This window comes from Micromonospora sp. WMMD812, assembly GCF_027497215.1.
Classification (GTDB): Bacteria; Actinomycetota; Actinomycetes; order Mycobacteriales; family Micromonosporaceae; genus Micromonospora.
Genome location: NZ_CP114904.1, coordinates 2,130,001 through 2,591,373, shown reverse-complemented (window position 1 = coordinate 2,591,373; position 461,373 = coordinate 2,130,001). Strand labels below are relative to the sequence as shown.

At 73.6% G+C, this 461,373-nt stretch carries 420 protein-coding genes, 4 pseudogenes and 1 riboswitch (2 of these 425 cut by a window edge); of the genes and pseudogenes, 252 read left to right on the top strand and 172 right to left on the bottom strand.

Going from position 1 to position 461,373, the window contains the following annotated elements; genetic code table 11:
* The 4 genes from ctaD to O7603_RS11730 all read left to right on the top strand — a co-directional run.
* Positions 1-1,850: the 3' portion of a cytochrome c oxidase subunit I gene (ctaD, locus tag O7603_RS11745; RefSeq protein WP_281576671.1), read on the top strand. Its footprint begins 145 nt before the window's first position; the window shows 1,850 of its 1,995 coding nt (coding positions 146-1,995); the start codon falls outside the window, past its left edge; it ends in the stop codon at positions 1,848-1,850.
* A 102-nt stretch (positions 1,851-1,952) separates the two neighbouring features.
* Entirely contained in the window at positions 1,953-3,083 is a 1,131-nt protein-coding gene (locus O7603_RS11740; RefSeq protein ID WP_281575740.1) for an FUSC family protein, read from the top strand.
* 149 nt (positions 3,084-3,232) lie between these two features.
* Positions 3,233-3,928, top strand: a complete 696-nt coding sequence (locus O7603_RS11735; protein ID WP_281575739.1) for an SDR family NAD(P)-dependent oxidoreductase — start codon at positions 3,233-3,235, stop codon at positions 3,926-3,928.
* Entirely contained in the window at positions 3,925-5,553 is a 1,629-nt protein-coding gene (locus tag O7603_RS11730) for an MFS transporter (protein WP_281575738.1), read from the top strand. The genes O7603_RS11735 and O7603_RS11730 overlap by 4 nt, the downstream gene beginning before the upstream one ends.
* A 98-nt stretch (positions 5,554-5,651) precedes the next feature.
* Here the strand turns inward: O7603_RS11730 and O7603_RS11725 are convergent, their stop codons facing one another.
* Positions 5,652-6,176 (bottom strand): MarR family transcriptional regulator, encoded by a 525-nt coding sequence (locus tag O7603_RS11725; RefSeq protein WP_281575737.1) that lies wholly within the window; start codon positions 6,174-6,176, stop codon positions 5,652-5,654.
* Between the two features lie 116 nt (positions 6,177-6,292).
* On the opposite strand from O7603_RS11725, the gene O7603_RS11720 reads away from it, so the two are divergent.
* Entirely contained in the window at positions 6,293-6,673 is a 381-nt protein-coding gene (locus O7603_RS11720; protein WP_281575736.1) for a DoxX family protein, read from the top strand.
* 15 nt (positions 6,674-6,688) lie between these two features.
* Here the strand turns inward: O7603_RS11720 and O7603_RS11715 are convergent, their stop codons facing one another.
* Together O7603_RS11715 and O7603_RS11710 are read right to left on the bottom strand one after the other, a co-directional pair.
* On the bottom strand, positions 6,689-7,462 hold the full coding sequence (locus tag O7603_RS11715) for a hypothetical protein (RefSeq protein WP_281575735.1): 774 nt from the start codon (positions 7,460-7,462) through the stop codon (positions 6,689-6,691).
* Between the two features lie 64 nt (positions 7,463-7,526).
* Positions 7,527-8,609 carry a Gfo/Idh/MocA family oxidoreductase gene (locus O7603_RS11710; RefSeq protein WP_281575734.1) on the bottom strand — a complete coding sequence of 361 codons (1,083 nt, stop codon included), beginning with the start codon at positions 8,607-8,609 and terminating at the stop codon, positions 7,527-7,529.
* A gap of 202 nt (positions 8,610-8,811) precedes the next feature.
* On the opposite strand from O7603_RS11710, the gene O7603_RS11705 reads away from it, so the two are divergent.
* Positions 8,812-9,753, top strand: a complete 942-nt coding sequence (locus tag O7603_RS11705) for a MerR family transcriptional regulator (protein WP_281575733.1) — start codon at positions 8,812-8,814, stop codon at positions 9,751-9,753.
* A 90-nt stretch (positions 9,754-9,843) separates the two neighbouring features.
* On the opposite strand, the gene O7603_RS11700 is transcribed toward O7603_RS11705, so the two are convergent.
* Positions 9,844-10,143 (bottom strand): putative quinol monooxygenase, encoded by a 300-nt coding sequence (locus O7603_RS11700; RefSeq protein WP_281575732.1) that lies wholly within the window; start codon positions 10,141-10,143, stop codon positions 9,844-9,846.
* A 173-nt stretch (positions 10,144-10,316) separates the two neighbouring features.
* Here O7603_RS11700 and O7603_RS11695 point away from each other — a divergent pair, with 173 nt between their 5' ends.
* Complete coding sequence (locus O7603_RS11695; protein WP_281575731.1) at positions 10,317-11,477, top strand: low temperature requirement protein A; 1,161 nt, start codon at positions 10,317-10,319, stop codon at positions 11,475-11,477.
* A gap of 140 nt (positions 11,478-11,617) precedes the next feature.
* Here O7603_RS11695 and O7603_RS11690 read toward each other — a convergent pair whose 3' ends face one another.
* Complete coding sequence (locus tag O7603_RS11690) at positions 11,618-13,093, bottom strand: S1 family peptidase (RefSeq protein ID WP_281575730.1); 1,476 nt, start codon at positions 13,091-13,093, stop codon at positions 11,618-11,620.
* A 222-nt stretch (positions 13,094-13,315) separates the two neighbouring features.
* On the opposite strand from O7603_RS11690, the gene O7603_RS11685 reads away from it, so the two are divergent.
* The 5 genes from O7603_RS11685 (at position 13,316) to O7603_RS11665 (ending at position 17,977) form a co-directional block, all read left to right on the top strand.
* The gene (locus tag O7603_RS11685) at positions 13,316-13,729 is read left to right on the top strand and encodes a hypothetical protein (protein ID WP_281575729.1); all 414 of its coding nucleotides are present in this window, start codon (positions 13,316-13,318) and stop codon (positions 13,727-13,729) included.
* A gap of 16 nt (positions 13,730-13,745) precedes the next feature.
* On the top strand, positions 13,746-14,342 hold the full coding sequence (locus O7603_RS11680) for a cell wall protein (RefSeq protein ID WP_281575728.1): 597 nt from the start codon (positions 13,746-13,748) through the stop codon (positions 14,340-14,342).
* Positions 14,343-14,424: 82 nt separating this feature from the next.
* A complete protein-coding gene (locus O7603_RS11675) occupies positions 14,425-15,291 on the top strand; it encodes a MauE/DoxX family redox-associated membrane protein (RefSeq protein ID WP_281575727.1) in 867 nt (288 codons plus the stop codon).
* Positions 15,292-15,330: 39 nt separating this feature from the next.
* The gene (locus O7603_RS11670) at positions 15,331-16,518 is read left to right on the top strand and encodes a peptidoglycan DD-metalloendopeptidase family protein (protein ID WP_281575726.1); all 1,188 of its coding nucleotides are present in this window, start codon (positions 15,331-15,333) and stop codon (positions 16,516-16,518) included.
* A 70-nt stretch (positions 16,519-16,588) separates the two neighbouring features.
* Positions 16,589-17,977, top strand: a complete 1,389-nt coding sequence (locus O7603_RS11665) for an N-acetylmuramoyl-L-alanine amidase (protein WP_281575725.1) — start codon at positions 16,589-16,591, stop codon at positions 17,975-17,977.
* A 60-nt stretch (positions 17,978-18,037) separates the two neighbouring features.
* On the opposite strand, the gene O7603_RS11660 is transcribed toward O7603_RS11665, so the two are convergent.
* The 3 genes from O7603_RS11660 to O7603_RS11650 all read right to left on the bottom strand — a co-directional run bounded on the left by O7603_RS11660 (position 18,038) and on the right by O7603_RS11650 (position 21,021).
* Entirely contained in the window at positions 18,038-18,361 is a 324-nt protein-coding gene (locus O7603_RS11660) for a TraR/DksA C4-type zinc finger protein (protein WP_281575724.1), read from the bottom strand.
* A 317-nt stretch (positions 18,362-18,678) separates the two neighbouring features.
* Complete coding sequence (locus tag O7603_RS11655; protein ID WP_281575723.1) at positions 18,679-19,446, bottom strand: ABC transporter permease; 768 nt, start codon at positions 19,444-19,446, stop codon at positions 18,679-18,681.
* Between the two features lie 75 nt (positions 19,447-19,521).
* Positions 19,522-21,021, bottom strand: a complete 1,500-nt coding sequence (locus O7603_RS11650) for an MFS transporter (RefSeq protein ID WP_281575722.1) — start codon at positions 21,019-21,021, stop codon at positions 19,522-19,524.
* A 123-nt stretch (positions 21,022-21,144) separates the two neighbouring features.
* On the opposite strand from O7603_RS11650, the gene O7603_RS11645 reads away from it, so the two are divergent.
* The gene (locus O7603_RS11645) at positions 21,145-21,810 is read left to right on the top strand and encodes a TetR/AcrR family transcriptional regulator (protein ID WP_281575721.1); all 666 of its coding nucleotides are present in this window, start codon (positions 21,145-21,147) and stop codon (positions 21,808-21,810) included.
* Positions 21,811-21,915: 105 nt separating this feature from the next.
* Here the strand turns inward: O7603_RS11645 and O7603_RS11640 are convergent, their stop codons facing one another.
* Complete coding sequence (locus O7603_RS11640; protein ID WP_281575720.1) at positions 21,916-23,109, bottom strand: acetyl-CoA C-acyltransferase; 1,194 nt, start codon at positions 23,107-23,109, stop codon at positions 21,916-21,918.
* 144 nt (positions 23,110-23,253) lie between these two features.
* Between O7603_RS11640 and O7603_RS11635 the strand changes: the two genes are divergently transcribed.
* Positions 23,254-23,829 (top strand): TetR/AcrR family transcriptional regulator, encoded by a 576-nt coding sequence (locus tag O7603_RS11635; protein ID WP_281575719.1) that lies wholly within the window; start codon positions 23,254-23,256, stop codon positions 23,827-23,829.
* Positions 23,830-23,842: 13 nt separating this feature from the next.
* On the opposite strand, the gene O7603_RS11630 is transcribed toward O7603_RS11635, so the two are convergent.
* Positions 23,843-24,295, bottom strand: coding sequence for an Lrp/AsnC family transcriptional regulator (locus O7603_RS11630; protein WP_281575718.1), 453 nt, complete (start codon positions 24,293-24,295; stop codon positions 23,843-23,845).
* 108 nt (positions 24,296-24,403) lie between these two features.
* Here O7603_RS11630 and O7603_RS11625 point away from each other — a divergent pair, with 108 nt between their 5' ends.
* Positions 24,404-25,069: a LysE family translocator gene (locus O7603_RS11625; protein WP_281575717.1), complete on the top strand. Its 666-nt coding sequence runs from the start codon at positions 24,404-24,406 to the stop codon at positions 25,067-25,069.
* A 166-nt stretch (positions 25,070-25,235) separates the two neighbouring features.
* Positions 25,236-27,044 carry a thiamine pyrophosphate-requiring protein gene (locus O7603_RS11620; protein WP_281575716.1) on the top strand — a complete coding sequence of 603 codons (1,809 nt, stop codon included), beginning with the start codon at positions 25,236-25,238 and terminating at the stop codon, positions 27,042-27,044.
* Positions 27,045-27,107: 63 nt separating this feature from the next.
* Here the strand turns inward: O7603_RS11620 and O7603_RS11615 are convergent, their stop codons facing one another.
* Together O7603_RS11615 and shbA are read right to left on the bottom strand one after the other, a co-directional pair.
* On the bottom strand, positions 27,108-27,917 hold the full coding sequence (locus O7603_RS11615; RefSeq protein ID WP_281575715.1) for an anti-sigma-D factor RsdA: 810 nt from the start codon (positions 27,915-27,917) through the stop codon (positions 27,108-27,110).
* A complete protein-coding gene (gene shbA / locus O7603_RS11610) occupies positions 27,914-28,492 on the bottom strand; it encodes an RNA polymerase sigma factor ShbA (RefSeq protein WP_281575714.1) in 579 nt (192 codons plus the stop codon). Before shbA ends, O7603_RS11615 begins: the two co-directional genes overlap by 4 nt.
* A gap of 166 nt (positions 28,493-28,658) precedes the next feature.
* Here shbA and O7603_RS11605 point away from each other — a divergent pair, with 166 nt between their 5' ends.
* From O7603_RS11605 to O7603_RS11555, 11 genes are read left to right on the top strand one after another with little or no spacing between them, the layout of a single operon-like run.
* A complete protein-coding gene (locus O7603_RS11605) occupies positions 28,659-29,732 on the top strand; it encodes an ABC transporter ATP-binding protein (protein WP_281575713.1) in 1,074 nt (357 codons plus the stop codon).
* Positions 29,729-30,499 carry an ABC transporter permease gene (locus tag O7603_RS11600; RefSeq protein WP_281575712.1) on the top strand — a complete coding sequence of 257 codons (771 nt, stop codon included), beginning with the start codon at positions 29,729-29,731 and terminating at the stop codon, positions 30,497-30,499. Before O7603_RS11605 ends, O7603_RS11600 begins: the two co-directional genes overlap by 4 nt.
* Before the next feature lies 1 nt (position 30,500).
* On the top strand, positions 30,501-31,304 hold the full coding sequence (locus tag O7603_RS11595; protein ID WP_281575711.1) for an ABC transporter permease: 804 nt from the start codon (positions 30,501-30,503) through the stop codon (positions 31,302-31,304).
* A gap of 2 nt (positions 31,305-31,306) precedes the next feature.
* Entirely contained in the window at positions 31,307-32,632 is a 1,326-nt protein-coding gene (locus tag O7603_RS11590) for an MCE family protein (RefSeq protein WP_281575710.1), read from the top strand.
* Positions 32,629-33,663, top strand: coding sequence for an MCE family protein (locus O7603_RS11585; protein ID WP_281575709.1), 1,035 nt, complete (start codon positions 32,629-32,631; stop codon positions 33,661-33,663). Before O7603_RS11590 ends, O7603_RS11585 begins: the two co-directional genes overlap by 4 nt.
* Positions 33,660-34,640, top strand: coding sequence for an MCE family protein (locus tag O7603_RS11580; protein ID WP_281575708.1), 981 nt, complete (start codon positions 33,660-33,662; stop codon positions 34,638-34,640). Before O7603_RS11585 ends, O7603_RS11580 begins: the two co-directional genes overlap by 4 nt.
* A complete protein-coding gene (locus O7603_RS11575) occupies positions 34,640-35,890 on the top strand; it encodes an MCE family protein (protein WP_281575707.1) in 1,251 nt (416 codons plus the stop codon). Before O7603_RS11580 ends, O7603_RS11575 begins: the two co-directional genes overlap by 1 nt.
* Positions 35,891-35,940: 50 nt before the next feature.
* Positions 35,941-37,416, top strand: coding sequence for an MCE family protein (locus O7603_RS11570; protein WP_281575706.1), 1,476 nt, complete (start codon positions 35,941-35,943; stop codon positions 37,414-37,416).
* Positions 37,413-38,660, top strand: a complete 1,248-nt coding sequence (locus O7603_RS11565; RefSeq protein WP_281575705.1) for an MlaD family protein — start codon at positions 37,413-37,415, stop codon at positions 38,658-38,660. Before O7603_RS11570 ends, O7603_RS11565 begins: the two co-directional genes overlap by 4 nt.
* Positions 38,661-38,686: 26 nt before the next feature.
* Positions 38,687-39,493, top strand: coding sequence for a hypothetical protein (locus O7603_RS11560; RefSeq protein ID WP_281575704.1), 807 nt, complete (start codon positions 38,687-38,689; stop codon positions 39,491-39,493).
* Between the two features lie 16 nt (positions 39,494-39,509).
* Positions 39,510-40,037 (top strand): hypothetical protein, encoded by a 528-nt coding sequence (locus O7603_RS11555; RefSeq protein WP_281575703.1) that lies wholly within the window; start codon positions 39,510-39,512, stop codon positions 40,035-40,037.
* A 72-nt stretch (positions 40,038-40,109) separates the two neighbouring features.
* Here O7603_RS11555 and O7603_RS11550 read toward each other — a convergent pair whose 3' ends face one another.
* From O7603_RS11550 to O7603_RS11540, 3 genes are all read right to left on the bottom strand, one after another.
* Entirely contained in the window at positions 40,110-40,511 is a 402-nt protein-coding gene (locus tag O7603_RS11550) for a DUF2267 domain-containing protein (protein ID WP_281575702.1), read from the bottom strand.
* Positions 40,512-40,625: 114 nt separating this feature from the next.
* A complete protein-coding gene (locus O7603_RS11545; RefSeq protein ID WP_281575701.1) occupies positions 40,626-41,855 on the bottom strand; it encodes a GAF domain-containing SpoIIE family protein phosphatase in 1,230 nt (409 codons plus the stop codon).
* 88 nt (positions 41,856-41,943) lie between these two features.
* On the bottom strand, positions 41,944-42,264 hold the full coding sequence (locus O7603_RS11540; RefSeq protein WP_281575700.1) for an STAS domain-containing protein: 321 nt from the start codon (positions 42,262-42,264) through the stop codon (positions 41,944-41,946).
* 130 nt (positions 42,265-42,394) lie between these two features.
* On the opposite strand from O7603_RS11540, the gene O7603_RS11535 reads away from it, so the two are divergent.
* Positions 42,395-42,832: an ATP-binding protein gene (locus O7603_RS11535; protein ID WP_281575699.1), complete on the top strand. Its 438-nt coding sequence runs from the start codon at positions 42,395-42,397 to the stop codon at positions 42,830-42,832.
* A gap of 325 nt (positions 42,833-43,157) precedes the next feature.
* Here O7603_RS11535 and O7603_RS11530 read toward each other — a convergent pair whose 3' ends face one another.
* From O7603_RS11530 to O7603_RS11520, 3 genes are all read right to left on the bottom strand, one after another.
* Complete coding sequence (locus O7603_RS11530) at positions 43,158-43,361, bottom strand: hypothetical protein (RefSeq protein WP_281575698.1); 204 nt, start codon at positions 43,359-43,361, stop codon at positions 43,158-43,160.
* 348 nt (positions 43,362-43,709) lie between these two features.
* On the bottom strand, positions 43,710-45,305 hold the full coding sequence (locus O7603_RS11525; protein ID WP_281575697.1) for an MDR family MFS transporter: 1,596 nt from the start codon (positions 45,303-45,305) through the stop codon (positions 43,710-43,712).
* 8 nt (positions 45,306-45,313) lie between these two features.
* On the bottom strand, positions 45,314-45,949 hold the full coding sequence (locus O7603_RS11520) for a TetR family transcriptional regulator (protein ID WP_281575696.1): 636 nt from the start codon (positions 45,947-45,949) through the stop codon (positions 45,314-45,316).
* Between the two features lie 141 nt (positions 45,950-46,090).
* Between O7603_RS11520 and O7603_RS11515 the strand changes: the two genes are divergently transcribed.
* Positions 46,091-46,732 carry a TMEM175 family protein gene (locus tag O7603_RS11515; RefSeq protein ID WP_281575695.1) on the top strand — a complete coding sequence of 214 codons (642 nt, stop codon included), beginning with the start codon at positions 46,091-46,093 and terminating at the stop codon, positions 46,730-46,732.
* 21 nt (positions 46,733-46,753) lie between these two features.
* On the opposite strand, the gene O7603_RS11510 is transcribed toward O7603_RS11515, so the two are convergent.
* Positions 46,754-48,076, bottom strand: coding sequence for a low temperature requirement protein A (locus O7603_RS11510; RefSeq protein ID WP_281575694.1), 1,323 nt, complete (start codon positions 48,074-48,076; stop codon positions 46,754-46,756).
* Positions 48,077-48,206: 130 nt separating this feature from the next.
* Positions 48,207-48,374, bottom strand: a complete 168-nt coding sequence (locus O7603_RS11505; protein ID WP_281575693.1) for a hypothetical protein — start codon at positions 48,372-48,374, stop codon at positions 48,207-48,209.
* Positions 48,375-48,590: 216 nt separating this feature from the next.
* Between O7603_RS11505 and O7603_RS11500 the strand changes: the two genes are divergently transcribed.
* Positions 48,591-49,625 (top strand): PHB depolymerase family esterase, encoded by a 1,035-nt coding sequence (locus O7603_RS11500; protein WP_281575692.1) that lies wholly within the window; start codon positions 48,591-48,593, stop codon positions 49,623-49,625.
* Between the two features lie 69 nt (positions 49,626-49,694).
* On the top strand, positions 49,695-50,840 hold the full coding sequence (gene corA, locus O7603_RS11495; protein ID WP_281575691.1) for a magnesium/cobalt transporter CorA: 1,146 nt from the start codon (positions 49,695-49,697) through the stop codon (positions 50,838-50,840).
* Between the two features lie 30 nt (positions 50,841-50,870).
* On the opposite strand, the gene O7603_RS11490 is transcribed toward corA, so the two are convergent.
* The gene (locus O7603_RS11490; protein WP_281575690.1) at positions 50,871-51,056 is read right to left on the bottom strand and encodes a hypothetical protein; all 186 of its coding nucleotides are present in this window, start codon (positions 51,054-51,056) and stop codon (positions 50,871-50,873) included.
* A 181-nt stretch (positions 51,057-51,237) separates the two neighbouring features.
* Positions 51,238-51,753, bottom strand: a complete 516-nt coding sequence (locus O7603_RS11485) for a 2'-5' RNA ligase family protein (RefSeq protein WP_281575689.1) — start codon at positions 51,751-51,753, stop codon at positions 51,238-51,240.
* An 82-nt stretch (positions 51,754-51,835) separates the two neighbouring features.
* Here O7603_RS11485 and O7603_RS11480 point away from each other — a divergent pair, with 82 nt between their 5' ends.
* The 3 genes from O7603_RS11480 to O7603_RS11470 all read left to right on the top strand — a co-directional run bounded on the left by O7603_RS11480 (position 51,836) and on the right by O7603_RS11470 (position 54,937).
* Complete coding sequence (locus tag O7603_RS11480) at positions 51,836-52,348, top strand: DinB family protein (protein WP_281575688.1); 513 nt, start codon at positions 51,836-51,838, stop codon at positions 52,346-52,348.
* 115 nt (positions 52,349-52,463) lie between these two features.
* Positions 52,464-52,871 carry an SCP2 sterol-binding domain-containing protein gene (locus tag O7603_RS11475; RefSeq protein ID WP_281575687.1) on the top strand — a complete coding sequence of 136 codons (408 nt, stop codon included), beginning with the start codon at positions 52,464-52,466 and terminating at the stop codon, positions 52,869-52,871.
* The gene (locus O7603_RS11470) at positions 52,868-54,937 is read left to right on the top strand and encodes a glycogen debranching N-terminal domain-containing protein (protein ID WP_281575686.1); all 2,070 of its coding nucleotides are present in this window, start codon (positions 52,868-52,870) and stop codon (positions 54,935-54,937) included. The genes O7603_RS11475 and O7603_RS11470 overlap by 4 nt, the downstream gene beginning before the upstream one ends.
* Before the next feature lie 15 nt (positions 54,938-54,952).
* On the opposite strand, the gene O7603_RS11465 is transcribed toward O7603_RS11470, so the two are convergent.
* The 4 genes from O7603_RS11465 to O7603_RS11450 form a co-directional block, all read right to left on the bottom strand.
* Positions 54,953-55,645: a hypothetical protein gene (locus O7603_RS11465; RefSeq protein WP_281575685.1), complete on the bottom strand. Its 693-nt coding sequence runs from the start codon at positions 55,643-55,645 to the stop codon at positions 54,953-54,955.
* On the bottom strand, positions 55,642-56,403 hold the full coding sequence (locus tag O7603_RS11460) for a Pr6Pr family membrane protein (RefSeq protein ID WP_281575684.1): 762 nt from the start codon (positions 56,401-56,403) through the stop codon (positions 55,642-55,644). Before O7603_RS11460 ends, O7603_RS11465 begins: the two co-directional genes overlap by 4 nt.
* 31 nt (positions 56,404-56,434) lie before the next feature.
* The gene (locus O7603_RS11455) at positions 56,435-57,190 is read right to left on the bottom strand and encodes a hypothetical protein (protein WP_281575683.1); all 756 of its coding nucleotides are present in this window, start codon (positions 57,188-57,190) and stop codon (positions 56,435-56,437) included.
* An 80-nt stretch (positions 57,191-57,270) separates the two neighbouring features.
* Positions 57,271-57,777 carry a DinB family protein gene (locus O7603_RS11450; RefSeq protein ID WP_281575682.1) on the bottom strand — a complete coding sequence of 169 codons (507 nt, stop codon included), beginning with the start codon at positions 57,775-57,777 and terminating at the stop codon, positions 57,271-57,273.
* A gap of 116 nt (positions 57,778-57,893) precedes the next feature.
* Here O7603_RS11450 and O7603_RS11445 point away from each other — a divergent pair, with 116 nt between their 5' ends.
* A complete protein-coding gene (locus tag O7603_RS11445; RefSeq protein ID WP_281575681.1) occupies positions 57,894-58,802 on the top strand; it encodes a DUF72 domain-containing protein in 909 nt (302 codons plus the stop codon).
* Positions 58,803-58,818: 16 nt separating this feature from the next.
* Here O7603_RS11445 and O7603_RS11440 read toward each other — a convergent pair whose 3' ends face one another.
* From O7603_RS11440 to O7603_RS11430, 3 genes are all read right to left on the bottom strand, one after another.
* A complete protein-coding gene (locus O7603_RS11440) occupies positions 58,819-60,042 on the bottom strand; it encodes a cytochrome P450 (RefSeq protein ID WP_281575680.1) in 1,224 nt (407 codons plus the stop codon).
* A gap of 118 nt (positions 60,043-60,160) precedes the next feature.
* Positions 60,161-60,535, bottom strand: coding sequence for a hypothetical protein (locus tag O7603_RS11435; RefSeq protein ID WP_281575679.1), 375 nt, complete (start codon positions 60,533-60,535; stop codon positions 60,161-60,163).
* A gap of 157 nt (positions 60,536-60,692) precedes the next feature.
* Positions 60,693-61,472, bottom strand: coding sequence for a hypothetical protein (locus O7603_RS11430; protein WP_281575678.1), 780 nt, complete (start codon positions 61,470-61,472; stop codon positions 60,693-60,695).
* Between the two features lie 293 nt (positions 61,473-61,765).
* On the opposite strand from O7603_RS11430, the gene O7603_RS11425 reads away from it, so the two are divergent.
* Positions 61,766-61,936 carry a hypothetical protein gene (locus tag O7603_RS11425; protein WP_281575677.1) on the top strand — a complete coding sequence of 57 codons (171 nt, stop codon included), beginning with the start codon at positions 61,766-61,768 and terminating at the stop codon, positions 61,934-61,936.
* Between the two features lie 3 nt (positions 61,937-61,939).
* Here the strand turns inward: O7603_RS11425 and O7603_RS11420 are convergent, their stop codons facing one another.
* The 3 genes from O7603_RS11420 to O7603_RS11410 all read right to left on the bottom strand — a co-directional run bounded on the left by O7603_RS11420 (position 61,940) and on the right by O7603_RS11410 (position 65,542).
* The gene (locus O7603_RS11420) at positions 61,940-62,740 is read right to left on the bottom strand and encodes an alpha/beta fold hydrolase (RefSeq protein ID WP_281576670.1); all 801 of its coding nucleotides are present in this window, start codon (positions 62,738-62,740) and stop codon (positions 61,940-61,942) included.
* Between the two features lie 110 nt (positions 62,741-62,850).
* A complete protein-coding gene (locus O7603_RS11415) occupies positions 62,851-64,068 on the bottom strand; it encodes a glycosyltransferase (RefSeq protein WP_281575676.1) in 1,218 nt (405 codons plus the stop codon).
* A gap of 214 nt (positions 64,069-64,282) precedes the next feature.
* A complete protein-coding gene (locus tag O7603_RS11410) occupies positions 64,283-65,542 on the bottom strand; it encodes a hypothetical protein (protein WP_281575675.1) in 1,260 nt (419 codons plus the stop codon).
* A gap of 337 nt (positions 65,543-65,879) precedes the next feature.
* Here O7603_RS11410 and O7603_RS11405 point away from each other — a divergent pair, with 337 nt between their 5' ends.
* From O7603_RS11405 to O7603_RS11395, 3 genes are all read left to right on the top strand, one after another.
* Positions 65,880-67,937 carry a DNA topoisomerase IV subunit B gene (locus O7603_RS11405; protein WP_281575674.1) on the top strand — a complete coding sequence of 686 codons (2,058 nt, stop codon included), beginning with the start codon at positions 65,880-65,882 and terminating at the stop codon, positions 67,935-67,937.
* Between the two features lie 92 nt (positions 67,938-68,029).
* Entirely contained in the window at positions 68,030-70,513 is a 2,484-nt protein-coding gene (locus O7603_RS11400; protein WP_281575673.1) for a DNA topoisomerase IV subunit A, read from the top strand.
* A gap of 231 nt (positions 70,514-70,744) precedes the next feature.
* Complete coding sequence (locus O7603_RS11395; protein ID WP_281575672.1) at positions 70,745-70,894, top strand: hypothetical protein; 150 nt, start codon at positions 70,745-70,747, stop codon at positions 70,892-70,894.
* Between the two features lie 21 nt (positions 70,895-70,915).
* Here O7603_RS11395 and O7603_RS11390 read toward each other — a convergent pair whose 3' ends face one another.
* Genes O7603_RS11390 through pseB form a run of 7 tightly spaced genes read right to left on the bottom strand, consistent with a single transcriptional unit; the run spans position 70,916 to position 78,246 of the window.
* On the bottom strand, positions 70,916-71,551 hold the full coding sequence (locus tag O7603_RS11390; protein WP_281575671.1) for an alpha-ketoglutarate-dependent dioxygenase AlkB: 636 nt from the start codon (positions 71,549-71,551) through the stop codon (positions 70,916-70,918).
* Between the two features lie 45 nt (positions 71,552-71,596).
* Positions 71,597-72,655, bottom strand: a complete 1,059-nt coding sequence (locus O7603_RS11385; protein WP_281576669.1) for a spore coat protein — start codon at positions 72,653-72,655, stop codon at positions 71,597-71,599.
* The gene (locus tag O7603_RS11380) at positions 72,652-73,410 is read right to left on the bottom strand and encodes a glycosyltransferase family protein (RefSeq protein ID WP_281576668.1); all 759 of its coding nucleotides are present in this window, start codon (positions 73,408-73,410) and stop codon (positions 72,652-72,654) included. The genes O7603_RS11385 and O7603_RS11380 overlap by 4 nt, the downstream gene beginning before the upstream one ends.
* A gap of 38 nt (positions 73,411-73,448) precedes the next feature.
* Complete coding sequence (locus O7603_RS11375) at positions 73,449-75,263, bottom strand: class I SAM-dependent methyltransferase (RefSeq protein WP_281575670.1); 1,815 nt, start codon at positions 75,261-75,263, stop codon at positions 73,449-73,451.
* Positions 75,253-76,095 carry a hypothetical protein gene (locus O7603_RS11370; RefSeq protein WP_281575669.1) on the bottom strand — a complete coding sequence of 281 codons (843 nt, stop codon included), beginning with the start codon at positions 76,093-76,095 and terminating at the stop codon, positions 75,253-75,255. The genes O7603_RS11375 and O7603_RS11370 overlap by 11 nt, the downstream gene beginning before the upstream one ends.
* 10 nt (positions 76,096-76,105) lie before the next feature.
* Complete coding sequence (locus O7603_RS11365) at positions 76,106-77,257, bottom strand: aminotransferase class I/II-fold pyridoxal phosphate-dependent enzyme (protein WP_281576667.1); 1,152 nt, start codon at positions 77,255-77,257, stop codon at positions 76,106-76,108.
* Positions 77,258-77,262: 5 nt separating this feature from the next.
* A complete protein-coding gene (pseB, locus tag O7603_RS11360) occupies positions 77,263-78,246 on the bottom strand; it encodes a UDP-N-acetylglucosamine 4,6-dehydratase (inverting) (protein ID WP_281575668.1) in 984 nt (327 codons plus the stop codon).
* A gap of 373 nt (positions 78,247-78,619) precedes the next feature.
* Here pseB and O7603_RS11355 point away from each other — a divergent pair, with 373 nt between their 5' ends.
* A complete protein-coding gene (locus O7603_RS11355; protein WP_281575667.1) occupies positions 78,620-80,353 on the top strand; it encodes a hypothetical protein in 1,734 nt (577 codons plus the stop codon).
* A gap of 115 nt (positions 80,354-80,468) precedes the next feature.
* On the opposite strand, the gene O7603_RS11350 is transcribed toward O7603_RS11355, so the two are convergent.
* Entirely contained in the window at positions 80,469-80,978 is a 510-nt protein-coding gene (locus O7603_RS11350; protein ID WP_281575666.1) for a GNAT family N-acetyltransferase, read from the bottom strand.
* A 100-nt stretch (positions 80,979-81,078) separates the two neighbouring features.
* Here O7603_RS11350 and O7603_RS11345 point away from each other — a divergent pair, with 100 nt between their 5' ends.
* Genes O7603_RS11345 through O7603_RS11330 form a run of 4 tightly spaced genes read left to right on the top strand, consistent with a single transcriptional unit; the run spans position 81,079 to position 83,785 of the window.
* Entirely contained in the window at positions 81,079-81,330 is a 252-nt protein-coding gene (locus tag O7603_RS11345) for an acyl carrier protein (protein ID WP_281575665.1), read from the top strand.
* On the top strand, positions 81,327-82,595 hold the full coding sequence (locus O7603_RS11340; protein ID WP_281575664.1) for an AMP-binding protein: 1,269 nt from the start codon (positions 81,327-81,329) through the stop codon (positions 82,593-82,595). Before O7603_RS11345 ends, O7603_RS11340 begins: the two co-directional genes overlap by 4 nt.
* Entirely contained in the window at positions 82,588-83,343 is a 756-nt protein-coding gene (locus O7603_RS11335; protein ID WP_281575663.1) for an SDR family NAD(P)-dependent oxidoreductase, read from the top strand. Before O7603_RS11340 ends, O7603_RS11335 begins: the two co-directional genes overlap by 8 nt.
* Positions 83,327-83,785, top strand: a complete 459-nt coding sequence (locus tag O7603_RS11330) for a hypothetical protein (protein WP_281575662.1) — start codon at positions 83,327-83,329, stop codon at positions 83,783-83,785. The genes O7603_RS11335 and O7603_RS11330 overlap by 17 nt, the downstream gene beginning before the upstream one ends.
* A gap of 169 nt (positions 83,786-83,954) precedes the next feature.
* On the opposite strand, the gene pseI is transcribed toward O7603_RS11330, so the two are convergent.
* The 3 genes from pseI to O7603_RS11315 all read right to left on the bottom strand — a co-directional run bounded on the left by pseI (position 83,955) and on the right by O7603_RS11315 (position 87,695).
* Positions 83,955-85,007: a pseudaminic acid synthase gene (pseI, locus tag O7603_RS11325; RefSeq protein WP_281575661.1), complete on the bottom strand. Its 1,053-nt coding sequence runs from the start codon at positions 85,005-85,007 to the stop codon at positions 83,955-83,957.
* A gap of 133 nt (positions 85,008-85,140) precedes the next feature.
* Positions 85,141-86,280 carry a glycosyltransferase gene (locus tag O7603_RS11320; protein ID WP_281575660.1) on the bottom strand — a complete coding sequence of 380 codons (1,140 nt, stop codon included), beginning with the start codon at positions 86,278-86,280 and terminating at the stop codon, positions 85,141-85,143.
* A gap of 89 nt (positions 86,281-86,369) precedes the next feature.
* A complete protein-coding gene (locus O7603_RS11315) occupies positions 86,370-87,695 on the bottom strand; it encodes a polysaccharide pyruvyl transferase family protein (protein WP_281575659.1) in 1,326 nt (441 codons plus the stop codon).
* 288 nt (positions 87,696-87,983) lie between these two features.
* On the opposite strand from O7603_RS11315, the gene O7603_RS11310 reads away from it, so the two are divergent.
* The 5 genes from O7603_RS11310 (at position 87,984) to O7603_RS11290 (ending at position 93,124) form a co-directional block, all read left to right on the top strand.
* Positions 87,984-89,312, top strand: coding sequence for an acyltransferase family protein (locus O7603_RS11310; protein ID WP_281575658.1), 1,329 nt, complete (start codon positions 87,984-87,986; stop codon positions 89,310-89,312).
* Positions 89,313-89,403: 91 nt separating this feature from the next.
* Complete coding sequence (locus O7603_RS11305; protein ID WP_281575657.1) at positions 89,404-89,823, top strand: hypothetical protein; 420 nt, start codon at positions 89,404-89,406, stop codon at positions 89,821-89,823.
* A 137-nt stretch (positions 89,824-89,960) separates the two neighbouring features.
* Positions 89,961-90,731 carry a hypothetical protein gene (locus O7603_RS11300; RefSeq protein ID WP_281575656.1) on the top strand — a complete coding sequence of 257 codons (771 nt, stop codon included), beginning with the start codon at positions 89,961-89,963 and terminating at the stop codon, positions 90,729-90,731.
* 285 nt (positions 90,732-91,016) lie between these two features.
* Positions 91,017-91,158: riboswitch (cyclic di-AMP (ydaO/yuaA leader) on the top strand.
* Between the two features lie 230 nt (positions 91,159-91,388).
* Positions 91,389-92,231, top strand: coding sequence for a C39 family peptidase (locus O7603_RS11295; RefSeq protein WP_281575655.1), 843 nt, complete (start codon positions 91,389-91,391; stop codon positions 92,229-92,231).
* A gap of 146 nt (positions 92,232-92,377) precedes the next feature.
* Positions 92,378-93,124: an alpha/beta fold hydrolase gene (locus O7603_RS11290; RefSeq protein ID WP_281575654.1), complete on the top strand. Its 747-nt coding sequence runs from the start codon at positions 92,378-92,380 to the stop codon at positions 93,122-93,124.
* A 61-nt stretch (positions 93,125-93,185) separates the two neighbouring features.
* Here O7603_RS11290 and O7603_RS11285 read toward each other — a convergent pair whose 3' ends face one another.
* The 4 genes from O7603_RS11285 to O7603_RS11270 form a co-directional block, all read right to left on the bottom strand.
* On the bottom strand, positions 93,186-94,901 hold the full coding sequence (locus O7603_RS11285; RefSeq protein ID WP_281575653.1) for a CDP-glycerol glycerophosphotransferase family protein: 1,716 nt from the start codon (positions 94,899-94,901) through the stop codon (positions 93,186-93,188).
* A gap of 42 nt (positions 94,902-94,943) precedes the next feature.
* Entirely contained in the window at positions 94,944-96,452 is a 1,509-nt protein-coding gene (locus O7603_RS11280; protein WP_281575652.1) for a bifunctional cytidylyltransferase/SDR family oxidoreductase, read from the bottom strand.
* Positions 96,453-96,597: 145 nt separating this feature from the next.
* The gene (locus tag O7603_RS11275) at positions 96,598-97,419 is read right to left on the bottom strand and encodes an ABC transporter ATP-binding protein (RefSeq protein WP_281575651.1); all 822 of its coding nucleotides are present in this window, start codon (positions 97,417-97,419) and stop codon (positions 96,598-96,600) included.
* Entirely contained in the window at positions 97,412-98,308 is an 897-nt protein-coding gene (locus O7603_RS11270) for an ABC transporter permease (RefSeq protein WP_281575650.1), read from the bottom strand. The genes O7603_RS11275 and O7603_RS11270 overlap by 8 nt, the downstream gene beginning before the upstream one ends.
* Positions 98,309-98,487: 179 nt before the next feature.
* Here O7603_RS11270 and O7603_RS11265 point away from each other — a divergent pair, with 179 nt between their 5' ends.
* The 3 genes from O7603_RS11265 to O7603_RS11255 all read left to right on the top strand — a co-directional run bounded on the left by O7603_RS11265 (position 98,488) and on the right by O7603_RS11255 (position 103,290).
* Entirely contained in the window at positions 98,488-99,126 is a 639-nt protein-coding gene (locus O7603_RS11265; protein WP_281575649.1) for a TetR/AcrR family transcriptional regulator, read from the top strand.
* A 144-nt stretch (positions 99,127-99,270) separates the two neighbouring features.
* Positions 99,271-101,367, top strand: a complete 2,097-nt coding sequence (locus O7603_RS11260) for a DUF6077 domain-containing protein (RefSeq protein WP_281575648.1) — start codon at positions 99,271-99,273, stop codon at positions 101,365-101,367.
* Positions 101,368-101,532: 165 nt separating this feature from the next.
* Positions 101,533-103,290, top strand: a complete 1,758-nt coding sequence (locus O7603_RS11255; protein WP_281575647.1) for a CDP-glycerol glycerophosphotransferase family protein — start codon at positions 101,533-101,535, stop codon at positions 103,288-103,290.
* Between the two features lie 16 nt (positions 103,291-103,306).
* Here the strand turns inward: O7603_RS11255 and O7603_RS11250 are convergent, their stop codons facing one another.
* On the bottom strand, positions 103,307-103,645 hold the full coding sequence (locus O7603_RS11250; protein ID WP_281575646.1) for a DUF952 domain-containing protein: 339 nt from the start codon (positions 103,643-103,645) through the stop codon (positions 103,307-103,309).
* Between the two features lie 95 nt (positions 103,646-103,740).
* On the opposite strand from O7603_RS11250, the gene O7603_RS11245 reads away from it, so the two are divergent.
* From O7603_RS11245 to O7603_RS11235, 3 genes are all read left to right on the top strand, one after another.
* Positions 103,741-104,052 carry a hypothetical protein gene (locus O7603_RS11245; RefSeq protein WP_281575645.1) on the top strand — a complete coding sequence of 104 codons (312 nt, stop codon included), beginning with the start codon at positions 103,741-103,743 and terminating at the stop codon, positions 104,050-104,052.
* Positions 104,053-104,182: 130 nt separating this feature from the next.
* The gene (locus O7603_RS11240; RefSeq protein ID WP_281575644.1) at positions 104,183-104,851 is read left to right on the top strand and encodes a response regulator transcription factor; all 669 of its coding nucleotides are present in this window, start codon (positions 104,183-104,185) and stop codon (positions 104,849-104,851) included.
* 7 nt (positions 104,852-104,858) lie between these two features.
* The gene (locus tag O7603_RS11235) at positions 104,859-106,319 is read left to right on the top strand and encodes a HAMP domain-containing sensor histidine kinase (RefSeq protein ID WP_281575643.1); all 1,461 of its coding nucleotides are present in this window, start codon (positions 104,859-104,861) and stop codon (positions 106,317-106,319) included.
* A gap of 10 nt (positions 106,320-106,329) precedes the next feature.
* On the opposite strand, the gene O7603_RS11230 is transcribed toward O7603_RS11235, so the two are convergent.
* The 4 genes from O7603_RS11230 to O7603_RS11215 form a co-directional block, all read right to left on the bottom strand.
* Entirely contained in the window at positions 106,330-107,301 is a 972-nt protein-coding gene (locus O7603_RS11230; protein ID WP_281575642.1) for a TAXI family TRAP transporter solute-binding subunit, read from the bottom strand.
* Positions 107,302-107,388: 87 nt separating this feature from the next.
* Positions 107,389-108,063, bottom strand: a complete 675-nt coding sequence (locus O7603_RS11225) for a hypothetical protein (protein WP_281575641.1) — start codon at positions 108,061-108,063, stop codon at positions 107,389-107,391.
* A 103-nt stretch (positions 108,064-108,166) separates the two neighbouring features.
* Entirely contained in the window at positions 108,167-108,964 is a 798-nt protein-coding gene (gene yaaA, locus O7603_RS11220; protein ID WP_281575640.1) for a peroxide stress protein YaaA, read from the bottom strand.
* A gap of 9 nt (positions 108,965-108,973) precedes the next feature.
* Positions 108,974-110,599, bottom strand: coding sequence for a hypothetical protein (locus O7603_RS11215; RefSeq protein ID WP_281575639.1), 1,626 nt, complete (start codon positions 110,597-110,599; stop codon positions 108,974-108,976).
* 126 nt (positions 110,600-110,725) lie between these two features.
* Between O7603_RS11215 and O7603_RS11210 the strand changes: the two genes are divergently transcribed.
* Entirely contained in the window at positions 110,726-111,766 is a 1,041-nt protein-coding gene (locus O7603_RS11210; RefSeq protein WP_281575638.1) for a phosphatase domain-containing protein, read from the top strand.
* A gap of 77 nt (positions 111,767-111,843) precedes the next feature.
* On the opposite strand, the gene glgB is transcribed toward O7603_RS11210, so the two are convergent.
* The 3 genes from glgB to glgA are packed head-to-tail and all read right to left on the bottom strand — an operon-like array spanning position 111,844 to position 117,289.
* Positions 111,844-113,946, bottom strand: coding sequence for a 1,4-alpha-glucan branching protein GlgB (gene glgB, locus O7603_RS11205; protein WP_281575637.1), 2,103 nt, complete (start codon positions 113,944-113,946; stop codon positions 111,844-111,846).
* Positions 113,934-116,030, bottom strand: a complete 2,097-nt coding sequence (locus O7603_RS11200; RefSeq protein WP_281575636.1) for an alpha-1,4-glucan--maltose-1-phosphate maltosyltransferase — start codon at positions 116,028-116,030, stop codon at positions 113,934-113,936. The genes glgB and O7603_RS11200 overlap by 13 nt, the downstream gene beginning before the upstream one ends.
* Before the next feature lie 38 nt (positions 116,031-116,068).
* Entirely contained in the window at positions 116,069-117,289 is a 1,221-nt protein-coding gene (gene glgA / locus O7603_RS11195; RefSeq protein WP_281575635.1) for a glycogen synthase, read from the bottom strand.
* Between the two features lie 70 nt (positions 117,290-117,359).
* Between glgA and glgC the strand changes: the two genes are divergently transcribed.
* The gene (gene glgC, locus O7603_RS11190; protein ID WP_281575634.1) at positions 117,360-118,592 is read left to right on the top strand and encodes a glucose-1-phosphate adenylyltransferase; all 1,233 of its coding nucleotides are present in this window, start codon (positions 117,360-117,362) and stop codon (positions 118,590-118,592) included.
* Between the two features lie 79 nt (positions 118,593-118,671).
* Positions 118,672-120,315: a phosphoglucomutase (alpha-D-glucose-1,6-bisphosphate-dependent) gene (gene pgm / locus O7603_RS11185; RefSeq protein ID WP_281575633.1), complete on the top strand. Its 1,644-nt coding sequence runs from the start codon at positions 118,672-118,674 to the stop codon at positions 120,313-120,315.
* Between the two features lie 243 nt (positions 120,316-120,558).
* On the opposite strand, the gene O7603_RS11180 is transcribed toward pgm, so the two are convergent.
* Positions 120,559-121,488, bottom strand: a complete 930-nt coding sequence (locus O7603_RS11180; RefSeq protein WP_281575632.1) for an NAD(+)/NADH kinase — start codon at positions 121,486-121,488, stop codon at positions 120,559-120,561.
* A 462-nt stretch (positions 121,489-121,950) separates the two neighbouring features.
* Between O7603_RS11180 and O7603_RS11175 the strand changes: the two genes are divergently transcribed.
* From O7603_RS11175 to O7603_RS11165, 3 genes are all read left to right on the top strand, one after another.
* On the top strand, positions 121,951-123,168 hold the full coding sequence (locus O7603_RS11175; RefSeq protein ID WP_281575631.1) for a hypothetical protein: 1,218 nt from the start codon (positions 121,951-121,953) through the stop codon (positions 123,166-123,168).
* Between the two features lie 362 nt (positions 123,169-123,530).
* Positions 123,531-124,841, top strand: a complete 1,311-nt coding sequence (locus tag O7603_RS11170) for a hypothetical protein (protein WP_281575630.1) — start codon at positions 123,531-123,533, stop codon at positions 124,839-124,841.
* Between the two features lie 224 nt (positions 124,842-125,065).
* Positions 125,066-126,325, top strand: a complete 1,260-nt coding sequence (locus tag O7603_RS11165) for a hypothetical protein (protein ID WP_281575629.1) — start codon at positions 125,066-125,068, stop codon at positions 126,323-126,325.
* On the opposite strand, the gene O7603_RS11160 is transcribed toward O7603_RS11165, so the two are convergent.
* Genes O7603_RS11160 through O7603_RS11145 form a run of 4 tightly spaced genes read right to left on the bottom strand, consistent with a single transcriptional unit; the run spans position 126,309 to position 130,418 of the window.
* A complete protein-coding gene (locus O7603_RS11160; protein ID WP_281575628.1) occupies positions 126,309-127,439 on the bottom strand; it encodes a DegT/DnrJ/EryC1/StrS family aminotransferase in 1,131 nt (376 codons plus the stop codon). The two genes, O7603_RS11165 and O7603_RS11160, sit on opposite strands and share 17 nt — an antisense overlap.
* Positions 127,436-128,635 (bottom strand): glycosyltransferase, encoded by a 1,200-nt coding sequence (locus O7603_RS11155; protein ID WP_281575627.1) that lies wholly within the window; start codon positions 128,633-128,635, stop codon positions 127,436-127,438. Before O7603_RS11155 ends, O7603_RS11160 begins: the two co-directional genes overlap by 4 nt.
* Positions 128,632-129,645, bottom strand: a complete 1,014-nt coding sequence (gene gmd / locus O7603_RS11150) for a GDP-mannose 4,6-dehydratase (protein ID WP_281575626.1) — start codon at positions 129,643-129,645, stop codon at positions 128,632-128,634. The genes O7603_RS11155 and gmd overlap by 4 nt, the downstream gene beginning before the upstream one ends.
* A 35-nt stretch (positions 129,646-129,680) precedes the next feature.
* Positions 129,681-130,418 (bottom strand): NeuD/PglB/VioB family sugar acetyltransferase, encoded by a 738-nt coding sequence (locus O7603_RS11145; RefSeq protein WP_281575625.1) that lies wholly within the window; start codon positions 130,416-130,418, stop codon positions 129,681-129,683.
* Positions 130,419-130,620: 202 nt separating this feature from the next.
* Here O7603_RS11145 and O7603_RS11140 point away from each other — a divergent pair, with 202 nt between their 5' ends.
* The 5 genes from O7603_RS11140 (at position 130,621) to wecB (ending at position 136,409) form a co-directional block, all read left to right on the top strand.
* Positions 130,621-131,757 carry a glycosyltransferase family 4 protein gene (locus O7603_RS11140; protein WP_281575624.1) on the top strand — a complete coding sequence of 379 codons (1,137 nt, stop codon included), beginning with the start codon at positions 130,621-130,623 and terminating at the stop codon, positions 131,755-131,757.
* A 140-nt stretch (positions 131,758-131,897) separates the two neighbouring features.
* Positions 131,898-132,938, top strand: a complete 1,041-nt coding sequence (locus tag O7603_RS11135) for an SDR family NAD(P)-dependent oxidoreductase (protein WP_281575623.1) — start codon at positions 131,898-131,900, stop codon at positions 132,936-132,938.
* Complete coding sequence (locus tag O7603_RS11130) at positions 132,932-134,059, top strand: NAD-dependent epimerase/dehydratase family protein (protein ID WP_281575622.1); 1,128 nt, start codon at positions 132,932-132,934, stop codon at positions 134,057-134,059. Before O7603_RS11135 ends, O7603_RS11130 begins: the two co-directional genes overlap by 7 nt.
* On the top strand, positions 134,056-135,288 hold the full coding sequence (locus O7603_RS11125) for a glycosyltransferase family 4 protein (RefSeq protein ID WP_281575621.1): 1,233 nt from the start codon (positions 134,056-134,058) through the stop codon (positions 135,286-135,288). Before O7603_RS11130 ends, O7603_RS11125 begins: the two co-directional genes overlap by 4 nt.
* Complete coding sequence (gene wecB / locus O7603_RS11120; protein WP_281575620.1) at positions 135,285-136,409, top strand: UDP-N-acetylglucosamine 2-epimerase (non-hydrolyzing); 1,125 nt, start codon at positions 135,285-135,287, stop codon at positions 136,407-136,409. Before O7603_RS11125 ends, wecB begins: the two co-directional genes overlap by 4 nt.
* Before the next feature lie 214 nt (positions 136,410-136,623).
* Here the strand turns inward: wecB and O7603_RS11115 are convergent, their stop codons facing one another.
* The 4 genes from O7603_RS11115 to O7603_RS11100 all read right to left on the bottom strand — a co-directional run bounded on the left by O7603_RS11115 (position 136,624) and on the right by O7603_RS11100 (position 141,127).
* On the bottom strand, positions 136,624-138,498 hold the full coding sequence (locus O7603_RS11115) for a nucleoside-diphosphate sugar epimerase/dehydratase (RefSeq protein WP_281575619.1): 1,875 nt from the start codon (positions 138,496-138,498) through the stop codon (positions 136,624-136,626).
* A gap of 147 nt (positions 138,499-138,645) precedes the next feature.
* Positions 138,646-139,290, bottom strand: a complete 645-nt coding sequence (locus O7603_RS11110; RefSeq protein ID WP_281575618.1) for an acetyltransferase — start codon at positions 139,288-139,290, stop codon at positions 138,646-138,648.
* Positions 139,287-140,459, bottom strand: a complete 1,173-nt coding sequence (locus O7603_RS11105; protein WP_281575617.1) for an aminotransferase class I/II-fold pyridoxal phosphate-dependent enzyme — start codon at positions 140,457-140,459, stop codon at positions 139,287-139,289. The genes O7603_RS11110 and O7603_RS11105 overlap by 4 nt, the downstream gene beginning before the upstream one ends.
* Positions 140,456-141,127 (bottom strand): sugar transferase, encoded by a 672-nt coding sequence (locus tag O7603_RS11100; RefSeq protein WP_281575616.1) that lies wholly within the window; start codon positions 141,125-141,127, stop codon positions 140,456-140,458. Before O7603_RS11100 ends, O7603_RS11105 begins: the two co-directional genes overlap by 4 nt.
* Before the next feature lie 262 nt (positions 141,128-141,389).
* On the opposite strand from O7603_RS11100, the gene O7603_RS11095 reads away from it, so the two are divergent.
* On the top strand, positions 141,390-142,337 hold the full coding sequence (locus O7603_RS11095) for a DUF389 domain-containing protein (protein ID WP_281575615.1): 948 nt from the start codon (positions 141,390-141,392) through the stop codon (positions 142,335-142,337).
* Here the strand turns inward: O7603_RS11095 and O7603_RS11090 are convergent.
* The 3 genes from O7603_RS11090 to O7603_RS11080 all read right to left on the bottom strand — a co-directional run bounded on the left by O7603_RS11090 (position 142,303) and on the right by O7603_RS11080 (position 147,183).
* Positions 142,303-142,734 carry a hypothetical protein gene (locus O7603_RS11090; RefSeq protein ID WP_281575614.1) on the bottom strand — a complete coding sequence of 144 codons (432 nt, stop codon included), beginning with the start codon at positions 142,732-142,734 and terminating at the stop codon, positions 142,303-142,305. The genes O7603_RS11095 and O7603_RS11090 overlap by 35 nt on opposite strands.
* 553 nt (positions 142,735-143,287) lie before the next feature.
* The gene (locus O7603_RS11085; RefSeq protein WP_281575613.1) at positions 143,288-145,756 is read right to left on the bottom strand and encodes a Tex family protein; all 2,469 of its coding nucleotides are present in this window, start codon (positions 145,754-145,756) and stop codon (positions 143,288-143,290) included.
* The gene (locus O7603_RS11080; protein WP_281576666.1) at positions 145,753-147,183 is read right to left on the bottom strand and encodes a transposase; all 1,431 of its coding nucleotides are present in this window, start codon (positions 147,181-147,183) and stop codon (positions 145,753-145,755) included. Before O7603_RS11080 ends, O7603_RS11085 begins: the two co-directional genes overlap by 4 nt.
* 156 nt (positions 147,184-147,339) lie before the next feature.
* On the opposite strand from O7603_RS11080, the gene dgt reads away from it, so the two are divergent.
* Positions 147,340-148,851 (top strand): dGTP triphosphohydrolase, encoded by a 1,512-nt coding sequence (gene dgt, locus O7603_RS11075; protein ID WP_281575612.1) that lies wholly within the window; start codon positions 147,340-147,342, stop codon positions 148,849-148,851.
* An 89-nt stretch (positions 148,852-148,940) separates the two neighbouring features.
* Here dgt and O7603_RS11070 read toward each other — a convergent pair whose 3' ends face one another.
* The 7 genes from O7603_RS11070 to O7603_RS11040 all read right to left on the bottom strand — a co-directional run bounded on the left by O7603_RS11070 (position 148,941) and on the right by O7603_RS11040 (position 157,154).
* Complete coding sequence (locus tag O7603_RS11070; RefSeq protein ID WP_281575611.1) at positions 148,941-150,089, bottom strand: MBL fold metallo-hydrolase; 1,149 nt, start codon at positions 150,087-150,089, stop codon at positions 148,941-148,943.
* A 234-nt stretch (positions 150,090-150,323) separates the two neighbouring features.
* Positions 150,324-151,316 carry a serine hydrolase gene (locus O7603_RS11065; RefSeq protein ID WP_281575610.1) on the bottom strand — a complete coding sequence of 331 codons (993 nt, stop codon included), beginning with the start codon at positions 151,314-151,316 and terminating at the stop codon, positions 150,324-150,326.
* Positions 151,317-151,414: 98 nt separating this feature from the next.
* On the bottom strand, positions 151,415-152,359 hold the full coding sequence (locus O7603_RS11060; RefSeq protein WP_281575609.1) for an SDR family NAD(P)-dependent oxidoreductase: 945 nt from the start codon (positions 152,357-152,359) through the stop codon (positions 151,415-151,417).
* Positions 152,356-153,540 carry a zinc-dependent alcohol dehydrogenase gene (locus O7603_RS11055; protein WP_281575608.1) on the bottom strand — a complete coding sequence of 395 codons (1,185 nt, stop codon included), beginning with the start codon at positions 153,538-153,540 and terminating at the stop codon, positions 152,356-152,358. The genes O7603_RS11060 and O7603_RS11055 overlap by 4 nt, the downstream gene beginning before the upstream one ends.
* 178 nt (positions 153,541-153,718) lie before the next feature.
* A complete protein-coding gene (locus O7603_RS11050; protein ID WP_281575607.1) occupies positions 153,719-154,486 on the bottom strand; it encodes a succinate dehydrogenase/fumarate reductase iron-sulfur subunit in 768 nt (255 codons plus the stop codon).
* Positions 154,483-156,420 carry a fumarate reductase/succinate dehydrogenase flavoprotein subunit gene (locus O7603_RS11045; RefSeq protein ID WP_281575606.1) on the bottom strand — a complete coding sequence of 646 codons (1,938 nt, stop codon included), beginning with the start codon at positions 156,418-156,420 and terminating at the stop codon, positions 154,483-154,485. The genes O7603_RS11050 and O7603_RS11045 overlap by 4 nt, the downstream gene beginning before the upstream one ends.
* Before the next feature lie 2 nt (positions 156,421-156,422).
* Entirely contained in the window at positions 156,423-157,154 is a 732-nt protein-coding gene (locus O7603_RS11040) for a succinate dehydrogenase cytochrome b subunit (protein ID WP_281575605.1), read from the bottom strand.
* A gap of 35 nt (positions 157,155-157,189) precedes the next feature.
* On the opposite strand from O7603_RS11040, the gene O7603_RS11035 reads away from it, so the two are divergent.
* Positions 157,190-158,119, top strand: a complete 930-nt coding sequence (locus O7603_RS11035; RefSeq protein ID WP_281575604.1) for a LysR family transcriptional regulator — start codon at positions 157,190-157,192, stop codon at positions 158,117-158,119.
* Between the two features lie 871 nt (positions 158,120-158,990).
* Here O7603_RS11035 and hrpA read toward each other — a convergent pair.
* Positions 158,991-163,037, bottom strand: a complete 4,047-nt coding sequence (gene hrpA, locus O7603_RS11030) for an ATP-dependent RNA helicase HrpA (RefSeq protein ID WP_281575603.1) — start codon at positions 163,035-163,037, stop codon at positions 158,991-158,993.
* Positions 163,038-163,333: 296 nt separating this feature from the next.
* Here hrpA and O7603_RS11025 point away from each other — a divergent pair, with 296 nt between their 5' ends.
* Positions 163,334-163,774 (top strand): cytidine deaminase, encoded by a 441-nt coding sequence (locus tag O7603_RS11025; RefSeq protein WP_281575602.1) that lies wholly within the window; start codon positions 163,334-163,336, stop codon positions 163,772-163,774.
* A gap of 119 nt (positions 163,775-163,893) precedes the next feature.
* Here the strand turns inward: O7603_RS11025 and O7603_RS11020 are convergent, their stop codons facing one another.
* Positions 163,894-164,253, bottom strand: coding sequence for a YciI family protein (locus O7603_RS11020; protein ID WP_281575601.1), 360 nt, complete (start codon positions 164,251-164,253; stop codon positions 163,894-163,896).
* A 188-nt stretch (positions 164,254-164,441) separates the two neighbouring features.
* Here O7603_RS11020 and O7603_RS11015 point away from each other — a divergent pair, with 188 nt between their 5' ends.
* The 4 genes and pseudogenes from O7603_RS11015 (at position 164,442) to O7603_RS11000 (ending at position 168,631) form a co-directional block, all read left to right on the top strand.
* Positions 164,442-165,488, top strand: a complete 1,047-nt coding sequence (locus tag O7603_RS11015; RefSeq protein WP_281575600.1) for an iron ABC transporter permease — start codon at positions 164,442-164,444, stop codon at positions 165,486-165,488.
* Complete coding sequence (locus O7603_RS11010) at positions 165,485-166,633, top strand: iron ABC transporter permease (protein WP_281575599.1); 1,149 nt, start codon at positions 165,485-165,487, stop codon at positions 166,631-166,633. The genes O7603_RS11015 and O7603_RS11010 overlap by 4 nt, the downstream gene beginning before the upstream one ends.
* Before the next feature lie 46 nt (positions 166,634-166,679).
* Positions 166,680-167,444, top strand: a pseudogene (locus O7603_RS11005) (ABC transporter ATP-binding protein); the annotation flags it as partial.
* Between the two features lie 242 nt (positions 167,445-167,686).
* Positions 167,687-168,631 (top strand): iron-siderophore ABC transporter substrate-binding protein, encoded by a 945-nt coding sequence (locus O7603_RS11000; protein ID WP_281575598.1) that lies wholly within the window; start codon positions 167,687-167,689, stop codon positions 168,629-168,631.
* A gap of 392 nt (positions 168,632-169,023) precedes the next feature.
* Here O7603_RS11000 and O7603_RS10995 read toward each other — a convergent pair whose 3' ends face one another.
* The 3 genes from O7603_RS10995 to trmB all read right to left on the bottom strand — a co-directional run bounded on the left by O7603_RS10995 (position 169,024) and on the right by trmB (position 172,985).
* Entirely contained in the window at positions 169,024-169,671 is a 648-nt protein-coding gene (locus O7603_RS10995; protein ID WP_281575597.1) for a hypothetical protein, read from the bottom strand.
* 119 nt (positions 169,672-169,790) lie between these two features.
* Positions 169,791-172,295, bottom strand: coding sequence for a DEAD/DEAH box helicase (locus O7603_RS10990; RefSeq protein ID WP_281575596.1), 2,505 nt, complete (start codon positions 172,293-172,295; stop codon positions 169,791-169,793).
* Positions 172,296-172,355: 60 nt separating this feature from the next.
* Positions 172,356-172,985: a tRNA (guanosine(46)-N7)-methyltransferase TrmB gene (trmB, locus tag O7603_RS10985; protein ID WP_281576665.1), complete on the bottom strand. Its 630-nt coding sequence runs from the start codon at positions 172,983-172,985 to the stop codon at positions 172,356-172,358.
* A 224-nt stretch (positions 172,986-173,209) separates the two neighbouring features.
* On the opposite strand from trmB, the gene O7603_RS10980 reads away from it, so the two are divergent.
* Together O7603_RS10980 and O7603_RS10975 are read left to right on the top strand one after the other, a co-directional pair.
* Complete coding sequence (locus O7603_RS10980; protein ID WP_281575595.1) at positions 173,210-173,851, top strand: hypothetical protein; 642 nt, start codon at positions 173,210-173,212, stop codon at positions 173,849-173,851.
* A gap of 8 nt (positions 173,852-173,859) precedes the next feature.
* A complete protein-coding gene (locus tag O7603_RS10975) occupies positions 173,860-174,633 on the top strand; it encodes a class F sortase (RefSeq protein ID WP_281575594.1) in 774 nt (257 codons plus the stop codon).
* A 123-nt stretch (positions 174,634-174,756) separates the two neighbouring features.
* On the opposite strand, the gene O7603_RS10970 is transcribed toward O7603_RS10975, so the two are convergent.
* The 3 genes from O7603_RS10970 to O7603_RS10960 all read right to left on the bottom strand — a co-directional run bounded on the left by O7603_RS10970 (position 174,757) and on the right by O7603_RS10960 (position 176,878).
* The gene (locus tag O7603_RS10970; RefSeq protein WP_281575593.1) at positions 174,757-175,056 is read right to left on the bottom strand and encodes an antibiotic biosynthesis monooxygenase; all 300 of its coding nucleotides are present in this window, start codon (positions 175,054-175,056) and stop codon (positions 174,757-174,759) included.
* A gap of 28 nt (positions 175,057-175,084) precedes the next feature.
* Positions 175,085-175,882: an exodeoxyribonuclease III gene (locus O7603_RS10965; RefSeq protein WP_281575592.1), complete on the bottom strand. Its 798-nt coding sequence runs from the start codon at positions 175,880-175,882 to the stop codon at positions 175,085-175,087.
* 75 nt (positions 175,883-175,957) lie between these two features.
* Entirely contained in the window at positions 175,958-176,878 is a 921-nt protein-coding gene (locus O7603_RS10960; RefSeq protein WP_281575591.1) for a PAC2 family protein, read from the bottom strand.
* A gap of 423 nt (positions 176,879-177,301) precedes the next feature.
* Here O7603_RS10960 and O7603_RS10955 point away from each other — a divergent pair, with 423 nt between their 5' ends.
* The 3 genes from O7603_RS10955 to O7603_RS10945 all read left to right on the top strand — a co-directional run bounded on the left by O7603_RS10955 (position 177,302) and on the right by O7603_RS10945 (position 179,234).
* On the top strand, positions 177,302-178,183 hold the full coding sequence (locus tag O7603_RS10955) for a peptidase M23 (protein ID WP_281575590.1): 882 nt from the start codon (positions 177,302-177,304) through the stop codon (positions 178,181-178,183).
* Between the two features lie 101 nt (positions 178,184-178,284).
* Positions 178,285-178,428: a hypothetical protein gene (locus O7603_RS10950; protein ID WP_281575589.1), complete on the top strand. Its 144-nt coding sequence runs from the start codon at positions 178,285-178,287 to the stop codon at positions 178,426-178,428.
* Positions 178,429-178,478: 50 nt separating this feature from the next.
* Entirely contained in the window at positions 178,479-179,234 is a 756-nt protein-coding gene (locus tag O7603_RS10945) for an EcsC family protein (protein WP_281575588.1), read from the top strand.
* Positions 179,235-179,383: 149 nt separating this feature from the next.
* On the opposite strand, the gene O7603_RS10940 is transcribed toward O7603_RS10945, so the two are convergent.
* On the bottom strand, positions 179,384-180,235 hold the full coding sequence (locus O7603_RS10940) for a GDSL-type esterase/lipase family protein (protein ID WP_281575587.1): 852 nt from the start codon (positions 180,233-180,235) through the stop codon (positions 179,384-179,386).
* A 264-nt stretch (positions 180,236-180,499) separates the two neighbouring features.
* Here O7603_RS10940 and O7603_RS10935 point away from each other — a divergent pair, with 264 nt between their 5' ends.
* The 6 genes from O7603_RS10935 (at position 180,500) to O7603_RS10910 (ending at position 186,187) form a co-directional block, all read left to right on the top strand.
* Positions 180,500-181,369: an LLM class F420-dependent oxidoreductase gene (locus O7603_RS10935; RefSeq protein WP_281575586.1), complete on the top strand. Its 870-nt coding sequence runs from the start codon at positions 180,500-180,502 to the stop codon at positions 181,367-181,369.
* Positions 181,370-181,460: 91 nt separating this feature from the next.
* Entirely contained in the window at positions 181,461-181,724 is a 264-nt protein-coding gene (locus O7603_RS10930) for a DUF6343 family protein (protein WP_281575585.1), read from the top strand.
* Positions 181,725-181,736: 12 nt separating this feature from the next.
* On the top strand, positions 181,737-183,155 hold the full coding sequence (locus O7603_RS10925; protein ID WP_281575584.1) for an NADP-dependent succinic semialdehyde dehydrogenase: 1,419 nt from the start codon (positions 181,737-181,739) through the stop codon (positions 183,153-183,155).
* Between the two features lie 42 nt (positions 183,156-183,197).
* Positions 183,198-184,160, top strand: a complete 963-nt coding sequence (locus O7603_RS10920) for a TIGR03885 family FMN-dependent LLM class oxidoreductase (protein WP_281575583.1) — start codon at positions 183,198-183,200, stop codon at positions 184,158-184,160.
* 201 nt (positions 184,161-184,361) lie between these two features.
* The gene (locus tag O7603_RS10915) at positions 184,362-185,933 is read left to right on the top strand and encodes a Na+/H+ antiporter (RefSeq protein WP_281575582.1); all 1,572 of its coding nucleotides are present in this window, start codon (positions 184,362-184,364) and stop codon (positions 185,931-185,933) included.
* Positions 185,930-186,187 carry a UBP-type zinc finger domain-containing protein gene (locus O7603_RS10910; RefSeq protein WP_281575581.1) on the top strand — a complete coding sequence of 86 codons (258 nt, stop codon included), beginning with the start codon at positions 185,930-185,932 and terminating at the stop codon, positions 186,185-186,187. The genes O7603_RS10915 and O7603_RS10910 overlap by 4 nt, the downstream gene beginning before the upstream one ends.
* Before the next feature lie 30 nt (positions 186,188-186,217).
* Here the strand turns inward: O7603_RS10910 and O7603_RS10905 are convergent, their stop codons facing one another.
* Positions 186,218-186,751, bottom strand: coding sequence for a GNAT family N-acetyltransferase (locus tag O7603_RS10905; RefSeq protein WP_281575580.1), 534 nt, complete (start codon positions 186,749-186,751; stop codon positions 186,218-186,220).
* A gap of 56 nt (positions 186,752-186,807) precedes the next feature.
* A complete protein-coding gene (locus O7603_RS10900; protein ID WP_281575579.1) occupies positions 186,808-187,077 on the bottom strand; it encodes a hypothetical protein in 270 nt (89 codons plus the stop codon).
* Between the two features lie 240 nt (positions 187,078-187,317).
* Between O7603_RS10900 and O7603_RS10895 the strand changes: the two genes are divergently transcribed.
* Entirely contained in the window at positions 187,318-188,043 is a 726-nt protein-coding gene (locus O7603_RS10895) for a protein phosphatase 2C domain-containing protein (protein ID WP_281575578.1), read from the top strand.
* A 36-nt stretch (positions 188,044-188,079) separates the two neighbouring features.
* On the opposite strand, the gene hrpB is transcribed toward O7603_RS10895, so the two are convergent.
* The 3 genes from hrpB to O7603_RS10880 are packed head-to-tail and all read right to left on the bottom strand — an operon-like array spanning position 188,080 to position 191,851.
* Positions 188,080-190,734, bottom strand: coding sequence for an ATP-dependent helicase HrpB (gene hrpB / locus O7603_RS10890; RefSeq protein ID WP_281575577.1), 2,655 nt, complete (start codon positions 190,732-190,734; stop codon positions 188,080-188,082).
* 30 nt (positions 190,735-190,764) lie between these two features.
* Positions 190,765-190,965, bottom strand: a complete 201-nt coding sequence (locus O7603_RS10885) for a DUF397 domain-containing protein (RefSeq protein WP_281575576.1) — start codon at positions 190,963-190,965, stop codon at positions 190,765-190,767.
* Between the two features lie 43 nt (positions 190,966-191,008).
* Entirely contained in the window at positions 191,009-191,851 is an 843-nt protein-coding gene (locus O7603_RS10880; protein WP_281575575.1) for a helix-turn-helix transcriptional regulator, read from the bottom strand.
* A gap of 141 nt (positions 191,852-191,992) precedes the next feature.
* On the opposite strand from O7603_RS10880, the gene O7603_RS10875 reads away from it, so the two are divergent.
* The 3 genes from O7603_RS10875 (at position 191,993) to O7603_RS10865 (ending at position 194,805) form a co-directional block, all read left to right on the top strand.
* Positions 191,993-192,619, top strand: a complete 627-nt coding sequence (locus O7603_RS10875) for a GPP34 family phosphoprotein (protein ID WP_281575574.1) — start codon at positions 191,993-191,995, stop codon at positions 192,617-192,619.
* A gap of 72 nt (positions 192,620-192,691) precedes the next feature.
* Positions 192,692-194,218: an APC family permease gene (locus O7603_RS10870; protein ID WP_281575573.1), complete on the top strand. Its 1,527-nt coding sequence runs from the start codon at positions 192,692-192,694 to the stop codon at positions 194,216-194,218.
* A complete protein-coding gene (locus tag O7603_RS10865) occupies positions 194,215-194,805 on the top strand; it encodes a GNAT family N-acetyltransferase (protein WP_281575572.1) in 591 nt (196 codons plus the stop codon). The genes O7603_RS10870 and O7603_RS10865 overlap by 4 nt, the downstream gene beginning before the upstream one ends.
* Before the next feature lie 140 nt (positions 194,806-194,945).
* Here O7603_RS10865 and O7603_RS10860 read toward each other — a convergent pair whose 3' ends face one another.
* Entirely contained in the window at positions 194,946-195,773 is an 828-nt protein-coding gene (locus tag O7603_RS10860) for a SigB/SigF/SigG family RNA polymerase sigma factor (RefSeq protein ID WP_281575571.1), read from the bottom strand.
* A gap of 389 nt (positions 195,774-196,162) precedes the next feature.
* Between O7603_RS10860 and O7603_RS10855 the strand changes: the two genes are divergently transcribed.
* Positions 196,163-196,897 (top strand): hypothetical protein, encoded by a 735-nt coding sequence (locus O7603_RS10855; RefSeq protein ID WP_281575570.1) that lies wholly within the window; start codon positions 196,163-196,165, stop codon positions 196,895-196,897.
* On the opposite strand, the gene O7603_RS10850 is transcribed toward O7603_RS10855, so the two are convergent.
* The 3 genes from O7603_RS10850 to O7603_RS10840 form a co-directional block, all read right to left on the bottom strand.
* Entirely contained in the window at positions 196,868-198,484 is a 1,617-nt protein-coding gene (locus O7603_RS10850; RefSeq protein ID WP_281575569.1) for a phospholipase D-like domain-containing protein, read from the bottom strand. The two genes, O7603_RS10855 and O7603_RS10850, sit on opposite strands and share 30 nt — an antisense overlap.
* 289 nt (positions 198,485-198,773) lie before the next feature.
* The gene (locus O7603_RS10845) at positions 198,774-199,760 is read right to left on the bottom strand and encodes a pirin family protein (protein ID WP_281575568.1); all 987 of its coding nucleotides are present in this window, start codon (positions 199,758-199,760) and stop codon (positions 198,774-198,776) included.
* Between the two features lie 9 nt (positions 199,761-199,769).
* Positions 199,770-200,252, bottom strand: coding sequence for a MarR family transcriptional regulator (locus O7603_RS10840; protein ID WP_281575567.1), 483 nt, complete (start codon positions 200,250-200,252; stop codon positions 199,770-199,772).
* Between the two features lie 156 nt (positions 200,253-200,408).
* On the opposite strand from O7603_RS10840, the gene O7603_RS10835 reads away from it, so the two are divergent.
* Entirely contained in the window at positions 200,409-200,939 is a 531-nt protein-coding gene (locus O7603_RS10835; protein WP_281575566.1) for a GNAT family protein, read from the top strand.
* A gap of 476 nt (positions 200,940-201,415) precedes the next feature.
* Positions 201,416-202,012 carry a DUF1684 domain-containing protein gene (locus tag O7603_RS10830; protein WP_281575565.1) on the top strand — a complete coding sequence of 199 codons (597 nt, stop codon included), beginning with the start codon at positions 201,416-201,418 and terminating at the stop codon, positions 202,010-202,012.
* A gap of 589 nt (positions 202,013-202,601) precedes the next feature.
* Here the strand turns inward: O7603_RS10830 and O7603_RS10825 are convergent.
* Positions 202,602-203,186 (bottom strand): general stress protein, encoded by a 585-nt coding sequence (locus tag O7603_RS10825; protein WP_281575564.1) that lies wholly within the window; start codon positions 203,184-203,186, stop codon positions 202,602-202,604.
* Positions 203,187-203,377: 191 nt separating this feature from the next.
* On the opposite strand from O7603_RS10825, the gene O7603_RS10820 reads away from it, so the two are divergent.
* Positions 203,378-203,878 (top strand): metallophosphoesterase, encoded by a 501-nt coding sequence (locus O7603_RS10820; protein ID WP_281575563.1) that lies wholly within the window; start codon positions 203,378-203,380, stop codon positions 203,876-203,878.
* Positions 203,879-203,941: 63 nt separating this feature from the next.
* On the opposite strand, the gene O7603_RS10815 is transcribed toward O7603_RS10820, so the two are convergent.
* On the bottom strand, positions 203,942-204,157 hold the full coding sequence (locus O7603_RS10815) for a DUF3072 domain-containing protein (protein WP_281575562.1): 216 nt from the start codon (positions 204,155-204,157) through the stop codon (positions 203,942-203,944).
* Between the two features lie 145 nt (positions 204,158-204,302).
* Between O7603_RS10815 and O7603_RS10810 the strand changes: the two genes are divergently transcribed.
* On the top strand, positions 204,303-205,241 hold the full coding sequence (locus O7603_RS10810; protein ID WP_281576664.1) for an FAD-dependent oxidoreductase: 939 nt from the start codon (positions 204,303-204,305) through the stop codon (positions 205,239-205,241).
* Between the two features lie 11 nt (positions 205,242-205,252).
* Here O7603_RS10810 and O7603_RS10805 read toward each other — a convergent pair whose 3' ends face one another.
* From O7603_RS10805 to O7603_RS10795, 3 genes are all read right to left on the bottom strand, one after another.
* Positions 205,253-206,545 carry a cation:proton antiporter gene (locus O7603_RS10805; RefSeq protein ID WP_281575561.1) on the bottom strand — a complete coding sequence of 431 codons (1,293 nt, stop codon included), beginning with the start codon at positions 206,543-206,545 and terminating at the stop codon, positions 205,253-205,255.
* Between the two features lie 134 nt (positions 206,546-206,679).
* Complete coding sequence (locus tag O7603_RS10800; protein WP_281575560.1) at positions 206,680-207,357, bottom strand: HAD family hydrolase; 678 nt, start codon at positions 207,355-207,357, stop codon at positions 206,680-206,682.
* A gap of 42 nt (positions 207,358-207,399) precedes the next feature.
* Positions 207,400-209,529 (bottom strand): SpoIIE family protein phosphatase, encoded by a 2,130-nt coding sequence (locus tag O7603_RS10795; RefSeq protein ID WP_281575559.1) that lies wholly within the window; start codon positions 209,527-209,529, stop codon positions 207,400-207,402.
* A gap of 299 nt (positions 209,530-209,828) precedes the next feature.
* Between O7603_RS10795 and O7603_RS10790 the strand changes: the two genes are divergently transcribed.
* Entirely contained in the window at positions 209,829-210,692 is an 864-nt protein-coding gene (locus O7603_RS10790) for a hypothetical protein (RefSeq protein ID WP_281575558.1), read from the top strand.
* A gap of 84 nt (positions 210,693-210,776) precedes the next feature.
* Here the strand turns inward: O7603_RS10790 and O7603_RS10785 are convergent, their stop codons facing one another.
* On the bottom strand, positions 210,777-211,127 hold the full coding sequence (locus O7603_RS10785; RefSeq protein WP_281575557.1) for a DUF6401 family natural product biosynthesis protein: 351 nt from the start codon (positions 211,125-211,127) through the stop codon (positions 210,777-210,779).
* Between the two features lie 152 nt (positions 211,128-211,279).
* Here O7603_RS10785 and O7603_RS10780 point away from each other — a divergent pair, with 152 nt between their 5' ends.
* Complete coding sequence (locus O7603_RS10780) at positions 211,280-211,726, top strand: hypothetical protein (protein ID WP_281575556.1); 447 nt, start codon at positions 211,280-211,282, stop codon at positions 211,724-211,726.
* Here O7603_RS10780 and O7603_RS10775 read toward each other — a convergent pair.
* A pseudogene (locus tag O7603_RS10775) lies at positions 211,723-212,729 on the bottom strand (IS481 family transposase). The gene O7603_RS10780 and the pseudogene O7603_RS10775 overlap by 4 nt on opposite strands.
* Positions 212,726-214,126: an MFS transporter gene (locus O7603_RS10770; protein ID WP_281575555.1), complete on the bottom strand. Its 1,401-nt coding sequence runs from the start codon at positions 214,124-214,126 to the stop codon at positions 212,726-212,728. The pseudogene O7603_RS10775 and the gene O7603_RS10770 overlap by 4 nt, the downstream one beginning before the upstream one ends.
* A gap of 121 nt (positions 214,127-214,247) precedes the next feature.
* Between O7603_RS10770 and O7603_RS10765 the strand changes: the two genes are divergently transcribed.
* Positions 214,248-215,126 (top strand): LysR family transcriptional regulator, encoded by an 879-nt coding sequence (locus tag O7603_RS10765; RefSeq protein WP_281575554.1) that lies wholly within the window; start codon positions 214,248-214,250, stop codon positions 215,124-215,126.
* 70 nt (positions 215,127-215,196) lie between these two features.
* Here O7603_RS10765 and O7603_RS10760 read toward each other — a convergent pair whose 3' ends face one another.
* The gene (locus O7603_RS10760; RefSeq protein WP_281575553.1) at positions 215,197-215,409 is read right to left on the bottom strand and encodes a hypothetical protein; all 213 of its coding nucleotides are present in this window, start codon (positions 215,407-215,409) and stop codon (positions 215,197-215,199) included.
* Between the two features lie 157 nt (positions 215,410-215,566).
* On the opposite strand from O7603_RS10760, the gene O7603_RS10755 reads away from it, so the two are divergent.
* Positions 215,567-216,904: an MFS transporter gene (locus O7603_RS10755; protein ID WP_281575552.1), complete on the top strand. Its 1,338-nt coding sequence runs from the start codon at positions 215,567-215,569 to the stop codon at positions 216,902-216,904.
* A 27-nt stretch (positions 216,905-216,931) separates the two neighbouring features.
* Here O7603_RS10755 and O7603_RS10750 read toward each other — a convergent pair whose 3' ends face one another.
* From O7603_RS10750 to O7603_RS10735, 4 genes are all read right to left on the bottom strand, one after another.
* Complete coding sequence (locus O7603_RS10750; protein ID WP_281575551.1) at positions 216,932-217,189, bottom strand: hypothetical protein; 258 nt, start codon at positions 217,187-217,189, stop codon at positions 216,932-216,934.
* Between the two features lie 111 nt (positions 217,190-217,300).
* The gene (locus O7603_RS10745; protein WP_281575550.1) at positions 217,301-217,762 is read right to left on the bottom strand and encodes an SRPBCC family protein; all 462 of its coding nucleotides are present in this window, start codon (positions 217,760-217,762) and stop codon (positions 217,301-217,303) included.
* 52 nt (positions 217,763-217,814) lie between these two features.
* The gene (locus O7603_RS10740) at positions 217,815-218,231 is read right to left on the bottom strand and encodes a DUF2795 domain-containing protein (protein WP_281575549.1); all 417 of its coding nucleotides are present in this window, start codon (positions 218,229-218,231) and stop codon (positions 217,815-217,817) included.
* Positions 218,232-218,276: 45 nt separating this feature from the next.
* On the bottom strand, positions 218,277-219,257 hold the full coding sequence (locus O7603_RS10735) for a YihY/virulence factor BrkB family protein (protein WP_281575548.1): 981 nt from the start codon (positions 219,255-219,257) through the stop codon (positions 218,277-218,279).
* Between the two features lie 161 nt (positions 219,258-219,418).
* Between O7603_RS10735 and O7603_RS10730 the strand changes: the two genes are divergently transcribed.
* Positions 219,419-219,820: a ChaB family protein gene (locus tag O7603_RS10730; RefSeq protein ID WP_281575547.1), complete on the top strand. Its 402-nt coding sequence runs from the start codon at positions 219,419-219,421 to the stop codon at positions 219,818-219,820.
* A 90-nt stretch (positions 219,821-219,910) separates the two neighbouring features.
* On the opposite strand, the gene O7603_RS10725 is transcribed toward O7603_RS10730, so the two are convergent.
* On the bottom strand, positions 219,911-221,344 hold the full coding sequence (locus tag O7603_RS10725) for an aldehyde dehydrogenase family protein (protein ID WP_281575546.1): 1,434 nt from the start codon (positions 221,342-221,344) through the stop codon (positions 219,911-219,913).
* A gap of 72 nt (positions 221,345-221,416) precedes the next feature.
* On the opposite strand from O7603_RS10725, the gene O7603_RS10720 reads away from it, so the two are divergent.
* Positions 221,417-223,021, top strand: a complete 1,605-nt coding sequence (locus O7603_RS10720) for an NAD(P)/FAD-dependent oxidoreductase (RefSeq protein ID WP_281575545.1) — start codon at positions 221,417-221,419, stop codon at positions 223,019-223,021.
* Positions 223,022-223,594: 573 nt separating this feature from the next.
* On the opposite strand, the gene O7603_RS10715 is transcribed toward O7603_RS10720, so the two are convergent.
* Complete coding sequence (locus O7603_RS10715; protein ID WP_281575544.1) at positions 223,595-224,362, bottom strand: polyprenol monophosphomannose synthase; 768 nt, start codon at positions 224,360-224,362, stop codon at positions 223,595-223,597.
* Positions 224,363-224,581: 219 nt separating this feature from the next.
* A complete protein-coding gene (locus O7603_RS10710; RefSeq protein ID WP_348651060.1) occupies positions 224,582-225,022 on the bottom strand; it encodes an SRPBCC family protein in 441 nt (146 codons plus the stop codon).
* Positions 225,023-225,294: 272 nt separating this feature from the next.
* Here O7603_RS10710 and O7603_RS10705 point away from each other — a divergent pair, with 272 nt between their 5' ends.
* Genes O7603_RS10705 through O7603_RS10670 form a run of 8 tightly spaced genes read left to right on the top strand, consistent with a single transcriptional unit; the run spans position 225,295 to position 233,935 of the window.
* Complete coding sequence (locus tag O7603_RS10705; protein ID WP_281575542.1) at positions 225,295-226,914, top strand: HAD-IIIA family hydrolase; 1,620 nt, start codon at positions 225,295-225,297, stop codon at positions 226,912-226,914.
* Positions 226,911-227,888 carry a glycosyltransferase gene (locus tag O7603_RS10700; protein ID WP_281575541.1) on the top strand — a complete coding sequence of 326 codons (978 nt, stop codon included), beginning with the start codon at positions 226,911-226,913 and terminating at the stop codon, positions 227,886-227,888. Before O7603_RS10705 ends, O7603_RS10700 begins: the two co-directional genes overlap by 4 nt.
* A complete protein-coding gene (locus O7603_RS10695; protein WP_281575540.1) occupies positions 227,873-229,090 on the top strand; it encodes a glycosyltransferase in 1,218 nt (405 codons plus the stop codon). Before O7603_RS10700 ends, O7603_RS10695 begins: the two co-directional genes overlap by 16 nt.
* Entirely contained in the window at positions 229,090-229,806 is a 717-nt protein-coding gene (locus O7603_RS10690; RefSeq protein WP_281575539.1) for an SIS domain-containing protein, read from the top strand. Before O7603_RS10695 ends, O7603_RS10690 begins: the two co-directional genes overlap by 1 nt.
* Complete coding sequence (locus tag O7603_RS10685; RefSeq protein WP_281575538.1) at positions 229,803-231,320, top strand: PfkB family carbohydrate kinase; 1,518 nt, start codon at positions 229,803-229,805, stop codon at positions 231,318-231,320. The genes O7603_RS10690 and O7603_RS10685 overlap by 4 nt, the downstream gene beginning before the upstream one ends.
* On the top strand, positions 231,317-232,018 hold the full coding sequence (locus O7603_RS10680; protein ID WP_281575537.1) for an SDR family oxidoreductase: 702 nt from the start codon (positions 231,317-231,319) through the stop codon (positions 232,016-232,018). The genes O7603_RS10685 and O7603_RS10680 overlap by 4 nt, the downstream gene beginning before the upstream one ends.
* Positions 232,015-232,968 (top strand): glycosyltransferase family 9 protein, encoded by a 954-nt coding sequence (locus O7603_RS10675; protein ID WP_281575536.1) that lies wholly within the window; start codon positions 232,015-232,017, stop codon positions 232,966-232,968. Before O7603_RS10680 ends, O7603_RS10675 begins: the two co-directional genes overlap by 4 nt.
* Positions 232,952-233,935 carry a DNA topoisomerase IB gene (locus O7603_RS10670; RefSeq protein ID WP_281575535.1) on the top strand — a complete coding sequence of 328 codons (984 nt, stop codon included), beginning with the start codon at positions 232,952-232,954 and terminating at the stop codon, positions 233,933-233,935. The genes O7603_RS10675 and O7603_RS10670 overlap by 17 nt, the downstream gene beginning before the upstream one ends.
* 85 nt (positions 233,936-234,020) lie before the next feature.
* On the opposite strand, the gene O7603_RS10665 is transcribed toward O7603_RS10670, so the two are convergent.
* Positions 234,021-234,782: a TetR/AcrR family transcriptional regulator gene (locus O7603_RS10665; protein ID WP_281575534.1), complete on the bottom strand. Its 762-nt coding sequence runs from the start codon at positions 234,780-234,782 to the stop codon at positions 234,021-234,023.
* An 82-nt stretch (positions 234,783-234,864) separates the two neighbouring features.
* On the opposite strand from O7603_RS10665, the gene O7603_RS10660 reads away from it, so the two are divergent.
* Positions 234,865-236,436, top strand: a complete 1,572-nt coding sequence (locus tag O7603_RS10660) for an MFS transporter (RefSeq protein WP_281575533.1) — start codon at positions 234,865-234,867, stop codon at positions 236,434-236,436.
* Between the two features lie 101 nt (positions 236,437-236,537).
* Here O7603_RS10660 and O7603_RS10655 read toward each other — a convergent pair whose 3' ends face one another.
* The 4 genes from O7603_RS10655 to O7603_RS10640 all read right to left on the bottom strand — a co-directional run bounded on the left by O7603_RS10655 (position 236,538) and on the right by O7603_RS10640 (position 240,079).
* Entirely contained in the window at positions 236,538-237,041 is a 504-nt protein-coding gene (locus O7603_RS10655; protein ID WP_281575532.1) for a hypothetical protein, read from the bottom strand.
* 74 nt (positions 237,042-237,115) lie between these two features.
* Positions 237,116-238,747: a RecQ family ATP-dependent DNA helicase gene (locus tag O7603_RS10650; protein WP_281575531.1), complete on the bottom strand. Its 1,632-nt coding sequence runs from the start codon at positions 238,745-238,747 to the stop codon at positions 237,116-237,118.
* Positions 238,748-238,907: 160 nt separating this feature from the next.
* Complete coding sequence (locus O7603_RS10645) at positions 238,908-239,858, bottom strand: TIGR03557 family F420-dependent LLM class oxidoreductase (protein WP_281575530.1); 951 nt, start codon at positions 239,856-239,858, stop codon at positions 238,908-238,910.
* Between the two features lie 95 nt (positions 239,859-239,953).
* Complete coding sequence (locus O7603_RS10640) at positions 239,954-240,079, bottom strand: hypothetical protein (RefSeq protein ID WP_281575529.1); 126 nt, start codon at positions 240,077-240,079, stop codon at positions 239,954-239,956.
* 216 nt (positions 240,080-240,295) lie between these two features.
* On the opposite strand from O7603_RS10640, the gene O7603_RS10635 reads away from it, so the two are divergent.
* Positions 240,296-241,795: a glycoside hydrolase family 3 N-terminal domain-containing protein gene (locus tag O7603_RS10635; RefSeq protein ID WP_281575528.1), complete on the top strand. Its 1,500-nt coding sequence runs from the start codon at positions 240,296-240,298 to the stop codon at positions 241,793-241,795.
* A gap of 59 nt (positions 241,796-241,854) precedes the next feature.
* Here the strand turns inward: O7603_RS10635 and O7603_RS10630 are convergent, their stop codons facing one another.
* Both O7603_RS10630 and O7603_RS10625 read right to left on the bottom strand, forming a co-directional pair.
* Positions 241,855-242,142, bottom strand: a complete 288-nt coding sequence (locus O7603_RS10630; protein WP_281575527.1) for a GNAT family N-acetyltransferase — start codon at positions 242,140-242,142, stop codon at positions 241,855-241,857.
* The gene (locus O7603_RS10625; RefSeq protein ID WP_281575526.1) at positions 242,139-243,365 is read right to left on the bottom strand and encodes a cysteine desulfurase-like protein; all 1,227 of its coding nucleotides are present in this window, start codon (positions 243,363-243,365) and stop codon (positions 242,139-242,141) included. The genes O7603_RS10630 and O7603_RS10625 overlap by 4 nt, the downstream gene beginning before the upstream one ends.
* 62 nt (positions 243,366-243,427) lie before the next feature.
* Between O7603_RS10625 and O7603_RS10620 the strand changes: the two genes are divergently transcribed.
* From O7603_RS10620 to O7603_RS10590, 7 genes are all read left to right on the top strand, one after another.
* On the top strand, positions 243,428-243,796 hold the full coding sequence (locus O7603_RS10620; RefSeq protein ID WP_281575525.1) for a hypothetical protein: 369 nt from the start codon (positions 243,428-243,430) through the stop codon (positions 243,794-243,796).
* Positions 243,797-243,857: 61 nt separating this feature from the next.
* Positions 243,858-244,679 carry a DUF1206 domain-containing protein gene (locus O7603_RS10615; RefSeq protein WP_281575524.1) on the top strand — a complete coding sequence of 274 codons (822 nt, stop codon included), beginning with the start codon at positions 243,858-243,860 and terminating at the stop codon, positions 244,677-244,679.
* Between the two features lie 80 nt (positions 244,680-244,759).
* Complete coding sequence (locus O7603_RS10610) at positions 244,760-245,956, top strand: mechanosensitive ion channel domain-containing protein (protein WP_281575523.1); 1,197 nt, start codon at positions 244,760-244,762, stop codon at positions 245,954-245,956.
* A gap of 318 nt (positions 245,957-246,274) precedes the next feature.
* Positions 246,275-246,709 carry a phage holin family protein gene (locus tag O7603_RS10605; protein WP_281575522.1) on the top strand — a complete coding sequence of 145 codons (435 nt, stop codon included), beginning with the start codon at positions 246,275-246,277 and terminating at the stop codon, positions 246,707-246,709.
* Entirely contained in the window at positions 246,706-247,077 is a 372-nt protein-coding gene (locus O7603_RS10600; protein ID WP_281575521.1) for a DUF3618 domain-containing protein, read from the top strand. Before O7603_RS10605 ends, O7603_RS10600 begins: the two co-directional genes overlap by 4 nt.
* A complete protein-coding gene (locus tag O7603_RS10595) occupies positions 247,074-247,346 on the top strand; it encodes a DUF4235 domain-containing protein (RefSeq protein ID WP_281575520.1) in 273 nt (90 codons plus the stop codon). Before O7603_RS10600 ends, O7603_RS10595 begins: the two co-directional genes overlap by 4 nt.
* Before the next feature lie 293 nt (positions 247,347-247,639).
* Positions 247,640-247,843, top strand: a complete 204-nt coding sequence (locus tag O7603_RS10590; RefSeq protein ID WP_007075740.1) for a cold-shock protein — start codon at positions 247,640-247,642, stop codon at positions 247,841-247,843.
* Positions 247,844-247,977: 134 nt separating this feature from the next.
* On the opposite strand, the gene O7603_RS10585 is transcribed toward O7603_RS10590, so the two are convergent.
* Together O7603_RS10585 and O7603_RS10580 are read right to left on the bottom strand one after the other, a co-directional pair.
* Positions 247,978-248,175 (bottom strand): hypothetical protein, encoded by a 198-nt coding sequence (locus O7603_RS10585; protein ID WP_281575519.1) that lies wholly within the window; start codon positions 248,173-248,175, stop codon positions 247,978-247,980.
* 106 nt (positions 248,176-248,281) lie between these two features.
* A complete protein-coding gene (locus O7603_RS10580) occupies positions 248,282-249,265 on the bottom strand; it encodes an aldo/keto reductase (RefSeq protein ID WP_281575518.1) in 984 nt (327 codons plus the stop codon).
* A gap of 85 nt (positions 249,266-249,350) precedes the next feature.
* On the opposite strand from O7603_RS10580, the gene O7603_RS10575 reads away from it, so the two are divergent.
* Both O7603_RS10575 and O7603_RS10570 read left to right on the top strand, forming a co-directional pair.
* Entirely contained in the window at positions 249,351-250,145 is a 795-nt protein-coding gene (locus O7603_RS10575; RefSeq protein WP_281575517.1) for a trans-aconitate 2-methyltransferase, read from the top strand.
* On the top strand, positions 250,142-251,167 hold the full coding sequence (locus tag O7603_RS10570) for an adenosine deaminase (protein ID WP_281575516.1): 1,026 nt from the start codon (positions 250,142-250,144) through the stop codon (positions 251,165-251,167). Before O7603_RS10575 ends, O7603_RS10570 begins: the two co-directional genes overlap by 4 nt.
* Positions 251,168-251,473: 306 nt before the next feature.
* Here O7603_RS10570 and O7603_RS10565 read toward each other — a convergent pair whose 3' ends face one another.
* Both O7603_RS10565 and O7603_RS10560 read right to left on the bottom strand, forming a co-directional pair.
* Entirely contained in the window at positions 251,474-252,880 is a 1,407-nt protein-coding gene (locus O7603_RS10565; RefSeq protein ID WP_281575515.1) for a HAMP domain-containing sensor histidine kinase, read from the bottom strand.
* Positions 252,881-252,909: 29 nt separating this feature from the next.
* Positions 252,910-253,599, bottom strand: a complete 690-nt coding sequence (locus tag O7603_RS10560) for a response regulator transcription factor (RefSeq protein WP_281575514.1) — start codon at positions 253,597-253,599, stop codon at positions 252,910-252,912.
* A 73-nt stretch (positions 253,600-253,672) separates the two neighbouring features.
* Here O7603_RS10560 and O7603_RS10555 point away from each other — a divergent pair, with 73 nt between their 5' ends.
* A complete protein-coding gene (locus O7603_RS10555; protein ID WP_281575513.1) occupies positions 253,673-254,590 on the top strand; it encodes an ADP-ribosylglycohydrolase family protein in 918 nt (305 codons plus the stop codon).
* 134 nt (positions 254,591-254,724) lie between these two features.
* Here O7603_RS10555 and O7603_RS10550 read toward each other — a convergent pair whose 3' ends face one another.
* Positions 254,725-255,933: a DUF1775 domain-containing protein gene (locus O7603_RS10550; RefSeq protein WP_281575512.1), complete on the bottom strand. Its 1,209-nt coding sequence runs from the start codon at positions 255,931-255,933 to the stop codon at positions 254,725-254,727.
* A 308-nt stretch (positions 255,934-256,241) separates the two neighbouring features.
* On the opposite strand from O7603_RS10550, the gene thrS reads away from it, so the two are divergent.
* The gene (gene thrS, locus O7603_RS10545; protein WP_281575511.1) at positions 256,242-258,248 is read left to right on the top strand and encodes a threonine--tRNA ligase; all 2,007 of its coding nucleotides are present in this window, start codon (positions 256,242-256,244) and stop codon (positions 258,246-258,248) included.
* A gap of 347 nt (positions 258,249-258,595) precedes the next feature.
* Here thrS and O7603_RS10540 read toward each other — a convergent pair whose 3' ends face one another.
* Positions 258,596-259,333, bottom strand: coding sequence for a D-Ala-D-Ala carboxypeptidase family metallohydrolase (locus tag O7603_RS10540; protein WP_281575510.1), 738 nt, complete (start codon positions 259,331-259,333; stop codon positions 258,596-258,598).
* 412 nt (positions 259,334-259,745) lie between these two features.
* On the opposite strand from O7603_RS10540, the gene O7603_RS10535 reads away from it, so the two are divergent.
* Positions 259,746-260,258, top strand: coding sequence for an HIT domain-containing protein (locus tag O7603_RS10535; RefSeq protein WP_281576663.1), 513 nt, complete (start codon positions 259,746-259,748; stop codon positions 260,256-260,258).
* Positions 260,259-260,417: 159 nt separating this feature from the next.
* Here O7603_RS10535 and O7603_RS10530 read toward each other — a convergent pair whose 3' ends face one another.
* On the bottom strand, positions 260,418-260,900 hold the full coding sequence (locus tag O7603_RS10530) for a hypothetical protein (RefSeq protein WP_281575509.1): 483 nt from the start codon (positions 260,898-260,900) through the stop codon (positions 260,418-260,420).
* A 244-nt stretch (positions 260,901-261,144) separates the two neighbouring features.
* On the opposite strand from O7603_RS10530, the gene O7603_RS10525 reads away from it, so the two are divergent.
* The gene (locus tag O7603_RS10525; protein ID WP_281575508.1) at positions 261,145-262,203 is read left to right on the top strand and encodes an aldo/keto reductase; all 1,059 of its coding nucleotides are present in this window, start codon (positions 261,145-261,147) and stop codon (positions 262,201-262,203) included.
* Positions 262,204-262,327: 124 nt separating this feature from the next.
* On the opposite strand, the gene O7603_RS10520 is transcribed toward O7603_RS10525, so the two are convergent.
* The gene (locus tag O7603_RS10520) at positions 262,328-264,484 is read right to left on the bottom strand and encodes an elongation factor G-like protein EF-G2 (protein ID WP_281576662.1); all 2,157 of its coding nucleotides are present in this window, start codon (positions 264,482-264,484) and stop codon (positions 262,328-262,330) included.
* Between the two features lie 252 nt (positions 264,485-264,736).
* On the opposite strand from O7603_RS10520, the gene pgsA reads away from it, so the two are divergent.
* The 8 genes from pgsA (at position 264,737) to O7603_RS10480 (ending at position 271,602) form a co-directional block, all read left to right on the top strand.
* The gene (gene pgsA, locus O7603_RS10515) at positions 264,737-265,366 is read left to right on the top strand and encodes a phosphatidylinositol phosphate synthase (RefSeq protein ID WP_281575507.1); all 630 of its coding nucleotides are present in this window, start codon (positions 264,737-264,739) and stop codon (positions 265,364-265,366) included.
* Positions 265,363-266,274 carry a phosphatidylinositol mannoside acyltransferase gene (locus O7603_RS10510; protein WP_281575506.1) on the top strand — a complete coding sequence of 304 codons (912 nt, stop codon included), beginning with the start codon at positions 265,363-265,365 and terminating at the stop codon, positions 266,272-266,274. Before pgsA ends, O7603_RS10510 begins: the two co-directional genes overlap by 4 nt.
* A 1-nt stretch (position 266,275) precedes the next feature.
* The gene (locus O7603_RS10505) at positions 266,276-267,436 is read left to right on the top strand and encodes a glycosyltransferase family 4 protein (RefSeq protein WP_281575505.1); all 1,161 of its coding nucleotides are present in this window, start codon (positions 266,276-266,278) and stop codon (positions 267,434-267,436) included.
* 82 nt (positions 267,437-267,518) lie between these two features.
* Entirely contained in the window at positions 267,519-268,022 is a 504-nt protein-coding gene (locus O7603_RS10500; RefSeq protein WP_281575504.1) for a hypothetical protein, read from the top strand.
* A gap of 274 nt (positions 268,023-268,296) precedes the next feature.
* The gene (gene pdxS / locus O7603_RS10495) at positions 268,297-269,214 is read left to right on the top strand and encodes a pyridoxal 5'-phosphate synthase lyase subunit PdxS (RefSeq protein WP_281575503.1); all 918 of its coding nucleotides are present in this window, start codon (positions 268,297-268,299) and stop codon (positions 269,212-269,214) included.
* A gap of 17 nt (positions 269,215-269,231) precedes the next feature.
* Complete coding sequence (pdxT, locus tag O7603_RS10490) at positions 269,232-269,840, top strand: pyridoxal 5'-phosphate synthase glutaminase subunit PdxT (protein WP_281576661.1); 609 nt, start codon at positions 269,232-269,234, stop codon at positions 269,838-269,840.
* 390 nt (positions 269,841-270,230) lie between these two features.
* Positions 270,231-270,980, top strand: a complete 750-nt coding sequence (locus tag O7603_RS10485; RefSeq protein WP_281575502.1) for a YebC/PmpR family DNA-binding transcriptional regulator — start codon at positions 270,231-270,233, stop codon at positions 270,978-270,980.
* Positions 270,981-270,987: 7 nt separating this feature from the next.
* Complete coding sequence (locus O7603_RS10480) at positions 270,988-271,602, top strand: DUF402 domain-containing protein (protein ID WP_281575501.1); 615 nt, start codon at positions 270,988-270,990, stop codon at positions 271,600-271,602.
* Between the two features lie 66 nt (positions 271,603-271,668).
* Here the strand turns inward: O7603_RS10480 and O7603_RS10475 are convergent, their stop codons facing one another.
* From O7603_RS10475 to O7603_RS10450, 6 genes are all read right to left on the bottom strand, one after another.
* A complete protein-coding gene (locus O7603_RS10475) occupies positions 271,669-272,730 on the bottom strand; it encodes an ABC transporter permease (RefSeq protein ID WP_281575500.1) in 1,062 nt (353 codons plus the stop codon).
* Positions 272,727-273,620, bottom strand: coding sequence for an ATP-binding cassette domain-containing protein (locus tag O7603_RS10470; RefSeq protein WP_281575499.1), 894 nt, complete (start codon positions 273,618-273,620; stop codon positions 272,727-272,729). The genes O7603_RS10475 and O7603_RS10470 overlap by 4 nt, the downstream gene beginning before the upstream one ends.
* An 80-nt stretch (positions 273,621-273,700) precedes the next feature.
* Entirely contained in the window at positions 273,701-274,411 is a 711-nt protein-coding gene (locus tag O7603_RS10465; RefSeq protein WP_281575498.1) for a response regulator transcription factor, read from the bottom strand.
* Positions 274,408-275,688 (bottom strand): sensor histidine kinase, encoded by a 1,281-nt coding sequence (locus O7603_RS10460; protein WP_281575497.1) that lies wholly within the window; start codon positions 275,686-275,688, stop codon positions 274,408-274,410. The genes O7603_RS10465 and O7603_RS10460 overlap by 4 nt, the downstream gene beginning before the upstream one ends.
* Positions 275,689-275,857: 169 nt before the next feature.
* Positions 275,858-276,805, bottom strand: a complete 948-nt coding sequence (locus O7603_RS10455) for a permease prefix domain 1-containing protein (protein WP_281575496.1) — start codon at positions 276,803-276,805, stop codon at positions 275,858-275,860.
* A complete protein-coding gene (locus tag O7603_RS10450) occupies positions 276,805-277,143 on the bottom strand; it encodes a PadR family transcriptional regulator (protein WP_281575495.1) in 339 nt (112 codons plus the stop codon). Before O7603_RS10450 ends, O7603_RS10455 begins: the two co-directional genes overlap by 1 nt.
* A gap of 205 nt (positions 277,144-277,348) precedes the next feature.
* Between O7603_RS10450 and dnaE the strand changes: the two genes are divergently transcribed.
* The 7 genes from dnaE to O7603_RS10415 all read left to right on the top strand — a co-directional run bounded on the left by dnaE (position 277,349) and on the right by O7603_RS10415 (position 286,987).
* Positions 277,349-280,882 carry a DNA polymerase III subunit alpha gene (dnaE, locus tag O7603_RS10445; RefSeq protein ID WP_281575494.1) on the top strand — a complete coding sequence of 1,178 codons (3,534 nt, stop codon included), beginning with the start codon at positions 277,349-277,351 and terminating at the stop codon, positions 280,880-280,882.
* Positions 280,883-281,057: 175 nt separating this feature from the next.
* On the top strand, positions 281,058-282,098 hold the full coding sequence (locus O7603_RS10440) for an aminotransferase class V-fold PLP-dependent enzyme (RefSeq protein WP_281575493.1): 1,041 nt from the start codon (positions 281,058-281,060) through the stop codon (positions 282,096-282,098).
* Positions 282,099-282,349: 251 nt separating this feature from the next.
* Positions 282,350-283,111, top strand: coding sequence for an ABC transporter ATP-binding protein (locus O7603_RS10435; RefSeq protein WP_281575492.1), 762 nt, complete (start codon positions 282,350-282,352; stop codon positions 283,109-283,111).
* Positions 283,098-283,790: an ABC transporter ATP-binding protein gene (locus O7603_RS10430; protein WP_281575491.1), complete on the top strand. Its 693-nt coding sequence runs from the start codon at positions 283,098-283,100 to the stop codon at positions 283,788-283,790. The genes O7603_RS10435 and O7603_RS10430 overlap by 14 nt, the downstream gene beginning before the upstream one ends.
* Before the next feature lie 44 nt (positions 283,791-283,834).
* Positions 283,835-285,085 carry an ABC transporter substrate-binding protein gene (locus tag O7603_RS10425; RefSeq protein ID WP_281575490.1) on the top strand — a complete coding sequence of 417 codons (1,251 nt, stop codon included), beginning with the start codon at positions 283,835-283,837 and terminating at the stop codon, positions 285,083-285,085.
* Positions 285,086-285,092: 7 nt separating this feature from the next.
* Complete coding sequence (locus O7603_RS10420; RefSeq protein WP_281575489.1) at positions 285,093-285,974, top strand: branched-chain amino acid ABC transporter permease; 882 nt, start codon at positions 285,093-285,095, stop codon at positions 285,972-285,974.
* A complete protein-coding gene (locus O7603_RS10415; protein ID WP_281575488.1) occupies positions 285,971-286,987 on the top strand; it encodes a branched-chain amino acid ABC transporter permease in 1,017 nt (338 codons plus the stop codon). The genes O7603_RS10420 and O7603_RS10415 overlap by 4 nt, the downstream gene beginning before the upstream one ends.
* Before the next feature lie 139 nt (positions 286,988-287,126).
* On the opposite strand, the gene O7603_RS10410 is transcribed toward O7603_RS10415, so the two are convergent.
* A complete protein-coding gene (locus O7603_RS10410) occupies positions 287,127-287,720 on the bottom strand; it encodes a hypothetical protein (protein ID WP_281575487.1) in 594 nt (197 codons plus the stop codon).
* 2,123 nt (positions 287,721-289,843) lie between these two features.
* On the opposite strand from O7603_RS10410, the gene O7603_RS10405 reads away from it, so the two are divergent.
* The gene (locus O7603_RS10405; protein WP_281575486.1) at positions 289,844-291,412 is read left to right on the top strand and encodes an MFS transporter; all 1,569 of its coding nucleotides are present in this window, start codon (positions 289,844-289,846) and stop codon (positions 291,410-291,412) included.
* A gap of 11 nt (positions 291,413-291,423) precedes the next feature.
* Complete coding sequence (locus O7603_RS10400) at positions 291,424-292,032, top strand: TetR/AcrR family transcriptional regulator (RefSeq protein ID WP_281575485.1); 609 nt, start codon at positions 291,424-291,426, stop codon at positions 292,030-292,032.
* Positions 292,033-292,330: 298 nt separating this feature from the next.
* Here the strand turns inward: O7603_RS10400 and O7603_RS10395 are convergent, their stop codons facing one another.
* Positions 292,331-294,250, bottom strand: a complete 1,920-nt coding sequence (locus O7603_RS10395) for a helix-turn-helix domain-containing protein (RefSeq protein WP_281576660.1) — start codon at positions 294,248-294,250, stop codon at positions 292,331-292,333.
* 14 nt (positions 294,251-294,264) lie between these two features.
* On the bottom strand, positions 294,265-295,047 hold the full coding sequence (locus tag O7603_RS10390) for a 3-hydroxybutyrate dehydrogenase (protein WP_281575484.1): 783 nt from the start codon (positions 295,045-295,047) through the stop codon (positions 294,265-294,267).
* Positions 295,048-295,287: 240 nt separating this feature from the next.
* Between O7603_RS10390 and ruvC the strand changes: the two genes are divergently transcribed.
* From ruvC to O7603_RS10350, 8 genes are all read left to right on the top strand, one after another.
* Positions 295,288-295,815 carry a crossover junction endodeoxyribonuclease RuvC gene (ruvC, locus tag O7603_RS10385; RefSeq protein ID WP_281575483.1) on the top strand — a complete coding sequence of 176 codons (528 nt, stop codon included), beginning with the start codon at positions 295,288-295,290 and terminating at the stop codon, positions 295,813-295,815.
* A complete protein-coding gene (ruvA, locus tag O7603_RS10380) occupies positions 295,812-296,414 on the top strand; it encodes a Holliday junction branch migration protein RuvA (protein ID WP_281575482.1) in 603 nt (200 codons plus the stop codon). Before ruvC ends, ruvA begins: the two co-directional genes overlap by 4 nt.
* On the top strand, positions 296,411-297,481 hold the full coding sequence (gene ruvB / locus O7603_RS10375; protein ID WP_281575481.1) for a Holliday junction branch migration DNA helicase RuvB: 1,071 nt from the start codon (positions 296,411-296,413) through the stop codon (positions 297,479-297,481). Before ruvA ends, ruvB begins: the two co-directional genes overlap by 4 nt.
* Positions 297,482-297,603: 122 nt before the next feature.
* Positions 297,604-297,963, top strand: coding sequence for a preprotein translocase subunit YajC (gene yajC, locus O7603_RS10370; protein WP_281575480.1), 360 nt, complete (start codon positions 297,604-297,606; stop codon positions 297,961-297,963).
* A gap of 251 nt (positions 297,964-298,214) precedes the next feature.
* A complete protein-coding gene (gene secD / locus O7603_RS10365) occupies positions 298,215-300,143 on the top strand; it encodes a protein translocase subunit SecD (protein WP_281575479.1) in 1,929 nt (642 codons plus the stop codon).
* A 1-nt stretch (position 300,144) separates the two neighbouring features.
* Positions 300,145-301,335 carry a protein translocase subunit SecF gene (secF, locus tag O7603_RS10360; RefSeq protein WP_281575478.1) on the top strand — a complete coding sequence of 397 codons (1,191 nt, stop codon included), beginning with the start codon at positions 300,145-300,147 and terminating at the stop codon, positions 301,333-301,335.
* A gap of 106 nt (positions 301,336-301,441) precedes the next feature.
* Positions 301,442-302,008, top strand: a complete 567-nt coding sequence (locus O7603_RS10355) for an adenine phosphoribosyltransferase (protein WP_281575477.1) — start codon at positions 301,442-301,444, stop codon at positions 302,006-302,008.
* 193 nt (positions 302,009-302,201) lie between these two features.
* Positions 302,202-304,679, top strand: coding sequence for a bifunctional (p)ppGpp synthetase/guanosine-3',5'-bis(diphosphate) 3'-pyrophosphohydrolase (locus tag O7603_RS10350; protein WP_281575476.1), 2,478 nt, complete (start codon positions 302,202-302,204; stop codon positions 304,677-304,679).
* 81 nt (positions 304,680-304,760) lie between these two features.
* Here O7603_RS10350 and O7603_RS10345 read toward each other — a convergent pair whose 3' ends face one another.
* Both O7603_RS10345 and O7603_RS10340 read right to left on the bottom strand, forming a co-directional pair.
* Positions 304,761-305,600, bottom strand: a complete 840-nt coding sequence (locus tag O7603_RS10345) for a peptidylprolyl isomerase (RefSeq protein WP_281575475.1) — start codon at positions 305,598-305,600, stop codon at positions 304,761-304,763.
* A 59-nt stretch (positions 305,601-305,659) separates the two neighbouring features.
* Positions 305,660-306,547, bottom strand: coding sequence for a peptidylprolyl isomerase (locus O7603_RS10340; protein WP_281575474.1), 888 nt, complete (start codon positions 306,545-306,547; stop codon positions 305,660-305,662).
* Between the two features lie 260 nt (positions 306,548-306,807).
* Between O7603_RS10340 and O7603_RS10335 the strand changes: the two genes are divergently transcribed.
* Both O7603_RS10335 and hisS read left to right on the top strand, forming a co-directional pair.
* Positions 306,808-307,527 carry an MBL fold metallo-hydrolase gene (locus O7603_RS10335; protein WP_281575473.1) on the top strand — a complete coding sequence of 240 codons (720 nt, stop codon included), beginning with the start codon at positions 306,808-306,810 and terminating at the stop codon, positions 307,525-307,527.
* Positions 307,528-307,592: 65 nt separating this feature from the next.
* On the top strand, positions 307,593-308,921 hold the full coding sequence (gene hisS / locus O7603_RS10330) for a histidine--tRNA ligase (RefSeq protein WP_281575472.1): 1,329 nt from the start codon (positions 307,593-307,595) through the stop codon (positions 308,919-308,921).
* Positions 308,922-309,023: 102 nt separating this feature from the next.
* Here hisS and O7603_RS10325 read toward each other — a convergent pair whose 3' ends face one another.
* Both O7603_RS10325 and O7603_RS10320 read right to left on the bottom strand, forming a co-directional pair.
* Positions 309,024-310,004 (bottom strand): NADPH:quinone reductase, encoded by a 981-nt coding sequence (locus tag O7603_RS10325; protein WP_281575471.1) that lies wholly within the window; start codon positions 310,002-310,004, stop codon positions 309,024-309,026.
* Complete coding sequence (locus O7603_RS10320) at positions 310,004-310,291, bottom strand: antibiotic biosynthesis monooxygenase (protein ID WP_281575470.1); 288 nt, start codon at positions 310,289-310,291, stop codon at positions 310,004-310,006. Before O7603_RS10320 ends, O7603_RS10325 begins: the two co-directional genes overlap by 1 nt.
* A 50-nt stretch (positions 310,292-310,341) precedes the next feature.
* Between O7603_RS10320 and O7603_RS10315 the strand changes: the two genes are divergently transcribed.
* Positions 310,342-310,815: a MarR family winged helix-turn-helix transcriptional regulator gene (locus O7603_RS10315; protein WP_281575469.1), complete on the top strand. Its 474-nt coding sequence runs from the start codon at positions 310,342-310,344 to the stop codon at positions 310,813-310,815.
* A gap of 156 nt (positions 310,816-310,971) precedes the next feature.
* Here O7603_RS10315 and O7603_RS10310 read toward each other — a convergent pair whose 3' ends face one another.
* Positions 310,972-311,487, bottom strand: a complete 516-nt coding sequence (locus O7603_RS10310; RefSeq protein WP_281575468.1) for a PaaI family thioesterase — start codon at positions 311,485-311,487, stop codon at positions 310,972-310,974.
* 56 nt (positions 311,488-311,543) lie between these two features.
* On the opposite strand from O7603_RS10310, the gene O7603_RS10305 reads away from it, so the two are divergent.
* Positions 311,544-312,020, top strand: coding sequence for a helix-turn-helix domain-containing protein (locus O7603_RS10305; protein WP_281575467.1), 477 nt, complete (start codon positions 311,544-311,546; stop codon positions 312,018-312,020).
* A gap of 45 nt (positions 312,021-312,065) precedes the next feature.
* Here the strand turns inward: O7603_RS10305 and O7603_RS10300 are convergent, their stop codons facing one another.
* Entirely contained in the window at positions 312,066-312,908 is an 843-nt protein-coding gene (locus tag O7603_RS10300) for an SGNH/GDSL hydrolase family protein (RefSeq protein WP_281575466.1), read from the bottom strand.
* A gap of 254 nt (positions 312,909-313,162) precedes the next feature.
* Here O7603_RS10300 and O7603_RS10295 point away from each other — a divergent pair, with 254 nt between their 5' ends.
* Entirely contained in the window at positions 313,163-314,209 is a 1,047-nt protein-coding gene (locus O7603_RS10295; RefSeq protein WP_281575465.1) for a S1 family peptidase, read from the top strand.
* Positions 314,210-314,279: 70 nt separating this feature from the next.
* Here O7603_RS10295 and O7603_RS10290 read toward each other — a convergent pair whose 3' ends face one another.
* Entirely contained in the window at positions 314,280-315,011 is a 732-nt protein-coding gene (locus O7603_RS10290; RefSeq protein ID WP_281575464.1) for a DUF998 domain-containing protein, read from the bottom strand.
* A 151-nt stretch (positions 315,012-315,162) separates the two neighbouring features.
* Between O7603_RS10290 and aspS the strand changes: the two genes are divergently transcribed.
* From aspS to O7603_RS10270, 4 genes are all read left to right on the top strand, one after another.
* Positions 315,163-316,968 carry an aspartate--tRNA ligase gene (gene aspS, locus O7603_RS10285; protein WP_281575463.1) on the top strand — a complete coding sequence of 602 codons (1,806 nt, stop codon included), beginning with the start codon at positions 315,163-315,165 and terminating at the stop codon, positions 316,966-316,968.
* 104 nt (positions 316,969-317,072) lie between these two features.
* Positions 317,073-317,885 carry a sugar nucleotide-binding protein gene (locus O7603_RS10280; protein WP_281575462.1) on the top strand — a complete coding sequence of 271 codons (813 nt, stop codon included), beginning with the start codon at positions 317,073-317,075 and terminating at the stop codon, positions 317,883-317,885.
* A gap of 85 nt (positions 317,886-317,970) precedes the next feature.
* A complete protein-coding gene (locus O7603_RS10275) occupies positions 317,971-318,567 on the top strand; it encodes a helix-turn-helix domain-containing protein (protein ID WP_281575461.1) in 597 nt (198 codons plus the stop codon).
* Complete coding sequence (locus O7603_RS10270) at positions 318,564-319,898, top strand: MFS transporter (RefSeq protein ID WP_281575460.1); 1,335 nt, start codon at positions 318,564-318,566, stop codon at positions 319,896-319,898. Before O7603_RS10275 ends, O7603_RS10270 begins: the two co-directional genes overlap by 4 nt.
* Before the next feature lie 32 nt (positions 319,899-319,930).
* On the opposite strand, the gene O7603_RS10265 is transcribed toward O7603_RS10270, so the two are convergent.
* Positions 319,931-320,671, bottom strand: a complete 741-nt coding sequence (locus O7603_RS10265; protein ID WP_281575459.1) for a GNAT family N-acetyltransferase — start codon at positions 320,669-320,671, stop codon at positions 319,931-319,933.
* Positions 320,672-320,811: 140 nt separating this feature from the next.
* Between O7603_RS10265 and O7603_RS10260 the strand changes: the two genes are divergently transcribed.
* The 26 genes from O7603_RS10260 (at position 320,812) to nusB (ending at position 350,322) form a co-directional block, all read left to right on the top strand.
* Positions 320,812-321,021 (top strand): hypothetical protein, encoded by a 210-nt coding sequence (locus O7603_RS10260; RefSeq protein WP_091589699.1) that lies wholly within the window; start codon positions 320,812-320,814, stop codon positions 321,019-321,021.
* A 75-nt stretch (positions 321,022-321,096) separates the two neighbouring features.
* A complete protein-coding gene (locus tag O7603_RS10255) occupies positions 321,097-322,665 on the top strand; it encodes a replication-associated recombination protein A (protein ID WP_281575458.1) in 1,569 nt (522 codons plus the stop codon).
* Positions 322,666-325,232: 2,567 nt separating this feature from the next.
* Positions 325,233-325,856, top strand: a complete 624-nt coding sequence (locus O7603_RS10250; RefSeq protein WP_281576659.1) for a hypothetical protein — start codon at positions 325,233-325,235, stop codon at positions 325,854-325,856.
* Positions 325,857-326,007: 151 nt separating this feature from the next.
* A complete protein-coding gene (locus O7603_RS10245) occupies positions 326,008-326,469 on the top strand; it encodes a DUF948 domain-containing protein (protein WP_281575457.1) in 462 nt (153 codons plus the stop codon).
* A 31-nt stretch (positions 326,470-326,500) separates the two neighbouring features.
* Positions 326,501-326,806, top strand: coding sequence for a hypothetical protein (locus tag O7603_RS10240; protein WP_281575456.1), 306 nt, complete (start codon positions 326,501-326,503; stop codon positions 326,804-326,806).
* Complete coding sequence (alaS, locus tag O7603_RS10235; protein ID WP_281575455.1) at positions 326,803-329,481, top strand: alanine--tRNA ligase; 2,679 nt, start codon at positions 326,803-326,805, stop codon at positions 329,479-329,481. The genes O7603_RS10240 and alaS overlap by 4 nt, the downstream gene beginning before the upstream one ends.
* Before the next feature lie 70 nt (positions 329,482-329,551).
* A complete protein-coding gene (ruvX, locus tag O7603_RS10230; protein ID WP_281575454.1) occupies positions 329,552-330,010 on the top strand; it encodes a Holliday junction resolvase RuvX in 459 nt (152 codons plus the stop codon).
* Positions 330,010-331,206, top strand: coding sequence for an endolytic transglycosylase MltG (mltG, locus tag O7603_RS10225; protein WP_281575453.1), 1,197 nt, complete (start codon positions 330,010-330,012; stop codon positions 331,204-331,206). The genes ruvX and mltG overlap by 1 nt, the downstream gene beginning before the upstream one ends.
* Entirely contained in the window at positions 331,206-332,027 is an 822-nt protein-coding gene (locus tag O7603_RS10220) for a shikimate dehydrogenase (RefSeq protein WP_281575452.1), read from the top strand. Before mltG ends, O7603_RS10220 begins: the two co-directional genes overlap by 1 nt.
* A gap of 170 nt (positions 332,028-332,197) precedes the next feature.
* On the top strand, positions 332,198-333,913 hold the full coding sequence (locus O7603_RS10215) for a glycoside hydrolase (protein ID WP_281575451.1): 1,716 nt from the start codon (positions 332,198-332,200) through the stop codon (positions 333,911-333,913).
* Between the two features lie 189 nt (positions 333,914-334,102).
* Entirely contained in the window at positions 334,103-336,046 is a 1,944-nt protein-coding gene (locus tag O7603_RS10210) for a hypothetical protein (RefSeq protein ID WP_281576658.1), read from the top strand.
* A gap of 95 nt (positions 336,047-336,141) precedes the next feature.
* On the top strand, positions 336,142-336,693 hold the full coding sequence (locus tag O7603_RS10205) for an acyltransferase (RefSeq protein WP_281575450.1): 552 nt from the start codon (positions 336,142-336,144) through the stop codon (positions 336,691-336,693).
* Positions 336,686-338,281: a lipopolysaccharide biosynthesis protein gene (locus O7603_RS10200; protein WP_281575449.1), complete on the top strand. Its 1,596-nt coding sequence runs from the start codon at positions 336,686-336,688 to the stop codon at positions 338,279-338,281. Before O7603_RS10205 ends, O7603_RS10200 begins: the two co-directional genes overlap by 8 nt.
* A 98-nt stretch (positions 338,282-338,379) precedes the next feature.
* The gene (locus O7603_RS10195; RefSeq protein WP_281576657.1) at positions 338,380-339,645 is read left to right on the top strand and encodes an O-antigen ligase family protein; all 1,266 of its coding nucleotides are present in this window, start codon (positions 338,380-338,382) and stop codon (positions 339,643-339,645) included.
* A 23-nt stretch (positions 339,646-339,668) separates the two neighbouring features.
* Positions 339,669-341,243, top strand: a complete 1,575-nt coding sequence (locus O7603_RS10190) for a lipopolysaccharide biosynthesis protein (protein ID WP_281576656.1) — start codon at positions 339,669-339,671, stop codon at positions 341,241-341,243.
* A gap of 8 nt (positions 341,244-341,251) precedes the next feature.
* Positions 341,252-342,154 (top strand): sulfotransferase domain-containing protein, encoded by a 903-nt coding sequence (locus O7603_RS10185; RefSeq protein WP_281575448.1) that lies wholly within the window; start codon positions 341,252-341,254, stop codon positions 342,152-342,154.
* Positions 342,151-343,440: a hypothetical protein gene (locus tag O7603_RS10180; protein WP_281575447.1), complete on the top strand. Its 1,290-nt coding sequence runs from the start codon at positions 342,151-342,153 to the stop codon at positions 343,438-343,440. The genes O7603_RS10185 and O7603_RS10180 overlap by 4 nt, the downstream gene beginning before the upstream one ends.
* Positions 343,441-343,630: 190 nt before the next feature.
* The gene (locus O7603_RS10175; protein WP_281575446.1) at positions 343,631-344,110 is read left to right on the top strand and encodes a UDP-N-acetylglucosamine--LPS N-acetylglucosamine transferase; all 480 of its coding nucleotides are present in this window, start codon (positions 343,631-343,633) and stop codon (positions 344,108-344,110) included.
* Positions 344,111-344,298: 188 nt separating this feature from the next.
* Positions 344,299-344,913 (top strand): glycosyltransferase, encoded by a 615-nt coding sequence (locus O7603_RS10170; protein WP_281576655.1) that lies wholly within the window; start codon positions 344,299-344,301, stop codon positions 344,911-344,913.
* Between the two features lie 38 nt (positions 344,914-344,951).
* Positions 344,952-345,872, top strand: a complete 921-nt coding sequence (locus O7603_RS10165; protein WP_281575445.1) for a glycosyltransferase — start codon at positions 344,952-344,954, stop codon at positions 345,870-345,872.
* An 85-nt stretch (positions 345,873-345,957) separates the two neighbouring features.
* On the top strand, positions 345,958-347,136 hold the full coding sequence (aroC, locus tag O7603_RS10160) for a chorismate synthase (RefSeq protein ID WP_281575444.1): 1,179 nt from the start codon (positions 345,958-345,960) through the stop codon (positions 347,134-347,136).
* Positions 347,133-347,645: a shikimate kinase gene (locus O7603_RS10155; protein ID WP_281575443.1), complete on the top strand. Its 513-nt coding sequence runs from the start codon at positions 347,133-347,135 to the stop codon at positions 347,643-347,645. The genes aroC and O7603_RS10155 overlap by 4 nt, the downstream gene beginning before the upstream one ends.
* A 29-nt stretch (positions 347,646-347,674) precedes the next feature.
* Positions 347,675-348,754 (top strand): 3-dehydroquinate synthase, encoded by a 1,080-nt coding sequence (aroB, locus tag O7603_RS10150; RefSeq protein WP_281575442.1) that lies wholly within the window; start codon positions 347,675-347,677, stop codon positions 348,752-348,754.
* On the top strand, positions 348,751-349,182 hold the full coding sequence (gene aroQ / locus O7603_RS10145) for a type II 3-dehydroquinate dehydratase (protein WP_281575441.1): 432 nt from the start codon (positions 348,751-348,753) through the stop codon (positions 349,180-349,182). The genes aroB and aroQ overlap by 4 nt, the downstream gene beginning before the upstream one ends.
* Before the next feature lie 148 nt (positions 349,183-349,330).
* Complete coding sequence (gene efp / locus O7603_RS10140) at positions 349,331-349,888, top strand: elongation factor P (RefSeq protein ID WP_281575440.1); 558 nt, start codon at positions 349,331-349,333, stop codon at positions 349,886-349,888.
* A gap of 23 nt (positions 349,889-349,911) precedes the next feature.
* Complete coding sequence (gene nusB / locus O7603_RS10135) at positions 349,912-350,322, top strand: transcription antitermination factor NusB (protein ID WP_281576654.1); 411 nt, start codon at positions 349,912-349,914, stop codon at positions 350,320-350,322.
* Positions 350,323-350,391: 69 nt separating this feature from the next.
* Here the strand turns inward: nusB and O7603_RS10130 are convergent, their stop codons facing one another.
* Positions 350,392-350,880: a helix-turn-helix domain-containing protein gene (locus tag O7603_RS10130; protein ID WP_013285505.1), complete on the bottom strand. Its 489-nt coding sequence runs from the start codon at positions 350,878-350,880 to the stop codon at positions 350,392-350,394.
* Positions 350,881-351,166: 286 nt separating this feature from the next.
* Here O7603_RS10130 and pyrR point away from each other — a divergent pair, with 286 nt between their 5' ends.
* From pyrR to O7603_RS10035, 19 genes are all read left to right on the top strand, one after another.
* Positions 351,167-351,751: a bifunctional pyr operon transcriptional regulator/uracil phosphoribosyltransferase PyrR gene (gene pyrR, locus O7603_RS10125; RefSeq protein WP_281575439.1), complete on the top strand. Its 585-nt coding sequence runs from the start codon at positions 351,167-351,169 to the stop codon at positions 351,749-351,751.
* Positions 351,748-352,674 carry an aspartate carbamoyltransferase catalytic subunit gene (locus O7603_RS10120; protein WP_281575438.1) on the top strand — a complete coding sequence of 309 codons (927 nt, stop codon included), beginning with the start codon at positions 351,748-351,750 and terminating at the stop codon, positions 352,672-352,674. Before pyrR ends, O7603_RS10120 begins: the two co-directional genes overlap by 4 nt.
* Complete coding sequence (locus tag O7603_RS10115; RefSeq protein ID WP_281575437.1) at positions 352,671-353,948, top strand: dihydroorotase; 1,278 nt, start codon at positions 352,671-352,673, stop codon at positions 353,946-353,948. Before O7603_RS10120 ends, O7603_RS10115 begins: the two co-directional genes overlap by 4 nt.
* Entirely contained in the window at positions 353,945-355,141 is a 1,197-nt protein-coding gene (carA, locus tag O7603_RS10110) for a glutamine-hydrolyzing carbamoyl-phosphate synthase small subunit (protein ID WP_281575436.1), read from the top strand. Before O7603_RS10115 ends, carA begins: the two co-directional genes overlap by 4 nt.
* Positions 355,141-358,533, top strand: coding sequence for a carbamoyl-phosphate synthase large subunit (gene carB / locus O7603_RS10105; RefSeq protein ID WP_281575435.1), 3,393 nt, complete (start codon positions 355,141-355,143; stop codon positions 358,531-358,533). Before carA ends, carB begins: the two co-directional genes overlap by 1 nt.
* Positions 358,530-359,555: a quinone-dependent dihydroorotate dehydrogenase gene (locus O7603_RS10100; protein WP_281575434.1), complete on the top strand. Its 1,026-nt coding sequence runs from the start codon at positions 358,530-358,532 to the stop codon at positions 359,553-359,555. The genes carB and O7603_RS10100 overlap by 4 nt, the downstream gene beginning before the upstream one ends.
* A 103-nt stretch (positions 359,556-359,658) precedes the next feature.
* Positions 359,659-360,933 (top strand): adenosylmethionine--8-amino-7-oxononanoate transaminase, encoded by a 1,275-nt coding sequence (locus tag O7603_RS10095; protein ID WP_281575433.1) that lies wholly within the window; start codon positions 359,659-359,661, stop codon positions 360,931-360,933.
* Between the two features lie 74 nt (positions 360,934-361,007).
* The gene (pyrF, locus tag O7603_RS10090; protein ID WP_281575432.1) at positions 361,008-361,844 is read left to right on the top strand and encodes an orotidine-5'-phosphate decarboxylase; all 837 of its coding nucleotides are present in this window, start codon (positions 361,008-361,010) and stop codon (positions 361,842-361,844) included.
* 177 nt (positions 361,845-362,021) lie between these two features.
* Positions 362,022-362,339 carry an integration host factor, actinobacterial type gene (gene mihF / locus O7603_RS10085; protein WP_281575431.1) on the top strand — a complete coding sequence of 106 codons (318 nt, stop codon included), beginning with the start codon at positions 362,022-362,024 and terminating at the stop codon, positions 362,337-362,339.
* Positions 362,340-362,364: 25 nt separating this feature from the next.
* Positions 362,365-362,898 (top strand): guanylate kinase, encoded by a 534-nt coding sequence (locus O7603_RS10080; RefSeq protein ID WP_281575430.1) that lies wholly within the window; start codon positions 362,365-362,367, stop codon positions 362,896-362,898.
* A gap of 81 nt (positions 362,899-362,979) precedes the next feature.
* On the top strand, positions 362,980-363,246 hold the full coding sequence (gene rpoZ, locus O7603_RS10075; RefSeq protein WP_013285517.1) for a DNA-directed RNA polymerase subunit omega: 267 nt from the start codon (positions 362,980-362,982) through the stop codon (positions 363,244-363,246).
* Positions 363,247-363,260: 14 nt separating this feature from the next.
* Complete coding sequence (coaBC, locus tag O7603_RS10070) at positions 363,261-364,469, top strand: bifunctional phosphopantothenoylcysteine decarboxylase/phosphopantothenate--cysteine ligase CoaBC (RefSeq protein WP_281575429.1); 1,209 nt, start codon at positions 363,261-363,263, stop codon at positions 364,467-364,469.
* A gap of 88 nt (positions 364,470-364,557) precedes the next feature.
* Positions 364,558-365,751: a methionine adenosyltransferase gene (gene metK, locus O7603_RS10065; RefSeq protein WP_281575428.1), complete on the top strand. Its 1,194-nt coding sequence runs from the start codon at positions 364,558-364,560 to the stop codon at positions 365,749-365,751.
* 59 nt (positions 365,752-365,810) lie between these two features.
* The gene (locus tag O7603_RS10060; protein ID WP_281575427.1) at positions 365,811-367,721 is read left to right on the top strand and encodes a primosomal protein N'; all 1,911 of its coding nucleotides are present in this window, start codon (positions 365,811-365,813) and stop codon (positions 367,719-367,721) included.
* A 306-nt stretch (positions 367,722-368,027) separates the two neighbouring features.
* Entirely contained in the window at positions 368,028-369,011 is a 984-nt protein-coding gene (locus tag O7603_RS10055; protein ID WP_281575426.1) for an AAA family ATPase, read from the top strand.
* An 84-nt stretch (positions 369,012-369,095) separates the two neighbouring features.
* Positions 369,096-370,364, top strand: a complete 1,269-nt coding sequence (locus O7603_RS10050) for a cytochrome P450 (protein ID WP_281575425.1) — start codon at positions 369,096-369,098, stop codon at positions 370,362-370,364.
* Between the two features lie 45 nt (positions 370,365-370,409).
* The gene (def, locus tag O7603_RS10045) at positions 370,410-370,976 is read left to right on the top strand and encodes a peptide deformylase (RefSeq protein WP_281575424.1); all 567 of its coding nucleotides are present in this window, start codon (positions 370,410-370,412) and stop codon (positions 370,974-370,976) included.
* Positions 370,977-370,983: 7 nt separating this feature from the next.
* Positions 370,984-371,910 carry a methionyl-tRNA formyltransferase gene (gene fmt, locus O7603_RS10040; RefSeq protein ID WP_281575423.1) on the top strand — a complete coding sequence of 309 codons (927 nt, stop codon included), beginning with the start codon at positions 370,984-370,986 and terminating at the stop codon, positions 371,908-371,910.
* A gap of 206 nt (positions 371,911-372,116) precedes the next feature.
* Entirely contained in the window at positions 372,117-373,505 is a 1,389-nt protein-coding gene (locus tag O7603_RS10035) for a transcription antitermination factor NusB (protein ID WP_281575422.1), read from the top strand.
* A 106-nt stretch (positions 373,506-373,611) separates the two neighbouring features.
* On the opposite strand, the gene O7603_RS10030 is transcribed toward O7603_RS10035, so the two are convergent.
* Together O7603_RS10030 and O7603_RS10025 are read right to left on the bottom strand one after the other, a co-directional pair.
* Positions 373,612-374,499, bottom strand: coding sequence for a septum formation family protein (locus O7603_RS10030; RefSeq protein ID WP_281575421.1), 888 nt, complete (start codon positions 374,497-374,499; stop codon positions 373,612-373,614).
* A gap of 87 nt (positions 374,500-374,586) precedes the next feature.
* The gene (locus O7603_RS10025; protein WP_281575420.1) at positions 374,587-375,471 is read right to left on the bottom strand and encodes a septum formation family protein; all 885 of its coding nucleotides are present in this window, start codon (positions 375,469-375,471) and stop codon (positions 374,587-374,589) included.
* A gap of 255 nt (positions 375,472-375,726) precedes the next feature.
* On the opposite strand from O7603_RS10025, the gene rpe reads away from it, so the two are divergent.
* The 18 genes from rpe (at position 375,727) to pheT (ending at position 392,334) form a co-directional block, all read left to right on the top strand.
* Positions 375,727-376,407, top strand: coding sequence for a ribulose-phosphate 3-epimerase (gene rpe, locus O7603_RS10020; protein ID WP_281575419.1), 681 nt, complete (start codon positions 375,727-375,729; stop codon positions 376,405-376,407).
* Between the two features lies 1 nt (position 376,408).
* Positions 376,409-377,365 carry a response regulator gene (locus O7603_RS10015; protein WP_281575418.1) on the top strand — a complete coding sequence of 319 codons (957 nt, stop codon included), beginning with the start codon at positions 376,409-376,411 and terminating at the stop codon, positions 377,363-377,365.
* A gap of 415 nt (positions 377,366-377,780) precedes the next feature.
* Positions 377,781-378,842 carry a bifunctional diaminohydroxyphosphoribosylaminopyrimidine deaminase/5-amino-6-(5-phosphoribosylamino)uracil reductase RibD gene (gene ribD / locus O7603_RS10010; protein WP_281575417.1) on the top strand — a complete coding sequence of 354 codons (1,062 nt, stop codon included), beginning with the start codon at positions 377,781-377,783 and terminating at the stop codon, positions 378,840-378,842.
* A gap of 1 nt (position 378,843) precedes the next feature.
* Positions 378,844-379,551, top strand: coding sequence for a riboflavin synthase (locus O7603_RS10005; RefSeq protein WP_281575416.1), 708 nt, complete (start codon positions 378,844-378,846; stop codon positions 379,549-379,551).
* Complete coding sequence (pnuC, locus tag O7603_RS10000; protein ID WP_281575415.1) at positions 379,551-380,249, top strand: nicotinamide riboside transporter PnuC; 699 nt, start codon at positions 379,551-379,553, stop codon at positions 380,247-380,249. The genes O7603_RS10005 and pnuC overlap by 1 nt, the downstream gene beginning before the upstream one ends.
* On the top strand, positions 380,246-381,508 hold the full coding sequence (locus tag O7603_RS09995) for a bifunctional 3,4-dihydroxy-2-butanone-4-phosphate synthase/GTP cyclohydrolase II (protein WP_281575414.1): 1,263 nt from the start codon (positions 380,246-380,248) through the stop codon (positions 381,506-381,508). The genes pnuC and O7603_RS09995 overlap by 4 nt, the downstream gene beginning before the upstream one ends.
* A 2-nt stretch (positions 381,509-381,510) precedes the next feature.
* Positions 381,511-382,011, top strand: coding sequence for a 6,7-dimethyl-8-ribityllumazine synthase (ribH, locus tag O7603_RS09990; protein WP_281575413.1), 501 nt, complete (start codon positions 381,511-381,513; stop codon positions 382,009-382,011).
* 13 nt (positions 382,012-382,024) lie between these two features.
* Positions 382,025-382,720 carry an alpha/beta hydrolase gene (locus tag O7603_RS09985; protein ID WP_281575412.1) on the top strand — a complete coding sequence of 232 codons (696 nt, stop codon included), beginning with the start codon at positions 382,025-382,027 and terminating at the stop codon, positions 382,718-382,720.
* 43 nt (positions 382,721-382,763) lie between these two features.
* Entirely contained in the window at positions 382,764-383,027 is a 264-nt protein-coding gene (locus tag O7603_RS09980) for a phosphoribosyl-ATP diphosphatase (protein WP_281575411.1), read from the top strand.
* A gap of 46 nt (positions 383,028-383,073) precedes the next feature.
* Positions 383,074-383,919, top strand: a complete 846-nt coding sequence (hisG, locus tag O7603_RS09975; RefSeq protein WP_281575410.1) for an ATP phosphoribosyltransferase — start codon at positions 383,074-383,076, stop codon at positions 383,917-383,919.
* Positions 383,916-384,974 carry a DMT family transporter gene (locus O7603_RS09970; protein ID WP_281575409.1) on the top strand — a complete coding sequence of 353 codons (1,059 nt, stop codon included), beginning with the start codon at positions 383,916-383,918 and terminating at the stop codon, positions 384,972-384,974. The genes hisG and O7603_RS09970 overlap by 4 nt, the downstream gene beginning before the upstream one ends.
* 191 nt (positions 384,975-385,165) lie before the next feature.
* Positions 385,166-385,639, top strand: coding sequence for a PH domain-containing protein (locus tag O7603_RS09965; RefSeq protein ID WP_281575408.1), 474 nt, complete (start codon positions 385,166-385,168; stop codon positions 385,637-385,639).
* 666 nt (positions 385,640-386,305) lie between these two features.
* Positions 386,306-386,941, top strand: coding sequence for a translation initiation factor IF-3 (infC, locus tag O7603_RS09960; protein WP_281575407.1), 636 nt, complete (start codon positions 386,306-386,308; stop codon positions 386,939-386,941).
* A 20-nt stretch (positions 386,942-386,961) separates the two neighbouring features.
* The gene (gene rpmI / locus O7603_RS09955) at positions 386,962-387,156 is read left to right on the top strand and encodes a 50S ribosomal protein L35 (RefSeq protein WP_281575406.1); all 195 of its coding nucleotides are present in this window, start codon (positions 386,962-386,964) and stop codon (positions 387,154-387,156) included.
* A gap of 31 nt (positions 387,157-387,187) precedes the next feature.
* Complete coding sequence (rplT, locus tag O7603_RS09950; protein ID WP_089008309.1) at positions 387,188-387,580, top strand: 50S ribosomal protein L20; 393 nt, start codon at positions 387,188-387,190, stop codon at positions 387,578-387,580.
* Positions 387,581-387,657: 77 nt separating this feature from the next.
* Entirely contained in the window at positions 387,658-388,455 is a 798-nt protein-coding gene (locus tag O7603_RS09945) for an RNA methyltransferase (RefSeq protein WP_281575405.1), read from the top strand.
* A gap of 222 nt (positions 388,456-388,677) precedes the next feature.
* On the top strand, positions 388,678-389,748 hold the full coding sequence (gene pheS / locus O7603_RS09940; protein WP_281575404.1) for a phenylalanine--tRNA ligase subunit alpha: 1,071 nt from the start codon (positions 388,678-388,680) through the stop codon (positions 389,746-389,748).
* Between the two features lie 39 nt (positions 389,749-389,787).
* Positions 389,788-392,334, top strand: coding sequence for a phenylalanine--tRNA ligase subunit beta (gene pheT / locus O7603_RS09935; protein ID WP_281575403.1), 2,547 nt, complete (start codon positions 389,788-389,790; stop codon positions 392,332-392,334).
* A gap of 176 nt (positions 392,335-392,510) precedes the next feature.
* On the opposite strand, the gene O7603_RS09930 is transcribed toward pheT, so the two are convergent.
* Positions 392,511-393,494: a helix-turn-helix transcriptional regulator gene (locus O7603_RS09930; protein WP_281575402.1), complete on the bottom strand. Its 984-nt coding sequence runs from the start codon at positions 393,492-393,494 to the stop codon at positions 392,511-392,513.
* Between the two features lie 468 nt (positions 393,495-393,962).
* On the opposite strand from O7603_RS09930, the gene O7603_RS09925 reads away from it, so the two are divergent.
* From O7603_RS09925 to O7603_RS09875, 11 genes are read left to right on the top strand one after another with little or no spacing between them, the layout of a single operon-like run.
* On the top strand, positions 393,963-394,223 hold the full coding sequence (locus O7603_RS09925) for a hypothetical protein (RefSeq protein ID WP_281575401.1): 261 nt from the start codon (positions 393,963-393,965) through the stop codon (positions 394,221-394,223).
* Positions 394,224-394,248: 25 nt separating this feature from the next.
* Complete coding sequence (locus tag O7603_RS09920; protein WP_281575400.1) at positions 394,249-396,057, top strand: AfsR/SARP family transcriptional regulator; 1,809 nt, start codon at positions 394,249-394,251, stop codon at positions 396,055-396,057.
* Positions 396,057-398,234, top strand: coding sequence for a TOMM precursor leader peptide-binding protein (locus O7603_RS09915; RefSeq protein WP_281575399.1), 2,178 nt, complete (start codon positions 396,057-396,059; stop codon positions 398,232-398,234). Before O7603_RS09920 ends, O7603_RS09915 begins: the two co-directional genes overlap by 1 nt.
* Positions 398,231-400,129: a TOMM precursor leader peptide-binding protein gene (locus O7603_RS09910; RefSeq protein WP_281575398.1), complete on the top strand. Its 1,899-nt coding sequence runs from the start codon at positions 398,231-398,233 to the stop codon at positions 400,127-400,129. Before O7603_RS09915 ends, O7603_RS09910 begins: the two co-directional genes overlap by 4 nt.
* 10 nt (positions 400,130-400,139) lie before the next feature.
* Entirely contained in the window at positions 400,140-401,762 is a 1,623-nt protein-coding gene (locus tag O7603_RS09905) for a SagB family peptide dehydrogenase (RefSeq protein WP_281575397.1), read from the top strand.
* Positions 401,759-404,491: a lantibiotic dehydratase gene (locus tag O7603_RS09900; RefSeq protein WP_281575396.1), complete on the top strand. Its 2,733-nt coding sequence runs from the start codon at positions 401,759-401,761 to the stop codon at positions 404,489-404,491. The genes O7603_RS09905 and O7603_RS09900 overlap by 4 nt, the downstream gene beginning before the upstream one ends.
* Entirely contained in the window at positions 404,488-405,558 is a 1,071-nt protein-coding gene (locus O7603_RS09895; RefSeq protein WP_281575395.1) for a lantibiotic dehydratase C-terminal domain-containing protein, read from the top strand. Before O7603_RS09900 ends, O7603_RS09895 begins: the two co-directional genes overlap by 4 nt.
* Positions 405,555-406,775 carry a M50 family metallopeptidase gene (locus O7603_RS09890; protein ID WP_281575394.1) on the top strand — a complete coding sequence of 407 codons (1,221 nt, stop codon included), beginning with the start codon at positions 405,555-405,557 and terminating at the stop codon, positions 406,773-406,775. The genes O7603_RS09895 and O7603_RS09890 overlap by 4 nt, the downstream gene beginning before the upstream one ends.
* Positions 406,772-407,698: an ABC transporter ATP-binding protein gene (locus O7603_RS09885; RefSeq protein ID WP_281575393.1), complete on the top strand. Its 927-nt coding sequence runs from the start codon at positions 406,772-406,774 to the stop codon at positions 407,696-407,698. Before O7603_RS09890 ends, O7603_RS09885 begins: the two co-directional genes overlap by 4 nt.
* Complete coding sequence (locus tag O7603_RS09880) at positions 407,695-408,450, top strand: ABC transporter permease (protein WP_281575392.1); 756 nt, start codon at positions 407,695-407,697, stop codon at positions 408,448-408,450. The genes O7603_RS09885 and O7603_RS09880 overlap by 4 nt, the downstream gene beginning before the upstream one ends.
* On the top strand, positions 408,447-410,387 hold the full coding sequence (locus O7603_RS09875) for a TOMM precursor leader peptide-binding protein (RefSeq protein WP_281575391.1): 1,941 nt from the start codon (positions 408,447-408,449) through the stop codon (positions 410,385-410,387). The genes O7603_RS09880 and O7603_RS09875 overlap by 4 nt, the downstream gene beginning before the upstream one ends.
* A 118-nt stretch (positions 410,388-410,505) precedes the next feature.
* Here the strand turns inward: O7603_RS09875 and O7603_RS09870 are convergent, their stop codons facing one another.
* Positions 410,506-410,682: a thiazolylpeptide-type bacteriocin gene (locus tag O7603_RS09870; RefSeq protein ID WP_073827725.1), complete on the bottom strand. Its 177-nt coding sequence runs from the start codon at positions 410,680-410,682 to the stop codon at positions 410,506-410,508.
* A 149-nt stretch (positions 410,683-410,831) separates the two neighbouring features.
* Here O7603_RS09870 and O7603_RS09865 point away from each other — a divergent pair.
* The 10 genes and pseudogenes from O7603_RS09865 to argH form a co-directional block, all read left to right on the top strand.
* Positions 410,832-412,106: pseudogene (locus tag O7603_RS09865) on the top strand (amidohydrolase); the annotation flags it as partial.
* A gap of 239 nt (positions 412,107-412,345) precedes the next feature.
* A complete protein-coding gene (locus O7603_RS09860) occupies positions 412,346-412,543 on the top strand; it encodes a hypothetical protein (protein ID WP_281575390.1) in 198 nt (65 codons plus the stop codon).
* A gap of 187 nt (positions 412,544-412,730) precedes the next feature.
* Positions 412,731-413,732 (top strand): N-acetyl-gamma-glutamyl-phosphate reductase, encoded by a 1,002-nt coding sequence (argC, locus tag O7603_RS09855; protein WP_281576653.1) that lies wholly within the window; start codon positions 412,731-412,733, stop codon positions 413,730-413,732.
* Complete coding sequence (gene argJ, locus O7603_RS09850; RefSeq protein ID WP_281575389.1) at positions 413,729-414,901, top strand: bifunctional glutamate N-acetyltransferase/amino-acid acetyltransferase ArgJ; 1,173 nt, start codon at positions 413,729-413,731, stop codon at positions 414,899-414,901. The genes argC and argJ overlap by 4 nt, the downstream gene beginning before the upstream one ends.
* Positions 414,898-415,785: an acetylglutamate kinase gene (argB, locus tag O7603_RS09845; protein ID WP_281575388.1), complete on the top strand. Its 888-nt coding sequence runs from the start codon at positions 414,898-414,900 to the stop codon at positions 415,783-415,785. Before argJ ends, argB begins: the two co-directional genes overlap by 4 nt.
* Positions 415,782-416,966, top strand: a pseudogene (locus O7603_RS09840) (acetylornithine transaminase); the annotation flags it as partial. The gene argB and the pseudogene O7603_RS09840, both read left to right, overlap by 4 nt.
* 125 nt (positions 416,967-417,091) lie before the next feature.
* Positions 417,092-418,018 carry an ornithine carbamoyltransferase gene (gene argF / locus O7603_RS09835; RefSeq protein WP_281575386.1) on the top strand — a complete coding sequence of 309 codons (927 nt, stop codon included), beginning with the start codon at positions 417,092-417,094 and terminating at the stop codon, positions 418,016-418,018.
* On the top strand, positions 418,015-418,530 hold the full coding sequence (locus O7603_RS09830; protein WP_281575385.1) for an arginine repressor: 516 nt from the start codon (positions 418,015-418,017) through the stop codon (positions 418,528-418,530). Before argF ends, O7603_RS09830 begins: the two co-directional genes overlap by 4 nt.
* Positions 418,527-419,732 carry an argininosuccinate synthase gene (locus tag O7603_RS09825; RefSeq protein WP_281575384.1) on the top strand — a complete coding sequence of 402 codons (1,206 nt, stop codon included), beginning with the start codon at positions 418,527-418,529 and terminating at the stop codon, positions 419,730-419,732. Before O7603_RS09830 ends, O7603_RS09825 begins: the two co-directional genes overlap by 4 nt.
* A gap of 79 nt (positions 419,733-419,811) precedes the next feature.
* Positions 419,812-421,275, top strand: a complete 1,464-nt coding sequence (gene argH / locus O7603_RS09820; RefSeq protein ID WP_281576652.1) for an argininosuccinate lyase — start codon at positions 419,812-419,814, stop codon at positions 421,273-421,275.
* A gap of 97 nt (positions 421,276-421,372) precedes the next feature.
* Here argH and O7603_RS09815 read toward each other — a convergent pair whose 3' ends face one another.
* From O7603_RS09815 to O7603_RS09805, 3 genes are all read right to left on the bottom strand, one after another.
* Positions 421,373-421,726: an MmcQ/YjbR family DNA-binding protein gene (locus O7603_RS09815; RefSeq protein WP_281575383.1), complete on the bottom strand. Its 354-nt coding sequence runs from the start codon at positions 421,724-421,726 to the stop codon at positions 421,373-421,375.
* Between the two features lie 118 nt (positions 421,727-421,844).
* On the bottom strand, positions 421,845-422,267 hold the full coding sequence (locus O7603_RS09810; RefSeq protein WP_281575382.1) for a DNA-binding protein: 423 nt from the start codon (positions 422,265-422,267) through the stop codon (positions 421,845-421,847).
* A 107-nt stretch (positions 422,268-422,374) separates the two neighbouring features.
* A complete protein-coding gene (locus tag O7603_RS09805; RefSeq protein WP_281575381.1) occupies positions 422,375-422,830 on the bottom strand; it encodes a hypothetical protein in 456 nt (151 codons plus the stop codon).
* A gap of 251 nt (positions 422,831-423,081) precedes the next feature.
* Here O7603_RS09805 and O7603_RS09800 point away from each other — a divergent pair, with 251 nt between their 5' ends.
* The 5 genes from O7603_RS09800 (at position 423,082) to O7603_RS09780 (ending at position 427,070) form a co-directional block, all read left to right on the top strand.
* On the top strand, positions 423,082-423,726 hold the full coding sequence (locus tag O7603_RS09800) for a DNA-3-methyladenine glycosylase (protein ID WP_281575380.1): 645 nt from the start codon (positions 423,082-423,084) through the stop codon (positions 423,724-423,726).
* A gap of 103 nt (positions 423,727-423,829) precedes the next feature.
* Positions 423,830-424,915 carry a sialidase family protein gene (locus O7603_RS09795; RefSeq protein ID WP_281575379.1) on the top strand — a complete coding sequence of 362 codons (1,086 nt, stop codon included), beginning with the start codon at positions 423,830-423,832 and terminating at the stop codon, positions 424,913-424,915.
* A gap of 1 nt (position 424,916) precedes the next feature.
* Positions 424,917-425,192: a MoaD/ThiS family protein gene (locus O7603_RS09790; RefSeq protein WP_281575378.1), complete on the top strand. Its 276-nt coding sequence runs from the start codon at positions 424,917-424,919 to the stop codon at positions 425,190-425,192.
* A gap of 121 nt (positions 425,193-425,313) precedes the next feature.
* Positions 425,314-426,453: an LLM class flavin-dependent oxidoreductase gene (locus O7603_RS09785; RefSeq protein ID WP_281575377.1), complete on the top strand. Its 1,140-nt coding sequence runs from the start codon at positions 425,314-425,316 to the stop codon at positions 426,451-426,453.
* Positions 426,450-427,070 (top strand): FMN reductase, encoded by a 621-nt coding sequence (locus O7603_RS09780; protein WP_281575376.1) that lies wholly within the window; start codon positions 426,450-426,452, stop codon positions 427,068-427,070. Before O7603_RS09785 ends, O7603_RS09780 begins: the two co-directional genes overlap by 4 nt.
* A 50-nt stretch (positions 427,071-427,120) precedes the next feature.
* On the opposite strand, the gene O7603_RS09775 is transcribed toward O7603_RS09780, so the two are convergent.
* The 3 genes from O7603_RS09775 to O7603_RS09765 all read right to left on the bottom strand — a co-directional run bounded on the left by O7603_RS09775 (position 427,121) and on the right by O7603_RS09765 (position 429,689).
* The gene (locus O7603_RS09775) at positions 427,121-428,053 is read right to left on the bottom strand and encodes a universal stress protein (protein ID WP_281575375.1); all 933 of its coding nucleotides are present in this window, start codon (positions 428,051-428,053) and stop codon (positions 427,121-427,123) included.
* A 217-nt stretch (positions 428,054-428,270) separates the two neighbouring features.
* Positions 428,271-429,167, bottom strand: a complete 897-nt coding sequence (locus tag O7603_RS09770; protein ID WP_281575374.1) for a universal stress protein — start codon at positions 429,165-429,167, stop codon at positions 428,271-428,273.
* Positions 429,168-429,392: 225 nt separating this feature from the next.
* Complete coding sequence (locus O7603_RS09765; RefSeq protein ID WP_281575373.1) at positions 429,393-429,689, bottom strand: hypothetical protein; 297 nt, start codon at positions 429,687-429,689, stop codon at positions 429,393-429,395.
* A 291-nt stretch (positions 429,690-429,980) separates the two neighbouring features.
* On the opposite strand from O7603_RS09765, the gene O7603_RS09760 reads away from it, so the two are divergent.
* Positions 429,981-430,457, top strand: coding sequence for a GNAT family N-acetyltransferase (locus O7603_RS09760; protein ID WP_281575372.1), 477 nt, complete (start codon positions 429,981-429,983; stop codon positions 430,455-430,457).
* Positions 430,458-431,144: 687 nt separating this feature from the next.
* Here the strand turns inward: O7603_RS09760 and O7603_RS09755 are convergent.
* Together O7603_RS09755 and O7603_RS09750 are read right to left on the bottom strand one after the other, a co-directional pair.
* Positions 431,145-432,236: a glycosyltransferase family 2 protein gene (locus tag O7603_RS09755; protein WP_281575371.1), complete on the bottom strand. Its 1,092-nt coding sequence runs from the start codon at positions 432,234-432,236 to the stop codon at positions 431,145-431,147.
* Positions 432,233-433,177 (bottom strand): WecB/TagA/CpsF family glycosyltransferase, encoded by a 945-nt coding sequence (locus O7603_RS09750; protein ID WP_281575370.1) that lies wholly within the window; start codon positions 433,175-433,177, stop codon positions 432,233-432,235. Before O7603_RS09750 ends, O7603_RS09755 begins: the two co-directional genes overlap by 4 nt.
* Between O7603_RS09750 and O7603_RS09745 the strand changes: the two genes are divergently transcribed.
* Both O7603_RS09745 and O7603_RS09740 read left to right on the top strand, forming a co-directional pair.
* On the top strand, positions 433,159-434,139 hold the full coding sequence (locus O7603_RS09745) for a glycosyltransferase family 2 protein (RefSeq protein WP_281575369.1): 981 nt from the start codon (positions 433,159-433,161) through the stop codon (positions 434,137-434,139). The two genes, O7603_RS09750 and O7603_RS09745, sit on opposite strands and share 19 nt — an antisense overlap.
* Positions 434,140-434,506: 367 nt before the next feature.
* Positions 434,507-436,333, top strand: coding sequence for a DUF4082 domain-containing protein (locus O7603_RS09740; RefSeq protein ID WP_281575368.1), 1,827 nt, complete (start codon positions 434,507-434,509; stop codon positions 436,331-436,333).
* 49 nt (positions 436,334-436,382) lie between these two features.
* Here the strand turns inward: O7603_RS09740 and O7603_RS09735 are convergent, their stop codons facing one another.
* The 15 genes from O7603_RS09735 to O7603_RS09665 form a co-directional block, all read right to left on the bottom strand.
* Positions 436,383-437,429: a glycosyltransferase gene (locus O7603_RS09735; RefSeq protein WP_281575367.1), complete on the bottom strand. Its 1,047-nt coding sequence runs from the start codon at positions 437,427-437,429 to the stop codon at positions 436,383-436,385.
* 10 nt (positions 437,430-437,439) lie between these two features.
* On the bottom strand, positions 437,440-438,267 hold the full coding sequence (locus O7603_RS09730; protein ID WP_281575366.1) for an ABC transporter permease: 828 nt from the start codon (positions 438,265-438,267) through the stop codon (positions 437,440-437,442).
* On the bottom strand, positions 438,264-439,391 hold the full coding sequence (locus tag O7603_RS09725) for an ABC transporter ATP-binding protein (protein WP_281575365.1): 1,128 nt from the start codon (positions 439,389-439,391) through the stop codon (positions 438,264-438,266). Before O7603_RS09725 ends, O7603_RS09730 begins: the two co-directional genes overlap by 4 nt.
* 54 nt (positions 439,392-439,445) lie before the next feature.
* Positions 439,446-440,537: a glycosyltransferase gene (locus O7603_RS09720; protein WP_281575364.1), complete on the bottom strand. Its 1,092-nt coding sequence runs from the start codon at positions 440,535-440,537 to the stop codon at positions 439,446-439,448.
* Between the two features lie 127 nt (positions 440,538-440,664).
* Positions 440,665-444,576 carry a DUF4082 domain-containing protein gene (locus O7603_RS09715; protein WP_281575363.1) on the bottom strand — a complete coding sequence of 1,304 codons (3,912 nt, stop codon included), beginning with the start codon at positions 444,574-444,576 and terminating at the stop codon, positions 440,665-440,667.
* 201 nt (positions 444,577-444,777) lie between these two features.
* Positions 444,778-445,602, bottom strand: a complete 825-nt coding sequence (locus O7603_RS09710) for a Wzz/FepE/Etk N-terminal domain-containing protein (RefSeq protein ID WP_281575362.1) — start codon at positions 445,600-445,602, stop codon at positions 444,778-444,780.
* Positions 445,602-447,074 carry an O-antigen ligase family protein gene (locus tag O7603_RS09705; RefSeq protein ID WP_281575361.1) on the bottom strand — a complete coding sequence of 491 codons (1,473 nt, stop codon included), beginning with the start codon at positions 447,072-447,074 and terminating at the stop codon, positions 445,602-445,604. Before O7603_RS09705 ends, O7603_RS09710 begins: the two co-directional genes overlap by 1 nt.
* A gap of 101 nt (positions 447,075-447,175) precedes the next feature.
* Positions 447,176-448,045 carry a DUF6492 family protein gene (locus O7603_RS09700; protein ID WP_281575360.1) on the bottom strand — a complete coding sequence of 290 codons (870 nt, stop codon included), beginning with the start codon at positions 448,043-448,045 and terminating at the stop codon, positions 447,176-447,178.
* 128 nt (positions 448,046-448,173) lie between these two features.
* Complete coding sequence (locus O7603_RS09695) at positions 448,174-449,211, bottom strand: hypothetical protein (protein WP_281575359.1); 1,038 nt, start codon at positions 449,209-449,211, stop codon at positions 448,174-448,176.
* The gene (locus O7603_RS09690) at positions 449,208-450,473 is read right to left on the bottom strand and encodes an MFS transporter (RefSeq protein WP_281575358.1); all 1,266 of its coding nucleotides are present in this window, start codon (positions 450,471-450,473) and stop codon (positions 449,208-449,210) included. The genes O7603_RS09695 and O7603_RS09690 overlap by 4 nt, the downstream gene beginning before the upstream one ends.
* A 90-nt stretch (positions 450,474-450,563) precedes the next feature.
* The gene (locus tag O7603_RS09685) at positions 450,564-451,682 is read right to left on the bottom strand and encodes a DegT/DnrJ/EryC1/StrS family aminotransferase (protein ID WP_281575357.1); all 1,119 of its coding nucleotides are present in this window, start codon (positions 451,680-451,682) and stop codon (positions 450,564-450,566) included.
* Positions 451,683-451,684: 2 nt separating this feature from the next.
* Positions 451,685-452,503 carry an acetyltransferase gene (locus O7603_RS09680; RefSeq protein WP_281575356.1) on the bottom strand — a complete coding sequence of 273 codons (819 nt, stop codon included), beginning with the start codon at positions 452,501-452,503 and terminating at the stop codon, positions 451,685-451,687.
* Positions 452,503-453,633 (bottom strand): DegT/DnrJ/EryC1/StrS family aminotransferase, encoded by a 1,131-nt coding sequence (locus O7603_RS09675; RefSeq protein WP_281575355.1) that lies wholly within the window; start codon positions 453,631-453,633, stop codon positions 452,503-452,505. Before O7603_RS09675 ends, O7603_RS09680 begins: the two co-directional genes overlap by 1 nt.
* The gene (locus tag O7603_RS09670) at positions 453,630-454,595 is read right to left on the bottom strand and encodes an NAD-dependent epimerase/dehydratase family protein (RefSeq protein ID WP_281575354.1); all 966 of its coding nucleotides are present in this window, start codon (positions 454,593-454,595) and stop codon (positions 453,630-453,632) included. Before O7603_RS09670 ends, O7603_RS09675 begins: the two co-directional genes overlap by 4 nt.
* 61 nt (positions 454,596-454,656) lie before the next feature.
* Positions 454,657-455,730 carry a Gfo/Idh/MocA family oxidoreductase gene (locus O7603_RS09665; protein ID WP_281575353.1) on the bottom strand — a complete coding sequence of 358 codons (1,074 nt, stop codon included), beginning with the start codon at positions 455,728-455,730 and terminating at the stop codon, positions 454,657-454,659.
* 274 nt (positions 455,731-456,004) lie between these two features.
* On the opposite strand from O7603_RS09665, the gene O7603_RS09660 reads away from it, so the two are divergent.
* From O7603_RS09660 to O7603_RS09650, 3 genes are all read left to right on the top strand, one after another.
* Entirely contained in the window at positions 456,005-456,637 is a 633-nt protein-coding gene (locus O7603_RS09660; RefSeq protein ID WP_281575352.1) for an acyltransferase, read from the top strand.
* A gap of 39 nt (positions 456,638-456,676) precedes the next feature.
* The gene (locus O7603_RS09655; RefSeq protein ID WP_281575351.1) at positions 456,677-457,408 is read left to right on the top strand and encodes a hypothetical protein; all 732 of its coding nucleotides are present in this window, start codon (positions 456,677-456,679) and stop codon (positions 457,406-457,408) included.
* A 124-nt stretch (positions 457,409-457,532) separates the two neighbouring features.
* Complete coding sequence (locus O7603_RS09650; RefSeq protein ID WP_281575350.1) at positions 457,533-458,864, top strand: hemolysin family protein; 1,332 nt, start codon at positions 457,533-457,535, stop codon at positions 458,862-458,864.
* A gap of 113 nt (positions 458,865-458,977) precedes the next feature.
* On the opposite strand, the gene O7603_RS09645 is transcribed toward O7603_RS09650, so the two are convergent.
* The 4 genes from O7603_RS09645 to O7603_RS09630 form a co-directional block, all read right to left on the bottom strand.
* Positions 458,978-459,286 (bottom strand): PRC-barrel domain containing protein, encoded by a 309-nt coding sequence (locus O7603_RS09645; RefSeq protein WP_281575349.1) that lies wholly within the window; start codon positions 459,284-459,286, stop codon positions 458,978-458,980.
* Complete coding sequence (locus tag O7603_RS09640) at positions 459,273-459,653, bottom strand: hypothetical protein (protein ID WP_281575348.1); 381 nt, start codon at positions 459,651-459,653, stop codon at positions 459,273-459,275. The genes O7603_RS09645 and O7603_RS09640 overlap by 14 nt, the downstream gene beginning before the upstream one ends.
* A complete protein-coding gene (locus tag O7603_RS09635; RefSeq protein ID WP_281575347.1) occupies positions 459,650-460,876 on the bottom strand; it encodes a divalent metal cation transporter in 1,227 nt (408 codons plus the stop codon). Before O7603_RS09635 ends, O7603_RS09640 begins: the two co-directional genes overlap by 4 nt.
* Before the next feature lie 155 nt (positions 460,877-461,031).
* Positions 461,032-461,373, bottom strand: the 3' portion of a protein-coding gene (locus O7603_RS09630) for a PaaI family thioesterase (protein ID WP_281575346.1). The gene runs 51 nt beyond the window's last position; only the last 342 of its 393 coding nucleotides appear in the window; its start codon lies beyond the right edge, outside the window — the gene reads right to left on this strand; the stop codon is at positions 461,032-461,034.

The window sequence follows — 461,373 nt, the reverse complement described above, 5'->3', positions numbered from 1 at the left end:
AGCTGATCGGTCTGCTCTACCTGACGACGTCCTTCATCTTCTTCCTGGTCGGTGGGGTGATGGCCCTGCTCCTCCGGGCCGAGCTGGCCCGCCCCGGTCTGCAGTTCCTCTCGCCCGAGCAGTACAACCAGCTCTTCACCATGCACGGCACGATCATGCTGTTGCTGTTCGCGACGCCGCTGGTGTTCGCGTTCGGCAACTACATCGTCCCGTTGCAGATCGGCGCCCCGGACGTCGCGTTCCCGCGGCTCAACGCGTTCGCGTACTGGCTCTACCTGTTCGGCGGGTCGATCGTCATGGCCGGCTTCCTGACCCCGGGCGGCGCGGCGGACTTCGGCTGGTTCGCGTACTCCCCGCTGAGCGACGCCGACAACTCACCGGGCGTCGGCGCGAACATGTGGGTCGTCGGGCTGGTCATCTCCGGTCTGGGCACCATCCTCGGCGCGGTCAACATGATCACCACGATCCTGACGCTGCGCGCGCCCGGCATGACCATGTTCCGGATGCCGCTCTTCACCTGGAACCTCCTGCTCACCAGCGTGCTGGTGATCCTGGTCTTCCCGCTGCTCGCCGCCGCCCTGCTCGCCCTGGGCGCGGACCGGCTGCTCAACGCGCACGTGTACGACGCGGCGACCGGCGGGCCCATGCTGTGGCAGCACCTGTTCTGGTTCTTCGGCCACCCTGAGGTGTACATCGTCGCCCTGCCGTTCTTCGGCATCATCAGCGAGATCATCCCGGTGTTCGCGCGCAAGCCGATCTTCGGCTACTCCGGGATCGTGTTCGCCACCATCGCGATCACCGTGTTGTCGATGACCGTGTGGGCGCACCACATGTTCGGCACCGGGCAGGTGCTGCTGCCGTTCTTCAGCATCCTGAGCTACCTCATCGCGGTGCCGACCGGGGTGAAGTTCTTCAACTGGATCGGCACCATGTGGAAGGGGCAGCTCACCTTCGAGACGCCGATGCTGTTCGCGATCGGCTTCCTGGTCACGTTCCTGCTCGGCGGGCTCACCGGCGTGCTGTTGGCCAGCCCGCCGGTCGACTTCCACGTCACCGACTCGTACTTCGTGATCGCGCACTTCCACTACGTGCTCTTCGGCACGATCGTCTTCGCCGCCTTCGGCGGTGTGTACTTCTGGTTCCCGAAGATGACCGGCCGACTGCTCGACGAGCGCCTGGGGAAGGTGCACTTCTGGACCATGTTCCTCGGTTTCCACACCACATTCCTGATCCAGCACTGGTTGGGCAACGAGGGGATGCCCCGGCGGTACGCCGACTACCTGCCCTCCGACGGGTTCACCATCCTGAACACCGTCTCCAGCATCGGCTCGTTCGTGCTCGGCGCGTCCACCCTCTTCTTCATCTACAACGTCTGGAAGTCCTGGCGGTACGGGGCGATGGTGACGGTGGACGATCCCTGGGGGTTCGGCAACTCGCTGGAGTGGGCGACCACCTGCCCGCCTCCGCTGCGCAACTTCGACCGCATGCCCCGGATCCGCTCCGAGCGGCCGGCGTTCGACGCCAAGTACGGCGAGTTCGTCGCCGACCTCGGCCGGGACCTGCCGCAGCGCGCCGCCCGGCCGCCGCAGCGGATCGCCGACGAGATGCACCGCGAACGCCACCGCCCGGAGTCGCCCAGCGCCACCGGCGCGCGCGGTACGGACGAGGTCACGACGCACCAGCCGAGCCCGCAGTCCGGTGCCCGCCCGGTCGACGTTCCGGCCCCCGAGGACGTGCGTCGGCCCAGCTTCGAGCAGACGACGGAGGCCAACGACGATCCGCTGGACTCCGAGCGCGGCGAGCGGGCTCCCGGCCAGTGGCGTCATCCCGGAGAGCCGGACGACGAGTAGGGCCGCCGGTGGCGTGATGATTCATCCGCACGTCACCGGGTAGGCGCGGCCGTGGTCGAGGCCGGAGGGCGGGAAAGAGGCGACGGGCCGGCTCGTGCCGCCATGGAGCCCGTCCTGGCGCGACTGCGCCGCCTCCTCTCGACCAGCGCACTGCGGGACCGGCTGCGCCGGGTGCGCGCCGGCGGCATCCTGGCCGTGCAGGCCGGGCTGGCCGCCGCGCTGTCCTGGTGGGTCGCGGGCGACCTGCTGCACATCCCGAAGCCGGTGTTCGCGCCCGTCTCCGCGGTGATCGCCCTGGCCGCGTCGGTGGGTCAGCGGCTGCGTCGCACCATCGAGTTGGTCATCGGGGTGTCGGTCGGCGTGCTGATCGGCGACCTGCTGATCTACCTGGTCGGGACCGGGCCGTGGCAGCTCGGCCTGATCGTGGTGCTGTCGATCGTGGTGGCCGTGCTGCTCGGTGGCAGCCCGGCCGTGATGGTCCAGGCGGCGGCGACCGCCGTGCTCGTCGGCACGCTCAGCCCCACCGTGGCGAACCTGGAGGTTCCCCGGTTCATCGCCGCGCTCATCGGGGGCGCGGTGTCGCTGGTGGTCACCGCGGTGTTGCTGCCGCTGAACCCGCTGCGGGTGGTCAACCGGGCGGCCACGCCGGCGCTGAACCTGCTCATCGAGCAGTTGGACGTCACCGCGGAGGCCCTTCGACGGCGGGACGCCCCGGCGGCGCAGGCGGCCCTCGACCGGCTGCGCGACAACAAGCAGGAGATGGGGGCGTTCACCGAGGCGGCGCAGGCCGCGAAGGAGGCGAGCACGCTGTCGCTGGTCCGCTGGGAGAGCCGGGAGGGCGGCCCGGTGGGCCGGTACGCGCGCGCGGTGGAGCCGGTCGACCGGGCGATGCGCAACAGCGGCACCCTGATCCGCCGGACGGTGACCCTCATCGAGGACGGCGAGCCGGTACCCGACGCCATGCCGGAGGCGGTCGCCGCGCTGGCCGGCGCGGTGCGGGTGCTCCGCCGCGAGTTCACCACCGCGGACGAGCCGGACGAGGCGCGGGAGCAGGCGCTCCGGGCGGTGGCGGCGGCGGGCCGCGCGTACCGGGAGGGGGTGGGGTTCTCCGGCGCGGTGGTGGTCGCTCAGGTCCGTACGGCGGCGAGCGACCTGATCGTGTCCACCGGGATCGAGCAGGAGGAGGCGAACGGGATGATCCGCCACGCCTTCGGCCGGTTCCGCCCCGGCTGACCACCCTGTCCCGCTCCGTCGCCTCCGGGCCGTACCCGGGCCGGCCGCCCGCAGGCCAGCTCGGGCGGTTGACCAGGGCCGACGGCGGGGTGTGGAGGCGGCCGGAGCGGGAAGCCACCAGCGTTCCGGTGGGTGACGGCTGGAGGGGCATGGGAGCCAGGACGTTCGTGGTGGTCGGTGGGACCAGCGGGCTCGGCCTGGCGGTCGCCCGGCTGCTCGTCGACGAGGACCGCGTCGTCGTGCTGGGCGACGTGCCGGACGAGGTCGCCGCCACGGCCGACGAGGTGGGCTGCGACGGCACGGTCTGCGACACGTCCTCCTACGAGCAGGTGCGGGACGCCTTCGCCCGGGTGGTGGACCGGTACGGCACGATCGACGGGGTGGCGGCCTGCGCCTCGATGTGGATCGGCGGCGACCTGGCCGACCTCTCCTCGGAACGCATCCGGCGGGCCGTCGAGGTCAACGCGCTGGGCACGACGTATGTGTTCAAGGAAGCGCTCGACCACATGCACCGGCAGGGGTTCGGCAACGTGGTGTACGTCGGGGCGATGGCGGTGACGAAGCCGCGCCCGGGCATCCCCGTCTACCGGGCCACCAAGAGCTACGGGAGCAGCCTGGTCGAGTCGCTGGCCGAGGCGCAGCACAGCAACCGGGTCAAGGTGATGCAGCTGCATCCCGGGCCGATGCCGACGCGGCTTCAGGAGCGGGTCGGCGACGACTTCCTCGACGAGGTGTACGCGCTGCCCGAACAGGTCGCCACCGAGGTCGTCCGGCTGGTCCGGCTCGCCCCCGACGACCTGTACGTGTCCGGCGAGCGCGTGCTGCGCGCGGACGGGCGGTGGTGACCGCCGGCGGTGACATCGCCGAGCGTCCGGTCTCGGCGTGGTCGCCGCTGCGGACCGCGGTGTACCGGAACCTGTGGCTGGCCCTGCTCGCCGCCAACATCGGGACCTGGATGCAGACGGTCGGCGCCCAGTGGCTGCTGATCAACGAGCCGAACGCGTCGACCCTGGTCGCCCTGGTCCAGACCGCCAGCCTGCTGCCCGTGCTGCTGCTGGCGTTGCCGGCCGGCGCCCTGGCCGACACGTTCGACCGTCGGCACCTGCTGGTCTCGGTGCAGCTTTTCCTGGTCGTGGTGGCGGTCGGCCTGACCCTGCTCACCGCCGCCGGCCGGATGCCGCCGGCGCTGCTGCTGACGCTCACCTTCGCCTTCGGCGTGGGGCAGGCGCTCACCCTGCCGGCCTGGGCGGCGGTGATTCCCGAGCTGGTCCCGAAGGACCAGCTGCGGGCGGCGTCCGCGCTGGGCTCGATCAGCGTCAACGTGGCGCGGGCCGTCGGGCCGGCCGTGGCCGGCGTGCTGATCTCGCGGTCCGGGCCGGCCCCGGTCTTCGGGCTCAACGCCCTGGCCTTCCTGGTCTTCGCGCTCACGCTGTGGCGGTGGCGGCCGGCGCGCGCCCGGGCGGTCGAGGTGCCGGAACGGTTCACCGCCGCGCTGCGGGCCGGCGGCCGCTACGTCCGGCACTCCCCGATCGTCCGCCGGCTGCTCCGGCGGGCGCTGGTGTTCCTCGTGCCGGGCAGCGCCCTGTGGGCGCTGCTGCCGCTGGTCGCCCACCGGCGGCTCGGCCTCGGCTCCAGCGGGTACGGCCTGTTGCTGGCCGCCCTCGGCATCGGCGCGATCCTGGGCGGCGTACTGCTGCCGTGGGTGCGTACCCGGCTCACCGCGAACCAGTTCCTGCTGGTGGCCGGCGTGCTGTTCGGCGCGGCGCTGATCGTCGTGGCGACGGTCCGGGCCGTTCCGGTCGTGCTCGGCGCCCTGCTGCCGGCCGGCCTGTCCTGGGTGATCGTCCTCGCCAACGTCAACGCGGAGATGCAGCTCTTCCTGCCCGGCTGGGTACGCGCCCGGGGCCTCGCCGTCTACCAGGTGGTCTTCGCGGGCGGCCAGGCGGTGGGCGCGTTCGCCTGGGGTGTGTTGGCCGACGTCGCCGGGCTTGTCGACGCGCTGGTCGTGGCGGGCGGGTTGATGCTGGTCGGCTCGGTGACCTCGCAGATCTGGCCGCTGCCCGACCTGCGCGGTGTGAACAAGGACCCGGCGACCTACTGGCCCCGGCTGCAACTGGCGCACGAGCCGGATCCGCGGGTGGGGCCGGTGCTGGTGGTGGTCACCTACGCCGTCCGGCGGGAACGGGAGAGGGCGTTCCTGGACGCGATGGACCTGGTGCGCGGGTCGCGGCAGCGTACCGGCGCGATGCGCTGGGGGCTGTTCCGGGAGGGGGAGGTGCCGGACCGCTTCGTCGAGGTCTACCTGGTGCCCTCCTGGGACGAGCACCTGCGCCAGCACGGCGGCCGGCTGACGGGCGCCGACCGGGAGGCGGAGGAGCGCGCCCGCGGCCTCGCCGAGGGTGAGCCGGAGGTGCGCCACCTGCTACCGGCCGCCGCCGGACCCGCGCTGACCGAGGAGGACACGGTCTGAGCCGATCGCCCTTCGGGCGTCCGCCGGGGTCCGGGCGCGCCGCGCCTCCGGCAGGAACCGGTCGTGCGCGCCGTAGCGCGCTGAATCGACGATCGGCGTCACGCCTTCCGCGCGGACGGAGGGGCCCAGTGGGCGGTGCGGCCGCCGGGGCACTGGCCGTCGGGGTCGACGGCCCGCATCACCCGGTTGCCGATCTCGCGGAGCTGGCGCTGCTGGGCCTTGGTCAGCGGGTCGAAGACGAGGTGGCGGACCGCCGCCACGTGCCCGGGGGCGGTCTCGACCACCTTCGCCCAGCCCTCGTCGGTGAGGACCGCGAGCGTGTAGCGGCCGTCGGTCGGGTCGGGGGTACGCCGTACCCAGCCGCGCCGTTCCAGCCGGCCGACCACCTGTGACAGCCGGGAGAGCGACCCCTCGGCCAGCACCGCCAGCTCACTCATCCGCAGCGTGCGGCCCGAAGACTCGGACAGCCCGGCCAGGACCTGGTACTCGAAGTGGCTGATGCCGGCGTCGCGCTGCAACTGGGCGTCGAGCGCGGCGGGCATCCGGATCAGGACGCTGAGCAGGGACAGCCAGGTCTCCCTCTCCTCGGCGTCCAGCCAGCGCGGTTCCTGCGGCGTCTCCATCCGCCCAGCATAACTTCACGGCTGAAGTGACCCACGCCGCTGATCACTTGCAGCTTGAAGTGATCGCGGCGTACGTTGCGCTTCACGCTTGAAGTGACAACAGGGTGGGAGCCCCCATGAACATCGTCTTGTGGATCGTCGCGGCCCTGCTGGCCGTCGTCTTCCTCGGCGTCGGTCTGATGAAGGTGACGCGGCCGAAGGAGAAGCTGGTCGCCTCCGGGTTGGGGTGGGCGGAGACGTGGAGCGCGGGCACCGTGAAGCTCATCGGCGCGCTGGAGGTGCTCGCCGCCGTCGGGCTGATCCTGCCGGCCGTGCTCGACATCGCACCCGTGCTGGTGCCGCTCGCCGCGCTCGGCCTGGTGTTGATCATGATCGGCGCGGTCGTCATCCACGCCCGCCGCAAGGAGTACCCGGGGCTCGTGGCCAACATCGTGCTCCTCGTGCTGTCCGCGGTGATCCTCTGGGGCCGCCTCGGCCCGTATTCCTTCACCTCCTGAGCCGCCGAACGCCGGTCAGGCGAACCGTTCGGTCGTCACGGGCACGAGCCCGCACAGCCGTACGACCGAGGTCAGCTCGTGCAGGAGCGGCCCGACCGAGTGGTCGGCGTCGGTCGCCAGCAGTGCCGTCAGGTCGAGCGACCAGGCGAGCCCCCGGCCGACCCGGCGCACCGTCCACTCGTAGCGGTCCGCGCCGACGCGCCGACGAGCGGTGGGCGACCCGTCGGCGGCGTGCTGCCCCCCGGCCGGTTGCCAGCGGGCGGTCAGCCCCGCCAACCGCTCCGCGGGCAGGTCCCCGGCGAACAGCACCCGGTAGACCCGCCGCTCCCGGCATCCGTCGGGGGCGGCGGCGGAACCGAACAGCAGCGGCGTCGTGGTCGGGAAGGCCTGGTCGTCGTGGAAGCGCGTACGCAGCATCGGCTCGCCCGGCAACGGTCCGCCGCCGATCCGGCGATGGACGGCATCGGCGCCGTCCCGGTCGACCGGGACCAACCGACCGCGCAGCTCAGGATCGCTCCGCATCGCCCGGCTGTAGGCCGCGGAACTCCACCAGCGGGCCTCCGAGGGCGTCCATCCCGCGCTGCGCAGGCCCACCGTCGTCCCGTCGGCGGCGCGGACGAAATCCTCGACCACGATCGCCTCGACCGTCCGCCGGCCCGGGCCCGGCCCGACGACCACGTAGTAGTCCAGCGGCGGCTGCCACCGGTCGGCGGTCGCGAGGTGGTGGTGACCGGCTTGCGGCACCGGGCGGCCGACCGCCGGTCGTGCGGGCTGCGCCCCGATCGTCACCGGGCCCCCTCCGGCTCGTCGCCACGTACCCGGCACGGTAACCCGGGGCCGGGCACGACCGGGGTCAGCGCGCCGGGGTCGGCGGCACGGGAAGCACCGCGCCCTCCACGGCGGAGCGGTGCGCCAGTTCGATGAGCGCGACCGTGTCGGCCGCGTCGCGGGGGTCGACCGGCATCGGGCCGTCGCCGCGCAGCGCGGCCGCGACCTGCTCGTAGAAGCTCTGGTAGCGGCCGGGCTCGGTGCGGACCGGGCGCAGGTCGTCGTCGGTGCCGAGCCGGCCGTACTGCTCGGGTGGGACCTCGCCCCAGCCCGGGGCTCCCGGTCGGCCGCCGTCGCGCAGCGCCGCCTCCTGCGGGTCCAACCCGTACGTCGTGTATCCGGCGCGGTCGCCGAGGACGCGCAGGCGGGGCCCGAGCTGCGGGGTGACCGCGCTCATCCAGAGGTGGGAGCGGGCGCCGCCGGTGTGGGTCAGCGCGACGAACGCGTCGTCGTCCACCTCCGCGCCCGGCCGACGGCGGTCCACCTCGGCGTAGAGGCTGCGTACCGGGCCGAGTAGCTGCACCGCCTGGTCGATGAGGTGGGCGCCCAGGTCGAAGAGGCCGCCGCCGGCCTCCTCCGGCGTGCCGCGCTCCCGCCACCCCGGCTTGATCGTCGGCCGCCACCGCTCGAAGCGGGACTCGAACCGGGTCACCCGTCCCAGCGTGCCCTCGTCGATCAGGCGGCGGACGGTCAGGAAGTCGCCGTCCCAGCGACGGTTCTGGAACGTCGTCAGCGGCACACCCCGACGGGCCGCCTCGTCCACCAGCTCCCGACCTTCGGCCGCGGTGGGGGCGAGCGGCTTGTCGATCACCACGGCCAGACCGGCGGCCACCGCCGCCCGGGCCATCGGCACGTGCAGCCGGTTGGGCGTCGCCACGACGACGAGGTCGAGTGACTCGGGCGTCCGCCACAGCAGGTCCGCGTCGTCGACCAGCCGCGCGTCCGGGTGGTCCTGCCGGACCTGCTGCCGCCGCTCCGGGTCGCGGGTCACCACCGCGTGCAGGCGCAGGCCGGGCGTCGCGGCGATCAGCGGCGCGTGGAAGACCCGACCGGCCAGGCCGTAGCCCAGCAGACCGACCCGCAACGGCGCCTGCCCTGTCCCCGCCATGCCACTCTCCCGTCTCCGGTCCGGCGTCCCGATGAGCCGATCACGGTGCCACCGAATCTACGCCGCGTCGCAGCGGCGGCAGGCCGTCATGGCGTAGATCATCGTGGTGATCATCACGGTGTGGATCATGACACTCCCGACCGTGGGTCTCGGTCGGGCGGAGGGTTGAATCTCCCGTAGGGGGAGAGGCGAGGGTGACGGCATGGACGGCGACACGCGCTACTCGATCGGCGACCTGGCCCGGCGGACCGGCCTGACGGTCAAGGCGATCCGCTTCTACTCCGACCAGGGGATCCTGCCGCCGAGCGGTCGCACCCCGGCCGGCCACCGCCGGTACGGGATCGAGGCCGTCGCCCGGCTGGACCTGGTGCGGACGCTGCGTGACCTCGGTCTGGACCTGCCCACCGTCCGGCGGGTCCTGCACCGGGGGGCCAGGCTGCCCGAGGTCGCCGCGGCGCACGCCGAGGCGCTCGCCGTGCAGATCCGCACCCTGCGGCTGCGGCGTGCGGTGCTGACGGCCGTCGCGCGGCGCGGACCCACCCCTGAGGAGATGAATCTGATGCACAAGCTGGCCATGCTCTCCGAGAACGAGCGCCGGCGCCTGATCGGCGAGTTCCTCGACACCACGTTCGGGGGGGTGGACGCCGACCCGGCGTACGACGGGATCAGGCGCTCGATGACGCCGGAGTTGCCCGACGACCCCGAAGGCGAGCAGGTCGAGGCGTGGATCGAACTCGCCGAACTGTCCCAGGACCCGGACTTTCGGGCCCGGATGCGGCGGGTGGCCGAGCAGCACGCCGCCGACCGGGCCCGGAACGGCGACCTCGGCGTACGCCCCGACGCCGTCGCCGTGGTGCGGAGCGAGGTCGGGCCCGCGCTGGCGGCCGGCGTCGATCCGGTCTCCACCGAGGCCGACGCCGTGGTCGCGACGGTGCTGGTGCGGTACGCGCGGGTCTGCGGCCGCCCCGACGACGAGGAGCTGCCGTCGCGGCTGCTGGCCCGGCTCGAGGCGGCCGCCGATCCGCGCCGCGAGCGGTATCTGCGGCTGCTCTCGGTGGTCAACGGCTGGCCGGGGACGGAGAGCCTGACGCCGGTGCTCGACTGGGGCGTCCGGGCGCTGCGGGCCCGGCTCGACGTCGGGTAGGCCGGTCGGCGTGCGCCGGGCTCCGGCGCCCGCCCAGGGCGTGCGTCGTCTGGGCTCGCCGCAGCCCGGCTGAGGACTTCGACGCACGCCCTAGACGCCGAGGCCGCCCAGCACCGTCATCTCCTGGTTGGTGAACTCCCCGGTCAGCAGGGGCATCGCCCGGGCGATGGCCGCCTTCGTCTCGGGCAGGTGGAGCGACCGGTCGTGGTGGCCCTTGGACTCCCAGATCTCGCTGACCAGGATCAGGTCGGGATCGGTCTCCGACGCGCCCACGGCGTAGAGGCTGCATCCCGCGGCGCGTAGGCCGTCGACGCCCTCGAGCAGGATGGCGACGACCTCGGCCCGCCGGCCGGGCCTGGTCCTCATCGAGGCGAAGTAGCCGTAGGCCATGGCGCGTCCTTCCGAGCGGCGGACCCGACGTCCGCGGTTGGTCACCACCATGCCGGTCCGGTGTGACAGGTTGCCGCGCGACGCGGCGGTGGCCTCGGCGTTCGTGCCCGGATGGAGGCCCGGCAGTGATACGACATGTGCGCGACCAGATGTGATGTCCGAGATGGGGGGAAATGGCGGGAGGGCTGGCGGGACGCCTGTTGCGGCGGCGGGAGGGCTCGCGGCGGGCGTCGTTCCTGGAACTCTTCTTCGACCTGGCCTTCATCTTCGCGCTGACCCGGGTCTCCCGGGTGGTCGAGTTCGACCTCACCGTCGGCGGCGCGTTCCGCGCCACGCTGATATTGGCGGCCATCTGGTGGGTGTGGTTCGTGACCGCGTGGTCGACGGACTGGTTCGATCCGCAGTCGAATCTCATCGTCGTGCTGCTGCTGTGGGTGATGTTCGGCGGTCTGCTCATGGCCTCCGCCGCGCCCACCGCGTTCGGTGAGCACGCGCTGGTCTTCGCCGGCGCCTACGTGTCCATCCATCTGGGGCGGGCGTGCCTGCTGCTGCCCGCCCTGCGTGGTCACCCGTCGCAGGTGCGGACGCTGCGGGTGGCGGTCTGGTTCGCGCTCTCCGGCATCCTCTGGCTGGTCGGCGCGTTCGTCGAGCCGGCCAGGGAAGTGCTGTGGGCGGGTGCCCTGGTCATGGACTATTCCCTGGCGCGGCTCCGCTGGCCGACGCCGGGGCTCGGTCGGAGCAGCTGGGAGAGCCTGCAGGTCGTCGGAGAGCACATCTCGGAGCGCTACCAACAGATCTTCATCATCGCCCTGGGCGAGCTCATCCTGACGGCCGGCGTCACCTACAGCGACGACGGCTTCGACCTGTACCGCACGCTGGCGTTCTTCCTGACGTTCGTCAACGCCGTGAGCATCTGCCGGCTGTACCTCATCCCGGGCGCGTCGCGGCTCGGCGCCGCCATCGAGGAGCTGGGCCCGCCCGGCAGCCGGTTGGCGCTGCTGGCCGGATACCTGCATCTGGTCATGGTCGCCGGCGTCGTCGGGACCGCCGCCGGCGCCCAGCTGATGATCGCCGAGCCGTTGTCCCGTGACCCGGCCCGCATAGCGGCGGCGGCCACCGGGCCGGTGCTCTTCCTGGCCGGCTGGGTCCTGCTCGCGGCGGCGGTCCACCGCCATCTCTCCTGGCACCGGCTGCTCGGGCTGATCGCGATCGCCGGTGCCGCCGTCGCGAGCCGGGGCCTGCCGATGCTCGCCGGAACCGCGATCATCGCCGGTCTGCTCATCCTGATCGCCCACTTCGACACGCGGATCGCCCGGACGCGCCGAGGGACGTGACCGCCGCCGGGGCCGTCCGGCCGGAGAGCGGGCGTGGCGTGAGGGCTGGCGCGCGGACGGGGTGCGGACCCTGCGGTCCGCACCCCGTCGTCACCGTACGGGCGGTTCGCCGGCCCACCCGGGGTCGAGCCGGCGGCGCGTCACGGGTTGGTGATGCCGAGCGAGTAGCTGCCCGAGCCGCTGTAGGCGTGCACCTCGAACCGGTAGTAGCCGGCCGTGCCGTTGTAGCTCAGCGTCTCGTCCGGGGACGGCGTGTACGCCCCGGCGACGTCCACCCAACTGGCGCCGTTCCACTTCTGGAGGTAGAGGTCGAAGTCGGCGCCGGTCGGGCCGTCCAGGCAACCACGGTGGGTGCCGGACACCGACGAGTAGTAGTAGCTGCCGTTCGGCTGGAAGACGCTCTGGCCGGACGACACGGAGCCGGTGTAGGTCGCCTCGTAGCCGGTGCAGCCGGTCGGCGGCGGGGGCTCGCCGCCGCCGCTGGTGCGCAGCGTCAGGCCGTACGCGGAGAGGATCTCGTTGACCGGCTGGAAGTAGGTGGTGCCACCGGAGGTGCAGTTGCCGGAGCCGCCGGAGGTGACGCCCTGCGCCTGCTGGCCGGACAGCCACGACCCGCCCGAGTCGCCGGGCTCGGCGCAGGCGTTGGTGCGGGTCAGGCCGCTGACCGAGCCCTCCGCGTAGTTGACGGTCTGGTTCTTGGCCTGGACCGTGCCGCAGCGCCAGCCGGTGGTCGAGCCGGAGCGGCAGATCGCCGCGCCGACGGCCGCCTCGGTGGAGCCGGCCACGGTGACGTTGCCGCCGGCGTAGTTGTTGACCCAGGGCTGCGGAGTCCAGTTGGAGTTGGTCTGCACCCAGGCGTAGTCGTTGCCCGGGAACGAGGAGCCGCGGAAGGTGCCCTGGGCGACCTGGTTGTAGCCCTGGGTGGCGGTGCCGGTGGTCCCGCAGTGCCCGGCGGTGACGAAGCCGCCGGTCACCGAGAAGCCGACCGAGCAGCGGCCGCCCATGTAGTAGGCGTCGCCGCCGCGGACGTCGTAGTAGGTGCGCGGGGCCTCGGTGGTGGCCAGCACCCGGACGGCGGCGGTGTCGACCCGGCTCGCGCGCACGAACGCGGTGGCCGCGCGCGCGTCGCCGCGGGCGAGCACCACGACGGTGTTGCTGGAGACGTCGACGTACCAGCCGGGGACCGAGGCGGCGGGCGCCTTGGCGGCGTGCCGGTCCAGAGTCGACTTGATCCGGTCGAGGTCGGCGCCGCTGCGGGCGACGATGGTGGGCCGCGCTCCGGCGGCCCGGGCCCGGTCGGCCGCCGCCCCGTCGGTGACCGCGACGACGAGCGCGCCGTCGGCGAGCCAGCCGCCGGCGTACGCGGCGCCGAGCGACCGGCGCAGGGCCGCGTCGGTGCGGCTGCCCTTCTCGTCCTTGGCGATCCGGGTGCGGACCTGCTCGGCGGTGAGGCCGAGGTCGCGCTGCATCGCGGCGACCATCGCCGACGACGCGGCGTCGGGCCCGGCTGCGACGCCGGGGCTGGTAGGCGCCGCGACGGCGGGTGCCGCCACGGCGGTGAGGGCGCCGACGGGCAGCAGGATCGCTGCTGCCGCGGCGGCGAGGCTTCGTCTCATCCGTGCCTCCTTGCGGACGGCCGCGGCGGGATCGGCTGCGCCGCGGACAGGTCAGCGACAACCTACGCGGATCCGATCGAGATGTCTCTATATCAGCTGGCTCATACCACCTCGCGCGTCGAAAGAAATCTTCGAGGGAGCGATTGACTTCGATGGTTAGTGCCACAACAATCACCGTCTATATCCATCACTGTCAATTACTGTCCCTGGAAGGAGGCACCCATGGCAGCTCTGCGAGGCGAGGTGTCCTGGTTCTGCTGCGGCAGCGCCTGGGGTCCCTGCGGCTCGGCCGGCGGCGGCGCCTGTGGCACCTGCCGGTCGGGCAACTACCAGCACGCCTGGCCCAACACCTCGGACGCGTGCCTGGCCATCACCCGCCCCCACGCGTGCGGGGTGACCGGCATGAGCCGGCGCGGCTGCGGCTTCCGGCACTACACCACCAACCTCTGCAACGGGGCTCGGATCGGCACCACCATCGCCGACTGCGGGCCGCAGACCGACCTGTTCTGCGGCGAGCGCACCTGCTGCGGCTCGGCCTGCGGCAGCAACCGGATCATCGACCTGACGCCGGCGGCGTACAGCGCGATCGCCAGTCTCTCCGCCGGGCTGCGGCCCTGCTCGGTCGACACCGTCTGAACGGGAGGGCGCCACCATGCAGCAGACCATCGACCGCCGCCGACTGCTCGCCACCGCCGCGCTCGGCGGCGTCGTCGGGGCCACCGGCCTCGGCTCGCTCGCACCGGAGGCGGCCTTCGCCGCCGAGGCGGCGTCCGTCGAGCCGGGCATGCCGGACCCGAACTTCGCCGAGGGACGGATCAGCACGATCTCCGGCAGCATGCTCTTCGTCACCGGCTCGGACGCCGTCCTGCACTCGATCCGGATCACCGACGGCACGAGCATCTGGAAGCTGCACCCGACCACGTTCGACAAGGTGGCGGTCGGTGACGGGCTGTACGCCCGCGGCGTCCGCCTGCCCGACGGCACCCTCGCCGCCGACTCGGTCTGGGTGAACATCGTCAACCTGCACGCGCACGTCGCCGCGGTCGGCCGCAACGTGCTGCACCTCGACCACAAGGGCCAGCGGATCGTCGCGCACGTGGTGCCGGACCGGTCCGCCGCCGTCTACAACGGCACCCCGGCGGTCAGCGACCTGTCGCTGCTGCGAGTCGGCCGGCACGTCCAGGTGCTCGGGGCCTGGCACCCGGACACCAACGAGATCGACATCGCCACCGTCTACGCCGCCGCCTGACCGCGCGCCGTCCCCGGCGCTACGCGGTCAGGCGCCGTGTACCGCCGGGGCGGCGCCCGCCGGACACCCGAGGGGAGAACCCATGATCGAGATGATCGCGACGCTGCAACCGCTGGTCGTCGGCGCGGTGCTGATCTGGTCCGCCCGCGTCAAACTGTTCAGCCGGCACGCCGCCGCGACGGCCAACCGCTCGGCGCTCGTCCGGCTGACCGGGGAACGCCGGGCGCTGCCCACGTACCGGCTGCTCGGCGGGATCGAGCTGACCCTCGGCGCGCTGCTCCTGCTGCCGCCCGTGCTGCGGTTGGAGGCGATCGCCGCCACCGTGCTGGCCGTCGGCTTCCTCGGTTACCTCGGCTACGCGCGGCGGGTCGCGCCGGCGTCCTCCTGCGGTTGCCTGAGCGCCAGCACGGCCCCGGTCTCCGGCCGCAGCCTCGCCCGGGCCGGGCTGCTGGTGGCCGCCGGCGGCCTGGCCACGCTGGCCACCGGCGGCTGGCTCGCCGCCCTCGCCGGGCGGCCGGTCGACGGCGGGGCCGTGCTCCTCGTCGAGCTGGCGGCGGTGGTCGCGCTCTCGCCCGAACTGGACCGGGCCTGGCTGCTGCCGCTGCGCCAGCTGCGCGTGCGACTCACCCACCCGCTGCGCGGCGGCTCGGGCGTGCCGCTGCTCGCCAGCGTGCAGCAGCTCCAACTCAGCGACGCCTACCGGCGGGTGGCGCCGCTGCTCCGCTCCGACGTACGCGAGCACTGGGACGACGGCGGGTGGCGCTTCGTCGGGCACGCGGCGCGCTACCAGGGCCGCCCGGTGACCGCGGTGTTCGCCGTGCCGCTGGCCGACCCGGAGCCCGGGTCGGTACGGGTCGCCGTGGTCGACGACGCCAGCGGGCACACCCTGCTCAGCCTGGCCGGGACACCACCGGCCGCCGGCCCGCACCTCTCCGTCGTCCCGGCCTGACCGGTGCCATCCGCCCATCAGAGAGTGAGGTCGCCGAGTATGCACAGTCGACGACGGGCCGCCGGCGCCAGCCTGGCCCTGCTGACGGTCGCCGGCCTGGTGGTGGCGGCCCCGGCAGCCGCCGCGCCGCCCCGCGCCGTGCCGCCGTCCGCGATTCCGTCCGCCACCCTCACCGACGCCGTCACCGCGAAGCTGCTCGCGCTGGCCGACCCCGCGCGACAGGGCGTCCGACCGGAGACCCGGACCACGGTCAGCCGGACCGGCGCCGGGTGGGCCTTCGGCACTGCCGTGGCCCTGGCCCCGCACCGGGAGGACGCCCACCCGACCGGCGCGGTCTTCGTCGCCCGCGCGGAGCGCGACGGGTGGCGGGTCGCCTTCGACGGGGAGGCCGGGTTCGCCGAGCTGGCCGCCCAGTCGCCCCTGGTGACGAGCCGCGAGAAGCAGGTATTCGACGCCACCCCCACACCCCTCTACGCGGGTGGCGACTACCGCACCGGCATGGCGTTGCCGTTCACGGTCGGCCAGACCTGGACGCTCACCGGTGGTCCGCACGGCTGGGGCGGGAGCGAGTCGCCGTACAGCTCCATCGACCTCTCCGGGGGCGACCAGGTGGTCCGGGCCGCCCGCGCCGGCACGGCGTACACGATGTGCCAGGGGTGGATCCGCGTCATCCACGACCGGGGCTACGCGACCGACTACTACCACCTGTGGAGCAACATCGCGGTCAACGGGGCGGCCGTCGCCCAGGGCGCGTTCCTCGGTTACACCGGCACCGACGTCACCTGCGGCGGCGCCGCCTCGGGCCGGCACGTCCACTTCGGGCTGCGGCAGAACAACACGTACGTCCCGATCGCCGGCCACGACGTCGGCAAGTGGGTGTTCGTCAACGGGGCGACGGCGTACCAGGGCGGTGCCCGCCACGGGTCGTACACGATCGGGGCCGGCGGCGCGATCCACAACCACGGGGCGCTCGGCCTCACCCAGGGGGTGGTGGACACCTTCGGCGGCGGCACCCTGACCCGACGCGCCGGTCCGGGCACCGGGTACGCGGCCCTCGGGTCGCTGGCCGACGGCGCCACGGTTGCCGTCTCGTGCTCCGCGAACGGCACCACGCACACCGGCCGGTACGGCACCACCTCGCTCTGGAACCGGCTCGGCGACGGCAGTTGGGTCTCCGACGCGTACCTCTGGACCGGGGTGTCCGGTCCGGTCAACGGCTGGTGCTGACACATCCCCGCTCGGGCCGCGCGTGGCCGACCCCGGGGCCACGCGCGGCCGATCCCAGGAAGGAGTGGCAATGACCGCTGCACCCCCCGTCCGCCGGGCCCGGCTCCTGCTCGGCGGCGTGCTGGCCCTGACCACGGCGCTCGTCGGCCCGGTCGCGATGGCGTCGCCGGCCGCCGCCGACCCGGTCCGGACAGCGCCGTCCGGCCCGCTGGCCGCCGCGTTCGACACCGCCGCCGCGCGCTACGACGTGCCCCGCGACCTGCTCGTGGCGCTCGGGTACGCCGAGACGCGGCTGGACATGCACGCCGGCGCGCCCAGCGCCGCCGGTGGGTACGGCCTGATGCACCTGGTCCACAACCCGGGCCTGCGCACGCTCGACGAGGCGGCCGCGCTCACCCGGCTGGCCCCGACCACCCTGCGCACCGACCCCGCGGCCAACGTGCTCGGGGCGGCCGCGGTGCTGCGGGCGTACGCCGACCGGGCCGGCCTCACCGCGGCCGGCCGGGACGACCTCGGCCGCTGGTACGGGGCCGTCGCCCGGTACGGCGGGGCGAGCGACCCGTCGGCCGCGCGGCTCTACGCGGACACGGTCTACGACCTGCTCGGCAGCGGCCTCACCACGGAGCGCGGGGTGGCGGTGACCGGCCGGGCGGTCGCGCCGCAGCGCGGCGCGCTGGAGCGGGCTCCGCGACCGGGGGACGTCGGCACGCTCAGCGCCGACTACGGCCCGGCGGCGTGGGCGCCGGCCAGCACCAGCAACTACACCGTGGCCAGCCGGCCCACCAGCCACCCGGTCGACCGCATCGTCATCCATGTCACGCAGGGCTCCTACGCCGGCTCGATCAGCTGGTTCCAGAACCCGGCCGCGAAGGTCAGCGCGCACTACACCTTCCGCTCCTCGGACGGTGCGGTCACCCAGTCGGTGCGGGAGAAGGACATCGCCTGGCACGCCGGCAACTGGACCTACAACACCCGGTCGATCGGCATCGAGCACGAGGGGTACGTGGACAACGCCGCCTGGTTCACCGACGCGATGTACCGGGCGTCCGCGGCGCTCACCCGCACCCTCACCGCCCGCTACGGCATCCCTCGGGACCGGGCGCACATCATCGGGCACGTCGAGGTGCCCGGGGCCACCCACACCGACCCGGGCCCGAACTGGAACTGGACCTACTACCTGCAGCTGGTGAACGGGATCACCGGCATCGGCTCCGGCACCGTGAACACCGAGTCGGCCAACCTGAACGTCCGCTCCGGGCCGGGCACCGGCCACCCGGTCGTCGGCACGGTCGCGGACGGCGCCACGGTCAGCATCTACTGCCAGGCCGCCGGCACCACGGTCACCGGCCCGTACGGCACGAGCAACGTCTGGAACCGGATCGGCACCAGCCGCTGGGTCGCCGACGCGTACGTCTCCACCGGACACGACGGCTACATCCCCGGCGTGCCGCGCTGCTGACCACCGCCACAGCGCGAGGGGGAGGGCTGCCGTGCCGGGGGCGCACGGCAGCCCGATGCCTCAGCCGTTCTGCTTCTGTTGGCAGGGGACGCAGAACCGGGCGTGCGGCAGGATTTCCAGGCGTTCGGTCGGGATGTCGCCCTGGCACCGCTCGCAGACGCCGTAGCTGCCGTCGGCGACGCGACGCAGCGCGCCACCGATCTGCTCCAGGCTCTGCCGGGTGGCGGCGATGAGCGCGTCCTGCGTGTGCGCCTGGCCGGGGTCGCCGGTGTCCGCCGTGAGTTCGGTCAGTCTCGCCTGGTGGGCCTCGAACTGCTTGGTGAGGGATGTGCGCAGGTCGCCGAGCCGGTCCTGCTCGGCGTGCCGGTGCGTGCCGGTGCTCATGGTGGAACTCCTTGTCGGGAAAAGAAAAAGGGCCGAAGCGGTGAGCTTCGCCCTTGGCGTCCGTTGCGAGGTGTGACGGATTCGCCGGTGGGCCACGACCCGCGGGGGTTGGGCTCGGCACCCCCCGGGTGCTGACGTGGACCGGCACGACGCGCTCACGGACGGACGGACGCGCGCGCAGGATGGTGACCGCCGACCGGTGGGCAGCCGGGAGCGCCGTCACTGTCGTGACGGTGACGGCAACCTGAACGGTCGGTGACATCCGCCCACCATAGGCGGGTGCCGACGGAAAGCCAACGGTCTTCGCGTTTCCCGCGTCAACCGGCCAGGGCCGGTACCGGATCGGCAGGGCGCAGCCGGCTCCGGGCCACCAGTTCGACGGTGAGGACGACCGCGACGGTCTCCACGGCCAGGAGCCCGACGAGGACGAACAGCTGCGTCACCCCGGCGGCGAGCGGGCTCGCCCCGCCCAGCAGCACCCCGACGAACGCGCCGGGCAGCGTCACCAGCCCCACTGTGCGCGTCTGGTCGAGCGCCGGGATCAGCGCCTGGGCGGCCGCGGATCGGCACACCAGCAGCACCGCGTCCCGGGGTGCGAAACCGAGCGCGAGTGCCGCTTCCACCTCGCCCCGCCGACCGGTCAGCTCGTCGAGGGCCCGCCGGCCGGCCAGCGAGGTGGCGGTCATCGCCCCGCCGATGAGGATGCCGGCCACCGGGATGACGGCGATCCCGCGCGCCGGTACCAGGCCCACGACCAGCAGCGCGGCCACGACGGCGAGGCTGCCCGCCGCGATCGGCACGCCGGCCCACCAGCCCCGCGCACCGGCGGTGATCCGCCGGCCGGAGGTGCCGGCGGCCACCACGCACATCAGCAGGACGAAGCCGGCGGTCGCCCAGAGCGAGGCGACGATGGCGGCGATCAGCAGCGACACGGCCGTCAACTGGACCGCGGCGCGGGCGGCGGCGACCACGATCTGTCGGCCGTGGCCCAGCCGGCCGAGGGTCGCCACGGCCGCCGCCGCGGCGGTCAGGGCGGCGAGCGCCACCCAGAGCTTCGGACCGAGCACCAGCATCGTCGAGGACATGGCGACAGTCTTCCCGCGCCCGTCCTCCCGGGGCGAGGGGAGCGGGCGCGGCGACCGCCCCGCTCCCCGGTCCGCTCAGTTGCTGGGCGCGGGACGCAGCACGGCGGGAATGTCCAGCCCGGCGGCGCCGAGCACGTCGTCGGCCTCGACCTGTGCCGCCGTCAGCCCGGCGCGCGGCCGGCGGGGCAGCCCCACGAGGACGAGCACCGCGACCAGCACGACGCCGGCCGCCGCCACGGCGGCCGTGATGACGTACTGCGACACCTGGGGCAGCGGCACCGGCAGCCCCGGAACCAGGTTGCGGCTGAGCATGGTCGCCACCAGCGCGGTGGCCACCGCCCCCCCGACCGACCGGGCGAGCGAGTTGACGCTGTTGGCGATGCCGGTCTCGGCGGGTGTGACGTGCTCGACCACGAGCGCCGGCAGCGCCGCGTAGCCCAGCGTGACGCCGTTGGAGATCAGGAACGAGCTGAGGATGAGTTGCCAGGTCGTCGTGTGCAGGGCGGCCAGGAGGACGAACCCGGTCGCCGAGACGAGCAGGGCGAGCGCCAGCGTCGCCTTCGCGCCGAACCGGGCGACGAGCCGCCCGCCGAGCGGCGCGGTGATGACCCCGCTGAGCGCGCCGGGCAACAGGTAGACCAGGCTCGCGGCGAGCACCGTCGCGGCGAACCCGTACCCGGCGAGAGCGGGCGGCGTCTGCACGAACGCGGAGACGCCGAGGTACCCGACGAACATGGCGGCGCCGAGCATCAGTCCGGCGACGTTGGCGATGGCCAGCGGGCGGTGGCTCAGCATGCGGATGCTGACCAGCGGCTGGGCGACGCGCCGCTCCACCAGGACGAAGGCGACGAACGCGGCAACCGCCGCCACGACCAGCCCGATCACCCGGACCGATTCCCAGCCCCAGGCGTTCCCCTTCGCCAGCGGAAGCAGCAGGAGCACCAGCGCGCCGCCGAGCAGGCCGGCGCCGGCCCAGTCGAGGCGACCGTGGGTGGTGGGCCGGCGGCGGGGTACGACCAGCCAGGTCGCGACCAGCCCGACAGCGGTCAGCGCGACGGCGAGCCAGAAGACCCGCTGGTAGCTCCCGCCGTCGTGGAGGAGCAGCCCGGTCGCGGCCAGGCCGAGACCGACACCCACCGAGACGGTCCCGCTCACGATGGCCATGGCGCTGGTGAGTCGCGCCGGGGGCAGCTCGTCGCGCAACAGGCTGATGCCGATCGGGAAGATCGCCCAGCTGGCGCCCTGCATGGCGCGGGCGATCAGCAGCAGCGGCAGGTCCTGCGTCGTGGCGGCGAGCAGCGAGCCGGCCAGCACCACGACGAGCACGGCGAGCAGCACGGGGCGGCGACCCCGCAGATCCCCGAGCCGGCCCAGCACGGGCGTCAGCACGGCGGCGGCCAGCAGGTTGACGGTCAACACCCAGCTGACGGCGCCGGGTGTCGAGTGCAGCGCCGTCTGGAGCTGGCCGAGGATCGGCACGACCAGCGACTGCAGGGAGGTGAGCAGCAGCACACCGTAGGCGGCGACCGGCAGCAGCAGCCGGGACGCGGGCCGGTGCGCGACGGCGGTGGACATCAAGGGACTCACTTTCGATCGGCGACGCGCCAAAGCTAGGTCGCCTCACCCGCGTTTTCAACGTCGCGTCAAAAAAAGCCGACGTGACGTCGACTACCTTTGACGCGGGGTATGATGGCCGGCATGCCAGCCTCCGGAGGTCGACGCCGCCCGACCAAGGGCGATCAACGTGAGCGGGCGCTCCTCGACGCCGCTCGCGAGCTGCTGCGGCACAAGCCCCTGGCGCAGCTGACCATCGACGAGGTGTCCGCCGCCGCCGGCATCACCCGCTCCGGCTTCTACTTCTACTTCGAGTCCAAGCACGCCCTGCTCGCCGAGCTGTACTCCGAGACGCTCGGGGTCTCCGAGCAGGAGATGAGCGAGTGGGTGGAGTCGGACCAGCTCGACCGGGCCGCGCTGCGCCGGGGCTTCGCCAAGGGCCTGCGCCGCTGGAAGATCGACGGTCGCTGGCTGTCCGAGGCGTTCCTGAACCCTGACCCGGGGCCCGAGGTCCTCGCCGTCCGCGAGAAGATCATCGGCAGCGGCTGCATGGTGATGGAGCGGCGGATCGAGCGTGACGCGCGGGCGAATCGCACCGTCCCGGCGGACCCGAAACTGCTCTCCCTGATGGTGGTCAACCTGCGGCTGAGCATGTTCGCCCAGGCGTACAGCCACCCCGAGGAGCAGTCCGACGACGAGCTGTTGGACGCGCTCACCGACGCCAGCCTGCGCATGCTCTACGGCGTGCTGCCCCCGGACCTGGCGGCGGCGGCCGACGACCGGGCCAGCGGGACGGACTCGTCCCGCTGACCTGCCGGCCGCCGGCCTGTCCCGCCGCCAGTCCTGTCCCGCCGGCGGTCGGCCTGTCCCGCCGCCCGCCGAGCCTGGACGTCGCGCCGGGTCGTGGTCGACGGCTCAGCTATCGAGCCGCTCGATGATCGTGGCGTTGGCCGTGCCGCCCGCCTCGCACATGGTCTGCAGGCCGTAGCGCCCGCCGGTGCGTTCGAGCACGCCCAGCAGGGTGGTGGCCAGTCGCGCCCCGCTCGCTCCGAGCGGGTGCCCGATGGCGATCGCGCCGCCGTCGATGTTGACCTTCGCCAGGTCGGCCCCGGTCTCCGCCGACCAGGCCAGTACGACCGACGAGAAGGCCTCGTTGACCTCGAACGCGTCGATGTCGTCGATGGTCAGCCCGGCGCGGGCGAGCACCTTCGCGGTGGCCGGGATGATGCCGGTCAGCATGAAGACCGGGTCGTCGCCGACGACCGTGGCGGTGTGGATGCGCGCACGGGGCCGCCAGCCCCGCCGGCGGGCGGTCTCGCCGGTGGTGAGCAGCAGGGCCGCCGACCCGTCGTTGAGCGGGCTGGAGTTGCCGGCGGTCACCTTCCAGTCGATGTCGCCGAACCGCCGGGTCCAGCGGTCGGCGGCGAACGCGACCGGCAGACCGGCGAGCCGGTCGACACTGGTGTCCGGCCGGATCGTCTCGTCCCGGGCCAACTCGGCGCCGGGCACCGGAGCGACCTCGCCGTCGAACCGCCCCGCCCGCCATGCCTCGGCGGCCCGGTGGTGGCTGGTCGCGGCGAACTCGTCGAGCTGGGTACGGGACAGGGCCCACTTGCGGGCGATCAGCTCGGCGCTGACGCCCTGGGGGACGAGGCCCCCGGGGTAGCGCGCGGTGACCGAGGGGCCCGCGAAGTCGGCCCGGACCCCGTCGACGACGGCGGCGCTTCCGATCGGCACCCGGCTCATCGACTCGACCCCCGAGGCGACCACGATGTCGTACGCCCCGGCGACCAGACCCTGGGCGGCGAAGCTCAGCGCCTGCTGGCTGCTGCCGCACTGCCGGTCGACGGTCACGCCGGGTACCGATTCGGGCAGGCCGGCGGCCAGCGCGGCGAGCCGGGTGGTGTTCGTGCTCTGTTCGCCCACCTGGTTGACCGCGCCGCCGATCACGTCGTCGATCTCCGCGGGGTCGAGCCCGGGGACCCGGGCCGCCAGGCTGCGCAGGGCGTGCGCGTGCAGGTCGACCGGGTGGAGGTGGGCGTACCCGCCGCCCGGCTTGCCCTTTGCCACCGGGGTCCGTACCGCCTCGACGATCACCGCGTCGCGCATCGCTGTCTCCTGGTTCGTCTCGTGACGGACCGATCGGTCCGGGACTGGTTGGTCCGATACTGCGCCGGAGGACACACTCCGGTCAACCGGTGCCGGACCGATCGGTCCGTTACCCTTGCCACAACGGGCGGAGAGGGAGGGACGATGGCGCGTACGGCGGCCCCGGGCAGTCGGGAACGCATCCTGGCCACGGCAGCGCGCCTCTTCTACCGGCACGGGGTCCGCGCGGTGGGCATGAACCAGGTCATCGAGGCCGCCGGCTGCGGAAAGAACCTCCTCTACACCCACTTTCCCAGCAAGAGCGACCTGGTGGCCGCCTACCTGCGGGCGACCCGACGGGAGCGGGAGCGATCCTCGGCCGCCGCGATCCACGCGGTGGTCGGCGACGACCCGGCCGTCCAGGTGGTCGCGTTCGTCGACGAGATCGCCGCCGCGGTCGCCCGCCCGGGCTTCCGGGGCTGCGCGTTCCGCCGCTACCTGACCGAGTTCCCGGACGACGACGGCGAGCCCGCCTCGGTGGCCCGGGCGTACCTGCTCGACACCCGCACCGAGCTCGACCGGTTGGTGGCCCGGCTGGGCGTGGCCGACCCGGGCCGGCTCGCCGACCGGATCTGGCTGGTCGTCGAGGGGGTCTACGCCAGCGCCGGCCGGCCCGACGCGACCGTGGCGGCGACCGCCGCGCCCCGCCTCGTCGAGGACCTCGTCGCCGCCGCCCGCTGACCGCCGCGGGGCCTCAGGCGGGGAGCGGACGTTCCGTGACCACGTTCTTCATGACCAGCGTCGAGGTCAGCCGCTGCACCCCGGGCAACCGGGCCAGGACGTCGTCCTCCAGACGCTGGTAGGCGCCGAGGTCGGCGGTGACGATGCGCAGCAGGTAGTCCGGGTCGCCGAAGAGCCGCTGGGCCTGCACCACGTTCGGCACCTCGGCGACGGCGGCCTCGAAGGCGAGCAACGTGTCCCGGTCCTCCTGCCGCATGGTGACGAAGAGCAGCGCCTCGAAGGTCAGACCCAGCGCGGACGGGTTCACCACGGCCCGGTAGCCGCGGATCGTGCCGCTGCGCTCCAACTCGCGCAGTCGTCGGTGGCAGGGGGAGACGGACAGCCCGACGCGGGCCGCCAGGTCGGTGACGGTGAGCCGCCCGTCGGTCTGCAGCTCAGCAAGAATCTTCCGGTCGATCCGGTCCATGCAGCAGATCCTCCCAGCCGCACGGGGTGTCGAGGGTAAAGCTGGAACCACTTTCCGGTTGATGACGCATAGCGTTTCCGCACGAGCCTCGTCGACGGAAGAAGGCCCATGCCAGCCCACTCCGTGCTCGCCTTCTGGGCGGTAGCGCTCCTGCTCATCGTCATCCCCGGCGCCGACTGGGCGTTCACCCTCGGCACCGCGCTGCGCGGCGGACCGGTCGCCGCGGCGGTCGGTGGCCTGGTGCTCGGTTACACGGCGATGACCCTGGTGGTCGCCGCCGGGACGGGGGCCCTCGTCGCCGGAACACCCCTGGCCATGACCGTGCTCACCGTCGCCGGTGGCCTCTATCTCGTCTGGCTGGGTGTGACCACACTGGTCGGCCCGGTCCCGACCCCGGCGGGCGCCACGTCGGCCGGCCCGGTCGACGCCGCCCCGGGCGCCGAAGGCCGCGACGGGCGGGCGCACCCCGCCGGCTGGGCCCTCCTGGCCCGTGGCGTCGGGGTCAGCGGCCTGAACCCGAAGGCCCTGCTGCTCTTCGTCGCGTTGCTGCCGCAGTTCACCGACGCCCGGTGGGATTGGCCGGTCGCCGTCCAACTCGGACTGCTCGGGCTGCTGTTCACCCTCACCTGCGCGATCTTCTACGCCACGATGGGCCGCTTCGCCCGGACGGTGCTGCGCGCCCGGCCCGCCACCGCCCGCGTCGTCAGCCGCCTCTCGGGCGTGGGCATGGTCGCCATCGGCGTCAGCCTCCTGATCGAACACCTGCACCACTGAGAGGCGCCGGGGCGCATCCGGCCGGCGTTCACTCCATCTCGTGAATGCCGCCGCAGCCGTCCCTCGTGCCGTCCCCGCGCCCTACGGTCGATCCAGGCACGCACCGGCCGTCGACCGGCCACCGGCTCGTGTCCCCGTTCCGCCGCCGGCGCCGAAGGGCTGTGTCATGAACGTCGCCGAGCACATCGTGGACCGGTTGCGTCGCTGGGGTGTGCACCGCGTCTACGGCTACCCCGGCGACGGGATCGGCGGCGTCATCGCCGCCATCGGTGATCGCGATGACGTGGAGTTCATCCAGGTACGGCACGAGGAGACGGCGGGTTTCGCCGCCACGGCGGACGTCAAGTTCGGCGGCAGCCCGATCGGATGCTGTGTCGTCACCAGCGGTCCCGGCGCCCTGCACGCGCTCAACGGGGTCTACGACGCCCTGCTCGACCACGTGCCGGTCGTCGCGGTGCTCGGGCAGACCGCGTTGACGGCACTCGGCGGGAACTACTACCAGGAGATCGACCTGCACAGCGTCTACAAGGACGTCGGGCAGGCGTACATCCAGACCATCGCCGACGCCGCGCAGGTCGAGCACATGGTCGATCGCGCGTGCCGGACCGCCCTGGCGGCGAAGGCGCCGACCGTGCTGATCGTGCCGAGCGACGTGCAGGACCGGCCGGCGATGCCGCAGTCGCCCGACGCACACGGGTACTTCCACACCAGCACCGCGCCCAGCACCGCGGTGGGCGCCCCGCCGGACGCCGACGTGGCGAGGGCCGCGGAGGTGCTCAACGCGGGATCCCGGGTGGCCCTCCTCGTCGGCGCCGGCGCGCTCGGGCAGAGCGAACTGGTACGGCAGGTCGCCGACCGGCTCGGCGCGGGGGCGGCGAAGGCGCTGCTGGGCAAGACGGTCCTCGACGACCGGCTGCCCTGGGTGACCGGCTCCATCGGCCTGCTCGGCACCACCGCGAGCTGGGAGCTCATGCGCCGCTGCGACACCCTGCTGATCATCGGATCGAACATGCCCTACTCGGAGTACTACCCGGCGCCCGGGACCGCCCGGGCGGTGCAGATCGACCGGGACGGGGCACGGTGCGGCCTGCGCTATCCCACCGAGGTCAACCTGCTCGGTGACGCGGGCGCGACCCTGGCCGCGCTGCTGCCGCGGCTCGACCAGCAGGCGAACACGGCCTGGCGCGACGACGTCGCGGGATGGAAGGCGCGCTGGGAGCAGTACTCCAGCGAACGGGCGAAGGCCCGCGCCCACCCGGTCAACCCGGAGGCGGTGGTGCGGGCGCTCTCCGAACGGCTCGCCGACGACGCGATGGTGGCCGCCGACTGCGGCACCGCCACCAGTTGGTACGCGCGCGACCTGCAGATGCGTCCGACCCAGCTGGGCAGCCTCGCCGGGCTGTTGCTCTCCATGGGTGGCGGGATGCCGTACGCCATCGCGGCCAAGACCGCGCACCCGGACCGCCCGCTCCTGGCGCTCATCGGCGACGGCGCCATGCAGATGAACGGCGTCAACGAACTCATCACCGTCGCGCGCCACTGGCAGAACTGGCCCAATCGGCAGTTCGTCGTGCTCGTGCTCAACAACCGCAGCCTGGCGTACGTCTCCTGGGAGACCCGCGGGACGCTCGGCAAGAAACCCGATCCCGCCTCGGCCTCGCTCCCGGACGTGCCGTACGCCGGCTGGGCGCGCCTGCTCGGCCTCGACGGCGCGCGCATCGAGGCGCCCGAGCAGATCTCCGCGGTCGTCGAGGCGGCGTTCGCCGCGGACCGGCCCTTCGTCATCGACGCCGTGGTCGACGCCGACGTGCCCCTCATTCCGCCGCACCTGACGCGGGATCAGATCATCCAGACCATGAAAGCCGAGTTCTCCGGCGACCCCGCCTTCTTCACGATCGCCGAGGACGTCGTCGGCGAGTCGGTGGTCAGCACGGTCAAGGCGGAGTGGCACCGCCTCTTCCACCGGTCGGACTGAACCCGGCGCGCCGCGGGGTGGACCAGGCGGCGGCCCGACGTGCGCCAGCGGGCCACCCCCGGCTCAGCCGAGTGGGATGCCGGTGGGCAGCGGCAATCCGGGCAGCGACGGCAGCGGCAGGCTGGGGGTCTCGCCGCTCCGGCCCGGGCTGGGCAGCAGCGGTGGCAACGAAGGGATGTTCGGCAGACCCGGCCGCTCCGACGACGGCGTAGGCCGGGGTGTCGCGGGCGCGGGCGCGGGTGCGGCGCCGGTCGGTGCCGGCGTGGTCGTCGGCGCGGCCTGCGTCCGGGGGTCGGCCGACGGCGCCGCCGGCGGGACCGGCGGCACCGCGAGCAGCGCGCGGTCCAGCGCGTCGAGGTCGGCGCCCAGCCGGGTCGCGACGGCCGGATCGTCGACGTCGGCGAGCGTACGACGGGCCTCCCGCACCAGGTGGCGGGCCTCGTCGAGGCGACCCGCCGCCACCGCCGCCCGGGCCCGTGCGATGCCGTCCTCGACCGTGCGCACCTGTGCCTGCTCCGGATAGAGCACCCGGGTCAGCGACCACAACGGACTGGTCGGGCCGGCGTTGCGGCTGCCCACCCCGAGCCCGCTCGCGAGCACCAGGAGAGCGACGACGGCGGCGGCGAGGCGCAGGATGCCCCGGCTGATCGGCGTCGCCGCGGTGGCCGCCGGGACCGGGGCTTCGGTGGCGGCCCGGACCAGTCGTTGCTCGCCGTCGTCGTCGACGTCCGCGCGCCAGGCGGCCAGCATCGCGGCGACCTCGTCGTCGGCCGGCCCGGGCCCGCCGTGGCCGAGCACGTCGAGGAGCTGATCGTCCCGGGCGATCGTCGCCAGGTCCAGCTCGTCACCGCCGTCCCGGATCTGCTCGGTCATGCCGCCACCTCGTCGAGTGTGTCGCCGGCCAGGGTACGGAGCCGGGCCAGCGCACGGGACTGGGCCACCCGGACGGCGGCGGCGGACATGCCGACGACGGCGCCGACCTCCTCGGCGGAGAGACCCACCGCCACCCGGAGGACGACGATCTCCCGTTGCGCGTCCGGCAGCCGGCCGAGCAGGCTCGACAGGCGGCGGGCGAGGTCGGTGGCGACGGCCCGCTGCTCGGGGCCGGGCTCCGCGTCGGGCGTCTCCGGCGGTGGGTCGTCGGCGGTGACCGAGGCCGCCCGGACCGCCGCCCGTTGCGCGTCCGCCACCTTGTTCCCGGCGATGGCGTAGACGAACGCGGAGAACGGTGTGCCCTGCTCGCGGTAGCGCGGCAGGGCGCGCAGCACCGCCAGGCAGATCTCCTGGGCGACGTCGTCGGCCGTGGTGTACGCGCCGCCGATCCGGCCGAGCCGGGCCCGGCAGTAGCGGACCAGCCCGGGGCGGACGTCGGCGAGCAGCATCGCCGTGGCCGTCCGGTCACCCTGGGCGGCCCGGCTGACGAGCTCAGGCTCGATGGTGGTCGTCATCGCGTCGAGGGGCACCTTCGTTACCGGCCGGTTAACCGCACGCTATCGAGCCGCGCGCGGTTTTGCCTAGTTCACCCTCCGTCACGCGGCGGTGCCGGAAAGAAGTGTGTTGCATCCGGACGGTCCGCCGCGATGTCTCCAGTAACGACCGGAAGGGGAGGGGACCATGGGAGTCGAGGTGGCCGTGCGAGGGCTCACCAAGTCCTTCGGTGGCCAGCCCGTCTGGTCCGACATCAGCCTGGACCTCCCGGCCGGCGAGATCTCCGTCCTGCTCGGCCCGTCCGGCACCGGCAAGTCCGTGTTCCTCAAGACCCTGGTCGGGCTGCTCCGCCCGGACCGCGGCTCGATCGTCATCGAGGGCCGCGACCTGCCCCGACTCTCCGAACGCGCGCTGTACGAGGTCCGCAAGCTCTTCGGTGTGCTGTTCCAGGACGGCGCGCTGTTCGGTTCGATGACCATCTACGACAACGTGGCGTTCCCGCTGCGCGAGCACACCCGCAAGACCGAGGCGGAGATCCGCGCGGTGGTCACCGAGAAGCTGGACATGGTCGGGCTGGTCGGGGCCGAGCGAAAGCTGCCCGGCGAGATCTCCGGCGGCATGCGCAAACGGGCCGGGCTGGCCCGGGCGCTCGTCCTCGACCCGCAGATCATCCTGTTCGACGAGCCCGACTCGGGGCTGGACCCGGTGCGCACCGCGTACCTGAACCAGCTGATCATCGACCTCAACCAGCGCACCGACGCGACGTTCCTGATCGTCACGCACGACATCAACACCGCCCGCACGGTGCCGGACAACATCGGCCTGATCTACCACGGGCACCTGGCCATGTTCGGTCCGCGCGAGATGCTGCTCTCCAGCACCGAGCCGGTCGTGCGGCAGTTCCTGAACGCGCAGCGGATCGGCCCGATCGGCATGGCCGAGGAGAAGGACGCCGAGGAGCTCGAGGCCGAGGCGCAGGCGGGGGTCGAACTCCCGCCGCTGCCGCCCATCCCGCTCCAGCTGCCGCCCACCGACGGACGGCCGCGCCGCGCCGAGCGGCCGCCCGGGCAGTGGTGCCGCGACCACGGCGTCCTCCCGCCGCCGGGGTCCTTCGCCGGCCACCCGCAGACGGCGCCGGACTGGCGGCGCCCGGAGGCGGCACCGCGAGGGGAGCCGGACCGGCGGGCTCCGGAGGCGACGTCCGGCGAGCCGGACGGGCACCGCACAGCCGGGCTGATCCCCGAGGGCGGGCCCCGGTGAGCGCCCCGATCACCGCCGTACGCCGCTCCGGCGAGTTCTTCGCGTTCTGCCTCGACACGCTGCGCGCGCTCGGCCGCCGGCCGGTGCAGGTGCGGGAGTTCGTCCAGCAGGCCTGGTTCATCAGCTCGGTTTCCATCCTGCCGGCCGCGTTGGTGTCGATCCCGTTCGGCGCGGTCATCGCCCTCCAGCTCGGCTCGCTGGTCCGCCAGCTCGGGGCGCAGTCGTTCACCGGCGCCGCGTCGGTGCTGGCCGTCGTCCGGGAGGCCGGCCCGATCGTCACCGCGCTGATCATCGCCGGGGCGGGCGGCTCGGCCATCTGCGCCGACCTGGGCTCGCGGAAGATCCGCGAGGAGTTGGACGCCATGCAGGTCCTCGGCATCGACCCGATCCAGCGCCTGGTCGTGCCCCGGGTGCTCGCCTCCATGCTGGTCGCGGTGCTGCTCAACGGCCTGGTCAGCGTGGTCGGGGTGAGCGGCGGCTACGCCTTCAACGTGGTGTTGCAGGGCGGCACGCCGGGCGCGTACCTGGCCAGCTTCCAGGCCCTCGGGCAGCTACCCGACCTGCTGGTCGGCGAGGTCAAGGCGCTGCTGTTCGGCGCCGCCGCGGCGCTGGTGGCCTCGTACAAGGGGATGACCGCGAAGGGCGGGCCGAAGGGGGTCGGCGACGCGGTGAACCAGAGCGTGGTGATCACCTTCATGCTGCTGTTCGCGCTGAACTTCATCGTCACGGCCGTGTACTTCCAGGTCGTACCGCAGAAGGGAAGCTGACGTGGCGGTGCTGCGACTCCTCGACGCCCTCGGCGGCCAGCTCGCCTTCTACCTGCGCGCGTTCGCCTGGACCCCCCGCACGGTGCGCCGCTACAAGCGCGAGGTGGTCCGGCTGCTCGCCGAGATCAGCTTCGGCACCGGCGCGCTCGCCGTGCTCGGCGGCACGGTCGGCGTCATCTGCTTCCTCACCTTCTTCACCGGCACCGAGGTGGGGTTGCAGGGCTACCAGGCACTCAACCAGATCGGCAGCAGCGCGTTCACCGGCTTCGTGTCGGCGTACTTCAACACCCGGGAGATCTCGCCGCTGGTGGCCGCGCTGGCCCTGTCGGCCACCGTGGGCTGCGGATTCACCGCGCAGCTCGGCGCGATGCGGATCTCCGAGGAGGTGGATGCCCTGGAGGTGATGGGCGTGCCGTCGCTGCCGTTCCTGGTCACCACCAGGATGATCGCCGGGTTCATCGCGGTCATCCCGCTGTACGTGGTCGGCCTGCTCGCCAGCTACCTGGCCACCCGCACCATCGCGGTCTTCTACTTCGGACAGTCCGCGGGCACCTACGACTACTACTTCCACCTCTTCCTGCCCCCGGGCGACGTGCTCTGGTCCTTCGCCAAGGTGCTGGTGTTCAGCGTGATCGTGGTGCTCGTGCACTGCTGGTACGGCTACACCGCCAGCGGCGGGCCGGCCGGAGTGGGCGTGGCCGTCGGGCGGGCCGTCCGGTTGGCCATCGTGGCCGTCAACATCGTCGACTTCTTCCTGTCCCTGGCCATCTGGGGCGCGACCACCACCGTCCGGATCGCGGGGTGACCATGAGACATCGCATCCTCGGCATCGCCTTCATCGCCGTACTGACCGCGGCGCTGACCGCTTCGGTGCTGCACTACCGCAAGGCGTTCACCCCGGTCGCCTGGGTCACCCTGCACGCCGACCGCGCCGGCCTCCAACTCACCGAGGGCGCCGACGTCAAGGTACGCGGCGTGCTGGTCGGCGAGGTGCGTTCGGTGCGCAGCGGCGGCGACGGCGCCGTGCTCCGGCTGGCCCTCGACCCGGACCGCACCGGCCGGATCCCCGCCGACGTGACCGCCCGCCTGCTGCCCAAGACGCTCTTCGGCGAGCGCTACGTCGAGCTGGTCCCGCCGGTCGCCGGCGGCGCCGGGTCGATCCGCGACGGCGCCGTCATCGGCCAGGACCGCAGCACCACCGCGGTGGAGCTGGAGCGGGTGCTCGACGAGGCGCTGCCGCTGTTGCAGTCGATCCGCCCCGACCAGCTCGCCGCGACGCTGGGCGCGCTCGCCACCGCCCTCGACGGACGGGGCGAGCAACTCGGGGCGAACGTCGAGCGGCTGGGCGCGTACCTGAGCCAGCTCAACCCGGCCCTGCCCACCATCACCGAGGACGTCCGGAAGCTCGCCACCGTGCTGGACAGCTACGACGCGGCCCTGCCCGACCTGCTGGCCCTCCTGCGCGACGTGACGGTCACCGCGCGCACCGTCGCCGACCAGCGGACCCAGCTCGCCGCGTTCCTCGCCGACACCACCGGCACCGCCGAGGCGACCGAGGGCTTCCTCGACCGGCACGGCGACCAGCTTATCCGACTCGGGGCGGTCAGCCGGCCGGTGCTGGAACTGCTCGCCACGTACGCCCCGGAGTACCCGTGCCTCATGGACGGCCTGGTCACCCTGCAACCACGGGTCGAGGAGGTCTTCGCCGGCGGGCGGATGCACATCACCCTGGAGGTGACCAAAGACGGCGGGCCGTACGAGCCGGGCCGGGACGAGCCGGTGTACGGCGCGCGCAACGGCCCGCAGTGCTACGGCCTGCCGCATCCGAAGGTGCCGGCGCCCGAGCACCCGGTCAACGACGGCTACGACTACTCCGGCGAGCGCCCCCGCCCGCTGCTGCCGGTCGGCGTGCCGGCGGCGGCCGGGAAGCAACCCCCGGCCCCGGCCCGGGTGGCGGTGCCCACCGGCGACGGCGTCCCCGCCGAGATGGGCCGGGCCGCCACCGGTGAGGAGCGATCCCTGGTCAAACCGCTCATCGGCGCGCTCACCGGCACCCTGCCGGCGGAGGTGCCGGACATCGCGGTCCTGCTCTGGGGTCCGCTGCTGCGCGGCGGGGTGGTGACCGAGCGATGACCGGGAAGACGCTCGCCCCGCTGGTCAAGCTGCTGCTCTTCGCCGCGGTGACGATGCTGCTCACCGCGCTGCTCGCCCAGACCCTCGGCGCCTTTCCGCCCGGCGGGGTCACCTACCGGGCCCGGTTCACCGACGTGACCGGGCTGCTCCCCGGCGACGACGTCCGGGTCGCCGGCGTCCGCGTCGGCAAGGTCGGCGACATCCGGGTGGTCGACGACACCGTCGCCGAGGTGGCCTTCACGGTCACCACCGACCTGCCGGTGGCCACCAGCGTGCGCGCCAAGATCCGATACCGGAACCTGGTCGGCCAGCGGTACCTGGCGCTGACCGAGGGGCCGGGGGACGGCCGCCCGCTGCGGCGGGACGGGCTGATCCCGCTCGCCCAGACCACCCCGGCGCTGGACCTCACCACGCTGTTCAACGGCTTCCGGCCCCTGTTCACCGCGCTGAGCCCCGACGACGTCAACAAGCTCGCCTACGAGATCATCCAGGTGTTCCAGGGCGAGGGCGGCACGGTCACCAGCCTGCTGCAACGCACCGCCTCGCTGACCAACACGCTGGCCGACCGGGACGCCGTGATCGGCCGGGTGGTCACCAACCTCAACCAGGTCCTCGCCACGCTGGCCGGCCGGGACGCCGAGCTCGACCAGACGATCGCCCAGGTGCAGCAGTTCGTCTCCGGCCTCGCCGCGGACCGCACCGCGATCGGCGACGCGCTGGCCAACCTCGGCGGACTCACCGACGTGACCGCCGGACTGCTGCACGACGCTCGGCCGCCGCTCGCCGCCGACGTCCGCGCGCTGGGTGACCTCGCCGGCACCCTCGACCGGAACGCTGCCGTCATCGACGGCACCCTCGGCCGGCTGCCGGAGCGGTACGAGTCGCTGACCCGCGTCGCCTCCTACGGCTCCTGGTTCAACTTCTACCTCTGCGACTTCGACGGCCGGGTCGCGGTCGCCGGCCACGCCCCGCTCAACCCGGCGACCCTCAGCGCCCCGGCCGCCCGCTGCGCCACCGGAGGAAGCCAGTGAAACCCTTCCGCGAACGCAACCCGGTCGTCGTCGGCGCGGTCGGGCTGGCCGTGATCGCGGCGACCCTGCTCGGCTCCTTCCAGCTCGACCGGCTGGCCGCCCTCACCGGCCGGTCGTACGAGGCGGCCTTCTCCGACGCCAGCGGCCTCGCCACCGGCAACGAGGTCCGGGTGGCCGGGGTCCGGGTCGGCGCGGTGACCGCGGTCGAGCTGGCCCGCGGCGCGCAGCCGTACGTGCGGGTGCGGTTCCGGGTCGACGACGACGGCGTACGGCTCGGCCGGGAGACCGGCGCCACGATCCGGATCAAGACGGTGCTCGGCCAGAAGTACCTCGCGCTGGCCCCGGCCGGCCCGGACCGGCTGCCCGAGGGGGCGCAGATCCCGCTGGACCGCACCGCCACGCCGTTCGACGTGGTGCAGGCCGTCACCGGGCTGGCCGACACCGTCGACCGGGTCGACACCGACCAGCTCGCCGCCGCGTTCCGCACCCTCTCCGAGACGTTCGCCGACACCCCCGGCAGCGTCAACTCCTCGCTGGTCGGGCTCTCCCGGCTGTCCCGCACCGTCGCGGAGCGGGACGCCGAGCTGCGGGAGCTGCTCGGCCGGGCCCGTCAGGTGACGGACGTGCTGGCCACCCGGGACGAGGAGTTCCGCAAGCTGGTCGCCGACGGCGAGGCGCTGCTGGCCGAGGTCAGTCGTCGCCGGGACGCCATCCACCGGCTGCTGGTGGGCACCGACGAGCTGGCCACCGAGCTGTCCGGACTGGTCGCCGACAACCGCGCACAGCTGGAACCGGCGCTGCGCAAGCTGCGGGACGTGGTCGCCGTCCTGCAACGCAACCGCGACGAGCTGGCGCAGACCATCCAGCGGATGGCGCCGTTCGTGACCGCCTTCGCCAACGTGGTCGGCAACGGCCGCTGGTTCGACTCGTACGTCAGCGGGCTGCTCCAGCCCTACGTGCCGACGGGAGGACGCTGATGGCCGGCCCGATCCGACGCTGGCGCCGCCCGCTCGCCGCCGCCACCGTGCTGCTGACCGCGCTCGCCGCCGGCCTCGTGGTGTGGCGCCACGATCCGGCCCAGCGGCGGGTGGTCGCCTACTTCACCCGGGCGGTCGGGGTCTATCCCGGCTCCGACGTCCGCGTGCTCGGCGTGCGGGTCGGCGAGGTCGAGTCGGTCACCCCGCAGGGTCGCGTGGTCCGGGTGGGCATGCGCTACGACCCGGAGCTGGAGATCCCCGCCGACGCCCAGGCGCTGATCGTCCCGCCCAGCGTGGTCAGCGACCGGTACGTGCAGCTCACCCCCGCGTTCACCGGCGGCGCCGCGCTGCCGGACGGCGCCGAGATCCCGGTGGGCCGCACCGCCGCGCCCATGGAGATCGACGACATCTACCAGGCGCTGGACGACTTCAACCGGGCGCTCGGCCCGCAGGGCGCCAACGCCGACGGCGCGCTCTCCGACCTGCTGGCGACCGGGCGGGCCAACCTGGCCGGCAACGGCGACGACCTGCACGCGACCCTGGACGGCCTGTCCCGGGCGCTCGACACGCTCGCCGACGGCCGGCAGGACCTGTTCGGCTCGGTGGCGAACCTGCAACGGTTCACCACCGCGCTCGCCCGCAGCGACCAGCAGGTGCGAGGCTTCCAGCAGCAGCTGGCCGACGTCGCCGAGCAGCTCGCCGGGGAGCGGGACGAGCTGGCGGCCGCCCTGCGCAACCTCGCCGCGGCGCTGGCCGACGTCACCGCCTTCGTGCGGAGCAACCGCGACGAGCTGACCGGCAACGTCGCCGCGCTCGCCGACGTGACCGGCGTGCTCGTCCGCCAGCAGAAGGCCGTCATCGACATCCTCGACGTGGCGCCGCTGACGGTGAACAACCTCGCGCTGGCCTACAACCCCCGCTCGGGCACCCTCGACACGCGGGACAACGTGATGGGCCCGTACGACCCGGCCGGCTTCGTCTGCTCGCTGATCGTGGATCAGCTCCCCCGGGCCCAGGTGCCCGAGACCTGCCTGGCCCTCGCCCAGACGCTGCAGGCCCGCAAGCTGCCGATGACCGACCAGCTCCGCAAGCTCCTCAAGCTGCCGCCCGGCGCCCCGGCGACCGGCCCGACCCCACCGGCACCCCCTCCGGTCAGCTCCGCCGGTGGACCGGGCTCGGACGGGGCGCCGGGCGGCCCCGGCATCACCCGTGACCTGACCCTCGGCGGCATCCTGCGAGGTGTGCTGTGAGCGCGTGGAGTGAGCTGGCGAGCCCCGCAGTCGCGAACGGAGGTGGCTCGGTGAAGGTGCGAGAGCTTGCGAGCCGCGCGGGCGGGTGCGGGGGACGGGCTCCGGCCGGCGCGCGGGTGCGGCGCGCGCTGGCCGGAGCGGTCGCCGTGCTGCTGCTCACCACCGGCTGCGGCCTGCCCGAGCTGGCCGACCTGCCACTGCCGGGCGGCGCCCCCGCCGGCGACGGGTACACGGTCACCGCCGAGTTCACCGACGTGCTCGACCTGGTGCCGCAGGCCGCCGTCAAGGTCGACGACGTGACGGTGGGCAGCGTGGAGAAGATCTCGCTGGCCGGTTGGACCGCCCGGGTCCGGCTCCGCGTCGACCGCGGGGTGCGGCTGCCGGCGAACGCCACCGCCGCCGTCCGGCAGAGCAGCCTGTTGGGCGAGAAGTACGTGACGGTGGCGGCGCCCCCCACCGGGGCCGCCAGCGAGCGGCTCGCCGACGGTGACGTCATCCCGCTGTCGCGGACCCGGCGGGGCGCCGAGGTCGAGGAGGTGCTCGCCGCGCTCGGCCTGCTGCTCAACGGCGGCGGGCTGGCCCAGCTGCGGACCATCACCACCGAGCTGGGCCAGGCGTTCGACGGGCGGGAACCGGCCGTCCGCGACGCGCTGCACCAGCTCGACACGTTCGTCGGCGGGCTGGAGCGGCAGAAGGCCGACCTGGTGCGGGCCATCGAGGCGCTCGACCGGCTGACCGACCGGCTCAGCCGGCAGCGCGAGGTCGTCGGCGAGGCGCTCGACTCCCTCGCCCCGGGCCTGACCGTGCTGGCCGATCAGCGTACCCAGCTCACCGACGCGCTGACCGCTCTCGGCGAGCTGGGCAAGGTCGGCAGCCGGGTGGTCACCCGCAGCCGGGACGACACCCTGGCCAGCGTACGGGCGCTGCAACCGATCCTGGAGCAGTTGGCCCGGGCCGGCGACAACCTGCCGAAGTCGCTGGACTTCATGCTGTCCTTCCCGTTCCCACCGAACGCCGACGGTGCGATCGTCGGTGACTTCGTCAACCTCGCCATCACCGCCGACCTGGACGCGGCCAACATCCTGGCCAACCTGGTCGTCGCCGCGCCCGAGCCGGCCCGGTCGACGGCCCGACCGTCCGCTCCCGGATCGACACCGCCCTCGTCCGCCGGTGGCACCACCCCGCGTCCCCGGCCGGGAACCGGCAGCGGCGGCCGCCCGAAGCCGGAGCTGCCGCCGCTGATCGAGTGCCTGCCCGACCTCAAGGACTTCCCGACGACCTGGACCCCGCCCACCGAATGCCTGCTGCCCGAGGGCTGCAAGCTGCTCAAGCCCGGCTCGGTGGTGCCGCTCGGCGCGCTGATCCTGCCCAAGGGCCTGGTGCCGACCGGCACCGCCTTCCCGGCCGGGACGAAGCTGCTGCCCGGCACGGTGCTCACCGCGGAGTGCGTACTGCCGGTGACCGGTGCGGTGACCGGGCTGATCGGCGACCTGGGCGACGTGCTCGGGGGAGGGGTGCTGGGATGATCGGACGAATCGCGAAACTTCAGGTGCTCGCCTTCGTCCTGGTGAGCCTGCTCGGCATCGGGTATGTGGGGGTCCGCTACGTCGGGCTCGGCGACCGGCTGCTCGGCGGCGGGTATCTCGTCCACCTGGATCTCACCCGCGCCGGCGGCATCTTCCCCAACGCGCCGGTCACCTACCGGGGCGTGCCGGTGGGCCGGGTCACCGCCGTGGAGCTGCGCGACGGCGGCGCTCGGGCAGAGCTGCGGATCGGCCGGGGTGTGCGGGTGCCCGCCGCGCTGCGGGCCGTGGTGACCCAGCGTTCGGCCGTCGGCGAGCAGTACGTGGACCTGCGGCCGGAGCGCGACGGCGCGCCCTACCTGGTCGACGGCTCGGTGATTCCGGCGGACCGCACCGGCGTGCCGCTCGCCCCGGAGGCGCTGCTGACCAATCTGGACGCGCTGGTCCGGTCGGTGGATCCGGCCGACCTCACCGTGCTGATCACCGAGCTGGGCGCCGCGTTCGAGGGCAACGAGCAGGCGCTGGCCCGGATCCTCGACGCCGGTGACGCCCTGCTGGCCGACGCCGGGGCGCGGCTGCCCGAGACGCTGGCGCTGATCCGCGACGGGCGTACCGTGCTGACCACGCAGGCCGAGTCGGCCGAGGCGCTGCGCCGCTGGTCGGCGGGGCTGGCGGCGTTGGCGGCCACGGTCCGTGCCGCCGATCCGGACCTGCGCCGGCTGCTCGCCGACGGCCCGCCGGCCGGCGCCGAACTGCGGGCGCTGCTGCGCGGCCTGGAGCCGACCGTCGGCACCCTGCTGGGCAACCTGGTGACCGTCAACGGGATCGCCGCCCGCCGGCTGCCCGGGATCGAGCAACTGCTGGTGACCTACCCGATCGCGGTGGCCGGGGGGTTCACCGTCACCCCCGGCGACGGCACCGCCCACCTCGGCCTGGTGCTCAACGTGAGCGATCCGCCGTCCTGCGTGTACTCCGGCGGCAGCACGCGGTGCGACGCGGGGGAACGGGCGGCCGGCGGGAGCGTCCGGGGCGCCGGCAACGCGCCGCGACCGGGCGGCCGTGAGCCCGCACCGGCACCCCCGGCCGCCGGTTCCGGACCGACCGCCCCGGGCGGGTACGACCCGGCGACCGGCCTGGTGCTCGGCTCGGACGGCCGGCCGTTGCAGTTCGGCGGCACCGGCGGGCAGTACCGGACCGCGGGGGACCAGTCGTGGAAGCAGCTGTTGCTCGCCGGGGTGACTCCGTGACCGGCGCAGGAGAGGGAGGTGGCGGTGTGCCGACCCGCAGGGAGCGCACGCTCAGAGTGATCAAGGGAGCCAAGGCGGGCGCGCCCGGGCGGCCGGTGCAGCGCCGGCTGGTCACCCGTCCCGTACTCGCTCCGGCCACGAGGATCGAAGAGGTGCTGGAGCGGCTCGACGAGGAGCCGGTGGAGGACCCGACGGAGGTCGGCGACCTGACCGTGGTCGGTGATCCGGCGGAGGTGGAGGACCTGCCGTCTCCCGCCGAGGAGCCGCCGGTCACGGACCGCGCGAAGACCGCCGGGCCGGCGGCGGACCGTCCCGCCGAGGAGCCGGCCGGACAGGCGGCCGGGCCGGGCCGGCGACGCGCCCTGGTCGCCCTGCTCGTGGTGCTGCTGGCCGCCGCCCTCGCCGGCGCCGGGGTGTACGGGCACCGCTGGTACGTCGACCGGGCCACCGAGCAGGCCCGGCAGGGCGCGTTGGCCGCCGCCAAGCAGGCCAGCGTCAACTTCGTCTCGGTCAGCGCGGCCAGTGTGGACCGTGACCTCCAGCGGATCACCGCGGGTGCCACCGGCGACTTCAAGGACGAGTTCACCCGCGGGCAGGCGCAGGTCCGCACCGCCGTGGTGGAGAACAAGGTGGACTCGCAGGGCACCGTGCTGCGCGCCGGGCTGGTCTCCGGTGACCGCCACCGGGCGGTGGTGCTGGTGGCCGTCGACGCCACCGTCAAGAACGTGAAGGCGCCCGACGGCCGCCCGTCGCACTACCGGATCCAGCTGGACCTGGTGCGCGACCGGGACTCCGGCGCCTGGCTCGTGACGAAGCTCCAGTTCGTCGGCTGACCGGAGGAGGTCGTTGATGCGTACCCCGACGTTTTCCCGGCGTGACCGCGCCCCGCGTCCCGGGCGGCGGCGCCGGATCCCGCTGCTGCCCGCGCTCGCCGTCGCGACGGTGCTCGCGGCCGCCGTCACCGCCCTCGGCTGGTACGGCGACCGCGTCGCCGGCCAGCGCGACGCCGCCGTGCGAGAGGCGCTCGCCACCGCTCCGGCCGCCGCCAAGGCGATCTTCTCGTACGACTACCGGACGTTCGACGACAGCGTCGCGAACGGGCGTACCTTCGCCACCGGCGGCTTCGCCGAGGAGTACGCCAAGACGACCGCGACGTTGAAGGAGACGGCCGGCAAGCAGCAGGCCGTGGTTTTGGCCGAGGTCTCCGCGACCGGTGTGGTCAGCGCCGAGGCCGACCGGGTGGAGCTGCTCGTCTACCTCAACCAGTACCGGCGCAACGTGAGCACGGCGGGGGAGAAGGTCGACCAGAACCGGGTGGTGCTGACCCTGGTGCCGGTCGACGGCGAGTGGAAGGTTTCCCAGGCCACGGCCATCTGAACGGCGCGGGCGGACCGGGACCGGGCACCGGGCCGGCCGTCGGCCGCCGGCTGCGACGTGACCTGCGGCCGGTCAGTCCCCGCGAGGCCCGTCGTACCGGCCCGCCGAGTCGGTGAGCTGCCAGAACTCCGCCGGCAGTTGGGTGACGATGTCGTCGTACGCGCCCGGCGGGAGTGCCTCCCGAAGGGTGTCGAACACGGCGCGGACCCCGTCCCGGGCCTGCGAGCTGTCGACCTCCGCCCGCCCGCTCACCTGGTTGATGAACGAGGTGAAGCTGAACCGGCCGGTCTCGCCGGGCGGTCCGGACGCGTACCCCCGCAACTCGTCGGGGAGTTGGGCGGCGAGGTCCTTCGCCTCGCCGCTCTCGATCCGCTCGGCGAGCGTGGTGAGCGTGGCGCGCGCGATGGCGGTCGCCTGCTCGGGCGAGGTGCGCAGGCGCTTCGCCACCGAGCCGATGAACTCGCTGTTGTCCACCTTCGCGGCCTTTCTCTCCGACGGATAGCGGCGTCTACCCGCCTGCCGCCCCGGCAAACGATCGGCGCGGCCGGTCGGCGGCGATCCGGACAGACGGCCCCGAAGGACGACCGGTCACTCCGCCGGCGGGTGGCCCGTGCGGCGTACGGCCAGCACCGCCACGTCGTCGGTGGCGGCCGCGTCGGTGAGCATCGCGGCCATCGCGGTGCTGCACATCATGTCCGCCGACGCGCAGGTCAGCGCCGCGCGGAGGAGGTCGACGCCCTCGTCGAGGGGGCGATTCCGCCGCTCGACGAGCCCGTCGGTGTAGAGGAAGAGGCAGTTGTCGGGGGCGAGGGACGCGCGGGTGCTGCGCCGGCCGGTGCCACGGTAGGCGCCCAAGGGGAGGTCCGGGGTGACCGTGATCAGCCGGCTCGGTTCGCCCGGAGCCGCGACGATCGGGGGCAGGTGGCCGGCGCTGGAGAGGGTGAGGCTGCGGTGGCTCGGGTCCAGCACGGCGTAGAGCGCGGTGGCCATCACGTCCGGTTCGAAGAGCTGCACCTTGCGGTCGAGGCGGCTGAGCACGTCGGCCGGGTCCGCGGTCTCCAGCGCGTACGCCCGCAGCGCGCTGCGGATGCGTCCCATGACCACCGCGGCCCGCAGCCCGTTGCCGGCGACGTCGCCGATGGCGATGCCGACGTGCCCCGACGGCAGCGGGAAGAGGTCGTACCAGTCGCCGCCGACGCCGACCTCCGTGCCCGGGACGTAGCGGGCGGCGACGTCCAGCCCGGGCACCGCCTGCGGCCGGGCCGGAAGCAGGCTGCGTTGCAGGGCCACCGCGGCGGCGCGGTCGAGCCGCGACAGCCGCGCCCGGGTGGCCAGGCTGGCCCGGTCGGCGACCAGTCGGAGCAGTTCGACGTCGTCGGTGGTGAACCGGCGCGGGGTCAGCGTCCCGACGTGCAGCACCCCGATGACCTGGGATCCGTCGAGCATCGGCACGCCGAGGACGGAGGCCACGCCGTGGGTCAGCAGGATCGGGTTGATGACGTTCGTGTGATCCACGTGCTCGATCATGACCGGCTCGCCCCGGGCGGCGACGGAGCCGGCGAAACCGCGGCCGACGGGCAGCCGCACGCCCTGCCGAACCTCCTGCTCGAGCCCACTCGCCGCGGTGGCCACCAGTTCGGTGCCGTTGCCGTCGAGGAGCAGGATCGCGGCCGTGTCGGCCCGCAGCAGGTCGCGGGTCCGCTCCAGGAGCTCGTCGAGCAGATCCTCCAGGCCGAGGTGGGACAGTGCGGCGTCTGTCACGGTCTGTAGCCGACGGAGCTTCTCCTCGCTGCCGGCTCGTGAGACCTCGCCGCTCATCACCATCGCATCCTCGACCGCCGGGAGGGGCCCGGGCCGACGCCGACGGCCACCCGGCCGGACGGGGCCCGCATCCGCCGCAACGCGACTACCCGCCGGCGGGCGGGGTGGAGAGATGCTCCCACACCCCGGTCATCCGGAGGAGTTGACGGACCATACCCTGGGCGCCCGCGACACGGTAGGACTTGCCGTGCTGGTCGGCGAGTCGCCGGCCTTTGAGCAGGACGTTGATCCCGGCGGAGTCCAGGAACGTCACCCCGCCGAGATCGACGAGGATCGCGGTGGCGTCGCTGCCGACGGCTGCCGCGATCTCCCGCTCCAGGTCGTCGGCGGTGGGAAGGTCGACCTCCCCCTGCGCGCTGACGGTGACGGCGTCGGCCACCCGGCGGCTGGACAGCGACAGTGCCATGCGAACTCCTCCTCTCACGTCCCGGGACCCGACGGACCTGCTGACTTTATAGTGAGGCACCGGCTGTCGCGGCGTGTCGGGCGCCGACGGGCGGTGGCGGCTAGGCTCCGGCGGTGAGGACGTTGTGGATGTGACTTCAGCCGACCAGCCGGAGACACATCCGGCTGCGGCGACGGTGCGCGGTGTCACGGCGCCCGAGGTCGCCGCGGTCCGGCACCGGGTGACCGACGCGGCCCTCAGCGCCGGCCTGGCGCCCGACCACGCCGAACAGTTCACCATCGCGGTGAACGAGGCCGTGATCAACGCGATCCAGCACGGCGGAGGCAGCGCCGACGTGACGGTCACGTCCGGGCCGGACCGGGTCGTGGTCGCGGTCCACGACCAGGGCGGTGGCATCCCCGATCACGTCTCGCCCCAGCTGCCGTCCCCGGAGACGTTGGGCGGGCGCGGGCTCTGGCTGGTGCAGCAGCTCTGCGACGACGTCACCTTCCACACCTCCGCTACCGGTACCGTCGTCACCTTGAGCGCCGCAGCCACTCCGGGCGTGACATCCGATCCACGTGGGTGACGTGGCGCCGCCGGAGGCGGCACGGTAGGCAACGGTGACGACGCAGCTTCGACCAGTCCTCGTCGACGTCGGGCTGTTCCACCGCCCGGGCGGTGAAGTCGCGTTGGCCGGTGCGGCGGGCCCGATCTCCACGGGTATCCAACTCTCGACCGCTCGTAGGGGCGGCGTCCCTGGTCGCGGCGTGGACCGCCGAAGGACAGATCGTCGGTGACGACCTCGACTGCCGTGCGGGCGGATGTCGGGCGCGGACGGATGTCCGGCGGCGGCGCCGGAGGCGGCGGGCGGGTGGAAGGCCCGGACGGGCCGTGCCGTCCGGGCCGACGGTTCAGCGGATCGAGGCGTCCAGCCGGTCCAGGGCGGTGAAGGTGACCAGCCCGAGGAGGACCTGGCTGGTCAGCTCGGGATCGTGGTGAGCGGCCAGTCCGACCGCGACCGCCACGCTGAGCAGGGACAGCTTGCGGACGGGGATCGCGCGGCCGGGCGTGCGAGACGGCGGTGCCGGTGGTGTGGCGGACCAGAGAATCTGCACGACGACGGCTCCTTTCGACGAAGGCGGGGAGTGGAGGGTCGGTGGCGTCCCCCGACCCGTCGCCGTGGGCTTGGGCGTCACGCCCGGGTCCCTCTGCCCGAACAGCGGCTGCCTTGAGCCTAGGTCGGCGCAGTTGGTCGCCAGGACCGCCTCGATCCCATCCGGCGGACTTGCCGGCCCCGACGGAGCCGGCTCTTCGCCGAGCGTTATGACTCAGAGGCACATTTATGACTCTGAGTCATAGCGCCCGCGGCGACGAGCGCGGTGGCGCGCGGCGTCCGGCGCGGAGACGACGAAGGGGTCCCGCAGCGCGGTGCCGGCGCTGCGGGACCCCGTCGGAGCGGGTCGTCAGTGGGCGACGCCGGCGGCCTGCGCCGCGGCCTCCTCCTGGGCCCGCCGTTCGTCGCCGCTGAGCGTGTGCAGCGGCTTCTCCTTGATGAACACGACCACGATCATCGCGAGCAGGGCCAGCGGTGCGCCGACCAGGAACAGTTCGGCGGTGGCGCTGCCGTAGATGTCCTGCACGATGCGCAGCACCGGCTCGGGCAGCGTGGACAGGTCCGGGACCTCGGCGGACGTGCCGCCGCCGGCCGCCGCCGGGCCGAGCTTCTCGATCGTCAGGTGGGTGACCCGGTTGGCCAGGACGGCGCCCAGCGCGCTGACGCCGATCGCGCCGCCCATGCTGCGGAAGAACGTCAGCGCCGAGGTGGTCGCGCCGAGCTCGTGGGCCGGCACGTCGTTCTGCGCGGCGAGCACCAGGTTCTGCATGAGCATGCCGACGCCGATGCCGAGCACGGCCATGTAGACCGACAGGAGGACAACGCTGGTGCCGGCGCCGATGGTGCCGAGCAGGACCATGCCGACCGTCATGATCGCGCCGCCGGCGACCAGGAACATCTTCCAGCGGCCGTACTTCGTGATGAGCTGCCCGGCGACCGTCGACGACACGAGCAACCCGAAGATCATCGGCAGGCTCATCAGACCGGCCACGGTCGGCGACTTGCCGAGGGAGATCTGGAAGTACTGCGACAGGAAGACGGTGCCGCCGAACATCGCCACGCCGACCAGGACGCTGGCGACGGTCGCCAGCGACACCGTCCGGTTGCGGAAGATGTCCAGCGGGATGATCGGCTCGGCGGCCCGGGACTCGACGAACACCGCCACCGCCAGCAACGCGACGCCGCCGGCGACCATCAGGGCGGTCCAGCCGGACGCCCAGGCGAACTTGCTGCCGGCCAGCGAGGACCAGACCAGCAGCACGGAGACGCCGGTCGTGATCAGAGCGGCGCCGAGCCAGTCGATCCGGACCTCGCGGCGGACGACGGGCAGGTGCAGCGTCCGCTGGAGCAGGACGATCGACAGGATCGAGAACGGGACGCCGATCAGGAAGCACCAGCGCCAGCCGAGCCAGGAGGTGTCGACCAGGACCCCGCCGATGAGTGGCCCGGCGATCGTGCCGACGCCGAAGACGGCGCCGAAGATGCCGGCGTACCGGCCGAGCTCGCGCGGCGGGATCATGGCGGCCATGACGATGGTGGCGAGGGCGGTCATACCGCCGGCCCCGACACCCTGCACGATCCGGCTGAGCAGCAGCACCTCGACGTTCGGGGTGAAACCGGCGATGAGCGAGCCGGCCACGAACAGCGCCAGGGACGACTGGATGAGCAACTTCTTGCTGTAGAGGTCGGCCATCTTGCCCCACAGCGGCACGGTCGCCGTCATGGCCAGCAGTTCGGTGGTGACGATCCAGGTGTAGACGGTCTGGCTGCCGTTCAGGTCGGCGATGATGCGCGGCAGCGCGTTCGCCACGACGGTGGAGGCGAGGATCGACACGAACATGCCGACCATGAGGCCGGAGAGGGCCTGCAGGACCTCCCGGCGGGACATGCGGGCCGGGCCGGCCTCGGCGGCGGCGGCGTCGGCGGGCACGGTGGGTGCGGACATCGGTTTCCTTAACTCGTCGTGCGGGTGCGATCGGGATCCGGCAGGCCGGCGGCGAGCGTGTCGAAGGCCTCGTCGACCAGGTCGGCGAGGGACCGGGCGCCGCCGGCGGCGGCCCAGCGGAGCATGGCGGTGCGGAACGCGGCGCCGCTGACGGTGGTGAGCAGGGGCGGGAAGCCGTGGTCCGCCGGTACGCCGACCCGGGCGGCGACGACCTCGGTCATCGCGCGTTCCGTCTCGGCGCCGACCGCGGCCAGGCGCGGCAGCAGGGCGGGATTCCGCGAGATCACGACCATCCGCAGCAGCCACAGCTCGCGGTCTGCCTGCATCTCCTCGATCACCTCGCCGAGGGCCGCGCGGATCGCCGCGAGGGCGGGCACCTCCGGGGGCACCTCGGCGAAGCGCGCCACGAACCGGGCGCTGTCGAGGGCATGGTCACCGATGAGGGCGTCGTCCTTGCTGGGGAAGTAGTTGAAGAACGTGCGGGACGAGACGTCCGCGGCCGCGCTGATCTCCTCCACCGTCACGTGCTCGAGACCGCGCTCGGCGACCAGGCGCAGCGCGGCGGTGGCCAGCGCGCGGTGGGTCTGCTGCTTCTTGCGATCCCGTCGGCCGGCCGTGGCGGGAGAGGCGCTGCCGACGGTCACCGCGCCACTCTAGGAGCGATCTTGCAGGCCGTGCAAAGTTTCAGGCCCTGAAGTGAGCAGGCTAACGGCGTGGTCACCCGACGCCGGGACGGTCGTTGTCCCACCGACGTGTCGGGACCGGGGCGGGAGGCGGACGGGTCGGTGACGGACAGAGACCGAGGCGAGCGGCCGGGGCCGGAGCGGATCCGCGTCATCGGCTTCAGCGACGCCGTCTTCGCCATCTCGATCACCCTGCTCGTGCTGGAGATCAGCCCACCGGAGGACACCCGGCACCTGTTCCAGGGCCTGCTCGACCTCTGGCCGTCCTACACGGCCTATGCCGTGACCTTCCTGTTCATCGGGCAGGTCTGGGTCAACCACCATGTGATCTTCAACCACATCCGTCCCGTCGGGCGGGCGCTGCTCTTCCTGAACACCATGCTGCTGATGGCGGTGGCCTTCTTCCCCTTCGCGGCCTCCGTGCTGGCGGCGGCGTTCCGCGACGACGAGGGCGAGAGCGTGGCGGTGATCTTCTACGGCGCCGCGGTCGGCGTCGGCACGCTCCTCTTCAACCTGCTCTGGGAGTACGCGCGGTACCACCACCGGCGGTTGGGATCGACGATCGACGCGGCCGGCGCCCGGAAGCTCAGTCGACGGTTCTGGCTCGCCCCGGTGGTCACCCTGGCCGGAACCCTGGTCGGCGCCCTCGTTCCGGCGGTGGGGCTGGCGGTCTTCGCCGCGCTCGTCCCGATCTTCTGGCTGCCGATCTGGCGCGGCGACCTCCTCGTCGAGGAGCCGGAGTAGCCCAGGCACCCCCTCCATCGGTCAGCCGGCCGGCCCGCCCAGGCCGGTGTCGCCGGAGCAGGTTCCCTCCGCCTCGTCGGCGAGGGCCTGCCGAAGCCGACGCCGCTGCCCACGGCTGACCACGAACTCGACCACCGCGGTGACGACGCAGATGACCGTCAGCCACAGCAGCGCCCGGGTGGCCGAGATCCGGCCGGTGACGGGCAACATCGCGAGCAGGACCGCCGCCGCGACGAGTCGGGGCCAGACGAGCGCCCGCACCAGGCGGCTGAGCCGCCACTGGAAGGCCGCGTGCGCCACCAGGAACAGCGCGACTCCGCCGTACATCGCGTATCGGCCCAGCGGGTCGAGCGGGTCGCCCCGCCAGAAGGTGGGCGCGGCGACGACCAGCGACGGGGTGTGCTTCAGGCCGAGGGCCAGCAGGATGATCCCGGCGATCATCGGCAGGTGCAGGTAGCTGTAGCCGTCCCGGGCGAGGGCCACTCGGCGTGCCGGGCCGGCCTCGTGCAACGCGTGTTCGCCGGAGAGGGCGGAGAGGTCGAAGTAGATCCACTCCAGCGCGCCGGCGACCACGACGGCCAGCGCCGAGGTCAGGATCAGGCCGGGGGTGTTGTGCAGGTCCGCTCCCGCGATGCCGACCGCCACCAGCACCTCGCCGAGCGCCACGATGACGATCAGGTTGTGCCGTTCCGCCCAGTGCCGAGCGGAGAAGACCGCTCGCTCGGAGACCCGTACGGCCAGTCCGACGCCGTAGTCCACCGCCACCGCGACCACCCAGAGCACGACCTGGCCGACCTGCATGGTCCGTTCCCCGAGGCCGGACCGGGGGAGCAGGGCCGCCGCCAGCAGCAGGAGGGCGGAGGCCAGCATCGGCGCGACGAGCGCGATCCGGTCCCGGCCGCGCAGCGCCGGCGAGGCGTACCACCGCAGCGCCAGGTAGAGCACGCGCAACGTCACGAAGCTGGCGACGAAGAACAGCGGCGAGTACAGCCCGCCGGGCTCGTCGGTGAACGCCTCCCGGGTGTTGACCGCCAGGGTGAACATCACCGGCGTCACGGCCAGCAGCACGAACCGCGACAGCCCGTAGTTGGCCCGGACCCGGTTGCCCAGCCACGCGAAGAGCGACCAGGACCACCACATCATGGTCAGCACCAGCAGCCCGTGCAGTACGCCGAGGCCAGAGGCCTCCGTGGTCATCAGCGTGGTGACCTGGATGAACGCGAAGACGAAGACCAGGTCGAAGAAGAGTTCCGCGGTGGTGACCCGGGTCTGTTCGGTGACCGGCCGGAGTCCGCGGCGCGGTTGGACGGCGCGATCGTCCGCGCCGGGGTCAGGTGCGGTCACCGGGGGCGGACCGGTACGACACCGGGACGGTCACTGCTCCTCCTCACCCGCGGGGCGTGCTCGCCGCGGCGCCTTCCCGTCGGCCCGGCGGGCAAACCCGGCAGTGGGTGACGATCCACCCGGACGGCGCCTACGGTTCCTCCTCGGGTTCCTCGGTGACCGCCGTGTCCGGCGCGCGCGCGTCCTCGTCCGTCATGGCGTCGTCGTCCCGGTCGGTGAGCCGCTCCGGCGCGCGGCGTTCCCCCTGCTCCGGGCGGTCCCGGGCCGGCGGGCGCTGCTCGTCGGAACGCTGTTGCATCGAGGCCTCCCCGCGCGGTACGGCGCCCGGCGGCGTGCGGGCCGCTACCGGATACCCGGGCCCGGCCAGCCGACACCGCCCGTCCGGGGTCGGACGGCGGCGGACGACATCCGCGGGCGGTCCGTTGTGTGGCCGGCGCTCATATGGACTGTGATGTATGTCTCGGTACCGTCGGCGCACGCCGGCGCCACCGGCGTCCACCACAGGAGTTGAAGCATGAGAGTTCCGTGGAAGGGATTGGCCGCCGCCGCCGTCGGCGTGCTGCTGGCCGTGCCCCCCGTGAGCGCCGCGCACGCCGCCGGCACGCCGTACACGGTGCCGCCGGTCGCCGGCTCGCTGAGCACCTACAACGTCTCCTCGGTGTACGTCGCCGGGGTCTCCTCCGGCGGGTACCTGGCCACCCAGCTCCAGGTGGCCTACTCCGGGCGGATCCGCGGGTCGGCCGTCTTCGCCGCCGGCCCCTACTACTGCGCGCAGAACACGGTGAGCCAGGCGCTCTACGCGTGCGGCGACAACATCTACCCGACCTACCTCGCCAACCTGCAGACGTACACCCGGACCTGGGCGACGTACGGCTGGATCGACCCGGTGGGCAACCTCGCCTCGCGTCCCGCGTACGTCTTCCACGGCAATTCGGACACCAGCGTGAAGAAGTCGGTCACCGACGACCTGGTCCGCTACCACCAGCACTTCGGCGCGAGCGTGCAGTACGACAGCGGCTCGTCGGCCGGCCACGCCTGGGTCACCCCGTACGGCACCGGTGGGTGCACCGTGACCGCGTCGCCCTACCTCAACGACTGCGGCACCGACCCGCAGAACGCGTTCCTGCGCAGGCTCCTCGGGTCGGTGGCGGCACCGAACACCGGCCCACTGCGCGGCACGCTGATCCGCTTCGCCCAGAACACCTTCGCGGTGGGCGGCTGGGCCAACGGCCTCAGCATGGATTCCGCCGGCTTCGCCTATGTGCCGGCTCCGTGCGCCGCCGGCCAGTCGTGCCGGCTGCTCGTCGCGCTGCACGGCTGCCTCCAGGGGTACGGCAAGGTCGGCACCGCCTTCGTCGACCGGGCCAACCTCAACCAGTACGCCGACACGAACAACATGATCGTGCTCTACCCGCAGGCCACCACCGCAGCCGCCAACCCGAACGGCTGCTGGGACTGGTGGGGCTACCTCGGCGCGACGAACTACCCGATCAAAGGCGGTGCACAGGTCGAGACCATCATGAACATGGTCCGCCGTCTCGACGGCTGACCCCGTCCGACGTTCGCCCGGGGTTTCGGTCGGGGGGATGCGGGGATCCAGCGCGGTTCGGTGGGAGGCGTGCTGGGGGAGGTGGTCATGGTCGGTGCCGCCGACCCCCACCCGGAGGGTGGTTTCGGGCGTCAACTCGACGAGAACGAGACCGGCCCCGGCGGTCGGCGTCCCGAGGCGCCGGCGGCCGCCCCCAGTGGTCTCGTCGACAGCGCCGTCTACACCGGGGGGCGCCGGTTCGCGTCGCCGTCCACGCTCGCCGACACGTACCGGTGCCTGCAGGAACAAGCCGACGCGATGGCCTGGATCGGGCTGTACCGGCCGGACCCGGACCAGATCACCTCGCTGGCACGGGAGTTCCGGCTGCACGAGCTGGCCGTCGAGGACGCGATCAACGCGCACCAGCGGCCCAAGCTGGAACGCTACGGGGACACCCTGTTCGTCGTGCTGCGCGCGGCCCGCTACGAGGACCTGCGCGAAGAGGTCGAGTTCAGCGAGCTGCACCTGTTCATCGGCCCCGGGTTCGTCATCACCGTGCGGCACGGTGAGGCGCCCGACCTGGCCGCCACCCGGCGGCGGATGGAGGGCGAGCCGCAGATGCTCGCGCGCGGCCCGCAGGCGGTGCTCTACGCGATCCTCGACCAGGTCGTCGACGGGTACGCCCCGGTGGTGGCCGGGCTGGAGAACGACATCGACGAGATCGAGACCGAGGTCTTCGGCGGCGACCCGAACGCCAGCCGGCGCATCTACGAGCTCAGCCGTGAGGTGATCCAGTTCCAGCGGGCCGCCCGTCCGCTGCTCGGCGTGCTGGGCGCGCTCGCCGCCGGCTCCGGCAAATACGGCACGGACGAGGAGTTGCAGCGCTACCTGCGCGACGTGACCGACCACCTGACCCAGGTGGTGGAGCGGGTGGACAGCTTCCGGCACCTGCTGCAGAACATCCTGGCCGTCAACGCCACCCTCGTCTCGCAGCAGCAGAACGAGGAGATGCGCAGCCTCACCGCGGCGAGCTACGCGCAGAACGAGGAGCTGAAGAAGGTCTCCTCCTGGGCGGCGATCCTGTTCGCCCCGACCCTCATCGGCACCGTCTACGGCATGAACTTCGTCCACATGCCGGAGCTGCGCTGGCGGTACGGCTACCTCTTCGCGGTCGCGCTGATGGCGCTCGTCTGCGGCACCCTCTACCTGATCTTCAAGCGTCGCGGCTGGCTCTGAGCGGCGCCGCCGGCGGCGCGCCGGCCGCGCCTATTCGAAGCCGCGGAGGATGTGCCGCTCGTCCTCGACGTCGTCGTCGTCCGCACCGATCCGGCCTTGCAGGGCGGAAGCGGCCCAGACCGCCAGCGGGGTGGACGCCCCGGTCGTCCCGGCGACCTGGGGGTCGTCGTTCGTCCGGGCGTCCTCGATCGATGGCGCGCTGCGTTGCACCTGCATGGCACTGCCCTCCTCGTTGCCGCTGCGCCCCGGTGACCGCCGGGTCCGCCATTGCACGCGGGCCGCCACGCCGACCGACCGACCGGTCGCGGGGTGACACAGCTCACACGAACCATCGCACGTCGGGACGCCGCGGGACAGCCGGTTTCCATTACCCGACTTTCCGTGACGGAAAGAGTGCTCAGGGTAGTGGGCAGGAGATCCCGCGGGCGTGGTCGGTGAGCGCCGCGCCGACCACCGTCGCCGCCAGCGGCAGCACCTCCAGGCAGCGGCGCACGGCCGCGGCCATCAACGTGTTGGGCACCCGCATGGACAGCGTGCAGTGCGGCACCCAGCGCCCCGGCTGGTAGTGCTCCACCAGGGTGATGCCGGCCGTGGTGAGCCGGTCGTGCACCTCCCGGTGGTGGGCCAGCAACTCGGCGGTGGGCGTCGCGCCGAGCCAGAGCACCCGGCCGACGAACTGCCCGGCGTGCTGGAACAACAGCCGCAGCGGCGCGGCCACCACCAGCCCGTCCAGCGCCGCGGCGACCCGCTCGGGGTCGAACCGGGGCGCCACGGCGAGCGACACGTGCGGCCGGTGCCGCTGCTCCAGCAGCGAACGCATGCTCTGCACACCCTCGGACTCCAGCGCGTCCCACAGCACCCGGATCCGCCGCGTCGCGTCGGTGTCCAGGTAGAGCTCCAGCGCCGCAACCACGGGATCACGGTAGCGGCCGGGTTTGCCGACGCGGTGGTGGCGGTACAGGACCGGGACCGGCCGAACCCAGGAGGATGGACCAGTGGACGTGAGCGACCTGCTGACCGAGACGTACGACCGGCTGCCCGACCTCGTCCGCGCGGCGGTCGACGGCCTCACGCCCGAGCAGCTGCGCCGGGCGCCCGGGCCGGGCGCCAACCCGGTGGGCTGGCTGGTCTGGCACCTGACCCGCGTGCAGGACGACCACCTCGCCGACGTGATGGGGACGGACCAGATCTGGGTGACCGGTGACTGGGCCGGCCGCTTCGGGCTCGCCGTCGCCGATCCGCACGACACGGGCTACGCGCACACCGCCGAGCAGGTGGCCGCCGTGCGGCCGGAGAGCGCCCAGGCACTGCTCGACTACCACGAGGCGGTCCACACCCGGACCCGGACGTTCCTGGCCGGGCTCCGGCCGGCGGACCTGGACCGGGTGGTCGACGAGGCGTGGGATCCGCCGGTGACGCTCGGGGTCCGGCTGGTCAGCGTCGCCGAGGACGACCTCCAGCACGTCGGGCAGGCGGCCTACGTCCGCGGCCTCGTCGAGGCCGACTGAGACCCGGCTGCCCTCCCGGCGGCGCGCCGACCCGGCCCGCGGAGCCACCTCTTTCGGGTGAGGCCGCCTCACCCCGTGCGGTGCGAGCCTGCCAGCACGGAGGGGAGGGCGCCGTATGGGCACGACGGTGGCGGACTACCTGCGGGGCCTCGGGCCCGGCCTGCGGCCGGAGCTACCGGAGACCACCGCCGGCACGCTGCGGCTGGATGCGCGGGAGGACGGCCGCACCGAACACTGGCTCTTGACCATCGCCGACCAGCACGTCGAGGTGAGCCGCTCGGCCGAGGACGCCGACCTGGTGGTCCGGGCCGACCGGTCGGTGTTCGACGAGATGGCCACCGGGCACGTGCACGTCTCGGCCGCGCTGCTGCGCAACGACCTGACCGTGCAGGGCGACATCCGGCTGCTCAACCTGCTGCGCCGGATCTTCCCCGGCCCGCCCGGCGCGCGGCATCCCCGTACGGTCGCCCGGGAGGTCATGGAGGGTCGGACCGGAGTGGGCGGATGGGGCGCTCCGCGATGAGGCAGGAGCGGGCGTACGTGGTCGCCGGGAACGCCTTCGCGGTCGGCGACGCGCAGGGTGACATGGACACCGATCCGCGCTACCCGGTCGGACTCTTCTCGTTCGACACCCGGTTCGTGTCCCGCTGGGTGCTCACGGTGAACGGCGAACGGCTCAACGCCCTCTCCCGGGACGACATGGCGTACTTCGAGACGCGGTTCTTCCTGGTGCCCGGCGCGGCGAGCCACTACGTGGACGCGGACGTCTCGGTGATCCGGCACCGATCCCTCGACGACAGCTTCAACGAGCGCATCACGGTGCTCAACCACTCGTCCGAACCGGCCGAGTACGCCGTGCGGCTGGAGATCGGCAGCGACTTCGCCGACACCTCGGAGATCCTGCGGACGCACCCGCGGGACGTGCTGGTCACCGCGGACCCGGCCGCGCGGCAGCTCCGGCTCCGATTCGAGCGGGGCCGGTTCGTGCGGGAGACCATCGTGTCCAGCACGGCACCCGTCGAGGTCGACGAGGGCGGGATGACGTTCCGGATCCGCATCGAGCCGGAGGGCAAGTGGATCACCGACCTGCACGTCGAGATGACCATCCACGGCGCGGGCGGCCGGGACCTGCGGGCGAGCCTGGAGTCGCACCGTGACCACGTGCGCCGCGGGATGCGCGAGGACCTGCAGGACTGGCTGGAGCGGGCGCCGCAGCTGGTGGCCGAGCGGGACGAGCTGTCGGCGATCTACGAGCGGAGCCTCACCGACCTCGCGTCGCTGCGCTACCGGCCGCTGGCGAACCCCGGGCTGGTGCCGGTGGGCGGCCTGCCGTGGGCGATGACCCTGTACGGGCGGGACAGCCTGTTCACCTGCCTCCAGTCGCTGGCCTTCACCCCCGAGCTGACCCCGGCGACGCTGCGCGAGTTCGCCATGCTCCAGGGCGGCCAGCTCGACGACGAGCGCGACGAGGAGCCCGGGAAGATCCTGGCCGAGCTGCGGTACGGCGAGTCGGCCGCGTTCGGCGACGAGCCGAGCGCCCTCTACTACGGGGCGGCGGACACCACCCCGCTCTTCGTGATCCTGCTCGACGAGTACGAGCGCTGGTCGGGCGACGCCGACATCGTCCGGGAGCTGCGGCATCCGGCCCGGATGGCGCTGGACTGGATCGACGAGTACGGCGACCTGGCCGGTGACGGCTACCTGCGCTACGTGACCCGCAACAGCCGGAAGGGATGGGTCAACCAGGGCTGGAAGAACTCGCCCGACGCGATCAGGTACGCCGACGGGCGGCTGCCGGGCTTCCCCCGGGCGACCTGCGAGCTGCAGGGCTACGCGTACGACGCGAAGCGGCGCGGGGCCCGGCTGGCCCGGGAGTTCTGGGGTGACCCGGCGTACGCCGACCGGCTGGACCGGGAGGCCGACGAGCTGAAGCGGCGGTTCAACCGGGACTACTGGCTGCCGCACCGGGAGTACTACGCGCTGGCCCTGGAGCCGGACGGGACGCCGGTGGACGCGCTGTCGTCGAACATCGGTCACCTGCTGTGGAGCGGCATCGTCGAGGACGAGCGCGCCAGGGCGCTCGCCGCGCACCTGGTCGGCCCGGACCTTTTCTCCGGCTGGGGGGTGCGGACGCTGGCCTCCGGGCAGCACCCCTACAACCCGGTCGGCTCGCACCTCGGCGCGGTGTGGCCGTCGGACAACGCGGTGATCGTCGCCGGCCTGCGCCACTACGGCTGTGACGCCGAGGCCGCCCGGATCGCCGGGGGCATCTTCGACGTGGCGGAGACGCTCGGCGGGGCGGTGCCGGAGCTGATCGCCGGCTACGAGCGGGAGTTCACCAAGTACCCGGTGCAGCTGCCGGCCGCCGGACGACCCCAGTCGTGGTCCTCCGGAGCGTTGCTGATGCTGCTCGGCGCCGTGCTCGGGCTGCGTCCCACCGGGGAGAGCCTGCTGGTCAACCCCGCGCTGCCGACCGGGTTCGGGCGGGTCGAGCTGCTGGACATCCCCGGCCGCTGGGGGCGCTCCGACGCGTACGGCCGGGACCGTGGCGCCGCGCCCCGGCACCACGAACGACCCCGGCTGCGCTGACCGGCGCCGACCGGGTCAGCCGACGGATCCCGGCGGGGCGGCAATCTCGTACGCGGCGGAGATCTCCTCGGCCACGGCCGGGTCGCTCGCCGCGAGCACGGCGGTCTCCAGGATCCGGGCCGGCTCCGGACCAGCGCGCCAGGCGCGGACCGCGAGGACCCAGGGCGGACCGTCGCCGGGCAGCGGCGTCGCGAGGTGATCGGCCAGGTGCCGGGCGGCCGGCTCCCCGCCGTCGGCGACCCACCCGGCGAGGTACGGCCCGACGTCGACCCCGGTGGCGCCGATCGCGGCGAGCACGTCGGTCGCCTCTACCGGCGCCGGGAACGTCGCGAGCGTGTGCCCCCACCAGGCGGCCAGGTACGCCTCGACGGCCCGCTGCTCGTCGCGTGGCCAGCCCCGCCAGTGCTTTCCGATCGCGTCGAACAGCCGGCCCGGCGCGACCGGGTCGTCGATCGCACCGGCCGCCAGAAGCTCCAGCAGCCGGGGCAGGAAGTACCGCAGGTCCGCGAGGTCCCCCCAGGTCGTGAGCGCCTTGCCCGCGTAGCGTCGCAGCTGCCCACCGGTGAGCGCGCGCAGCGGCGTGTCGAGCAGCACCGCCACCTCGGCCGGCGCCACGCAGTGCGCGCAGTACCCCATCCGGCTCGGGCGCGGGTGGCGGCGGAACACCGCGTACAGCTGGTCGACCGCCCGGTCGAGGGCGAGGGTCACTCCTGGCCGCCGGAGGCCCGGACGGCGCCGCCGGCGGCCGGGCGCGGTGCGCCGTCGCGGTCGTCGGCGGCGGACTGCTCGCGATGCCGGTCCACATCGGCCGGCGCGGACCCGGACGGCGCCGCGACCGCCGGCGCGGCCCTGGCGAGGAGCCGGTCGGCGCCGACGAAGAGCAGCCCGAGCAGCCAGAACGTCACCGCGAAGAAGGCCGCGCTGAGCGCCACTCCGCCGTAGCCCAACTCGCCGGCGTCGAGGAACGGATAGGGGTAGCCGTGCACCACGAGCCCGCGCAGCAGCGCGAACGCCAGGTAACCCAGCGGGAAGGCCAGCCACCAGGCCGCGTACCGCGGGCGCAGCCGACCTCGTCGGTCGACGAGCGCCCAGTTCGCGATGGCGAGCATCGGCACCACGGTGTGCAGGAACTGGTTGCCCAGCGCCTCGCCCAGGGCGCGGTCGGGCTGCGGTATGGCGAAGGGGCTGGCCGGGTTCGCCAGCACCAGGTGGTACACCACGCCGGTGATGGTGATGTAGAGGGTGACCGCGCCCGTGAGCGCCGGGGGCGGATCGGGCCGGTCCCGCCACGCCCGCGCGGCGGCGTACCCGGCGACCAGCCCGACCGCGACGTTGCTCTGGATGGTGAAGTACGGCAGCAGCCCGGTCACCGTGGCCGGGCCGAGGGCGGTGAGCAGGATTCCGGCCACCACACCGACCACGATCGCCACCCGGAGGGCAGCCGCCGCCCGCCGCCGCAGTGTCATCGGGGCAAGCTACCAGCCCGCGCCCGCCCGGTCAGTCGCCCGAAAGGCCCCCGGCGGCGGGCTTCTTCTCGCCGGCCCTGCCGCCGCCGGTCGGCGGGTCCTGCCCCGCGCCGCCGGGGTCGGCGGGACGGCCGGGCGGCGCGGTGGGCGGGGCCGTCGGCCGGGTCGGGTGCGCCGGCCGGCCGGCGGAGGTGCCGCGCGTCCGCTCGTCGGTCAGCAGCCGGTCGCAGTAGTCGGGCACCAGCTCCCGCCCGCCAGCGGCGGTGATCAGGGCGGCGAAGGCCGGATTTTCCCGCGCCTTGCCGGGGTTGTCGCCGACCTGGGCCCGGTACGCCCGACAGAGGCCGGTCAGCGAGGGGCCGGGAGTCGGTCTGGTCTCGGTGCCCGGTACGGGCGTCGACCCCCGACCCGGGCCGCTCGGCGCCGCCTCGACAGCCGGGGTGGACGGTGCGGGGGCGGGGGTGGTGCCGGCCGGCCCTTGCGGCGTGCCGGTGGTGGCGGCCAGCGCCACCCCGCCGGTGGCGGCGACGGCGAGCGCGGCCAGGGCGGCCCGCACCCCGATGGTGGTCACGGTGGGTCGGGGACGGGCCGGCGCGCCGGCCGGCTCGGCCAGGGCGCGACGGAACGCCTGCACGGCGGCGTGTTCGCCGTCGAGCTCACCGGGAAGCGGCGCGGCGCGCACGGCCGCCAGCAGCAGGTCGAGCGGGTGCGGCCCGTACCCCGCGTCGACGACGGGACCACTGAGCATGCGCTCGACGGTCTCCTGGTCCATCCCCGGTGCGTTCATCTCGTGTCCCTCAGCGCAACGCGCCGGAGGGACGTCACATCGCGCCGCCCGGAACCCGGACCGGGAGCGGCGACAGGCCCTCAGCCCATCGTCTTGGTGCCGTCGACCGCCTCACGCAGGATGTCGGCGTGCCCGGCGTGCTGGGAGGTCTCGGCGATGACGTGCAGCACCACTCGTCGGACCGACCAGCTCACGCCCGGGTCGAACCACGGGGCCACCGGCAACGGGTGCGCGGCGTCGAGGTCGAGCGTGGCGATCAACTCATCCGTCCGCGCGGCGACCCCGGCGTATTCGTCGAGGAGCCCGGCCAGGGTCTCGCCCTCCAGCATCCGGAACTGGCCGACCCAGTCGACCGGCTCGCTCTGCATCGCGTCGGCGCCGCCGACCGCGAACCGCATCCAGCTCGCCTCGGTCAGCGCCACATGCTTGATCAACCCACCGAGACAGAGCTCGCTGACGGTGGTGCGGTTGGCGGCCTGCTCGTCGGAGATCCCGTCGACCGTCTGGCGCAGGAAGCCCCGGTGTCGGCGGAGCGACTGCACCAGGTCGGCGCGCTCGCCGGTGGTGACCTGCTGGGAGATGGTCATGACGCCGCCCCTTCGCTCGCTGTCGGTCAGGGACACCGTAGGCCCGGCCACCGACATTTCCGTGCCGCCCGCACCAGCGGTTGCCGATTCGGGTGGAGCGGGGTGAACTGAATGACATGGGTGTGATTCGGGTGGGCACGTCGTCCTGGGCCGACCAGTCGCTGCTGCGCTCGGGCTGGTACCCCCGGTCGGCCAACACGCCGGCCGGCCGACTGCGCTGGTACGCCGAGCACTTCCCGCTGGTGGAGGTGGACACGTCGTACTACGCGGTGCCGGCGCCGGAGACGACCCAGGGCTGGGTCGACGCGACCCCGGCGGAGTTCACCTTCGACGTCAAGGCGTTCAGCCTCTTCACCGGTCACCCGACCCCGGTCGCCGCGCTCCCGCGGGACCTGCGGCCCGCCGCCGGCCCGAGCCGGATCCGCCGCCGGGACCTGCCCGCCGCGGCGTACGACGAGCTGTGGGCCCGGTTCCGGGCGGCGCTGGACCCGCTCGGGGCGGCCGGCAAGCTCGGCGCGGTCCTGCTCCAGTTCCCGCCGTGGCTGGTCCGCGGCGCCGCCGCCGAGCGGCGCGTCGCGGAACTCGCCGAGCGCTGCCGCCCCTGGCGGGTCGGCGTGGAGCTGCGGCACGCGTCGTGGTTCGACGGCCGGGCCGCCCTGGACACGCTGGATTTCCTGCGTGCCCACGACCTGAGCCTGGTCTGCGTCGACATGCCGCAGGGGCACCCGTCCTCGGTTCCGCCGGTCCTCATCGCCACCGCGGAGCCGGCGGTGGTCCGCTTCCACGGGCACAGCGACGCCTGGGAGACCGGCGACAAGCAGGAGCGGTTCCGCTACGCCTACGGCGATCGGGAGCTGGACCACTGGTCCGAGCTGCTGACCGAGCTGTCCGGCCAGGCCGCCGAGCTGCACGTGCTGTTCAACAACTGCTGCGCGGGCCAGGCCCAGCGGGACGCCGAGCGGCTGTCCGGCCGGCTGGCCGCCGTCGGGCACGACCGCCCCGCGGCGGCGGGTGCCCCGAGCTGACCGTCGCCGTCCACGGTCAGGCCGTTCGGCGTACGTCGATGATGACGCCGCTGCGCGGCCGGGTGGGGATGCGGCGCAGCGTGATCCGCAGGTCCTGCGCGGGCAGGCGGTAGTCCAGCCGGGCCAGCCGCACGACGAGGTCGCGGAGCAGCGCCACGGTGATCATCTCGCCCGGGCAGCGGTGCCCGCTCCGTGGATCGCCGCCGCCCTGCGGCACTAGCTCGAACGGACCGATCCGCCGGCCGACGAACCGGTCGGGGTCGAAGCGGTACGGGTCCGGCCAGAGCCGGGGATCGTGGTTCTGGCCGTAGAGGTCGAGCAGCACCATCGCCCCGGCCGGGATCCGCACCCCGGCCCACTCCAGGTCGGCCACCGCCCGCCCGCCCACGAACGGCGCGAACGGGTAGAACCTGCGGACCTCGTGCGCGTACGCCTCGGCGAAGGCCGGATCGCTGGCCCGGAGCCGGTCCCGGTGTTCCGGCCAGCGGTGCAGGGCGTGCCCGGCGAAGGCGACGAACCAGGTGACCGCCACGGCCGGCCGGACGATGTTGAGCAGTTCGACCGCGGCGGTGCAGGGGTCCAGCGGCGAGCCGTCGGCGTCCCGATGGGCCGCCACCGCCCGCACCGCGCAGTGCGCCGGCACCGTCGCCTCGCCCCGGCGTACCCGCTCGACGAGGCCGGCCAGCCAGTTCTCCCGACGGGTCCGGGCCCGCCGCGCCCGCCAGTGCCGGGGCCCGCCGGTCGCGAAACCGTCCACCATGGCCACCAGGTCGGCGGCGACGGCCGGCACCTGGTCGTCGGTGAGCGGGATTCCGGTCCAGTCGTGGACCGCGCGGGTCAGCACACCGCTCACCTCGTCGAAGAGCACCACCGGCCCACGCGCGGCCCAGTCCCGTGCGGCGGCGTCCCAGGTCGTCGCGACCCGTCCGACGAGGCCGTCGACGTCCCCGTCCGTCAACAGCGCCACCAGCAGGGCCTTGCGGACCCGGTGTGCCTCGCCGTCGAGGCTGTGCACCGCGCGGTGCCCGAACAGCGTGCTCTGCACCGGCCCGGGAATCGCGCCGTGTCGGTGGATGTGCCGCTCGTCGTAGAAGAAGCGGGCCGCCTCCGGCCCGTGCAGCGCCACCGTGCGCTGCCCCAGCAGCCGGGTCGGCAGCGCGTCGGCGTCGCAGCGGCGCAGCCGGTTGGGCAGCCAACCGAAGCCCTCTAGGGCCAGGGCGAGGGTGCTGTCGAGACGCACGGCGTGACGGGACGGCATGGGCACACACGTGCCCATGCCGGCAGGTGCCAAACCACCCCGTCGGCGTATCTCCCAACCTGCCGCCGCCCGCGCCGGCCACCGCCGTCAGTCCAGGCCGTCAGGCGGTACGGCGCCCCCGGGCCCGGAAGGCGTCCTGCACGCGCTCGTCGACATCCACGTCGTCCGGGAAGGTGCGGCCGGACGGCGCCGGGTCCGGTGGCGCGCCCGGTCCCGCCTCCGGCCGCCGGCTCGGCTCCACCGGGCCGAACCCGTGCCGACCCGCGGGCCCGGACGGCCCGGACGCCGCGCCGGCGCGGCGCTCACCGCGCCGGCCCTCCGGCACGGCGGTCTCCTCGCTGCCCTCGTCCATCGGCGAGTCCTCTTCGACGCCGAAGGGCGGTTCGGTGTCGTACACGTCCCGGGTGCCCCACGGGACCTGCACCTCCGGATCGCGCGGTGCCTGTCCGCCGCCGCGTCCCTTGTTTCCCGTCATGACCACCTCGCTGCTCGGCCCGCCGGTACCGGAGTTGATTGCCCGCCACCGCGCCGGTCATGCCGGCGCGGACCCGACCGGCCCGGCCCGGGCGCGCGCAGACGAACGGCCGGCACCCCACCCGAGGAGGTGGTGGGGTGCCGGCCGAGCCGGCCCGTCAGCGGCCGGCCATCGCCATGTGCCGCTTCGCCGCGATCATTCCCGCGGCCTTGTGGATGCCCGCGCCCATGCCCATGCCCATGCCCATGGCCCTGCCCTTGCCCCGACCCATGCCCATGCCGGAAATCTTCCCCATGCCCGGGATCCGGCCCATGCCCGCGGACTTCCCCATCATCCCGACCTTGCCCATCGTGGCGACCTTCGCGATCCCCTTCGGCGTGGACGCCAGCCCGCCGGCCCGGCCGATGATCCCGCGCCACACCTGTCCGGGTTTCTGCTGCTCACCCATGTACGCGGTCACCACGACCAGGGCGCCGGTCATCGCCGGCACCGCCCACTGCAGCAACTTCATCTGCCGCTGGTTGGCGGCCACCTTGGCCGGGGTCTGGTGGTTGGGCTCGGTGATGCCGTCCACCGGCGGCCCACCGGCCCGCTGCAGTCGCATGCCGAGCAGGCGGCTGTACCCGGTGACCGCGAGGGCGCCCACGGTCAGCGCGGTCTTGACCGCGCTCGCCCGGGCCACGCCCGCCTGGGCGGCCACCCGGGGACTCTCCGTCACCAGCTCACCGACCGCCCCGGCCAGGTGCGCGCCGATGGCGGCCGCGTTCACCGGGGTCCACCGGGACCAGCCCGCCGAGGCGACCGGGAGCCGCTGGGTCGCGTCGTTGATCTTCGCCGCCGCTCCGTTGACGCCGAGGGCTCCCATCAGCGAGCCACCGAACCAGGCCGCGAGGCCCAGGTCGTGCATCGAGCGCAGGGCGCTGTGCCGTTCGGACATCTGAACCCCTTCCACCGTGTCGGGCGCTGCGGCTTACCCACCGCCCGGGCGGCTAACCCCGTCGATGACCCGCCGAGACCTCCGGTCGCGGGACGGACGGGACACCGCCGCCCCCCTTCCGGCGATCTTGCACTGTCGGCCCCTCGTTCGCCCTTCATGCCTGCTTTGCCCGGGCGCAAAGTGCAAGATCGCGCGCCAGTGGGCGCGGGGGGCGTCCGGGCTCGGCCGGTGGTAGGAGTCGTCCGGGCCTGTCGGGGTAGAGCAGACCGACCTGACGAGGGAAGGGGAGCCCGATGACCCAGCCGGAGGAGAGCCGGGAGAAGACCGCCGAGACCGACGCGGTGCTGATGCATCCGGGCGACGACATCCACCGGACCACCGCGGAGGTGCCGCCGCGGCGGGATCACGGCGAGGTCCGGGTGGAGCGCGACGGCGAGATGGTGCCGCTCGAGCCGGAGGAGTGAGGGCTAGCGTCGCGGCAGTCCGGCGGCGAAGGCGGCCACCCGGCCGGCCAGCGGCCCTGCGGCGCGTACCCAGGTGAAGTGGTCGAGCGGGGCGCCGGCGTCCGCGGCGGTGTAGCGCTCGCGGACCACCGGTGCGCTGACCAGCTTGGCGCACAGGTGGTCCATCGTGGCGTGCGGCGTGTACTGGTCGTCGTCGACGCTGATCGCGAGCACGGGTGTGCGGACCCGGCGCACCGCGGCCTCGGTGTCCACCTCGTCCAGCTGCGGGAACCGGCCGGTCCGGGCGCTGTACGCCCAGTCCCGGATGACCCCGCGCGCCTGTCGGCCGCCGAAGCCCCAGCCGGGCCACACGCCGAGCAGCGCCGTGGTGGCGGCGATCCCCTGGGTGTACGGCAGCACCCCGAACCGCCGTCGCCCGGGATAGGCGCGCCAGTAGGGCAGGCCGACGGCGACGAGGGCCAGCCCGTCCACCGCGTCCCCGCCCCGGAGCGCGAGGTGCAGCAGGGCCGCCTGCCCGCCGAGGGAGTGCCCGAGCAACAGCCGGGCCCGCCCGTCCAGGCGCGGCTTGAGCGCCTCCAGCGCGGCGCCCACGTCCCCGGCCAACTCCGCGTAGCCGTGGCGGGAGCGGCGGCTCGGCGCGGGCGTGCTCGCGCCGGTGCCGCGCAGGTCGGCGACGACCACGGCCATCCCGGCCGCGCGTAGCGCGGCGGCCAGCGGCCGGTAGTACCGGGCGCGAACGCCCATGGCCGGCCAGACCACGACGACGGGGGCGTCCGGCTGGTCCGGCTGCGGGTACACCTGCATCCCGAGCCGCCCGCCGTCGACGTCGACGAACTCCTGCGTGTACTCCGCCGGTGCGCTCACCGGCTCAGCCTACGGCCAGCAAGCTACCGGCGGGTAGCATCCTCACGCGGTCAGGCGACCGCCGGAACGGACCGGCCGACCGCGGCGACCGACGCGTAGACCGCGCTGAGCTGCTCGGCGGCCCGCTTCCAGGAGTAGCTGCTGCGGATCCGGTCCAACGCCGCCGTGGCGTAGGCGAACCGCCGGGTCGGGTCGCTCAGCAGCCGGCGGATCGCCCGGCCCAGCGCCCACGGATCCCGTGGCGGCACGAGATCCCCGGTGAGCCCGTCCACCACCGTGTCGGCGACCCCGCCGACGTTCGTGCCGACCACCGGCACGCCGCAGGCCATCCCCTCCAACGGGGTGAGCGCGAACGGCTCGTACCAGGGCGCGGCGACCAGCACGTCGGCCGAGCGGTACCAGCGGCTCAGCTCCGCCCGCGGCACCCCGCCGACCAGCCGCAGCCGGTCGGCCACCCCGCACGACTCGGCGAGCGCCCGCAACCGCCGGGCGAACGGGTCGGCCGGCAGCAGCTCGGCCGCCGGCCCGCCGACGACCACGCACTCCGCGTCCGGCACCGCCGGCAGGGCCCGGACCACGTCCTGGAACCCCTTCCGCTCGACCAGCGCGCCGACGGTGAGGATCCGGGGGCGGGCCGGGTCGCGTGGGACGGCCGGTCCGTCCGGCCGGAACAGCTCCCGGTCGACGCCGGCCGGGACCAGCGTCATCCGGCCGCGCGGCACGCCCATCCGGACCAGCTCGCCGATCTCGTCCTGGCACTGCACGACCACCCGGTCGGCGGCGCGCCCCAGAGCCCGCTCGTAGCCGACCCGGCCCGGCGGGCCGATGTCCCGGCCACCCTGGTGACGCCGCTTCACGGCACCGAGCGAGTGGTACGTCAGCACCACCGGCACCCCGGTCCGTCGACCGGCGTGCAGGGTGGAGAGTCCGCTCGTCCAGTGGTGCGCGTGGGCCACGTCGGGGGTCCAGTTCCCGCCGCGCCACTGCTCGGCCAGCCACCGGCCGAATTCGCCCAGGTGCGGCAGCAGCTCGTCCGTCGGCACCCGCCGTTCCGGGCCGGCCGGCACGTGCAGCACCTGGTAGCCCGCGTCGGTGCCGACCGCGTCGGCGAGTGTGGGGGAGTCCCGGCGGGTGTACACGCGTACGTCGTGGCCCGTGCCGACGAGCGCGGCGGCCAGCTCGGCGACGTGCGTGCTCTGCCCGCCGCCGTCCTCGGCACCGAGGACCGCGAACGGGCTGGCGTGTCCCGAGATCAGGGCGATGCGCATGGTTCCTCCTCGAGCGCCGGATGGCTGGTCGGTACCCCTGCTTCCGCCCCCTAACCGCGAGGTGGTCGACTTCTCGCCGTCGACTGTGGAGCCGGCTGGCGCGGTGTCAGGCTGTCGTCACGGAGCGTCCCCGCTCCGCAGGTGACCCGGCGCACCGGCGCACCGGCGCACCGATGGGCCGGTGCGCCGGTCGGCCGTGCATCGGTACGTCGGGTCAGGAGACGGATATCGAGCCGTTGCCGGCGCGGACGCAGGAGACCGCGCGGGCGGCGGTGGCTGCGGCGCCGGCCAGGCACTGCCCGAGCACCTGGTGCCCGGCGGCGTTCGGGTGCCAGGACTCCTGGCAGGTCTGGAAGTAGCTGGCGCAGACGTTGGCGATCCGCTGGATGGCGATCTTGTCCTTGCCCGACAGGCTGGTCACGAAGGCGCCGTTCGGCGGGTCGTCCTGGAGTCGGATCGGGGTGGCCAGCGCCCCGGTCGGGCTGGTCGCCGTCTCGCAGAGCCGCGCGCCGTCGAAGGCCCGCTGCACGTTCAGGTAGACCAGGTCGGCGGCGGGGAACTCCGTCGCCAGGGTGTCCCGGGTCGATTTCACCAAGATGCCCAGGCCCTGCGAGAACCGGTGACCGGGCGGCAGGCTGGCGCGGTGGATCGGGCACCCGGCCGCGTAGCGCTCGGCGCCCAGGGCGCGGAACTTGTCCCGCGTGTCGTCCCGGCTGTCCTCCTCGTGGAAGCTCGAGTAGAGGTCGGACGGCAGGGGGTTGGTGTAGTCCTGGAAGACGATCCGGTGCTGGCCGTCCGCGTCGACCTGGTCGAGCGTGGTCAGCACATGGCGTACCGCCGTGACGGTCTCGGCGGTCGCCGCGCTGAACTGGGCGGCGGTGGCCAGGTCGGCGTCGGCGCACGGCTCCTGCGGTACGGGGCCGTTCAGGTAGGCCCAGAACTCCCACCAGCCGGTCCAGGCGTCGGCGATGAACCGGTTCGCGCACTTCTCGGCGACGTTGCCGAAGGTGAACGAACTGTTGTTGGAGCCGACCCCGAGCAGGACCAGGTCGATGTCGTGGGTCTGGGCCACCGCGCGGAGCTGGTCGAGCTGGGCGGCGACCTGACGCCCCTTGGTCCGCGCCGCCGACGCGGTGGCGATGTCGTGGGGCTGACCGCCGGAGCAGGCCAGGTTGAACCGGTCCTGGATGCTGGGCAGGGCCGCGCGGTGCAGCGACGCGTTCGCCGAGCGGTGGCAGAAGTAGGCGTTGCTGTTGGGCGCCGTCCAGCCGGGGAAGCCCTGCGCGACGCCGTTGACGTCCACCACCGGGGTGTACGCTCCGGCGCCCTCGCCGCTGACGAAACTGTCCCCGAGGGCGACCGCCGCGGTGGGCAGGGCGGCCGAGGCCGGGGCGGGCGGCGCGACGGCGGTGGAGAGGGTGGCCGTGGCCACGGCGAGCGCCGCAACCAGCGCGGTACGACGGAACCTGGACATACGTCCCCTATCTGTCCATCGAAATATGAAAGATCCTCCGAGACCGCGATCAGATCACTCGGACATGATGAGCGTCAATGGTTCGTCGCTGGTTCCACCGGCCGCCCGGTCGGTACGGAATCCGGCGTGGCCGTCCGGCGTTGCACCGCCGGGCGCCGCCCACCCGCGCCGTCACCCGCGCCGCCCTCGTCCCGGTGTTTCACGTCCGGCCCGGCGGGTCGCGCGGGGTGCCACGGGGTTGTCGGGGCATCCGGCTAGGCTCGCTGCGGCGCGCCGCGCCGGGCGCGGCCGCGCCAGTGAGCGGCACCACACCGCCGAGACCTGGGAGTACGACCAGTTGACCGCAGAGCCTGACACCCTGTACGGGGCCGACGACCTCACCCACCTCGAGGGGCTGGACGCCGTCCGCAAGCGCCCGGGCATGTACATCGGCTCCACCGACAGCCGTGGCGTGGGTCACCTCGTCAACGAGATCCTCGACAACTCCACCGACGAGGGTGTCGCCGGTCACGCCAAGAAGGTCGAGGTGACGCTGCACGCCGACGGCTCGGTCCAGGTCGACGACGACGGCCGGGGCATTCCGACCGACGTGCACGCCCGGTCCGGGCTCTCCGGCGTCGAGCTGGTGCTCACCCGGCTGCACGCGGGCGGCAAGTTCGGCGGCTCCGGCTACAAGACCTCGGGCGGTCTGCACGGTGTCGGCGCGTCGGCGGTCAACGCGCTCTCCCGCCGGTTCGACGTGACGGTCCGCCGGGGCGGCAAGGTCCACTCGATGTCGTTCCGGCACGGCGTGCCGGGGATCTTCGACGGCGACGGCCCGGAGGCGCCGTTCACCGCCGGGCCGGGTCTGCAGGTGGTCGGCGCCATGAAGCGCGGCCAGCGCACGGGCACGTCGATCCGCTACTGGCACGACCCCCGCTACTTCGAGACCACCGCCGCGCTCGACGTCGACGCGGTCCGGATGAAGCTGCGCAACACCGCCTTCCTGGTCCCCGGCGTGAGCTACCTGCTGCGCGACCACACCGGCGAGGCGCCGGCCGAGGAGCGGTTCCACTTCCCCAACGGCCTGACCGACATGGTGGAGTTCCTGGCCCCGTCCGGCGACCGGCCGGTCTCCGGCACCCTGCTGGTCACGGGCGAGGGCAGCTACCGGGAGAACGCGGCCGACGCCAACGGCGTCATGCAGTCCAACGTGCAGCGCCGCGCCGAGGTCGAGATCGCCTTCCGCTGGGGCACCGGCTACGAGCGCACGGTGGAGTGCTTCACCAACACCATCCGCAACGCGCACGGCGGCACCCATCGCAGGGGTTTCGAGCGCGCCCTGGCCCGCACCCTGGCCGAGGCGGCCCGCAACGCCCGCGGCCTGCTCAAGCCCAAGGAGGACGCGCCCACCCTGGACGACGTCCTGGAGGGCATGACCGCCGTGGTGCACGTGCGGATCCCGGAGCCGCAGTTCACCTCGCAGACCAAGGACGAGCTGTCCACCGCCGGCATCACGAAGGTGCTCCAGGGCCTCGTCGAGCAGCACCTCAAGGCATGGCTGGAGGACCGCAGGACCAAGGCGGAGGCGCGCACCGTCCTCCAGAAGATCGTCGACGCGGCCCGGGTGCGGCTGACCCAGAAGCAGCAGAAGGACGCCGCCCGGCGCAAGACCGCTCTGGAGGGCGCGTCGATGCCGGCCAAGCTGGTCGACTGCCGCGCGGCGGGCATCGAGCGCAGCGAGCTGTTCATCGTCGAGGGCGACAGCGCGCTCGGCACCGGTCGGCTCGCCCGCTCCGCCGAATACCAGGCGCTGCTGCCGATCCGAGGCAAGATCCTCAACGTGCAGAAGGCCAACCTCCAGCAGGTGCTCGACAACGCCGAGTGCGCGGCGATCGTGCAGGTGCTGGGGGCCGGCTCCGGGCGGACCTTCGACCTCTCCGCGTTGCGTTACGGCCGCGTCCTGATCATGGCGGACGCCGATGTGGACGGCGCGCACATCCGGACGCTGCTGATCACGCTCTTCGCCCGCTACATGCGTCCGCTGATCGAGGCCGGCCGGCTCTACGCCGCGATGCCGCCCCTGCACAAGATCACCACGAAGGGGCGCAACCCGCAGACGATCTACACCTACACCCAGGCCGAGATGGAGGCGACGGTCCGCAAGCTGGAGAAGGCCGGCAAGCAGATCGTCAGCCCGATCCCGCGGTTCAAGGGTCTCGGCGAGATGGACGCCGACGAGTTGTGGGAGACCACGATGAACCCGGCCACCCGGGCGGTCCGCCGCATCACCCTCGACGACGTCGAGGACGCCGAGCGGATCCTCGACCTGTTGATGGGCGAGAAGGTCGAGCCGCGTCGCAACTGGCTGATCGACTCCGCCGACCGGGTCGACCGGGAGGCGATCGACGCATGAACGGGCGCAGCGCGACCAGTCCCCCTGCCGACGCCGGCCGCAGGGTGGCGAGGGGCATGAGCGCCGGGTTCGTACGAGGGGAAAGCTGAGTCATGGCACGCCGCAAGGAAACGAAGGTCGACCACTCCGCGTTCGACCAGGCCGGCGCGCGGGTCTTCGACAATCCGCTGGTCACCGAGGTCTCCGACTCCTACCTGGAGTACGCGTTCTCGGTCATCCACTCCCGCGCCCTGCCCGACGCTCGGGACGGCCTGAAGCCGGTGCACCGCCGGATCCTCTGGTCGATGCACGAGCAGGGCCACCGGCCCGACCGCGGGCACGTGAAGTCCGCCCGGATCGTCGGCGACGTGATGGGTAAGTACCACCCGCACGGCGACGCGGCGATCTACGACGCCATGGTCCGCCTCGCGCAGGACTTCTCGCTCAACGTCCCGCTCATCGACGGGCACGGCAACTTCGGGTCCCCGGACGACGGCCCGGCGGCGGCGCGCTACACCGAGGCGCGGATGTCCCGGGAGGCGATGCTGCTCGTCGGCGAGTTGGGCGAGGACACGGTCGACCTCGAGCCGAACTACGACGGCTCGCTGTCCCAGCCCACCGTCCTGCCGGCCGCGTTCCCCAACCTGCTGGTCAACGGCGCGTCCGGGATCGCGGTGGGAATGGCCACCAACATGATCCCGCACAACCTCGGTGAGGTCGTCTCGGCCGCCCGCTGGCTGATCAACCACCCGGACGCCACACTCGACAAACTCATGGAGTTCGTCCCGGGCCCCGACCTGCCCACCGGTGGCCTGCTGCTCGGTCTGGACGAGGTGCGCCGGGCGTACGAGACCGGGCGCGGCGTGGTCCGGATGCGCGGCAAGGTGGAGATCGGCCCGCTGGAGGGCAGCCGGGGCCGGCAGGCGATCACCGTGGTGGAGCTGCCGTACGGCGTGGGCGCGGAGAAGGTCATCGCGGCGATCACCAACGAGGTCACCAAGACCAAGCGGCTCACCGGCATCGCCGATGTCAAGGACCTCACCGACCGGGAGAGCGGCACCCGGCTGGTCATCGAGTGCAAGGTCGGGGTCAACCCGCAGGCGCTGCTCGCCGACCTCTACCGGCTCACGCCGCTGGAGCAGTCCTTCGGCGTCAACAACCTGGTGCTGGTCGACGGGCAGCCGCAGACCCTCGGGCTGAAGGCGCTGCTGGAGGTCTTCCTGGCCCACCGCTACGAGGTGGTGACCCGACGCAGCTCCTACCGGCGCCGCAAGCGCGAGGAGCGCCTGCACCTGGTCGACGGTCTGCTGATCGCCCTGCTCGACATCGACAAGGTGGTCCGGCTCATCCGGGCCAGCGAGGACGCGCAGGCCGCCAAGGACGGCCTGATGCAGCGCTTCAAGCTCTCCGAGATCCAGGCGGCCTACATCCTGGACACTCCGCTGCGCCGGCTCACCAAGTACGACCGGCTGGAGCTGGAGGCCGAGCAGGAGCGGCTGCGCCAGGAGATCGCCCAGCTCTCCACGATCCTCGACGACCCCAAGGTGCTCAAGAAGGTCGTCTCCGACGAGCTGGCGGCGGTGACGAAGCAGTTCGGCACCGAGCGCCGCACCACACTCGTCGACGGCGACCTGAAGGAGGTGCTCGCCGCGTCCGTGCCGGCCGGCCCGCTGGAGGTCGCCGACGACCCGTGCCAGGTGATCCTCTCCGCGACCGGCCTGGTGGCGCGCACCGCGGCCGAGTCGGAGGAGACCGCCGAGGGGCGCCGCCGGCACGGCCGGGTCAAGCACGACGCGGTACGCGCCGTCGTGCACTCCACCGCCCGCGGTCGGGTGCTGCTGGTGACCAGTGCCGGCCGGGCGTTCAAGATCGACGTATTGCCGCTGCCGGTCTTGCCGGAACAGGCCGGCACGGTGTCGCTGCGGGGCGGGATGTCCGCCGCCGAGCTGGTGCCGCTGGAGCCGGGCGAGACCGTGGTGGGCCTGGCGCCGCTCGGCGCGACCGCCGAGGGCTCGCCGGGGCTGGCCCTCGGCACCCGACACGGCGTCGTCAAGGTCTGCGCGCCGGAGTGGCCGGTCCGCTCCGACGAGTTCGAGGTGATCAGCCTGCGTGAGGGCGACGAGGTGGTCGGGGCGACCTGGCTGACCGACGGTGCCGAGGCCCTCACGTTCATCACCTCCGAGGCGTCGCTGCTGCGCTTCCCCGCCACCCTGGTCCGCCCGCAGGGCATCCGGGGCGGTGGCATGGCCGGCATCAACCTCCCGGGTGCCGCGCAGGTGGTCTTCTTCGGCGCGATCCGCACCGACGACCCGTCGCACGGCGCGCCGATGGTGGTCACCTCGACGGGTGCCACGGTCAAGGTGACGCCCTTCGCGGCGTACCCGGCGAAGGGGAGGGCCACCGGCGGCGTACGCGCCCAGCGTTTCCTCAAGGGCGAGACCGACGTGGTCGTCGCCTGGGTGGGGCCGCGCCCGGTCGGTGCCACCGCCAACGGCGAGCCGGTCGAGCTGCCCGCCGCCGACCCGCGCCGGGACGGCTCCGGCTTCGCCGTGATGCTCGGCCCCACGGTCGTCGGCCACCAGGTCGAACGCGGCTGACCCTCGACCCACGACGGCGCCCCGGACCGCACGGTCCGGGGCACTCGGCGCGCAGCGACGGTGTCGACCCCGGAGCGCGGACCATGGCGCGGAACGCGCTATGACGCAGAGTCATAGATATGCCGGTGAGTCATAACGCTTGAGGGGTACGGCGAGCCGATCCCGGCCGGTGGCCGCACGCCCGCCGACGGCCTCGGCGACCTCCCGGCCGCCCGGCGCCGGACGGTCGTCGTGCTCAGGCACGAGTCGACCGACATCCCGCCGGGGGCACTCGACTGTCTGGACGTGGCCGTGGAGATCCCGATGGTCGGCCACGGGCGCAGCCTCGACGTCGCCGTCGCCGGTTCGCCCGTCCTCTACCGGCTCGTCGACCTGCTGTGAGCCTTGCCCGTCGCGGCCGCGTCAGGCGACGTCGACCGGGCGGAACTGCACGCTGACCCGGGGGCCGACCGGACGGGCCGTCTTGGGGATGGCGTGCTCCCAGGTGCGCTGGCAGGAGCCGCCCATCACGATCAGGTCGCCGTGGCCCACCGGGAACCGCAGGCTCGCCCCGCCGCCGCGTGGCCGCAGCAGGAGCGGGCGGGGCGAGCCGAACGAGACGATCGCGACCATGGTGTCGGAGTGCGCGGAGCGGCCGATCGTGTCGCCGTGCCAGGCGACGCTGTCGCGGCCGGTGCGGTAGAGGCACATGCCGGCGGTGACGAACGGCTCGCGCAGCTCGGCGGCGTAGTGGTGGGTGAGCGCCGCCCGCGCCGCCGTGAGCACCGGATGGGGCAGCCGTCGGTCGCTGTCGTACCAGCAGAGCAGGCGCGGGACGTCGACCTCGCTGTCGTACATCGTGCGGCGCTCGGCGCGCCACGGCACGTCCCGCAGCAGCGTGTCGAGCACCTGGTCGGAGCCCCGCACCCAACCGGGCAGGTGGTCGACCCAGGCGCCCCGGCTGAGCCGGTGCCGGCGCAGCCCGCCGGGCAGCGATCCCAGGGACGGCCCGGCGTCGGTCAGGTCGAGCATCGACGGCTGGTAGGCGGCCTGCGTCATGGAGCCCACCCTAGCAGCACTTTCGTACAACCGTACGACCGATGGTCAGCTGGTCAGGGTGGCTCCCCGGAGGGCGTCGAGCACCGCGTCGACCACCCGGGCGCGGCCGCGCCCGTCGACCGCGGCCCAGGCACGCGCCGCGAGCGTGGCGCGCCGCTCCGGCGAGGTGAGCAGCCCGTGGAGGGTCCGCCCGGCCGCCGCGCGGGCCGTCCGCCCGGCCAGCCCGCCGGCCGCCAGCTCCGGCAGTTCGCCCAGGCCCGCGACCAGACCGTGCCGGACCACCCGGTGGTACGACTCGCGCTGGTTGTCGACCACGCAGACCAGCGCCGCCGGCGCGCCGAGGCAGCACAGCTCCCAGGTGGACGTGCCCGCCGCGCTGACGACCAGGTCCGCCGCCGCGATCAACGTCGGCAGTTCGCCGGTGGGCGGGACGGGCCGTACCGTCTGCCCGCGTCCCGGCGTCACGTCCTCCAGCTCCGCCTCGATCTCCGGCCGGCCGACCACCACGGTCAGCTCCATCGGGAGGCCGGTCGAGAGCAGCACGCGGGTCAGCACCGGTGCGGCGCCCACCGCGTCGGTGCCGCCGAAGAAGGCGAGCACCCGGGGGCGGCCGACCGTCGCCGCGGGCCGGGGCTCCGGCGGCCGGGCGGCCACCACGCTGTCGCGCAGCAGGGCGTACGACGCGCCCGCCAGCAGCCGGCCGGGCAGCTCGGGGGTGTCGGCGCCGAAGTTCTGGTCCAGGTACAGGTCGGCGTCCTGGCCCCGGCTGTCCCCGTCGACGATGGCGACGGTGAGCACACCTGCGGCCCGCAGCGCGCCCGCGCCCGCCGGGTCCAGCTCGTACGAGTCGAGGACCATGACGTCCAGCTCGTGCCGTCGGGCCGCCTCGACCAGCTCCGCCGGCGTGTCCGGGCCCGGGTGCAGCGGGATGCCCCGCGCCGCGAGCTGCGCGCCGGCCCAGCCGACCCGGTCGACCGAGCCGAACACCTCGACTCGCGCGCCCCGGGCCAGGAACTCCTCGCCGAGGGCCAGCGACCGGACCAGGTGGCCGACGCCGCGCCGCGGCCCCGCGTCGCAGCGCAGCCCCACCCGTAGCGTGGTCAGGACTCCTCCAGGCGCTTCTGGCGTACGTCGGCGTTGAGCGCGCGCAGCGCGGGGTGCCCGTCGAGCCAGTCGGCGAGCTTGGCCAGCGGCACGCTCACGTCCCCGAAGTGGTCGATCACGGTCCGCACGAGGGTCCAGTCCTGCTCCGTGTCCAGGGTGAGCCGCAGCTCGGAGCGGTCCGGGGTGAGCGTCACGCCGAGCACCCGGAACAGCTCCGGGTGGGTGTACGCGTACGAGGTGACGTGCACTCGGTGGTGATCGGTGGCGAGCCGGTCCAGGGTGCGCAGCGCGTCCGCCCGGATGATCTCGACGTCGAGTCCTCGCGGCAGGGTGCGGGCGATCGACGTGCTGGCGTAGTCCAGACCGGGCACCGCCCGGTAGACCGACGCCACCAGGGTGATGATCTCCGGGTCGAGCAGCGGGCAGTCGGCGGTGAACCGCATGACCGCGTCACCGGGATGCGCGTCGAGCGCGCCGATGAACCGGGCCAGCACGTCGTCGACCGGGCCCCGGTGGCACGGCACGCCGAGCCGCTCGCACTCGGCCACCACGGCGTCGTCGACGGAGTCGGTGCTGGTGGCCACCACCAGGTCGGCGAGCACACCGCTGTCGAGGGCGGCCCGGACCACGCGGCCCAGCACGCTGCGGCCGGCGAGCGGGCGCAGCACCTTGCCCGGCAGCCGGGACGAGCCCATCCGCGCCTGCACGACACCGACGATCCGCGGTCCGCCGGCCCCCGTCTGCTCTCCGGCGATCCGGGTGGCGCCGCCGCCGGACGTCGTTGCGTCTCCGATCACTGCTGCTCCTCCTGCTTCGGAGCCAGTGCCTCACGCGCCCGACGCTTCGCCGCCCGGGCGCCTCGCTTCGCGAGCCGGGCCGGGGTGATCGCCAGGCGCCCGACGCGGTAGCTCAGCGAGCCGCTGAGCAGGTTGATCGTGGCGTCCGCGCGGCGCAGCGCCCGCTCCCGCGAGGTCAGCAGCTCCTCGGTCCACTTGAGCAGCGCGGAGAGCCGGGTCAGCTCCTCGCGCTGGCGCAGCCACGCCTCGCGCAGCTGCTGGTAGCCGCGCGGTCCGGCCGGCGGATCGGTCGGCTCGACCGCGCGCAGTTCGGTGGCGAGGGTGACCCGTCCGTCGGCGTCCAGTCCGCGCAGCGCGGCGGTCACCGCGGCCTCGGTCTCCACCGCGGCCGCCACGGTGGCCCGGTCCAGGTCGTGCCCGGCGAGGCCACCGAGCACCACGGTCAGGCCCGCGACGTCCAGGGTGGACGCCCACGGGTGGGCGTAGCCGCCGGTGAGCAGCCCGGCGGCGAACCGCCACAGGCCGCGGGCGAGCACCACGTCGGCCGAGATCGGGTCGGTTGCCCGCCAGCTCGCGTCGAGCACCGCGTAGCGGCCGGCGGAGACCACCGTGTTGTCGACACCGGCGAGGGCCACCGCGCCGGTGAGCCGGCCGTCCGGATCGGCCTGCCCGGCCAGCCACTGGGCGTACCCGCTCAGCAGCTCCCGAAGCACGTCCAGGTCCCGGCGCAGGGCGGCGTCGAGCAGCACGGTACGCAGCAGCCGCCCCTCGGGCACCGGCTGCCCGTCGAGCGCGGCCGGATCCCGGTAGGCCACCTCCCGGCTGGCGAACGGCGCGGTCGCCGCCCCGCCCCGGCCGGTGGTCCCGGTGAGCCGCCACCGCCATCCCGACGGGGCGTCGACCACCTCCACCACGTCCTCACCGGGCGGACCGGTCTGCACCAGCGCCACCGGCAGGTCGGCCGGCGGCGCCCCGGCTGCCGGGGCCCGGTGGGCCAGCACCAGCCAGCCCGGGGCCAGCGCGGCGGCCTGCCCGGCGTGCAGCGCGTCGACGGCCAGCCGCGCCGGGTCCTGGAGGACGATGGTGTCGGCGAAGCCACCGGCGCAGGCGCCGTGCAGCACCGCGTCGAGGAGCCCGGAGGTGGTGTGCCGCTCCAGGTGGTCGGTGTCGAGCAGGGCCGTCGCCGCGCCCGCCTTCGGGTACGCGGCGAAGCTCACCCCCGGAAGCAGCCCGCACTCGGCGAGCCGCTCGGCCAGCTGTGCCCGGTTGGCCGGCCGGTCGGCGTCCAGGCCGCCGGCGATGCTCCACGCCGCGTCGTCGCGCCGGGCGTACCACGGGGCCGTGTCGACCAGGCGGTGCAGCCCCATCGGGTTGTCCACCCACAGCAGCAGGCTGCCGCCGGGGCGCAGCGCGCCGGAGAGCCGGGCGAGGACGCCGCTCCAGCCCAGCCGGGCGCCCTCCACCGACTCCACCGGGTCCAGCCCGGCGGCGGCGATCACCACGTCGAACGGCTCGTCGTCGGGGAGCCCGGAGGGCCCGCCCACCACCACGCGGGCCGCCCGCGACGCCAGCGCCACGCCGTCGGGGTAGCTGCGCAGCAGGCAGGTCACCTCGGCGTGGGCCAGCCGGTCGAGCAGGGCCGGGTCGTGCGGCCCGGCCAGCAGCACCCGGGCGCCGGCCGGCACGATCCGGGTGGCGAGCGCGGCCAGCGGGCCGCCGCCGACGAGGCGCTTCTCCGGCAGGTCGGACCAGGTCAGCATCTCCCCACCCGGCAGCTCGATCCGGTCGGCGGGGACCGTCTCAGTGGTCAACTGGTTCCTCCTGGAGATTCGCCCATCCGAGCAGCTCACGCAGCTCGGCCGGCGAGCAGCGGTGGTCGGTGCCCAGCTCGGCGCGGGCGATCGCGACGGCAGTCGGCAGGTGCACCGACTCGCCGTGCAGCTCCGGCCACTGGCGGCGGATCCGGGCGGTGCCGCCGAAGGTCGGGTCCTCGTTCGCGAGCACCATCGGGTCGCCGTACACGGCCGGCTCGCAGCCCGCCGCGATCCCGTAGAAGATCGCGCTGGTGAGCCGGTTCGAGGCTACCCGACGGTGCCGGCGCAGCTCGGCGAGCTGCTTGTCGAGGAAGTACGGGTCGGTGTCCTTCCACCAGTGCCCGCGGTAGCCGTGGCAGATCACCCGGAAGCCGGCGTTCTCGTAGAGCCGGCGCACCCGGCGCATGCCGTACTCGTGCCAGTAGAGGCAGACCGTGACCGGGCCGGGCTCGGTGTCCCGGATCCGCGCGATCAGCTCCTTGTGGTCACCGCGGACGTGCTGCCCCTCCCAGCCGTGGAACGGGTACCAGATGGTGCCCTCCCGCTCCGACTCCGGCGGGTCCTCGGGCCGCATGGTCAGCAGGTACGCGAACGGCGCGCCGATGACGACGACGTTGCGCCGCCCCACCGACCAGGCCCGCCGCCGGGTCTGGTCCGACCAGAGCAGGCTCGGGGTCCCCTCGGCGTACGGGTGGCCCGGGGCCAGCCCGTCGCCGATGTTCCAGCCGTGCTGGACGTACCCGTTGATGCGCGGCGGGTGACCGTCGCCCAGCCCCGCGTAACGGGCCAGCACGTGGGCGTGGCCGTAGAAGTGGTTGGCGTGGTGCATCAGCGTCCCATCAGGCGGCGGCGGGACGCGCCGGGCGGCCCCGTAGCGCCGCGCCGAGCGCGTCGATGACCCGGTCCTGGTCGGCGTCGCTCAGTGTCGGGTAGAGCGGCAGCGACAGCTGCTGAGCATAGAACGACTCGGCCACCGGGCAGGATCCGCGCTGGTATCCCAGGTCGGCGAAGGCCGGGTGCCAGTGCACCGGGATGTAGTTCACCTGGACGCCGATGCCGGCCGCGCGCATCGCGTCGTACACCTCGCGGCGACGCCCGTCGAGGACGCGGATCGGGTAGAGGTGCCAGGCCGGCTCGGCCCATGAACGCCGGCCCGGGGTCAGCACGCCGGGCAGGTCGGCCAGCGCCTCGTCGTAGCGGGCGACCAGCTCGCTCCGTCGGGCCAGGAAGGCGTCGAGCCGGCGCAGCTGGGCGCGGCCGAGCGCGCAGAGCACGTCCGGCAGCCGGTAGTTCAGCCCGAACTCGTGCACCTCCTGGTGCCAGCCGCCCTCGTCCGGCCAGCGCTGCAGGTCACGCTCCCGCACCAGGCCGATGTTGCGGAACCGTCGGGCCCGCGCCAGCAGCTCCGGATCCGGGGCGGCGACCGCGCCGCCCTCGCCGGTGGTGAGGTGCTTGGTCGGGAAGAACGAGAACGTGGTCAGGTCGGCGAGCGAGCCGACCGGGCGGCCCCGGTAGGTGGCGCCGATGGAGTGCGCCGCGTCGGCGAGCAGCAGCGCGTCCGATCCGGCCAGAGCCGACCGTAGCGCGTCGTAGTCGGCCGGGTGCCCGGCATAGTCGACCGCCGAGACGACCTTGGTACGCGGGGTCACCGCGGCGGCAGCCGCCGCCGGGTCGAGGCAGAAGGTCTCCTCCTCGACGTCGGCGAAGACGATCTTCGCGCCGAGAAGGGCCGCGCTGCTGGCGGTGGCCACGAACGTCATCGGCGGTACGACGACCTCGTCGCCCGGGCCCACCCCGGCTGCCGCGTACGCCACGTGCAACGCGGCGGTGCCGTTGGAGACGGCGGCGACGTCGACCCCACCGGTCCACTTGGCGAGGTCCGCTTCGAAGCCGTCGACCTGCGGGCCGGTGGTGAGCCAGTCGGTGCGCAGCACCGCGGAGACGGCCTCGATGTCCTCCTCGGTGACCGTCTGACGGCCGTACGGGAGCATCGCCATCACGCGGTGAGACCGAGCATGGTCCGCAGCTGGTCGACGGTGAGCCACTCGTCGTTGGTGTCCGACTGGTACGCGAAGCCGTCCGGCACCGCCTCGCAGTCGGCCGGGGGCTGGTAGCCCCAGCCGGCGATGGTCGGCTGGACGATGTAGCGGTCAGCGGCGCGCAGCGTCCGGCGGCTGTCGTCCGGCGCGATCATCTCCTCGTGCAGCTTCTCGCCGGGCCGGATGCCGATCTCGTGCGTGGTGGCGTCCGGGGCGACCGCCTCGACCAGGTCGAGGATCCGCATGCTGGGGATCCGCGGCACGAACAGCTCGCCACCCTGCATCTGGTCGAACGAGTCCATGACGAACTGGACCGCCTGCTCCAGGGTGATCCAGAAGCGGGTCATCCGCTTGTCGGTGATCGGGAGGCTCTTGCCCTCGGCGGCCAGCCGGCGGAACAGCGGGACCACCGAGCCCCGGCTGCCGACCACGTTGCCGTAGCGGACCACGGAGAACCGGGTCGGGTGGTGCGCGGCGTAGTGGTTGGCCGAGACGAAGAGCTTGTCGCCGACCAGCTTCGTGGCGCCGTACAGGTTGATCGGGCTGGACGCCTTGTCGGTGGAGAGCGCGACGACCTTGCGGACGCCGGCCTCGATCGCCGCGTCGACCACGTTCTGCGAGCCGGTGATGTTGGTGGCGATGAACTCCGAGGGGTTGTACTCGGCCGTGTCCACCTGCTTGAGCGCCGCCGCGTGGACGACGTGGTCGACCCCGTGCATCGCCCGGGTCAGCCGGTGCCGGTCACGGATGTCGCCGATGAACCAGCGCAGCCGCGGGTCGTCGCCGAGCTGCTGGCGCAGCTCGTACTGCTTGAGCTCATCGCGGGAGAACACCACCACCCGGGCCGGATCGGCCGCGGTGAGGATGTGCCGGAGGAAGGTCCTGCCGAAGGAACCCGTTCCCCCGGTGATCAGAATGGACGATCCATTCAAGTCACTCAATTTGGTGCTCCCGTGTCGTGGATGAACCGGCGGGCCTCGGCCGGCCGACCGGTCCGAGACGCTAACCGCGGCGGGTTAACGGGCCGACGCTCGCGGGTTAACCCCGCCCCCCGCTCCCGTGAATGCCGGACACCCGGCAGGCGAACAGTTGTCCGTACCTCAGCGGCGGGCTGACCGGTGCCCGGCGGGCCGCTACAGTGGCCGCGCGTGCGCGACGCGGCCGGCCGAAACGGGGTCCGGCGCCCGCGCTCCGTCCCGTGGGCCGCCGTCGCGGTGTCGCTTTCGGGCAACCCCCAGCAGAGCAGTCCGGCTTCGCGTCGGCGTACCGGAGTTGTCCGGCGCCGGAGCGCGGCCGGGAATCCAGGAGGCGGCGATGGCATCCGGCACCGACGTGATGGAGCGGGTCCCGGCCCCGGCCCCCGCCCCGGACGGCCCACCGCGCCGTCGGTGGCTGGTGCCGCTGCTGCTGGTGGTCGGGTGGGTGCTGGGTGTGGTGTGGCGGATGTGGCTGTCCCGGCACATCGCCCTGCCGATCGCGCACACCGACGAGGACAGCTACCTCAACACGGCGCGCGCGCTGGCCGGCGGGCCGGGCGGATTCAGCAGCGAGAACAACATCCTGCGCCGGGTCGGCTACCCGATGCTGATCTCCCCGGCCTTCCTCGGTGAGCGGGACTTCACCGACAGCTACCGGCTGGTGCAGCTGATCAACGCGATGGTGAACTCGTTGATGCTGCCGCTGGCGTACCTGCTCGGCCGGCGGCTGCTGGACCTGCGCCGGCCGACGGCCCTGCTGGTCGCCGTGGTCGCCGCGACGCTGCCGGCGACCGCCTTCTACGCCGGCGTCGCCATGATCGACACCGTGATGGCCCCGCTGGTGCTGGCCTGGCTGCTCGCCGTGCACCGGTGGATCGAGCGGCCCGGCCCGCTCGCGGCCGCGACCGTCGGGCTGCTGGTCGGCGTGTTCCACCTGCTGCACTCCCGGGGCCTCGTCATCGTGCTGGTGCATGTCGGGCTCGTCGGGTTGCTGCTGATCCGTCGCCGGATCAAGGCCCGCGCGGTGCTCGCCGCGCTGCTGCCGGTGCTCGCCCTGGCCCTGGTCAACGAGGCCGGGATCCGGCTGCTCGGCGACAAGGTCTACCTGCTCGGCACGGATCCGGGCGGCAGCGCCCTGGAGGCGATCGCCTCGGGCCAGGGCGTGCTGCGCCTCGGCGCGGCGGTCGGCACCCAGATCTGGTACCTCGTCGTGATCACGTTCGGCCTGGCCGGCATCGCCTGGGTGACGGCTCTGCGCGAGGTCTGGCGGGGCGACCGCGGCCCGTCCGTGCGATGGACCATGGGCGTCGCGCTCGTCACCACCCTGGGGGTGGCCGGCGGAGCCTCGGTGATCCTCGCCGGCATCACCGAGAAGCCGCTGGACGCGATCTACGGCCGCTACGTGCAGATGCTGGCCCCGTTCTGGCTCCTGGTCGGGCTCGCCGTGGTGCTCACCGCCGGGCACCGGGTGGTCCTGCGCCGGGCGGCCATCTCGGTCGGGCTGCTCGTCCTGGGCGCGGCGGGGATCGCCGGGCGGTTGGCGTACGTCAAGAGCCAGGGCCACAGCCTGCGCTACGGCGGGTTCGGCGCACCGGACCTGATGGCGCTGACCGGCGGGTGGCGGGAGTTCCGCCCGTTCACCGGCGCGCTGATCGGGGTGGCCGGCTGCGCCCTGCTGGTCGCCGCGGCGTGGGTGCCCCGGCTGCGGATGCCCCTGCTGGTGGCCCTTGTCGTGGTGAACGTCGGCACGATGCAGGTGATCGACCAGCGGCTGGTCCGGCCGATGGTGGCCAGCACCGAACCGACCCCGCGGGTGGCCGACGTCGGCGTACGCCCCGGCGAGCGCGTGTGGGCCTCCACCGGCGTGCACTACATCCTCCGGTTCAACCTGAGCCACCAGGTGACCTGGACCGACGTGCGCTGGTTCAGCGAGCGCCCGCCGGCCCAGGCCCAGGTGGTCTTCGCCCGGTGGGCGCCCGGCCAGCCGGACGACTGGGACGGCGCCAAGTACGGCTTCGTCCGCCTCGGCGGCAACCCGCAGCAGCACTGGGCGGCCTGGCGGCGCTCCTGACCTCGGTCCGCCGCGGCGGCCCGGAGGCCGCCGCGGCAATTCCCCAGACCCTCGTTAACGCCAGGTGTCCGAGCGGTGAATGATCTGCGGACAATTGCGGAACGGCGCGCCCGGATCAACGCCGACGGCGGTTTTCGCGGTCCAGGGAAATCGGGATGACGGTGATTTCCCGGCCGTCGGTGACCTCCGTGTGCGGCGTCCCCTCGACAAATCGGAACCGCCGATTCATCTGCCGCACGACGGTGTTGTGCGCGAGCACCTCGCCGTCGAGGCGGTCGAGCGCGAGGGCGTCGAACGCGTGGTCCACCGCCTCGCGCATCACCTCCAGCCAGGCGGGCAGCGTCTCGCCCCGCGCGGCCAGGCCGTCGGCGTCCAGGTAGAAGCCCCAGGCGCCGGTCCTCGGCCCGTCCAGTCGCAGGTCGAAGAAGGTGACCACGCCGCACGGCACGCCGTCGCGGAGGTACATGAGCACCTGTCGGGTCGGGTCCACCCGCACCGCCGACCACCACCGCGCGTGCTCGGCGGCGGTGATCTCGTGACTGGTCTTGCTGACCTGCCGGTTGGTTTCCTGATTACGCCAGGACAACATCAGGTGAACGTCGTCCCCGGTGGCTTCGCGCAGCACGGCCTCTCGCTTTCGCGGTCCTTGTGAAATCGCCGGGAGCACCCTACCCGCCGCCCCCGGTAAATGTGACGGTCATTCGGTGGCCTGTAGACTCCGGCGCATGAACGAATTGAGTCGCGCGCAGATCCGCGACCTGATGGCGCAGGTGCTCAAGAACCAGGGCAAGGCGCTTCCGGACGACGACGCGGCGGACCTGCGGGAGATCGGCTTCCGGTCGCTCGACTTCTCCGAGCTGGCTCTGCGGGTGGAGGACGAGACGGGCGAGGAGCTGAACTTCGACGCCCCGGGCCTGCGCCGGATCGCCACCGTCGGCGACGTTCTCGACTTCCTGGTGGAGCTCCAGAAGCAGTGACCGCCGCGACCTCCCACCCCTCGGCCGCCCCGCACCCGGAGCCCGCCGGCGCGGACAACCGGATCGTCGTCGGCGGCGCGACGTTGACCTGGCAGGCGTTGCCGGAGCTGGCGCTGCCCGACCCGGTCGCGGTGCTCGCGCACTCCGCCCGGGACGCCCTCGCCGCCGCCCGGCACCACGCGGTGCACGGCACCGAGCTGCTGCTCAGCAGCGACAGCCGGGTCGACGCGGCACTACGGGCCGAGCTGCGCGACGCCGGCTTCGCGCTGGCCGACCTCGCCGGCGGCGGCCCGCGCAGCGAGCCGCCGGCCCAGCCCCGGGCCGCCGAGCCCGGCCGGCTCTGGCTGCTCACCTCCGGCTCGACCGGCCGCCCCAAGCGGGTCGGCCACACCCTGGACTCGCTGACCACCGTCCGCGGAGAGCAGCCCGATCGCACCTGGCTCTGCCCGTACGCCCCGGGGACGTACGCGTGGTGGCAGGTGGTCACGCTCTCGCTGACCCAGCCCGGGCAGCACCTGGTGGTCGTCGAGCCGGACCAGCTCGACGACTGGCCCGCGCTGGCCGCCGCGCACGGCGTGGACGCCGCCTCCGGCACGCCGACCTTCTGGCGCCGCACGATCTACCGCGACGCCGCCGCGCTGGCGCGGGTACCGCTGCGCCAGATCACGCTGGGCGGCGAGCCGGTCGACCAGGCGATCCTCGACCAGCTGCGGGAGTTGTTCCCGGCGGCCCGGATCTCCTGGATCTACGCCTCCTCGGAGGTCGGCGCCTCGATCGTCGTGCACGACGGCCGGGCCGGCTTCCCGGTGGGCTGGCTCGACCGGGCGGCTCCCGGCCGGCCGACGCTCAGCGTGCGGGACGAGGAGCTCGTGATCACCTCGCCGTACCACGGCGCGGGCCTGGACGGTCCGGTCCGCACCGGCGACCGCGTCCAGGTGGTCGACGACCGGGTGCTGATCACCGGCCGGCTCGACACCGACGAGATCAACGTCGGCGGGAGCAAGGTCTCCGCCGGCCTGGTCCGGGACGTGCTCACCGCGCATCCCGGCGTCGCCTGGGCGCGGGTGACCGGCCGGCGGGCCCCGATGCTGGGCCGGATGGTGGTCGCCGAGGTCGTTTCGCACCCCGGCGCCGACACCGAGCCGCCGGACGAGGCGGCGCTGGTCCGCTGGTGCGCCGACCGGCTGCCCGAGCACGCGGTGCCCCGCCGGATCCGCGTGCTGACCGAGATTCCCGTCAAGGAGACCCTGAAGAGCGATGTCTGACCGCCCCGAATCCCCGTTCGTCCCCCCCAGCTCCGTCGTCCTCGTCTCCGGCGGTTCCCGCGGCCTGGGGCTGGCCATCGTCACCGACCTGCTCGACCAGGGAGTCCGGGTGGCGGCCTTCGCCCGGACCGTCACCCCGGAGTTGGCGAAGCTGGCCGCCGAGAACCCCGACCGGATGCACGTCGGCTCGGTCGACGTCACCGACCTGCCGGCCGCGCAGTCCTTCGTCCGCGAGGTGGAGGAGCGGCTCGGACCGATCGACGGCATCGTCAACAACGCGGCCGTCGGGCAGGACTCGCTGCACGTGCACACTGCCGCCGGCGACATCGCCCGGATCATCGAGACCAACCTGACCGCGCCGTTGCAGCTCACCCGACTGGTCATCCGGCGCATGCTGGCCAAGGGGCTGCGCGGCCGGATCGTCAACATCACCTCGATCTGCGCCCAGCGCGGCTTCCCCGGACTGGTGGCGTACTCCGCGACCAAGGGCGGCATGGACGCGGCGACCCGGTCGCTCGCCCGCGAGCTGGGCGGCCGGATTCTGGTCAACGCGGTCGCGCCCGGGTTCTTCGCCTCGGAGATGTCCGCGGTCCTCGGCCAGACCCAGCTCGACCAGATCGTGCGCCGCACCCCGACCGGGCACCTGACCGAGCCGGAGGAGGTCGTCCCGGTGGTCCGGATGCTGCTGCGCGAGCAGACCAACATCAATGGCCAGGCCATCGTGGTGGACGGTGCCGCCTCCGTCTGAGGCGGGCGAGCGCGCCCGGCACCGGCCACCGGCCGGTGCCGGGCCGCGCCCGGTGCCGGCGCTGGTCGCCGCGGCCGAGCGGTACCTGCGGGTGGGACCCGCCGCCGACCTGGCGACCGCGGTCACCCGCAGCCACCTGGACGACGGCCGCTGCGTCGGTTGGTACGGCCCGCCGACCGCGGGCTGGCGGGTCGCGATCGACGCCGAGCGCGCGGACGCGCCGGTGCCGATGGCGCTGGCCCGGCGCTTCGGCGCGGTGGACTTCTGGGACCGGTGGACCCGGGCCGAGTGCTTCTGCAAGCTGGCCGACGTGCCGGTCGCGGCCTGGTGGCGCCGCCACGGACTGGGCACACCGGCGGGGAGCGTCGTGCTCTGGCGGACCCTGCGCCTGGCCGACCTGGTGGTCACCGTCGCCTTCGCGCCGCACCCACCTGGGCGTTGACCCGCCGGTCTCCCCCCGCCTGGTGGGGGCCGGGGGAGACCGGGGCGGGGTCAGTGCCGTCGGAGCGACCGGGGGGTGTGGGCGCCCCGACGTCGCTGACCCCGGTCGCGCGCCACGGGCGCGGGGCCCGCGGCCGACCGGCGCCCCGGCCGTGCGGCCGGGGGCGCGGTCAGATCAGGTCCCAGCTCAGCGGGGTGCCGCGCGGGACGTCGGTGGCGAAGGTGCGACCGAGGACCCGGTCGATCTCGACCGGAGGCAGGCCGCCCGCCGGCCGGATCGACCGGACGTTGCGCTCGGTCACCGGGTCACCGGCCCGCACGTCCTCGACCACGAAGAGCGAACGGCGGAAGCGCAGCCCCTCCCGCTCGGCCGGGGTCGGGCCGACCACGGTGCCGCCGAGCGCCGCGTACGCCCGCTCGGACTCGACCACCAGCGCCGCCAGCTCGTCCGGGTTGAGGGAGAAGTCCGAGTCGACGCCCCCGTCGGCGCGGTCCAACGTCACGTGCTTCTCGATGAAGCAGGCGCCAAGCGCCACCGACGCGACCGGCACCCCGATGCCGGGGGTGTGGTCGGAGAGCCCCACCGGCACGCCGAACGCGCCCGCGAGCACGGGGATCCGGCGCAGGTTGCTGTCCTGCGGCGGCGCCGGGTAGGACGCGGTGCAGGCGAGCAGCACGATGCCGCCGGCGCCCCCCTCGCGGGCGGTGCGCACCGCGGCGTCGATCTCGGCCATGGTGGCCATTCCGGTGGAGATCACCATGGGTTTGCCGGTGCTCGCGACGAGGCGGATCAACGGCAGGTCGACCAGCTCCGACGAGGCGATCTTGTACGCCGGCGCGTCCAGCGACTCGAGCAGCTCCACCGCCGTCGCGTCGAAGGGGGAGGAGAACACGGTCAGGCCGTGCCGCCGGGCCCGCTCGAAGATCGGCTCGTGGAACTCGTACGGGGTGTGCGCCTTCTCGTAGAGCCGGTAGAGGTTCTCCCCGCCCCATAGCTCGTGCCCGCCGGAGATGCGGAACGCGGGGGTGTCGACGTCGATGGTGATCGTGTCCGGCCGGTACGTCTGGAGCTTGAGCGCGTGCGCGCCGCTCGCCGCCACGGCGTCGACGATGGCCAGCGCCCGGTCCAGGTCGCCGTTGTGGTTACCGGACATCTCGGCGACCACGAAGGGTCGCTCCCCGGCACCGACCGCGTGCGGTCCGATCTTCATTGTCGCCGTCATACCGACCTCTGCTCAGTTGCCTCCGCACCGGAGTGCGGTCCTACCGTCGTCGTCCACCGCGGGCGGGAACGACCTGGAAAACGAGGGCGCCGGGAGCCGACCCGGCTCCCGGCGGGGATGGTGTCGCGAGGTGTCACCGGGCGCCGTGGCCCGCCAGCACGTCGTTCCGGCTGCCCTCGGCCGCCCCGTCGCCGGCCGGCCCGCCGTCGTCGCCGGACCCGCCCGCCGAGTCGCCGGGAGTCCCCGCCGGGCGCCGCAGCCGGCCGGCCACCCGGTGGGCCTGCCGCAGCGCAGCGTACGCGAGGTAGTCGTTGCGCCCGACCAGCCGGTGCTTGAGGCCGGCCACCCCGGCCGGGGCCGGGTAGCCACCGGACGGGAGGTAGCGGCGGTAGTGCTCGGCGACCCGCGCGAAGAAGGGCCGCCGCAGGTGCGGGTGCAGCCGGTCGTCGTTGCCCACCACCACCAGGTAGTGGTTGATCATCAGCTGGAACAGCTCGGTCTGCAGCGCCTCGTCCGGGTGCCGCCGGCGTACCCAGTCCATCAGCCGCTCGTACTGGTCGAAGGCGTCGAAGTGCCGCCCGCTGCGGGTCGAGGTGATGGCGCCCTGCCGGCCCTGGCGGTAGAGGTAGCAGACCCGGTCCAGCACCGAGATCTTCTCCGCGCCGATCAGCAGCGGGTGGCTGAACGGGATGTCCTCGTACCAGCCGGGGAAGAAGCGCAGCTCCAGCTCGTCCATGAAGGCCCGGCGGACCACCTTGTTCCAGGCCGTGTGCTGCACCTTCAGCAGTTGCGGCTGGTCGGAGAGGCGGACCACGCCGGAGACGCCGTGCAGCAGGTGGCTGCTCGCGTCCACCTCGCGCCGGCCGTCCTCGTGGACCCGGAGGTGGTCGAGCATCAGCACGTCCGGCTCGTGCTGGCGCAGCCGGTCCAGAACGGTGGGGATCGTCCCCGGCGGAAGCCAGTCGTCGCTGTCGACGAACCAGACGTACCGGCCGGTGGCCACCTCGAGGCCGGCGTTGCGGGCCAGCCCCAGACCCACGTTGGTGGTCAGGTGCACGGTCCGGATCCCGGACCGGCCGTCGGCGTACGACCGCAGCATCTCGCCGCACCGGTCCGGCGAGGCGTCGTCCACCGCGATCAGCTCGACCGTGTCCGCCTCGCCCGCGGGGATGTCCGCCCGGATCGATTCGAGGCACTGGTAGAGGTAGGCCTCGACGCCGTACACGGGCACGACGATGCTGAGCAGCGGTGGCAGGGACGGATCATTGACCACGCCGCCACCTTTGACCCTTCGGGTGGACGGACCCGGAACCTCACATGACCGGCGGAGGTGCAGTCACTGAACAGCCGCCCATCAGAAGGTTAACGATTGAGGATGCGGCGGACCGGTCCGCCGACCGCCCGCTTGACCCGGGCGCGCAGTCGCTGCTGCTCGAGGGTCTCGACCTCGGTCCGCAGGTCCTGGTTGCGGTCGCGCAGCCACCGCACCCGCTCCAGCAGCACGTCGGCGCCGCTCGCGGCGGCCGGGCGCACGGCGGGCGGGAACGTGGTGGCGTGCACCTGCTCGTCGAAGCGGGTGGCGCTGTCGCCGTCGGCGAAGGCGTGGCCCAGGTCGTGCTTGGCGAGGAAGGCCAGCATGGTCTCGAACCGGGCCTTGTGCCCGTTGTTCAACGCCGTGTAGTCCGCCTCGGCGTACAGGTCGGCGGCGTCGACGTCGGCCGGCACGTCCTTCATGATCCGGTGCGGGATGTCGAAGTACCGGGCCAGTTCCAGGGTGCGCGAGTCGTGCGCGAACAGGTAGCCGGGTGTGCCGGCGATCAGCGCCGTGATGGTGCCGTGGATCCGGGTGCCGAAGGCGAAGTCGAACCCGGCGAGGTAGTCCATCCACGTCCACGGGTCCAGGAACATGCGCACCTTGTCCTCGACGAAGAGGGGATGCGAGGTGTGGATCGGGATGGCGCTGGTCTTGCCCCGGTCCTCCGGCGCGTCGCCGTAGAGCAGGGTGCCGAGGGTCTTCAGGTCCTGCGGGAGGTAGCGCAGGTTCGGGTACCGCGCGTGGTGGGCGGTGACGATCTTCGCCATCGACTTCACGTACGGCGAGATGGTCAGCGCGACGCGGTCGTGCGGCTCCAGCGTGTCCTTGCGCTTCTCCACCCGCAGGCTGTCGCCGTGCAGGAACATCGACGGGCAGCCGATCACGTCGACCGCGGAGAAGCCCAGGGTGCGCAGGTAGCTCTCGGTGATCTCGCCCCGTACGCCGATGGTGTGCGAGCGGTCCAGGACCGCCCGGACGAAGCGGCTGACGACGTCGTCGATCGGGCGCAGGTACTCCCGGTCGCCCTTGACGTCGGTCTGTACGCCCACCCCGAGCACCACCACCGGGATCTTCAGCCGCTCGATCAGCTTCGTCATGGTGACGATGCGGTGCGCGTAGCTGCGCCGGAACGCGTTGGCGAGCGGGATGACGTACACGTCGTACCGCTCGTTGATCTTGTCGGCGTCCCGCAGGTCGATCTTGAACTCGGTCGAGGTGATGTCCGCCGTGGCGGTCCGCAGCAGTTTGTGCGCGGCGTGGCTGAACACCAGGTTGCCGTTGTTCTCGCCGATCCAGTTGTGCTCGAAGGCCTCCTCCGGCGAGTAGACGTCGAAGGGGCCCTTTTTGGCCCGCATGAGGATCCGCTGGTGCATCGGGTTCGCCTCTCGTCCGTCCGTGACGGCGTTCCGCACCGGACACCGTCCCGACAGGGTCTGGGAGGCAGTCATCGATCACCTCCAGGTCCCGAGATATTAGGCCACGCGACAACTCCCGCACACCCGCGCGCCACCGTCGTCCACCCGGCCGACCGGCATCCCCGAAGCGGCCGGGTAGGGTGCCCGAACGGACGGCATCGATCGGGACCGGGCGGCGTCCCGGCCCGGTCAGCGAACCGCGGGAGGAGACGACGTGCTGGTGACGCGGCGTGCGGGGGGTCGGGCATGACGGGTGCACCCACGGCGGCGCCGCCGGAGCAGCCCGCCCGCGGTGGCCCGCGGCCCGTCCGGTTGCCCTCGCTCACCGGGCTGCGCTGGATCGCCGCGCTGCTGGTCTTCGGCTTCCACGCCGGCACGATGCGGATCATCGCCGAGCCCGACTACCAGGGCGTGGTCGGTCACGTGTTCACCCTCGGCCTCTCCGGGGTGCAGTTCTTCTTCATCCTCAGCGGGTTCGTGCTGGTCTGGTCGGCCCGGCCGGGGGAGCGGCGGCGGGACTTCTGGCGCCGCCGGTTCGCCAAGATCTACCCCAACCACCTCGTGCTCTGGGCGCTCGTCCTGCTGGTCGGTCTCTGGTTGGCCGATCCGGTGAACCCCGGCGCCGCGGTGCAGAACCTGCTGCTCATCCAGGCGTGGAACCCGACGCCCGGCTACTTCTACAGCGTCAACACGGTCAGCTGGTCGCTCTCCTGCGAGTTCTTCTTCTACCTCTGCCTTCCGCTGGCGCTGCCGTTCGTGCGCCGGGCCCGCCCCGGGCTGCTCTGGGCCGTGGTGGTCGCCGTGCCGCTGCTGATCCTGGCGCTCTGGCCGGCCCAGACACTGGTCCCCGAGGCCGACCGCTGGTGGTTCACCCAGGTCTTCCCGCTGACGCGGTCGCTGGAGTTCTGGATGGGCGTGGCCGCCGCCGAGCTGATGCGCCGCGGCCGCTGGGTTGGACCGCGGCTCCCGCTCGCCACCGTCCTCTTCGTCGCCACCTGGGTCGTCGCCTCCGGCTGGATCCGCGCCGAGTTCTGGGCCGCGCTGCTGTCCGTCGCGTACGTCCTGGTCATCGCCGCGGCGGCCGACGCCGACGTACGTGGCCTGCGCTCGCCGTGGCGGTCCCGGACGATGGTCTGGCTCGGCGAGGTGTCGTTCGCCTTCTACCTGGTGCACGTCTTCGTCATGATGACCGTGCTGCGGCTGACCGGTGACTGGGGCGGCGGCCTGCCCGGGTGGTGGGGTCCCGCCGTCGTCCTCGGGTTCCTGCTGCTGAACCTGCTGCTCGCCGGAGTGTTGCACCGCTACGTCGAGACGCCGATGATGCGCCGGCTCGCGCCACGCCGGTCCCGCCCGACCGGCGGGCCGGGCACGGTCCCGCTCGGCACGGCCGGGCCGCCCGCCGGCTCCGGCGAGTCGGCCACGCCGGCCCGGACGCCGGCCGCGCCCGCCGATCCGGCCGAGTCGGGGGTGTCGGGCCGGACGCCCACCGACCAGGCCGGCCCGCCCGCCGTGCCGGCCCCTCGCGGGGGAGTCGTCACAGCCGACGAACGGGCGGCGTACGCCGACACGCGCTGACGCCGTCCACGCTGGTCGGAGCCCTCGGCGCGGCGAATCCGACACGCCCGGCACCGATGCGACGAGGCGGCACCGACGGTAGCGTGGTCACGTGCTTCCCGTCGCGCTCACCTGTCCCCTGTGGTGGGTGGCGCGGTGGGCGACGCGGCTGCTGACCAGCCTCGCCGTCGCCGGCGCGCTGACCCTCGGGGCGGCGACGGCACCGGCGGCATCGGCGGCACCCGAGGCGCCGCCGGTGACTGTCGGCGGGCGACCGTCCACACCCGGCGGTCCGCTGCCGTGCGCCAGTGTCGAGCTGGCCCGCACCGCCGGTCCGGGCACGGCGGTCCCGCCGCACGCGCCGGCCGACGCCCGGCCCGGCGTGGTCCACGCCCAGGTCGACGCCCTCCCCGGCGGGCTCCCCGCGGTGGCCGCCGCACCGGCACCGGCGTCCGCCGTCGCGGCCCAGCAGCGGGCGCCGCACGCGCCCGCCCCGGCCGTCCGGGCGCCGCGCGCGCCGCCGGCCGCCTGACCCGTCCGCGGGAACGTTCTCCCGCCGTACCTGTCGAACCCTGCCCACCGCACCCCCGGCCTCCCTCGTGCTCCGCACCCGCCCGAGCGCCGGTGGTCGTGCGGTTCCCCCGCATCCGCAGCCCGTGAGGTGCCGCCATGGAGAAGACCGTTCTCTACCAGTTTCTGATCGAGGTGCCGCAGGCCGCCGCCATCTGGTCGGCCCTGCTGGTGCTCGCGCTGACCGTGCTCACCGTGCTGGCGGCGCGCCCGCACCGCGACCGCCCGGACGACGGCCCGTCCGCCGGGGGGCCGAGCGACCGGGAGCTGGCCGAGACCGAGGCCGCCGACCTGTCCCGGTACGCCGAGGAGGTGGCCGTCGCGGCGGCCGGGGCCGCGCAGACCGCCCGTCGCCGCCGGGCCGACTGGCTGGCCGCCCAGACCGACGCCGAGCGGGCCTGGGCGGCGTACGACGCGGCGGAGAGCGCTGCCCGGCGGTTCGCCGGCGCGGCTGCCCTGCCGACGCCTCGGACCCCCCGCACACCGGCCGAGTACGCGGCGAGGGAGCGGTACCTGCACCGGGCTGCCACGGCCGCGCACTGGCGCGGGGATCTGACCCTGCGGCAGCTCGGTGACGTGTTCGGCCACCGCAACGGCTGGGACGCCCGCCGGCACCCGGTCGAGCAGGAGGTGCTGCTGGCACGGATGCTCCGGGACGGCAGGCGGGCCGACTACCGGGCCGCGGCGGAGCGGGAGCGCGCGGCGTGGCGGGCCGCGGAGTTGGCCGCCGAGGCGGCACGTAGCCTCGCCGCCGAGGCGTACGCGGCGACGGCCCGCCTTCGGCCGCTCCGGGTCCCGGCGGCCCGCCGGGAGCCCGCGGCACCGCGCCCGGCCGCCGCGCGGCGTTGGCGTCCGGCCCGGGTGGGTTGACGGCGGGGATGTTCCGTGAGCCCGGTCACAGATCGGTGGAAACGGTCAGCCGGTACAGGGCGCACCAATTCCGGGCCGATTCCGGCGAGGTTGCCGACGACCCGTCCGGTTGTCGCCCTCGGGTGCCACGAGAACTGCCTGTCCCATTGAGGCACGACAGTGTCCGTACGCACGGAAAAGATTTCCATGATCGACGTTTACGCAGGTGAGATGGGGTTGGCAGGGTGAGTACCGACCAGTAGTGTCGGCCCGTCCGGTGCGGTAATCGATCGCAAGAGGCGACGCCGCGCCGACCCGCCTAATCGTGATCCACGAGCCGGGGACCCATAAGTACGTCCGGGGTGAATCCGCGAGCCACAGCCCGCGGTAGGGCGATCTTCCCGCCCGAATCCGTCAGCTAACCCGGTAGGCGGTGTCGGAAGGAGTTCCATCCTCGTGCAGCACCCTTTCATCCCCCGCTGGTCCCCGCCCCTCCACGGCATCGCGGTGCCGACGCTCGCCCGTCCCGTGACGGCGAGCTGATCCCGGCAGCCGCCCTTTCCGCCCGGGCCACCGGGCGCTTCCCCTGAGCGGTCCACCACCCGCGGACGACGTCCGCGCGGTCGCGCCTGCCCATGTCCCGGCTCCGGCGCGGTGCACCGCTCTCCCCCTGAGCCCGTGGAGGATCTTGTGAAGCACACCCTGAAGCGCCAGCTTCGCCGTCTCGCCACCCAGCGTCCGTTCCAGGTCGTCGCGGCGTCCGCCGCGGCGCTGGTGATCGCGTCCAGCACCGGCGCGCTGCTCAGCACCGCCGACGACGCGCCCGCCACCCAGCAGGCCTCGGCCGCCGTCGCCGAGCTGCGCAGCGACACCGTCGCCTCCCGCGGCCAGGAGCGCACCACCCCCTCGGCCAGCGGCTCCCCGTCGACCAGCGCCCCGTCGTCGAGCGCGTCGCCCGCCGCGAAGAAGGCCGCCGACCCGGACCTGACCCGCAAGCCGGAGCCGCCGAAGCCGCCGGCCAGCAAGATCCTGGACTACGACTACCAGGCGCAGACGACCTACTTCTACTGCGGCCCGGCCGCCACCCGTAACGCGCTCAGCGCCGCCGGCGTCGACCGGAGCCAGGACGACCTGGCCGCCCAGCTCGGCACCACCGAGATGGGCACCAACTCCGCCGAGGACACCACCCGCGTGTTGAACGCCGTCGTCAAGGGCAACCCGTACCGGACCCGGATGTTCCCGAACGCGCCGAGCCCGGCCCAGATGGACCAGCTCCAGGCCGACGTGGTCAACGCGATCACCGACGGGCGCGGCGTGGTCGCGAACATCGTCGGCGACGCCACCGACACCAACGGTGGCTGGCACTCCTTCTCGGGCGGGCACTACATCGCCGTGGTCGGCTACCGGGACAACGGCCGGACCGTCAAGATCGCCGACTCGGCGAACCCGGCGCTCCCGTCGTACTGGATCACCACCATCGACCTGGCGAACTGGATGACCAGCCGCGGCTACTCCGCCTGACCGTCCGCGCCTCCGTCGGGCGCCGGCACCCCGCACGGGGGCCGGCGCCCGATGTCGTTTCCGCGCCGCCCGATGTCGGATGCGCTACCCGCCATCTGCCGGCCGCCTCTCGCCCGACGCGCCGGCCCGGTGGCAGACTGCGGTTCATGGTCGATGACACCCGCGCCCGCGCCGACCGCCCGCCCGTCCTGGTGCTCCTGCACGGCATGGGCGCCACGGGTGAGGTGTGGCTGCCCTGGGCGCCGCTGCTCGAACGTTGGTGGCCGGGCCGGTGGCTGGCGCCGGACCTCGCCGGCCACGGCTGGGCGCCGCCGCTGCCGGGGTACTCCTTCGCCGCACTGGCCGACCGGGTCGCCACCGCGCTCGCGCCGACGGACCGCCTGGTCGTGTTGGGGCACTCGCTCGGTGGGGTGGTCGGTCTGGCCCTGGCCGCCCGCGCCGGCGGGCTGCCCGTGGACGCGGTGATCGGCCTCGGCATCAAGGCCGTCTGGTCGGAGGCCGAGCTGGCCAAGGCCCGCGACCTCGCCGACCGCCCGGTCACCTGGTTCGCCAGCCGGGACGAGGCGGCCCGCCGCTACCTGCGCGTCTCCGGCCTGGCCGGGCTGCTCGCCCCGGACCACCCGGTGGTCGAGGGCGGGCTGCGCCAGGTCGACGGGCGGTGGCGGCTGGCGATGGACCCGGGGGCGTTCGCGGTGGGCGAGCCGAACCTGCCGGCCCTGCTGGCCGCCACGGACGTGCCGGTCCTGCTCGCCCGGGGCGAACACGACCCGATGGTCACCGACGCACAGCTCAAGGAGTTGGGCGTGCCGGTGGCCACCCTGCCCGGGCTCGGGCACAACGCCCACGTCGAGGACCCGGCCGCGGTGCTCGCGCTGGCCGACCCGTACCGCTGAGCCGCGCCCCGAGCCGGCGGCCACCGCTCTGCGGCGGCCGCCAGCTCGGGGAGGCGACGGCTCAGGCGGTGGGGGACAGGGGCGCCGCGTCCGGCTCCACGGGCGGGGCGATCCGCGGGGCCGGCGGGCTCCAGCCCGGCTCCAGCTCCCGCCGTGCGGCGTCCAGGAACGCGTCGGCGTACGACGCGGCCGGGAAGTCGCCGAGGTAGCGCCGCCGGGTGGCCCAACGCTCCGGCGCCAGCGGGTCGGCGCCGAGCAGCCGGTCCAGCACCTCATCCAGATTGGTCATGTCCCGGCGCAGCACGTAGCCCGCCCCGGCCAGCGGGAACCGCTCGGGGAACCGGTCGCCCTCGGCACCCATGTCGGTCACCGCGAAGGGCTTGCCGGAGTACAGGTAGTCCGAGATCACCCCGGAGACGTCGGAGATCAACGCGTCCGAGCGGTTCACGCACTCCACCAGGCTGAGATCCCGGCTGGCGGCCGCGCCCCAGACGTGCGGCCGGCCGGTCCGCGCGCGGTCCGCCGCCAGCAGCTCGGTCAGCCGGCCCAGCTGTCGGGCCGAGGCCGGGTTCTGGGCGGTGTACGGGTGGGCGCGCAGGATCACCGTCGCCCCCCGGTCGAGCAGTCGCCGCAGCAGCGGTTCGGCCACCGGCAGCGAGCAGTAGTCCGCGTCGGCGTGGTGCCCGGTCCAGGTCGGGGTGTAGAGCACCGTCCGGGGCGCTCCGGCGGGCAGCGGCTCCGGGCGTACCCCGATGGACTCGACCTGCGGGCGGCCCACCACCACGAACTTCTCCGCCGGGATGTCCACCCCGGCCCGGGCGTAGCGCTCGATCGCCGCCGGCCCGGCCACGAAGATCCGGTCGAAGATCGCGGAGACCGGGTTGGCGCTCGGCGCCTTGTCGCTGTCGCCGTGGTGCAGCTGGATGTGGGTGAGCTGGGTGAACCGGATGCAGTGGCTGTTCTTGGCGCCGTGGTTGACGTAGAAGGCCACCTTCAGGCTCGGCGCCAGCGCCTCGTCCATCGCGCGCAGGGTCGGGCAGTAGACCACCGGCGCGGTGGTCGCCGCGGCGACCGGGGCCAGGAACTCGGGCTCGCGGAGCAGCACCACGAACGGCCGGCCGATCCGTTCCAGGTACGGCAGCCACATGGTGACCTGGTACTCCGACCCGGGCGGGGCGGAGAAGTAGAGCAGGAACTCGGGCTCGTGCCGGCGCAGCGCCCGACCCACCGCGCCGCCGCCGGCGGGTGGCCGGAGCCGGCGCCGGGCCAGGTCGAGCGCGACCGCCCCGGCCCCGGCACCGACCAGCAGGGCCGCCACCAGGGCGACGACGGCCGGCAGGGTCGCCGCGGCGGCCAGCGCGACGGCGGCGAGGAGCCCGAGCAGCACGCCGCCGAGGTGCGTGGCGACCAGCGGCGCCCAGGACCGCACCGGCAGGTTGGCCGCGCGGATCTCCAGGTTGCCGGCCTGTCGCAGCGGCCCGACGAGCAGCACCAGCCCCAGCAGCACCAGCGCGGTGGCGGCCAGCGCGGGGTCGAATCCGCCGTCCAGCCGCCGGGCGTACCCGACCAGGACGGCGGCGGCGATCAGCGTCGTCTCGGCGGCGGTGTCCGCACCCGGGCGGATCCGCCGTTCCGCGGCGGCGGCGCCGAGGGCGGCCACTGCCAGCGCCAACCCCCAGCCGGTCGCCCCGGTGAGGGCCACGACGAGGAAGGCCAACACGGCCAGCCCGATGCTCAGGCAGCGCGCGATCAGCTTCCGGACCAGGTCACCACGCATGTCGCTCCGTTCACCGCCGTCCCTGCCGCAGACGTCCGACCGTCAGCCGACCGCCGCCGCGGCGGCCCCGGCCTCGGCCGGCGTCGCCTGTGCCGGCACCGCCGGCGGGGCCTCGCCCGGTGCCCGGCGTACGTCGATGACCTGCCCGGTGAGCGCCGAGATGAGCACGTCGAGCGACGCCTGGGCGACCGCCTCGGCCGAGAGGAGGGTGTGCTCCGGCTCCTCGCCGAAGGCCCGCGTGCGCATCGGGGTCGCGGTCCGCTCGGGGTTGACGCAGTTGACCCGTACGCCGAGCTCCGCCCACTCGTCGGCGAGCGCCTGGGTGAGGTTCACCAGGGCGGCCTTGGTCGAGGAGTAGAGCGCGTACCGGGCCCGGCCCCGCGTGTACGAGCTGGAGGTGTAGAGCAGCAGCTGGCCCCTGGTCTGCTGGAGGTAGGGCAGGGCCTGCCGGGCGACGATGACCGGGCCGACGAAGTTGACCTGGAGCACCCGGTCCATGGTCTCCTCGTCCATCTCCGTCAGCGCGCCCTTCTCCAGGATGCCGGCGGTGACCACCACGTGGTCGATCCGGCCGGTGGCCTCGAAGGCGGTCTTCAGCGCCGCCTCGACGTCCTCCGGGCGCTCGACGTGGGTGCCGGTGCTGGAGCGGCTGAACGGGAAGACCTGGGCGCCGAAGCCCCGGGCCAGCTCGGCCAGGTCGTGGCCGATGCCGTAGCTGCCGCCGAAGATCACGATCGTCCGACCGGTCAGCTCCTCGCGGTAGCTGCGGTGGTCGGCCAGCCGGGGGGCCTGCGCGGCGGCGAGCTGGAAGAGCTTGTCGGCGAGGTGCACGTCGACCGGGTGGGTGACCTTGATGTTCTCGTCCGAGCCGTCGATCACCTTGATCGGGGTGCCGGGCAGGTAGCGCAGCACCACCCCGCAGTCGTCGGTGGCGGCGAAGTTCGGGTCGCCCTCGGCCCGCCGGTAGGCCTCGCGGATGGTGCCGGAGCGGAACGCCTGCGGGGTCTGGCCGCGGCGAAGCGAGGAGCGCACCGGGATGTCGGTGATGCAGTCGTCCTCGTCCACCTGGATGATCGTGTCCGCGGACGGGATGGCCACGTCGACCGCGGAGTAGGTCCAGAGCGCGTTCACGCACTCCCGCACGATCCGGTTGCTGACCAGGGGTCGGACGGCGTCGTGGAAGAGGATGTTGCAGTCGCCCTCGCCGACCGCGTCGAGCGCGATCCGGGTGGTGGCGTTGCGGGTGTCGCCGCCCTCGATCACCTTGGTGACCTTGCGGAAGCCGGCCTTGTCGACGATCTGCCGGGCGTCGTCCACGTGGCCGGTGGCCATCAGCACGATGATCTCGTCGATCTCCGGCGCCGCCTCGAAGACGGCCAGGGTGTGCTCGATGATCGGCTTACCGGCGATCTTCAGCAGCTGCTTCGGGATGCCGAGCCCGAGCCGGGTGCCCGTGCCGCCGGCCAGCACCACCGCCACTGTCCGCGAGGGCCGCCACGGTGCCGGGTTCTCCGGTGCGGCGTCCGGGCCAGTGGTGTGGTCCTGCGTCATTGCCGATCCTCACTCTCGGGGGTGCGTTAACAAAAGGTTCCGCCCAGGCGGCGACGGGATGAACCTTAACGCGCCAAGCTCCGCACCCCAACGAGGGCGGCGGGCCGGGCGGCATCTGTGTCGATGCGCCCGGCCCGCCGTGAGGTCACTTGCCGTTGGCGAACGCCTCGTACGCCCGGATCACCTCGTCGGTCGGGCCGTCCATCCGTAGCACGCCCGATTCCAGCCAGATCGTCCGTTCGCACGTGTCCCGGACCGAGGAGAGCTGGTGACTGACCAGGAAGACCGTGCCGGCGCTCTCCCGCAGCTCCCGCACCCGCTGCTCGCTGCGCTTGCGGAAGCCCTTGTCACCGGTGGCGAGCGCCTCGTCGATCAGCAGCACGTCGTGCTTCTTCGCCGCGGCGATGGAGAAGCGCAGCCGGGCGGCCATGCCCGAGGAGTAGGTGCGCATCGGCAGCGAGGCGAAGTCGCCCCGCTCGTTGATCCCGGAGAACTCGATGATCCCTGGGGTCTCCCGCTGCACCTCGGCGGGGGACATCCCCATCGCCAGGCAACCCAGCGTCACGTTGCGCTCGCCGGAGAGGTCGTTGAGCAACGCGGCGTTGACCCCGAGCAGCGAGGGTTGGCCCTGGGTGTAGACCGCGCCGCGGTTCACCGGCAGCAAACCGGCGATGGCCCGCAGCAGGGTCGACTTGCCCGAGCCGTTGCTGCCGATCAGGCCGATCGCCTCGCCCCGGTACGCGGTGAAGGTGACCCCCTTGACCGCGTGCACCTCCCGGATCTCCGGCGCCGAGGTGCGGGTGACGATCCGGCGCAGCGCCGCCACCGGGCTGGTGCCGCCGCCGGCGGCCTTGTGCACCCGGTAGATCACGTGCGCGTCGTCCACCACCACGGTGGGGATCCGCTCCGGCGCCGCCGGAGCAAGCGTCAGTGTCGCGTCCGTCGACGCCTCGAACTGGTCAACCACGGCCGTACTCCTGTTCGCCGCGCCAGAAGTAGAGGTAACCCCCGACGCCCATCACGATCGCCCAGCCCGCCGCCACCAGCCAGAGCTGGGGCAGGGACGAGTTGAGCACCGGTGCCTCCTCCAGCAGCGCCACCCGGGCCAGCTCGATGTAGACCAGCATCGGGTTGAACTCGACCAGCTTGGTGGCCCAGCCGGGCAGGTTCTCCTCGAAGAGGGTGACGCTGTAGAGCACGCCCGAGCCGTACATCCAGGCGCGCATCACGAACGGCATGACCTGCCTCAGGTCGGCCACCTTCGCGCCCATCCGGGCCACCGCCATGGTGAGCCCGGCGTTGAAGACCGTCTGGAGCAGGACCGCCGGCACCAGGATCAGCCAGCCGAAGGTGATCGGCTCGCCGGTCACCAGCACGATCGCGATCAGCACCACCATCGAGCCGAGCAGCTGCTGGAACTGGGTGACCGTGACGGCGAGCGGCAGGCTGGCGCGGGGGAAGTGCAGCGCCCGGATCAGTCCGAGGTTGCCGCTGATCGCCGTGGTGCCGTTCTGTACCGCGGTCTGGGTGAAGTTGAAGATGAACAGCCCGGTGCACAGGTACGCGATGAAGTTCGGGATGCTCCTCTGCTCCAGCACCAGGCCGAAGATCAGGTAGTACACCGCCGCGTTGGTCAGCGGGGTGAGCACCTGCCAGAGCTGGCCCAGCTTCGCGTTGCTGAACGAGGCGACCAGCTTCGCGTTCGCGTACGTGGCGATGAAGTGCCGGTAGTGCCAGAGCCGCCGGCTGTACTCGGCCAGGGACGGTGGCGCGTCGGCGACCCGCAGCCCGTAGCGGGCGGCCAGCTGCGCCTGCGTGAGGCCGGAGTCGGGATCGGCCAGCGCGGTGTTGGCCATGGGATGTGGCGCTCCGATCTTTCGAGTCAACGGGATGCGCGCGACGATGGTCCCGGGCGTGGCCGGTGCGGGGGAGCGCCGCCTCGTCGCTGCGTGGACAGTAGTCCGAAACACGTCGGGACGCAACCGTATCGTCGTTGCGCTACGCTGGTCGCCGTGACGTGCGGAAAGAGTTCCAGGTGACGACCGAGAAGAGGCGCGCGCCCGCGGGCGCGGCGGTGCTCCGTGACGACATCACCACGGCCATCCGTCGCGCGTTGATGCAGGAGCTCGCCGCCGTCGGCTACGGCCGGCTCTCGATGGAGGCGGTGGCCCGCCGGGCCGGGGTGAGCAAGACCGCGATCTATCGGCGGTGGAACTCGAAGCTCGACCTGGTGCTGGAGCTCGTCGCCGCCGCTGCGCACGGCCGCCTGCCGGCGCTCGACACCGGCAGCCTGCGTGGCGATCTGGGGCTGCTCTTCCAGGTGGTGGCACAGGCCCTGCGACACTCGCTGGCCTCGCAGATCATCCCCGACCTGCTCGCCGAGGCCGCCCGCAACCCGACCATCGACCAGACCCTCCAGCAGGTGCTGCGGGCCCGGCAGCAGGAGATCGGCGGACGGCTGATCAGCCGCGCCGTCGAGCGCGGCGAGCTGCCGGCCGACACCAACCCGGAGGTGGCCGTCGACCTGATCGTCGGCCCGCTCTACTGGCGGTTGGCGATCGCCCGCCTGCCGCTGACGGAGACGTACCTGGACGCCCTCGTGGAAGCGGTGGTCGCGGGACTGGGTGCAGGGAGCGGCGTGCCGCATCAGCGCGATGCTGTCGGAGGTAGGTGAACACGCGATGTCCCGCCGGCCACCACGGGACCAACGTATGGGGGCGAGCCCGGTAGGCTGCACCCGCCCATCCGGGCATCCCCCGTGTCGATGCCAGGACGGCCCGGCGCCGGCGCGCGAACGGAACGACGAGAAGGACGGCTCGTGACGGAAGTCAAGGACGCTGTGGTGACAACCGCGTCGGTGGAGGGCGGGACGGGCCCGAGCGCCGCGCGGAGGCAGGGTCTGGCCCGGCGGATCACCGCCGGCGTCGCGGCCGCACCGGCCCTGCTCACCGACGCCGGCGTGCTGGCTTTCGCGCTCTGGACGGTGCTCTACCACGCGGCGTTCATCTTCAGCCTCGCCCCGTCGGTGACCCTCAAGATCTGGCTGGTCGGCTGCGTGCTGCTGGCCGGCGTGGCGCTGCTGCGCGCCCGCCGCCGCGCGTCGGCCGTGGCCGACCGGTCGACCGACGGTGCGCCGGACGCCCCGCCCGCCTCGGCGGCCCTTCCGCGTCGCTGGCTGGTCGTGGTGCTGGTCGCCGCCGCCATCGCCGCGGTCACCGCCGGGCTCGCCGGCGTCAGCGCCGGGGACGGCATCTCCTGGTGGATCCCGGCGGTGGCCGGCGCGGTCGCCGGCGTCGGGGGCATGCTGCTGCTGCGCCGGGCCTGGCTGGCCACGCCGCAGCCGGTCCCGGCCGTCACCGCGCCGACCGCCCTTCAGTCGGGGTACGCGCTCGTCGTCTCCGGGCTCGTCGCGGTCTCCTCGTTCTTCCTGGCCCGCAACACCCCCGACGACGTCTACTACGTCGGCAAGTCGGTCTGGGTCGCCGAGCGCGACATCGTGCCGCTGCGGGACTTTTTGTTCACCGAGAACGTCGCGCACGCGATGGGCTCCCAGCCACCGATCGCCTCGATCGAGGTGTTCGCCGGCGCGCTCGCCCGGGTGATCGGCATTCACGCCGCCTCGGCGACCTGGTACGTGCTGCTGCCGATCATGGCGGTGCTCGCGATCCTGTCCCTCTGGCGGCTGGTGCACCGGTGGGCGCCGCGCCGCCCGCTGCTCGCCTTCACCGTCGCCGTCGCCTACCTCTACCTGGTGGCCGGCGCGGACGCGGCGCTCGGCACCTTCCACCTGCCACGGCTCTACGAGGGCAAGGGGATGTTCGTCTCGGCGGTCATCCCGCTGATGTGGCTCTACCTGACCAAGTGGTTCGACACCCGGTCGCGCCGCAGCCTGCTGCTCGTCATCGCGCTCTCGATCACCGCGATCGGCCTCACCACCACCGCCGCGATCATCCTGCCGATGCTGGCCGGAGCCGCGGCCTTCGCCATGCTGCTGGTCGGCCGGTGGAAGGACGCGCTGATCGCCGGCGCCGCGGCGGTGGTCTACCCGGTCGGCTCGGTGGTGGTCTCCCAGCTCATCCTCGGCTCCGGGGCGGCCGCCGGGGCGGACGACGCGTTCTTCGACGCCGAGTACACCTACAAGCGGACCCTGCTGGTCGGTGTGGTCGGGGTGATCAGCGGCCTCGCGCTCTGGTGCGGCCCGCTGCTGGCCCGCCGCCGCACTCCCGCGCTGCTCGCGGCCGGAGCCACCCTGGCGCTCAGCGTGCTGCTCGTCCCCGGTGTGCTGGAGGCGCTGAGCGCGCTGAGTGGCATCTCCGTGGTGCTCTGGCGGGTGCCGTGGCTGCTCGCCCTGCCGACGTTGATCGGGTTGCTCTGCACGATCGACGTGCCCGCGCCGACGCTGGTGCTGCGCCGGGTGGCGAGCGTCGGGATCGCGGCCGCGATGGTGGCGAGCTTCGCCCTCTTCGCCACTCCCATGTGGTCCCCGACGAGTTGGGTGACGGTGCACGACCGGCCCACCTGGAAGCTGCCGCAGCAGCGGCAGCGGATCGCGTTCTGGATCAAGGATCTGGACCGTCCGGACGGGCTGGTCCTCGCCCCGTCGGTGATCATGCGAACGTCCCTCGTCGTCACCAGCCGGGTCCGGGTCGTACTGCCACGCGACTTCTACCTCGTCGAATACGACCTGAACTCGGACTTCGCCAAGGACCGTCTGCTCCTGGCCGGCTTCGCCGACGGGCGGATCCAGCCCACCCGGGCCGAGCTGGTCCCGGCGTTCCAGCGACTGGATGTCGGCACCATCTGCGTCTACAACGGCAACACCTACGCCCGCGACCTGGCACCGCAGCTCGGCTACACGGAGTTCGCCAAGCGCCGGGCTCCGGGGGCGGTGACCTGCTTCCGGCGTGACGGCTGACGCCGGCGCGCCGCCTCCGGTCGTCCCGGGATGCGGTGGCCAGCTTTGACCGGAATGCGCCGCGATACCCGAGCGACGCCCGGCTGTCCCTTCGCGTTAAGGTCGCAGTCATCTGCTGGCGGTTCGTGGCGGGCCCACCATTGATCTCTTAGGGGAGCGTACTCGTTGTTCGGCACGTTGACTGGACGAATCGGAGTGGCCGCACGGGGCGCACTGCTGGTGCTGTCCTACCTGGTCATGCTCGCCGCCGGCGCCCTGGGTTGGGTCGCCGTCTTCGCCGTCGCCGGGCTGGCCGCCGTCCTGGGTGAGTTCGCCCTCAGCCGCTGGTCGCCGCAGTCCGAGGTGTTGCTGGAGAAGGTCGGGCTGCACCGCTCGTACCGGCAGCTGACCCGGGACCTCGCGGCCGTGCTGCTCGTCGCCGCGGAGGTGCCGCTCAGCGGCGTGGAGCTGACGCTGCTGCTGGTGCTGCCCGCCGCGGTCTGGGTGATCTCGGTCTTCTCCGGTGCGCTCTCCACGATGATCGACCGGCGGAACCCGCTGTCCGCGCTGGTCCGCAACATCGACCTCGGCCCGTTGAAGTCGGCCCCCCGCCCGCCGGCCTGGGCCCAGGCGGTCGCCGGCGACCGGATGCCCCTGCTGAACATCCTGCTGGTGCCGGCCGCGGTGGCCGCCGCGGTGCAGGACGACGTGACCCCGTTCCTCGTCGCCGGCGCGGTCGCGCTGGGGGTGACCGCGGTGATCGGCGCCGTCATCGTGCTGACCTGGCTGCGCGGCCGGGGCAGTGGGCAGGGTCCGCTGCTGCCCGCCGTGCAGCGCTGGCTCGACACCTACCGCCCCGAGGTCGCGCTCTACTTCGCCGGCCCGGCCAAGGACGTCTACCAGGCCAACATGTGGCTCGCCCCGACCGAGGCGCTCGACCAGCGCGCGGTCGTGCTGATGCGCAGCCGGGAGGCGTTCGGAGAGCTCGCCGACACCCGGCTGCCGGTGATCTGCGTGCCGGCCGGCGTGGACTTCATGAACCTGGAGCTGGGCAGCGTCCGCGCGGCGCTCTACGCCGCGAACGTCGGCGCGAACATCCACATGCTCCGCGAGCCGGGCATGAAGCACGTGTTCGTCGGGCACGGCGACAGCGACAAGCAGGCCAGCGTCAACCCGTACAGCAAGGTGTACGACGAGGTCTGGGTCGCCGGCCTCGCCGGCCGGGAGCGGTACGCGCGGGCCGGCGTCGGGGTGCTCGACTCCGACATCGTCGAGATCGGACGCCCGCAGCTGGCCGGCGTGCACACCTTCGGCGCCGAGTCGGTCGACCGGCCGTTCACCGTGCTCTACGCGCCGACCTGGGAGGGCTGGCTCGACGACGACCCGTACCACACCTCGCTGGTGCTGATGGGCGAGCGGATCGTCAAGGGGCTGCTGGCCACCACGCCGCAGGTCCGGCTCATCTACAAGCCGCACCCGCTGACCGGCTCCCGCTCCAAGGAGGCCAAGGCGGTGCACGACCGGATCGTGGAGCGCATCCGGGCGGCCGGCGGCGACACCGACGCGTCCTCGCTCGACGGCACCCGCCACCTGGTGGTGACCGGCCGCGTGCCGGCGCTGTTCGACTGCTTCAACCAGACGAACCTGCTGGTCAGTGACGTGTCCAGCGTGGTGTCGGACTTCGTGCAGAGCCAGCGGCCGTACGTGGTGGCCAACCCCGGCGGGTTGCCGGAGGACGAGTTCCGCCGCGAGTACCCGACGTCGCGGGCGGCGTACCTGCTCTCCCGGGACTGCGGCGAGCTGGAGAAGATCGTCGCGGTGACCCGGGCGGGGGACGACCCGATGACCGAGGCCCGGCGGGAGCTGAAGACCTACCTGCTCGGCCCGGCCGAGGCCAACCCGATGGACCGGTTCCAGGAGGAGATCGCCCGGCTCTGCCGGTGACGGGTGTCGGTGGTGGTCAGCCCAGCAGGGCGGCCACCGCCTCGGCGGCCGGGGTGTCCGCCGGCAGCGCGTCGGCGGCGACCACCGCGGCCGCCGGCAGCGGGCCGTACAGGTGCGGGAAGCGCTGCCCGCCGCGCGACGGCTCCCAACGCAGCCGGTCGCCGAGTCGGTCCGGGTCGACGGTGAGCAGGGTGAGCCCGGTCGTCCCGGAGAAGTGCCGTCGCGCCGTCTCCACGACCTGATCGGCGCCGGAGAGGTGGATGAACCCGTCCTGGCGGTCCACCGCCGTGCCGGACAGGTGCCCGGCCGCCCGCGCGTCGTCCCACTCGGTGGTCGGCAGCAGCTTGTAGATCACCTCCGCAGCGTACGCGCCGTTTCGGCGGTACCGGCCCGGTCGTCCGCCCGGGGCCGGCATGCTCTCAGGTGGAGCGGGTCGCGGAGGGATGGGCGATGGCGAACTACGACGACGACTGGACCGACAGCCAGCGCGCGCTGTACGACGAGTGCTACCAGGCCGGCAGCGAGTGGGCGGACGACCCGGACACCCCCTCGGACGACGTGCAGCACGTGATCAACCTGGCCGAGGCGGACGACGACAGCCTCGGGGACTCCGAGATCGACTTCCCGCCCCTGGTCGACGCGGTCACCCAGGCCACCGGTGAGAACCTCACCAGCGTTCCGGCCAGCCACGACGATCCCGGCTTCCGCGGCTTCACCGACGGGGTACGCGACGCCACGGCCGAGGACGTCTTCGGCCTCTGACCGGCCCGCGCGGAGGACGGCGGCCGCCACGGCCCCCCCGACCCGCGCGCCGCCCGGGCGCGAGACCGCCGACCGGCTCTCCCGTCCGGGCCGGGCGTCTGCCACCATTCGCAGAACGACCGTTCGACGGATGGGGGCGCGGGTGCGGATCCTGCTGGTCGAGGACGACCGCCGGGTCGCCGCCGCGCTGTCGTCCGCGCTCAGCCGTCGCGGGTACGAGGTCGAGCACGCCGCCACGGTCGCCGCGGCGCTCTCCGCGGCCCCGTGCGACCTGGTGCTGCTCGACCTGACGCTGCCCGACGGGGACGGCACCGACCTGTGCCGTGAGCTGCGCCGGCGCAGCAGCCAGTTGGGCATCATCGCGGTCACCGCCCGGGGTGAGGAGCGGGACCGGGTGCTCGGGCTGCGCCTCGGCGCGGACGACTACGTGGTGAAGCCCTTCTCGATGGTGGAGTTGCAGGCGCGCATCGAGGCGGTGCTCCGCCGCGCCGCCCACGCCGTGCCGGAGCGGAACCTGATCGAGGCCGGTCCGGTCCGCATCGACGTCCCGGCCCGGACGGTGACCGTCGACGGCCGGGCGGTGGCGCTCACCCGCAAGGAGTTCGACGTCCTGCTCTCCCTGGCCCGCCAGCCCGGTGTGGCCGTGCCCCGGGACCGCATCCTGCTGGACGCCTGGGGCACCACCTGGACCGACCGGCACACCGTCGAGGTGCACGTCGGTTCCCTACGCGGCAAGCTGGGCGACCCCCGTCTGGTGGAGACGGTGCGCGGGGCCGGCTACCGGCTGCGGGGCGGGTGAGAGCCGGATGCGTCGTCGGCTGGTGATCAGCTACCTGCTGCTGATGGTGCTGGTCCTCATCGCGCTGGAGACGCCGCTCGCGATCACGCTGGCCACCCGGGAGACCGACCGGGTGCGGGCCGACCGTCTCGCCGACGCCACCCGGTTCGCCTCGCTCGCCGGCCCGGCGCTGCGCGGCGGCAGCCCCGGCCCGCTCGACAGTGAGCTGCGCAGCTACGACGACCTGTACGCGATCGGCGCGGCGGTGGTGGACCGGGACCGGCGTACCGTCGTCGCCTCGGCGAGCTGGCGCGCCGCGCCGGGCACCCCGGAGGCGCTGGACACCGCCCTGGCGGGCCAGCAGTCCAGCGGACCGGAGTCGGTGTGGCCGTGGGTGGACGGCCCGGTCGTGGTGGCGGTGCCGATCAACGACGGCGGCGAGGTGCTCGGCGCGGTGGTGACCGTGACGCCCGCCGCCGCGGTACGCCGCACGGTCACCACCTGGTGGTTGCTGCTCGCCGGGACCGGTCTGCTCGCCGTGCTGGCCTGTGTGCTGACCGCGTTCGGGCTGGCCGGCTGGGTGCTGCGGCCGGTCACCGAGCTGGACGCGGTCACCCACGAGATCACCGAGGGGGACCGCAGCGCCCGGGTGCAGCACCAGGTCGGCCCGCCCGAGCTGCGGCGGCTGGCGGCTAGCTTCAACAACATGACCGCCGCGGTCTCGGACGTCATGGACCGGCAGCGGGCGTTCGTCGCGCACGCCAGTCACCAGCTGCGCAACCCGCTGACGGCGCTGCGGTTGCGGGTGGAGGAGCTGGGGCCGAGCCTGACCGACCCGCAGGGGCGGTCCGAGCACCGGCTGGCCCTGGAGGAGACCGACCGCCTCGCGCTGGTGCTCGACGCGCTGCTCACCCTGGCCCGCGCCGAGCGGCAGGAGAACGAGCGGGTCACCGTCGACGCCGCCGAGACGGCCGCGTCCCGGGTCGCCGCCTGGCAGCCGCTGGCCCGGCACCGGTCGGTGACGCTGCGGCTGGTGACGTCCGACGTGCCGGCGTACGCCCGCACCGTGCCGACCGCCGTGGACCAGGCCCTCGACGCCCTCATCGACAACGCGGTCAAGTTCAGCGGGGCCGGCGGTGAGGTGTCGGTGACCGTCGCCCGCCGCGACGGCGGGGTGGCGCTCGAGGTGCGGGACACCGGACCGGGGATGACCGAGAGCCAGCTGGGGCAGGCGACCGAGCGGTTCTGGCGGGCGCCGGACGTGCAGAACGTGGACGGCGCGGGGCTGGGGCTGACCATCGCCGCGGTGCTGGTCGACGCCTCGGACGGGCGGCTGACCATGCGCGCGGGTGAGCCGCGTGGCCTCGTCGCCGACCTCTGGTTCCCCGGCCCCGACGATGAGTGTCCCGGCCCCGGCGACGAGCCCGGGCCGACCGCCACCGACGTGGACCCGCCGGCGGTGGACCGGCTGCCCGCGGGCGCGGGTTAGGGCATGGTGGTCAGGGCTTCGCCGCCCGGTACCAGGCGGCGGCGCCGGGGTGCAGCGGCAGCGGCGAGGTGGCGATCGCCGACCGGGGGCTCATCCGCCCGGCCGCCGGGTGCGCCGCGGCCAGCTCCGACCGGCGCTCCATGAGTAACCGGGTCACGTTCCGGACCAGGGAATCCGGCAGGTCGGCGCGGACGATGAGGAAGTTCGGGTTGGCCACGGTGGTCACCGGGTCGACCCCGTACACCGACCGGGGTATGTCCCGGGAGACGTAGACCTCGCCGTAGCGGGCGCGCAGCGGCTCGGTCCACTCGCCGAGGTCCACGATCCGGGTCGGGCTGCCGCGGGCCAGGTCCGCGATGCCCCGCACCGGCAGCCCTCCGGAGAAGAAGAAGGCGTCGATCCGGCCGGACCGCAGCGCGGCCATCGAGTCGTCCAGGTTGAGCCGGGACCTGCGGACGCCGTCGCCGCCCAGCCCGGCCACGTCCAGCAGGCGGGTCGCGGTGATCTCGGTGCCGGAACCGGCCGCGCCGACCGACACCCGCCGGCCGCGCAGGTCCGCGACCGTGTGCACCGGCCCGCCGCCGGAGGTGACCAGGTGCAACTGGTCGTCGTACACCCGGGCGACCGCCGCGACCCGGGGGTCTCCGTCCGGGCCGGTCGGCAGGACATCGGCCTGGGTGAAGCCGAGTTCGGCCTCGCCGGCGGCGACGAGCCGGACGTTCTCCGCCGACGCGGGCGTGACCACCACGGTGGCCCGGACTCCGGGCAGCTCCCGGTTGAGGATCCCGGCCAGCGACTCCCCGAACGCGTGGTAGACCGCGGTGGGGCTGCCGGTGGCGATCCGGATGCGCACCGGCTCGCCGGGCGCGTCCCGGCAGCCGGCCAGGCCGACGCCCGCGACCAACAGTGCCGCCAGCAGCGCCGCGGGGTGGGCGGGGCGCCACCGGGCGCGCCCGGGCCAGGTACGACTCACGCGCTGCACTGTGCGCGGAAAGGGCGACCGGTCGCAACCCCCGCCGGGACGGCGCCCGGTGCCCTGACGGTCCGTCCGGCCCGGCGTCGCCGCCGGTCAGGCCGGGTCGGCGGCCCGCGCGGGGGCCAGCCGGGTGCGGTGCAGGATCTGGTCCCGGTCCGGGCCCTTCGCCACGCTGACCAGGAAACAGCCGGTGCCCGGCCGCAGCTCCGCCGGCACGCCGAGCAGGGCGGCGCTGCGGATGAGGACGGCGGCGAGTTCCCGGTCGGTGAGCCGGACGCCGAGGATGTGCCGGCGGACGTGCCGCCCGCCGGCCAGCAGGGCCGAGCGCCAGGCCGCCTCGGCCAGCCGGGGCACCCAGACCCGCCGGGCGGTGGACGCGCCGGGCACCGGCGCGCTCAGCAGTTCCCGGCGGCCCTGCCGCCAACCGGTCTCCAACAGCCGCGCGTAGCCAACCCGGTGCTCCCGCGGCACCCGCAGCCGGTGCAGCTCGTAGCGGCGGCGCAAGCCGCCGACGGCCGTCTCGTGCCCGACCGGGATGTCCAACCGGTCCAGCAGCTGCCGCAACCGCTGAGCGGCGTCCTCGCGGTTGAACTCCACGACGGACGCCGCGTAGGGAACGGCGGCGCGCGGGGGCCGCACCCCGGCCGGCGGAGGCATGCAGCGCAGCAGGCAGGCGGCCTCGAACGCGTCGGCCAGGGTCAACCAGTCCAACGGCGGCGGTGTCGACGGCCGGCGGGGCCGGTCGAGCAGAGCGGGTTCGCGGGCCAACGGGGGCGCTCCCTTGTCGGAGTCGAGGTCTTCCTACCGTGACCGGTGCGCGGCGGCAGGGGAACCGGTCCGGCCCAGCCTTGAGGAAATCTTGCGACTGCCCTCAGAGCTCGGTGACCACCACGTCCACCTGGCGTGGCCGTCCGGCCGGCACCGGCTGCTCCAGCACCGTGTACTTGAGGTCCCGCAGCGTGGTGACGATCTGGTCGGCGGTGCGTGGCCGGGCCCCGGCGAGCAGCAGGTCGCGCACCAGCCGGCCCTTGGTCGCCTTGTTGAAGTGGCTCACCACGGACCGGACCGGCACACCGTCCACCTCCCGCTCGTGCAGGACCCGGACGGTCACCGTCCGGTCCGCCAGCTCGCCCCGAGGCGTCCAGGTGGCCGCGTACGCGCCGGAGCGCAGGTCGAGGACCGGCCGGTCGCCGGCCGCCGCGGTCAGCGCCGGCGCCAGCGCCCGCCGCCAGTACGCCGACAGCGCGCCCGGGCCGGGCAGCTTCGCCCCGATCGGGCAGCGGTAGGGCGGGATCCGGTCGGTGAGCCGCACCGCGCCCCACAGCCCGGAGCTGATCAGCACCGACCGGCGCGCCGCCCGCTCCGCGGTCGGCGGCAACGAACCCAGGTCCAGCGCCTCGTAGAGCACCCCGGTGTAGATCCGGGCGGCCGGCGCGGTGGCCGCCCGAGGCAGCCGCGCGTTGCGCCGCAGCTCGTCCCGCTGGCCCTCGCTGAGCCCGAGTGCGGCCCGGGCCCCGACCTCGTCCGGCCCGCCGCTGTGCGCGACGAGCGCGGCCAGCACCTCCTCGCGGGCCGGGGTCAGCTCGGGCAGGGAGAGCCGGGACAGGTCCACCCGCCGGCCGGTCCCGGCGTCGGCCTTCCCCTCCGACGGCGGCAGCAGGATGAGCACCGCTGGAATCTACCGCCAGGGCCGTACCGGGGTCTCCGGGTGGTACACGCGGTACTCACCGATCTCGCGTACCGGGGTGCTGTCGAGGCGGTCGCCGAGCAGCCGGCGGAGCCGGAACTCCGCCGCCGAGCCGGCCTCCACCACGTACCCGGGCCGGTCGGCCCGACCCACCTGCCGCCAGTACGGCAGGTACCGGTTCTGCCCCGGGTTGAGGGCGCCGTCGACCACCCCGCAGACGACCTCCTCCGCGGTGTTGAAGACCAGCCGGTTGCAGATCCAGTAGTCCCCGTACACCTCGCGCGGCCCGTCGGCGCGCAGCGCGGCGGCCAGTTCCCGGGCCTGCCGCTCCTCGTCCCGGGAGCCCGCGACGCCGGTGGCGGCGAACCGCACGGTGGCGACCAGGCTGATCACGGTCAGCCCGGCCAGCACGGCGGCGGCCACCGCGCCGGTCAGCCGGCCGAGCATGCCCACCGTCCCGCGCCAGCCGGTGATCGCCGCCAGCCAGAGCGGCCAGAGCACCGCCGGCAGCGAGATCTGCAGCACCGACAGGTAGCGCGCGTTGCCCAGCGGGTCGGTGGCGGCGAGCGGGCTGCGCACGTACGACAGCAGGGTGAGCACCGCACCGACGACCAGGGCGAGATGCGCGACCGGCCCGACCCGGGACCCGCGCGGCGCCCCGGCCGTCCGGCCGTAGAAGACCACGGCGAGAGCCGCCGCGACGAGCAGCAGCACCGGGTAGAGCAGCCCGAACCACTCCTGCCACCGGGCGCAGCCGTCGATCGGGCAGAGCCCGCCGGCCAGCGGCACCCCCTCCACCAGGCCACCCCGGACGCGCTGCGACCACGGCGGCGCCGGGCCGGCACGGGTGCTGATCTCCTGGAGCACCGACCACGAGTCCTCGCCGGGCGGAGCCACCAGGTTGGCCCAGATCATCGGGGCGACGCCCACGACGAAACCCGCCACCAGCAGCGCCCCGCTCCACCCGAGCAGCTCCCGGCGGGCCGCGTAGAGCAGCAGCAGCCCGGCCACCGCCAGGTACGGCGCGATGAGCCAGTCCGACCACAGCGCCAGCCCGGCGAGCAGGCCGAACAGCCCGGCGGCCAGCCGCCGCCGGCGGATCGTGCCGGCGGCCAACCCCACCGCGATCAGCAGCATCAGCAGCACCGCCGGCTTGACCTCCGGCCGGCCGCCGACCACGGTCAGCTGGTCCCGGATCACCCGCTCCGGGCCGAGCGCCAGCAGGCCGACCACGAACGTGGCGAACCACGGCGAGCAGATCCGCCGGGTGAGCCGGTAGATCAGGTACAGGAAGACCGCGTAGAGGACCAGCATCGGCAGCCGCAGCACCGGCCAGCTGGGGCCGGCCAGCGCGATCAGTGGGGCGGCCAGGTACGACTCCAACATCCCCATGTAGCGCTGGCCGTAGAGGAACACCGGGTGCGCGCGGCCCTGCGAGATGTGCAGGGCGGCCAGCCCGAAGGTGGCCTCGTCGCTGTTCGACACCGGCACCGTGTACAGCGTGAGGACCAGCCGGTACCCGACCCCGACCAGCCCGAGCAGCAGCGCGACCAGCGCCGGCCGGTCGAGCCGCGGACGCCACCACCTGCGGTGCTGCACTGGTTGCGACACGACCACGCCCCCGTCGTCGTCCCGTCCGGAGTGTTTCACGGCCCCGGGGGCGGGCGCGGTCGATCGGGGCAGACCGGTCGGCGGAGATCGCCTCGCGTGGCCGGGACCGTGCCGGTGTGGCAGGGTGGCACCGTGTCACCCACTCCCGCCGGCCAACTGGCCGTCCCGCGCCTGCACCGGGCGGCGCGGATCGAGGACGCCGTGCACCAGCTCGTGGAGCGTCGGCTGCGACGCACCGGCTGGCGGATCAACATCGTCGCGTACACGGGCTACGGCGCGCCGGGCTGGGTGCGCGTGATGTGCCGGGTGCTGCTGGGCCGTCCGGACACCCGCCAGCGGGCCCGGCTGGAGAAGGTCCGCGGCTGGCGCAGCTTCACCACCCTGCCCGCCAAGCACATCACCGTGTCGATCGAGGCCGGCGACGTGCGGCAGGAGGCGCAGGCGGACCGGAGCGGGTTCGTCGACACCATGGTCAAGGCCGACCTGCCGCCCGGCTGGGGCTCAGTCCGGCTGAGCGTGCCGGACGCCGAACCGGTCGAGGCGCCGGTGCGCATCCTCGACCCGGACGTCCGCTTCGGCATCCTCTCCGACATCGACGACACGGTGATGGTGACCGCGCTGCCCCGGCCGCTGCTCGCCGCGTGGAACACGTTCGTGCTCGACGAGCACGCCCGCGCCGCGGTGCCCGGCATGGCGGTGCTCTACGAGCGGCTGGTCACCGCGCACCCGGGCGCGCCGGTCTTCTACCTGTCCACCGGCGCCTGGAACGTCGCGCCGACGCTCACCCGGTTCCTGTCACGGCACCTCTACCCGGCCGGGCCGCTGCTGCTCACCGACTGGGGCCCGACCGCCGACCGGTGGTTCCGCAGCGGCCGGGAGCACAAGCGGGCCACCCTCGCCCGGCTCGCCGGGGAGTTCCCCGACGTGCGCTGGCTGCTCGTCGGCGACGACGGCCAGCACGACCAGGAGATCTACCGCGAGTTCGCCGCCGCGCACCCGGACAACGTGGCCGGGGTGGCGATCCGCCGGCTCTCACCGACCCAGGCGGTGCTCGCCGGCAGTCTGCCCGTCCCGCACGACCGCCCGTCCGCGGGGCCGGTGGGGCAGAAGTGGCTGTCCGCACCGGACGGCGCGGGCCTGTGGCAGCTGCTCCGCGACGCCGGCCTGGTCTGACGTACGCACGAGCGGCGGTCCGTCGATCGCGGTCCCGTACGACGCGGTCGGCGCCCCGGCTTCGCCGCGGCGCCGGCTCACTCGCGGCGGAGCCAGAGCACGCCCAGCGGGGGCGCCTGGAGCGCGGCGGACGCGGGGAAGCCATGCCACGGCACGTCCTCGGCGTGCACCTCGCCCAGGTTGCCCACACCGGAGCCGCCGTAGTGGTGGGCGTCGGTGTTGAGAATCTCCTGCCACGTCCCCCCGGCCGGCAGGCCGACGCGGTAGTCGTGCAGCGGCAGGGCGGAGAAGTTCGCCACGCACACCAGGGTCGAGCCGTCCGGGGCGATCCGGACGAACGACACGGTGTTGTTGGCGACGTCGTCGCCGGCGATCCAGCGGAAACCGGCCGGCTCGGTGTCCTGCGCCCACAGCGCCGGCGTGGCCCGGTAGAGCCGGTTCAGGTCACCGACCAGCCGCTGCACCCCGGCCCGCGCCGGATCGTGCAGCAGATACCAGTCGAGCCCGCGCTCCTCGCTCCACTCCCGGTCGTCGGCCAGCTCGCAGCCCATGAAGAGCAGCTGCTTGCCCGGGTGCGCCCACATGTACGCCAGCAGCGCCCGCACGTTCGCCAGCCGCTGCCAGGTGTCGCCGGGCATCTTGCCGGCGAGCGAGCCCTTGCCGTGTACGACCTCGTCGTGGCTGATCGGCAGCACGTAGTTCTCGCTCCACGCGTACGCGAGGGAGAACGTGAGCTGGTGGTGGTGATGCTGGCGGTAGATCGGGTCCTTGGAGGTGTAGAGCAGGGTGTCGTGCATCCAGCCCATGTTCCACTTGAACCCGAACCCGAGCCCGCCCGAGTCGGTCGACCGGGTCACCCCCGGCCAGGCGGTGGACTCCTCGGCAACCATGACCGCCCCGGGGTGGTGCTTGTAGACGGTCGCGTTCACCTCCTGCATGAGCGCGATCGCCTCCAGGTTCTCCCGGCCGCCGTACTGGTTGGGCGCCCACTGCCCCTCCTGGCGGGAGTAGTCCAGGTAGAGCATGGAGGCCACCGCGTCCACCCGCAGCCCGTCGACGTGGAACTCCGCCAACCAGTAGAGCGCGTTCGCCACCAGGAAGTTGCGCACCTCGCGGCGGCCGAAGTCGAAGACGTACGTGCCCCAGTCGGGGTGCTCGCCGCGGCGCGGGTCGGGGTGCTCGTAGAGCGGGGTGCCGTCGAAGCGGGCCAGGGCCCACTCGTCGCGGGGGAAGTGCGCCGGCACCCAGTCGAGGATCACCCCGATCCCGGCCTGGTGCAGCCGGTCGACGAGGTGGCGGAAGTCGTCCGGGTCGCCGAACCGGGAGGTCGGGGCGAAGTATCCGGTGACCTGGTAACCCCATGAGCCGCCGAACGGGTGCTCCATCACCGGCAGGAACTCCACGTGGGTGAAGCCCAACTCGGTCACGTACGCGGTCAGCTCGTCGGCCAGCTCCCGGTAGCCGAGGCCGGGCCGCCAGGAGCCGAGGTGCACCTCGTACACGCTCATCGGCTCCTGGTGCGGGCGCTGCCGGGCCCGCCGCTCCAACCATGCCGCGTCGGACCACTCGTAGCGTGAGTGGTGCACGACCGACGCGGTGGCGGGCGGCACCTCGGCGTACGCGGCGAGCGGGTCGGCCTTGTCCCGCCAGCGGCCGTCGGCGCCGAGGACCCGGTACTTGTAGCGGGCCCCCGCCCGGGCGTCCGGCACGAAGATCTCCCACACCCCGGTGGAGCCGAGCGAGCGCATCGGCCAGCCGTCGTCCGGCGCCCAGCCGGTGAAGTCGCCGATCAGCCGCACGCCTCGCGCGTTCGGCGCCCAGACGGCGAACGCCACCCCCTCGTCGAAGACCCGGGCGCCCAGCGCCTCCCAGAGCCGCTCGTGCCGCCCCTCGCTGATGAGGTGCAGGTCCAGCTCACCGAGGGTGGGTGGGTAGCGGTACGGGTCGTCGTGCGTCACGCCGTCGACTTCGACCCGGTAGTCGAGCACGGTGCCCGGCACGGTGGCCTCGAAGACCCCGACGTCGTGCACCCGCTTCATCGGGTGGCGCTCCCCGTCGACCAGCACCGCGACGTCACCCGCGCCGCGACGCAGGGTGCGGATGGTGGTGCGCCCCTCCGCGGGGTGCGCGCCGAGCACCGCGTGCGGGTCGTGGGTGTGGCCGGCGATCAGCTGGTCCATCGGGTAGCGTCCTTCTGGGCGGGAGCGGTGGGGGCGGTGCCGCCCGAGAGGTCGTCGGGGACGGCTTCGACGGTGAGTTCCGCCGGGCCGGACGGTGCGGGGGTCGGCACGTCGGGCGGGACCGGGCGGCGCACGGTCAGCACGTGCGCCGGTTGCAGGTACGGGTCGAGTCGCACCGCGTTGCGCTGCCCCCAGTCGTAGCTGGTGCCGGTCAGCTCGTCGTGCACGGTGAACCGCTCGTGCCAGTCGAAGCCGAGCGCCGGCATGTCCAGGGTGGTGTTGCCCCACTGCACGCCCTGCGCGTCGAACGAGCAGATCACGATGACCGTGTTTCCGGTGTCCGCGTCGTGTTTGGACCAGCACAGCAGCGCCGGGTTGTCGATGTCGTGGAAGACCAGGTGGCGCAGCCCGCGCAGGGCCGGGTTGTCGCGCCGGACCCGGTTGAGGACGGCGATGAACGGCGCCAGCGAGCGGCCCTGCGCCAGCGCGCCGGCCCAGTCCCGCGGACGCAGCTCGTACTTCTCGTTGTCCAGGTACTCCTCCGCGCCGGGGCGGGCCACGTGCTCGAAGAGCTCGTAGCCCGCGTACATGCCCCACGAGGGGGAGAGCAGCGCGGCGAGCACCGCCCGGATCTTGAACATCGGGGGCCCGCCGTGCTGCAACGACTCGTGCAGGATGTCCGGGGTGTTCGGCCAGAAGTTCGGTCGCATGTAGTCGGCCGCCGCGACCAGTTCCTCGCAGTACGCGCGCATCTCCGCGGCCGACGTGCGCCAGGTGAAGTACGTGTACGACTGGGTGAAGCCGATCTTGCCGAGGCCGTGCATGATCGCCGGTCGGGTGAACGCCTCGGCGAGGAACAGCACGTCGGGGTCGACCTTCTTGACCTCCCAGATCAGCCAGTGCCAGAAGTCGAACGGCTTGGTGTGCGGGTTGTCCACCCGGAACATCCGGATGCCCTCGCCGACCCAGTGCAGCACCACCCGCAGGATCTCGGCCCGGATGCTCTCCGGGTCGTTGTCGAAGTTCAGCGGGTAGATGTCCTGGTACTTCTTCGGCGGGTTCTCCGCGTACGCGATCGTGCCGTCGGCCCGGGTGGTGAACCACTCCGGGTGCTCGGTCACCCACGGGTGGTCCGGCGCGCACTGCAACGCCAGGTCCATCGCCACCTCGAGGCCCTGCTCGGCGGCGGCCGCGACGAAGTCCCGGAAGTCCTCCGCCGTACCCAGGTCGGGGTGGATGGCGTCGTGGCCGCCCTCGGTCGCGCCGATCGCCCACGGCGAGCCGACGTCGTCCGGCCCGGCGGTCAGGGCGTTGTTGGGGCCCTTGCGGTGGACCCGGCCGATCGGGTGGATCGGCGGCAGGTAGAGCACGTCGAAGCCCATCGCCGCCACGCCGGGCAGCCGGTCCGTGGCGGTGGCGAACGTGCCGGACCGGGCCGGCGCGTCGACGGTGGCCGGCACCGCCCCCTCCGAGCGGGGGAAGAACTCGTACCAGGCGGAGAAGAGCGCGCGTTCGCGGTCCACCCAGAGCCGGTGCTCGTCGCCCGCGGTCACCAGTTCCCGGACCGGGTGGGCCCAGAGCAGGTCGGCCAGTTCCAGCGCTGGCGCGACCCGCTGCGGCAGCGGACGCCCGGTGTCGCGCAGCGCGGCGGCGGCCGCGACGACCCGCTTCCGCTCGGCGGCCGGTACCAGCGCCGCCGCCTCGTCCAGCACACGCGCCCCCTCGCCGAGGTCGTTGGCCAGGTCCTCCGGCCCCTGCCCGGCGGCGATCTTCTTGGTGACCGCGTGCTGCCAGGTCAGGTACGGGTCGGCGAACGCCTCCACGTGGAAGGTCCATTCGCCGACCGCGTCCGGCCGGATGGTGCCGTGCCAGCGATCCTGCCCCGGCTCGCCGGGCCGCATCCGGGTGGCGGGGCGGGTGGTGCCGTCCGGGCCGCGCCAGACCACGGTGCAGCCCAGCGCGTCGTGCCCCTCGCGGTAGGCCCGGGCCGTCACCGGCACCAGCTCACCGACCACCGCCTTGGCGGGGTAGCGACCGCACGAGACGACGGGGGAGACGTCTTCGATGGGGAACCGTCCAGTCACCCCGCCAACCTACTGCGTGTGATCCGCTTCCGCGCGGCTCAGCCCACGGCGCCCACCGACCGGTAGACCTCCAGCGTCCGCGCCGCGATCGCGTCCCAGGAGAAGTGCTCGACCGCCCGCCGCCGGCCCGCCCGGCCGAACTCGGCGATCCGCTCCGGGTCGGCCAGCAGTTCGTTCATCCGGGCCGCCAGGTCGGCCACGAAGCGCGCCGGGTCCAGCGGCCGGCCGGACCCGTCGGTGGCCTGCTCGATCGGGACCAGTAGCCCGGTCTCCCCGTCGGCGACGACCTCCGGGATGCCGCCGGTGGCGGTCGCCACCACCGCGGTCTCGCACGCCATCGCCTCCAGGTTGACGATGCCCATCGGCTCGTAGACCGACGGGCAGACGAAGACCGTGGCGTGCGTGAGCACCTGGATCACCTCGTGCTTGGGCAGCATCTCGGCCACCCAGACCACCCCGGAGCGCGTCGCCCGCAGCTCGGCCACCAGGCCCTCCACCTCGGCGGCGATGTCCGGGGTGTCCGGCGCCCCCGCCAGCAGCACCAGTTGGGTGTCGGTCGGCAGCTCCCGCGCCGCGCGCAGGAGGTAGGGCAGCCCCTTCTGCCGGGTGATCCGGCCGACGTAGACGACGCTCGGCGCCGCCGGGTCGATGCCGAGTCGGTCGAGCACGTCGGTGCCCGGGTCCGGCGCGTACTGCCGGGTGTCGATGCCGTTGTAGACCACCCGGACCCGGTCCGGGTCCACCGCCGGGTACGCGGTCAGCACGTCCCGCCGCATCCCCTCACTGACCGCGATGACCGCGTCGGCCGACTCCACCGCCGTCCGCTCACACCAGTAGGAGAGCGCGTAGCCGCCGCCGAGCTGCTCGGCCTTCCACGGCCGCAGCGGCTCCAGGCTGTGCGCGGTGACCACGTGCGGCACCCCGTACAGCAACTTCGCGGTGTGCCCGGCCAGGTTCGCGTACCAGGTGTGGCTGTGCACCACGTCGGTGCCCGCGCAGCCGGCCGCCATCTCCAGGTCCACACCCATCGTGCGCAGCGCCGGGTTCGCCCCGGTCAGCCCCGGCGGGTCGGCGTACGCGGTGACCCCCGGCTCGGTGCGCGGCGCGCCGAAGCAGTGCACCCGCACGTCGGCGAGTCGACGCAGCTCCCGGGCCAGGTACTCCACGTGCACCCCGGCGCCGCCGTAGACCTCCGGCGGGTATTCGCGGGTGAGCAGATCGACGCGCAGCTGTCCGGCGGCCGGGGAGGAGTCGGTCATGCCCGCACCCTAGTGCAGAAGTCCGACCGTACGAGTGGTGAAGTCGGACGCGGGTGGTTAGCGTCTGAGCATGGCTGCCAAGGTGCTCGCGATCGTCCTGGCCGGCGGAGAGGGCAAGCGCCTGATGCCGTTGACCACGGACCGGGCCAAGCCGGCCGTCCCGTTCGGCGGGATGTACCGCATGGTCGATTTCGTCCTCTCCAACCTGGCCAACGCCGGCTTCCTCAAGATCGTGGTGCTGACGCAGTACAAGTCGCACTCGCTGGACCGGCACATCACCAAGACCTGGCGGATGTCCACCCTGCTCGGCAACTACGTCACCCCCGTGCCGGCACAGCAGCGCCGCGGCCCGTGGTGGTTCGCCGGCTCGGCGGACGCCATCTACCAGAGCTTCAACCTGATCAACGACGAGCAGCCGGACCACGTGATCGTCTTCGGCGCCGACCACATCTACCGCATGGACCCGCGGCAGATGGTGGAGGACCACATCGCCTCCGGCGCCGGCGTGACCGTAGCCGGCATCCGGCAGCCGCTGTCGACCGCCGACCAGTTCGGCGTGATCGAGGTCGGCTCGGACGGCCGACGGATCCGGGCGTTCCGCGAGAAGCCCACCGACGCGGTCGGCCTGCCCGACGCGCCGGACCAGATCTACGCCTCGATGGGCAACTACGTCTTCAGCACCAAGGCGCTCTGCGAGGCGGTGGAGCGCGACGCGGAGGACAAGACCAGCAAGCACGACATGGGCGGCAGCATCATCCCCATGCTGGTCGAGCGGGGCGAGGCGAACGTCTACGACTTCAAGGACAACGAGGTCCCGGGCAGCACGGACCGGGACCGCGGCTACTGGCGCGACGTCGGGACGCTCGACTCGTTCTACGACGCCCACATGGACCTGATCAACGTGCACCCGGTGTTCAACCTCTACAACTTCGACTGGCCGATCTACACCGAGCAGCCGCCGTACCCGCCGGCGAAGTTCGTGCACCAGTGGGGCGAGCGGGTCGGCCGCGCGGTCGGCTCGATGGTCTCGCCCGGCGCGGTGATCTCCGGCTCTCTCGTCGAGAACTCGGTCGTCTCGCCCAAGGTGAAGGTGCACTCCTGGGCGCACGTCGACGGCGCGGTGCTCATGGAGGGTGTCGAGATCGGCCGGCACGCGGTGGTCCGGCGCGCCATCCTGGACAAGAACGTGTTCGTCCCGGAGGGTGCCGAGATCGGCGTCGACCTGGAGAAGGACCGCCAGCGCTACACCGTCTCGGACAACGGCATCGTGGTGATCGGCAAGGGCCAGCGGGTCGAGCCGTGACCCCGGTCGCCGCACGCATGAGACCGCCCGCCGCCGGGAAGGAAGCGGCGTCCGCCCCATCCGCGAGGAGGTTGCCGCAGTGACCCACCCCCGTGCCGGCCAGCCCGCCGAGCCCGCCGACCTGGTCGACGTGCCCCGGCTGGTGACCGCCTACTACGCCGAGCACCCGGACCCGGAGGACCCGGCGCAGCAGGTCTCCTTCGGCACCTCCGGGCACCGGGGGTCGAGCCTGCGCCGCGCCTTCAACTCCGACCACATCCTCGCGGTCACCCAGGCGCTCTGCGACTACCGCCGGGACGCCGGCATCGACGGTCCGCTCTTCCTGGGCCGGGACACCCACGCGCTGTCCACGCCGGCCGCGGTCGACGCACTGGAGGTGCTCGCCGCCAACGAGGTCACCGTGCTGGTGGACAGCCGGGACGGCTACACGCCCACCCCCGCGCTGTCGCACGCCGTCCTCACCCACAACCGGGGCCGCACCCACGGGCTCGCCGACGGCATCGTGATCACCCCGTCCCACAACCCGCCCGACGACGGCGGGTTCAAGTACAACCCGACCCACGGCGGCCCGGCCGACAGCGACGTCACGAGGTGGATCCAGGACCGGGCTAACGCGATCCTCGCCGGCGGGCTCGCCGTGGTCCGACGGATCCCGTACGCCCGCGCCCGCGCCGCCGACACCACCAGGACGTACGACTTCCTCGGCAGCTACGTCGACGACCTGCCGGCGGCGATCGACCTCAACGCGGTCCGGGCCGCCGGGGTCCGGATCGGCGCCGACCCGCTCGGCGGGGCGAGCGTGGCCTACTGGGGCGAGATCGCCGAGCGGCACCGACTCGACCTCACCGTGATCAACCCGACCGTCGACCCGACCTGGCGGTTCATGACCCTCGACGGCGACGGCAAGATCCGGATGGACTGCTCGTCGCCGAACGCGATGGCCTCGCTGATCGCCGCCCGCGCCGCCTACCAGGTCTCCAGCGGCAACGACGCGGACGCCGACCGACACGGCATCGTCACCCCCGACGGCGGGCTGATGAACCCCAACCACTACCTGGCGGTGGCGATCGGGCACCTGTTCCGCACCCGGTCCCAGTGGGGCCCGGCGGCGGCGGTGGGCAAGACCCTCGTCTCCTCGTCGATGATCGACCGGGTCGCCGCCGACCTGGGCCGGCCGCTGCTGGAGGTGCCGGTCGGCTTCAAGTGGTTCGTGCCCGGGCTGCTCGACGGCGCGGTCGGTTTCGGCGGCGAGGAGAGCGCTGGCGCCTCGTTCCTGCGACGCGACGGGAGCACCTGGACCACCGACAAGGACGGCATCCTGCTCTGCCTGCTCGCCTCCGAGATCATCGCCACCACCGGCCGGACGCCCAGCGAGCACTGGACCGAGCTGGCCGAGCGCTTCGGTGCGCCGACGTACGCCCGGATCGACGCCCCGGCGACCCGCGAGGAGAAGGCGGTGCTCGGCAAGCTCTCCCCGGAGCAGGTGACCGCCACCGAGCTGGCCGGCGAACCGATCACCGCCACCCTCACCACCGCGCCCGGCAACGGCGCGCCGATCGGCGGGCTCAAGGTCACCACCGAATCCGGCTGGTTCGCCGCCCGCCCCTCCGGCACCGAGGACGTCTACAAGATCTACGCGGAGTCGTTCCAGGGGCCGGACCACCTCACCCGGATCCAGCAGGAGGCGAAGGACCTCGTCACCGAGGTGCTCAAGCAGGCCTGAGACGACCGACCCGGAGCGTCCGACTCGTCCCGCGTTTCGAAGCGCGGGCGCGGCGCCTCTCCGCTCCGATCTTGGTGGCCTTGCCGGGGCCGTTTCCCCCAAGATCCGGTGATCGTGGCCGTGGCTGTGGGTCGTCGTGCGGCGGTCCCGCCCTGGCGGGCCTCGAGGGCGTGGTGGCGCTCGGACTGGCCTTCGTGGGCCCGGTCTCCGGGCGTGGAGCGCGCCCGGGGGGTGGCTTCGCGGTCAGCGGGGTGGGGGCAGCTCGCGGCGGTTCAGCTGCTCGCGGAGGCCCTCCGGGAGCAGCTCGCGGAGCTGCTCCGGCAACAGCGGCAGGTCCAGCAGGCTGAGCTTGAGCTGGTTGCGCTCCTGGTAACGCCGCGGGTCCAGGCGCACCACCAGCCCCGCCTCCCGGCGGAAGCTGATGTCGACGGTCCCCTCCGTGGCCGCCTCCCGGATCACCAGGCCGTCCATCTCCACCGCCACCGGGGCGGAGCCGGGCGTCAGCTCCAACCGGATCTTCTCGTCCGGCGAGAGCACCACCGAGCGGGAGATCCCGGCCATCGGCGCCGACGGGGTGACCACCACGGCCTGCGTGGCGGGGGAGACCAGCGGACCCCCCGCCGCGTAGCTGTACGCGGTCGACCCGGTCGGGGTGCTCACCACCAGCGCGTCGCAGCGGTAGTAGCCGTAACGCTGGCCGTCCACCGCCAGGGTGGCGGTGACGAAGCCGGCGCCCGGCTGCCGGACCAGCGCGATGTCGTTGAAGGCCACGACGTCGTCGCCGCAGACGTCGCACACCAGGCAACTGTGCGTCTCCACGGTGAAGTCCTTGTTGGCCAGCCGGTCCAGCGCCGCCGGCAGCTCCGGCGGTTCGACCTCGATCAGGAAGCCGAGCCGCCCCAGGTGCACGCCGAGCACCGGCTTCGGGTCGTCGACCACCATCCGGAGCGCGCCGAGCATGGTGCCGTCCCCGCCGATGCTGATCAGCGCGCTCACGCGCCGGGGCAGCTCGTCGTCGGGCAGCGCCTCGACCATCGCGGGCACCCGGTGCCGATCCTCGGCGCGCACGGCGAGGCCCTTGCCGTGCCGGGCCGCCCAGTCGGCGATGATCTCGACAATCCCGGAGACATCCCTCGTCGGGTGCAGCACCAACCCGAGCAGGACGCGGTCCATGCGTACAGCTCATCACATCCGTGCGGGATCGGGCAGCCGTACCGGGAGGTGAGGCGGTAGGCCCGGACCGACCTGACGACTCGCTCCGACTGGACGGCCCCGTGGTCCAATCCGGCCCAGCGAGGTGGATGCGGATTGACCGCAGTCACGGTGATCGCGATGACGTCCATCGTCGAACGGCCGCGACGAACGTCATCGGGCGTAGCCGAACGTTTAGCCATCTCTGGGACACTTGGGCAAGTATCGTGCTGAAGCATGTCCTTTGCCCGAAGCCCTCGTTCCTCAGCAGGTGAACGTCAGATCGGGGTGCGCCCGATGGCCACGGTGAGGGGCGGCGGAGTGCTCAGCTCGCCCGTCGGCGCCGTGCTCCCACCGGGGGAGCGGCGCGGCGACCCGGGCACTCGCTCCGGCGTTGCCGGGCGGTCGGCCGCCCGGGTCTTGCGCTGCTACCCAGTCAGCCTCGTGGTGCTCGCACCGTACGTGCTGTTTATCCTTCCGGTCGCGGTGGTGTATGACAACCCCGACATCGGGTTCCTGGTACGTCTGGTCGGCCTGGCGCTGATGGGCAGCGTGCTGGTGGAGACGGCCGCGATGCCGCTCCGCAGATCATCGCGCGGTTGGGATCGACGCGTACGGGCGGCGAACGACCACCCGCGCATCTACCACATTGCCCGCGGAGTCACCGTGGTCAGCATTGTCGCGGACCTGACCGGCGCCGTGGTCGGGCGTGGAACGGTCTTTACACAGGTGTCCGGAAGCCTTCCCGACTCACCGCTCTCTAGTCTCTCCGCCCTCGTGTCCGGCTGGTCGGCGCTCGCCGTCGCACTGCTGATCGCCTCGCGTCTGGGCGGCCATGCCACCACGCGGAGGGTCGGTGGCTGGCTGCTCGCGCTGGCGCTGATCCAGGCGCTTCTCGTCGTCATGACGGCCCGTTCTGCGCCCCTGCTCGGGTTCATCTCGTTCCTGGCGGCGGCGGGCGCCATCTCAGGGGTCATCCGGGCCCGCTACCTCGCGGTGGCTGCCGTCGTGCTCGCCCTCGCTTGGCCCGCCATCTTCGAGGTGCGCAACGACATCCGTCAAGACGGCGGTGTCAGTGTGTCCGAACAGGTCACGGCGGACGACCGTCTCCGGCTCGACCTTCAGATGTCGGCGGCCGCCCACCACCAAGTCCCGGTGGACCTGCCGCAGCCCGGCCCGGCGGACTACCTCCGGTACGGGCTGGTACCCCGGCTACTTGACCCTGACCGTCCCACAATCTCCACCGGAGTCGAGATAAACCAGTACCTCGGTGGTAGCGCCACCTCGGCCTACAGCTTCCTGGCTCTGGGGAACGTGTACTTCCTCGATGGACCTTGGGCAGTGGTTGTCTTCTACGGGCTGTGGTCGGCCCTCGTGGTGCTGTTGCTCCGTGCGGGCGGAGCTCCCGGTCCGATGCGGCTCGCCGTTCTCTGCTTCGCGCTCGCCGGCCCGCTGCTTTGGTCCAGCACATACCCCGATTCCGTGATCGCCTTCGTACAGCACTCGGTATCTGCAGTGCCGGTGTTCCTGCTGCTTCGCCTTAGCGACCGGCGTGGCAGATCGGCAAGGGAGGAACAGCAGGCAGGCAGGCATCGTCGGGAAGGAGCTGCGGAGGTTGGCCACGCGGCACCCGCCCGAGTGGCGCGCACGGCTCGCGTATGAGGTTTAGAGCCAGACGTTCCACTTCGGGCTGGGGTCCGAACTCGCACCCGTCGGGACCGTCGCCGACGCGGGTGCGGGACGGGGCTCTTCTCGGTCGGGCACACCGATTTGGGCATGTCCATCGGGTGATCGACGAGGTCACCGGCCCGAGAGACGAGTCCCGGACCGACGAGTTGCTCGCCCTGCATCGCTCCGCCGGCAGCAAGGTGAAGGTCCGCGACGTCGTCTGGGACGGGCTGGGACCGGTGCCGCTCCCGACCCACTCTGTTCCGACATCTACCCGCTCGGACGCAGGCCCGTCGACCGCTGACGGCTGGCCCGATCCACGACGAACCCGACCTCGACTGAAAGGTGCAGACTCAATGGACCGTTCCTGGCTTGGTCGCGCCGCCCTGCGTGCCCGTCACCAGGGGCTGGCGCGGAAAATCGCCCTGTACGACGAAGGCCGGGACCGCACGTGGATCGAGCGGCACCAGGTCCGACGGTTCAACGAGGTGTGGGAGTACTGCCTCGCGGAGGTGCCGTTCTACCGGTCGTGGCGTCGGGAGCACGGTCTTCCGGAGCGGATCGACCGGCTCGCGGAGCTGCGGGATTTCCCATCGTTGACAAAGGAAATCCTCATCGCCCGGCACGACGAGATCTTTCAGAACGGCCGCATCCGCGACGCCTACACGACTGGCGGCAGCACCGGGCAGCCGACACGTTATCCACGCGGCGCTGGTGAAGTCGACAGGCGGTGGATCGACGCGTACCTCGGCCGCCACTGGGCGGGGGTTCGCCCGACGGATCCCGGTGTGCTGCTGTGGGGGCACTCTCATCTCTTCGGCGCGGGCCTGCGCGGCAGACTTGCCCAGGCACAGCGAAGGCTCCTCGACCTGGTCGTGAACGTCACTCGGCTCAACGCATACGATCTGAGCGAGCCGTCGCTGCGCGCGCACTACCTGGCGGCGCGCCGACGTGACCCGGTTGTGCTCACGGGTTACACCTCGGCGATCTTCAAGCTGGCTCGGTACATAGAACGGAATCAGCTCGACCTGGGCGAACCACGGCGGTTGCGTGCGGTGGTCCTATGTGCCGAGACGGCCAGCGACGCGGACATCGCAATGGTGGAGCGGGTTTTCAAGGTTCCGGCGGTGATCGAATACGGTTCGGCCGAGACCGGCGTACTCGCCATGTCCCGTCGGAGCACGCGGGACATCAGGGTCATCTGGGACAGCTTCGTCTGTCTCACCGACGCCGACGGGGAACTCAGCGTCACCACGCTGACCGGTCGCCTCTTCCCACTGGTGCACTACGCCATCGGCGACCGGGTCGAGCCCAGCGACGTGGTGGACGGCAACGCCCTTGCCTTCCGCGCCGTCCTCGGCCGGCAACAGGACGTCGTCAGGGTGGGGTCGGCCCGGGGCGTGCTCGACCTGTCCGCGATCCTCCCGGTGCACATTCTCAAGTCGTATCCGGGCATCGTCGGGGTGCAGTTCCAGCAGGTGCGTCCGGACGCCCTGCGCATTCACGTCGAGGCGGACCGGCGACTCGACCTGACGGACGTGGGCGCGTTCTTCGTACGCGAACTGCGTAAGGATCATCCGGAGCTGATCGCGGACTCGATCAGCTTCGCCCAGATCTCCGATCCCGCCCGGACTCGGGCCGGCAAGCACGCTCTTTTCGTCCCGTGAGGACTGACGGTCGTCGTCGAAATACCGTCCGTGTAGCGGAGAGGTGAGGGTCGTTTGAATTTGGTGCCGACACTTCGGGTGTGCGACCGACGTGGTGGGCCTGAGTGAGAATGCGCCACCTCGCCGTGGGTTCACCCCTCCCCGGTACGCGGCCAAACCGTGCCTGTACCGTCGTCCGGCGTTTCGTCGGCGGTCGTGCCCCCTGGGCAGTCCTTACGACCGCTGTGTCGAGCCTGGGCAACCTCCTGCTGTCACTGACCGTCGCCCGGCTGGCGACGATCGACGACCTCGGCCGGTTCGCCCTGGCCTTCTCCCTCTACGTGCTGGCCACCGGCCTGTCTCGGACGGTGGTGACCGAGGCCGTCCTGGCCGAGGCGGTGGTTGAGGGGACGCGTCGCCGTGCAGTCGCAGCGGGCAGCCGTCGCGTCGTCGCCGTCGGCGTCGGGTGCGCCCTGCCACTGCTCGCCGGCGGAATCGTCGACCGGTCTAGCTATCTGCTCCTCGGCGGTGTCGCGCTGCCCGGTCTTTTGCTGCACGACTACGCGAGGAGCGTCGGGGTGGGGGTGGGACGGCCACGCCGTCCGTGCGTCCGGGAGGTGATCTGGACCACGCTGACAGCGCTCGCCGCTCTGCTGGGCCTGACCGGGGTGGTGGGGCCATCTGCCGTCTTCGGCCTGTGGGCGGGTGCCGGCGCCCTGCTCGGGTACGTCACGGCACTCCTGAGCGGCCACCAGATCTGGCCAGGCTGGCGAATGGACCGTCCGGGTAGCCACGCGGCACTCAGCTACGGCCTGCAGTTCCTGCTCACCGCCGGATCGGCCCAGCTCGCTCTGACGGCTCTGGGCGTGACCGTCGGCATGGCCGTCGTGGGCGCGTTGAGCGCCGGGCGCACCGTGCTCGGTCCGGCGACGCTCCTCGTGGGGAGTGCCACCTCGCTCGTCATCCCCTACCTCGCCCGCGTCCGGACGGCGACCGCACCCGCCCGCCGGCGCGCCGCCGCGCGGGTCACGGTCGCCCTGCTCCTCGCCACCGCTCCGGCCTGCCTGTTCGTGCTGCTGCTGCCCGACCGCCTGGGCGAGGCGGTCCTCGGCGACAACTGGCGGCACGCGGAGCCGCTGTTGTGGCTGCTCGCGCTGGAGGTCCTACTCGGCGGGACGGCCATGGTGGCTTTCGCGGGGCATCGGGTTCACGGCGCCGCCCGTCGGGCCCTGCTCCTCGGCGGTGCACTCGGCGTGCTCAGAGTCCCGGTGGTCGTGGCCTGTGCCGTGGTGTGGGGAGCGGTCGGTGCCGCAGTCGCACTGGCGCTCATGGGGCTGATCAGTGCCGCGGCGTGGTGGGCCAGCTACCTGCAAACGACCGGCGGCGGTCACGACGGTGGCGCGCCGGTCGTGGGCGGCCGACCGACCGGTACGCCGACGGCTGCTTCGGGCGCCGAGGGAGGCGAGTCCCGGCTCTCCGCGTCCCGGGTCAGCGGCGGCCGCTGATCCCGGAGAGGGCAGCCCGTACCCGGTCGATGATGACCTTCACGTCCACGTCCGAGAGTTCGGCGAAGGTCGGCAGGTTGATGCCGCGCCGGGCCAGGTCGGCGGTGACAGGGTGGTCGCCGGCGGCGTCCGCATACGGCGGCAGGTCCGGGATGGGGACGAAGAACGGTCGCGTGTCGACGCCGAGCAGGTCGAGCGTCCGGGCGAGCTCGTCGCGCAGCCCTCCCGTGCCGGGGGGACCGACGAGGAAGGATGCCATCCACGGTGCGCGGCGCACGCCGGGCAGGACCGGTTGGGGGTTGATCAGCGGAGGGTCGCTCAACTCACGCTCGTACGTGGCGATGACCGCGTCCCGCCGGCCGACGATCTCGTCGGCGCGTTCGAGTTGGGCGCAGAGCAGCGCTGCCGCGAGGTTGGTGAGCCGATAGTTGAAGCCGACGACGGGGAAGAAGTAGCGCCGGCGGGGATCCATGCCCTGGTTCCGGAGCAGCCGCATCCGCTCGGCAAGTGCCGGGTCGGAGGTGGTCACGCAGCCTCCTTCGCCGGCGGTGATCACCTTGTTGCCGAAGAACGAGAATGTGGTGGCGTCGGCCAGGTCGCCGGTCGGACGGCCGTCCAGGAGGGCGCCGAACGACTCGGCGGCGTCGGCGACCAGGAGCAGTCCGTGCCGCGCGCAGAGCGCCCGCAGCGCGGGGTAGTCGGCCGGGTGGCCGTACAGGTCGACGGCCACGACGGCACGCGTACGGGGGCCGACGGCGGCTGCGGCCTGCTCCACGTCGATGCACCAGCTCTCCGGCGACACGTCGACGAACACCGGTCGGGCACCACAGTAGGTGACCGCGTTCGCGGTGGCGACGTAGGTCAGGGCCGGGACGATGACCTCGTCGCCGGGGCCGATGCCTGCGGCCGCGAGCACGAGGTGCAGCGCAACTGTGCCGTTGCCGGTGGCCACGGCCGTCGCCGCACCGCACCTTGCCGCGAACTGTTCCTCGAATCGTTGGAGGTACGGCCCCTGGGAGGAGACCCAGCCGCTCCGGTACGCGTCGAGTAGGTACCGCTCCTCGAGGTCGGACAGGCAGGGACGCGCGACCGGGTAGCGATCCTGTGCGCTCAACGGGCTCCTCCGGAACTCAACGTTTCGGCGAACGACGACCGAGGGATCGGCCCTGGCCGGCCCGCCCGCACCCAGTCCAACACGGCGACGTAGTCGGCGGCGGTGTCCGGCCATGTGCGTGCCGCCAGTAGTGCGCCGGCCGCCCGGGAGGAGCGCGCATAGTGCTCTCGCTCGCGCAGCAGCCGCCGGACGGCTGCCGCGAGGTCGGCCGGGTCGTGTGCCGCGAAGACAGCCGCCTCGGCCCGGGTGAAGTCGAGCTGGGCCAGCAGCGGTTCCGAGTCGGCGCAGGCCACGGGGAGCCCCCAGCTGAACGCCTCGAGCATGGCCCCGCTGGCCGCCTCCCACAGGGACGGCACGACCACTGCCGAGGCGCGGGCGTACATCGACGCCAGTTCCTCGGTGCTCACGAATCCCGGGAAGGAGACCCGTCCACGCAGGTCGGGCCGGTCGGCGCGGGCGCGCAGCCGGCTTGCCTCGGGCTCCACCAGGGGTCCTGGGCACACGAGACGGCACTCCGGGAGTAGCGCCATCGCCTCCAACAGTGTGGCGTGGTTCTTCAGCGGCGCGGTCGACGACGGATACACCAGCAGACCCGGTTCGGGCTCGGTCGACGGTAGGGTGCGCGCGGCGTGGAAAGCGGGCAGTGGAATCATCGCGATCTTGTCGCGCGCCTCGGGAAACGCGCGCACCGCCTGCTCGTACGGGTGCGGCCAGGACAACACCACGGCGGCCGCCCGGGCCACGTTCCGCCGGATGACCTCCGCGAAGCCCGGAGAGCCGAGGCCCGGCTGAAGCTGACGAAGGTCGTGCAGCACGATGACGGACGGGTCCACGTTCACCGGCACGCCCGCGAACGGGTAGACCGTGACATCCGCGCCCGTAACCGGGGCGCGGTTCCACTGCCGGACGAGGTTGACGGTGCGACGCAGGGCCACCGAGGTCACCGCGCTGCGGGGGGTGTGCCGGCGCAGCAGGCGGCCGAGCCGGTTGTCCGTGCGCAGGGGCGTACGGACTTCCGACCACCCGATTCGCTCCGACGGGACCCGCCGGCGCCACTCGTCGCCGGTGCCGTTCAGCACGTGGACGGTCAGCTCGTGCGGACCGTCGGCCATGCCGTTGAGCAGCCCATAGGTGAACGCCTCGATACCCGCCGAGTGTCCCGGCCGCACGGAGGTGGCGTCGATGCCGATCCTCACCGGTCGACCCGGACGAGCCGGCCCATCCGCTCGTCCTCGAGCAACTGCCGGTCCGCGTCCACCATCACCCGCACCAGATCGGCGAAGTGGGTCTTGGGTGCCCACCCCAGCTTCCGGCGGGCCTTGCCGTAGTCGCCGATCAGTGCGTCCACCTCGGCCGGGCGGAAGTAGGCCGGGTCCGTGACGACGTACGTCTGCCAGTCCAGTCCGACGTGGGCGAACGCGGTCTCGACGAACTCGCGCACGGTGTGTCCCTCGCCGGTCGCGACGACAAAATCGTCCGGGTGGTCCTGCTGGAGGGTGAGCCAGACCGCCTCCATGTACTCCGGTGCGTATCCCCAGTCGCGGACCGCGTCCAGGTTGCCCAGGTAGAGCTTGTCCTGGATGCCGGCCTCGATCCGGGCGACCGCCCGGCTGATCTTCCGGGTCACGAAGTTCTCGCCCCGCCGAGGACTCTCGTGGTTGAACAGGATGCCGTTGGCGCAGTACATCCCGTACGACTCCCGGTAGTTCACCGCCGCCCAATAGGCGAAGACCTTCGCGCACGCGTACGGGCTGCGCGGATGGAACGGGGTCTCCTCGCGCTGCGGCGGCGGGGTCGAACCGAACATCTCCGAGGAGGACGCCTGATAGAAGCGGCTGCTCACCCCGGCCAGCCGGGCCGCCTCGAGCAACCGCAGGGCACCCATCCCGGTGACGTCGGCCGTGTAGCTCGGTATGTCGAAGGAGACCCGCACGTGACTCTGCGCGCCCAGGTTGTAGATCTCGTCGGGTTGGATGTCGCGCAGCAGAGCCACCAGCGAGCCCGCGTCGGACAGGTCGCTGTAGTGCAGGAACAGGCGCGCGTCCGGATGCCGTGGGTGCACGTCGATCCGATCGATCCGCTCCGTGTTGAAGCTCGACGACCGACGCTTGAGACCGTGCACCGTGTAGCCCTTGTCGAGAAGAAGTTCCGACAGGTAGCTGCCGTCCTGCCCGGTGATGCCGGTGATGAGTGCGACTCGACTCATGCCGCGCCTTTCCCGAAAGTGAGAGTTGTCTACGATCAGTACACCGGGGGATGGTTCGGCCGCAGAATCCGCGCGGGAACACCCACCACCACGACGTTCTCCGGAACGTCGTGGACAACCACTGCGCCGGCGCCCACCACCGCGTTTCTTCCAATGGAAATGTTGTCGATGACGGTGGCGCCGGCGGCGATGGTCGCGCCCCGGCCGACCCGGCTGCTGCCCGCCACCCTGCACCCCGGCAGCAGTGTGGCGAAGTCGCCGATCTCGGTGTCGTGACTCACCGTCGCTCCGGTGCCGACGTGTACGTGTCGCCCGAGGCGGACATCGGTCGTGAGGATCGCGCCGGGCCACAAAACACTGCCGTCGCCCAGCGTGCACCGGGCGCCGACGGTCGCCGCCGGAGAGACCAACGAGCCGGGGCGGCGACCGTTGCGGCTGGCCAGATGGTCGATCCGGGCCCGTACGGAACCGTCGCCGACGCCGATGAGGTAGCGCACCGAAAGGTCGGCGCTGTCCAGCCAGTCGTCCTCGCCGAGCCAGGGGACCGGGAGGCGGGCCGCCTCGGCGGCCCGATGCGGGCCCAGGCACCCGAGCAGCGGATACCCTGCCTCCTCCCCGATCCAGGCGATCTCCCGCGCGTGTCCGGACGTGCCCAGCACGACCAGGGGTGAACGGGCGAAAGCGGTCCGGTCGGGGGCGGTAATGCGAGCGACCTCGGCGGTGGTCATGGCACGGTTATACCGGCGTCGCGATAGCGCCATCTCGTCTTTCATGTTTGCCGCGACAATTGCCGGTCGGAGACGAATCTCTCAGCCAGCAAGGTTCGCGGAATCGGTAACCGTCGGCGCGGACGCTCGTTTGCAGAATCGTCGCCGAATCGCTGGACGCGGGAGGTCCCTGGTGCGGGAGAACCACCTGATTCCCCGTCCGGCCCAAGGCGGGCGGCCGATCCTCACGGAACCGGCACCGTTTCGGGTGCTGGTCACCTCCACGTTCTTCGAGCCGGGTTTTCGCGGTGGCGGCCCGGTCCGCTCTGTCGCGCACATCCTCGACGCGGCCGCACCAGGGGTGGCCCCGATCCTGGTCACCAGAGACCGCGATCTGGGCGCGACCGAGGCGTACCCGGGACTGTCTGGGCGGTGGGTCGATCGCGGCCGGGCCCGGGTGTTCTACCTGCCGCGGCGACGGCCCCGGCAGTGGTACGGCCTCTGGCGTCAGCTGCGGGCCGCGCGCTTCGACCTGCTCTATGTCAACAGCCTCTGGGCGCCGATGTCGTTGGTGCCGATCCTCGCCGTCCGGCTGCGCCTGCTGCGCGCGGACCGGGTGATGGTCGCGCCCAGGGGCGAGTGCTCGCCCGGCGCGCTGTCGCTGAAGTCCGGCCGCAAGCGGTTGTTCGTCACCGGCTGGCGTCGGGTGCTCCGTAGTCTCGGCGTCGAGTTCCATGCCTCGACGGAGCGGGAGGCGGCCGACGTGCGCGGGATGTTTCCGTGGGCGACCGTCCGGATCAACGCCAACCAGACGGGGCTGCCGCTCGAGCCGGCGCCGGTCCCCGCTCCCGTGCCGGGCCCTCTGCGGCTGGTGTTCGTAGGCCGGATCGCCGCTATGAAGAACCTGGCCCTCGCTCTGGAGGCCCTGGCGGGCGTGGGACGGCCGGTGACGCTGGACGTCTACGGCCCGATCGAGGACGCCGCCTACTGGCGGCGTTGCGAGGCGCTGTTGGCGGCGCTTCCGCCGAACGTCCGGGCCACATACCGGGGCAGCCTTGCACCGTCGGCCGTGCTGGACGTCTTCGCCGACCACGACGCGCTGGTGCTGCCGACCCTCGGCGAAAACTTCGGCCACGTCATCGCGGAGAGTCTCGCCGCCTCCTGCCCGGTGCTCTGCTCTGACCGGACACCGTGGACCTCGGTGCTGCGGGACGGCGGCGGCGCGGTGCCGCCGGAGCTCACCGCCGGCGCGTGGGCGGCGGAGATCGAGCGCTGGGCGGCGCTCAGTCCCAAGCAGCGCCATGCTGCCCGGCTGGCGGCGGGGGACGCCTACCGCCGGTGGCGCGCCGACCTCGCTGGGGCGAACATCCTGGACCTGGTTCGGGGTGCCGCCGATTCGGGTTAACCGCCGGACGATCAGCGGAAGTTTATCCGGTTTGTGGTGTTTCGGCGTGTCTGACCGATACCTCGCTCGTTGCTCGACATGTGGCCGTCCGACCGCCTCCGGGGGCGCGCCTGATCTGTGAGCAACGAACAGGAGCTTCCGTGACCCACTCAGTAGCCGGACGCCGAGTACTCATTACCGGCGGCACCGGCTCCTTCGGCCAGACCATGGTGCGCCGCCTCCTCGACCGGGGCGCCGGCGAGATCCGGGTGTTCAGCCGTGACGAGGCCAAGCAGGACGCGATGCGCCGGTCGCTCGCCGACGAACGGGTCCGCTACTACGTCGGGGACGTGCGCGACTACGACTCGGTGCTGAAGGCCAGCCGCGGCATCGACTACATCTTCCACGCGGCCGCCCTCAAGCAGGTGCCGTCGTGTGAGTTCTTCCCGCTGGAGGCGGTCCGGACCAACGTGCTGGGCAGCGCCAACGTGGTCGAGGCGGCCGAGCGCAACGGGGTGGGCTCGGTGGTGGTGCTCAGCACCGACAAGGCCGTCTACCCGGTGAACGCGATGGGCATGAGCAAGGCGATGATGGAGAAGGTCGCCCAGGCGCACGCGCGGAACAACCCGACCAGCGCCACGACTGTCTCCTGCGTCCGGTACGGCAACGTCATGTACTCGCGCGGGTCGGTGATCCCGCTGTTCATCGAGCAGATCAAGGCGGGTCGGGCGCCCACGGTGACCGACCCGGGGATGACCCGCTTCCTGATGTCGCTGGCCGACTCGGTGGAACTGGTCGAGCACGCCTTCCGGCACGCCCGGCCCGGGGACATCTTCATCCGCAAGGCCGCGGCCTGCACCATCGGCGACCTGGCCGAGGCGGTCTGCCTGCTCTTCGACGTGCCGGCCAAGCTCGACGTGATCGGCGTACGGCACGGCGAGAAGCAGGACGAGACGCTGGCCAGCCGGGAGGAACTCGTCCAGGCCGAGGACTTCGGGGACTTCCTCCGGGTCCCGCTGGACGCGCGCGACCTCAACTACGCGCTGTACGTCTCCGAGGGCGACCTCGGTCGCGGCCCGACCGAGGACTTCAACTCGGCGAACGCGCCGCGGCTCGGCGTACCCGAGATCGTGGAGTTGCTGAAGACGCTGCCCGAGGTCCGCGCGGAGCTGGCCCTGCGGGATCCGGTGTTGGCGTGCTGAGGCTGGCGGTCACCGGCGCCGGTGGCTTCCTCGGCTGGCACGTCCGGGTGCTGCTGCGCGCGCTGGGCTGGCCGGAGCCGACCGTGCTCACCCGTTCCGATCTCGCCGACCCCGCAGTCTTGGCGGCGAGGGTGGACGGCGTCGACCGGGTGCTGCACCTGGCCGGCGTGAACCGGGGGGAGCCGGCCGAGGTCGCGGCCGGCAACGTGCAGCTCGCCGCGCAGCTCGCCGAGGGTCTCAAGCACTGCGCGAACCCGCCCGCGCGGGTGGTGTACGCGAACTCGGTGCAGGCGGGCAACGGCAGCCCGTACGGCGACAGCAAGGCCGCCGCGGCGCGGCTGCTGGCGGACACCGGGGTCGACCTCGACAACGTCCTGCTGCCGAATCTCTACGGCGAGCACGGCCGGCCCTACTACAACTCGGCGGTGGCGACCTTCTGCCGGGTGCTCGCCGAGGGCGGCCGGCCGGAGGTGCACGCCGACCGCGAGCTGGGCCTGGTACACGTCACCGACGCGGCCGCCCGGCTCGCCGGCGTACCGGCCGGCGGGTCCTGGGACCCGGCCATGCCGGCGCTGCGGATCAGCGTCCGGGACCTGGTCGGCCGGCTCACCGAGGTGGCCGCGACATACCGGACGGGGGAGATCCCGTCCCTGGTGGACCGGCACGACGTGCGGCTGTTCAACACCTACCGGTCGCACTGCTTCCCCGCGCACTATCCGCTCCCGCTGCCCCGCCGCGGGGACGCCCGCGGCGAGCTGGTCGAGACGGTCAAGGCGCACGGCGGCGCGGGACAGACGTTCTGCTCCACCACCCGGCCGGGCATCACCCGCGGCGAGCACTTCCACCTGGCGAAGGTGGAGCGGTTCGTGGTGCTGCGCGGCTCGGCCGAGATCAGCCTGCGCCGCGTCGGCGACACCGAGGTGCTGAGGTTCCCGGTGCGCGGCGAGGAGCCGGTGCTGGTGGACATGCCCACGATGTGGGTGCACAAGCTGGTGAACACCGGCCCGGACGAGCTGGTCACCATGTTCTGGACCAACGAGCTGTTCGACCCGGACCGGCCAGACACCTGGCCCGAGCCGGTGGAGGCCGCCCGGCCGGCGCCCGTGGCGGTCGGGGCGTGAAGATCGGCCTGATCAGCCAGTGGTATCCGCCGGAGGGCGTGTTCATCCCGGGCAACCTGGCCCAGCAACTGGCCGAACGTGGCCACGAGGTGCGGGTGCTCACCACGTTCCCCAGCTATCCGTACGGCCGGGTCTTCCCGGGGTGGCGGCAGCGCTGGCGGCACCGGGAGACCGACGGGCCGGTCGCCGTCCGGCGGGTGCCGGCCTATCCCAGCCATGACACGTCGGCAGCCCGGCGGGCCCTGAGCCACCTCTCCTTCGGCGCCAGCAGCGCGGCCGGGGTGGGGTGGCTCGCCGGCGTCGACGTCACGTACGTCTATCACCCGCCGCCCACGTCGATCGCCGCCGCGGCCCTGCTGCGCGCCGCCCGGCGGACGCCGGTCGTGCTGCACGTCCAGGACCTGTGGCCCGAGTCGGTGCTCGGATCCGGAATGGCGCCGACCGGCCGAAAGGGTCGGGCCATGGAACGCGCGCTGGGTGGGCTCATGCGCCGGACGTACCGGCTCGCCGACGCCGTCGTGGTGATCTCGCCGGCGATGGCGGAGCGGGTCGTGGCGCGCGGCGCCGACCCGGACCGGGTACGGGTGGTCTGGAATTGGACCGACGACGCCCTCTTCCGGCCGGTGCCCGGCACCGACGAGGCCCGCGCGGTGCTGGGCCACCGCGGGCGTCCCACCGTCATGTTCGCCGGCAACATCGGCCTGTTGCAGGGCCTCGAGACGGCCATCCGGGCGGCCGCCGCGGTCGACCAGATCGACCTGGTGCTGGTCGGGTCCGGTGCCGGCGAGCACGCCGCCCGCCGGCTCACCGCCGACCTCGGCGCCGACAACGTACGGTTCGTCGGTCGGCGCCCGGCCGAGCAGATGGCCGAGCTGTACGCCGCCGCGGACTGGCAGCTGGTCTGCCTGCGCGACGTGCCCGCCCTGCGGGCCGCCGTCCCGTCGAAGCTGCAGGCCGCGCTGGCCTGCGGCGTGCCGGTGATCGCCTCCGTGGCCGGCGACACCGCCGCCCTGGTGCGGTCGACCGGGGTCGGTCTCGCCTGCCCGCCGGAGGACTGGCGGGCGCTGGCCGACCGGTTCGTGGCGGCGGCGAGCCTGCCGGACGCCGCCCGGCGGGAGATGGGCGATCGGGCCCGCCAGGTCTACCGGGAGCGGATGTCGCTGCGGGTGGGCGTCGACCAGTTCGAGGACATCCTGACGAAGGCGGCAGCACAGAGAGGACGGGCATGACCCGGATCATGACGGTGGTCGGTACCCGGCCGGAGATCATCAGACTGTCCCGGGTGATCACCCGGCTCGACGACACGGTCGACCACGTGCTGGTGCACACCGGGCAGAACTGGGATCCGACCCTCTCCGACGTGTTCTTCACCGAGCTGCGGCTGCGCCAGCCGGACCGGTTCCTGGAGGTCGACACCTCCTCGCTCGGCCGGGTGCTCGGCGGCGTGCTGGTCGGCATGGAGGCGGCGATCGCCGACCTGCGGCCGGACGCGCTGCTCGTGCTCGGTGACACCAACAGCTGCATCGCGGCGCTGATGGCCCGGCGGATGCGGGTGCCGGTCTACCACATGGAGGCCGGCAACCGGTGCTTCGACCTCAACGTGCCGGAGGAGACCAACCGCCGGCTGGTCGACCACGTCGCCGACTTCAACCTGGTCTACACGGAGCACGCCCGGCGCAACCTGCTGGCCGAGGGGCTGCACCCGAGGCGGATCCTGCACACCGGTTCGCCGATGCGGGAGGTGCTGGAGCACTACCGCGCGGACATCGAAGCCTCCACGATCCTGCGGCAGCTCGAACTCGACCGGGGCCGCTACTTCATGGTTAGCGCCCACCGGGAGGAGAACGTGGACCAGCCGGCCCGGCTGCGGCGGCTGCTCGACTGCCTGCGGGCGGTCCACGACCGCTGGGGCCATCCCGTGCTGGTGTCCACGCACCCGCGTACGCGCAAGCGGCTGGAGGCGCTGGCGCCGGACGCCACGGCGCTGGAGGGGATCGCCTTCCACGAGCCGTTCGGCCTGGTCGACTACGTGCACCTGCAGACCCGGGCGTACTGCACGCTCTCTGACAGCGGGACGATCAGCGAGGAGGCCGCGATCCTCGGCTTCCCCGCGGTCACGCTGCGCGAGTCGATCGAACGGCCGGAGGCGCTGGACGCTGGCGGGATCATCATGACCGGCCTCGACCCGGCGGGCGTGGTCGAGGCCGTGCAGGTCACCGTCGACCAGGTCGCCGCGCAGGGTGTTCCCTGCCCGGTCGACTACCAGGTCCCGGACACTTCCCGGCGGGTGGTGGACTTCATCCTCTCCACCGTCCGCCGGCACCACGACTGGGCGGGCATCCGCCGCTGACCCGCGTCACCCGAGGCCGGCGACCACGACCGTGGTCGCCGGCCTCACCGTCTCTCCCCGCGCCGGGCCGCGGGCCCGTGCCCCCTCGCTCGCGCCTCGCCGGTGTCGGCCTCCGTCGCCGGCGGGTCTGCACGAGACGGGGGTGGCACCCCGTACGGTGCCACCCCCGGTTGCCTCGTCCGCCACCCCACGCGCGGGGCGGGGCCGGTGGATATCAGTGCGACGACATCGGCACGCCCAGCGGACCGTCGACCACCGGGTCGACCGGAAGGGCGCAGAGCAGGGCGAGCTGTTCGACGACCTTGGCCGGCTCGGCGTACGGGTCCAGCCCGCTCACCTCCATCGGGTCGAGGGCGGGCACGCGCACGTGCGACACCAGCGGGTGGAACGGGCGGGTGTCGATCTCGCCGGTGCCCAGCAGGTCCTCGTGCAGCTTCTCCCCGGGGCGCAGGCCCGTGTAGACGATCGGCACCGAGCTGGACGCCTGCTCGGCCATCTGCCGGGCCAGGTCGGCGATACGCACCGGCTCACCCATGTCCAGCACCAGCGCCTCCCCGTCGCGCCCGATATCGGCGGCCTGGAGCACCAGGTGGACGGCCTCCTGGACGGTCATCAGATAGCGGGTGACCTCCGGGTGGGTGACGGTCAGCGGCTTGCCGGCCTCGATCTGCTGCTGGAACGCCGTCACCACGGAACCGCGGCTGCTCAGGACGTTGCCGAACCGGACGCTGAGGAACGTGCCCGGGAACCGTGAGGCGGCGTGCGCGGTCAGCCGCTCGGTGATCCGCTTCGAGTAGCCGAGCACGCTGATCGGGTCGGCCGCCTTGTCGGTGGAGATGTTCACGAACTTCGCCACGTCCCGGCAGGCGTCCAGCACCGACAGGGTGCCCCAGACGTTCGTCTTGACCGCCTCACCCGGGTGCCGCTGGAGCAGGGTCAGGTGTTTGAGCGCCGCGGCGTGGAAGATGATGTCGGGACGGCGCTCCCGGATGATCTGCCGGATGCCCTCGTCGTCCCGCAGGTCGGCCAGGATCAGCTCCGGGCCGTCGAGCAGGGCCCGACCGGCGAGCGACATCTGGAGGCCGTGCAGGGCGGACTCGTCCCGGTCCAGCATCATCAGCTCGCCCGGGTCGGCCTTCATCACCTGCCGGCACAGCTCCGAGCCGATCGACCCGCCGGCGCCGGTGACCAGGATCCGACGCCCGGTGAGGCTGTTCATGCTGAACGGCAGGTCGCCGACCACCTGGCGACGGCCGAGCAGGTCGCTGATCCGCACGTCGCGTACGTCGGTGACGGTGATCCGGTGGTCGACCAGGTCCCGCACCGGGGGCAGCACCTTGAAGGCGGCCCCGGCGTGGAGGGTGGCCTCGCGGATCTGCCGGATCAGGGAGGCGTCGGCGTTGGCGACCGAGAAGATGACCGCGGTGGCACCGGTACGCCGGACCGCGGCGCCGACGTCGTGCCGCCCGCCGAGCACGCGTACCCCTCGGATGCGCAGGTCACGCTTGTCCGGGTCGTCATCGAGGGCGCCGACCGGCAGGTACCGTCCCCGCGGGTCGCTGAGCAGGGCGCGCAGCAGATCCTGCCCGGCGTCGCCCATCCCGAACAGCAGCACCGGCGTCGAGGACCGCACGTCCGGTCGCATGGCGAGGTCGCGCCGGTGTCGGTACGCGAACCGGGCGCCGAGCATGAACAGCAGCGCGAGCGCGCCGCCGACCAGCGGTGTGCTCGCCGGCACCGGCCGGTCCGCGGAGGGCAGCAGGCCCAACAGCACGATGGCCGCCGTCGTGATCGTCGTGCCGGCGACGCCCTGGACCTCCTGCAGGCTGCCCAGGGGGTGCCGTCCGGAGTAGAGCCGGCGCAGCGCGGCCACCGCCACGTACACGATCGCGGCGACCGCGCCGATCGCGGCGGCCCGGGCCAGCTGACCCGGGGGGAGCTGGAACTCGTAGCGGGTCCAGGCGGCCGCGACGAGACCGCCGATCCAGGCGGTGGTGTCGGTGGTGAGGAACCCGACGGCGCGGCGACGCGCCCGGGCCCGCCGCGACCGCCGATCCGTGCGTTCGCTGCTCTCAGTGTCCTGCGGCATATGGGTGGCTCCCTGTCCGTCTCCCGACCGCTTCCGCCCGAACGGCGGAAGGAGCGGCTGTGCTCTTTGTCCTTGTTACATGCCGTCACTGCCCCGATGGGCGGTTTCAGGAGTGATGGGTCGAATATCCTGTACGTCCCGGTGCGATCAGCGGGCCGGTACGCCCTTCACGACCACCTGGTCGGGCACGTCCCGGACGACGCACGCGCCGGCGCCGACCGTGCTGTCCCGCCCGACCCGCAGGCCCTGCAGCACCGCGGCGGTGGTCCCGATCAGTACGCCCTCGGCGAGATCGCAGTCACCCGACACGGCGGCGAGCGGGTTGACCCCGACGAAGTCCGCGAGGGTGCTGTCGTGGCCGACGGTGGCGTTCTGGTTGAGGTGCACGTGCCGCCCGATGGTGACGTTCGTGGTGACCCGGGCCCCGGGGAACGCCACGAAGCCCGGCCCGTGCCGGGTGTCCGGCCCGATCGTGGCGGCCGGGTGCACGAGACTCGCGGCCGGCGTCGGGTACCCGTCGACGCGCCGGGCGACGGCCCGGCGGATCCGCGGGTCACCGATGCCGATGACGTGGTGGACGTCCGGCGCCGCGTCGCGCAGCCAGGCGACGTCACCGAGGTACGGCACGTCGAGGCGCTGCAACCGCTTCAGGTTCTCCTCGGTGGGCCGGTCGTCAACGACCCCGAGCAGGTGCCAGCGCGGCCGGAGGGAGGCCTCGTTCACGGCCCGGGCGATGGTGAGCACCTCCCGGCCGTGCCCGCCGCAGCCGATCACCACCAGTCCGGTCGTCACGCGGTCGATCCTCCGGTTCGGACGGTGAGGAACTCGTCGATCGTGGCGAGCACCCGGGCGATCTGGGGCTCGGTCAGGGCACTTCCGCTGGGCAGGGTGAGCCCGTCGGCGAAGAGCCGCTCCGCGGCGCCGGTGAGCACGCTCTCGATCCCGACGTGGACCGGCTGCATGTGCATCGGTTTCCACACCGGCCGGGTCTCGATGCCCCGCTGCGCCAGGTGGGCCGCCAGGTCGGCCGCCCGCCACCCGCACCGGCGCTCCTCGACCGTGATGACGGTCAGCCAGCAGTTCGACTCGGTGTCCTCCGCGCCGAGCAGCCGGACGCCCGGCACCGGGGCGAAGAGCTTGGCGTAGCGGTCGCGCAACTGACGGCGTCGGGCGATCATCCCGTCCAGCCGGACCAGTTGGGCCCGGCCGAGCGCGGCGAGGAGATTGCTGAGCCGGTAGTTGTAGCCGGTCTCGCGGTGCTCGTAGTGCGGCGTCGGTTCCCGGGCCTGGGTGGAGAGGTGCCGGGCGCGGGCGAGCAGGGCCGCGTCGTCGGACACGAGCATCCCGCCACCCGAGGTGGTCATGATTTTGTTGCCGTTGAAGGAGAGCGCGGCGACGCTGCCGAAGGAGCCGGCCGGCCGTCCCCGGTGGCTCGCGCCCAGGGCCTCCGCGGCGTCCTCCACCAGGGGGACCCCGGCGTCGGCACAGAGCGGTGCCAGCGTGCTGTAGTCGGCGCAGCTACCGAACATGTCCACCGGAAGGACCGCGCCGACCCGCTCGCCGCGCGCCCGCAGCCGGCCGAGCAGGTCGCCGACGAGGCCGACGTCCACGTTGCCGGTCTGGGGGTCGCAGTCGACGAAGACCGGACGCGCGCCGATGTAGCGGACCGCGTTGGCGGTGGCGACGAACGTCAAGGTGGGCACGACGACCACGTCGCCGGGGCCTACGCCCACCCCGAGCAGGGCCAGGTGCAGGGCGGCGGTTCCGGAGCTGACCGCGACGGCGCCGCGGGTGCCGACCCGCTCGGAGATGTCGTTCTCGAACGCCTGCAGGTCCGGGCCGGCCGGTGCGACCCAGCCCGAGCGCAGGGCGGCGATCAGGTACGACTCCTCGAGCGGCCCGACGTCGGGCGGGGACAGGAGGATCGTCTGACTCGCCGGGCCGGCTTCCGGGCTCGTCATACCGGTGTCCGGTCGCGTTGCGCCGGTGCCGGGCGGTCGGGCGTACCGAGGAACTCGGGGGCGGTCGCCGCCCCTGCCGCGGTGATCCCCTCGCGGCGCAGCACCGTGCGTACGGTCGCGAGGAGGATCGACAGATCGACCCGAGGGCTGCGGCTGTCCACGTACCACACGTCGAGGTCGAGCTTCTCCTCCCAGCTCAGGCTGTTGCGCCCGCGCACCTGGGCCAGCCCGGTCACGCCCGGCCGCACCTCGTGTCGGCGGGCCTGCCAGGGCGAGTAGCGGTCGAGGTACTCCGGCAGCAGCGGGCGCGGGCCGACCAGACTCATGTCGCCGCGCAGCACGTTCCAGAGCGTGGGCAGCTCGTCCAGGCTGGTGGCACGCAGCCAGCGCCCCAGCGGCGTGAGCCGGGCGGCGTCGCCGACCAGGCCGCGGCTCGGGTCCGGGGGCCGCATGGTGCGGAACTTGATCACCTCGAAGGGCTGGCCGTCCAGGCCGGCGCGGCACTGGCGGAACAGCACCGGGCGGCCGAGCCCCACCGCGACCAGGACCGCCACCACCGCGAGCACCGGCGCGACGAGCACCAGCAGGACGGCCGCCACCACCGCGTCGACGAACCGCTTGCCCCGGTCGGGGCGCGTCCGCGACAGGGCGCGATCGGGGGCGTTCACGAGACCACCAGGCACCGGCACCGTTCCGACCTCCGCAGAATGCGACAAAGCGCTATAGATGGGTTTTATCAGCCTGAGACAGCTCAGCGGCGCCGAATGGTGACACTCGGGCTGCTTCGCCCCGATCAACCCCCAAACTCCTCACCGGGACACGGCTGACCAGCGGTCCCTTGTGCGGTCAACGGGATCAGCGGACCGGGCGGTAGAGTCGCGGCGGCCAGACGGGCGAGGCATGGGCTGGCCGGTCGGGCGAGGGGGAGACGTGCTGCACCTGAGGGTCATCGCTTCACCGGACCAGTCGACGGAGGTGGCCGACCTGCTCGCCGCCGAGCCGGGGGTGACCCACCTCGTGGTGCTCCCGGGCGTCGCCCGACAGCCCGCGGGCGACCTGATCCAGTGCGACGTGGTCCGGGAGAGCGCCGACACCGTCCTGCAGGGCCTGCAGCAGTTGGGTGTGGATGTCCGCGGCGGCATCGCGGCCGACGACGTGGAACTGACGATCTCGGCGGCCGCCGAGCGGGCGGCGGAACGGGCGCCCGGCAGCGGCGCCGACGCCGTGGTCTGGGACGAGATCGCGGCGAAGACCGGCGAGCAGACCGAACTCTCCGGCACCTACCTGGTGCTGATCATCGTGGCCACCATGATCGCCGGCATCGGCGTCCTGCTGGACCAGCCGATCCTCGTCGTCGGCGCCATGGTCGTCGGCCCCGAGTTCGGCCCCCTCGCGGCGCTCTGCGTGGCCCTGCTCCGCCGCCAGGTCCGGACGATCGGGCGCTCGGTGCAGGCACTCGTGGTGGGGTTCCTGGCCGCCATGGCGGCCACCGTGCTCAGCACCTGGGCGCTCACCGCCGCCGACCTGGTCAACCGGCAGATGCTCCTGGCCGAGCGGCCGCTCACCGACTTCATCTGGCGACCGGACGCGCTCTCCTGGGTGGTCGGACTGCTGGCCGGGGTCGCCGGCATGCTGTCACTGACCTCGAAGAAGTCCGGCAGCCTGGTCGGGGTGCTGATCTCGGTCACCACCGTGCCGGCCGCCGCGAACGTGGCCGTCGCCGGCGCCTACGGGGTGTGGCACGAGGCGGCCGGCTCGGCGCTCCAACTGGTCATCAACGTCTGCGCCATCGTTCTCGCCGGCCTGCTCACCCTGGTCGTGCAGCAGCTGTGGTGGTGGAACCTCAACCGTCGTTCCCGGCGTCCAGCCGGCGCGTGAGAAGCACTCGCAGCGGGATCGACTCGCCGTCCCGACCGCCCTCGCCGACGATCAGCGGCGGCGGGCTGGGCTCCGGCTCGGCGCCGAGCAGCCGGGCGCGCAGGCCGCCCGGCACGGTCAGCAGATGGAACCCTCCCTGCACGTCGACCGCCCGGCTCCGGGCCCGATCCACGTACCAGCCGGTGAGCCGGGTCCGGTACCGGCCGCGGCCGTCGTAGGAGCGCGCGACGAGCCGGGTGGGGCGAAGCCCTCGGCGGTTCGCCTCCGCCACGAACCAGGCCACGATCCCCGCCGCCTCCGCGTGCTCCGCCGCCCGCCGCCGGGCGTCGGCCTCGGCGTGCGCCAGCACCGCCCGCCGCTGCCGGTCCGGCCAGTCCAGGCCGTCGTCCTCACCCACGCCCCGACGGTACGCCCACCGCCCGGCTGCAGCCCGGTTCCCGCCCAGGCCGCCTCCCGGCGCGCCGTCGATCTGCCTCGGTCCGGCAGGGCACTGCGCTGGCCTTCGCCCGCCCGCAGCGCCGCCATCGCGTGAACGCCCGGTGATCCCGCCCGCATGTCTCCCGGGCCCTCTGGAGCTGAGTCGGTAGCGACATCACGCGATTCGTTGACGACATCAGCTCCACAGCATGCCGCGATAGGACGAGGTCGCCCTGTTCCTCGACGACGCGGGCGGTGTCGCGGTGGTCAGGATTCCGAGGCCGACCAAACCGCCCAGCGAGCGGGCGACGCGGGCGGGGCGACGCGAACAAGGCGGACGTGCGCCGCGCCGCGCGCCGCCGCTCGGCGAGGCCGCCGGCGGTGGAGCGCAGATGAGGTTGGCCGCCTGTCGAGCTGCCCCAGGTATGGGGCAGCTCGACAGGCACGGCAGGGAGCCACCGTCGCTCGTGCCAGCCGCGCGTCAGGTCCGGCAGCAGCCGCCCCGCGGCCGGCGGGACGGCCGACGGGTTCGATCAGGCCAGGCCGGCGCGACGCAGGGCGTCCGCCATCGCGCTGTTGGCCGGCGGGGCGGCCGCGCCGCGGCCCTGCCGGGCGCCACCCCCGTCGCCCTGACCGCCGCGCCCGCCGCCGCCCTGACCGCGCTGGCCGCCGCGCTGACCCTCGCGTCCGCCGCCGCGCGGGCCCCCGCCCTGACCGCCAGCGCCGCCCTGACCGCCACCGCGCCCGCCGGCCTCGCCACGGGCTCCGGCGTCGCCCCGGCCGCCGCGGGCCGGTCGCGCGCCCGCCTCGGCGCCGGGCTCGTCCTCCAGCCGCAGGGTCAGGGAGATCCGCTTGCGGGGTACGTCGACGTCGAGCACCTTGACCTTGACCACGTCGCCGGACTTGACGACCTCGCGCGGGTCCTTGACGAAGGTCCGCGACATCGCCGACACGTGCACCAGACCGTCCTGGTGCACCCCGACGTCGACGAAGGCGCCGAACGCGGCCACGTTCGTCACCACGCCCTCCAGCACCATCCCCGGGGTCAGGTCACCGATCTTCTCCACGCCCTCCACGAAGGTGGCGGTGCGGAACTCGGGTCGCGGGTCGCGGCCCGGCTTCTCCAGTTCGGCGAGGATGTCGGTGACCGTGGGGAGGCCGAACGTCTCGTCGACGAAGTCGGTGGCCTTCAGCCCGCGCAGGATCGTCGACTTCCCGATCAGCGACCGCACGTCCTGACCGGTGCTGGACAGGATGCGGCGCACCACCGGGTACGCCTCCGGGTGCACGCTGGACGAGTCGAGCGGGTCGTCGCCACCCGGGATGCGCAGGAAGCCGGCGCACTGCTCGAACGCCTTCGGCCCGAGCCGCGCCACCTTCTTCAGCTCGGCCCGGGTGCGGAACGGCCCGTTGGCGTCCCGGTGCAGCACGATGTTCTCGGCCAGACCCGCACCGATGCCGGAGACCCGGGTCAGCAGCGGCGCCGACGCGGTGTTGACGTCCACCCCGACTCCGTTCACACAGTCCTCCACCACCGCGTCCAGCGACCGGGAGAGCTTCACCTCCGACAGGTCGTGCTGGTACTGGCCGACCCCGATCGACCGCGGATCGATCTTGACCAGCTCGGCGAGCGGGTCCTGGAGGCGGCGGGCGATGGACACCGCGCCGCGCAGCGAGACGTCCAGCCCGGGCAGCTCCTGGGCCGCGTACGCGGAGGCCGAGTAGACCGACGCGCCGGCCTCGGAGACCACCACCTTGGTCAGGTTCAGCTGCGGGTACCGCTTGATCAGGTCACCGGCGAGCTTGTCGGTCTCCCGGGACGCGGTGCCGTTGCCGATCGCCACCAGCTCCACGCCGTGCGCCCCGGCGAGCCGGGCGAGGGTCTCGACGGACGCGTCCCACTGCCGGCGCGGCTCGTGCGGGTAGATCGTGTCGGTGGCGACCACCTTGCCGGTGGCGTCGACCACGGCCACCTTCACCCCGGTACGCAGGCCCGGGTCGAGGCCCATGGTCGGCCGGGCCCCGGCCGGGGCGGCGAGCAGCAGGTCACGCAGATTGGTGGCGAAGACCCGCACCGCCTCCTCCTCGGCCGCCTGCCAGAGCCGCATCCGCAGGTCCGCGCCGAGGTGGATGAGGATCCGGGTGCGCCAGGCCCAGCGGACCGTGTCGGTCAGCCACCGGTCGGCCGGCCGACCCTGGTCGCTGACGCCGAACCGGCCGGCGATCGCCGCCTCGTACCGGCTCGGGCCGGTCGGGACCGCGTCCGCCTCGCCGGCCTCCTCCGGCTCCATGGTCAGGTCGAGCACGCCCTCCTTCTCGCCCCGGAACATCGCCAGGATCCGGTGCGACGGCAGCCGGGTGTACGGCTCGGCGAAGTCGAAGTAGTCGGCGAACTTCGCGCCGGCCGACTCCTGCCCGTCGCGTACCCGGGACACCAGCCGGCCCCGCGACCACATCTGCTCGCGCAGCGTGCCGATCAGGTCGGCGTCCTCGCCGAAGCGCTCGATGAGGATGGCCCGCGCCCCGTCCAGGGCGGCGGCGGCGTCGGCGACGCCCTTGTCCGCGTCCACGTAGCCGGCGGCCACCGCTTTCGGGTCCTGCGCCGGGTCGGCCAGCAGCGTCTCGGCGAGCGGCTCCAGCCCGGCCTCGCGGGCGATTTGGGCCCGGGTCCGGCGCTTCGGCTTGTACGGCAGGTAGATGTCCTCCAGCCGGGACTTCGAGTCGGCCGCCATGATCTGGGCTTCCAGCGCCTCGTCCAGCTTGCCCTGGCCGCGGATCGACTCCAGCACCGCCGCCCGCCGCTCGTCCAGCTCGCGCAGGTAGCGCAGCCGCTCCTCGAGCGTGCGCAGCTGGGTGTCGTCGAGCAGGCCGGTGGCCTCCTTGCGGTAGCGGGCGATGAACGGCACGGTCGCGCCGCCGTCGAGCAGCTCCACGGCCGCCCGGACCTGGCGCTCGGCCACGCCGAGCTCCTCGGCGATCCGCTGATGAACAGAGAGGGTCACGATCTCGATCCGCCTTCGGGAGTGGTTTCCGCCGAGCATTCTGCCGCGCTAGTGCGGTTCCCACTAACGTGCACCGGGTGTTCCGGTGGTGTGTTGTGGATCCTCGCCCCTGACGGGCGAGCGACTCCCCACCGGGTGGTGGGGTGGGCCACCGCGGGCCAACTGATCCTCGCGCCGCGCGTTCGGGCGGCGGGGCTGTCACGTCGGGACCGACCAGCACCGGGGAGGTGCCGGCCGGCTCGACGGCGCGTGACCACCCCTGGCGGCACCGTCACGGCCGTCGTGGGGGTGGTGGGTCCGCCGCCCGGGGTGCGGGTGGCGATGTTGGCCGCCGCGACAAGATCGCGGTGCCCGGAAAATCGGCAATGTGGGCAGGTCAGTGTCCGGTCACGGGGTTTCGGTATCCGGCGGTGGCAATCGGGGCAGGTCGATGATGTGCCACGTTCGTCGACGAGCCGCACGGTGATGCGGGCGAGGGCGGCCTTGTCAACGAGGACCTGTATCAGCCGGCCGATCTGCCACTGCCGCAGCCGCAGGTTGTGCCGCCGGCCCGCCGGAATATCGAGGACGCCTCGTGGGTCGCCGACGTGCAGCACCCCCACCCGTTGCTGCCGGGCCCAGGACACGACGGTGCGGGCGGCCTCATGCTGGGCTTGGCGGACGCGCCGCCGATGCCGTCCCTCAACCAGTCGCACCCGGCGGGGGTATTGGCGCCACCGCCGTGATCCCCGTTCGCCCGGTTTCGGTGCCCGTCTCGCCACCGCGCGGTGGCGGGCCTTGGTGTCGGCCAGGTGCATCCGCTGCTCAGCGCGGATCGCCCGTCCGGACACCAACAGCCCGGCACCGTCAGGTCCGGCAACCGCGTAAGGGTGGATGATGCCCAGGTCCACCCCGGCGACCCGTCCGGGGTCCGGCTCTTGGCCAGGCGGGTAGACGGTGACCGGGACTTCGGCGGTCACGTCGAGGAACAGACGACCACCCTCACACAGAAGAGTGATTGAGCGGACCTGTTCCACCGGATAGGGCAGATCCCGGGCCAGGCGAACCCACAACGGGGCGGCGCCTCTCGCCGATGGGATCCGCACCTGCCGTCCGTCAACCGTGAATGTGCCGTGATACCAACGCACCGGCACCAACCCACGACGACGACGCGGAAACCGCGCCGCGTCGTCACCGGATTTGCGGCGCTTTGCCGCCGCGAACCACGCCTCCGAGAACCGGCGCAACACCGACCGCGCACCCGTGGTATCCAGCTCGCCGAACGTGCCAGGCCCCGACGCGGTCAACTCCCGGCACAACTCCTGATAGCCGGCGAGCGGCACATCACCGCGGCGACGCCGCCACCCGTTGACCTCCAACACACACGCCCACACGTCATCAGCCGACCAAAGCAGACCGAAACACCGCCGCCGCTGACCCGGCGTCACCCGCAACCCGACCCGAGCCGTGCGATGCAGCACCGGAGGCGCGGCAGGGTCCCGACGGCGAGGCACGAACCTCAGCCAACACCACGCCTACGACAATCCTTCAAATCCGCGAGCAACCTGGTGAATGTTCATGGCGGCCGCGCTAGCGTGGCGATCATGGAACCACCTGTGGAGCCGCGTGTCCGGCGGCTCTTCGGCGGCAGCGCCCGGGCCCTCGGCGACCTCGCGACCAGCCCCTTCCGGGCCGACCGCGACCGGATCGTGGGCTCGCCGTTCTTCGCCCGGCTCGGCGGGGTCACCCAGGTGATCAGCCCGGTCGGTTCCGGCCTGCTGGTGCACAACCGGCTCACCCACAGCCTCAAGGTCGCCCAGGTCGCCCGGGCGATCGCCGAGCGGCTCACCGCCGACGAGGGTCGGCGCGCCCGGCTCGACGCGCTCGGCGGCTGCGACCCGGACGTCGTCGAGGCGGCGGCGCTCGCCCACGACCTCGGCCACCCGCCCTTCGGACACCTGGGCGAGCGGGTGCTGGACCGGCTGGCCCGGCAGCGGCTCGGCCTCGCCGACGGGTTCGAGGGCAACGCGCAGTCGTACCGCATCGTCACCAGCACCGAGATCCGCGGCGCGGCCACCACCGGGCTCGACCTCACCGCGGCGGTGCGGGCCGCGATGCTCAAGTACCCGTGGACCCGGCTCGACCACCCGGACCCGCACCCGCGTCTGCTGGACCCGCCGCCGCGCGGGGCGACGCCGCCACCGGACGATCCGGAGAGCGGCTCGTCGAAGTTCGGCGCCTACCGGACCGAGGTCGACGACCTGCGCCAGGCGCGGGAGCCCTTCGTCGGCCGGATCCCGGACTGGCAGCAGACCGTGGAGGCGTCCGTGATGGACACGGCCGACGACATCGCGTACGCGATCCACGACGTCGAGGACTTCTACCGGGTCGGCGTGCTCCAGCAGGGCGCGGTGTCCGCCGAGCTGATCGCCTGGCAGCGGGAGGGCGGGCACTTCCGGGCGATCACCGACGCCGCGCTCGCCACCGCGGCCCGCCGGCCCGGCGCCGCGATCGAACTGCTGCGCCGGCAGCTGCACCGCAAGGACGCCTGGGTGGCCGACGACGACGCGTTCGCCGCCGCCGTCGAGCACGTCCGGGAGGAGCTGGCGGACGGGCTGCTGGCCGTGCCCTTCGACGGTTCGATCGAGGCCGAGCAGTACGTCGCGCGCTTCTCCGCCCGCTGGTCGACCCGGTTCGTCGAGGCGGTCACGGTGACCGACCGGCCGTCGGTGCGCTCCGGGTACGTGCTGCTCGCCCCGGCCCAGTGGCACGAGGTGCAGGTGCTCAAGTTCGTCCACCACCGCTTCGTGCTGGCCCGCCCCGACCTGGCGCTGCACCAGCGCGGGCAGGCGCGGCTGCTGGGCACCCTCGTCGAGGCGCTGTGGGAGTGGCTGCTCGACCCGGAGGAGGAGTCGCGGCTGCCGCGACGCCTGCACGACCTGGTCGAGCTGGCCGAGGCCGAGCTGCACCCGCGGACCGCGGACCGGCTCGCCCGGGCCCGGGGACGGGCCATCATCGACTTCGTCGCGCAGCTCACCGACAACCAGGCGGTGGCGATGCTGGACGCGCTCTCCGGGCGCTCCGGCGCCCTCTGGACCGACGCGTTCGTGCTCTGACCGTCGCTTGCGCGCCGTCTCCGCGCCGGCCGGGCCCGAGCGACGCGTTCGTGCTCTGAGCACCCCGCGCCGACCCGCCGGGCCGGGACTCAGGCGACCGCCTGCCACCAGCCGTCGACCGGCGGTGGGTCGTCCACCACCACTCGTTCCCCGGGTCGTGGGACGGCCAGCCGGACGTCCCGGGCCTTCGCCTCCGCCCAGAGCCGGTTCACCGGCTCGGCCCAGTCGTGCAGGGCGAGGTTGAACGTCGCCCAGTGCACCGGGATGAAGAGCCCCCCGCGCAGGTCGAGGTGGGCGGTGACCGCCTCCTCCGGGTACATGTGGATGCTCGGCCAGGCCCGGTCGTACGCGCCGATCTGCACGAGCGTCACGTCGAAGGGGCCGTGTTCGGCGCCGATGGCGGCGTAGCCGGCGAAGTAGCCGGAGTCGCCGCTGTAGAAGACCCTGCGGTGCTCTCCGGCGATGACCCAGGAACTCCACAGCGTGCCGTCGCGGCGCAGCCCGCGCCCGGAGAAGTGCTGGGCCGCCGTCGCGGTGATCTCCAGGCCGGCCAACCGGTGGCTCTCCGACCAGTCCAGCTCGATGATCCGGTCCGCCGGTACGCCCCACCGGTCGAGGTGCACGCCGACCCCGAGTGGCACCACGAACGGCGCGGACTGGCCCGCCAGCAGCCCGCGCACCGTGGGGAGGTCGAGGTGGTCGTAGTGGTCGTGGGAGATCAGGATCGCGTCCAGCGGCGGCAACTCGTCGAGGCGCACCGGGGGCTGGTGCAGCCGGCGCGGGCCGACCAGCGCGGACGGCGAGCAGCGGTCGCTCCACACCGGATCGAGCAGCACCCGGCGGCCCTCGATCTCGATGAGCGCGGAGGCGTGGCCGTACCAGATGACGTTGAGCTCGCGGGTCGGGTCGGTGCCGGCGGGCGCCTCGAGCGGCCGCAGCAGCGGCACGGCGGCGCTCGGACGGCGCTTCTGCTTGCCGAAGAGCAGCTCCCAGACCAGGTTTCGGCCCGGCTCGGCGAGAGTCGAGCGGACGCCCGCGGCGTTGTGGAAGGTGCCGTCGCGGAACTGCGGCGATCGTGCCGCCCGCTCGGCCCGCGCGCCGACCAGCCGGCCGCCGAGCGCCAGCGGCACGTCCCGGGCCACCCAGGCCAGCCCGGCCAGCGCGGCCACGCCGGCGAGCCCGCCCAGCCGCCGGCCGAGGGCCCGGTCGCGTTCCGGTCGTTCCGCTGATCCGCGCATGGTCGTCCCTCCGGCCGTCTCCCGCAGTACACCGTAGCCACCGCGCGCCGCCGCGCTCCGGGGAACCCGGCGCGCGGCGGCGCCGCGAGGCCGGCCAGGGGCGGGGAGCCCGCCGTGCGGCGGCGCCGTGGGGCCGGTCAGCGCTGCTCCGGGGTGGGAAGCCGGCGTGCGGCCGCGCCGTGGGTCCGGCACCGGGCGGATCGGGACGTGCCGACCCGCCCGGCGTCGGACGGGTCAGCCGCCGTTGCTCGGGCGCTGCGCGGTCAGCCGGTGCCGCGCGCCCGTTCCGGTCAGCCGCGCCGTCGCGTCGAGGAAGACCCGGCCGAGCCGGGCCCGGGCCTGCACGGCGGGGTGGGTGGCACCGAAGTCGTCCGCGCCGGCCTGCCCGTCGGCGAAGAGCGCGTACGTGAGCAGCGGGGCGCCCGCAGCGTCGAAGACGATCCCGGCCTCGTGCCGCGCGCTGCCGAACCAGCCGGCTTTGGTGGCGATACGGGCCCGCTCGTCCGACGACATGGTGCGCCGGATCCCGTCGGTGAACGCGATGGGGGAGCGCAGCAGGTTGAGCAGGAACGTGGTGGAGGCGGGGGAGAGCAGCGTGCCGGCCACCAGCGCGCGCAGCAGCTCGTGGGTCTCCCGGGGGGTGCTGGTGCCGAGGAAGAACCGGTTCGGGTTGGCGACCGGCTCCACCTGCGTGTTGGGGAAGCCCTTGGCGACCAGGATGCTGTTCAGCTCGGCGGCCGGGCAGACCAGGCCGCAGAGCCGGACGGCGGTGTCGTCCGAGACGGTCAGCAGGGCCGCGAGGGCGTGGCCGAGGGTCACCGAGCTGGGGTACGCGCCGTCGAGGCTGAAGATGCCGTCTCCGCCGGGCACGACGATCGACGCGGTCACCTCCACCCGTTGGTCCAGGGCGAGCAAACCCCGGTCGACCTTGTCGAGCACGGCGGTGGCGACGGCGATCTTGTTCACGCTGTACGCCTCGATCCGCTGGTCGGGCGACTCGGCGACGGCTACGACCGGTGTGCCGCCGGCGGTGCCGGCCACGCTGACGTACGCCTGCCAGTTCCCGCCGGCCCGCGTGGTCTCCCGCTCGTAGGCCGCGGCCAGCCGGGCGGCGACCCGTTCCGGTGTGGCGGCGGGCGCGGTGTCGGCGGACGCCGGTGTGGCGGTGCCCAGCACGGTGCCGGCCGTGGCCACCGTGCCGAGGCCGAGCGCGGTCCTGCGGTTCACCCTGATAGTCAATCGTCTCTCCCGTCGTGGTGCGCCGGAGTGCTCTCCGGTCCACCACCCTAGGCGAGCCGATCGATACCGGTGATCCCGGCGACGGGTCACCGCGCCCGCCGCCGGACCCCGGCGACGACGGCGCCGGGCAGTCCGCGGACGGCCCGCAGCGGCCGTCCGAGGTCGGGCAGCCAGCCGCCGCGCACCCTCTCGCTGGCCGGGTCCGGGGCGAAGACCACGCCGTCGTGCGGAGCGACCGTCGGGCCGTCCAGTCCCAGTCGCCGCATGAGCGGACCCACCAGGGTGTCGTAGAGGCCGGGCAGCACGGTGAAGCCGACCCGCATCAGCGGGTTGAGCCGGCCCACCGACACCTGCCGGCGGGGCCGGTCGGCGCAGTCCACGATGGCGCGGGCCACCCGCTCCGGCGTGGTGATCGGCGGGGGTGGCCGACCGGTCCGGCCCAGGTGGTGGGCCGCCCGCTGGTAGATCGGGGTGTCCACGCTGCCGGGGTTGACCAGGCAGAGGTGGATGTCCGGGGCGTCCCGCAACTCCTGCTGGAGCGTGCGTGCCAGCCCGGTCAGTCCCCACTTCGCCGTGGCGTAGCTGCTCAGGTAGGGCGCGGTGATGTGCCCGAGCACCGAGCCGGTGAGGATCAGGGTGCCCGCCGAGGCGACCCGGAAGTGCCGCAACGCGACCCGGGCCGCCTCGGCGGCGGCCAGCAGGTCGGTCCGCACCACCTGGTCGAAGGTCCGTGCGGGCAGCCGCTCGAAGGGGCCGTACGCGGTCACCGCGGCGGTGTGCACCCAGACGTCGATCCGGCCGAACCGGTCGACGGTGGCCTCGGCCAGCGCGTCCAGCGCCCCGGGGGTGGTGACGTCGGTGGGCACGGTGAGCACCTCGGCCCCGACGGCCGCGCACTCGCCGCGTACGTCGGCCAGGGCCTGTGGGGCACGGGCGGCGAGCACCAGGCGGTCGCCGCGCCCGGCGAACGCCCGGGCCGCCGCCCGCCCGATCCCGCTGGTGGCCCCGACGACCACCACCACCCGGCTCACGGTTCCAGCACGACCTTCACGCAGCCGTCCCGCTTCTGCTGGAACATCTCGTACGCCTCCGGCGCCCGCGGCAACGGCACCCGGTGGGTACGCAAGTCCTCCACGCCCAGCGGATCGTCGTCGCGGTCCAGCAGCGGCATGATCTCGTCGATCCACCGGCGGACGTGGCACTGGCCCATCCGCAGCTGGATGCCCCGGTCGAACATCTCCATCAGCGGCATCGGGTCCTGCTCGCCGCCGTAGACCCCGGAGATCGAGACGGTGCCGCCCCGCCGGACGCCCTTCACCGCGGCGTGCAGCACGGTGAGCCGGTCCACACCGGCCCGGTCGATCATCCCCTGGGCCAGTCGGTCCGGCAGCAGCCCGGCGGCGGCTTGGGCGATCTTGCCGGCGGGGGCGCCGTGCGCCTCCATGCCGACCGCGTCGATCACCGCGTCCGGGCCGCGCCCGTCCACCAGGTCGACGAGCGCCCCCGGCACGTCGTCGAGCTCCCGGACGTCGAGCACCTCCACGCCGTGCTTGCGGGCCAGCTCCAGCCGCTCCGGAACGAGGTCGAGGCCGATCACCCGGCCGGCGCCGAGGTGCCGGCCGACCCGGGCGCAGAACTGCCCCACCGGGCCGAGTCCGAAGACGGCCAGGGTGCCGCCGGGCGGGGTGTCGGCGTACTTCACCGCCTGCCAGGCGGTGGGCAGGACGTCGGACAGGTAGAGCCACCGCTCGTCCGGGCCGCTCTCCGGGACGACGATCGGGCCGAAGTCGGCGTGCGGCACACGGAGGTGCTCGGCCTGCCCGCCGGGCACCGAGCCGTAGAGGGAGGTGTAGCCGAACAGCGCGGCGCCCTTGCCCTCGCTGCGGACCTGGGTGGTCTCGCACTGCGCGTACAGCTGCCGCCGGCACATCCAGCAGTCGCCGCAGGCGATGTTGAACGGCACCACCACCCGGTCGCCCGGCTTGAGCCGGGTCACCGCCGAGCCGACCTCCTCGACGATGCCCATCGGCTCGTGCCCGAGCACGTCGCCCGGCTTGAGGTACGGCCCGAGCACCTCGTAGAGGTGCAGGTCCGAACCGCAGATCGCGGTCGAGGTGATGCGGACGATCGCGTCCGTCGGCTCCTCGATCCGCGGGTCGGGCACCTCCTCCACCCGTACGTCCCGCCTGCCCTGCCACGTCAAAGCCTTCATGTCCGGTTCCCTCCCCGGGGAGTTCTCCCCGGGGCTGCTACCCCCGTTCGGGGACTTGAACCGGCAGCGCCCGGTGCACGCTGTCGACCTGCTCCAGATCTGGGGCCAGCGGGCGGCGCGCGGACGCGGACGGGCCGCCGCGCCCGTGGGTGCGGCGGCCCGTCATCCGGCCTGGAGGTCAGGAACCGGGGGTGTTCTCGCTCCGCTTCGTGGTGGTGGCCGCGAGGAAGTCGCGGTTGAGGCGGCCGATGGTGTTGAGCGGGATGCCCTTCGGGCAGGCCACCGTGCACTCGCCGGCGTTGGTGCAGCCGCCGAAGCCGGCCTCGTCGTGCGCGTCGACCATGCCGATCACCCGGGTGTACCGCTCCGGCTGGCCCTGGGGCAGCAGCGAGAGCTGGGTGATCTTGGCAGCGGTGAACAGCATTCCGGAGCCGTTCGGGCAGGCCGCCACGCAGGCGCCGCAGCCGATGCAGGCCGCCGACTCGAAGGCGGCGTCCGCGTTGGCCTTGGCCACCGGGGTCGCGTGCGCCTCGGGCGCGCTGCCGGTCGGCGCGGTGATGTACCCGCCGGCCGCGATGATCTTGTCGAAGGCGCCCCGGTTGACCACCAGGTCCTTGATGACCGGGAAGGCCCGGGCGCGCCACGGCTCGATGTCGATCGTGTCGCCGTCGGAGAACTGCCGCATGTGCAGCTGGCAGGCGGTGGTGCCGCGCTGCGGCCCGTGCGCCTGGCCGTTGATCATCATTCCGCACATGCCGCAGATGCCCTCGCGGCAGTCGTGGTCGAACGCCACCGGGTCCTCGCCGGCGAGGATCAGGCGTTCGTTGAGCACGTCGAGCATCTCCAGGAACGACATGTCCGGGGAGACGTCGTCGACCTGGTACGTCACCATCCGACCCTTGTCCTCGGGGCCGGTCTGGCGCCAGATGCGCAGGGTCAGGTTCACTTGTAGCTCCGCTGCGTGGGGTGGACGTATTCGAACTGCAGGTCTTCCTTGTGCAGCACCGACGGCTGGCCGGTGGCGGTGAACTCCCAGGCCGCGACGTACGAGAAGTGCTCGTCGTCGCGCTGGGCCTCGCCGTCGGGGGTCTGGTGCTCGGCCCGGAAGTGGCCGCCGCACGACTCCTCGCGGTGCAGGGCGTCGATGCACATCAGCTCGGCCAGCTCGAAGAAATCGGCCACCCGGCCGGCCTTCTCCAGCGACTGGTTGAGCCCTTCGCCGTCGCCCAGCACCCGGACGCGCCGCCAGAACTGGTCGCGCAGCGCCCGGATCTCGTCGATCGCCTTGCGCAGCCCGGCCTCGGAGCGCTCCATGCCGCAGTGGTCCCACATGATCTGGCCCAGCTCACGGTGGAAGGAGTCGACGGTCCGGTCGCCGTTGACCGCCAGCAGCCGCTGGATCCGGTCCTCCACGTCGCGGCGGGCCTCGACCGCCGCCGGGTGGCTCGCGTCGACCTTCTCGAGCGGGCCGGCCGACAGGTAGTTGGCGATGGTGTTCGGCAGCACGAAGTAGCCGTCGGCCAGGCCCTGCATCAGCGCGGACGCGCCGAGCCGGTTGGCGCCGTGGTCGGAGAAGTTGGCCTCACCGATCACGAACAGGCCGGGGATGCTCGACTGGAGGTCGTAGTCGACCCAGAGGCCGCCCATCGTGTAGTGCACCGCGGGGTAGATCCGCATCGGCACCTCGTACGGGTCCTCACCGGTGATGCGCTCGTACATCTCGAAGAGGTTGCCGTACTTGGCCTCGACGGCCTTGCGGCCGAGCCGCCCGATCGCGTCGGCGAAGTCCAGGTAGACGCCGAGCCCGCCCGGGCCGACGCCGCGCCCCTGGTCGCAGACGGCCTTCGCCGCCCGGGACGCGATGTCGCGGGGCACCAGGTTGCCGAACGAGGGGTAGATCCGCTCCAGGTAGTAGTCCCGCTCGTCCTCGGGGATGTCCTTCGGGTTGCGGTCGTCGCCCTTGGCCTTCGGCACCCACACCCGGCCGTCGTTGCGCAGCGACTCGCTCATCAGGGTCAGCTTCGACTGGTGGTCGCCGGAGACCGGGATGCAGGTCGGGTGGATCTGCGTGTAGCAGGGGTTGGCGAAGTACGCGCCCTTGCGGTGCGCCCGCCAGGTGGCGGTGACGTTGCAGCCCTTGGCGTTGGTGGAGAGGTAGAAGACGTTGCCGTAGCCGCCGGAGGCGAGCACCACGGCGTCCGCGAACTCGGAGGTGATCTCGCCGGTGACGAGGTCCCGGACCACAATGCCCCGGGCCTTGCCGTCGACAATGATCAGCTCCAGCATCTCGTGCCGGGAGTTCATCTCCACGTTGCCGAGGCCGATCTGCCGCTCGAGGGCCTGGTACGCGCCGAGCAGCAGCTGCTGGCCCGTCTGGCCCCGGGCGTAGAAGGTGCGCTGCACCTGGGCGCCGCCGAACGAGCGGGTGTCGAGGAGGCCGCCGTACTCGCGGGCGAACGGCACGCCCTGCGCCACGCACTGGTCGATGATGTTGACCGAGACCTCGGCCAGCCGGTGCACGTTCGACTCGCGGGAGCGGAAATCGCCGCCCTTGACGGTGTCGTAGAAGAGCCGGTGCACCGAGTCGCCGTCGTTGCGGTAGTTCTTGGCGGCGTTGATGCCACCCTGCGCGGCGATCGAGTGCGCCCGGCGCGGGCTGTCCTGGTAGCAGTAGGACTTGACGCGGTAGCCCTGCTCGGCGAGCGTCGCGGCGGCGGAGCCGCCGGCCAGGCCGGTGCCGACCACGATCACCGTCATCTTGCGGCGGTTGGCCGGGTTGACCAGCTTGGCGTCGAAGCGGCGCCGGTCCCAGCGGGTTTCGATCGGGCCGTCGGGAGCCTTGGTGTCGGCGATCGGGTCGCCCTCGGTGTAGAGATCCATGGTCAGGACACCAATCCGGTGAGTACGGCGAACGGAACCACCAGGAAGCCGGCGCAGAGCGAGACGGCGAAGACCAGGGCGGCGATGCGCGCCCGCCGCTCACCCTGCGGGGTCTGCTGGCCCAGGCTGCGGAAGGCGCTGAACGCCCCGTGCCGCAGGTGGAAGCCCAGCGCGACGATCGCCAGGGTGTAGAAGAGCGTGACGTACCAGCGCTCCGGCGCGAAGTCGGCGACGACGTTGGCGTACGGCGTGGCCGGGTCGCCGACCGGGTTCAGGTGACCGGTGGTCAGGTCCAGCAGGTGGTAGACCACGAAGAGCAGGATGATCACCCCGCCCCAGCGCATGGTGCGGGCCGCGTAGCTGCCCCGGACCTTCGGGCGGTGCGCGTACCGGACCGGGCGGGCGGCGCGGGAGCGCAGCGCCAGCGCGGTGGCGGCGGCGATGTGCCCCAGGACGGCGAGGGTCAGCACGCCGCGCTGGATCCAGAGGAACCAGACGCCCGGCAGCAGCGGCTTGCCGATGTCGCGCAGCCAGTGCGCGTAGTGGTCGAACGAGGTCTCCCCCGTGAACACCTTCAGGTTGCCGAGCATGTGCAGGATCAGGAACAGCACCAGGATGATGCCCGTCACCGCCATGACGGCCTTCAGGCCGACGTTCGAGCGGATGGGCGACCGCGTTCTCGTGACTACCACAGATCCGACGCTAGGAGCAGTTTGATCAGTCGTCCAATGCATCGACCGCGCAGTCTTGATAGCCGTAAGCTATGTAGATGCAGCTCCATCAGCTGAGGTACTTCGTCGCGGTCGCCGAAGTACGACATTTCACCCAAGCCGCCGACATCGTCGGCATAACCCAGCCCTCGTTGAGTAAGCAAATTCACGCCCTGGAGGCCGACCTCGGCGCCCCGCTCTTCGAACGGGTAAGGGGCAACATCGCGCTCACCACCGCGGGCGAGGTGCTGCTGCCGTTGGCCAAGCGGATCCTCGCCGACGTGGACACGGCGACCCGGGAGGTGCAGGAGCTGGTCGGCCTGCGCCGCGGCCGGGTACGCCTCGGCGCCACGCCCAGCCTGGCCACCTCGCTCGCCCCGCCGGTGCTGCGCCGGTTCCGGGACGCGCACCCCACCGTGGACCTGCGGGTCGAGGAGGGCGGCTCGCAGGACCTCGTCCGCGACCTGCTCCGCGGCGACCTCGACCTGGCACTGATCATCATGCCGGCCCACGGCACCGACCCCGGGCTGCGGGCCGACCCGATCCTGCGGGAGAGCCTGGTGGTCGCCGCGCCAGCCGAGCCGCCGGCCACCGCCACGACCGGGGAGCTGCGCATCACCGACCTGCGCGATCAGCCCATGGTGATGTTCCGGGAGGGCTACGACCTGCGCGACGCCACCCTTCACGCCTGTCGGGACGCCGGCTTCGAGCCGACCATCGCGGTCGACGGCGGCGAGATGGACGCCGTGCTCAGCTTCGTCGAGGCGGGCCTCGGCATCGCGCTCGTGCCCGGCATCGTGGTCGCCCGCCGGCCCGGGGTGCGGATCACCCAGCTGGCGCCGCCCGGCGTCACCCGGACGATCGCCGTCGCCCGACGCCGGGACGTGGTGCCCACCCACGCCGGCCGGGAGCTGCGGCGCATCCTGCTGGAGTACGTGCGCGACGCCACCACCGAGGGGGAACTGCCACCGGGTGTCGAGCCGTTGTAGCCGGCCGGGACCGGGCCGCCGGACCGGCCGCCCCGTCCCAGCAGGGCGAGGAGCACCAGCAGGCACACCTCGGCGAGGCAGACGAGGCGTTCGATCAGACCGACGAACGGGCGCAGCGGCGAACCCACCAGATAGGCGGCCACGAAGGGGACGAGCGCGACCCCACAGGCGCTCGCCCCCACGACCACCGTGCGGGCGAGCGGCCCCGGATGCCGTACGGCGGTCAGCAACGCACCCAGCGGGAGGCCGCACAGGGCGGCGACCGCGGCCCAGCGGTGGATGTCGCCGGTGATCGTGACCGCCGCGCCGACCGGGTCGCGCGGGAAGACCACCAGGACCACGAGGCCCAGGCACCACGCGCCCAACCCGGCCGGCCCCACCGCCGCCAGTAGCCGGCGCCGCCCTACGGCGGGCCGACCGGACCGTCGCGCCACGGGGGCGAGCAGCAGAGCCGACCCCGCGGCCAGCGCGAGGACCGCCATGTTGAACAGCCAGCCGTGACGGGACAGCGCGTAGTCGCTGACCGTCTCCCGCACCGGATCGATCGGGTTCCCCGGGACATGCAGGACGCCGAACAGCAGCATCGCCAGTCCGGTGCCGGCCAGCCCGACGACGCGGGCGGCGGCCACGACGCGGGCCGGCCGAGGCCGAGGGCCCTGCGGGTGAGCCGGATCCCCGGCGGAGGCGGCACCGGTGCCGGGGACGGACCCGCGGGCGGCATGGGCAGTGGGCACGAGATGGTCTCCTCACCCCGGCGGCGCACCCGGTCGGCGCGCGAGGGCGACCGGTGTTCCCGCTCCGCGCGGCGCCACACCACCCGATCGGGGCACGCCGGTGCCGCCGGGCCGGGGCGGTCGCCCCGCCGCCCGGATCAGCGGCCCTCGGCCTCGTCCATCGCCCGGTAGATGCGCTGCTCGGACACCGGATACGGGGTGCCGAGCGCCTGGGCGAAGACGTTCACCCGCAGCTCCTCGATCATCCAACGGATCTGCCGGACCGCGGCCTCCTGCCGACGGGCCGGTGACAGCGCGGCCAGCAAGTCGTCGTACTCCTTGCGGACCGCGGCGACCCGGTCCTGCTGCTGCCGGTCGCGCTGCGGGTTCTGCGGAAGCCGGTCCAGCCGCCGCTCGATCGCGGTCAGGTAGCGCAGCAGGTCGGGCAGGCGGGCGTAGCCCGCCTCGGTGAGGAAGCCGGCGTGCACCAGCCCGGAGAGCTGGGCGCGGATGTCGGCCAGGGCGGCCACCACGGCCAGGTTCTGCGTCCGGCCGAGCCGCTGCTCCACCGCGTACGCGGCGGCCAGCACCCGGCGCGCCCGATCCATCACCTCGACCACGGTGTCCACCAGGTCGGCCCGGACCCGCTCGCGCACCGCGGCGAAGCCCTCGCTGTCCCAGGCCGGGCCCCCGGCGTCGGCGATCAGCTTGTCGATCGCCGCGCCGGTGGCGTCCTCGATCAGCGCCTGCACCCCGCCGTGCGGGTTGCGGCTGAGCGCCAGCTTCGCCTCGTTCGACAGCCGTCCCTGGAGGAACTTCGCCGGGGAGGGCACGGTCAGCCGCAGCAACCGCCGGGTGCCCGCCCAGTGCGCCGCCTCCGCCTCGGCGGCCGAGTCGAAGACCCGTACGCCGGCCGTGGCGCCCTCGTCGACCAGCGCGGGGTACGCCGTCACCGCGTAGCCGGCGCGGACCTGCTCGATCGTGCGCGGCAGGGCGCCGATGCTCCACTCCCGCAACCCGGTGCGGGCCACGTCCGGCGCGGCGGCCGCCACCACCTGGCGTACCTCCTGCTTGAGCTGGCGTTGCAGCGCCGGCAGGTCCTTGCTCTCGGCGACCGGCTGGTCGTCCTCGCCGAGCACCCGGAACGTCACCCGCAGGTGCGGCGGCAGCTTCGTCACGTCCCAGGCGTCCCGGGGCACGGTGACCCCGGTCATCCGGCGCAGCTGCCGGGTGAGCGCGTCCAGCAGCGGCTCCTCGCCGGCCGGCATCGCGGCGATCGCGGCCCGGGCGTAGTCCGGCACCGGGACGAAGTTGCGCCGCACCGCCTTGGGCAGCGAGCGGATCAGCGCGACGACCAACTCCTCGCGCAGCCCGGGCACGTGCCAGTCGAAGCTCTCCGCCGGCACCTGGTTGAGCAGCGGCAGCGGGATGTCCACGGTGACCCCGTCGGTCGTGGTGCCCGGCTCGAAGCGGTACGTCAGCGGCAGGGCCACCCCGTCGGCGCGCCACTCGTCGGGGTAGTCCGCCTCCGCCACCCCGCCCCGGCCGCTGTTGGTGAGCAGCTCGCGGGTGAACGTGAGCAGATCCGGGCTCTCCCGGCGGGTCTTCTTCCACCACGCGTCGAAGTGCCGACCGGACACCACGTCGGCCGGGATCCGCTGGTCGTAGAAGTCGAAGATGGTCTGGTCGTCGACCAGGATGTCCCGCCGGCGGGCCCGGTGCTCCAGCTCCTCGATCTCGCCCAGCAGTCGCTGGTTGTCGCCCCAGAACTGGTGGTGGGTCTGCCAGTCGCCCTCCACCAGCGCGTGCCGGATGAACAACTCGCGGGACAGCGCCGGGTCGATCCGGCCGAAGTTGACCTTCCGGGAGGTGACCAGCGGGATGCCGTAGAGGGTGACCCGCTCGTACGCCATCACCGCCGCCTGCTTCTTCTCCCAGTGCGGCTCGCTGTAGCTGCGCTTGACCAGGTGCTGCGCCAGGGGCTCGACCCACTCCGGCTCGACCCGGCCGTTCACCCGGCCCCACAGCCGGGAGGTCTCCACCAGCTCGGCCGCCATCACCCAACGCGGCGGCCGCTTCGCCAGCGCGGAACCGGGGAAGAGGGCGAACCTCGCCCCCCGGGCGCCCAGGTACTCGTTCTTCTGCGCGTCCTTCAGGCCGACGTGCGAGAGCAGCCCGGCCAGCAGCGACTGGTGCACCCGCGGGGTGTCGATCTCCTCCGGCAGGTCCGCGCCGACGCCGCGCCGCTCGCCGGCGTCCGCGGCCGCGCCGGCGCCGCGCGCCGGCCGCCCGCCGCGCCCCGGGCCGCCCTGTTCCGGGGTACGCAGCACCTGCCGCAGTTGGCTGACGATGTCCTGCCACTCGCGCACCCGCAGGTAGTTGAGGAACTCGGCCTTGCACATCCGCCGGAAGGCGCTGGACGACAGCTCCCGCTGCTGCTCGCGCAGGTGACGCCACAGGTTGAGCAGCGCGACGAAGTCCGACTCCCGGTCGGCGAACCGGGCGTGCGCCTGGTCGGCCTGGGCCTGCCGGTCGGCCGGCCGCTCCCGGGGATCCTGGATCGACAGGGCGGCGGCGATCACCGTCACCTCGGTCGCGCAGCCGTTGCGCTCGCCCTCGACCACCATCCGGGCCAGCCGGGGGTCGACCGGGAGCTGGGCCAGCCGGCGCCCCAGCGGGGTGAGGCGCTTGGCCGGGTCGGTCTCGGCCGGGTCGAGCCCGCCCAGCTCGTGCAGCAGGTTGACGCCGTCGGTGATGTTGCGCCGGTCCGGCGGGTCGATGAACGGGAACGCGGCGATGTCGCCGAGCCCGATCGCGGTCATCTGGAGGATGACCGAGGCGAGGTTGGTGCGCAGGATCTCCGGGTCGGTGAACTCGGGGCGGGACAGGAAGTCCTGCTCGTCGTAGAGGCGGATGCAGATGCCGTCCGAGGTGCGGCCGCAGCGCCCCTTGCGCTGGTTGGCCGACGCCTGGGAGACCGGCTCGATCGGCAGCCGCTGCACCTTGAGCCGGTTGCTGTACCGCGAGATCCGGGCGGTGCCCGGATCGACCACGTACTTGATGCCGGGCACGGTCAGCGAGGTCTCCGCGACGTTGGTCGCCAGCACCACCCGACGCCCCCGGTGCGGGGCGAAGACCCGGTGCTGCTCGGCGGCGGAGAGCCGGGCGTACAGCGGCAGGATCTCCGTGTCGCGCAGCGCCGGCCGGGACTGCACCAGCCGGCCCAGCGCGTCGGCGGTGTCCCGGATCTCCCGCTCACCGCTGAGGAAGACCAGGATGTCGCCGGGACCCTCGGCCGCCAACTCCTCGACCGCGTCGCCGATCGCCTGGATCTGGTCCCGGACGTTCTCCTCGTCCGCCCCGTCGTCCTCGGCCTCGGTGACCTCGACGAGCGGCCGGTAGCGCACCTCCACCGGGTAGGTCCGGCCGGAGACCTCGATGATCGGCGCGGGGTCGCCCTCGGCGTCGGCGAAGTGCCGGGCGAACCGGTCCGTCTCAATCGTCGCCGAGGTGATGATCACCTTGAGATCGGGGCGCCGGGGGAGCAGCTGCTTCAGGTAGCCCAGGATGAAGTCGACGTTGAGGCTGCGCTCGTGCGCCTCATCGATGATCAGGGTGTCGTACTGGCGGAGCATCCGGTCGGTCTGCAGCTCGGCAAGCAGGATGCCGTCGGTCATCAGCTTGACCAGGCTGCGGTCACCGACCTGGTCGGTGAAGCGGACCTTGTAGCCCACCACGTCGCCCAGCTCGGTGCCGAGCTCCTCGGCGATCCGGTCGGCGACCGTCCGGGCGGCCAGCCGCCGGGGCTGGGTGTGCCCGATCAGCCCGTGCACCCCGCGCCCCAGCTCCAGGCAGATCTTCGGCAGCTGGGTGGTCTTGCCGGAGCCGGTCTCGCCGGCCACAATCACGACCTGGTGGTCCCGGATGGCGGCGGCGATCTCGTCCTTGCGCTCGCTCACCGGCAGGCCGGCCGGGTAGGTGACCAGCGGCACCGCCGCGCGCCGCTCGGCCAGCCGCTGCTCGGCGCGCTCGATCTCGGCGGTGATCTCGGTCAGCGCCGAGGCCCGTCGCTCCGGGTCGCGCAGCTTCCAGGCGCCGTCCAACCGCCGCTGGAGGCGGCGCTGGTCGCGGAACATCAGGGGGGAGAGGCGGCGGTGCAGCTCGCGGACGGAGTCCGTCGCGGCGGGTGCGGCTGGATTCTGCATGTCGTCGCCAAGGATAGGCAGGCGCGGGCCGGACCGCCCCTGGGTTACCGACCGGCCGTGCCGCGCTGGTCACACGCCCGGACCACCGCCGAGCCGATCGGTCGGCGGTCGCCCGGCGGAGGCAGGTGGAGGCCGGCGCGGGCCGGTGCGGGTGCCGCCGAGGCTTCGGTGGCGTGGCGGGGCACGGTGGGGTCAACCGGCGGCGAGGCGGCGGTGCGGTCACCCGGTGGCGCGGCGGGGCGCGGGTCCGACCGGACTACAGTTGCCGCCGACCGAGGTCGACGAGGGGGACGCCGATGACGATGCGGGACACCGACCGGGCGCTGGTGCAGGCCGCCACGGCGGTCGCCAAGCTGCGTTGCCGCAGCGAGAACCACACCGTCGCGGCCGCGGCCCGCACCGCCGACGGTCGGGTCTTCACCGGCGTGAACGTCTACCACTTCACCGGCGGGCCGTGCGCCGAGCTGGTCGCGATCGGCGCGGCCGCCACCCAGGGAGCCGGCGACCTGGAGACCATCGTCGCGGTGGGCGACCAGGGACGCGGGGTGATCCCGCCGTGCGGTCGGTGCCGTCAGGTCCTGCGGGACTACTTCCCGTCGATCCGGGTCATCGTCGGGCCGATGGACGCGATGCGCGTCGTCGCCGTCGGCGAGCTGCTGCCCGAGACGTACGTCTGGGCCGACCACCAGGTCGACGACGCGGCCGTGCCGAGCCCGCGGAGCGGCACGCCGGCCTGACCCGGGTCGGTCGCCGGGCGCGTCGGTCGCCGGCCGGGTCAGTCGCGGGCCGGGAAAGTTCGCGGGCCGCGTCAGTCGCGGGCCGCGTCAGTCGCGGGCCGCGTCAGTCGCGGGCCGGGTCAGTCGCCGGCCGCGGCCTCCAGCATCGAGCGCGGCATCGGCACGCTCTCGAACCGGACGTTGCCCTCGGGCACCATCCAGCTCATCACCCGCACCTCCAGCCGCCCGGCCCGGACCGCCGGGTCGTTGTGGTACAGCTCCCGCGCCATGTCGCGGTGGACGGAGAGCACCACGAAACCGCGCAGCCGGTCGTCGTCGCTGTCGACGAACGGCCCGGCCGCGAGGACGAGGCCCTGTTCCACCAGGCCCGCCTGGTGGGCGAGGTGCGCGTCCTGCAACCGGTCGAGCGCGTCCTGCGGCAGCTCGGGGGCGTCCGACGGGCGGACCAGGAGGACGACCGTGTGCTGGTCGAATCGCATTCCCTCACCCTAGGGGCGGACCTGGGCCGCCGTCGGCGGTCCGCGCCGCTGGCGGACCGGGGCCGCCGTCGGCGGTCGCGCCGCTGTCCGCCCAGGTCAACGAGGGTCGATCGACGCCGCCCGCGGCGGCCGCCGCGGAGGGGTCGGCTAAGGTAAGGCGAACCTAAGCGTGAACCCGCAGGAGATTCGTGACCACCCTCCTCAGCCGGCCGGCCGCCACCACCGGCAGCAGCAGCGCCCGCAGTGGCCGCCGGCTCGCCGTCACCCTCGTGGCCGCGCTGGTGCTGCTGCTCACCGTGCTGGCCAGCTTCGCCCTCGGCAGCCGGCCGCTCCCCGTGGACCAGGTGTGGCACGCCCTCGTCGCGCCGGACGGCGGCGAGGCGAGCACGATCGTCCGCGAGCTGCGCCTGCCGCGTACGGCCCTGGGTCTCGCGGTCGGCCTGGCGCTCGCGGTGGCGGGGGTGCTCTTCCAGGCCCTCACCCGCAATCCGCTCGCCGAGCCGCGGATCCTCGGCATCAGCGCCGGCGCGTCGTTCGGCGTGGTGCTGGCCATCTCCGTGTTCGGCGTCGGCACGCTGGCCGGCTACGTCTGGTTCGGCATCGGCGGCGCGCTCCTCGCCGGCCTGCTGGTCTTCGCCGTGGCCTCCCGGGCCCGGGAGGGGGCCAGCCCGGTCACCCTCGCGCTGGTCGGCGCCGCGCTCGACGCCAGCCTGGCCTCCGTCGTGTACGCGCTGCTCAGCATCGACGCCCGCACCTTCGAGGAGTACCGGTTCTGGGTGGTCGGCGGGCTCACCGGGCGAGACCTGTCGGTCGCCGTGCAGGTCCTGCCGTTCGTGCTCGCCGGGCTCGCCCTCGCCGCCCTGGTCGCCCGCGGCCTGGACGCGCTCGCCCTCGGCGACGACGTGGCCCGCGGGCTCGGTCACCGGATCGGCCTGGTCCGCCTCGGCGGCGGCGTCGCCGCGGTGCTGCTGACCGGGGCCGCGGTCGCCGCCGCGGGGCCGATCGCGTTCATCGGCCTGGCCGTGCCGCACCTCGCCCGGGCCCTGGTCGGCGCCGACCACCGGTGGACGCTCGCCGTCTCCGCGCTGCTCGGGCCGGCGCTGCTGCTCGCCGCCGACATCGTCGGCCGGCTGGTCGCCCCACCCGGCGAGATTCCCGCCGGCATCGTGACCGCGCTGATCGGCGCGCCGCTGCTCGCCTTCCTGGTCCGCCGCGCCCGGGTAGTGACCGCGTGAGCGCCCCCAGCCGCGACCGCGTCACCGCCGCCGACCGCCCCGACGTCCCCGGCGGCGTGCCTGGCGCCCCGGGGCCCGTCGCTCCGGTGGCCGCCACGTCCCGCGCCGGCACCGCCCGGCTGCCCGGCCGCTCGCTGCTGCGGGTCGGGTCGGCCAGCGTGCAGATCCGGCGCCGCTCGGTGCTGGTCGCCACGGTCCTGACCGTGCTGCTCCTGGCGGCCGCCGTGCTCAGCCTGTCGCTCGGCACCCCGTACGTCGCGGCGGCCGACGTGCTGCGGTCGCTCTCCGGCGCCGGCACCCCGTACGACCTGGTCGTCCTCGACCTGCGACTGCCGCGGCTCGTGCTGGCCGCGGTGGCCGGCGCGGCGTTCGGCGTGGCCGGCACGCTGATCCAGAGCGTGGCCCGCAACCCACTCGCCAGCCCGGACGTCATCGGCATCACCCAGGGCGCCGGCCTCGCCGCCACGGTGGCCCTGACCAGCGGCGTCGCCGCGGTGGTGGTCGGGCCGGCGGCGCTGGCCGGTGGGCTGCTCGCCGCGGCGCTGCTGTTCGCCCTCGGCGCCCGGCACGGGCTGGCCGCGCAGCGGTTCGTGCTGGCCGGCGTGGCGGTCGCCTTCGCCCTGCGGGCGCTCACCGAGGTGGTCATGCTCACCGCCGACCCGATCGACGGGCTGCGGGCGCAGATCTGGCTGATCGGCACCCTCGCCGGCAAGGGCTGGACGGAGACCGTCTGGATCGCCGGCACGCTGCTGGTGCTGCTGCCGGTGCTGCTCTGGGCCGGCTGGGCGCTGAACAGCACCGCACTCGACGACGACACCGCCCGCGGGATCGGTCTGCGCCCGGTGGCCCGCCGGATCGGGCTCGCCGGCACCGGCGTGCTCGTCGCCGCGATGGTCACCGCCCAGGTCGGCGCGGTCGACTTCGTCGCCCTGGTCGCGCCGCAGGTGGCCCGGCGGCTGGTCCGGTCCGAGCGGCCGCCTCTGCTCTGCGCCGCGCTGCTCGGCGCCCTGCTGCTGGTGCTCGCCGACCTGGCCGGGCGGCGGCTCTTCGCGCCCACCCAGCTGCCGGCGGGCGTGCTGACCGCCGCCATCGGCGGCCCTTACCTGATGTACCTGCTGCTGCGCGGCCGGCGGAAGTCCTCGTGACCACCGCCGCCGTCCACCCTTCCGTCGACCCCTCCGAGGAGGCGTGATGCTCTCCACCCGCGACCTGGTCGCCGGCTACGACGAGCGGACCGTGCTGGACGGGCTGGAGCTCGACCTGCCCGCCGACGCGTTCACCGTGATCGTCGGGCCGAACGCCTGCGGCAAGTCCACCCTGCTGCGGACCATGGCCCGGCTGCTCAGCCCGCGTCGCGGGACCGTGCTGCTGGACGGCGCCGCCATCCGGGAGCTGCCGACCCGGGAGGTGGCCCGCCGGCTCGCCGTCCTGCCGCAGAGCCCGCTGGTCCCCGAGGGCGTCACGGTCGCCGACCTGGTGGGGCGCGGGCGCCAGCCGTACCAGCGCTGGTGGCGACAGTGGTCGGAGCAGGACAGCGCTGCGGTGGACCGGGCGATGGAGCTGGCGGACGTCGCCGGCCTCGCCGACCGGCCGGTGGACACCCTCTCCGGCGGCCAGCGGCAGCGGGTCTGGATCGCCATGACGCTGGCTCAGGACACCGAGGCGCTGCTGCTGGACGAGCCGACCACCTTCCTCGACCTGGCGCACCAGGTGGAGGTGCTGGACCTGCTGCACCGGCTGCGCACCGAGCGGGGGCGCACCGTCGTCGCCGTGCTGCACGACCTCAACCAGGCCGCCCGGTACGCCGACCACCTGGTCGCGATGCGGGCCGGCGCCGTGGTGGCGGCCGGGCCGCCGCGCGAGATCCTCACCGCGGACCTGGTCCGTGACGTCTTCGGGCTCGACTGCGTCGTCGTGCCCTGCCCGGTGACCGGGGCGCCGCTGGTGGTGCCCGCGCTCAGCAGCCCCACCCTGGCGTCCCGCGCCACCGCCGAGCCCTCCGGCACCGATGCCGCCGCCGGCTCGCCCGGCGCGGCTGCCGGGCCTTCCGCCGCCGATGCCGTCGCCGTCGGTTCGTCCGGTGCCGCTTCCTCGGCTGCCGGCTCGTCCGGGGCCACCGACTCCGGCACCGCTTCCGGTGCCGCACCAACCGCCGGCGAGAACGCCTTCGCCGGCTCGTACCCTTCGGAAGGAAACTGATGCGTCGTCTCGTCGCAGTTCTCGCCGCGGCCGCCGCCCTCGGCGTCGGACTCACCGCCTGCGGTGAGAGCGACCCGGTCGCCGGCACCACCGGCGGGGAGACCCGGGAGATCACCCACGCCATGGGCACCACCAACGTCCCGGCTCACCCCCAGCGGGTCGTCGTCCTCGACACCGACAAGATCGACACCGCGCTCTCCCTCGGCGTCACGCCGGTCGGCGCCGCCACCGCCGGCGAGGCGAAGAGCTGGCCGACCTACTTCGGCGCGGACAAGCTCGCCAGCATCAAGGAGGTCGGGGTCCTCGCCGAGCCCGACATCGAGGCGATCAACGCGCTCAAGCCCGACCTGATCCTGGGCAGCAAGTTCCGCCAGGAGAAGTTCTACGACGAGCTGTCCGCCATCGCGCCGACGGTGTTCACCGAGAAGGTGGGCATCACCTGGAAGGAGAACTTCCTGCTCGACGGCAAGGCGCTCGGCAAGGAGCAGGAGGCCAAGGACCTGCTCGCCACGTACGAGACCCGGGCCAAGGAGTTCGGCACGAAGCTGGGCGACGCCGCCAACCGCAAGATCTCCATCGTCCGCTTCCTGCCGGGCGCGATCCGGGTGTACGGCCCCGACTCGTTCTCCGGCATCGTCCTGGGCGACACCGGCCTCGGCCGGCCCGAGCGGCAGCAGCTCGCCAACAAGGAGGACAAGCGCTTCGACGTGGTCAGCCCGGAGCGGGTCAACGAGGTGGACGGCGACGTCATCTTCGTGACCGCCTACGGCGAGAAGGCCGCCGCGGAGCAGACCAAGGTCACCGGCGGCACGCTCTGGAAGGGCCTCTCCGCCGTCAAGGCGAACAAGTCGTACGTGGTCTCGGACGAGGTCTGGATGACCGGCATCGGCGTCGGCGCCGCCAACAAGATCCTCGACGACCTCCAGAAGTACCTGGCCGCCTGACCCACCCGCACGCCCTACGCAACACCGTCAAGATCCGCGCAACTTCACCGAAGATGCTGCCTGCTGCGATGACGAGGCAGCACTTCCCCTGAAGTTGCGCGGATCTTGACGTACTCAGCCGCGATCATCGGGTGCGCCGGTTCAGTGCACGTCGCAGCTCGGCCACGACGCCGTCGAAGTCCTCCCTGAGGCGCTTTGCGGTCACGTGCACCACGATCCAGTCCACGACTCTCGTGCCCACGCGCTGACCCTGTGGATAACCACTGCGCCTCGCACAACGGCAAGATCCGCGCAACATCCGGGAAGATGTCGCTTCCAGAGCGGCGGAGGCAGCAACTACCCGGATATTGCGCGGATCTTGAGCATCGGCGCGGAGGTGAAGGCGGGGCGGGTCAGGCGGCGGTGGTCCAGAGGGCGCGGAAGGCGGCCGCTTCGCCGGCGAGCCAGCGCTCGACCTGCTCGGGCTTGACGCCGTCGGGCGTGCGGTGCGCCTGGCCGCGCCGGACGTCGACCAGCACCGGCTCGGCGTGCGGGAGCACCGCGTCCATGTGTCGGGCCATCAGGTGCAGCGTCGCGAGCACCGCCTCCTCGCTCGGCGGGGTCTCGTCGAAGTGCAGCCGGACCGCCTCGACGCGCCCGTCGGCGTGGCGTACGCCGAAGTGGGGGTTGATCTTGACGGGCAGGTCGCCGAGCATCGCGAGGGCGTCGCGCGTCTGGGCCAGGTCGATCGAGGTCGGCTCGCCGAGGGACTGCAGCCAGGCGGTCGCCCCCGGCACGAGCGCCTGGTAGAGCGGGCGCCAGCGCGGCTTGACCTGGTCGGCCACCTGGTCGAGGTGGGTGCCGCCGGTGTGGAAGGCGATGTCGGCCTTGAGCGCCTTGACGAACTGGCCGTGCGGGTTGAAGCCGTGCCGGCTCGCCCGCTGCTTGCGCAGGCCCCCGACGAAAGTCGCCTTGGTCGGCCCGGTGCGGTCCACGTAGCGGGTGAACCCGAGGAGGGTGGCGTAGGGGGTGAGGGGTGCGGTGGAGGTGGGCGCAGTCACGAGCATCCTCCCAGGTCAACAACTCGATTAGTACATACATTCTAATCGACGAGGCTGACATCGCCCAGGGAACGAAAGGGGCCGCCCGGGCATCCCGGACGGCCCCTTTCACAGAACTGTCAGAGCTGCCCGACAGACGTGATCCGGACGACTGCGGCGCCCGCGTCATCCGAGGCGGCCAGGTCGACCTCGGCGCTGATGCCCCAGTCGTGGTCGCCCTCGGGGTCGTCCAGGATCTGCCGGACCGTCCACCGCTCGCGACCCTGTTCGATCATGAGCAGCGCCGGCCCGCGCGCGTCCGGCCCCACGCCGATCGAGTCGTACGACTCGAAGTAGGGCTCCAGCGCGTCGGCCCAGGCGTCGGCGTCCCAACCGTCCCCGGCGTCGAGTTCGCCGAGCAGGTCCCAGCGGCGCAGCGCGGCCAGCTCCACCCGCCGGAACAGCGCGTTGCGGACCAGCACCCGGAACGCCCGGGCGTTGCGGGTGACCGCCGGCGGCCGGTCGTCCAGGGACGAGGCGACCTCCGCGACGTCGGACGGGTTGCGCAGCCGTTCCCACTCGTCGATCAGGCTGGAGTCCACCTGCCGGACCAGCTCGCCCAGCCACTCGATGAGGTCGACCAGCTCCTCGGTCTTGGCGTCCTCGGGGACGGTCTGCCGCAGCGTCTTGTACGCGTCCGCGAGGTAGCGCAGCACCAGGCCCTCGGAGCGGGACAGCCCGTAGAACTGCACGTACTCGGTGAAGGTCATCGCCCGCTCGTACATGTCCCGGACGACGGACTTGGGGGCGAGCTGGTGGTCGGCCACCCACGGGTGCCCCTGCCGGTACATCTCGTACGCGGCCTCCAGCAGCTCAGCGAGGGGCTTGGGCCAGGTCACCTCGTCGAGCAGCTCCAGGCGGGCCTCGTACTCGATGCCCTCGGCCTTCATCGCGGCGACCGCCTCGCCGCGGGCCTTGAACTGCTGGGCGGACAGCACCTGACGCGGGTTGTCGAGGATCGACTCGATCACCGAGAGCACGTCGAGGGCGTACGACGGGGACTCCCGGTCGAGCAGCTCGATGGCGGCCAGGGCCAGCGGCGACAGCGGCTGGTTGAGGGCGAAGTCCAGCTGGAGGTCGACGGTGAGCCGGACCCGCCGGCCGGTCTCGTCCGGCTCGGGCAGCTCCTCGACCACGCCGCCGGCGCGCAGCGCCCGGTAGATGGCGATGGCCCGCCGGATGTGCCGGCGCTGGGCGGCCCGGTCCTCGTGGTTGTCGGTGAGCAGGTGCCGCATGGCGCCGAACGCGTCCCCGGGCCGACCGATGACGTTGAGCAGCATCGAGTGGCTGACCTGGAAGCTGGAGGTGAGCGGCTCCGGCTCGGCCTCGACCAGCCGGTCGAAGGTGGGCTGGCCCCAGCCGATCGAGCCCTCCGGCGGCTTCTTGCGGACCACCTTGCGCCGCTTCTTCGGGTCGTCGCCCGCCTTCGCGAGGGCCTTCTCGTTCTCGATCACGTGCTCCGGCGCCTGCACCACCACCCGGCCGATGGTGTCGAAGCCGGCCCGGCCGGCGCGCCCGGCGATCTGGTGGAACTCCCGGGCCTTGAGCAGCCGGGTGCGGGTCCCGTCGTACTTCGACAGGCCGGTGAAGAGCACCGTGCGGATCGGCACGTTGATGCCGACGCCGAGGGTGTCGGTGCCGCAGATGACCTTGAGCAGACCGGCCTGGGCGAGGGTCTCCACCAGCCGGCGGTACTTGGGCAGCATGCCCGCGTGGTGCACGCCGATGCCGTGCCGGACCAGCCGGGACAGCGTCTTGCCGAAGCCGGAGGTGAACCGGAAGTTCCCGATCGCCTGCGCGATCATGTCCTTCTCGGCCCGGGTGCAGACGTTGACGCTCATCAGCGCCTGCGCCCGCTCCAGCGCGGCGGCCTGGGTGAAGTGCACGACGTACACCGGGGCCTGCTTGGTCTCCAGCAACTCCTCGAGCGTCTCGTGCAACGGCGTCCTCGCGTACGAGAAGAGCAGCGGGACCGGCCGCTCGGCCGAGCGGACGACGGCGGTCGGCCGGCCGGTGCGCCGGGTCAGGTCATCGACGAACCGGGTCGTGTCGCCGAGCGTGGCAGACATCAGGATGAACTGCGCCTGGGGCAGCTCGATGAGCGGCACCTGCCAGGCCCAGCCCCGGTCCGGCTCGGCGTAGAAGTGGAACTCGTCCATGACCACCTGGCCGACGTCGGCCCGCGCCCCCTCCCGCAGCGCCAGGTTGGCGAGGATCTCGGCGGTGCAGCAGATGATCGGGGCGTCCGCGTTGACGCTGGCGTCGCCGGTGAGCATGCCGACGTTCTCGGCGCCGAAGACCTCGCAGAGCGCGAAGAACTTCTCCGAGACGAGGGCCTTGATCGGCGCGGTGTAGAAGGTGGTCCGGTCGTCGGCCAGGGCCGCGAAGTGCGCCGCGATCGCGACCAGGCTCTTGCCGGAGCCGGTCGGCGTGTTCATGATCACGTTGGCGCCGGAGACGATCTCGATGACCGCCTCCTCCTGGTGGGGGTAGAGGTCGAGGCCGCGCTCCTTCGCCCAGCTGGCGAACGCGTCGTAGAGGGTGTCGGGGTCGGCGGTTGCGGGCAGCGCGGCGGTGAGCGTCATAGCCCGTCAATGGTGCCTGGATCATGGCGCCGTGCGCCAGCCGGGGGAGGGGCGGGCACCCTACCGGCGCTGATAGATCAGATCCGCGACCGGGCGGCCGGCATGCAGGGCCCGGCGCTCGAACTTGGTCACCGGCCGGTGTGCCGGGCGCGGGGCGTAGCCGTCGTGGGCGCTGACCAGCTCCGGGTCGGCGTCGAGGGTCTCCCGCATCGCCTCGGCGTACTCGGCCCAGTCGGTGGCGCAGTGCAGGGTGCCGCCGGGCGCCAGCCGGTCGCGCAGCAGGGCCACGTGGGCCGGCTGGATCAGCCGCCGCTTGTGGTGGCGGGCCTTGGGCCACGGGTCCGGGAAGAAGACGTGCACCGCGTCGAGCGACCCTTCCGGTAGGCGACGGACCAGCTCCAGGGCGTCGCCCCGGGCCACCCGGACGTTGCGCAGGTCACGGCGTTCTACCAGGTCGAGCAGGTTGGCGATTCCCGGCGTGTGCACTTCGACCGCCAGATAATCTCGATCCGGGTCGGCCGCGGCCATCGCGGCGGTGGTGTCGCCCATGCCCGAGCCGATCTCCAGCACCACCGGGGCGGGCCGGCCGAACAGGCCGGCCGGGTCGATCGGCTCGCCGGGCCCGTCCGGCACGTCGAGGCCGTACGCCGGAAACAGCCGGCCCAGCGCGTCGGTCTGCCGGCCGGTCATCCGCCCGCGTCGTGGGTGGAAGGTGCGGATCGTCCGGGCCGGGGGGCGTGGCGCGGCGTGGGCGTCGTGGTCGGTGAAGGTCACAGCGATCCGAGCGTACGCGACCATCCTGTCGGATCGGATGTGATGTACGACCGGGGATGAGAGGATCCATCTCGTACGGCAGACCGGGCGGTCCGCTGCCCGGCACGGCGGAAACGGCGTCGGGAGGGGGCATTGTGGCAATGACCCGCGCTGGCTTCACGCTGTCGGCCGTCATCGCCGGCGTGCTGCTCGCCGCCGCCCCCGCGCTCGACGAGGCGTCGACCGACTGGACGGCCCGCCAACCCGCCGCCGAGTCACCGGCCCTCGCCGGGGAGACGGAGTTCGCTGCCGAGCCGGCGAGCGGGACGGCGCTGGCGGGCGCGCCGGCGCCGGAGCCGGCGAGCAGCGTGGGCGGCCAGCCCGGCCCAGTCGTGGACGTCTTCGTCGAGGTCAGCCCGAGCACCGTGGAGCCGGGCTTCCTGGTGGGCCTCAAGGCCAGCTGCCGGGACAACTCGATCCCCGCCACCGTGGTGTCCGACGCGTTCGGGCGGGTGCAGGTGCAGCCGCAGCGTGGGCTGCTGACCGCGACGCCGATGGTGCGTGAGCGCACCCGCCCCGGCAACTACCGGGTCAAGCTGGAGTGCCGCGACGGCGAGACCGCCTCGACGATGCTCCAGGTGGTGAAGGCGGTGAAGCCCAGTCGAGGCCCGGCCACCGGGTTCGGCGGCAGCGCCGGCGGGTTCACCGGCGGGCTCCTGGTGCCCGGCGGGATCGCGCTGACCATCGCCGGCCTGGTCGTCGCCATCGTCGCGCTGCGCCGGCCCCGGACCGTCCGCCGCTGAGCCCGCCGATGCCCGCCCCGCGCCCCGCCGCCCGCCCCGCCGCCCACACGGCGGCGGCCCGCTCGGCCGTCGCCCGGCGGGTCTCCATCGACCACATGGTCACCTCCCAGCCGGCGCCGCCGGTCCGCCCCGCCGCCGGTCGACCGGCCGCCAACCGCCAGCGGCGGCCGGGGCGCTCGCCCTGGACGGTGCCGCTAGCCGTGCTGCTGGTGCTGGCCGGCGTCTTCGCCACCGGTGCCGGCCTGGGCCGTACGGTCGGGCCGCTGGACTGGGCGGCTGGCGGCGACCGGCCGCCGAGCAGCGACAGCGGCGCCGTGCGGGCCAGCCGGCCGGTGAGCCTCGCGGTGCCGACGATCGGCGTGGCCGCGCCGGTCGCGCCGGTGGGCCAGGCCCGGGACGGCTCGATCGCCGTGCCGCCGCTGGAGCGGCACAACGAGACCGGCTGGTACGACCGGGGTCCCGTCCCCGGCGAGCCGGGGCCCGCGGTGATCGTGGGCCACGTCGACACCAAGAGCGGCCCGTCGGTCTTCTACGACCTGGGCAAGCTGAAGCCGGGCGACACGATCGAGGTGACCCGGGCCGACAAGTCGGTGGTGACGTTCCGGGTCGACTCGGTGGAGCACTTCCCGAAGGACCAGTTCCCGGCCGACCGGATCTACGGCCACGAGGGGCCGCCGGGGCTACGGCTCATCACCTGCGGTGGCAATTTCGTCGGCGGCGGCACCGGCTACCTCGACAACGTCATCGCCTTCGCCTCGCTGACCACCACCCGCACCCCCTGACCCCGCCGCCCCGGCCCCTGCCCACGGGACTGCAGCGTTGATCATGCGGTTTGCGGCGGATCCGGAGATCGAGAATGCCGCAGACCTCATGATCAACGCGGTGAGGGAGGGTGGCTGAGGCGGTCAGGGGACCTGTTGGACCACCTCGAACTCGAGCAGGGTGGCGCCGGAGGCGACGGGGCGCTGCTGCTGACCGGCGTGCGCGGCCCGGGACGGGCCGGCGGCCCACGCCTGGTAGGCCTCCTCCGTCTCCCACTTCGTGTACACGAAGTAGCGGTTCTCCCCGGCCACCGGGCGGAGCAGCTCGAACCCGAGGAAGCCGGGCGAGTTCTCCACCGCGCCGGCCCGGGCCGCGAACCGCTTCTCCAGCTCCTCGCCGGCGCCGGGCGGGACGTCGATCGCGTTGATCTTCACGACTGCCATGACCCCACCCTAACCAGCGGCGGCCGGCTCAGAACGTCTCCACGGCCGGGACCAGGCCAGCGTCGACCACGATCGGTGCGTGGTCGGACGGGCCCTTGCCCTTACGCGCCTCGCGGTCCACGTACGCCGAGCTGACCACGCGGAGGAACGCCGCGGAGGCGTAGACCAGGTCGATCCGCATGCCCTTGTTCTGGTGGAACATCCCGGCCCGGTAGTCCCAGTACGTGAACGGGTGCGGCCCCTTCATCGGAGTGGGCACCACGTCGCTGAGCCCCAGGTCGCGCAGCGCGCCCAGCGCGGCCCGCTCGGCCGGCGTGACGTGGGTGGAGTGGGTGAAGACCTTCGGGTCCCACACGTCCGCGTCGGTCGGGGCGACGTTGAAGTCACCGCAGACCACCAGCGGCAACCCGCCGGTCAGCTCCTCCTCCAGCGCGTCGCGCAACGCGGCCAGCCAGGCCAGCTTGTACGCGTAGTGCGGGTCGTCCGGCGTCCGGCCGTTCGGCACGTACACCGACCACACCCGGAGCCCGCCACAGGTGGCCGAGATGGCCCGTGCCTCGGGCTGGGGAAAGCCCGGCTCGCCGGGGAACCCGACGGTCACGTCGGTCAGGCCGACCCGGGACAGCAGCGCCACCCCGTTCCACCGGCCGTCGCTGTGGCTGGCCACCGTGTAGCCCAGCTCGCCCACCTTGGCCACCGGGAAGGCGCCGTCCGGGCACTTGGTCTCCTGCAGGCAGACCACGTCCGGCGCGGTGCCCGCGAGCCAGTCGAGCAGCCGCGGGAGCCGGGCCTTCACCGAGTTCACGTTCCAGGTCGCCAGGCGCATGTCCCCAGCCTGCCGCATCGGCGGCCCGCACGCCGGGTCCGGCCCCGGGATGTCGCGCCCGTGCCGGACCCCGAGTCAGCTCCCGGGGGAGTCGTTGGGGCGGGTCTGCTCGGCCAGGAACCGCTCCAGCTCAGCGCCCAGCTCGTCGGCGGTGGGCAGTGGCCCGGACTCCGGCGCGAGCAGGTTCCGCTCGCCCCGCCCGCGGGCGAACGCGTCGTACTGCTCCTCGAGCGCCTGGACCAGCGCGGCGGCGTCCTCGGTCTGGGCGACCTGGCGGTCGATCTCGACCCGGACCACCTCGGCCGCCGAGCGCAGCCCGTCGCGGGGGAGCAGCAGCCCGGTGCTGCGGGACACCGAGGCGAGCAGCACCTCGGCCGCGGCCGGGTACTCGGTCTGGGCCACGTAGTGCGGCACGTGGGCGGCGAAGCCGAGCGCGTCGCGGTTCTGCTCGCCGAGCCGGTACTCGAGCAGGTGCCCGACGCCGGCGGGGACCTGGACCCGCTGCAGCCACGGCTCGTAGCCGGCGATCAGCTCGCGCCGGGTGGCGTGCGCGGTCACCCCGGTCGGCCGGGTGTGCGGCACCGCCATCGGAATGGAGTTGAGCCCGACGGTGAGCCGGACGTCCAGCCGGGCGGCGAGACCGGCGACCGCGGCCACGAAACGCTCCCACTGAAGATCCGGCTCGGGGCCGGTGAGCAGCAGGAACGGCGTCTCGTCGTCGTCGTGGAGCAGGTGCAGCTCGAGCTTGGGGGCGTCGTACGACTCCCAGTGGTCCTCGACGAAGGTCATCGCGGGACGACGGGAGCGGTAGTCGAAGAGCTGGTCGACGTCGAAGGTCGCGATCGGGCGGGTCTCCAGCGAGGTGAGCAGTTGCTCGCGGGCCAACCGGCTGGCGTTGCCCGCGTCGACGAAGCCGGTGAGGGCCTGGATCAGGACCGGCTGGCCGAGGTCGGGCAGATCGTCGGTGAGCTCATAGAGCTCGTGTGGGTCGAGCACCGGTGCGGACCTCCCTGGAATGTGCCTGCGGGACGCCGTCGCGTGGCGCGGCGCCCGGTTCCGGCAACGTACCCGCCATGCCGGCGCATTCCTTGTCCGGGCGGCCGGTTCCCGCGTGCCGGATCAGGATCGGGCGAATCGCCCCATTCCGTCGGTCGGTCAGGGCGACGATGGCCGTTCGGCTGATGGGGGAATGGGTCGCAAGGGCCAGTTTGACGATCACGATATGAACCCTGGTTGAACGACCGGTTTCGGGAGCGTTCGCACCGGTATCGGGGGATCGAGTGGTTTCGCTGGTTCGCGAGGTCTGTCCGCTGGGCGTGGCGCAGCGCACCCGCTGTCCGGGGGACCACCCCGATTCTGTGGCGAGGACCACGAGATCACCGAGGGTAATTGGCGGGCGGGCCTGCCTAGCCTCGGCTGATGCGTGACGACGGCACCCTCGACGACCCGAACGCCCCCGACGACCCCTCCGGCCGTACGGCTGACCAGACATCACCCGAACGGTCGATCCGGCCGAACCGGCTCCGCGCCGCCCGGGAGCTGGTCGCCGCACCGGGGCGGGCCCGGATGGCGCTCGCCGCCGGCGTGGTCTGCTGCCTGGGCCTGGCGACGTTCGCCCAGGCGAGCGACGAGACCGCGGGCGTGGTGTCCCGGGTCGATCCCCTCGCGGCCCGCTCCGAGCTGGCGCAGCGCGCGCAGCAGGGCGGCGCCACCCGGGATCTGGACCGGACACCGGCCGCCCAGGTCGCCACCCCGACCGCGACCCCGTCGGCCGCGCCGACCGGTGCCGCCGCCGACCCGGACACCGAGCCGGACACGAAGCGTGACCGGCGCCCGGAGCGCAGGCAGGTGGACCCGGCTCCGGTGGCCGGACTGACCAGGGTGCAGATGAAGAACGCGGAGGCGATCGTGCGTACCGGCCGCGAGATGGGCGTGCCGCGCCGGGGGCTGGTGATCGCGGTGGCCACCGCGATGCAGGAGAGCACCCTGCTCAACTACGCGAGCGGCGTGCTGCCCGAGTCGCAGAACTACCCGCACCAGGCCATCGGCTGGGACCATGACTCCGTCGGGCTGTTCCAGCAGCGGCCCAGCAGTGGCTGGGGCAGCGTGCGGGACCTGATGGAGCCGGAGTTCGCCACCCGGCAGTTCCTCACGGCCCTGGAGCAGATCCCCGGCTGGCAGCAGATGCCGCTGACCGACGCCGCCCAGGCGGTGCAGGTGTCGGCGTTCGGGTGGGCGTACGCCCAGCACGAGTGGGCGGCCACCGAGGTCGTCGACGCCATCGCGCCGACCGGGAGGTAGTCTTCCGGCCACAGTGGACGGTTGCGGCTGGGTCATCCCGGGTACATCCGTTGTCGGTTCCAGGTACACATGAGTGAGGGATCACCGACAGGAGGACCGAGATGTCACTGATGCAACGGCTCAGCACGTTCCTGCGCTCACCGAAGGGACAGCAACTCGTCGAGCGCGGCCGTCGCGAGCTCGCCAAGCCCGCCACCCAGCAGAAGCTGCGAGGGCTCGCCACGCGGCTGTCGAAGCGCCGCTGACCGCCCTCCGGACCGTCGTACCCGCCTGCGCCGACCCCTCGGGAGTACCTGTGACCGATTCCGTGCCCACCGACGGCCAGCCGCCCGCCCCCGCGCCGCAGCCACCGGCGGTGGCCGCGGCCGCACCCCAGGACGCGCCGGAGGCCCCGCCGGCGACGCTCTGGGACCGGATGCGTGACGATCCCCAGTACGCCCCGGAGCATCTCGCCCTGGAGGCGGTGCGCCGGCTCGGGCCCGAGGCGGCGCAGTGGGCCCGCCGGGCCCGGGCCGAGCAGCCGGGTGCCTCCTCCGACGCCCTGGCCGAGCAGGTGATCCGCAAGTTCGTGAACCGCGCGCGGCTCTCCGGCGCCGTCTCCGGGGCCGCCGGGCTGCCCGGCGCGGTGATCGACGTGGGCGTGCTGGCGTGGACCCAGGCCCGGATGGTGCTGCACATCGCGGCGGCGTACGACGTCGACCCGCTGCACACCGACCGGGCGACCGACCTGCTCGTCCTCCAGCGGGTGCACAAGGTGGCCGAGAGCGCTCGGCTGGCCCTGGGGGTCGCTGCCGGCCGGGAGCGGGCCGGCGCGCTGTTCGGCACGGGTGGGCAGGGCCAGTTGGGCAAGGTGATGCTGCGGCTCGGCGTCCGGCTCGCCCAGATGGCCGGCGTGCGGGCCGCCAAGCGCGTCTTCGCCAAGCTCGTGCCCGGCGCCGCGATCATCCTCGGCACCTGGGCCAACTCCTCGGCCACCAAGGACCTCGCCGAGCGCTCCCGGGCGCTCTACCGCCAGCGCACCACCACCGTCCCCGGCCCGCGCGGCTCCTGACCGCGGGCGGCCCGGCCGGACCGGCCGAGGCGGGCGACCGGGACCCACCCCGGCCCGGCGAGCGGGGTCCACCCCGGCCGGGCGACCGGGACCCACCCCGGCCGGCGGCTAGGGTCCACCCGGCACGACGCCCGGCACGGCCGCGCGGGTCAGTCGGCGAAGCCGGAGGCCCGCCACGTCACCTCGGCGAGCCGGTCCTGCCCGGCCGCGTTCGGGTGGAACCAGTCCAGCGGGTTCACCAGCTCCAGTGTGAACCGGACCCGGTGCACCGCGCCGCCGTCGTGCCGGCACCGCGACCCGTACGCCCGGCACGCGGCGACCAGTTGGGCGTTGTAGGCGGTGATCCGATCGCGGAAGGCGGCGCGCCGGGCCCGGTCCGCGGGCGCGGTCGACGTCGCGTCGGCGAGCAGCGCGGGACAGACGCCGCGCCGCCACGCCCGGACCGCCCGGGAGTCGGCGTGCCCCACCTCCCAGAGCCGGTATAGGTCGGGGACGCTGACCACGAGCACCCGCGCCTTCGGGCGGCCGGCACGGAGGGCGCGCAGCCCCCGGTCGATCCCGGCCCGGAACTCGGCTACCGGCGTCATCGCCTCGATTCCGCCGCGGCAGGCGTCGTTGGCGCCGATGAGCACGGTGACGTGGTCGACGTCGTCGCGTACCGCCGCCCGGGCCTGCTCCTCCAGCCCGGCCGCGCGGGCGCCCGGCCGGGCGTGGTTGTGCGCACGGCCGCGGATCGCCGGGTCACGGTCGCGGAGCCGCCGGTAGAGACTCTCCACCCGCAGCCCGTCGCCGGTGGACCAGGAGTTGCGCTCGCACGAGGTGAGCACCAGGCAGGAGCCGAACCCGGTGGTGATCGAGTCGCCGAGGGCGGCGATGCCCCCGGACCCGCCGGGCTGCGGGGTGCCGCGGGTGGGGCGTGGCTCCCCCTCGCCGCCGCCCTCGCAGGCGAGCGCGACGAGCGCCGCGAGGCAGGCGACGGCGGCGACCCAGCGTCGAGGCATGCTCTCCCCGTCCGGCAGCTCAGAGCGACAGCGCGGTCACTCTATGCGTCCACCGGGCGGCGGTGGGTGGCTGCTGTCGGCTATGCGGCAGAGCGCTGCCATCGCAGCGCGAGTGTGCTATCAGCGCCGACTGTCGGTCGTCCGGGTGACGTGGTGTGGAGGTTTGACTTCGAGCGTCCTCGAAATGGAAAGCTCGGCACGAGGTCGCCGATGTCCGCGCGGCTTGGCACGAGGTGCCGACGTCCGCGCGCCGCGAGGGAGGGTGTGGTTGTGAAACTGGGCCTGCACTACTGGAGCTTCACCACCCCGTCGGAGCCGGAGCTGATCACACCCACGCTGACCCGGGCCGCGCGGATCGCCGACCAGGCCGGGTTCGCCTCCTTCACCGTCATGGACCACTACTTCCAGATGGAGGCCGTGGCACCCGCCGAGGAGCCGATGCTGGAGGCGTACACCACGCTCGGCTACGTCGCCGGCCAGACCGAGCGGATGACGCTCGGCGTGCTGGTCACCGGCGTGATGTACCGGTACCCGGGACTACTGGCGAAGATCGTCACCACCCTGGACGTGCTCTCCAACGGTCGCGCCCGCCTGGGCATCGGCGCCTCCTGGTACGAGCGGGAACAGCGTGGCCTCGGCGTGCCGGTGGTGCCCGTGGGCGAGCGGTTCGAGCGGCTCGAGGAGACGCTGCAGATCTGCCTCCAGATGTGGAGTGAGAACAACGGCCCCTTCGAGGGCCGGCACTACCGGTTGGCCGAGACCCTCTCCGTGCCGGCCCCGATCCGCCGGCCCCGCCCACCAATCATGATCGGCGGCGGCGGCGAGAAGAAGACGCTGCTGCTGGTCGCGCGGTACGCCGACGCGTGCAACCTCTTCGGCACCGACGAGCTGCGTCACAAGCTCGACGTGCTCCGGTCGCACTGCGAGGCCGAGGGGCGTGACTACGACAGCATCGAGAAGACCGTGGTGATGCGGGTGCCGCCGCTGGACGAGCCGGATGCCTTCCTCGCCGCGGCACGGGACTACGCCGCGCTCGGCGTGACCGAGGTCCAGGTGACCCCGGACCGGCACCCGGTCGAGTTCACCGAGCAGGTCGCCGAGCGGCTACTGCCGAAGCTCGCCGACATCGGCTGACCGGGTCGGTGGTCGTCGCGGACCGGGACGAAGTGCCGCCGCCGACCCCTCGTTCCGGTTAACCCCGCCCATCCGGGGGTAGGTCGGGGGAATGACGAGATCGCAGCCCCGGCGTGCCCGTGGCACGGTCGGGCACGCGTACAGCGCGCTGAACCTCCGGCTCGCCCTCGCCAGCTTCGGACTGGTGATCATGGTCATCTTCGCCGTGCTGGCGTTCCTGGCCGACGTGACGTGGCTGGGCGTGGTCTGCACGATCCTCGCGATCGTTGCCGTGGTCGACCTGGTGATCATCCAGCGTCGCCGCGCCGCCCGCCGCCGTGAGGAACCGGGCGTACGGCACTCACTGTTCGAGTGACAGGAGGACGAGATGTCCATCGCCACCACCAACCCCGCCACCGGACAGGTGCTCAAGACGTACGACGTGATGCCCGCCGAGCAGATCGACGCCGGGATCGGGCGGGCCGACCAGGCGTTCCGGCAGCTGCGCGGCACCACGGTCTACCAGCGGGCCGGGTGGATGAACGCGGCGGCCGACCTGCTGGACGCCGAGCGCGACGAGATCGCGCGGATCATGACCACCGAGATGGGCAAGACGTACGCCTCGGCGAAGGCCGAGGTGACCAAGTGCGCCACCGCCGCCCGGTTCTACGCCGCCCACGCCGCCGAGTTCCTCGCCGACGAGCCGGCCGACGCCGCGTCGGTGAAGGCCACGCAGGCGTTCATCCGCTACCAGCCGATCGGGCCGGTGCTCGCGGTGATGCCGTGGAACTTCCCGCTCTGGCAGGTGATGCGGTTCGCCGCGCCGGCGCTGATGGCCGGCAACACCGGCCTGCTCAAGCACGCCTCGAACGTGCCGCAGACGGCCCTGCTGCTGGAGGACCTGTTCCGCCGCGCCGGCTTCCCCGAGGGGGCGTTCACCACCCTCCTGGTCGGCTCGGACGCCGTCGACCAGATCCTCAGTGACCCGCGGGTGCGGGCGGCGACGTTGACCGGCAGCGAGGGGGCCGGCCGGTCGATCGCCCAGATCGCCGGCCGGGAGCTGAAGAAGACCGTGCTGGAGTTGGGCGGCAGCGACCCGTTCGTGGTGATGCCGTCGGCCGACCTGGACCGCGCCGCCGAGGTGGCCACGACCGCGCGCTGCCAGAACAACGGCCAGTCCTGCATCGCGGCGAAGCGGTTCATCGTGCACACCGACGTGTTCGACGCCTTCGCCGAGCGGTTCGCCGCGAACATGGCGGCGCTGCGCGTCGGCGATCCGATGGACGACCGGACCGACGTGGGCCCACTGGCCACCGCACGCGGGCGCGACGAGGTGACGGCCCAGGTCCGCGACGCGATCGACAACGGCGCCACGGTGCTCGTCGGCGGCGAGCAGCCGGACCGGGACGGCTGGTGGTACCCGCCGACCGTGGTCACCGACCTCAGGCCGGAGATGCGGATGTGGCACGAGGAGGTCTTCGGCCCGGTCGCCGGCCTCTTCCGGGTGTCGTCCTACGACGAGGCGATCGAGGTGGCCAACGGCACCAGCTACGGCCTCGGCTCGAACGCCTGGACGCAGGACCCGGACGAGCAGCGGCGGTTCGCCGCCGACCTGGACGCCGGCAACGTCTTCGTCAACGGCATGACCACGTCCTTCCCCGAGCTGCCGTTCGGCGGCGTGAAGAACTCGGGCTACGGCCGCGAGCTGTCGGCGCTGGGCATGCGGGAGTTCTGCAACACCAAGACCGTCTGGGTCGGCGGCGAGGGCGCCGGCCCGATCGGCCCGGCCGGATCGCACGCCGAGTGACGGAGCTTTAGCCGGACACCGTCCTGGGTAGAGAACGCACCCATGACGGTGTTTGGCTTCCACGCGTCCCACGAGCAGATCCACCCCCGCGCCCTGCTGGACGCGGTGGTCCACGCCGAGCGGGCCGGCTTCGACGCCGCCATGTCCTCGGACCACTTCTCCCCGTGGAGCGCCCGCCAGGGCCACTCCGGCTTCGCCTGGTCCTGGCTCGGCGCCGCGCTCCAGGCCACCGGGCTGCCGTTCGGCGTGGTGAACGCCCCCGGCCAGCGATACCACCCGGCCGTCATCGCCCAGGCGATCGGCACCCTCGCCGCCATGTACCCGGGCCGGTTCTGGGCCGCCCTCGGCACCGGCGAGGCGAGCAACGAGCACATCACCGGCGACGGCTGGCCGCGCAAGGACGTCCGGACGGCCCGGCTGCGGGAGTGCGTCGACGTGATCCGCGCGCTGCTGGCCGGCGAGGAGGTCAGCCACGACGGCCTGGTACGGGTGGACCGGGCGCGGCTGTGGACCCGGCCCGAGGAACCACCGGCGCTGATCGGCGCGGCGGTCAGCGTGCCCACCGCCCGCTGGTGTGCCGAGTGGGCGGACGGGCTGATCACCGTGAACGCGCCGGTGGAGCACCTCCGCCGGATGATCGACGCCTACCGGGACGCCGGCGGCCGGGGGCCGCTGCACCTCCAGGTGCACCTGAGCTGGGCCCCCGACCAGGCCGAGGCGGAGGCCGTGGCGTACGACCAGTGGCGCAGCAACGTCTTCGCCCCGCCGGTCTGCTGGGACCTGGACACCGCCGAGCTCTTCGACGCGGTCTCCGCCGACGTGCCGTTGGAGCGGGTGACCCGGGTCGTCAACGTCTCGGCCGACCTGGGCCGGCACGTCGGGTGGCTGAAGGAGTACCTGACGCTCGGCTTCGACCAGATCGCCCTGCACCACGTCGGTCAGCAGCAACGCGCCTTCCTCGACACGTTCGGCGCCGAGGTGCTGCCGAAGCTGCGCACCCGCTGAGCGGGCCGCCCCGCCCCGCCGCCCGCTGACCGGGTCGCCCCGCCGCGCCGCCCGCTGACCGGGTCGCCCCGCCCCGCCGCCCGCTGACCGGGTCGCGCCGCCGCGCCGCCCGCGTCCCGCCGCCACGCCGGCGGGTGACCGGTCGGCTCGTGCTCCGCCCTTGATCGCCGATCCCGGGCGCGCCCCCTAGGCTCGTGTTCCATGGAGGGACTCTTCGAGGTCGTCGTCTTCCTGGCGATCGCGACGCTCGGCGCGGCTCTGGCCCGCAAGCTCGGCCTGCTCGCGCCGATCGTGCTGGTGGTGGTGGGTCTGCTGCTCTCCTTCGTACCCGGCTTCCCGCACCTCCGGCTCGAACCCGAGCTGGTGCTGGTCGGGATCCTGCCGCCGCTGCTCTACGTCGCCGCGCTGGAGACGTCCGTGCCGGCGTTCCGGCACAACCTGCGTCCGATCCTGCTGCTCGCCGTCGGCCTGGTGCTCTTCACCGCGGTCGTGGTCGGCGTGGTCCTTCACCTGCTGCTGCCGGAGGTGCCGTTCGCCGCGTGCCTGGCCCTCGGCGCGGTGGTGGCCCCGCCGGACGCCGTCGCGGCGACGGCGGTGGCCCGGCGGATCGGGCTGCCCCGTCGGGTGGTCACCATCCTGGAGGGCGAGAGTCTGCTGAACGACGCCACCGCGCTGGTGCTGTTCCGGGTGGCCACCCTGGCGGCCGTCGGCTCGGCGGTGGGTGTGAGCGAGGTGACCCTCGAGGTGGTCCAGTCCGCCGGCGGCGGACTGTTGGTCGGTGCGCTCGGCGCGGTGCTCTTCGGGTTCGTGCACAAGCGGATCAGCGACCCGCTGCTGGACAACGCGCTCTCGCTCATCATCCCGTTCGCGGTGGTGTTCACGGCCGAGGAGATCCACGCGTCCGGCGTGGTCGCGGTCGTGGTCACCGGCCTCGCGCTCGGCCACCGCCTGCCGGTGCTGCTGTCGGCCGCGTCCCGGCTCCAGGTCGGCGCGGTCTGGCGGCTGGTCCGGTTCCTGCTGGAAGGGCTGGTCTTCCTGCTGGTCGGGCTCCAACTGCCGGACGTCCTGCAAGACCTCGACGAGCCGACCGGCCGGATCGTCGGGGTCACCGCGGCGGTGCTCGGCGTCGTCTTCCTGACCCGCTTCATCTGGCTCTTCCCGGCCACCTACCTGACCCGGCTGGTGCCGCGCCTCCGGCGCCAGGGCGCGAAGCCCGTGAAGTTCCCCATCATCGTCGGCTGGGCCGGCATGCGCGGCGTGGTGACGCTGGCCGCCGCGCTCGCCCTGCCCCTCACCCTGGCCGACGGCGCGCCCTACCCCCGGGCCCTGTTCATCTGGCTGGCCTTCGCGGTGATCGTGTTCACCCTGGTCGGCCAGGGCGCGACTCTGCCGACGGTGGCCCGGCGGCTCACACTGCCCCCGGACGACCCGGTGCAGGACGCCCTCTCCGCGGCCGGCGTCCAGCAGCAGGCCAGCCGGGCGGCCCGGGAACGCCTTGAGGAGTTGGCCGACAGCGCACCCAAGCCGGTGGTCGAGCGGCTGCGCCGGGCGGTGGAGGACCGCACCAACCTGGCCTGGGAACGCCTGGGCGGCGCCGAACGGGAAACCCCCTCCCAGGCGTACGGTCGGCTGCGGCAGGAGATGATCGACGCCGAGCGGGAGGTGTTCCGAGCCGCCCGCGACTCCGGCCGGATCCCCGAGGAGGTGCTGGTGAGGGCCTATCGTGACCTGGACCTGGAGGAATCATTGCTGCGACGGGAGGGCGACGAGTGAGCTGCGAGCACCTGACCGGGGCCGGTGCGGCCGAGCCGCGGGCGACGCAGGAGTGCCCGGACTGCGTGGCCGTCGGCACGGCCGACTGGGTGCACCTGCGGGCGTGCCTGACCTGTGGGCACGTCGGCTGCTGCGACTCCTCGCCGAACCGGCACGCGACGAAGCACTTCGAGCAGACCGGGCACCCGGTGATGCGCTCGGTCGAGCCGGGGGAGTCCTGGCGCTGGTGCTTCGTCGACGAGGAGATCGGCTGAGCCACGCCAGCAGTCGTGGCGGCCTGGCCGTCAGGGCAGCCGGCGGGCGAGGACCTGTCCGGGCCACGGGTCGCGGCCCGGGCGCCGGACGGTGAACGGGTCGGTGCGGGTGAAGCCCTGCCGCTCGTACCAGCGCACCAGCGCGCCGTCGCCGCCGGCGTAGCAGTCCACCCGGACCAGGTCGAGGCCCCGTTCGCGGGCCAGGTCGGCGGCGTGCGCGAGCAGCCGGCCCCCGATCGCTCGGCCGGCGTACGCCCGGTCGGTGACCAGCAGGTTCACGTACAGCTCCGGCTCCGTGGCGGCCGGGACGTACTCGGTGGCCGTGCCGACCACCAGCGCGCCGACCGGGCGGTCGCCGAGCACGGCCAGCCAGAGCCCGTCGGAATTGGCCCACGTGTCCGCCTGGGCGACCCGGCGCGGGTCCGCCGAGGCCGGCTCGGTGCCCCACTGCCCGGTACGGCCCTGTGTCACCAGCCAGGCGGTCGCCGCGTCCAGGAGGCGCAGGATGGCGGGGGCGTCGGCCGGCCCACCGGGCCGGACGCTCAGGGTCTGCGCGTCGGTCATTCCGCCATGTTGCTACAGCGACGATGGTTGATGGGCGGCCGCCGCCGCGCCGTCGGTCAGATCCCCCCGGCGCCGCCGGAACTCGACTCGGTGATGCCGGCGCTGCTCGCCAGACTGTTGTCGCCGCCGTACCCCTCGCGCCGGATCGTGCCGCGGGCCCGGCGCCGCTGTTCCCGCTGGTTCTGCCGGATCGCCGCCCGGGCGACCTGCAGCGCGGCCTCCCGACCGACCGGCGCCGACCGCCGCCGGCGCCGCACCACGACCACGACCAGGACGGTCACCACGATCGCCGCCGCGGCGGCTGTTAGCCACAGGTAGGCGTCCATGGCCGTCACGATAGGGCCGCACCGCCACCGGACCGGCGGGCCTGCGTTCCGCGACGACCGCGGGCCTGGCTCGGCGCGACCGAGCGGCCGGCGGCGTTGTCAATCGACACCACTGGATGCGGCCGCGGATGGGCGCCCCGGTGCGCACGCCACCCCCGGGCAGTGAGATTCGCCGCGCCACGCGACGTCGCCGTGATCTCCTAGAGACAACTGCGCCCTCCGCCTGGCAGGCTGCCTCCCATGACCCTGAAGCTGCGTTCCGTGGGAACGAGCGACCGTGGGCTGATCCGCAGCGGGAACCAGGACGCCCTGCACGCGGGCGCCTGGCTGGTCGCCGTCGCCGACGGCATGGGCGGGATGGCGGCCGGCGACCTGGCCAGCGCCATCGCCATCGAGGCGGTGACGCCGCTGGACGTGGAGACCCCGGAGGACGCCCTGGTGGCCGCACTACAGAGCGGCATCGAGCAGGCGACCGTGCGGATCCGCCAGGCGGTCAGCGAGGATCCGGAGCGGCAGGGCATGGGCACCACGCTGACCGCCCTGCTCTTCGCCCGTACCGGCAGCTGCCTGGCGCTGGCCCACATCGGCGACTCCCGTGCCTACCTCTTCCGCGAGGGCGTGCTCAAACAGATCACCCGGGACGACACCTTCGTGCAGATGCTGGTCGACCAGGGCGTCATCACCGCCGACCAGGCCAGCAGCCATCCCCGGCGAGCCGTGGTCACCCAGGCCCTTCAGGGCGATGACGTCTCCCCCACCTACGCGACGATGGTGCCCTGGGCCGGCGACCGCTGGCTGCTGTGCAGCGACGGCCTCTCCAACGTGGTCCGTCCGGACACCCTCGCCGAGGTGCTGGCGGGTTACCCGGACCAGACCGAGTGCGCCCGCAAGCTGATCGACCTGGCCCTGCGGGCCGGCGGCCCGGACAACGTGACAGTGGTCGTCGCCGACGTCGTCGAGGAGTGAGCCCGGAGTCGGGCCGGCCCGACGGCGGCCGCCCTCTCAGCGCCGGCGCGGGGCGGCGCGCCGGGTGGGCTCGGCGGTGGTCGGGTCCTCCGGCCAGGGGTGCCGCGGGTAGCGGCCGCGCAGCTCGGCCCGGACCTGCGGATAGCCCACCCGCCAGAAGGACGCCAGGTCGGCGGTGACCGCGACCGGCCGGCCGGCCGGCGAGAGCAGGTGCAGCAGCACCGGCACCCGACCGCGGGCGATCCGGGGCGCCTCCCGCCAGCCGAAGGTCTCCTGGAGCTTCACCGCCAGGACGGGCGCCGCCGGATCGGCGTAGTCCACCCGGATCCGGGAACCGCTGGGTACGGTGAGCCGCTCGGGCGCCAGCTCGTCCAACCGGGCGGCCTGCGCCCAGGGCAGCAGCCGGCGCAGCGCGGCGGCGACGTCGACCCGGGCCAGGTCGGCCCGGCGTCGGGCGGTGGCCAGCTCCGGGCCCAGCCAGACCGGCGCGGCGGCGAGCAGCGCGTCGTCGCCGACGTCCGGCCACTCGTCGCCGAGCACCTGCCGGCAGAACGCCAGCCGCTCGCGCAGCGCCCGCGCCCCCGGGTTCCACTCCAGCAGTCCCAGGCCGCTGCGGCGCAACCCGGTGAGCAGCGCCGCGCCGACCTCGGCCGGGTCGGGCCGGGCCACCGGGCGCTCGGCCAGCTCGACGGCACCGAGCCGGACCACCTCGCGGGCCACCACGTCCGCGCCGGTCCAGCCGACCTCCCGCTCGGTGCGCAGCAGCGCCGCGCCCGCCTCCCGGGCGGTGGCCTCGTCCAGCGGAGTGGCGAGCCGGATCCGGGCGGTCGGCGCGCCGGGGGAGCGGTCGGCGACGGCCACCGCGAGCCACTCCGTCCCGGTCAGCCCCGAGCCGGGCGACAGCTCCGCCGCGGTGCCGCCGGTCATCAGGTACGACGAACCGCCCGCACGCCGTGCCCGGGCCAGCCGTTCCGGGTGGGCCAGCCCGACCAGCAGCCCGGCGGCCAGGTCGTCGGGGAGCCGGTCCCGGCCGGCGCGGCCACCGGCGGACTCCGGTGCGCCCGCCCGACGGGTCGCGGCCGCGTCGACCGGCACGGCGCGCCCGCTGTCCGCCGTGGAGTCCGGCCCGCTGGCACCGGTCCCCGTGGCGGCTGCCGGCAGGGCGGCCCGCAACCGACGTACCTCGGCGCGCCAGCGGGCGGTTGCGGCGGGATCGTCGCCGGCGCGCAGCCGGCGCCAGGCGGCGGTCAGATCGTCGCCGGGGCCGGCGACGGTGTCCTCGGCGAGCACGGCGACCACCTCGGCGGCCCGGTCGGCGCCGACCCGGGCGGCGCCGTCGAGCAGCGCCCGGGCCAGCCGGGGGTGCGCGCCGGCCGCGGCGATCGCCTGCCCCCGTCCGGTGACCCGGCCGTCCGCGTCGACGGCGCCCAGCGCGGTCAGGGTCTCCCGGGCGACCGCCATCGCGGCCGGTGGCGGCGGATCGGGCAGCGCCAGCCCGACGCCGTCCGGGTGGCCCCAGGCGGCCAGGTCCAGGGCGAAGCCGGTGAGGTCCGCGCTGGCGATCTCCGGCTCCGGCTGGGCGGGCAGCCGCTCGTGCGTCGCAGCCGACCAGCACCGGTAGACGTATCCGGGCGCCTCGCGGCCGGCCCGGCCCGCGCGCTGGGTGGCCGTCGCCCGGGCCACCGGCACGGTGACCAGGGCACCGAGGCCCCGCGCCAGGTCCATCCGGGCCACCCGGCTCAGCCCGGCGTCCACCACCACCCGGACCCCGGGCACCGTGAGGCTGGTCTCGGCGATGGCGGTCGCCAGCACCACCCGACGCCGATCCGTCGCGTCCGTTCCGGTGTCCGACGAGGACTGTCGTGCGCGCAGCGCCGCGTCCTGCTCCGCGCCGCGCTGGCGGCCGTGCAGCGGAAGCACCGCCACGGTGTCGCGCAGGTCGGCCAGCCGGCCGGCGACCGCGTTGATCTCGCCCGCGCCGGGCAGGAAGACCAGCAGGTCGCCGTCGCGCTCGCGCAGCGCCCGCCGGACGGTGGCCGCCACGTGGTCGAGCAGGGCCCGGTCGACCGGGCCGGCCCCCGGCGCGGTCACCGGCCGGGGCGGCGGGGCCCAGATCCGGGTCACCGGGTGCAGCGCCGACTCGGCCCGCACGATCGGCACCGGGGTGCCGGCCCCGCCGAGCAGCGCGGCGAACCGGTCCGCCTGCGGCGTGGCCGACATGGCCAGCAGCCACAGGTCGGGACGGAGGGCACCGCGCGCCTCCACCGCGAAGGCGAGCGCGAGGTCGGCGTCGAGTTGCCGCTCGTGGCACTCGTCGAGCAGCACGGCGCCGGTGCCGGGCAGGTCCGGATCGTGCTGGAGGCGGCGGACGAGCAGGCCCGTGGTCACCACCTCGACCCGGGTGTCCGGGCCGACCCGCCGCTCACCCCGGACCGCGTACCCGATCCGGCCGCCCACCCGCTCGCCGAGCAGGTCGGCCATCCGCCGGGCAGCCGCCCGCGCGGCCACCCGTCGGGGCTGGGCGATCACCACCCGCCCGTCGACCTGGTCGGCCACGGCCAGCGGAGCGAGGGTGGTCTTGCCGGTGCCGGGCGGAGCCACCAGGACCGCGGCGCCGCCCGCGCGCAGCGCCGCGACCAGCGCCGGCAGCGCGCACCGCACCGGCAGGTCCAGGTGTACGTCCGAGAGCACGGCCCAGTCTCGCACCGGCTCCGGCGGGGATCAGTCGGGGCGTACCCCGTCGATGCCGGCGACGAAGGCGCGCCAGGCCGACGGCGCGAAGACCAGCACCGGGCCGGGCCGGTCCTTGCTGTCCCGCACGGCGATCCGACCGGCGGCCGCGCCGACCTCCACGCAGTTGCCGTTGCCGCTGCTGCGGGTGCTGGTGCGCCAGGGCACCCGGGTCAGGTCGAGCGCGGTCATTCGCGGTTCCCCCGTCTGGGCCGGCGCGCCGCGTCCCGCACGGTCACGCAAAGTTACGAGCAGCCTCCGCCACACGGGCCAACGAGGCCGCCGGATCCAGTGCCATCCGACACAGCTCCTCGTGCAGCAGGCTATACCCGCGTACGTGGTCGGCCTCCTCCAAGGCCAGCCCCAACGTGAGGTTGTCCAGGTAGACCACGGACGCGTCGGCGGCGTCGGGGAAGTTCAGGATGACGTACGGGGTGCTCATCGCCGGGTGCCCGCCGGCGGTGAAGGGAAGTACCTGGATCGTCACGTTGGGTAGTTGCGCTGCTTTGCTCATGTGGACCAACTGCTCGGCCATCACGACCGGTCCACCGACCGGGCGCAGCAGAACGGCCTCGTTCAGCACCACCGACAGCCGCACCGGGTTCTCCCGGCGCAGCACGTTCTGCCGGTGCAGCCGGGCGGCCACCTTGCGTTCCAGGCCCTCCTCGCCGGCCGTCCGGCGGTAGATCTCCCGGGCGTACGCCTCGGTCTGCAGCAGCCCGGGCACCGACTCGGCCTCGTACGTGCGCAGTTCGGCCGCCTCGGCCTCCAGCCCGACGTAGAACTCGAACCACTCGGGCAGCACGTCGCTGTAGTTCTGCCACCAGCCGCGCTGCTGTGCGGCGCGGGCGATCTCGATGAGCGCCTCGGCGTCGGCGCCGGTCACCTGGTAGAGCGCGAGCGCGGCGCGGACGTCCCTCGGCTTGATTCCGATCTGCGCGTTCTCGATCCGGGACAGGTTGCTCTTCGACATGTCGAGCTGGCGGGCGGCGACATCGAGGGTCATGCCCGCCCGTTCGCGCAGCTGGCGGAGTTCACGGGCGATGCGGCGGCGGCGGACGGTGGGGGAGGCGGTCACCGTGCGAGTCTGCCACGGCAAGATCCGCAGGTCGCGCGAGTACGGAGTGCAACTTTCAAAAGTGGGAGTTGCAAAGTGGATGCCCGGGGTGCATCCTTTCCCGGTCTCGGATCACAGTGGACACCCGCCCGGGAGGACCGTTTGCTCACCGCCGACGAGTTCTTCCTGATCGCCCACAACGACAGCCGGGGCAGGGCGAAGCTGCACCCGGCCGCGACCGGCATCGGCCTCGCCGCGGGGCTGCTCGGCGAACTCCTCCTGCGCGGACACGTGATGGTGGCGGGCGGGCGGGTCACCGTGGTCGACCGGCGCCCACCGGCCGACGCGCTCGCGCACACCGTGCTCGACCAACTGGTCGGCGAGCCGCAGCATCAGGAGCTGCGCACCTGGCTGAGCTTCCTCGCCCAGACCTCGACGACGTCGGTGGGGGAGCGGCTGGCCCGGGCCGGCGTGCTGCGCCGCCAGGAGAGCCGGCGCCTGCTGCGCGTCGCCGTCACCTACCTGCCGGTCGACCTGAACACGGTGGCCTGGCCGGCGACCCGGCTGCGCGCCCTGCTCGACCGACCCGAGCCGCCGAGCGTCCCGGACGGGCTGCTGCTCGGCCTGCTGGTCGCCGCCGGCCTCTCCCGCGAGGTGCTGTGGAGCGCCGGACCGCGGGCACACCACCGGCTCCACGTGCTCATCCCGGCGCTGCCCGCGCCGCTGAAGGAACTGGTCGCGCACACCGAGGCCGCGGTCGGCGCGGCGGTGCTGCGCGGCGTCCCCTGACCCGGCACCCCCACCACCCGCTTCTCCCGGAATCCCGGCACCCCCACCCCTTCCCCGGAATCGGAGTAGCAGATGCCCCCCACAGCGACCGCCGAACGACCGAGCAACGTCTCCGAGGCACTGGCCCGGGGCCGCCTCGGCGTCCCCTCCGTGATCTTCTTCGTGCTCTCCGCCGCCGCGCCGCTGACCGTGGTGGCCGGCGTGGTCACCACCGGCTACGGCGTCATCGGGGTGACCGGCATCCCGCTGGCCTTCCTGGTGGTCGCCGCGGTGCTGGCCCTCTTCTCGGTGGGCTACGTGGCGATGGCCCGCCGCCTGGCCAATGCCGGCGCCTTCTACGCGTACATCTCCCGTGGCCTGGGGCGGCCGGCCGGGGTCGGCGCCGCCTGGGTGGCGCTGATCGCGTACAACGCGCTCCAGGTAGGGCTCTACGGCACGATCGGCGTCGCGGCGGAGCCGGTGCTGGACCGCTTCTTCGGCATCACCCCGGCCTGGTGGGTGGTGGCCCTGGTCGCCTGGGCGCTGGTCGCGGTGCTCGGCGTGCTCCGCGTGGACATCAACGGCCTGGTACTGGCGGCGCTGCTGATCGCCGAGATCGCGGTGATCCTCGTCTTCGACCTGGGCCAGCTCACCCACCCGGCCGACGGTGGGGTCAGCTTCGCCGCCCTCGCGCCAGAGAACCTGTTCGTGCCCGGTGTCGGCGCGCTGCTGGTCCTCGCCACCACCGGCTTCGTCGGGTTCGAGTCCTCGGTCGTGTTCAGCGAGGAGAGCAAGGATCCGAAGCGGACGGTGCCGATGGCCACGTACCTCTCGGTCGCCATCATCGCCGCGCTGTACGCGCTCTCGTCCTGGTCGATGACGGTGGCCACCGGGCCGGACCGGATCGTCGACGAGGCGGGGGAGCAGAGCGTCGGGCTGATCTTCAACCTGGCCGGTGCGCACCTCGGCGACAACGCCGTCGCCATCGGCCAGGTGCTCTTCCTCACGTCCGTGCTGGCCGCGATGATCTCGTTCCACAACACCACCGCCCGGTACGCCTTCGCGCTCGGCCGCGAGCGGGTGCTGCCCGCGGCCTTCGGGCGGACCTCGCCGCGCACCGGCGCGCCGCGGGCGGCCTCGCTCGCCCAGACCGTCCTCGGCCTCGCGGTGATCGTGCTCTACGCGGCGAACGGCTGGGACCCGGTGGTGAAGCTCTTCTTCTGGGGCGGGACGGCCGGCGGGTTCGGCGTGCTGCTGCTGATCGCCACCACCTCGATCGCGGTGATCGCCTTCTTCGCCCGCAGTGGCGCGGGCGAGACCCTGTGGCGGCGGGCCGTCGCGCCCGGCCTGGCCACCGTCGCACTGCTGGTCATCATCTGGCTGGCCGTGGCGAACTTCGCCGACCTGCTCGGGGTGGCGCCGGACTCGCCCCTGCGCTGGGCGATCCCGGCCGCGTACCCGGTCGCGGCGCTGCTCGGCGTCCTCTGGGCGCTGGTGCTGCGCGGCAGCCGGCCCGACACGTACGCCCGGATCGGCCTGGGTGCGGAGAGCGCCGCGAGCGCGGCGCTGCCGCTGCCGCGTGCCGGGGAGGCCCCGGCCGGCGCGGAGGTGGCGCGGTGACCGACGTGCGGATCGAGCGGCTGGGGGCCGCGGAGACGGAGCTGGTCGCCGGGCGTGTCGCCGAGGCGTTCAGGGTCCTCGACGTCACCGCCTGGCTGGTGCCCGACGCCGGGAAGCGGGAGGCGGTGCTCGCCGGCAACTTCGAGATCCTGGTGGGCCACGCCATGCGGCACGGCCTGGTCTACGGAACGGCCGACCGGGCGGGGGTGGCCGTCTGGTTCCCGTCGGTCGGTGACCCGGCCCCGCCGCCGGAGAACTACGACGCCCGGCTGGCGGCCGCCTGCGGCGAGTGGACCGACCGGTTCCAGCACCTCGACGAGTTGTTCGAGGCCAACCACCCGCACCCGGACCACCACCACCTCGCGTTCCTCGCGGTGGCACCGGAACGGCAGGGGCAGGGGTTGGGCACGGCGCTGCTGCGCCACCACCACGCCTGGCTGGACGCCCACCGGATGCCGGGCTACCTGGAGGCGAGCAGCGAGGGCAGCCGCGACCTGTACGCACGGCACGGCTACCGGGTCGACGAGCCCTTCCGGCTGCCGGACGGCACGCCGTTCTGGCCGATGTGGCGGGAGCCGGTGGTCTGACCGCGTACGCGGTCGGGCCGCTTTCGCCGGGGGAGCGGCCCGACCGCACCGTTGTCACGTTCGCGTGACGTCGGGGGGTGGCCCGGACGGGTCGGTGGCCGGGTCGACCGACCCGGCCACCACCCCTTCCACCTTCATCCCTAGTACGTGCCGTCGAGCTGCCCCCGCAGCTTCGTCAGCGCCCGGGCCAGCAGCCGGGAGACGTGCATCTGCGAGACACCGATCTGCTCGGCGATCTGCGACTGGGTCAGGTTGCCGTAGAACCGCAGGGTGAGGATCTTCTGCTCGCGCTCGTCGAGGGTGGCCAGCGCGGGGCCGAGGGCGACCCGCAGCTCGGCCAGCTCGAACTCGCTGTCCTCGCCGCCGAGCATGTCGCCGAGTTCGGTGGCGCGGTCACCGTCGCCGGTCGGGGTGGACAGCGAGACCGCGTTGTACGCGCGGGCGCCTTCCAGGCCTTCCAGGACCTCTTCCTCGGTGAGCTTGAGATGCGCGGCGATGTCGGCGACCGTGGGCGAGCGGCCCAGGGTCTGCAGCAGTGAGCTGTTCGCGTCGGAGATGGCCAGCCGCAGTTCCTGCAGCCGGCGGGGCACCCGGATGTCCCAGGTGCGGTCGCGGAAGTGTCGCTTGAGCTCGCCGATGATGGTGGGGATGGCGTAGCCGGCGAAGTCGACGCCGCGGGTCGGGTCGAACTTGTCGATGGCCTTGATCAGACCGACGGCGGCGGTCTGGGCCAGGTCGTCGGTCGGCTCACCCCGGCCGCTGTAGCGGTGGGCGAGGTGGTTGGCGAGCGGCAGCCACGCCTCGATCGCCCGGTCGCGCATCGCGGCGCGCGACGGGTGGTTGGCCGGCAGCGCGGCCATCGCGTTGAGCAGGTCGGCGGCGCTGTCGGAGAGCGACCGGGGGTCGAGCTTCTCCGTCGTGGTGGGCGTCGTGCCCGTCGTCTTCTCTGTGATCGCTGGCGCGGTCATGGGTGGTCCTCCCTGCACCTCGTCCGCGGATAAACACGTGACGCTTTGGTTTAGCTTCGTATGGGCCGTTCGGGACTCACCTTAACCTGATCGTCTCGCGGAAATCTAGCCGAACGGCTGATGTGCTTATGTGATTTAACATCATGTTCCAGGCCGAATCAGGCACAGGTGCGGGCGTACGGTGACGAGTTGTGAGCGTCGTTACCGGTTCGGACGGCCCACCCGCCGCCGCCCGGACATCTCCCCGTCGGCATCCGGACGGATAGCGACCGGGGCCGAGCGGTCGACGCCGAACCCGACAGGAGGGCGGCATTGTCGACTTTCCGCCCTTGTCCCGTGTACGGGACCAGCCGTAGTTTCGTCTGGAGACCCATCGGGATGGAGGCGCCGTGCTCGACCCTGCCGCTCCCCAGATCGTCGTGAACAGCCGCACCCTCTACTTCAGCTGGCTGCCGGCGGATCCGGGCGCGGTCGCCGACCTGGTGCCGACCGGGCTGCGTCCCCGCCCGGATCGGCAGGTCTTCCTGAACCAGTACGTGGTCGACGACGAAGCCCAGACCTCGGGCCTCGGCGCCTACAGCCTGACCTACCTGGGCGTGTCGCTGAGCGGAGTGGACGCTCCCGGCGCCGTCAGCCCGGGTGGCTGGTGGACGCACTACGTCGCGTCCAGTCCGCGGGTGCTCGCGTACGCCGAGGCCCGCGGGGCGCCCGGGCACCTCGGCCGGACCGTCATCGACGTGCACGACGGCGCACTGGTCGCCGAGACCGAGCTGGACGGTGTCCCGGTGATCCGGGCGCGCTGCCGGGTCGGCGACACCGGCCACGTCATGAGCAGCGGACACCACCGCTACTTCACCCGGCGCAACGGGCAGCTTCTCAGCTCGGTCTACGCCTATCTGGCCGAGCCGGTGACCCCGTTCGAAATCGAGTCGGTGGAGTTCCTGGAACCGGAGCATCCGCTGTACGCGCTCCGCCCGGCCAACCCGCTCGTCATCTCGTGGGGCTTCTACTCCCCGCGCGCCTCCTTCGCCTACCCCGGCGGGCTGACGGTCCACCCCGGTGAGGCCGGGCTGCCGGGCGAGCTGGTGGGCGCGTCACCAGGTGCCGGCGCGGCGGGCGCGTAGCGGTCGGCCGTCCGGGTCGTAGACCAACCGGTACACCGGCAGCGCCCAGGCCCGGGTGTACCACGCCAGCCGCTCGGGGCGGTGCGGCCGGAGCCGGCCGGGCGGCCGGCGACCCACCTGCCCGCCGTCGTGCCACCGCTGGAGGGCGTCGGCGGCGGCGGTGACGGCGGCGACCGCGTCGGCCGGGTCGAGCAGGTCGGCGTCCTCCCCGCCGTCCGGATCCCGGTCCAGGTGCTCGCGCCAGAGTCGCAGCCGCAGCTCCCGGGCGAAGACCCGTGCCCCGTCACCCTGGCCGGCCGGGTCGGTCGGCGCCCGGTCGTCCCGGGTGTCGTCGAGGACTGCGCAGGAGAGTTCGCTGTCGTGCGTCCACGAACGGCGGTTGAAGTTGTCGCTGCCCACACTGGCCCAGACGTCGTCGACGACGCAGACCTTGGCGTGCACGTAGACCGGGTCGCCCGCGTGGTTCTCCAGGTCGAAGACGTGCACCCGGTCCGGCGCGGCCCGCTCGCAGAGCGCGAGTGCCTGCTCCCGGCCCACCATGTTCGGCGGCAGCGCCAGCCGACCGTCGACGTCCGGATGGCGCGGCACCACCGCGACCAGGTGCAGCTCGGGGTTGTCCCGCAGCGCGCGGGCGAAGAGGTCGGCGACCTCGCTCGACCAGAGGTACTGGTCCTCCAGGTAGATCAGCCGGCGGGCCCGGCGCACCGCCTTCGTGTACCCGCGGGCCACCGTGCGTTCCCCGTCCGGGGCGAAGGAGTAGCGGGGCCGCACGGCCGGGTAGGTCCGCAGCACCTGGATGCGGTGCGGCCCGCACGGCGGGGGATCGGCCGGCTGCGCCGGCAGCGGGTCCGGCCGCAGGTCGGCGCCGCGCAGCCGGTCCCGCAGGAAGGCCATGGGGTTCTCCGAGTCCAGCGGCATCGGGTCGGTCCACCGTTCCCGGAACAGCGTGTCCAGGGCGCCGACCACCGGCCCGCGCACCGCGAGCTGCACGTCGTGCCAGGGCGGGCGCGGCCCGTAGCGGGCGGACATCGCGACGGCCTGGGGGTCGCCCCGGTGCCCGGCGTCGTCCCGGCGGCTGTGGCACAGGTCGATCCCGCCGGCGAAGGCGACGTCCCGCTCCGGCGCCGTCGGGTGGCGTAACACCACCAGCTTCTGGTGGTGCGAGCCGCCGCGGCGGACCCGCTGGTCGAGCAGCACCTCGCCGCCGGCCGCGGAGATCGTCTCGCCGAGGTCGCGGTTCTCCTTCTCGCTGTAGGCGAGGGCGTCGAGGTGCGACCGCCAGATCAGACCCTTGACGACGACGCCGCGCTGCGCCGCCCGGGCGAAGAGCTGGGCCACCGTGGGGCCGTCGGGGCGCATGAGCTGATCGGGGTCGCCCCGCCAGTCGGTGAAGAAGAGGTGGTCCCCGGCGACCAGCGCCTCCACCTCGGTGACCAGCCGGTCGAAGTAGGCCGCGCCGTGAATTAACGGCTCGGCCAGGTTTCCGTCGGCCCAGACGGGTAACTCCGATACCGGGTTGGCGCGTTCGGCCGCGGTGAGAAACCAGTCCCGCTGCGGCGCTGTTCCATCCCTCCCGAGGTCGACCACGTCCTCACGGTAGGACCCCCGCCGTGGGTCCGCACGCCGGCCGGCACACCGGTGACGTGCCCGGCGCACCGCCCGAATCCGACGCGAACTGACCAGGAGGCCCCAGCATGCCCGGCGAGATGACGAATCCCCTGACCGAGCACCGCGAGCCGGCGGTGGAGGGTGAACGGGGGGCGCTGGTGGCGGTGTTGGTCATGGTGATCCTCGGGGTGGCCGGGATCTTCGCCGTCTCCTGACCCGCCATGCGGCACGGGCGGCGGGGTGCGAGACCCCGCCGCCCGCGTGGGACTCAGGGGCGCGGCCCCTGGCCGCCGGTGTGCGGCAGCCGCTCGGCCGGGATGACGCCGAGCTTGCCGGCCTGGTAGTCCTCGAACGCCTGGAGCAGCTCGTCCCGGGTGTTCATGACGAACGGGCCGTAGTGCGCGACCGGCTCCCGGATCGGCTGACCACCCATGATGTAGAGGTCTAGCGCCGGGGTGTGCGTGTCCTGCCGGGCGTCCGCCGCGAAGCGGAGCGCGTCGCCCGGCCCGTGCACCGCGAGCTGCCCGGTGTGCACCGGGCGTCGGTCGGTGCCGACCGTGCCGCGACCGCCCAGCACGTAGACCAGGGCGTTGAAGTCCGGCCGCCAGGGCAGGTCCACCTGCGCGCCCGGCTGCACGGTGACGTGGCTGATGGTGATCGGGGTGTGGGTCGAGCCCGGCCCCTGGTGCCCGGCGATCTCGCCGGCGATCACGCGGATCAGCGCGCCACCGTCCGCTGTGGTGAGCAGCGCCGACTCCTTGCCGCGGATGTCCTGGTAGCGCGGCGGGTTCATCTTGGCCACCTTGGGCAGGTTGACCCACAGCTGCGTGCCGTGGAACAGCCCGCCGCTCATCACCAGATGCTCCGGCGGCGCCTCGATGTGCAGCAGCCCGCTGCCCGCGGTCATCCACTGCGTGTCGCCGTCGGTGATGGTGCCACCGCCACCGTGCGAGTCCTGGTGGTCGAAGATGCCGTCGATGATGTAGGTGACGGTCTCGAAGCCGCGGTGCGGGTGCCACGGGGTGCCCTTCGGCTCACCCGGCGCGTAGTCGACCTCGCCCATCTGGTCGAGGTGGATGAACGGGTCCAACTCGGTCATCGGCACGCCGGCGAAGGCCCGGCGCACCGGGAAGCCCTCGCCCTCGAAGCCGCTCGGCGCGGTGGTCAGCCGGCGGACCGGCCGGAAGGCGGTGGACTCGTCGAGCCGCGGCAGGCGGGGCAGGACGAGGACGTTGTCGACGGTGATCGCGGGCATCGGTGGCTCCTAACTCGTGGCGTGGGTGGTCGACTCGTCCCGGGCCGCCCGCAGGCGGTGGCCGAGGCGCTCGAAGACCCGGGTGAGGCAGGCGACCTCGTCGTCGTCGAGGTCGTCCATGAGGTGGGCCCGCACCGACGCCAGATGGTGGGGTGCGGCTTCCCGCAGGGTCAGCAGCCCGGCGGCGGTGAGCACCGCCTCGCTGCCCCGACGGTCGTCCGGGCAGGGCTGTCGGGTGACGAGGCCACGCCGCTGCATGGAGGAGATCTGGTACGTGAGCCGGCTGGGGGAGAAGACCAACCTGTTGGCCAGCTCGCCCATCCGCAGCCGCTGGCCGGGCACCTCGGAGAGCAGCACCAGCACGTGGTAGTCGGCGAAGGTCAGGTCGCTGTCCGCGCGCAGGTCGTCCTCCAGCTGGGTGTACAGCCGTTGACTGGCCTCGATGTATGCCCGCCAGGCGGCGAGTCGGGCACTGTCCAGGCTCTCGGTCACGTCCCCAGACTAGCACTCTTTCAAAATTTAACTAGTACGCCGTGGGGTCGCGTCCATCACGGCTTTCTTGGCGTTCGGGCGGGTGGTGCAGGTTTGAAGGACGTGGCGGGTGCGGGGGCGGCGCACCCGACGCGCCGGTATGCCAGACTGCGCGGCGTGGAGCATGTGGAACTGACCACGCCCGGCCTGCTGCTGCGTCCCTGGCGGGAGGCGGACGCGCCGGCCGTCCGCGACGCGCTGCGCGACCCGGCCATCGCCCGGTGGAACCCGCAGGGTGGGCCGGTCGACGACACCTCCGCGCTGCGTTGGGTCCGCCGCCGGGCGGACTGGTCCGCCGGTGACCACGTCTCACTGGCGGTGACCGCCGCGGCCGACGGCGCGCTGCTCGGGTCGGTGTCGCTGCACCACATCACCGGCGAGACCGCCTCGATCGGCTACTGGACCGTCCCTGCGGCACGTGGCCGGGGGGTCGCGTCGCGGGCGGTGGGCCGCCTCACCCACTGGGCCTTCGACACGCTCGGGCTGCACCGCATCGAGCTGTGTCACGCGACGGCCAACCCGGCCTCCTGTCGGGTCGCCGAGCGGGCCGGCTTCGCCGCCGAGGGCACCCTGCGTGAGTCCTACCGGTACGGCGACGGCCGCCGGCACGACGAGCACCTGCACGCCCGGCTGGCGACCGACCGCTGACGGCCTGCCGGCTCGCCGGCCCTGCGGTGCGATGGCTCCTTGGGAGAGTTGGTTCGTCCAGCGCAGACGGGATGATCGGCTCCGCGGGGGCCAAACGGGGCATCCCAGCAATCTGGAGGCCGCCATGTCGGCGACACGGAGTCGATCAACCCGTCCTGCCCTGCGGTGCGGCTTGGCATGGCGGCGACACGTGCGGTCCGCGGTGGTGGCGCGTGCCAGCGATGCGGCCGGTGCCCCGCCGGGGTGTGCGTCCTTTAGGGCTGAGTCGTTTACGACATCGGCCCTGATCCGAGCAGGTCTGGTCCGTGCAGGTCTGATCCGTTCACGCCTGATTCGTTTACGACATCAGCTCTAAAGGCTCGAAAGGACGAACAGTCCGGCTCCTGTGGGCGGCCCGACTCCGCCGGTATCGCTGCGGCCGGCCCGGCCCGGGGAGCGTCCGTCGGCACCGGCGCCGGGCGGACTAGGCTCGGTGGGTGGACGACCTCGACCTGCTCGACTGGCGGGAACGCATCGCACGGCTCTACCTCTCGGACGTCGACCTGCCCGGATTCCGCGCGGAGCGTGACCGGCTCTTCGCCGACCACCCGCAGAGCCCCATCCCGCCGGCCCGACGGTCCGGATTCACCGGACTGCGCTACTACCCGCCGGATCCCACGGCCGTGGTCGAGGCGCCGCTGCGGCCGGTCGACGGCGAGCTCGCCATCGACACCGGCGGCCCGGACGGCGTGATCAACTACCGCCGGATCGCCGTCGCGGACACTCCCTGGGGTCCGCTGACTCTCTGGTGGATCGCCGCGTACGGCGGCGGGCTGTTCGTGCCGCTGCGCGACGCCACCTGCGGGCGGGACAGCTACGGGGGCGGGCGATACCTCACCGACACGGTGAAGGGCACGTTCGGCCGGGGGCTGACCCTGCTGGCCGGTGACCGGGTCAGGCTCGACCCGAACTACCTCTACAACCCCTCCTGTGCATACAGTTGTTCATACGCCTGCCCGCTCGCTCCCGAGGAGAACCGGGTTGACGTGCCCATCCGGGCGGGGGAGCTGGACTACTTGGACCGCGACTGTTGACGTAGCGGGACGGTGCGGCGTGCCGTCGCTGGCGGCTATCCCGGAGGCTGCCCCGTCTGTGCGCGAGGTTGGCACCGGGGTTACGTACGCGGATCGTTGGGCGACTGCGGACGAACAGGAGCGGCACCGGCTACTCAAGGAGTCGGGTATCCGGGTTGAGGTCGCGGCGCACAAGGGCGGCCCGGTGCGGTTCGGCCTGATTGACCGGCCGGACGGTTACGACGCTGCGGTAGCTAAGACCACGGTTGAGGACGGGGTGCAGGTGACGATGCTGCTGCCTCGGAACCTGGCGGGACGTGCCACGGGCAACACTTCCCGGGTGGCGTACACGCAGAGGCCGCTAATCCCCGTAGAAACAGCCTGAGAGCCAATCTGAGCGGTTAACAACCCCCGCGGGCGCCTGGCCGGGGTTCTTTTGGCCTCCCGGGCCCGGCAGGGGCCTGTTCACACGGCACGTCGGAGGGTGTTGCAACCCCGTGGGAGGATGGCCGCCAGCCCGGGTGTGCTGGCGTGCGACGGGTGACGGACGAAGGTCCACCGGTCCACCCCGGCGCTGTGGTCGCGCCGGGGTGGAGTCGCGCCGTCGGCGTCAGCGGGCCGCCGGGTTGGGCGCGGTCATGTGCAGCCGGCCCAGCAGCTGTCGGGCCTGGTCGGCCAGGTTCGCGTCGACGATGACCGCGTACTGACCGGCCCGCAACGAACTGGCCGAGGTGAAATCGCGCTGCCCGCCGCTCATCGCGTGGGCCACCGCGCCGAAGACCGCACCCCAGATCGCGCCGATCACCAGCCCGACGATGATCACGGCGATCCAGTTGCCCACCGTGAAGATGCCGAAGAGCAGGCCGATGAAGAGCCCGAACCAGGCGCCGGTGCCGGCGCCGACCAGGGCTGCGCGTCCGGTCGTCATCCGGCCGAGCACGGTCTCGACCAGCGTGAGGTTCGTGCCGACGATGGCGGTGTGTTCCACCGGGAACCGGTTGTCCGCCAGATAGTCGACCACCCGCTGAGCGGACGGATAGTCCGGATAGGACCCGATCGTCACGGTGGGCGGTCCGCTTTCCGGGCCGTGCCCGTCGCCGGGTGTCGACGGCCGGCCCGCCGGACCGGACGGGAGCAGGTCACCGCCGGGCATGCCCGATCGCCAGCCGGCGGCCGGTCCCGAAGAACTGGTCATGAGCTTCCCCCCTCGTCAGCCGCCCGGTTTCCCGCCCCCGCCGCGCCATAACGCGCGGGCCCCGCCTGGAGGTCGGGCCGAACTGGTGGCGAACGCCCGGTGCGCGCCCGACGGGACATGGGGCGCCGCAGGGGACCCGTGGACAACGGCACTGACGTGACCCGGAGCCGCCGCGGCGGAAGAATGGGGAGATGCGTCTGGTGATCACCGCGGACACCCACGTGCCGAAACGGGCGCGGGACCTGCCCGCGCCGCTCTGGGCGGCGATCGACGAGGCCGACGCGGTGCTGCACGCGGGCGACTGGGTCGACGAGTCACTGCTCGACGCGATGCTGGCCCGGTCCCGTCGGCTGATCGGCGTGTACGGCAACAACGACGGCCCGCGGCTGCGCGCCCGGCTGCCGGAGGTCGCCCGGGTGGACCTCGACGGGCTGCGGGTCGCGGTGGTGCACGAGACCGGGGCGCGCACCCGGCGGGAGGAGCGCTGTGCCGCCCGCTTCCCCGACGCCGACCTGTTGGTCTTCGGGCACTCGCACATCCCGTGGGACACCCGGGCGCCGGGCGGGCTGCGGTTGCTCAACCCGGGCTCGCCGACGGACCGCCGGTCGCAGCCGTACGCCACCTACCTGACCGCGCGGGTCGCGACGGGGCGGCTCGACCGGGTCGAGTTGCACCGCCTTCCGCCGCGTTGACCCGCGCTACCGGCGACCGCCACGGCGGGGCGAAGCCGCCCAGCCGGTCGGCCCGCGTCGCGGTCACTGGCCGCGACCGGTCTCCTCCTGGAGTTCGTCGATCCGCTTGGACGCCTCCGCCTTCGTGAGCCCCTCCGGCACCTCGGCATCGGCCTCCCGGGCCAACGTGGCCAGGTAGGACTCCTGTGCCGCGGTCGGCGGCTCCGCGCCGGTCACCCACTCGTCCGGGTCCTTGATCGCGGCCTCCGGATTGGCCCGGTCGTTGCTGCGGTCCGTCATGATCTCCACCTTTCTTCGAACAGGCGTGCCAATACCCCGATCGCCGCCGGTTCATGCCACCGGCCCGGACGCCGCGCGGCGGCATACCGCGGTCGCGGGGGTGCGGGCGCTTACCATCGGCGGCGTGAGCGCGGACCGGTCGGGCGTGGTGGTGGTCGGAGCCGGCATCACCGGCGTGGCGTGCGCGGCCGAGCTGGCCCGCGCCGGGGTGCCGGTGCGGATCCGCGAGCGGGCGCACGTGCCCGGCGGCCGGATGGCCAGCAAACGCTTCGACGGGCGACCGGCCGACACCGGCGCCGCCTACTTCACCGTCAGCGACCCGGACTTCGCGGCCGTCGTCGAGGGCTGGCGCGCGGTCGGGCTGGTCCGGGAGTGGACCGACACCTTCGTGGCGTACGGGCGGGACGGCCGGCGCGAGGTGGCCGGCCCGATGCGCTGGGCGGCGCCACGAGGGCTCCGTTCACTGGTCGAACACCTGGCCCGCGACCTGCCGGTGGCCGTCGACCGGCTGGTGCTCATGGTCGAGCCGGGCCCCGCCGTGGACGGCGACGCGTGCGCCGCGGTCGCGCTGGCCATGCCCGGCCCCCAGGCCGCGTTGCTGCTCGACCCCGCGCTGGCCGCCGCCACCCTCGCCGCGCAGGCGCAGCGCTGGTCGCCGTCGCTGGCCGGGGTGCTGCGCTTCCCGTCCCGATGCTGGGCGGACTTCCGGGGCGCGTTCGTCAACGACCACCCTCTACTGGCCACGGTCTGCGACGACGGGGACCGGCGCGGCGACGGCGCACCGGTGCTGGTCGCCCACACCACGCCGGAGTTCGCCGCCGGGCACCTGGCCCAGCCGACCGGTGCCGGGCCGGCCATCGAGGAGGCGGTCCGGGACCTGCTGGCGTTGCCCGAGCCGGCGGAGCACGTGCACGTGCACCGCTGGACGTACGCGAAGCCGGTCACCGTCCCGGCCGACGCCATGTACCACCTGGACGCGGACGGCATCGGGCTGGCCGGCGACGCGTACGGCGCGCCCCGGGTGCAGACCGCCTGGCGTTCCGGGCGGGACCTCGGTCGTGCGCTGGTGGAGCGGCTGACCTGACGCGGCCGGGGTCAGCCCGACGCGGCGGTGACGACGGGTTCGTCGGCCCGCCGCCGCGCCGGGTCGGCGGTGCGCTCGCCGGCCCGGTCGAGCAGCTGCATCACCGGGGTCGCCGCGATGCCGTGCACCACCACCGAGACGACCACCACCAGCCCGACGGTGGCCCAGAGCAGGTCCGCCTGCGGGAAGTCGGCCTCGGCCGTGGCGTACGCGAGGTAGTAGAACGAACCGACGCCGCGGATGCCGAACAGCGAGATCACCCAGTGCTCGGCCGGGCGGCCGGGCGCGCCGCGCAGCGACAGCCAGCCGACCAGCGGCCGGACCACGAAGACCAGCGCCAGCCCGACCGCCGCGGCCGGCCAGGTCAGTGGGCCGAGCAGCCCGCCCACCACGGCCCCGCCGAAGAGCAGCAGCAGCAGGACGGTGAGCAGCCGCTCGACCTGCTCGGCGAAGTCGTGCAGCACCGAGTGGAACTCGTGGGTCCGCTCGGCGGCCCGGATCGCCCGGGCGGCCACGAAGACCGCCAGGAAGCCGTACCCGCCGGCCACCTCGACCAACCCGTACGCCAGGAACGTGGCGGCCAGCGCGAGGAACCCCTCGGCGTGCCGGGCCAGCCGCAGCTGGCTCGGGGCGTGGAAGAAGAGCTTGCCGAGGAGCCAGCCGATGAGCAGACCGCCGCCGACACCGATCGCCACCTTCCACAGCACGTCCACGGCGAACCACCGGGCCAGCCAGTCGCGCGGGGCGAGGCTCGTGCTGGCGATGGCGACCGCCGCGTAGACGAACGGAAACGCGAGCCCGTCGTTCAGCCCGGCCTCCGAGGTGAGCGCGAAGCGCACCTCGTCCTCCGAATCCTCCACGTCGGTCGGCTCGCCGACCTGCACGTCCGAGGCGAGCACCGGGTCGGTCGGGGCGAGCGCGCTGCCGAGCAGCAGGGCGGCGGCCGGCACCAGGCCGGCCCACCACCAGCCGAGCAGGGCCACCGCGGCGATGCAGAGCGGCATCGCGATGGCCAGCAGCCGCCAGGTGGACGACCACCGGGCCCAGCTCAGCGGACGATCGATCTTCAGCCCGGCGCCCATCAGGGCGACGATCACCCCGATCTCGGTCAGGTGGGTGGTCAGCTCGGGATGCTCCAGCGGATCGGGGGTCGGCAGGCCGGTGGGTAGCAGGAACACCACCATGCCGAGGCCGAGGAAGGCGATCGGCATGGAGAGCGGGCGTCGCTCCAGCACCCGGGGGAGGATGCCGGCGAGCAGGGCTCCGAGGCCCACCAGCGCGAACGCGACGTCTACCGGGTCCACCGCACCACCTTCCGACCGCGCCCGCGACGCGCGGGCAGGTGGTGACAGATCTTGCCCCCGGAGCGTCCCGGCCATGCGTCCGCGGCGCGGGCAATCCGAACTGTCGGCGTACGTGGTGGCCGTGCCGGCGGCCGTTACCTCGGCCGGGTCACCGGCGAGTCGTCGAGCGTCGCCAGCAGCGCGGCCGGGTCGTCGTAGACGGCCACCGCGCCGGCCCCGGCCAACTCGCCCCGGCTGGTGCCGCCACAGGTCAGACCGACGCAGGGGATGCCGAGCCTCCCGGCGGCGGCGACGTCCCAGACCGAGTCGCCCACGAACACGACCCGCTCGGCGGTAAGCCCGGACTGGTCCAGCGCGGCGACCAGGATGTCCGGCGCCGGCTTGCTCTGCTTCGCGTCCGCCGAGGAGGTGACCGCCTCGATGACGTCGTCGGCCGCCAGCGCGCGACGCAGCGCGGCGACCTCCTGCTCGGCGGCCGAGGTGGCGAGCACCACCCGCAGCCCCCGCTCGGCGCAGGCACGCAGCAGGTCGGCGGCCCCGGGCAGCGGCGTCAGCCGCTCCCAGTACTCGCCGTAGAGGGTGTCGTGCGCGTCGCGCAGCTTCCCGTCGGCGTCCCGGTCCCGCTCCGGGCCGAGCAGATGATCGAGCAGCTTGTCGGAGCCCATCCCGATGGCGCGGTGCACGCTCGCCATCGGCACCGGCCGCTCGGTCTGGCGCAGTGCCTCCCACCAGCTCACGGTGTGCAGATAGGTGGTGTCGACCAGGGTGCCGTCGACGTCGAACAGGACGCCGGCGGGCGTGTCGGTAGCCATGGCGCTCCTCCTACCCGCACCGGGGCCGGGTGACGCACGAGCTCAGTCGGTGGGCAGGAGAATCTCGAACCAGACGGTCGAGCCGCGTACGGTCGGATCCGTCCCCCAGGCGTCGCTGAGCTCCTCGATCAGCCCCAGGCCCCGGCCCCGGCTGCTCAGCGTGTCGGTCTGGGCCCGGGTGACCGTGCCCCGGGTGCCCGAGTCGGCCACCGAGACGAGCAGCCGTTCCGCGCTGAGGTCGATCTCCACCCGGGCGGCGGTGCCGGCGTGCAGCAGCGCGTTGGTGGTCAACTCGCTGGTGCAGAGCACGGCCGCGCCGACCACCGCCTCCGGCACCTGCCACTCGCCGAGCTGCGCGGTCATCCAGTGCCGTACCCGGCTCGGCGCGGTCGGCTCCGCGGGCACCTCCATGCTCGCCGAGCGGCTCGGCTTCAGCGCGTGCTCGACGGCGAGCACGGCGACGTCGTCCTCGGTGGTGCCGGAGACCGCCGCGGTGGCCACCGCGCACAGCGCCCGTGGGTCACCGCTGCCCGCGTCGGCGACGGCGTCGGCGAGCGCTCCCAGGCCGGCGCTGAGGCTCTGCCGCCGCCGCTCGACCACGCCGTCGCTGAACAGCAGCACCGTGTCCCCCGGCGCGAACGGGACGGTGCCGGTGGTCGGCCGGGAGCCGAGGCCCAGCGGGGCGCCGACCGGCAGTTCGATGAACTCGGCGTACGGCCGGTCGTCCGGGGCGCAGCGGCGGATCAGCGGTGCGGGGTGCCCCGCGCTCGCCAGGGTGAGCTCCTGCCGCTCGGCGTCGACCACGCCGAACACCACGGTCACGAACAGCTCGTGCGTGCCGGCCTCGGCGCCCAGGCTGCTGACCAGCCGGTCCAGCCCGGCGAGCACCCGGTCCGGACGTGGGTCGCTCAGCGCCAGCGCGCGCAGCGCGGCCCGGACCTGCCCCATCCGGGCGGCGGCCTGCACGTCGTGCCCGGCCACGTCGCCGAGCACGACGCCGAGCCGGCCGGACGGCAGCAGGAAGGCGTCGTAGAAGTCACCGCCGGCCGCGTTGCCGTCGACGCCCGGGTCGTAGCGGGCGGCGATGCGCAGCCGGGGGAGGTCCGGCAGGTGCTCCGGCAGCATGCTGCGTTGCAACAGCTGGGCGGTGCCGTGCTGCGTCTCGAAGCGGCGCGCCCGTTCGGCCGCCTGGCCGATCAGCTCCGCCGAGGCGGCCAGCAGTGCGCGCTCGGCGGCCGACCACAGGCGCGGGGCCTGGTGACCGACCGACAGCCCGCCGCGGAGGACGGCCGCCCGCAGCGGCACCGCGGCCAACGACACGATCTTCTGGTCGTGCCGGTCGGCGGCGGCCTCCCGCAGAGGCTGACCGGCGCCGAGGAACAGCGGCGCGCCCGTCCCGGCGGCCCGGAGCAGAGGGTCCGGCCAGTCCACGGCGGTACGCCGCCACAGCGGCGGCAGCCGCTCGTCGGCCTCGTCCATCAGCTCGCCCCGGATCCGGCGGACCATCCGCCACCCGCCGCCGCCCTCGTCGACCGCGAAGGCGACCCGGTCGGCGTCGAAGGCGGTGATCGCGTACCGCAGCGCGACCCGCGCCACGTCGTCCAGCGTGAGGGTGCCGGCGAGGGCGGCGGCCACCTCACTGAGGCTCTGCAGCTGCTGGGTGACGTGGGTGGTCTCGGCCGCCACCGTGAGCACGCCGACGATCCGCCCCCCGTTGTCCCGGACGGGGGAGTAGCCGAGCGTGAAGACCGCCTGCTCGGCGACACCGCTGCGGCCACGCACCAGCGGGAGTGTGCTGTCCTTCTCCAGGAAGGTCGCGCCGTCGCGGTAGACCCGCTCGACCGCCTCCCCCACGCCGGGCAGCCGCCACAGCTCGGGGAATACCTCGGCGGCGGGCCGCCCGACCGCGGCCGGGTGCTTCTCGCCGATGAGCTCGGCGTAGCCGTCGTTGTAGAGCAGGACGAGGTCGTCGCCGTGGGCGAGGGCCATGGGCACCGGCGAGGCCAGGATGAGTTCGACGACCGCGCGTACGGCCGGGTCCCACGCCTGCCGTGGGCCGAGCGAGGTGCCGGTCCAGTCGTGGCCGAGGACCACGCTCGCGGCGCCGGCCCCGGCTGGTGCTCCGGACACCGGAGCTGGTGGCGTGGGGACTCGCCCGACCGTTCCTGGCATGCCCGCAGCCTAGCCCGAGCAGGCGTCGACTGTTTCCGATCATGTGCGGTGCGTCGCACCTCCGTCCGGGGCGGCACGGCGGGCCGGCGACCGGCCGGCCGGCGGTGCCGGGGAACTCCGCGTGGGCTTGCCGAGCTCGCGCCGGCCGTCGCCGACGCGGCGTCCGGCCGCCCCGTTCGGGCGGGTCAGGGCATTTATCGAGTGACTTGTCGGAAAAATCGCCCCCAACCGCGCGGCGTGTGAATGCGGTGACCGGGTAAGCCGAGCGACGCAGAGCGCACGTGACAGGGAGGGACAACATGCGGAAAACCCTCGCGGTGCAACAGGTGGATATCGGCAACGCCGTCTCCGACGCGTGGCGGGAGGTGCTGCTCTTCGTCCCGAAGGCCGTGGCCTTCATCGTGATCCTGGTGGTCGGGTGGATCATCGCCCGGGTCGTCCTGAAGGTCGTGGACACGGTGCTGGAACGGCTGGGCTTCGACCGGGCGGTGGAGCGGGGCGGGATCAAGCGAGCCCTGGAACGCAGCAAGTACGACGCCAGCGACATCCTGGCGAAGCTCGCGTACTACGCGGTGCTGCTGTTCACCCTGCAGTTCGCCTTCGGGGTCTGGGGACCGAACGCGATCAGTGACCTGATCCGCGGCGTGGTGGCCTGGCTGCCGCGCGCCTTCGTGGCGATCATCATCGTGGTCGTGGCCGCCGCGATCGCGAACGCCGTCCGTGACCTGGTCAGCGGCGCGCTGGGCGGGCTCTCGTACGGCCGGGTCCTCGCCGACCTGACCGCGATCTTCATCATCGCCCTGGGCATCATCGCGGCGCTGAACCAGGTGGGCATCGCGACCACGGTGACCACGCCGGTGCTGATCGCGTTCCTGGCCACGGTGGCCGGCATCCTCGTCGTCGGTGTCGGCGGCGGTCTGGTCCGGCCGATGCAGGCCCGGTGGGACCGCTGGCTGGACCGGGCGGCCGAGGAGTCCCGGGCGGTGCAGCAGCACCGGCGGGCCGCCGCGGCCGGACGCGGCGACGTCGAGCGGCAGATGGCCGACCGGACGGGCGCCGAGCGCACCCAGGCGGCGCGGGAGGCGCGGCAGGCGACGATGGCCGGCGGGACCGGCACCTACCAGTCCGGCACCGTGGACGAAACGCAGCAGTTCCGCCCGTAGGAACGGCTGGACGACGACCGGGGGAGGGGTCCGCGCGCGGCGCGGGCGCCCTCCCCGCGTCGTACCGGATCGTCCCGGCGGGCGTCAGCGCGCGAGCGGACGGGCCAGCGCGCAGACCGCGAGCAGCCGGGTGAGCACCCAGTCCGGCGCGGACCAGTCGGCCGGCCCGGTCGGCGGCCGCCAGTCGTGCTCCAGCGCGGCCGCCCGGACGCCCTCCGCGTAGCCGGCCAGGGCGGCCACGGTCAGCGGCCGGCGGTCTCCGTCGAGGCTGTCCCGCACCGCGGCCGCGTGCTGGTCGACCATCGCGAGCAGGCCGGGCCGCTCGGCCGCGGCCGTGAGCCCGTCGGCGCCGACGGAGACGGTTAGGGCGGCGAGGGTGGACCGCGCCGAGTCGACGGCGGCACGGGAGGCGACCCGGTTGAACGGCACACGCATGGGGAACGAGGCTAGCCAACCCCGGGCCCGGTCGACCTCGGCCGCTCGGGCGATGTGTGGTCGACCACGGGTCGGCCGCCGCGGCCCGAGGAGACCAGGCGGCCGGCGGTGGAACCGCCCGGACGGGCATGGCAGCAGATAGGGAGGCAGGGATGACGCGTCAGGACGGGCCCGACGAGCGGCACCGCCGGCCCGCCGGGGTCAGCGACGAGACCGTGGCGGCGCTCGGCAAGCTGAGTGAGGCGCTGGAGTGCGTGGAGCGGGTCCGTGGTCACCTCTACTCGCTGCACCAGCTGGTGGGGCACGCCGACCTGATGCTGGACGACGCGGTGGAGATGTTCCGCGCCGCCGGGCACCCGGAGATCGCCGAACGGATCTCCACCGAGCTGCTGGGACGCAACGTGATCGCCGGCCGGTGGACCTTCCAGATCGTCGAGGACTTCGACGACGGCTACGACGCGCTCTTCCGCGAGCTGGACCGGCACGCCCGCGACCAGTTGGTCGGTGGTCGGCGCCACCTCTACGAGGCGGAGATGAAGGAGCGGCGACGGACCCAGGGCCGCGCGGGGCACGAGGCGCGCCCGGGCGCCGCCGGCTAGGTGTACGAGGCCATGACGTTGGTGACGCCCTGGCGTAGCCGCGAGGCTGGCGGCTGACCGTCGGCTGCGCCGTGAGGTCGGTGGTAGTTGTAGTGGATGTTCCAGACCTTGAGGGCGTCTCGGCGCTGGCCCTCTGAGGTCCAGGTCCGGGCGTAGAGGAACTCTTCGGAGATGATCCGGTTCTAGCGCTCCACTTTGCCCTTGTGGCGTGGCGTGGCGTGTACGGCGTTATCCGTTGATGGCGCGATCCGAAGAGTGCCCGGGCGAAGGCATCTGCGTGGTAGCAGGCGCCGTTGTCGGTGACGATGCGCTCGATCCTGGTGATGCCGTGTGCGGCGAACCAGACCCGAGCACGATGCATGAACGCGATTGCGGTGACGGCCCTCTCATCGGGGAACGCTTCGGTGTAGGCGAGCCGGGAGTAGCCGTCGATCGCTGAGTGAAGGTAGACGTATCCACGCCGCTTGGTCTTCGTCTTGATCCGTTCAGCAGCCTTCGCTTGATCACTTCCTCGACCGTGGGCGCGCCAGCCACCACCGTCGGGGATCCGGCCGACCTTCTTCACGTCGACATGCACCATGTGTCCTGGTCGCCGGGCGATGATTTTGCGGAGCTCGCGGTTGACCTCGCCGTTGGGGTCGATGAGGCGGCGCTGGTTGAGGTCGAGTGCCGCCAGGTGACGAGTGACCGTTCGTCGCGAGATCACGACACCGTCGGCTGCGAGTTCGTGGGTGATGCGGGCGACCGACCACTTGTGAGCGCGCCGCATCTGTTCGAGCCGCGTGATCACCTCGTTGGGGGTGGCGGTCGGTTGATGGATCGGCGTTGAGGGGCGATCGATCAGGCCGAGGTCGCCGTGACGTCGGTAGCGGTTGACCCACTTCGAGGCGCAGGCCCGCGAGATCCCCATCTCCGCTGCGTCGTGCGCGATCGGCCTGGTTCGGCAGCGCTCGACGAGCCGGCGACGGCCCTCTATCGACAGAGGGGCGTTGGCGTGAGTCATGCCGGGTGGTCCGTCGCGCTCGCCCCGCTCGCGGCTGGCTTCCTCGCGCGGGCGACCCGGTGGGTCGCGGCGGTAGTGAGACTGAGCACGCAGATTGACCCGGCGATCAGGAACGGCACGAACGCGACGGTGTCGTCATGGCTGTGAGTCAGGAGGGCGCTGGCGACGGCGGCCGCGATGGTGGCGCCGACCTGTCGGGTGGCATTCAGGATGCCACCGACCGATCCGGTGGCCTCGGGATCGGCGTGGCTGACCGCGAAGCCGACCAGCGCGGGAAGGGTCCACGACACCCCTAGACCGCAGAGCAGCAGCCCGAGGGCGAGGACGACTGACTGGTGATGATCGGCGATCGCAACCGCGACCAGGCACAACCCGACCGGGAAGACGATGAAGCCCATGCGGATCGGCCGCAGCGGCCCGCGCGCGGCGACGATGCGCCCGGTGAGCAGCGGGTTCACGGCGACCAGCAGGGTCATTGGCAACAGCGTGGCTCCAGCCCCCACTGCGGTGGTGTTGAGCAGCAGCGGGATGGAGAAGATCACGGTCGTCAGGGCGTAGTTGACCGCGGCCCCCCACCCGAACGCGGTCCACACCGCGCGATTGCGACGCAGGGCAGCCGGGACCAGCGGTGCCGGCGAGCTGTAATCGACCGCGGTGGTTCCGTACCCGAGGCCGACGGCGACCAGACCGCAGACAGCCGCCAGTAACCAGGAGCGTTGGCCGGCCTGGGTGATAGCGAGCGTTGCGGTGGCCAGCGTTGCCGCCAGAGCGATGTGCGGGAGCCAGGAGACGGCGCGTGCGTGCCGGCTGCTGGCGATCGTCGTGCGGCACAGCGCCAGGACGGCGAGGGCCATCGGAGCATTGATGACGAAGACTGCTCGCCAATCATCGACCGCGATGAGCCACCCGCCCAGCACAGGGCCGGCCGCCATCGCGACGCCGCTGATCGCGGCCCATGCGCTGATCGCGCCCCCGCGGCGCGCCGGGTCGGGATACAGGCTGGCGATCAGGCTCAGAGAGCTCGGGATGATGGCTGCGGCGAACAGCCCCAACAGCGCCCGATATCCCAGCAGCACTGCCAGGGTGGGCGCGAGCGAGCAGCCCAAAGATGCGAGACCGAAGCCGATCACTCCGATGATGAAGACCCCGTAGGCCCCGCAGCGGTCGACCAGACTGCCGCCGAAGACCAGAGCGGAGGCCAGCGCCATCGTGTAGATGGTGGTTGCCCACCCGACGCCGACGACGTCGGTGTGCAGTGAGGACATGATGTCGGGCTCGGCCACGGCCAACACGGTGGTATCCAGCAGCACCATGAAGTAGGCCAGCGAGATGCCCACAAGTTGTGGCGTGGGTCGACGCTGAACAAGCTGCGGGGCACGGGTTGAGAGGTCGGGCATGGATCTCCTCGATGGTGAGACGGTTCGTCGAGACGAGACCCTCCGCTTTCCGTGCCTTCGGTTCGACCGGTGCGACCGCACCAGCATTCGGAATATCCGAACACCGGCCTAGAGTGGTCGCGTGGACCTCGATCAGCTGCGGACCGCGATCGCGCTGGTCCAGCATCGAACCGTCAACCAGACGGCAGCCGCGTTGGGCCTGGCACCGTCGTCGGTCTCTGACCGGATACGCCGACTCGAGGGCGACCTCGGGGCCTCGTTGTTCACCCGCGATCGAAGCGGCATGCATCCCACCGCAGCCGGACGCGCCTACCTGGCATCCGCGGTCGCGGCGCTTGAGGCCCTCGACGCTGCGGCCGAGCGACTCCACTCCGCCCCAGGACTCACCGTGGGAGCACAAGCCTCGATCGCCGACGAACTCCTCCCCGCCGTCCTGGACGACCTGCGACGCGCCCGTCCCGATCTCACGGTGCAGCTACGCCCCGATCCCGACCGAAGCCGGCTCCTCGCCGCGCTCGACCACGGCGAGATCGATGTCGCTGTGCTCCTCGACGCCGGTGAGCACGTCGGTGACCTCGGATTTGCCCACCCCACCACGCCGATCGAGTACCTCGACGTGCGCGAGGTCCCCATGACCGTCGTCGTACCGCCGGGACATCCACTGCTCGGTCGCCCAGTGACGATGCAGGAGATCCAGCAAACAGGCGGCCTGATCGGCAGGGAATCGCGCTGCTCCTTCTGGATGGCCACCAAGCGCTGGCTCGGCCCCGACACAGACCTCACCGCCGTCGGCGGACTGGCGCAGGTCCGCGAATGGGTCGCCACCGGCCGCGGGATCGCGCTGCTACCCGAGTTCACGGTTCATGCCGACCTCGGGTCACGACGCATCGCCCAGCTCAACGTCCCCGCGCCCCCGCTGCAACTCAGACTCATCTGGCGGGGAGACCACAAGGACGCGAACGCCCTACGCCAACTCCTCTACGCCCTCACGCAGGCATAACCCGAAGTCAGCACAGTTGGCTCTGAGCGCTAACAACCACTTGGCCAACAACAGCTAGGGGGGTCGCCGGCTAGTCGCCGGAGCGGGCGCCGGCCGGCCGCCGCCGGGCGGCGTCGTCGGCGATGATCACCGTGGCCACCATCAGCGAGACACAGAGGCTGAACAGCCACGAGTCGTCGGAGACGAGCCAGGCGGAGACGGGCGCCTGGAGCGCGGCCAGCAGAAAGCCGAGCCACGCCAGGCGGCGCTGACGCGTGGTGAGAATGCCGGAGCCCTGGTGCATCCGGAAAGTCTTACGCGACACGGCCCGATTGCCGTCCTCCGTTCGGCCGATTCTGGATGAGCTGTCCGTTTTCTCGACCGTCCGGACGGCATTTTTTGTCGCCTTGGGGGGACCCGGCCGTCACCGCCGGTGAGATCGGGCGGAAGTATGGTCAACCGTGTCCACCGCCCCCACCGCGCCCCGCGCCGCGCTGCTCCTCCTCGCCTATCTCGCCTTCGTCAGCCTCGGCCTGCCCGACGGCCTGATCGGCGTCGGCTGGCCGTCGATCCGCGCCGACTTCGGGGTGCCGACCGAGGCGGTCGGGCTGGTCCTCACCGCGGGCACTGCCGGGTACCTGACCTCGAGCGTGCTGGCCGGCTTCACGCTCGCCCGGCTGGGCGTCGGCTGGCTGCTGGCCGGCAGCACCCTGCTCGCCAGCCTGGCGCTGACCGGCTACTCGGTGAGCCCCGGCCTCGCGTTGATGATCGGGTGCGCGCTGCTGCTCGGGCTCGGTTCCGGCGCGATCGACTCCGGGCTCAACGCGTACGCCGCCGGGGCGTTCGGCCCCCGGCACATGAACTGGCTGCACGCGTTCTTCGGGCTCGGGGTGGCGATCGGCCCGCTGATCATGACCGCGGCGCTCAGCCTGGGGCTGGCCTGGCGCTGGGGATACGGGATCGTCGCCGCGGCGCAGCTCGCCCTGGCCGTCGCGTTCGCGCTCAGCGTGCGCGCCTGGCGCCCCCGCGCCGGCCGCGCCGACACGTCGGTCGCCCCCGCCGCGGTCGCCGACGCGGTCTCCGGGCCCGCCGGGTCGGTCGGGATCCCGTCCGAGGGCGGCACCGAGGCCGCGTCCCCGGCGCCGGTGCCGATCCGGGAGACGCTGCGCCTGCCGGCGGTGTGGCTGGGCGCGCTCGCGTTCACGGTGTACGTGGCCATCGAGGTGGCCGCCGGGCTGTGGGCGTTCCTGCTGCTCACCGAGGGGCGGGGGCTGTCCGCCGGAACGGCCGGTTTGTGCGTCTCCGCGTACTGGGGGAGTCTCTTCCTCGGGCGGGTGGTGCAGGGGGTGGTGGCCGAGCGGCTGGGCCCGGACCGCGTGCTGCGCGCCAGCCTGCTCGGCATGGCGGCCGGGGCCGCGCTGATCGCGGTGCCGGGTCCGGCCTGGGTGGCGGTGGTCGGGCTCGTCGTGGTCGGCTTCGCCGCCGCGCCGGTCTTCCCGCTGCTGACCCTCACCACGGCCGACCGGGTCGGCGCGGCGCACGCGGACCGCACCATCGGACTGCAGATCGGCGCGGCCGGACTCGGCGGGGCGTTGGTCCCGGCCGGGATCGGGGTGCTGCTCGGCAACACGTCGGTGCAGGCGCTCGGGCCGGCGCTGTTCGTGTTCGCCGTGGGGCTGATCGCCCTGCACGCGGCCGGTTCGCGCCGGCCACCCGTGGCCGCGGCCCGATCCGGCGACCCCGTCCGACAGCCGGTCGAAGAGGGCGCCGGCAGCTCACCTGGCCCGTCGACCTCCTGATCGGCGGGGCGCGGGCAACTCTGACCGTCAGACGTCCGGTCCGGTGCGTCCGGTCGTCGACGGGCGGTATGCCCGGTCCGGGTCGGTCGGCTCCCGGCCGGCGCCCGCCGCCTGGCCGCCCCGGTCCGCCGCCTCCTGCCCGTGGCCGAACGCGGATTCCTCACCGGCGTCCCCGCCGGTCATGTCATCGGCCTGCCCGTCCGGCGTGGCACGCGCGATGGCCCGGTCCAGTTCCTCGACCGACAGCCGCTCCTCGTTCCGCCACGCCCTGTTGTCGTCCGTCATGCCTTCGCGGTACCCCCGGCGGGTGATCGCAAACGGGGGCCGGGCGTGGACGACGACGGCCGCCGGGGGGACCGGCGGCCATCGCGAGCTTCGGGTGTCCGGGGGTGCGGATCACGGCTGGGGGCGGTCGACCTTCCCCCGCCAGGCGCCGGTCTCCTGACCGCGCCGCTCGATGAACTGCTTGAACCGCTCCAGGTCGCCCTTGGCCCTCCGGTCCACGATGCCGAGCTTGTCGCCGGCCTGCTCCACCACACCGTGCGGCTCGAACTCCAACTGGAGGCTGACCCGGGTGCTGTCCTCGTTGAGGCGGTGGAAGGTCACGACGCCGGCCTGCTGGGTGCCGCCCGTGGAACGCCAGGCGACGCGCTCGTCGGGGAGCTGCTCGGTGATCTCGGCGTCGAACTCGCGCTTCACTCCGGCGATCTCGACGGTCCAGTGGGTCATCGTGTCCGACAGTTGCCGGACCTCCTCCACCCCCTCCATGAAGTGGGGGAACTCCTCGAACTGGGTCCACTGGTCGTATGCGGTCCGCACCGGGACGGCGACGTCCACGTGTTCGGTCACGCCACTCATCAGGCATCCTCCTCTGTGCGCCGGCATCGGCCGGGACGTTGTCCCGCCCCGGTCACCAGCGAGTCGTCTCGTTCTTGTTGCCGAGCGCGGCCCACACCTCGGAGACGGTCTGGTACCGGGTGCCGTCCGGCAGGCGCTCCAGGTCGGCGATGATGTCGTCCGGCGCGTCGTTGCCGCGTGCGTTCGCGATCAGCGCCTCCCGGTCGCCGGGCAGCGCGGTCATCGTGATGAACCGCCCGAACCGGCTGCGGCGCTCGACGTCCTGCGAGCTCATTCCCTTGGGTGCCCCGCTGCGCAGTTCACCCGCCGGCGCCGTCGTCGTCTCCGGCTGGTCCTCGCCCGCCGGCTCCGGCACGCGGGACTCGTCGACCCGTGAACCGCCGGTGCCGGGCCCCTGGACCAGGCCGCTGACCTCCTGGCTCATCTGCTCGTCGACCCGCGGTCCGTGCTTGCTGTTGCCACGCTCCATGCCTTCTGCGCTACCCGGAGGCACCGGCGATAAACCGGCAAGCGGTCACGAACCGGCCGGCGCCTTGGGCGGCAGGAGCGGCTCCTCGGGCTCCGGTTCGCCCGCCTGCAACCGGCGGCCACGCTGCAGCTCGGCGTTGATCTGAACACCCAGCATCAGGGCCGAGTTGGACAGGAAGAGCCAGACCAGGAAGGCGATGACCGCGCCCAGGCTGCCGTACGTGGCGTTGTACGAGCCGAAGTTGGCCACGTACAGGCCGAAACCGAAGGAGGCGAGCGCCCAGGCGGCCAGCGCGACCGCGCCACCGGGGGTGAGCCAGCGGAACCGGGGTTGGCGGACGTTCGGGGCGATCCAGAACAGCAGCGACAGCAGCACCATCATGATCAGGGCGAGCACGGGCCACTTGCTGACGCTCCACACCGTGCGCGAAAGACCACCCGCGTGGACCACGTCGCCCACGGCGTCGGCGATCGGGCCGCTCACGATCAACCCGGTGGCGACCACCGCGAGCAGCACCAGCGAGACCGCGGCGAGCCCGATCTGCAACGGCCGCAGCTTCCACACCGGCCGTCCCTCCGTCACCCCGTACACGGCGTTGGAGGCGCGGGTGAACGCCCCGATGAACCCGGACGCGGACCAGAGCGCGCCGAGCAGGCCGAAGCTCAGCAGCGCCTTCGCCGAACTCTCCTGTTCGACCACGTCGCGGACCGCGCCGACGAACCCCTCGTTCCCCACCACCGGTCCGGCGCCCATCTCCCGGGCCAGGTCGAGGACGGTGTCCACCGTCCGGTCGCCGTCGGAGACCAGCCCGACCAGGGCGACCACCACGATGGCGGACGGAAAGAGCGCGAGCACGCCGTAGTAGGTCAGCGCGGCGGCCCAGTCGGAGCAGTTGTCCGTCACGAAGTTCCGGGCGCTGCGGACGAGCACCCCGCGCCAGGTGCGCCAGCTCAGCTGCCGCATCCGTCGGGGCAGGCGCGGGCCCCGCCGTCCGTCGAGTGCCGTGCCGGGGTCCGTCGTCGTCATGTCCCGCTCCCTGCGCCCCGCCGACCGGACGGCCCGGTCCGTCCGGCTTCGCCTGGCCCGGCCGGTACCCGGGCCGACAAATCGACAAACCCCGCGGCCGGTTTGCGGCGCCGCCCCGGGGGAACGGTCAACTCAAGACCATCGACGCGGAGGAGGACGAGATGCCCGGGCGCGAGGTACTGCCCAGCACGCTGCGACGCTCCCCGGCCAAGGCGCAACGCACCTGGGAGAAGACACACGACTCGGCGGTGGAGACGTACGGCGAGGGCCAGCGGGCCCACCGGACCGCCTTCGCCGCCGTGAAGCACGAGTTCGAGAAGGTCGGCGACCACTGGGAGCCCAAGGGACGCAAGGGCCCGAGCGACCGGCAGGCGGCCGGCGGCGGCCCGGCCCGGCGCGCGCCCACCGCCGCCGGCGTGGACGCGAACGCGACGAAGGACCACCTCTTGGAGGTCGCCCGCAAGCTGGACGTCCCGGGCCGGTCCCGGATGAACAAGCCGGAACTGGTCAAGGCGATCCAGAAGGCCAACGACCGACAGACCGCCAAGGCGCGCGGTCGCTGACTGACCGCCAAGGCGCGCGGTCGCAGACCGCGACCGCCCGACAGAACCGAGGGTGGCCGTCCCGTCCGGGCGGCCACCCTCGGTCCGCGCTCACCAGTGACCGCCGCCCGGCGCCTCGATGTGCACGGCCTTGGTGGCGGTGAACTCGTCGAGCAGCTCCGGGCCGTACCCGAAACCCTGGCCGCTGCCCCGGCGCGGATGCGCCGCGCCGCCCGGCGCGCCGCCGAAGACGGCGTTGATCTTCACGGTGCCGACCGGCAGCTCCCGCCAGGCCCGGTGCGCGTGGCTCATCGACCCGGTCAGCACGGTGGCGGCCAGTCCGTACGGCGAGTCGGCCGCGCAGCGCAGCGCCTCGCTGAACGAGTCGACCACCACCACCGGGGCGACCGGCCCGAAGGTCTCCTCGCGGACCAGCGGCATGTCGTGCCGGCACTCGGTGACCACCGTCGCCGGGTAGAAGGCCCCCGGCCCCTCCGGCAGCGTTCCGCCGGTACGGATCCGGGCACCGTCGGCCACCGCCGCGGTCACCTGGCCGTGCACGTGGTCCCGGTGCCGCCGGTCGACCAGCGGGCCCAGCTCGGTCGCCGGGTCCCGGCCCGGCCCCGTCCGCAGCGCGTCGGCCCGTTCGACCAGCGCGGCCACGAAGTCCTCGGCCACGTCCCGGTGCGCGTAGATCCGCTCCACCGCGACGCAGATCTGCCCGCCGTTCGCGAACGCGCCCAGCGCGGCCTCCCGAGCCGCCCAGACCGGGTCGACGCCGGCGTCCACGATCAGCGGGTCGCTGCCGCCGTTCTCCAGCAGCAGCTTGGCGCCGGTGCGGGCGGCGGCCGCGGCGATCGCCCGGCCGGTCGCGGTGGAACCGACGTGCGCCACTACGTCGACCTCCTGGGCGGCCAGCGCCGCACCGGTCTCCGCCCCGCCGGTGAGCAGTGAGAGCACCCCGGGCGGCAACGCGCCGTCCAGCGCCTTCGCCAGCAGCCAGCCGGTGGCCGGCGTCCGTTCGCTCGGCTTGTACACCACCACGTTGCCGGTGACCAGGGCGGCGCCGAGCAGCCCGCAGGAGACCGCCACGGGGTCGTTCCACGGGGTGATCGCGGCGACCACCCCGCGCGGCTGCGGCACCATGAAGTCGATCGCGTGGTGGCCGCCGTGCAGGGTGCGTCCGCCGCGCAGCGGAGCCAACTCGGCGTACTGTCGCAGCGTGCCGATGCCCGCCTCGACGCCGCCGCGGGCGTCCGCCAGTGGCTTGCCCATCTCCGCGACGACCGCCGCGGCGAGGTCCTCCGTCATCGCCTCGACCGCGTCGGCGGCCCGGTGCAGCGCCGCGGCGCGCTCCGCGGGCGAGGTTCCCGCCCACTCGGCCGCGACCTCGCGGGCCGCCTCCACCGCCTTGCCGACCACGTCCGCCGTCGCCGCCGGCGCGGAGCTGACCGGGGCGCCGTCGGCCGGGTCGTGCACGACCAGCTCGCCCTCCTCGCCGCCCGCGCCCCAGACTCCGCCGATGAGCTGCGCAACCGTGTACATGCGGCGCTGGATGCCCCGGTCCCCGCGAGGCAAACGCGTTTCGCCCGGTTGCACGCCGGGTAGGCGGATCGGATGACTCCCCACGGCGCGGAGAGCGTGGACGCAATCGTTGTCGGGGCGGGCCACAACGGCCTGGTGGCGGCGAACATGCTCGCGGACGCCGGCTGGGACGTGACGGTGCTGGAGGCGACGGCCGCGCCCGGCGGCGCCGTGCGCTCGGCCGAGGTGACGGCGCCCGGCTACCTGAGCGACCTCTACAGCTCGTTCTACCCGCTCGGCTACGCCTCCCCGGTGCTGAGCCGGCTCGACCTCGGCCGCTACGGCCTGACCTGGCGGCACTCCCCGGACGTGCTGGCACACCTGCTGCCGGACGGCCGGGCCGCGGTGCTCAACCGCGACCCCGAGGCCACCGCGGCGTCGTTGGAGGAGTTCGCGCCCGGCGACGGCAAGCGCTGGCTGCACGCGTACGGCGACTGGCTCGAGGTCGCCCAGCCGATGCTGGAGACCATCACCAGCCCGTTCCCGCCGGTGCGCGGCGGGCTGACCCTGCTTCGCCGGCTGCACGTCTCGGGCGCGTTGCGGCTGGCCCGCCGGCTGGTCGTGCCGGTCCGCAAGCTCGGCGGCGAACTCTTCGACGGCCCGGGTGGGCCGGCGCTGCTCGCCGGCTGCGCCCTGCACACCGACCTGTCGCCGGAGGAGGCCGGCTCCGGCGTGTACGGCTGGCTGCTGGCGATGCTCGGCCAGCAGGTCGGGTGGCCGGTGCCGGCGGGTGGCTCGCAGAAGATCACCGACGCCCTGGTGGCCCGGCTCACCGAGCGTGGGGGCCGGATCCTCTACGGTGCCCGCGTCGACCGGGTGCTCACCGCGCGGGGCCGGGCGATGGGGGTGCGCACCGTCGGCGGCACGCTCTGGCGGGCCCGGCGGGCGGTGCTCGCCGACGTCCCCGCGCCGGCGCTCTACCTGGACCTGGTCGGCGCGGCGGCGCTGCCGCCCCGGCTGGTGGAGGACCTGGCGCACTTCCGCTGGGACGGCTCCACGCTCAAGGTGGACTGGGCGCTCTCCGCGCCCGTGCCGTGGACCAACCGGGCGGTGGCGACCGCCGGCACGGTGCACCTCGGGGCGGACCTGGACGGGTTGACCGGCTACGCCGCCGAGCTGGCCCGGGGCGAGCTGCCGCGGGATCCGTTCCTGCTCGTCGGCCAGATGTCGGTGGCTGACCCGAGCCACTCCCCGCCGGGCACGGAGTCGCTCTGGTCGTACACCCATCTGCCGTTCCGCCGGCACTGGCGGGCGGAGGACCTCGTCGGGCACGTCGAGCGGATGGAGCAGGTGATCGAGGAGGCGGCGCCCGGCTTCCGCAGCCTGATCGTCGGACGGCACGTGGCCGGCCCCGCCGAGCTCGAGAACGGTGACGCCAACCTGGTCGGCGGCGCGGTCGGTGGCGGCACCTCGGCCGCGTACCAGCAGCTGTTCCTCCGCCCGATCCCCGGCCTGGGCCGGCCCGACACCCCGGTGGACCGGCTCTTCCTGGCGAGCGCGTCCGCGCACCCGGGCGGCGGCGTGCACGGCGCGCCTGGGTCGAACGCGGCACGGGCCGCCCTGGCCCGGGACCGCGCCCTCACCGGTGGCGTGTACGCCGCCGCCGTCGGCTCCGCGCAGCGCGCCATCTACCGCTGACCGCTCGGACGGGCCGCGCGGGCCGATCGGCCTGGGCGTTCGTTCCGACGTCGGCGGAGGGGGGACCCGGTGACCCGCCCGGCGGCGTCCGCGTGCCGCCGAGCCAATCACCGTGCGTGAAGTAGCGGTGGCGACTGGATTATCCGGCCGTCGCCATTGCTCTGCATACCTATACGCGACAGTGACGTTCGGTGATCGTCCCTCGCGCCGATGGTGAGTGCTGGTCGTCGCCGAGGGGCAGGTGGGCGAGCTGGTGCCTCGGTGGGTGCAGAGCAAAGGGGCGCCGGTGGTGTGCTCGGCTGCCGGGCGGTCCGCTACGGACCGTGATTGAACGCTCCGTAGTCGGTTAGCCCACGCCGCGACGTGGAAGGGTGAACACGATTCGCCGCCCGGCAGGGCGTCCCTGCCGGAACCCGCTGCCCAGCGGACGCGAACGCATGCCCCGGCACGGGCGCCGGCGACCGGGCACCCGCGAGGGCCCGCGACCGAGGGCCCGCGACCGGGTGTCCGGGCCGAGACCGGGCGCCCGCGACCGTGGCGTGGTGGGGCCGGGCCGGTCGCCGGCGGAGGTGCTCAGCGCTCGATGTTGCGGTGCTTGCTGCGTAGCTTGAACGGCATCAGCGCGCTTTCGATCTTGGTAGCGGTGGTCATCTTCGAGGCGCCGTCACGACGCTCCTCGAAGCGGATCGGCACCTCCAGGATGGTGTGCCCGAGCTTGGTGGCGAGGTAGTGCATCTCCACCTGGAAGCTGTAACCGTTGGACTGCACCCGGTCCAGGCCGATGTCGCGCAGCGCGTCCGCCCGCCAGATCTTGAAGCCGGCGGTGAGGTCGCGGATCCGCACCCGCAGCAGCGTGTGCACGTAGAGGTTGGCCCAGCCGCTAAGCGCACGGCGGTACAGCGGCCAGTTCTCGTCCAGCTCGCCGCCGGGCACGTAGCGGGAGCCGATCACCACGCCCGCCTGGGTCGACAGCAGCGCGCCGAGCATGCCCGGCAGCGCCTCCGCCGGGTGGGAGAGGTCCGCGTCCATCTGCGCCACGTACTCCGCGCCCCCGTCGAGGGCCCGGCTCATCCCGTCCACGTACGCCCGCCCGAGGCCCTCCTTGCCCGGCCGGTGCACCACCTCGATCCGGTCGGGGTGCTCGATCGCCAGCTTGTCCGCGATCTCACCGGTGCCGTCCGGCGAGTTGTCGTCGGCGACCAGGACCCGAAGGCCCGGCAGTGGCAGGGCGAGCAGCCGCTCGACCAGCACCGGGAGGTTCCCAGCCTCGTTGTAGGTGGGCACCACGACGGTGAGGCGTACGTCCCGCCAGGGGGCGGGCAACTGCACGGGTTCGATCATGACGGACATCCTAGGTTTGCGGGCAGGGATCCATGGAAGGGTAGCCAGTGACCGTCCCGTTGTCGTAACGGCTCCCGGATCAACGGCGGTGACGGGTCAACCCGGCTGCGGCCCGAGCCCGTCTCGCCCCGGGCGATCAGCCCCAACCTGGCACCGCGGGCGGCGTACGCGCGGCCGACCGCCCGACCCACCCCGGCGCTCGCGCCGTCCCGGCCCGCGTCACCGCTGGTCCTTCTGTCGGGTGGCGATGTCGGACAGCCGGTTGAGCGTCTCCCGGTTGCGCAGGTGCAGCACCAGGTCGTTGACCTTGTTGCGCACCCAGCGCAGCGGCCCGGCGGCGAAGTCCTCCCCGATGCGCACGCGGGTGGCGGTCTCCCCGACCGGGTCGAGCGAGAACGTCACGATCGCCTCACCGGCCGGCCAGAGCCCGGCCCGCAGCACCAGCCGGTGCGGCGGTTCGCAGAGCAGCACGGTCGAGGCGTCCTCCAACGAGAACGGCCACGGACCGGCCCGGTGGTGCAGCTGGCTGCCGACCTTCGGCCAGTCGTCGTCCACGTCCCGCACGTGCACGGTGCCGACCACCCAGTCGCTGTACGTCCAGCCGTCGGCGAGCACGTCGAAGACCTGCTCCGGCGGTGCGTCGATCACTTTCTCCACCATCGCCACCGGCTCCCCGTACCCGCGTCCGAACCGGGGCTAACGGCGTCGGTGGGTTAGCTTCTCCGGAGCGACGGGTAAGGCCAGCGCTGGCGGCCGTGCAGGGCCGCGGCGCGCGCGGTGCTCCTGCCGCGTCGAAGATGATGTTTACTCCCCGGGGCGCCGGGAACCCGCCGGCTGTGCGACAGGACCAGGGGGAGCCGGATCAGCGCAGGTCAGCCGGGGTTTTCACCGGTGCTGACCGGGCCGGGTCGGGGCCGGTTCTGCTCGACGCGGTGCTGCTCGACCGGGACGGCACGTTGGTGGAGGACGTGCCGTACAACGGCGACCCGGAGAAGGTGCGGCCGGTCCCGGGAGCGCGGGCGGCGCTGGACCGGTTGCGGGCGGCGGGGTTGCGACTGGGGGTGGTGACGAACCAGTCCGGCCTCGCGCGGGGCTACTTCACACCGGGCCAGATGCGGGCGGTGCACGCCCGGATCGAGGCGCTGCTGGGGCCGTTCGACACCTGGCAGGTGTGTCCGCACGACGACTCCGACGCGTGCGCCTGCCGTAAGCCGGCGGCCGGGCTGGTCCACGCCGCCGCCGCCGATCTGGGCACGGTGGCGTCGCGGTGCGCCGTGGTCGGCGACATCGGCCGGGACGTGACCGCCGCGCTGGCCGCCGGCGCGGCCGGGGTTCTGGTGCCGACACCGGTGACCCGGCCCGAGGAGGTGGCAGCCGCCCCCTGGGTCGCGGTGGACCTGCCCGCGGCGGTGACCGAGATCCTGCGCCGCCAGACCGCGATCGTGCCGCCCGCCCGCCCGCGCCGGCGGCTGGGCACGGTGCTGGTGGTCCGGGCCGACTCGGCCGGGGACGTGCTGGTCACCGGTCCCGCTATCCGCGCCGTCGCGCACTCCGCGGACCGGGTCGTGCTGCTCTGCGGCCCCCGCGGTCGCGCCGCCGCCGACCTGCTCCCCGGCATCGACGAGATCGTCGAACACCCCCTGCCCTGGATCGACCCCCACCCGGCGCCGGTCGACCCGGCCGACATGCGGACCCTCACCACCCGGCTGGCCGCCGTCGGCGCGGACGAGGCGGTCATCTTCACCTCCTTCCACCAGTCGCCCCTGCCTCTCGCCCTCCTGCTGCGCATGGCCGGCGTGCCGCGCATCGCCGCGATCAGCGACGACTACCCCGGCAGCCTCCTCGACCTGCGCCACCGCGTCCCACCCGGCGTGCCCGAGCCCGAACGCGCCCTCTCCCTCGCCGCCGCAGCCGGCCACGGCCTGGCCCCCGGCGACCAACCCGCCCTGCGACTGCGCGCCGGGGCCGTGCCGCCGCCGACGGGACTGGGCGCGCCGGGCTACGTCGTGCTGCATCCCGGCTCGGCGGCCTCCAGCCGCGCCTGCCCGCCGGAGCTGGCGGCCCGGATCGCCGGGGCGTTGGCCGACGCCGGGCACCGGGTGGTGGTCACCGGCGGGCCGGACGAGCGGGACGTGACCGCCGCGGTGGCCGTCGCGGGTGGCGTGGACCTCGGTGGTCGGACCGGACTCGCGGAGCTGGCGGGGGTGATCGCCGGGGCGGCGGCGGTCGTGGTCGGCAACACCGGGCCGGCCCACCTGGCCGCCGCGTTCGGCGTGCCGGTGGTGAGCCTCTTCGCCCCGACCGTCCCGTTCGGACAGTGGGGTCCGTACCGGGTGCCGACCGTCCGGCTCGGCGACACCACCGCCGCCTGCCGCGACACCCGCGCCGCCACCTGCCCCGTGCCGGGACACCCCTGCCTGGCCGGCATCGATCCGGCCGAGGTGGTCGAGGCGCTGCGGCTGCTGGGCGTACGCCCCGAACCGGCCCGCGTCGCGACCACCGTGACGGCCGGCGCGGCGACCGTGTCCGCGACCGGCGGGAGCGGCCGATGAACCTCCTGCTCTGGCACGTGCACGGCTCCTGGACCACGTCGTTCGTGCACGGCCGGCACCGCTACCTGGTCCCGGTCACCCCGGACCGGGGCCCGTACGGCCTCGGCCGGGCCCGTACCTATCCCTGGCCGGACGCCGCGGTCGAGGTCGGCCCGGACGAGCTGGCGACCGCCGACGTCGACGCGGTCATCCTGCAACGCCCCGAGGAGCTCGACCTCGCGGAGGAGTGGCTCGGCCGCCGACCCGGGCGCGACCTGCCGGCCATCTATGTCGAGCACAACACCCCCAAGGACGGGAACGTCCCGAACAGCCGGCATCCCATGGCCGACCGCGACGACCTGCTCGTCGCCCACGTCACCGGGTTCAACCAGCTCTTCTGGGACACCGGCGGCACCCGGACGACGGTGATCGACCACGGCATCGTGGCGCCGGCCGTGGAGTACAGCGGGGAGCTGGACCGGCTCGCCGTGGTGATCAACGAGCCGGTGCGCCGGTGGCGGGTCACCGGCACCGACCTGCTGCCCCGGTTCGCCGAGATCGCCCCGCTGGACGTGTTCGGCATGAAGGTGGCCGGGCTGGCCGACGCGCTCGGCCTGCCGCCGGAGCGGGTGACCAGCTACGACGACATCCCGCAGGCGAAGATGCACGCCGAGCTGGCCCGGCGGCGGGCGTACCTGCACCTGTGCCGCTGGACCTCACTGGGGCTGAGCCTCATCGAGGCGATGGCCATCGGCATGCCGGTGGTCGCGCTCGCCACCACCGAGGCGGTGATGGCGGTACCGCCGGGCGCCGGCGCCCTCGCCACCCGGATCGACACGCTGGTCGACGCCGCCCGCCGGTTCGTCGCCGAACCGGCACTCGCCCGGCAGGCCGGCGCGGCGGCGAGAACCGCCGCCCGCGACCGGTACGGCCTCGACCGTTTCCTCGCCGACTGGGACCGGCTGCTGGAGGAGGAAGTATGCGCATCGCGATGATCTCGGAACACGCCAGCCCGCTCGCCATCCTCGGCAGCGAGGACGCCGGCGGCCAGAACACGCATGTCGCGGAGCTCTCCGCCGCGCTCGCGGCCGCCGGGCACGACGTGCGGGTCTACACCCGACGCGACGCGGTGGACCTGCCCGTGACGGTCCGCGTCCCGGACGGGTACGACGTGGTGCACGTTCCGGCCGGGCCGGCGGAACCGGTGGCGAAGGACGCGTTGCTGCCACACATGAAGGAGTTCAGCAACTGGCTGGTCGACCGGTGGCGGGGCGGCGACTGGGTGCCCGAGGTGATCCACGCGCACTTCTGGATGAGCGGCCTCGCGGCGCTCGCGGCCAGCCGGCAGACCGGGGTGCCGGTGGTGCAGACGTACCACGCGCTCGGCACCGTGAAGCGCCGGTACCAGGGCGTCCAGGACACCAGCCCGGCCCGGCGGGTGGCGTACGAGCGGGAGCTGGGCCGCTCGGTAGACCGGGTCGTCGCCCAGTGCCAGGACGAGGTCGGTGAGCTGGTCCGGATGGGCGTGCCCCGGTCCCGGATGACCGTCATCCCGTCCGGGGTCAACCTCAGCACGTTCGCCCCGCTCGGCCCGGCCGCCGACCGCGAGCCCGGGCGGGCCCGCATCCTGACCGTCGGCCGGCTCGTGGAGCGGAAGGGCTTCCAGACGGTGATCCGGGCGATGGCACTGGTCCCCGACGCCGAGTGCGTGGTGGTCGGCGGGCCGCCCGCCGGGCTGCTGGAGAACGACCCGTACGCCCGGCGGCTGCGGGCCCTCGCCGGCACGTGCGGCGTGGCCGACCGGGTGCGGCTGGTCGGCGCGGTACCCCGCGAGGAGATGGGTCGCTGGTACCGGTCGGCCGACGTCCTGGTCGCCGCGCCCTGGTACGAGCCGTTCGGGCTCACCCCGCTGGAGGCCATGGCCTGCGGCGTCCCGGTGGTCGGCACCGCGGTGGGCGGACTGAAGGACACCGTGGTCGAGGGCGTCACCGGCGATCTGGTTCCGGCCCGCGACCCGCGCGCCCTGGGCACCGCGATCCAGCGGCTGCTCGGCGACCGGATCCGCCGCTTCGCGTACGCGACCGCGGCGCAGGAACGGGCGCGCCTGCGCTACTCCTGGGCGGCGACCGCGGAGCGGCTGGCCGAGGTCTACGGCGAGGTGGCCGCGGTGCGCCGGCCGACCCGGGTGGTGGCCTGATGGCTGAGGGCTCGCTGCTCGACGCCCACCTGGCGAACCTGGCCGCGGCGCTGCTGCCGTACCGGGACTGCGAGCGGCTGCTCGCCGGGTGGGGCGAGACGCTCGCCCGCCTGCTGGCCGGCGGCGGGCGGCTGCTCGTGGCCGGCAACGGCGGCAGTGCCGCCGAGGCCCAGCACCTGACCGCCGAACTGGTCGGCAAGCTCCGCGATGACCGGCAACCGCTCTCCGCCATCGCCCTGCACGCCGAGACCTCCGCCGTCACGGCCATCGCCAACGACTACGGCTACGACGAGGTCTTCGCCCGCCAGGTCCGCGCCCACGGTCGTATCGGGGACGTCCTCCTGCTGCTGTCCACGAGCGGCGCCAGCGGCAACCTGCTCGCCGCCGCCCGGGCCGCCCGCGACACCGGCCTGCGCTGTTGGGCCTTCACCGGTCCCGCACCCAACCCGCTCGCCGACGCCTGCGACGAGGTGCTCGCCGTCGCCTCGCCGGACAGCCAGGTCGTGCAGGAGTTGCACCTGGTCTCCACCCATGTGCTGTGCGAGTACGTCGACCAGGCCCTGCCCGCCGCGCTCGCCGCAACCGGCGGCGCCGCCGCCTCCCCGGTGGAGCCGGCCCCGCCCGGCGTCGCCGCGCATCCGGTCGGTGCCGTGCGCGCGGGGGTGGACGTGGTGCTGGACGGTGGCGCCGGGCAGGAGGTACAGGCGCGAGGATGAGGAGGGGAAGCGTGACGGGACCCGTCGTGGTGGTCGGTGACACCCTGCTCGACCGGGACGTCGAGGGGGTGGTCAGCCGGCTGTGTCCGGACTCTCCGGTGCCGGTGCTCGACGAGACCGAGTACGTCGACCGGCCGGGCGGCGCCGGCCTGGCCGCGGTCTTCGCCGCCGCCCAGGGCGCCGAGGTGGTGCTGGTGACCGCGCTCGCCGACGACGCCGGCGGCGCCCGGCTGAGCGCGCTGCTCACCGCGGCGGGTGTCCAGGTGTACGCGCTGCCGCTGACCGGCGCCACGCCGGAGAAGATCCGGCTGCGTGCCCGCGGCCGGGTGCTGCTGCGCCACGACCGGGGCGGCGCGGCGGGGGAGCCCGGCGAGCCCACCGAGGCGGTGCTGCGCGCGATCGGCAACGCCTCGGCGGTTCTGGTGAGCGACTACGGCCGCGGCGTGGCCCGCCAGCCGGCCCTGCGCGCGGCGCTGGCCGCGACCCGGGCGCCGGTGGTGTGGGATCCGCACCCGCGTGGACCGGCCGCGGTGCCCGGGGTGCACCTGGCCACCCCGAACGAGGCCGAGGCGCGGGAACTGGTCCCCGCGCTGCCCGGGGCGACCCGGCTGGCCAGCGCGTCGCGGAGCGCGCACGGGCTGCGCCGGCGGTGGCAGGCCGGCGCGGTGGCGGTGACCCTGGGCGGGGACGGGGCGCTGCTCTGCCACGCGGGGTCGACGCCGCTGGTGGTTCCCGCGCCGGCCAGCGCGGAGGGGGACACCTGCGGTGCCGGGGACCGGTTCGCGGCGACCGCCAGCCTGGCCCTGGCCCGGGGGGCGCTGGTCTCCGAGGCGGTGCAGGAGGCAGTGGCCGAGGCGTCCGCGTACGTGGCCGGCGGGGGAGTGGCGAACGCGCTGCCGCCTCCGGTGCGGCCGGAGGCCAGCACGGTCGTCGGGGCGGCGGGCGAGCGGGTCGGCGTCGCCGCGGTGGCGGGGGTGCTCGCCGAGGTCCATGCGGCCGGCGGCACGGTGGTGGCCACCGGTGGCTGCTTCGACCTGCTGCACGCCGGTCACGTGGCGACGTTGCAGGCCGCCCGGAAGCTCGGCGACTGCCTCATCGTCTGCCTGAACTCCGACGCGAGCGTGGCCGGGCTGAAGGGGCCGGAGCGGCCGGTCGTGCCGCAGGGCGACCGGAGCCGTCTGCTCGCGGCGCTCAGCTGCGTGGACGCGGTGATGATCTTCGACGAGCCGACGCCGCACGCCGCGCTGTCCTGGCTGCGTCCGGACATCTGGGTGAAGGGCGGGGACTACGCCGGGGCCGGCGACGCCCCGGCGCTGCCCGAGGCGGAGATCCTGCGGCGCTGGGGCGGGCACACGGTGGTGGTGCCGTATCTGGATGGTCGGTCCACCACCGACATGATCGCCGCCGCCCGCGCGGGCGGACAGGTGGCCGGCGCCTGCTGCGCCGCCTCCCGGGCTCCCGAGCCCGACTGGTCCGCCGGCACGCCGGCCCCGGCGACGGAGCGCACCCGGTGACCGGCACCCCGCCCGGAGCCGGGCCGATCGTGCTGGTCACCGGCGGATCGAGCGGCCTGGGCGCGGCGGTGGTGACCGCGGTGGCCCGGTCCGGGGGCCGGCCGTTGGTGATCGACCGGCAGCCGCCCGGCGACGGCGTGCCGTGGGTGGAGTGCGATCTGGCCGACACCCGGGCCGCCGAGGCGGCCACCCGGCAGCTCGCCGAGCGCTCCGGCGGCCTGGACGCGGTGGTGACGGCGGCCGGGATGGACGTCCCGGGCCGGCTGGCCGACGTCCCGGCCGAGACCTGGGAGCGGATCGTGGTGGTGGATCTGTTGGCCACGGCGGCGGTCATCCGGGCGGCACTGCCCTTCCTGGAGAGTTCCCGGGGCGCCATCGTCACGGTCGCCTCCACGTTGGGCGTCAAGGCGGTCAGTGACGCCACCGCGTACTGCGCGGCGAAGTTCGGCGTCGTCGGGTTCACCCGCGCCCTCGCCGCCGAGCTGGCCGGCCAGGTCGGGGTGACCCTGCTGATCCCCGGCGGCATGCGCACCGCGTTCTTCGACCAGCGCGACGAGCAGTACCGGCCCGGGAAGGACGCGGTCCTCAACGATCCGGCCGACACCGCCGCCGCCGTCATGTTCGCCCTCGCCCAACCGCCCGGCTGCGCCGTGCGGGAGATGGTGGTCTGCGCCGAGCAGGAGTCCTCCTACCCGTGATCCTCGTCCTGCGCGCGCTCGGCGTCGGCGACCTCGTCACCGTCGTCCCGGCGCTGCGCGCGCTGCGGGCCGCCCACCCCGACCGGCCGCTCGCGCTCGCCGCCCCGGCCTGGCTCGCGCCGCTGGCCGGGCTGGTCGGCGGTGTCGACCGGCTGGTCGACACCCGGGGGTTGGGCCCGACCCGCTGGCCCGGCCCGGCCCCCGACCTGGCGGTGAACCTGCACGGACGCGGCCCGCAGTCGCACCGGATGCTCGCCGGCGCCCGGCCCGGGCGGCTGCTCGGGTTCGCGAACCCGGAGGCCGGCTTCACCGACGGGCCGGACTGGAACGAGGCCGAGCACGAGGTGGACCGCTGGTGCCGCCTGCTGACCTGGTACGGCATCCCGGCCGACCCGGCGGATCTCGCGCTGCGCCGGCCCTCGCCGGCCGGGGTGCCCACCGGGGCCACCGTGCTGCACCCCGGTTCGAAGATCCCCGCCAAGCGGTGGCCGGCCGACCGGTTCGCCGACCTGGCCCGCCGGCTCGCCGGGCGCGGGCACCGGGTGGTGCTGACCGGGTCGGCCGACGAGCGGCCGTTGGCGGAGCGGGTGGCCGGGGCCGCCGGGCTGCCGCCCGATGCCGTCCTCGCCGGCCGGACCGACGTGGGCGAGCTGGCCGCGCTGGTCGCCTACGCCCGGGTGGTGGTCAGTGGTGACACCGGGGTGGCCCACCTGGCGACCGGCTACGGGACCGCGTCGGTGGTGCTCTTCGGGCCGGTGCCGCCGACCCGGTGGGGGCCGCCGCCGGACCGGCCCCGCCACCGGGTGCTCTGGGCCGGGGAGGGGGATTGGCCCAGGTGGGACGGGGTAGGAAGCCACCCGTCGTTGGCTGCCGTCGGGGTCGACCAGGTGTCGGCCGCCGTGGACGAGGTGGAACGGGTGGTGCGGGTCTCCGGTGCGGTTGCGGCGTAGTGATCCGGGCCGGCCGGGATACCGGCGTCGCCGGCGCGGCAAGGGCTGGCTCTTCCTGGACCCGGGCGGCGAGCCGGTCCGGGACCCGGACGAGGCGGAGCGGCTCGGCGCCCTGGTGATCCCGCCGGCCTGGCGGGACGTGTGGATCTGCCCGTACCCGAACGGGCACATCCAGGCCACCGGCATCGACGCGGCCGGCCGCAAGCAGTACCTCTACCACCCGCAGTGGCGGCAGAAGCGGGACGAGGCGAAGTTCGACCACGTGCTGGAGGTGGCCCGACGGCTGCCGTCGCTGCGGGAGCGGGTCGGGCAGGATCTGGACGGGCGCGGGCTCAACCGGGACCGGGTGCTGGCCACGGTCGCGCGGCTGCTGGACATGGGGATGTTCCGGGTCGGCAGCGACCAGTACGCGAACGGCGACGACCCGACGTTCGGCGTGTCGACCCTGCGCCCCGAGCACGCCCGGTCCCGCCGCGGCTGCGTGGTCTTCGAGTTTCCCGCGAAGGGCGGGATCGAGCAGGTGCGCCGGATCGAGGACCCGGAGCTGTGCCGGGTGCTGACCAACCTGCGCCGGCGCCGCCGGCAGGCGGACCGGCTCTTCGGCTACTGGGACGGCCACGACTGGCGGGACGTCCGCGCCGACGAGGTCAACGACTATCTGCGCGACGCCAGCGGCGGGGAGATGACCGCCAAGGACTTCCGCACCTGGCACGCCACCGTCCTCGCCGCGACGGAGCTGGCCACGGTGGGGGCGGCCCGCTCGGAGACGGCCCGGAAGCGGGCGGTGGCCGCGGTCATGCGGGAGGTCGCGGAGCTGCTCGGCAACACCCCGACCGTGGCCCGGACGTCCTACGTGGACCCCCGCGTGGTCGACCTCTACCACGACGGCGTGGTGGTGGAGGTGGCCCCGGAGACGCCCCGCGAGGAGGCCGAGCGGGTCGTGCTGGCGCTGCTCGAGGACGCCTGACCGGCGCCGTCGTTCCGCGGCCGGCACGGTCGCGCGTGGCGAGGCCGGATCGGGCGTGCGGCGGTCGGGTCGGGGCGCGGAGCGGTCAGGTGCCGGGGCGTCGCGACACCAGCGCCTCGACGCCGTCCAGCACCCGCTCCAGGCCGAAGGCGAACTCGTCGTCCGGGCCGTCGTCCTGGTCGATCGCCCCGGAGGCGAGCACCTCGTGCAGCGCCGGGAAGCGGGCCGGGTCGGCGACCCGGGCGACGAGCCGCGCGTACTCCGACATGATCTCGTCCGGCGTACGGCCCGACGCGGCGCTCCCCTCCTGGACTTGCACCATGAGCAGCACCTCGTTGCGCACGTAGCCGGTCAGCAGCAGCATCACCGACATCTTCTCGGTCGCGGTCAGCCCGGTGCCGTCGAGGCAGCGCAGGCCGTCCTCCAACCATCCGAGCGTGCAGGGGGTGAGCGGCGGGCCGCTGATCGGCACCCGGACCACCCACGGGTGTCGCTGCAGGGCGGCCCGCTCGGCCCACGACCAGCGGCCCAACGCCGTCCGCCAGTCCAGCCCGCGCCCGCTCAGGCCGGGAGACTCGCCGTACGCCGCGTCCACCATCAGGGTGAGCAGCTCGTCCTTGGCGCCGACGTACCGGTAGAGGGCCATCGTCGCGGCGCCGAGTTCCTTCGCGACCCGGCTCATCGACACGGCGGCCAGCCCCTCGCCGTCGGCGACGGCGATCGCGGCCGCCACGATCCCGGGCAGGGTCAGGCCGGGGCGGGGACCCTTGGGCGCACGTTCGCGCAGGCCCCAGGCCGCCTCGACGACCGGCGGCAGGGCCGGGGTCTCTTCTGCTGTCGGCTCCACGATTCCTCCTTGCCCGCACATCCTAGTTCTGCGTATGGTCTACGCAGATAAGCGTACGCCATACGCAGAAGGAGTCCCCGTCATGACCACGACGCCGCGCGCCGGACGCCGGGAGTGGATCGGGTTCAGCGTGCTGATGCTGCCCCTGCTCCTGGTCTCCATGGACGTCTCGGTGCTCTACTTCGCCGTCCCGTTCATCAGTGCCGAACTGCGCCCCACCGGCACCGAACAGCTCTGGATCTTCGACATCTACGGCTTCGTGCTCGCCGGTCTGCTCATCACGATGGGCGCCCTCGGCGACCGGATCGGGCGACGCCGGCTGCTGCTCTGCGGGGCGGTGGCGTTTGGTGCGGCGTCGCTGCTCGCCGCGTACGCCGACAGCGCGGGCATGCTGATCGCGGCCCGCGCGCTGCTCGGCGTCGGCGGCGCCACCCTGATGCCCTCGACCCTGGCGCTGGTGCGCAACCTGTTCCACGACGAGAAGCAGCGCGGCACCGCCATCGCGATCTGGACCGCCACCCTCACCGGCGGCATCGCCATCGGCCCTGTGCTCAGCGGCGTCCTGCTCGAACACTTCTGGTGGGGGTCCATCTTCCTGATCAACCTGCCGGCGATGGCGCTGCTGCTCCTGCTCGCGCCCGCGCTGGTGCCGGAGTTCCGTGACCCGGCCGCCGGCCGGTTCGACGTGCTCAGCGCGGTGCTCTCCCTCGCCGCGCTGCTCCCGGTCATCTACGGGATCAAGGAGCTGGCGCGGACCGGATGGGCGACGGGACCGGCACTGTCCATCGTCGCCGGGCTGCTGGTCGCCGTGGTCTTCGTCCGCCGGCAGCACCGGCTCGCGCACCCGATGGTCGACCTCGCGCTGGTGCGGCGCCGGGCGGTCGGCGGGGCGCTCGGGGTGAACCTGGTGGCGATGTTCGCCATGGTGGGCTTCGCCATCTTCACCACCCAGCACCTCCAGTCGGTGCTCGGGTTGAGCCCGCTGCGTGCGGCACTGTGGAGCCTGCTGCCGTCGGTGGCGGTGGGCGGGGTCGCGCCGCTCGCGGCGACCCTGGCCCGGCGCATCGACCGGGCGTACCTGATCGGGGCGGGCTTCGTCATCGCGGCCGGTGGCTTCGTCGTGCTCACCCAGGTGCCGGCCGACGACGGGCTGGTTCCGCTGCTGGTCGGCGCCAGCGTCTACGCCGCCGGCCTGGTCGTGGTGATGTCGCTGGTCACCGAGCTGGTGCTCGGCGCGGCCCCGCCGGAGCGGGCCGGGGTGGCGTCGGCGCTGACCGAGTCCGGCAGCGAGTTGGGCGGCGCGCTCGGCATGGCCGTCCTGGGCAGCGTGGGCAACGCGGTCTACCGGCGGGAGGTGGTCGACGGACTGCGCGGCGGGCTGCCCGACGACGCGGTGGCCGCGGCCCGGGAGACGCTGGGTGGCGCGCTCGCGGTCGCCGGGAGCCTGCCGGCCGAGGGGGCCGCCGCCGTGCGGCACGCCGCCGCGGTCGCGTTCACCGACGGGCTGCACCTGGCCGCGGGCGCCGCCGGCGTCCTGATGCTGCTCGCCGCGGTCGCCGCCGTCGCAACCCTGCGCGGCGTCCACGTCCCCCAGACCGACCCGGCAGACGCCGCCCCCGCGCCGCTTGACCCGGCTCCCGCCACGCAGCGCTGACGCCCTCGTCGTCGATCATGCAGTTGTGGTGCCTCGCGAAAGGGGCGAAGGCGGAGATGCCGCCCACCACAACTGCATGATCGACCGGGCTGGGGTGGGGGTCAGTCGTTCAGGATTTGGGAGAGGCGGTCGCGGAAGCGGCGCTCGCTGTCGCTGACCACGTCGCCGCCGAGCCCGAGGAGGCCGCCGGTGGACGCCGCGCCGACCACCTGCTCGGCGATCTCCACGAGCCAGTGCTTGTACGCCCCGGCCTCACCCTCGTCCACCCGCGCGGCCAGCAGGGCCGCGGCCTCGCCGGCCCGGCCGAGCACGTCGTCGATGACGGCCGTCGGGTCGGTGGGGGAGATGGCCGGCAGCTCCTCGCCGGCCTCCGGGTCGCCGACCCGGGCGACGATCTCGCCGGCCACCGCGGCGACCAGCGGGCTCGCCGACTCCCGACCGGCGGCGATGGTCTCCAAACCGGCCGCGTTCTCGGTCATCGTGCGCTTGGTGCCGTCGGACTCGGCCGCGCTCGCCGCGGTCAGCACCGACTGCGGCAGCCCGACCAGCAGCCCCCACTCGTCGTCGGAGAAGCCGAACCCGGTGTACGCCGGCTGTTCGATCACGACACGCCCCTTCCGCCTGTCTGTTCCTGCTCGTCGATGGCGCGCGCCGGCAGGGGCGCGGCGCCCGGCTCAGGCTAGTCCAGCGCCAGCAGGCCCTGTTCGGACACCACGCGCACGGACAGCGTCTTGTACCCCACCTCGTCGAACAGAACCGTCATCCGGTCCTCCTCGTAGCTGAGCACCAGGCCCGGACCCCACTCCGGATGCCGGACCTGGCTGTGCACCGGGAACGGCCCGACCGCGCCGTCGCCGGGGATGCTCGTGCCGGCGTGGCAGTTGTCGCAGTGCCCGCAGACGGTGGTCATCTGCTCGCCGAAGTACGCCAGCAGGGCCTGCATCCGGCAGCCGGTCGTCTCGGCGAACGCGCGCATCATGTCGGTGCGGGAGCGGGTGAGGGTCTGCTGGCGTTCCGCCTCGGCCACCGCGGCCCCGGCGGCGTCGACCGGCGCCGGGGAGTAGCGCGGCGCCCCGATTCGCGCCTTCGCCCGCGGCTCGGCGGCGCCGACCTGCTCCAGCAGGGACAGGTACTGGCCGAGCTTGCGCGGGCCGAGCCCGGTCAGCTCGCGCAGCTCCTTCTTGGTGCTGGGCTTGCGCCGCAGCAGCGCGGCGAGGTCCCGCAGCTCGTCGGCCTCGGGCAGGCCGCCGCTGAAGAAGCGTTGCAGGCCCACGTCCTCGGCCTGCCAGAGGAGCAGCACCCGGGCCGCCGCGCCGTCGCGTCCGGCGCGGCCGATCTCCTGGAAGTAGCTGTCCGGCGAGTCGGGCAGCGCCATGTGCACCACCCAGGCGATGTTCGGCTTGTCGATGCCCATGCCGAACGCCGAGGTGGCCACCATGATCGGCACCTGGTCGGCGAGGAACGCCTCGTGCAGCTCGGCGCGCGCGCCGGCCGGCATGCCGCCGTGGTAGTACTGCGCCGGGAACCCGGCGTCGGTGAGCCGGGCGGCCAGCTCCTCGGCGGCCCGCCGGGTGGGCACGTAGATGATGCCGGGTCGCTCGTCGTCGCGCAGCAGCGCGACCAGCCGCCGCCACCGGTAGTCCTCGGTGGGGCAGTACGCGACCTCGAGGAAGAGGTTGGGACGGTCCAGTCCGGACACCACGATCTCGGGTTTGCGCAGCCGCAGCCGGGCGACGATGTCGTCGCGGACCGGCGGGGAGGCGGTGGCGGTCAGCGCCACCACGGGCGGGCGGCCGATCCCCTCGATCAGGTGGCCCAGGGCCAGGTAGTCGGGGCGGAAGTCGTGCCCCCACGCCGAGATGCAGTGCGCCTCGTCGATCGCGACGAGGGCCGGCTTCAGCGACCGGACCTCCGCCATCCGGTCCGGGTTGGCGAGCTGCTCCGGGGTGATGAAGAGGAACTCGGCCCGGCCGGACCGGATCTCCTCGATCGCCTGCGCCTGCTGGGCGGGGCTCTCGTCGGAGCTGATCCGCACCGCCCGCAGCTCCGGTCGCTGCCGCTCGTTGAGCGCCGCGATCTGGTCCTGCTGGAGGGCGAGCAGCGGGGAGATCACCACGGTCGGACCGGGGATCAGGCTGGCCGGGATCTGGTAGATCGCCGACTTGCCGGCGCCGGTGGGCAGCACCACCAGCGCGTCACGTCGCTTCATGACCGCGCGCATCGCGGCCAGTTGGTTGGGCCGGAGCGCCTTCCAGCCAAAGAGGCTGCGCGCCGCCCGGCGCAACGTCGTCGAGTGCATGGACAGCTTCATCGAGGGCCGGAGGTACCCGACCCGATCACCGCCAAAACCCACCCCCGCAGCGTCCGTCGGCGGCGTGGGTCGCCGATGGAGATCTTGGTACGAGAAGGCCCCTCCAGGGGCGCTCTCGTACCAAGATCTCAACGGGCGGGACCGCGCGGATCGCGCGGAATCAGCGGAGGCGGGGCAGGATCTTGCGCTGGTAGAGGTCGAACAGGCCCTGGGTGTGCGGGCCGGTGTTGGCCACGTAGACCTCGTCGAAGCCGGCCTTGGCGAACTGGTCGATCATCTCCAGGTGCGCGTCGGCGTCATTGCCGCAGACGAACGACTCCTTCATCATCTCCGGCTTGACCAGCTGCGCGGCCTGCTCGAAGTGGCGCGGCGAGGGCAGCACCTGGGACAGCTCGCCCGGCACGCCGGAGTTCGGCCACCGCTCGTACGCGATCCGCGCCCCCTCGTCCTCGCTGTCGGCGTACGCCGCCTTGAAGCCGGCCTGGCACGGCTTGTCGCCGCCACCACCGTCGCGGAACCGCCGGACCAGGTCCGCGTCCGGCTTGGTGCTGATGTACCCGTCGCCGAGGCGGGCGGCCAGGTCCACCGACTTGGGGCCGAACGCGGAGACGTAGATCGGCGGCGGGGTGTCGGGCAGCGTGTAGACGCGGGCGTGCTCGACGGTGTAGTGCGCGCCCCGGTGGTTGACGAAGCCGCCGCGCCACAGCTCGCGCATCACCTCGATGGCCTCCTCCAGCATCTCCAGCCGGACGTCGGCCTGCGGCCAGTGGTCGCCGAAGATGTGCTCGTTGAGCGCCTCGCCGCTGCCGACGCCGAGCACGAACCGGCCGGAGTGCAGCACCGCGCTGGTCGCGGCGGCCTGGGCGAGCACCGCCGGGTGGATCCGGACGGTCGGGCAGGTGACCGCGGTGGTCACCGGCAGCCGGCAGACCTGGCTGAGCGCGCCGATCATCGACCAGACGAAGGAGCTCTGCCCCTGGGCGTCCACCCACGGGTGGTAGTGGTCGGAGATCCAGAGCGCCTGGAAGCCGGCCCGCTCGGCGCCGCGCGCCTGCTCGAGCAGTTCGGCCGGCCCGTACTCCTCACTGGACAAAAAGTATCCGATCTTCATGGCGCTCCCTCGCGGTGTGTACCGGGTCAACGACGGAAGCGGTACCCCGGCCACCGACGGCCACACCCGCGCGGCCGTGTGGCCCGGGCGCCGGCTCAGCGCCGGCGGAACATCGCGCGGATCGCCGCGAGCAGGAGCAGGGCGCCCACCACCAGCCCGAGCAGGCGTACGCCGGGGATGTCGGCCGGGCTCGTCGCGTCCGCGAGCAGCGTGGGGTCCATGCCCGCACTCTGCCCACCGTCGGCCCGGCGGGCAACTGTAAGGTTTATTGACTATTTGATCGCCTGGTGTGACCATGGCAGCACCGCCCGCCGGGCGGGCCGCCTCAGCGCGGAAAAGGTGGGGTACGGGGGGCGCATGAGCGAGCGCAGCGAGCGGACGGACGGGCGGGGCGCTCCGGCGCCGGCCGCCCAGACGCACCGGCGGGAGACGTCCGCATGAGCGTTCCGGCGTCGCATCTGGCCACGCTCGCGGCGGCCGTCCTCCAACCCGGGTTCGTCGGCACCACACCGCCGCCCTGGGTCCGCCGGTGGCTCGGCGAGGGGCTCGGGTCGGTCGTCCTGTTCGCGCGCAACGTCGTCGACCCCGGCCAGGTCGCCGCGCTCACGGCCGAGCTGCGCGCGGAGCGCCCCGACGTCGTCGTGGCGATCGACGAGGAGGCCGGCGACGTCACCCGGATCGAGTCCGGCCGAGGCAGCTCGCGGCCAGGCAACTTCGCCCTCGGCGCGGTCGACGACCCGGCGCTGACCGAGGAGGTCGCGCGGGACCTCGGCGCCGACCTCGCCGGCCTCGGCATCACCCTCGACTACGCACCGGACGCGGACGTGAACTCCAACCCCGCGAACCCGGTGATCGGTGTCCGGTCCTTCGGCGCGGACCCGGCCCTGGTGGCCCGGCACACGGCCGCCTGGGTCCGCGGGCTCCAGGCCGGCGGCGTGGCGGCCTGCGCGAAGCACTTCCCCGGCCACGGGGACACCCGCGTCGACTCGCACCACGACCTGCCGGTGATCAGTGGCGACCGGGCCCGGCTTGACGCCACCGAACTGGCCCCGTTCCGCGCCGCGGTGGCGGCCGGCGTCCAGGCGGTGATGACCGGCCACCTGTTGGTGCCGGCACTGGACCCCGTACTGCCCGCCACGTTGAGCCCCCAGGTGCTCGGCGGGCTGCTCCGCGACGAGCTGGGCTTCTGCGGCGTGGTGGTCACCGACGCGGTGGAGATGCGGGCGGTCGCGGGCCGATACGGCTACGCCGGCGCCGCCGTGCGGGCCCTCGCGGCCGGCGCGGACGCGATCTGCATCGGCGGGGAGCGGGCCGGCGAGGAGGACGCCCGCGAGCTGCGGGACGCCATCGTGGCCGCGGTCGTCGCCGGTGAGCTGCCGGAGGAGCGCCTCACCGAGGCGGCCAAGCGGGTCCAACAGCTCGCCGCCTGGACCGTCGCCGCCCGGGCCGAGCGCCCCGCCCGCGCCGGTCTCCCGGCCGACACCTCGGCCGTCGGGCTCGCCGCCGCACGGCGCGCGCTGCGGGTCACCACCGCGCCGGCCGGGGCCGGGACGCTGCCGCTGACCACCCCGGCGCACGTCGTCGAGTTCGAGCCGCCGCGCAACATCGCGATCGGGGCGGAGACCCCGTGGGGCATCGGCGCGCCGCTCGCGGACCTGCTCCCCGGCACCACCACCCGCCGGTACGCCCAACCGGACGTCCCGGCCGACCTGACCGCCGGAGTCGACGGACGCCCGGTGGTGCTGGTGGTCCGCGACCTGCACCGGCACGACTGGATGCGGGCCGCGGTGAGCCGGGCGCTGGTCACCCGGCCGGACGCGGTCGTGGTCGAGTTGGGCGTGCCCGAGCTGGTCACCGGCTCCGTGCACCTGGCCACGCACGGGGCGACCCGGGCCAGCGCGCGGGCCGCCGCCGAGCTGCTGGCCGGCCTCGACTGACCGCCGCCGGCCCCGGCTGAGCCGGGGCGTCGCCCGACCCGCCGGCCGACGTCGGCGGGTCAGGGCTGGTCGGTGACCAGGGCGGCGTACTCGGGGTGCCGGTCGATGAACGCGGCCACGAACCGGCACTGTGGCACGACCCGGCCGCCGCGTGCGCGTACCTGGTCGAGGGTCTGCCGGACCAGGGCCGACCCGACGCCCATGTTCTGGAACCGGGGGTCCACCTCGGTGCGCGTGAAGACCAGCACCTCGCCCCGGAGTTCGTACGCGGCGAACCCGGCCAACGCGTCGTCGACCAGGATCTCGAACCGCTGCTTGGCGGGATTGTCCTCGACCAGGGTGCTCACCCGGCCATTGTCGCCGTCCCGGAGGCCAGGCGGCCCAGTTCGGCGAGCAACAGGTCCACCTCGTCGGCCGTGTTGTAGTGGTAGATGCTGGCCCGCACCGCGCCGCCGGTATCACGCAGGCCCATGGCGGTGAAGTACTCGTAGGCGTAGTAGTCGCCCGCGGAGAGGCAGAAGCCGCCCGCGCCCAACGCCGCCTGCGTCCGCGCGGGGGACATCCCGGCGAGGCGGAAGGAGACCGTGGGCCACCGCCGGGCCGGGGAACCGTAGACGGTCACCCCGGGCAGCGCGGTCAGCCCGGCGATCAGCCGCTCCAGCAGTGCCTCCTCGTGCGCCTGCGCGGCGGCGAGGCTGGCCCGCAGCCGGGAGCGCCGGTCGCCGGTGGCGTCCGCGTCCAGCCCGGCCAGGTGGTCGACGGCGGCGGCCACCCCGGCGAGCAGCGGGAAGCTCGGCGTGCCGTACTCGAAGCGCTCCGGCACCGCGTCGGACGAGGGGATGAGCTTCGCCGGGCGCAACTCCGCCCAGCGGCCCGGGTCGGCCACCATCGCGGCCAGGTGCGGCCCGGACCACTTGTACGCGCTGGTGACCAACACGTCCGCGCCGAGCGTCGCCAGGTCGATCGGCGCGTGCGGCACCGCGTGCACGCCGTCCACGACGACCAGCGCGCCGACGGCGTGGGCGGCCTTGGCGATCGCCGGCACGTCCGGGACGGTGCCGATCGCGTTGCTGCCCGCGGTGACCGCGACCAGCCGGGTCCGCTCGGTCACCAGGTCGGCGTACTGCCCGGCGGGCAACTCGCCGGTGCCCCGATCGAACTCGGCCCACCGCACGGTGGCCCCGGCCGCCTCGGCGGCCTGCACCCACGGCCGGACGTTCGCGTCGTGGTCGAGCCGGGAGAGGACCACCTCGTCGCCCGGGCGCCAGCCCGCGCCGACCGTGCGGGCCAGGGTGTAGAGCAGCGCGGTGGCGCTCGGCCCGAATACCACCCCGGCCGCGTCCCCACCCACCAGGTCGGCCACCGCCGCGCGGGCCGCGGCCACCAGCTCCAGCGAGCGCCGGCCGGGCTCGAACGCGGTGCTGCGGTTGCCGGTCGCGGCGCGCATCGCCGCGGCGACCGCGTCGACCACCGACCCGGCGGTCTGGGTGCCACCGGCACCATCGAAGTGCACGAAACCCTCGGTCAGGGCGGGGTAACCGGCCCGCACCCGGGCGATGTCGAACGGCATGCCGCGACCCTAGCCGTCGCGGGCGACGGGCTCGTTCGCGGGCGTCTCGTACCCTTGGCCGGGTGACGAACCGACCCGGTAACTCCCCGCTGACCCCCACCCGCCGCGTCGCCGGCCTGCTGGCCGGCCTGGCGCTCGGCGTCGCCGTGCTGGCCGGCTGCAGCTCCGAGGGCGCCGACACCGACTGCAGCATCGCCGGCTCCTGCACGGTCACCTTCCAGCGCGGCGTCGACGCGAGCGCCAGCATCCTCGGCGTCGACGCCAAGCTCGTCGGCGTCGAGGGCGACCAGGTGACCGTCGAGGTCGCCGGAGAGCAGGTCACCCTGATCGCGGGCCAGCAGGCCGCCGACGTGGGCGGCCTCGCGGTCACCCTGGACAGCGTCACCGACCAGGAGATCAAGATCAAGGTTTCGCAGGGTTCCGGCAGCTGACCCCGCCGCGGGCGGCGGCGGCCGACGTTTGGGGATCTTCGCAATCGGAGATTGTGGCGCCATGTCACTCACCCGCAACGCCGAAGCCACCGCCGCCCGCACGGCCGACAGCAGGTGGCTGGAACTTCTCGCCCGGGCCGGCTTCATCGGCTACGGCATCGTGCACCTCCTGTTCGCCTGGCTGGCGTTGCAGATCGCGTTCGGGCACTCCGCCGCCGACGGCGACCAGTCCGGCGCGCTGCGTACCCTCGCGGCCCAGCCGCTCGGCAAGGTCCTCGTGATCGCGACCGCGATCGGCCTGCTCGCCATGGCGATCTGGCAGGCGCTGGAGGCGGCCGTGGGGCACCGCGCCGAGCGCGGCAAGGAGCGGGTCTGGGAGCGGCTCGCGTCGGCCGGGCGCACCCTGGTCTACCTCTACTTCGCCTGGACCGCGTACAAGGTCTTCTCCGACGCCGGCTCCAAGTCCGCCGACCAGCAGGAGGCCCTCACCGGGCAGGCGATGACCTCCACCGGCGGTCGCTGGCTGGTCGGCCTCGCCGGGCTGGTGCTCGCCACGATCGGCGTCGGCCTGGTGATCTACGGTCTGGTCAAGCGCTTCGAGAAGCATCTCAAGACCATGGAGATGAGCCCGCGGATCCATCGGCTCGCGCGCCGGCTCGGCATCGCCGGCTACGTCGCCAAGGGCATCGCGTACGGCATCGCGGGCGTGCTGGTCATCGTCGCCGCCGTCACGTACGACCCGGAGAAGGCCCGCGGTCTTGACGCCGCGCTGCGGACGCTGCGCGAGCAGTCGTACGGCACCGTGCTGCTCTCCCTGGTCGCCCTCGGCATCGCCGCCTTCGGCACCTTCTGCTTCCTCCAGTCCCGCTACCGCAAGGTCTGAGCTGGTCGATACGGGAGACACCGGGCACCATAGGGCCTTTGCCCGAAGCCCCGTGGCGCCCGGCCGGAGGGAGAGAGCCTGTGCAGAGCTACCTCGGGACGGTCGTCGCCGCGCTCGCCGCGGCGGCGATCGCCCTCTTCGTGGTGGCGGTGGTACACCGGTTGACCCGTCGGTTCGGCCGCCGCTCGCGGCTGATGACCGAACTCACCGAGCACGCCCACCGCCCGTTCCAGGCCGCCGCCACCGTGCTGGCGGTCCAGTTCGCCGTCCGGTTCAGCACCGGCTACGCGGTCGGCACCCCGTGGCGGCAGATGCTGCTGCACCTGCTGGTGCTCGCGGTCATCGCCAGCGTCGCCTGGCTGGTCGCCGCGCTGCTGGTGGTGGTCGAGGACACCGCGCTGGCCCGGTTCCGGGTCGACGTGCCGGACAACCGGCACGCCCGGCGCGTACGCACCCAGGTGGTGATGCTGCGCCGGCTGACCATCGCCGTGATCGTGATCCTGGCGCTCGGCGTGATGCTGATGACCTTCCCCAGCGTCCGTGGCATCGGCGCCGGTGTGCTGACCAGCGCAGGTGTCGTCGGTGTGGTCGCCGCGCTGGCCGCGCAGAGTCTGCTCGGCAATGTCTTCGCCGGCCTGCAACTGGCGTTCAGCGACGCCGTCCGACTCGACGACGTGGTGGTCGTCGAGGGGGAGTGGGGCCGGATCGAGGAGCTGACCCTCAGCTACGTGGTCGTGCAGATCTGGGACGACCGCCGGCTGATCCTGCCCACCTCGTACTTCACCAGCACGCCGTTCCAGAACTGGACCCGGACCGAGGCGGCGGTGCTCGGCACGGCCGAGTTCGACGTGGACTGGGCGGTCCCCGTCCAGGCGATGCGTGAGGAGTTGCGCCGCCTGGTCGAGAGCACCGACCTGTGGGACGGCCGGGTGTGCGTGCTCCAGGTGACCGACGCGACCGGTGGCAGCATCCGGGTGCGCGCGCTGGTCAGCGCCGGCGACGCCGGCAGCCTGTGGGACCTGCGCTGTCTGGTCCGAGAGCACCTGGTCGCCTGGGTACGCGACCAGCGCCCGATGGCGATGCCGCGCGTCCGCACCGAGCTGGGCGACGCCGACAGCCAGCTGCCCTGGCAGTGGGTGCAGCCCCGCCGCGCGACCCGACCGCTCGCCGACGGCGAGGTGCCCGACGACGCGCGGCTCTTCGGCGGCAGCGACGACGGCGACGCCCGCAGCGAGGCCTTCGTCGGCCCGGACGAACCCGCCGACTCCCGCCGCTAACCCCGCCCCCGCCCCGCCCCCGCCCTGGTCCCGCGATCTTGCAGTTTCGGCCCAGTATTTGTCCCGCTACGCGGTTTTCACCGGGGCAGAAACTGCAAGATCGCGGGGCTGTTGGGTGCGCGGGTACGTGTCCTCTGCCCGGAGGGTGGCGTTTTCCGTGGCGGGGGGAGGCAATCGCCCGGTCCGGGAGGTTTGATCGGGCGGTTCCGGGGGACCTGCTGCCGGACGTCTCTCTCCGGATCCGGTGGGGCGCTACGCCCAGGATTGACGAGCGGCGACTCCGGGCATACAGCGCGGTGATGACGAAAGGAGGACAGCATGGCTGACGTGGCGAACGCCCGCACATCCCGCACCGGGAGCGAGCCCTCCACCGCCGAGCTGGTGCAACGGGCCACCGAGCAGATCTCCCGCCTGGTCCGGGACGAGCTGGCGCTGGCCCGGGCGGAGTTGACCCAGAAGGGCAAGCACGCCGGCATCGGCATCGGCCTCTTCGGCGGCGGCGGCGCGCTGGCGTTCTACGGCCTGGGCGCGCTGGTCCTCACCGTGGTGCTGCTGCTCGACCTGGCGCTGCCGGCCTGGGCCGCCGCGCTGATCGTCGCGGTCGGCCTCTTCCTGCTCGCCGGCATCCTGGCCCTGGTCGGCAAGCAGCAGGTCGGCCGCGCGGTCCCGCCGGTTCCGGCGGCGACGGTCCGTAGCGTCCGGGCGGACGTGGACACCGTGGCCGCCGCGGTGAAGGACGGGAGACGGTCATGACCGGCAACGGGCGGGGCGACACCGAGGCGCTCCGCGAGGAGATCCGGCGGACCCGGGTGGAACTGGGCGAGACGATGGAGGCGCTCGCGGCCAAGGCCGACGTCAAGGCCCGGCTCAAGGGGTCAGCCGAGCAGGCCCGGCAGCGGATGCGGGAGCAGGCCGCGCAGAAGTTCGCCCGCATGCGCGGCCAGGCGGGGCACACGGCCGGGGCGGCTCGGACGCAGACGGCGCAGAAGGCCGGCGCGGCCCGCGCGATGGCGCACCGGCCGGGCGACGTCCTTCGGGGTCCGGCGCCGTGGGCGGCGGTCGCGGCCGGCGCGGTGGCCACCGCGGTCGTGCTACTGATCCTTCGAGGGAGGCGCAGGTGAGCAAGGCCATCAACCGGGCCGCGTACAAGCCGGTCGGCGTGCTGCTGGGTCTCGCCGCCGGCACGCTCGCCGGCGCCATCTTCCGGCAGGTCTGGAAGATCACCGCGGGCGACGGCGAGGCACCCAGCGCCACCGACGAGGACCGTGCCTGGGGCGAGATCCTGGCGGCCGCGGCGTTGCAGGGCGCCATCTTCGCGGTCGTCCGGGCCGCGGTGGACCGCGGCGGTGCGGTCGGCGTACGCCGACTCACCGGACGCTGGCCGCAGTGACCGGCCGTTGACGTGCCGGCCCCCTTGCCATGTTCGATGGCAAGGGGGCCTTTCGCATGGTGGCGCACGCCCACCCAGCGGATCTCTGGCATCCGTCAGGTCACATGTCGGAGAATTTCGTCGGGTAGGCTGTGCAGAGTTTTTGCGTACGTGGTTTGCTGTTCCACGCTGTTGCGAGATGGCGTGGGTTGAGAGAAGTCTCCTTCACCGGGGGCCGCCTCAGGCGCCGCTGCTCGAAAACGGCCAACCGGCCGCACGGCGTGCTCGGCCGCCAGTTTTAGAAGGAGATACACATGGCGCAGGGAACCGTGAAGTGGTTCAACGCTGACAAGGGCTTCGGCTTCATCACCGTCGACGGCGGGGGTGCTGACGTGTTCGTCCACTTCTCGGCCATCCAGACCAGCGGCTACCGCACGCTGGAGGAGAACCAGCGGGTGGAGTTCGAGATCGCTCAGGGTCAGAAGGGCCCGCAGGCTGAGCAGGTCCGCCCCATCTGAGCAGTGCCGGCCGGCCCCCGCCGGCCAGTGGGCTGATCCGCCTACGGATCGACAGTGGAGCCCCGTATCCCGTCCTCGGGATACGGGGCTTTCCCATTCCCAGGCTTTCCCTTTCCCGGCCGCCGAGTGGACGTTCAGGGACGTCGGCGCCGGGCGCGCAGACCGATCCAGAGCACCACGATCCCGGCCAATGCCACGATCGGCCCGACCACCGCCCAGATCCGTTCGCCGGTCATCACGCTGCCGTCGACGAAACCCAGACCCTGGACCGTCCAGACGGCACCGACCACGATCGCCAGCAGACCGAGCGTGAGCGGAAACCAGCCCCTCATCGCGTCCCCCCTTCACCGCGTACCGGCTCTCCAGGATGCCCGGCGTGCCCGGCCGGGGCGAGGAACCGCCCCGGTGCGCCCCCGGCGAGGACCGGCCGCGGGCGGGTCACCACCGGCCGTGCACCTGCGGGCGGACCAACTCGTCGTAGACCTCGCGGACGCCGGCCAGCTGCTCGGCCGTGAGCGACGGCTGCGCGGCCGCGGCGACGTTGCGCCGGGCCTGCTCGGCGTCGCGGGCGCCCGGGATGACGACGGTGACACCCGCCTGATCCAGCACCCAGCGCAGGGCGAACTGCGCCATCGTGCGGTCGTCGCCGACGAGCGGCGCCAACCGGCGTACCGCCGAAAGCCCCAGGTCGAAGTCGACGCCGGAGAACGTCTCGCCGACGTCGAAGGCCTCGCCGTGCCGGTTGTAGGTGCGGTGGTCGTCGGCCGGGAAGGTGGTGCGCTCGTCGTAGCGGCCGGACAGCAGGCCGCTGGCCAGCGGCACCCGGGCGATGATGCCGACCCCGGCGGCCTCGGCGGCGGGCAGCACCCGTTCGACGGGCTTGTGGCGCAGGGCGTTGAGGATGATCTGGACGCTGGCCACGCCGGGCCGGGCGATCGCGGTGAGCGCCTGGTCGCAGGTCTCCACACTCACCCCGTAGCCTGCGATCGACTCCTCGGCCACGAGCGCGTCCAGGGCGTCGAAGACCGCGTCGTCGGCGAACACCGCGGTGGGCGGGCAGTGCAACTGGACCAGGTCCAGCCGGTCGGTGCCGAGGTTCTTCCGCGACCGGTCGGTCCACTCACGGAAGTGCGCGAGGGTGTACGCCTCCGGCCGCTGCTCGACCCGGCGGCCCATCTTGGTGGCCACGGTCAGCCCGTCGCCCGCCCGGGTCCGCAGGAAGCGCCCGATCAGCTGCTCGCTGCGGCCGTCGCCGTAGACGTCGGCGGTGTCGAGGAAAGTGACTCCGGCGTCGACGGCCGCGGCCAGGATGGCCATCGCGTCGTCCTCGGTGACCGTGCCCCAGTCGGCGCCGAGCTGCCAGGCCCCCAGGCCGACGATTCCGACGGTCCGCCCGAGCCGGCGGAAGGTGCGCTGCTCCATACCCCCGAGCCTAGTGATCGGCTTGCCCGCCCGACCAGACGGGCCGTACGGTAAACAAGACGGACGTACGGTTTGGGAGGCGCTCATGTGGGATCCGGCGACGTACCTGCGCTACGGCGACGAACGGTCCCGGCCGTTCCACGACCTGGTCGCCCGGATCCCGGCCGACCGGCCGGAGACGGTCGTGGACCTCGGCTGCGGCCCGGGCCAGCTCACCGCGACCCTGGCCGCGCGCTGGCCGGCGAGCCGGGTGCTCGGGCTGGACTCCTCGCCCGAGATGATCGCGCGGGCGGCAACGCTCGGCGCGCCGGTGGAGTTCGCCGTCGGTGACGTCCGCGACTGGCGGCCCGCGCCCGACGTCGACGTGGTGGTCACCAACGCGGTGCTCCAGTGGGTCCCCGACCACGAGGAGCTGCTGCGCCGCTGGGCCCGGGAGCTGCCCGCCGGAGCATGGCTCGCGATGCAGGTGCCGGGCAACTTCGACGCGCCCTCGCACCGGGCGCTGCGCGAGGTCGCCGCCTGCCCGGCCTGGCGGGACGACCTGGTCCCGCTGCTGCGGGAGGCCCCGGTCGGCGACCCGGTCGGCTACGCGGCGCTGCTGGCCGGTGCCGGCTGCGCAGTCGACGCCTGGGAGACTACCTACGTGCACCTGCTCCCGGCCCGCGCCGACGCCGCGCACCCCGTGCTCACCTGGATGGAGGGCACGGCGCTGCGCCCGGTCCGCGCGGCGCTGGACGCTCCGCGGTGGGCCGACTTCCGGGCCGAGCTGGAGGTACGCCTCGCCGAGGCGTACCCGGCACGGCAGGGCCAGGTGTACTTCCCCTTCCGCCGCGTCTTCGTCGTCGCCCGTACCGGCGCCCGTGTCGAGGAGAACCTGTGACCGAACTGTCCACCTTCATCGCCGGACTGCCCAAGGTGGAGCTGCACGTGCACCATGTGGGCTCCGCCTCGCCCCGGATCGTCGCCGAGCTGGCCGCCCGCCACGAGGGGCGCAGCCCGGTGCCGGCGGACCCGGCCGCGCTGGTCGACTACTTCGCGTTCCGCGACTTCGCCCACTTCATCGAGGTCTACCTCAGCGTCGTCGACCTGATCCGCGACCAGGAGGACGTCTGGATCCTCACCCACGAGGTGGCCCGCGAGCTGGCCCGCCAGCAGGTCCGCTACGCGGAGCTGACAATCACCCCGTACTCGCACGTGCGCCGCGGCATCCCCGCCCCGGCGTTCTGCGAGGCGATCGAGGACGCCCGCAAGCGGGCCGAGGCGGACTTCGGCATCGAACTGCGCTGGTGCTTCGACATCCCCGGCGAGGCGGGCCTGCCGGCGGCCGAGGAGACTCTGCGGATCGCGCTGGAGGAGCGCCCGGACGGGCTCATCAGCTTCGGTCTGGGCGGGCCGGAGATCGGGGTGCCGCGGCCGCAGTTCACGCCGTACTTCGACCGGGCCCGGGCGGCCGGGCTGCGCTCGGTGCCGCACGCGGGGGAGACCACCGGCCCGCAGACGGTCTGGGACGCGCTGCGCGACCTCGGCGCGGAGCGGATCGGCCACGGCATCTCCGCCGCCGACGACCCGGAGCTGCTGGCCCACCTCGCCGAGCACCGGATCGCCCTGGAGGTCTGCCCCACCTCGAACGTGCGGACCCGGGCCGTGGCCAGCCTCGACGAGCACCCGCTGCCCCGGCTGGTCGACGCCGGCGTGCTGGTCACCATCAACTCCGACGACCCGCCGATGTTCGGCACCACCCTCGACGACGAGTACGCGGTGGCGGCCCGGCTGCTCCGGGTCGGGCCGGAGGGGATCGCCGCGCTCGCCCGCGACGCGGTGACCGCCTCGTTCCTGGACCCGGCCGGCAAGCAGCGGATCGCCGCCGAGATCGACGCGTACCTGGCCACCGCGGGCCACTGAGCGCGGAACCGAACGCCGAAGGGTGGGCGCGCGGCGGGAGCTGGTGTGGGGGGACCGTCCTCCCGCCGCGCGCACGGCTCCACCGGCCGGTGGGTGCGCGAGGCGCTGACCGATGGAACTGATGGGTTCGTACCGAAATCCTCGCAGCCGGCGGCCCCGCCGGCGCCGTCGTTAACCCGGATCTAAGGAAGACTTGCGCCGCCCCACAGCCGACGGCGGGTCGACCGGTCGGCGCGACGCGGGGGCCGCGGGGCGCTGGTGCGACGCGGTGAGCTGCCGGGCCAGCCTGGCGCGGCGGGGTGTCGGTCAGTGGTCGGCGGGCCGCTGCCGGGGCCAGCGGCGGCCACCGGTCTTCTGCTCGCGGGCCTCCCGCGTCATCCGGCCGACCAAGCCGAACCGGCTGACCTGCCGGGGCGTCGCCTCCGGATCGGCGAGCAGCATCACCACGCTGGCCCCGCCGAGCCGCGCCCGGTCGATGCTGACCGAGCCGTTCGCCTGCAACGCCACCCGCTTCGCGATGTCCAGGCCGAGCCCGGTGGAACCCTGGTCGCTGGTTCCCCGGCGCAGCGCCCGGTCCGGATTGGCGATGCCCGGACCCGCGTCGTCGACGCGGATCGCCACGTACCCGTCCCGGCGCGAGACCGCCACCTCGAACGCGGTGCCCTGCGGCGTGTACCGGAACACGTTGCCGATCACCGCGTCCAGCGCGGCGGCCAGTTCGGCCCGCGGCACCGGCGCCGGCGTGCGCAGCTGTGCCCCGATCACCCGTTGCGGCCGGTTCTGGTCCCCGGCGAGGGCCGCCCAGAAGACCATCCGGTCCCGCACCACCTCGCTGACGTCGCACATCGCCGGGCCGGCGTCGTGGGCGGTGACCGCCTTGCGGGTGGTCTTGATCAGAACGTCGACCTCGCCCTCGAGGGTCACGATCGCCTGCCGGATCCGCCGGATCCCGCGTAGGCGGTCCAACTCGGCCTGGCTGAACGTGCCGACGCTGGTGTCGTCGGACTCCAGCGCCTCGGCGTCCAGCCGGAGCACGGTCAGCGGGGTGCGCAGCCGGTGCGACAGGTCGGCGACGAGTTCCCGTTCGTCCGTACGCGCCGCCACCAGGCTCTCGGCCATCCGGTTGAACGCGTGGCCGGCCTCGGCCAGCTCGCGCGGGCCGCTCGGCTCGACGCGCGCGCCGAGGTCACCCTCGCCGACCGCGAGCGCGGCGTCGACCAGCCCCCGGGTGGCGTCCACCGTGCGGGTGGCGACCCGGTCGACCACCACGACGGCCGCGCCCACCAGGACGCCGGCCACGCCGAGGAGCAGCAACCAGCGGACGCCGGCCCCGTCGCCCAGCGCGGAATCCGGCACGAAGACCTCGACCACCGCCACCCGGTCACCGAGCACCACCGGGTCGAGCCGGACCACGCCGCCGGCCACGTCGACCACGAGCGAGCGCCGGTCCGCGCGGGCCTGGTCCAGGTCGCCCGGGGTCGCCCGGCCGCCGCTGTCGTCGACGTCGAGACCGTGCACGACCGGACGGGTGGTCGGGTCGTCGCCGCTGGCCGCCACGGCCCGCTCGATCACGGCGGGATCGGTGCTGACCGCCAGCGCGCCGGTGACCAGCGCGCTACGCCGCGCCGCGTCGGCGATCGCCTCCTCCCGGGCCCGCTCGCCGAGGCCGAAGCCGAGCGGGACGAGGAAGGCGAGCGCCGCCAGGGCGCACATGCCGGCCGTGAGCAGGGCCAGCGACGTCCTCAGTCCGGCGCCACCAGCCGGAAGCCGACCCCCCGCACGGTGCGCAGGTAGCGCGGCTTCGCCGCGGACTCGCCCATTTTGCGGCGCAGCCAGTACAGGTGAACGTCGATTGTCTGGTCCTCGCCGACCGATGGCTGCCGCCATACCTCCTCCAAGAGTTCCCGGCGGGACACTACCCGGCCAGGCCGTGCGGCGAGATACGCCAACAGGTCGAATTCCTTGCGGGTCAGCGCCAGGGGCTCGCCGTCGAGCTGGGCGCTGCGCTCGCCGACGTCCACCCGCAGGCCGCCGACGACGTGCACGGCGGGCTGCACCGTACGGCTGGCCCGGCCGGCCCGGCGCAGCACCGTGGTGATCCGGGCGTCGAGGTGGGCGCCGGTGAACGGCTTCACCATGTAGTCGTCGGCGCCGGCGCGCAGCAGGCGGACCACCGACTGCTCGTCGTCGCGGGCGGTGGCGATGATGATCGGCACGTCCGTGATGCCGCGCAACATCCGCAGCGCGTCCGAGCCGTCGAGGTCGGGCAGGCCTAGGTCGAGCACCACCAGGTCCGGGGTCTCGGCGGCGACCCGGCGCAGCGCGTCCAGCGCCGTGCCGACGGCGTGCACCGCGTGCCCCCGATCGGCGAGGGAGCGCAGCATCGCGCCGCGTACGACGTGATCGTCTTCGACCAGGAGGACGGTGGCCACCCCAAGACGGTACTTGGCGTGGCAAGTTGATCGCGTTGCGGCGCACCTGCGAACCGGGCAAGCTGGTACGACGATGTCGTTCACGCTCTTCGCCGACAGCCGGCTGGCGCTCGCCAAGGACAGCCTCGCCGGTCTGTCGGTCGGTGACGCGCTCGGCGGGCGCTTCTTCGTGCCGGGCGGGCGGGTGGCGCCGTGGCGGGACGACCTGCCGCCCGGCCCGTGGGAATGGAGCGACGACACCGAGATGGCCGGCTCGGTCGTGACTGTGCTCGCCGACGCCCGGCAGATCGACCGGGACGCGCTGGCCAGCACGTTCGCCGCCCGTTACGACCCCGCGCGGCGTTACGGCGCCGGGGCGGTCGAACTGCTGGAGCTGATCCGGTCCGGGACGCCGTGGCCGGTGGCCGCCGCGTCCGCCTTCGACGGCCAGGGCTCCCTCGGCAACGGTGCCGCGATGCGGGTCGCGCCGCTCGGCGCGTACTTCGCCGACTCGACCAGCCGGGCGGCCGCCGAGGCCCGCGCCTCCGCCGAGGTGACCCACGCGCACCCCGAGGGGATCGCCGGCGCGGTCGCCGTGGCGGTGGCGGCCGCGCTCGCCGCCCGGGGCCGGTTGGACGGATCCCGCCCCGCCGCCGGCCGGCTGCTCGCCGGGGTGGCCGCCGCGGTGGACCCGGCCACCGAGGTGCACCGCCGCGTACGCCGTGCCGCCGACCTGCTCGGCCGCCCGCTGCCGCAGGTGGTCGCGGCGCTCGGCAACGGGTCCCGCGTGACCGCGCCGGACACGGTGGCCTTCACCCTGTGGGTGGCCGCGACCCGACTCGACGACTATCCGGCCGCGATCCAGGCCTGCGTCGAGGCGGGCGGTGACGTGGACACCACCGCCGCCATCGTGGGCGGTGTCGTGGCCGCGTACGGCGGCGTCGGCACCCCGGGCGGCGTACCCGCCGAGTGGCTCGCCGCCCGCGAACCCCTCCCACCCTGGCTCCCCTGACCCGCCGACGGCGCTGGGGCTGGGGCTGGACGGGTGATTCACTCCGGGTGGCCGATATGGCGGTGTCCGGGTGCGGGGGATTGCGCCATATCGGCGATCTGGATTGTTCGAACTCGGGGTGTCAGGTCGTTCGGTTACCGCGACTTCCCGGAAGCCGAGTGGACGAGGGTTGGGGTGGCATCGGACTGGCCCGGATCAGGGGCCAGCGGGGCCTCATCCCCGGTCGCGTCGGCGGGCTCGGCGGGTGCGATCCCGTCGTTCTCACCTCTGGCGGGATTGTCCGGCGCGATGGACAGGGTCGTGTGGGCGGTTCCGGCCCCCGTCTCGGGCTCGGTCGTGTGCCTGGTTCCGGTGCGGCTGTTCCGCTCAGTCGGGCGGGGCGAGTGCGCGGCGGAGGGGTCCGGCCTGTGGGTGGGCGCGATGCGGTCGTCCCGCTCGGTCGGGTCGTCGGGGTCGGTGGCCTCGGCCGGGGCGGTCGTGCCGCGGCGCCGCCAACGGCTCGCCAGCCAGCCGACCGCGACGCCGCCGCCGAGCCCGGCGAGCAGGCCCGCGGCGAGGAGCGCGTCGGCATTCCCGCCGGCGGTGTTCCCGGCGACCGCGTTTCCGGCCCGGGCGCCCGCCGCGTCGCCCGGCGCACCCGCTCCGCCGACCGCGCCCGCACCATCCGGCGCTCCCGCGTTGCCCGCCGCGCCCGGGTCGCCGGCACCGTCCGCCGGACCCGCGCCGCCGTTCGCCGCGCCGCCGTTCGCGGCGCCGCCGTTCGCCGCGCCGTGCCCGGCGTGGCCGGCCGGGCCGCCCGCCGCCCCCGGGGCCGCCGGCAGCAGGGTGAGCACCGGAGCCTTGTGCGCTCCGGCCGGGTCGGCCCAGCGCACCACAGTGCCGTCGGCGTACGTCTGGATCACGGGGAACGCGAGCCGGTCGGTTGCGGGCAGCGGGCCCATCGAGAGTGCCAGCCGCGCCGGGCCTGGCGCGGCCCCGTCGACCCGGATCCAGGTCACCGCCGTGGTGACCGTGGTGACCGTGCTCGAGTGGATGCCGCTCACCGGCTGGTCGAGCGTGCGGGAGCTGATCCGGGGCGCCCAGCCGGGCACCGACATCGGGTAGACCTCGGCGATCGGGGCGTCCGCCGGCAGCCGGATCTCGATCTCCCGCGTGCGGGTGCCGGGCCGCTCCTCGGGCACCACGAACTCCAGCCGGACCGCGTCGCCCTGCCGGGCCTGCCCCGGGGTGCTGGTCACTTCCGCCGCGTGCGCCGTACCCGGCCAGCTGAGCACCGCTGCCGCGGCCAGGGCGGCCACCACCCCGGCCCGGCGGCGGAGGTCGCCGCTGTACGTCATCGCCATCTCGCGTCCCCATCCGTGTCCACGCGACCGGTACCGGTCTCCGGCCACACCGGGTAGTTCGGCTCCCGGCCGCGAAAGGTTCAATCCACGGGCGAGACGTCCCCGACGGTTCCGCCGCGTCCCCGGTCGCGTGGGCCGGCCCAACGGGTCCGCGCCCGGCACCCGAGTGTCGGACCGTGACGGCTTGGCGTCCGGTGCGCGGGGCGGCGCGTGGCTGAGGCGTCGGCGATCGGCCGGGGCGGGGCGCCCGATAGCATCGGCGAGGGCCGTCAGCGCCCGATCCGTACCGTCTGCTGCGAGGAGTCACCGTGTCCGCACCCCGTACCCCCGCCGTGGCCGACCCCGTCGTCGTCGCCGCCGGGACCACGGCGGCCGACGCGGTGGCCGCGGCCGGGCTGCCCGCCAATGGCCCGAAGGCGATCGTCGTGGTCCGCGACCCTGAGGGCCGGCTGCACGACCTGGACTGGCGTCCGGCGACCGACATCGAGGTCGAGCCGGTCAGTCTCGACTCGCCGGACGGGCTGAACGTGCTGCGTCACTCCACCGCGCACGTGCTCGCCCAGGCGGTGCAGGACGTCTTCCCGGAGGCGAAGCTCGGCATCGGCCCACCGATCGAGAACGGCTTCTACTACGACTTCGCCGTCGACAAGCCGTTCCAGCCGGACGACCTGGCCAAGCTCGAGAAGCGGATGCAGGAGATCGTCAAGTCCGGCCAGCGCTTCCGCCGCCGCCGCTTCAGCAACCTGGACGAGGCGCGGGCCGAGCTGGCCAACGAGCCGTTCAAGCTGGAGCTGATCGACGTCAAGGGCGAGGGTCTCGACTCCTCGCAGGTGATGGAGGTCGGCGGCGGCGAGCTGACCATCTACGACAACCTCGCCGCGAACGAGGACAAGGTCTGCTGGTCGGACCTGTGCCGGGGCCCGCACCTGCCGAACACCCGGCTCATCGGGGCGTTCAAGCTGATGCGCTCGGCGGCGGCGTACTGGCGCGGGTCGGAGAAGAACCCGCAGCTGCAGCGCGTGTACGGCACCGCCTGGCCGACGCGCGACGCGCTGAAGGCGTACCTGAAGCTGCTGGAGGAGGCCGCCCGGCGCGACCACCGCAAGCTCGGTGCGGACCTGGACCTGTTCAGCTTCCCCGACGAGATCGGCTCCGGCCTGGCGGTCTTCCACCCGAAGGGCGGAATCATCCGGCGGGAGATGGAGAACTACTCGCGGCGTCGGCACGAGGACGCGGGCTACGAGTTCGTCAACAGCCCGCACATCACCAAGGCGCAGCTCTTCGAGACTTCCGGCCACCTGCCGTACTACGCCGACACGATGTTCCCGCCCATGCAGCTGGAGGGCGCGGACTACTACCTCAAGGCCATGAACTGCCCGATGCACAACCTGATCTTCAAGGCGCGCGGGCGGTCGTACCGGGAGCTGCCGCTGCGGCTGTTCGAGTTCGGCACGGTCTACCGGTACGAGAAGTCCGGCGTGGTGCACGGCCTGACCCGGGTGCGCGGCCTGACCCAGGACGACTCGCACATCTACTGCACCAAGGAGCAGATGCCGGGCGAGCTCAGCGCGCTCCTCACGTTCGTGCTGGATCTCCTGCGCGACTACGGCCTGGACGACTTCTATCTGGAGCTGTCCACCCGGGACGACTCGCCGAAGTTCATCGGCAGCGACGAGGACTGGGCGGAGGCGACCGAGGCGCTGCGCACCGCCGCCGAGCAGTCCGGCCTGGACCTGGTCCCCGACCCGGGTGGCGCGGCCTTCTACGGGCCGAAGATCTCCGTGCAGGCCAAGGACGCCATCGGCCGCACCTGGCAGATGTCCACCATCCAGGTCGACTTCAACCAGCCGGAGCGGTTCGGGTTGGAGTACCAGGCCGCCGACGGCAGCCGGCAGCGGCCAGTCATGATCCACCGGGCGCTCTTCGGCTCGATCGAGCGGTTCTTCGGGGTGCTCACCGAGCACTACGCGGGCGCGTTCCCGGCATGGCTCGCCCCGGTGCAGGTGGTCGGCATCCCGATCCGCGAGGACCACACCGACTACCTGCACGGCTTCGTCGCCGCGCTGCGGGCCGAGGGCATCCGGGCCCAGGTCGACGCGGGCGACGACCGGATGCAGAAGAAGATCCGTACGGCTCAGCAGCAGAAGATCCCCTTTATGGTCATCGCCGGCGACGACGACGTGGCGGCCGGCACGGTGTCGTTCCGCTACCGGGACGGCTCGCAGCGCAACGGCGTGCCGATCGCCGACGCGGTGGCCCACGTCCTGGATGTGGTCACCTCCCGCAGCAACATCGGGCCCTCGGCCGAGGCGTGACGCAGGCGTCCCGGGCCGCACCGATCCGTGCGGCAGGGGCGCGCCCGGGGGTGAGCGCCGCGCCCGCGCGCTCGGGGGTGAGCGCCGCGCCCGCGCGCTCGGGGGTGAGCGCCGCGCCCGCGCGCTCGGGGGTGAGCGCAGCGCCCCGGCGCGCCCGGGGTGAGCGCCGCGCACGCGCACGGGCATGATCGCGCAACAACCCGGATGTAGTGGCCTTCCGGGTAGTGGTAGGCCACTACATCCGTGTTCGAGCACGATCATGCTCGGGCGCGGCGGGCCGGGCGCAGCGGGCCGGGCGCGGCGGACGGCGGGAGGGCGTTCCGCTCCGGCGGCCGGGCTCGCCGGACTCAGATGCCGCAGTTCGGCGCCGACCAGGTCCGGGACGACTTGTGCGCGACGTGGGTGTGGTCGTTGTGGTCCGGGTAGCCGGGCCCGAGGATCTCGTTGAAGCCGTGGTTACGGGCCTGCTGGGCGAGCCGGCACAGCGAGTGTGGCCCGGCGCCCAGGTCGACGGCGTCGCCGTAGAGGTGCCGGCTGCTGGCCGAGCCACCGACCGCATTGTTGCAGGCGTGGCTGCGGAAGGCGCTGGTCACCACGATCTGCTGGTCGCCGAGGGCGTGCCGCATCGCCTGGAGCTTCCACATCGCCACCCGGGCGTTGAACTTGGCGGTGCTGGCGGACACCGCCCCGCCCGACCAGTCGCTGTTGCAGTCGTTGAGTTCCGCGTAGCTGAAGTTGACCGGGGTGCAGTCGTCGTCCTGCAACGCGTAGATCCGGTTGAAGGTCTGTGGCCCGGCGATGCCGTCGGCCGACAAGCCGTACGCCTGCTGGAACCGGGAGACCGCGGCCCGCGTCGCCGGCCCGTACGCGCCGTCGAGCGTGAGCACGTTGCCGTAGCCGGGGTAGCCCGCCACCCGGATCTGGAGCTGCCGGACGTCCTCGCCGGACATCCCCTCGGACAGGGTGCGTCCCCAGGTGTAACAGCCGTCGGCGTGTGCGGCGCCGCCACTGACGGTGACACCGACCACGGTGCTGACGATGCTCAGCGCGATGGCCGCGAGAAAGGTGCCGATTCGTCGGATCACTGATTCCTCCATCGAAAAATCTAAGTACACGAATGCACGGAAGTTTCAGCGCTGCGTGTTGAGCCGTCAACAACTTCCAATTCACGCGTAGTTGAACAGACGACATTCCGGTCGCCGGGTGGCGGCGGCCAGAGCCGGTGGGCGGTGACGGCGCGATCAGAGCCGGTGGGCGGTGACGGCGCGATCAGAGCCGGCGGGCACCGGCGGCGCGGCCTGAGCCGACCGGCGGTGCCGACGCGGCGCCGGTTCCGTGGCGGGTGCAGCGGTCACAGGTCCCCGGCCGGCGCGGCCAGAGCGGACCGGCGGTGACGCGGCGCCGACTCCCGCGGCGGGTGGCAGCCGGCACGGGTCGCCGGCCGGTCCGTAGGATCGCCCTGTGACTGGGGCGGAACGGCACACGGACAGCGGCGGGATGGCCGACGGCCTGGAGCGGCTCTGGACGCCGCACCGGATGACCTACATCTCGGGCGAGGACCGTCCCGCCGAGGGCTACGAGAAGCCGACCGGCTGCCCGTTCTGCCGGGCCCCGCAGCTGCCTCCGGAGGAGAGCCTGGTGGTGGCGCGCGGCGAGCACGTCTACGCGGTGCTGAACCTCTACCCGTACAACCCGGGCCACCTGCTGGTCTGCCCCTACCGCCACGTCGCCGACTACTCAGAGCTGGACGAGCCGGAGACCGCCGAGCTGGCCGCCTTCACTCAGACGGCGATGCGGGTGATCCGCAAGGTGAGCAACGCGCACGGCTTCAACCTGGGGATGAACCAGGGCGGCGTGGCCGGGGCGGGCATCGCCGCGCACCTGCACCAGCACGTGGTGCCGCGATGGGGTGGCGACGCCAACTTCATGCCGGTGATCGGCCGGACCAAGGTCCTGCCGCAGCTCCTCGGCGACACCCGCGACCTGCTCGCCCGCGCCTGGCCGTCCTGACCGCGCCCGGCACCGCGACCCCGCGCGGCGCCCGCGCCGCTCGGCCGCCCCGCTCGGCCGTCGCCTCGCCCCGCCGCGCTCGGCTACCGCGCCCGCCGCGCTCGGCTACCGCGCCGCATGCCCGGGTCGTTCCCGGGCGCGGCGCCCGCGCCGGCCCGGTCAGTTGCCGCGCAGCGCGGTGACCAGCTCCGGCCAGCTCTCCACCCGGTGTACGACGGGCAGATGGGCGGCGTGCGCCGCGACCTCGGCCGGCCGGGGGCGGAACAGATAGCGGTGCGGCACCGAGTCGAGGTAGCTCAGCACCTCGAGCTTGTCGTCGACGAAGTGGGTCAGCCCGAGCCGCCGGGCGATCGGCGCCTTCGCCGGCCGGGTCCGGCAGAAGTGCAGCCGAGACGTCGGAATCCCGGTCAGCCTGTGGAAGTCGTGGTGCGACAGCCACTCCCGGGTCCGCTGCTCGGTGGCCTCGCCGCACTTGCTGACCAGGTGCACCTCGTCGAACGCGCCGGCCAGCGCGGCCAGCGCGTCGAACACCCCGGCCACCGACGGCGTACGCAGGTAGTTCCTGCCGAAGAAGGAGGTGTCGGCGTCGTCGTCGGCCGGTTCGATGATCACGCCGCCGATGTCCACCCCGAGCCGTCGCATGCGGACGATCATGCCGCACCGGCCGCCGGACCGTCTTCCCCCGACCGGCCCCGCCGGGCTGCCGGACCGGGAGCGCCGCCCGCCCCGGTCGCGCCGGACCGCAGCCCGCCGGGGGCACTCCTGTCCACCCGCCCATCGGGCGGCCCGAACCGCTCCGGCGGGTCGCGGTCGCTGACCGTGCCCTCGCCCGGCGGGTCGCGTGAAGTGTTGCCGTCGAGCGGGCTCGAGGTGGCACGATCTTCCGATGGCAGTCGCGACGCGGTCGTTGGGACGCAGTGGCATCGAGGTCAGCGCCCTGGGCATGGGGTGCTGGGCGATCGGTGGTCCGTGGGCCGAGGGGAGCCAGCCGCTGGGCTGGGGCGCGGTCGACGACGAGGAGTCGGTGCGCACCGTCCGCCGGGCCCTCGACCTGGGCGTCACCCTCTTCGACACCGCCGACACGTACGGGGCGGGCCACAGCGAACGGATCCTCGGCCGGGCCCTCGTCGGCCGGCGGGACGAGGCGGTGATCGCCACCAAGTGGGGCTACACCTTCGACGAGGCGACCCGGCAGGCAACGGGCCAGGACGCCTCACCGGCGTACCTTCGCCGGGCGGTCACCGACTCGTTGCGCCGGCTGGGCACCGACCGGATCGACCTCTACCAGCTGCACCTCGCCGACCTGCCGGTGCCGCGGGCCGAGGCGCTCGTCGGCACGCTGGAGGAGCTGGTGGCCGACGGGCTAATCCGGTCGTACGGCTGGAGCACCGACCGCACCGACCGGGCCGCCACGTTCGGGCACGGAGCCGGCGGCGCGACCGCGGTGCAGCACACGCTCTCCGTGCTGCGCGACGCCCCCGAACTGCTCGCCGTCTGCGACAAGTACGACCTAGCCAGCGTCAACCGTGGGCCGCTCGGGATGGGGCTGCTCACCGGCAAGTACACGGCCGCGTCCACGCTGCCCCACGACGACGTACGCGGGCTCGCCCCCGGCTGGCTGGAGTGGTTCCGTGGCGGCCGGCCGGCGCCGGAGTGGCTGCGCCGGGTGGCCGCCGTGCGGGAGGCGTTGACCGCTGACGGCCGCACCCTGGCCCAGGGCGCGTTGGGGTGGATCTGGGCGCGCAGCGGGCGGACCGTCCCGATCCCCGGCTGCCGTACGGTCGCCCAGGTCGAGGAGAACGCCGGCGCGCTGCGCCGCGGCCCGCTCGCCCCCGACCACTTCGCCGAGGTGGAACGTCAGCTCGCCGCCCTGCGTACCGCCGCCCTCCGCGGCGCCGATCACCCCCACTGGCCCGTCCCGACCGTCCCCACCACCCACCCCTAACCACCGGCCCAGCCGCGTCGATCATGCACTTGTGGTGCCTCGCAAATGGGGCGAACGCGGACGTGCCGGCCACCACAACTTCATGATCGGCGGGGGGAGGGGCAGCGGGGGGAGGGCAGCGGGGTCAGGGGGTGGATTCCTTGCGGATCTGGTCGGCCAGGTGGGTGGGCATGGGGTCGTAGCGGACGAAGGTGCGGCGGAAGGTGCCGGTGCCGGCGGTCATCGAGCGCAGCTCCACCGCGTAGCGGAGCAGCTCGGTGGCGGGCACCTCGGCGTGGACCAGGGTGCGCCCCTCGCCGTCCGGGTCCGGTTCGGTGCCGAGCACCCGCCCGCGCCGGCCGGAGAGGTCGCCCATCACCGCGCCGACCGACGCGTCCGGCACCCGGATGGTCACCTCGTCGACCGGCTCCAGCAGCGCCGGTTGCCCCTTCTCGGCCGCGTCCCGCAGGGCCAGCGCGCCGGCGGTCTGGAAGGCGGCGTCCGAGGAGTCCACGCTGTGCGCCTTGCCGTCGAAGAGCGTGACCCGCAGGTCCACCACCGGGTAGCCGGCGACCAGGCCGCGCTCCATCTGGGCCCGGACACCCTTCTCCACGGACGGGATGTAGTTGTGCGGCACCGCGCCGCCGACCACCCGGTCGACGAACTCGAAGCCGCCGCCGGGGGGCAGCGGCTCGACCTCGATGTCGCAGACGGCGTACTGGCCGTGGCCGCCGGACTGCTTGACGTGCCGGCCGTGCCCCTTGGCCGGGACGGTGAACGTCTCCCGCAGCGCGACCCGCACCGGCTCGGTCTCCAACTCGACGCCACCGGCGCGCAGCCGGTCCAGCACCACGTCGGCGTGCGCCTCGCCCATGCACCAGAGCACCAGCTGATGGGTCTCCGGGTTGCGCTCCAGCCGCATGGTCGGGTCACCGGCCACCAGCCGCGCCAGGTTGCGGGCCAGGGCGTCCTCGTCCGACCGGCTCTTCGCCACGATCGCCACCGGCAGCAGCGGCTCGGGCATCTCCCACGGCGCGATCAGCAGCGGGTCGTCCTTGGTCGAGATGGTGTCCCCGGTCTCCGCGCTGCCGGACTTGGTGATGGCGCAGATGTCGCCCGCCACGCAGGCGGACACCTCGCGCAGCGTGGCGCCCAGCGGCGTGTAGATGTGGCCGACCCGCTCGTCGGCGTCGTGGTCGGGGTGCCCGCGCTCGGCCATGCCGTGGCCGGAGACGTGCACGGTCTGGTCGGGGCGCAGCGTGCCGGAGAAGACCCGGACCAGGGAGACCCGGCCCACGTGCCGGTCGATGGTGGTCTTGACGACCTCGGCCACCAGCGGGCCGTCCGGGTCGCAGGTCAGCGGCGGGCGGGGCGAGCCGTCCACCCCCGCGACCGCGGGCAGGTCGTGCTCCAGCGGCGACGGGAACGCGGCGGTGAGCACCTCCAGCAGCGCGTCCAGCCCCACGCGGGTCTCCGCGCACACCGGCACCACCGGGTAGAAGTGGCCCCGGGCGACGGCCTTCTCCAGGTCGTCGATGAGCAGGTCGGTGCCGATCTCCTCGCCACCGAGGTAGCGGTCCATCAGCGACTCGTCCTCGCTCTCCGCGATGATCCCCTCGATCAGCTCGTCACGGGACTCGGCGATGGCGGGCAGGTGCTCCGGGTCGGGCTCGCGCACGTCGGCGGGCAGCCCGTTGGTGTAGTCGAAGACCCGGCGGGTGATCAGGCCGAGCAGGCCGACCGTCGAGACCCCGTCGTCGCCCAGCATCGGCAGGTAGAGCGGGAGCACGTTGTCGCCGAAGACCCGCTGGCAGAGCGCCACCGCCTCGTCGAAGTCGGCGCGCGGGTGGTCCAGCCGGGTGACCGCCACGGCCCGGGGCATGTCGACCGCCGCGCACTCCTCCCAGAGCGCCGCGGTGGCCGCGTCCATCCCGTCGACCGCGGAGACGACGAAGAGCGCGGCGTCGGCGGCCCGCAGCCCGGCGCGCAGCTCACCGACGAAGTCGGCGTAGCCGGGAGTGTCCAGGAGATTGACCTTGATGCCCTCGTGCAGCAGGGGCGCGCAGGCCAGGCTCACCGAACGCTGCTGGCGCACGGCGGCCGGGTCCTGGTCGCAGACCGTGGTGCCGTCGGTGACCGTGCCGGCGCGGCCGATCGTGCCGCTCGCCGTGAGCAGCGCCTCGACCAGGGTCGTCTTGCCCGCGCCGGAGTGCCCGACGAGCACCACGTTGCGAACCCTGGCGGGCTCGGTCACCACCGGCGCGCCGCCGGTGACACCCTTCTCCTGGTTCTTCTGCGCCATCGGGCGCACCTCCCTCAGCCGGTGGTTGGTGGCGACCGCCGCGCGTGACGGGAAGCGGCCCGGGGCGAGTGCGCGGCGATATCCTCCGGTGGTCTGCTGCACGAGCGGGTACGGGACGGGTGGCAGGGTGAGCTGGCTCACCTTCCTGACCCGATCTCACACCCGTTCCCGGGCCGGCACAAGCCTTCCGCGCCGGGGTCCGCTGACCGGCCGTATCGCCGTACCAGGGCGGACCGTTATCGTGGGACCGCCATGGCGAAGATCTTCCAAGTGTCGGCCCGCGCGGGGATGGCCCGCGTCGTCGAGCCGCTCGCACGCGGCCTGCTTCGAGCAGGCGTCACCCCCAATGCGGTCACCGTGACCGGAACCGTCGGCGTGCTGGTCGGCGCGCTCGGCTTCGGCGCCCGCGGTCACCTGGTCGCCGGCGCGCTGATCGTCACCGTCTTCGCGCTCACCGACCTGCTCGACGGCACGATGGCCCGGATGAGCGGCGGCTCCACCCGGTTCGGCGCGTTCCTCGACTCGAGCATGGACCGGGTCGCCGACAGCGCCGTCTTCGGCGCCGTCGCGTACTGGCTGGCCACCCAGCACGAGTACACCGGCGTGGCCGCGGCGCTGCTCTGCCTCGCCGCCGGCAGTCTGGTCTCGTACGTGAAGGCGCGCGCCGAGGGGCTCGGCATGACAGCCAACGTGGGCGTCGCCGAACGGACCGAGCGCCTGCTGATCGTCGGGGTCGGCGGCCTGCTCACCGGCGTCGGCGTCGACCCGGCGCTGGAGATCGCGCTGTGGCTGCTCGCCGCCGTGTCGATCTTCACGGTCGGGCAGCGGATGACGCACGTCTACCGGCAGGCTCGGCGCCAACCGGACGGCGTACCGCGATGAACCTCACCGAGCTCGGCTTCGTCGCCGGGTGGCGGGTGCTCCGGGCGTTGCCCCGGCCCGTGGTGGCCGCGGCCTTCCGGGCCGGCGCCGACCGCGCCCACCGCCGCCGCGGCGGCGGCGCGACCCGACTCGCGGCGAACCTGCGCCGGGTGGTCGGGCCGGAGCTGCCCGAGGCCGAGCTCGACGTGCTGGTCCGGCGGGGCCTGCGGTCGTACGCCCGTTACTGGATGGAGGCGTTCCGGCTCCCGTCGCTGCGCCGCGAGCAGATCCTGGCCGGGTTCCGGCTCGACGGTGAGGAGCTGCTCGCCGCCGACGTGGCTGCCGGCCGGGGCGCGGTGATCGCGCTGCCGCACGCCGGCAACTGGGACGCCGCGGGCGCCTGGGTGGCCGCCAACGGCTGGCCGATCACCACGGTGGCCGAGCGGCTCAAGCCGGAGGGCGTCTTCGAGCGCTTCGTCGCCTTCCGCGAGAGCCTGGGCATGGAGATCCTGCCGACCCACGGCGGTGCGCGGCCGGCGTTCGACGTGCTGGTCGACCGGCTGCGGGCCGGCTCGGTGGTGCCGCTGCTGGCCGACCGGGACCTCTCCGCCCGCGGCATCGAGGTGGACTTCTTCGGCGCCCGGACCCGGATGCCGGCCGGTCCCGCCCTGCTGGCCCTGCGCACCGGGGCGCCGCTCTACGTGGCCTCCCTGTGGTACGACGCCGACCTGCCCCGCGCGGCGCTCGAGGGGCCGCTGCCCGTGCCCGGCCCCGAGGAGGGGCCGCTCGACGCGCGGGTGCGGACGCTGACCCAGCGCATCGCCGACCACCTCGCGGAGGGCATCGCCCGGCACCCGGAGGACTGGCACATGTTGCAGCGGCTGTGGCTCGACCAGCGGAGCACCGCAGTCGCGAACCGAGGGCGTTGACGTGCGGGTCGGCATCGTGTGCCCGTACTCCTTCGACGTTCCGGGCGGGGTGCAGAACCACGTCATGGACCTGGCCGAGGCGCTGATCGCGCTCGGTCACGAGGTCAGCGTGCTCGCCCCGGCCGACGAGGACTCGCCGCTGCCGCCGTACGTGGTGCCGGCCGGGCGCGCGGTCCCGCTGCCCTACAACGGCTCGGTGGCCCGCATCGCGTTCGGCCCGGTCTCCACCGCCCGGGTCCGGCGCTGGATCACCCGGGGCGACTTCGACGTGCTGCACGTGCACGAGCCGATGACGCTGAGCCTGTCGCTGCTCGCGGTCCTCTCCGCACGCGGCCCGGTGGTGGCCACGTTCCACACCGCGATCACCCGGTCCCGGGCGCTGGCCGCCGCGCAGGGCGTCCTCCAGATCGTGCTGGAACGCATCACCGCCCGCATCGCGGTCAGCGCGCTCGCCCGCAAGGTGCAGGTCGAGCACCTGGACGGCGGCGCGACGGAGATCCCGAACGGGGTGGCGGTGGCCAAGTTCGCGGGCGCGGAGCCGCTGCCCGGGTGGCCGGGGGAGTGCGGGCCGGGCACCGGCGGCACGCTCGGCTTCCTGGGCCGATTCACCGAGGCCCGCAAGGGCTTCCCGGTGCTCCGCGACGCGTTCGTCGAGCTGGCCCCGCGGCGACCCGGACTGCGGCTGCTGGTGGCCGGGCCGGGCGACCCGGACGACCTGTACGACCAGTTCCCGGCCGCGCTGCGCGACCGGGTCACCTTCCTCGGGCTCGTGTCCGAGGAGGTCAAGGCGCGGATGCTGCGCAGCGCGCACCTCTACGTGGCGCCGAACACCGGCGGCGAGTCGTTCGGGATGATCCTCACCGAGGCGCTCGCGGCCGGCACCACGGTGGTCGCCAGTGACCTCGACGCGTTCCGCCGGGTGCTCGACGGCGGCCGGGCCGGGCGGCTGTTCCCGACCGGGAACCCGGCGGCGCTGCGCGACGCGCTGGTCGAGCTGCTCGACGACGCGTCGGCGCGGGCCGCGCTGACCGCCTGCGGCGACCAGGTGGTGGCGACCTTCGACTGGCCCGTAGTGGCCCGGCGGGTCGTCGAGGTGTACGCGGCGGCGATCGAGGCCACCGACGGGCGGGTCATCGACCAGGAGTGGGTGGGGCTGGGCTGAGCCGTGGGGCGGGGCGGGCGTCGGCGTGACCTGACCCTCCCCGCCGGCCGGGCCGCCGCGACCGGATGGGAGCAGCACTACGATGCCGGGCATGCGGTGGGTGGTGGGCGCGATCGTGGTCGTCGGGCTGGTCTCGGCGTACCTGATCTGGACGGCCGGCCGGGTGCAGCGGCTGCACGCCCGCGCGGAGCTGGCCGCCCGTGCTCTCGAAGCCCACCTGCTGCGCCGCGCGGCGGCCGCCGCGGTGCTCGCGGAGCGGCGCTACGGCGTCGAGCTGTACGCGGCGGCGCGGATCGCGCTGGACGCCCGGCCGGAGGAGCGGGAGGCGGCCGAGAACGACCTGACCCGCCAGCTGCGGTCCGTGCAGCTGGACCCGGCCGCCCCGGACTGCGAGGCGGTGATCGCGGCCAGCCGCCGGCTCGCGCTGGCCCGGCAGGTGCACACCGACCTGGTCCGGGATGCCCGGACGGCCCGCGGCCGTCCGCTGGTGCGCCTGTTGCGGATGGGGCGCGGCCGGGAGTGGCCGCGTTATTTCGACATCGACGACCCGACCCTGACGGCCCCGGCCGACGTCCCCACCGGCTGACGGCCGGTTCGCGGCCGATCGGGTCGATTGTCGAGTCCGGCCCATCCTGCGGTCGCTGCGTCGGGCGTCCCGATCGTCTCGGCGGCGAGGCTGGATCGGTCCGTGCTCGCCCGGCCGCGGGCGCTCGCTGCCGGGCGCTGTCCCGCTGGCCCGGCGCCGGTGACGGCCGACACAATGCAGGCCACCGGGGGTCTGATTGGCTGTCGGACGGGCGTTGAGCCGGGCGTAGCATTTTCGCTGCCACCCCCCGAGCACGCCCGAGGAGCGATAACCCGTGCCCGAAACCACCGCCCAGAACACCACCGGCACCCCGGTCGTCGGCACTGCCCGCGTCAAGCGCGGCATGGCCGAGATGCTCAAGGGCGGCGTGATCATGGACGTGGTCACCCCCGAGCAGGCCAAGATCGCTGAGGACGCCGGAGCCGTCGCCGTCATGGCGCTGGAGCGGGTGCCCGCCGACATCCGCGCGCAGGGCGGCGTGTCCCGCATGAGCGACCCCGACATGATCGACGGGATCATCAACGCCGTCTCCATCCCGGTGATGGCGAAGGCCCGCATCGGTCACTTCGTGGAGGCGCAGGTCCTCCAGTCGCTCGGCGTCGACTACGTCGACGAGTCCGAGGTGCTGACCCCGGCCGACTACGAGAACCACATTGACAAGTGGGCGTTCACCGTCCCCTTCGTCTGCGGCGCGACCAACCTGGGCGAGGCGCTGCGCCGGATCACCGAGGGCGCCGCCATGATCCGCTCGAAGGGCGAGGCCGGCACCGGTGACGTCTCCAACGCCACCACCCACATGCGCAGGATCCGTCAGGAGATCCGCCGGCTCCAGTCGCTGCCCGCCGACGAGCTGTTCGTCGCGGCCAAGGAGCTGCAGGCCCCGTACGAGTTGGTCAAGGAGATCGCCGAGACCGGCAAGCTGCCGGTGGTGCTCTTCACGGCCGGTGGCATCGCCACCCCGGCCGACGCCGCCATGATGATGCAGCTCGGCGCCGAGGGCGTCTTCGTCGGCTCGGGCATCTTCAAGTCCGGCAACCCGGCCCAGCGCGCCGCCGCGATCGTCAAGGCCACCACCTTCCACGACGACCCGGACGTGCTGGCGAAGGTCTCCCGCGGTCTCGGCGAGGCGATGGTCGGCATCAACGTCGACGAGATCCCGCAGCCGCACCGGCTGGCCGAGCGCGGCTGGTGAGCGCGCGGAACGGCTCCGTGCCGAGCGGGGCGCCCGTCGTCGGGGTGCTCGCCCTGCAGGGCGACGTCCGCGAACACGTCGCGGCCCTGGCCGCGGCGGGCGCGGACGCCCGCCCGGTGCGCCGTCCGCACGAGCTGGACGCCGTCGACGGGCTGGTGATCCCCGGCGGCGAGTCCACCACGATCAGCAAGCTGGTCGACGTGTTCGAGCTGCGCGAGCCGATCGACAAGCGGATCGCGGCCGGGATGCCGGTCTACGGCTCCTGCGCCGGCATGATCATGTTGGCCACCGAGGTGCTGGACGGCCGCCCCGACCAGCGCGGTTTCGACGGGATCGCGATGACGGTCCGGCGCAACGCCTTCGGCCGGCAGGTCGACTCGTTCGAGGCGCCGGTGGAGATCAGCGGCGTCGAGGGCGAGCCGTTCCACGCGGTGTTCATCCGCGCGCCGTGGGTGGAGCGGGTCGGCGAGGGCGTCGAGGTGCTGGGCCGGGTCACCGAGGGTCCGGCGGCCGGGCGGGTCGTGGCGGTGCGGCAGGGCAACCTGCTGGCCACCTCGTTCCACCCGGAGTTGACCGGCGACCGGCGGCTGCACCGCTACTTCGTCGACCTGGTGCGCGCCGCCTGAACGCGCCGCCCGAGCCGCGTCGCTGAACCGCGTCGCCAGGGCCGCTGATCCGCGTCGCCACGGCCCCTGAGCTGTGGCGCGACCGGGCCCGCCGACGACCGCCGGGCCGGGCCGACCAGCACCCCGGCCGGACGCGACAGGTGCCGGTCGGGCATGTTTTCCGGCCGCCGGTCGTTGTCCATGGGGTGCGCCCGGACGCGCGGCGCCGTCCCCGGTGGTAGCCGGGTGTGACATGCCGGGGCACGACCTCGGTAGGATTGCCGCGGTTCGACAGGGCCGTCCGCCCGCGTGGCGTTTCCCGCGGGAGTCGACCGGCCGCCGGATCGCCCGCTGCGGCGTGAATCGGCCTTGCAGTCGACGCAGGCGTGGAATGACAGACGGAGGTAGCAGATGTCCGGCCACTCAAAGTGGGCGACCACCAAGCACAAGAAGGCCGTCATCGACGCCAAGCGCGGCAAGATGTTCGCCAAGCTGATCAAGAACGTCGAGGTGGCGGCCCGGACCGGCGGCGGTGACCCGGCCGGTAACCCGACCCTCTACGACGCCATCCAGAAGGCGAAGAAGAACTCGGTCCCCAACGACAACATCGATCGCGCGGTCAAGCGCGGCTCCGGCCTGGAGGCCGGCGGCGCCGACTGGCAGACGATCATGTACGAGGGGTACGGCCCGAGCGGTGTGGCAATGCTGATCGAGTGCCTGACCGACAACCGCAACCGCGCGGCGACCGAGGTGCGGACGGCGCTGACCCGCAACGGCGGTTCGCTGGCCGACGCCGGCTCGGTGTCGTACATGTTCTCCCGCAAGGGCGTGGTGATCGTGCCCAAGGCCGGCACGACCGAGGACGACGTCATGATGGCGGTGCTCGACGCCGGCGCCGAGGAGGTCAACGACCTCGGTGAGGCGTTCGAGGTGGTCTCCGAGCCGACCGACCTGCTCGCCGTACGCACCGCGCTGCAGGACGCCGGCATCGAGTACGAGTCGGCCGAGTCCTCGCTGATCCCGAGCGTGAACGTCCCCCTGGACGAGGAGGGCGCGCGCAAGATCTTCAAGCTGATCGACGTCCTGGAGGACTGCGACGACGTGCAGAACGTCTACGCGAACTTCGACGTCAGCGACGAGATCATGGCGGCGGTCGGCTGATCCGGCCGTGACGGACCGACGGTTCGCGCCGGGCGACGTGGTCGTCCGGCGCGAAGTTCTGCTCGGCGAGGTGTGGTTCGGCTGCCCGACGATCTGCGTCGAGGACTCACCCGACCTGCTCGCCCTCTACCTGCCGCCGGGCGCCGAGTTCGGTTTTCCGGAATCCGGCTCGTTCCCCTGCGGCCGGCACCCGTGGCAGACCGCCGGGCACCGGGCCTGGAGCGGTCACGGCAAGCTGATGCTCCAGCGCCCCGGCGAGGCCCACTCGGTCGACGTCTTCTGGTCCGGCCCGGACCGCGCCTTCGCCGGCTGGTACTTCAACCTCCAGGACCCGCTGCGGCGTACGCCCATCGGGGTCGACACCCTCGACCACGAGCTGGACCTCTGGTGGGGCGCGGACGCGGACCGCTACGTCTGGAAGGACGTGGAGATGTTCGCCCAGCGCCTCGCCGAGGGGCGCTACCCGGGGATGGCCGACGCGATCCGTGCTGAGGGCGACCGGATCGCGGGTCTGCTCGACGCCGGGCAGCGCTGGTGGGACGAGAGCTGGGCGTCGTGGAAGCCCGACCCGGCCTGGCCGGTGCCCCGGCTGCCCGCCGGCTGGCACACCGTCCCCTGCTGACCGGCTCTGCGCCGGCGAACCGGCCGGGCTCACCCGACCGGCCGCCGGCGCAGGGTCGCGGTCGGGTCAGCCGAGCGTCTCGCGCGTCCGCCAGGCCGTCCGGATCGAGGTGCGACCGTTGGTGCGCAGCAACGCACCCTCGTACACCCGCGCCCCGGCGAGCAGGAACGCGGCGGCCGTGGCGAGCAGCAGGACCAGCGACACCACCGGCTCCCAGCCGGCCGCGTCCCCGGTGAAGAGCCGCAGCGGCATCGCGGTCGGTGCGGAGAACGGCAGGTAGGACAGGATCCGCATGGCGGTCGTGTTGTCGTTCAGGAAGATCACCGCGAAGAACGGCAGCATCACCGCGAGCTGCACCGGCATCGACACCCCGCCGATGTCCTCGAGCCGGTTGACCAGCGCGCCGGCCGCCGCCCACATCGCCGCAATCAGCACGAAACCCAGCAGGAAGAACGGCAGGAACCAGCCGATCGCCGGCGCCAGCAGGGAGAGCAGCCCGCCACCGTCGCCGAACGCCATGCCGGCCACCGCGACCAGGGCGACCAGGGCGATCTGGCCGAGGGCGAGCAGGGTGCCGGCGAGCATCTTGCCGGCCAGCAGCGCCCGGACCGGCACCGCCGCGACCAGGATCTCGACGATCCGGGTCTGCTTCTCCTCGATGATGCTCTGCGCGATCTGCACGCCGAAGGTCTGCGACGTCACGAAGAAGATGAACGCGAAGGCGAACGGCACGAGGAAGGCCACCACCGGGTCCACCGCGTCCGGGTCCAGCAGCTCGACGGGAGGTTGGGTGCTCAGCGCGGACACCACGTCGTCGGGCGCCTCGTCCATGGCGAGCACCTTCGGACCGGCGACCACCGCGGCGTCGACGTCCCCGTCGCGGACGGCCTGCTCGGCGCCCCGGTCGTCGGGCACCGTGCGCACCTCCAACCCGGCCGCCCGCAGCGGCCCGGCTGCCTGCTCGGTCACCGCCACGCTGGACGGTCCGCCGGAGAGCAGCGGCGGCAGGATGGTCGCCGCGGCGGCGATGAGCAGGAAGAACAGGGTGCTGATCAGGAAGGTCCGGTCGCGCAGCTTGACCCGGATCTCCCGGGCGGCGACCAACCGGGTGGCCTGCATGGTGTTCACTGGGCGACCTCTCGGAAGATCTCGGTGAGGGACGGGCTGACCGGCCGGAACGCGCGGACCGGCCCGCGGGCGAGCGCCGCGTGCAGCACCGGCTGCTCGTCGGCGCCCGGCGCGAGGTCGAACACCGCGCGGGCGCCGTCCAGGTCGACCAGGGTCACCCCGGGCTGGTCGCGCAGCCAGCCGGCGTCGGTCTCCACCACCAGCTCGAACCGCGGCGAGGTGTACGTCTTCCGCAGCTGCTCGCGGCTGCCGGCGGCCCGGATCACGCCGTCGGCGATGATCACCAGGTCGTCGCAGAGCCGCTCCACCACGTCCAGCTGGTGGCTGGAGAACAGCACCGGGATGCCGGCGGCGGCCCGCTCCCGCAGCACCGCGACGACGGTGTCGACGGCCAGCGGGTCCAGCCCGGAGAACGGCTCGTCGAGCACGAGGACCTCGGGGTCGTGCACCAGCGCGGCGGCGATCTGGGCACGCTGCTGGTTACCCAGCGAGAGCGTCTCCAGCAGGTCGTCGCCGCGCTCGGCCAGGCCGACCCGCTCCAGCAGCGCGTCGGTGGCCCGGCGAGCCGCGTCGGCGGTCATGCCGTGCAGCCGGCCCAGGTAGACCACCTGTTCGCGCACGCTCATCTTCGGGTACAGGCCGCGTTCCTCCGGCATGTACCCGAAGCGCCGGCGAGCCTCCCGGGTCACCGGCGCCCCCTGCCAGCTCACCTCGCCGGCGTCGGCGGCGAGCACGCCGAGGATGATCCGCATGGTGGTGGTCTTGCCGGCGCCGTTGCCGCCGACGAAGCCGGTCATCCGCCCGGCGACCACGTCGAAGGACACGTTTCTGAGCACCTGGCGGTCGCCGAAGCTACGGTCGACGCCGTCCAGGTGGAGCACACTGGTCACGCGACCACGCTAGATCGACGCGCATCCGCCGCCGTCCGCCCGCCGGTGGAGAACCGGGGTCCGCCTCGCGACGGACCCCCTCAACCGCCGGCCCGGACCACCCCGTGCTCGTACGCGAAGACCACCGCCTGGACCCGGTCGCGCAGCCCCAGCTTCGCCAGCACCCGGCTCACGTGTGTCTTCACCGTCGCCTCGCCGAGGTGCAGGTCGGCGGCGATCTCCGCGTTGCTCGCGCCCCGGGCGACCAGGACCAGCACCTCACGCTCGCGTGGCGTGAGGTCGCGCAGCGCCGCGTCCCCGGTCTCCGCGCCGCCCACGTCGCTCGGCGCGCCGGGCCGGGCGAAGGTGGCGATCACCCGACGGGTGAGCTCCGGGGCGAGCAGGCCGTCGCCCCGGGCCAGCACCCGGATCGCCTCGACCAGCTCCTCCGGGGTGCCGTTCTTGAGCAGGAAGCCGCTCGCCCCGACCCGCAGCGCGGCGAACAGGTAGTCGTCCCGGTCGAAGGTGGTGAGGATCAGCACGGCCGGCCCGTCGGCGGAGGCCGAGACGCCGATCCGCCGGGTCGCCTCGAGGCCGTCGACGCCGGGCATCTCCACGTCCATCAGCACCACGTCCGGGCGGAGAGCCCGGGCCATGCTGACCGCCCGCTCGCCGTCGGCGGCCTCGCCGACCACCTCGATGTCGTCCTCCACCTCGAGGATGACCCGAAACCCGGTACGCACCAGGTGCTGGTCGTCGGCGAGCAGCACCCGGATGGGCCGGTCGGTCCCCGGCCCGGCCGCGGCGGTCACGCCGGCTCCGGCACGGCGACCGGCACCGGGAACCGGGCGCGGACCCGCCAACCGCCGCCCGCGCGCGGACCCACCTCCAGCGTGCCGTCGTGCGTGCCGACCCGCTCGCGCATGCCGACCAGGCCGAGCCCGTCGGGGTTGGGCGGGCGGGTGGGTCGTCCGTCGTCGGTCACGTCGACCTCCACCTCCCGGGCGAGGTACCGGATCCGGACGTCGAGCACGCCCGCGCCGGTCGCGTGCCGGAGCACGTTGGTCACCGCCTCCTGGACGACCCGGTACACCGCCTGGGAGACCGACTCCGGCAGCGGCGCCGGGTCCCCGTACACACCGAGGGTGGCCCGCAGACCGGCGTCGCGGGCGCGGTCGACCACCGCGGCGATCTGGTCGACCCCGGCGGGCGGCTCGGCGCGGGCCGGGTCGCTCTCGCCGGCGCGCAGCACACCGAGCATCCGGCGCAGCTCGTCCACGGCGGTGCGGGCGGTCTGCTCGATCGCGGTCAACGCCGTGCGTGCCTTGCCGAGGTCGCGGTCGAGGACCCGCCGGCACGCCGACGCCTGCACCCCCATCACCGACACGTGGTGGGCGACCACGTCGTGCAGCTCGCGGGCGATGCGTACCCGCTCGCCGATCACCGCCCGCCCGCGCGCCTCGGCCTGCGAGCGGCGCAGCTCCTCCGCCTGTGCCGCCAGCTCGTGCTGCCGGTGCGCGGCCAGCCACGCGGTCTCGCCGAAGAAGTACGCGAACCCGAAGTACAGCCCGTTGACCAGCACCCCGCTCACCATGGCGGCGAGCACCGGGGGCACCGGCCCGACGGCGTGGGCGAACGCGTCGGCCGGGATGCTGCCGACGGTGACCGCGTAGTAGACGCCGAGCCAGGCGAACATGGTGACGATGACGCCGATCCGCAGCCGGCGGGACAGCCGCCGGTCCGGCCCCCACGCGCCGAGGGAGTAGAGCGCGGCGAACAGCGCCCACGAGGAGAGCTGCGTCTCCGGCGCGGAGCGTGCCTGCGCGGCGATGAAGGTGGCCGAGATGACCAGCGTCGTGGTGGCCGGGAACCGTCGTCGCCAGATCAGCGGGAGCGTCACCGCGACGGTCCAGACGATCTGTTCGGGCCAGGAGGGCGGCGGCCCGAGCAGGAACGCGCCGGTGCTGCGGGTCAGGGTGAGGCTGAACAGGGCCAGCACGGTCACGGCCAGCCCGCCGTAGAGGTCCAGGCGTCGCTGCTCGGGGGTGGGCCCGGGCCGGCGCCAGTCATCGCCTGTGGGGGTGGTCACCTGGTCAAGGATCTCATCCCGTCGGGCACCGCCCGGGTGGGCCCTTTCGCCGTCGTCGACGCGCGGCGACCCCGACGCCGCGACACTGGTGCCCCGGCCGACGACGAGCGGGGCCGGACGTGCCGCGGCCCGGCACCCCCGTGAGTGCCGGGCCGCGTCGTGCGGGGCGTCAGTGCCGGTTGCGGTACGCCTTGACCGCGCTGTCGGCGATGTCCCAGAGGACGACCAGGACCGTGCCGACGATGACGAACGTGGCGACGTTGTTCAGGTTCTCCTCGCGGGCGAGCCACTCCCACCGGTTCACGAGGTCGGGGTTGAGCAGCCGGTCGGTCGAGACCAGCCAGATCACCGGCACCGCGAACGCCAGGTCGAGCGCGGCGTTGACCCCGACCAGCGGCCAGGTCCAGCGGCCGGCCCGGTACTTGGCGAGCTCCAGGCCGACGGTGGCGACCAGCACGGCGATCAGGAACGGCAGCCAGAAGCTCCACAGCGCCGGATCGAGGATCGGCAGGTTGTCGCCGTCGCGGTCGGGGACGAAGGAGTGGAAGTGCTGGATCGGCAGGTACGCGATGACCAGCACCAGCCAGCCGACCGAGGCGGCCACGTCGACCAGCGTGATCTGCCGGCCGGTGTGGTCCTCGGGGAGCTGGTCGACGGTCCATTCCGGCAGGTCGAGCGAGGCGTTGGTGCGCTCCAGCACCGCGAAGACCAGGGTGACCCAGAAGCCGATCTGGACCGTGGTCTGGAGCGCGGCGCCGATTCCCGTGCCGATCGCGTCACCCGCGTTTCCGTCGGTCGCCTCCACCAGGCCGACGATCACGCCGACCAGCGCCGGGATGAAGCTGAGCAGCAGCTTCATGAGCCGCTCCCAGGCCAGGTAGTAGGTCGGGCCGATGAGCTGGAGGCGCCGGTCGGCGTAGCGGGCGGCGAGCTGCGCGGGGTTGCCCAACTCGGTGAGCACCTCGCGCTCGGCGGTCTCGGTGTCCCGCCCCTCGGCGCGACGCCCGTCGATCATGTCCTCGATCGAGCCGCGCAGCTCGGTCGCGATCTCCTCGCGGCGGGCGGCCGGGACCGAACGCAGGGTCGCGGCGAGGTAGCGGTCGGTCAGGGAGGTCATCAGTGCGCTCCTTCGATCAGGCCGGTGAGGGAGGTCTGTACGGCGGCCAGGTCGTCGAGGAGCCGGTGCAGGACCGATTCACCCTCGTCGCTGGTCCGGTAGAACTTTCGGGGGCGGCTCTCCTCGGTGTTCCACTCGCTGGTCAGCAGCCCCTGCTCTTCGAGGCGGCGCAGCAGCGGGTAGAGCGTGTTGGCGTCCACCGGGAAGCCGTGGCCGGTGAGCCGTTGCAGCAGCGCGTAGCCGTAGTCGGGGCGGCGCAGGGCGACCAGGCTCGCCACCACGACCGTGCCCCGGCGTAGCTCCTGGAGGTGGGTCCGGAGGATCTCGTCGCTGACCATGCATCACACGATACTGTGTGGCACACACTATTGTCTAGCGCCATATCGTCGTGTGGCCGACGATGATGTGCCGGAGGCCCGGGCGGCGAGGACGAGACGGAGACCACCACCCTCGGCGCGGACGGTGGAGCCGCGGAGTTGACCTCGGTAGGGTGGTTTCCGGTCGGCTCCGACCGCGCAAGATCCATAGCTGGGGGGCGCACGCATGGGCGATTCGTTCGCGCATCTGCACGTACACACCGAGTACTCGATGCTCGACGGAGCGGCCCGGCTCAAGGATCTGTTCGCCGAGGTCAGCCGGCAGGAGATGCCGGCGGTGGCGATGACCGACCACGGCAACATGCACGGCGCGAACGACTTCTACAAGCAGGCGACGGCGGCCGGCGTGAAGCCGATCCTCGGCATCGAGGCGTACGTGGCGCCGGAGTCGCGGTTCCACAAGCAGCGGGTGCGGTGGGGCCGGCCGGAGCAGAAGAGCGACGACGTCTCCGGCAGCGGCGGCTACACCCACATGACGATCTGGGCGGCCAACAAGGTCGGCCTGCACAACCTGTTCAGCCTGACCAGCCGGTCGTACACCGAGGGCTACTTCGTCAAGTGGCCGCGGATGGACGCGGACATCCTCGCCGAGCACGCCTCGGGGCTGATGGCCACCACCGGCTGCCCCTCCGGCGAGGTGCAGACCCGGCTGCGGCTCGGCCAGTACGACGAGGCGCTGAAGGCCGCGGCCCGTTACCAGGAGATCTTCGGCAAGGAGAACTACTTCCTGGAGATCATGGACCACGGCATCTCGATCGAGCACCGGGTCCGCACCGAGTTGCTGGAGATCGGCCGCAAGCTGGGCATCCCGCCGGTGGTCACCAACGACTCGCACTACACCCACGAGGCCCAGGCCGAGGCGCACGACGTGCTGCTCTGCGTGCAGACCGCCGCGAACGTCGCCGACCCGAACCGATTCCGCTTCGACGGCAGCGGCTACTACATCAAGTCCGCCGACGAGATGCGTGCGGTCGACAACTCCGACGCCTGGCTGGAGGGCTGCCGCAACACCCTGCTGGTGGCCGAGAAGGTCGACCCGACGGGGATGTTCGAGTTCCACAACCTGATGCCGCGCTTCCCAGTCCCCGAGGGGGAGTCCGAGGAGTCCTGGTTCCGTAAGGAGACGTTCAAGGGGCTGGCCCGCCGGTTCCCGAACGGCGTCCCGGAGGGCCACGTCGTGCAGGCCGAGTACGAGCTGGGCGTCATCATCCAGATGGGCTTCCCGTCGTACTTCCTCGTGGTCGCCGACTTCATCCAGTGGGCCAAGAACCAGGGCATCGCGGTGGGCCCGGGCCGTGGCTCGGCGGCCGGCTCCCTGGTGGCGTACGCAATGGGCATCACCGACCTGGACCCGATCCCGCACGGGCTGATCTTCGAGCGGTTCCTCAACCCCGAGCGCGTCTCGATGCCGGACGTCGACATCGACTTCGACGAGCGTCGGCGCGGCGAGGTCATCAAGTACGTGACCGACAAGTGGGGCGAGGACAAGGTCGCGCAGATCGCCACCTTCGGCACCATCAAGGCCAAGGCCGCGATCAAGGACTCGGCCCGGGTGCTCGGCTACCCGTACGCGGTGGGCGACCGGATCACCAAGGCGATGCCCCCGGCGGTGATGGGCAAGGACATCCCGCTGACCGGCATCTTCGACCCGAAGCACCCCCGGTACGCCGAGGCCGGCGAGATCCGGGGCCTCTACGAGTCCGACCCGGACGTCAAGAAGGTCATCGACACCGCCAAGGGCATCGAGGGGCTGATCCGGCAGACCGGCGTGCACGCCGCCGGCGTCATCATGTCCGCCGAGCCCATCATCGAGCACGTCCCGCTGATGCGCCGGGACTCCGACGGGGTCATCATCACTCAGTTCGACTACCCGACGTGCGAGTCGCTCGGGCTGTTGAAGATGGACTTCCTCGGCCTGCGCAACCTGACGATCATCGACGACGCGGTCAAGAACATCCAGCTCAACCACGGCAAGGAACTCGACCTGCTGGCCCTGCCGCTGGACGACCAGGGCGCCTACGAGCTGCTGGCCCGCGGCGACACCCTGGGCGTCTTCCAGCTCGACGGCGGGCCGATGCGCTCGCTGCTGCGGCTGATGAAGCCGGACAACTTCGAGGACATCTCCGCCGTCCTCGCGCTCTACCGGCCCGGCCCGATGGGCGTCGACTCGCACACCAACTACGCGCTGCGCAAGAACAACCTCCAGGAGATCACCCCGATCCACCCGGAGTTGGAGGAGCCGCTGCGCGAGATCCTCGCCCCCACCTACGGCCTGATCGTCTACCAGGAGCAGGTGCAGCGCGCCGCGCAGATCCTCGCCGGCTACACCCTGGGCCAGGCCGACCTGCTCCGCCGGGCGATGGGCAAGAAGAAGAAGGAGATCCTCGACAAGGAGTTCATCCCCTTCCGGGACGGCTGCCGCGAACGCGGCTACTCCGACGAGGCGATCCAGAAGGTCTGGGACGTGCTGGTCCCGTTCGCCGGCTACGCCTTCAACAAGGCGCACTCCGCGGCGTACGGGCTGGTGTCCTACTGGACGGCGTACCTGAAGGCGCACTACCCGGCCGAGTACATGGCGGCGCTGCTCACCTCGGTCGGCGACGACAAGGACAAGATGGCGCTCTACCTGTCGGAGTGCCGCCGGATGGGCATCCAGGTGCTGCCGCCGGACGTGAACACCTCCGCCGGGCCGTTCACCCCGGTCGGCCGGGACATCCGCTTCGGCCTCGCCGCCATCCGCAACGTCGGGGCTAACGTGGTCGCCGCGATCATGCGCTGCCGGGACGAGAAGAGCGAGTACACCGACTTCTACGACTTCCTGTCCAAGGTGGACGCGGTGGTCTGCAACAAGAAGACCATCGAATCGCTGATCAAGGCCGGCGCGTTCGACTCGCTCAAGCACACCCGCAAGGGCCTGCTCCAGGTGCACGCCGACGCCATCGACGCGTACGCCGACGTCAAGCGCAAGGAGGCCACCGGCCAGTACGACCTGTTCGGCGCGGGCTTCGGCGACGCCGAGACCTCCGCCAGCAGCACCGTCATGCCGGTCATCGGCGAGGGGGAGTGGGACAAGCGGGACAAGCTGGCCTTCGAGCGGGAGATGCTCGGCCTGTACGTCTCCGACCACCCGCTGTTCGGGCTGGAGCACATCCTCAACGCCGCCGCCGACACCACCATCGCCGCGCTCGCCGAGGAGGGCGCGGTGCCCGACGGCGCCGTGGTCACCCTGGCCGGCATCCTCTCCGGCGTGCAGCGCCGGGTCACCAAGCAGGGCCGGGCCTGGGCCTCGGCCACCCTGGAGGACCTCGCCGGCGGGGTGGAGACGCTCTTCTTCCCCAACACCTACGAGGTGATCGGGCAGTACATCGCCGAGGACGCGATCGTGGTGGTCAAGGGACGCGTGGACCGCCGCGACGACACACCCCGGATCATGGCGATGGACATGTCGATGCCGGACGTCAGCACCAGCGCGGCGAACAAGCCGGTCACCCTCACCATCCCGGTGACCCGGTGCACGCCGCCGCTGGTCGAACGGCTGAAGGAGACCCTGGTGCTGCACCCCGGCGACGCCGAGGTGCATGTCAAGCTGCTCAACGGCAGCAAGACCACCACCCTGCGGCTCGGCCCGTTCCGGGTGGCGGCCACCACCGCCCTGATGGCCGACCTGAAGAGCGTCCTCGGCCCGGCCAACGTCAGCTGACCACCCCCGCCGGGTCCCCCCGGCCGGCCTCGCCCCGTCGATCATGAGGTTTGCGGCGACGTCGATCACCGTCGACGCCGCAAAGCTCATGATCAACCGGGTGTCGGAGCGGGGCAGGCCGCCGGGCACGGATTGGCCGTCCACCTCGGGCGGTCCCGTGGCTAGCGTCGGGCGTATGGAACTCGATGAGGCGCAGAAGCTGTGGCAGCCGGAGCCCGGCTGGCTGAACACCGCCACGTACGGGTTGCCGCCCGAGCCCGCGTGGACCGCGTTGCAGGAGGCCCTCGCGGAGTGGCGGGTCGGGGCGACCTCCTGGGAGGGGTGGGGCGAATCCGTCGGCCGGTGCCGCGCCGCCTTCGCCCGGCTGGTCGGCGGCGTACCCCTCGAGGACGTCGCGACGGGCAGCGCGGTCTCCCAACTGCTCGCGCCGGTGGCCGCGGCGCTGCCGGCCGGTGCGACCGTCGTCGTGCCCGAGGCGGAATTCACCTCCAACCTGTTCCCCTGGCTGGTCCAGGCCGAGCGTGGGGTCCAGGTACGCACCGTCCCGCTCGCCGGGCTGGTCGACGCGATCGACGCCGACACCGACCTGGTCGCGTTCAGTCTGGTGCAGTCCGCTGACGGCACGGTCGCGGCGTACGACGAGATCGTGTCCGCGGCCCGGGCGCACGGTGCGCTGGTCGCGGTGGACGCCACCCAGGCCGCCGGCTGGCTTCCGTTCGACGGGGCCCGAGCCGACGTGGTCGCGGTGGCCGCGTACAAGTGGCTGATGGGGCCGCGCGGCGTCGCGCTGGCGTACCTCGCTCCGGAGCTGCGCGAGCGGCTGCGGCCGGACGCCGCGGGCTGGTTCGCGGGCGCCGACCCCCACGCCTCCTACTACGGCCCGCCGCTGCGCCTGGCCGACGATGCCCGCCGCTTCGACATCTCCCCGGCCTGGTTCAACTGGGTGGCGCTGGCGCCGGCGCTCGACCTGCTCCTGGAGATCGGGCTGCCGGCGATCCGCGAGCACGACGTGGCGCTGGCGAACCGGCTGCTCACCGGGCTCGGCCGGCCACCGGGGGACAGCGCGATCGTGGCGGTCGAGGTGCCCGGGGCGCAGGAGCGCCTGGAACGGGCCGGTGTGCGGGCCGCAGTGCGCGCCGGCCGGGTCCGCGCCTCCTTCCACCTCTACTCCACCGTGGACGACGTCGACCTGGCCCTGGACGCGCTCACCTCCTGACCACCGCATGGTCGAGGTGGGATCACCACATGCCACGCCCCGTCCGCACGGGGCAATGACCATCCTCGATTGGCGCCGTGCCGGGCGGTCGGCCCGGCCGGTGGTGACCGGCTACGGTTCGACACATAGGAATATGTGGCTGATCGACATGGCTCGACCCGCGCACCCGGCCGTAGGTTTCCTGCACGCGACGGCCATGTGACCACGGTCACCGTTCCGACCGTCGCCGGAGACCTTCGGAGGACATGGCGATGGCCGGGCAAGCGCTCCTGTCGGCTCGCGGGCTGACCCGCGACTTCCGGGGCTTCCGGGCGGTCGACGGCGTCGACCTCGACGTCGCGCCGGAGAGCGTCCACGCGCTGGTCGGCCCCAACGGCGCCGGCAAGACCACGCTGTTCAACCTGCTGACCGGGTTCCTACGGCCCAGCGGTGGCCGGATCGAGCTGGCCGGGCGGGACGTCACCGGGCTGCCACCGGAACAGGTCGCCCGGCTCGGCGTGGCCCGCTCCTTCCAGATCACCAGCCTCTTCCCGCAACTCTCCGCGCAGGAGCACGTCGAGCTGGCGTTGCAGTCGTCGAGCGGGCTGGGCTGGCGCTTCTGGCGCTCGGCGAAGCTGATGGGCCGCTACCACGACCGTGCCGCCGAACTGCTCGACATGGTCGGCCTCACCGAACTCGCGCAGGCACCCGCCGAGGCGCTGGCGTACGGACGCAAGCGCGCGCTGGAGCTGGCCATCGCCCTCGCCCTGGACCCGAAGGTGCTGCTGCTCGACGAGCCGACCGCGGGCATGGGCCTGGAGGACGTCGACCGGACCGTCGAGCTGATCGCCCGCGTCCGCGAAGGGCGGACCGTGGTGATGGTCGAGCACAACATGAGCGTGGTGGGTCGACTGGCCGACACGGTCACCGTGCTCCAGGCCGGCAAGGTCCTGGTCGAGGGCCCGTACGACGAGGTCCGCGCGGACGAGCGCGTGATCACCGCCTACCTGGGAGCCGCTGATGCTGCGCATTGAGAACCTCTCCGCCTGGTACGGAGAGGCGCAGGTGCTGCGAAACGTCAGCCTCGACGTCGCCGCCGGCGAGGTGGTCACCCTGGTCGGCCGCAACGGTGCCGGAAAATCCACCCTGCTGCGCGCGGTCATGGGGCTGCACCCGGGCCAGCGGGGCACGGTGGAGCTGGACGGGCGGGACATCGGCCGGCTGCCGGCGCACCGGCGGGCCCGGCTCGGGCTCGGCTGGGTGCCCGACGACCGCGGCAGCTACGCCACGCTGAGCGTCACGGAGAACCTCACCCTGCCGCCGGCGGTCGGCCCCGACCCGTGGTCGCTGGAGCGGGTGTACGAGGCGTTCCCCGCCCTCCACGCCCGGCGCGACTCGGCGGCCACCATGCTCTCCGGCGGCGAGCAGCAGATGCTCGCCCTGGCTCGGGTGCTGCGGATGGGCGCCCGGCTGCTGCTCTGCGACGAACCGACCGAGGGGCTCTCCCCGTTGCTGGTGCAGCAGGTCGGCGACCTGCTGCGCGAGGCCAAGCGGCACGGCGTCACCGTGCTGCTCGTCGAGCAGAACCTGCACTTCGCCACCGGCGTCGCCGACCGGCACTACCTGCTGGCCGAGGGACGCGTCGTGGAGGCGATGGACAACTCCGAGGTGCGCTCGCGGGAACGCGAGCTGCTGTCGTACCTCGGAATCTGATGTCGGAGCTGACCCGCGCGTCGTGCGCGGATGGAGGGAATGGCATGCGTAGGACCGTGGGTGTGGCCGCGGCGTCGGCCGCGGTGGTGCTGGTCGCCGGCTGCGGCGGCGGTGGCCCCCAGTCGGGCGGCGACCAGAAGCTGACCGGCGACAAGATCGTGCTGGGCGTGCTGAACGACCAGTCCGGGGCGTACTCAGAGCTGTCCGGCAAGAACTCGGTCAAGGCCGTCGAGATGGCCATCGCCGATTTCAAGGCGAAGCACGGCGACCAGGCGGTGACCAAGAACATCACCGTGGAGACCGCCGACCACCAGAACAAGCCGGACGTCGCCAACAGCAAGGCCGCCGAGATGTACGACCGCAAGGGCGCCGACATCATCCTCGACGTGCCCACCTCCTCGGCCGCGCTGAAGGTGGCCGACGTGGCCAAGGAGAAGAAGAAGCTCTACTTCAACATCGGCGCCGCCACCACCGACCTGACCGGCAAGAGCTGCAACAAGTACACGTTCCACTACGCGTACGACACGTACATGCTGGCCAACGGCACCGGCAAGGTGACCACCGAGCAGGTGGGGAAGAACTGGTACATCCTCTACCCCAACTACGCCTTCGGCCAGGACATGGAGAAGAGCTTCTCGACCGCCATCGGCGAGGCCGGCGGGCAGGTGGTCGGCAAGGACGGCGCGCCGTTCCCGAACACCAGCGGCGACTACTCCACCTACCTGCTCAAGGCGCCGACGCTGAACCCGAAGCCGCAGGTGCTCGGCACCATGCAGGCCGGCGCCGAGCTGGTGAACGTCGTCAAGCAGTACAACGAGTTCAAGCTGCGGGACAAGGGTGTCGGCCTCGCGGTCGGCCTGATGTTCATCACCGACATCCACTCGCTCACCCCGGCCGCGCTCGCCGGCACCACCTACACCGACGCCTGGTACTGGAACTTCGACCAGGAGAACCGGGCGTTCGCCGACCGGTTCCAGAAGGAGACGGGCACCCGGCCGTCGTTCGCGCACGCGGCCAACTACTCGGCGGCGCTGCAGTACCTGGAGGCGGTCCAGGCCGCCGGCACGGACGACGCCGACACCGTGGTCAAGGGGCTGGAGGGCAAGGAGGTCAACGACGTCTTCCTGCGCAACGGCAAGATCCGCGCCGAGGACCACCGCGTCATCCACGACGCGTACCTGGCCCAGGTCAAGCCGCAGTCCGAGGTGACCGAGCCGTGGGACTACGTGAAGGTCCTCAAGACCATCCCCGCCGCCGAGGCGTTCCGCGCCCCGTCGGCGGACTGCAAGATGTGAACAGGGCATGACGGGCTTCCTGCAGAACACGTTCAACGGGCTGGTGAGCGGGGCGTTCTACGCCCTGCTCGCCCTCGGGCTCGCGGTCATCTTCGGCATGCTGCGGGTGGTCAACTTCGCCCACGGCGCCTTCTACATGCTCGGCGCCTTCGGCGCGTACGTGCTGCTCACCGAGGCGGGCGTGCCGTTCTGGGCAGCGCTGGTCATCATGCCGGTGGGGCTCGGCCTGCTCGGCATGGCCCTGGAGCGGGCCTTCATCCACCGGCTCACCCGGCTCGACCCGCTTTACAACTTCCTGCTCACCTTCGGCCTGACGCTGATCCTCCAGGACCTGGTGAAGCTGCGGTACGGCGTCCAGTCCAGCCCGTACGCCACCCCGTCGGCGCTCGGCGGCTCGGTGAACTTCGGGCTGTTCGACTTCCCCACCTACCGGGTGTTCATCCTCGGCTTCGCGGTCGCCGTCTGCGTCGCCGTCTGGTGGGTGCTGACCCGCACCCGGATCGGCATGGTGGTCCGCGCGTCCACCGAGCGGCCGGAGCTGACCCGGGCGTTCGGCATCAACGTCGGACGCTGGGTCACCCCGGTCTTCGGCTTCGGCATCGGCCTCGCCGGCCTCGCCGGGGTGCTGGCCGCGCCGATGCGGGCCGTCAACCCGCTGATGGGCGCCGACCTCATCATCGTGGTCTTCGCCGTGGTGGTGATCGGCGGGCTGGGCTCCATCTTCGGCTCCGTGGCCGCCGGCTTCGGCATCGGCCTCGTGCAGGCGTGGGGCGAGGCGTACCTCTCGGACTTCCCCATCGTGTCCCAGACGATCGTCTTCATCGTGATGGCCGTCGTGCTGCTCTGGCGCCCGGCCGGGCTCTTCGGCCGTGAGGAGGCACCGGCATGACCAGCACCGTCGACAGCCCGGCCGAGGCCGGCCGCCCGGCGCCGCCGTCCGGCCTGGTCGCCGTCGCCCGCGCACCGGGCTGGATCCGGTACGCGCTGCTCGCGCTCGCGCTCGTCGCCGCGCTGTGGCTGCCGAACGGGCTCTACCCGGCGGTAGCGGTGGACATCCTCTGCTGGGCGCTCTTCGCGGTCGCGGTGGACCTGCTGCTCGGCTTCACCGGGCTGATGTCCTTCGGGCACGCCGCGTTCTGGGGCACGTCCGCGTACGTCACCGGCCTGGTGGCGATCCACGCCGGCCTGCCGTTCCCCGCCGCCGTGCTGGCCGGGGCGCTCGCCGCCGCGGTGCTCGCCGTGCCGATCGGCTACCTGGCGGTGAAGCGCACCGGCATCTACTTCGCCATGGTGACCCTGGCGTTCGCCCAGATGGTCTACTACGTGGCCAACGAGTGGCGCTCGGTCACCCGCGGCGAGAACGGCCTGCAGGGCGTGCCGCGGGAGCTGTTCGGGCTCGACCTGACCGACGACTACTACTTCTACTACGCGATCCTGCCGATCGTGCTGCTCGGCCTGGCAGCCGCGTGGCGGATCGTGAACTCGCCCTTCGGCCGGGTGCTGGTCGGCATCCGTGACAATCCGGCGCGGGCCCGGGCGCTCGGCTATCCGGTGCACCGGTACAAGCTCACCGCGTTCGTGCTGTCCGGGTTCATCGCCGGGCTTGGCGGCGGACTCTTCGCCGTGGGGCACCGCTTCGTCTCCCTCGACGTACTGCACTGGACGACCTCCGGCAAGGCGGTCATCGTGGTGGTACTCGGCGGGATCGGCACGCTGTGGGGCGGGGTGCTCGGCGCGGCCATCGTGGTCCGGCTGGAGGACTGGCTGTCGTTCTCCGGCTTCGAGGCGATCGGCCTGGTCACCGGTGGCATCTTCGTCCTCGTCGTACTGCTGTTCCGGCGCGGGATCTGGGGGAGCGTCGCGACCCTCGCCCGACGCTGGATGGCCCGGAGGCAGCGCTAGTCGGCCGCCGGTGACGGTCCCGTGCGGACGGTGGCTCGCCGTCGCGGCCGGACATGCCGCTGGCCGGCACCCCCTTGGTTGGGGGTGCCGGCCAGTGGTGTTGTTGTTCGTGTTCGGTTGTTGCTCTAGTTCGCTGGGGTCAGCTGTTCCAGTGCTGGGCGACGAGGTCGGCGGCCTGCTGCTCCCACTGCGCGTACGCGTCGGGGTAGGCCGAGACCTGCACGGTCTGGGCGGCGTCGGTCAGCGGCATGTCGTGCCAGCCGTCGACCTGCTTGAGGCCCTTGAGGAACGCCTGGGTGGAGTAGATCGGGTCGGTGATCTGCTCCGGGCTGCCCCAACCCGAGCTCGGGCGCTGCTGGAACAGGCCCAGCGAGTCATGGTCGTTGCGGTCGCCGAGGTGGCCCAGGTTCTCCAGCTTCGACTCCTGCAGGCTGGTGGCGATCGAGATGACCGCGGCCCGCTCGTCCAGACCGGACTTCTTCGTCGCGGCGATGATCGCCTTGACGTTGGCGGTCTGCTCGTCGTTCAGGTCGATGCGCGACTGCGCGCCCTGCACACCGTGCGGGATCAGCTTGCCCGCGTCCACACCCGGCTTGTCCACGTGCACGACCGCGACGGGCTTGGCATCGACGGTGGGGGTGGCGGCGTGCGCGGCCACCGGACCGGCGAAGATCCCACCAGCGAAAGCCACACCAGCGATACCCAGAACACTCTTGCGCATGATCGTGTTCATCACAAAGGCTCCTTCGGGGGTGAGACACCCGCACACCAGACGGGGGACGGTGATGCGGGACGCGGCACGCCCACGGCGTCCGCAAGGGGGAAGTCTGTAAACCGGGATCGACGAACGCGGGGGACGGTCCGCGGCCCGGGGGTTCCGGTCGGGAGCGATGCTCACCGTGACCGGGGGCCGGCGGGTGGTGGGCGGGGGTGCCGCACCGCGCCGGGTCCATATCCAACGACCGACAGCCCACCATCATTCCGGGGCCGGCCGATCGCCGGGTCCGTGTGCAACGACCGGCGACCCGCCATCATTCCGGGGCCGGCCATCGCGCCGGGTCCGTTGTGCAACGACCGGCCGCCCGCCGTCATTCCGGGGGCCAGGCCATCCGCGTCACCCGGCCAGGTCAGCCGGCGACCGGCGCGCTACCTCGGCCGTCGCCCATGTTCAACGACCCGGCGCCGCCCACGATTCCAGCCCAGGGATGCCCCCGGTCACACGCCAAAGCACCCACACCGGCCCAGCCGGCCGGAAACCACCGCCCCGTGTCTCGCCGGAACCGGACACCAACCCCACACGGCCCCGGCCCGAACCGCACGCCCCACCCACCCCGCCTGGGCGTCCGACAGCCGGGCCACCCGGCACGGCACAAACCCGGCTCCGGGCACCCCACCCGCTCATCCGCCCACCAGACCCCCCGCTCATCCCCCGCACCGTCAGGAGACCGCGAACCTCAACGGGCGACCACGAGGCCGCAGGCCCGACGCGGGGCAGACCAGACCGCGTCCTTTAGAGCTGACAGCACAAACGACTCGCCCGCCCGCCCGCCCGCCACCCGGCCCGCCAGCCCCCATCGCGGCCGCCAGCCCACCGGCCCCGTCAGCCCGCCCCCCACCGCCGCGCCAGTCCACCCGGCCCGGCCAGCCCACCCGGCCCGGCCAAGCCCACCCGCCCCGGCCAGCCCACCCGGCCCGGCCAAGCCCACCCGGCCCGGCCAGGCCGCCCCGTCAGCGCGGTGGCCCCGTCAGCCCACCAGCCCACCGCCCACCTCCGCGCCAGCTGTCAGCCCACCCCCACCGCCGCGCCAGCCAACCCGGCCCGGCCAGCTCACCGGCCCAGGGCCCGCCCCGTCAGCCCGCTGGCCCCGTCAGCCCACCGGCCCGCTAGGGTTCCGGCCCGCTGGTCCTTCTGCCCGCACGACCACCACCGTCGCCTCCGAACCCGGCCGATTCCTGATCCCAGGTGCGGAAAGGGTCGAATCGAGTGTGCGGTATCACCCTGGCCGGGACCCCCACGGGCCGGGGCAGTTGGGTCGATCAATCCGTCAGCCGTGTTGGTCAACACCAGATCGCTGATATGGCGGTATCCAAGTAGGTGGGACCCCGCCACGTGGGCTACATGTTGTCGATCAAGGTCACCGTCTGCTAGATCCACTCGGGTTCCTTGAAGTCGGGGTGTGCGAGTCAGTAGGACACCGCGACTTCATGGAAGTCGAGTCGATCTGTCGGCGCTTGTTGGGTGAGTCGATCAGGTCGGGACGGCGTCGACCGGCTCGGGTGGTTCGGGCGGCGCGTCGGTGGGTGTCGCGGGGCGGGGCGAGGCGCGGTGCGCTGGGCAAGCCGACGCCTCTGTGCCCTGCGCCGCCACCCGCCGTGCCGCCCTGTGCCGCCGACGCCGTGCCGCCCGCGCCACTGCCGCCGTCGCCGTGCCTTGCGCCGCCGCCCGTCGTGCCGCCCGCGCCACCGTCGCCAGTGCCGCCAGTGCCGCCCGCGCCACCCCCGCCCGCGCCACCGCCGCCCGCGCCACCGTCGCGTGCCCTGCGCCCGTCGCCGTGCCCCGCGTCATCGCCGTGCGCGCGCCGCCGGCCCGTCCTTCGCCGCCGCCGGCCTGCCCTTCCGTGCCGTGGGCAGGCCCTTCGCCGCCCGGCCTTCCCTGCGCCACCGACGGCCGGCCCTTCGCTGGCGAGGCCGAGGAGCGGGGTTCCAGGTCGGTTCGTGGGAGCGGGGGCACGTGACGCCGGACACATACGATACGGATCGGTTCCGTATCGTTAATGGCCGTCGTAGGCTGACCACTGTTTCGAGTCTGCCCCGTATCGTATTTTCCGGCGGGGCTACCGGGGGGAGAACCACCACATGGAAATCCGCGACAACACGGGCCACCCGAGGAGGTGGGCGATCCTGGGAGTGCTGGTGATCAGCCTCCTCGTGGTCGTCCTCGACAACACCATCCTGAACGTCGCCCTGCGTACGCTCGCCGACCCGGTGCACGGCCTGGGTGCCAGCCAGGGCGAGCTGGAGTGGGCGATCAACTCGTACACGCTGGTCTTCGCGGGCCTGCTCTTCACCTTCGGGGTGCTCGGTGACCGGGCCGGCCGCAAGCGGTTCCTGCTGATCGGGCTGGTGCTCTTCGGGCTGTCGTCGCTGCTGTCGGCGTACGCGGACAGCCCGGGGCAGCTGATCGCGGCCCGCGCGCTGATGGGGGTCGGCGGCGCGGCCATCATGCCGGTGACGCTCTCGATCATCTCCAACGTCTTCGACCCGCGGGAGCGCGGCCGGGCGATCGGCGTCTGGGCCGGCGCGGTCGGGCTGGCCGTCGCGATCGGCCCGGTCCTCGGCGGCGCGCTGCTCGAGCACTTCTGGTGGGGTTCGGTCTTCCTGATCAACGTGCCGGTGGTCGCGCTCGGCGTGGTGCTGGTCGCGCTGCTGGTGCCCGAGTCGCGGGACCCGAAGCCGGGCCGGGTCGACGTGTTCGGCGTGGTGCTCTCGGTGATCGGCCTGGTCGCGTTGACCTACGGCATCATCGACGGCGGCGAGCACGGCTTCGGTCGGCCGGTGGTGTGGGCCTCGATCGTCGGTGGCCTGGCGGTGCTGGCCTGGTTCGTGGTGATCGAGCGGCGCAGCAGCCACCCGTCGCTGGACGTCCGGCTCTTCAAGGTGCCGCAGTTCGCCGCGCCGGTCGCGATCGTCGGCCTGATCTTCTTCGCCGCAATGGGCGTGATGTTCTTCGGCTCGTTCTACCTCCAGCTGGTGCGTGGCTACAGCCCGCTGGAGACCGGCCTGCTCTTCCTGCCGTTCGCCGGCGCCCAGCTGATCTTCGCCCCGCGTAGCGCGGCGATGGTCCGCAAGTACGGCGGCAAGGCGGTCGCGGCGGTCGGGTTGACGCTGACGGTGATCTCGCTCGCCGCCTTCGCCTTCATCGACGCGCAGACCCCGATCTGGGTCGTGCTGGTCTTCTACTTCATCCAGGGTGTCGGCATGGCCAACATCATGCCGCCGGCGACCGAGTCGATCATGTCGGCGCTGCCCCGGGAGAAGGCCGGTGTGGGTTCGGCGGTCAGCAACACCATCCGCCAGGTCGGCGGCGCGCTCGGCGTGGCGGTGCTCGGTTCGGTGCTCTCCGCGGTCTACCGGGGCGACGTCGAGCCGGCTCTGAACGGCCTGCCGGCCGAGGCCCGAGACGCCGCGAACGAGTCCATCTCCGGGGCGTACGCGACGGCCGGTCAGCTCGGTCCGGCGGCGCCGAAGCTGCTCGCGGCCGCGAACGACTCGTTCATCACGGCCATGCACTGGGCGGCTGTGCTCTCCGCGCTGGTGGCCGCGCTCGGCATCCTCGTGGCGCTGCGCTGGCTGCCCGGCCGGGCAGCCACGGCTCCGGCGCCGACGGCGCCGGCCGCCGAACCCGAGTTGGCCGGCACCGCCTAGGTTCGGCGACAATGTCCGACATGATGTCCAGTGCCGATGCTCCGCGGTCGCCCGGGCGACCGCGGAGCCTCCGCGCCGACGAGGCGATCATCGAAGCCACGCTCGACCTGCTCGCCGAGGGCAGCACGATCGAGGCGCTCTCGATCGAGGCGATCGCCAGCCGCGCCGGCGTGGGCAAGGCGACCATCTACCGTCGCTGGTCCGGCAAGGAGGCGCTGCTGCGCGACGCGCTGGGCATCCTCAAGGGCACGCCACCGGAGACGACCGGCCGGTCGGTCCGGGAGGACCTGATCGTGCTGGTCGGCGGGGTCGGCCGCAACGCCGACCCGCGGGCCTCGAAGATCATGCCCTGCCTGATACCCGAGGTGAACCGCGACCCGGACCGCTACCAGCTCTACCAGAGCATCATCGAGCCCCGCCGGGCGCGGGTGCGCGAGGTGCTGCGGCGCGGGGTGAGCACTGGCGAGCTGCGCGCCGACCTCGACATCGAGCTGGCCCTGGCCATGCTCACCGGGCCGATGCTCATCCAGCGGGTGCTGCGCTGGCACCCCGAGCTGGACGACACCGTGCTGCCGGAGCGGGTCGTCGACGGGGTGCTGGAGGGCATCCGCGCCCGCTGACCCGAACGGGGCGGACGCACCGCCGTCCTCCCGTTGGCCCGGATCGGCGTGCGACGCCGGCTCGTCCGAGTCGGGCGGTGGGCGACCAGCGGCTTCGCCGCCGCCGATGCTGGCCGCCCACCGTCAGCGCCGGTGCCGACCGCCGGACGCCGACCGCCGGACAACGCTCGTCGGCCTTGGTGCCACCCGCAGCCGACCCGCCCGGTGCACCGAGTCACCGGCGGGTGCGAGCCGGCCCGGCAGCCGGCCGGTGAGCACGGCACCGGTCGGGCCGCAAGCGGGTAAAGGGGCGCGACGCTCAGCCGGCGGGGGAGCGGAGGCGGTGCAGGCGCAGCGCCAGCTGCACCTCCAGCGCCCGCTCCGGCCGCTGCCAGTCCGCGCCGAGCAGCTGCCCGACGCGCTCCAGCCGCTGGGTCACCGTGTTCACGTGCACGTGCAGCTGCTCGGCGGCGCGGGCCAGGCTGCCACCCACCCCGAAGTACGCCTCCAACGTCCGGACCAGCGCGGTGCCGCGCCGGGCGTCGTACTCCACCACCGGCCCCACCGTCGCGGTCAGGAACCGGTCCACGTCCCGGTCGCCCCCGTCGCCGACCGCGCCGAGCAGCAGCCCGACGAAGCCCAGTTCAGAGGTGCTCGCACCCTGGCCGGCGCGACCCAGCGCGCCGAGCGCGGTGAGGCAGCGGTCCGCCTCGCGGAACGTGGCCGCCAGCGACGCCGGCCCGGTGGACGGGCCGCTCGCCCCGGCGGTCACCGGCCGGCCGGTGATCCGGGACAGATCCCGGGACACCGCCCGGGCGCTGCCGCCGGCGTCCTGACCGGGCAGCATCAGCACCACCCGGCCGTCGCGCGCCGCGGCCAGGCCGCCGCGGGTCGAGGCGTACGTGGTGGCCCAGGAGAGCACCCGCTGGCGGGCCGAGCCGGTCGCGGCGATCGCGTCGTCCCCGACCGCCACGAGCACGTGCGGCGCGTCCAGGTCGACCCCGAGCCGTCGGGCCCGGCTGCGCAGCGCGTCGGTGTCGCGCAGCGGCCGGGCGATCAGGTCGTCGAGCAGCTCGCCGCGGACCCGACCCTCCGCCTCGGCGACCGTACGGCGGAACAGCAGCAGCAGCGCCGTCACCAGCGCGGCCCGCTCCAGGATCCGCTGGTCGGCGTCGACCAGCTCCTCGTCGGGACGCAGCACCAGCGCGCCGAGGTTCTCCGCCCCGGCCACCACCGCCGCGTACCAGAGCGCGCCCCGCCGGACGCTGCGCCCCTCGGTCCGCGAGGCGGCCACCGCCTCGACGATGTCCGACCGGTCCGGCTCGTCGATCTCCCCGACCCGGGCGAGCAGGCGGCCCTCCGCGTCCAGCGCCAGCAGCGCGCCGCCGAGCACCTCGGTCACCGCCGCCGCCACGTCCTCGACGCCGCCGCCGCGCAGCACCAGCGCCGTCATCCGGTCGTGGGCGGCCGCCGCCCGTTCCACGGAGCTGCTGTGCGCCCGGATCGTGGTGTTCGCGGCGGACAGCTCGGCCAACGCCGAGCGGGTCTCGGTGAGCAGGCGGGCGGTGTCGATCGCGACCGCCGCGTGCGCGGCGAGCGAGACCAGCAGGGCGACCTCCTCGCGGGCGAACGGCCGGGCCGAGCGGTTCGCCGAGTAGAGCACCCCGATGGAGGTCGACCCGAGCCGCAGCGGCACGCCCAGGATCGCCACCAGGCCCTCCTCGCCCACCCCGGCGTCGATCTCACCGGTGTGGTGGAAGCGGTCGTCCTCCGGGTAGTTCGCCGTCACGTAGGGGGCGCCGGTCTGTGCGACCAGGCCGCCGAGGCCGGCGCCCATCGGCAGCCGCAACCGCTGGAACCGGGCGGAGACCGAGCCGTCGGTGACCCGCATGTAGGTGTCGCCGCGCTCGTCGTCGTTCAGCGTCATGTACGCCACGTCGGCCCCGAGCAGGGTGCGCGCCCGGTGCACGATGGCCCGCAGCACGTCGTCCAGGTCGCGGAGGCCGGCCAGGTCGCTCACCGTGTCGTACAGCCCGGAGAGCTCGGTCTCCCGGCGGCGCCGGCGCTCCAGCAGCGCGCGGACCCGCAGCGCCACGGTCTTGGCCTGCTCCAGTTCGGCGAGTTGGTCCGGGGGGAGGCCGGCGGCGCGGGCGGCGACCAGCGGGCCCTCGAACTCGACCGCGGCCGCCTCCCGGGCGAGCAGTTCGAGGAACTCCACCGGCGAGGACATGACGCCCATTGTGCTCAGGGCCACTAGTTCGCCGTCCAGCCCCCGTCGAGCGCGATGGACGCGCCGGTGATGAATGCCGCCGGCGGCGTGCAGAGGTACGCCATCAGCTCGGCGACCTCCTCCGGCTCGATCAGCCGTTTGATCGCCGCCCGGGCCAGCATGATCTTCTCCACGACCTCGGACTCCGGGATGCCGTGGCTGGCGGCCTGGTCGGCGATCTGGCTCTCCACGAGGGCGGTGCGCACGTACGCCGGGTTGATGCAGTTGGCGGTGACACCGTGCTCCGCGCCCTCCAACGCGACCACCTTCGACAGCCCTTCGAGGGCGTGCTTGGCCGAGACGTACGCCGCCTTGTAGGGCGAGGCGCGCAGCCCGTGCACCGACGAGATGTTGATGATCCGACCCCAGCCGTTCGCGTACATGTGCGGAAGCGCGCGCCGGATGATCAGGAACGGCGCCTCGACCATGACCCGGTGCAGGTACGCGAACCGCTCCGCCGGGAAGTCCGGCACCGGGGCGACGTGCTGCAACCCGGCGTTGTTGATCACGATGTCCACGTCGGTGTCGAGCCGGTCCACGGCCTCGGCGTCGGCGAGGTCGATCCCCTCGGCCCGCCCGCTGGCCTCGGCGGCCACCGCCTTCGCCGCCTCGACGTTGCGATCCACCACCAGGACCGAGGCCCCGGCCGCCGCCAACCGCAGGGCGCAGGCCCGGCCGATGCCGCTGCCGCCCCCGGTCACCAGGGCGGTCCGACCGGCGAGGTCGACGTTCACGACGTGGGGGACCGCCACGGGTTCTGCCGTCATGGCGCAAGAAGTTACGAGCTGTGTGGCCGGGCGCACATGGGGTGGCGACACATACTCGATGGCCAGGGTGTGTGGGAGCGCCGCACGACGGCGGCCGGTACGTCGTGGACCGTTCCCGCCCGCCGCCCGGCGTGTCCGCGCCCGTCGTCGATCCCGGCGTGTCCCGCCCGGCACCCGTTCCGGGCCATCGGTAGGGTGTCGAACACACGTACTGCTGGCGGTGTGGGGGGAGGAGGCGGCGTGCGGGTGCTCGGCGTCGACCCGGGGCTGACCCGGTGCGGGGTGGGTGTGGTCGAGGGCGTGCCCGGCCGGCCCTGCACCCTGGTCGCCTACTACGTGGTCTACACCGACCCGGCCGACGAGCTGCCCGTCCGACTGCTGCACCTGGACCGTTCGCTGACCAAGCTGGTGGCCGAGCACCAGCCGGACAGCGTGGCGGTCGAGCGCGTGTTCAGCCAGCACAACGTCCGCACCGTGATGGGCACCGCCCAGGCCAGCGGGATCGCGGTGCTCGCCGGCGCGCGCGCCGGGTTGCCGGTGCAGACGTACACCCCGAGCGAGGTGAAGGCGGCGGTGACCGGCTCGGGTCAGGCGGACAAGGCGCAGATGACCGCGATGGTCACCCGCCTGCTGCGGCTGCCCGAACCACCCCGCCCGGCCGACGCCGCGGACGCGCTCGCCCTGGCCATCTGCCACGTGTGGCGCGGCGGCACCCGCTCCAAGCTGGCCGCCGCGGCCGACCGGGTACGACGAGGAGGATCCAGATGATCGCCAGCGTGCGCGGCGTGGTGACCGCGACCGGCCCCGACCAGGCGGTGATCGAGGTCGGCGGGGTGGGCCTGGCGGTGCACTGCGCCCCGGCCACCCTCGCCGACCTGCGGATCGGCCAGCCCGCCCGGCTCGCCACCAGTCTGGTCGTCCGCGAGGACTCGCTCACCCTCTACGGTTTCGCCGACGACGACGCCAAGCAGCTCTTCGAGCTGTTGCAGACCGCCAGTGGGGTCGGCCCCCGGCTGGCGCAGGCGGTGCTCGCCGTGCACACGCCGGACGCGGTGCGCAAGGCGATCGCCAACGCCGACACGGCCGCGTTGACCCGGGTGCCCGGCATCGGCAAAAAGGGCGCCGAGCGGCTCGTGCTGGAGCTGCGCGACCGGATCGGCCCGGTGCCGGTGGGCGTCGACGGCGCGGCCGGCGTGACCGGCGGCGCCTGGCCCGAGCAGGTCCGCCAGGCGCTCGTCGGGCTGGGCTGGACGGGCGCGCAGGCCGACCAGGCGGTGGCCGCGGTCGCGGAGACCGTCGACGGCCCGACCCCGCCCGTACCGGTCCTGCTCAAGCAGGCCATCCGGCTGCTGGGCCGCACCCGATGACGGCTCCCGACGGCGGCCTGGTCTCGGCGTACGTCAACGACGCGGAACTGGACGCGGAGGCCAGCGTCCGGCCGAAGCGGCTGGACGAGTTCATCGCCCAGCACCGGGTGCGCGACCAGCTCGACCTGTTGCTGAAGGGCGCGATGCGGCGCGGCAGCCCGCCCGACCACATCCTCCTGTCCGGGCCGCCCGGCCTGGGTAAGACCACCCTGGCCAACATCGTCGCCGCCGAGCTGGGCTCGGGCATCCGGGTGACCAGCGGCCCGGCCATCGAGCGCTCGGGCGACCTCGCGGCCATCCTGACGAGCCTCGCCGAGGGCGACGTGCTCTTCATCGACGAGATCCACCGGATCGCGAAGCCGGCCGAGGAGCTGCTCTACAGCGCGATGGAGGACTTCCGGGTCGACGTGGTGGTCGGCAAGGGGCCGGGCGCCACCGCGATCCCGCTGGACGTCGAGCCGTTCACCCTGGTGGGCGCGACCACCCGCTCCGGTCTGCTGACCGGGCCGATGCGGGACCGGTTCGGTTTCGTCGCCCACCTCGACTTCTACGCCCCGGCCGACCTCGAGGCGCTGCTGCACCGCTCGGCGCGGATCCTGAACGTGCCGATCACCGACGACGGCGCCGCCGAGATCGCCGGCCGGTCGCGGGGGACGCCCCGGATCGCCAACCGGCTGCTGCGCCGGGTGCGGGACTTCGCCGAGGTCCGGGCCGAGGGCGTGGTCACCCTGGAGACCGCCCGGGCGGCCCTGACGGTGTACGACGTCGACGCGCTCGGGCTGGACCGGCTGGACCGGGCGGTGCTCACCGCGCTGGTCGACTCGTTCCGGGGTGGCCCGGTCGGTCTCTCCACCCTCGCGGTGGCGGTGGGGGAGCAGCCGGACACCGTCGAGGAGGTGTGCGAGCCGTTCCTGGTACGGGCCGGTCTGCTGGCGCGTACGCCCCGGGGGCGGGTGGCGACCGAGGCTGCCTGGCACCATCTGGGCCGTACGCCGCCTAATGGTACATTTGGCGCGGATGCCCCTCCCACGCCCGATCTGTTCTCGACCGCGCCCGAACAGCCGTGATCCGAACGTGATCTGTGCCGCATTCGGCGTTCCCAGGTGCAGGGATTAGACTTCGCCGCGGTCTGTACAGGACGTGAGAATCCGCCTCCGCTCCGGCGCGCCCCGCGCCGGCAGGGGGGTCAATGGGAAGGTCTGTAACCGTGCAATACCTCGCAGCGGGCAGTGGGGGAGCCGGCGGTCTGACGCCGATCCTCATGATCGTTCTGCTCTTCGGCGTCATGTACTTCATGATGATCCGCCCCCAGCAGAAGCGTCGCCGCGAGGCCGAGGCGATGCAGTCCGCGCTCTCCCCGGGCGACGAGGTGGTCACCATCGGCGGGCTCTACGGCACCGTGACCGGTGTGGACGACGACACCGTCCTGCTCGAGGTCGCCCCCGGCGTGCAGACCCGCTACGCCCGGCCGGCGATCGCCCGGGTGGTCACCCGGGCCGAGCTCCCGGCCGAGCCGACCACCGAGGACGCGGACACCGTCAAGGAGTGACCCACCTCCCCTCGGGGCGGCCGGCCCGCGCCGGTGGCCCGACGGGGTGGCGGACGTGACGTGAAAACTGGATAGTCGGGTCGACGTAGGGCGTCGGCACGCCTCCGTGGCCGGTCGGCGCCCTTCGCGCCGGCCGCCGTGGCGCCGTGCCGCCGCCCGTCGCCGGCCCGGGTGGACCGTCGGCCGGGACCCCCGGCCGACCCCGTCGCCGCTGATCGGCGGCGCGACTGTTACAGGGAGACAGGACAGCCGTGGCACCACCTCAGGGACAGATGCGCCCCGGACGGCAGATCGCCGTGCTCGGGCTCGTCTTCGTGGTCCTCTATCTTCTGGTGTTCTTCTCGGGCGGCGCCAAGGGCAGCTTCACGGATCGGCTCGAGCCCCGGCTCGGCTTGGACCTGATCGGCGGCACCCGGCTGACGCTCGAGGCGAAGAACACCCTCGACGGCCGGCCCCCGACGGCGGAGAACCTCGAAGAGGCCCGCCAGATCATCGAGAACCGGGTCAACGCGTTCGGCGTGGCCGAGGCCGAGGTGGTCACCGAGGGCAACCGGAACATCGTGATCTCCCTGCCCGGTGAGAACCGGGACCTGACCAACGTGGGCAGCGCGGCCGAGCTGCGCTTCCGCAAGGTGCTCAAGGCCGCGGACGGCAGCGGTGCGGTCGCCGCACCGGCGCCGACCCCGTCCGGCAGCGCCAGCCCGGCGCCGTCCGGCAGCGCGGCCCCGACCCCGTCGGGCAGCGCGACCCCGTCCGGCAGCCCGGCGCCGAAGGTGACCAGCTCCCCGACGGGCGGCCAGGGCGGCATGGCGCCGGCGCCGAGCGCCACTCCGTCGGCGTCGGCGTCGGCATCGGCCTCGCCGAGCGCCGCGGCGCCCTCGCCGAGCGCCAGTGACGAACCGGTGTCGGCCAGCATCGAGGAGCAGCGCAAGGCCGTCGAGCAGAAGGTCGGCGCGGCCGCCTGGTCGGCCGCGAGCGGCCTGCAGGGCCCCGCGGACCTCTCCGCCGACCCCTCGCTGGCGGACAAGCTCAAGCCCTTCGGCACGCTGAGCCCGGAGGAGGTCGCCGTCCTGCCGGCGCAGATGCAGTTCAACGTGCCGACCATCGGCTGCGCCCAGCTCGACAAGCGTCCGCCGGCGTCGATTTCCGACCCGAACCAGCAGGCCGTGGCCTGTGAGGACGGCGCCGCGAAGTACCTGCTCGACAAGGCGAAGGTGCTCGGCACCGACGTGAGCGACGCCAGCGCGGTGATGGACCAGACCAGCTCCTGGGTGGTCAGCCTCGACTTCACCGGCAGCGGTCAGGAAAAGTGGACCAACCTGACCCGCGAGTCGTTCAACAACGACGGGCAGGCCTGCGACGCCTCCGCCCTCGGCCAGGACGGCAAGTGCCGGGTCGCCGTGGTGCTGGACAACGAGATCGTCTCGTCGCCGGAGATCCAGGGCGTGCTCACCGGTGACTCGCAGATCACCGGAAACTTCACCCAGAAGGACGCCAGCGACCTCGCCAGCCAGCTGCGCTACGGCGCCCTGCCGGTGACCTTCGAGCAGCAGGAGCAGCAGAACGTCTCCGCCACGCTGGGCGCCAGCCACCTGCGGGCCGGTCTGCTCGCGGCCGGCATCGGCATGCTGCTGGTCATCATCTACGCGTTCTTCTACTACCGCCTGCTCGGCTCGGTGATCTTCCTGAGCCTGCTGCTCTCCGCCCTGCTGGTCTTCGGCGCGCTGATCGTGCTCGGGCGGCAGATCGGCTTCACCCTGACCCTCGCCGGCATCGCCGGTTTCATCGTCTCGCTCGGTGTGGCGGCGGACTCGTTCGTCATCTACTTCGAACGGTTGAAGGACGAGATCCGGGAGGGCCGCAGCCCACGTAGCGCGGTGCCGCGGGCCTGGGCCCGGGCCCGACGGACGATCATCTCGGCGAACACGATCTCGATCCTCGCGGCGGTGGTCCTCTACGTGGTCTCGGTCGGCACGGTGAAGGGCTTCGCCTTCGCCCTCGGCCTGGCGACGGTGCTGGACCTGGTCGTGGTGTTCCTCTTCCGGCACCCGATCATGACGATGTTCGCGCGGACCGGTGCCTTCCTCTCGCCGCGGGTCAGTGGCCTTGGCCGCGTCCTGCGGACGGCCGAAGCCGAGCGCGACACCACCACCCGCCCGTCCCGCGTGAAGGAGGCCTGACATGGCCCGCAGCGGTCTGGCTACCCGCCTCTACCGGGGCGAGGCCGGTCTCAACATCATCGGCAAGCGCAAGCTCTGGTTCTCGATCGCGGGCGCTCTGGTGCTCGCCGCGGTGCTGAGCTTCGCCTTCCGGGGCTTCACCCTGGGCATCGAGTTCGAGGGCGGCAACTCCTTCCAGGTCCCGGCCAGTGTCGGCACGCTGTCCGGCACCGAGGAGCGGGTCAACGGCGTCCTCGACAGCGTGGCCGGCGGCACCGAGGTCGAGTCGGCCCAGACGGTCGGCGGCGGAAGCGGGGAGTTCTACGAGTTCCGCACCGCCGTGCTGAGCTCTGAGGACGCCAACGCGGTCAAGGCCGGGTTGACGCAGGAGTTCGGCCTCAACGCGGACCAGATCAGCTCGAACCAGGTCAGCGCGGCCTGGGGCGGCCAGTACACCGAGCGCGCGCTGCTCGGTCTGGTCATCTTCATCGCGCTGGTGACGCTCTACCTGATCATCCGCTTCGAGTGGCGGATGGCGGTCAGCGCGGTCTCCTCGCTGCTGCTCAACCTGGTCCTCACCGCCGGGGTCTACTCGCTGGTCGGGTTCGAGGTCACCCCGTCGACGATCATCGGGTTCCTCACCATCCTGGGCTTCGCGCTCTACGACGTCGTCGTGGTGTTCGACAAGGTCCAGGAGAACACCCGGGGCATCACGGCGAGCAACAACCAGACGTACGGCGAGGCGGCCAACCTCGCGGTCAACCAGACCCTGATGCGCTCGATCAACACCAGCCTGGTGGCGCTGCTGCCCGTGGGTGGTCTGCTCTTCATCGGTGTCCCGCTCGGCGCGGTCACCCTGAAGGACCTCGGTCTGGTGCTCTTCGTCGGCATGCTCGTCGCGGTCTTCTCGTCCCTCTTCTTCGCCACCCCGGTGCTGGCGACGCTGAAGGACTTCGAGCCGCGGATCCAGGCGCACACCAAGCGGGTCCTGGCCCGGCGGGGCGCCATCGCCCGCGGCGAGCTGACCCCGAAGGGCGCCCCGGCGCGGCCCACCGGCGGCGGCGAACCGGCCGCCGACGTGGAGAACGCCGCGCTGGCCGGCGCCGCGCCCAAGGTGGGTGCGCGGCCGGCGGCCAAGCGGTCCACCGGCGCCCGGGGCGGGCGGCCCAGCGGCGGCGGCGGAAACCGGCCGGGCGGCGCGAAGCGGCGCTGACCGGCCGCCGGGGGCCGACCCGGTAGGAAGCGACCTGACGGCGTCCTTCATGCTGTGCGAGCAGCATGAAGGACGCCGTCGTCGTCGGAAGGAAACGGGAACTGCCGTGACGGAGACCCACAGCGCCGAGGTACGCGGGGACAGCGGTGCCGAGACGGCCCGGCTGGTGGCCAGCCGGGTGCTGGACGTGCCCGACTTTCCCAAGCCTGGTGTCGTGTTCAAGGACCTGATGCCGCTCTTCGCCGACGGCGCGGCGTTCCGCGAGGTGATCGACGGGATCGTGGCGTACCACGGGCGGGACACGTTCGACGCCGTGGTCGGGATCGAGGCGCGCGGGTTCGTGGTCGCGGCGGCCATCGCGTACGCGACCGGTGTGGGCGTGGTGCCGGTGCGCAAGGCGGGCAAGCTGCCCCGGGCGGCGTACTCGGCCTCGTACGAGCTGGAGTACGGCGAGGCCACCCTCGAGGTGCACCAGGACGCGTTCACGGCCGGGCACCGGGTGCTGGTGGTGGACGACGTGCTGGCCACCGGGGGCACCGCCGCGGCGACCCTGGACCTGGTCGAGCGGGCCGGCGGCACCGTCGCCGGGTTCACCGTGCTGCTGGAGCTGAGCTTCCTGGGCGGCCGGGACCGGCTCGCCCCACGTCCGGTCCATGCCCTGCTGACCGTTTGACGCCGACGACCGTCGGACGGACCCGGCGCGGTCCGTCCGGCGGAGCGGCGGGGCACCGTGCGTGCGGGTAGCATTGCCCTTTGCTGACGCCGGCGGTAGACCGTCCGGCGGCACGAGACCAGGCCGACCGGCGCGGTCGGCGTGATTCCGGCGAGCGGTGAGGAGGCCGGTGTCCCACGATGTCGTCCCTCCGATGGAGGGCACGGTGCACCCGACAGGCGACGCGGACGGCTCGGTGACCGACCGGAACGGCGACGCGACGGCCCGGGTGACGGGCTCTGGCAACGGCGCTGCCGCGACCGCCCCGGCCGAGTCCGCCCGGTCCGCGTCCGTTCCTCCCGCCGACAGCGTGGTCGTCCCGTTCCGGCCCGACGGGTCGGTCGAGCCGACGCCGAGCGCGGGTTTCGGCCTCTCCAACGCGCCCACCGGCCGCCGCGTGCGGGCCCGGCTGGCCCGGTTCAACGCGCCCTGGCAGACCTCCCAGGTCAGCGAGGTGCTCGAGCCGCTCATCTCGACCCACCGGGAGAACCACCCCAAGGCCGACGCGCGGCTGCTCCAGCGCGCCTTCGACACCGCGGCCCGCTGGCACTCCGGTCAGTACCGCAAGTCCGGCGACCCGTACATCACGCACCCGCTGGCGGTGGCGACCATCCTGGCCAACCTCGGGATGGACACCACCACGCTGGTCGCGGCGCTGCTGCACGACACGATCGAGGACACCGAGTACACCCTCGACCAGATGCGCGCCGACTTCGGCGGCGAGGTCGCGCTCCTGGTCGACGGGGTCACCAAGCTCGACAAGGTCAAGCTGGGCGACGCGGCCAAGGCCGAGACCATCCGCAAGATGGTCGTGGCCATGGCGAAGGACCCGCGCGTCTTGGTGATCAAGCTGGCCGACCGGCTGCACAACATGCGCACCCTCACCTTCCTGCCCCGCCCCAAGCAGGAGCAGAAGGCGAAGGAGACGCTGGAGATCCTGGCGCCGCTGGCCCACCGCCTTGGTATGAACACGATCAAGTGGGAGCTGGAGGACCTCGCCTTCGGCACCCTCTTCCCGAAGCGGTACGAGGAGATCAACCGCCTGATCGGCGAGCACCAGCCGCAGCGCGAGGCGCTGCTGCGCCAGGTGACCCAGAAGGTGCAGACCGACCTGAAGGCCGCCAAGATCAAGGCGGAGACCACCGGGCGGCCGAAGCACCTCTACTCGATCTACCAGAAGATGATCGTGCGGGGTCGCGACTTCAACGACATCTACGACCTGGTCGGTGTGCGGATCCTGGTCGACACGGTGCGCGACTGCTACGCGGCGTTGGGCGTCATCCACGCCAACTGGCAGCCGGTGCCGGGCCGGTTCAAGGACTACATCGCCATGCCCAAGTTCAACATGTACCAGTCGCTGCACACGACGGTCATCGGGCCCACCGGCAAGCCGGTGGAGATGCAGATCCGCACGTACGCGATGCACCGCACCGCCGAGTTCGGCATCGCCGCGCACTGGAAGTACAAGGAGCACAAGGGCACCCAGATCGTCGGCCCGCCGGCGCACATCGACGAGATGACCTGGCTGCGCCAGCTGCTGGACTGGCAGCGGGAGGCGGCCGACCCGAGCGAGTTCCTCGACGCGCTGCGGTTCGACCTGTCGAGCCAGGAGGTGTACGTCTTCACCCCGAAGGGTGACGTCATCCCGCTGCCGACCGGGTCGACGCCGGTGGACTTCGCGTACGCGGTGCACACCGAGGTCGGGCACAAGTGCATCGGCGCCCGGGTCAACGGCAAGCTGGTGCCGTTGGAGTCGACGCTCTCCAACGGCGACGTGATCGAGATCTTCACCTCGAAGTCCGACACCGCCGGCCCCACGCAGGACTGGCTCGGCTTCGTCAAGAGCCCCCGCGCCCGGACGAAGATCCGCCAGTACTTCAACAAGGAGCGGCGCGAGGAGGCGATCGAGGCCGGCAAGGACGCGATCGTCAAGGCGATGCGCAAGCAGGGCATGCCGCTTCAGCGGATGCTCACCTCGGATGCGCTGATGGCGGTCTCCCGGGACCTGCACCTGGCCGACGTGGCGTCGCTGTACGCGGCGGTCGGCGACAGCCAGGTCAGCGCCCAGTCGGTCGTGCAGAAGCTGATGGCCACGTACGGCGGCGAGGAGGGCGCGGCGGAGGACATCGCCGAGACCGCCGTCGCCACGCGGCCGCCACGCAGCCGGGCGAGCAGTCACGACCCGGGTGTGGTGGTCCGCGGCGTCAGCGACGTCTGGATCAAGCTGGCGCGGTGCTGCACGCCGGTGCCGCCGGACGCGGTCTTCGGGTTCGTCACCCGCTCCGGCGGGGTGAGCGTGCACCGGGACGACTGCGCCAACGCCGAGGACCTGAAGGCCCAGGGCGAGCGGGTGGTCGAGGTGAGCTGGAAGCTCACCTCCGCCTCGACGTTCCTGGTCGCCATCCAGGTGGAGGCGCTCGACCGGCACAAGCTGCTCGCCGACGTCACCCGGGTGCTCTCCGAGGAGCGGGTCAACATCCTGTCCGCCACGGTCACCACCACCCGCGACCGGGTGGCGGTGAGCCGGTTCAGCTTCGAGATGGCCGACCCGAAGCACCTCGGCCACCTGCTGGCCGCGGTCCGCAAGGTGGACGGCGTCTTCGACGCCTACCGGGTCACCTCCGGGGCCTGACGCCGCCCCGATCGCCCCTCCGCACACACGACAGCGCCCGCCGGTCCGTGACCGGCGGGCGCTTCGTCGTACGCGTCGGGCTCAGCCCTGCGGCGCGCTCATCGCCAGCTTGGTGATGGTGATCTCCTTCTTCGGGTGACCGCCACCGGCCTGCTGCGCGAAGGCCTTGTCGTCGCCGGCCTTGGCCACGTCGTTGACGATGTCCATGCCACCGGTGATCGTGCCGAGCACCGTGTAGTTCGGGTCCAGCGGCGAGTCGCCGTAGACGATGAAGAACTGGCTGCCCGTGCTGCCCGGCTGGCCGGAGTTGGCCATCGCGATGACCCCCGCCGGGTACGGCGGCCGCTTGTCGGTCGGCAGGTTCTCCTCGGCCATCCGGAAGCTCGGGCCGCCGGTGCCGTCGGTCTCCCGCCAGCCCTTGCCGGTCGCGCTCGGGTCACCGCACTGGAGCACCTTGATGCCCTCGGTCACCAGACGGTGGCACTTGCTGTTGTCGAAGAAGTTCTTCTCGGCCAGGTGGGTGAAGGCGCCCGCGGTGCAGGGCGCCAGGGACCGGTCGACCTTGGCGGTGATCGGCCCCAGGTTGGTGTCGATCGTCATGGTCTGGACGCCGGTGGTCGACTGCTGGGTGGCCGGCAGCCCGACGTCCTTGGTCTCCTTGGTCCGCTGGTCGGACGGGATCTCGGTGTAGGCGCACTGGGCCTGCCCGCTCGCCGCCGTGTCGGTGCCGGTCTTGTCGTCGTCGCCACCCAGGCTGGTGGCCAGCCAGACGGTGCCGGCCACCACGAGCAGCAGGGCGAGGGTCGCCCCGGCGATCGCCTGGGTCTGCCGGCGCTTGCGGGCGCGGGCCGCGCGCTCGGCCATCTCCTTCTCGAGCCGGGCGCGTGCCGCCGCGCGCTGCCGCTCTCTGGTGGACGTCACGCCTGGATCCTCCTGGACTGTCTGTCTGGGTGCCGCTGCGGGTGGGGTGGGTCGCCCGGTCAGCCGGCGCTGGTGCTGGCCGCCGGGGCGCCGGAGCCGGTGGGCGCCGGTGCCGACGCGCCGGTGGCCGGCTCACCGACGGTGAGGCTCTGGATCACCACGTCGTTCTTGGGCTTGACCTGCGCCCCGGTCCCATTGTCCACGGTCGGCAGGGCACCGATCTTCTCCAGGACGTCCAAGCCGCCGGTGACCTTTCCGATGACCGGGTAGACCGCCTTGTCCGGGTTGAAGTCCTTGAAGAAGAGCAGGAACTGGCTGCCGTTCGCGCCCGGCGGGTTGGCGATCATCGCCACCGTGCCCTTCGGGTACGCCGGTGGCTGACCGGGGGCGGGGCTGGCGGACGGGCTCGCCTCGGGCGCGCTGGGCACGTTCTCGTCGTAGAACGAGTAGGTCGGGCCGCCCAGGCCGGTGCCGCTGGGGTCACCGCAGCGCAGCGCGCCCTCGGCGGTGATCTCGTGGCACTTGGTGTTGTCGTAGAACGACCGGCTCGCCAGGTGGGCGATGCTCGCGCCGGCACACGGGGCCGAGGCCAGGTCGAGTTCGGCGGTGATCGGCGCGCCCTGGTTGGTGGTCACCGTCATCGCTCGGGTGCCGTCGGTGGGCAGGCCGGTGGTGGCCGGGGTGCCCACGTCCTTGAGGTTGGTGTTCGCGGTGGCGTCCTGCGGGGTCCAGAGGCAGACCTCGTCCGCCGCGGTGTTCTCCTTCGGGTCGGAGTCGAAGGCGCCGAGCGCCCACGCCGAGCCGACCACGATCAGCGCGAGCACCAGAGCGGCGCCGACACCGGCCTGGATCTGCCGCCGGCGCCGGACCCGCCCGGCCCTGCGGGCCATCTGCCGGTCGAGCTTGGCCCGCGCCAGTTTGCGCTGCCGGTCCCTGCTGGAAGCCACCCGTGCTCCCCTTCCTTCACCCTGGTCGTCACCGGCGTCCCGGGCGCCGTCGCCCGTGCGGGCCAGTGCGCCACGCCACACGCCCGCCAGAGTGTACGGCCACCGGCTGGGAATGTGGTGTACGAGGTCGGGGCTGGGCCTATCGGAGCGCATCACTGTGCCGGGCGGGGACGGCGGGACTGGTGGGTCCGCCGAATACGGTCGTGCCGCCGGTTAGGCTGCTGACAGGAACACCGCGGCTCGACGGAAGGGGAGCGGACGTGCTCGTGGCCGGCTTTCCCGCCGACGCCTTCGGCACCAACTGCTACGTGGTCGCCACGGCGCCGGGGGAGCAGTGCGTGGTCGTCGACCCGGGGATCGGTGTGCTCGACCGGCTCGACGCCCTGCTCGCCGAGCACCGCCTGCACCCGGCCGCCGTCCTGCTCACCCACGGCCACCTCGACCACACCTTCTCGGTGGCGCCGGTCTGCGGCGCCCGGGGGATCACCGCGTACGTGCACCCCGGTGACCGGGAGCTGCTGGCGGACCCGGCCAAGGGGCTGTCCGCCGACCTCAGGGCGCTCTTCGGTGGGCGGCTGCCCTACAGCGAGCCGGAGGACGTCGCCGAGTTGACCGACGGCGCCGCTCTCGCGCTGGCCGGGTTGGAGATCACCGTCGACCACGCGCCGGGCCATACCGGCGGGTCGGTGCTGTTCCGGATGCCCGGCGCCGGCTCGCCCTGGGAGGCCGACGAGATCTGCCTCTCCGGCGACGTGCTGTTCGCGGGCTCGATCGGCCGCATCGACCTGCCGGGCGGCAGCATGCCCGCCATGCTGGCCAGCCTGCGGGACAAGATCCTCCCGCTGGCCGACGACACCGTCGTCCTGCCCGGCCACGGCCCCACGACCACGATCGGCCGCGAGCGCGCGACCAACCCGTACCTCGTCGAGGTGGCGGAGTCCGGCGACGCGCGCCCGGCCGCACCCACCCGAGGCTGGTGACCCCGCCCGCGCCGCGCGCGGGCCCCGAGCTGACCGCGCCCCGCGCGGGAGTCAAGGAGTACGTGATGAGCAAGCCCACGCCCATCTCCGGTTTCCCGGAGTGGACGCCGCCGCAGCGGATGATCGAGCAGTACGTGCTGGACCGGATCCGGAGCACCTTCGAGCTGTACGGCTTCGCCCCGCTGGAGACCCGGGCCGTCGAGCCGCTGGACCAGCTGCTGCGCAAGGGGGAGACCTCCAAGGAGGTCTACGTGATCCGGCGGCTGCAGGCCGACGAGACCGGCCCCGCCGGCGACGACTCGCTCGGCCTGCACTTCGACCTGACCGTGCCGTTCGCCCGATACGTGCTGGAGAACGCCGGCAAGCTGCAGTTCCCGTTCCGCCGCTACCAGATCCAGAAGGTGTGGCGGGGGGAGCGACCGCAGGAGGGGCGCTACCGCGAGTTCGTCCAGGCCGACATCGACATCGTCGACCGGGACACCCTCGCCCCGCACCACGAGGCGGAGATGCCGCTGGTGATCGGGGACGCGCTGCGGTCGCTGCCGATCCCACCGGTGTTGATCCAGGTCAACAACCGCAAGATCTGCGAGGGCTTCTACCGCGGCATCGGGCTGACCGACCCGGAGGCGGCGCTGCGCGCCGTGGACAAGCTCGACAAGATCGGCCCGGCGAAGGTGGCGGAGCTGCTGGCGCAGACCGCCGGGGCGAGCGAGGCGCAGGCCAAGGCGTGCCTGGCGCTGGCCGAGATCTCCGCGCCGGACGCGTCGTTCGCCGACGCCGTACGAGCCCTCGGGGTGAGCGACCCGCTGCTCGAGGAGGGGATCGACGAGCTGGTCCGGGTGGTGGAGACCGCCGCTGAGCACTCGCCGGGGCTCTGCGTGGCCGACCTGCGGATCGCCCGTGGCCTGGACTACTACACCGGCACGGTCTACGAGACCCAGCTGCGCGGCTACGAGCGGTACGGCTCGATCTGCTCCGGCGGCCGATACGACAACCTGGCCAGCTCGGGGAACGTGCGGTTCCCCGGGGTGGGCATCTCGATCGGAGTCACCCGGCTGCTCGGCCTGCTCTTCGGCACCGGCGGGTTGTCCGTCTCCCGGGACGTGCCGACGTGCGTCCTGGTGGCGGTGACCAGCGAGGAGCAGCGTCCCGCCAGCAACCGGGTGGCCGACGCGCTGCGCCGCCGTGGTGTGCCGACGGAGGTGTCGCCGAGCGCCGCGAAGTTCGGCCGGCAGATCCGCTACGCCGAGCGGCGCGGCATCCCGTACGTCTGGTTCCCCGGCACGGACGGCGCCGCCGACGAGGTGAAGGACATCCGCTCCGGCGACCAGGTCCAGGCCGCCCCGGAAATCTGGACCCCACCCGCCACGGACCTGAAGCCCCTGGTGAGCTGACCGCACCCCGATCTCCCCGCGATCTTGCACTTTGTGCCCGGGCGAAAGCCGCGTAAGCCGCGAGCGAGGGGCCGAAAGTGCAAGATCGCGGGGGAGGGGCGCCTAGAGTTCGACGACGACGCGGCCGTGGGAGCCGGACCGCTCCGCGGCGTCGTGGGCGTCGGCGATGCGGTCGAGCGGGTACCGGCCCACGATCGGGTAGCGGAGGTCGCCCGCCTCGAGCGCCTCGGTCAGCGCGGTGGCCGCGGCCTGGTTGGCGTCCTCGGGGAAGTCGTCGTTGCTGAGGAACCGCACAGTGATGTTCTTGAAACCGAGCGGCCAGTACGGGATCCGCGGCTCGGCGTCGCCGGTCGCGTATGTGGCGACGGTGCCGCCGATGCGCAGGATCTCCAGGTCGGTCGCGATGTTGGTGTCGAACGCGACCTCGGCGACTCGGTCCACGCCGTCGGGCGCGAGGGCGCGGATCTGTTCCACGTCCGCCGCGGTTCCGGTCGCGACGACGACGTGGTGGGCGCCGGCCGCCAGGGCCGGGGTCCGCTGGTCGGGGTGCCGGACGGTGGCGATCACCGTCGCCCCGCCGCGGCGGGCGACGGCGAGGGCGGCCCGGCCGACGGCCCCGAGCGCCCCGGTCACCAGGACCGTCCGCGCCGTCACCGGCCCGTCGGCGAAGACCGCCCGGTGGGCGGTGATGCCCGGGATCCCGAGCAGGGCGCCCTGCTCCAGCGGCACGCCGTCGGGCAGGTCCACGGCGTGCGCCGCCGGGACGATCACGTACTCCGCCGCCGTGCCGAACGGCCGGTACGACTGGGCGAGATAGACCCAGACCCGGCTCCCGACGCGCGCCGGGTCGACCCCGGGTCCGACGGCGTCGATCGTGCCGGCGCCGTCGCCGTGCGGGATCACGCGCGGGTACGCCATCGTGGAGCCCCACCACCCTCTCCGCTTGCCGAGGTCGCCCACGTGCACGCCGGAGAACGCCACCCGGACGCGGACCTCGCCGGGCCCCGGATCCGGCGTCGGCACCTCACCGACCTGCAGAACGTCGTGCGCGTCGCCCTGCCGGTCGTAGAAGGCCGCCCGCATCAGTGCTCACCGCCGGCCAGGGTGCCCTGCTCGGCGCTGACCACGCTGTCGATCGCGGCGAAGAACGCGGCGATCCCCGGCAGGTTCGCCCCCTTCGCGCGCGAGGCCGCGAAGTCCTCGGCGCTCCGCCAGCGCACGATGTCCAACCACTCGTCGTCCGGCAACCGGACGAGTTCGGCGTCGAGGAAGCCGGCCCGGTCGGCGCGGAATTCGGTCAGCATCGCCGGTCGCGCCGCCAGCAACGCGTCGGCCTGCTCCGGCCGAACGCGGAATCGCGTCAGTTCCACCGTCGTCATCGCACACCCCCATTAGTCACCTGTGCTGATAGTATCCGACGGTGACTAAATCAGAGCGGCGAAGCGAACGGAAGCGACGTGATCCGGATCTCGGTGTCCTCGTCGGGCAGCTGCTGTTCGCGTTCCAGGACGAGCTGTTCGCCACTCTCGCCGCGCAGGGGCACCCCGACCTGCGGCCACGTCACGGCATCGTGCTCGCGTACCTCGATGCCGAGGGCAGCCGCGCGACGGAGATCGCCCGACAGTCCGGCCAGCACAAGCAGGTGGTCGGCAAGCTGGTCGACGAGCTGGAGGCGCTCGGATACGTGGAGCGGCGGCCCGACCCGACCGACCGGCGGGCCAAGCTCGTCGCGCCGACCGCCCGGGGTCTGGACCAGATGGCGCGATCGGACGCCGTCGTCGCGGCGATCGAGGCCCGGCACGCGCACGCCGTCGGCGCGGAGACCTACCAGGCGTTCAAGACGGTCCTCCGCGCGGTGACCGAGGGTCAGCGGGGCGGGTCTCGAGCCGGGTGAGTCGACGGCGGCCTCGGTGTGTCCGGCGCGAACCGCGACCCGGCCACGAACCGTGGCCCTCGTCCCGGCTCGGCTCGCGCGCCGGCCGGAGCCCCTTCCGGCTCCCGGCGCTCGCGCGGGCGGTCAGCCGTCGGGCCCGTGGAGGGCTCGGGGCGATCAGGGTTCGGGGGTGACCGGGAACAGCAGGCAGCTGCTGGTGGCGTGGGCCACCAGACGGTCGCGCGCGTCGAGGAGCCGGGCCTCGGCCAGGGCGGTGCGGCGACCGCTCTGCAGCACGGTGCCCACGCAGCGCAGGGTGCCGGAGTCGACGGTGATCGGCCGGAGGAACTTCACGTTCAGGTCCAGCGAGGTGTAACCGACGCCGGCGGGCAGCGTGCTGTGCACGGCGCAGCCGGCGGCGGTGTCCAGCAGGGTGGAGATGACGCCACCATGGACGGTGCCGAGCGGGTTGTAGTGGAACTCCTGCGGCACCAGTTCGACCGTCACCCGGCCCTCGTCGGCCGACAGTCGGGACATGTCGAGCAGGTGCATGACCGGCGGCGGAGGCAGCTCGCCCGCGATCATCGACCGGAGCATCTCGAGGCCGCTGCGACGGCCGATCTGGGTGGCGTTCTCCGCCGGGTCGGACCACGAGAAGGTGCGGCTGCGCGTGAGGTCCTGCGTCTGCGTCATGGACTCAGCCTGGCAGTCCGTTGCTGAGTCTGTCAACGAGACCTAGCCTGGTGGGCATGAGACCCGCGGCACTGGACTGGTCGATCGAGAACTGCACCATCGCCCGGGCGATGGAGATCCTCGGCGAGCGGTGGACCCTCGTGGTGCTCCGCGAGGTCTTCAACGGCATCCGCCGCTTCGACGACATGCGGATCCGCACCGGGGTCCCGCGCCAGGTACTCACCAACCGCCTGGCCACCCTCGTCGCGCAGGGGGTGCTGCGCCGCGAGCCGTACCGGGAGCCGGGCAGTCGGGTGCGCCACGAGTACCGGTTGACCGAGAAGGGGCTCGACCTCTGGCCGGTGCTGGTCGCCGTGCTCGGCTGGGGGGACCGCTACCTCGCCGACCCGGAGGGCCCGCCGCTGGCCGTCGTGCACCGCGACTGCGGGGCGCCGGTCGGTGTGGCGTTGCGCTGCGGGCACGGCCACGAGGTGAGCGCCCCCCGGGACGTGCTGCCGACGCCCGGTCCGGGCGCCCGCCGGCGGACCGACTGACCGCGGGTGTGCGGACGGCGTCGGCCGCCCGCACACCCGGCGGGGTCACCAGCGGAAGCCGGCGGCGTACGACACGTTGGCCAGCACCGTCTGCCCGGCGCTGTTGGGGTGGAAGTAGTCCCAGCCGGAGAGCTGGCTCAGGGTGAACGGGTAGCTGAAGACGGCGTTGTCGTCGAAGTCGCAGTTCGGCCCGTACGCCGCGCAGGCCTGGGCGAGCTGGCTGTTGTAGTCGACGACCCGCTGGCGTACCCGGTTCCGCCGGTCCACGTCCGCCTGGGCCGTGGAGGTCGGATTGGCCAGCATCGACGGGCAGATGCCGAAGAGCGACCAGGCGGTGCGGGCGCTGCCGCTGTCCTTGCCGACCGACCAGAGTCGATGGATGTCCGGGACGCTGATGAGCTGCACCCGGGCGTTCGGCAGGCCCGCCTTGAGGCGGTTCAGCGCGGCGTCGATGTTGGCCCGGTAGGTGCCCACCGGCGTCATGCCCGACTCCGCGCTGGTGCAGGCGTCGTTGGCGCCGATCAGGATCGTGACGTACCCGACGCCCTGGCCGACCGCCGTGCCGGCCTGCCCGTACATGTCGGCGGACTTCGCGCCCGAGCGGGCGTCGTTGTGGTTGCGGCCGGCGATGGCCGGGTTGACCGCGCGGATGCGCAGGTAGTGGCTGTTGACGGCGGAGTTGTCGCCGGTGCTGAAGGACCGGGACGTGCAGTCGACGTACCAGCCGCAGGCGTTGAAGCCGCGGGTGATCGAGTCGCCGAGACTGGCCATCGCGCTGGGCGGCGGGCCGGGGTCGGCGGCGGCGGGGGCGGCCGGGAGCAGGGCGGGCAGTAGGGCGAGAGCGGTGAGGGTGGCGAGCGGGACGAGCAGGCGCCGGATGGGGGACATGATGGCCTCCGGGTCGCGGGTGCCGAGGGGTGGAGGTGCGGTGACCAGATGGTATAGACAGCCATCTGTGTCCACAATGTTTCCGGCCGGTGACCCCGGTTCGCCGGGCGAAAAGGACAAGTTGGGTCTTGCCTATGATCTTAAGCATGTGAATACTTCAGTGAGTCGCGGCCGATTCCCCCAGTTCGGCCGGATTGTCCCGTGGCCCCGCCAGCCCCGGCGCGGGCCGTCGCTCCCTCCCTGGAGGTTCGTACATGCGACCCACGAGGTCATCGATCCGCCACGCCGCCACCCTCGCCGTGGCCGGAACGCTGGTCGTCGGCGCGCTCGCCGGCGCGCCCGCTCAGGCGGCACCCGCCGCCTCGCCCGACACCGCCGCCGCCCTCGCCGCCCAGCTCGGCGACCGATCCGCCGGCTCGTACATCGACGCCAACGGCACGTCGGTCGTCACCGTGACCGACGCGGCGGCCGCCCGCCAGGCGAGCAACGCCGGCGCCACCGTCCGCTACGTCACCCGCGGCGCCGCCGAACTCAACCGCGCCACCGCGGAGCTGGAGCGCTCCGCGAAGATCCCGGGCACCGCGTGGTGGAGCGACCCGGTCACCAACCAGGTCGTCGTCTCCGTCGACAGCACCGTCACCGGGGCGAAGCTGGAGCGGGTCAAGGCCGCCGCCGCGCGGGCCAACGGCGCGGTCCGGATCGAGGCCGAGGCCGGCGTGCTGAGCACCCGGATCTCGGGCGGCCAGGCCATCTACGCCGGCGGTGGCGGTCGCTGCTCGCTCGGCTTCAACGTCCGCAGCGGCAGCACCTACTACTTCCTGACCGCCGGGCACTGCACCAACATCTCCGCGAGCTGGTACTCGAACTCCGCGCAGACCAACCTGCTCGGCACCCGGGCGGGCACCAGCTTCCCGGGCAACGACTACGGCATCGTCCGGCACAACAACTCGGCCAACGCGGCCGGCAACGTCTACCTCTACAACGGCAGCTACCGGGACATCACCGGGGCCGGCAACGCCTCCGTCGGCCAGTCCGTGCAGCGCTCCGGCAGCACCACCGGCCTGCGCAGCGGCTCGGTGACCGCGACCAACGCCACGGTCAACTACGCCGAGGGCTCGGTCTCCGGCCTCATCCGGACCAACGTCTGCGCCGAGCCGGGTGACAGCGGCGGCTCGCTGTTCAGCGGCAGCACCGCCCTGGGCCTCACCTCCGGCGGCAGCGGCAACTGCCGCACCGGCGGCACCACCTTCTTCCAGCCGGTCACCGAGGCCCTGAGCCGCTACGGCGTCAGCGTCTTCTGATCAAACGCGTCATCTCAGCGGGCCGCCGGATCCGTCCGGCGGCCCGCGTCGTGCGTCCGGCCGGGCGGGCTCACGGAAGACGGCCGGGTCGTCGCGGCGCGGGCCCGTGAGTCGGCCGGCCAGGATCGGGCGCCACGACACCGGCCGCCGGGTGGTCCAGGGCGACGGGCGTGCCGCCGGCGGCCCACGCGAGCTGTGCCCGGCGGGCGGAGAGGACCGCCAGCAGCGGCCAGAGCGCGACGGCCACCGCGGTCACCCGCTCGGCCAGCCCGGCCCGGGACCCACCGGTCACCTCGATCGCGAACCAGCCGAACAGCCCCAGCATCAGCACGGTGACGCCCAGCCCGACCGCCCGGCGGAACGCCCACGGAGGCTCCGGCCGGATCCCGTGCCCGGCGCCTCGGCCGCGGGGCAGCGACAGCGCCGACGCGGCCGGCCAGAGCGCCATGGCGAGGACGGCCACGGTGGCCACGATGCCGTGGCCGAGGGAGCCGCCGACGGTCGGCCGGGGGAAGGCGATCAGCGCCACGGTCGCCATCCCGCCGACGGCGAGCAGGAAGCGGCTGGGTAGTCCGGCCGCGTGCAGCACGGCGGCGATCGCCACGTAGCAGGCGCCGAGCAGCACCAGACAGCTCGTCATGATCCACGCGTCGGTGGCGTCCTGACCGGCCAGCTCGCTGATGGTGTCCCGGATCGGGTCGTAGCCGGCGGGCTGTCGGGCTCCCGAGACCGTCCAGCCGGTCACCAGCAGCACGGGTGCCGCCGCCGCGGTGGCGACGGCCCAGGTCGGTACGGCGCGCATTCGGTCACGGTAACCGCCCGGGCGTCCCGTCGAGTCCGGTTCGCCGCCCCTCCCGGCGAATCGCCCCGGCCTGCCGGGTGCCCGGGAGGAACGACCGCCGCCCCTGACAGAATGCCGGTGAGAACTGGTCCACGATGAGGAGTTGCCAGCCGTGATCCGTACCCACAATGCCGGAAGCCTGCGCGCCGCGGACGCGGGCTCGACGGTGACGCTGGCCGGCTGGGTGGCCCGCCGGCGCGACCACGGCGGCGTCATCTTCGTCGACCTGCGCGACGGCTCCGGTGTGGTCCAGGTGGTCTTCCGCGAGGAGGACGCGCACGCGCTGCGCAACGAGTTCTGCGTGAAGGTCACCGGCGAGGTGACCCGCCGCCCCGAGGGCAACGAGAACCCGGACCTGCCCACCGGCGAGGTCGAGGTGACCGCGACCGCGCTGGACGTGCTCTCCGAGGCGGCGCCGCTGCCGCTGCCGGTGGACGACCAGGTCGAGGCCGGCGACGACATCCGGCTCAAGTACCGCTACCTGGACCTGCGCCGCAGCGGCCCGGCGAAGGCGATGCGGCTGCGCTCGCGGGCCAGCCAGCTCGCCCGCACCGTGCTGCACGACCGGGACTTCCTGGAGATCGAGACGCCGACCCTGACGCGCTCCACTCCGGAGGGTGCCCGCGACTTCCTGGTCCCGGTCCGCCTCCAGCCGGGCAGCTGGTACGCGCTGCCGCAGTCGCCGCAGCTGTTCAAGCAGCTGCTCATGGTCGGCGGCATGGAGCGCTACTACCAGATCGCCCGCTGCTACCGGGACGAGGACTTCCGCGCCGACCGGCAGCCGGAGTTCACGCAGCTCGACATCGAGATGTCCTTCGTCACCGAGGACGACGTCATCGACCTGGGCGAGGCGATCGTCTCGGCGCTCTGGTCCGACCTGGCCGGCTACGAGATCCCCCGGCCGATTCCGCGGATCACCTGGCACGACGCCATGGCCCGGTACGGCTCCGACAAGCCGGACCTGCGCTACGGCGTCGAGCTGACCGAGCTGACCGACTACCTGCGCGGCACCGAGTTCCGGGTGTTCGCCGGCGCGATCGACGCGGGCGGTTACGTCGGCGCGGTGGTCATGCCGGGCGGCGCCGGCCAGACCCGCAAGGAGCTGGACGGCTGGCAGGACTGGGCCAAGGCGCGCGGCGCGCGTGGCCTGGCGTACGTGGTGCTGGACGCGGAGACCGGCGAGGCCCGTGGCCCGGTGGCCAAGAACCTCTCCGAGGCGCACCTCGCCGGGCTGGCCGACGCGGTCGGCGCGAAGCCGGGCGACGCGATCTTCTTCGCCGCCGGCGCGAACACCCGCGAGGCGCAGGAGCTGCTCGGCGCGGCCCGGATCGAGATCGCCAAGCGGTCGGGGCTCGTCGACGAGAGCGCCTGGGCGTTCTGCTGGGTGGTCGACGCCCCGATGTTCGAGCGCACGGACGAGGGCGGCTGGACGGCCGTGCACCACCCGTTCACCTCGCCGAACGCCGAGTGGGTGGACCGGTTCGAGGAAGCGCCCGACCGCGCCCTCGCGTACGCGTACGACATCGTCTGCAACGGCAACGAGATCGGTGGCGGCTCGATCCGTATCCACCGCGGCGACGTGCAGCAGCGGGTCTTCGACCTGCTCGGCATCACCCCGGAGGAGGCCCAGGACAAGTTCGGCTTCCTGCTCGAGGCGTTCAAGTACGGCGCCCCGCCGCACGGCGGCATCGCGTTCGGCTGGGACCGGGTCTGCATGCTGCTCGCCGGCGCCGACTCGATCCGCGAGGTCATCGCCTTCCCGAAGACCCGGGGCGGCTTCGACCCGCTCACCGGCGCGCCGACGCCGATCACCGCGCAGCAGCGCGCCGAGGCCGGCATCGACGCCAAGCCGAAGCCGCAGGTGGCGCCGCACGCCGGCACCGCCGGCCCGGCCGCGCCGGTCGCCGACCCGACCTGACCGTCCTCGTCCCCGGCCCCGTCGACCCTCGGTTCGGCGGGGCCGCGGCCTGCGGGTCACCCCGATAGCCTCATGATCGACGGCGGCGGGCGGAGGGGGACGGCGTGACGGTTCTGGTGGTGGGGGCGAGCGGGTTTCTCGGCGCCGAGGTGTGCCGGCAGGCGGTCGCCGTGGGGCGGCGGGTGGTCGGCACGTACCACGGCGGCGCCGTGGCGGTGCCGGGCGTCGTCACGCGCCGGCTGGACGTCACGGACCGGGCCGCGGTCCGCGCGCTGGTCGCCGAGGTTCGCCCCGACGCCGTCGTCGGCACCCCCTACCGGTACGGCGACTGGGCGGTGACCGCCGACGGGGCGGCGCACGTCGCGTACGCCGCCGCCGAGGCGGGGGCGCGGTTGGTGCACATCTCCAGCGACGCGCTGCACGGCGGCCGCCCTGAGCCGTACCGCGACGACGAGCCGCCCACGCCCGTCTTCCCGTACGGGGCGGCGAAGGCCGCGGCCGAGACGGCGGTGCGGGCGATCGACCCGGGTGCCGCGCTGGTGCGGACCTCGCTGATCCTGGGGGAGCGGAGCAAGCAGATCCAGCTCTGCCGGGACGCGCTCGCCGGTCGGGCCACGCTGTTCACCGACGAGCTCCGCTGCCCGGTCGACGTGACCGACCTGGCCGCCGCCGTGCTCGAACTGGTCGACCATCCCTACGCCGGCCCGCTGAACGTGGCCGGGACGGACGCGGTCAGCCGCGCCGACCTCGGCCTGCTGGTGGCCCGGGCCGAGGGCCTCGACCCGGCGGGCCTGAAGACCAGCACCGGCGCGGCGGCCGGCGTGCTCCGCCCCACCGACGTACGTCTCGACTCCACGCGCGCGGCCGGCCTGCTGCGGACGCGGCTGCGCGGCGTCCGCGAACTCCTCGCCGCCTGACCCTCCGGGACGCGCCGGGCAGTTCGTGCACACTTCCTGTGCATAACTATTGTGCACAGGAAGTGTGCACAGCTATTGTGCAACCATGGCCAACGAGGATCCCGCCACGCCCCCGGCCCCGCGCACCGTCCACCTGGACGCGCGCCAGGTCCGCACTCTCGCCCATCCGCTGCGGATGCGGCTGCTCGGCACCCTGCGGGTGGACGGGCCTGCCACGGCCACCTCGCTCGCGGAGAAGCTCGGCACCAACACCGGCGCGACGAGTTACCACCTGCGGCAGCTCGCCGAGGTAGGGCTGGTCACCGAGGACCCGGACCGGGGCACCGGCCGCCAGCGGTGGTGGCGGGCCGAGCACGACATCAGCAACTTCGATCCCACCGACTTCGACGACGACCCGGACGCGCGGGCGGCGGTGCGGTGGATCGAGGCCAACCACGTCCGGCTGATGGCGGAGCAGGCGGAGCGGTGGATGGCCGTCGCGGCGGAGCAGCCGCGTGCGTGGCGCGACGCCGCCAGCCTGAGCGACATGGTCCTGACGCTCGGCCCGGCCCGCCTCCGGGCACTGAACGACGAGCTGTGGCGGGTGCTCATGCGCTACCACGAGGAGCCGGCGTCGGACGAGCCGGACGCCCGGCAGGTGCACGTCTTCCTGTCCGCCTTCCCCCGACTGGAGGAGCAGTGACCGCCCTCACCGTGACCCAGGTCCGCCGCCGCTTCCTGGTGCTGCACGCGCTGCGCTGGCTGCCCACCGGGCTGATGGTCCCGGTGATGATCCTGCTGATGCAGGAGCGCGGCCTGACGCTGTCGCAGATCGGTCTGGTGTCCGTCGCGCAGGGCCTGGTCGTGCTGGCCCTCGAACTGCCGACCGGCGGGCTCGCCGACGCCGTCGGCCGGCGGCCGGTCCTGCTGGTGGCCTGGATTCTCAACCTGGCGTCCCTGCTGGTCTTCGCCGTGGCCGACTCGTTCGCGCTGTTCTTCCTGGTCTGGGCCCTGCAGGGGGTCTTCCGCGCGCTGGACAGCGGCCCGCTGGAGTCCTGGTACGTGGACGCGACGCTGGCCGCCGACCCGGACGCGACCTACGAGCCCGGCCTCGGCTACGCCGGCACCGTCATCGGCGTCGCCATCGGCGCCGGTGCACTGATCAGCGGCGGGCTGGTCGCGCTCGGCCCGATCGGGCCGGTCAGCGCGCTCACCGTCCCTGTCCTGGTCGCCGCCGCGCTCCAGGTGGTGGCCCTGCTGGTCCTGCTGGTCCTGCTGGTCGAGGTCCGCCCGGCGAAGGTCAGTGGCGCGCTGCGGGCGTCGGTCCTGCAGGCGCCGCGGATGGTCGGGCAGGCGATCGGGCTGCTGCGCCGGTCCCGGGTGCTGTTCGCCCTGGTGGCCGTCGAGCTGTTCTGGGGCTTCGGCATGGTGACGTTCGAGTCGCTGCTCCCGGTCCGCCTCGCCGAGGTGGTCGGCGGCGCCGAGCGGGCGGCGACGTTGCTCGGGCCGGCGAGTTCGGCGGCCTGGCTCGCCCAGGCGGCGGGCGCGGCGCTCACCCCGCTGCTGCTGCGCTCGCTCGGGGCGGCGCCGGCGGCCGCGCTGTTGCGCGTCCTGCAGGGCGTCACGGTGGTCGGCATGGGCCTGTTCGCCGGCCCGGTCGGGGTGCTGATCGCCTATCTCGCCTGCTACAGCGTGCACGGGGCGTCCAACCCGCTGCACATGGGACTGCTGCACCGCCAGGTCGACGGCCCGTACCGGACCAGCGTCATCTCGCTGAACTCGATGATGGGCCAGCCCGGCTTCGCGATCGGGGCGGTCGCCCTCACCGCGCTCGCCGACACGGTCAGCGTGACCGCCGCGATGCTGGTCGGCGCGGTGGTGTTGGCCGTCGCCGCCCCCCTGTACCTGCCCGCCTGGTCGGCGGACCGTCGGAAGAAGGCGACCGACACAGCGGAGCCCGGCGAGGGGACCGGCGGCCCGGCCGATCCGACCCCCGTGGTGGTGGACCGGGCCGGCCTGACCAGTGGAGCCTGAGCCGGGCCGGCGCCAGCGCCGCCGCCGCGGGCTCAGGCGAGACGGATGGAGTTGCGGGTCGCCGTGTTGGTGAAGCCGAGCCGCCGATAGAGCCGGATCGCACCGACGTTGACCGGATAGACGCCGAGCGCGGCGTGGTCGTGCCGGGCAAGCATCGCCCGGGTCATCGCCGCGGTGAGCGCCGCGCCGAGCCCTCGCCCGCGCTCCTGCGGGGCGACGGTGAGTCCGGCGAGGAACCCGATGTCGCCCCGGCTGCGGTCCGCCCCGCAGGCGACGAGGCGGTCGCCGTAGCGGATGCCGTACCAGCCGACCACCCCCGGGTCGCCCGGCCGGGAGGTGGTGCTCGGGAACGCCTCGTCGATCAACGCGGCCAGCGCCGGCTGGTCGGCCTCGGTGAGACGGACGACCTGTTCCTCGCCCGGCTGGCGCGGCGGCGCGACCGTAGTCCACAGGAAGTACCACTCGTCGCGCTGTGCCACCTGAAGCCGACCGGCCAGGTCGGCCGGATCGAGCCCGGGCAGGTTCAGCCACTGGCCCGACCCGAGCAACCCCTCGGCCACCAGATCGCCGCAGACGTCCAGGGCCGGCCCGGCGGCGCCCAGAGCCGCCGCGGCCGGCCGCTGCCCCTCCGGCAGCAGCCATACCACCGCGCCGTCGCGCCGATAGCCGCGCGGCTCCACGTCCCACCGCAGCATGTGCCGGGCGTACGGGTGGTGGCCGGTGGCCGCCAGGATGGCGTCCCGGCCGGGCAGGACCTGGTCGGCGATGATCACGCGTTCAGCCTAGAAGCCCCCGCCGGAGCGTGTCCGCGGGTATCGGTCGGGACCGGTCCCGTCCAGGGTGGAGATTGACGAACGGACCGATTGGGTACATCCCGCGCCGACCTACTGGGACCCCCCACCGGAGGAACGACATGCTCGCCATTCTCGCGGCGATCGTATTCGGATTCGCCCTGCTGCTCGACCTGATGGACACCAACTTCGGCGCACCGGACCTGTTCAACTGGAACACCCTCGTCCTCATCGGCCTGCTGCTCCTCGCGCTCTACCTGGCCGGCGTCGGTCGTGGCCCGGGTGGCGGCGGCGGTCGCTGGTACCGGGGCCGGCGGCCGGGTCGAGGCTGACCGGAACCGATCAGCGAGGGCCGGGCCCGTGGCGCGATTCCGGCGTTGCGGACCCGGCCCGGTACTGTTCTCGTGATGGAATCCGACGCCCTCTTCTCCCTCGGCGAACCCGCCGGAGCGCCCAGCGCCCCCGCGGGTTCCGGCGGTGTCGACGGGTTCACCGCCGTGGGGCCGGATTCGCCCCTGCCCGTCCGGATGCGCCCCGCGAACCTCGACGAGCTGGTCGGGCAGGACCACCTGCTCGCGCCCGGGGCGCCGCTGCGGCAGCTGGTCAACGGCGGCGCGCCGATGTCGGTGATCCTTTGGGGGCCGCCGGGCAGTGGCAAGACCACCATCGCGCACCTGGTCGCCCGGGCCACCGACCGCCGGTTCGTCGCCATGTCGGCGCTGTCCGCCGGGGTCAAGGACGTCCGGGCGGTGATCGAGACCGCCCGCCGGCAGCGCCGCAGCGGCGGGCCGCAGACCGTGCTCTTCATCGACGAGGTGCACCGGTTCAGCAAGACCCAGCAGGACTCCCTGCTCGCCGCAGTCGAGGACCGTACGGTCACACTGCTCGCGGCCACCACCGAGAACCCGTACTTCTCCGTGATCTCGCCGCTGCTGTCGCGGTGCGTCCTGCTCACGCTCCAGCCGCTGGACGACGACGCGGTCCGCGGTCTGCTGCGCCGGGCGGTCGCCGACGAGCGAGGGCTGGGCGGCCACCTCACCCTGCAGCCGGCGGCCGAGGACCATCTCGTACGGCTCGCCGCCGGCGACGTCCGCAAGGCGCTGACCGCGCTGGAGGCCGCCGCGGCCTCCGCCACCGCGCTCGGCGCCGGCCGCATCGACCTGGGCACCGCCGAGCAGGCCGTGGACGTCGCCGCCGTTCGCTACGACCGTGACGGCGACGCGCACTACGACGTGATCAGCGCGTTCATCAAGAGCATGCGCGGCTCGGACGTGGACGCCGCGCTGCACTGGCTGGCCCGGATGCTGGTCGCCGGGGAGGACGCACGATTCATCGCCCGCCGCCTGGTGATCTTCGCGAGCGAGGACGTCGGTATGGCCGACCCGAGCGCGTTGACCGTGGCCACCGCCGCCGCGCACGCGGTGGAGTACGTCGGCCTGCCGGAGGTCCAGCTCAACCTCGCCCAGGCGGTGATCCACCTGGCCACCGCCCCGAAGTCCAACTCGGCCACCACCGCGATCGGCGCGGCCATCGCCGACGTGCGGGCCGGGCGGGGCGGGCCGGTGCCCCGTACGCTGCGCGACGCGCACTACTCCGGAGCACGCGGGCTCGGCCACGGCGCCGGCTACCGCTATCCCCACGACGACCAGCGCGGCGTGGTCACCCAGCAGTACGTGCCCGACGACCTGGTCGGCGCCGACTACTACCAGCCGAGCCAGCACGGCGCCGAGCGATCGGTGGCCACCCGGCTGCCGCTGCTGCGGCGCATTGTGCGCGGCCTGCCCGCCCCGGCGGCCCGCACCGAGCCGGCGACGACGCCGGTGGCGCCGGCGGCCGCGGAGCCGGTGGCGCCGACCACGAGGCCCGGGACACCGGCTCCGGTCGCGGCGGGCAACGGCGGTCGACCGGCGGGCCTCGGCGGTGCCGGCGCGGCGGAGGAGGGCGGCACTGACGCCGCCGGAGAGGGTCAGCAGTGAGATCGCGTGGTGGGGAGCAGCCGGAGGACGGCCCCGACGAGCGGCGCGATCCCCGCGCCAAGGGCCGCCGCTGGGGGCGGGGTCGGGCCGAGGCCGAACCGGAGGAGCCGGTCAGCGGCGAGGAGCTCGGCTGGATCGACGACCTGCGCTCGGCCAAGCAGCAACGCTCCGACCTGGGACCCGACGGCCCGGCCTCCGGGCCGGCCCCGCGTGGTGGCCCGGTGCCGCCCGGCCCCGCCCGACCGGGTCCGGACGGCCCGCCACCCGGCCACGGGCCGGCGGGCCCGCCCGCCGCGCCCCCGATGCGTCGCGGCGGGCCCGAGACCGCCGGCGCGCGGCGTCCGGCCGACGGCCCCTGGCCCGGCGCGCCGGAACCGCCCGGCCCGGGCCGCCGCCCGGAGCAGCGGCCGCCCGCGACGCCCGCCGGCGGCCCGGCCGCGCCCCAGCAGCCCGGCCGGCGTGGCGCCGCGGCTGCTCCCGGCCCGCACCCGACCACCGGCACCCCGGTAGGCCCGCCCGGTCCCCGGCCGCCCGCCGGTCCGCCGCCGGGCTCCCGCCCGACCTCCGCCGGTGCGGCCGGCCCGCAGGCGCCGCGACCGGTCTCCGGCGCCCCGACGGTCCCGCCGCCCGCCCCCCGCGCGGGTACCGGCGGCCCGGCCGGTCCGCGAGGCGCCCGGCCGACCTCCGGCGGCCCGGTCGCGCCGCACGGCGCCGTCGGTCCCGTCCCTGGCGGCCCTGCCGCCGCGCCGACCGGGACCCACCCGACGTCGGGCGCCCCCGCCGCTCCGGGGCCGCACCCGACCTCCGGTGCGCCCGTCGGGCGGCGACCGGAGGCGGCGCAGCCCGGACGGCGGCCCCGGCCCGAGCCCACCGACCCGCGTGGCGTCGGGCCCGCCGGCATGCCAGCCGGTCGGCGTGCGGTCGGCGAACCGACCGACCCGGCCGGCGTAGCCCGTGGTGGTGCCGCGCCGACCACGACGCGAAACCTTCCCCCGGTCGGCCCGTCGGCGGTGCCGGGCGGGCTGCGCCCCGATCCGGCCGCGGATCGCGACCCCCGGCCGGAACCGCGCCCCGACCGGCGTCGCCGGGGGCCCGTCGACCCCGGCGCGCCCGCCCCCGGCGTCGGTCCGGTCACCGACCGCGGGCCGGGAGGTCCGGCCACCGACCGGGCCTCGGCTGGTGGTCCGGTCACCGATCGGGCCCCGGCTGGTGGTCGCAGGCGGGCGCCGGAATCCGATGCGCCGCCGGTGCCGCCGTCCGGCAACGCTCCGCTGGTCCCGGACGTGCCGACAGGCGAGCTGGGGAGCGGTGCGACCACCGCCGGTGGGCGTCGCCGTCGGGCCACACCGGACGACACCGACGCCACACCGGGTCGCCGGCGGGCGGTATCGGACGACGCCGACGCCACCGCGGGTCGTCGGCGCGGGGCGCTGGACGAGGCGGGGACGGCGACGGGTCGACGGCGCGCGCCGTCGGACGAGACGGAGACCACCGGCGGCCGCCGTCATGCGACGCCGGACGAGGCGGACTCCGCAACGGGTCGTCGGCGTGCGGGGTCGGACGAGACCGACGCCGCCACCCGTTCACCGGGTACGGCCGGGGCCAACGCGGCCCGCGGTGGGCGCCCGGAACGCCCGGCCGACTGGCTCCGGCAGGCGGGCCGGACGCCGCACACCGACCCGAAGCTCCCGGTGATCAACCGGCGCGGCGGAGCGGCCTCCGCCCCGGTGCCCCCGCCGGCACCGGACCGGTCCACCGGGCGTCGACCCGCTCCCGGCCTCGTCCCACCGGGCCAGGAGCCCGGTCCCACCCGGCCCGGCCCGGACGCCCCGACCCGCGGCGCGGCCCGGCCCGGTCCCGGCCCCGACGTGCCGGCCCGGTCCGGCCCCGACGTCGCGGGTCCGGCCGGTCCCACCCGGGGCACGGCCCGGCCCGGCGTCGACGGCCCGCCACGGCCCGGTGCCGACGGTCCCGCGCGGGGGGCGGCGCGTCCCGGCGGGGATGGTCCGGCCCGTGGGGTCGTCCGACCCGGCCCGGACGCTCCGGCCCGTGGGGCGGCCCGACCCGGCACGGAGGGTCCCGCCCGTGGGGCCGCGCGACCGGGCGCGGACGGTCCGCCGCATCCCGGTCCCGACCCGGCTGGCCGGCCCGGCCCGGGCGGTCCCGGCCGGCCCCCGATGGCAGCCGGCGACGAGCCCCCGCACCCCGGTGTCGGCCCTCGACCCGGCGCGCCCGCGGCGGCCCGTGCGGCCGCCCCCGGGCGACCGGCCCCTGAGGACCGTGTCGCCGGTCGGGCCCTGCCGCCGCAGCGGGAGCCGGGCCGTCCCGAACCGTCCGGCGTGCCGCCGGTCCCGGTTCCGGGCCGCCCGGTCGAGCCGCCCGCGGTCGCCCGGGCCGCCGCCGTCGTCCCGCCGCCCGGCCCGGCGTCGGACCGACCCGGCCCCGCACCGGAACCGGTCGGCCCTCCGCCGCTGCGCGACGCCGCCGCCGACGCGGACGGTTCGCACGACGACTCCGGCGGGGCGGACGGTGGCCTGCGCGGCGCCCGCTCCGAGCTGCGTCGACAGATGCGCGAGCGGCGCCGGCTGCGGATGGCCGTGCTGGCGACCGTCACCCTGGTGCTGCTCGGCGCCGTGCCCGTCTTCTTCGGCATCCGGACGTTGAGTCGCGACCCGGTCTTCGACACCCTCGACGCGCTGGACGTGCCCGGGTGGGCGGCGGTGACGACGGTCGACGACGTCAGCGGCAGCCGGTGGTGCCTGCTCGACTGCCGGTTGCGCGAGCGCACCGTCACCTCGGACAAGTCCCCACAGGAGACCACGCAGGTCTACGAGGACGCGTTGCGGCGCGACGGCTGGCAGCCGTGGAAGGTGGACCGTTGCCCGGAGAAGCAGGAGAAGGGCACCTACACCTGCTGGCGCCGGGACGAACTCACCCTCGACCTGTGGGTGCGCGAGCCGACCTGCGTGCCGCCGCCGGTCGACGGGGAGCCGGCCATCGTGCCGTCTCCCGACCCGTCGGCCGCTGCGGGAGCGTGCGCCGGCTCGTTGGTGTCGGTGAAGGTCCGCAACGCGATCGACGACGAGCGGACGCGGCCACAGCCGACCACCGACCCGTCGCTCACCGGTGAGGATCCGTTCCCGACCGTCAGCGGTGATCCGTTGGGTGAGTTGACACCCTCACCGTCGTGAGCCGGTTTCCATCACGGACGGTAGGGTCTGGGGCTGGCAGGCCCGCCTGCTCCCGTTGACCCGGCACGGGTCGTCGAGCGCCGGTGTGGGTACCACGGTCGCACGTTCCCGGGGCGTCCGGTCCCCGGAACTCTGCTTGAGGAGGACAGGCGTGGACATATTGGAGGTCGCGGCGCTGATCGCCGCGATCGCGTTCGCGATGCTGGTGTTGATCCTGACGCTGCCCATCCTGCGGCTGCGGCACACGGTGGACGCCACCACCCGCATGATCAACGACCTCAACGACCGGACCGCGCCGTTGCTCGGCGACGTGAACACCACGGTGAAGAACGTCAACACCACCCTGGAGCAGGTGCAGACCTCGCTCGACGGCGTCAACCTCCAGCTGGCCAAGGTCGACACGATGACCGGCCACGCCCAGAACGTCACCGCCAACGTCGCCAACCTGGTCGCCGTCGTCTCCGCCGCCGCGGCGAACCCGCTGGTCAAGGTGGCCGCGTTCGGCTACGGCGTCCGCAAGGCCGCCGCCGCGCGCCGGCATGCCGAGACCGAGCGTGAGGTGCGCGACACGATCAAGCAGCAGCGGCGGGCCGCCCGCCGCGGCGAGCACTGACCCGACCGGCGCGACCAGGAGGGCGAGGAGCATGAGACGGTTGTTCTGGCTGGGTGTCGGGCTCGCCGTCGGGGTGGTGGTGGTCCGCAAGGCGACCCGCACCGCGCAGTCGTACACCCCGGCCGGTATCGCGAGCACGATGTCCCAATCCGCTGGCGGCCTGGTCGAGTCGCTGCGTAGCTTCGTGGAGGACGTCCGGGTCGGGATGGCCGAGCGCGAGCAGGAGATCCACTACGCGTTCGCTCAGGGCGAGGCGTTCGACGACCAGTTCGCCGACCTGCGGGAGGATCCGCGGATCGGTGACCGAGAGATCTTTCCGGAGGAACACCAGCGATGAAGACGGCGGAGATCAAGCGGCGGTACCTCGCCCACTTCGAGGCGAACGGCCACACCGTGGTGCCGTCCGCTCCGCTGCCCGCCATCAGCGACCCGAACCTGCTGTTCGTCAACGCCGGTATGGTGCAGTTCGTCCCGTACTTCCTGGGACAGCAGGCCCCGCCGTACCGGCGGGCGGTCAGTGTGCAGAAGTGCATCCGCACCCCGGACATCGACGAGGTCGGCAAGACCAGCCGGCACGGCACGTTCTTCCAGATGAACGGCAACTTCTCCTTCGGCGACTACTTCAAGGACGGGGCGATCCCGCTCGCCTGGGACCTGGTCACCAAGTCCCAGGAGCAGGGTGGTTTCGGTCTCGATCCGGAGCGGATCTGGCCGACGGTCTACCTGGACGACGACGAGGCGTACGAGATCTGGCGGTCGGTGGGTGTGCCGGCCGAGCGGATCGTGCGTCGCGGCAAGGCGGACAACTTCTGGTCCATGGGCATTCCCGGCCCGTGTGGTCCGTGTTCCGAGCTGTTCTACGACCGGGGGCCGGAGTACGGCCGCGAGGGCGGCCCGGCGGTCGACGAGGACCGCTACATGGAGTTCTGGAACCTCGTCTTCATGCAGTACGAGCGGGGCCCGGGCACGTCGAAGGACGACTACCCGATCCTCGGGGAACTGCCGGCGAAGAACATCGACACCGGCATGGGCCTGGAGCGGATGGCGTCGATCCTGCAGGGTGTGGACAACCTGTACGAGATCGACGAGGTGCGGCCGATCCTGGACAAGGCGGCCCAGCTCACCGGGAAGCGGTACGGCGCGCACTCCGGGCACGTGGCCAGCGAGTCGCACCCGGACGACGTGCGGCTGCGGGTGATCGCCGACCACGTGCGGACGGCGCTGATGCTGATCGGTGACGGGGTGACTCCGTCGAACGAGGGGCGCGGTTACGTGCTTCGCCGGATCATGCGTCGGGCGATCCGGGCGGTGCGGCTGCTCGGCTGGCAGGAGCGGGCGCTGCCGGAGTTGCTGCCGGTGGCCCGGGACTGCATGGCGCCGTCCTACCCGGAGCTGGCCACGGACTTCGACCGGATCGCCGACTACGCGTACGCGGAGGAGGATGCGTTCCTGTCGACGCTGCGTGCGGGCACCACGATCCTGGACGTCGCGATCGCCGAGACCCGGACGGCCGGGGGCAAGGCGCTCTCCGGTGAGAAGGCGTTCCAGCTGCACGACACGTACGGCTTCCCGATCGATCTGACGTTGGAGATCGCCGGCGAGCAGGGCCTGCAGGTGGACGCGGAGGGCTTCCGCCGGCTGATGGCCGACCAGCGGGCCCGGGCGAAGGCGGACGCGCAGGCCCGCAAGACCGGCCACACCGACCTGTCCGCCTACCGGGCGGTGCTGGACGCCGGCGGCCCGGTGCGGTTCACCGGCTACAGCGAGGTGGCCCGGGAGTCCCAGGTCCGGGCGCTGCTCGGTGCCACCGGCCCGCTGGGTGCCGCCGTGGAGGGGGACACCGTCGAGTTGGTGCTCGACACCACCCCGTTCTATGCCGAGGGCGGCGGCCAGCAGCCGGACCAGGGCATGATCACCGTCGGCGCCGGCCAGCTCGAGGTGCTCGACGTGCAGCAGCCGGTGCCCGGCCTGATCGTGCACCGGGCCCGGGTGGTCCGGGGCGAGGTGCGCCCGGGTGAGACCGGCTTCGCCGAGATCGACACCACGCGGCGTCGCGCCATCTCCCGGTCGCACACCGCGACGCACCTGGTGCACCAGACCATGCGCAACTTCCTCGGCGAGTCGGCCACGCAGGCTGGGTCGCTGAACGCCCCGGGCCGGCTGCGCTTCGACTTCAACACCCCGACCGGGGTGGCGCCGAGCGTTCTGCGCGACGTCGAGCAGCAGGTCAACGAGGTGCTCCTGGCCGACCTGGAGGTGCACGCCTTCATCACCTCGCTGGAGGAGGCGCGGCGGATCGGGGCGATGGCGCTCTTCGGCGAGAAGTACGGCGAGGAGGTGCGGGTCGTCGAGGTCGGCGACTACGCCCGGGAGCTGTGCGGCGGCACCCACGTGGCCCGCTCCGCCCAGCTCGGCCTCGTGAAGATCCTCTCCGAGGCGTCGATCGGTTCGGGTGTACGCCGGGTCGAGGCGCTCGTCGGCATGGACGCGTTCAACTTCCTGGCCCGGGAACACCTGCTGGTGTCCCGCCTCGCCGAGCTCTACCGGGTGCCGTCCGACCAGGTCGCCGACCGGGTCGAGCAGACCGTCACCCAGCTCCGCGACGCGGAGAAGGAGCTGGAGAAGCTCCGCGCGCAGCTGGTGCTGGGCGGGGCGGCGGCGCTCGCCGCGCAGGCCAAGGACGTGCGCGGGGTCGCGTACGTCGGGACCGAGGCGCCGGAGGGCGCGGGCGGCAACGACGTGCGGACGCTGGCTCAGGAGATTCGCGGCAAGATCGACCCGGCGCGGCCGGCGGTCGTCGCCGTGGCGGCCCGGAGCAACGGGAAGGCGTCGCTGGTGGTCGCCGTGAACCAGGCGGCCCGCAGCCGCGGCCTGGCCGCGTCGGACCTGGTGAAGGCGGCCTTTTCCGGCCGGGGCGGCGGCAGCCCGGACCTGGCCCAGGGTGGCGGCCTGCCGGCGGCCGAGGCGCCGAACCTGCTGCTCACCGTCGAGAAGGCGGTTGCCGAGGCGTGATGGACGGCCATCGGCAGCCGGGGCGGACCGCGCGGTCCGCCCCGGCTCGTCCACCGGGGGGTGACCCTCGGTGAGTGAGGTGTCGCGCGGTGTGCGGCTCGGTGTGGATGTCGGGCAGGTCCGGGTGGGCGTTGCCCGCTCGGATCCGCACGGGGTGCTCGCCACGCCGTTGGTCACCCTGGCGCGGGACCTCACGACGGCGCCGGAGGCGGTGCCGAGCGACCTTGCCGAGCTGGCCGCCCTGGTGGCCGAGCACGAGGCGGTCGAGGTTGTCGTCGGCCTTCCGGTCAATCTCGCCGGCAAGCATGGCCCGGCGGCGGTCCACGTGAAGGCGTACGCTGGCCGACTGGCCGATGTAATAAGGCCCGTCCCGGTAACGCTCACCGACGAGAGGATGTCCACCGTCGTGGCTTCTCGTAGGCTTGCCGAGCGTGGTGTCCGGGGCAAACGTCAACGTGCGGTTGTCGACCAGGCCGCCGCGGTGGAGATTCTGCAGAGCTGGCTGGACGCGCAGCGGAGGCGGACGTAATGATCGACGATCTGGACTTGGGCTTCGATGAGGCGGAGCGGGGGGAGAAGGGCCGGCACCGGCGCGGCTTCGTCAACAAGCGGAAGCGCAAGTCCGGTGGGCGTGGCAAGACGGTTCTCGCCCTGCTGCTCGCACTGGTCCTGCTCGGCGGGATCGGCGGCGGCGCGTTCTACGGATTCGACCGGATCCAGAACTACTTCGTCACCCCGGACTTCGAGGGCGCCGGCACCAGCGAGGTGACGGTCGAGATCAAGCAGGGCGCGCTGATCGCCGACATGGCCGACGCGCTCTACACCGCCGGCGTGGTGAAGAGCTCGAAGGCGTTCGTCGAGGCGGCGGCGGACAACTCCCGGAGCAAGAACATCCAGCCCGGGACGTACAAGCTGCGCAAGGAGATGAGCGGCGAGCACGCCGTCACCGCGCTGCTCGACTTGAAGAACCGGATCGTCAACGGGATCACCATCCCCGAGGGGCGCACCGCCAAGAACATCTACAAGCTGCTCTCCGAGAAGACCAAGATCCCGGTCAAGGAGTTCGAGACCGCGGCGAAGGACCCGATCGGGCTGGGCGTGCCGGACTGGTGGTTCAAGCGCAGCGACGGTAAGAAGGTCACCCCCTCGATCGAGGGCTTCCTCTTCCCGGACACGTACGAGATCCCGCCGAAGGCGACCGCGGAGACCGTCCTCAAGCAAATGGTGGACAACTTCCTCTCGGTCACCGGCACCATGCAGTTCGCCGACCGGGTGCAGAAGGAGCGGGGCGGGATCACCCCGTACGAGGCGCTGATCGTCGCGTCGCTGGCGCAGGCGGAGGCGGGCAACAAGGACGACCTGGGCAAGGTCGCCCGGGTGGCCTACAACCGGGTGTACGGCGACTTCCAGTGCAACTGCCTGGAGATGGACGTCACGGTCAACTACTACCTGGAGTCGATCGGCCGGCCGACCAAGGCGTCCAAGGACATGACCGACGCCGAACTCGACGACCCGAAGAACCCGTACAACCGGAAGCTCAAGGGCCTGCCGCCGACCCCGATCGACAACCCGGGCAAGCAGGCCATGGAGGGCGCGATGGCGCCGCCGCCCGGCAAGTGGCTCTTTTTCGTGGCGATCGACAAGCAGGGGCACTCCGCGTTCGCCGACACCTACGAGCAGCACCAGGCGAACGAGGCGAGGGCCCGGGAGGCCGGCATCATCTGATGACGACCGCACGACGCGCGGCCGTGCTCGGCAAGCCCATCGCGCACTCGCTCTCCCCGGTGATCCACAACGCCGGTTACGCGGCGGCGGGGCTGGCCGGGTGGTCGTACACCCGGATCGAGTGTGCGGAGTCGGAGCTGCCGGGGCTGGTTGCCGGCCTCGGCCCCGAGTGGGCCGGGCTGTCGGTGACCATGCCGGGCAAGGAGGCGGCGCTCGCGGTGGCCGACGCCGCCTCGCCCGTCGCGACCGCGGTCGGTGCGGCCAACACGCTGGTACGCCGCCCGGACGGCTCCTGGTACGCGGACAACACCGACGTCGGCGGCATGGTCGAGGTGCTGACCGTGGCCGGTGTGCGCCCGGGCGCCGCGGTGACCGTGCTGGGCGCGGGCGGGACCGCCCGGGCGGCGCTGGCCGCGGCGGCCGGCCTGGGCGCGCGCGGTGCGACCGTGGTGGCCCGGCGCCCGGGGGCGGTCGCGCAGCTCCGGGCGGTGGCCGACGCGGTCGGTCTGCCGCTGGCCGGTGCGGGCTGGGCCGACGCCGCCCGGTACGCCGAGGCGGACGTGGTGGTCGCCACCGTGCCGAAGGGGGTCGCCGATCCCCTCGCCGCGGCGGTCGACTGGCGGGCCGGGACGGTGCTCTTCGACGCGCTCTACGACCCCTGGCCGACCCCGCTGGCCGCCGCCGCGGTGGCCGCCGGCTGCCGGGTCGTGTCCGGTCTCGACCTTCTGCTGGCCCAGGCGGTCGGCCAGTTCGAGCAGTTCACCGGCGTCGCCGCGCCGCGCGCCGCGATGGCCGCCGCGCTCGCCGCCGCCCGTCGCTGACCTGCGTCGCGCCCCGCGCCCTCCCGCCTCTCGGTGGGACGGGGGCGGTTCCCCGTGGCGGCCCTTAGCCGACGGTTAAGACCTGCTTAGGTCGTTCTGACCTCCCCGTGACCTGCCATGTTCACCGATACGCTGCTCTGCGTCACCACGATGGACACAGGGAGTCATCTGTGCGTAGGCCAGGACTGCACCGCCTCCGACACCACGGCGCCCGGCGCAAGGCCGTGCTCCTCGGCGTGCTCGCCGCGTCGGTGGTCACCGGCGTCGTGGCGACGATGATGCCGTTGCTGGCCGCCGACGACCCGGCCACCGCGGTGGTGGCCGACACCACGGCGACCACGGTGCCGCAGGACGGGAACAACGCGGTCAAGACGACGTTGGCGACCTGCCCGGCCCCGTGCGACGGCAACCCGCGTGGCCGCCGGGACGCGGTCGTCGAGTTCGCGGTGACCAGCGTTCCGGCCCACGCGGTCAACGTCCGGGCCACCCTGCGCGTGCACGCGTGGCGCACGGCCGCCGCCACGGTGACCGCGTACGCCTCCCGGGTCGACGCCCGGGCGGCGCGCCCGGCCCCGGGGGTGCCGGGTCCGGCCCTGGACGCGCTGACCGGCGTCCGCCCGGGCTTCAACGAGTGGGACGTCTCCGGCCTGGTCACCGGCAACGGCCTCTGGACGGTCTCGCTGGCCCAGGCGGGCCTGGACACCCGGATCTACTGGGCCTCCGTCGAGCACCGGGACGCCGGGCTGCGTCCCCGCCTGCTCGTCACGTACGACGTCGGGGTACCGCCGGCGCCGGTCGTCACCACCCGCCCGGCGCCTCCGTCGTCGCCGACCACGTCGCCTTCCCGGCCGAGGCCGTCGCCGACGGCGAGCGCGACCCGGCCCACGGTGCCGAGCGCGACGCCGAGCCCGCCCGTCGACTCCTCGGGGCGCTGCGGCGCGGTGTCCGCGACGCTGGTGCCGTCCTGCGGCGCCTGGTGGGGCATGTACGCGCCCGCCGGCCCGGCGGACGGCTGGGATCACGGTCGAGCCTTCGCCGAGGTGGAGGCGCAGGTCGGGCGACGGTTCGACATCGTGCACCGCTACCACGACTTCTCGAACACCGGCAGCAACGGCGCCTTCCCGGACGTGTACGAGCGGCAGCAGATGCGCGAGGGGCGACTGCTCTTCTTCGCCTGGGAGTCCCGGATCTTCGCCAGCGGCACCGTGCTGACCTGGGCGGATGTCTACAGTGGCCGGTACGACACGACCATCGACGCGGTGGCGGGCCGGATCCGCGACACCGGCGTGCCGGTCTTTCTGGGCTTCGACCACGAGCCGGAGGACGAGCCGGCCAAGGGTGGTGACGCCGACTTCGTCCGCGCCTGGCGGCACGTGCACGACCGGTTCGCCGCGGCCGGGGCGCACAACGCGGTCTGGGTCTGGACGATGATGGGCTGGTCCGGGCACTACGACCGGTACCGCGGGCTCTACCCCGGCGACCGGTACGTCGACTGGGTGGCCTACGACCCGTACAACTTCCACGTCTGCAACGGCAACCGCGTGTGGAAGAGCCCGAGCACGACGATCGGCGCCTTCTACCGATGGCTGGACGAGCACGGCGTGGGCGCGGGCAAGCCGCGGATGCTCGCCGAGTTCGGCACGAACTTCGACGCGGCCGACCGCGCGGCGAAGCAGCGGTGGTTCGAGGAGTTCCCGGCGGCGCTGAAGGCGCACCCGAAGATCAAGGCGGCCGTCTACTTCAACTCGGCCGGCATGACCAGCACATCCGCCACCTGTGACATGACGATGAACCACGACACGGCGGCGCTGGCCGGCTTCGCCCGCGCCGGCCGGGACAGCTACCTGCGCCAGCCCACCGAGCCGGCAACTGTGACGGGGCGGTGAACAGACGTCGATGAACGGGGTCGGACTTCCGACTCGCTACGCAGTGTCATCTTGCGGATACACTGACGGCCCAATCGGTGGATATCACCCACCTGTGTCGGCGAGGCACGCTACCCAGGTCCTCGTCCACCATGGAGGCGTAGCGTGCCCGAACTCCCGTTCCGTCGGCCTTTCGCCGGCAGACTTCGCATCTGGGCGGGGGCGGTCGCGTCGGCCACCGTCGCCGCGGTGCTCACCGTGCCGGCCCCGGCCTCCGCCGCGGTGGTCCCCGTTCCGGAGCCGGCGACGCTGGTGTCGGCGAACCCCGCCGACGTGACGCCGCACGCTCGCGACGGTGAGACGCGCGCCTTCGCGCAGGTCGGCACCACCGTCTTCGTCGGCGGCAGCTTCACCCAGGTCCGGCAGACCGCCGGCTCCGCGTGGGTCACCCGCCGCTACCTCTTCGCGTACGACCGGAGCACCGGCGCGATCTCCACCAGCTTCGCCCCCGTGCTGGACGGCGCGGTCAACACGCTGGTCGCCGGCCCGGGTGGGACGCTCATCGTCGGCGGCGCGTTCAAGACCGTCAACGGCGTCTCGCGGAAGAACCTGGTGGCGCTCAACCCCGCCACCGGCGCGATCCTCGCCAGCTGGGTCGGCCGATCCGACGGCGGGACGGTCCGCGACCTCGTGCTGCGCGGCAACCGCCTCTACGTCGCCGGGGCCTTCAACTGGCTCAACGGCACCGCGCACGTCGGTCTCGGCCGGCTCGACGCCAGCACCGGCGCGATCGACCCGGGCTTCACGGTCGACGCCACCGTCGGGCGGCACGGCACCGCCCCGTACGTCTGGACCATCGACGTCTCGCCGGACGGCGGCACCCTGGCCGTCGGCGGCAACTTCCTGGCCGTCAACGGCCTGCCCCGAAACCAGATGGCGCTGGTCGACCTGACCGGCACGCCGACCGTGCTGGACTGGAGCACCGAGAAGTTCGTGCCGCCGTGCGCCGCGCCGGCGACGTTCGTCCACTACGTCCAGGACGTCAAGTTCGGCGGTGGCGGCAGCTGGTTCGTGGTCGGCACCAACGGCGGCGCCGGCTGGCCGGCGGCGTACTGCGACGCGCTGGTGCGGTTCGAGACCGCCGCCCGGGGCGGCGGCCAGCTCGCCACCTGGGTCGACTACACCGGCACCGACACCATCACGTCGGTCGAGGTGGCCGACAACGTCATCTACCTCGGCGGGCACTTCCGGTGGTTGAACAACCCGAACGCCACCGACGCCGCCGGTCCCGGCGCGGTCGACCGGCTCGGCATCGGCGCGGTCAGCACAGCGACCGGCATGCCGGTCAACTGGAACCCGCGGCGCAGCGGAGGCTCGGCGCTGCCGGCCGGCGCGAGCGCGTGGGGCTCCTCGGTGCCGGTGCTCTGGCGTGGCCCCGACGGCCTCTACTTCGGTCACAACTCCGACGGGATGGCCGACGAGTACCACGGCCGGCTGGGCATGTTCCCGCTGGCCGGCGGTCGCACCGTCACCCCGCGGAACCCGCCCGCCGCCACCACCGGTCACCTCTACCTCGGCGTCGGGTCGGGTCAGCTGGCCCGGGTGCCGTTCGACGGCGTCGCGCTGGGCGCGGCGACCACGGTGAACCAGCCCAACTACACGGCGGCCGGCGCGACCTGGCGGGTCGACGACCGGATCTACTGGTCGCACACCGTGCCCGGCATGCCCACCGGGAGCCGGATCGACATCTCCATGTTCACCGGCGGAGCGATCGGTGTCCCGTGGGAGGCCTCCGGCTACAACGACTGGTTCACCCCGTCGACGCTGACCGGCGCGTTCTTCCTCGACGGCCGGCTCTACTACACCCGAAGCGGCGCCAACGCGCTCTACTACCGCTACTTCGAGACCGACGGCAACTACCTGGGCGGGACCGAGTTCAGCCTGCCCACGAGTGGGGTGACCTGGTCGAACGTGCGCGGGATGGCCTGGGTCGGCGGCCGGATCGTCTTCGGCGCGACCGACGGCGCGCTGCGCGGCGTCCCGTTCGACCCGACGGCCACCCCGGTGGTGAACGGCGCGGCGACGACGCTGATCGCGTCGGCGGCGCCCGGGCGGAGCTGGTCCACACCGTCGATGTTCTTCTCCGTGCAGTGACCGTGGTCCCGCCGCGGCGGGACATCGACAATCGTCCACATCGGCCCGGCGGGGGCGGCAACCGCCGCCGGGCACCACGACAGGGGGAGGGGTCGGTGGCGGGTGCCGGTGGCCTGCGCGGTCGGCGCACGGTGCGTGCGGTCTTCGCGGCCAAACGGGCCTGGTACCGGCTGCGCTACCGGGGGCTGTCGCTGGGCCGCGACGTCGAGATCCGCGGGCGGATCCGGCTGCGCCGAGGGGTGCGGGTCACCATCGGCGACCGGACGCGGCTCAACAAGCTGGTCCGCTTCGCCGGCCCGGGTGAGGTGCGGGTCGGCGCGGACTGCCTGCTGAACGCGACCTGGATCGGCAGCTGGACGTCGGTCCGCATCGGCGACCGCTGCCTGCTGTCCGACTGCGAACTGCTGGACAACGACTTCCACAACCTGCCACCCGGGCAGCGGCACGACCCACCCACCCCGGCCACCCGCGCCCCGATCGTCGTCGAGGAGAACGTCTGGATCGGTGCGCACGCGCTGGTGCTCAAGGGGGTGCGGATCGGCCGCGACTCCGTCGTCGGCGCCGCGACGGTCGTACGGGAGGACGTCCCGCCCGGGGCCGTGGTCGCCGGTAACCCACAACAGACGGTGAAGAAGTTCCATGACTGAACCAGAACACGGTCCCTGGCCGGCCGGCCGCCCGACCGGCGGCCCACCGGCCCGCAGCGTCACCCTCACCGACCTGCTCCGCGTGCCGCTGCACCGGTCCCGGCTGGTGGCCGCCCTCGCCGCGGCGGGCCTGCTGGCCGCGCTCGGCTACCTGCTGCTGGTGCCCCCGGCCGTCACCGCCAGCGCGGTGGTGGCGGTGCGACCGGTCGTCACCGACGCGTTCACCCCGAGCGGCGCGGGGGCGGACCGCGCGGTGAACATGAACGTGGAGAGCGGCATCGCCACCGGCACCGAGGTGGTACGACGGCTCGCCGACGCGGTCGGCGACGACCCGCGGGACGTCCGCGACGCGCTCGAGGTGGAGGTGCCCACGGGCGGGCAGATCCTGCGCTTCCTCTACCGGGCGCCCGGTCCGCAGCGCGCGGTGCGCAGCGTCAACCTCGCGGCCGATGCCTACCTGAACGTGCGCCGCACCATGTACGAGCAGCAGCGCGCCGAGATGCTGCGCTCCTACGACGAGAGCATCGCGAAGGTCGTCGCCCAGCAGGGCGAGGTGCAGAAGCGGGCCGGTGGAGCGCGGGACGCCGCCGTCGCCGAGCTGGCCGGGATCAACAGCCAGCTGACCCAGCTCAACGCCGCGCGCACCGAGATCGCCGCGGTCGACGTGAACCCCGGCTGGGTCACCCAGGTCGCGGAGAAGGCACTGGTCTCCTCCGCCGGGAGCCGGGTGCTGCAGCCGCTCGCCGGCCTGCTCGGCGGGCTGCTCTGCGGGGTGGTGCTGGCGTACCTCTGGGAGTCGGTGGACCGGCGGGTCCGGTCGGTCGGGGACGGCCGGGAGGTCAGCGGCCTGCCGCTGCTGGGCACGATCCGCCGACCGCCGTTGCGCGGCGCCCGCCGGGCGGCCGACGCCGATCTGCGCTACGTGGCGATGGCGATCGCCGAGCGGGTCCGCCAGCCGGTCCGGGTGTCCCTGGTGACCGCCCGGGAGGATCCGACCGCGTTCACCGCCGGCCTCGCGGTGGCGCTGGCCGCCGATGGGCGGGAGGTGTTCGTGGCCGACGACAGCGGGCGCGTCGAGCGGCTGCGCGCCGCCGTGCTGGGCGACCGGGGGCGGCTGGCGGCGCCCGCCGACCCGGCCCGGTCAGTCGTGCCGAAGCCGCGCCCGGCGGGAACGGCGGCCGCCGGCGGCGGCCCGGTGGCGAGGCCGGTGGCGGCCCGCCGGCCGTCTCCGCACCCACCCGGCGCCCGCCCGTCGACCGACCCGGACGCCACCCTGACCCTGCCCCGGGAGACCGTCGCCCGGGCCGTCGTGAACGGGCGGCCGGTCGCCGACGAGGTGCCGGTGGGCCTCGGTCGCGTCCGGTTCGGCAGTTGGCGACAGGGCGCCGACCACGGCCTGGTGCTCTACAACGCCCCGCCGGCCGAGGCGGACGAGCGCGGCGTGTCGATCGCCCGCCAGGGCACCGCGGTGGTCGTGGTGGAACGCGACCGCACCCGGCAGAGCGACCTGCGCCGCCTCGTCGAGCGGCTGCGCGCCGCGGGGGTGACACCGCTCGGCTTCGTGCTCACCGGCAACGGCCGAGCCTGACCGTGGTCGCGACCCGCGCCCCGGCGACCAGCGAACCGGCCGGGGGAGACCCCCGACCGGCGCCACCGCCGGAGTCGCCGCCGGCGTCCGCGCCGCCGCTGCTGCCGCTCTGGCCGCTGGCGGTGATGTTCGGCCTGGTGCCGGTCTGGTGGCTGGCCGGCGTCTTCTACCTCGGCTGGCCCCTGCTCGGCGCGCTGCTGCTCGCGCTGCTGCTGACCCGGGGGCGGGTGCCGCTGCCGCCGGCGGCGGGGATCTGGCTGCTGTTCCTTGCCGTGGTCGTGTTGAGCGCCACGCAACTGCCGTCGGCGTCCGCGGTGCTGACGTTCGCGTTGCGTCTGGCGTTCTACGTCACCGCGCTGGTCGTCGGGGTGTACGTCCACGCCGCCGCCCGCGAGCGCACCGACCTGGTGCCCGTGCTCGCCCCGCTCTGCGCGTTCTGGCTCGGGCTGGTCGTGCTGGGCTGGCTCGGGGTGCTGGCGCCGCGGCTGGCGCTGGCCACGCCGACGGAGGTGCTGCTGCCGGACGGGGTGGCCCGCATCCCGTTCGTCCACGACATGGTGCACCTGACCACGACGGAGTTCAGCGACCGTTCACTCGACCCGATCTACCGGCCCGCCGCGCCGTTCGCCTACACCAACAACTACGGCAGCGCGTACGCGATGACCCTGCCCTGCGTGGTGGCCGTCGCCATGCTGCGACGGCGCGGTGCGCTGCGCTGGGTGTTGCTGGCCTCGGTGCCGCTCTCGCTGGCCCCCGCGTTCCTCACCCTCAACCGGGCGATGTTCCTCAGCCTCGGCGTCGGTCTGGCCGTGCTCGCCGTCCGGGCCGGCCTGCGCGGCAACGTCCGGGTGGCCGTGTCGGTCGTCGGTGTGGTGGTGGTCGCCGCGGCGGCCACCCTGTTCATCCCGGTCGCCGACCTGATCAGCCGGCGACTCGAGAGCAGCGACACGAACACCGACCGGCTCTCCCTCTACCTCGAGGTGCTCCGCCGGGTGCGGGAGTCGCCGTGGCTGGGGTACGGCGCTCCGGTCGACGTGGACACCGTCTCGGCGGACGCTCCCATCGGCACGCAGGGGCAACTGTGGATGGTGCTGTTCAGCCACGGCGTTCCCGCGCTGATCTGCTTCGTCGCCTGGTTCGTCGTCGCCGCGGTGGTCTGCGCCCGGGCCACCTCGGCCGCCGGGCAGTGGCTGGCGGCGGTGCCGGTGGTCTGCCTGGCGCAGATCCCGTTCTACGGCATGGCCAACCAGAACCTCGCGGTCGCCTTCTTCGCGATCGCCTTCGCCATGGCGCTGGCCGCGCGGGAGGCGCCGGCCGGGCCGGCGGGGCCCACCCACCCCGTCCGGGCGGTGGTGCCGGCGTGACCGCGGCGACCCGGCCGGCCGGGATCGGCGCGGCGCCGGCCGCCGGCTCCGGCGTCGACGGGGCGACGGAGAGCCGGCGTGGCGCCCGCACCGGCGTCGCCGGCCTGGCCGGCGCCGCGGCCAGCGGTCTGTTCGGCTTCCTCCTCGCGGTGGTGATCACCCGTGGCTGGGGTCCGGTCGGCGCGGGCGCCTTCTTCGCCGCGATCGGGGTGGTCACCGTCGCCACCGCGGTCTGCACACTCGGCGCGGAGACCGGCCTGATGTGGGCGCTGCCCCGACGGCGTGCCGGGGCGCGGGGCGACGCCGCCCGGGTGCTGCCGGTGGCACTGATCCCGCCTCTGGTCGCGGCGGTGCTGGTGGCCGTCGCCGGGGTACTGGCCGCGGCGGCGCTCGCCCCGCGGCTGCTGAGCGGCTCGGGCGCCGAGGGTCCGCCGCTGCTGGCGGTCACCTTCGCGGCGGTCCCGGTGGTGGTCGGGATGACCCTCCTGCTCGCGGCGGTGCGCTGCTTACGGCCCATCCGGGCGTACGTCGGGGTGCAGTTCCTCCTGCTGCCGATCGCCCGGCCGGCGCTGGTCGGCGCGGCGGCCCTCGCCGGCGGCGGTCTGCTCGTCGGGATGACCGGATGGTTGGTTCCGGCGGCGCTCGCCCTGCTGGTCTGCCTCACCCTGGTCGCCGGCCCGCTCGGCCTGACCCGGGGCGCCCGGCTGCGGCCGGCGCCGGCCGACTGGTCGACGTTCTGGTCGTTCGCGCTGCCCCGGGCCGCCTCCGCGGCGATCGACGCGGGCAGCATGTGGGTGGGCGTGCTGCTGACCTCGGTGCTCGCGGGGCAGGCCGATGCCGGAGTGTTCGGCGCGGTCGGCCGCTACGTGCTCGCCGGGCAGTTGGCCCTGCAGGGGCTGCGGGTGGCCGTGTCGCCCCAACTGTCGCGCCTGCTCGGCCAGGGGGAGCGGGCCGCCGCGGCGGCGGTGCACCGGCACCTCACGGTCTGGGCGTTGGTGCTCTCCTGGCCGGTCTACCTGCTGCTGGCCGCCTTCGCGCCGGCGTTCCTCCGGCTCTTCGGCCCCGAGTTCGACGCCGGCGCGCCCGCGATGACCGTGCTCGCGCTGGCGATGCTGGTCAACACCGGGGTGGGCAACGTGCAGAGTCTGCTGCTGATGGGCGGCCGCAGCGGTCTGCACCTGGCCGCCACGCTCGCCGGGCTGGTGGTCACCGTCTCCCTCGCGCTCTGGCTCGTCCCGGGACACGGCGCGACCGGCGCGGCGCTGGCCTGGGCGGCCGGCATCGTCACCGAGAACCTCACCGCCGCCGGCTGCGCGCGAGCGGTGGTCGGCCAACCCCTGGTCGACGCGGCGCTGCTGCGCGCCGCGGCCGGGACGGTCGCCGGGGTGGGGGTCGCCGCGCTGGCCGGCGTGCTCGTCGCCGGCCGGGGGATCCCCGGCCTGGTGGTGGCGCTGGCCGTGCTGACCATTGGTTGCGCCGGCCTCGTGACGGTGCCCGGGGTGCGGCGACGCATCCGGGCGGGCATCAGGCGGATCCGCGGGCCGGAGCGGGCGGCGCCGACGCGCCCCCGCACTCCGGCCCCGACGAAGGGCAGGTGAGGGCGGTCGTGTCGTCCATCCGGGACCGGGTCAAGCAGCTCGTGCCGACCCAGGTGAGCCGGCGGGTGAAGGACTCGCTGGTCGACTACGGGGTGCGGACCAGCGACCGCCGGCCACCGCCGGACTTCCTCATCATCGGCACCAAGCGCGGTGGCACCACCTCGCTGTGGAACTACCTCGTCGACCATCCGCTGGTGCCGCGACTGTTCCCGGCCTGGAACACCAAGGCCACGCACTACTTCGAGGAGAACTGGCACCGGGGCGAGGCCTGGTACCGCTCGCACTTCCCGACCGCCCGGCAGCGAACGGCGCTGGAGAACCGGCACGGCGGGCCGGTGCGGGTCGGCGAGGCCGCGCCGCTCTACATGTTCCACCCGCTGGCCGCCCAGCGGGTTTCCGCGTTGATGCCGTCGGTACGGCTGATCGTGCTGCTGCGCGACCCGGTGGAGCGGGCGTACTCGCACTGGAAGGAGCGGCGCACGCACGGCGTCGAGCCGCTGGACTTCGCCGAGGCGCTGACCGCGGAGGAGGAACGGACGGCGGGGGAGCGGGAACGGCTGATCGCGGAGCCGGGGTACCACAGCGAGCGCCACGACTGGTACAGCTATCGGGCCCGGGGACGCTACCTGGAGCACCTGGAGCCGTGGCTGGACCGGTTCGACCGACGGCAGATCCTCGTCCTGCCCAGCGAGGACCTCTACCGCGACGCCCGCGCCACCTACCGCCGGACGCTGGAGTTCCTCGAACTGCCCGCGTTCGACCCGCCCGACTTCCGGGTCTACAACGACCGGCGGTCGGCCCCACTGGAGCCGGCGCTGCGGGCCGAGCTGGCGGCGTACTACCGGCCCTACAACGACGCGCTCCGGCGGCACCTCGGGCTGGACCTCGACTGGCCGGACCGGACGGCGTGAGCGGGCGGTTCGCCGGATCCGCCGACCCGCGGTCGCGCGCCGACGGGCTGGGCTGGGTGTGCCGGGCGGTCTTCGGTGACGCGCGGATCGCGCTGACCGTGGGCGGGGCCCCGCCGGCCGGACACCGCGCCGTGGCCCGGTACGCGGTGGTGCCGTCGCTGTCCCGGCCCCGGTTCCTGCTGCCGCTCGGGGCGTCCCGGGTCACCGCGGCGTCGCTGCTGGCGTACAACGCGTTGCGGCCACCGCGGGTGCGGGCGGTGCGGGCCGCCCTCGGCGGGCTGTCCCGCCTCGGCGCGGCCGGCCCGGCCTTCCCGACCCTCACCGTGTCGGTGCCCGCCGGCACGTGCCCTGCCGACGTCGTACTGGCCGCGCGGCTCGCCTTGGACCTCGGGGGCGCGCCGCTGCACGCCGCGTGCGGCGTACGGCCCCCGGACCCGAACCACAAGCCCACCCTCCAACTCTTCGCCGCGGACGGCCGCCCCCGCGGCTACGCGAAGATCGGCTGGAACGGGGCGACCCGGGCGCTGGTGGCCGCCGAGGCCGCCGCTCTCCGCGCCCTCGGCGCGCTGGGCGGCGCGCCCGGGCACCCGGTGACGCCCCGGCTGCTCACCGAGGTCCACTGGTCGGGGCAGGTGGTCGCGGTGGTCGAGCCGCTGCCGCCCCGGGTGCGCGGGCTTCCGGTCACCGACCCGCCGTCGGCCGAGGCGCTGCTCGCGGTCGCCCGGCGGGCTCGGCCGCCGGCGGCGCCACGGCCGCTGGCCGGATCGCCGTTCCTGTCCCGCCTGGCGGCCGAGGCGAGCCGGGCCGCCAGCGCCGACCCGGCCGGGGCGCGGGCGATCGCCGGAGTGGCCGACCTCGAGCGGCGGCACGGTGACACCGCGGTCGAGTTCGGACACTGGCACGGCGATTGGGTGCCGTGGAACCTGGGCCGCCACGCCGGGCGGCTGGTGGCCTGGGACTGGGAGCACAGTGGAGCGGACGTCCCGCTCGGGCTCGACCTGGCGCACGACGCGTTCCAGCGGGCCCTGGTGCTGCGCGGGGAGCCGGCGGCCGCCGCGGCGCGGGCCGTCGACACGCAGCTCGACCGGTACGGCGGCCGGCTCGGCCTCGGTCCGGCGCAGCGGCGGCTCGTGGCCGACGCGTACCTGCTGGAGCTGTGGCTGCGGACGTGGCGGTTGGCGGACGCCGGTGCGGGCTGGAACGCCGCGCTGCATCCCGCGTTGCTGCAGGTCATGGCGGAGCGATCAGGCAGGATCCGGACTTATCGCCACGCCGATGGACGTTGACCCGCACCGGAGAGTGACGGGAGAATTGCCACTCGTGACGGAGGCCCACGGGCCGCGGCTGGCCGCGCTACGCCCGCCGACCTGGGACCTCGACTGACCGTCCGGTCGTCACCTTTTCCCGGCCGGTCGACCGGCCGTTCGCCACCGCGTGGCGACGGTCGGAACTCCAAGCGAACGTGTGGGGAGTCGCGTGGACAGGAACATCGACGACGGGGGTCCCGCGACCCTGCTGCTGGTCAGCTCCAGCGGCGGCCACCTGGCCCAACTGCTGGCCCTGCGCCCCTGGTACGAGCGGTGGCCTCGCTGCTGGGTCACCTTCGATACCCCCGAGGCGGTGTCGCTGCTCGCCGGCGAGGAGCTGGTGCCCGCCCACCACCCGACCACCCGGAACCTGCCGAACCTGCTGCGCAACGCGGTGCTGGCCTGGCGGGTGCTGCGCCGCCGCCGGATCGCCGCGGTGGTCACCACCGGCGCGGGGGTCGCTGTGCCCTTCGTGGTGCTGGCCCGGCTGCGGGGCGTGCCGACCGTCTACATCGAGGTGTACGACCGGATCGACACCCCGACGCTGACCGCCCGGCTCTGCCGCCCGTTCCTCTCCGTGATGCTCGTGCAGTGGGACGAGCAGCGCCGGCAGTACCCGGAGGCGACCGTCGTGGGGACGTTGCTGTGAGCGAGGACGCCACGAACGGGACGGCGCCGGAGCCCCGGGTCGCCCCGGCCCGGCCGGCCGCGCAGCTCGCCGGCCCGCCCGGGCACCCCGACCCGGCTCGGCCGGCCGCGCAGCTCGCCGGCCCGCCCGGGCACCCCGACCCGGCTCGGCCGGCCGCGCAGCTCGCCGGCTCGCCCGACCCGGCGCGGGTGCCCCGCCAGCGCGACCGCGCCGACGCCGCCCGACTCCAACTGCTGCTCGCCGTCGGCACCGACGCCCACCCGTTCGACCGGCTGCTCGACTGGCTGGAGGAGTGGCACGGTGACGCCGCCGCCCTGGTCCACCTCACCGTCCAGCACGGGCACACCCGACCCCCGGCGGTGCCCGGCGCGGTGCCGTTCCTCAGCCACGAGGCGTTGCAGGCCGCGCTCGCCGGTGCCGACCTGGTCGTCTGTCACGGCGGCCCGGCGACCATCCTGGAGGCGCGCCGGCACGGCCGCCTGCCGATCGTCGTGCCCCGGGATCCCGGCCGCGGCGAACACGTCGACGACCACCAGCAGCTGTTCGCGCGCCGGCTCGGCGCGGCCGGCATGGTCGCGCTCTGCGAGTCCCGGCAGGCGCTGCGCGACGCGCTGGCCGTCGGGCTGGCCGACCCGGCCCGGTTCGCGGTCGCGGCCGACCAGGGGGCGCAGGCGGCGCAACGAGCGGCGGTGGCCCGGGTCGGGCAGATCGTGGACAACCTGGTCGCCGCCGCGTCCCGGCCACGCCGACCCTGGTGGCGGGCGTGGACCCGGCCGGTCCGGGTCGACGGGCGGAACCGGTGACGCCGCCCGCCTCCGGTCGCCCGGCAGTGTCGGCGACCGTGACCGCCCCGCCGACCGTCGGCGTCGTGGTGCCCACCCGCGACCGGCCGGAGCTGCTGCGCGCCGCGGTGCGGGCCATCCTCGACCAGGACCACCCCGGCGCGATCGAGGTCGTGGCGGTGTACGACCAGTCCGAGCCGGACCGGTCGCTCGCCGACCTGTCCCGCCCCGGCCGGCGGGTCCGGGTGATCCGCAACGACCGCACGCCCGGGCTGGCCGGGGCCCGCAACGCGGGCACCCTGGCCGTCGACGGCGAGCTGGTCGCGTTCTGCGACGACGACGACGAGTGGTTGCCGGGCAAGCTGGCCGCGCAGGTCGCCGCTCTCGCCGCCGCGCCCGGGGCGCAGTTCGTGAGCTGCGGCATCCGGGTCAGCTACGACGGGCGCCCTGTCGACCGGGTGCTCCACCTCGACCGGGTCACCCTCGCCGACCTGCTCCGGGACCGGATGACCGAGCTGCATCCGTCCACGTTCCTGATCCGCGCCGCGGCGCTGCGCGACGGGTTCGGGCTCGTCGACGAGGAGATCCCCGGCAGCTACGCGGAGGACTACGAGTTTCTGCTCCGGGCCGCGCGCAGCGCGCCGTTGGTGAACCTGCGCACCCCGTACGTGCTGGTGCGCTGGCACAAGCGGTCGTACTTCGCGCAGCGGTGGGACACCATCTCCGCGGCGCTGCAGTGGCTGCTGGACCGCTATCCCGAGTTCGCCACCGAGCCGGCGGGCGAGGCGCGGGTCACCGGGCAGATCGCCTTCGCCCGCGCCGCCTCCGGCGACCGGCGGGACGCGCTGCGCTGGGCCCGGCGCACGCTGCGGCACAACCTCCGGGAGCCCCGGGCCTACCTGGCGCTCGCGGTGGCCGGCCGGGTGGTCCGCCCCGACGCGGTGCTGCGCGCCCTGCACCGGCGGGGTCGGGGGATCTGAGCGGGGGCCGGACGCCGCCGTCCGCAGGGCGGGACGAGGCGGGCACCGCACGGAAGTGACCACCCGGCGTGACAGACTGACCGCTGTGTTGCGCTGGTTGACTGCAGGTGAATCGCACGGACCCGCCCTCGTCGCGCTGCTCGAGGGGGTGCCCGCTGGGGTCGAGGTGACCACCGGCGAGATCTCCGCCGAGCTGGCCCGACGCCGGCTCGGTTACGGCCGGGGCGCGCGGATGTCGTTCGAGCAGGACGAGGTCGAGATCATCGGCGGCCTGCGGCACGGCCGCACCATCGGCAGCCCGGTCGCCATCCGGATCGGCAACTCCGAGTGGCCCAAGTGGCGCACGGTGATGGCGGCCGACCCGGTGGACGCCGACGAGCTGGCCGGGCAGGCGCGCAACGCCCCGCTCACCCGGCCCCGACCGGGCCACGCGGACCTCGCCGGTATGCAGAAGTACGGCCACACCGACGCCCGGCCGATCCTGGAGCGGGCCAGCGCCCGGGAGACCGCCGCCCGGGTGGCCGTCGGCACCGTCGCCAAGGCGCTGGTCCAGCAGACCCTCGGCATCGAGATCGTCTCGCACGTGGTGGAGCTGGGGTCGGTCGCCGCCAAGCCCGGCCTGCGCCCGCTCCCGGAGGACGCCGGCCGCATCGACGCCGACCCGCTGCGCTGCCTCGACCCCGAGGCGAGCGCCCGGATGGTCGCCGAGGTCGACGCCGCGAAGAAGGCCGCCGACACGCTCGGTGGCGTGGTCGAGGTGCTGGCGTACGGGGTGCCGCCGGGTCTGGGCAGCCACGTGCAGTGGGACCGGAAGCTCGACGCCCGGCTGGCCGCCGCGCTGATGTCCATCCAGGCGATCAAGGGCGTGGAGATCGGCGACGGTTGGCAGCAGGCCCGCTCCCGAGGCTCCGAGGCGCACGACGAGATCATGCCCACCGCCACCGGCGTACGCCGGGTCACCGACCGGGCCGGTGGCCTGGAGGGCGGGATCACCACCGGCGAGCCGCTGCGGGTGAAGGCCGCGATGAAGCCGATCTCGTCGCTCAACCGCGCCCTCGCCACGGTGGACGTGACCACCGGCGAGCCGGCCACCGCCATCAACCAGCGGTCGGACGTCTGTGCCGTCCCCGCCGCGGCGGTGGTGGCCGAGGCGATGGTCGCCCTCGTCCTGGCCGAGGCGGCCGTGGAGAAGTTCGGCGGCGACTCGGTGGCCGAGATCCGCCGCAACCTGACCGGCTACCTGGACGCCCTGGTGATCCGGTGAGCGGGACGCGACCCGTCTGCGTCCTGGTCGGGGCACCGGGCTCCGGCAAGACCACGGTCGGCCAGGCGCTCGCCGCCGCGCTGGGGGTGGAGTTCCGCGACACCGACCTCGACATCGAGCGGATGGCCGGCAAGCCGATCCCGGAGATCTTCGTCGACGAGGGCGAGGCGCACTTCCGTACCCTCGAACGGGCCGCGGTGGCCGCGGCGCTCGCCTCCTGCCCGGGGGTGCTCGCCCTCGGCGGGGGCGCGGTCCTCGCCGAGGAGACCCGCGCACTGCTGGTCGGGCACCCGGTGGTGCACCTGTCCGTCGAGCTGCCCGACGCGGTGAAGCGGGTCGGTCTCGGCGCGGGCCGCCCGCTGCTGGCGATCAACCCGCGGGCCACGCTGAAGCACCTGATGGACCAGCGCCGGCCGCTCTACCAGGAGGTCGCCACCGCGACCGTGGTCACCGACGGCCGGGCCCCGGAGGAGATCGCCGCCGAGATCGCCGCCCTGCTGAAGCACTGAGGACGTCGGGCTGGACTAGGCTGCCGGCGATGGACGAGGTGACCCGGATCCCGGTCGGCGGCGAACGGCCGTACGACGTGCTGGTGGGACGCGACCTGCTCGACACGCTGCCCGGCCTGCTGCCCGGGGCGACCCGGGTGGCGCTGCTGCACGCGCCGCCGCTCAAGGAGCTGACTGACGCGCTCGGCGAGCGGCTGCGTGCCGCTGGCGTCGCTCCCTTGCCGATCGAGGTGCCGGACGCCGAGGCGGGCAAGCAGATCGACGTGGCCGCCGCCTGCTGGGACCAGCTCGGCGAGGCCGGCTTCACCCGGACCGACGCGGTCGTCGGGGTGGGCGGCGGCGCGGTGACTGACCTGGCCGGCTTCGTGGCGGCGTGTTGGCTGCGCGGCGTGCGCTGGGTGCCGGTGGCCACCTCGCTGCTCGGCATGGTCGACGCCGCGGTCGGCGGCAAGACCGGGATCAACACCGCCGCCGGCAAGAACCTGGTCGGGGCCTTTCACCCGCCGGTCGGGGTGCTCGCCGACCTGGCCACCCTGGACAGCCTGCCCCCGGCCGACCTGGCCGCCGGGCTGGCCGAGGTGGTCAAGTGCGGCTTCATCGCCGACCCGGTGATCCTCGACGTGGTCGAGGCCGACCCGGCGGCGGCCACCGACCCGACCGGTCCGGTCGCCCGGGACCTGATCGAGCGGGCGATCCGGGTCAAGGCCGACGTGGTCTCCGGTGACCTGCGCGAGTCCGGCGTCCGCGAGGTGCTCAACTACGGCCACACCCTCGCGCACGCCATCGAGAAGGTCGAGGGCTACCGCTGGCGGCACGGGCACGCCGTCGCGGTCGGTCTCGTGTACGCCGGTGCGCTGGCCCGGCTCGCCGGCCGGCTGGACGAGCCGACCGCCCGCCGGCACCGCACCACGGTCGCCGCGCTCGGCCTGCCCACCGGCTACCGGTCGGACGCCTGGCCGCAGCTGCTGGCCGCGATGCGGGTGGACAAGAAGGCCCGGGGCGACCGGCTGCGCTTCGTGGTGCTGGACGGGCTGGCCCGGCCGGCGATCCTGGAGGGGCCCGACGACGCCCTGCTGCGCGCCGCCTACGACGAGGTCGCCCAGCCGTGAAGGTGTACGTGCTGAACGGGCCGAACCTCGGCCGGCTGGGCACCCGGCAGCCCGAGGTGTACGGCGCGACCACCTACGCCGACCTAGTGGCGCTCTGCGAGTCGACCGGCCGGGAGCTGGGCCTGGACGTGACGGTCCGGCAGACCGACGCCGAGCACGAACTGCTCGGCTGGCTGCACGCCGCCGCCGACGAGGGCGCCGCGGTGGTGTTGAACCCGGCCGCCTGGTCGCACTACTCGTACGCCGTGCGGGACGCCTGCGCGATGCTGCGCGGGCCGCTCGTCGAGGTGCACATCTCCAACATCCACGCCCGCGAGGAGTTCCGGCGCCACTCGGTGGTGTCCGCGGTCGCCACCGGCGTGATCTGCGGGCTCGGCGTGGACGGCTACCGCCTCGCCCTGCACCACCTGGCCGCTCGCGCCGCCTGACCCCGCCGCCGGCCCACCCGGGTCGCCCAACCGTCCGGACAGCGCCCGGTCGGCGGCCGGACAGCGCCCGGACAGCGCCCGGAGGCGGGGCTTGGCGCAGCTAGTAGACTTGTTGGGTCTGTCCGCCAATTGATGATCAAGGCAGGAAATGGCCACCACCAACGACCTGAAGAACGGCCTGGTACTCAACCTCGACGGGGAGCTCTGGACCGTTGTCGAGTTCCAGCACGTCAAGCCCGGTAAGGGTGGTGCGTTCGTGCGTACCACGCTGAAGAACGTGCTCTCCGGCAAGGTCGTCGACAAGACCTTCAACGCGGGCACCAAGGTCGACACCGCCACCGTCGACAAGCGCACGATGCAGTACCTCTACGCCGACGGCGAGGACTACGTCTTCATGGATCTGGAGACGTTCGACCAGATCACCGTGCCCGGCGGCACCGTCGGCGAGGCCGCCAACTACCTGCTGCCCGAGGCCGAGGCGACCGTCGCCACCCACGAGGGTGTCCCGCTCTACATCGAGCTGCCGACCAGCGTCGTGCTCGAGGTCACCTACACCGAGCCGGGTCTGCAGGGCGACCGCTCGACCGGCGGCAACAAGCCGGCCACCGTCGAGACCGGCGCGACCGTGCAGGTGCCGCTCTTCATCACCACCGGCGAGAAGATCAAGGTCGACACGCGCGACGGCCGTTACCTCGGCCGCTCCTGATGGCGGAGGGCCCCAAGCAGCAGATGCCGGCGCGCCGCAAGGCGCGCAAGCGGGCGCTGGACGTGCTCTTCGAGGCCGACCTGCGTAACCGGCCGCCGGTGGAGGTGCTGGCCGGTTACCTGGAGCGGATCGAGCGGCCCCACCCGGAGCACCTGGGCTACGCGGTGGGCCTGGTCGAGGGGGTCGCCGCGCACCTGGACCGGATCGACGAGCTGATCGCCAGCTACACCGAGGGCTGGACGCTGGACCGGATGCCGGTGGTCGACCGCAACCTCGCCCGGATCGCGGTCTACGAGCTGCTCTACATCGACGAGATCGACGACGCGGTGGCGATCAGCGAGGCGGTCGAGCTGGCCCGGCAGATGTCGACCGACGACTCGCCGCGCTTCCTCAACGGGGTGCTCGGCCGGATCGCCGAGTACACCACCCGCTGAGGCGCCCGCCGACCCCGAACACGACGAAGGGCCCGTGCCGGACGGCACGGGCCCTTCGTCGTACGAGCCTCAGGAGGCGAAGAACGCCCGCGGGTCGGCGACCAGCACGCCGTGCTCGGTGAGCCGCTCGATCAGACCGGACGGCGAGGCGTCGTAGACGATCGCCAGCGCGCGCAGGTCGTCGGCGCGGATCGAGAGCACCCGGCCGTTGTAGTCGCCGCGCTGCTGCTGGATGGCACGGGCGTAGCGGGCGACGTAGGCGAGGTCCTCGGAGGCCTCGTCGTAGAGCCGCTCCAGGTCCAGCACGATCTTGCTGGTGGGCTCGTGACGTACCCCACTGCCGTCAGGCAGCAGCTCCGAGACGGGAACGCGGTAGAAGTCGGCCAGCTCGGCCAGGCGGGACACCGTGACGGCGCGGTCGCCGCGCTCGTACGAGCCGACCACCACGGCCTTCCACCGGCCGTTCGACTTCTCCTCCACACCCTGCAGGGAGAGACCCTGCTGCTGGCGGATGGAGCGCAGGCGGGCGCCCAGCGACTTGGCGTATTCAGAGGGCATTCGGACACTCCCAGTGCTGCGGGGTTCTCCCAGCGATTCGCTACGGAGCGTGACGGTACGGGGATTGCGACACCTGGTCAAGTGGTCGTGACCCTACCGTTGGGGAGCACGGGGGGAGTTATCCCCATTTCGACTGCCTGATCCAGTGGTCAGTGGCCGGCGGCGATCGGGCCGGTGACCACTGGTAACGTGGCGTGAAGCCCCGGTGCGGGCCGTTCGCGGCCGGCCCGGAGGTGTCCGACGTCCTTTAACGACCCGTCCCGTGAGGCGGGGAAGGAGGTCCGCCGTGGCCTACCCACCGGCTGCCCAGTCATCGACCGCGCGACAACCCTCGGTGAAGGTGATCCTCGCCAGCGCCGACGTGCAGCGCGTGGTCGACCGGATCGCCCACCAGATCCTGGAGAAGACCCAGGGCGCCGCCGACACGGTCCTGCTCGGCATCCCCACCCGCGGCGCCCCGCTCGCGAAGCGGCTCGCCGCCCGGATCAGCACCTTCGAGGACGTGGCCGTCCCGGTCGGTGTGCTCGACATCACTCTCTACCGCGACGACCTGCGGCGGCACGCCACCCGCGCGGTCGGGCCGACCCAGCTGCCGTCCGGCGGGATCGACGGCAAGCGGGTCATCCTCGTCGACGACGTCCTCTTCTCCGGCCGCACCGTGCGGGCCGCCCTGGACGCGCTCAGCGACGTCGGCCGGCCGGCCTCGGTGCAGCTCGCCGTCCTGGTCGACCGCGGCCACCGCGAGCTGCCCATCCGGGCCGACTACGTGGGCAAGAACATCCCGACCGCCCTGGCCGAGAGCGTGAAGGTGACGCTCTCCGAGTGCGACGGCGCCGACGGGGTCAAGCTGTACGGAGGCGATCAGGCATGATCCGGCACCTGCTCTCCGGCGCCGACCTGGACGCGCCCACCGCCACCCGGATCCTGGACACGGCCGCCGAGATGGCCACCGTCGCCGGCCGGGAGGTCAAGAAGCTGCCCGCCCTGCGCGGCCGCACGGTGGTGAACCTCTTCTACGAGGACTCCACCCGGACCCGGATCTCGTTCGAGGCGGCGGCGAAGCGACTCAGCGCCGACGTGATCAACTTTTCCGCGAAGGGGTCCAGCGTCACCAAGGGCGAGAGCCTGAAGGACACCGCGCTGACCCTCCAGGCGATGGGCGCCGACGCGGTGGTCGTCCGCCATCCCGCCTCCGGCGCCGCGCACCGGCTCGCCGACTGGGTGGACGGCTCGGTGGTCAACGCCGGCGACGGCACCCACGAGCACCCGACCCAGGCGCTGCTCGACGCGTACACCATGCGGGCCCGGCTCGGCCGGCTGGCCGGGCTGTCGGTCGCCGTGGTCGGCGACGTGCTGCACAGCCGGGTGGCCCGCTCGAACGTGCTGCTGCTGTCCACCCTCGGGGCCAAGGTCACCCTGGTCGGGCCGCCCACGCTCATCCCGGTCGACATCGCGGGCGCGCTCGCGCCCGGCACCGACGTCTGCTACGACCTCGACGCGGTGCTGCCCACCTCGGACGTGGTGATGATGCTGCGGGTGCAGCGGGAGCGGATGAACGACTCCTACTTCCCCTCCGCCCGTGAGTACGCCCGCCGCTACGGGCTGGACGGGCCGCGGATGCGCCGGCTGCCGGAGCACGCGATCGTCATGCACCCCGGCCCGATGAACCGGGGGATGGAGATCACGCCCGAGGTCGCCGACTCGCCCCGCTCCACCATCGTCGAACAGGTCGCCAACGGGGTCTCCGTCCGGATGGCCGTCCTCTACCTGCTGCTCGGGGGGAACAACGCATGACCGCGTACCTGGTCAAGGGAGTCAGCGTGCTCGGCGCCGCGCCGACCGACCTGCTGATCCGCGACGGCGTGGTGGCCGAGGTCGGCGCCGACCTCGCCGCCGGCGACGCCACGGTGGTCGACGCGGCCGGGCTGGTCGCGCTGCCCGGCCTGGTCGACCTGCACACCCACCTGCGCGAGCCCGGCCGCGAGGACGCCGAGACGGTCGAGTCCGGGTCCCGGGCGGCGGCGCTCGGTGGGTACACCGCGGTCTGCGCGATGGCGAACACCTCGCCGGTCGCCGACACCGCGGGTGTGGTCGAGCAGGTCTGGCGGCTCGGCCGCGAGGCCGGCCTGGTCGACGTGCAGCCGATCGGCGCGGTCACCGTCGGGCTGGCCGGCGAGCGCCTGGCCGAGCTGGGGGCGATGGCCGACTCCGCCGCCCGGGTGCGGATCTTCTCCGACGACGGGCACTGCGTCGCCGACCCGAAGCTCATGCGCCGGGCCCTGGAGTACGTCAAGGCGTTCGACGGGATCATCGCCCAGCACGCCGAGGAGCCCCGGCTGACCGAGGGCGCGCAGATGCACGAGGGCGAGGTCTCCACCCGGCTCGGCCTGACCGGCTGGCCGGCGGTCGCCGAGGAGGCGATCATCGCCCGGGACGTCCTGCTCGCCGAGCACGTCGGCAGCCGGCTGCACGTCTGCCACGTCTCCACCGCCGGAAGCGTGGAGGTGCTGCGGCAGGCCAAGGCCCGCGGCGTCCGGGTCACCGCCGAGGTGACCCCGCACCACCTGCTGCTCACCGACGTCCGGGCCGAGACGTACGACCCGGTCTACAAGGTCAACCCGCCGCTGCGCACGGACGAGGACGTCGCCGCCCTGCGGGCCGCCCTGACCGACGGGGTGATCGACATCATCGCCACCGACCACGCGCCGCACGCGGTGGAGGACAAGGAGTGCGAGTGGGCGTACGCCCGGCCCGGCATGCTCGGGCTGGAGACGGCGCTGTCCATCGCGCTCGACGTGCTCGGCCCGCGTTGGGACCTGATCGCCGAGCGGATGTCGCGCACCCCGGCCCGGATCGCCGGGCTGGACGGGCACGGCCTCGATCCGGCCCCGGGCGTGCCGGCCAACCTCACCCTGGTCGACCCGGCGGTCCGCCGGGTGGTCGAACCCGCGGAACTGGCCAGCCGCAGCCGCAACACCCCGTACGCCGGCATGACGCTGCCGGGTCGCGTCGTGGCGACCTTCCTGCGCGGTGAGCCGACGGTGCTCGACGGAAAGGCAACGAAGTGAAGAGGCGTCCAGCGATTCTGGTGCTGGAGGACGGGCGGACGTTCCACGGCGAGGCGTACGGCAGCGTCGGGGAGACCTTCGGCGAGGCGGTCTTCAACACCGGCATGACCGGTTACCAGGAGACCCTCACCGATCCCTCCTACCACCGGCAGGTGGTGGTGCAGACCGCGCCGCACATCGGCAACACCGGCGTGAACGCCGAGGACGACGAGTCGGCCCGCATCTGGGTCGCCGGGTACGTGGTGCGCGACCCGGCCCGGATCGGCTCCAACTGGCGCGCCACCGGCGGGCTGGAGGACCGGCTCGCGGCCGAGGGCGTGGTCGGCATCAGCGGGGTCGACACCCGGGCGCTGACCCGGCACCTGCGCGAGCGGGGCGCGATGCGGGTCGGCATCTCCAGCGTGGAGGAGGACCCGCGGGCCCTGCTGGCCCGGGTCCGCCAGGCGCCGGAGATGGTGGGCGCGGACCTCTCCGCCGAGGTCACCACGGCCCAGCCGTACGTGGTGCCGGCGCAGGGCGCGCACCGGTTCACGGTCGCCGCGCTGGACCTGGGCATCAAGCGCAACGTGCCGCGCCGGCTGGCCGCGCGCGGGGTCACCACGCACGTGCTGCCCGCCGGCTCCACCATCGACGACCTGCTCGCCACCGGCGCCGACGCGGTCTTCTTCTCGCCGGGGCCGGGCGACCCGGCCACCGCCGACGGGCCGGTCGGGCTGGCCCGGGAGGTGCTGAGCCGGCGGATCCCGCTGTTCGGCATCTGCTTCGGCAGCCAGATCCTCGGCCGGGCGCTCGGCTTCGGCACCTACAAGCTCGGCTACGGCCACCGCGGCATCAACCAGCCGGTGCTCGACCGGGCCACCGGCAAGGTCGAGGTGACCAGCCACAACCACGGGTTCGCCGTCGAGGTGGCGGGCGCGGGGGCCGGGGCGGTCGTCCCGGACCAGGTGATCGACACCGAGTTCGGCGGAGTCCAGGTGTCGCACGTCTGCCTCAACGACAACGTGGTCGAAGGCCTGCGGGCGAAGGACGTGCCCGCGTTCACGGTGCAGTACCACCCGGAGGCGGCGGCCGGCCCGCACGACGCGGACTACCTCTTCGACCGCTTCGCGGAGTTGATCGAGGGCCGGGGCCTCGACCAGGGGCGCGGCGGGAGCCGTGGCCTCGACCGGAACCACAGCGAAGGCGGAAAGTAATGCCGAAGCGGACCGATCTGAAGCACATCCTGGTGATCGGCTCGGGCCCGATCGTGATCGGGCAGGCCTGCGAGTTCGACTACTCGGGCACGCAGGCGTGCCGGGTGCTGCGCAGCGAGGGGATCCGGGTCAGCCTGGTCAACTCCAACCCGGCGACGATCATGACGGATCCGGAGTTCGCCGACGCGACGTACGTCGAGCCGATCACCCCGGAGTTCGTCGAGCTGGTCATCGCCAAGGAGCGGCCGGACGCGATCCTGCCCACCCTGGGTGGGCAGACCGCGCTGAACACCGCCGTCGCCCTGCACGAGGCCGGGGTGCTGGAGAAGTACGGCGTCGAGCTGATCGGCGCCAACATCGAGGCCATCAACCGCGGCGAGGACCGGCAGCTGTTCAAGGACATCGTGGCGAAGGCCGGCGTGCGGCTCGGCATCGAGGACCCGGCCGGCCTGGTGCCCCGGTCGCGGGTCTGCCACTCGATGGCCGAGGTCGAGGAGACCGTCGCCGAGCTGGGCCTGCCGGTGGTGATCCGGCCGTCGTTCACGATGGGCGGTCTCGGCTCCGGCATGGCGCACACCCCGGAGGACCTCGCCCGCATCGCCGGCGACGGCCTCGCCGCCAGCCCGGTGCACGAGGTGCTCATCGAGGAGAGCGTGCTCGGCTGGAAGGAGTACGAGCTCGAGCTGATGCGTGACCGCCACGACAACGTCGTCGTGGTCTGCTCGATCGAGAACGTCGACCCGATGGGCGTGCACACCGGCGACAGCGTCACCGTCGCCCCCGCGATGACCCTCACCGATCGGGAGTACCAGCGGCTGCGCGACCTGGGCATCGCGGTGCTGCGCGAGGTCGGGGTGGACACCGGCGGGTGCAACATCCAGTTCGCGGTCAACCCGGCCGACGGCCGGATCGTCGTGATCGAGATGAACCCCCGGGTGTCCCGCTCCTCGGCGCTGGCCTCCAAGGCGACCGGCTTCCCGATCGCGAAGATCGCCGCCAAGCTCGCGATCGGCTACACGCTGGACGAGATCCCCAACGACATCACGCTGAAGACCCCGGCGGCCTTCGAGCCGGCGCTGGACTACGTGGTCGTCAAGATTCCGCGGTTCGCCTTCGAGAAGTTCCCCGGCGCCGACCCGGAGCTGACCACCACCATGAAGTCGGTCGGCGAGGCGATGAGCCTCGGGCGCAACTTCACCGAGGCGCTGAACAAGGCGATGCGCTCGATGGAGACCAGGGCGGGCGGCTTCTGGAGCGTGCCGGATCCGCAGGGGGCCACCAAGGAGAACACGCTCGCCGCGCTGCGTACGCCGCACGACGGGCGGCTCTACACCGTGGAGCGCGCGCTGCGGCTGGGCGCGTCGATCGCCGAGGTGGCCGCCGCCTCGGGCGGGATCGACCCGTGGTTCCTCGACCAGATCGCCGGGCTCGTGGAGCTGCGGGACGAGATCGTCGCCGCGCCGGTGCTCGACGCGGCGCTGCTGCGCCGGGCGAAGCGGGCCGGCCTCTCCGACCGGCAGCTCGCCGCGCTCCGGCCGGAGCTGGCCGCCGAGGACGGCGTACGGACCCTGCGGCACCGGCTCGACGTCCGGCCGGTCTACAAGACCGTGGACACCTGCGCGGCCGAGTTCTCCGCCACCACGCCGTACCACTACTCGTCGTACGACAGCGAGACCGAGGTCGTCGGGTCGGACCGGCCGAAGGTGCTGATCCTCGGCTCCGGGCCGAACCGGATCGGGCAGGGCATCGAGTTCGACTACTCCTGCGTGCACGCGGTGCAGGCGTTGCGGGGCGCGCCGATCGGCGGAGCCGCGGCGTCCGGTTCCGGCGCCGACGGCGTCGGGTTCGAGACCGTGATGGTCAACTGCAACCCGGAGACCGTCTCCACCGACTACGACACCGCCGACCGGCTCTACTTCGAGCCGCTCACCTTCGAGGACGTGCTGGAGGTGTGGCACGCGGAGGACTCCTCCGGCAAGGCGGCCGGCGGGCCGGGCGTGGTCGGGGTGATCGTGCAGCTCGGCGGGCAGACCCCGCTGGGCCTGGCGCAGCGGCTCAAGGACGCCGGGGTGCCGGTGGTCGGCACCTCGCCGGAGTCGATCCACCTCGCCGAGGAGCGGGGCGCGTTCGGCGCGCTGCTGGCCCGCGCCGGGCTGCGCGCTCCGGCGCACGGCCTGGCCACGTCGTACGACGAGGCGAGGGGGATCGCCGAGGAGATCGGCTACCCGGTGCTGGTGCGTCCGTCGTACGTGCTGGGCGGGCGGGGCATGGAGATCGTCTACGACGACCCGACCCTGCGCGACTACATCGGCCGGGCCACCGACATCTCGCCCGACCACCCGGTGCTCGTGGACCGGTTCCTCGACGACGCCATCGAGATCGACGTGGACGCGCTCTGCGACGCCGACGGCGAGGTCTACCTCGGCGGCGTGATGGAGCACATCGAGGAGGCCGGCATCCACTCCGGCGACTCGTCGTGCGCCCTGCCGCCGATCACCCTGGCCGGCTCGCACCTGGCCGAGGTCCGGCGGTACACCGAGGCCATCGCCCGGGGCGTCGGGGTGCGGGGCCTGCTCAACGTGCAGTACGCGCTCAAGGACGACGTGCTGTACGTGCTGGAGGCGAACCCGCGGGCGTCGCGGACCGTGCCGTTCGTCTCGAAGGCGACCGCGGTGCCGCTGGCCAAGGCGGCGGCCCGGATCGCGCTCGGCGCCACCATCGCCGAGCTGCGCGCCGAGGGGCTGCTCCCGGCGACCGGGGACGGCGGCACGATGCCGGCGGACGCCCCGATCGCGGTGAAGGAGGCGGTGCTGCCGTTCAAGCGGTTCCGCACCCGGGCCGGCAAGGGGATCGACTCGCTGCTCGGCCCGGAGATGAAGTCCACCGGCGAGGTGATGGGCATCGACACCGGCTTCGGGCAGGCCTTCGCCAAGTCGCAGGCGGCCGCGTACGGGTCGCTGCCGACCGGTGGGCGGATCTTCGTCTCGGTGGCCAACCGGGACAAGCGTGGGATGATCTTCCCGATCAAGCGCCTGGCCGACCTCGGCTTCGAGATCGTCGCCACCACCGGCACCGCCGAGGTGCTGCGCCGGCACGGCATCGCCTGCGAGCAGATCCGCAAGCACTACGAGGCGGGCGAGGGCGAGGACGCGGTCTCGATGATCCTCGGCGGCGACGTGGCCCTGGTGGTGAACACCCCGCAGGGCTCCGGCGCGAGCGCCCGCTCCGACGGGTACGAGATCCGCAGCGCGGCGGTCACCGCGGACATCCCCTGCATCACCACCGTGCCGGGCGCCGCCGCCGCGGTGATGGGCATCGAGGCGCGCATCCGCGGCGACATGCGGGTCCGTCCGCTCCAGGACCTCCACGCCGCGCTGCGAGCCGCCCAGTGATGTTCGAGCGGGCGGTGCGGCCCGCGCTGTTCCGGATCGGGGGCGGGGACGCCGAGGCGGCGCACGAGTGGACGCTGCGGCGGCTCGCCGCCACGTCGCGGTCGCCGCTGCTCCTCGCGGGGCTGCGGGCCCGGTACGCGGTGCGCGCGCCGCGGACCGTGTTCGGGGTCGAGTTCCCCAACCCGGTCGGCCTGGCCGCCGGGATGGACAAGAACGGCGTCGCGCTGCCCGCCTGGCCGGCGTTGGGCTTCGGCTTCGTCGAGGTCGGCACGGTGACCGCGCACGCCCAGCCGGGCAACCCCCGGCCCCGGCTGTTCCGGCTGCGGGACAGCACGGCCGTGATCAACCGGATGGGCTTCAACAACGCGGGCGCCGACGCCCTCGCGGCCCGGCTGGCGGCGCTGCCGCGGCCGCTCGGTGTCCCGCTGGGCATCTCGCTCGGCAAGTCCAAGGTGACCCCGCTGGACGACGCGGTGGGGGACTACCTCGCCTCCTACCGGGCGCTGCACGCGTACGGCGACTACTTCGCGGTCAACGTCTCCTCGCCCAACACCCCGGGGCTGCGGTCGTTGCAGGACCGGGCCCACCTGGACGCGCTGTTGACGGCGCTGGTGGGGGAGAAGCCGGTGCTCGTCAAGATCGCTCCGGACCTCACCGAGCCGGCGATCGCCGAGCTGCTGGAGGTCTGCCTGGCCCGGGGCGCGGCCGGGGTGATTGCCACCAACACCACACTGGCCCGCGACGGCCTGGCCGCCGCCGACCAGCCCCGCGCCGCGGAGGCCGGCGGCCTGTCCGGCCGGCCGCTCACCGCCCGGGCGCGGGAGGTGGTCTCGTTCGTGCACCGGGAGACCGGCGGCCGGCTGCCGGTCATCGGGGTGGGCGGGATCCTCGACCCGGACGACGCGGCCCGGATGCTGGACGCCGGCGCCGGCCTGGTCCAGCTCTACACCGGCTTCATCTACCGGGGCCCGGCCCTGGTCCGCGCGGCCGCCCGCGCGGTGTCCGCGCCCCGCGTGCCATGAGCCCCGCGATCGTGCACTTTCCGCCCCGGCCTATGTCGCAGAACCGGACGAAGCAAGGGCCACAAGTGCGAGATCGCGGGGTGCCAGTCCTGGGAGGAACAGCGTGACACCTGAGGAGATCCTCGCGGCGGACCGGGCGCACGTCTGGCACCCCTACGCGGCGCTGCCGCCGGCCAGTGCGCCCTACGTGGTGGAGGGCGCGCAGGGCGTACGGCTGCGGCTGGCCGACGGCCGGGAGCTGGTGGACGGGATGTCGTCCTGGTGGGCGGCGATCCACGGTTACCGCCACCCGGTGCTCGACGCGGCGGTGACCGACCAACTCGGCCGGATGAGCCACGTCATGTTCGGCGGGCTGACCCACGGGCCGGCGGTGCGGCTGGCGGAGACGCTGGTCGAGATCGCCCCGGGCGGCCTGGAGCACGTCTTCCTGTGCGACTCCGGCTCGGTGAGCGTCGAGGTCGCGATCAAGATGTGCCTGCAGTACCAGCGGGCCACCGGGCGGCCGGAACGCCGCCGGTTGGGCACCTGGCGGGGGGGCTACCACGGCGACACCTTCCACCCGATGAGCGTCTGCGACCCGGAGGGAGGCATGCACCACCTCTGGGGCGACGTGCTGCCCCGGCAGGTCTTCGCGCCGGTCCCGCCGGGCGGCTTCGACGGCCCGCCCGACCCGGCGTACTGCGCGGCCCTGGCCGACTCGGTGGAGCGGCACGCGCACGAGCTGGCCGCGGTGATCGTCGAGCCGGTCGTGCAGGGCGCCGGCGGGATGCGCTTCCACCACCCGGAGTACCTGCGGGTGCTGCGCGAGGCGACCCGGGCGCACGGGGTGCTGCTCATCTTCGACGAGATCGCCACCGGGTTCGGCCGGACCGGCGCCATGTTCGCCGCCGAGCACGCCGGTGTGGTGCCGGACGTGATGTGCGTGGGCAAGGCGCTCACCGGCGGCTACCTCACCCTGGCCGCGGCGCTGTGCACGGCGGAGATCGCCCAGGGGATCTCCGCCACGGGGGTGCTGGCGCACGGTCCGACGTTCATGGGCAACCCGCTCGCCTGCGCGGTCGCCAACGCCTCCATCGGCCTGCTGCGGGCCGGTGACTGGGCGGCCGAGGTGGCCCGGGTGGGTGCGGGGTTGCGGGCCGGCCTGGCGCCGCTGCGCGGCGCGCCGGGGGTGGCCGACGTGCGGGTGCTGGGCGCGATCGGGGTGGTGCAGCTCGACCACGAGGTGGACCTGGCCGCCGCCACCGCCGCGGCCGTCGCCCAGGGGGTCTGGCTGCGACCGTTCCGGGACCTGGTCTACACGATGCCGCCGTACGTCACCGACGACGCCGACCTGGCCCGGATCGCGGCCGGCGTGGCGGCGGCGGTGAAGGCCGGCTGAGCCGGCCCGGGGGCACCAGCGGTACCGGGCGGCAGTGGCCGGCCGGGCGGGAGCGCGAGGAGAGGGAGAGACGGATGGAGAGCTTCGGCGCCCGACTGCACCGGGCGATCGTGGAGCGGGGGCCGCTGTGTGTCGGCATCGACCCGCATCCGGGTCTGCTGGCCCGCTGGGGGCTGCCGGACGACGTGGCGGGGCTCGACCGGTTCGCCCGGACCGTCGTGGAAGCCCTCGGTGACCGGGTTGCGGTGGTCAAGCCTCAGTCGGCCTTCTTCGAGCGGTTCGGCGCCCGGGGTGTCGCGATTCTTGAGTCAACTATCCGACAGTTACGAGATCGCGGCTCGCTCGTTCTGCTTGACGCGAAGCGTGGCGACATCGGCTCGACGGTCCACGCGTACGCGTCGGCGTACCTCGATCCATCCAGTCCGCTGTATGCCGACGCGGTCACCGCGAGCCCCTACCTGGGAGTAGGTTCACTCGCCCCGATGTTCGAACTCGCCGCCGAGCACGGCGGTGGAGTCTTCGTCCTGGCTCTCACGTCGAACCCCGAGGGGGCCGCCGTGCAGCACGCCCGTACGCCCGACGGCCGGACCGTCGCGCAGACCGTGATCGACGAGATTTCCCAGCTCAACGCGGGTGTGGACCCCCTCGGCAGCTTCGGCCTGGTGGTCGGCGCGACCATCGGTGACACCGGTCACGACCTGTCCCGGGTGGGGGGTCCGCTGCTCGCCCCGGGGCTCGGTGCGCAGGGCGCGACCGCCGCCGATCTGCGGACCGTCTTCGGCTCCAGCCTGTCCGCGGTGCTCCCCTCGTACTCCCGGGAGGTGCTCGGCGCCGGACCCGACGAGGATGCCCTGCGGGCCGCCGCGGAGCGGGTCCTGGCAGACTGCCGGGCCGTCCTGCCAGCCCGCTGACTGACTGATTGCTCCGTCACTTTGCGATGATCATGGCGCGCCCACGTTGCCGAAAGCTCCGTTGACCGCTAGTTTTCCCCGCGCTGGGAACCACGGACCCCTTGGTTCACAGCGACACCACGTTTCACAGATGCGGCGGTGCGTCCGCCCGTCGCGATAGGGACCTGAGGAGAACTGGTGCCGCTCCCGTCACTGACCCCCGAACAGCGCGCTGCCGCGCTGGAGAAGGCCGCGGAGATCCGCAAGGCCCGTGCCGAGCTGAAGGAGCAGCTCAAGCAGGGCAAGACCACCCTTGGCGCCGTCCTTGAGCGCGCCGAGGCCGACGACGTCGTGGGCAAGCTCAAGGTGTCGGCGGTCCTGCAGGCGATGCCGGGCATCGGCAAGATCCGGGCCACCCAGATCATGGAGAAGCTCAAGATCGCTGACAGCCGTCGCCTGCGGGGCCTCGGCGAGCAGCAGCGCAAGGCACTGCTTGGAGAGTTCGCCGCCAACTGAGTCAGGCGGCGTGTAGAAACAAGCAGTGAGCACGGATGGTGAGGCGCGCCCGACGGCCCGGCTCACTGTCCTGGCCGGCCCCTCGGGGTCCGGTCGGGAGAGTGTCGTCGAGCTCGTCCGGGCGCGTTCTCCCTCCGTGTGGCGGCCGGTGCCGGCGACCACCCGACCCCGCCGCGCCGGCGAGGTCGACGGGGTGGACCGGATCTTCCTGACCCCGGCCGAGTTCGACGGGTTGATCGCGTCCGGCGCCCTCCTGGAGTGGGCCCGGACCGGGCCGCACCGGCGCGGCACGCCGTACGAGCCGCTGCGCTCCCGGCTCGCCGCCGGGCAGCCGGTGCTGCTCCCGCTCGACGTCCCGGGCGCGCTGGCCGTGCGGGAACGCGTCTCCGATGCCCTGTTGGTGCTGCTCTGCCCGCCCGGATACCGCCCGGAGCCGGCGGTCTCCGAGGCCTTCGAACTCGCCCTGACGCATGACCTGACCGATCGGGTCGCGGATGAGCTGGTAGGCTTGTTCGGTTCTTCTTATCCGACTCCGGCCCGACCGCGGGTGCTCGGTTAGGAGTCGGCCGCGGTCCGAAGCCGGTCGCGGCTCAGAGTCAGCACCGCGTCCGCGCGGATCGACAGACGCAGAGGTTATTTCGTGGGATCCATCGCCACCAACCCCGAAGGCATCACCAACCCGCCGATCGACGAGCTCCTCGAGAAGACGACGTCGAAGTACGCGCTGGTCATCTTCGCCGCCAAGCGTGCCCGTCAGGTCAACGCCTACTACAGCCAGCTCGGTGAGGGCCTGCTGGAGTACGTCGGCCCGCTGGTCGAGACCACCCCGCAGGAGAAGCCGCTCTCCATCGCCATGCGCGAGATCAACGCCGGCCTGCTCACCGCCGAGCCGACCGACCAGCCGTAACCCGCCGCACCGCGATGTCCGCCGGGATCGTCCTCGGGGTCGGTGGCGGCATCGCCGCCTACAAGGCGTGTGAGCTGCTGCGGCTCTTCACCGAATCGGGCCACCGGGTCCGCGTCGTGCCGACCGCGTCGGCGCTCCGCTTCGTCGGCGCGCCGACCTGGGCGGCGCTCTCCGGTCAGCCGGTCGCCGACGACGTCTGGTCCGAGGTGCACGAGGTGCCGCACGTCCGGCTCGGCCAGCAGGCCGACCTGGTGGTCGTCGCACCGGCCACCGCCGACCTGCTTGCCAAGGCGGCGAACGGCCTCGCCGACGACCTGCTCACCAACACCCTGCTCACCGCCCGCTGCCCGGTGGTGCTGGCTCCGGCCATGCACACCGAGATGTGGGAGCACCCGGCCACCGCGGCCAACGTGGCCACGCTGCGGGCCCGCGGGGTCCGGGTGATCGAGCCCGCGGTCGGGCGGCTCACCGGCGTCGACACCGGCAAGGGCCGGTTGCCCGACCCGACGGAGATCTTCGCCGTCGCCCGCCGGGTGCTCACCCGCGGCGTCGACGCCCCGGCCGACCTGGCCGGCCGCCGCGTGGTGGTGACCGCCGGCGGCACCCGTGAGCCGCTGGACCCGGTCCGGTTCCTCGGCAACCGGTCCTCGGGCAAGCAGGGCTACGCGTTCGCCCGTTCGGCGGTGGCCCGGGGCGCCCGGGTCACCCTGATCGCGGCCAACGTCACCCTCGCCGACCCGGCCGGGGTCGACCTGGTGCGGGTGGGCACGACGGGGGAGCTGCGGGAGGCGACGCTGAAGGCCGCCGTGGACGCCGACGCCGTGGTGATGGCGGCGGCTCCGGCAGATTTCCGCCCGGCCGTCTACGCGCCTGGCAAAATCAAGAAGGCGGACGACGGCAGCGCGCCCACCATCGAACTCGTCACCAACCCGGACATCGCCGCCGAGTTGGGCAGCCGCCGTCGCCCCGAGCAGGTGCTGGTGGTGTTCGCCGCCGAGACCGGCGACGCCGAGGCCAACGGCCGGGCCAAACTGGCCCGGAAGCGGGCCGACCTCATCGTCATCAACGAGGTGGGGCCGGACAAGGTCTTCGGCGCCGAGACCAACGCGGCGACCGTCATCGGCGCGGACGGTTCGGTCAGCCGGATGCCCGAACAGTCCAAGGAAGACCTCGCCGACGGCGTCTGGGACCTCGTGGTGACGCGGCTGGCCGGTCACTCCTGAGGGTTGGAAAGCGCGCGACCAACTCCGCCACCCCCGTCCGTGGTGACTAGACTGCCGCGGAACGACTTTCACACGCTTTAGGAGTGCCGTGACACGCCGCCTCTTCACGTCCGAATCGGTCACGGAAGGCCACCCGGACAAGATCGCCGACCAGATCAGCGACGGCATCCTCGATGCGCTGCTCGCCGAGGATCCCCGCAGCCGGGTCGCGGTGGAAACCATGATCACCACCGGCCAGGTGCACATCGCGGGCGAGGTGACCACCAAGGCGTACGCGGACATCCCGACCATCGTCCGCAAGACCATCCTCGACATCGGATACGACTCGTCGAAGAAGGGCTTCGACGGCGCCTCCTGCGGCGTGAGCGTCTCCATCGGCGCGCAGTCCGAGGACATCGCGCAGGGCGTCGACAACGCCTTCGAGCTGCGTACCGGCGCGTCGGAGAGCGCGCTGGACGCCCAGGGCGCCGGCGACCAGGGCATGATGTTCGGCTTCGCCTGCTCCGAGACGCCGGAGCTGATGCCGCTGCCGATCGCCCTCGCGCACCGGCTGGCCCGGCGGCTCGCCGCCGTCCGCAAGGACGGCACGATCCCCTACCTGCGTCCGGACGGCAAGACCCAGGTCACCATCGAGTACGAGGGCCTGCGCCCGGTCCGCCTGAACACCGTGGTCGTGTCCAGCCAGCACGCCGCCGACATCTCGCTCGACTCGCTGCTCACCCCGGACGTGCGCGACCACGTCATCGCGCCCGAGCTGGAGAGCCTCGGCCTGGACACCGAGGGCTACCGGCTGCTGGTCAACCCGACCGGCCGCTTCGAGATCGGCGGGCCGATGGGCGACGCCGGCCTCACCGGCCGCAAGATCATTGTCGACACCTACGGCGGCTACGCCCGGCACGGCGGCGGCGCCTTCTCCGGCAAGGACCCGTCGAAGGTGGACCGCTCCGCCGCGTACGCGATGCGCTGGGTGGCCAAGAACGTGGTCGCCGCCGGCCTCGCCGAGCGCTGCGAGGCCCAGGTCGCGTACGCGATCGGCAAGGCGCACCCGGTCAGCCTCTTCATCGAGACCTTCGGCACCGAGACCGTGCCGGTCGCCTCGATCGAGGAAGCCGTCACCGAGGTCTTCGACCTGCGGCCGGCCGCGATCATCCGGGACCTCAACCTGCTCCGCCCCATCTACCAGCAGACCGCGGCGTACGGGCACTTCGGCCGGGAACTGCCGGACCTGACCTGGGAGAGCACCGACCGGGCCGCCGACCTCAAGTCGGCCGCGGGAGCCTGACCGGCACCTCGCGCAGCGACCGGCGATCCGCGGACGGGTCGCCGGTCGCTCGTGTCTGCGTGGACCTCCCGCTGGCCCACCTCGACCGGCCCTTCGACTACCTGGTCCCGGCCGAGTCGGACGCGGCGGCCGTGCCGGGCGCCCGGGTGAAGGTCCGCTTCGCCGGCCAACTGGTCGACGGGTGGCTGCTGGAACGCACCGACGACTCCGGGCACACCGGCCGGCTCGCGTACCTGGAGAAGGTCGTCTCCCCGGAGCCGGTGCTGTCGCCCGAGGTGACCCGGCTGGCCCGCGCGGTCGCCGACCGGTACGCCGGCAGCCTCGCCGACGTGCTCCGGCTCGCCGTGCCGCCGCGGCACGCCCGGGTGGAGAAGGAGCCGCACGAGCCCGCACCGCCGGCCGAGCCGCCGCCGCCACCCGACCCGGAGGGCTGGCGGGGCTATCCGGCCGGCCCGGCCTACCTGCGGGCGCTCAACGACGGGCGGACACCCCGCGCGGTCTGGTCCGCCCTGCCCGGGGAGGACTGGGCGGCCCGGTACGCCGAGGCCGTCGCCGCCACGGTGGCCGGCGGTCGCGGCGCGGTCGTGGTGGTCGCCGACAACCGGGACCTGGACCGGCTGGACGCGGCGGTGGCCGCCGCGCTCGGCCCGGGTCGGCACGTGACCCTCTCCGCCGCGCTCGGTCCGGCCCGGCGCTACCGGGCTTTCCTCGCCGCCCGCCGCGGCGACGTGCCGGTGGTGATCGGCACCCGGGCGGCGATGTTCGCCCCGGTCGAGCGGCTGGGCCTGGTCGCGGTCTGGGACGACGGGGACGACCTGCACGCCGAGCCGCGGGCGCCGTACCCGCACGCCCGCGAGGTGCTGCTCACCCGGGCCCAGCTCGCCGGGGCCGCTGCCCTGGTCGGCGGGTTCGCCCGCACCGCCGAGGCGCAGCTGCTGGTGGAGACCGGTTGGGCCCGCGAGGTGGTCGCCGATCGGGCGACCGTGCGGGCGCGTACGCCGGCCATCGCGCCGACCGGCGACGACCCGCAGCTGGCCCGCGACCCCGGGGCGGCGACCGCGCGGCTGCCCAGCCTGGCCTGGACCGCGGCCCGGGACGCCCTCCGGGCCGACCTGCCGGTGCTGGTCCAGGTGCCCCGGCGCGGCTACCTGCCCGCGGTGTCGTGCGCCGACTGCCGCACCCCGGCCCGCTGCCCCGCCTGCGCGGGCCCCCTCGCGCTGCCCTCGGCGGCCGGCACCCCGGCCTGCCGCTGGTGCGGCCGGGTCGCCGCCGCGTACGCCTGTCCCGAGTGCGGCGGGCGGCGGCTGCGGGCCGCGGTCACCGGCGCCCGGCGCACCGCGGAGGAGCTGGGGCGGGCCTTTCCCGGCGTGCCGGTGCGCACCTCCGGCCGGGAGGAGGTGCTCACCGAGGTGCCCGGCGGCGCCGGTCTGGTGATCGCGACGCCGGGGGCCGAACCGCTCGCCGAGGGCGGCTACGGCGCCGTGCTGCTGCTCGACTCGTGGGCCCTGCTCACCCGGGCCGACCTGCGCGCCGGGGAGGAGGCGCTGCGTCGCTGGCTGGCCGCGGCGGCGCTGGCCCGGCCCGCCGGGGCGGGCGGCCGGGTGGTGGTGGTCGCCGACGGCGCGCTCGCCCCGGTGCAGGCGCTGCTGCGCTGGGACGCCGCGTGGTTCGCCGCCCGGGAGCTGGCCGAGCGGCGCGAGCTGGGTTTCCCGCCCGCGGTGCGGATGGCCAGCGTGACGGGCCTTCCGGTGGCGGTCGCGGACCTGCTCGCCGAGGCGCGGTTGCCGGACGGGGCCGAGGTGCTCGGGCCGGTACCGGCCGACGGTGAGCGGGAGCGGATGCTGGTCCGGGTGCCCCGCGCCCGGGCGGCCGCCCTGGCCGACGCGCTGCACACCGCGGCCGGCGCGCGCAGCGCCCGCAAGGCGGCCGACCCGGTCCGCCTCCAGGTCGACCCGCTCAGCCTGTTCTAGCCCGGCGCCCGGGGTCACGACTGCCGGCGGAGGTCGCGCCGCGACCGGTGGCGGAGACGCCGGGACCCGCGCCGTGACCGGCGGCGGCAGCGGCCCGGCGAGCAGCCCCGCGACCCGCGCCGGAGCGCCCACCCGGCCGGGTGACCTGCGCGGCGTCGGACGCCGCGTGCGGCGGTCGGCTGCCCGGACAGTGATAGAGTCGCCCGTCATGCCCGGGCGTACGGACGGCGCGACAACGGCGGAAACGCGTCGGGCCGACGCCACATCGACGATGTCAAGAAGCCGGTAACCAGGGGTGGACCAGTCGTGACCGTTCGTCAATCGATCGTCTTCAACGGCGACCTCGGCAGCGGCAAGAGCACGGTGTCGGTGGAGATCGCCAAGCGGCTGGGGCTGCGCCGGGTCAGCGTCGGCGACCTCTACCGGCAGATGGCGCAGGAGCGGCAGATGACCGCGCTCCAGCTCAACCTCCACGCCGAGCTCGACCAGGCGGTCGACGGCTACGTCGACCAGCTGCAGCGGGACATCGCCGCGTCCGGCGAGAGCCTCGTCATGGACTCCCGGCTGGCCTGGCACTTCTTCGGCGACGCGCTCAAGGTGCACATGATCACCGAGCCGGGCGAGGCGGCCCGCCGGGTGCTGGCGCGCCCGTCCGGGCCGGCGGAGAGCTACACCTCGCTCGAGGAGGCCAAGGCCAAGCTGCGCGAGCGCAGCGAGAGTGAGCGGAGCCGGTTCCTGGTCCGTTACGGGGTGGACAAGGCCCGCCTGCGCAACTACGACCTGGTCTGCGACACCACCCGGGCGAACGCCGAAGAGGTCATCGAGCACATCGTCGCCGCGTACCAGGGCGACCTCGGCGCCGACGTGCTGCGCGACGGCCCGCCGCTGCTGCTGCTCGACCCGGCCCGGGTCTACCCGACCGAGGACATCACCACCCTGCGCGGCCTGTGGGACTCCGAGTTCGTCGACGGCGTGGCGGGCGCAGGCGACGCGGCCCTGGAGCCGCTGCGGATCGGCTACACGGGTGAGTACTTCTTCGTGGTCGACGGCCATCGCCGCCTCAGCGCCGCCCTGCAGAGCGGCTTCCCCCTGGTGCCGGCGCAGCTGGTCGCCGAGGTGGACGAGCCGGTGGTCGGCGGGATGAGCGCGGTCGAGTACTTCACGGCCCAGGTCCGCCCGGGGACCGTCTACGACTGGGAGGCCGCGCACGGCATCCAGCTCCCGCTGCCCGAGCACGCCCTGCTCGCCGGCGACGCGGTGCTGGCCGGCGAGCCCGGCCACGCCGGCTGAGCCGACCCGGACACGCGCCGGATCGCCGGAGCGGCGGATCGGGGGCATGATGAAGTCCCTCGATGCCGGACGGGGAGGCTGACCGTGGACGCAGCCGACGCGCTCGCCCTGCTCATGTCGCCGCAGGGGCGGGTCGATCCGTACCCGACGTACGAACGGCTGCGGGCGCACGGGCCGGTGGTCCAGGCGGGGCCGGTCTTCTACGTGGTCACCGGCTACGCCGAGGCCGACGAGCTGCTCCGCGACCCGCGTCTCGGCGTGATGGACGACGAGATCCGCGACGGCCTCTGGCCCGGCTGGCGGGACAGCCCCGCCGTGACGTCGATCTCCCGGTCGATGCTGCGGACCAATCCGCCCGACCACAGCCGGATGCGTCGGCTGGCCGCCGGCGCGTTCAGCCCGCGGCGGATCGCCGGGATGCGCGACGTGGTCGTCGCCCAGGCCGACGAGCTGGTCGACGCGATGGTCGAGCGGGGCCGGCAGGGCGAGCCGGTGGACTTCCTGGCCGACTTCGGGTACCCGCTGCCGGTTGGCGTGATCTGCGCGCTGCTGGGCGTGCCGGCGGCCGACCGGCCGTCGTTCCGCCGGTGGGCGGCCGACCTGACCGGGATCCTGGAGCCGGAGATCACCACCGAGGAGCTGGCCGTCGCCGACCGCGGCGCGGCCGAGCTGCGCGGCTACTTCGCGGAGCTGGTCGAGGCCCGGCGCCGGGCCCCGGCCGACGACCTGACCACCGCGCTGGTGCAGGTGCACGACGCCGACGGCGACCGGCTCTCCGGCGACGAGCTGCTGGCGAACCTGGTGGTGCTGCTGGTCGCGGGCTTTGAGACCACCACCAACCTGCTCGGCAACGGCCTCGTCGTGCTGCTGGCGCACCCCCGCGAGGCGGGCGCGCTGCGCGAGCACCCCGACCTCGCCCCGGCGTACGTCGAGGAACTGCTCCGCTACGACTCGCCGGTGCAGCTGACCACCCGGATGACCACCGAGCCCGTGCGGTGCGGCGGGCTCGGCCTGCCGGCCGGCAGCTGGGCGCTGCTGCTGCTCGGAGCGGCGAACCGGGACCCCCGGCGGTATTCCGAGCCGGGCCGGTTCGACCCGTGGCGGGCGCAGGCGCACCCGCTCTCGTTCGGTGCCGGACCGCACTACTGCCTCGGTGCCGGGTTGGCCCGACTGGAGGCGCAGGTGGCCTTCCCGTTGCTGCTGCGCCGGCTGCCGGAGCTGGCCCTGGCCGGCCGGCCGCGGCGGCGGACGCGACTCACCCTGCGCGGGTACGACACCCTGCCGGTGACGCTCGGCACACCCGCGGCGACCGATCGCGGTACGCCGGCCGGGGCCCGACCCGGTACTCCGTAGACTGGTACGGCCCCGGTCGTCCCACCCCAGAAGGAGCCGTCCCGCGTGACCGTCCAGCCCATCCGTCTGTTCGGGGATCCGGTGCTGCGCACGCCGGCCGATCCGGTGGTCGACTTCGACGCCGAGCTGCGTCGGCTCATCGCCGACCTGACCGACACCATGCGTGAGCAGAACGGCGCCGGCCTGGCCGCGCCGCAGCTCGGCGTGGGCCTTCGGGTGTTCACCTTCGACGTCGACGACGTCCTCGGCCACCTGGTCAACCCCGTCCTGGAGTTTCCGGACGCCGAGGAGCAGGACGGCCCGGAGGGCTGCCTCTCCATCCCCGGGCTCTACTTCGACACGAAGCGCCGGCAGAACGTGGTCGCCAAGGGCTTCAACGGCTACGGCGACCCGGTGCAGATCGTCGGCACCGGCCTGATGTCCCGCTGCGTGCAGCACGAGACCGACCACCTCGACGGCGTGCTCTTCGTCGACCGCCTCGACCCGGCCGGGCGCAAGGAGGCGATGAAGGCGATCCGCCAGGCGGAGTGGTACGACGTGGCCGCCCCGCCGGTCGTCAAGCTCAGCCCGCACGCCGCGAGCGCGGACAGCCCCTTCGGCCTGGGTCGGTGACGGCCCGGTGCGCGTGATCTTCGCCGGCACGCCGGCCGTCGCCGTCCCCGCCCTGGCCGCCGTCGCCGACTCCGGGCACGAGCTGGTCGCCGTGGTCACCCGTCCCGACGCGCCCGCCGGGCGGGGTCGCGGCCTGTCCCGCTCCCCGGTGGGGGCGTGGGCCGACGAGCACGGCGTCGAGGTGCTCACCCCGGCCCGCCCGCGCGAGCCGGAGTTCCTGGACCGGCTGCGCGAGCTGGCACCGGACTGCGTGCCGGTGGTCGCCTACGGGGCGCTCGTGCCACCGGCCGCGCTGGAGATCCCGCGCCACGGGTGGGTGAACCTGCACTTCTCGCTGTTGCCGGCCTGGCGCGGCGCGGCGCCCGTGCAGCACGCCGTGCTGCACGGCGACGAGCTGACCGGGGCCAGCGTCTTCCAGCTCGAGGAGGGGTTGGACACCGGGCCGGTCTACGGCACGCTGACCGACGAGATCCGCCCGAGCGACACCTCGGGCGACCTGTTGGAGCGGCTGGCCCAGTCCGGCGCCGGCCTGCTGGTGGCGGTGCTCGACGCGATCTCCGACGGCACCGCGCGGGCCGAGGCGCAGCCGGCCGACGGGGTGTCGCTGGCGCCGAAGCTGACCGTCGAAGACGCCCGGGTGCGCTGGAGCGATCCGGCCTTCGCCGTGGACCGGCGGATCCGGGCCTGCACCCCGGCGCCGGGCCCGTGGACCACCTTCCGCGACGAGCGGGTCAAGCTGGGTCCGGTGACGCCGGTGGCGAACGGCCCCGACCTCAAGCCGGGCGAGCTGCTGGTGGAGAAGTCCCGGGTGCTGGCCGGCACCGCCACCGTTCCGGTGCAGCTGGGTGAGGTGCGGGCGGCCGGCAAGCGGGCGATGCCGGCGACCGACTGGGCGCGCGGCGTCCGGGTCGCAGCCGGCGAGGTCCTGGCGTGACCGCGCCGGACCGCGACGACCGTGCCAGCGGCGCCGGGGCGTCCGACGGCCGGTCCGGTCCGCGCACGGCGGGCGCCGGGCGCGGCGACCGGCCGAGTGGTGACCGCCGCGGCGAGCCGCGCGACGGAAGGGGCGGCGGCCGGCCGGCCGGCGGACGCGCCGGCGATCGACCGGCGGGCGGTGCCCGGTGGAGCGCCCGTGCCGGCATGGACCGCCGCACCGGCCGGGGTGGCCGGCCGGCGGTGGACCTGCCGCGGCACGCGGCGTACCAGGCGATCGCCGCGGTCAACCGGGACGACGCGTTCGCCAACCTGGTCCTGCCGGCGATCCTCCGCGAGGAGGGGCTGGTCGGCCGGGACGCGGCCTTCGCCACCGAGCTGACCTACGGCACCCTGCGCCACCTCGGCACGCTGGACGCGATCCTCACCGCCGCCGCCGGCCGCGACGTGGAGCGCATCGACCCGCCGGTACGCGACGCGCTGCGCCTCGGGGCGTACCAGCTGCTGCACACCCGCGTCCCGGCGCACGCGGCGGTCTCCTCGACCGTCGACCTGGTCCGCGCGGTGGGCCCCGGCGCGACCGGCTTCGCCAACGCCGTGCTCCGCGAGGTCGCCGGCCGGGACGCCGACGCGTGGGTCCAGCAGCTCGCGCCGAGCATCGAGAGCGACCCGATCGGGCACCTGGCGCTGACCTACAGCCACCCACAGTGGATCGTGCGCGCCTTCGCCGAGGCGCTCGGCGGCGACCTCGGCGAGACCGCCCGGCTGCTGATCGAGGACAACGAACGCCCACCGGTGCACCTGTGCGCCCGCCCCGGCCTCGCCGACCCGATCGAGCTGGCCGACGAGGTCGGCGGCGCCCCGGGCGCCTTCTCGCCGTACGCGGTGTACCTGTCCGGCGGCGCGCCGGGCGACCTGCCGGCGGTGGCCGAGGGCCGCGCCCACGTCCAGGACGAGGGTTCCCAGCTGGTGGCGACCGCGCTGGCGGCGGCGCCGCTGAACGGCCCGGACGGGCGCTGGCTGGACCTCTGCGCCGGCCCCGGCGGCAAGGCCGGGCTGCTCGGCGCCCTCGCCGCCCAGCGCGGCGCCCGGCTGACCGCGGTCGAGGTGGCCGAGCACCGCGCCCGGCTGGTCGAGCAGGCCACCCGGGGCCTGCCGGTGACCGTGCTGCACACCGACGGACGCGGTGTGGGGCTGGAGCCGAAGCTGCCGGAGGAGCACTTCGACCGGGTGCTGGTCGACGCGCCCTGCACCGGCCTGGGCTCGCTGCGCCGGCGGCCGGAGTCCCGCTGGCGGCGGCAGCCGTCGGACCTTCCCGCGCTGACCCGGTTGCAGCGCGAGCTGCTCGGGGCCGCGCTGCGCGCGGTGCGCCCCGGTGGCCTGGTCGCCTATGTCACCTGCTCGCCGCACACGGTGGAGACGCACGTGACGGTCACCGAGGCGGCCCGTCGCTCCGGGGTGCCGGTGGACTTCGTCGACGCCCGGCCGCTGCTGCCGGCCGGCATGCCGGGGTTGGGTGACGGCCCGACGGTGCAGCTGTGGCCACACCGGCACGGCACCGACGCGATGTTCCTCGCCGTCCTGCGCCGGACCTGACCCGGCCCGTTCGGCACGCCGACAGCGGAAGAGTGGCTGTTCCACCCGGAACAGCCACTCTTTCCGTACCCGGGGCCGGCCCGGTGCGCGAGCGCGGGGCAGGGGCTCAGGTGACCGGGAGACCCTTGGTGCCGGCGCCCTTCATGGAGCGGGTGAGGGCGCGGTCGCTGACCCAGAGGAAGCACTGCACGCCGCGGTTGCCGTTGCGCCACTCCTGCTCGAACGGGTGGTAGAAGATCGTGCCGGCGCGGTACTGGAGGTTGTTGTCGTTCGGCACCTTGACGTAGTCGGCGATCATCTTCTGGCACGCCTTGTGGATGCGCAGCGTGGTCCGGGTGAACTCGGCGTAGCTGATGTCCGGCGCCTGGTACACCCCGACGAACTCGGCGTGGTGCTTGCCCGTGCAGGCGGCCGGCACCATCTCGTCGACGTCGTCCTTTACCAGCTTCGGGTCGAAGCAGCGGTACGCCAGCTTCGAGTCGCCCTTCAGCGCGTCGCGCAGGCTGCCCTCCCGAAGGCCGACGAACGTGTCGTCGAGGCCCTTGGTCTCGCTGACGTCGCAGCGGAACCACCGGGCACCGCCGGTCCACGCCGGGGGCGACGGGAACACCACGTCGACGGCCAGCTTGCCGGTCCGCCAGTCGGCGCCGACGGCCTTGTTGATCTCCCGGTCGCATTCCGCCCGCGCGGCGCGCATGCCCACCGAGCCAGCCGGCGGGGGCGTGCTCCGCTCGGCGCCGGCGCCGGAGAGGGTGCCGACGTGCAGCGTCTCCACCCGGTGCGACTCCGTGCACGCGACCGGGTTGTACGAGGTCAGGTAGCCGACGTCCTGGATGGCGTGGTGGCAGACCCCGGCAGCGGGCACGAAGGTCTGCGCCGCCGCGGGCGCCGGCCAGTCGTCGGTGAGGTCCGCGTCCAGGCCGGCCGGGGCGCACCCGACGAGACCCAGCACCGCCACCGCGCCCACGGCGACCGCCGTCCACCACCGTCGCATCCGCCGACCTCCCCGCCGACCGCGGTCACGTCCACCGGCGATCGTCGACCGGTTGTGCCACGGCGCAGCAGCATACGGCACCACCGCTCAGATCGCGGGAAGTCCCTGCGGACCCACGCCGCGCATCGACCGGGTCAACTGCCGGTCGTCGCTCCACAGGAAACAGCGCACCCCCCGGTCGCCCTCCTCCCACTCCCGCTGCGACGGCGGGTAGTAGATGGAGCCGGCCCGGTACGCCAGGTCGCTGTTGTTGGGCACCGCGGCGAAGGCGGCGATCAGCGCCATGCAGCGCTGGTGCGTCACGCCCGGGGTGGCGGTGAACTCCGCCCAGCTCATGTCCCGCTCGACGTACACGCCCACGAACTCGGCCCGGTGCGGCTCGCTGCAGAGCACCGGCGCCATGTAGTTGAGGTTCTCGCCGATCAGCTTCGGGTCGAAGCAGCGGTGGACGAGTGGCGAGTCGCCGACCATCGCCCCGCGCAGGCTGCCGGTGCGGTTGACCGGGCGGGTGTTGTCGATGCTGTCGGTCTCGCTCAGGTCGCAGCGGAACCACCGGGCGCCGCCGGCCCAGGCCGCCGTGGAGGGCAGCGCGATGTTGAGGGTGAGTCGGGCGGAGTGCCAGTCGCCGCCGAGCACCTCCCGGGCCCGCTGGTCGCACTCGGCCCGCGCGGTCCGCAGCGCCGGCGAACCGGGCTCCGGACGCGGGCCGGCGGGCAGCCCGGTGAACGCGCCGACGTGGACGGCTTCCGCCAGGTGGTTGCGGGCGCAGTCCACCGTCTCGTACGTGCTGGCCTGCACGACGGAGGTGATCCGGGGCAGGCAGGTGTCGGTGGCCGGGATGAAGATCTTCGGCGGCGGCATCGCCCGCCAGTCGTCGACCAGGTCGCCGTCCGCACCGTGCGGTCGCAGGCAGCCGGTCAGCAGGACCATCGCCGCGCCGGCCAGCGCCAGCGCCCCGAGCCACCGTCGCATCGTCCGCCCTTCCCGGGTAGCTGGTGAGCGGTGGTCTCGCCGCCGGCGACCGCCGCCGGCCGCCGTGCCACCCGTCACCGTCCCTGTTGGAGTTTCGTCCGGTTTCCGTCGTTCGGCCAGTCGCGGATGTCTCTTCGTCCGGATTCACGCGCCCGGACCGGCCAATTCTGCACCATTGGTCACCGTCGGGTCACCGCCCGTCCCCGCGGGTGCGGTGGTGCCGGCGATGGATGACCGCGTTCGTACACTGGCCCCGTGACCGTACCGCCGCCCATCGTCGCGCCCAGCATCCTCGCCGCCGACTTCGCCCGCCTCGCCGATGAGGTCCGTGCCGTCGAGAACGCCGCGGACTGGTTGCACGTCGACGTGATGGACAACCACTTCGTGCCGAACCTGACCATCGGGCTGCCGGTGGTGCAGAGTCTGCGGGCCGTGACCCAGATCCCGTTCGACGTGCACCTGATGATCGAGGATCCGCGGCGGTGGGCCCCCGGCTACGCCGACGCCGGGGCGTACAACGTCACGTTCCACGCCGAGGCGTGCGACGATCCCGTCGCGCTGGCCAAGGACCTCCGCTCGGCCGGTGCGAAGGCGGGGCTGGCGATCGACCGGGACACCGCGATCGAGCCGTACCTGGAACTGCTGCCGAGCTTCGACACGCTGCTGATCATGACGATCAAGGCCGGCTTCGGCGGGCAGCGCTTCATCCCGCAACTGCTGGACAAGGTCCGCACCGCCCGCCGGCACGTCTCCACCGGCCACCTCGAACTGCGCATCGAGGTCGACGGGGGGATCGCCGCCGACACCATCGAGCAGGCCGCCGCCGCCGGCGCCGACGCCTTCGTCGCCGGCACCGCCGTCTACGGCGCCGACGACCCCGCCGAGGCGGTACGCCGGCTGCGGGCCCTCGCGGAACGCGCGGCCCCCGGGGCCTGAGGTGGACCCCGCCGGGGAGCGCCCGGACGTCATCCTCGTCGTCGACGACGACGAGGACATCGCGCGCTTCGTCGAGTTCAACCTGCGGCTGCACGGCTTCGAGGTGATCCACGCCAGCGACGGCCAGGAGGCGCTCGAGGTGATCGAGCGCCAGCGGCCGGACCTGGCGGTGGTCGACCTGATGATGCCCCGGATCGACGGCCTGGAGCTGACCCGGCGGCTGCGGGCCGACCCGATGACCTCCGCCCTGCCGGTGATCATGCTGACCGCCAAGGGCATGACCGTGGACAAGGTGCACGGCCTCAGCGCCGGCGCCGACGACTACCTGGTCAAGCCGTTCGACACCGCCGAGCTGGTCGCCCGGGTCAGCTCCACGCTGCGGCGCAACAAGGAGTTCCGCGAGGTCTCCCCGCTGACCGGGCTGCCCGGCAACAGCCGCATCCGCCGGGAGATCGCCGACCGGGTGCGCAGCGGCTCCGACTACGCCGTCGGCTACATCGACATCGACCGGTTCAAGAGCGTCAACGACCGGTACGGCTTCGTCCGCGGCGACGACTTCATCTCGGCGCTCGCCCGCAGCCTGCACCGGGCGGTGGTGTCGGTGGGGCTGCCACCGGCCTTCCTCGGGCACGTCGGCGGCGACGACTTCGTGATCGTCTGCTCCCCGGACCAGGTCCGGCCGCTGACCTCCCGGGCCGTGGTCGACTTCGAGAAGGCGGCCGACACGCTCTACGACCCGACCGACCGGGAGCGCGGCTTCGTCGAGCTGAAGGACCGGCGGGGCAACATCCGCCGGGCCGCCCTGGTCACCCTGTCGATCGGGGTCTCCCTCTCCGACTCGGGCAAGCGGTTCACCGACCCCCTCGAGGCCATCGCGGTGGCCAGCGAGATGAAGACGGTGGCCAAGAGCCAGCCCGGGTCGTACGTCGCGGTCGACCGGCGCCGCGGCGTCACGTGATCGCGTACCGCCGCTGTGAAGTAGCTCGCCTCGCTGGCGACACCCCCCGGTCGGCGTGTAAGACTGCCGGTGTACCCACCACGCGCTGGCGGGACTCGGTGTAATTCCGAACCGGCGGTGATCCACGGCCCCGGCCGTGGTCAGCCCGCGACCCGGTCGGCTCTGCCGCCCGGTGGACCTGGTGTGAACCCAGGGCCGACGGTTGGGGGCGGGGCATCCCGCGCCCAGACAGTCCGGATGGGAGACAGCGCGCGGGACGGATGGGTCGTGCCGACCGCTGGCGTCAGCGTGCCGTGCCGACCACCCGGGTCGGCTGTGCCGTTCCCGGACCTCCGCCGCCTGCCCGCGGCCTGCTGGCCGTTGCCTCCCGACCCGCCCGCGCACGGACCGGCGAGTGAGAGGGCAGGGACAGGCGATGGCGGGCGTCTCCGTCGACGAGGCGATGCGTCGGGCGATCGAACTCGGCGCGCGCGGGCTCGGCACCACGAGCCCGAACCCGGTGGTCGGCTGTGTCCTGCTGGACGCCGACGGCCAGGTCGTCGGCGAGGGCTTCCACGCGTACGCCGGCGGGCCGCACGCCGAGATCGTCGCGCTCGCCCAGGCCGGGGAGCGAGCCCGTGGCGGCACCGCGGTGGTCACCCTGGAGCCCTGCGACCACACCGGTCGCACCGGCCCCTGCAGCCTCGCGCTCGTCCAGGCTGGGGTGTCCCGGGTGGTGATCGCCGTGCCCGACCCGAACCCGGTGGCCTCCGGCGGCGCGGCCACCCTGCGGTCGGCGGGCGTGCGGGTGGACGTCGGGGTACGCGGCGAGGAGGCCGAGGCCGGGAACATCGCCTGGTTGACCTCCATGCGCCGCGGCTGGCCGTACGTGATCTGGAAGTTCGCCGCGACCGTGGACGGCCGGTCGGCGGCGGCCGACGGGACCAGCATGTGGATCACCTCTGAGGCGGCCCGGATGGACGTGCACGCGCTGCGCGGCACGGTCGACGCGGTCGTCGTCGGGGTGGGCACCGTGCTCGCCGACGACCCCCGGCTGACCGCCCGCAACCTGCGCGACGGCAGCCTGGCCATCCGCCAGCCGCTGCGGGTGGTGGTGGACAGCGCGGGGCGTACCCCGGAGGGCGCCCTCGTCCGCGACGGCGCCGCGCGCACCTGGATCGCCACCGCCGCCGAGGTCGGCGCCGGCACGGACGGCCGGGTCGACCTACCGGCGCTGCTCGCGGCGCTGCACCAGCGCGGGGTCCGCGCGGTGCTGCTGGAGGGCGGGCCGCAGCTGGCCGGCGCGTTCCTGGCCGCCGGCCTGGTCGACAAGATCGTCGGGTACGTCGCGCCGCGGTTGCTCGGCGCCGGCCCGGCCGCGTTGGTCGACGCCGGTGTGACCACGATCGCGGAGGCCATCGATCTGGAGTTCGTCGACGTTACGCAGATCGGTCCGGATCTGCGGATCACCGCGCTGCCCCGGAAGAGGGAGGGCTGACATGTTCACCGGCATCGTCGAGGAGCTGGGCGAGGTCGTTCGTGTGACGGCGACCGCGGGAGACTCGGCGCTGGTCGCCGTCCGTGGCCCGCTGGTCACCGCCGACGCCCGGCACGGGGACTCCATCGCGGTCAACGGGGTCTGCCTGACCGTGGTGGACGTCTCCGACGGCGTCTTCACCGCGGACGTGATGGGCGAGACGCTGCGGCGCTCCGCGCTGGGCGCGCTGCGCCCGGGCGCCCCGGTCAACCTGGAACGCGCCGCCACGCTGGGCAGCCGGCTCGGCGGGCACCTGGTGCAGGGCCACGTCGACGGGGTCGGCGAGGTGCTCTCCCGGGAGCCGGCGGAGCAGTGGGAGACGGTCCGGTTCCGACTCCCGGCAGACCTGGCACGGTACGTGGTCGAGAAGGGCTCGATCACCGTTGACGGCGTGTCGCTGACCGTCGCCGGCGTCGGTGCGGACTGGTTCGCCGTCGGGCTCATCCCGACCACCCTGAAGCTGACCACGCTCGGCGCCCGAGGCGTCGGCGACCCGGTCAACCTCGAGGTGGACGTGCTGGCCAAGTACGTCGAGCGGCTGCTCGGCGACCGGACGGCCGAGGGCCCGGTCGGCGCGGGCGCGGTCGCTCCCGGGGGTCCCCTGGCGGCCGCCGGCCCGGCCGAGGCCGGTGGACCGGACGGCGTCGCGCCGGCGGGCGAGGTGGCCTGATGGGCCCGCTGCACTGGCTGCTCGACGCGCAGGTGAGCATCGCCGGCTCGCCGGTGCTGGTCCGGGAGATCGTCGGCAACGTCTTCGGGCTCGCCTCCGCGCTGCTCGGCCTGCGCCGCGTGGTGTGGGCCTGGCCGGTCGGCATGGTGGGCAACGTGCTGCTGTTCACCGTGTTCCTCGGCGCGGCGTTCGCCACCCCGCAGGCACACGACCTGTACGGCCAGGCCGGCCGGCAGGTGTTCTTCTTCGCCGTCAGCGTGTACGGCTGGTGGCGCTGGTCGCGGACCCGCAAGCTCGGCGAGGTGGCGGACCGGGGCGCGGTGGCGCCACGCTGGGCCACCGGCCGCGAGCGGCTGGCCCTACTGGCTGCCCTCGCGCTCGGCACCGCCGCGGCGTACCCGGCGCTCGCCGCGCTCGGCTCCTGGGGTCCGCTGCCGGACGCCTGGATCCTCACCGGCAGCCTGCTCGCCACGTACGGCATGGCCCGTGGCTGGGTCGAGTTCTGGCTGATCTGGATCGCCGTGGACGCGGTGGGCGTGCCGTTGCTGTTGCGCGGCGGGTTCTACCCGTCCGCCGCCATGTACCTCGTCTACGGCGCATTCTGCGTCTGGGGCTTCGTCAGCTGGTGGCGCACGTCGCGCGTGCTCCGGCCGGCCCGCGTCCCGATCCCGCCGACCTACACGGAGGCAGTGGCATGAGCTTTGGCACCATCGAGCAGGCGCTGGCGGACATCGCCGCCGGCCGGCCGGTGGTCGTCGTCGACGACGCCGACCGGGAGAACGAGGGCGACCTGATCTTCGCCGCCGAACTGGCGACGCCGGAGCTGCTCGCGTTCATGGTCCGCTACACGTCCGGGTACGTCTGCGTCCCGCTCACCGAGAGCGAGGCCGACCGGCTCGACCTGCCGCCGATGCACCACACCAACCAGGACCGGCGGGGGACCGCGTACACGGTGACCGTCGACGCCCGCGAGGGGGTCAGCACCGGCATCTCGGCCGCCGACCGGGCGCACACCATCCGCCTGCTCGCCGACGCGACCACCGGGCCGACCGACCTGGCCCGGCCCGGACACGTGGTGCCGCTGCGCGCCCGCGAGGGCGGCGTGCTGCGCCGCCCCGGGCACACCGAGGCGGCCGTCGACCTCACCCGGCTGGCCGGCCTGCGCCCGGCCGGCGTGCTCTGCGAGCTGATCAACGACGACGGCACCATGATGCGGCTGCCCGACCTGGAGAAGTTCTGCGCCGAGCACTCGCTGACGCTGATCACCATCGCCGATTTGGTCGCCTACCGGCGGCGGACCGAGAAGCAGGTCGAGCTGGTCGCCGACACCCGGATGCCCACCGAGCACGGGGTGTTCCGGGCGCTGGGCTACCGCAGCGCGCACGACTCGTCCGAGCACGTCGCGATGGTGTACGGCGACGTCGGCGACGGCCAGGACGTGCTGGTCCGGGTGCACTCCGAGTGCCTGACCGGGGACGTCTTCGGCTCGCTGCGCTGCGACTGCGGCCCACAGCTCGACGCCGCCCTGGCCCGGGTGGCCCGGGAGGGGCGCGGCGTGGTGCTCTACATGCGCGGGCACGAGGGGCGCGGCATCGGGCTGCTGCACAAGCTGCAGGCGTACCAGTTGCAGGACCTGGGCCGCGACACCGTGGACGCCAACCTGGACCTCGGCCTGCCGGCCGACGCCCGGGACTACGGCACCGGCGCGCAGATCCTCTATGACCTCGGGGTGCGGTCGATGCGGCTGCTCACCAACAATCCGGCGAAGCGGGCCGGGTTGGAGGGGTACGGCCTGACCATCACCGGCCGCGAGGGCCTGCCGGTGCGCCCGCACCCGGAGAACGTCCGGTACCTGCGTACGAAGCGGGACCGGATGGGACATCTGCTCGACGAGTTGGACGAGGTCACCGAGGCGCCGGCCGGCCGGCTGCCCGCGGGTGACGAGATCGGAGCGTAGACATGGCGGGATTCGGCGAACCGGCGACGGCGCCGGTGGACGCGACCGGGCTGACCGTGGGCGTGGTCGCCGCCCGGTGGCACGGCGAGCTGACCGACCACATGCTCGACCGGGCGGTCGCCGCGGCCGAGGCGTGCGGGGCGCGGGCGGTCGTCGCCCGGGTGGCCGGCTCGGTCGAACTGCCGGTGGTCGCCCAGGCGCTCGCCCGCCGCTGCGACGTGGTGGTCGCGCTCGGCGTGGTGGTCCGCGGGGCCACGGCGCACTTCGACTACGTCTGCCGCTCGGTGACCGACGGGCTCACCCGGGTCGCGCTGGACGAGGGGAAGCCGGTGGCGCACGGCGTGCTCACCGTTGACACCCTGGAGCAGGCCCGCGACCGGGCGGGGCTGCCCGGCTCGGCGGAGGACAAGGGCTGGGCCGCCACGGTCGCCGCGCTGGACGCGGCGCTGGCCGTCCGGATGGTCAGCGCCGGCAACGGCCACCGGGTCGGCTTCGGCGGCTGACCGGTCCGTCGTCGTGGAGTTCGCCGAGCTGCCCGGGCTGCGGATGGCCTACCGCGGCTGGGGCCCGCCGGAGGGGCGGCCGGTGCTGCTGCTGCCCGGCGGCGCGGCGGACGGCGGCACCTGGGCCACCGTCGCCGCGCGGCTCGCCGACGACGGCCTCCGGTCGTACGCCCCGGACCCACGCGGTTTCGGCGCCAGCGGCCGACCCGGCCGGTACGGCCTCACGGTCTCCCGGGACGACGTGCTGGCGTTCTGCGACGCACTGCGCCTGGACTGGCCGGTGCTCGTCGGGCACTCCTCCGGGGCGGTGGTGGCGGCGCTGTTCGCCCAGGCGCATCCGGACCGGGTGGCCGCGCTGGTGCTCGAGGAGCCCCCGCCGCCGGTGCCCCTCGGCCTGCGGCTGCCGCCCCGACCGGCCGGCCCGTTCCCGTACGACTGGGCGGCCCGGGAGGCCGTGGTCGCCGAACTGAACGCGCCCGACCGGGCCGGCTGGGCGGGGCTGGACCGGATCACCGCGCCGACCCTGGTGGTCGCCGGCGGGCCGGGCAGCCACCTGCCGCAGGACGAGCTGGCTCGGGTGGCGGAGCGGCTGCCCGCCGGTGAACTGGTCACGATCGACGCCGGGCACGCGGTGCACGCGTCCCGCCCGGACGAGTTCGTCGGCGCCGTCCGGGCGTTCCTGCGGTCCCGCTGGGTGAGCGGCGGCTGACCCGGCGCGTCCGGGCCGGCGGGGCGGCTGGAAGAATCGGGGCGTGAAGACGTTCGAGGAGTTGTTCGCCGAGCTGCAGGCCAAGGCCGCCGCCGGCGCTCCCGGCTCGGGCACGGTCGCCGCGCTCGAGCGGGGCGTGCACTTCATCGGCAAGAAGGTCGTCGAGGAGGCGGCCGAGTCGTGGATGGCCGCCGAGCACGAGGGCCGGGAGCGGGCCGCCGAGGAGATCTCGCAGCTGCTCTACCAGACCCAGGTGCTGATGCTCGCCACCGGTCTCGAGCTGAAGGACGTCTACCGACATCTGTGAGTGCGCCCCGTCGTTGACCTGAATCGACTGCAAGGAGCACTCCGTCATGCTGCGTGTCGCCATCCCCAACAAGGGCACCCTGGCCGAGCCGGCCGCCCAGATGCTGCGCGAGGCGGGCTACCGCCAGCGCACCGACCCGAAGGACCTGGTCTGCCGGGACGAGCCCAACGACGTCGAATTCTTCTACCTCCGCCCGAAGGACATCGCCACCTACGTCGGCTCCGGTGACCTGGACCTGGGCATCACGGGCCGGGACCTGCTGATCGACTCGGCCGCCTCGGCCGAGGAGGTGGTCGACCTCGCCTTCGGTCGGGCCACCTTCCGCTTCGCCGCCCGGCCCGACGACATCGACTCGGTGCAGGAGCTGGGCGGGCACCGGATCGCCACCGCGTACCCGGGCCTCGTCGAGCGGCACCTCGCCGACCTGGGCGTCAAGGCCGACGTGATCCGCCTGGACGGGGCGGTGGAGAACGCCGTCCGGCTCGGCGTCGCCGATGTGGTCGCCGACGTCGTGGAGACCGGCGCCACCCTGCGCCAGGCGGGGCTGGTCGTCTTCGGCGAACCGTTGCTGCGCTCGTCGGCGGTGCTGGTCCGGCGCGCCGGGGCGGCGGCGCACCCGCAGGCCGAGCAGCTGCTGCGCCGCCTGCACGGGGTGCTGGTCGCCCGCCGCTACGTGATGCTCGCCTACGACGTGCCGGCCGGCCTGCTGGACCGGGCCAGCTCGCTCACCCCGGGCATCGAGTCGCCCACCGTGTCGCCGCTGCACCGGGAGGGCTGGGTCGCCGTCCAGGCCATGGTGCTCCGCGACGACGTCCACCGGATCATGGACGAACTCTACGAACTGGGCGCCCGCGCGATCCTGGTCACCAACATCCACGCCTGCCGGCTGTGACGGCGCCGCGGCCGGAGCCGACGGCACCCGGCGCGGCGACGCCCCACCCGGCGGCCGTCCCGGCGCCGCGTCCCGAGGCGGCCACGGCGTCGGACGCCGCCGTCCCGGTGTCGGAGGCCGCCGTCGCCGCGTCGCGGTCGGGGCGCGGGCCGCTGCCGGGCTGGGTGGCGCTCACCCTGGTCACCGTGGCCGGGGTTGCGTCGGCGGCGCAGGGCGCGGCCAACGGCGAGTTGGGCGCGCGAGTCGGGCAGGCGAGCCTGGCCGGGGTGGTGAACAACCTGGGCGGGACCCTGCTGGTCCTCCTCGGGCTGGCCGCGCTGCCGTCGATGCGCGCCGGGCTCACCGCGTTGCGCCGGGCCCGGCTGCCCTGGTGGAGCTACCTCGGCGGGTTGGGCGGGGCGGTGATCGTGGTGCTCGGCGCGTACCTGGTGCCGGTGCTCGGGGTCGCGGTCTTCACCATCAGCCAGGTGGCGGGCGGGAGCTTGGGCGGGCTGGCCGTGGACCGGGGTGGGCTCGCCCCGGTCGGCCGGCTCGCGCTCACCGGCCCCCGGATCGCCGGCGCGCTGCTGGGCGTGGCGGCGGTGACGCTGGCGCAGCTCGGGCGACCGGTCGGTGAGCTGGCCGTCGTCCCCATCCTGCTCGCGGTCGTCGGCGGCCTCGCGGTGGCCCTGCAGTCCGCGCTGAACGGCCGGGTCTCGGCGGTCAGCTCCGCTGCGGCCGGGGTGGCGGTCAACTTCGCGGTCAGCACCCCGGCGGTCGTGCTCGTCGCGGTGGTCGCGGGCGCGCTCACCGGCCCCGCCCCGACCTGGCCCGACGCCTGGTACCTCTACACCGGTGGGCTGCTCGGGGTCGGCATCGTGGCCGGCCTGGTCGTCGGCGTCCGGTCCGCGGGGGTGCTGCGCACCGGGCTGGCCCTGGTGGCCGGCCAGCTGGGCGGGGCGCTGCTGCTGGACGTACTCCTGCCCGGTGGTCCCGGTGCCCGGCCCGCGGTGCTCGCCGGCGCGGCGTTGACCCTGGGCGCGGTCGTCGTTGCCGGACGCCGTCCACGCCGCTGACGTCGGCGGCATGGCGTCGGCCTTTCCGGCGGTGACGTCGGCAGCGTGGCGTCGCCGTCCCTGGCGGTGACATCGGCCGTGTGGGGTCACCCCGACGGTGGCGTCGGCGGCGTGGGGTCGGGCCTTCCCGGCGGTGGCGTCGGCAGCGTGGCGGCGGAGCCCTCGCCGGAGGGGGGTGGCAGACTGGTGGGGTGAGCGAAACCGAGCTGATCCGCCTCCGGCCGCGTCGCATCCGGCTGGTCTGCTGGGCCTCGGCGGCCGTCCTGCTGGTGGTGTTCAGTCTGGTCGCCACCTCGTTGACCGGCCCGACCGGCGACGGCTACGGCACGTTCCAACGCGGTGACCAGATCGCCATGGTCGGCCTCGGCGTCTTCGGCGCGCTGGCCTTCCTGCTCTTCACCCGGCCACGGGTGGAGGCGGACGCGCGCGGCATTCGGGTGCGCAACGTGATCAGCTCGTACGAGCTGCCGTGGGAGGTCGTCCGGGGGATCCGCTTCGACCGGGGCGCTCCCTGGGCCAGCCTGGAGCTGCACGACGACGACCTGATGCCGATCGTCGCCCTCCAGGCCGCCGACAAGGAGCTGGCGGTCGACGGGGTCCGCGCCCTGCGCCGCCTGCACCAGGCACACCAGGCCCGGCTCAGCGGCACCACGACCGACCGCTGACCCGCGACCCCGCACCCGCGGTCGCCCCGCGCCGCCATGCACCTCCCGCCGGCCCGTCCCGTGTCGCTCCGCACTGCGCCGCGCCAGCCACCCCGTCCCGTCCGCATCGCATACTCCGGCCGGCGATGATCCGCGCAACATCACCGAAGTTGCTGCCTCGGCGCGAGTGGAGGCAGCAACTTCCCTGATGTTGTGCGGATCATGGCCGGGCCGGGGCCGGGGCCGGGGCCGGTGCCGGTGCCGGAGTGCCGGTGCCGGTGCCGGTGCCGGGGGCCGGGCGATGCGCAGGTCAACGCCGGGGGTGTGCGGATCACGGCCAGCCGATCACGGCCTGCCCGGTTTGGGGGTGGGTTGGCCGAGGGTGTAATGTTGTGGAGTCGACCAGGCTGTCTTTACCTGCGGGCACGTCCCACATGACCGACAGCCATGAAAGTGGAGCGCCTGCTCCCACCCGAGTCGCCGCCTAGGTGGCCGGGTCCGGTCCCCGGTTCCGGGCATGTCCCGGCACCGGATGCGCGATCATGTGATCGTGCCGACCGGTCGAGCGGGCCCTGGCATGCGCCGGGGCCTTCTGCTTTCCGGGCCGGCTCCCACCGGGGAGCCGCCGGGTCGGCACACGCAGCAAGACACTCGACTCGAGGAGGCCCCATCAGCGTCGAACCACGCGTGAACGAGCAGATCCGGGCACGTGAGGTCCGACTGGTCGGCCCCGAGGGTGAGCAGGTGGGCATCGTCCCACTGGAGCGCGCCCTTCAGCTGGCCGCGGACGTCGATCTGGACCTGGTCGAGGTTGCGCCGATGGCGCGCCCGCCGGTGTGCAAGCTCATGGACTTCGGCAAGTTCAAGTACGAGAGCGCACTGAAGGCGCGCGAAGCGCGGCGTAACCAGCAGCAGACCGTCATCAAGGAGATGAAGCTCCGGCCGAAGATCGATCCGCACGACTACGAGACCAAGAAGGGTCACGTGGTGCGGTTCCTCAAGGCGGGCGACAAGGTCAAGGTGACGATCATGTTCCGCGGTCGCGAGCAGAGCCGACCGGAGCTGGGCTACCGGCTCCTGCGGCGGCTCGAGTCGGAGATCTCGGAGCTGGGGTACGTCGAGGCCGCTCCGAAGCAGGACGGCCGCAACATGATCATGGTGCTCGCGCCGCACCGCGCCACCAAGGCCGCCGCGGTCGCCGCGACGGCCACCCGGGGCGGAGCGCCCCGGGACCGGGCCGCGGAAGGCTCCGCCGCCCCGGAGGCCGGCGAGACCGCAGCAGCCGGGGAGACCGGCACGACCGCTGACACCAGCGGCCAGTAACAGGGGAGAAGACGTTCCACATGCCGAAGATGAAGAGCCACACGGGAATGGGCAAGCGGGTCAAGGTGACCGGCAAGGGCAAGATCGTTGCCCAGCAGGCCGGCCTCCGGCACAACCTGGAGAAGAAGGCCTCCACCCACACCCGTCGGCTGACCGGCACGGTCGTGCTGGCCAAGGCCGATGTCAAGCGCATCAAGAAGCTGCTCGGCCGCTGACGCGCGCCACCTGACGTAAGAAGGAGTTGAGATGGCACGCGTCAAGCGGGCTGTGAACGCCCAGAAGAAGCGCCGTACCCTGCTGGAGACCGCGAGCGGCTACCGCGGTCAGCGCTCCCGGCTGTACCGCAAGGCCAAGGAGCAGGTGCTGCACTCGATGCAGTACGCCTACCGGGACCGTCGCGACCGCAAGGGCGACTTCCGGCAGCTCTGGATCCAGCGGATCAACGCGGGCGCCCGCGCCAACGGGCTGACCTACAACCGGCTGATCCAGGGCCTGCGCCTGGCCGGCATCGAGGTCGACCGGAAGATCCTGGCCGACATGGCCGTCAACGACGCCGCCGCCTTCGCGGCGATCGTCGAGCTGGCCCGCGCCGCGGTCGCGGCGGAGGGCACTGGCGGCGCGGCGGCCCAGGCCGCCTGATCCCCTGCGGCTGACCGAGACGCCCCTCGTCGACCCCGACGGGGGGCGCCTCGCTGCAAGGCAGTAGGAAGCAGACGATGCTCTTCACTCCGCGTACCCCGCGGGTGGTCGCCGCCCGCCGGCTGCACCGCCGCCGGGACCGTGAGGCCACCGGCCGTTTCCTCGCCGAGGGCCCGCAGGCCGTACGCGAGGCCCTCGCGCGGCCTGGCGTGGTCACCGAGCTGTTCGGCACGCCCGCCGCGCTGGACCGGCACGCCGAGCTGGCCGCCCTGGCCGCCGGGGGCGACGTGCCGATCTCGGAGGTGACCGACGACGCGCTGGTCGCCCTCGCCGAGACCGTCGCGCCGCAGGGGCTGGTCGCCGTCTGCCGGCACCTGGACGTGTCCCTGGAGCAGGCCCTCGCCGGCGGGCCCCGGCTGGTCGCGGTGCTCGCCGAGATCCGCGACCCGGGCAACGCCGGCACCGTGCTGCGCACCGCCGACGCGGCGGGCGCCGGTGCGGTGGTGTTCGCCGGTGACGCCGTGGACCCGTACAACGGTAAGTGCGTCCGGGCGTCGGCCGGCAGCCTGTTCCACGTCGACGTGGTCCGCGCCGCGGACCCGATCCAGGCGGTCGAGGCGCTGCGCGGCGCGGGTCTCACCGTGTTCGCCACCACGGGCTACGGCGAGGACGACCTCGACGACCTCGCCGACGCGGGCCGGCTCGCCGCGTCCACCGCCTGGCTGTTCGGCTCGGAGGCGCACGGGCTCCCGCCGGCGGTGACCGAGGCCGCGGACGCCCGGGTCCGGGTGCCGCTGCACGGGCGCGCCGAGAGCCTCAACCTGGCTGCGGCTGCGGCGGTCTGCCTGTACGCTTCAGCGAGAGCACAGCGCTGACCGCGACGCGGTCGCGTGGACGGCAACACAGCAGGGGAGAACGGTCGTCTGATGAACGCGCCACGGCGTTCGTTTAGCCAGCCCGCCGGTGTCGGCGGGCGGCGGGCCTGACCTGCTCCCTGCGCAACTCCCACCGGCGGGCTGCGGCACAGCCGCGCGTCCGTAGACTCGCTTCGCCGCCCCGCGAGGGCCGGCGCCGCCGTGAGGGAGTGCCCGTACGCCATGAGCTACCGCAACGATCCGTACGACCCGAAGCAGGTCGCCCTGCTCGACCCGGCCGCCCTGGCCGAGGCCGTGGCCGACGCCGAGAAGGCGTTCGCCGTCGCCGCCGACCCGGATGCGCTGACCGCGCTGCGCCCCGCCCACCTGGGTGACCGGGCCCCGGTCTCGCTGGCCCGCCGGGAGATCGGCGCGCTGCCACCGGCCGCGAAGGCCGACGCCGGCAAGCGGGTCAACGAGGCCCGGCGGGCGATCGAGGCGGCGTACGCTGCCCGCGCCGAGGTGCTGGAACGCGAGCACGCCGAGCGGGTGCTGGTCGCCGAGCGCGTCGATGTGACGCTCCCGTACGACCGGCGGCCCCGCGGCGCCCGCCACCCGTTGAGCGTCCTCATGGAGCAGGTCAGCGACCTGTTCGTCGGGATGGGCTACGAGGTGGCCGAGGGGCCCGAGGTCGAGCTGGAGTGGGCCAACTTCGACGCGCTGAACATCCCCGCCGACCACCCGGCCCGGGGGCTGATGGACACCTTCTACGTCGCGCCCGCGGACCGCTCCGGCCTGGTGCTGCGTACCCACACGTCCAACGTGCAGACCCGCACCATGCTCAGCCGCAAGCCGCCGATCTACGTGATCTGCCCCGGCCGGGTCTACCGCACCGACGAGGTGGACGCCACCCACAGCCCGGTCTTCCACCAGGCGGAGGGTCTGGTGGTGGACAAGGGCATCACCATGGCGCACCTGCGCGGCACGCTGGACCACTTCGCCCGGGCCATCTTCGGCCCGGACGCGAAGACCCGCTGGCGGCCGCACTACTTCCCGTTCACCGAGCCGTCGGCGGAGTTCGACGTCTGGTTCCCGGAGCACCGCGACGGTCCGCAGTGGGTCGAGTGGGGCGGCTGCGGGATGGTGAACCCGCGGGTCCTGCGGGCCTGCGGCATCGACCCGGAGGTCTACTCCGGCTTCGCGTTCGGCATGGGCATCGACCGGACCCTGATGGTCCGGCACGGGGTCAGCGACATCCGCCACCTCTTCGAGGGCGACGTCCGGTTCAGCCGGGCGCTCGGGACCGGGGCGTAGGCGATGCGGGTACGAGTTACGGAGACGGTGGTCTGAGTCATGCGAGTTTCTGTCAGTTGGCTGCGGGAGTACGTCGACCTCCCCGCCGACCTGCCCACCGGCGACCTGGAGCAGGCCCTGGTCGGCCTCGGCATCGAGGTCGAGTCCGCGGTGGACCTGCGGGAGAGCGTCACCGGGTCGCTGGTGGTCGGCGAGGTGCTCGAGATCGAGGAGCTCACCGGCTTCAAGAAGCCGATCCGGTTCGTCCGGGTCGACGTCGGGCCCGCGAACGGCACCGGCGAGCCGCAGGAGATCGTCTGCGGGGCGACCAACTTCGCCGTCGGTGATCGTGTGGTGGTCATCCTCCCCGGCGGGGTGCTGCCCGGCGGCTTCGCCATCGGCGCGCGCAAGACCTACGGCCGCAACTCCAACGGCATGATCTGCTCCGCCAAGGAGCTGGGCCTCGGCGACGACCACTCGGGCATCATGGTGCTGCCCGCGCAGAGCCCGGCCAAGCCGGGCGACGACGCGCGGCCGGTGGTCGGCCTGGACGACGTCGTGCTCGAGCTGGAGATCACTCCGGACCGCGGGTACGCGCTGAGCCTGCGTGGCCTGGCCCGGGAGCTGTCGCACGCGTTCGGGCTGCCGTTCCGCGACCCGGGCCTGGTGCCCGCACCCGGCGCCACGCCGGATCCGGCGTACCCGGTCGAGGTGCGGGACACCGTCGGCTGCGACCGGTTCGCCGCCCGGATGGTCCGGGGCGTCGACCCGGCCGCCGCGTCGCCCGAGTGGATGCGGCAGCGGCTCACCACCGCCGGCATCCGCAGCATCTCGCTGCCGGTCGACATCACCAACTACGTGATGCTGGAACTGGGCCAGCCGATGCACGCCTTCGACGCCGACCGGATCGCCGGGCCCCTCGTCGTCCGCCGGGCCGAGCCGGGGGAGAAGCTAACCACTCTGGACGGTGTGGAGCGGGTGCTCGCGCCCGAGGACATGGTGATCTGCGACGCCACCGGGCCGATCTCGCTCGCGGCGGTGATGGGCGGCGAGACCAGCGAGGTCGTGGCCGACACCACGAACGTCCTCTTCGAGGCCGCGCACTGGGCCCCGGTGATGGTCGGGCGGACCGCCCGCCGGCACAAGCTGTTCAGCGAGGCCGCGAAGCGCTGGGAGCGGGGCGTCGACCCGGCCCTGCCGCTGGTCGCCCTGGAGCGGGCGGTGCGGCTGCTCACCGAGTACGGCGGCGGCGTCGCGGGCGACGAGATCCTGGACATCGACCACGTCCGGGCACGTACGCCGGTGACCCTGCCGGCGGACCTGCCGAGCCGGCGGATCGGCGTCGACTACCCGCCGGCGCGGGTGGTCGCCCTGCTGGAGCAGGTCGGCTGCTCGGTGGCGCAGGGCGCGGACCGGCTCGCCGAGGACCCCGGCGCCGTCGGTGTCGCCGCGGGGGCCGGGGTGGCGCTCACCGTCACCCCGCCGTCCTGGCGGCCCGACCTCGCCGACCCGGCCGACCTGGTCGAGGAGGTGGTTCGCCTCGACGGGTACGACCGGGTGCCGTCGGTGCTGCCGGTGGCGCCGGCCGGCCGCGGCCTGACCTGGCAGCAGCGGCGGCGCCGGGCGATCGCCGGGTCGCTGGCCGACCGGGGGTACGTCGAGGTGCTCGCCCACCCGTTCGTCTCGCCCGAGCTGCCCGACCTGCTCGGCCTGCCCGCCGACGACCCGCGCCGCCCGGCGGTGCGGCTGGCCAACCCGCTCTCCGACGAGGAGCCGTTGCTGCGGGCCACGCTGCTCGGCCCGCTGCTCGGCATCCTCCGGCGCAACCTCGGTCGGGGCCACCGCGACCTCGCGCTCTACGAGATCGGGGCGGTCTTCCACCCGCGGCCCGGCGCGGGCACCCCGCCGGCCATGGGCGTGGACCGGCGGCCCACCGACGCCGAGTTCGCCGCCGCCGACGCGGTGGTGCCCGACCAGCCCCGGCACGTCGCCGCCGTGCTGACCGGCGAGATCGAGCTGTCCGGCTGGTGGGGCGCGGGCCGGGTGGCCGGCTGGGCGGACGCGATCGAGGCCGGGCGTACGGTGCTCGCCGCCGCCGGCGTCCCCGACGACCGGGTCGAGGTCCGGGCCGCCGAGTACGCGCCGTGGCACCCGGGGCGCTGCGCCGAGCTGCTGGTCGACGGCGCGGTCGTGGGGCACGCGGGCGAGTTGCACCCGACGGTCGTCGCCGCGCTGGAGCTGCCCCGGCGGACCAGCGCCATGGAGCTGAACCTCGACCGGCTGCCGGCCCCGCCGGTGCTGCCCGCGCCCGCCGTCTCCGGCTTCCCGCCGGCGCTGATCGACGTCGCGCTGGTGGTGGACGAGTCGGTGCCGGCCGCCCAGGTGCAGCGTGCTCTCGCCGAGGGCGCCGGCGAGCTGCTGGAGGACGTCCGCCTCTTCGACGTGTACGCCTCTGAGCAGCTCGGCGCCGGGCGCAGGTCGCTCGCGTACAAGCTCACCTTCCGGGCGCCGGACCGGACGCTGACGGTGGAGGAGGCGGTGGCCGCGCGGGACGCGGCGGTCGCCGTGGCCGCCGAGCGTTTCGGCGCGGTCCTGCGCGGCGCCTGAGTTCGATTCGGGGTCCCCGGCCGGCCCGCTCCCGCGGCCCGGCCGGGACCCGGGGTCCGCTCCGCGTTCCCCGGCGCCGGGCGGCTGTCCGGCCGCGCGGCGCGCTCGGCGCGCGGGAACTCGGCGCGCCCGGCTCGGGTGGGGTCCTGGCGTTCGGCGCGTCCGGGGTCGGGCGGTCAGATCCAGCGGCGCAGCGCCGCCTCCACCCCGGCCTGGAAGCGGCTCTCGGCGTCGAGGCGCTGCATCAGGTCGCGGACGGTGCGGCGCACGGTGCGTTCGGAGAGCCCCAGCTGACGGCCGATCGCCTCGTCGGTACGGCCCTGGCGGAGCAGCCGCAGGATGGCGACGGCCTGGTCGGTCAGGCCGTTCTCGTCCGCGGTGGACGGCCGGGGGAACGGCGTGCTCCGCTCCCAGAGCAGGTCGAAGAGCAGGCACAGCGCCGAGACCAGGCGGTTGCCTCGGATCTCCAGCGCGCCCCGGCCGGAGTGCGGCTCGATCGGGATGAGCGCGAACTGCCGGTCGACGAGGGTCATCCGCAGCGGCGCCTCCTGCATCACCCGGCTCTGCTCGCCCTGCTCGGCCATCAGCTCGGCGTACGCGCGGGAGGCGGCGTCGTGCAGCGTGCTCTCCTGGTAGATGTGCCGGATCGTCACCCCCCGGGAGAGCGCGATCCGGGTCAGCGTCTTGCCGGTCTCGATGGCCTGCGCCGGCATCGCCCGGCCGGTGGTGAGCGTCATGAAGCTCTCGGAGGCGGTGCGGGCGTGCTCGGCGAGGCGGTCCCGCACCGCGTCGACCCCCTCGAGCCGGACGATCTCCTCCCGCTCGCGGTGGGTGTCGTGGCTGGCGGCGCGGGCGAGCACCGAGGCACGTGCCGCTTGGAGCTTCGCCTGTTGCGCGATCATCTGCTGTTCGGCCTGGTCGAGCAGGGCGAGCAGGCCGATCTGGGGGCTCACCGCGCGTAGGGCGCCCGGCCGGCTGGTCGACGGCGTGATGAGCGCGCGGTCGGCCAGCGCGGCGAGGGCGTCGTGGACGACGGTCTCCGGGATGTCGAGGTTCGTGACGAGCTCGTCGACGTCCCACGTCGGATGATCCAACATCGCCCAGTAGACGGCTTCGGCAGCTGCCGACACACCCAGCCGTTCGAGCAAGGTCTCCTCCATTGTGTTCACCGCGTGATCACATTAGTTGACGGGGGGTCCCCCGCAAGGTCTCCAAACTGTGTTCGTTCGCCGACAAGAGCCTGGCCGGAGGGGGCTGAAACGGTGAACACGCGCAGGCATGCATATCAATGAGACAAGTGGATCCACCGACCGCAAAATAGGCATTCTTTGATTTCTGATGACCACTCGGCGTGCCGGAACCGGCCACGGCCGGTTCCGGCAGCGCCCGAAGTGATGACGCGGACGAGGCCCGGGCCGCACGCTCATCCCGGCGCCGCAACCAGGCGGGCGGCAGACGAGGGAGGTGCCCGATGCACATCGGGCGGAAGTGGACAGTCGATGCATTCGCGACCACGGCAGCGAATGCATCGCGGATCCGATTCGTCGAGGTGCCCGACCGTCGTCCTGGGTTCGGCTCACAGGGGCACGCGCGCAGACCTGGTCGGCCCGGTTCAGCGGAGGCTCGCCGTGCTGCTCACCCGGATCGCGCTGCGGCCGCCGCGCGGTGACTACGACCTGTCCGCCGGCGAACTGACGGACCTGCTGTGGCTCAACGCCGCCGCGGCCGACGGTATCCGGCACATCCGTGCCCGCGCCTTCGCCGGACAGGTGGAGATCGCGGTCTTCACCATCGCCTCGGAGCAGGCGATCTCCGACTACATCGTGCAGCGGGTCTGCCAGCGTGCGATCCGCAGCGTGCCGGCGCTGCGGGGCTGGACGGTCACCTGACGTCCGTTCGGACGGGGAGGTCGCGATGGAACGTGTCGCGGTGAGCCCACCCGGGAACGACCGGGCGGTCCGGCCGGCGGCGTTCCGGGTGCTCGGCCCGCTGACCCTCACCAGCGGCGCGGACGCGCTGGTCCTCCCGCCGTCCAAGGTGACCTCGCTGCTCGCGGCGTTGCTGCTGCACCCCGACGAGGTGGTGTCGGTCGGCGCGCTGCAGCAGGCGATCTGGGGCGACGAGCGGCCCGCCTCGGCCAAGGCCGCGCTGCAGACCTGCGCGCTGCGCCTGCGGCAGTTGTTCAGTCGGCACGGCATCACCGGCAGCGTGATCAAGACCGTCCCGGGGGGCTACCGGATCACCGCCACCGCCGAGACCGTCGACCTGATGCGCTTCCGCGACCTGATCCGCCGCAGCCGCGACGAACCGGAACCGGAGGCGGAGCTGGCCATGCTGGAGGAGGCGCTCGCGCTGTGGAGCGACCCGATGCTGGCCAACGTGCCGTCGGAGGCGCTGCACCGTGACGTGGTGCCCCGGATCAGCGAGGAGCGGGTCCGGGTGATCGAGCGGGTCTGCGACCTGAAGATCGGCCTGGGCCGGGATCGCTCCGTACAGGTGGACCTCTGGACCGCGACCCGCGCCTACCCGGCGAACGAGCGCTTCTCGGCGCAGCTCGTCTCGGTGCTCTACCGCACCGGCCGGCAGGCCGACGCGCTGGCCGAGCTGCGCCGGATCCGGGAGCATCTCGGCAACGAACTCGGCGTCGCCCCCGGCCCGGCGCTGCGCGGGCTGGAGCTGACCATCCTGCGCGGCGAACCGCCCACCCCGGCCGGCCCGGCGGCCGCGCCCGTCGCCGCGCCGACCCGGCACCCGCTCGCGCCCGGCTTCGTCGGCCGGGACGCGCTCGGCGGCACCATCGCCGACCGGCTCCGCGCGGGCTGCCCGATCGTGGCGCTCAGCGGCCCGCCCGGCGTCGGCAAGACCGCGCTGGCGCGGCACGTCGGCCAGCTCGTCGCGGACGACTTCTCCGGTGGCCAGGTGCGCGTCGAGATGGGCTCGGCCACCGGGTCGGCGTCGCCGCTGGAGCACGTCGAGCGGCAGCTGCTCGCCGCGCGCGGCCGGGACGCCGGCGCCCGTGGCGGCCGGCGGCTGTTGGTGCTCGACGACGTGGTCGACGCCGGCCAGGCGCGGGAGCTGCCCGCCCTGTTGGCGCCCGGCGACGCGCTGCTGCTGACCAGCCGGCAGAGCCTCTCCGGTCCGGTCGCGCGGCTCGGCGGCTGGCTGCACCGGGTCGAGCCGCTCGACCCCGCCGACTCGCTGCGGATGCTCGCCGCCGCGCTCGGGCCCGAGCAGGTCGACGCCGACCCGCGGGCCGCCACGGCACTCGCGGCGCTCTGCGAACACCTGCCGCTGGCGCTGCGCATCGCCGCCACCCGGATCCTGCTGCGCGCCCGGATGAGCCTCGCGGAGGCGGTCGAGTGGCTGCGCGCGGACCCGCTGGGCCGGTTGAGCCTGCCCGGGGAGCCGGACATGTCGCTCGGCTTCCGCTTCGACGAGACGTTGTCCCGGACCGGGGAGGCGCTGGCCGCGGCGTTCGTCCGCCTGGCCACCGCGGCGTCCACGCCGATCACCGTGGGCCGGGCGGCGGAGCTGCTGGACGTGGAGCCGCCCGCGGCCCGCGACCTGCTCGACGCGTTGGTCGACCACAGCCTGGTCGAGGAGGCCGTGGACCACTACTGGATCCGGGGGCTGCTGCGGCGCCATGCCCACGCCGTCGCCGACCGGCCCGCACCCCACCCCGGCCCGCCACCACCCCCGTACCGAGCGAAGGGATCCCTCTGATGAGCACTGCCTACGAGACGGTGGCGCAGACCCGGCCGCGGATGCGCCACGACGTGCTGTTCACCCGCACCGAGGACGGAGTGCTGTTCCACAACGCCAACAGTGGATTCCGGCTCTCCTCCGCCACCGCGTACCGGTTGGCGTCGGTGCTCGTCCCGCACCTGAACGGGCGCAACCGGGTCGCCGACATCTGCGCGCCGCTGCCCGCCGCGCAGCGCGCCATGATCGGCGAGCTGGTGAGCGCGCTCTACGCACGTGGCTTCGCCCGGGACATCCCCGAGGCGGAGGGTGATCCGGCGGCGATCCTCGGTCCGGCGGTGGCCGCCCACTTCGCCACCCAGATCGCCTACGTCGACCACTACACCGACCGGGCGCAGCAGCGCTTCGCCACCTTCCGGGGCACCCGGATCGCGGTGCTGGGCACCGGACCCGTCGCCGTCGCGTGCGCCACCGGCCTGCTGCGCAACGGCGCCGCCACGGTGACCGTCCCGCCGGCGGTCGAGGCGGCGCTCGCACCCGAGCTGGCCGAGCTGGACGCCGCGGGCTGCGCCGCGACCGTCGAGGTGCTGCCCGCCGCCGGCGAGGTCGGCTGGCCCGAGCTGGCCGCGGCGGACATCGTCGTGGTGGCCGCCGGCGACGACGCGCCCCGCGACACCCTGCGGCTGCTCGCGGCCGGCGTCCCCGCCGACCGGCTGCTCCTGCCGGCCTGGGTCGCCGGCGGCCGGATGCTGGTCGGCCCGGTGCAGGGCCCGGGCCGTACCGGTTGCTGGTGCTGCGCGATGCTGCGACTCGGCGACAACGACGAGACCGACGCCGCCGGGCAGGTGTGGCGGTCCGCGGCGTTGCCGTCCGGGGCCGCGCCGGCCGCCGCCCAGCCGGACGGGCCGCTCGCGGCGATGGTCGGCAACCTGCTCGCCTACGAGGTGTTCCGACTGACGACCGGCGCGCTGCCGGCCGAGACCGACGGCAGCGTGATCGTGCAGCACCTCGCCTCGCTCGACGTGCTGACCGAACGGCTGCTTCCCCACCCCCGGTGCGCGTTCTGCCGGCCGGGGCCGGCGGAGTCGGCGTGGACCGCCGTCGAGCTGGACGCGCCGCCTGTCGAGACCGGCGAGGCGGCCGACCAGTCCGCGCAGGCGCAGGCGGCGGTGGAGCGGCTCGCCGCCCACCAGCCACTGCTCCAGCCGCACCTGGGGGTGTTCCGCCGCTACGACGACGAGCGGTGGGACCAGACCCCGATCAAGATCGGCTCGGTCGAGTTCACCGACGGCAGTGGCCGGCGCCGCACCGTGAGCGCGTTCGACGTCCACCACGTCGCGGCGGCCCGGCTGCGGGCGCTACGGGTGGCGGCCGTCGCCGGCGCCGGCCACACCGCTGCCAACGAGGTGGCCCCCGGCGACGTGCCGCGGGTCGGCGCCGCCCGTCTCGGCCTCGCGTCGGGTTGGGGTGACCCCGCCGACGCCTGGGCCGCGGCCCGCTCACTGCTCACCGGCGAGGCGGCGGCGGTGCCGGCCGCGGTGCTGGAGCCGTTCGGGCCGGCCAACCACGGTCGCGGCGTGGAGCCGACCAGCGCCGGCGGGGGAGCGGGCGGCGACCTCGCCGAGGCGGTCCGGTCCGGGCTCGCCTCGGCGCTCGCCGGGCACGCGCTGCGGCAGGTCGTCGGCGGTGCGGCCACCGCCCGGCGGATCCGCCTCGACACCATCGGCACCGACCCCGAGCTGGTCTTCCTGACCAAGTCGGCGGCGAACCTCGGGGTGGCCGTGGAGCTGCTCGACCTCGGCGGGCAGCCCGACACCGGAGTGACGGTGCTGCTGGCGCGCTCCTTCGACCCGACCCGCGGTCAGTGGTCGTACGCGCTCGCCGCCGACCCGGCGTGGACGGTGGCCGCGGTGGCCGCGCTGCGCGACGTGCTGGGCCAGGCACAGCTGCGCGCACAGGACCCCGACGCGGTGCCGGACACCGGTGACCCCGTGCTCGTCGACTTCGACGCCGGCACGGTGGCGGTGCACGGCGAGACGGACGCCGCCGCCGGTGCGGTCCACCGCTGGGCCGACGTGCTGGACCGGCTGCGGGAGCACGGGTACGACGTGCTGGTGGCGCCGGTCGGCGGCGCGGACCTGGCCGCGGGCGGGCTGGTCGTGGTGAAGGTGCTGCTGGCCGCCGGGGAAGACCGATGAGCGGCGGCGGGTCGGCGACCGACGAGCTGGTCTGTGCCGGGCTGGCCCGGCTGCTCGCCGAGCGCGGCTGCGACGCCGAGGTGGTCGCGCTGGGGGTGCGTGACGAGCTGAGCGCACCCGCCCGGCCGGCGCGCGCGCCCCGGGTGCTGCTCTACGGGCAGCTGGCGCTGCTCGGGCCGCTGCCACCCGCGGCGGCCTGTCCGACCTGCCTGGCGCGCCGCTGGCAGGCGGTGCGGCACCGGGACCTGCGCGACGCGGTCGAGCTGGGCGGCGACACCGTCGCGGCGGGCCCGTGGCCGTACGCGACCCCGTTCGTCGCGGACTTCCTGCACGCCCTGATCGACGCGCACCGCGCCGCCGGCGTCGCGCCGGACGGTCCCGACGCGGCGGCGCCGGGCGTCGGCACGGTGCTCCAGGTCGACCTGTCCACCCTGCGGGTGCACCGGGTTCCGCTGCTGCCCGACCCGGAGTGCCCGAGCTGCGGCGGCGGGGTCGCCGACGCGGCGGAGCTGGCCGTGATCGAGCTGCCCGCCACCCCGAAGCTGGCGCCGAATACCTTCCGCGGCCGGGATCTGGACGACTACCCGCTGGATGTCGAGGCGTTCGCCAACCCGGTCTGCGGCGCGCTCGGCGCCACCCTGTGGCAGGACGTCACCTCGCTCTCCACCTCACCGGCGATCGGCTCGTTCACCCTGCGCAGCGGCCGCTACCTACGGGAGACGCTGTACGGCGGGCACGCCGACGGCTACCGGCGCAGCGCCCGGATCGCGGTGCTGGAAGGGCTGGAGCGCGCCGCCGGCCTACGCCCGCGCGGCAAGCGCACCGCGGTCACCGCGACCCTGCGGGAGCTGGGCGGCGACGCCCTGGACCCGCGCGAGTGCGGGCTCTACACCGACGCGTTCTACCAGGCCAACCCGTACCTCCACCGGTTCGACCCGGACCGGCCGATCACCTGGGTGTGGGGCTGGTCGCTGCGCGACCAGCGCGCGGTGCTGGTGCCGGAGATCCTCGTCTACTACCACGCGGCGAGTGTCGAGGAGCGCTTCGTCCAGGAGACGTCGAACGGCTGCGCCTCCGGCGCGTCGCTGGTGGAGGCGGTCTACCACGGCCTGATGGAGGCGATCGAGCGCGACGCGTTCCTGCTGGCCTGGTACGGCGGCCGCTCGCTGCCGGAGATCGACCCGGCCAGCATCGACCGGCCGCAGACCCGGATGATGATCGACCGGTTGGCGATGTACGGCTACCGGGCCCGGTTCTTCGACACCCGGATGACCTTCGACATCCCGGTGGTGACCGCGGTGGCCGTCCGCGAGGACGGCGGCCTCGGCACCCTGGCCTTCGGCGGCGGGGCGAGCCTGGACCCGCAGGCCGCGATCACCGCGGCGCTCTGCGAGATCGCCACCGACTCGGTCATGGTCCGGGTCCGGGCCGGCGCCGACGAGCCCCGGCTGCGTCGTATGGTGACCGACTTCTCCCAGGTGCAGGGGCTGCACGACCATCCCCTGCTCTACGGTCTGCCGGAGATGGCGCGGCACGCCGGGTTCCTGCTGGAGCGGGGCCCCCGGCCGGTGCAGATGGCCGAGCTGTACGAGCGGGACCGGCCGGCCCCGCCGGTCACCGCCGACCTGCGCGACGACCTCGAACGCTGCCTGAAGACGGTGACCGCGCAGGGCTTCGACGTGATCGCGGTCGACCAGACCACGCCCGAGCAGCGTGATCTGGGCCTGGCGACGGCGAGCGTGGTGGTCCCGGGGCTGCTGCCGATCGACTTCGGCTGGCTGCGCCAGCGCGCCCCGCACGCGCGGCGGCTGCGGACCGCGTTCCGCGCCGCCGGGCTGCTCGACCGCGACCTGCGCGACGAAGAAGTCCACTTCGTTCCCCACCCGTTTCCGTGAGGTGCTTGCCATGACGCCTGAGAATCCCGGCTTCGCCCACGCGTACGCGACCGCGATCCTGCGCCGCGGCCGTGAGCCGATGCCTCCGGTCGACTTCACCCCCGACTGGGGCGACGCACCCCGCCGCGGCAAGTACTACCCGCGGGCGAGCGCCTTCGGTCTGCCCGCCCCGCCGGCCACCGGCGTCGACCTGGACACCGCGCTGCGCGGCCCGGGCGACGCCGACGAGCCGTTCACGCTGCCGCTGCTGGCCGGCCTGCTGCACCACTCGTACGGGCTGCTCGGACGGCGGCTCGGCATCCAGGCCAACACCGACCTGGCCGCGCTGCCGTCCTACGCGCACGCCAACTGGCACCGCGGCACCGCCTCGGGTGGCGGCCTGTACCCGTGCAGCGTCTACTGGGTCGCCGGACCCGGCGCCGGGGTCACCCCGGGCGTCTACTACTACGCGCACGCCCGGCACGCGATGCAGCGGCTGCTCACCGGCGACGTCAGCGCCCGGGTGAACGCGGCGGTCGACCCGCCCCGCCCCGCCAGCCAGTTCCTGGTCATCGGGGTGAAGTACTGGCAGAACGCGTTCAAGTACAACAACTTCTCGTACCACGCCGTGTCGATGGACGTGGGCACGCTGGTGCAGACCTGGCGGCTCTGGGCCGGCGCGCAGGGCCGGCAGATCCGGCCGGTGCTCTGGTTCGACCAGGCCGCCGTCGCCGAGCTGCTCGGGCTCGCCCCCGACGACGAGGCGCTCTTCGCCGTCGTACCGCTGACCTGGGCCGCGCCGGCCGGCTCGCCGCCCGCCGCCGCCCCGCCGCCCGCCGCCGGCCCGGCGGAGTCGGCCGGGCAGCCGGCGACCGTCCGGGTGCGGCACCACGACCAGGAGCGGTCCCGGACCCTGCTCACCTTCGACACCCTGCGGAGGATCAACCGCAGCACCGCCGCGGCGGTCGACCGGCCCGCCACCGGAGCGCTGGCGCCCGCCGCCGCCCACCCGGCGCCGGATGGGACGCGCCTGCCGCTGCCCGCCGCCGCGCCGATGACGCTGCCCGTCGAGGCCGCCCTCACCGCCCGCCGCAGCAGCTTCGGCCGGTTCTTGCACCGCCGGCCGATGGCGGCGGAGCAGCTGGCCGCGCTGCTGCGGGCCACCGCGGCCAGCACCGTGCCGTCCGAGATCGACGGCCCCGCCGACCGCCCGCTGGCCCGGATCTACGCCTTCGTCAACCATGTCGCCGGCGTGCCCGCCGGGGGGTACGCGTACGACCCGCAGGAGCACAGCCTGGTCGCCGTCACCGACGGCCCACCGGGGGCGTTCCTGCAACGCAACTACTTCCTGGCCAACTACAACCTGGAGCAGGCCGCGGTGGTGCTCGTCCCGACGGTGCGCACCCACGCCGTGCTGGACGCCACCGGCGACCGGGGCTACAACCTCGTCAACGCCACCGTCGGCGCGATCGCCCAGAGCTTCTACACCGCCGCCGCCGCGCTGCGCCTCGGCGCGGGGGTCGCCCTGGGCTTCGACAGCGTCTCCTACGTCGAGGAGCTGGGGCTGACCGAGAACGACGAGTTTCCGCTGCTCATCATGCTCGCCGGCGACGACCGGGGGCAGCTCGGCGACTACCGTTACGAGCTGCGGTGAACCCGGCCGTGCTGTCGCAGAGTCCGCCGCGGAACGCCGCCCCCGCCGGCTGGCGCACCGGCGCCTACTTCACTGCCCGGGTCGCCGGCCTGCCACTGTCGACGGTCGACCCGCTCCGCTGCCCGACGGTGTGCGCCTGGGCCGACGACGTGCTCGCCCTGGAGCAGCAGCTCGCGGCCGACGGCGAGCGGCTCAGCCAGGTCCTCTACGAGCTGGTCAACGACAACGAGGACGAGTCGGCCCGGCGGCGGCTGCTGACGCTGCGCCGGCAGATCTTCGGCAACGTCCTGCCTTCCGCGCCCGAGCCGGCGCTCGCCGCGGTCGAGCAGGCCCGCCCGGAGGCCCTGCCCGCCGTGCGGCGCTGGTTGGAGCGACGGGCGCGGCTCGCGCGACGGTACGACGAGGGGGGCGCGATCTTCGCCGCCGACGTCGCCCGGGCGCGCGCGCACCTGTGGCGGCTGGCCGACGAACCGCGCCTGCGCGGCGGGCTCCAGCTCGCCTCACCGACCCTCGACGAGCAACTCGCCGCCGGAGCGCCGCCGGAGCTGACCCGGCCGGCCAACAAGCGGACCCGCCGCGTCGAGCGCTCGCTGCTCTCCTACCTGTACCGCACCGCGTGCAAGACCAGCCCGTTCAGCACCTTCACCGCGGTCGCCCTGGGCCGCTTCGCCGACAGCGGGTCCGGGTTGGAGATCACCGTCGGCGAGCAGTGGCAGCGGCACGTCCGGCTCAACGTCGTCCTGGTCTCCCGGCTCGCCGACCTGATCAGCGCCGACCCGCGGCGGCGTGGCGACCTGTCGGTGGCGCTGAGCCCGGGGTGGCGCCGCGACGCCGACCGGATCCGTTACGTGCGGCACTGGGTCACCGCCGGCGACGACAGCGCCGCGGTCAGCTTCGACTCGGTCCGCGACGGGCTGTTCTTCCTGCGCCGCAGCGGCGTCCTGGACGAGCTCACCGCCCTGCTCCAGGAGCGCGGCACGATGCGCTGCGCCGACCTGGTGGACCGGCTCTGCGCGGGCACCGGGGCCGAGCGAGGAGACGGCGAGGCGTACCTGTCGACGCTGCTGCGGCTCGGCATGCTCCGGCTGGTCGGCCTCGACACCGACGTGCACGTCGCGGACCCGATGCGGGCGCTCGCCGGCACCCTGGCGCGGCTCGGCCGGCCGTGGGCCGGGCAGCTCGCCGGCCGGCTCGACGAGATCACCGAGCTGGTCGACGCCTACCGGCAGGGCGACCTCGCGCAGCGCCGCGAGCTGCTGCACCGCCTGCGGGCCGCGCTGCGCGCGGTCATGCGGTCGCTGGGCGAGGAGGACCCGACCCTGCCGCAGACGCTGCTCTACGAGGACAGCCGGGTCGCCGGCCCTCCCGTCGCCGTCGCCGCCGAACCCTGGCAGCGGCTGGTCGGCGCGGACCTCGCCGCCGTCGAGCGGGTGCTGCCCGCCTTCGACCAGAACCTGCCGCACCGCATCATGTTCCACGGCTTCTTCCTGGCCCGGTTCGGCGTCGGCGGCCGCTGCGACGACCTGCTGCGGCTGGTGGAGGACTTCCACGACGACCTCTATGACCAGTACTCCTCCTACACCGCGGGCCGCCGCCCGTTCGCCGACGACGGCAGCTACACGGCGGAGGAGAACTGGCTGGGCCGGCCCGAGATGACCGCGCTCGACCAGGCGCGGCAGCTCTTCGCCGGGCGGCTCGCCACGCTCGCCGGCGCCGACCCGCGGCGCGCAGAGCTGCCACTGCCGGCCGAGCTGCTCGACGAGGTCGGTGCGCTGCTCGGCGAGACCACCCGCGGTGTCCACCCGCAGGGGCACTTCGTGCAGCTGGCGCTGCGTGAACCCGACCCGCTGCTGGTGCTCAACCAGTCCTTCGGCGGGCTCTCCTTCCCGTTCAGCCGGTTCACCCACTGCTTCGACGCCGACACGCCGACCCTCGCCGAGCGGCTGCGCGCCCAGGCGGCCGAGGTCACCCCGCCGGGCGTGGTCTTCGCCGAGCTGACCGGGGGCGCGGCCACCACCAACCTGAACCTGCACGCCCGGCTCACCGACTACGTCGTCGTCTGCCCCGGCGAGACCAGCAGCGTGCCGGCCGAACGGCAGCTCACCCTCGACGACCTCTACCTGGTGCACGACCCGGAGACGGACCGGATCGTGCTGCGCTCCACCCGGCTCGACCGGGAGGTCGTCCCCGTCTACCTGGGCTACCTGGTGCCGATGGCGCTGCCGCAGATCCCGCGCACGCTGCTGCTGTTGTCGCCGGCGTCGATGGTGCGCCTCGACGTGTGGCGCGGGGTGCCCGCCGCGGCCACCGCCGACGGGGTCACCACCCGGCCCCGGCTGCGCGTCGGCAACGTCGTGCTCAGTCGCCGCAGCTGGTCGGTCCGGGTACGCGACCTGCCCGACGCGGGCGATCCCGGCGCCGACCCGACGGCGTTCCTCGACTGGCGCCGGTGGCGGGCCCGGCACGGCGTGCCCGAGCAGGTCTTCGCCACCGTCTACCCGGCCGACCCGGGACGGCTGGTGACGAACCCGAAGCCGCAGTACGTCGACTTCGGCAGCCCGCTGTCGACGCAGGCGCTGCGGGCCGCCCTGAACGGGCCGGACGACCGGGTCGTACTGCGCGAGCTGCTGCCCGCCGCCGACGAGCTGGCCGCCCACGGTGAGCGCGGCGGGCACGTCAGCGAGCTGGCCGTGGAGACGTTCCGCACCGAGGAGAGGGAGACCCGATGACCGCGTCCGCCGCCGCGCCCACCGACGCCGCGCACGCCGCCGACCCCCGCGGGCAGTGGCTCGCGCTGCACGTCTTCTACGCGGCCAACCCGCAGCCGCTGCTGGTCGAGTGCGTGGCGCCGCTGATTAGGGAGCTGACCGAGCAGGACCTGCTGGCCGGCCACTTCTTCATCAACTACTGGCTGGAGGGGCCACACGTGCGGCTGCGGCTGCGGCCGCGTACGCCGGCCGACGAGCCGGCGGTGCGGGAGCGCGCCGAGGCGGCGGTGAGCCGGTTCCTCGCCACCCGCCCGGCGCTCTACGCGATGGGCACCGGCTACCTGCGGGAGCTGTACGACATCCTCTTCGCGCTGGAGTTCCCCGACGGGCGGCCGGCGGAGCTGGTCGACGCGAACGGGCAGATGCTGCTGCAACCCAACAACTCCTACAGCTACCGGCCCTACGAGCCGGAGTACGGCAAGTACGGCGGGCCGGCGGGCATCGAGGTCGCCGAGTGGCACTTCCAGCACTCCAGCGACACGGTGCTGCGGGCCGTCTCGTCGATGAACCTGCACCTGCGCCCGGTGCTGCTGGGCACCGCCGCGCAGCTGATGACGGTGCTCGCCGGCACGTTCCTGCCCGACCGGGAGCAGCTGGTCGCGTTCCTCGACCGGTACCACCACTTCTGGCACCACGCCTTCGCCGGCACCAGCCTCATCGGCATCGACGAGTACACCCGGATGTACGACAGCGTCGCCGGAGAGCTGGGCCGCCGGGTGCGACAGATCCTGACCCTCGTCGCGCGGGGAAAGACCGAGCGCCTGCCCGGGTTCCTGCGCGGCTGGGCCGAGCACGCCGTCCAGCTCCGGGAGAAGGTGCTCGCACTGGCCGCGTCCGGTGAGCTGGTCGTCAGCGCGTGGAACGGCGGCGGCGACCGGGTCATCACCGACCCCGGGGAAGCGCTCGCGTCGCTGCTCTCGCCGTACCTGCACATGACCAACAACCGGCTGCACGCCACCATCCGCGACGAGGCGTACCTGTCCTACCTGCTCGCCCGCGTGCTGCGCGACCCGGCGGTGCCGGCGTGACCGGTTCCGGCCTGCTGGCCAAGCGCCCCCGGCTGCGCGAGGATCTGATCTTCTCGCGGCCGTTGCAGCGCGGCCCCGACACGGTCTACCTGATCAAGGACCGGCGCAGCGGCCGGGCGTTCGAGATCGCGCCGAAGGAGCAGTTCCTGCTGCGCCGCCTCGACGGCGCCCGGTCCCTTGCCGAGGTCGGCGCCGAGTACGCCGCCGAGTACGGTCGCCGCCTCGGCGACGAGCACTGGACCCGGCTGCTGTGGCTGCTGCACGAGCGCGACCTGCTGTCCGCGCACCCCGCCGACCAGGCCGCCGCGCCCGCCGACCCGGCCGCCACGCCCGGGGGCGACGGCGAGCGCGCGGCCGGCGGCCCGGTCCGGCGTGGCGCGCTGGGCTGGTGGGCGCGCCGGTTGCGGTGGCTGCTGCGCCCGGCGGTCTTCGCACTGCTCGCCGTGCTCGTCGCCGCCCTGCTCGCGGTGGTCGGGCTGCGGCTCGGCCCGCTCTGGCACGCTGCCCGGCCGGCCTTCACCGAGCCGGTCAGCCTGGTCGCGCTCGCGCTGCTCGCCTGGTTCGGCGCGGCGCTGCACGAGTTCGCCCACGCGCTGGTGGCCGTCCACTTCGGCGCCACCGTCAACCGGATCAACCTGATCACCCTGACCTGCAAGATCGAGGACTACCTCTACCTCCCGCGTCGATCCCAGCAGGTGATGATCGCGGCGGCCGGCGCGGTGGCGAACGGGCTCGTCCTGCTGCTCGTCGGCGCGGCCCTCACGGCGCTGCCGGGCGCCTTCGCCGACCGGCTCTTCAGCGCGTACGTGCTGGTCGCCGCCGCCCAGACGCTGGTCAACGTCATCCCGCTGCCGCCGCTGGACGGCTACAAGATCGTCAGCCACCTGCTGGGCCAGCTGAACCTGGCCCCGGAGAGCCGCCGCTACCTGACGACGGTCCTGCGGCGGCTGCTGCGCCGGCCCGGCCCGCGCTACCCGTGGCGGACGGCGGTCCACCTCGGACTCTTCGCCGCGTGGTGGCTGCTCGCGGTCGCCGCCGTCGCCGCCGTCGTGATCTCCGTCGGCGGCGCGCTGCTCCGGCCCGCCATCGGCGCACTCTCCTACGTCCCGCCCGCCGCGATCGTCGGCCTGACGATCGCCGGCTGGCTGGCCCGGCCACGTCGGGACCGTCCCGCGGACCGGACCCCGCCGCAACCGCTCAACCAGGACAACCAGTGAAAGGCGAGCCGATGTCACCCACCGACGGTCCAGCGATCGTGCTGGACGCCGTGAGCAAGTCGTATGGCGAGGTGAGGGCGGTCGACGAGATCTCGATCTCGATCGGCCGCGGCGAGTTCTTCGGTCTGCTCGGGCCCAACGGGGCGGGCAAGACCACGCTCATCGAGATGATCGAGGGCCTGCGTGTCCCGGACACCGGCAGCGTCACCGTGCTGGGTCGGTCGCCGGCCCCGCGCAACCTCGACCTGCTGCCCCTGATCGGTGTGCAGACCCAGCGCTCGGCGTTCTTCACCCGGCTGACCGCCCGCGAGCACCTGGTGACGGTCGCCGCCCTCTACGGCCTGCCCGCGACCGCCGCCGAGCGGGCGCTGGAGCTGGTCGGGCTGACCGATTCGGGCGACGTCCGGGTCACCAACATCTCCGGCGGCCAGCGCCAGCGCCTCGCCATCGCCTCGGCGCTCGTGCACGACCCCCAGGTGATCTTCCTGGACGAGCCCACCGCCGCACTGGACCCGCAGGCCCGCCGCGACCTCGGCCAGATGCTGCGCAAACTCAAGACGATCGGCAAGACCATCGTCTACACCACCCACCACCTCGACGAGGCGCAGGGGCTCTGCGACCGGGTCGCGATCCTCTCCGCCGGGCGGGTCCTCGCCCTCGACAGCCCCCGCGAGCTGATCGCCCGCTCCGGCATCGGCACCCGCCTGGTCGTCCCCGCCGGCCGCCTCAGCCCGGAGCAGGCCGGCAGCCTCGACGGTGTCGACGGGGTCGCCGTCGAGGACGACACGCTCGTGCTGCGTACCTCGCAGACCGCCCGGGTGCTCGCCGCCCTCGGCGCCGAGGCCGACCTGGACGACGTGGAAACCCGACCGGCCACCCTGGAAGACGTCTACCTCGAGCTGATCGGAGCGCCGCAGGCATGAGCGCATACGCCGCACTCTCCCGAGCCACCTACAAGGCGACCGTCCGGGACGCCACGACGCTCTTCTTCACCTTCGCCTTCCCGCTGGTCTTCCTCGTCATCTTCGGCCTGATCTTCCGCAACCAGGAGGTCGGCGACACCGGCCGCGGCTACGTCGACTACATCGCCCCGGGCGTGCTCTCCTGGGGCCTGGCCAGCGCGGCTCTCTTCGGGGTGTCGTTCACCCTGATGCAGTGGCGCAACGACGACCTGCTGCGCATCATCCGGCTCTCGCCGACCAGCCTCTGGTCGGTGATCGGCTCCCGCTACGTCGTCGCACTCGGCATCGGGGTGGCGCAGAGCCTGCTCTTCGTCGGCGTCGCGATGCTGCCGGTCTTCGGCATGCGCCCGGATCCGACGTGGCCGCTCGCCATCCCGACCATGCTGCTCGCGGTGACGGCGTTCCTCGCCCTCGGCCTGATCGTCGGTTCCCGGGCGAACACCGCGGAGGCGGTCGCCGCGATCGCCAACTGCATCGTGGTGCCGATGGCCTTCCTCTCCGGCTCGTTCTACCCCCTCGAACTCATGCCGGGCTGGCTACAGGGGATCTCCCGGGCACTGCCGCTGCGGTACGTCAACGACGGCATGGCGTACGCCTTCACCGGCTTCGGCACCATGAACGACTACCTGCTCTCCTGCGCCGCGCTGGTCGCGTTCGCGGTCGTGTTCGCGGTCATCGGGGTGCGGACCTTCCGCTGGAGCAACGACTCATGACCGCCACCGCGGCGGCGGCAGCGCGCCCTGCCCCGCTCGCCGCCGCCGCGGACCGGCTGCGGGACCACCTGCACCGTCGCTGGACGGCGCAGCCGGTGGGCGGCGAACCGCGGGTGGTGACGCTGGGCGACGCCGACGCGCTCGCGGCGCCCGCCGCGGCGCAGCCCCACCGACGCGACGCCACCGTGCACCTCACCGCCGCCGCCGTGCTGGTCGGCCCGTACGGAGGCACGGCGGGCCGGGCCTGCGGGCACTGCCTGGCCATCCGGTGGCAGCGGCTGCGCACCCGCAGCGAGCGCGACGCCCTGGAGGTCGGCGACCAGATGACCGCGGTCGGCCCGTGGCCGCAGCTCACCGCCTACCAGCTCGACGCCGTCTGGGATCTCCACCGCGCCGTCCACGCCGGCCCGTCGCTGCCGCCGCCGCGGAGCTGGGACCGGCACAGCGCCACGTTGCCCCGGGTCAGTCAGCTCGACCTGGGCAGCCTGCGGGTACGCAGCTACCCGCTGCTGGCGGAGCCGCGCTGCCCCACCTGCGCCGTCCCGCGACCCGACACCCCCGACGGTCCGGCGCTCGCGCACGAGCCCCGGCTCAAGCCGCGCCCCGACGCGTACCGGCTGCGTGCCCCGGGCAGTTATCCGCTGCCGGAGGCCGCGCTGGTCAACCCGGTCTGCGGCGCGCTGGGCGCGGGCACCCAGCTGACCATCACCTCACCGACGACCGCGCCGGTGACCGGCAGCGTCTTCATCCGCGGCTACGGCGGGCTGCTCGACGTCTCCTGGAGCGGCCAGTCGAGCGGCTACGACGCGAGCCGCTCGCTGGCCTACCTGGAAGGGCTGGAGCGCTACGCGGGCACCCACCGGCGGCGCCACGTCGCCCCGGTCGTCGCCGCGTACGCCGACCTCGGCACGGACGCGCTGCACCCGGACGCCTGCGGCAGCTATCCCGACGCGGTGTACGACGCCGACCCGATCCTGCGCCGGTTCGACCCGGAGCGGCCGATCCCCTGGGTGTGGGGGCAGAACCTGCACACCGGCCGGCCCGTGCTGGTGCCCCGCCGGCTCTGCTTCTACAGCTCGCCGGCCGCGGGCGACACCTTCGTGCTCTCCTCCTCCAGCGGCTGCGCCACCGGGAGCTGCCTGGAGGAGGCCGCCCTGTTCGGGCTGCTGGAGCTGATCGAGCGCGACGCGTTCCTGCTCGCCTGGTACGGCAACCTCAGGCTGCCCCGGATCGACCTCGACACCTGCCCGCCGACGGTGCGGGCGATGGCCGATCGCGCCGAGCTGCAGGGCTATCGTCTCTACGCCTTCGACAACCGGATCGACCTCGACGTACCCGTGGTCACCAGCCTCGCCGTCCGCCACGACGGCGGTCCCGGCCTGCTGTCGTTCGCCGCCGCGGCGCACGTCGACCCGGAGCAGGCGGTGGCCGGCGCGCTCGCCGAGGCGCTCACCTACATCCCTCACCAGCCCGGCACGGTGCGCCGGCGTCGGCCCGAGCTGGAGCGGATGGCCGACGACTACACCCTCGTCCGCCGGCTGCCGGACCACTCGGCGCTCTTCGGCCTGCCGCGGATGGCGGTGCACGCCGAGAGCTACCTCGACGGCGGTGACGCGCTCCCCGCCGGGCAGGTGTTCGCCGGCTACCGGCCCCCGGGCACCCGGGACCTGCGCGACGACCTGCACCGCGTGCTCGATCTGCTGCGCGCGCGGGGATTCGAGGCGATCATGGTCGACCAGACCACGCCGGAGCAGGAGACGGTCGGCCTCCGCTCGGTCTGCATGATCGCGCCCGGCCTGCTCCCGATCGACTTCGGCTGGATCCGGCAGCGGGCTCCGCACCTGCCGCGGCTGCGGACGGCGCCCGCGGCGGCGGGCCTGGCCGACGCCGAACTCACCGACGCCGACCTGCGCCTCGTGCCGCACCCGTTCCCGTAGCGGGGCGGCCGCCGCAGTGCCGGTGCCGGAGGCGTGCGCGGCGGTGACGGGCACCGGGGTCAGACACGCGGAAACGTCGGGCCGCCCGCGGGGCGGCCCGACGCCGTGCCGCCGTCGGTCAGGCCGAGCAGCTGGTGGTGGAGGTGGTGCTGCTGCAGGTCGAGGTGGTGCCCGACGAGGAGCAGGAGGCGAGGATCGCCTCGGACGCGTCGGCGTAGTCGGAGATCGCGAAGGTCTCCGACTCCAGCTCCAGGATCTCCTCGGCGAGGGCGTTGAGGTCGGTCTCGGGCGCCATGATGACTCCTAACGGTCGGTGTCCGGCCGGCTCGTCCGGCCCCGCCGCAAGCACACCCCAGCACGCTCACCGATCGCCCACGGCCACCGGCGCAAACCGCTGTCACCCGATGTCAGCGGTGTGACAGCGGCCTCGGCTTGGCTGACCCCATGGCACCACCCGGAGTGCGGACCGCCACCCACCCCACCGGCCCGACGGTCGATCCGGAGACCATCGCCGACGCGACCCGGCTCTACCGCGACCTGCACGCACATCCGGAGCTCTCCGGGATGGAGGAGCGCACCGCGGCCCGCTTCGCGGCCGCACTGCGGGAGATCGGCTGTCAGGTCACGACCGGCATCGGCGGGCACGGCGTCATCGGCGTCCTCGACAACGGGGTCGGCCCGCGTGTGCTGATGCGGGCGGAGCTGGACGCGTTGCCGGTCGCCGAGGAGACCGGCCTGCCGTACGCCAGCACCGCGACCGGTGTGGACGCCGACGGCCGGACCGTGCCCGTCATGCACGCCTGCGGACACGACCTGCACCTGGCCGCGGCGGTCGGCGCCGCCGCCCACCTCGCCCGCGAGCGGGACGGCTGGCGCGGAACGCTGCTGATCCTGGGGCAGCCGGCCGAGGAGACCATGCGGGGTGCGGCGGCGCTGCTCGACGACGGCCTCTACGAGCGGTTCGGCCGCCCCGACCTGCTCCTCGCCCAGCACGCCGCGCCGCTACCGGCGGGCATGGTCGCCCACGGCAGCGGTCCCATGACGGCCGGCTGCGTCACCCTGGACATCACCGTGCCCGGCCGGGGTGGGCACGCCGCCACCCCGCACCTGTGCGTGGATCCCGTGGTGCTCGCCGCGACCATCGTCGTGCAGCTGCAGGCCGTGGTGGCTCGGCAGGTCAGCCCGGCCGAGCAGGTGGCGCTCACCGTCGGCACGCTGCGCGCCGGTCACCATCCGGGGGTCATCGCCGAGCACGCCACCCTCGGGGTGACGATCCGGGCGCTGCACGAGCCGACGCTGGACCGGGTGCTGAGCAGCGTGACCCGCACCGTCCGGGCGGCCTGCGAGGCCGCCGGCAGCCCGCGCGAGCCGACGGTACGGGTCGTGTCGCGTACCCCCGCCCACGTCGGGGATCCGGGCGCGACCGCCCGGGTGCGGGCCGCCCACGAGCGGGTGTTCGGGCCGGAGCGGGTCGGCTGGTGGCCGCCCTCCCTGGCGTCCGAGGACTTTCCGCTGCTGGCCGCCGGGGGGATCCCGAGCAGCTACTGGATGCTCGGCACCGTCGGGCCGCGTCAGTGGCGGGCGGCGCCCGGCGCGAGCGCGGCCGAGAAGCTCGGCAACCTGCCGACGAACCACAGCCCGGCCTTCGCGCCGAGCGTCGAGCTGGCCCTGCCGGCCGGTGTGGTGGCCCTGGTGGCCGCCGCCGGGACCCTGCTCGCGCCGGATCCGCGACCCTCGGTTTCGTCGCCCGCGCCGTCGTCGTCCGCTCGGCCGTTGTCGCCCGTGCCGCCCTCGTCGTCGTCCGCATCGCCGTCGCCGGAGGCGGTGCCGGTGGCGGCGGGGGAGGGCCGGACCGGGCCGATTGAACGGGTAGCGGGCGCGTGCTAATTTTCCGGCAGAAAGCGGATCTTCCCCCTCCCGTCGCGAGCTGCGCCTCCGGGCGAGTTAGGTAGACAACGGTGAAGTTCTACGAGCTGATCTCCCTCATCTGGATCCTCGCCGGGCTCGCCATCGCCCTGACCTGGCTGATCCTGCGGCACCGGCGGGCACAGGCCCGCACCGCGCTGGAGGTCCGGTCCCGTGCCGAGTCGGCCCAGCTCGCCGACCTGCAGGTCAGGGTCGATCGGATGGAGAAGGCTCCGCGTACGGCGGAGTGAGCCCGATCACCCGGTGATCCATCCGGGTTTCGGACAGTCGGGGTGTCACCGGACGGGGACATCCCGACTTTTCGTATGTCGAGTCCACTCGCAGGCCACCGCTGTAGTTTCATGCGGTCGACCGTATGAACTTGCAGCGCCGCCGGGACGCTGTTAGGCTTCTCCGCATAATCATGCGGAGGTGAGTATGGGAATCCGAGTCGCGGTCGCGGGCGCGAGCGGCTACGCCGGTGGCGAGCTGCTGCGCCTGGTCGCCGGGCACCCGGAGTTCGAGCTGGTCGCCGCCACCGCGCACAGCCAGGCCGGGCACCGCGTCGACGTGGCGCACCCGCAGCTCACCGGGCTGGACCTCGTGTTCGGCGAGACCGACCCGGACGCCCTGGCCGACGCGGACCTGGTCTTCCTCGCCCTGCCGCACGGCCAGTCGGCGGCGCTCGCCGCGCAACTGCCGGCCGACGTGCGCATCGTCGATCTCGGCGCCGACCACCGGCTCGCCAACCCGTACGACTGGGCCCAGTACTACGGCGGCACGCACGCCGGGCAGTGGACCTACGGCCTGCCCGAGCTGCCCGGGCAACGGGAGCTGATCGCCGGCTCCACCCGGGTGGCCAACACGGGCTGCTACGCCGCGGCGATCACCCTGGCGCTCGCGCCCCTGATCGCGGCCGGTGCGGCCGAGCCGGCCGACGTGGTCGTGGTCGCCGCCTCCGGCACCTCCGGCGCGGGCCGGGCCGCCAAGTCGCACCTGCTCGCCAGTGAGGTGCTGGGTGACCTCTCGCCCTACCGGGTCGGCACCCACCAGCACGTCCCGGAGATCAAGCAGGCGACCGGTGCGACCACCCTCTCCTTCACGCCGGTGCTCGCGCCCATGCCGCGCGGCATCCTGGCCACGGTGACCGCGGTGCCGGCGCGGGGCGTGGACCCGCAGGCGGTGCTCGCCGAGGCGTACGCCGACGCGCCGTTCGTGCACGTCCTGCCCGAGGGGCACTGGCCGCACACCGCCGCCACCCTCGGCTCCAACTCCTGCCACCTGCAGGCCACCGTGGACGTCGACTCCCGCCGGATGATCGTGGTGAGCGCGCTGGACAACCTCGGCAAGGGCGCGGCCGGGCAGGCCGTGCAGAACGCCAACCTGATGCTCGGCCTGCCGGAGACCACCGGCCTGTCGGTGTACGGAGTCGCGCCATGACGGTGACCGCGCCCCGGGGCTTCCGGGCGGCCGGGGTCGCCGCCGGGCTCAAGGCCAGCGGCGCCGGCGACGTGGCCGTCGTGGTCAACGACGGCCCGGACGCGACCGTCGCCGGTGTGTTCACCGCCAACCGGGTGAAGGCCGCGCCGGTGCTCTGGACCCAGCAGGTGGTCCGCGGCGGCGTGGTCCGCGCGGTCGTGCTCAACTCCGGCGGCGCGAACGCGTGCACCGGCCCGGCCGGCTTCCAGGACACCCACACCACGGCCGAGCACGCGGCCGCCGTGCTCACCCAGGCCGGTCCGCGGCTGATGCTCGGCGCCGGCGAGGTCGCGGTCTGCTCGACCGGCCTGATCGGCGAGCGGCTGCCCATGCCCGAGCTGCTCTCCGGCGTACGGGCCGCCGTGCGTGGGCTGTCCCGGGACGGCGGCCGGCCCGCCGCCGAGGCGATCATGACCACGGACACCCGGCCGAAGACGACCGTCGCGTCGGGCAGCGGCTGGACCGTCGGCGGCATGGCCAAGGGCGCGGGAATGCTCGCCCCGGCCATGGCGACGATGCTCTGCGTGCTCACCACCGACGCGGTGGCCGGGCCGGAGGCGCTGGACGCCGCGCTGCGCGAGGCGTGCCGGGTCACCTTCGACCGGATCGACTCCGACGGCTGCATGTCCACCAACGACACCGTGCTGCTGCTGGCCAGCGGCGCCTCCGGCATCACGCCCAGCCAGGCCGAGCTGACCGCCGCGGTCACCGCCGCCGCTCACGACCTGGCCCAGCAGCTCATCGCCGACGCCGAGGGCGCCACCAAGCAGATCGCGATCGACGTGACCGGCGCGGCGAGCGAGGACGACGCGGTCGAGGTGGGTCGGGCGGTGGCCCGCAACAACCTGGTGAAGACCGCGCTGTTCGGCAACGACCCGAACTGGGGTCGGATCCTCGCCGCGGTCGGCACCACGGCCGCCGCGTTCGAGCCGGACGCCGTCGACGTCGCGGTCAACGGGGTCTGGGTGTGCCGGTCCGGCGCCGCGGCCGAGGACCGGTCGAAGGTCGACCTGGCCGGGCGGGACGTGACCATCCGGATCGACCTGCACGCCGGGCCCGCCGAGGCCACCGTCTGGACCAACGACCTGTCCCACGCGTACGTGCACGAGAACTCGGCGTACTCCACATGACGCTCTCCGCCGACCTCACCCGCTCCCAGGCCAAGGCCGCGACGCTGATCGAGGCGCTGCCGTGGCTGGTCCGGTTCTCCGGGTCGACCGTCGTGGTCAAGTACGGCGGCAACGCCATGGTCGACCCCGAGTTGCAGCGGGCGTTCGCCGCCGACATGGTCTTCCTGCGCTACGTCGGCCTGAAGCCCGTCGTCGTGCACGGCGGCGGGCCGCAGATCTCCGCCATGCTCGGCCGGCTCGGCATCGCCAGCGAGTTCCGCGGCGGCCTGCGGGTCACCACCCCGGAGGCGATGGACGTGGTCCGGATGGTGCTCGTCGGGCAGGTTGGCCGGGAACTGGTCGGCCTGATCAACGCGCACGGCCCGTTCGCGGTCGGCCTCTCCGGCGAGGACGCCGGGCTGTTCACCGCGGTGCGGCGGCCGGCGTACGTCGACGGCGAGCCGGTCGACGTCGGCCAGGTCGGCGACGTCGAGTCGGTCGACGTCTCGGCGGTCACCGACCTGATCGACGCCGGCCGGATCCCGGTGATCTCGACCGTCGCGCCGGACGTCGACGGGGTGCTGCACAACCTCAACGCGGACACCGCCGCCGCCGCGCTCGCGGTCGCGCTGGAGGCCCGCAAGCTGGTGGTGCTCACCGACGTCGCCGGCCTGTACGCCGACTGGCCGGACACCGCCAGCCTCATCTCCGAGATCGGCGCGGACGACCTGGCGAAGCTGCTGCCCGCCCTGGAGTCGGGGATGGTGCCGAAGATGGAGGCCTGCCTGCGGGCGGTGCGCGGCGGGGTGCCCGCCGCGCACGTCGTCGACGGCCGGGTCGCCCACTCCACGCTGCTCGAGGTGTTCACGTCGGAAGGGTTCGGAACCATGGTGATGCCGTCATGAGCACGCTGCTGCAGCGCTGGGGCCAGTCCATGATGGACAACTACGGCACCCCGCCGATGGCGCTGGTCTCCGGCTCCGGCGCCGTCGTGGTCGACGAGGCCGGCCGGGAGTACGTCGACCTGGTCGGCGGGATCGCCGTGAACGCCCTCGGCCACGCCCACCCGGCCGTGGTCGCCGCGGTGTCCAAGCAGGTGGCCACCCTCGGCCACGTCTCCAACCTCTACGTCGCCGAGCCGCCGGTCGCCCTGGCCGAGCTGCTGCTGGCCCTCGCCGGCCGGCCCGGGCGGGTCTTCTTCGCCAACTCCGGAGCGGAGGCGAACGAGGCGGCGTTCAAGCTGTCCCGGCGTACCGGCCGCACCCACGCGGTCGCCACCCGGGGCGGCTTCCACGGCCGTACCATGGGCGCCCTCGCGCTCACCGGGCAGCCGGCCAAGGCCGACCCGTTCCGCCCGCTCCCCGGCGACGTCACGCACGTCGACTACGGCGACGTGGCCGCGCTGGAGTCGGCGGTCACCGACGCCACCGCGATGGTGATCCTGGAGCCGATCCAGGGCGAGAACGGCGTGGTCGTGCCGCCGGCCGGCTACCTGGCCGCGGCGCGGCGGATCACCGCCCGGCACGGCGCGCTGCTGGTGCTCGACGAGGTGCAGACCGGCGTCGGGCGGACCGGGCACTGGTTCGCCCACCAGGCCGAGGGCGTCGACCCGGACGTCGTCACCCTGGCCAAGGGGCTCGGCGGTGGGCTGCCGATCGGCGCCTGCCTCGCCTTCGGCCGGGCCGCCGAGCTGCTCGGCCCGGGTTCGCACGGCACCACCTTCGGCGGCAACCCGATCAGCTGCGCGGCCGCGCTCGCGGTGGTGTCGACCATCGCCCAGGAGGGGCTGCTCGACCACGTCAAGCGGGTCGGTGAGCGGCTGCGGCGGGGGATCGAGGCGCTCGGCCATCCGCTGGTCGCCGGCGTACGCGGCGCCGGGCTGCTGCTCGGCGTCGAGCTGACCGCGCCGGTCGCCCCGGTGCTCGGCGAGGCGCTGCGTGAGGCCGGCTTCCTGGTCAACCCGGTGCAGCCGGGCGTCGTCCGGCTCGCCCCGCCGCTGATCCTCACCGCCGCGCAGGTCGACGCCTTCCTGGCGGCGCTCCCGGCGGCCCTCGACGCCACCGCGCCGGCCGCCGCCGGCACGACCACCCCGACCGGGCCCGCCACGCCGGTCGTCGCCGGCACGACCACCCCGACCGGGCTCGCCACGCCGGTGGTCGCCGGCACGACCACGCCCACCGAGCCCGCCGCGAGCCCGACGGAGACGACCGCATGACCCGGCACCTGCTGCGCGACGACGACCTCAGCCCGGCCGAGCAGTCGGCCGTGCTGGACCTCGCCGCGCGGATGAAGGCGGACCGGTTCGCGTACCGGCCGCTGTCCGGGCCCCGGTCGGTGGCGGTGCTGTTCGACAAGCAGAGCCTGCGGACCCGGATCTCCTTCGACGCCGGCATCGCCGAGCTGGGCGGGCACCCCCTCGTCGTGGACACCCAGGTCACCCACTTCGGCCGGGGCGAGTCCCTGGCGGACGCCGGGCGGGTGCTCTCCCGCTACGTCGCCGCGATCGTGCTGCGTACCCACGGCGACGAGCGGATCGGCGAGGTCGCCGCCGCGGCCACCGTGCCGGTGATCAACGCGCTCACCGACGGCTTCCACCCCTGCCAGATCCTGGCCGACCTGCAGACCGTCCGGGAGCGGTGCGGCGGCACCGCCGGGCGGACCCTCGCGTACGTCGGCGACGCGGCCAACAACATGTCCCACTCCTACCTGCTGGGCGGGGCGACGGCGGGCATGCACGTCCGGGTCGCCGGGCCGGCCGGGTTCGCGCCGGACGCCGCCGTGCTGGCGCGGGCCACCGAGATCGCCGCCGCCACCGGCGGGTCGGTCCGGGTGCTCACCGACCCGGTCGCCGCAGTCCGCGACGCCGACGTGGTGGCCACCGACACCTGGACCTCGATGGGGCAGGAGTCCGACGGGCTGGACCGCGTCACCCCGTTCCTGCCGTACCAGGTCAACAAGGCCCTGCTCGGGCACGCCGCGCCGGACGCGATCGTGCTGCACTGCCTGCCCGCCCACCGCGGCGAGGAGATCACCGACGAGGTGCTCGACGGCCCGCAGAGCGCGGTCTTCGACCAGGCGGAGAATCGCCTGCACGCCCAGAAGGCGCTGCTGACGTTTCTCCTGGAGGCCACCCCATGACCGCCCCGCTGACCCGCGCCGCCCGGCACGCCCGCATCGTCGAGCTGATCCGGGACAAGGACATCCACTCGCAGACCGAGCTGGCCGACCTGCTCGCCGGTGACGGCATCCAGGTCACCCAGGCCACCCTCTCCCGGGACCTCAAGGAGCTCGGCGCGGTCACCGCGCGCGGCGGCGACGGGCGCGGCGTCTACCTGATCCCCGAGGACGGCCACCGGCCGCTGCGGGACGCCGAGGCCGCACCGGCCCGGCTGATCCGGCTGCTGCACGAGCTGCTCAACGGGGTCGACTCCAGCGGCAACATCGCCGTGCTGCGCACCCCGCCGGGCGCAGCCCACTACCTGGCCAGCGCGTTGGACCGAGCGGGCCTGCCCGAGGTCGTCGGCACCATCGCCGGCGACGACACCATCCTCGTCGTGGCCCGCGAGGCCGACGGCGGGGCCGCGCTCGGCGACAAGCTCGCCGGCTGGGCCCGCCGCGAAGAGAACGTTGAAGGGAGCACCACACCATGACCGAGCGGGTCGTCCTGGCGTACTCCGGAGGGCTGGACACCTCCGTCGCCATTCCCTACCTGGCGGAGCAGACCGGCGCCGAGGTGATCGCGGTCGCGGTCGACGTCGGCCAGGGCGGCGAGGACCTGAACGCCATCCGGCAGCGCGCCCTGGACTGCGGGGCCGTGGAGTCCGAGGTGGTCGACGCGCGCGACGAGTTCGCCGCCGAGTACTGCCTGCCGGCCATCCGCGCCAACGCCCTCTACATGGACCGGTACCCGCTGGTCTCCGCGCTGTCCCGGCCGCTGATCGTCAAGCACCTGGTGGCCGCCGCCAAGAAGTACGGCGGCACCATCGTGTCGCACGGCTGCACCGGCAAGGGCAACGACCAGGTCCGCTTCGAGGTCGGCCTGGGCGCGCTCGCCCCGGACCTGAAGATCATCGCGCCGGCCCGGGACTACGCCTGGACCCGGGACAAGGCGATCGCCTTCGCCGAGGAGAAGGGCCTGCCGATCGACGTCTCGGCCAAGTCGCCGTACTCCATCGACCAGAACCTGTTCGGCCGCGCGGTCGAGACCGGATTCCTCGAGGACATCTGGAACGGGCCGATCGAGGACCTCTACTCCTACACCGCCGACCCGGCCGAGCCCCGCGACGCCGACGAGGTCGTGATCACCTTCGACGCCGGCGTGCCGGTCGCCATCGACGGCGAGACGGTCACCCCGTACCAGGCGATCCTGGAGCTGAACCGGCGGGCGGGCGCCCAGGGCGTCGGCCGGCTCGACATGGTCGAGGACCGCCTCGTCGGCATCAAGAGCCGCGAGGTGTACGAGGCGCCCGGCGCCATCGCGCTCATCACCGCCCACCAGGAGCTGGAGGCGGTCACCGTCGAGCGGGACCTGGCCCGGTTCAAGCGCGGCGTCGACCAGCGCTGGGGCGAGCTGGTCTACGACGGCCTGTGGTTCTCGCCGTTGAAGCGGTCGCTGGACGCGTTCATCGACGACGCCCAGCGGCACGTCTCCGGCGAGGTGCGGCTGACCCTGCACGGCGGCCGGGCCACCGTCACCGGTCGTCGGTCGGAGGCCAGCCTGTACGACTTCGGCATGGCCACCTACGACACCGGCGACACCTTCGACCAGTCCCTGGCGAAGGGCTTCGTGCAGCTGTGGGGCCTGCCCAGCAAGATGGCCGCGGCCCGGGACTCCCGGCTGGGCGACGCCTGACCGTGGGTGCGAGCGCGAGGAGTGAACGAGCGCAGCGAGTGAGCCCCGCAGTCGGGAGCGGAAGGTGAACACTGCCACAATGGGACCGGTGGACGACAAGAGCCTGATCGAGAACAGCGCCGCCACCAACCGGACGAGCCTGTGGGGTGGCCGGTTCGCCGGCGGCCCCTCGGAGGCCCTGGCCCGGCTGTCGGTGAGCGTGCAGTTCGACTGGCGGCTGGCCCCGTACGACCTCGCGGCGTCCCGGGCGCACGCCCGGGTTCTCGCCCGCGCCGGTCTGCTCGACCCGGAGGAGCTGGGGCGGATCCTGGCCGCGCTGGACGACCTGGAGGCCGCCTGCGCCTCCGGGGCGTTCCGCCCGACCGTCGACGACGAGGACGTGCACACCGCGCTGGAGCGCGGGCTGCTGGAGCGGCTCGGCAGCCTGGGCGGGAAGCTGCGCGCCGGCCGGTCCCGCAACGACCAGGTCGCCACCGACCTTCGGCTCTACCTGCGTGACCACGCGCGGGGCGTGGCCAGCCGGCTGGTCGAGCTGGCCGAGGCGCTGGTCGAGCAGGCCGAGCGGCACGTGGACACGCCGGCGCCGGGGATGACCCACCTCCAGCACGCCCAGCCGGTCACCTTCGGCCACTGGCTGCTCGCCCACGTCCAGCCGCTGCTGCGCGACCTGGACCGGCTGCGTGACTGGGACGGCCGGGCCGCGATCAGCCCGCTCGGCGCGGGCGCGCTCGCGGGTTCGTCGTTGCCGCTGGACCCGGTGCGGGTGGCCCGTGAGCTGGGGTTCACCGCGCCCGCGCCGAACTCGATGGACGCGGTCGCCGACCGGGACTTCGTCGCCGAGTTCCTCTTCGCCACCGCGCTGGTCGGGGTGCACCTCTCCCGGCTCGGCGAGGAGGTGGTGCTCTGGACCTCGCAGGAGTTCGGCTGGGTCGAGCTGGACGACGCCTTCGCCACCGGTTCGTCGATCATGCCGCAGAAGAAGAACGCGGACATCGCCGAGCTGGCGCGGGGCAAGTCCGGCCGCCTCGTGGGTGGGCTGATGAGCGTCCTGACCATGCTCAAGGGCCTGCCGATGACGTACGACCGGGACATGCAGGAGGACAAGGAGCCGGCCTTCGACGCGGTCGACACCCTGGAGCTGCTGCTGCCGGCGCTCGCCGGGATGATCTCCACGATGACGGTACGGGTCGACCGGCTGGTCGCCGCCGCGCCGGTGGGCTACTCGCTGGCCACCGAGGTCGCCGACTGGCTGGTCCGCAAGGGTGTGCCGTTCCGCGACGCGCACGAGATCACCGGCCGGCTGGTCGCGCTGTGCGTGGCCCGCGACTGCGCGCTCGACGAGGTCTCCGACGACGACCTGGCCACGGTCAGCCCGCACCTGGATCCGTCGGTGCGTGACGTGTTGTCGGTCCGCTCGGCGCTCGCCGCCCGGACCACGCCCGGCTCGACCGGCCCGGGCCCGGTCGCCGACCAGCTCGCCGCCGCGGCGGACAAGCTGGCCGGCTGGCGGGAGTGGGCCGCCGAGCGGGTCGTACCCCGCTGAGCCCGACCTCCGAGGTCCGCACTACGTCGGGGAAACTGCTGCCTCAGCGATCGCTGAGGCAGCGGTTTCCCCGGAACCGGGTGTCTCGACGCCGCGCTCAGGCGGTCGGTCGCTCCCGCTTCGGGAGTTTGGCGACCACCGCGTCGTACGACGCGTCGACCGCCTCGGTCAGCTCCTCGTCGTCGATCCCGCCGTCGAGCCGCAGGGTGTTCCACCCGGACCGTCCGATGTAGGGCATCACCCGGGCGTCGGTCGGGTGGCGGTGCAGCCACTCGTCGGCCACCGCGCGGTCGGGGCCGCACTTCACGCCGACCGTCGGCGCGCCGTCGGGGGCGCCGAGGAACGCGAAGATCCGGCTGCCCACCTTGACCACCTCGTCGCCCTCCCACGGCTGGTCCAGCCAGGCGCCCGGCTTCGCCAGGCAGTACGCCAGCATCTCCTCGCGCCGCATCGCGCCCTCCCGTCGGTCGGCCTGGTTGACAGTCTGCCGGCACCCGCCGGTGGGGCCTGGTGCGAAACGGCCCTCCGGGGGCACTTTCCTACCAGGTTCCTGCCTGTCCGGCCAGCCTCTAGCCCTCGACGCGTGCGGTGAGGCGGTCGAAGCGCTGCTGGGCGGCCTGCGCGCTGCCCAGGCCCAGCCCGAACGCGATGGCCTGCCAGGTCAGCCCACGGCTGCGCGCCAGCGTCAACAGGCCCGCCTCCAGCGCGTCGAGCTCGGCGCGGACGTGCGGCACCAGGGTCAGCGCGGCGGTGAGGTCGGCGCCGTCGACCGGATCCTCCCCGGCCTCGAGTTCGGCGCCACCCGCCGCGAGCGCGGTGACCAGGGCGACCGCCTCCCAGGGGTCGGCCACGTACGGGTTGGCGTAGCGACGCCGGCGGGCGTCGGTGTCGGCGTGCCGCTCGGTGATCCGGTGCAGCGCCGAGAACGTGCGGTGGGCCCTCGTGCGGGCGGGGTCGGGTGCGGCGAACGGGTCGGCGTGAGCGTCGGTCATGACGCCATTCCATCGCTTTTAACACTTCGTTGTCAACAGAATGTTGAGACCGGCGGCGCCACGCGTCCCCGTGGCACCGCCGGTCTCCCCCCGATATCGGTACCAGGTCAGAGCGCGAGGTCCACCCGGCGCTCGTCGACCAGCGAGTTGCACAGCGCGTCGCAGGAGTTGCCGGTCACCGTGCCGAACGCCACGCCCGGGGCGAACGGGTGCTCGACCGGGGTCACCGCGATGCGGATCCGGGTCGTCCCCTCGCAGACGACCTTGCGGGTGGTCGTCCCGGTACGCATCGACTCGCCGATCGCCTGGGCGACCTTCACGGTCAGGTCGACCCCGGTGCGCTGCGCGCAGGTCAACGTGACCGGCACGTGGATGGCCGCCCCGTTGGCGTCGATCTTCGCCGCGCCGCCGACGGCGATCGACGTCAGCGGAGCGCCGTCGGCGAGGGCCGCCCGCTGCGCCGACGTGGTCGTGGCGCTGGCCGACGGGGCGTACGACAGGGTCGCGGCCGTGGCGACCAGGCCGACGGCGATCAGCGGGAGGCGGATGCTGCGAACCTTCATGGGTGGTCCCTCCTTGGTGGAGACTGCGGTCCCGGCGACCGGTGTCCCCGGGCGGCGCCGCCGTGCGGTACGACGACACCGGATACACCCCTCGGCCGCCCCGGCGGTTTCGCCGCCGACATCACAGATTGATGAACCGCTGCTGTCCGACGGATGACTCCGGCCACGCGACCCTCGGGCGGGTGGATACCGCCGCTTGCTCGCCCGCCAGGCCGGGCCGACCCGGCGGACGGCTGGGTACCGTCGGGGGCATGGACGTTCTCCCGGAGGCCCGCGCGACCGACGCCGACGACCTCGCGGCGCTGGCCGACCTGCTCGCCGGGCCGGTGGTGCCGGCGGCCCGTCGGCTGCTCGGCTGCCGGCTCTCCGCCGGCGGGGTCACCGTGCGGATCACCGAGGTCGAGGCGTACGCCGGCACCGCCGGCGACCCCGCCTCGCACGCGCACCGCGGTCGTACCGCCCGGAACACGGTCATGTTCGGTCCGGCCGGGCACGCCTACGTCTACTTCACGTACGGCATGCACTGGTGTATGAACGTCGTCACCGGGCCGGACGGGGAGGCCTCCGCGGTGCTGCTGCGGGCCGGCGAGGTGACCGACGGCCTCGACGTGGCGCGGTCCCGGCGCACCGCCGTACGCCGGGACGTGGATCTCGCTCGCGGGCCCGCCCGGCTCTGCGCGGCGCTCGGCATCGACAAGACGGTGTACGGGCGCTACCTGCTCGGCGACGGCCCGGTGCGGCTGCGCCCGGCCGCCGTTGCGGTGCCGCCGGCCGCGGTGGCCGCCGGGCCCCGGGTCGGCGTGACCGGGGCGCACGACGTGCCCTGGCGGTTCTGGGTCGAGGGCGACCCGACGGTGAGCGCCTACCGCCGGCACGTGCCTCGGGTGCGCCCCTGAGCGGTGGGCGGTGCCGCCGGTGCGGCTCGCGCGGGGCCGCCGTTCTGTCGGTGGGTGTGGCCATAATCACGCCGACGCGACGACCGACGACCGGAGGACGGCCATGACCACCCTTCTCGCGATCGGCACCAGCAAGGGGCTCTTTCTCGCCACAAGCACCGACGGCCGGCGCAGCTGGCAGGTCGGCGGCCCGCGCTTCCCGATGACCGGGGTCTACGCGGTGGCCATCGACAAGCGGCGGCCCACGCCGCGGTTGCTCGCCGGAATGACCAGCTCGCACTTCGGGCCGAGCGTGGCCCGCAGCGACGACCTCGGGGCGTCCTGGCAGGAGCCGGAGGAGGCCCCCGTGGCCTTTCCGGCCGACACCGGGGCGAGCCTGGGCCGGGTCTGGCAACTTGCCCCGGCCGGGCCGACCCAGCCCGACGTGGTCTGGGCCGGCACCGAGCCGTCGGCGCTGTTCCGCTCCGACGACGGCGGGATCAGTTTCCAGCTGGTCCGCGCGCTCTGGGACCACCCGCACCGGAAGCAGTGGGGCGCCGGCTTCGGCGGCCAGGCGGTGCACACCGTGTTGCCGCACCCGACCGACCCCGATCGGATCGTCGTCGCCATGTCCACCGGCGGCGTCTACCACTCCGACGACGGCGGCGACTCCTGGGCGCCGGGCAACACGGGCATCCGCGCCTACTTCCTGCCGGACGAGTGGCCCGAGTTCGGTCAGTGCGTCCACAAGATCGCGCGGGACGCGGGGGACCCGGAGCGGCTCTACGCGCAGAACCACCACGGGGTCTACCGGTCCGACGACGGCGGGCGCAGGTGGGCGTCGATCGCCGACGGCCTGCCCAGCGACTTCGGTTTCCCGATCGTGACGCTGCCCGGGCGGCCCGGCACGGTCTTCACGTTCCCCCTGGCCGCCGACGGTGAGCGCTGGCCGGTCGGGCACCGGTGCCGGGTCTACCGCTCCGGCGACGCGGGAAAGAGCTGGGAGGCGCTGAGCGCCGGCCTGCCCGAGGCGCCGTTCTACCCGTCCGTGCTGCGCGACGCGATGTGCGCCGACGACGCCGAGACCGGCGGGCTCTACCTGGGCACGCGTTCCGGCGAGGTCTACGCCAGCCGCGACGAGGGCGACTCGTGGACGCTGGTCGCCGCGCACCTGCCGGACGTGCTCTGCGTCCGCGCGGCGGAGGTCTGAGATGGTCACCGTGCTGGTGCCGGGCCCGCTCCGCGGGGAGGCCGGCGGCGCGAGCCGGCTGAGCGTCCCGGCCGCCGGCTCGCTGCGCGCCGTCCTGGACGGGCTGACCGCCTCCTGGCCCCGGCTGGGCCGGCGGATCCGCGACGAGCAGGGCGAGCTGCGCCGCTACGTCAACGTCTACGTCGACGGGGAGGACTGCCGCCACATCGGTGGGCTCGACGCCCCGGTCGCCGACGGCGCCGAGGTCCAGGTGCTTCCCTCGGTCGCCGGAGGCTGATCGCGTGGAGTGACGCGCGCCACCGGCGATACCCTTGCGAGTGGAATTATTGACTCGTCAAATATGTTGTCGGGTGCGTCCGGGACCGCCACGGTTCCGGCGGACAACCCGAGGAGCGGTCATGCAGTTCGGAGTCTTCACCGTCGGCGACGTCACGGTCGACCCGACCAACGGTCGCGAGCCGACCGAGCATGAGCGGATCAAGGCGATGGTGGCCATCGCGTTGAAGGCCGAGGAGGTCGGCCTCGACGTCTTCGCCATGGGCGAGCACCACAACCCGCCGTTCGTGCCCTCGTCGCCCACCACCATGCTGGGCTACATCGCGGCGCGTACGGAGCGGTTGCTGCTCTCCACCGCCACCACACTGATCACCACCAACGACCCGGTGAAGATCGCCGAGGACTACGCGATGCTGCAGCACCTGGCAGGCGGCCGCGTCGACCTGATGATGGGGCGCGGCAACACCGGGCCCGTCTACCCCTGGTTCGGCCAGGACATCCGCAACGGCATCCCCCTCGCGATCGAGAACTACGACCTGCTGCACCGGCTGTGGCGGGAGGACGTGGTGGACTGGAAGGGCCGCTTCCGTACGCCGTTGCAGTCGTTCACCTCGACGCCGCGGCCGCTGGACGGCGTCCCGCCGTTCGTCTGGCACGGCTCGATCCGCAGCCCCGAGATCGCCGAGCAGGCCGCCTACTACGGCGACGGCTTCTTCGCCAACCACATCTTCTGGCCGAAGGAGCACACCCAGCGGATGGTCGGCCTCTACCGCCAGCGCTTCGCGCACTACGGCCACGGCTCCGCCGACCAGGCGATCGTCGGCCTCGGCGGGCAGGTGTTCATGCGGAAGAACTCGCAGGACGCGGTCCGCGAGTTCCGGCCGTACTTCGACAACGCCCCCGTCTACGGGCACGGGCCGTCGCTGGAGGAGTTCACCTCCCAGACGCCGCTGACCGTGGGCAGCCCGCAGCAGGTCATCGACCGCACCCTGGGCTTCCGGGACTACGTCGGCGACTACCAGCGCCAGCTCTTCCTCATGGACCACGCCGGCCTGCCGCTGAAGACCGTGCTGGAGCAGCTCGACCTGCTGGGTGAGGAGGTCGTCCCGGTGCTGCGCAAGGAGTTCGACGCGCGGCGTCCGGCGCACGTGCCGGAGGCGCCCACCCACGCCTCGCTGGTCGCCGCGGCGGGCGGCGCCAAGGACAGCACCGTCCACGCCGTCGACGACGTGACGGGCAAGGCGCCGGAGGCGGCCCGATGACCCGCCGCCTCGCCGTGGTCTCGGCCGGTCTCAGCCAGCCCTCGTCGACCCGGCTGCTCGCCGACCAGCTCGCCGGGGCGACCCGCGACGAGCTGGCCGGCCGGGGCGAGGCGGTGGACCTGCACCAGATCGAGCTCCGCGAGCACGCCCACGACGTGGTGAACCACCTGCTCACCGGCTTCCCGTCGGAGTCGTTGCGGGCGGTGCTCGACACGGTCACCGGCGCGGACGGGCTGATCGCGGTCACGCCGATCTTCAACGCCTCGTACAACGGGCTGTTCAAGTCGTTCTTCGACCTGGTCGAGGCGGACGCCCTCGCCGACCGGCCGGTGCTCATCGCCGCGACGGGCGGCACCGCCCGCCACTCACTGGCCCTGGAGCACGGCCTGCGGCCGCTGTTCGCGTACCTGCACGCGGTCGTGGTGCCGACGGCGGTCTTCGCCGCCCCGGAGGACTGGTCCGGCGACACGGCCGAATCCGGGCTGCGGGGGCGGATCGACCGGGCCGCCGCCGAGCTGGCCGAGCAGATCCACCGGCGGCCACCGTCCACCGGGCCGGTCGACCCGTTCGCGCTGACCACCAGCTTCGAGGAACTGCTCGGCGGCGCGGGCCACTGACCGCACCATCCCGACGGGCGGCCGGACCAGGTTCCGGCCGCCCGGGCTGGTCAGTGCCCCTGCCCGTAGGGGTGGGCGACCAGCACCGGGCAGTGCGCGTGCTGCACCAGCGCCTGGCTGACCGAGCCGAGCAGCAGGCCGGTGAAGCCGCCCCGGCCCCGGGTGCCGACCACCACCAGCACCGCCTGCCCGCTCGCCTCGACCAGCGCCTGCCCGGCCGAGTCCGCCCGGACCGTCCGGCCCGCCACGGTGAGCCCGGGGTGGCTGCCCCGGGCCGCTGCCACCGCCGTGGCGAGCAGCGCGGACGGCTCGTGGCCCGCGCGCTCCGGCGCCTCGACCCGGTCTGGTGCCTCGGCCCGGTCCCGGGTTCCGGCTCCGTCCGTGACCAGACCCTCCCGGCCCGGCGTCGCCGTGCCGTCCGTCGGCGCCACATGCAGGAGCACCAGGTCCGTTCCGCGCCGCGCGGCCTCGTCGGCGGCGTAGCCGACCGCCAGCTCGGCGGACTCCGACCCGTCGACGCCCACCAGCACCGGTCCCTCCGTCGGCACCGGTTCCTCGGTGGGGCGGACCACCAGCACCGGACAGTGGGCGTGCGAGGCGACCTGGCCGCTGACCGAGCCGAGCAGCAGCCCGGCGAACCCGCCCAGCCCGCGGCTCCCCACCACGACCAACTCCGCCCGCCGCGACTCCTCGATCAGGGTGGCACCCGGACCGCCGGCCACCTGTCGCACCTCGACGCGGAGCCCCGGCCAGCGGCCCGTGAGGTCGCGCGCGGTCTGCTCCAGCATCTTCTGCGCCCCGTCAGTCGGCGCGGGCAACCCCAGGTCGTACGGGTTGAGCGGCACCCCGTAGCCGAGCGGGTGCAGGAACCCGTGCACCAGGTGCAGCGGCCGGTCGCGCTGCCGCGCCGCCCGAGCGGCCTCCTCGGCCGCGGCCAGGCTCGCCGACGATCCGTCCACCCCCGCCACGACGGGTCTACTCATCAGCCCTCCAATGGTCGATCAGGTCATTGTCGGCGCGCCCGCGCCGTCCCACCGGTATTTCCCGCACGCCCGACGGATCACCCGTGGCACCCGACCCGACCGGGCCGTCGGCCGGCGCCGGCCGAGGGCATCCGTGCCGTCGGCCGGCGTCGCGCCGCGCTGCGGGCCGAGGCACCTGGGCCCAGGTCGACGCGGCCCGGTCGGGCCCGCACGGGGATCAGGCGGCGTCGGCGGTCCGGCGATGCCGGACGATCGCCAGGGGCGCGTGGGCGTGATGCAGCAGCGCGTGACTGACCGAGCCGAGCAGCAGGCCACCCAGGGCACCCCGACCGTGCGCACCGACGACCACGAGCTGGGCCGACGCCGATTCCGCCACCAGTACGGGGGCCGCCGCCCCCCGGACCAGTCGATGCCGGACCGACACCTCCGGATAGCGTTCCGCCCACCCGGCCACGGACTCGGCGAGCACCCGCTCCTCGTCCTCGCCGAGCGCGGTCAGGTCGTACATCATCGGGATCAGGTCGCCGGGGGCGACCGGGGCCGGGTCCAGCCAGGCGTGCACCGCCACCAGCGGAGCGTCCCGCCGGGCCGCCTCCTCGAACGCGAAGGCGACCGCCTCGGTGGACAGCGCGGAACCGTCCACGCCGACCACCACCGGGCCGTCGGCGCGCGGCTCGCCCCGGACCACCAGCACCGGGCACTCGGCCCGCGCCGACACCTGCACCGTCACCGAGCCGATCAGCAGGCCGGCGAAGCCGCCCAACCCGCGGTGCCCGAGCACGACCAGCGCGGCGTCGCGCGCCTCGTCCAGCAGCACCGGGGTGGGAGCGCCGTCGATCACGACAGCCGTCACCGGCACCTCAGGGTCGATCTTGCCGGCCTCGGCCGCCGCCTCCGCGGCGACCCGCTCGGCCTCCCGGCGCAGGCTGTCGTCCGCCGGCACCGCCGGCACCAGCCCGAGCGGCGCGACGGCCAGTGGCCAGTGGAACGCGTGCACCACCCGCAGCGACCGTCGCCGGTACGCCGCCTCTCGCGTCGCCACGCGGACCGCGTCCAGCGCCGCGGCGGATCCGTCCACACCCACCACGACGGGGGCACCGGATTCGATGGTCATGACGTCCTCCTTCGTCCGGTTCCAGGCTGCCCCGCCACGGGCGCTCCGGGCAGAGCCGCTGGTCCCGCCTCCCGGGCCGTTGGTCCCGGATCGCCGCGGGTTCACGGCCGCCCCGGGCACGTCGCCCCGGCAGCCCTGCGCCGCCCGGCGTGGTCACGGGCGGTCGGCCAGGTCGCGTCGGCGGGGCGGGGTCGTGCTGCCGGGCGCGCGGTCGCGGGTCGCCGGCTACGTCGCGTCGCCGCGGCCGACGGTCCCGGCGCGGCTGCGCACGATCAGCTCGTCGACCTCCAGCCGGCCGATCCGGAGTTCGCGGATGACCGCGCGTCGGACGGCCAGACGCCCGATCGCCAGCACCGCCACCGCGGCGGCCCCGCCCGCCAGCGCGGAGACCGCCAGCGACCCGAGGGCGGCCGCGCCCACCGCGCGGGCGCCGATCGCCAGCGCGCCCGCGGCCACCGCGCCGACCGACTGCTTGCCCGTCGCCGCCGCGCCGCGCCGCCGACTTCCCACCAGTGCCTTCATCCGGTCATTGTCGGCGCGTGCCTTCGGGCGGGGCAGCCAGATCGCCCCCGGTACCCCCCTCGCGGGCCGCCCGGGCATCGGGCGAGACGGCCAGCTCCGATGCGACCGCCGACCGTCTCGACGCCCGGGGGACGCGGGAGCTGGTCGGCGCGGGCGGGTCCCGCGCGGAAAAGCGGATGGCGCGGACGGGGCGGGCGCGGACGGGGGCGGGGGCGTCGGCGCGGACCGGCCGGTCGGGGCGCCGGCGGGCCTCACGTGCCGGTTGTCAGAGGCTGGCCCTATCCTCGGCCGGTGACCGACCTGCGCCTACGCCCCGTGCGCGACGACGACCTGCCGGAGTTCTACCGCCATCAGCGGGACCCGGTGGCCGTCCGGATGGCCGCCTTCACCGCGGAAGACCCGGACGACCGGGCGGAGTTCGCGGCGCACTGGCAGCGGGTGCGCAGCGACCCGAAGATCGTGACGCGCACGGTCACCGTCGACGGCGCGGTGGTCGGCTACGTCGCCGCCTTCCCGGTGGGCGAGCGCACCGAGGTCAGCTACTGGATCGACCGGGCCCACTGGGGGCGCGGCCACGCCACCGCCGCCCTGGACGCGCTGCTGCGGGAGTTGCCACAGCGCCCGGTGCACGCACGTGCGGCGAAGGACAACCTGGGCTCGCTGGCCGTGCTGCGTAAGTGCGGCTTCGTCGTTCGCGGCGAGGACCGCGGCTATGCGCCGGGCCGCGGGCAGGAGGTCGAGGAGTACGTCCTGGAGCTGCCGGCCTGACGGCCAGCTCTCCCGGCGGCCCATCTTCACCGGAGGTGCCCGGTCGGGAATTCCGGTTACACGTATTTCGCCGCACGGTGCGCCGATCCGGGACAATGGCGCGAAATCCATGACGCGGGTGTGGCACCGCCCGGAAACCGGCGAATTCGCCTAGCTCCGCCGAGCGTTGGCATTGTGGGCGAAATTGGCTCCGCTTTTCGTGACATTCGGGGAGCCAGCTTCCGTCATTCGCGACGCAAACGACAATCCCTTCGTGCGGCGTCGTTCATGGAACGAGCACCACTAGTCAGGCGAATGGCACGGCGGTGACGAGTCGGACGTGCCGAGATTCCGGCTCAACCCGGTCGCCTGCCGAAATGGCGGCGCCACCCCGTCGCGGTGTCCTGTCGGCTGGGACACCGCGACATCAAGGAGTCCGAGTGGATCAACTGGTAGCCGCAGTTGATCCACACCGTCTCGACGATATGGCGGTATCCGGCACGCGTGGATACCGCCAGGTGCCGACATGGAGTCGATCAAGTGATCAATGGTCGGCGACCGACGCCACGGCCCGCGGGGCAGGGGCTACGACCGGCTGGGCGGCCGAGCCGTGCGTGGCGCTCCGGTCGGGGCACAGGGGCCCGCGGTCCGGTCGGGGCATAGGGGAGGGGTCCGCGGCGGGTCAGGCAGTGGGAACCGTGGCCTCGGTCAGGCGCTGGGAACCGTGGGCCCCGGTCGGGCGCCGGGGACCGCGGCGGTCCGGTCCGTGCCGGGGCTCACGGGATGGGCCAGGCTCTGGTCGACCTCCGACGGCCGGGGCGCCGCGTCCGGCGTGGCGGCGGCGGGGTCGTGCGGCGGGCGGGGCTCGTCACACGGGGGCCAGCCGGCGGCCCAGGTGCGCCGTTCGCGCCAGACCGTGGCCCAGTTGACGCCCCGGGACCGGTCCGTGCCGAGCAGGGTCCGGCCGAGGGCGCGCAGCCCGACACCGGCGACCAGCAGCCCCACGCCGAGCCGGGCCCGGGCCGGCGACCAGTGCAGGCGGACGTAGGTGGCCTTGCCCCGGAGGATCTTCATCCGCTGCCCCTCGGAGCTCGACGAGGCGCCGCCCACGTGGATGACGGCCGCGTCGGGGTCGAGCACCGGTCGGGCGCCGAGCCGGGCGGCCCGGGCGCAGAGGTCGATGTCGTCGCTGTACAGGAAGTAGACCGGGTCGAAGCCGCCGAGCCGGTTGAACAGGTCGCGTTCGATGAGCAGGAAGCAGCCCGTCACGGCGGGCACCTCCCGCACCGACCGTCGGTCGTAGTCGGGCAATCCCTCCGGGTTCGCCCACCCGTGCCGCGAGAAGACGGTCGACAGGCCGGTGGCGAAGGTGACGTAACTCCACAGGCTGGGCAGCCCCCAGCACGAGTAGTGGTCGTCCGTGCCGTCGGAGTGCAGCGTCCGTCCGGTGTAGATCCGGTGCTCCGGCCGCTGCCGGGCGAACGTGAACAGCTCGGCGACGGGCGTGCCGACGGGGGCGGCGTCCGGGTTGAGCAGCAGGATGTACTCCCCGTCGCTCGCGACGGCGCCCCGGTTGACGCCGCGCCCCCAGCCGACGTTCTCGCTCAGCCGCAGCAGGCGGACCTCGGGGAACCGCTCGGCGATCGCGTCGGCCGAGCCGTCGGCGGAGGCGTTGTCGACGACGGTGATGTCGAACCGGACCTGCGGGGTCCGGCTGTCGACGAGTTCCCGCAGGCAGCGCAGCGTCAGCTCGCGGGTGTTGTACGAGACGATCACGACCGACACATCGGGACGCTTCACACCTGGTCTCCCGTCTGGATGGGCAGCCCGTGCCCCGGGCCGTCGGCGGCGAGCGGGACGCCGGCCGGACGTGGTGCGGCGGGCCCGTCGGCGGTGCGTGGCACCCGGCCGACTCGGGCGCCGCGGAGCCGCCGCCGCGTGCTCACCGCCAGCAGTTCCAGCGCGAACGGAAGGTCGTGGACGAGATAGCGCCGCATCAGTCGGGCCGGTTCGCTGGCCAGGCGGTGCGTCCACTCGAGACCGTACGCCTGCATCCACCGCGGCGCTCGCCGGTGCACACCGGCCACGAAGCCGATCGCCGCGCCGCAGCCCAGAAACCAGGAGGCGGGCAATCGGGAGCGGAGTCGGGCGATGACCCGTTCCTGCTTGGGGAAGCCGAGCCCGACGTAGACCAGGTCCGGTCGAGCGGCGGCCACCGTGCCGCAGGCCTCCTCGAACTGGTCGGGGCGGGTGTCGAAGCCGAAGGGCGGGCTGAGGTGCCCGGCGATGCGCAACCTTGGGAAGCGGGCGCGCATGACCTCTTCCGCTCGGTTCGCGGTGCCCGGCGCGCCGCCCAGCAGGTAGATGGATCGGTCCCGCTCGGCCAGCGCGGCGGAGAGGCTCCAGATCAGGTCGGAGCCGGCGACCCGGGCGGGCAGGGGATTCCCGGCGATTCGGCTGGCCCAGATCAACGGCTTGCCGTCGGCCACGACAAGACTTGCCGATTCCACGTGGGCCCGCGATTCCGGATCTCGGAGAATCCGACGCAGGATGTCCACATTGGGGGTTATGATCTGTCCGCCCCGACCCGCGTCCAGTTCGGACACGACGTGCCGGATAACGTCATTTTCCTGGAGCGGGTCGAAGTCGATCCCGTACACGTCGACCCGGTTTTCCTGGCGTGAACCGTCCAGATTGAGGGGCACGGAAAAGAAATCTACCGATGGCGGATCGGCGAGCAAGGCTTCGAACGGTCAGCAGCGCAACGGATTCCGTGACATACCGATGGCCGTTCGACCGGTTGTTGATCCCTCTTTCGGGCTGGCAGTATCGCGCCGTGCGGATCAGTGTCATCATGCCCGCCTTCAATGAGGCGTCGGGAATTGGTGGCGTCTTGCGGAGTTTGCTCGATTCTCCGCAATTCGACACGGACCTGGAGATTGTCGTTGTGGCCAATGGTTGCACCGACGACACGGCGGAAATTGCTCGTTCGTTCGGCGTGCGGGTCGTGGAAATCCCGACGCCGTCGAAGACCGCGGCCCTGAACGCCGGCGACCGGGCGGTCGGCGCCGGCGACCGGATCTATTTGGACGCCGACGTGCCGGTCACCGCCGAGCTGCTCCGCCAGCTCGCCACCGCCGTCACCCGCCCCGGCGTCGCCGCGGCGGTGCCCCGCCCGGTCGTCGACAGCTCGAGCAGCTTCTGGCCCGTGCGGGCCTACTACGCGGTGAACGCCCGGCTGCCCGTGTTCCGCAACCGTCTCTTCGGGCGCGGCATCATCGCGCTCTCCGGCGAGGCGCGGGGCCGCTTCGACCAGTTCCCCGAACTCACCGCCGACGACATGTTCCTCGACGCGATCGCCGGACCGCACGAGAAGGTGGAGATCGACGCCGTGGTCCGGGTGGACGCCCCACGGCGCACCGCCGACCTCGTCCGCCGGGTGGCCCGCGCCCGCGACGGCAACGCGGAGTTCTGGCGCTTCCTCCGCTCCGCCCCGCCGGAGTACGGTCTGCCGGCCGATCCGGTGCCCGGGCCGAGCGCCTGGTCGTGGCTGCGGGACGTGCTGCTCCGGTCGCCGGAGTTGGCCCCGGCGGCGGTCTGCTACGTCGGGATCATCCTGCTCGCCGAGGCGAAACGCCGGTCGCCGGGCTGGAGTGCTCGCTCCGGCTGGGGACGGACGGCGTCCGTCCAGGCCCGACGGTGACGCGCCTCGCCGCGGTCGGTGTCGCGTTGCCGACGACCGTCCGAGCGCGCTTCGACCGTTTCGCGCACTTTCCATAAGTCACGCTTAAGTCTGCCCGCCGGCCGTCCCGGCCCGATGCCGGCCGTCGTTGTCCCCGGCAGCGGTGACCAGCGGGGCAGCGGCTGCGGTCCACGTACGGTCAACCGCACTGGGGGAGGGGTTCCCACTCCGGCCACACGGGGTGACGGCAACAGGAGATCCGACCCGAAAGGCGCGCAGTCTCGTGGAAAGCCAGCATCCTCCCGTCCTTCAGCTCCCCGGCCGACACGTCCGGGCCGCCGCACCGCCGCGGATCGTCCCGCGTCGTGGCCGCTCGGTCATCATTCTCGTGGCCGCGCTGGTCATCCTGGCCTCGACGATGGTCGTCGCCGGGTGGGCCACCACCGACCGTTCCGGGACGTACTCGTTCTTCGGCGCGACGAACGTCTCCCACGTGCCGGTCGACCCCGACACCAACCCGGTGGAGCTCGGCCTGCGGTTCACGTCGAGCCGCGCCGGCACGCTGACCGCCGTCCGGTTCCTCAAGGCGGCCGGCGCGGGCGGCTCGCACCCGGTCACCGTCTGGAGCGCCCGGGGTCAGAAGCTCGCCACGGCGATGTCCGGCAACGAGTCGCGGTCGGGCTGGCAGGAGGTCACGCTCCCGACACCGGTGCGGATCGAGGCCGGTCAGGTCTACGTCGTCTCGTACCACACCAGTCGCTACCGGGCCACGCAGGACTACTTCGAGCGACCGGCGAAGTCCGGCCCGCTCAGCAGTGTCGACTTCGCCGGTGTCTACAAGTACGGTCCGACCGGGTTCCCCAGCCAGACCTGGAAGAAGAGCAACTACTGGGTCGACGTCGTTTTCGCGCCGACCGCCACCGGCACGTCGTCCCCGCGACCGACCGCCTCGCCCAGCCGGACGACCGGGCCGACGGCGTCGCCCAGCGGCAGCCCGAACCCGACGCCGACCCGCGACCTCCCGCCGCTCGCGCTGCCCCGGGTGCCCTGGGAGGGCGGCCCCGGCTACTACGGCGGCTACGCCCCGGCGCGGGGCGCCGGCTGGACGGACCCGGCGTTCTTCCCCATCGGAGTCTGGCAGGAGAGTGTCGTCGCGCGGGCCGACGCGGAGCGGGACCGCAGCGTCGGCTTGAACACCTACGTGGCGCCGACCGACAACAGTGACCTGGGTCTCGTCGCGGCCGCGGGTATGCACGTGATCGGTGGTTCGCCGCGCCAGACCGGCCCGGCGACGGTCGGCTGGTCGCTCTCCGACGAGGTCGACATGTGGGGCGGGCCCGGCTCGGCCGCGTGGACCGGCAACTATCCCGGCCGGGGCGCGGTGTGCGACCCGCCCGACGGCCGCTGCGGCTACACGGTCCAGGAGGCCATGCTGCGGAGGTTCCCCGCCGACGGGGGGCTGCGGTACGCCAACTACGGCAAGGGGGTCATGTTCTGGGAGACCGACACGGAGGCGAGCCGGTTCGTCAACTCCTACACCAACGTGGTCTCCAACGACATCTACTGGTACACCGATCCCGGTGTCTGCAACTCGCCGTCGGAAGGGCCGGGGATCGGCGTACGGCCGGAGGACTGCCGGCGAGCGGCGAACTACGGCCGGACGATGGACCGGATGCGGCAACTCGACGGACTGGACGGCAAGCGTCAGCCGATCTACGCGTTCGTCGAGGTCGGTCACCCGTTCAGCGAGAACGACGCCCCCACCATCACGGGCGACCAGATCGCGGGCGCCGTGCTGAACTCGCTCATCCACGAGGCTCGTGGCGTCCTCTACTTCAACCACAACTTCGGCGGTCCCTGCCTCTCGCAGCACGTGCTGCGGGACAGTTGCGGCGCGGCCGTCCGCCCCACGGTGACCGAGCTGAACCGGCGGATCAGCGTGCTCGCGCCGGTGCTGAACACCCAGTCGTACCAGTGGCGGTTCAACCCGAGCCTCGACACGATGCTGAAGGCGCACGGCGACTCCTACTACGTCTTCGCCATGCCGGGCCGCACGGGCGGGACGGGGACGCAACGGCTGACCCTGCCGGCGGGGATGAGCGGCAGCCGGGCCGAGGTGCTGTTCGAGAACCGGACGGTGCCGATCAGCGGCGGGGCGCTGCAGGACACCTTCGCCCGGGAGTCCACGTACCACATCTACAAGATCACCCCGTGACGGGGTGACGCGGGCGCGGGGTTGCGGCGGACGACGCCGCACCCCGCGCTCAGCTCGCGAAGCCGACCGATTTCAGGGCGGCGAGGATGCTGTCCCGTTCGCGCTCGGGGGAGTACTCGGCGCGCACGTGCGCCGCCGCCCGCAGGCCGCGCGAGAAGCACCAGCCCGGCTCCGCCGACTCGCGGGCCAGGACCTCCTCGACCGTCCGGCTCAGCCCGAGCAGGTCGCCGGTGGGCACCGGCGCGCTGTACGACGGGTCGAAGAACTCGCGTCCGCCGTAGCCGTGGAACCCGATCACATAGTTGCCCGTCGCCATGGCCTCGGCGGCCGGCAGCCCGAAGCCCTCCTGGTAGCTGCAGGTCAGGAAGATGGTCGAGGCGCGGAGCCGGCGGGCCACCTCGTGCTGCGGGACACCGTCGACGGGGTCGACGACCCAGTCGGCCAGGACACCACGCGCCCGCAGGATGTGCAGGGCGTTCTCGACGTCCGAGCGGCCCCGCCGCGGTAGGTAGCTGATCGTGCGCCCGTTGGCGCGTTCCGGAGGCGCGAACAGCAGCGGGTCGACGCTCGGCCGGACCCGGTGCACCGGCTGGCCGAAGGCGTGTTCGAGCAGGTCTCTCGTGTGCTCCGACGCGACCAGGACCCCGACCAGGTCCGGGCTTTCCCGGTGGTGCCGGCTGACCCGCTCCGCGTCCACGTCCCAGGTGAGATGTCCACTCTGGTTGAAGATCAGGTGCCGGAGGCCGGGTGGTAGCCGCGGGAACAGCCGGGCCTCGGTCTCCGGCAGCACGAGGAGGTCGTCCGGGCCGAGGGGGCTGGACGCCACGTCGGTGACCCGGGTCCGGTGGGGGAACCACCCGCACCGGAACCCCTTCCGGTGGTGCATGAGCGCGGCCGGGATGCCGGCGTCGTTGAGGACGTCGACGTGCCGGTAGAGGGTGCGGACGCCACCGGAGGGCGTGTCGTAGTCCGGGCAGAGGTAGTAGACGGTCGGCGGCGTGGTCTGCCGATCCCGTAGCCGGATCTTCGCCGGCGGAGGCTGCCGGTACCGCCGCACCGCCCGGTACGCCCGGCGTGCCTGATCCTCCAGACCCATCGTCGCCCCCTCAGATGCTGAGGATGCCGAGCTTGCGGGCGAGCTTGAGCGAGCGGTCGAACACGACCAGCCCGACCGCGAACATCGCCATGCAGAAGCCGACCAGGACGAGCAGGGACGTGAGGGGTGACAGACCCTCCGCCGGCGGGTTGGCCATCAGCAGTTGGCGTTCGGCCGAGATGACGTACGAGTGCGGCACCAGGTAGCTGACCCAGCGGATCCAGTCCGGTAGGACGCTGATCGGGAAGAGCGTGCCACCGAGCACCGCCGCGGCGAGGCTGTAGAGCATGATGACCGGTTCGCCGCGCTTGAACAGGATGATGAAGCTGGCCGCGAGCGTGCCGATCGCGTTGCAGGCGGCGATCCCGACCAGGAAGATCAGCAGCGCGAACGGGATGGCGCGCCACTCGATCCGGGCGCCCAGCAGGCAGCCGAACGCCACCATGAAGCAGGCCATCACCGTGCCGGTGACCGTGCGCCAGATGTTCATCGCGATCGGGATCAGCGCCCAGGGCACCGGCTCGACCAGGTAGGTCTCCAGGGTGCCCCGTTCCTGGGCGAACTGGAGCCGGTTCGTCAGCGCGGTCAGCGCGTCCTGGAATCCGGTGGTGACGCTCGCGCCGATGAGCATGAAGACGAACGCGTCGGTGGCGTTGAGGAACGTGCCCTGGAAGAAGTAGAGCAGCACCGGGAACACCACCGCGGCGTACCGCAGGATGGTCGTGAGCGGGAACATCCGCTCCTCGACCAGGTCGATCCGGACGTACGCCGCACAGGTGTCGAGCGACTTGCGCCAGAGCCCCCGGTGGCCGATCACCGCGGTGTAGGCCGAACTCATTTCTCTCCATCCTCAACGATCGGGGCCGCACGGTACGCGTGGGCGATGAGGTCGCGCAGCGGCATCGGGATCTCGCGGACGTGCCGCACCTCCCGGGCGGCGGCGCCCAACGCGGCCAGCACGTCGCCGGCGCCGTCGCGCTCCCGCAGCCCGCAGCGCACCGTGGGGCCGTCGACCGTGAGCTGCAGACCCAACGACGCGAGGTCGGCCGCGGCCTGGCTGGCCGTTCCGCTGGACCGGAAGACGAGTTCGAGCTGCGGTCGCTCCCAGCGGGCCCGGAGGCTGTCGAGGTCGCCGAAGTACTTCACCCGGCCCTTGTCGAGGAGCAGCGCCTGTGAGCGGAGCGCCTCGATCTCCTCCAGGCGGTGCGACGAGATCAGGACGGCGAGTCGCTCCCGCTGCACCAGATCCATGATCAGGTTCAGGAGTCCGTGCGCCGCGATCGGGTCCACCGCACCGGTCGGCTCGTCCAGGATGAGCACCCGGGGCGCGGGCAGGAGGGCGCGGGCCAGCCGAAGTCGCGCCTTCATCCCGGCCGACAGCCCGGCGACCACGGTGTCGATCTGCGCCTCGAGGTTCACCGTCGCCATGACCTCGGGGATCCGGGTGGCCATCTGCCGCGGCGACATGCCCTGGAGGCGCCCGTGCAGGTGCAGGTTCTCCCGCGCGGTGGCCCGCATCAGCAGGCTCCGGTCGTCCGCCGGCATCCAGCCCACCACCTGCCGGATCTGCTCGGAGTCCCGGCCCACGTCGAGGCCGAGCAGCCGGCCGGTGCCGCTCGTGGCCGTGGTGAGGCCCACGATGATCCGGAACAGCGTGGTCTTGCCGGCGCCGTTCGGGCCGACGATCGCGCAGATCTCGCCGGCCCGGACCGTCAGGTCGACGCCGTCGAGCGCGAGGACGTTCGACGTGATGTGCGTCCGTGCCAGGACCCGCATCCAGCGCGGCGTCGGCTCGAACACCTTCGTCAACCCGGACAGCACCAGGATCTCCTCGGCGCCGGCCGCCTCGTCCCCGCCGTGGCCGGCCGGGTCACCACCGGCCGGGGCGGTGTCCCCGACGCGGACCGGTGTCGGACCGCCCGCCAGCCGGACGTCCCCCGCGCTTCCCGACAATGCCGTCATGGCAGACCAGTCCCCTTCCGCTCGCACCGACACCCGCCGACGTCCCGCCCGCGCTCACACCCGAATGCCGCGCCGGCGCCAGCGGCCCCAGCGGAGTCGGCGATCCACCCGCTCCGCCAGCCGGCGCAGCGCCGACGGACGCCGGCGGCGCGGGCCGCGTCGGAGCAGGCGTTCGTAGCGTCGCCACCGACCGGTCGCCCGGATCTCCGGGTCGATGCTCGCGGCCAGCCGGGCCAGGTCCTCCGGGGCCTCACTGGCCGGGTCGGCCCGGCCCGCCGCCTGACCGGCGAGCGACAGCGCGGTCCGGGCCAGGGCGGCCTTCGCCAGCCCGTGCAGATGGCGCAGCTCGGCGACCGGCTCACCCTCCTCGGTGAAGAGGATGTCCAGCACGGCGGCACGCTCGCGGATGTCGCGGACCATGCCGCCGAACTCCTGGACGTGCATGTTGGCGCCGTGCACCCGGTAGAAGGCCTGGTCGACCCCGTTGACGCGGCCCACGTGCCCGTGCGCGGCCGCCCGTAGCCAGAGCAGGAAGTCGGCCGCGTGCGGGACGCGCCCGTCGTAGCCCTCGAGGGTGCGCATCATGCTCGACCGCATCACGACCTCGGGGGTCGACACCGGGTTCGTCGCCTGCTCGCAGTTCTCCCGCATCCACTCGCCACCCGGCCAGATCGACCAGGAGTCGACCCGGGTGCGGGGCGCGGGCGGTGTCTCGTCGAACGCCGCGGAGAAGCCGTAGACGAAGCCGACCTCGGGGTGGGCCTCCAGCAGCGCGGTGGACCGGGCCAGCGAGCCGGGGGTCAACAGGTCGTCGGCGGAGAGCAGGACGACGTAGTCGCCCGTCGCCTTGGCCAACCCCTCGTTGTACGTGGCGATGTGGCCCCGGTTGACGACGTGCTCGATCACCCGTACCCGGGGGTCGGCGGCGAGTTGCCGGGCCACCTCGACGCTGCCGTCCGGTGAGGCGTCGTCGACGATGAGCACGTCGACGTCGACGCCGTCCTGGGCCAGGATGCTCGCCACGCAGTCCGGGAGGTAGCGGCCGTAGTTGTAGCAGGGGACGACGACGGACACGGTCGGCCGGGTCCGCAGCGGTCGCGGTCTCTCCCGCGTCGCGGTGCGGCGGCCGGCGTCGGCCAGGCTCACGACGAACTCCCTCCATCACCGGAACATGACCTCGCGCAGGCACCTCCGCGCCGACCCAGGCTGCCGTACCGCTGAGTCGGCGAACAACCACCGGCCGTTGCGATTTCGTGTCCAGTAGTTGACTGGGTCAGGCGTGTGGACGGAAGACCACGTCCACCCAGAAGTTGTGCGCCGCCCCCGCGTCCGGGAAGCCGCCACCGTAGCGGTAGCCGGCGCCGCCGGACGGCACGTGCAGCGCGCCGTTGTCGACGCCGGTCCCGGAGAACGCGTTGAGGTTGACCGCGTACTGCCCCACCGAACTCCAGTACGACACGACGAACGTGGTTCCCGGCGTGATCGTGACCGGCTGCGCGAAGGTCACCGTCTGCCAGCCGGATTCCGTCTCGCTGGTGAACGACGCCGTAGCGAGCTGCTCGCCGGCGCTGTTCCACAGCGTGCCGGTGTGGATGCCGTTGTTCTGCGGTCCCTTGTAGAACCGCACCCCGGTCACCACCCCGGCGACGTCGCTGGTGAACCGCACGCCGACCTCGATCGAGTTCGGGTCGTTCCAGTTCGCGTGCTCGGGGGTGGCGTCACCGAACAGGGTGGCCGGCGGCCCCAGCGGCGGCGGCGTGGGCGTCGGGCCGCCGGTCGGTGGCGGTGTCGGGGTGGGGCTCGGTGGCACGTCCGGCACGTAGAGCGGGTCGACCCAGTAGTTGGTCGAGTGGTAGGAGGCCGTCGGGAAGCCCTGGCCGCCGTACCGGTAGACGCCGTTGTCGGTGCTCGGCGGTGCGCTGAGCGACCCGTTGGTCCACAACGTCGAGAAGAAGTTCGGGGTCGACGCGTAGTGCCCGTTCGGCGCGAAGTACGAGGCGACGTAGGTGGTGCCCGCCCGGACGGCGATCGGCTGGTCGAACCGTACGCTCTGCCAGCCGGAGCCCGACTCGTCGGCGAAGGTGGCCCGGGCCAGCAGCGTGCCGTCGGCCGACCACAAGCTGCCCGTGTGGGTGCCGGTGTTGCCCGGCCCTTGGTAGAAGCGGACGCCGATCACCTTGCCGTCGGCCGCCGGCACGAACTTGACGCCGAGCTCGACCGCGCTGGGGTCGCCGTCGGCGGGGGTCTGCGGCACCGCGTCCCGGGCGAACATCGTGGCGATCACGGCGTACGCGTCGGTGGTGAACGACCAGACCGTCGGCTCGTCGCTCGGGACGCCCTGGGTGTCGGTCGCGGTGACCCGCGCGGTGTACGTCGTGGACGTGGCGAGGGCGGCCGACGGTGTGAACGTGGCGGTCTTGGCCGCGTCGTCGTAGCCGACCGTGCCGCCGACGGACTGGCCCTGCGGGCCGGTCAGGCTGAACTGGATCGACGTGGGATCGAGCGGCTTCGAGAAGATCACCGACGGGTTCGTCGCCACCGGCACGAGCGTCGTGCCGGCCCGGGGAGAGACCGCCACCGGCGCCGGCGGACCGGCGGAGCTGTCGATGAACGTCACGTCGACGTAGTAGTTGGTGTCGTTGTGGGACAGCGTCGGGAAGCCGCTGCCGTACGCGAAGAGGCCGTTGCCCTCGGTCCGGGTCGAGCGGGGCGCGACCAGCGGTGACGCGTCGACGTCGGCGGCGCTGAACGCGAGCGAGTCGGCGGCGTAGTGCCCGTTCGGCGCGGTGTACGAGACGACGTACGGGGTGTTGCGGGCGACCTGGACCGGCCGGGCGAAGGTCAGCGTCTGCCAGCCGGCGCTGGTCTCCCCGGTGAACGTCCCGGTCGCCAACCGGGAGCCGGTGGCGGTCCAGAGGCTGCCGGTGTGCGTGCCGGTGTTCCCCGCTCCCTTGTAGAAGCGGACGCCGGTGACGAAGCCGTCGTGCTCGGTGCTGAACCGGACGCCCAGTTCGACGGCGGAGCCGTCGCTGACCGACGGGTTGGCCGGCACCCGACTGCCGAACAGGGTGCTCGCCCCCGCCAGCTTCAGGCTCACCGAGGCGGGGGTCGGTTGGATGTTGGCGCTGTCGTCCATCGCCCGAACCCGGACCACCTGCGTGCCGGCCCCGCTCGCGTAGAAGCTGTAGGACCAGGAGAGGGTGCCGTTCGCGGGGTGCCAGGTCTCGCCCGCGTCGGTCGACACCTCCACCCCGGCGACCCGGCCGCCGCCCGCGTCGGTGGCGGTGCCCTGCAGGGTGACCAGCGCGCCGTTGGTGACGGTCGAGCCGGCCGCCGGCGTGGTGACGACCGCGGTGGGGGCCTGGGTGTCGGTGGACTTCGCCGCCGCGGCGAGGCCCGGCATCCGCGTCGCCGGCTGGACGCCCATGTCGGCGAAGAGGTTCACGGTGGCCTGCTGCATCCGGATGTCGGCCGGGGAGGAGATGCCGTCGTGCACCGGGTCCAGGCCCCAGGCCCACTGCACGGTGCCCGCGCCGAAGACGAGGGCGCCGCTGGGCGCGCGGTAGAGGGTCAGGTGGTGCGTGGTCGTGCCGGGCGTGACCGTGTTGCCGAAGTCGCGCAGGTACTCCGGGGTCGGCCCGGTCGTGGTGGAGAGCCGGATCAGCCCGTCCGGCCGGAACCCGTTGTCGACGTCCTCGTCGGACTCGTAGCCCACCGTGTGCGGTGCGAGGGTCGCCGTCTGGCCCGGGGCGAGGGTGGCCACGGTGGTGTTCCGCCACAACCGGTACCTGCCCTGCTGGTCGGGCACCTGCAGGGCCAGGTCGGTGTTGTTGCTCATGTACGCGGTCCCGGTCAGGGCGTTCTCCGGCTGCCCCGCACCGTTGCCCGGCGCCATGAACCGCGGGTCCCGCCAGGTGCCGGTCCACTGGTCGGACGGGTCGATGTCCGCGTTCGCCCAGGTCTCCTTGTAGCAGACCAGCGTCCGGTGGGGCGTGTTCGAGCCGTCCTCGCTGGGCGCGAGGCGGGTCCGCCAGTAGACCTCGTTCCCGCTGAAGAAGGCGAGGTTGACCCCCGCGTCCCGGGCCGCCTCGACGTTGGCGCGTTCCGGTCCGGACCAGTACTCGTCGTGGCCGACGGAGAGGAAGACGTCGTGGTTGCGGATGAGCTGCCCGCGCCGGTCCGCGTCGATGTCGGTGGTGTAGCTGACGTCGTACCCGTTGCGCTCCAGGAAGCGGATCATCGGGTACTCGTTGCTGAACAGGAAGTCCCGGCCGCTGCTGCTGCCCCGGGTGGAGAACGGGCGGTTGTAGCTGACCTTGTACGCGCGCCCGTTGGCCAGCGCCTCGTAGAAGTTGCCACCGCCGTAGGTGTTGTAGGCGTGCCAGGTCGCGTCGGACGTCTTGAAGAAGAGGTCCGAGGTGCTGGCGTCGTCGCGCACCACGAAGGTGATGTGACTGGCGTTGTCGGTCTCGACGTCGGTGCGCTTCAACCGGGCGATGTAGACGCCGGAGACGGCGTCGACGGGCACCTGCCACGAGGCGGAGACCGCCCAGTTGCCGCAGTCGAACATCTGCGTGGTCTCGTCGGTGACGCACGACGCGGGCTGGTGCTGCGGCAGCGGGACCGACGGTGCGACCCGGACGATCCGGCGGGCGCCGTTCCCGCCGTACCAGCCGAGGCGGTAGATGTCGATGGTGTAGGCGCTCGCCTCGGTGTCGATCTTGAAGTCGACCCGGTTGCCGCGGTTGACGCTGATGTCCGTGGCGAAGCCCTGGATCGTGTGGTCGCCCGCCCCGTCGATGTCCCACTCGCTGGCCGGCTGGCCCGTCTTCGCGTTCTCGCAGACCACCGGGTTCGGCGCGCACGTAGCGGCCAGGGCCGGCGACGCGGAGCCGGTCACCAGCCCGGCGGCGACGAGGACGAGCACGGAGAGCGCGGCCGGCACTCGGCGGGCCGGACGACGCGTGCGGCCGAGGCCGGGCGGGGCGTGCCCTACCGCCCATCCCGACCGGCCCGAGCCGGCCGGCCCGACCGGCGGCCGCCGGTGGGCGGCGGGCGAGGGCCCGTCGGGGACCGGTGGCAGCGCCGGCCTCAGTAGCGCCCAGGCCCGGTGGCCCGCCGGCGTCGCCGGCGCGGGCCCGGTGACCTCGCCGTCGTTTCCGCTGGTGGCGGCATCGTTCGCCATGGGGCACCCGCCTCTCGCTACGAGACCTCACGGCGAGTGCCGGCGGCTCGACTGCGAGCGTAGAGAGGGATTTTCGCCCGCCCAACCGTCGTCCACCCTGGACTGTCCCCACGCGCGGACGGTGTCGGTCACCCGTTCAGGTGGTCGGGGTCGGATGGGCGACGGGAGCGGGGCGTCCCCTCGGCGTCGGGCCTTGTCGGATCACTCGCCGGTGGGTGTCCCTCGGGTCGGTCGCTGCGGGTCGTTCGAGGCGACGCGGGGCAGCACGATGGTCAGGTCGCTCTCGTTCCGCCCGCCCTGGGCCGGAGCCCGGTTGGCCGGTGCGGGCGGGGCGCCGCGCTGACCGCCGCGCTGGACGTTCGGGTCGGGGGCCGGGACGACCTGCTTCGTCCGGCGGGGACCCACCGCCTCGGCGATGGAGATCAGGCCGAAGAGCAGCACCAGGCACGCCGCCGAGACGGCGATCAACGACCGGATCGTCCCGGTGACCTTGCGGATCGGGTCGGTGGGCGGGTTGATCGGGAGCGCCACGAACAGGTACTTGTCGTCGGCCCCGTCCACCTTCTGCATCTCGTGCAGCTCCGTCTTCATGCGCTCGGACACCAGCTGCAGGGTTTGGGTCGCCGAGGCGGCGGAGTGCCCGGTGCCGACGATGCTGATCACCAGGCCGGACCCGACCGCGTTGGTCGCGCTGATCGTGTAGTCCTCGTCGGCGCCCTGGGCGATCAGGTCGCGGCGGACGTTGTCGCCGGAGACCCGCTGCGCCAGCACGTCGACGACGACGGACGGATTCGGCAGCCGCAGGTACGGGTTGTTGGCGTTCACCTTCGCGAGGCTCGGGTCCCGTTCGATCGCGGCGTCGCTCGGCGCCGGCGGCGGTGCGATCAGCACGTACTGCGCGGTCGACTCGTACTGCGGCGGAATCCCGAAGGCGACGTACGCGTTCCCGCCGACCATGATGAGCAGCACCGCCAGCACGATCAGCTTGTGGCGGCGGACAGTCGTGAACAGTGCCAACAGGTCCATCAGGAGCTCATTTCACGCGGGGGGAGAGGGGTTGCGGTACGTCGCTGCGTGGTCGGCGTCATCATCGCCTGCCTGATGCCGACCTCCGCGGGCCACCTCCGCACCGCCAGCCAGCAGGTGGCGCAGAGCCCGACGACCACCGCGTGGACGGAGGCGAACTGGGCGAACGAGAAGCCGTCGAAGGTGTACGCCCCGAGCGCCGCCGCGAGGCAGGCGCCGGCGAGCGCGGCGCAGAGGGACCGGAGTTCGGGCTCCTTCGCCCGCGCTCGCACCTGCAGCACGGCGACGGCCGGGATGAGGAAGTAGAGGACGAGCGCCACCAGCCCGACGATCCCCATCTCGATCGCGGTCTTGAAGTACTGGTTGTCCAGGATCCGCGTCGCGTCCGCCGGCAGGAACGTGCCACCCCCACGACCCAGCCACGGCGCCTCCCGCACCAGGGCAACCACCCGCGGATAGTTGTCCAGGCGGTTCGTGATCGAGGCGTCCTCGGTGCCCGCGGTGAACGAGTTCAGGATGGTCCGCAGGTAGCCGGGCGTGGTGGCGAAGACTCCGGCGACGGCGACCGGGGCGAAGGCGAAGAGCCAGACGCGCTGCCGGGCCGGCAGGCAGACCGCGAAGACCACGACCGCCACGCCGACGGCCAGGATCGCCGACCGGGAGACCGACATCGGGATGCACATCCCGATCAGACCCACCGGCAGCCACCGCCGGGTCGGCGACCGGCCGGTGTCGTTGATGCCCAGCCAGATGGCGAGCGGCAGCAGCATGCCGGCGGTCACGCCCAGCTCGATCGGGTGGATCGACGTGCCGGTCACCCGGACGAGCGCGTCGCGCCCCTGGAACGACCCGTACGACGAGTTCACCTCGAAACCCGGCAGCGCGAGCCGGAGCAGGGGCTTCAAATCCCACAGGAACCAGAACTGGAACACGGCGACGACGCCGGAGAAGGCCGCACCCCAGACCAGGGTCCGGATCACGCGCAGCAGGTCCGTGGGGTCACGCAGGTGTTCGGCGGCGACCAGGATCACGCCGGACATGCCGAGGAGCAGGAGGATCCACCGGTCGGCGCTGAGGCGCTGCGTCGCGTCGGGCGAGAAGAGAGGCATGGCGGCGTACGAGAGCAGCGTGCAGATCCAGAGCAACCCGAGGGCGCCCCGGATCGGGTAGCGGGTGTGGATCGGGTCGTGCAGGCCGAGGAGCGCCGTCACCGCCCAGGCGAGGAAGAGGACCAGCGCGATCAAGCTCGCCAGGTAGCCCTGGGCCCCGATGATGCGGACCACCGTGTCGGACGGAAAGACGAACGCGGCGACGACGAACAACTGCAGCATCACGGCCGCCTGGCTGGAACCGCGTGGCCGCACCACCCGCAGGCCGTCGACCACGGCTCGACCGTCGTCCGCGCGCCGGTCGGCCACGGTCGTCGTCGACCGGTCGACCGGCCGCACCATGCCGCCGCCACTACCCATCATGCGGGCTCCCTCGACGAGGGCTGGGCAGAGCGTACCGCCCGGGGGCGAACCGGCGGAACACCGCGCGCCGCCGGTGCGGGCGACCCTCGGTCACGGACATGTCAGGCGGGGGAGAGGCTCGCCAGCGCCGCCCGCCGCAGCGGCGTCGGCGTCCCGGACTTGGCGGAGATCATGACGGCGATGTCGGTGGGGCGGATCCGGCCCAGGAACTCGGGCATGGTCCGCTCGTCCAGCGGCGTCTCCGCCCAGTACGCGTGGCACAGCGGATCGGCCGCGGCGAACGCCTCGGCGGCCGCCCCGCCGACGACCTCGTCCACGAACACGCCGTACAGCGTCCACTCGGAGAAGTGCAGCTCGGCGCCGACCGCGTCCCCCCAGCGCCGGCCGGTCACCGACTCCACCCGCGCCAGCAGATCCCGGACCAGCGCCGGATCCCAGGCCAGCAGCGACGACACGTAGTCGCGGTGCGGCGGCGTCGCGGGGGTGACCCCGAGCAGGGACCGGGCGACCCGGTGCCAGATGACGTGCCGGGCCAGCCGCTCGTCGACCTCGTCCGGCACGCGGTAGAACCGCACCACCCCGTCGCGGCGGAAGGTCTCGGCGGAGAACGGCCGCACGAACTCGATGTCCGAGTCGACCAGCACGACGACGTCGGCGTCGACGCGGGCGGCGGCCGCGAGCTTGATGATCTGCTGGCGGATCCAACCCCGCACCGGCGGGAACGGCCGGCGGAGGTTGACCGACAGGTTCCCGCCCGGCAGTGACCGGAACGTGCGCGGCAGGAAGTCCGCCTCGTCGTGGATCACCGTCCGCGGCCCGGCGAGCCGGCGGAAGCGGGTGAGATCGCGGCGCGGCACGATGATGTGGTGCCGCACCGACTCCGGCGAGTACGCGAGCACCGAACGGTGCAGGTCGGCGCAGCGTTCGAAGTCCGGCCCGAAGCTCGGCGTGATGACGGCCAGTCGCGACATCTCGGGGTCTCTCCTGTCGGGTGGCGCGGGTGCGGCGGCGTCCGGGCCGTCCACGGTGCGGTGTGCGTCCGGGGCGGGCACGGTGGGACCCGGCGTGGCGGAATGGCCGTCCGTCGACCGGCCGGCGGTCACCGGACCACCGCCGGTGACCAGGCGTCCCGGACCAGCGGTTCGGGGGCGCCACCGCCGTCCGCCGGCACCGACCAGACGTCGCTGGTCGCCGTGCCGGTCTGCGCGCGGGGCAGGCCGTAGATGACCGTGCGGCCGTCCAGCCACTCGACCTGGTCGTCGACGCTGCGGGTCTCGGCGAGCAGCGTCTCCGTGCCGGTCGCCAGGTCGTGGACGGCCAGCCGCCAGCGGCCCGGCGGCAGGTCGCCGTGCTTCTTGAACGCGATGCGGGTGCCGTCCGGTGACAGCGACGGGCACTCGGCGTCCGTCCGCAGGGCGGTGACCCGGCGGGCTTTGAGGCTGCCCTCGACCAGCCACGTCTTCCCGCCGGAGGCGGCGGTGGCGTAGAACCGGTCGTCGTCGGCGAAGGTGACGCCCCACAGGTTCCGGTCGATCGCGGTGACCACCCTCCCGTCGACGACGAGCTGGAACTGTTCGAGGTCACCGACCACCTCGCCGTCGACCCGGCTGACGATGGTGCGGGTGGAGAACTGACCCGGGTTGGCGTACGAGTCGCCGTAGACGAACGTGGTGGTCGCGGCCAGCGACCCGTCCCGGGACAGCCGGGCCCGGCTCGGCGTGCCGACCAGCGGCAGGTCGCGCCGCGGCGCCCAGTCGGCGCCGAGCACCTGCGCCCGGTAGGTGGTCACCAGGCCCCGGTCCCCGGCGAGACAGACCGCGTCGTCCCGGGTGGCGTGGACCCGTTCGCACGAGGCGGGAGTGACGGCGCGCGGCCCGTCCGGCGCCGACAGCGGCACCATCGCCACGCGCCCGTAGTCCGGGCCGGGAGCGGTGCTGCGGAAGACCAGGTGCGGCCCGGCGCGGACGGCGGCCAGGTCCGTCCGGGTCGGCACGGCGGTCGCCTCCGCCCGCGCGGCCGCCTGCCCCTGCCGGACCTGCCAGACGTAGCCGCCGGCCCCGACGGCGGCGACCAGCAGCACCACCGCCAGCACGGCCACGCGTGCCCGGGGGGCGAGTCCGTGGGACCGGGCGCTCATGCCGGAACTCCGTTCGGAAGGGGCTCGGTGGGTGCCCGGTCGATGCCACGCAGCAGCCAGGCGGCGACCGGCACGGCGCCGGCCAGCAGCACCGCGAAGAGCAGCAGCGCCGGACGCGGCCCCTGCACGTGCCACATCAGGCCGAACAGGAGGGACGCGGCGAACCGGGCCAGCACCACCGTGGTCTGGGCGGCCGCGATGCCGCTGCCCCGCGCCTCGGCCGCCACCAGTCGGCTCACCAGCGCCGCGAGCACGCCGTCCGTGGCGGCGTAGAAGACGCCGAGCAGAAGCAGGACGGCGACGGTGAGGCCGACGCCACCGCGCGGCAGCGCGGCGAGCAGATAGCCGCCGAGCAGCGCCAGGTGGCCGGCGACGAGCACCCGCCCGCGGCCGACCCGGTCGGCGAGCCGCCCCAGCGGCACGGCCAGGACGAGGTACGCGACGTTGGTGCCCACGTAGAGCAGCGGGAACCAGCGGGCGGCGAAGTCGTCCCGGTCCTGGAGGGTCAGGTACAGGAAGCCGTCGCCGATGGTCAGCAGGCCCAGCAGCGCGGCGGCCAGGAGCGGCCGGCGCAGCCGCCGCCCGGCGACCTCCGCCAGCACCCGACGCGCGCCGGCGCGGACCGCGCCGGTCGCGGTCGGCAGATCCGGTACGAGAAGCACGAGCACCGCCACCCCGGCGACCGCGAACGCGAACGAGACGACGAAGACGGAGTCGTAGCTGCCCGGGACGGTCCACAGCAGGGCGAAGGCGACCAGCGGACCGACCGCCGCGCCGAGGGTGTCGAGCATGCGGTGCACACCGAACGCCCGCCCCAGCACCTCCGGCCGCGACGCCGCGGCGATCAGCGCGTCCCGGGGCGCGGTGCGCAGGCCCTTGCCCAGCCGGTCCGCGGTGACCACCGCGGTGATCGCCGCGAAGCCGGCCGCCGGCAGCATCGCCAACCGGCTCAGCGCGGACGTGGCGTACCCGGCCGCCGCCACCCACTTCGGTCGCTGGCCGCGGTCACCGGCGTACCCCCCGGCGATCCGCACGAGGGCGCTCACGCCCTGGTAGACGCCGTCCAGGAAGCCGTACGCGATGGGGCTCAGACCCACCACGGCGGTCAGGTAGAGCGGCAGGACCGACGCCACCATCTCCGAGGACACGTCGGTGAGCAGGCTGACCGTGCCGAGCAGCACCACGGTGCCGGAGACGCGGCGCAGCGCGGCACGCCGATCCGGCCCGGCGTCGCCCGGCCGGTCCCGCAGCGTCACGTACACGACGTCCCCACCTCCCGGCCCGCGCTCGCGGGCCGCCTACCACCGCCGGCCGGACGCGCCCCGCGCCGGCCGGCGGCCCTCCGTGACCCGTCAGCCCAGCGCGGCGATCAGGGCCGCCACCACGGCCTCCTGCTGGTCCGGCGTGATCTGCGGGTAGATCGGCAGCGACAGCAGTTCCGCCGCGATCCGCTCCGCGCGCGGGAACGCGCCCCGCGGATGGCCGAGGCCGGCGAACGCGGGCGTCCGGTGCACGGGCACCGGGTAGTGGATGCCCGCCCCGACGCCGGCCGCGTGGAGCCGCCCGAGCACCGCGTCCCGACGGTCGGCGGTGCCGTCCCCCGGGACCCGGACGCAGTAGATGTGCCAGACGTGCTCGTTGCCCGCCAGCGTCACCGGGCGGATCACGTCCACCGACTCCAGCAGCGCGTCGTACCGGGCCGCCGCGGCGCGGCGCGCGGCGTTCCACGTCGCCAGCCGGGCCAGCTTGGCGCGGAGCACCACCGCCTGGAGGCCGTCCAGCCGGCTGTTCACCCCGATCACGTCGTGCGCGTACTTCGTGAGGCCGCCGTGGCTGCCGAGCGTGCGGACCGCCGTGGCGAGCGCGGCGTCGGCGGTGACGACGGCACCCGCGTCCCCGTACGCGCCCAGGTTCTTGCCCGGGTAGAAGCTCGTCGCGGCGATGCCCTCGACCCCCGCGCCCCGCCCGTGCCGGGTGGCGCCCTGGCACTGCGCGGCGTCCTCGACGACGGCGACGTCACTACCGGCCAGGCCGGCCCGCAGCCGCTCCACCGGCGCGAGCTGACCGTAGAGGTGCACCGGGACGACCGCCCGGGTGGCCGGCGTGACCGCGGCCAGCGCCGCCTCGACGTCGATCAGGTACGTGTCGGGGTCGCAGTCGACCAGCACCGGCCGCGCGCCGGTGCGGGCGACCGCCTCGGCGGTGGCGATGAAGGTGTTCGTCGGCAGCACCACCTCGGCACCCGGCCCGACCCCCACGGCGCGCAGCGCCAGTTCGAGCGCGTCGGTGCCGTTCGCCACCCCGACACAGTGCGGCACGCCGCTGAAGGCGGCGTACTCCCGTTCGAACGCGGCGACCTCGGCGCCACCGATGAAGGCGGTGTCGGCGATGACCCGCTTGAAGCCGGCCTCTACCTCCTCCGCGACCTCCGCGTGCGCGGCGCCCAGATCGACGAGCGGAATTCCCGGCATGGTCAGCTCCCCACAAGCTTCGGCACGGTCAGTTCCCCGATCGACGCCGGCGGCGTCGACACCTCTCCCGGCCCGTCCGGCTCCGGCCGGACGCGCCCCGGCTCCGCCGCCCCGGCCGACACCTGCCCCGGCTCCGCGGCCACGGGCCCCGTCCCGTCCGGCTCCGCCGGCAGGTCGGCCGCGCGCAGCCGGCGGGCCGGGTTGCCGGCCCAGACCTCGCCGGGCGGCACGTCGCGCAGCACCACGGAACCCATCCCGACCAGCGACCACTCACCGACCGTCACGCCCTCGCGGACCAGCGCGCCCGCGCCGACGTACGCGCCGGGCCGCAGCACCGCCCCGCCGCCGAGGCGTACCCCGGAGGCGACGGTCACGTGGTCGTGCAGCCGGTCGTCGTGGGTCAGGACGGCGTGCGGCATGACCGCGACGTGGGCGCCGACCGTCACGTCCGCGGTGAGCACCACGCCGGCGAGCAGCACGGTGCCCGGCCCGAGGACACTGCCGGCGCCGACCTCGGCGCGGGGGTGGACGAGCGTCGCGTACCGCTGGGGTGGCAGGGCGAGCCGCCGCACGATCCGCCGCCGCGCCCGGTAGTCGCGCGGGCTGCCCACGCAGACCACCACCGCCGCGTCCGGCAGGTCGGCCAGCCGGTCGGTGCCGCCGAGGATCGGCAGGCCCGCGCGGGCGGTGCCGTGCAGGACGGGGTCGTCGTCGAGGAAGCCGCGCAGCCGCCAGGTGGGACGGGAGTCGTTGATCGCGCGGACCGCCGCGGCGGTCTCCCGCGCGAAGCCGCCCGCACCGACGATGACCAGGTCGCGCATCAGCGGGCCAGCTTGCGCAGCACGCCGACGATGTGGCGCTGGTCGTCCTCGGTCAGCTGGTGGTGCAGCGGCAGGATCAGCGAGTCGCGGGTCAGCCGCTCGGTCACCGGCAGCGGCGCGGACGCCACGCCGGCGTACGCCGGCTCCAGGTGGGCGGCCATGATCCCGCGCCGCGCCGACACGCCGGCCGCGGCCAGCTCGGCGAGCACCTCGTCGCGGCCGACCCCGTACTCCGGGCCGATCAGCACCCAGAACGACTGGTAGTTGGTTTCCCCGTGGCCGGGGTCGCGGACCGGCCGCAGACCGTCCACGTCGGCGAGCAGGTCGTGGTAGCGGGCGGCGAGCGCGCGCCGCTGCGTCACCAGCTCGGCGAGCCGGCCGAGCTGCACGAGGCCGATCGCCGCCTGGATGTCGGTCATGCGGTAGTTGAAGGCGGTCTCCAGGTAGGCCTCCAGCACCGGCTGGGCGCTGGCGTGGCGGTCGGCCGCCGAGACGTTCATGCCGTGCTCGCGCAGGCGGCGCAGCCGGGCGGCCCACTCGGGGTCGTCCACCGTGACCATCCCGCCCTCGCCGGTGGTCAGCAGCTTGCGAGGGTGGAACGACCAGGCCGAGATCGCCGCGCCGGCCCCGACCGGCCGCCCGTACGCCGTGGAGCCGGCGGCGCAGGCGGCGTCCTCGACCAGCGGCACCCCCCACCCGACGGCGGCGTCGCGCAGCGCGGCCACGTCGAACGGCACGCCGCCCTGGTGAACGGCGATCACCGCCCGGGTGCGGGACGTGCGCACCGCGTCGACGGTCGCCACCGTCAGGTTGCCGGTGTCGAGGTCGACGTCGGCGAAGACCGGGGTCGCGCCGACGTAGCGCACCGCGTTGGCGGTGGCGATGAAGGAGAACGACGGCACGACGACCTCGTCGCCCGGGCCGACGTCGAGCAGCACCAGCGCCAGGTGCAGCGCCGTGGTGCAGGAGCTGACCGCGACGCCGTGGTCGGCTCCCACCAGCGCGGCGAACTCCCGCTCGAAACGGGCCACCCGCGGCCCCTGGGCCACCCAGCCGGAGCGGACCGCCTCGGCGGCGGCCTGCGCCTCCTCCTCACCGAGCCGCGGCACCATCACGGGAATCCGGTTCATTTCTCCGCCCGCCACCAGTCGACCAGCCCCTGGAGCCCTTCGTGCAGGCCGATCTCGGCGCGGAAGCCCAGCCGCCGCTCCGCGGCGCCGGTGTCGGCCAGCCGGCGGGTGACCCCGTTGACCGCGCGGGCCGGGCCGTACTCCGGCGCGAGGTCGGACTTCATCACGTCGCTGAGCGCCCGGGCCAGCTCGCCGAGGCTGGTCTCGGTGCCGCTGGCGATGTTGAACACCTCGTCGGTCACGTCCGCCCGGGCGGCCAGGATGTTGGCCCGGGCGATGTCGGCGACGTGCACGAAGTCCATGGTCTGCAGGCCGTCGCCGAGGATCAGCGGGGGAGTGCCGGCCTCGATCCGCTCCATCCAGCGGATCAGGACCTCGGTGTAGAGGCCGTGGATGTCCATCCGGGGCCCGTAGACGTTGAAGTAGCGCAGGGCGACGTAGTCCAGGCCGTACATGCTGTGGAAGCTGCGCGCCATGCCCTCGTTGAACGCCTTCGCGGCGCCGTAGAACGTGTCGTTGTGGTACGGGTGGTGCCGCTCGGTGGTCGGGAACGCGTCGGCGAGCCCGTACACGGAGGCCGACGAGGAGAGGACGACCTTGCGGACCTTGGCGGCCGCCGCCGCCTCGAGGACGGTGAAGGTGCCGTCGACCAGCACCTCGTTGGCGAGCCGGGGCTCCTCCGCGCACTGGGTGATGCGGATCGCGGCGAGGTGGAAGACCAGGTCCTTGCCCCGGGTCAGCTCGTGCACGAGCGCCGTGTCCCGGATGTCGCCCTCGACCAGGCGTACGGTGCCGTGCGGCAGGGCGTGGGCCAGGTTCTCCCGCCGGCCACGGACGAAGTTGTCCAGCACGACGACCTCCGCCGCGCCGCCGCGGACCAGTTCGTCGACGACGTGGGAGCCGATCGTGCCCGCTCCACCGGTGACCAGGGCCCGTGCCCCGGCGATCTCCACGGCACTCATGCCGACTCCTCCGCTCCGCTCCGGGCCGGCGCCGGCCGACGCACCCGGTCCGACGATGTGCTCACGCGTCGACCCACTCGTCGAGGTCGACCAGGCGACCGCCATCGGCGAGACTCCGCGAGGCGGCCTCCAGGACGGCGATCACCCGCAGCCCGGCCCGACCGTCGGTCAGCGCGGGCGTGCCGCTGCGGATCGAGCGGGCGTACTCCTCGACCATGGTGCGCAGCGCCTCGCGTTCGGTCAGCGCCGGCGCGACCATGTCGCCCGAGCGGTACGACACCAGCATGTCCCGGCGCTGCTCGTCGCCGAGCTCCTCGGCCGACGCCACGTCCACCCCACGGTCGAAGATGGACAGTCGCTGGCTCGGGTTGAGGTCGTCCCAGACCAGGGTCCGCTTCGAGCCACCGATGATCGTGGTGCGGATCTTCACCGGGGAGAGCCAGTTGACGTGGATGTGCGCGATCGCGCCGGTGTTGAGGTGCAGCGTCAGGTAGGCGACGCAGGCCCGGCCCGCACCGATCCGGTCCGCGCCGTGCGCGGCCACCGAGACCGGCGCGACGCCCGGCGGGAGGATGAAGTCGAGGATCGACAGGTCGTGCGGCGCCAAGTCCCACATCACGTCGATGTCGCGCTGGACCAACCCCAGGTTGATCCGTACGGAGTCGAGGTACTGCAGCTCGCCCAGCTGCCCGCCGTGCAGCAGCTCGCGGATGCGCAGCACCGCCGGCGTGTAGCAGTAGGTGTGGTCGCACATCAGCGACAGGCCCCGCCGCTCGGCCTCGGCGACCAGCGCCCGGCCCTGCGCGAAGCTGGCCGCGAGCGGCTTCTCCACGAGCACGTGCTTGCCGGCCCGCAGCGCCGCGGTCGCCACCTCGAGGTGGGTGCCGGCCGGGGTGGCGACGGCCACCGCCCGCACCGTGTCGTCGGCCAGCACACTCGCCAGGTCGTCGGTGGCCCGCACCGTCGAGTAGTCGCCGAGCACCCGCCGGGCCCGGCCCACGTCGAGGTCGCAGAGCGCGCGCAGCCGGAAGTCGGTGGACGACTGGAAATTGCGGACGAGATTCGGACCCCAGTAGCCGGCCCCGACGACGGCCACACCGATCGGTTCGTCGGTGGCAGCATGCGATGCGTTCACGGACATCCGTTTCGCTAGAGGGGAAAGGACGCGTACGCGAAGGGGGAAGTGGGTGGACGACGTCCGTCCGGCAAGCTATCGAGATCGTCGCCGGCTACGCCAGAGCGCAGACGGAAATCCGGCGGTGCCGTCGGGTCAATGGGTCCCTTCGGTCCGTCCGCCCTCCTCGGACGGTCGGTTCCCCGTACTGCGTCGGCTAGGCGACATCGGCTGTGTCGCCGAGCGTCTACCGTTCCACCCCCCTGAGGCCGCGCCGACCGGAGAGGAAACAGCGATGACCGACGCCCCCGAGGCACCGGGCGACGACGTGCGGATCGCCGCGACGGCCGACGTGGACGAGCGGGCCACCGTCCGGTCCGGCACCCGGGTCTGGCACCTCGCGCAGATCCGTGAGGACGCGTCGGTCGGCCGGAACTGCGTCATCGGCCGGGGCGCGTACGTGGGGCCCGGCGTCCGCCTCGGCGACAACGTCAAACTCCAGAACCACGCCCTGGTGTACGAGCCGGCGGAGCTGGCCGACGGCGTCTTCGTCGGACCGGCCGCGGTGCTCACCAACGACGAGTACCCACGCGCGGTGACTCCGGAGGGCCGGCTCAAGACCGGCGCGGACTGGACGGCGGTCGGGGTGGTGGTCGGCGAGGGTGCGGCGATCGGCGCGCGGGCGGTCTGTGTGGCGCCGGTCACGATCGGCCGGTGGGCGCTGATCGCGGCGGGCGCCGTGGTCACCAAGGACGTGCCGGACTTCGCGCTGGTGGTCGGCGTGCCGGCCCGCCGGGTCGGCTGGGTGGGGCTGGCGGGTGAGCCGCTGGTCGCCAAGGGCGGCGGCGGGTACGTCTGCCCGCGCACCGGCGCCGAGTACCGCGAGGACGCGGGGCGGCTCACCGAGGTGCCGTCGGGGGCCGCGTGACCGGCGGGCCGGCGTCGGCGCACGCCGTACCCTCGTAGGGTGAACTGGCTGGAACTCCTCGGCTGGGTCGGCTCCGCGGTGCTGGTCTGGTCCCTGCTGCAGACCCGCATCCTCCGCCTGCGTGCGCTGAACCTGCTCGGCTGTCTGATCCTGATCTTCTTCAACGCCGCCGTGCACGTCTGGCCGATGGTCGGGCTGAACGTGGTGCTGGCCGTGATCAACATCTGGTACCTGCGCCGGATGCTGGCCACCCGGCACGACGAGGAGGCGTACCAGGTGGTCGAGGTGGGCGTCCGGGACGAGTTCCTGGCCCACACGCTGCGGGTGCACGCCGCCGACATCGCCCGCTTCAACCCCGGCTTCCACTGGCCGCCGGAGGACCGGCCCGCCGACGAGCCGCCGGCCGGTGGACGGCGCGCCGACGAGCCGCCCGCCGACGAGCCGCCCGCCGGTGAAGGGCGCGCCGACGGGACGGGCCGCTCGGCGTTCCTGGTGGTCCGCGCCGACGAGGTGGTCGGCGTGGTGCTCGCCCACGCCGAGGCGCACGGGGTCGCCCAGATCGACTTGGACTACGTCACCCAGCGGTTCCGCGACTTCACCCCCGGGGAGTTCGTCTACCGGCGCAGCCGCCTCTTCACCGACCGTGGCTTCCGCCGGGTGGTCAGCCCGCCCGGCATGGTCGCCCCCTACTACCACCGCCTCGGCTTCCGCCGGGAGGGCGAGGCGTACGTGCTCGACCTGCCGAAGGCTCCGGCCGCCGCGTCCGCCTGATCCGCTGCCGCCCCGGGGAGGATTCACCGCCGGGTCGGCTGGGCACTGATGCGCGTACGCCGGCCGGGCCCTCCGGCCGGCGGCGCCGGTGCCGCCGGCGCGGTCGTGCGAGGGAGAGCCGGGCGTGCAGAGCTACTGGGGCCAACTGGCGCTGGTCGGAGTCCTGGTCATCCTCAACGCGGTGTTCGCCGGCAGCGAGATGGCGCTGGTCTCGCTCCGGGACAGCCAGGTGCAGCGGCTGGAGCGCACCAGCCGGGCCGGCCGGGTGCTGGCCCGCCTGGCGACGGACCCGAACCGCTTCCTCGCCACCATCCAGATCGGCATCACGCTCGCCGGTTTCCTCGCCTCGGCCGCCGCCGCGGTCTCCCTGGCCAAGCCGCTGGTCCCGCTGCTCGGGTCGCTCGGCGACGCGGCCGAGCCGGTCGCCATCGTGGCGGTCACCCTGGCGCTGACCTTCGTCACCCTGGTCTTCGGCGAGCTCGCCCCGAAGCGGATCGCCATGCAGTCGGCCGAGCGGTGGGCGCTGCTGGTGGCCCGTCCGCTGGACCTGCTCGCCACCCTCACCCGCCCCGCCGTGTGGGCCCTCGGCGCCACCAGCGACCTGGTCGTCCGCCTGGTCGGGCTCGACCCGAGCCCGCAGCGCGACGAGATCAGCCCCGACGAGCTGCGGGACATCGTCGCCGGCAACCACGGGTTCACCAAGGAACAGCAGACCATCATCGCCGGCGCGGTGGAGATCGCGGACCGGCGGCTGCGGGCGGTGCTGGTGCCCCGGCTGCAGGTCTTCTGCCTGGACAGCGGCACGACCGCCGAGGCGGCCCGGCTGGTGCTGGCCGCCACCGGGCACTCCCGGGCGCCGGTGGTGCGGCACGGCGGGCTGGACGACGCGGTCGGCGTCCTCCACCTGCGGGACCTCGTCGGAGTGCCGGACGACCGGCCGGTGGACGAGTGCGCCCGCCCACCGATGCTGCTGCCCGACTCGCTGCCGGTGGTGGACGCGCTGCGCCAGTTCAAGGCCGAACGCCAGCACATCGCGCTGGTGGTCGACGAGCGCGGCGCGGTCGACGGCATCGTCACCCTGGAGGACATCCTCGAGGAGATCGTCGGGGAGATCTACGACGAGACCGATCGGGACGTACGCGCGGTGCGCACCGATCCGGACGGCGCGCTGCGGGTGCCCGGCACCTTCCCGGTGCACGACCTTCCGGACATCGGCGTCACGCTGGCCGGCCGGCCCGCCGGCGACTACACGACCATCGCCGGCCTGGTGCTCGCCTGCCTGGGGCACATTCCCACGGTGGCCGGCGAGGACGTCGCGATCGACGGCTGGCGGCTGGAGGTCGCCCGGATCGACCACCGGGCCATCACCGAGGTCCGGCTGCACCGCCTTCCCGACCCCGCCGCCGACGAGACGGACCCGGACGCCGAACCGGCCCTCGACGAGGCGCGAGGCTGACCCCACCTTCCCGGTCGATCATGCAGTTGTGGTGCCCTGCCTGTACCGGTTCACGGCTTCCGTCCCCCACCACAACTGCATGATCGCCACGGCCGCGCCGACCCGCGGCGGCCTCAGGCGCCGGGTGGGCGGGGGAAGCCCGGCACCGGCGGCTCCAGCCGGACCTGGCCGATCGGCACCAGCCGGGTGCTGCGGGCCAGCCGGTGCGCGACCAGCCGGATCGCCCACGGGCCGGACGGGTGCCGCTCCGGCCCGATCAGCCGCCCGCTGAGCCGGCCGTACCAGTGCCCGGTGACCACCACGTCGGTGAGGCGGAGCCGGCCGTCGGGAAACCCGCCGCGCACGACCAGGTCCACCACCCGGCCGAGCCGGCGGCCCCGCCGGTCGTACGCGGTCCGCCCGAGCAGCTCACCCGCTCGCACGGCCCGCCCCCGGGATCCGCTCGATCAGGTGCCGGCGCAGCCAGTCCTCCACCGGCGACGGCGGCAGCTCGTCGGCGCGGGCGCGCAGGCGCACGGCGCTGTCCACCCGGTCGACCAGGTGGAACGGGATTCGCAGCGCGTCCAGCGGCCGGTCGGTGACGAACCGCTCGGCCGCCCGGACCAGGAGTCGCCCCAGCCGGCCGCCGACCCGGTCGCCGAGCGCGCCCGGCCCGACCAGGAGGGTCCGCACGTACGGCACGCCGTCGTCGTCCAGCGCGAACTCGACGTCGTCGACCTTGCCGACCAGCCGCCCGTCGACGTCGACGAGCTGGCGGTCCAGCAGTTGCCGGCCCAACTGGAGCCTCACTGTCCCATCCTCGTGGTGATCGCCAGCGGGATCGCGGCGACCGAGGCCGCCACGATGAGCAGAAGGAACACCGCCCCGAGCAGGTTCAGCAGCCGGCCGTTGACCCGGTCGCCGAGGTACGTCCGGTCGTTGGCGACGATGAGGATCGGCAGGTAGGTCAGCGGCAGCGCCACCGCGCTCACGATCAGCATGTACTCGGTGAGCGCGATCGGGTCGACCGTGGTGAGCAGCACCAGCACCCCCAGCAGGATGCTCACCAGCAGCACCGTGTGGAACCGAGCGGCCTCCCGGGGGCTGACCCGCTTGCCCCACTGCCAGCCGAAGTACTGGGCGGCGGAGTACGCGGCGGACAGCCCGGTCTCCAGCGCGGCGCCGAAGGTCACCGCGAAGAACGCCAGCGCCGCGACCGCCAGACCGACCGCCCCGAACGCCAGCACCGCCGGCTCGGCGACCTGGTCGAGCCGGTCCAGCGACGCCCCCGACGGGTGGAAGACCACCGTCGCGGTGGCGATCAGCGACAGCGCGAGGAAGCCGCCGACCGGGAACCCGATCAGCACGCTGGACCGGGCGTCGGCCAGGTCCGCGGCGCTCCACCGCTCCTCCACCCCGCCGGAGGAGAAGAAGACCACCTCGTACGGGCTGACCGTGGAGGCGAAGAGCGCCACCGCCACGAACCAGTACGCGCCCCAGCCGAAACCGGCCTCCGCCGGCTGCACTGCACCCCGGGCCAGGGCGGCCCAGTCGGTGGGCAGGGCGAACAACGCGATCGCGAACACCACCAGGGCCAGCCCGGCCAGCCCCCAGACCCGCTCCATCAGCGGGAACCGCATTCGCCACAGCACCAGCCACACCGCGAAACCGGCGACCGGCACCCAGATCAGGTACGGCAGCCCGGAGGCCAGCCGCAGGGCCAGTGCCACGCCGCCCAGCTCCGCCGCCAGGGTGAGCACCGTGACCAGGTACGACGCGGCCAGGTTCAGCAGCGCGACGCGGGCGCCGAGCCGCTCCCGGACCAGGTCGAAGACCGCTCGGCCGCTCACCGCCGCGATCCGACCGGCCATCTCAGCGTACGCGCAGATGCCCACCACGCCGACCAGCAGCACCCAGGCGTGGCCCATCCCGAACCGGGCGCCGGCCTGGCTCGCCGCGACCAGGTCGCCGATGTCCACGAAGCCACCCACGGCGGAGAGGATGCCGAGCGTCGCGGCGAGGAGTCTCCTCACGGCGGGTCGGGGGCGGGTGGTGTCATCGACGCGACGATAACCGCGCGAACCACCCTCGTTCCGGCAAACCGGGCAGGCGCGGGCGCACGCCGGCCGACCCCTCCGCCTCCGGCCGTCCGCGGCGCCTCTCGGGCGGCGGACCGGCCGGCCGACGGCTACGCGGTGCGGGAGAGGTTCTGCAGTCGGACCTGCCCGCGGGCGACCAGCCGGTCGTCGCCGTCGTTGATCACCACCTGCCAGAGCTGCTGGCTACGGCCGCGGTGCACCGGCGTGCCGACCGCGGTGAGCTCGCCGTCCCGGACGGCGCGCAGGAAGTCCGTCTGGTTCGACACTCCGACGACCGTCCCGCGGTCGCCGAACCACAGCGAGGCGCCGACGCTGGCCGCCGTCTCCACCACCGAGCAGTACACCCCGCCGTGCTGGATGCCGAACGGCTGGTGCAGCTCCGGGCGAACCGCCCACCGGATGAGCACGCGATCGGCGCTCGCCTCCTCGAT

Coding starts and splice junctions, on each gene's coding strand:
- O7603_RS11740 (WP_281575740.1), top strand. CDS start 1,953: ATGGAGCCCGTCCTGGCGCGACTGCGCCGCCTCCTCTCGACCAGCGCA.
- O7603_RS11735 (WP_281575739.1), top strand. CDS start 3,233: ATGGGAGCCAGGACGTTCGTGGTGGTCGGTGGGACCAGCGGGCTCGGC.
- O7603_RS11725 (WP_281575737.1), bottom strand. CDS start 6,176: ATGGAGACGCCGCAGGAACCGCGCTGGCTGGACGCCGAGGAGAGGGAG.
- O7603_RS11720 (WP_281575736.1), top strand. CDS start 6,293: ATGAACATCGTCTTGTGGATCGTCGCGGCCCTGCTGGCCGTCGTCTTC.
- O7603_RS11710 (WP_281575734.1), bottom strand. CDS start 8,609: ATGGCGGGGACAGGGCAGGCGCCGTTGCGGGTCGGTCTGCTGGGCTAC.
- O7603_RS11705 (WP_281575733.1), top strand. CDS start 8,812: ATGGACGGCGACACGCGCTACTCGATCGGCGACCTGGCCCGGCGGACC.
- O7603_RS11700 (WP_281575732.1), bottom strand. CDS start 10,143: ATGGCCTACGGCTACTTCGCCTCGATGAGGACCAGGCCCGGCCGGCGG.
- O7603_RS11695 (WP_281575731.1), top strand. CDS start 10,317: ATGGCGGGAGGGCTGGCGGGACGCCTGTTGCGGCGGCGGGAGGGCTCG.
- O7603_RS11690 (WP_281575730.1), bottom strand. CDS start 13,093: ATGAGACGAAGCCTCGCCGCCGCGGCAGCAGCGATCCTGCTGCCCGTC.
- O7603_RS11685 (WP_281575729.1), top strand. CDS start 13,316: ATGGCAGCTCTGCGAGGCGAGGTGTCCTGGTTCTGCTGCGGCAGCGCC.
- O7603_RS11680 (WP_281575728.1), top strand. CDS start 13,746: ATGCAGCAGACCATCGACCGCCGCCGACTGCTCGCCACCGCCGCGCTC.
- O7603_RS11675 (WP_281575727.1), top strand. CDS start 14,425: ATGATCGAGATGATCGCGACGCTGCAACCGCTGGTCGTCGGCGCGGTG.
- O7603_RS11670 (WP_281575726.1), top strand. CDS start 15,331: ATGCACAGTCGACGACGGGCCGCCGGCGCCAGCCTGGCCCTGCTGACG.
- O7603_RS11665 (WP_281575725.1), top strand. CDS start 16,589: ATGACCGCTGCACCCCCCGTCCGCCGGGCCCGGCTCCTGCTCGGCGGC.
- O7603_RS11660 (WP_281575724.1), bottom strand. CDS start 18,361: ATGAGCACCGGCACGCACCGGCACGCCGAGCAGGACCGGCTCGGCGAC.
- O7603_RS11655 (WP_281575723.1), bottom strand. CDS start 19,446: ATGTCCTCGACGATGCTGGTGCTCGGTCCGAAGCTCTGGGTGGCGCTC.
- O7603_RS11650 (WP_281575722.1), bottom strand. CDS start 21,021: ATGTCCACCGCCGTCGCGCACCGGCCCGCGTCCCGGCTGCTGCTGCCG.
- O7603_RS11645 (WP_281575721.1), top strand. CDS start 21,145: ATGCCAGCCTCCGGAGGTCGACGCCGCCCGACCAAGGGCGATCAACGT.
- O7603_RS11640 (WP_281575720.1), bottom strand. CDS start 23,109: ATGCGCGACGCGGTGATCGTCGAGGCGGTACGGACCCCGGTGGCAAAG.
- O7603_RS11635 (WP_281575719.1), top strand. CDS start 23,254: ATGGCGCGTACGGCGGCCCCGGGCAGTCGGGAACGCATCCTGGCCACG.
- O7603_RS11630 (WP_281575718.1), bottom strand. CDS start 24,295: ATGGACCGGATCGACCGGAAGATTCTTGCTGAGCTGCAGACCGACGGG.
- O7603_RS11625 (WP_281575717.1), top strand. CDS start 24,404: ATGCCAGCCCACTCCGTGCTCGCCTTCTGGGCGGTAGCGCTCCTGCTC.
- O7603_RS11620 (WP_281575716.1), top strand. CDS start 25,236: ATGAACGTCGCCGAGCACATCGTGGACCGGTTGCGTCGCTGGGGTGTG.
- O7603_RS11615 (WP_281575715.1), bottom strand. CDS start 27,917: ATGACCGAGCAGATCCGGGACGGCGGTGACGAGCTGGACCTGGCGACG.
- shbA (WP_281575714.1), bottom strand. CDS start 28,492: ATGACGACCACCATCGAGCCTGAGCTCGTCAGCCGGGCCGCCCAGGGT.
- O7603_RS11605 (WP_281575713.1), top strand. CDS start 28,659: ATGGGAGTCGAGGTGGCCGTGCGAGGGCTCACCAAGTCCTTCGGTGGC.
- O7603_RS11590 (WP_281575710.1), top strand. CDS start 31,307: ATGAGACATCGCATCCTCGGCATCGCCTTCATCGCCGTACTGACCGCG.
- O7603_RS11585 (WP_281575709.1), top strand. CDS start 32,629: ATGACCGGGAAGACGCTCGCCCCGCTGGTCAAGCTGCTGCTCTTCGCC.
- O7603_RS11575 (WP_281575707.1), top strand. CDS start 34,640: ATGGCCGGCCCGATCCGACGCTGGCGCCGCCCGCTCGCCGCCGCCACC.
- O7603_RS11565 (WP_281575705.1), top strand. CDS start 37,413: ATGATCGGACGAATCGCGAAACTTCAGGTGCTCGCCTTCGTCCTGGTG.
- O7603_RS11555 (WP_281575703.1), top strand. CDS start 39,510: ATGCGTACCCCGACGTTTTCCCGGCGTGACCGCGCCCCGCGTCCCGGG.
- O7603_RS11545 (WP_281575701.1), bottom strand. CDS start 41,855: ATGAGCGGCGAGGTCTCACGAGCCGGCAGCGAGGAGAAGCTCCGTCGG.
- O7603_RS11540 (WP_281575700.1), bottom strand. CDS start 42,264: ATGGCACTGTCGCTGTCCAGCCGCCGGGTGGCCGACGCCGTCACCGTC.
- O7603_RS11525 (WP_281575697.1), bottom strand. CDS start 45,305: ATGTCCGCACCCACCGTGCCCGCCGACGCCGCCGCCGCCGAGGCCGGC.
- O7603_RS11505 (WP_281575693.1), bottom strand. CDS start 48,374: ATGCAACAGCGTTCCGACGAGCAGCGCCCGCCGGCCCGGGACCGCCCG.
- O7603_RS11500 (WP_281575692.1), top strand. CDS start 48,591: ATGAGAGTTCCGTGGAAGGGATTGGCCGCCGCCGCCGTCGGCGTGCTG.
- O7603_RS11490 (WP_281575690.1), bottom strand. CDS start 51,056: ATGCAGGTGCAACGCAGCGCGCCATCGATCGAGGACGCCCGGACGAAC.
- O7603_RS11475 (WP_281575687.1), top strand. CDS start 52,464: ATGGGCACGACGGTGGCGGACTACCTGCGGGGCCTCGGGCCCGGCCTG.
- O7603_RS11470 (WP_281575686.1), top strand. CDS start 52,868: ATGAGGCAGGAGCGGGCGTACGTGGTCGCCGGGAACGCCTTCGCGGTC.
- O7603_RS11460 (WP_281575684.1), bottom strand. CDS start 56,403: ATGACACTGCGGCGGCGGGCGGCGGCTGCCCTCCGGGTGGCGATCGTG.
- O7603_RS11455 (WP_281575683.1), bottom strand. CDS start 57,190: ATGAACGCACCGGGGATGGACCAGGAGACCGTCGAGCGCATGCTCAGT.
- O7603_RS11450 (WP_281575682.1), bottom strand. CDS start 57,777: ATGACCATCTCCCAGCAGGTCACCACCGGCGAGCGCGCCGACCTGGTG.
- O7603_RS11445 (WP_281575681.1), top strand. CDS start 57,894: ATGGGTGTGATTCGGGTGGGCACGTCGTCCTGGGCCGACCAGTCGCTG.
- O7603_RS11435 (WP_281575679.1), bottom strand. CDS start 60,535: ATGACGGGAAACAAGGGACGCGGCGGCGGACAGGCACCGCGCGATCCG.
- O7603_RS11430 (WP_281575678.1), bottom strand. CDS start 61,472: ATGTCCGAACGGCACAGCGCCCTGCGCTCGATGCACGACCTGGGCCTC.
- O7603_RS11425 (WP_281575677.1), top strand. CDS start 61,766: ATGACCCAGCCGGAGGAGAGCCGGGAGAAGACCGCCGAGACCGACGCG.
- O7603_RS11420 (WP_281576670.1), bottom strand. CDS start 62,740: ATGCAGGTGTACCCGCAGCCGGACCAGCCGGACGCCCCCGTCGTCGTG.
- O7603_RS11415 (WP_281575676.1), bottom strand. CDS start 64,068: ATGCGCATCGCCCTGATCTCGGGACACGCCAGCCCGTTCGCGGTCCTC.
- O7603_RS11410 (WP_281575675.1), bottom strand. CDS start 65,542: ATGTCCAGGTTCCGTCGTACCGCGCTGGTTGCGGCGCTCGCCGTGGCC.
- O7603_RS11400 (WP_281575673.1), top strand. CDS start 68,030: ATGGCACGCCGCAAGGAAACGAAGGTCGACCACTCCGCGTTCGACCAG.
- O7603_RS11390 (WP_281575671.1), bottom strand. CDS start 71,551: ATGACGCAGGCCGCCTACCAGCCGTCGATGCTCGACCTGACCGACGCC.
- O7603_RS11370 (WP_281575669.1), bottom strand. CDS start 76,095: ATGCACCACGCCAACCACTTCTACGGCCACGCCCACGTGCTGGCCCGT.
- O7603_RS11365 (WP_281576667.1), bottom strand. CDS start 77,257: ATGCTCCCGTACGGCCGTCAGACGGTCACCGAGGAGGACATCGAGGCC.
- O7603_RS11355 (WP_281575667.1), top strand. CDS start 78,620: ATGGCATCCGGCACCGACGTGATGGAGCGGGTCCCGGCCCCGGCCCCC.
- O7603_RS11345 (WP_281575665.1), top strand. CDS start 81,079: ATGAACGAATTGAGTCGCGCGCAGATCCGCGACCTGATGGCGCAGGTG.
- O7603_RS11335 (WP_281575663.1), top strand. CDS start 82,588: ATGTCTGACCGCCCCGAATCCCCGTTCGTCCCCCCCAGCTCCGTCGTC.
- pseI (WP_281575661.1), bottom strand. CDS start 85,007: ATGACGGCGACAATGAAGATCGGACCGCACGCGGTCGGTGCCGGGGAG.
- O7603_RS11315 (WP_281575659.1), bottom strand. CDS start 87,695: ATGCACCAGCGGATCCTCATGCGGGCCAAAAAGGGCCCCTTCGACGTC.
- O7603_RS11310 (WP_281575658.1), top strand. CDS start 87,984: ATGACGGGTGCACCCACGGCGGCGCCGCCGGAGCAGCCCGCCCGCGGT.
- O7603_RS11300 (WP_281575656.1), top strand. CDS start 89,961: ATGGAGAAGACCGTTCTCTACCAGTTTCTGATCGAGGTGCCGCAGGCC.
- O7603_RS11290 (WP_281575654.1), top strand. CDS start 92,378: ATGGTCGATGACACCCGCGCCCGCGCCGACCGCCCGCCCGTCCTGGTG.
- O7603_RS11285 (WP_281575653.1), bottom strand. CDS start 94,901: ATGCGTGGTGACCTGGTCCGGAAGCTGATCGCGCGCTGCCTGAGCATC.
- O7603_RS11280 (WP_281575652.1), bottom strand. CDS start 96,452: ATGACGCAGGACCACACCACTGGCCCGGACGCCGCACCGGAGAACCCG.
- O7603_RS11270 (WP_281575650.1), bottom strand. CDS start 98,308: ATGGCCAACACCGCGCTGGCCGATCCCGACTCCGGCCTCACGCAGGCG.
- O7603_RS11245 (WP_281575645.1), top strand. CDS start 103,741: ATGGCGAACTACGACGACGACTGGACCGACAGCCAGCGCGCGCTGTAC.
- O7603_RS11240 (WP_281575644.1), top strand. CDS start 104,183: ATGGGGGCGCGGGTGCGGATCCTGCTGGTCGAGGACGACCGCCGGGTC.
- O7603_RS11235 (WP_281575643.1), top strand. CDS start 104,859: ATGCGTCGTCGGCTGGTGATCAGCTACCTGCTGCTGATGGTGCTGGTC.
- glgB (WP_281575637.1), bottom strand. CDS start 113,946: ATGGACCAGCTGATCGCCGGCCACACCCACGACCCGCACGCGGTGCTC.
- glgA (WP_281575635.1), bottom strand. CDS start 117,289: ATGACCGACTCCTCCCCGGCCGCCGGACAGCTGCGCGTCGATCTGCTC.
- glgC (WP_281575634.1), top strand. CDS start 117,360: ATGGCTGCCAAGGTGCTCGCGATCGTCCTGGCCGGCGGAGAGGGCAAG.
- O7603_RS11180 (WP_281575632.1), bottom strand. CDS start 121,488: ATGGACCGCGTCCTGCTCGGGTTGGTGCTGCACCCGACGAGGGATGTC.
- O7603_RS11170 (WP_281575630.1), top strand. CDS start 123,531: ATGGACCGTTCCTGGCTTGGTCGCGCCGCCCTGCGTGCCCGTCACCAG.
- gmd (WP_281575626.1), bottom strand. CDS start 129,645: ATGAGTCGAGTCGCACTCATCACCGGCATCACCGGGCAGGACGGCAGC.
- O7603_RS11145 (WP_281575625.1), bottom strand. CDS start 130,418: ATGAAAGACGAGATGGCGCTATCGCGACGCCGGTATAACCGTGCCATG.
- wecB (WP_281575620.1), top strand. CDS start 135,285: ATGACCCGGATCATGACGGTGGTCGGTACCCGGCCGGAGATCATCAGA.
- O7603_RS11115 (WP_281575619.1), bottom strand. CDS start 138,498: ATGCCGCAGGACACTGAGAGCAGCGAACGCACGGATCGGCGGTCGCGG.
- O7603_RS11105 (WP_281575617.1), bottom strand. CDS start 140,459: ATGACGAGCCCGGAAGCCGGCCCGGCGAGTCAGACGATCCTCCTGTCC.
- dgt (WP_281575612.1), top strand. CDS start 147,340: ATGGAACCACCTGTGGAGCCGCGTGTCCGGCGGCTCTTCGGCGGCAGC.
- O7603_RS11070 (WP_281575611.1), bottom strand. CDS start 150,089: ATGCGCGGATCAGCGGAACGACCGGAACGCGACCGGGCCCTCGGCCGG.
- O7603_RS11055 (WP_281575608.1), bottom strand. CDS start 153,540: ATGAAGGCTTTGACGTGGCAGGGCAGGCGGGACGTACGGGTGGAGGAG.
- O7603_RS11045 (WP_281575606.1), bottom strand. CDS start 156,420: ATGGATCTCTACACCGAGGGCGACCCGATCGCCGACACCAAGGCTCCC.
- O7603_RS11040 (WP_281575605.1), bottom strand. CDS start 157,154: ATGCATTGGACGACTGATCAAACTGCTCCTAGCGTCGGATCTGTGGTA.
- O7603_RS11035 (WP_281575604.1), top strand. CDS start 157,190: ATGCAGCTCCATCAGCTGAGGTACTTCGTCGCGGTCGCCGAAGTACGA.
- hrpA (WP_281575603.1), bottom strand. CDS start 163,037: ATGCAGAATCCAGCCGCACCCGCCGCGACGGACTCCGTCCGCGAGCTG.
- O7603_RS11025 (WP_281575602.1), top strand. CDS start 163,334: ATGACGATGCGGGACACCGACCGGGCGCTGGTGCAGGCCGCCACGGCG.
- O7603_RS11020 (WP_281575601.1), bottom strand. CDS start 164,253: ATGCGATTCGACCAGCACACGGTCGTCCTCCTGGTCCGCCCGTCGGAC.
- O7603_RS11000 (WP_281575598.1), top strand. CDS start 167,687: ATGCGTCGTCTCGTCGCAGTTCTCGCCGCGGCCGCCGCCCTCGGCGTC.
- O7603_RS10990 (WP_281575596.1), bottom strand. CDS start 172,295: ATGACGCTCACCGCCGCGCTGCCCGCAACCGCCGACCCCGACACCCTC.
- trmB (WP_281576665.1), bottom strand. CDS start 172,985: ATGACCGGCCGGCAGACCGACGCGCTGGGCCGGCTGTTTCCGGCGTAC.
- O7603_RS10980 (WP_281575595.1), top strand. CDS start 173,210: ATGACCCGCGCTGGCTTCACGCTGTCGGCCGTCATCGCCGGCGTGCTG.
- O7603_RS10975 (WP_281575594.1), top strand. CDS start 173,860: ATGCCCGCCCCGCGCCCCGCCGCCCGCCCCGCCGCCCACACGGCGGCG.
- O7603_RS10970 (WP_281575593.1), bottom strand. CDS start 175,056: ATGGCAGTCGTGAAGATCAACGCGATCGACGTCCCGCCCGGCGCCGGC.
- O7603_RS10965 (WP_281575592.1), bottom strand. CDS start 175,882: ATGCGCCTGGCGACCTGGAACGTGAACTCGGTGAAGGCCCGGCTCCCG.
- O7603_RS10955 (WP_281575590.1), top strand. CDS start 177,302: ATGCGTGACGACGGCACCCTCGACGACCCGAACGCCCCCGACGACCCC.
- O7603_RS10950 (WP_281575589.1), top strand. CDS start 178,285: ATGTCACTGATGCAACGGCTCAGCACGTTCCTGCGCTCACCGAAGGGA.
- O7603_RS10940 (WP_281575587.1), bottom strand. CDS start 180,235: ATGCCTCGACGCTGGGTCGCCGCCGTCGCCTGCCTCGCGGCGCTCGTC.
- O7603_RS10930 (WP_281575585.1), top strand. CDS start 181,461: ATGACGAGATCGCAGCCCCGGCGTGCCCGTGGCACGGTCGGGCACGCG.
- O7603_RS10925 (WP_281575584.1), top strand. CDS start 181,737: ATGTCCATCGCCACCACCAACCCCGCCACCGGACAGGTGCTCAAGACG.
- O7603_RS10920 (WP_281575583.1), top strand. CDS start 183,198: ATGACGGTGTTTGGCTTCCACGCGTCCCACGAGCAGATCCACCCCCGC.
- O7603_RS10915 (WP_281575582.1), top strand. CDS start 184,362: ATGGAGGGACTCTTCGAGGTCGTCGTCTTCCTGGCGATCGCGACGCTC.
- O7603_RS10905 (WP_281575580.1), bottom strand. CDS start 186,751: ATGACCGACGCGCAGACCCTGAGCGTCCGGCCCGGTGGGCCGGCCGAC.
- O7603_RS10900 (WP_281575579.1), bottom strand. CDS start 187,077: ATGGACGCCTACCTGTGGCTAACAGCCGCCGCGGCGGCGATCGTGGTG.
- O7603_RS10895 (WP_281575578.1), top strand. CDS start 187,318: ATGACCCTGAAGCTGCGTTCCGTGGGAACGAGCGACCGTGGGCTGATC.
- O7603_RS10885 (WP_281575576.1), bottom strand. CDS start 190,965: ATGACCGCGCTCGACCTGACCCGGGTGCCCTGGCGCACCAGCACCCGC.
- O7603_RS10870 (WP_281575573.1), top strand. CDS start 192,692: ATGCCCCCCACAGCGACCGCCGAACGACCGAGCAACGTCTCCGAGGCA.
- O7603_RS10860 (WP_281575571.1), bottom strand. CDS start 195,773: ATGACCGCGCCAGCGATCACAGAGAAGACGACGGGCACGACGCCCACC.
- O7603_RS10845 (WP_281575568.1), bottom strand. CDS start 199,760: ATGCCCGCGATCACCGTCGACAACGTCCTCGTCCTGCCCCGCCTGCCG.
- O7603_RS10825 (WP_281575564.1), bottom strand. CDS start 203,186: ATGACCAGTTCTTCGGGACCGGCCGCCGGCTGGCGATCGGGCATGCCC.
- O7603_RS10820 (WP_281575563.1), top strand. CDS start 203,378: ATGCGTCTGGTGATCACCGCGGACACCCACGTGCCGAAACGGGCGCGG.
- O7603_RS10815 (WP_281575562.1), bottom strand. CDS start 204,157: ATGACGGACCGCAGCAACGACCGGGCCAATCCGGAGGCCGCGATCAAG.
- O7603_RS10800 (WP_281575560.1), bottom strand. CDS start 207,357: ATGGCTACCGACACGCCCGCCGGCGTCCTGTTCGACGTCGACGGCACC.
- O7603_RS10795 (WP_281575559.1), bottom strand. CDS start 209,529: ATGCCAGGAACGGTCGGGCGAGTCCCCACGCCACCAGCTCCGGTGTCC.
- O7603_RS10790 (WP_281575558.1), top strand. CDS start 209,829: ATGCGGAAAACCCTCGCGGTGCAACAGGTGGATATCGGCAACGCCGTC.
- O7603_RS10785 (WP_281575557.1), bottom strand. CDS start 211,127: ATGCGTGTGCCGTTCAACCGGGTCGCCTCCCGTGCCGCCGTCGACTCG.
- O7603_RS10780 (WP_281575556.1), top strand. CDS start 211,280: ATGACGCGTCAGGACGGGCCCGACGAGCGGCACCGCCGGCCCGCCGGG.
- O7603_RS10770 (WP_281575555.1), bottom strand. CDS start 214,126: ATGCCCGACCTCTCAACCCGTGCCCCGCAGCTTGTTCAGCGTCGACCC.
- O7603_RS10760 (WP_281575553.1), bottom strand. CDS start 215,409: ATGCACCAGGGCTCCGGCATTCTCACCACGCGTCAGCGCCGCCTGGCG.
- O7603_RS10750 (WP_281575551.1), bottom strand. CDS start 217,189: ATGACGGACGACAACAGGGCGTGGCGGAACGAGGAGCGGCTGTCGGTC.
- O7603_RS10745 (WP_281575550.1), bottom strand. CDS start 217,762: ATGAGTGGCGTGACCGAACACGTGGACGTCGCCGTCCCGGTGCGGACC.
- O7603_RS10740 (WP_281575549.1), bottom strand. CDS start 218,231: ATGGAGCGTGGCAACAGCAAGCACGGACCGCGGGTCGACGAGCAGATG.
- O7603_RS10735 (WP_281575548.1), bottom strand. CDS start 219,257: ATGACGACGACGGACCCCGGCACGGCACTCGACGGACGGCGGGGCCCG.
- O7603_RS10730 (WP_281575547.1), top strand. CDS start 219,419: ATGCCCGGGCGCGAGGTACTGCCCAGCACGCTGCGACGCTCCCCGGCC.
- O7603_RS10725 (WP_281575546.1), bottom strand. CDS start 221,344: ATGTACACGGTTGCGCAGCTCATCGGCGGAGTCTGGGGCGCGGGCGGC.
- O7603_RS10720 (WP_281575545.1), top strand. CDS start 221,417: ATGACTCCCCACGGCGCGGAGAGCGTGGACGCAATCGTTGTCGGGGCG.
- O7603_RS10715 (WP_281575544.1), bottom strand. CDS start 224,362: ATGATCGAACCCGTGCAGTTGCCCGCCCCCTGGCGGGACGTACGCCTC.
- O7603_RS10710 (WP_348651060.1), bottom strand. CDS start 225,022: ATGGTGGAGAAAGTGATCGACGCACCGCCGGAGCAGGTCTTCGACGTG.
- O7603_RS10700 (WP_281575541.1), top strand. CDS start 226,911: ATGAACCTCCTGCTCTGGCACGTGCACGGCTCCTGGACCACGTCGTTC.
- O7603_RS10695 (WP_281575540.1), top strand. CDS start 227,873: ATGCGCATCGCGATGATCTCGGAACACGCCAGCCCGCTCGCCATCCTC.
- O7603_RS10690 (WP_281575539.1), top strand. CDS start 229,090: ATGGCTGAGGGCTCGCTGCTCGACGCCCACCTGGCGAACCTGGCCGCG.
- O7603_RS10685 (WP_281575538.1), top strand. CDS start 229,803: ATGAGGAGGGGAAGCGTGACGGGACCCGTCGTGGTGGTCGGTGACACC.
- O7603_RS10660 (WP_281575533.1), top strand. CDS start 234,865: ATGACCACGACGCCGCGCGCCGGACGCCGGGAGTGGATCGGGTTCAGC.
- O7603_RS10650 (WP_281575531.1), bottom strand. CDS start 238,747: ATGAAGCTGTCCATGCACTCGACGACGTTGCGCCGGGCGGCGCGCAGC.
- O7603_RS10645 (WP_281575530.1), bottom strand. CDS start 239,858: ATGAAGATCGGATACTTTTTGTCCAGTGAGGAGTACGGGCCGGCCGAA.
- O7603_RS10640 (WP_281575529.1), bottom strand. CDS start 240,079: ATGGACCCCACGCTGCTCGCGGACGCGACGAGCCCGGCCGACATCCCC.
- O7603_RS10635 (WP_281575528.1), top strand. CDS start 240,296: ATGAGCGTTCCGGCGTCGCATCTGGCCACGCTCGCGGCGGCCGTCCTC.
- O7603_RS10625 (WP_281575526.1), bottom strand. CDS start 243,365: ATGCCGTTCGACATCGCCCGGGTGCGGGCCGGTTACCCCGCCCTGACC.
- O7603_RS10615 (WP_281575524.1), top strand. CDS start 243,858: ATGTCACTCACCCGCAACGCCGAAGCCACCGCCGCCCGCACGGCCGAC.
- O7603_RS10605 (WP_281575522.1), top strand. CDS start 246,275: ATGGCTGACGTGGCGAACGCCCGCACATCCCGCACCGGGAGCGAGCCC.
- O7603_RS10600 (WP_281575521.1), top strand. CDS start 246,706: ATGACCGGCAACGGGCGGGGCGACACCGAGGCGCTCCGCGAGGAGATC.
- O7603_RS10590 (WP_007075740.1), top strand. CDS start 247,640: ATGGCGCAGGGAACCGTGAAGTGGTTCAACGCTGACAAGGGCTTCGGC.
- O7603_RS10585 (WP_281575519.1), bottom strand. CDS start 248,175: ATGAGGGGCTGGTTTCCGCTCACGCTCGGTCTGCTGGCGATCGTGGTC.
- O7603_RS10580 (WP_281575518.1), bottom strand. CDS start 249,265: ATGGAGCAGCGCACCTTCCGCCGGCTCGGGCGGACCGTCGGAATCGTC.
- O7603_RS10575 (WP_281575517.1), top strand. CDS start 249,351: ATGTGGGATCCGGCGACGTACCTGCGCTACGGCGACGAACGGTCCCGG.
- O7603_RS10565 (WP_281575515.1), bottom strand. CDS start 252,880: ATGTGCGCCCTGGCGGCGCTCGCCTTCCTCGTCCCGCTCGGCTTCGGC.
- O7603_RS10555 (WP_281575513.1), top strand. CDS start 253,673: ATGTCGTTCACGCTCTTCGCCGACAGCCGGCTGGCGCTCGCCAAGGAC.
- O7603_RS10550 (WP_281575512.1), bottom strand. CDS start 255,933: ATGGCGATGACGTACAGCGGCGACCTCCGCCGCCGGGCCGGGGTGGTG.
- O7603_RS10535 (WP_281576663.1), top strand. CDS start 259,746: ATGGCCGACGGCCTGGAGCGGCTCTGGACGCCGCACCGGATGACCTAC.
- O7603_RS10530 (WP_281575509.1), bottom strand. CDS start 260,900: ATGCGACGGCTCGGGGTGGACATCGGCGGCGTGATCATCGAACCGGCC.
- O7603_RS10525 (WP_281575508.1), top strand. CDS start 261,145: ATGGCAGTCGCGACGCGGTCGTTGGGACGCAGTGGCATCGAGGTCAGC.
- O7603_RS10520 (WP_281576662.1), bottom strand. CDS start 264,484: ATGGCGCAGAAGAACCAGGAGAAGGGTGTCACCGGCGGCGCGCCGGTG.
- pgsA (WP_281575507.1), top strand. CDS start 264,737: ATGGCGAAGATCTTCCAAGTGTCGGCCCGCGCGGGGATGGCCCGCGTC.
- O7603_RS10510 (WP_281575506.1), top strand. CDS start 265,363: ATGAACCTCACCGAGCTCGGCTTCGTCGCCGGGTGGCGGGTGCTCCGG.
- O7603_RS10500 (WP_281575504.1), top strand. CDS start 267,519: ATGCCGGGCATGCGGTGGGTGGTGGGCGCGATCGTGGTCGTCGGGCTG.
- O7603_RS10485 (WP_281575502.1), top strand. CDS start 270,231: ATGTCCGGCCACTCAAAGTGGGCGACCACCAAGCACAAGAAGGCCGTC.
- O7603_RS10455 (WP_281575496.1), bottom strand. CDS start 276,805: ATGACCTCCCTGACCGACCGCTACCTCGCCGCGACCCTGCGTTCGGTC.
- O7603_RS10450 (WP_281575495.1), bottom strand. CDS start 277,143: ATGGTCAGCGACGAGATCCTCCGGACCCACCTCCAGGAGCTACGCCGG.
- dnaE (WP_281575494.1), top strand. CDS start 277,349: ATGGGCGATTCGTTCGCGCATCTGCACGTACACACCGAGTACTCGATG.
- O7603_RS10440 (WP_281575493.1), top strand. CDS start 281,058: ATGGAACTCGATGAGGCGCAGAAGCTGTGGCAGCCGGAGCCCGGCTGG.
- O7603_RS10435 (WP_281575492.1), top strand. CDS start 282,350: ATGGCCGGGCAAGCGCTCCTGTCGGCTCGCGGGCTGACCCGCGACTTC.
- O7603_RS10430 (WP_281575491.1), top strand. CDS start 283,098: ATGCTGCGCATTGAGAACCTCTCCGCCTGGTACGGAGAGGCGCAGGTG.
- O7603_RS10425 (WP_281575490.1), top strand. CDS start 283,835: ATGCGTAGGACCGTGGGTGTGGCCGCGGCGTCGGCCGCGGTGGTGCTG.
- O7603_RS10420 (WP_281575489.1), top strand. CDS start 285,093: ATGACGGGCTTCCTGCAGAACACGTTCAACGGGCTGGTGAGCGGGGCG.
- O7603_RS10415 (WP_281575488.1), top strand. CDS start 285,971: ATGACCAGCACCGTCGACAGCCCGGCCGAGGCCGGCCGCCCGGCGCCG.
- O7603_RS10410 (WP_281575487.1), bottom strand. CDS start 287,720: ATGAACACGATCATGCGCAAGAGTGTTCTGGGTATCGCTGGTGTGGCT.
- O7603_RS10405 (WP_281575486.1), top strand. CDS start 289,844: ATGGAAATCCGCGACAACACGGGCCACCCGAGGAGGTGGGCGATCCTG.
- O7603_RS10400 (WP_281575485.1), top strand. CDS start 291,424: ATGTCCGACATGATGTCCAGTGCCGATGCTCCGCGGTCGCCCGGGCGA.
- O7603_RS10395 (WP_281576660.1), bottom strand. CDS start 294,250: ATGGGCGTCATGTCCTCGCCGGTGGAGTTCCTCGAACTGCTCGCCCGG.
- O7603_RS10390 (WP_281575484.1), bottom strand. CDS start 295,047: ATGACGGCAGAACCCGTGGCGGTCCCCCACGTCGTGAACGTCGACCTC.
- ruvA (WP_281575482.1), top strand. CDS start 295,812: ATGATCGCCAGCGTGCGCGGCGTGGTGACCGCGACCGGCCCCGACCAG.
- ruvB (WP_281575481.1), top strand. CDS start 296,411: ATGACGGCTCCCGACGGCGGCCTGGTCTCGGCGTACGTCAACGACGCG.
- yajC (WP_281575480.1), top strand. CDS start 297,604: ATGGGAAGGTCTGTAACCGTGCAATACCTCGCAGCGGGCAGTGGGGGA.
- secF (WP_281575478.1), top strand. CDS start 300,145: ATGGCCCGCAGCGGTCTGGCTACCCGCCTCTACCGGGGCGAGGCCGGT.
- O7603_RS10350 (WP_281575476.1), top strand. CDS start 302,202: ATGGAGGGCACGGTGCACCCGACAGGCGACGCGGACGGCTCGGTGACC.
- hisS (WP_281575472.1), top strand. CDS start 307,593: ATGAGCAAGCCCACGCCCATCTCCGGTTTCCCGGAGTGGACGCCGCCG.
- O7603_RS10325 (WP_281575471.1), bottom strand. CDS start 310,004: ATGCGGGCGGCCTTCTACGACCGGCAGGGCGACGCGCACGACGTTCTG.
- O7603_RS10310 (WP_281575468.1), bottom strand. CDS start 311,487: ATGACGCAGACGCAGGACCTCACGCGCAGCCGCACCTTCTCGTGGTCC.
- O7603_RS10305 (WP_281575467.1), top strand. CDS start 311,544: ATGAGACCCGCGGCACTGGACTGGTCGATCGAGAACTGCACCATCGCC.
- O7603_RS10300 (WP_281575466.1), bottom strand. CDS start 312,908: ATGTCCCCCATCCGGCGCCTGCTCGTCCCGCTCGCCACCCTCACCGCT.
- O7603_RS10295 (WP_281575465.1), top strand. CDS start 313,163: ATGCGACCCACGAGGTCATCGATCCGCCACGCCGCCACCCTCGCCGTG.
- O7603_RS10290 (WP_281575464.1), bottom strand. CDS start 315,011: ATGCGCGCCGTACCGACCTGGGCCGTCGCCACCGCGGCGGCGGCACCC.
- O7603_RS10275 (WP_281575461.1), top strand. CDS start 317,971: ATGGCCAACGAGGATCCCGCCACGCCCCCGGCCCCGCGCACCGTCCAC.
- O7603_RS10260 (WP_091589699.1), top strand. CDS start 320,812: ATGCTCGCCATTCTCGCGGCGATCGTATTCGGATTCGCCCTGCTGCTC.
- O7603_RS10255 (WP_281575458.1), top strand. CDS start 321,097: ATGGAATCCGACGCCCTCTTCTCCCTCGGCGAACCCGCCGGAGCGCCC.
- O7603_RS10250 (WP_281576659.1), top strand. CDS start 325,233: ATGCGCGAGCGGCGCCGGCTGCGGATGGCCGTGCTGGCGACCGTCACC.
- O7603_RS10240 (WP_281575456.1), top strand. CDS start 326,501: ATGAGACGGTTGTTCTGGCTGGGTGTCGGGCTCGCCGTCGGGGTGGTG.
- alaS (WP_281575455.1), top strand. CDS start 326,803: ATGAAGACGGCGGAGATCAAGCGGCGGTACCTCGCCCACTTCGAGGCG.
- mltG (WP_281575453.1), top strand. CDS start 330,010: ATGATCGACGATCTGGACTTGGGCTTCGATGAGGCGGAGCGGGGGGAG.
- O7603_RS10220 (WP_281575452.1), top strand. CDS start 331,206: ATGACGACCGCACGACGCGCGGCCGTGCTCGGCAAGCCCATCGCGCAC.
- O7603_RS10200 (WP_281575449.1), top strand. CDS start 336,686: ATGACTGAACCAGAACACGGTCCCTGGCCGGCCGGCCGCCCGACCGGC.
- aroB (WP_281575442.1), top strand. CDS start 347,675: ATGGACGAGGTGACCCGGATCCCGGTCGGCGGCGAACGGCCGTACGAC.
- efp (WP_281575440.1), top strand. CDS start 349,331: ATGGCCACCACCAACGACCTGAAGAACGGCCTGGTACTCAACCTCGAC.
- nusB (WP_281576654.1), top strand. CDS start 349,912: ATGCCGGCGCGCCGCAAGGCGCGCAAGCGGGCGCTGGACGTGCTCTTC.
- O7603_RS10130 (WP_013285505.1), bottom strand. CDS start 350,880: ATGCCCTCTGAATACGCCAAGTCGCTGGGCGCCCGCCTGCGCTCCATC.
- O7603_RS10120 (WP_281575438.1), top strand. CDS start 351,748: ATGATCCGGCACCTGCTCTCCGGCGCCGACCTGGACGCGCCCACCGCC.
- O7603_RS10115 (WP_281575437.1), top strand. CDS start 352,671: ATGACCGCGTACCTGGTCAAGGGAGTCAGCGTGCTCGGCGCCGCGCCG.
- carB (WP_281575435.1), top strand. CDS start 355,141: ATGCCGAAGCGGACCGATCTGAAGCACATCCTGGTGATCGGCTCGGGC.
- pyrF (WP_281575432.1), top strand. CDS start 361,008: ATGGAGAGCTTCGGCGCCCGACTGCACCGGGCGATCGTGGAGCGGGGG.
- coaBC (WP_281575429.1), top strand. CDS start 363,261: ATGTCCGCCGGGATCGTCCTCGGGGTCGGTGGCGGCATCGCCGCCTAC.
- O7603_RS10035 (WP_281575422.1), top strand. CDS start 372,117: ATGGACCGCCGCACCGGCCGGGGTGGCCGGCCGGCGGTGGACCTGCCG.
- O7603_RS10030 (WP_281575421.1), bottom strand. CDS start 374,499: ATGCGACGGTGGTGGACGGCGGTCGCCGTGGGCGCGGTGGCGGTGCTG.
- O7603_RS10025 (WP_281575420.1), bottom strand. CDS start 375,471: ATGCGACGGTGGCTCGGGGCGCTGGCGCTGGCCGGCGCGGCGATGGTC.
- ribD (WP_281575417.1), top strand. CDS start 377,781: ATGGCGGGCGTCTCCGTCGACGAGGCGATGCGTCGGGCGATCGAACTC.
- O7603_RS10005 (WP_281575416.1), top strand. CDS start 378,844: ATGTTCACCGGCATCGTCGAGGAGCTGGGCGAGGTCGTTCGTGTGACG.
- pnuC (WP_281575415.1), top strand. CDS start 379,551: ATGGGCCCGCTGCACTGGCTGCTCGACGCGCAGGTGAGCATCGCCGGC.
- O7603_RS09995 (WP_281575414.1), top strand. CDS start 380,246: ATGAGCTTTGGCACCATCGAGCAGGCGCTGGCGGACATCGCCGCCGGC.
- ribH (WP_281575413.1), top strand. CDS start 381,511: ATGGCGGGATTCGGCGAACCGGCGACGGCGCCGGTGGACGCGACCGGG.
- hisG (WP_281575410.1), top strand. CDS start 383,074: ATGCTGCGTGTCGCCATCCCCAACAAGGGCACCCTGGCCGAGCCGGCC.
- rpmI (WP_281575406.1), top strand. CDS start 386,962: ATGCCGAAGATGAAGAGCCACACGGGAATGGGCAAGCGGGTCAAGGTG.
- rplT (WP_089008309.1), top strand. CDS start 387,188: ATGGCACGCGTCAAGCGGGCTGTGAACGCCCAGAAGAAGCGCCGTACC.
- O7603_RS09945 (WP_281575405.1), top strand. CDS start 387,658: ATGCTCTTCACTCCGCGTACCCCGCGGGTGGTCGCCGCCCGCCGGCTG.
- pheS (WP_281575404.1), top strand. CDS start 388,678: ATGAGCTACCGCAACGATCCGTACGACCCGAAGCAGGTCGCCCTGCTC.
- pheT (WP_281575403.1), top strand. CDS start 389,788: ATGCGAGTTTCTGTCAGTTGGCTGCGGGAGTACGTCGACCTCCCCGCC.
- O7603_RS09930 (WP_281575402.1), bottom strand. CDS start 393,494: ATGGAGGAGACCTTGCTCGAACGGCTGGGTGTGTCGGCAGCTGCCGAA.
- O7603_RS09920 (WP_281575400.1), top strand. CDS start 394,249: ATGGAACGTGTCGCGGTGAGCCCACCCGGGAACGACCGGGCGGTCCGG.
- O7603_RS09915 (WP_281575399.1), top strand. CDS start 396,057: ATGAGCACTGCCTACGAGACGGTGGCGCAGACCCGGCCGCGGATGCGC.
- O7603_RS09910 (WP_281575398.1), top strand. CDS start 398,231: ATGAGCGGCGGCGGGTCGGCGACCGACGAGCTGGTCTGTGCCGGGCTG.
- O7603_RS09905 (WP_281575397.1), top strand. CDS start 400,140: ATGACGCCTGAGAATCCCGGCTTCGCCCACGCGTACGCGACCGCGATC.
- O7603_RS09895 (WP_281575395.1), top strand. CDS start 404,488: ATGACCGCGTCCGCCGCCGCGCCCACCGACGCCGCGCACGCCGCCGAC.
- O7603_RS09880 (WP_281575392.1), top strand. CDS start 407,695: ATGAGCGCATACGCCGCACTCTCCCGAGCCACCTACAAGGCGACCGTC.
- O7603_RS09875 (WP_281575391.1), top strand. CDS start 408,447: ATGACCGCCACCGCGGCGGCGGCAGCGCGCCCTGCCCCGCTCGCCGCC.
- O7603_RS09870 (WP_073827725.1), bottom strand. CDS start 410,682: ATGGCGCCCGAGACCGACCTCAACGCCCTCGCCGAGGAGATCCTGGAG.
- argC (WP_281576653.1), top strand. CDS start 412,731: ATGGGAATCCGAGTCGCGGTCGCGGGCGCGAGCGGCTACGCCGGTGGC.
- argJ (WP_281575389.1), top strand. CDS start 413,729: ATGACGGTGACCGCGCCCCGGGGCTTCCGGGCGGCCGGGGTCGCCGCC.
- argB (WP_281575388.1), top strand. CDS start 414,898: ATGACGCTCTCCGCCGACCTCACCCGCTCCCAGGCCAAGGCCGCGACG.
- argF (WP_281575386.1), top strand. CDS start 417,092: ATGACCCGGCACCTGCTGCGCGACGACGACCTCAGCCCGGCCGAGCAG.
- O7603_RS09830 (WP_281575385.1), top strand. CDS start 418,015: ATGACCGCCCCGCTGACCCGCGCCGCCCGGCACGCCCGCATCGTCGAG.
- O7603_RS09825 (WP_281575384.1), top strand. CDS start 418,527: ATGACCGAGCGGGTCGTCCTGGCGTACTCCGGAGGGCTGGACACCTCC.
- argH (WP_281576652.1), top strand. CDS start 419,812: ATGGGACCGGTGGACGACAAGAGCCTGATCGAGAACAGCGCCGCCACC.
- O7603_RS09815 (WP_281575383.1), bottom strand. CDS start 421,726: ATGCGGCGCGAGGAGATGCTGGCGTACTGCCTGGCGAAGCCGGGCGCC.
- O7603_RS09810 (WP_281575382.1), bottom strand. CDS start 422,267: ATGACCGACGCTCACGCCGACCCGTTCGCCGCACCCGACCCCGCCCGC.
- O7603_RS09805 (WP_281575381.1), bottom strand. CDS start 422,830: ATGAAGGTTCGCAGCATCCGCCTCCCGCTGATCGCCGTCGGCCTGGTC.
- O7603_RS09800 (WP_281575380.1), top strand. CDS start 423,082: ATGGACGTTCTCCCGGAGGCCCGCGCGACCGACGCCGACGACCTCGCG.
- O7603_RS09795 (WP_281575379.1), top strand. CDS start 423,830: ATGACCACCCTTCTCGCGATCGGCACCAGCAAGGGGCTCTTTCTCGCC.
- O7603_RS09790 (WP_281575378.1), top strand. CDS start 424,917: ATGGTCACCGTGCTGGTGCCGGGCCCGCTCCGCGGGGAGGCCGGCGGC.
- O7603_RS09785 (WP_281575377.1), top strand. CDS start 425,314: ATGCAGTTCGGAGTCTTCACCGTCGGCGACGTCACGGTCGACCCGACC.
- O7603_RS09780 (WP_281575376.1), top strand. CDS start 426,450: ATGACCCGCCGCCTCGCCGTGGTCTCGGCCGGTCTCAGCCAGCCCTCG.
- O7603_RS09775 (WP_281575375.1), bottom strand. CDS start 428,053: ATGAGTAGACCCGTCGTGGCGGGGGTGGACGGATCGTCGGCGAGCCTG.
- O7603_RS09770 (WP_281575374.1), bottom strand. CDS start 429,167: ATGACCATCGAATCCGGTGCCCCCGTCGTGGTGGGTGTGGACGGATCC.
- O7603_RS09765 (WP_281575373.1), bottom strand. CDS start 429,689: ATGAAGGCACTGGTGGGAAGTCGGCGGCGCGGCGCGGCGGCGACGGGC.
- O7603_RS09745 (WP_281575369.1), top strand. CDS start 433,159: ATGGCGGATCGGCGAGCAAGGCTTCGAACGGTCAGCAGCGCAACGGAT.
- O7603_RS09735 (WP_281575367.1), bottom strand. CDS start 437,429: ATGGGTCTGGAGGATCAGGCACGCCGGGCGTACCGGGCGGTGCGGCGG.
- O7603_RS09730 (WP_281575366.1), bottom strand. CDS start 438,267: ATGAGTTCGGCCTACACCGCGGTGATCGGCCACCGGGGGCTCTGGCGC.
- O7603_RS09725 (WP_281575365.1), bottom strand. CDS start 439,391: ATGACGGCATTGTCGGGAAGCGCGGGGGACGTCCGGCTGGCGGGCGGT.
- O7603_RS09715 (WP_281575363.1), bottom strand. CDS start 444,576: ATGGCGAACGATGCCGCCACCAGCGGAAACGACGGCGAGGTCACCGGG.
- O7603_RS09710 (WP_281575362.1), bottom strand. CDS start 445,602: ATGGACCTGTTGGCACTGTTCACGACTGTCCGCCGCCACAAGCTGATC.
- O7603_RS09705 (WP_281575361.1), bottom strand. CDS start 447,074: ATGATGGGTAGTGGCGGCGGCATGGTGCGGCCGGTCGACCGGTCGACG.
- O7603_RS09700 (WP_281575360.1), bottom strand. CDS start 448,045: ATGTCGCGACTGGCCGTCATCACGCCGAGCTTCGGGCCGGACTTCGAA.
- O7603_RS09695 (WP_281575359.1), bottom strand. CDS start 449,211: ATGAGCGCCCGGTCCCACGGACTCGCCCCCCGGGCACGCGTGGCCGTG.
- O7603_RS09685 (WP_281575357.1), bottom strand. CDS start 451,682: ATGCCGGGAATTCCGCTCGTCGATCTGGGCGCCGCGCACGCGGAGGTC.
- O7603_RS09680 (WP_281575356.1), bottom strand. CDS start 452,503: ATGCGCGACCTGGTCATCGTCGGTGCGGGCGGCTTCGCGCGGGAGACC.
- O7603_RS09675 (WP_281575355.1), bottom strand. CDS start 453,633: ATGAACCGGATTCCCGTGATGGTGCCGCGGCTCGGTGAGGAGGAGGCG.
- O7603_RS09670 (WP_281575354.1), bottom strand. CDS start 454,595: ATGAGTGCCGTGGAGATCGCCGGGGCACGGGCCCTGGTCACCGGTGGA.
- O7603_RS09660 (WP_281575352.1), top strand. CDS start 456,005: ATGACCGACGCCCCCGAGGCACCGGGCGACGACGTGCGGATCGCCGCG.